Origin of the sequence: Desulfosediminicola flagellatus, from assembly GCF_005116655.2 — a bacterium.
Lineage (GTDB): Bacteria > Desulfobacterota > Desulfobulbia > Desulfobulbales > Desulfocapsaceae > Desulfopila > Desulfopila flagellata.
In genome coordinates, this window is the sequence record NZ_CP050698.1 from 2046200 (window position 1) to 2507572 (window position 461373).

Here is a 461373-nt window from a genome sequence, read left to right on the forward strand (position 1 = left end):
TGGACGCAAAGAGAATGTCAAACCGATGAATTGACTTTTGCTTAGACATGACTTAAAGCGAGGATTGGCATTTTTCACTAGAAATACACATAATAACAAATGATTAGATAATGTCTTATGGGGGTAGCCTTTGGATGGCGGTACAGGCTCTTGAAGGGTCGTGCACTGACGAAAAGAGTATGCCGAATGTGCTGTAGCAATTGGAAAAACAACATAAATTAAATTGATCTATAATATATATTAAATAAATTTCACAAGAGTTAAATTTTTTTTCAATATGTATAAAAAAAGTGGTGAGCAATGAACGTTAGACTCCGAATTTGATGGATCATTAAAAGCAATGTGAACCGTATTTGAAAACCAATGTAATTATTCAGTCAAGACCTAATATGTACCCTTTTTTGCAGGCCGTAACTCTTTAGCAGTGCTCCAGATGGCCTCAAGCGGGATGATTGGCTATAGTATACCTATGCGAAGCGTCCCGATCGGGGTCAGGTGGGGTGCAATTGTAATGATATACAAAGCTGTAAAGACTGTCTGGATATAAAATGAAAGCCCCGTTAACCAATATAGTTAAAACTATCTGGTTAACGGGGCTTTCAGGTTTAAAGTGTCAACCCCGTGGAAGGGGGACGACTCATTATATCAGGCTGCTTTCCGGATATTTACCGCACAAACTTTAAGCTCCGGAATCTTACAAATCGGATCATGAGCAGGATTGGTGAGAACATTCGCGCAACTTTCAATAAAGTGGAAAGGCATGAACACTGAGCCGTCATCTACTCGTTTTGTTATTTCCGCTTTAATATCGACACTTCCGCGACGTGAACTGATTGTGACAAGATCACCCTCTTTTATCTCAAGTCGTGCAGCATCGTTCTGACTGATTTCAAGAAAACCTTCCTTTATCTCAGCATCAAGAGTCGGTGAATTTCTTGTCATCGTACCGGTATGGTAGTGCGCAAATACTCTGCCTGTTGAAAACCAGAAAGGATATTCGTCGTCAACAACCTCTGCAGGTGGCTTGAAATCGATTCCATGAAACAATCCTTTGCCACGGGCAATCTTGCCTTTGTGCAGGAATCTGGTGCCAGGGTGATCCTGAGTAGGGCAGGGCCACTGCAATCCTTCACCTTCCAGACGTTCGTAGGTGATACCGCCGTATGATGGTGTAAGCGAAGCGATCTCATTAAAGACTTCTTCCGGGTTTGCGTAGTTCATTGGATAGCCGAAACGACTTGATAGATCCTGAATTATCTGCCAGTCCTGGTGTGCTTCTCCGCGAGGCTCAACCGCTTTACGAACACGTGTAACACGGCGCTCAGTATTGGAAAATGTGCCATCCTTTTCTGCAAAGGAAACACCGGGAAGTACGACGTCAGCCATCTCTGCGGTTGCCGTCAGGAATATGTCCTGAACCACAATAAAGTCAGCTTTTTCGAAAGCTTTCTTGACATGGTTGACATCCGGGTCACTTACAACAGGATTCTCACCCATGATGTATAGCGACTTCACTGAACCGTCCTCAAGACCTTCAAGCATTGCAGGAATGGTAAGACCAACCTTATTGGAAATGGAATCGACATTCCATGCCTTGGCAAACTTTTCACAGGCGGCAGGATTGGTTACAGGCTGATAGGCAGTAAACACGTTAGGAAGGCCACCCATATCGCAGGCTCCCTGAACATTGTTTTGTCCACGTAGAGGGTTAACACCGCACGATTCCTTACCAAGGTTTCCGGTAAGCATTGCCAGGTTGGCAAGTGTTTTCACATTGTCAACACCGGTTGTGTGCTGTGTGATACCCATACAATAGATAATAGAGGCCTTCTCTGCCGTTCCGTAAGATTCAGCAATCTGGCGGATAACGTCGGCGTCGACACCACATATCTCTGACGCCATTTCTTCGGTAAAGGATTCGATAACCGCTTTACAGGCTTCGAACTCTTCAGTCTGATCGTCAATATATGCCTGATCATGCCAGCCGTTTTTAAGGATAACGTGCATGATACCGTTAAGCAGAGCGACATCCGTGCCCATTTTATGGCTGGCATAAATATCTGCAATTTCAGAAATGTGAACCTGCCGTGGGTCAAGTACTATAACCTTGGCCCCGTTTTTCTTAGCGCGGAAAATGCGGGTGGCCACCAGCGGATGAGCTACACTTGTGTTTGAACCGATAATGAAGATACAGTCAGCATCCTCAATTTCGTCCATTGAGTTTGTCATCGCTCCACTACCAAAAGATGCGGCAAGACCTGCCACAGTTGAGGAGTGTCAGAGACGGGCGCAGTGGTCGATATTGTTAGTTCCTACACCTGCCCTTGCGAATTTTTGCAGGAGGAAATTCTCCTCATTGGTTACTTTAGCTGAGGTAAGAAATCCTATACTGTCGGGACCGCTTGTTTCCTTAATCTCTTTAAGTTTTGATGCGGTGTAATCAAGGGCTTCGTCCCAGCTAACCTCTTCAAGGGTTCCATTTTTACGAATCAGAGGCTGGGTAAGTCTCCTCTTGTTTCGGATAAACTCGTGCACGTTCCAGCCTTTAATGCAGAGTTTGCCTTGATTCACGGGGCTTGTTTTGCAGGGAATAGTGCCAATTGGATCACCATCAAGCACTTCCAGGAAAAAGTTACAGCCACAGCCACAGTATGTGCATGTTGTCAGTACTGTCCTGTAATCCATAGTCGCTCCTTACTCATTATGTCTCTGTACTCAAATTCTATTACTCGGACCCTATAGCCGGAAAAATGGCGTATTGTCCGAAATTATTTATCAATCATATTGAGCGGTGATCTCTGTCCACGCTGGATTCCCGTCTTGTAGTCAAACTTCTCGTCCATGATGCTGTTGACTTTCTTGTACAGCGTTCTGAGCGGGATAGTGGAAGGACAGGCCTCTTCGCACAGGCCGCAGTCGATACATCTGCCAACCATATGCATTGCTCTGGTGTGATGAAAAACAGGAATCTCCGGTGGGAGTTGACCGTTTTTCACAAGTTCGTCGCATTTGAGACTGCAGTCGTTGCAGAAACACATAGGGCAGACGTTAGAGCAACCGTAACACTTGATACATTTTACGAACTCATCCATCCAGAATGAAAATCTGTCTGCAAGCATAAGATTATCAATTTCGGCAACGGATGTGTTCTCACGTCCCTCAGCTGCTTCTCCTGCGGTGATATCTGCCGGAAATGGCTGCGAGCACTCACAGGCGTCTGCAAGTTCCTGAGGACAGGCTAATCCTACTGTCAAAACCTTGTCCGGGCTGAGCTGATTCCAGGTATACAATGTCGTCAGTGCCCTGTCATCGCATCCTCGAACAAGAATGCCAAATGTGTCATCAGGATATGATTTATGTATATTGGTCAGATATTTAGTTAAGGGATATCTCGCATCACCGGCTTTGTCCTTATCACCGAGAACCATCATGTCCAGTTCATCGACATTCTGATAGAGATGAGGGGCAATGTGGCCATTTTTGTGAGCCAAACCGAGGAAACCTTTAATTTCTCCAGATTCCAGCAACTCTTTGACTTTACTCTTAATAGTTTCAATCATATCGTCACTCTGCCGCGATGGGCTCTACCACATCACCTCGATAATCTTTTTTAAGGGGTGAAGGTCCTATTTCACGCAACTCGTCAATGAAGGTGTTGAATTCGTGGACTAGTTCAGGTGCTTCCGCAGATGAAACCCATCCTGCTTTCAGGCGACGTTCGTCGATGCCGCTGAATGAGAGCATTTCCTTCAGTACAGTTACTCGTTTCTTAGAGGAATAATTACCATACAGGTAATTGCATTCGCCGAGGTGTCATCCACCAACAAAGACTCCATCTACCCCTTTTTGGAAAGCAAGGAGTATATGGTGTGGTGACACGCTTCCACTGCACATAACCCGGACAGTACGAACATTTGCCGGGTACTGCAATCGACTGACCCCAGCCAGGTCAGCAGCGGCGTATGCTCACCATGTGCACAGGAAGCATACAATTTTCGGTTCGAAAATGTCGTTACTCATCAGTTAATTCCTTTTTAATGGGTGATTAGTGCATCGTACTATGTGGATCACTAGCATCTGTTTTCGGATAACACCTACATAGCCCTTATCTGGGCGAGAAGCTGTTCCGGTTTATATCCTCGTAAAATAGCGCTGTGCGACGGACAGGTTGAGGCACAGTTGCCACATCCTTTACAAAGAATGTCCTTGACTTCACAGGTTTTAGTTTTGCTGTTGTAGCTAATAGCATCGTAAGGACAGACATTGAGACAACCCATGCATCCGACACATGTCTCTTCATGAATTTCCGCAACGATAGCACTCTTTACTAATTTGTCCTTGAACAGGATTGCGCCCACTCTGGAGGCGACACCAAACCCTTGTGTTCGTGCTTCAATAGATGTTGCAGGGTATCGTGCACTACCGCAGACAAAAACACCATCAGCGGCGAAATCGAGCGGTCGCAGCTTGGCATGTGCTTCAAGAAAAAATCCGTTTTTATCTGTTGGAACCCGCATAAGTCCAGCTACATCAGGTGCATCGTCTCTTGCGACAAGTGGAGTGGAAAGAACGACCAGGTCGCTTTTGATTTCTTTTTTGGTTCCGAGAACCACTTGATCAAATGTCACAGTACCGTCAGCGACAACAGGTGTAGTGGCTCCGTCATAGACATCAAAATGTATACCCATACCTCGGGCATCCCACAGCATCTGTTCTTTTTCATCACCATACATCTGCATGTCACGGTAAATCACGTTAACAGTAGCCAGAGGAAACTGGCGTTTGATGTGCATGGCGTTCTTGACAGCTGTAAGACAACAGATTCGTGAGCAGTATTCCCGCTCTTGGTTACGGCTTCCAGCACACTGAATCATAGTCACGGAAGTACCTTTGAAGGTGCCTTCTTTCAGCCGTTTCTCAAGTTCAAACTGGGTGATTATATTGTCACCATTGTGACCAAGAAGGCCTTTCTCAACCAGCGGTACAGCACCGGTGGCAACTACCACACAACCAACTGTCTCCTTGAACGGTCCATTAGGAGTCTCGACTGTCACTGAGAAATTACCAATGTATCCATTGATATCGGTAACTTTAGAGCCGATTAACGGTGTGATGCCGGGAGTCGCAGCGACTTTTCCTGCGAGATCGGTGATATAATCTTCTGAAGATTTACCGTCCTCAAGTAGATGCAATTCGTTCATGAGTCCGCCGAATTGTTCTTCTTTTTCAACGAGAATAACTTCAAGACCCATTCCTGTGAGAGCTTCTGCAGCGGATAGACCAGCTATACCACCGCCGATGACAAGAATCTTTCGAATAAGAGAAGATTCAATCTCGTCCTGAGGTTCAAGGGCTGTGGATTTGGCAACGCCCATTCGAACAAGATCTTTGGCTTTGGACGTAGCTATATCCCTCTTTCCCATATGTACCCATGAGCATTGATCCCGGATGTTGACCATCTCAAAGAGATAAGGGTTTAAGCCGGCCTCCGCACATGAGGAAGAAAAAAGTGGATGATGGGTTCGCGGGGAACATGATGCCACCACAACCCTGTTGAGGTTGTTATCAGTTATGGCTTTCTTAATTTCAACTATTCCCGACTCCGAGCAGGTGTAAAGATTTTCCTTGGTAAAAACAACACCTGGAAGAGTTGCTGCATACTCGGTAACGGCTGCGCAGTCGAGATGCCCGGCGATATTGGATCCGCAATCGCAGATAAATACGCCGACCCGTAAATTCTCTTGTGTATTTTTGCTCTTCTTATCCATGTCCATTTATACCTTTATCAAGATACCTCAAGGAGCTTTTCGCGAGTCACAACCTGTACTGCTCGTGACGCTGCACTGGAAGCCTGGGCGACAGACTCGGGGATGTCCATAGGTGAATGGGCACATCCGCAGACGAATATTCCCTCTTTTGAAGTATCAAGAGGTTTATCACGGCTGGTTTTGAAGAAGCCGAATTTATTAATTTCGATTCCGAGAATATCCGCAAGATCCTGCATACCTTTGGTTGGTGAGCAGGCTGTTGCAAGTACAACCATGTCAAATTCTTCGCGCATGACTTTTTGCTCCTGAGTATCCTCATAAACAAGGACAGGATTGTCATTGTCACCGCGGACAATTTCAGCTACGCGACTGCGTTTGTAAGTGATATTGGAGTTGTTGCTGCCACGCACCTTGTATTCGTCGAAACCTTTTCCTACCGCCCGGATGTCCATGCCGAAGATGGTAGAAGTGGTGTCGTTGTCATGCTCATGGGCAATGATCGCTTCCTTGATTGAGTGCATACAGCAGAAGCCGGAGCAGAAGGGGTAGAACCGTAGATCCCTGGAGCCGACACACTGAATGAATGCAAGCTTACTGGCGGTGCTGAATGTCGCAGCCTGTTCTTTAAGAGTAGTTAGTTCCTTAACAAGATTCTGGTACTCTTTGTATTTGTCAGCCCATTGATCAAGGGTAGCGTCACCTCCAGATCCGTTTGCCTCGTACTCTGCATAAAATTCGGCTGAACTCTTACCGTTTTTCTCTTCGAGTCGTGCAAGTGCTTTGGTTGAACGATTTTCAATTTTTTCAAGATCCTTGATCTTTGAATTGACAATAATGTCAGAAGGCCGATTGAGATGACCGTGGGTAGGTCCACTGGCACTGAGAAATCGTTCAAACTCCATCGCGGTGATTACATTCGGCAGATCACGATATCTGTATTCAGGTATTTTGATCGGGTCGAACACATCATAGCCAACAGATGTTATGATAGCGCCGACATCCAGTTCGACAACCTCATCTACCTGGTCAAAATCAATGGCGTTTGCTTCACATTTCTTCTGGCATATACCACATTTTTTACCATTGAATACCCTGCAATGATCGGTATCGATAGCATGAGTGGATGGAATTCCCTGGGCAAACCAGCTGTAGATAGCTTTTCTGTACGAGTGTTTCTCGTTGTATAGATCAAGCACATCCGTGGGGCATTTCTCTGTGCATGCACCACAACCAGTACATTTGTCCTGATCAACGTAACGGGCTTTTTTGCGCACCTTTACTTTAAAGCATCCGGCAGTACCGGAAACTTCTTCAACCTCGCTATATGCCATTAATTCTACGTTTGGATGTCGACCGACATCAAGCATCTTTGGCGAGAGTATTCAGATGGCACAGTCATTGGTGGGGAACGTTTTGTCGAGCTGGGCCATTTTGCCGCCGATACTCGGTAAACGCTCCACCAGATGTACCTTGAAGCCCATTTCGGCCAGATCCAGAGATGACTGTATTCCTGCAATACCGCCACCAATAACAAGCATGTCCTTGTTCACTAGCTACCTCCTGTTAAGGCAGTTATCACGTACGATGAAAAAGCCTTTTTCTTCGCACCTATATAAAAAATATTCTAGGCCGCTTCTTCTACAGCCAGAGGGCCCAGAGATGCAATCTCTTCTGAAAAGCTTGTAGCCACTTCAGCGAATTTCGTACCTTCAGCCGAAGATATCCATTCGAGACGAACACGTCTGGGGTCGATACCGACCAGACCAGCGAGTTTTTTTGCAGATCCGAAAACTTTTTCAGCCTTTACATTACCGTCCAGGTAATGGCAGTCACCGATGTGTCATCCGGCGACCAGAACACCATCGGCTCCTTTCTGAAACCCTTCGAGGATGAAGTTCGGATTTATTCGCCCTGAACACATCACTCGTACAATGCGGAGAGTAGGTGGATACTGGAACCTGCTGACACCGGCCAGATCCGCCGCTGAGTAAGCGCACCAGTTACAGGCAAAGACTAGTATGTTCGGTTTAAATTCCACGGACATTTTTTCTTCCTTAAAATATATTTATCGGTCAAACGCCGTTTCAACCATTGTCAGAACTTCCTTATCGCCAAAGTGCCGTATTGAAGCAGCACCGGTCGGGCAGGCTACTGCGCACATACCGCAACCTTTACAAAGCGCTTCCTGGACGTTTGCAATCTGAACACCCTCGTCGCTCTTAATGACACTGATAGCGTTGAAAGGACAGGCTGATTCACATTCTCCGCAACCGCGGCACATAAAGTCCTGCACATAGGAGACGACGCCTTCAACCGTTATCTGGTCTTTTGACAGGGTGACTGCTGCTCTTGAAGCTGCAGCTGCTGCCTGAGCGATCGATTCCTCGATAGGCTTCGGGTAATGCGCCATACCGGCAAGGAAAATACCGGCTGTTGCAAATTCTACAGGTCGCAACTTGGCGTGGGCCTCGTTAAAGAAGCTGTCGCTGTTGCATGAGAGCTTAAACATCTGGGCAAGCGGCTCATTATTTCGTGGTACAATTGCAGAGGCGAGTACAAGTAGATCTACGTTAATCTCTATATCCATTTCAAGGATATGGTCCTTAACAGTAAGTGTTAGACCTTCATCCGAGGAGTTGACTACAGGTTTGGTGTCGAGGTCGTAACGTATAAAGATAACACCTTTTTCACGGGCCTCTTTATATAACAACTCTCTGCGGCCATATGTCCTGATATCTCTGTATATTACAAATACATTGGTTTCAGGATTCGCATCCTTAAAATTGATAGCGGATTTAATTGAATGCGTACAGCAAACCTTCGAACAGTATGGACGGTCAGGTTCGCGTGAGCCTACACACTGAATAAATGCAACCGATTCGGCGTTAGTTGTTAATTCATTGCCTCCCTGGCCAATAACCTTATCAAGATCCAGATGGGTCATTACCCGATCATCTGTTCCGTATAGATATTCGGTGGGGACGCTTTCAACTGCACCAGTAGCAACGATTACCGCTCCGTGTTTAAGGGTGATGTCATTACCGCTCTGATTAACTGTTGTCTCAAAATTACCGATAAATCCGGATGCTGCTGCAACCGTTGTCTCAGGGTAGACAGTAATAGCAGGATGGTTTTCTACGTTTGCGATCATCTCACCAAGATTCTCGCTTATCGATTCTCCCTGCCAGGTCTTAGCAAGAACGCGGGCGTTACCGCCTAGTTCTTTTTGCTGCTCAACCAGATGAACGGCGAAACCCTGATCGGCAAGGCCAAGAGAAGTTGTCATGCCTGCAATTCCACCACCTATAACAAGTGCACTTCTATCGACACCGATCGATGGTTGGCTAAGCGAGGTGATAAGTCTGGTTCTGGCAACTGACATGCGTACAAGATCTTTTGCTTTAGTCGTTGCTGCCTCTTTATCATCACTATGGACCCAGGAACACTGGTTGCGAATGTTGGCCATTTCAAAAAGATACTTATTGAGGCCTGCATCACGCATTGTTTCCTGAAACAGTTCTTCATGTGTCCTCGGAGTACAGGCTGCAACGACAACCCTGTTCAACCCCTCTTTTTCGATAACCTCTTTCATCTTCATCTGACTGTCCTGACTGCAGGTGAAGAGGTTTTCTTCGACGTATGTGACACCGGGGAGTTTTCTTGCCATCTCGGCTACTGCAGGGACGTCAACGATTCCGCCAATGTTGGTTCCGCAATTACAGACAAAAACACCGATTTTAGGTTCTTCAGCGGTTATATTTTTTTCTACAGGATAGGTCTTTTCTTTAGTTAGTTCGCCACGTGCTTTTGCCAGATCTGTTTCTGCCCAGCAGGCTGCAGCACTTGCTTCCATTACTGAATATGGAATGTCTTTAGGTTCCTGAAAGGCGCCGCAGACATATATTCCGTCTCTTGAAGTCTTAACGGGAGAGAAGCAGTCGGTTTTAGCGAAATTATCATTATTGAGTTCGATATCCAGCTTACCGGCAAGTTCAATCACCTCTTTTGGTGTCTCCATGCCTACAGAGAGAACGACCATGTCAAATGTCTCTTCCAGGGTTTTCCCTGAGTCATTGACATACCGCATGCTTAAGCTTTTAGTTTCTCTATCTTCAACAATGGAGTGAACTCGCGTACGTACAAAACGAACGCCCTGTTCCTCTCTGGCGCGATCGTAATATCCTTCAAACTCCTTACCATATGTACGCATATCCATATAGAATATGGCTGTATCCAGGTCAGAATGTGAATGTTCCTTGGCAATGACGGCTTCTTTTACCGCATACATACAACATACTGAGGAGCAGTAACCGTGATCGCAACGATTCTGATCGCGTGACCCTATGCATTGCAGCCAGGCAATTTTTTTCGGTTCTACACCATCAGAAGGGCGTACCAGATGACCTTGATATGGGCCGGTGGCGCTCAGGATACGTTCCATCTCCATAGAGGTGATAACGTTTTTGTAGTTGCTGTACTGGTATGTATCGAGATCTGATGGGTCAAAAGCTGAAAAACCAGGTGCAAGAATTACAGAACCAACCTGCAATTTGACGATTTCTTCTTTCTGATTAAAATCGATAGCATCGGCAGGACAGATTTTCGCACAGAAACCGCACTTACCATTCTTGTTAAAGTAGATACAGCTATCAGCGTCAATGGCGTATTTAAGTGGGACTGCCTGAGGGTTATCGACGTAAATCGATTTCCTCTTGGCGAGGCCTGCATTAAACGGGTCAGTGACTTTTTTAGGACATTTTACTGCGCATTCCCCGCAGGCGATACATTTGTCCATATCAACGTATCGGGGATGCTGGATCAGTTCGACCTCGAAGTTACCTGCTTCTCCGGTGACAGAATTGATCTCTGATAATGTTTTAAGCTCTATGTTCAGGTGCCGGCCGACCTCGACCAGTTTCGGTGAGATTACTCACATCGCACAATCGTTAGTGGGAAACGTCTTGTCCAGTTGGGCCATGACTCCGCCAATGGAGGCTGACTTTTCAACCAGATAGACATAGAAACCCGAGTCTGCGAGGTCGAGTGCCGTCTGCATTCCGGCAATACCGCTGCCGATTACTACGACCGAGCCTTGAACGCTTTGAGGATTTGCTGAGCTCATCAAATTTCTCCGAAACTATATATTCTCTGAAAGGTAGGCGTAAAGGTCCTTGACCTCAACATCGATATCCGTATTTGACTTCGCACACGACAGATGAATCTGACACTTTGGGCAAGCTGTAATTATTGTCTGTGCTCCGGCACGTTGTGCCTCCTGCAGTCGTTTGATCTGCATAGTTTTAGAACACGAAGAACATTCCATCCAGGCAGTAGTGCCGCAGCAGACAGCATTTTCCCTGTTGTTCTCCATCTCTTTTAATTCAGTATCCGGTACCAGGCCTATCAGTTGACGGGGCTCTTCATAGATACCTGTCCTTCGACCGAGGCGACATGGATCGTGATATGTCACAGAGCCATTGCCTGTTTTAGTAAAGGTGATGTCAGCCTTTGGGAGTTCCCGAGCAAGGAATTCAGATATATGGATTATCTCAAAGGGAAGTTCACCGACAATGGCAGGGTAGCTTTCTCTGAAAATCGAATATCCTTCAGGGCAGGAGAAGATAACTGTCTTCGCACCGGAATTCTTGATGGTTTCGACGTTTTTCCTGGCGAGTTTAGCAAATTGCTCTTCATCACCAGCCCAGAACGAATCGTGTCCACAACATCTTTCATCATTACTCACGACAGGTTCGACACCCATTTTATTGAGTATCGTAAGAATCGATTTGACGCTATCGATCATTTGCAGATCAAGATACTCAAAAACGACGTCGTGGTAAGGCTGGCAGCCGACGAAAAAGAAATAATCGCCTTTCTCCTGTATTTTGCCGCTTTCCTGCGCCCAGGCTATGCGATTCTGTGTGAGGCTGCCTGTCTGCAGGGAGGTTATAGTCTGAAATATTCCGTGATGACTTTTACGGGGAAGGTTGCCGACCGCTATCGCTTTGGCCCTGTAGGAACGAATAAATTCAGGGAAGTCGATACCTACCGGACAACGGTCGCTGCATCTTGAACAACTCAGGCAGGCCCAGATATCACTTGACTCAAGGATATCACCATCAGGCTCCACCAGGGTTTTCTTTATCATTTGACGTGGTGAAAAACCGGGGCGGTCATAGCTTATGGGACAACTGCCTGTGCATACCCCGCACTCCATGCAATAGTCGATCTGCTGTTTTGTGAGCTGCATAGTAAAACCTAGTTATGTTGTATAAAGTTCAACGGTTAGCCGCAAAAACTTCAGGATTATGCCTGTAACGTTCTGTGAAACGCTTATCAGGCAACCTCCTGAGAGATTTTATCCATTGCCATTCCTAGTAGAGTGCTGATTCAGGATGAAATACATTAACATCCCTGAGATCGTCACCAAGGTACGTTCGCTCATTGGGGCCAAGTATACCTAAAGACAGTGCAAGTATTGTCCAAAAATGCACGACCTGGTAATGGCCTTGAAAATGATGCGACAGTTCATGAATCTGTGCATGGCAGTTGTGACAGCCTGCGATACAATATGTCGCCCCTGTTGCCTTAATCTGGTCGTCTTTAATTTTTCCGTACTCCAGTCGTTGATCTTTGAAACCAGACTGGAGAAATCCACCACCACCGCCGCAACAATAGTTGTTGGATTTGTTAGGATGCATTTCGATGACATTTTCCTCACCGACAGCTGCTTTGATAGCGAAACGGAATTCATCAGCGATATGGTCACCGAAACTTTTACGAACGATCTGGCAGGGATCTTGTACGGTAAACTTGATGCCGAGATCTTTATTCCAGTCAGAATTAGGTTTCAACTTACCTTCTCTGATCCACTTGGCGTAATATTCGTAGATGTTTTTGGTTTCGAAGTTGTGCTTGATATTGAATTTTTTCAGTCCGGCCCGGACTGCAAATGTGATGTGGCCTCACTCCGTGTTGAGGTACGTCTTGCACCTCAACTTATCGGCTCTTTCAGCCTTGGCGCGAACCAGATGCTCCCAATTTTCTGCATCAGCCAGGAAGAGACAGTAGTTCTCAGCAGCCCATGCTGTACTGCTGTATGTCCAGTCAGCGCCTGCGAGATGAAGAATTTTCCAGAGTGGAACCATTTCATCAGGTTCAGTCATTGGCTCTCTGGAGTTCTGGTTGAGGAAGAATTCAGCGCCCTCTTTATCTATAGGGGCCTGCATGTCTGCAAATTCAGGTTGTGCCTCGCGATATTCTTCGAGAACATCGTTGACCACGAAGATAAAGTCTTCGGTGGGAGTTCCCATGGCACTCTTTGATTCACTCTGGACGGCTACGTCACAGGAGTTACGAATACCTTTGGGTCGTTCGTCTCGCGGACGGGCAGCCCTGATATTGAAAACCATCTGGGGAATATCGATTTTCATAGGGCAGACATAGACACAGCGTTGACACATCGTGCACATCCACGGCCAGTCTGACTTGAGAACTTCTTCGTCCATGCCGAGGACCAGCATGCGTAAGAATTTTCTTGGGTCCATGCCTTCAAGTCCCGATGCAGGACAGCCCGAGGAACAGAGTCCACAGGTAAGACAAAGACTGAGGTTGCCTTCAGGTAGCAGGTCTTTAATGTCGTCCAAAAAAGATCTTTCGGCTTTTCCTTTAAGCTTTATTGCCGTTTCAGCCATAATCGAGATTCCTTCTAAATAAATATTTATAAGGGTGACAAGCCGGTCGTAGATAATGGGGCAGATGCCTTTAGTGGTGAATTACATATAATTTATTTCACCTTAGGTGCTATTTGGATCGCAAAGCAGACTATCTCATTTTCCCGCGGTTAGCAACTTTTTTCAAAGTATTCAGGCCAAATGGTTGGAGTGTTCTTTTTTTGAATAGCGCTGTTAGGAGGCTAATTTTTATAGTTAATGTTGTTTTGAGATTTGCAACATATGCAAAATGTGCGAAAGGCTAAGGATTTGTGCCGGTTGGCGAGAAATACTTTGGAGATCGATTCCTGTATGATTATAGTAGCTATAGTGCTACAATGTGGCATTTTGAGGGTTGTGGGTGTAGTTGCGGGTTTTTAAAATGGGAGTCGATCATGTCACGTTTGGTAAAGCAGATGGAAGATGTTCTGGAAAAAATATATGATAAAAGTATCGTACGTGGTGACAACATTATCACCATCCTTCAGGATATTCAGAATGAGCTAGGATATATTAATGAAGAGGCCGTTGAATGGTTTGCTAAACGAACAGGAGTTTCAGCCGCAAAGTATTATGGGGTTGCAACATTTTACTCTCAGTTTCACCTTAGCCCTCGTGGAAAAAATATCATTACAGTGTGCTCCGGCACAGTTTGTCATGTGAAAGGTGCAGAACGGATTATTGGCAAACTAAAAGATGAGCTAAAGCTCAAAGGAGATGCTCAGACTACCAGAGATATGCAGTTCACCCTTGAGAATGTCAACTGCGTAGGTGCATGTAGTATTGCGCCGGTTGTCCTTGTAAATGATAAAGTTTTTGGCAAACAAAGTGCTGATAAGATGGTCAAAAATATCAAACCCTATAAGGAATAGCGCGTGGATCGCAAAATAACTGTCAATGTGTGTATGGGCACCGGCGGTATTGCAGCTGGTGGCGAACAGGTGATGACGGCCCTGAAAGAGGAGTTTGATGCAGCCGGCATTAAAGATGCGACGTTTATTGAAAACTGTAAGCTGCATAAGGTTGGGTGTCGTGGCTTCTGTGCCCGTGATGTGCTTGTTGATGTGACAATCGACGGTGAAACATCCACCTACCAGTATATTGAAGACAATATGGTCAAGCGTCTGGTCAGTGATCATGTCATTGGCGGTGAGCCAGTCAAAGAGTGGCTGGTGGGCGATGATTATCACACCTTCCATGATAAACAGAAGAAAATAATCCTTCAGGACCTGGGTAAGATTGATCCCGAGTCTATTGAAGAATATCTGGCTGTAGATGGATATAAAGGCGCGCGAAAGGCGCTTAGTGAGATGAGCCCTGCGGACGTTATCACCACAATAAAAGATTCCGGCCTTCGTGGTAGAGGTGGTGGCGGATTCCCGGCAGGTGTTAAATGGAGCTTTTGCGCCGGCACTGAAGCTGACCAGCGATACATCATCTGTAATGCTGATGAAGGTGACCCCGGTGCATTTATGGATCGCTCTGTTGTCGAAGGCAACCCGCATGCTGTTATCGAGGGTATGATAGTCGGCGCTTATGCCATCGGAGCGAGCATTGGATATGTCTATATACGTGCAGAATATCCGCTTGCTGTTGACCGATTGCATACCGCTCTGAATGCAGCTCGCAAAAAGGGATATCTTGGCGAAAATATTTTCGGCACTGATTTTAACTTTGATATTAAAGTGAAGCTGGGTGCAGGTGCCTTTGTATGTGGTGAGGAGACTGCACTTATCGCATCTATTGAAGGTGATCGAGGTATGCCGCGTGCAAAACCGCCGTTTCCTGCCAATAAGGGACTTTGGGGGAAACCAACGATTATCAATAATGTCGAGACGCTGGCGAATATCCCTCCCATTATTAATAAGGGGGCTGAGTGGTTTGCTTCAATTGGTTCTGAAACGAGCAAAGGGACCAAGGTTATCGCTCTCACCGGGAAAATACGAAATACTGGTCTTATAGAAATTCCTATGGGTATGACTTTGAAAGAGATTATCTACGATATCGGCGGCGGTATTGAAGATGACAGACTTTTCAAAGCTGTTCAGACTGGTGGTCCTTCCGGTGGTTGTATTCCTCAGCAGTTTATCGATCTTCCTGTAGATTATGAAGGCTTACAATCTATAGGTTCGATGATGGGGTCAGGCGGCATGGTAGTGCTTGATGAGACAGACTGCATGGTTGCCATCGCCAAGTTTTTTCTTGCCTTCACCCAGGAAGAATCCTGCGGTAAATGTGTGCCATGTCGTCTCGGCACAAAACGTTTATTAGAAATCCTCACACGCATAACCGAAGGCGAGGGTAAGAAAGGTGATATTGAATTGCTCCAGGAGCTAGCTGAAGATGTTCGCGATTCAAGTCTCTGTGGCCTGGGGATGTCTGCGCCAAATCCGGTCATAAGTACAATTAAATACTTCCGACATGAGTACGAGGCACATATTAACCATAAGCGGTGTCCTTCAAAGACCTGTAATGCGCTGCTCACGTTCTTTATTCGAGAGCACCAGTGTGTTGGCTGTGGGATGTGTGTGCGCGCTTGTGGCGTTAATGCCATTACCGGCGAGAAAAAACAGCCGCATGTCATCGATCAGAACACATGCATTAAGTGTGGAGCCTGTTTTGACGCATGTAAATTCGACGCTGTGCTCAAGGAGTAGACGCAATGATAACGTTAACTATAGATAATACGCAGGTCGAAGTTCCGAAAGGATCTACAATTCTTGAGGCAACAAAGGCGTTGAAGATTGATATGCCGACGCTCTGCTATGATGAACGTATGAAACCGCACGGCGGCTGCCGGCTTTGTATAGTTGAAATTGAAGGCATGCGTCGTCCGATTACTTCATGTACCACTCCTGCAGAGGAAGGGATGGTGGTCCGTACTCAAACTGATCATCTTGAGCGGTTGCGAAAGACAACTGTTGAATTATTGCTCTCTGATCATCCGAACGATTGTATGGTCTGTATTCGGGCCGGGAGCTGTACCCTTCAGGAACTCGCCTACAAATACCAGATTAGAGAGAATCGTTTCAAAGGTGAAATGCGTGACCACAACCGTGTTGATGCGAATCCGTTTATTCTTCGTGAGCAGAATAAATGTGTTCTCTGTGGGCTATGTGTAAGGGTGTGTGATGAAGTGCAGGGAGTAACTGCCATAGGCTATGCAAACCGAGGCTTTGAAGCCAAGGTATGTTCGCCTTTTGAGCATGATCTTGATTGTGAGTTCTGCGGTCAGTGTGTATCTGTTTGCCCGACAGGTGCTTTGTCGGCAAAGATGTGGGAAGGTCACCCCCGTCACGAAGGCATTACGACTACCGAGACAACATGTGGATATTGTGGCTGTGGCTGTAATATTACGATACATGCGCTGGGCAATGAGGTAACCAGAGTAACATCGCGATCGGACAATCATAACCGTGGCTGGCTTTGTGTGAAAGGGCGGTTTGGTTTTGAATTTATCAATAGTGAAGATCGATTAACCACGCCACTGATCAGGCGCGAGAAGGGTGGTGAACTTGAGCCTGCCAGCTGGGATGAGGCATTACGTCTGGTGGCATCGAAATTTTCAGAAATAAAAGAGCAGTATGGTCCTGATTCTATTGGTGGCCTTTCTTCAGCGCGGTGTACCAACGAAGAAAACTACATGTTTCAGAAATTGTTCAGGTCGGCGATAGGAACCAATAACGTTGATCACTGCGCCCGCTACTGACACAGTGCAACTGTGACCGGTCTGGCCGCAAAATTTGGTTCTGGTGCAATGAATAACTCTGTTGCTGAAATTGAAGATGCCAAAGCACTTCTGGTTATTGGTTCAAATACTACTGCGAATCATCCGATAATCGCGCTTCGTATGAAAGAGGCGGTGCGCAGAGGAGCGAAACTGATTGTTGCAGATCCGCGCAAGATACCGCTTACAAAATTTGCAACGCTTTGGCTTAGGCAAAAACCCGGTACTGATTCAGTGCTTATTAACTCAATTATGCATGTGATCCTTCAGGAAGGATTTGAAGATAAAGCATTCATTGCCGAGCGAACTGAAGGGTATGAAGAGTTTGCAGATTCTCTAAAAGATTTCACCCCTGAATTTGCTGAACAGGTAACAGGTGTTCCTGCTGATGATATTCGGGAAGCCGCACGGATTTATGGTTCAGCGGAAAATGCAGGAATTTACTATGCAATGGGTATTACCCAGCATGTGATGGGTACCAATAACGTGTATGCCCTTGGAAATCTGGCAATGGTGACCGGCAATCTTGGTAAACCTGGTGCCGGCGTTAATCCGCTTCGGGGGCAGAATAACGTTCAGGGCGCCTGTGATATGGGTTGTCTGCCTGATGTATATCCAGGATACCAGAAGGTGAATAATCCTGAGGTTCAAAAGAAATTTGAAGAAGCCTGGGGAACAGCTCTTTCAGGTGATTTAGGGATGCCCGCATCAGAGATGACCAGTGCAATGCTCGAAGGCAAGATACGGGGCATGTATATTTATGGTGAAAACCCGGCCCTTTCAGATCCGAACACTAATCATGCTGTTAAAGGATTTGCGACCCTCGATTTTTTGGTTGTGCAGGATATATTCAATACAAATACCACCGCACTGGCTGATGTCGTTTTACCAAGCGCCTCGTTTGCGGAAAAGACTGGTACGTTCACCTGCTCGGAGAGACGAGTTCAAAAGGTTCGTCCTGCAATTGAATCTCCCGGTGAGGCACGTGAAGATTTAGATATCTTTAATGAAATCTATTGTCGAATGAAGGGGCAGGAAATTACGCCGATTGACCCGGAAGCAGTATTTGCTGAAATAGCAAAGCTATGGCCTAATATGGCCGGAATGAGCTATGAACGCCTTAGAGTTGATGGTTTGCAGTGGCCATGTCCGGATTCTACTCATCCAGGTACGCCGTATCTGTTTAAGGGTGTATTTCCACGAGAAGGTGGTAAAGCCCAGTTTACTGTTGTGCCTCAGGTTATATCTGATGAATTGCCGGATAGGGAATATCCGTTTTTGCTTACCACTGGTCGTGAATTGTTCCACTATCATACCGGAACAATGACTAGAAGATCAAAAGGGCTTGATGCGGTAGCTCCTGAAGCATATATCGAGGTTAATCCGATTGATGCAGCGAAGCTTAATGTTGCAGATCAGGATGTGGTGAATGTCTGTTCGAGAAGAGGCGCAATTTCTTTGCCGATCAGGGTCTCTGAAATTGTTCCTCCAGGAGTGGTGTTTATCCCGTTTCATTATAAAGAGGCTGCTGCAAATATGCTGACCAATGATGCTCTGGACCCTATCAGTAAAATCATGGAGGCCAAGGTTTGTGCAGTTCGTATAGAGAAGTGAATCAGAAAAAAAAGAAAATGATGTAAACTGCACTAAAGAGCGTATAATGGGGAGTTGGATTTTTTGATCCAATTCCCCATTTTTTATCAATAAACTATCGAGACAAGGACGCTGTTAGCCGTGGAGAAAGACACCATACGCATATCGTTTGATAATCTTGAAGTAGAAGCTGTAAGTGTTATCCTGGTTCCTGATAAGGCTATTCAGGAACCAGGATATATAAAAACATTGACAGCGAGCATGGAAGCCCAGTCAAAACATGAGTTTCATGCTATGGCGCAAATGGCTTACTACCGCTATCAGGATGATGAACTCGACGTCGTTGAGGTCAGTAATCCGATGAGAATTACACGTGGAGATGAGGCTGAGGCAATTGAGTCCGGCATGGTAATCTACAGGGATGGAGACGGAGAGTTCCATGTCGTAATTCATGCATTGCTCAATAAAAAGAAAATGCTCGAGATAACAAACAGGTACTGTACACGTTGGGTTCGTCTTGATATATGAATAAGGAAATTCTGAAATGAGCGATACTAGCAAAACCAGGCAACATCCTCAGAAGATTACTGTGTTTCAGCAGAATGGAAGTGGTGAACGTAAGGTAGCTGGAATTCGTCAGTATGCGAAAGGTAAAATAGAAATCGACGTTGTTTCTATTGATATCGATTTGCCACCGGTTGTAGATGATAGCAGTGAATATCTCCCTGAAAAGATTGACGCTGATCTGGTGCTTGATTTTTTAAAACACGAAGATCTGTCACATGATCTTGTTGCACTCTGTCATACCCAGAACACTCCTGTGATATCCTCAGGTAAGAAGATTCCCAGCAAGTGGGTGTTAACCCCACCGACATGATGTGGTCTTTCCAGGCAGGTTGGTCTGGGAGAATATGGCGAAATGTTCGGTGCTCCTGAATATGAAGTGGATATAACTGACAGTGTGATTTCAGATATTCGGGTAGTCCGTGGGGCCTCCTGTGCTGCAAGTTGGGAGGCGGCAAAAAGGGTGATTGGTACACCTGTTGATGATGGTGCCAGAAAGATGGGTATAGAGTCGCAGTTTTTTTGTTCTGCAAACCCTGCAGGCTGGGATCCGATTTATGGAAAAAGTCCGGTCCATTTTGCAGGTAAAGTTCATGCAAAGGCTATCGCTGACGCTGTTGATAGGGCGCTGGAGAAGACATCCGGGAATGAGGACTCAAAAGGCTAGAATTGCCTACATACTAAACCTGCGGCCATTGTTTGACAGGGATGTGGTGGGTGGGTAGTTGTGTTTGTTGAGTAACTTTGACTGTTTGCTATTGCTGATTATTTTTTAATCCAAGGTGTTGCATACGATCTTCTCCCAAGATATGTGTTGATTTTTATCGATAAATCATTATCAAATAAGAAGTATACAATAGAAAATCCGTTGCTTTTCTTAAACCCACAACATGGGAGACGATATGAGCGATAAAGCAGTCCTGACTCTTGAAGGTAAGCAGTATGAGTATGATATTCACACAGGTTCTGAAGGCGAACGGTGTATTGATATAACCAACCTGCGCAAAGAAACCGGCTATATAACGATGGATGAGGGCTTTGGAAATACGGGTTCCTGCTATTCTGATATTACATTTGTCGATGGTGCTAAAGGTATTCTTAAATATCGTGGATATCCGATTGAAGATATCGCGGAGAACGCAACTTTTGTTGAGACAGCGTATCTCATACTCTATGGAGAATTGCCTACAGCCGATCAGCTGCGCAGCTTTTCCGGTGCTCTAAAAGAGCATGCTCCTCTTCATACTAATTTGAAGCACCATTTCTCCGGTTTGCCTTCCGACGCACCGCCCATGGCTATTCTTTCAGCTATGTTGAATATGGTTTCCTGTTTTCATCCGGATATTCTGGAAGTGCATACTTCGGGCAAGGGATTTGATAAATCAGCAGCATTATTGCTTTCCAAGGTGCGAACAATAGCCGCATGGGTATTTCGTATGGCTGCAGGAAAAGCATTTAATGACCCCAACCCTAATCTCAGCTACTGTGCGAATTTTTTGCACATGATGTTTTCTGACCCGTATCAGGAATATATTCCATCTCCAGTAATCGAAAAAGCGCTGAATCTCTTTCTTGTTCTCCATGCTGATCATGAGCAAAACTGCTCAACTTCCACAGTTCGTGTAGTAGGTAGTTCCCGTGCCAATCTTTTCAGTTCAGTGTCAGCAGGTGTTTGTGCGCTTTGGGGACCATTACATGGTGGGGCAAATACTGCAGTAATCCAGATGCTTGAGGAAATACAGGCATCGGGAAGGCCTGTAACAGATTATATCAATATGGCCAAGGCCAAGAACAATACGTTCAGGTTGATGGGATTCGGACACAGAGTGTATAAGAACTTCGATCCGCGCTCTATTATTTTGAAGAAAGCTGTCGATGATGTGCTGCAAGAACTCAATATGCAGGATCCCCTTCTTGATATTGCTCGTGAGCTTGAAGAGAAAACCCTTGCCGACAGTTATTTCAAAGAACGCAATCTCTATCCTAATGTTGATTTCTATAGCGGTATTCTCCTGAGAGCCATCGGTATCCCACTTAATATGTATACAGTAATGTTTGCTATCGGCAGGATGCCGGGCTGGATCGCTAACTGGCGTGAACTTCATGACCATAAGCAGCGTATCTCCAGGCCTCGCCAGATTTTTACAGGCAGTAACACGAGAAGTTATATTCCCCTCGAAAAGAGAACCTGATGGGGTGACCTTTAAAATCTAAATCAGCTAAAATGGAGAATGTTGATGACATTCTCCATTTTTTTTTACTCGTTTACGCTGTTGTTTATGTTTTGGGAGACACACCATGAGAGAACACGAAAAAATTAATTATGTTGAATTTCCAGCAAATGATCTTGTTGCTACAAAAGAATTTTTTGTGTCGGTTTTCGGCTGGGATTTTACTGATTATGGTCATGAATACACCGCATTTTCCAATGCAGGTATAGACGGCGGATTCTATAAGTCTGAGCGTGCATCATCTACTAAAAACGGCTCTGCACTCATCGTTTTTTATAGTGAGGATATTGAAAAGACACAGCAGAAAATTGAGGAGGCAGATGGGGAAATTGTTCTGCATATATTTCCTTTTCCTGGTGGTCGGCGTTTCCATTTTATGGAACCAAGCGGGAATGAATTTGCCGTATGGTCTGACCGGTAGTGTGATAATAAAAACAGATAGAATAATGCTCTGAATGGATGATTATGAATACAAATAACCGATTTTTAACATCGACAGGTAGAGTAATTCCGTGGTGCATTTATGGTACAGCCTGGAAAAAAGAGCGGACAGCCAATCTTGTTGTAAAAGCGATTGAAGCAGGATTTAGAGGGGTAGATACAGCTTGCCAGCCACGACACTATAATGAGTCCCAGGTAGGAGACGCCTTGAAGCGGGTACTGGGAAAAGGAATTAGACGGGAAGAAATTTACCTGCAGACTAAATATACTGCAATTGACGGGCAGGATCCGAAATCGGTTCCGTACACTGTGAACGCCTCGGTAACTGAGCAGGTAAATCAATCCGTTGAGGTGTCTCTCAAAAATCTTCAAACTTCATATATCGACACGCTGATCCTGCATTCACCAATGCGCGATTATGAGCAGACGCTCGAAGCCTGGAGAACCATGGAGTCAATTGTCGCCAGTGGGCAGGTATATCAGCTTGGAATAAGTAATTTCTATGATCTTGCTCTTGTGGAAAGATTGTACGAAGATGTGGAGGTAAAGCCTGTTGTTCTGCAAAACCGTTTTTACCAGGAAACCGGATACGATAAGGAATTGCGTGAATTTTGTTCTAATAAAGGTATGTTTTATGAATCATTCTGGACGTTGACTGCCAACCCTCATGTTCTTAGTAGTAATGCAATAAAGGCTATAGCTCAAAAGCACGGTAAGACGGCGCCGCAGATTTTCTTCAGATTTCTCAATCAGTCAAGAGTTGTTTTTCTTACCGGAACGTGTGATGAACAACATATGCTGGAAGATCTCTCCATTCTTGAATTTGAATTATCTGAGCAGGAGATGGTGTTGATACGGTTGGTTCTAGGGCTTGAATAAGTGTCATATTTGATCAATACGAAAAAATGTAGAGAAGTACATATGTCTTACGTGTCGACTGTATTAGGATGATAACTAGGAGGCTGTCCGAGAATAGGAATTTTGGTTAAAATCGAGACATTTACAAAAAATAAGCAAAGCCATATAGATGATATTGCGAGCATTATTTTTTGAAAATTCCGAAGAGTTTGGGCAGATAGCGTAGACTTCGAAAGGCCATTGTCGGACAGCCTCCTAGAAGAGAAGGCTACTATGAAGAGGTAATAAAGCTGCAATTATTTACGAGTTTATTTTTTAAGCATGTCAGATCATATTGAAAAAGACTGCCCGGAGTGCGGGCAACGATTACGGTTCCCGAAAAAAATAGGTGGTATGCTGATGGCTTGTCCATCGTGCGGGAAGAAATTCTACTCTGATTTTAAGGTGGGCAATACTGGGGAGACGTCAGGCCATGGCGTTTATAATCAGATTTTTGAAATGCCATATACCTTAGTGGAAAGATTAGTCCGCTACATTTCTGATTTGATGAAACGATAGAAGGCGAAAATGTCTGGTTGCGAAAAATGCAATGGAGGTCTTTTTCGTCCTTGATAAAGCAGACTGTCGTAATTCAGTGGCCGTTAACCGGTAGCATAATAGTAAATTCTGTGCCCTTGCCAATTTCACTTTGCACTGTGATCGTTCCATGCATCGAATCTATAATTGATTTTACAATGGCAAGGCCAAGACCGGTGCCATGAATGGTGCGGGTGTTTTGATCTTTTACCCGATAAAACCGTGTGAAAATTTTTCCAATATCTTCTTCGCTTATACCAAAACCGGAATCGATAATACGTAGCTGTAGATAATCGTCTTCTACTCCGGCAAGAAGCTTTATTGACCCGCCTTCCGGGGAGTATTTAATCGCATTAGTAATGAGATTGGAGAGAACTTCTTCCAAATGTCGTGGATTTGCCAGAATTGCTGGTAATTTCCCGTCTATTTCAAGGGTGATCTGCAGCGCTTTTTTGCTGGCATAGGGTTGATGAAATGTTGCCTGTTCATTGAGTAGGGCGGCGATATCAACGCTCTCTTTCTCGTGGGCAACCAGCCCCGATTCTATCCGGGAAAGATCAAGTAACTCAGTCACAAGGTTATTGAGATTAAGCATCTTGTCTGAAGCGCGTCCTAGAATTTCTCGTTGTTTATCGGTAACCTCACCGGCGAGCCCGTCAAGAACAATTTTAAGCTGCATCAGCAAGGAATTGATCGGGCTGCGAATTTCATGTGAAACCATTGATACAAAATCTGATTTCATCTGGTCCATCTGTTTTACCGCTGTGATATCGTGAAGAACTGTTATGGTACCAAGATTTTGATCGGTGCGGCCTCGAAAAGGGGAGCACACCACACTGTATATTTTTTCTTCATTGGTGACAGCGTGCGGGATGACGATTTCATGGGTGATTTCAGTATATTTTCCTGGAGGCATTGAGAGTGTAGTCTCAATTGAATGGAGGAGCGACTCATCACTGATGACCTCATCAACGAGCAAACCAACCGGGCTGCCTCCTTTGTAGCCAATCATGTGCCTCATAGCTGGATTTGCAAGGACAATGCGCTTTTCTGTGTCTGTGGTAAGCACACCATCTTTTAGTCTATTGACCATAACACGCATCCTGGATTTACTGGTGGCTATATCCTGCAGGGCGTGGGTATATCGTAAGGACTTGCTTACAACGGCTCGAAGTTGATCCGGGGTAAATGGTTTTGGGATAAAATCAAAAGCCCCTTTTTTCATTGCCTCAATAGAGTGTTCAAGTGTTGCATATCCTGTGATTACAATCACCACGGTATCAGGGTCAATATCTTTAACTTTTGAGAGAACCTCAAAACCGGACATCTTGGGCATCATGAGATCAAGAAGCAGGATATCGTAATGCTGGTCTTCTATCATGTTAAGTCCTTCAACACCATCTGACGCAGTCTCGACAGAGAATCCCATAGAGGAAAGGACCATTCTACACGCGTCACGTATGCGCGACTCATCATCAATGACGAGAATGTGAGGGGATATAAGGCTCTGTTCCGCTGATGATTGAACCATTGTTGACTCCTATGCTACGTCTGACAAGCAGGTGAAATTCCCTAAACATAAACCCGGTTTCGCTGCCATGGTAATATAGCCGATACTGTTTGGGAACTTTTTTTTCTCAGAGGCAGCACTGATGATGTTATCGTGTGATACAGTGTCGTAATTTCATGCTATTTGACTCTTAAACGCATTTGGGGAAGAATACATTGTAGAAAATCCGTACCGTGGCAGTAGAATTATGCTGAAACTCCTGAAATGCCCCTTATGAGTTCCTATCAATTTATTACGGACATTTGATCAGATAAGTACGGTATTAATCGACTAATGTGGTACTTATTAGATGTACATTGAATTTTGGTTAAAATTACAAAAGTACACCAATATAGTGTTAGTTATAAAAATCATTTATCATAACAAACATTATGTATTATACTGCACGCGGCTGGTGAAAACCGAGCTGTGTCACCTAACCGTAGTATTCTGATAAATACCCGCAACGATGCTGGTAGAACAGAATGACCAGCATTCAGAAACTGCCGGGACTGCACTGAAGGAGGGCTTGCCTTGACAAGGATTACCCCCGGACAGGAACGGAATGATAAAGTCGGTTCAGTACTTGTAGTTGGTTCAGGTATTGGTGGGATGCAGGCATCCCTCGACCTGGCCAATAGCGGCCTGTTGGTTCACATGATTAATGATGAACCTTCAATTGGCGGTACAATGTCCCGGCTGGATAAGACCTTTCCTACAGGAGACTGTGCAATGTGCATGATCTCTCCTCGCATGGTCGAGAGCAGCCGCCATCCCAATATTAAGCTCCATACCCTCGCAAAAGTTTCAAAAATCGAAGGTGAAGAAGGTGATTTTACTGTCACCATCACAGAAAAAGCTCGATATGTTGATGCTGAGCGCTGCACCGGTTGTGGTGCCTGTGAGGAAAAATGCCCGAGCCGTGTTCCTGACTATTTTAATCAGGGGTTGAATGATCGGCGTGCTATCTATGCCCTGTTCCCGCAGGCAGTTCCAAATACACGTGCCATCGATAATGCACACTGTCTTTACCTGAACAAAGGTGTTTGCAGAAAGTGCGAAAAAGTTTGTGATGCAAACGCAATTAACTTTGAAGATACAGACAAGGAATATGAAGTTCATGTAGGTTCTGTAATCCTTACTCCCGGCCTGAAAACGTACGACCCTGCAATACGTCAGGAGTTCGGTTTCGGACGTCATAAAAATGTTGTCACAGCATTGCAGTTTGAAAGACTGCTGTCGGCATCCGGCCCATGTGGTGGTCATGTAGCACGACCGAGCGATAATACATCCCCTAAGCAAATAGCATGGATACAATGTGTTGGTTCACGAAATGAGCATAATGCAAATCCGTGGTGCTCATCTGTATGCTGTATGTATGCTGCCAAGCAGTGTGTTATTGCAAAAGAACATGATCCGGAAGTTGAGCAGACAGTTTTTTATATGGAATTGCGTGCCTTTGGTAAAGATTTTGATAAATTTATCGATAAGGCAAAAAATGACGCAGGAGTACATTATAAACGGGCGATGGTCTCGGAGGTTATTGAAAATCCAGAAACCGGCGACCTGACTATCCATCATGTAGATGAATCCGGCAATCTTGTTACGCAGGTATTTGACATGGTTGTGCTCTCTATTGGCTTTGAACCGCGAGATGAGGCAGCTGAATTTGCGGAGTTATTTGGGATAGAGACTGATAAATACGGTTTTGCAGCAACATCTAAATTGGCTCCTGTTGAGACGAGCAGAAAAGGTATCTATGTGGCCGGTATTTACCAGGGCCCCAAAGATATACCGGAAACTGTCGTACAAGGAAGTGGTGCTGCAGCAAAAGCGATGTCTCTGCTTGGAGAAAGCAGAGGGACAGAGGTTGAAGAAGTTGTGCTGCCTGATGAAATTGACACCTCAAATGACGACCCCCGGGTAGGCGTTTTTGTCTGTCACTGTGGCGTTAATATTGCCGGAGTCGTCGATGTTCAAAAGGTCGCTGAAGAATGCGCAAAAGAAGAAGGTGTTGCCCACAGTGAAACAATAATATATGCCTGTGCCCCTGATGGGCAGGCTAAAATTAAAGATCTTATCAAGGAAAAACATCTGAACAGGGTGGTAATCGGTTCGTGTACTCCTCGTACACATTCTCCACTTTTTATGGATACCATCCGTGAAGTTGGATTGAATAAGTTCCTTTTTGAACTCGCAGATATCCGGGAGCAGTGTTCGTGGTGTCATCGGGACGATAAAGAACACGCAACAGAGAAGGCGCTTGATATTGTAAAGATGAACGTGGCAAAAGCGCGGCTTCTTGACCCGGTCCAACAGAATTCGGTAGGGGTTACCCACAACGCTCTTGTTGTCGGTGGTGGTGTTGCCGGAATGGTCGCAGCAGTGTCGCTAACCCAACAAGGATATGGAGTTCATCTTGTCGAACGGGATGCAGAACTGGGTGGCCTAGCACGAAAAGTGCGAAAAACTCTTGAAGGTGACGATGTTCAGCAATATCTGAACAACCTTATTGCAGAAGTTAAAGATGAAGAGAATATAACTCTGCATTTGGGAACTACTGTTGACACTACAGATGGTTTTGTCGGTAATTTTGAAACTAAACTTGCGAGTGGTGCGTCTATAGAACACGGAGCGGTTCTGCTTACGACGGGTGGAGTCGAATATGAACCTGATCAATACGGTTATGGTTCATCTGACAGGATCATCACCCAGCGTCAGCTTGAAGATCTGCATGCAGAGCGTGATCCGAAAAATGAAGAAACATATGTAATGATACAGTGTGTCGGATCTCGTGAAGAACCTGATAATTACTGTTCCCGTATATGCTGCCAGGACGCTTTGAAAAATTCAATTGCCATCAAAGAGAAGGCTCCTGATGCGCAGGTTGTGGTGTTATATCGTGACATGCGCGCCTACGGGTTGAAAGAAGATTATTACAAGAAAGCTCGTGACCTAGGCGTATTGTTTTTCCTCTTTGTTCCTGAAGAAAAGCCTGTGGTTGAGCCTGGTGGTGCTTCCTGTCGTGTGACGTTTGAGAGCAAGGTTCTTGGTCGTGAAATGGCCATTGATGCAGATTATGTTGTGCTCTCGACAGGATTACGTCCTCAGATAGATGTTGAAGATGTATCTAAAAAATATAAACTTACCTGCAACCTTGACCGTTTTTTCCTTGAGGCGCATGTGAAATTGCGTCCTGTTGAATTTCCGAGTGAGGGCTTTTTCCTCGCAGGATTAGCACATGCTCCGAAAAATCTCGAAGAAACCATTGCCCAGGCACTTGCAGGTGCAGGAAAAGCAGGTGCACTTCTTTCCCATGAAAAACTCTCTGTTTCAGGTATTATATCAAAGCATAACAGAGATATGTGTATGTCGTGTCTGGCCTGTTTCAGGGCCTGCCCGTTTGATTCCCCATTTATAGATGAAGACGGAATGATTAGCCATAATGAAGTCAAATGCACCGGGTGCGGAATTTGTGCAGGTGTTTGCCCGGCCAAAGCCTTTCAGGTCAATTTTTTCAGAGATGACCAGATTAAGGCAATGATTGATTCTGCTACCGAAATTGACTGATCCACAAGAAAGGAGAATGTATGGCACCTGGTGATGAAGTTAAAGAAGAACGGGTGAGTCCGGAAGTGAAACCCAAAGAGATTCCTGCTGATTGGCAGGCTAATATAATTGCATTTGCCTGCCATTATTGCGCATTTGCCGCTGCTGATCTTGCAGGAGTTATGCGACTGTCATATCCGTACAATGTTAAGGTTGTACGGTTGCCTTGTACCGGTAAATTAGATCATTCATATGTTTTGAGGGCATTTGAAAGGGGAGTGGACGGCGTTTTCGTCGCTGGTTGACTGGAAGGTCAATGTCATTTCCTGGAAGGAAATCTCAACGCCAAAAAACGTGTACACCGTTTACATGGACTGCTCGAATCTGTAGGTATCGACTCAGAGCGCTTGCACTTCTTCAACCTTTCTGCTGCAATGGGGCCCAGGTGGGCGGAAATCTGTACTGAGTTCACTGAAAAAATTCAACAACTTGGGCCATCGCCAATATGGCTTGCTTTGAAAAAGAAAAAACAGAAAGCCGGAACTGAGAATCAGGACCAGAATACAGAGGATCAACCTGCATAAATACTACTGTTGCATTACATGGAACGCAGTATTGACCAAGGAGTTATTCAATTATGATAGTAGGTGAACAGAAGTCGTTGGAAGAAATCTGGGAGATGGTCCGGCAGCATAAAAATATAACTGTATTCGGATGTAATACCTGTGTTGCTGTCTGTCATCAGGGTGGGAATAAAGAGGCGGAAGTCCTGGCCTCGCTATTGCGCATGAAGGCTACTCAGGAAGAACTGGAAATAGAATTTGTTGACAGTGGAATTGAACGTCAGTGTGAACACGAATTCTTTGAAAAGACGCAGAAGCTGATCGAGGGTTCAGAGGCGGTTTTGAGTTTGGCCTGTGGAATTGGTGTGCAGTTTATGGCGACTAAATACCCGACAACTCCGATTTATCCAGCGCTTAATACAACCTTTCTTGGAGATGTTATGGAGGCTGGGCATTACACAGAAAAATGCCAGGCTTGCGGAGATTGTGTGCTGGGTGTCACAGCGGGTGTGTGTCCTGTTAGCCGATGTGCCAAGAGGGTTTTGAACGGTCCTTGTGGTGGTTCGACTAACGGAAAATGCGAAATATCCAAAGATGTTGATTGTGCATGGCAATTGATTATCGATCGACTTGAGGCTGTCGGGAAACTGGAAGATTATGAGAAACTCAGCTCCATTAAAGATTGGTCAAAAGATCGGTCCGGCGGGCCAAGATCTTTTATTCTGGAGGGCTTCTAATCGTGGAATTGCATACAGACAGTAAACTTGAGAAAGTCTTCAAAAGTGGGCACATCGCGGTAACCAGTGAGTGCGGGCCTCCGAGATCCAGTGACCCTGCACATATCATCGAGAAGGGTAACCTGATTAAAGATCATGTGGACGCCATAAATGTCACTGATAATCAGACCTCGGTGTCAAGAATTTGCAGCTTGGCAGCGTGCGTTCATCTTAAAAATCAAGGTCTTGAACCAGTTTTGCAAATGGTGACCCGTGATCGTAACAGGATTGCTCTGCAAAGTGATCTGCTCGGTGCGGCGTCTTTCGGTATTAATAATGTGCTTTGTCTGTCTGGAGATCATCAAAGTTTTGGTGACCATCGTCAGGCGCAGAATGTATTTGATCTTGATTCGATGCAGTTACTCCAGACTGTTCGCCATATGCGTGAGGAAGGTAAGTTCCTCAGTGGTGATGAAATTAAAGTTCCGCCTAAATTTTTTGTAGGTGCTGCAGCAAATCCTTTTGGTGATCCATTCAAAATCCGGGTGCCGCGGCTGGCAAAGAAGGTAGCCGCTGGTGCTGAATTTATCCAGACCCAATGTATATACAATATGGAAAAATTCGAGGCTTGGATGGAAGGCGTGCGTGATAGGGGGCTTGATGAAAGCGTCTATATTATGGCCGGAATAACCCCGATGCGTTCAGTGGGTATGGCTAAATACATGAAGCGTGCTGTGCCTGGAATGGATGTGCCTGATGAGTTAATAGAGCGTATAGCCGGAGTCGAAAAGAAAAATCAGGCTCAGGAAGGTATTAATATCGCGGTGGAACAGATTCAGCGTCTTAAAGAGGTAAAAGGCGTTGCCGGTTTTCATGTTATGGCGATTGAATGGGAAGAGAAAGTGCCCGAGATTATCGAGAGAGCCGGGTTATACCCACGGCCGGTTGTAGACTGACGGGGCTGAAGCGTTTTGTAAAGAGTTTCGAATCGTTCCTGTATCAGGTCAAATGCCGGATCCATAATTTAACCAATGTATCCGGCATTGTAGTGTGTTGCAGAGTAAAGGATTGCTCGACGATCGTGGTGTCAATGATCGTGGTGATGATGATGATGGTGATGATGGTGGTGATGTTCTTCAGAGGCGCCGCCAGCTTTGGTGAGAGCTTCTGTAAGTGCTGTGTTGGAGTTAGACATTGCGGTTATGGCATCGGCTATATGTTTTGCGATGTCGCCTTCACCGTCCTGCTCAGCTATTACCCGCCATTTTTCGAATTCTTCAGCGTGTCCTTTGTTGTGATCAATCCAGTGTTGTAAAAGTACACGTAGCTTTTCTTTATTTTCCATTTTTTCTCCGTTATACGTTATGGACTAATGAGCGTTTAAATAGATTGTTGGTATCTGGTTGTGCAAGGTGTTATGGAGATTTTTGCAAAAAAACCTTGCCGGACAGAAAATCAATATTTCGGATAACTGAGTCAGGGATCTCCCTGGAGCCTTCGAAAAGAGATGTTATTGAAACTGAGCTTTCAAGAACGTCGAGTTTGGTAACGTTTTCCATGAGAACTTCTTCAACACCATTCTGCTCAATTACGACTCGTATTTCGCACATATTCGCCTCATTTCTTGATGAAAACTGATTTGAACTAAAAACTACGCACACCGCGATTATTGAATTATTAACGTATCAATGGAGATGGCGTCAATGGAGTTTTTACTGTTGCCCCAGTTATTTCCTTAAAGTGTGTTTTCTGGATCCATTTTGAGTAACACACAAAATTGTAGTGTGTGGACGTATTGTGCAGAGTGTGTCGGTATAACACGAAAAAGGAGTTGTTGTGCGATTTGTGCCAACAGGGGTCCCCGCTGTGCGTTCTTGTGCATCTGATCGATAGGAAATGGAATGGTGTAGTATAATTAATTGAGAAACATTCAACCGTTAGAGTATGAAAGATGGAGATGTATAAAAAATAATGCGTTCATCTGGTTTTGTGTCAAAAGATGTTGCAAGAGAGGAATAATTTAGAGTAGGTTAGCGACAATATTGAGGTATAGAAAGGCTGTTAATTTTAATTAACCTGGTATCGATATCATTCTGAGATCGAATCACCTACCACCTTCACCTGAATCAAAGGAATCGTTATGACATTAGATCCGACAAAACATCAGGACTGGGAAATCGCCGAAGACGCTGAAAAAGACATGCAGACGATCTACCAGATCGGTGAAAAACTTGGGCTCACCAAAGAAGAGCTTCTTCCCCAGGGTCACTACATCGGTAAAATTGACTTTCCACGAGTTCTTGCTCGTCTGAAAGACAAGCCTAATGGCAAGTACATTGACGTTACAGCAATTACACCAACACCTTTAGGTGAAGGTAAATCAACTTCCTCTATGGGCCTTGTACAGGGTCTTGGTAAGCGTGGTAAAAATGTTTGTGCAGCGATTCGTCAGCCTTCTGGCGGTCCTACCATGAACATCAAAGGATCTGCTGCTGGTGGTGGTCTTGCTCAGTGTATTCCTTTGACTCCTTTCTCACTTGGTTTTACCGGTGATATCAATGCAATCATGAACGCCCATAACCTGGCGATGGTTGCTTTGACCTCACGTCTGCAGCATGAAAGAAATTATACTGACGAGCAGCTTGAGCGACTTTCAGGAATGAAACGTCTTGATATCGATCCTACCAAAGTTGAGATGGGTTGGGTCATGGATTATTGCTGTCAGGCACTCAGAAATATCATTATCGGTATTGATGGTGTTAACGGCAAATCTGATGGTTTCATGATGAAATCCAAGTTCGGTATTGCTGTTTCTTCAGAAGTAATGGCTATTCTCTCTGTTTCTAACGATCTGAAAGATATGCGCGAGCGTATGGAGAAGATCGTTGTTGCATACACCAAGAAAGGCAAGCCTGTAACCACAGGTGACCTCGAAGTTGCCGGTGCAATGACTGCATGGATGGTCGGCGCAATGAATCCTAGCCTGATGCAGACCCTTGAAGGTCAGCCGGTTATCGTTCATGCAGGACCTTTTGCTAATATCGCAATCGGCCAGAGCTCTATCATTGCTGATAAAGTTGGTCTTAAACTTGCTGACTATCATGTTACCGAGTCCGGCTTTGGTGCTGATATTGGTTTTGAGAAGTTCTGGAACCTCAAATGCCGTTTCAGTGGCCTTGTACCTGATTGTGCAGTTATTGTTGCAACTATCCGCGCACTTAAATGTCACGGTGGTGCACCAGTACCGGTTCCTGGTAAAGCGATGCCAGAAGAATACTCAACTGAGAATGTTGAGTGGGTAGCAAAAGGTTGTGATAACCTGATTCATCATATTAAGACCGTACGTAAAGCAGGTATCAGCCCTGTTGTATGTATTAACGCGTTCTACACTGATACCGATGCAGAAATAGCTAAGGTTCGTGAACTGAGTGAAGCTGCAGGTGCTAAAGTTGCTCTTTCCCGTCATTGGGAGCAGGGTGGTGACGGAGCTCTTGAGTTTGCTGATGTTGTTATGGAAGCGTGTGAAGAAAAATCAGAATTCAAACTTCTCTATGAGCTTGATGAGCCTGTTAAGCAGCGTATTGAGAAGGTTGCTAAAGAAGTGTATGGCGCAGACGGTGTTGATTACTCTGCCGCAGCAGATGTTGCTATTGATAGAATCCAGAAAGATCCTGAGCTCTCAAAGCTTGGTCTCTGTATGGTGAAAACTCACCTTTCTCTTTCTGACAACCCAGCACTCAAAGGTGTACCTACAGGATGGCGTCTGCAAATCCGTGAGGTACTTACCTACGGTGGTGCAGGATTCATTGTTCCTGTTGCCGGTGCAATCAGCTTGATGCCTGGTACAGGTTCCAACCCTGCATTTAGAAGGGTTGATGTTGATGTTGAGACCGGTAAGGTTCAAGGCGTATTCTAAAGATCGTCTATTAAACGACCCGTCCTGATAACAGGGCGGGTCGTTTTTGTTTATGCTCTAGCGTAGACGTGTAGTTTACGCATGTTGTTAAGACAGTTGCAGTTCAAAAGGAGAATTATCAATGACAGCAGAAATCATAAGCGGTACTGAGATTCGTAAAGCTATCCTTGCAGAACTGAAGGACGAAGTTGTAGAGATCAAAGAGAAATACGGAAAGCCTCCCGGGCTTGTTACCATTCTTGTTGGTGCCAGTCCAGCCTCTATCAGTTATGTTACCCTTAAAGTTAAAACTGCTTTAAGTCTTGGTTTTCATGAAATCCAGGATGATCAACCTGAAGATATCTCAGAAGCTGATCTGCTCGCGCTGATTGAGAAATATAATAACGATGATGATATTCATGGCATCCTTGTTCAGCTTCCACTTCCTAAGCATATTGATGACAAAAAAGTCCTCAATGCAATTAACCCTGACAAAGATGTTGATGGTTTCCATCCTGTAAATGTTGGTCGTTTGATGATTGGTGGTGATGAAGTGCTCTTCCCGCCATGTACACCTGCCGGTATTCAGGAAATGATCATTCGTTCAGGAACTGAAACTTCCGGTGCAGAGGTTGTTGTTGTTGGCCGATCAAACATCGTTGGTAAACCTATTGCAATGATGATGGCGCAGAAAGGTGTTGGTGCTAACTCTACCGTAACTATCGTGCATACACGTACGAAAGATCTTGCAGCGCATTGTAAGCGTGCAGACATTCTTATAGTTGCTGCTGGTGTACCTGATCTCGTGAAGCCTGAATGGATTAAGCCCGGTTCTACAGTTATTGATGTTGGTGTTAACCGTGTAGGAATGAATGAGGCAACTGGTAAGGCTATCCTCAAGGGTGATGTTGATTATGACAAGGCCGCTGAGGTAGCAGGAAAGATCACTCCGGTTCCAGGTGGTGTTGGTCCAATGACAATCGCTATGCTGATGAAAAACACTGTTCGTTCTGCTAAGGCTGCTATGTCCAAGTAGTACTCAATAGATGTTTTTTAAGATGTAATGAAAAGGCCGTTTCCGATCAATCTCGGAAACGGCCTTTTTTTGTTACGTTACCAATACACGCTTTAAGCTACTCTTTAAAAAAGTGACTTTGTCGTTAGCGCCTGTATTGGAATTGATACATGTATATACGAGTATCAGTTTTCACCGAGTGTATATTTATCCGCTTCAGGAAAATCAGTTTTGGCATTGAGGAATTTAGCAGTATATCCATTATCCTTAAGAGCAATATACGCCATTTCTGCGCGGATTCCTGTGGAGCAGTAGGTTACAACCTGCTTACCCTTAGGGATTTCATCAAGGCGTTCTGCAACTTCTTCCGTCGGGATATTAATAGCACCTGGAATTGTGCCGCTTGCCACTTCATCCTCTGTTCGAACATCAATGATGACAACATCATCAGATTTCTTCGCAAGAATTGCTTCAAAGTCAGCAACGCCAATGGCACCCGGGATCGGTTTAGCTACATAGACAATTTCTGAAGCTGCATCTCCGCTAGTGGTAGGAAGACCAGCCTTTTGCCAAGCAGCAAAACCACCTTTCAGGATAGAGCTATTTTTATAACCCCATGCGCGAATGATATCAAAACTCTTTAAGGCTTCGTTGTAATCATTAGCGACAATGACAATAGGTGCATCTTTTTTAGCAGGAAATTTGTCCTGCATAGTGGAAAGAGTTTCTGTTGATAAAACAGTTGATCCAGCAATATGTGCGGCTTTCACTTCAGCTTCTGGCCGTATATCTGCGATGACCACTGAATTTTTGAACTTTGACATCTGTTCCAGATATTTTGCTGACGCAACAAGAGGCTTCTTGTTTTTCTTCCATGCTGGCATTCCATCAAGAAATACTTTTACGTTGGTGTAACCAAGTTTTTCTGCCCGCCGGGCAGATGATGGGCTGAGTCGTCAGGTAGGCCCTCCGCAATAAAATACGAGAAGATTATCTTTATCTTTTGGCAGTTTATCTAAATTCTTTTCGAATTGAGCATCATAGATTGAGATTGCACCGGGAATGTGTCCGGTAACAAAAAGCTTACCCGGTCGAGCATCAACGATTGTGAAGTTGCCGGCCTCAGGGCCTTTTTCAACGAGTGGAGCGAGTGTGTCAATCTTAATCAGTTTTTCAGGTGCCAGTTTAGCCGGTTTTTTTACACTGATTGATTTTGCGTATAAAGCACCATCTTCCTCAATGAATTTGACTTTGACTTCTTTGTCTTTGCCAATTTTATTCATCAATTCAGCACCTTTCAAAGTGGTGTCTTCGTCAAAGCCTATAAGCCAGGTTCCACCTCCGGTACTAACATTGAGTGTTTCTGCTTTCATTGAAACACTACTCAATTTGCCGCGAATAGTATCTGCAGCGTCACCTTTGTGACATTGCATGCAGGGCTTGAGTACCTTGGGTTTCTCACTACCGGCCAGTGCTGCGTTAGGTAGCAGCAGACAGGTGGCAGCGAGAGAACCGAAAAGCGCTGTCATAACTGTTTTGTTTCGCATAATCTACTCCTTGTCGAAATAAAGAATTCACTCGCATCGGATTCTGGGAATATCCCATGAAGTGATAATTCACTACCTGCATAACACTAACAGGCAGATGCCTTAACTCTGAAGTCAGCATGAATGCACTGATTCCAGATGCACACTATTACGCGGCAGTATACTACATGGTGTGAAGGTTAAGCAATTAAATGATTTATTAAATTAAGAAATAGGTAGTAAGATGTCGTACAGATTACGGTAATTTGTTGAATGTAGGAGGGTATTGATATGCGGAAATAAACAGGTTTCAAAATGATTATTCCAGCAGGCAGAAGCAGGTATTGCCTGTTGAACTACTTCATGAATGTATAGGATTTACGTTGATGAAAATGATGTTACCAATTACTCGGTTTCATCAATAACTGAGCGGATGGCTCCAGAAGAACAAATATGAGGGTTATCAGGACATTCAGGTTTTCGACACGGTTCAACATGAATTGTAATATCTGAGTTACTTATTGCTTCTTCAATCTCATGCTCAAGGACCTCTGTAATCTGATGAGATTCATCAACTGTAAGGTTTTTGCAGACGGTAAGATGAAAATCGATAATTTTGGTTGATCCTGATTTACGTGTCCGGAGATTATGGCAGTCATACATGTGGCCCCCATGCTCTTCAATAACTCTCTCGATTTGTTGACGTAGAGGTTCCGGCAATTGAGCATCAAGAACATCATTCATCGCATGACGGGCCAGCTTGATTGCTTCGTTAAGAATAAAGCAACCAACAAGCAGAGAAAGCAGGGCATCGAGCCAGGGAATATGAAAAAAATACATCAGAACTAATCCTGCAGTAAGTGCCAGGTTCGTGTAGACATCCATGGCAAAATGCAGGGAATCTGCACGCAAAGCTGATGAATCAGTTTCGTTTGCAACTTTTACCAGGTATCTACTGATCAGCCATGAAACTACAACTGATATCGCAAGAACAATAACACCGTTGCCAATTTCCCCCGGTGCTGAGCCTGTTAAAATTCGTCGTATCGATTCAATGAGAATCCATACACCGGAACCACCTATTACCAAAGACTGGATCAGTGCAGCCATTGTTTCGAATTTCCCATGGCCATAAGCGTGACCATCATCAGCTGGTTGTTCAGCATGGCGAATAGCGAGGAAATTAACGCCGGACATAAGAATATCAAGCATCGAGTCTATGGCGGATGATAATACCGCCATAGACCCGGTCATGAACCCTACAATAAACTTCAGGACAGAGAGACTGAGTGCAGTTGTAATGGAAAGTTTTGCTGCAAATATTTTTTTGTTAGACGAACTCATTTTCACTGCAATAGAAGAAGATAACAGTAAGTTTACAGGTTCACACTGTACGTGTTTATGACTCTTTGTCAGTAGTTTTCAGATGTGAACCTATTCCACGAAAGCGTATCTATATATAATCAAAACAAAAAAAGTATCTGCATGTTCCGTATGATATCCTAATCCATTATTATTACGTGCATCTCTTTGGGACCGTGAGCACCATGAACCATATGTGCTTCAATATCAGCTGTTTTTGATGGTCCCGTGATAAATGTAAATGAATTTGGAATTGCTTCTCGTTTTAGCATAGCATACGCTTCTGCAAGAGAAGAAAGAAGTTTTGATTTACGTAACAGTCCAATATGTATTGAAGGGACAAGAGACGTGGAACGTGGTCTGTCAGCGCCGGTAATCTGAACAAGAGTTGATGATTCCGAGATACCCCAGTCTGCGACTGTTATTCCTATATACGACGAGACAGTTTTGTCGCGAATTTGCGGATCTTCTTTGTAGGTTGTGTGAAGTGCTATAGGTGTATCCGAGAATCTTTCCCATAGGCGTAATTCAGCAATGTCAGGATGGGCGTGCTGAATAATCTGACGGCTGGTTCCAAACTCAGGCTGACTTACCCTGACAATATCTTCTATAACGTCAGCAGCTTCATCTGACGAATCAACAATGTAGACACTGAGGTTAAGGGCTGCAGCGTTATCTTTAAAGGAGGCCGCTAAGCCCTGTAAGTCTATATCTTCACGGCTTTGAATGCGCTGCTGGATATGTCTGGCATCTTTGGTGGCAAACAGATCAGGGAAATCCGCCTTATGTCGAGCTGTATCACGGTCCGGAGCAACAGCTTTTCTGATAGTACTGAGAAAAGATATTTCATTTTCTGAATTTTGAATCATGCTCATTGTGTTTTCTCCGGTCTGTTCTGTTTGTGCTCGGTTTTCCATCTCTCTGCAAATGTTTTTTTGGCTATGGGTGGAAGGTCTCTGTCCTTAGTCCATTTTTTCCCCGGCCCAAACATTTTGCTGATCATGCCATTCTCGCCAATTCGGCCTTTCATTACCCATCGTGCCATGCCGAGAAGAGAACCATAAAGCTTACGACTGTTATTTACTTTGGCCCACATTCTAAAAACGAATCCTTCAGTACTGTTATGCGGCTTAACCTGCCATTTGGAATCACCATAGGCGAGTCTATACCGCAATTCGCTTAGCATCCGTGGTAGATCATTTTCAACGGGACAGACATCCTTGCATGCACCACATAATGTTTCGCCTTTACAGAGATCAGCATATTGATTGATGCCTTGCATGAGTGGGGTAACAACAGCGCCAATTGGTCCGCAATATGGTGAGTTGTAGGCATGGCCACCAATCTTGCCGTAAACAGGGCAGATATTAAGGCAGGCACCGCACCGGATGCAGGCAAGCACCTCACGAAAATCAGGATCTCCGAGAATTTTAGATCGACCATTGTCGATAATGACAAGGTGAAATTCTTCAGGACCATCCGGGTCTTCCTGTTCACTGGGACCACCGGTAAAGCTGACATAGGTGGAGAGCTTTTGTAATGCAGCGCCACGGGTTAAGAGTTGCAGCATTCCCTGCTGATCCTCAAGAGTTGCTGCGACACGTTCAAGACCCATATATGCCACATGAACTTTTGGCATCGTTGTGGACATACGGATATTGCCTTCATTTGAAACAAGGGATACGTGTCCTGTTTCAGCACAGGCAATATTACAGCCGGTTAGCCCCATATCTGCAGACAGCAATTTTTCCCTTAACGCTTTTCGTGCAGTCTGGGTAAGCGTTGGTGGATCATCGGTATATTCGATACCGAGTTTTTCAGTAAAAAGCTTCCCTATCTGCTCTCTGTTGAGATGAATGCATGGAGCAATGATATGGGACGGTGTATCTTCAGCAAGCTGAATAATATATTCACCCAGGTCAGTCTCAATAACCTCTATACCAGCCTTTTCAAGAGCCGGGTCTATACCTACCTCAGCGGATGTCATAGATTTGCCTTTGACAACACGCTTAACATTATTTTTCTCAGCTACCTCAAGTGTGTACTTGATGGCATCTTCTGCAGTGGCTGCAAAATACACATTGCCGCCACGATTTCGAATGTTCCCGGCTAACTCTGCAAGGACTATATCGGCATGTGCAAGGGTTTGCATCCTGCGCGCTTTTACACGCTTGCGTAATTCCGGGTCAGGCATGGATTTCCAGTAATGCATAGCACCGTGGCCAAAACCATTCTGGATTTTTTTCAGACTTTTCTGAAGAGTCTGGTTCGTGATGCCCTCGTGTGCGCCATCGATATATGATTGTTTTTGTGGATTCATTGCTATGCTCCCTGAGTTTGAGCCAGAATTTCTGCAATGTGCATGACTTTAACCTGCTCTCCACGTCTGGAAAGTCTGCCCTGTATATTCATAAGGCAGCTTATGTCGCATCCTGTAACGACATCGGCACCGGTGGCCAGTATGTTCTCGATCTTCTCATCTACCATGGCTGTAGATATTTCAGGGTAATTAATAGCGAATGTGCCTCCAAATCCACAGCAGGTATCGCTATCCTGCATTTCAATAAAGTGTAGAGCCTCTGTATTGTAGAGCAGTTGACGAGGTTGTTTATCAATTCCCAGTCCACGGCTCAAATGACACGAGTCATGATAGGTAACTTTATACGGAAAAGTTGCCTTAACCGATGATAGCCCGAGAACGTCTACTATATATTCGGTGAACTCGTATGTTTTGGCCGCAACATCAGTGGCTCGTTTGAGCAATTCAGGATCATTTTTAAAAAGTTGCGGATAATGATGACGAACCATATGTACGCAGGATCCTGATGGACATACGATTACTTCAGAATTTTCAAATATTTCAATAAAACGGAGCGCAGCTTTTGCTGCCTCTTTTCTATATCCGGAATTGTATGCGGGTTGGCCGCAGCACGTTTGGTCTTCAGGGTAAGTAACTGGTACTCCTAAACGATCGAAGACGCTAACCATAGCATCGCCGGTGTCGGGGTACATAGAATCGACCAGGCATTGAATGAACAGTGATACAGTTGGGGTATTAGACATGGCGTAGATGAAGGACGAGGGTTTATGTATAGCTTTAGTTGGTTTTTAATGAAAAATAATACCATTTCAATTCCCATACTATGGAAAAAAGGTCAACACTTTCTGTGGAATAGGGCGGATTAGTGAGAGTAATACTTACTCAAAATGCCATAAAGGTCCAGAAAAGAACCTGAAAGATTATCTTTGATTAATTGTAGTCCGCATGAGTGAAGGCAAAAAAATTACTGATGAGGTTATGTGTTGTATTCACATTTTATGGAGAAACAAATGGTTGGAGACGGTGCGTGTGGTGTATTTGAAAAAAGATTAATTAATATAGGCTCTCCAGTCGATAGGTAGGTACTGAACATGTTAATTTCAGCATTTGGAGACACTATCATGAAATTGCAGGGAACCGGACAACAGCACGCATTTGTCGCACAACAATCTAAGTCATTTACACGAACAGATAGGGCCGGTGCTAATGTATCGGTCAAGCAGCATATGGCTGCTAAAATAGAATTAACCTCTGGAGATAGAACTCAACAGGCCAATCACACCGAGTCTAAAGGAAACGGAGCAGTCGGATTGCTGCAGGAAGACCATTTCAAAGGTGTTGCAGGTATACGATTACGAATGAATTTTCATGCTGAAATTGAAAGTATGAATTCCGCAAAAATTGGAAATGTACTGGAAACAGAAAGTGATACTCTTACTGCCGGTATTGAAGATCAGCTTAACGGTATTGGTGAAGGGTTTAATTTGGCTGGTGAAATGGAAGATCTTTTTTCAACATTTGCAGCAGCGGTTCAGGATATGTTTGGGGGATCGGAAGGCGAACAGGTTGGACCGCAATCAATTTTTACAGGAATTCAGGATGCATTTTCCAGTATGTTCGCTTCTCTTCAGCAGCTTACGCCGACAGTCGTGAGTGACCCTGAAAATGTATTGCCTGAAGGTGATAATTCATTGGCTGGAGTTGGGGATGTTGAGGAAACAGCACAAGCCGCTGAATTTACAGAACCCGAATTGGATGAAATGGTGCTGGATCAGGTTGAAGAAGCAAATTCCGAATCAGCAGAGACAGCAACTGAGAGTTCTGCAGAGTCGGTTAATATGGCCGCTATGTTTAGCGAAGCTCTTAGTGATTTGCAGGAGTGGTTCTCGAGTCAGATGGATGCAATGCAAACGGCAGTAGATGAGGTGTCCGCATTACAACCGCTTAACGAGCCAAATGGTGGAAGATGATCAGCGACAATTATAATTCCCCCCTAACGACAATTATTTTTCCCGGAAAATTGTGATCCGATTATTCATATCTCTCAAAGGAGGGATATGAATGGTCACAGACTTTCAGGTGAGAAAATTGAAGAAATATTTAAGTCAGGGAAAAACATTAGAGGTCGCATCACTGAAGGCTGGCATGGATGAAAAAACTGGCCGCAAGTATCGTGATCTTGAAAAGTTACCAAGTGAAATTAACGCTGAACGAATACGAGATTGGCGAACTCGAGACGACCCTTTTGATGATGTATGGTCCTCGGTTACACCATTTTTAGAAAGCAATGACGCCCTTGAGGCCAAAACACTTTTCTGTCACCTGCAACGACTTCACCCTGGCCGTTTCAGCGATGGTCAGCTTCGGACTTTTCAACGTCGAGTAAAAAACTGGCGTGCTACAGCAGGCCCTGGTAATGAAATTTATTTTCCGCAAAAGCATCACCCTGGCAGATTAGGCCAATCAGATTTCACCCATATGGATAAATTGCAAATTACTATTGCAGGCCAGCCATTTGATCACCTGGTATTTCATTTTGTTCTGACCTATTCAAACTGGGAAACGGGGACAATATGTTTTTCAGAAAGTTTTGAGAGTTTAAGCGAAGGACTGCAACAATGTCTTTGGCAACTTGGCGGTGCTCCCGAGCAACACCAAACGGATAGGTTGTCAGCTGCGGTAAATAAACCGGAAAATCTTGAAGAGTTTACTCGTGCATATCAAGGGTTATTGGACCACTACAATATGCAGGGGCGTAAAACAAATCCTTCCAGCCCTCATGAAAACGGAGACATTGAACAGCGCCATTATCGTTTTAAGAAAGCAGTTGATCAAGCACTAATGCTGCGAGGTAGTCGGGATTTTACTACGCGACAAGAGTATGAACTGTTTTTGCAGAAGCTGTTTGCACAACTTAATCGCAATCGTCAATCACGATTTCTCGAAGAACAGGCAGCCTTGAAACCCTTACCTTCGAGTAAGCTTGATACATGTACGCGTTTTGAAGTGAGAGTCGGACCGAGCAGCACTATCAGAATAAAACACAAAGTCTATTCAGTTAACAGTCGTCTGATAAAAGAAAAGGTCAACGTTCGCCTGTATTCAGGGCATCTGGAGATCTGGTATGGACAAAGTCATATTGAAAATATTCCGAGGATAAGAGGCAGCAACAAGCATTATATTCAATACCGTCATATCATTGACTGGCTGGTTCGCAAACCTCGGGCGTTTGAAAACTACAGGTATCTGAATGATCTGTTTCCAACCAGCAGATTCCGGATGGCCTATGATACTCTTGCTCAACAGCACTGTGTTACCAATGCTGCCAAAGAATACTTGTCAATTTTACAACTTGCTGCTCAGAAAAACGAGACAGCTGTCGATGATGCTCTGCGTTACTTGATTGCAGAAGAAGAACCAATAAATGCTACTGAGGTACACAAATTTCTTTCCTTGAAACAGCCGGCTGAACCTGTCACTGACGTATCGGTGCAGACTGTTACCCTTGCTGGTTATGATCAACTCTTAGAGGAGGTCCACGGATGAATCAAGCAGATAATGTGGTTACTCTGGAGAGGTCGTTAAAGCAGCTCTATCTATCAACTGTTCGAGCCTGTTATCGGGGCGAGGCTGAGTTAGCCAGGCAGGAATCACTGAGCTATGAAGCGTATCTCCAGGAGTTGGTTGTTCGAGAATGCGAAGAACGTCGGCACAAACGCATTGCGAGATATTTACGGGAATCCAGGCTGCCTCTGGAAAAAAGCCTGGCCTCGTTTGACCAGACTCGCCTTCCTGCTAAACTTCGTGGCTTGGTGAATAGCCTGTTGGAAGGTTCTTTCCTTGAACGATCTGAAAACATATTGGCCTTTGGAAATCCCGGTAGTGGCAAAACCCATTTGCTTTGCGCGATTGCGCAAGAGCTGATTAACAACGACAAGCGAATTCTCTTCACGTCCTGCAGCTTGCTTGTTCAAGATTTATTGGTGGCCAAAAGAGAACTTGTGCTACCCCGAATGCTCAAAAAAATGGTGAAATATGACGCGTTACTTATCGATGATATCGGTTACGTCCAGCAAAGCCGGGAAGAGATGGAGGTGCTGTTCACTCTACTGGCATACTGCTATGAACGAAGCAGCATCATGCTCACCAGCAATCTACCTTTTTCACAATGGGAAAAGATTTTTAAAGATCCGATGACCACTGCTGCTGCTATAGATCGCCTGGTTCATCACAGTGTCATCCTGGAGCTCAACCTCGATAGTTACAGGCTAAAAAAGGCAAAACAGAACTTGGAGGCAGGTTAATGCTCCTCAGTACCGGGGGCTCTGCCCCCAAACCCCCGAGGTTTAACGCATTGAGGCCATATGGATGGAGAAAAAAACAAAGACCGAGCAGTAACGCTCGGTCTCCATCCTTACGGCATTCATCTCGGCGCTCAGGTCGCTCCTCAGCGTTGCCCTATCCTCCGGATGAGTATTGAAATGTTACTTATGGAAATTTGTTTTAGCAAGAAGAAAAGTGATATTTTACCGTTAAAACAAAGTGTTAAAAGCGAGATGAGTCCGGAATTATAATTGTCGTCAACCCGGAGTTATAATTGTCGTTGAACAGGAAGAGGTGCATATAACAGGTTCTACGCCATGTATAGCGAAATGTATGAGATGAGCACAAATGACATTGGCAGTGCAGCTGAAGAAGCTGGTGTTGAGACTGAAGTGTAGCTAGTGCTCTATAAACCTGTAACTGTCCGATCCTGTTCCGCCCTTTTAGCACACTGACTTCGTTTCTCATTCAGTAACATAGCTCAGCTATGCTACTTCATTTGTGCCTTGCAGTGTACTAAAAGGGCGGAACAATCTTTACGACATTTAAAGATCTACTGAGTAATCGGGCACCCTCCTGATTTTTTTGATCCAGCATACTTCATGCATGGTGGAATTCCAGATCAAATACAGGTTCGATTATACCTACTACAGCACCCAGATCATTTTTGTTCTCCATTATTCTATATTTTTTAAGGTCATGGAGTTCATTATTGTCCAGTAAGTCAAGCTGTTCAAGTACACGCATAGCAATTGGAGGCAGCACTGCCATGCTCCCACTTTCCACTTTGATAGCTATACCTATATCTTTATTTTTAACACCGATGCAATAGACTCCTTCCGCGCCAATTTTACCGACAAGCCGTTTATTGGTATTGGCGATCAGGTCGGTACAGAAACCTCCTGTTCCAGCGACCATTTCCGGATGGCGTGTCATAGCATTGAAAATGATTTCACTGCCAGCCTGATAGAGTGCAGGAGCCTTGGCAGAGTTAGCGAGTCGTGCAAAGCCAATAGCTATATTGTGGAGCTTCATCGCATGAACCGGTGCACTGCAACCATCAATACCTAATTGAATCTCACCTTCTGGGACTGAACACATTTCAGATAAGGCCTTCAATATACCCAGTTGGCAGGGATGGTTTGGTTGTAGATAATTTCGGAGATCACAAACGAGATGCTGGCAGACAGCGAGCATGCCCGCATGCTTTCCAGAGCAGTCGCTGAAGAGAGGGGATAGTTCAATGTTATTCCAGGCTAGCTCAAGTGCGTATCGTGGGTTCAGCGATGTCACTGTGCCACCAAGGATATGCTCTTTATTGAGTCCGATTTTTTCTAGAATTGCATTGACGGATTTTAGGTGGAATTCTTCAGCGTAGTGTGATGAACACACAACAGCAACTTCACGATCTGATAGGTGATAATGGTCATACGCACCTGATGTGAAAATGTTAAGTGCCTGTAATGGCTTTGCTGCAGAGCGAAGGTAACTTACTTTTTCTGAATCGCCTGCTGTGGCAATGAGATTGCCTGAGCTGTCGGAAACAACGATATCGCCGCGATGCATGCATTCAACAATATTCCCTCGGGTCACTTCGATCAGTAATTCTGACATAATTTATCTACGTAATGTGCGGTTGTGGATAGGAAACGTGTAATGGTTTAAAAGGCTATTAATACGGTATGGTACGAGATAATTCGATATGTCTGATATAATCTCGTTGTAGCGGAAGTGCAAAGAAATATCGTATCCTGCCATCAACTGATTTTTTCAGTTGATGGCAGAATCGTTGGTCAGGAGTTTTTCTTCCAGGCTGATACCTGGCTTACACTGTGTTGGAACTTTCGACTGGTTTCTCTAATGACAAATTCGATATCTTGAGGTTTACCAAGCAACGTAAAGTGAGGTTGAAGTAATTCTTTAAGTCCTTCAAGAGTGGTAAATGGCTCTCCATTTTTTCGAAAACCTCCAATCCATTTATCTTTTTTGGTAAAGGTTTCAAGCCATGTGTATGGCGACGCGAGCACCAGAAGGCCACCAGAATTGATTCGTTCATGAATGGTTGTGAGTAGCATTGCAGGATTAACCATTCTATCAATGAGATTCGCGGCCAACACAAGGTCATACCCCGTGAATCGTGCTTTTAGGTTTGCTGCATCCGCCTGGTGGAATTCGATTTTTTCTGCAAGATTTTCGAGATTGTATTCAGCTAGATTATGCTCGTGGTAAGAAACAATATCTCCTTCTTCGCAGAGTTCATACCGTGTATACCCTTTCTCCTGAAGTTGAAAAGCTATACGTATGAAACGAGCGGAGAAATCAAGCCCATGTACCTGCTCAAATTCCTTAGCTAATTCAAAGGTTGCCCTGCCAACCGAACAGCCGAGTTCAAGGGCTTTTGTCTTAGGCAGATTCTTCATATGGTCAAGACAGATCCTTGCGCATTCTGCAGGGAAAGATTTAACACCAAAATAGCTATCTCCGTAATGGAGTTCACAGAATTGAGATACTGCCTGGTCGGTTTCATACATAGCTTCAGGCTCGGCTAAAGGTTGGTCCGATTCGACGTAACGAAAACCGGCATGCTGGAAAAAATGTCGTCGAAATGCGTATCTGCTGTTGCGAATCGCTTCATTTCCCGTTGAAATCCATGAACCTCCTTTGATAAGGTTGTGCTGGGTGTCAAAGGTAGGCGTTGAAAAATCATCGTAATAGGGGTGTACCTCAAACCCTTCAAAACCTGCAATTGGGGTCTCTGTCCATTGCCATACATTGCCGATAATGTCGTAAAATTCACCAAATTTAAACGCGTCTACCGGACAGGATGACGCCCAGTGTTCAAGGTTAATATTGCCTGGTGCTCTGGTCCAATCAGGCTGGTCGGGGATTTGATGTAAATCATGAAGCCGATACCATTCGTCCTCAGTTGGGAGCCGAATAGATTTACCTGTTTTCTCAGCTTTCCAATTGCAAAAGGCTTTTGCTTCGAGGTAATTCACCTCTGCCGGCCAGTTCCATGGCATCTCAATTATTTTGGCCAGTGTCCGAAATTGAAAATCGTTCTCTTGCCTGACCCAGAACAGGGGATGTGATGGATTGGCGTATTGAACCCATTTCCATCCTTCTTCAGTCCAGTATTTTCGAGAGGTATACCCACCGTCATCTATAAATTCTTTATATTCCTTATTTGAGACCAAATATTTTGAGGCGTGAAAGTCCCAGACGTCTGATGTGTGAGTTCCAAATTCATTATCCCAGCCATAAAGAGCGTCAGAGCGTTCTTTACCAAGAACAACTCTTCCACCCTCAACAGGTAACAGGCAGTTTTCGGGCGGATTACCAGAATGAGGGCAGATATCCCAGAGTGGTTGCTCGCGAATTTCACTAATATTCATTCGTCTGATAATAACTGAGGAAGTTTCAAGATGGATCCTCTGGTGTTCTATCCCCATCATAATTGCCCAGAAAGGACTGTCCCATGTGATAGGTATTGATAGGGGGATGCTGCGAATGAGTAGATCAATCTCTTCACGGACCTGCTGCCTGTATTCCTTGACTTCAGCTACTGTGGGCCAGTCATAATTTGCTTCATTGAGATCGTCCCAGCTCATTTCATCAACACCGATAGCAAACATCGATTCGAAACGAGGATTTACCCTGTGATCTATCAACTTGGCGATAGAGAGTTTGTTGATATAAAATGATGCTGTATGACCAAGATAAAAAATGAGCGGATGTCGCAATGGCTCGGCCCTGAGGTAAAATGCCTCGTCGCGAGCCAGGAGATCGTAAAGCTGTTCATCAATAGTGTAGGTAGCATGAAAATAGTTCCGAATTTCCTCTCGTTTTGTTTCAGGATCACCGCTGTTGAGTATTATGGTGCGAGTGTTTCTAAGGTCCATACTTTCTCCTTATAATATATCCCGACGAACAGATTGGGCCGATTCTAATAGTTCTGAGATTACAGTTTATTATTGAGCCTGAAACCTATTCTGTCAAATACGCGCGCGCGGTGGCTTGATAGCTCATTTTGGACGAAGTCTGAGAATTTTCCCACTGTCTGTAGAAAAGTAGATATATCCATCAGGTCCTTCAATGAGGGCGCGGATACGTTCACCTAAATCCTGAAGAATCCTTTCCTCTGCTGTTGGTATCCCGTCATCATTGAGGTGGATAATATTGATATGCTTAAGCTTTAAGGCGCCGGCAAAAAGAAATCCCTTCCATTGCGGGAAGGCTTTCCCTGAGTAAAGCATTAAACTTCCAGGAGCTATGGAAGGGATATACACCTTGTGAGGGGATTGTATGCCTGCTTTTTCGGTTCCTTCACCTATAGAGATGGGTCCATAATATTCTTTGCCGTGAGAAACGATAGGCCAGCCGTAATTTTTACCAGGATAGATGCGGTTAATTTCATCACCACCACGCGGCCCATGTTCAATGAGCCATAATCTGTTGGTGGCATTGTCAAAGACCAAGCCTTGTGGGTTGCGGTGGCCGTAACTGTAGATTTCCGGTCGCGCCGCTGTGATGTCCACAAAAGGGTTATCTTCAGGTACTGAACCATCAAGGTTTAAGCGGAGAACTTTACCAGCGTGGTTGGTGAGGTCCTGGGCGTTTGGTCGTTCACCTCTTTCACCTACAGAAAAGAAAAGATGTCCTGCTGAATCAAAGGCGATACGACTACCATAATGGCGATTGGTATCAGTGGCTGATCGTGTAATGAGCAGATCATCCCAGGCAATAAGTCTATTATGTGATCGTTTCGCTCTTGCCAGAGTTGTTACTCCATATTTTCCTGCAGGTTTACTGTATGTGAAATAGATCCACGGGTCCTGTTTATATTCAGGTGATACTTTAACATCAAGCATCCCTCCCTGGCCGGCAGCTTTTACCGGTGGTGATCCTGAGAGGTTGGTAATGGCAGAGGTGTCGAGTGAAAGTATTGAGATGCTGCCTGATTTCTGGGTGAAGATGATCTCATTGGCAGAGATAAAATCCATTCCCCACACAGTGTCGAGACCAGAAGCGAGTGTTTCGATACTGAACTGATCGCTTTCATCAGTTGCGGTCTCTGCTTTAGGCTGAATTACGAAACCGTTCAACATAAAGCAGAGAGTAGTTAGACTGAAGATCCATCTGTATAAAGAGTTCATATATTGCAAAGTATCTATTCTTATTTCGGATTTATCATCAATACAATTTTTCGCAGTTTGAGGTTCAACCCACGCGACTGAAATACATTGTCGCAAGTGATTTGTAACGATGTGGCTGCGAAAAAAGCTATTGCCCAGATGGGTTAGCTTTAGATTTTAAAAAATGAGGATTGCGGGCTTTTGCTAGTATAACGGTAGTGCTTCTGACTTAATGTGCTTCGAAATAGAGCTTTTCAAAATCAGCGACTAGCTTACGAAGTTCTTCGACATAAACCAGATCTGTTGTTTGTTTTGATTTCATAGCGGCGAGCAGCATTTGATGCAAAAGTTTGATTTTTTTGTCATAATCTTTTGTGTCGACTTTAATCCGTTGAGTCATGAAGTATTGGGTAACAATTTCCTGTAATTTATTGGCATGCTCTTCCTTGTTCATAACCCAGCGGAATAACTGATTTGAATTATGTGCTTTATCCGCTTCAAGATCATGTATCATACCCATGGATTTTTCAATCGTTGAAGTGTGTTCATTCAACAGTTTGATTCTGGTGGCATCATCATAAATACCGCATGGTATCTCACAATGTGCTGATGCGTTTGTAGAAAACAGCATCAGAGAAAAAAATGTGACGAGTATATGTACCATGGAAAATCTCATATTCTACTCCTTTTAAATGTTCAGGTTTACGTGCGTTTACTGAAATAAGCAGGATGTGTAATATTTCTGTGATAACAGCTACAAGTAATAAACCATCTTGATACGTTCAACATAATATTACAGGAATTACGGTTGGCAAGTCCAGAGGTTAAAATCTGTTAGGAATGTGAGCAATATGGTTAGTGAATGTTGAATGGCAATGTAATGCGGATCAAAAGAGGTGCGGGAAACAGTGTGTAAAGGACTCTAGTTAATCTCGGGTCAGGCTCATGCCAAGGCCGAACGAGCATGCAAGGATGAGTGCGTCTGCGAAATTGAAAATACCAGAACGCAATGGTCCGATTCCTATACTAATAAAATCGATAACGCCTCCGTTATTTATGAGACGATCAAGAAGGTTACCTAGACCTCCTGCAATGATGAACGATAAAAAAATACATTGTGAATCCGAAAATTTAGCGGTTGTTATCAGCAGGTAGAGTGACATGAACAGGAGTGAGCCGACACCAAATGTCAGCACATAGAATCGAAAAGGCTCAGGTAGGATATTGAAATACCCAAGGAATCCACCATGGTTTTCAACATATTGAAACTGGATGGTATTAAATAAAAAATGGGTTGTAACGCGGCCCTCAAGATAATGTCTTGCAATCATCTTGGTTAGCTGGTCTCCGAAAAGACCGGCTAACACGATGAGAATGACATGAATGAGTCGGGATTGCCTTTGCATTGTAGACTTACACGTAGTGAAAAGGCAAAATTAGAAAATACGATGTGGAAAATTTACTCACCAGAGGAGTATTAAGTGCTGGACTGAAAACCGCCAATTTCCCTGATTTCTTAGTTGGTCTCAAATTCTGATCAGCAAAATATTTAGCATATTCATGCGGTTAAAATTGTCGCCCGTCTTGAGATTGAAAAAAATGCAGGTTTTCGTTCAGGCACTATTTATCCTCTATATCCCGAACCGTGACATTTGAAGCTCGAGGAGCCTGAACACAGCGACTCTCGTAGAGTGTTTCAATTGCCAGAAGGTTCGCATCGAGTTTTTCGAGTTCTTCTTCGCTAATATCACATTCTTTATTTTCAGTATTTTGGGCTGACATCGCTTACCTCCTGAGTAACATAGTGGTCGATCTGATCATTGTTAAAACTGCCACATAAGGTACGAGGTTCAGTGTAAGTACGCAATCAAATTCTATCAGTGAAATTATATTGCCATAAATGCAAGGTTATACACTCTGTCCAGGAGGTGAGGATTTTACTGAGTTAGGCCAATGTAGGCGCAAAAACCGGACCGGGGACCAATTCGGGGATGGTTTCTGCACGTATCAGGTCGTTGGTGATACATTGTGCATCTACGCGTGACTTTATCGAGAAAGAGGCAGTCGCCATTAGCCATTCTGGTAAGAGTGAAAAGCGCCTTTTTGGGATAAAAATGCTCTATAACACCTTCCTTTTTTAAACGCTTGGCAATGGTTTTAGGATTTTCTTCCAGTTCAAATTCATCCATATACTGCATACGGATCAAATCTCTGGCAGTTACTTCAACGGGAAGTTTACAGCAGGTAGCGTTACAGGTGCCGCATAATTTAGGGGTGAATTTAATCCAGGTTGAAGGCTCGTCGATATGGGAATGGTGCGAAACAGGAGATGGCATTGAACACATTAAATAGCAAAAATGAATGAGAAATAATGAGTGCTGTCAAAAAAAAGGCGAAAATATCATAAGTATACGAAAAAGGCCATACCTTATTAGAGATTTCGGCGTGCAATGTATAGAAAACTAAATTCTTCAGCAACAAGAGCCGGAAGATGGTTTACCTGTAAATTTTGAAATCCAGGAACTGATTATCAGCGTAGCACAGCCACAGCCTTCTTCCTCATTTACGGTAATAGCATTAACAGGACAATTAGTGGCGCAGGCGCCGCACTCCATGCAGGCTCCTTTGTCGATAAGTTTAGCCTTACCATTTTCTATTGAAAAAATTCTGTGTGGACAGGTGGTTTCACACATGCCGCAGCCAATACAACGTTCTGTGTCAAGACTCAGTATTGGGAGCTTTTCAAGGTAGCGAAGTTTCTTCATATCAGACTCAGGTTAAAAAGGGTGAAACAATCCACAGGAGAAGTGCGATAAAGGTGAATCCTATTTGTAAAGGAAGGCCTCTGCGCATTTCATGTTCAACTCCAGTGAGCGAGGTGAATGGCGTTGATCCGGTAAAATTCATGGCCATAAAGGAGCCGGTGGCGACAATCCATAAAAAAAGTGCGGTCAAGGTGGTGAGAGTATAATTATCTGGCAGAAAAATTAGGCAAACGATAGCCAATATAGACGCAGCAACAACACCTTTAAGCCAGAACTGCCTGAAAGGAAGATAAGGCAGAGCAAGGGGGACAACAACAGCTCCGGAAAAAATTGCGAGAAGTGTAGAGAGGAAAAAAAGCATTCCACGGGAGAACGCGCTAGCCAATGAATAGCCACCTGGCTCGATACCGGATATGACTGTGATTAAGAGAAAAGAGATTAAAAGTGGCTTAAACACTAAAGGTATCTCTACAGGTATGAGAACTGCCCGCTCCGATAATGAGAAGGTAACACTTCTCATTTGTTCATCAGCCTGCATGTTGTTAGCAAGATATGCAGGGAGGTCACTGATGAGTATTGGACCGAATTTACCTGTAAAACCGCATCGTTTTTTTAATTTCAGTGCAGATACGCCAGTTGCTGCCAGTTGCGGAAGAATAAGTGTTTTGTGACTAACCAGCTCGGATAGCCTGGACTTTACGACCTGGTATGCAACCTCTCCAGTAGAAAATGTACCTTTACCAGCGGCACACCAGACATTGATTCCTCGAGTATCAACGACTAACAGCCACACATCAATGCTGCTAAGGGCTGATCTGACTGAATCAAAGGTCAGTTTGTAGTTCGCTGTGACAATTACTGAAGATTCTTTATTTGGATTGCCAATTGCATAGAGGCCGGGAGTCACTTTGTAGTTATCTCTGCCAATACCCGTTCGCGCTCCAATGGATCCAAGGTGGTCCCTTCTTGAAAGTGTTGTATCAACACGCGGTACTGCACCAATTGATGTGACGAGAAAGTTCTGTACAAATGGTGCGATGATGTATCCTGCCTGTTCGTAATCTCCAGACCGGGGATCCGTTTCAGGGCCTCAGCATGGACCTGAGGCAACCTCTTCGGGAGGTTTGATCTGGTATTCAGGCTGTTTGCCTGAAACCTTAGGAAGGGGCAACGGTACTATGTTTATTTGTGGTTGTTGTTGCACTAGATACTGCTCCAGATTGAAATGGAAAATATTGTTTCCATCAAAAAACACTGAGTGCAAAAATGGAAACGCGTCACGAAGCGCAAGTATATACTACCGGCAAAGAATAACGCTGGCGACGGGCTGTGTCAAGATGGTGTATGCTGCAGCAACACCCCAATTTAAGAAGGCTTTCGAGTAACAGACGGGCAGGTTGATTAGCAACTCGTAATCATATTTTTAAATATCAGATCTTCTCTATTTGTTCTCGAAAAAGCTTGAGCATATCAATTCGAATAGTTGTGTGATCGAGTTGAAATATTTCAGCGGGAAACAGAAGGTCGGCAACGCCGGAATCAAAAATCCTGCGAACTTCATATTCATCATGAGCCACATCCTGCTGGTACATATAATTCAACCATGAACGGTTAGTGTGGATGATAAATTCTACACGCATACCACCAAGCCGAGCAAAAAACTTCAGCATTGGAGTTTTTTTAGATGAACCAGTTGCAGATGACGAATACTCGCCTGTACCTGTAAGCGTATCTGAGATATCTTCCAGAACCATAAACGAGTCTGCGCGTGATGCACTGCGGGTGAGATGATTCTGAAAAATTTTGACATCAGAGACAGTATCGAGAACTGCCATAAGACCAAGCTCATCGTCAACGGCTATAGCTGGATTCTTTTCATTTTTCCTGAGCAGCTTTAGAACTTTTGCTTCAGGTGGCTTCTTTCTGATTGAAACATAAATAGGGTATTCCCGCTCACCTACCTGGAATTTTCGCCGTTTTAGAAGGGTAAGTTTGGTTCCCTTGCTGGTTTTGATGCTGGCCGCTTTAGCGCGGTCGATAACTTTTACCGATTTGCAACTGAAATCATCCTCATTGTGTTCGGATAGAAGATACACGATGTCATGTTCACCTATTTTCTGTTTTCTGCTCCAGACAAAATCATTCAGAAATTTCAGAAAATTAGAAAACTTCACCTCAATTTCCGTTTCCCCCTCACGCTGATGAATGCTTGCGGCAAGATTCATTAACTGCAGCTTTCTTCTGGCTTCAAATCGTGCCTTTTTGTGATAACGATCATCGAAAATAATCAGCAGGAGTTGAATCGGGTCGTTAGCTACTTCGATTTCGTTTGTTGTGGCGATGTGCGAAGTGTAAGGTTTGAATATTTTATTTTTGAGACTGTTTACGACAGCATCAGCTGTTCGTGCATATTCATGGACTCTGGATTCGATTTCTCTGGTATTTCCCTGTATGCCGAACATGTTTGCCAGTCGCGCATATGCTCGCTTACTAATCTGGTCCCTGAGTTCGTCATTTTCTATGATTTCCTGTATCTCCTCAAAGCTGGAAATTTCAAGAAATTCAAAGATCTGACTTCTGAGAGCACGATATTTCGTGACATTATTAGGAGTTTTAGAGAGTCGCTTCACCCATTCTCTGGTTCGCTTTGAAAATGGTTCTGAGAGATTTACACAATCCTCTACTGCGAGAGGCCCGTGCTGGAGTAAAGAGGTAAAAACACTGTTATCGCTATAGACAGACATAATAATCGTTATTGTTAAAGTAGGAATCTAAAGAATGAAAACCTATCTTGAAATTAAAGCTTGTCAAGCATAACTTGCAGACAAACTGTTTTAGTTGAGACTTTTCTAGGAAATCTGTCTTGAGTTTTGTATGGTTATCTGTTAGGGGAGCATGTGTAATTTATTTGCAGGATATGGTACCTTGGCTTGTATTAAAATTCATTAAATATACGGTATAAAAATGTACAGAAACTTCAGTATAGTACCCAAAATTATCTTTGGTAGAGGATCTTTCAATCAGCTTGGAGATGTTCTCAAGGAGAGACGTGTCACACCTGACTCATACGTTGTATTTGTCATTGATGATGTTTTCAAAGGAACTGCATTGGAGTCACGCCTTCCTCTTGAAGGGAAAGATTATCTGCTTCGCGTCAATGTAGATGATGAACCGAAGACACAATATATAGATGCACTTGTAAAACAGATTAAAGAGTATCACCCTGTAAAGCCTGACGGAGTTGTTGGAATAGGTGGTGGTAGCGCTATGGATATTGCAAAAGCTGTCTCACTGATGCTGAATAATCCTGGTTCTTCCGCTGATTATCAGGGGTGGGATATCATTGAAAACCCTGCAGTTTATCATGTTGCGATACCTACTCTTTCTGGAACAGGTGCTGAAATATCGCGCACGACAATTTTGACTGGACCGGAAAAAAAGTTGGGGATAAACTCCGATTATACTCTCTATGATCAGATTATGCTTGATCCTGAGTTACTTGAAGGTGTGCCAAAAGATCAATGGTTTTATACAGGTATGGATTGTTACATCCACGATGTTGAATCATTGCAGGGTACGTTCATCAATGAGTTCAGTAAAGCGTATGGCGAGAAATCGCTAGATCTATGTCGTCAGGTTTTCCTTGAGGAGCATGACGATCAGAATGATAAACTGATGATGGCCTCATATTTTGGCGGCATGAGTATCGCCTACTCGCAGGTTGGGGCATGCCATGCGTTGTCTTACGGTCTCTCCTATGTACTCGGTATCCATCACGGAATAGGGTGTTGTATAGCGTTTGATTATCTTGAAGATATCTACCCTCAGGGGGTAGAGGAATTCAGGGAAATGATGAGTAGACATTCTATCACGTTGCCACGTAACCTTACTGCTACAATGGACGATGCTTCTCTGGATAAGATGGTAACCACAGCACTTGGACTTGTTCCTTTGTGGGAGAATTGCCTCGGACCTGACTGGCAGAATATTATGACCAGAGAGAGAACCCTCGAAATATACAAGCGTATGTAAAAGCAGTCGTATTGTAGTATTTAAACGAAAAAGAAAACCCCGTAACAGGATCTCCTGTTACGGGGTTTTTTTTATTTTTACTCTGATTAACCGATGGCTAATCCGGCATTAGTGGTGAGGCCCTCTGCGTTGTAGATATTAACCAATCTGCTTTTGAATGGCCGCGAGCATATCACTTTCTTCATAGGGTTTGAAAATATAATCATCCGCCCCCTGCTTCATTCCCCAGAATTTATCGCTGGGCTGTGACTTACTGGTTACCATTATGACTTTGATGTCTTTGGTTTCAGCAGCTTTCTTAAGCTGTCTACAGATCTGATACCCATTTTGTTTTGGTAAGATAACATCAAGAAGAATCAGGTCCGGTTTATGCTCTGCTGCCAGATCAATTCCTTTTTCGCCTTCATCAGTAGTTATTACTTTATAGCCGTTTCCTGTACAAAGATCCTCAGCGATTTGCATATGCGTAGCACTGTCTTCAACAATCAAGATGAGTTTATCGCTCATAATACTCTTTCCATCCTATTTTTTAAGATATGCGTCAATTCCTTCTTCTTTCCACTTTTCCAGTGTCTTTTTATCATTACTTTTGATTTTGACACCTATGGCATTGACTGGCACGCTATTCTTTTTCTGTATTTCAATCCAGTTCTTTTTTACTCTTTCATTCATATTCATTACGTCATCCCCCTATGTGGTTTAGATTTGCGAGTCGTATATGATGAGTAACTACTGGTTGATAACAAAACATCTATCAGTGGGGTTTCTCTTTTTTAGCTTTACAACTCCTTTAATAGCATAGCTGCGATATCTGGCACTATCACAAGCTGATTGTCGGATAGGGTAAATGCTCCCAATATATCATCCTCATTTTTCTGCAAACCTGTGGCTTGAGCCAATGTGGAATTAAATGTGAGTTTTCTGATTCGAATAGAATTGGTAAGCCTGATGACTGCTTTTGATATGCCACCACTATGGAGTGGAACTTTAACAACTACATATTTGAGATTAGGTGCATCCGGGTTTTCTTGAAGTCCAAAATGTTTCTCAAGGTTGAAAACAGGTAAGGCTTCATCCTGATATTGTGCCCGTTGCAGTTGCGAGTCATTTCGGACTGATGGAATTGATGCGATGTCGTGTAATATATATTCCACCTGTGATTTGCTAATAAGCCAGTTCAAATTCCACCCATCAATCTGCTCAGTATTGGCAGGTATCAGGGCAACTTCCAGTTCGTTTCTAATGGATGTATTCATTATATTTTGTCAATTAATCAGAAGGTTGAAACTAAGAGGCAAGGAGGCTGTCCGAGAATAGGGATTTTGGTCAAAATCGAGATGTTTTCAAAAAATACGCACAGCCATATAGATGATATTGCGAGCATTATTTTTTGAAAATTCCGAAGAGTTTGAGAAAAAGCCATTCTCGGACGGCCTCCTAGTGACTCTGTTGCATGGAGCTCAACAGTTCTATGAAGTAGTCTTCCTGGAACGGTTTTGTCATATAATGACGTGCTCCAAGTTCCTCTGCTTTTTTACGATGCTTTTCAGATGCACGAGAAGTCAGCATGATAACAGGAATCTTACTGTATGCTTCATTGCTTCTCAGCATTCCGAGCAGCTCATAACCATTCATTCGTGGCATTTCGATGTCGAGAATTATTACATCAGGGGTAATCTCTTCAAGTTTTTCGAGGGCATCAATACCGTCAATGGCCTGAATTGCTTCCCATGATTGATTTTTTACCAATCGGGTAATACTGAATCGAACACTGATGGAGTCGTCAACAACAAGGACCTTGAGCGGACCTTGTGTTGCTGGCCCCTCAATGGTGACAATTTCCGGTGTGATTTCCTGCTGATCTGCAACAGAAAGCTCGCGAAGGTTCAGAATTGGAATAATTGTACCTTCACCGGTGAGTGTAACGCCGTTAATACCTTTTACATAGTGCAGATGACTACCGAGATCCTTGATGACAATTTCACGCTGATCATCCACGCGGTCAATTTGCATCGCTACAAGCTCCTCCCCTGTATTTACGACAAGAGTAAGGACGTCTGTGTAAAGGTTTTCTTCAGAGGAGATAGGAATTTGAAGCTTTTGTTTAAGCTGAATAAGTGGAATGGATTTGTCTTTGTAAATCACATTGGATGGATTAGCCGGATCTGTCTCACTCTGCTTAAACTTGCGTACCTCGGTAATGTCCTGAATTGGTACTGCAAACTGTCGGGAGGCAAGGTCTACAATTACTGCTCTGTTTACTGAAAGTGTAATGGGAATACTCAATTCAAAGGTTACGCCCTCTTCGGGGGAATTAATAACCTGAACGGTACCGCGAAGTTCCTGAATATTTCGTTGAACAACATCCAACCCGACACCGCGTCCTGAAATTTGACTAATATCATCGCGAGTGCTGACACTCGGTCTGAATATGTAGGGGAGAAGGTCCTGGTCACTAGCTGTTGAATCTGACGGAATAATGTTTTCAGCAATCAGTTTGGCTTTGAGTTTTTCAATATCTATACCTCGGCCATCGTCACTGATTTTGAGAACAACAAATCGCCCACGCTGATTGGCTTCAAGGGTGATCTGACCGGTTTGAGGTTTGTTTATGAAATTTCTGAGATCAGCATCTTCAATGCCATGATCGACACAATTACGAAGGATGTGCATGAGAGGATCAATGGTTCTGGCCCAGATGAAACGATCCATAAAGACATCTTCACCGATTACACTGAGATTGACTTTTTTATTTAATCGTTTGGCAGTCTGGCGAACTGTACGAAACATCATACGTGAAATAGATGACAATGGGGTCATTCTGATGCGCATAAGCTTTTCCTGCATCATCGCCATGGAAAGCTGCTGTTTGACAACCTGACTCTCAAGGCTTGATCCAAGAGTTGACATCTCCTGGTGAATTGCGTTCACATCGATAGAAAGCTCGTTGAGAGAACGAATGATCAGATTAAGTTGAGAGTATCTGTCTAATTCGATCGGGTCAAAGTCTGATAAATTAGCATTGATACCATCATTACCGGAACTGCTATCTGTAAGTTGTCCAGAACCAAAGCCGTAGAGTGACTGAGCTTCGAACCCAATTTCGAGCTCTTGAGATTTGCGTTTGAGAGTGTCTTTGATTGTATTCAGTTCACTCAGCGAATCAGAGAATTTTTCCATCAATTTCTCTATTGAGCCTCGAGCAACGACGAGGTCACCCTCGATATTAACCAACTCATCAAGATCGTGAAGCTTGACCCGTACATTTCCTGTGTCGGTGGGCAGGGTGGATGTATCTATTTTTAATTCCGGAGCCCGTTTAAATCGTATTTCCTTTGCCGCAGGAATTACAGAGTCAGCTGAAAGGATAGTGTCTACAGGTGTTGTTGCCTGATAATCAGCGCCCTCTGTATCCTCAGCTAACAGTTTCACTGTTTCTGTGTGGGTTGACTCAGGTGGTTGTTCTGTATCCGGCTCACTATAATCAACGAGAGCAGGTTCAACCAACTCTTCAGAGGGTGTTGCAGAAAAATCTTTCAGGGCAGGATCGGCTGATTCTTCGGCAAGTGTAACCTCTTCAGGAACATGTATAGAATGGGTTGAATCTTCTGCAGTAAGCTCACTGGATTCGAGGTCTTCATATATTTTGTTAGATCTGAGAAAGAGATGCCGGGCGAGAGCTTCTGCAATGTGCGTTACTTTTTTCGTATCATCTATATTGTCGGTCTGGGTCAGCGTTTCAATCAGATCCGTAGCTTCAGCAACTATAGCTACATCTTCAGGGGTTATGTCAGAAGATGAGTCATGTAACCAGTCTAAAAGATCTTCGACTTCATGTGCACATGTGGCAAGATTATCAAAGCCAGTCATGGCAGCAGCACCTTTAATCGTGTGTATGCCTCTTCGTAAACTACTGAGTGTCTCGCGAAGAGCAGAATTGACGATTGAGGTTACAGCTACTTCAGTGACGAGTGTATTGAGATTTTCATTAATTGTTTGCAGGTGCTCTTCGCATTCTGCCTGGAAAATGGCCAATAATTCTTCGTGTTCTTCTTTGGTCATTCCATCAACATCTGAAATCATGTCATCTGATTCTTCTGGGGCTGCAAAAGCGAGATCTGTTACGATGTCCTGCTCGTCAATTTCGCTGAAGATGTCTGCTTCAGCAGAAATAGTGGTTGTGTCTTCACATGATGTTTGGAAAGCGCTTGATGTAGTATCGATTTCTTTACCAACTATTTCCGGTAAGTCTTGACTATCAAGAGTATTTTCAAGAACGGCGGTAGTGATTTCTTCAATAGAGGATTCGAAAGTCTCTTCCGGGGGGGTAATATCAGGTGCATTGACGCTTTCTTCACTTGTGTCATCAAAGCAGATAGCGATAGCATCTTCAATATCCGCTTGTGCCGCGTTTTCAAATCCTTCTGCAAGAGAATCTTCGTTATCCGCATCGCTGGATTCTTCAAAACTTGCGGAAATGGTCTGTTCAAAATCTGATACGACCACATCGTCAATACTGGAAGTAGTAGAATCGATATTTGCTGTTGTGTTAAAATGTTCGTCGTTTACTGCTGTATCCGGTTTGATTTCCGGGGTAGTAATGTCATCAAGATCAAATACATAGTCATCATCAAATTCTGGTAATTCTGAATCTTCCAGGGCAGGTTTAGGGCTTACTTCAAATTCGGCAGACGATAAAGCTGCTATGTCGTTTGACATAAAACCATCGATAGTAGAGTCTAATGTCTCTTCATACGATGGCTCTAAAGCGTCTTCACTTTCATCACTATTGTTAGAACGATTCAAGAGATGGCTGGCAACGGCTTCAGCTATAAGAGTGGCATTATCGGAATCCGATAACGATTCTGATTGAGTGAGTGTTTCAATAAATTCTACAGCTTCAGCGGTTACGGTAATATCAATTGGTTTGATGGTTGAAGATGAATCATGAAGCCAGTCAAGCAGGTCTTCTACTTCATGAGCACATCTGGCAAGATTATCAAATCCCGTCATGGCTGCAGCGCCTTTAATTGTATGTATACTTCTTCGTATGCTGCTGAGTGTTTCACGAAGGGCAGGCGTGAGTATTGTTGTTGCCTGAATTTCAAGAGAGAGTGGATTTAACTGAGAATGTATGCTCCCAAGTTGTTCCTCACATTCGGCCTGGAAAATTGACAGTAATTCCTGTTCCTCTTCTTCAGACATGCCTGAAGAATCGGCTGAAGATATCCCGGACTCATCGGTAGTACTGTCAAATTGTGTTATCTGGCTTAACTGATTCTCTGCTTCAATTTGGCTGAAGATATTTAGTTCGGCTAAACTCCCAGTTTCATTTGGTTCTGAATTTGATTCATATATTGAAGAATCAGGTGATTGGCCCTCTGTTGAAGATACAATTAAACTGTCTTGGGATATTGAGTCAGCCAGGTCACTATCTCTACGTTCCTGGAGGTATTCTTCAATAGGTAAAAGTATAGGAACCCTCTTATCTGAACTGTTACCCTGCAGTGAGGAAGAAAGGGATTCGATATAATCGATAGCTTCAGCAATAAGAGCAATATCTCCCGGCATAATCTCGTTGCTGTCATCGTGGATCCAGTCGAGAAGCTCTTCGAGTGCATGACTGCTATCTGCGATATCTGTAAAGCCGGTGATTGCAGCAGCGCCTTTGAGGGTATGTACGCCATGACGGATTATGTTCAGGGACTCAAGAGTGTCGCTGTTCATCTGGCCAGGTTCGCTTACAGCGTTTTCAAGTGTTAAGAGTTCAGTCTTAATAGTCTGTAGATGTTCGTCACATTCACTGCGGAATATTAGGATCAGCTCATCTTCTTCCTGTAGAGTATCGATCTCGTCAGAGGGAGATTGTGATTCAGGTTCAGGGGAGGTGAAGGGCTCAGAAGAAAAATGATTAGACTGGCTATACACTTCAGGAGGCTCGATGTCGGACTCAAAGTCTTCAGCATTGTCATTGTCGTATTCTACATGCTGAAATGATAATTCTTTATTTTCAATATCTTCTTCGGTAGCATTTCCTTCAATGAAAACATCATAATCGTCATTGTCCAAGCTATCGGCAGGTGTGGTTAACTGCTCATCCTGAGTTAATTCATCAGGTGGATAAATATTGGGATCAGATCCTATTGAACCCTTATCATTATTATACATGCCCTCAGCTTCAGGAGAAAGAAGCAGGTCCCGTATAGAAGATAACTGATCCTGGATTTTGATGATAACGAGTTCACCCTCGTAAGGCGGCATTGAGAAAACCAGATCCACATATGAGAGAAAATCTTGAAGAAGGTCTGAGGAATTATTGTCAACTAATTCGGGACTATCCTGAAGCTGATGAAGAATAAAAAGAAAACTTGAGAGAAGATCATGATGCTGAGTGAGTCCTGCGCATCGTACGCATTCCGAAAGCGTTTCAATCGCACTTGAAAGATCTTTAAGGATGTCTTCAGGAATTGTGCTTGAGGTTCCAGAAGAAGAGTGAGCAGTTAACTCCTGAAGCAATGGAACAATAGAGCGAAGATCATATAGGCATTCTTCCTGATTCAGTTGTATCTGAGCGTGTTCGGGACTACCCGTTTCTTTGGATTTTTCTGAGTTCCGTGATTCAACAGAAAGGGCGTCCTGAATATAATCAGGGAGAACGATTGATCTGTCTTCACCAAGATGGTTTTCAAGTGAATTGAATTCCACGAGAGCTTTTGTAAACAAAAGCTCTTGAGCATCATCCGTTCGTTCATTCAGAGAGCAAAAGTCACAGATTCGAGCAGTAACATTGTCAAGAAAATCGAGGTGAGAATGTATTTCAGTATTTTCACCTTCAAGAAGGTCAGCTACAACAGCTTCACAGAGGCCGGCGCTATGGCTCAGGCCTGTGTATTGGAGTTGTGATGCAGCTCCTTTGATATTATGAAAGAGCCTGTATAGTTCGCTGAGAATATCAAAATCAGCTGAGGTTTCCTGCAAAATGGAAATTGCCAGTTCTATCTCAGGCAGATATCCTTCAATTTCTTTAAAAAGAATTCCTGCGATCTTCGATTGTGGTGACTGCGACATCTATATCTCCCTTTTGCAAGAGGAAAAGTAAAAATGGTTTAACGTGTGGTTGTCTGTTTGTAATAGCACGTGTTTTCCAGATTTCTAGTCAGACAGGTAATATTCCATCAGGCGATCCATATTCATGAATTCTAATGGCTTTATGATCTGGTATCTGGTCCCTTCTACAGTGAAGCTGGTACTGAACACTTCCGGTTCGGTTCGAAAGTATTCGGACTCACTATTAGAAATGCAGGCCGATTCAGGTCTTGATACGGTGGCTACTACCTGATCAATACCAATTCCGATCTTCATACTGTCGCTTCTGATTACAGCGAGCCGTTTTGGAGTGCCTGCTGCACCTTTTTTATTTGTCATGAGCAGATTCAAGTCTATAACAGAGACTATTTCACCGCGTTGACCAATAATCCCCAGGATCCAGCTTGGCAGATTTGGCAGGGGGGTTATAGCAGGCATGGTGCCAATCTCTGAAAGACCATTGATCGGCAGAGCGAGGTGCTCAGATCCGGTGCGCACCAGTACATACTTGCACATTTCCTCTTGCTCACCGAGTATCGGATTAATTTTTCTGGTCCCTTTAAGAATCTGCTCTTCAAGGTTGAGTTGGTTATCAATCGAACCAATTATTTCATTTAGCGTGTTCATGGGTCACTATGTTGTGTAAAAATTGATTATTCATGTTCACTATAAATAGTTGCCAATGACTGAGAGCAGCTTTTGTGGGTTGAAAGGCTTGGTTATGTATTCGTTAGAACCTGCAAGCAGCCCCTGCATACGGTCGTCTGAAGCACGTTTTCCAGTTAACATGATCACGGGGATGTCTTTAAAATGTTCAATTATTTTAAGACGCGGCAAAAATTTGTATCCTGTCATGTCGGGCAGCATTACATCGAGTAGTACAAGGTCAGGTTTGATCTTTTGAGCGATGGTAAGCGCATCACGACCTGATGTTGCCTCATACATTTTGAAACCATTTCTTCCAAGAATCATAGCCAGTACTTTTCTTGATGTGCTGCTGTCCTCTATTACAAAAATCGATTTTCTTGAGTCTTTCTTAGGCAGAGCAGGTCGACTTTTCGTTTGAGACAGTTGAACCGCTGAAGTATGCAGGGGATTGGTATGTTGGCTGGTTTCGGGAGACTGAGCCGGCGTGGATGCCACCTGAGCCTGCTCCATTGGATTTGATATGGTAGATTTCTTAGGAAGGTATTGCTGGATAAGCGCTGTCAACTTTTGAGGGTTGAATGGCTTTGTTACATATTCATTTGCTCCTGCTCTAATCCCCAGCATGCGATCACTTGTATCGTGTCTGCCAGTTAACATAATCACAGGAATTACTGATATGTGATTATGATTTCTCAGGCGTGGAAGCAGCTCATGACCGTTGGTATCGGGTAACATAACATCAAGCAGGATGAGATCCGGCTTGTTTGATTGAACTGCATTGAGCGCTTCTTTTCCAGTTGCTGCCTCAATAATATTATAACTGAGACGCTTAAAGAGCATCGACAGCACTTTGCGTGAAGTCTGACTGTCCTCTATGATAAGAATTGTAGAATTGTCTGGTTGCTGTTCATGTTTTGCTACGGTTGACGTGATGGCAGCAGGTTTTTTTACAGTGGATTGCGTTTTAGCAAGAGCAAGTAGGAGTGAAAGGCTTTTCTTAAAGAGTGCAGACTGCGGGGAGAGCTTAACAGCTGAACGCATACATCCCAAGGCACGCTTCTGATCTTTCAAGTTGAAATACCCTAAAGCCATTGCGTAAAGTACACGGCTAATGGATTTATCCTGAGTGTATGCTTTATAATAGTGGGTAAGTGCCAGTTGAATTTCTGGAATTTTCAGGTTGGATGAGACCGGCTGCGCTGTTACCTTCAGGAATGCATGACAGTGGCTACAATAGTTTTGCTGTGATAAGATTGACCAGCAAAAGATGCATCGTTGTGCTGGAGCTTCACCACTATCTAACTGCGGACGTATTTTTCTCGCTTCCCGCAATACATCCTGATCATGATTTCCCCATCGACAGGCTTCGTCAAGCGCTTTTTCCACATGGTCTTTTTGGGTCAGAATGCGAGATTTCCAGAGCCATGCTGGATAGAAAAAACGATTATGTCGAACAATCGTAACGAGTTTCTCGACAGCTTTCTTGTATTGAAACTGGAAGAAGAGTGTCTGGGCTTCCTGTAGTAAGGTCTCTTCCTCTTTTTGTGAGAGAATAGGAACTTTTGCAGGTTGAGACGAAAGAAAACGCTCGATTTGGGAAAGGGGGATGTAAATGGTTTTTTGAACCGGCTCAGAGGAGCGTATACGTTCAATCAATGGTTCATTAAGCAGAACTAGAGACAGTAACGCACCGTTACCTTGAAGTATTCCTGAATGGGCGGAGAAAACAGCACCTGCACGAACATGAATAATTCCTTGGCGAAAGGAATTGCTGACACGAAGATCGACATCCAGTTTTTGCTGTTGAATTCTTTTCAATGAATTAACAAGGCTTTCAACATTGGCGACATTGGCAGCATTTGCTATTGGCGGTGATGGAGACTTTTCCATATCAGATTACTACTCTTGAGCTGTTCCCAGTTGCTTTGTCTGACCATGCTCGGTACTGAGCTGGTAATGACGAGGCGATGGAAACAGCATATATTGGGTTAAAACTCCTTAGCCGATTTAAGAGCATGACATAAATAGCAGTATTCTCGGCTATTGTAACTTACGGACAAACGGATTCGTGAAAGTTTAAAACTCCATCTTGAATTTTAACTATCACTGCGCATTTACTTGGAGTTCCTGTTTCATTAAAACTCATCATCCCTGAAGCACCGTCAAAATTCTTGACGTTAACAAGGGCATTTTTTACTGCCACTCTATTTGCAAGGAGATTGTCACTGAGACCACCTGTATCCTTTATCGCCTGCAGGAGTGCACGAACTGCATCCCAGGTGAGCGCTGCCGGCTCATCAGGACTTGAGCCATATTCAGCCTTGTAGGCGTCAACAAATTTCTTATTGATACCGGTCGCGCCGCCGGGAGCATAGTTGCCGGAAAAGTAGAGTCCGTCACAGTCGCTGCCACACTCGCCAACGAGGTCGCCGCCAGCCCAGGAGTTACTGCCAATGATAGGAAGATCTAAATTAAGTGCCTTGGCCTGCTTGACGATAAGCGGTACTTCGTTGAAATGCTGAGGCGTAAAGATAAATTGAGCTCCGGATTGGCGGATTTTCTCAAGCTGTTTTGAAAAGTCTTGATCACCTGTACGAAATTGTTCGAATGATACTAATGAGCCAGGACCGTTTACAGCCTCAAAGGATTCTCTAAATGCCTTTGCCATTCCGCGAGAATAGGGATTGAGTTCGTTGTAAAGAACTGCGGCCTTGGTTGCATTAAATTCTTTTGCAGTAAATTTGGTTAGAAGAGGACCCTGGATTGTGAAAATAAAACAGCTTCGAAAAACGAATGGTTTGTTACGTGTGGTGATTGGAGAAGTCGACCACGGGGATATCATAGGCGTGGAGAACGAGTTGGCCATCTGGCCAACAGGAATTGCCTGAAGACTGCTTAACGGACCCACGATTCCTATAACCTGCTCTTTGCTTACCTGATTAATTGTCAGCGTTGAAGCGGTTGATGGATTTGAACCATTATCTCCATAGAGAAACTCAACATCATAGGTTGTATCACCTACTTTAAGTCCACCCTGCGCTTCCAGTTCTTTACGGACAAGCTCTGCAGCATTCTTGGAATGGTTGCCGACAAGTTCAAACATGCCGGTCAGCGGTATGTTAAATCCTATGCGTAACTGAGGGTTACTGGCGAAGGAGGATTGACTGGAAACAACTAAAAGTGCGAGAAAAAACAACATACAGCGAAAAGCATGGTTCATGGTCTACTCCATTGTAGTGAAAAGTGGTCGCGCTGTTTCCCGCGCGACCACTTTTCATAAGTTGCTAATGTCTTACTTTTCTCACGCTGCCTGAGTGGTATCCGAAACTTTGAACATCTCAACAGCGGAACGCAGATCGCGGGCTGTTCTACTCAAAACATCCATCGATGTTGCAGTCTCCTGAGATGAACGGGAAGACTCCTTACTTACCTCACCAATTTCATGCATTGTTGAGGAAATAGTCTCGGACACGAGTACCTGCTCAGTAGCGGATGTTGTAATAGCTTCAATGAGGTCAGCGAGTTGGTTTGATACCTCTTCAATTTCCTGAAGTTTGGCATGAGCATCATCAGCGAGCTGTGTTCCTTCCACAACTGTACTGATACTTTCATCCATACGGGTGGAAACGTTTTTAATCTCTGCCTGAATGTTTTTAACAAGTGCTTCAATCTGCTTTGTTGAGTTACTTGAACTTTCAGCAAGTCGCTGTACCTCGTCCGCAACAACTGCGAAACCGTGACCAGCATCACCGGCCATAGCGGCCTGGATAGAAGCATTGAGTGCGAGAATTGATGTTCGATCAGCGATATCGTTAATAATCTGGATAACGTTACCAATCTCCATTGAACTCTCACCAAGACGTTTAATGGAACGAGCAGTTTCATTAATCTGCTCACGAATATCACTCATCGCTGCATTTGTCTTACGTACAGCCTCAGCACCTTCACGTGCATTCATACGGGACATCTCAGAAACGTTTGCAGACTGCAGTGCGTTATCAGAGACATTTCTGATGGACTCAGACATGTTTTCGATTGCCTGAATAGCGTTGGTAACTTTTCTGGACTGCTCAATGTTTTTATTAGCGAGAGTGATGGTCTGCTTGGAAACATCTTCGGATGTATCATCAACCGATGCGGTAGCTTGCTTAACCTTACGAATAATGTCTGAAAGTTGATCACTCATTGCGTTGAACGAGTCTGCAATTGCGCCTGTCATATCCTCAGTAACTTCGGCACGCGCTGTAAGATCACCATCAGTAAGAGCACTAATCTCCTCAAGGAGTTTCATGATTGATTCCTGAATAGCATCACGTTCAGCCTGACTCTGGATAAGTACCGTAATGTTATCCAGCATGGCGTTCAGAGTAGAAGCCATTGATCCAAGCTCATCGTTACTTACCACCTCAGTTCGTGCATCAAAGTTACCCATGCCGATCTCACTGAGGAGCTCTACAATGTGATTAACCTGAGTTGTAAGGCCGCGAGAAAGTTTAATAGCGATAAAGATACCGAGTAAAATTGCAAGGACACCAACAGCGATAACGACCTTTTGGATGAGGGCGGTAGAGTCTTCCATCTGCTGGCGGGCGAGAGTCTCGTTCTTTACAGCAGTGCTAAGAAATGACGCGATAACAGGGTCAGCTTTCAGTGCTGCAGCTTCGTACGCCGCAATTCTTGCAACAATGACCTCATCAGTATTTGCAACCTCTGTGAACCACTTACTGAACTCTTCAATCTGCCCTACAATTCGCTCCTTGAGAACAGGGGATAGATCAGAAAGAAGGATCATTTCTGTAAAATCATCACGGGCGGAAAATACAGTTTTTGCAAAATCGCGATTGGGATTCGGAAGATATTCCTGAATAAATGACTCAAGTGTGTAATAGCTGTTTCTGAGTGCAATAGAATCGTAATATTCCTCATTTGCAGCCAAAGCCTTAAGGCTTTCCTGTAATTTGACAAGCTCACCAAATTCCTTATCAGCCCGAAGCTCGAGAATGTTAACGGTTCCAATAAATGCACTGAGATATTCGTTGATGGAATTCATAGCAGTTTGAGCTGCTTTAACAGCGTTGTCATCCTGTTTGGAATTAGCAAGCTGCTGGATCTGATAAATTGTCTGGTATGCCTGACCACCATGCTCGGTGAATGGTGTCAAAAAAGTTTCTTTTGCTTCCTGAATACCGATCTTCTGATATTTCAACAGAAAATCCTTTTCCATTCCCTGCATTACTCTAAGTGTGTTTTCCGTTTGCAGACTCAATCGGGCAATTTTACCATGAACCTGTACCAGGTCATCAATAGTCCTATTGGCAAAAGTTTGGGATATCAGTGTAATCGCACTAACCGTAAGGGTAAGGGCGATCATCAGTATGAATGCTAACATCAGCTTACTGCGAATGCTGAGGCCTTCTGTCAAACTGGATAAAACAGCACCATTCTGTTCCGACCCGTTAACTGTACTTTCCATTACTCCTCCGTGAATCCAGATTTTGCCACAGGTGATACACCTTAGAAGACAATTGTTACTGACAACACTACGTCTGATTGGAATGTCGGTAATCAGCAAACATGAAATTTTAAATGATGTTTTAGCAGGCAATGTGTTTTTGAGCGGAAAATCGCTGCCTGACTCGTTGTGGGATCTGAAATATCAAGTATTTTCAGATCATTGTGAGTAAAACATCCTTTTTTATTAATAGTTTACTGGTTGCGGGTGTTGCAATAGTACCTATTCTGCCAAAGATGGTAATGTATGTCCCTCGTATAACAAAACAAATCAGAAGGAATACTAAATGAATTGGTATTATTTGTCTACATCTGATTTAGCAATTAATTGATTAAAAAGTATGGTCGATGCAGCTAGTTATTACATGAGAGTAATAAAATATTAAATATTGTCTTTTGGGAGTGTGTGTCAACTAAGTATCCGAATGTTCCAGATAAATACGTGGGGAATTGGTTTGCTCTGTTATTGAGATAGAAAATCACAGACAAAAATAGGCAACTTGCTAATTACAAATAGCTTTAGCTTGATACCTGTCAAGTTGATGGGGTCTTGTGTGGGTGTCAATGGTACGACCAAAATACCAGATGGTTTGTGAGTTACCATTTAAGGCCACAGGTTAAAAACAAAATTTTAGAAATTTGAGTTATAGCATTTAAATGGAATGAAACAACGAGAGGGTATTTGTCCAAAACCTGTAAACTCGATCTTTCATGACGTGAGTTGTTTGGAGTTTCTGCAGGAGTCGTGTAAATCGGGACATCATTTGCTCATAATACTCACAATTGAATCTGTTTCATGAAACTGCTTGGGAAAGAGAGCATTTCAATGGCATAATATTTTCAGGAGATTGTCCTGGAATAGGAATTTTGGTTAGAATAACGAAATTTTCAAAAATGAGTACAGCATGTGTTTGATATATATTTGTTATCACGAGTTAAATTTCCACATGTTTGTGCGAAAGGTGATCGTCGGATATCCTCCCATGGGGGGCGCTTGGGTGAGCTGTTATCTTTCAAGTATTAGTTATTGTAAAAAAATAATGCTCGATGGTAAGTGAGGACTCTAATGTTACGGATACTGCTGTGTACGAAATCATAGCAAAGTCATGATTTGAGGGGGAAACGCTCAATACGACAGGCTTCTGATAACAAATATTTTTGTATTAGTGGCATTTTTGGACATTCTCCTAGGTGGAAGAAGGCTGCAACTATATAAATTACCGTTAAATATAACGGATAACATTTACACAAAGACTGAAATGAAATCTTCTGTTTGGTGGAATGTAACTCTGGTCATACTTGGAGTATTTGCTTTGGTAGATACTTCTTTTAGTTTCGAAAGGTTCGACATTGTAACGACAGCAGAGATGCAGGAATTACTAGATAACCGTAAAAAAGGTACTATTGACTTCATCCTTGTCAATTCTCTCGACAGGATTATATATCGCGAACACTCCATACCTGAATCAATCAATATTCCCTTGTCTGAGATTGGTACACATTTATCTCTATTAGGTACTGATAAAGATAAACTCATAATTACCTATTGCATGGGGTTCCGTTGAGTGTACGCATATAAGTTGGCAGTTGCCATCAAGAGAGCAGGTTATTCAAACATACGGATTTATAATGGTGGCCTTAAAGAGTGGATTGCTTCAGGTAATACGGTAGAGGTTATTGATCATCTGCAGGAGTACACCTTGCCAATGATTGATGCTGCAGAGTTACTAAAAAAAATTACAGCCGCAAAAGAGAACGGGTGCACCTCGGTAGATGGAAGACCGTTTTTGACTCTCCTGGATCTTCGTACAGAGAGAAGCCAGGCAGGTGGTAATGTGCCACTGAATATCGCCTCCAATTGTACAACTATTGAAGGTGTAATGGATGATTTACTTGATGAACAGTTTCGCAGTAATATTCCCATCGACTCACCAGTCTACGTTATTACAGAAACTGGCAATAGAGACAGGTATGTCGGCAGATTCCTGAAAAAGTATGGTTATACCAATATTACCGGGCTGATTTTTGGAATGCGTGGATGGATTAAAGCTGACTACCCAACAAATTAATAGATTTTACTATCGTCAATGAAAAGCAATAGAATACGATCTGTGAAGGTTTCTCAGTGGGTATCGCTCGTGTCCATAGTCATATTGGCGGTGCTGGCCTCTTTTCACAGTTACACAAACAGTTCACTGCAGTCTGCCGAGGAAAATCATCAACATGTGCTGCGCATTCAGAACATGTTTGTGGATGTCTTGTTTCTCGAGTCTGCTGTTCTCAACGAGGCAGAGGATTATGCAAATCTGCTTGCCAGAAGTCAGGAAGTCCAGATTCAGATAAAACAGGTGCCACAATTACTTGATCCTCTCGTGCTGAAAGAGCGGGAGTATGTTTTCAATAAATTGCTGACAAATCATGTAGAAAATGAAAATTACTACATGAATGTTAATGAGACGTTGCCGGAATTGATTGATGGGGTCCGCAATATTCATCAATACTATATTGAGACCCTTAAAGAGAGGCTCGATGAGAGGAGTGTTGTCCCCGTCCAGAATGTTCGTAGTGATTTTAAACGCTCACCTGAAAAGGCGGCTCCGGAATTAGAAATTATCGGTTCAGCAGTTATTGTCCAAAATGATTTGCTCGATATTGTATCACTCTTTTCAGCAATGCAGCAGGGCAGTTCTCCTGATAATATTGCCACTCTTTTTGAACGCAGAATTGAGAAATTCTATGCATCTGTTAATCGTTTTGATGATTACACAATTGATTCGCAGGATGGAGTGCTTGTAGAGAAGCTATTGATTACCGGTAGGGAATTTACCAGATCTTTCGGGGAACTGTTGAAAAACAACAAGCGTGAGAGGCTACTTGTAAAAAAACTCAGCAGCAATCAGCAGGCAACCTCAAAAATGTTCGAAAGTTCAATTGCTGCTCTCAAGAGTAGCAACGCCTCCCTAAAGCGAAGATTAAAGATCCTTCAGAAAGCAAGTACTGTAATGTTGGTATGGCTTGCCTGTTGGCTCGGTTTCTATGGAATAAGGTTGTCTCGCGAGTTTGCTGGAACTGTCCGTGAAACTAAAAAGATCCAGTCCGATCTTAAATATCGGATCAGCTATACTGATCGATGCTACAGTGAGTTTCAGATCATATACGATACACTGAATATGTTGGCGGATACCGCAGAAAATCAAGTGACATCTCTTGAAAAAATGCGGGGAGAGTTAACGAGACGTGTTCAGGAGAGAACTTCTGAACTTGTCCATATGAACACACGACTTAAAAATGAAATTGCTGATAGAGTCAGGGCAGATGAAACGCGTAGGGAGCTTGAAGGAAAACTGATTCGTGCCAAAAAAATGGAGGCGATTGGGACCCTTGCAGGTGGTGTTGCTCATGATCTTAACAATATATTGTCAGGGGTTGTCAGCTATCCTGAATTGATCCTGTTGGATATGAAAGAAGATGATCCACTCTATCCATCAATTATCACCATTAAACAATCAGGCGAAAAGGCTGCCTCAATTGTACAGGACCTTTTAACACTTGCCAGAAGGGGAGTTGCTATTTCAGAAGTTGTGGCTTTTGATCAGTTATTGGAAGAATACTTACATAGCGCTGAGTATAGAAGTCTCTGTAATGTACATACTGGTGTTGAAGTTGTGACTCAGATTGTAGAAAACTGCGGTAATGTAAAAGGTTCAAGATTGCATCTAATGAAGACTGTAATGAACCTTATGGCCAATGCCATGGAAGCAATGCCGGAGGGCGGAGTTCTAACACTTTCTGCGAGCGGAGTATATGTTGATACAGTTCTCAAAGGTTACGATACTGTCAATGAAGGTGATTATGTCTGTTTGACTGTTCAGGATACAGGTGTAGGTATGACTCAGGAAGTCTCTGAACAGATATTTGAACCATTTTTTTCAAAAAAGAAAATGGGTCGTAGTGGAACCGGTCTTGGTATGGCGGTGGTTTATAGCACGGTAAAGGATCATGGCGGGTATATAGACATTCAATCAACACCTGGAGAAGGTACTGTTATAGCAGTTTATTTACCACTAACTCGTGAAGCGGAAACGGTAGTATCAGGAAGTTTTGATATAACCTCATTACAAGGTGATGGTGAACATGTTCTTGTCGTTGACGATATATATGAACAGCGGCAAATAGCCTCAAGTATGTTGAGAAGGCTCAACTACACTGTAGCCACTGCTACAGGAGGTGATGAGGCGGTAGCCTATATAAAGAAGAATGATGTAGACGTTGTCGTACTCGATATGATAATGCCTCCCGGGATGGATGGGCTTGATACCTATCTTGCACTTAAAGCGATTGTGCCGGACATTCAGGTAGTAATTGCCAGTGGCTTTTCTGAGAACGAACGGGTAATGAAAGCACAGGAGTTAGGCGCAGGAATGTACATTAGAAAACCCTATTCTCTTGAAGTCCTTGGAACAGCGATACGATCAGCTTTACAGGCAGAACGGATGCAGTCGTAATACGCGCTGATTTTATTAGTAAAAATGCTCTGCCGATGTGTGTGTCATGAATAGTTATATACAGGAAGTGGTTGAACCAGTTCAAAAGATATTGATCAGCTGGTTTAAGGATAACGGTAGAGACCTGCCGTGGCGAAAGGCGTATGACCCATATTGTATCTGGATATCAGAGATAATGCTGCAGCAGACGCAGATGGATAGAGGTGTTGAGTATTATACCCGGTGGATGAATAGGTTTCCGGATATTGCTGCTGTCGCAGAAGCACAGGAAGATGAAATTCTCAAGCTGTGGGAAGGATTAGGATATTATGCACGGGCAAGAAATCTTCATGCTGCTGCAAAGCAACTTATGGCTGAGCATGAAGGAGTTATGCCTTGCAATCCTAAAGAATTATTATCACTACCAGGCATAGGGCCGTATACAGCAGGAGCAATCAGCAGTATCGCATGTAACACTGATATTTCTGCAGTTGATGCCAATGTCATTCGCGTGTATTCGCGTATATTCGATATTGATACTCCGGTTAAAGAAAGTAAGACCAAAAAAAATATTGAGAACATTGCGATCCAGTTACTTCCTGCAGGGCAGGCTCGTGTGTTCAATCAGGCTCTGATGGATTTTGGCGGAATGATTTGCCGGCCGAGACAACCATTGTGTGGTGAGTGTCCGATATCTTCACTTTGTCGTGCAAATAGCAGGGGTACGGTGGAAGACAGGCCTATTCTTGACAAAGCTAAAAAGACGCTTGTTATTGAAATGGCAACGGGAATGGTTGAAGAAGAAGGGCGTCTTTTTATTCAGCAACGTAAAAGTGATGATATATGGGGTGGCCTGTGGGAATTTCCGGGAGGACGGCTTGAAGATGGAGAGGCTGCGGAAGAGGCTGTAGTGCGTGAATATCGTGAAGAGACCGGATTCACCGTGACTGTATGCAAAAAGATAACAACTGTCACTCACTTTTATACCCGCTATAAAGTGATTCTACATTGTTTTAGCTGTAAGCTTGGAAGCAGATCACCGCTGCCTGAACTCACTGCAGCTCAACAGTATAAATGGGTTTTTCCTGAGGAGATCAAGGCGTACGGCTTTCCTGCCGGACACAGAAAGCTCCTTGAATATATTGATGCGAATTGTCCTGAGCTCCTGAATGATCCCTGTCGATAAATGGGGAATGAGCAATATTGGCAGCCTTAGATGTGTTAGTGGTGAGTGAATACACTGCGTAGTGCCGCCGAGAATTTAGTAACATCAAGGGGTTTCTGGAAATAACGTGTTATGCCCATTCGCGTAGCTTCATGCTCGTTAATTTTATCACTATACCCTGTACAGAGGAATATCGGGATCTCCGGTCGTATCTCAAGAATTTTCTGGGCCAGTTGACTTCCGTCCATTTCAGGCATTGTCATATCCGTTATCACGAGATCATAATTTTCCGGATGCTGCTGGAAGTTCTTATATGCTGAATCCGGCAGATTTTCGGCAACTACTGTGTAACCGAGTTTTTCCAGCATGAGACTGTTTATATGTAATAGTTCTGTATCATCATCTATAAGAAGTATCGTTTCGGTGCCTTTTTGCAGTGATGGCTCCTGATAAAGAGTGTCTTCTCTGGAAGGATTTGCAACAGGGAGGTGAATGATAAATGTGACCCCGGTGGTATCGCCATTCTCAACATGTATTGCACCGTCATGATTGAGAATAATACCGTGCACTATAGATAGTCCAAGTCCGGCACCGTTGCCAAATCCTTTTGTCGTGTAATACGGGTCAAAAATTTTCTCTTGCAGGGCAGGGTCTATGCCATGCCCTGTATCTGTGACTTCTATTCGTATATATGGGCCTGGTTCAAGCAGGTGTGTAGAGCTTTTCAACGGTTGCTGGAGATATTCAATCTGGGCTGAAATATGAATCTGTCCTTTTTCTCCTTTCATGGCCTGCACTGAATTAGTACAAAGGTTCAGAAGCATTTGATAGATCTGTGGAGGATCTGCAAAGACCTGCTCATTGTTTAACTCAATTCGGTTGTCGATCATGATTCCAGGTGGAATGGTGGATCGTAAAAAACGTAAGGAGTCTCTCAGCACCTCAGCGATTTTCACCAATCGGAGTTCATGTTCGGATTTACGGCTGAAGGTGAGCAGATGTTGAACTATGTCTTTTGCTCGTAAACAGGTCGTTTTTATAGTAGCCAGGTTTTTATGACAGGGATTCCATTCCGGAGTATCGAGTAGAGCCAATTCGGTGTTTCCGACTATGATGCCAAGCAGGTTGTTGAAGTCATGAGCGATTCCTCCTGTCAATTTTCCTATGGCATCCATTTTTTGAGAATGTCGTAATTGCTGTTCCAGCTGCTGTCGCCTTGAGTGTTCACGTTTTAAGATAATTATCTGCGAAATCAAGCTGGAGTAGATTTCCAGAGGCCGAACAACTTCATCTGTCGGTTTTTCACCAGATTTTGAGGAATCAACAGAGATTATTCCTATGAATTCGCCTTTTTCATCATTCATCCGGACAAACAGGTTGTCTTCCGGGTGCCAGTGGTCTGCAGATTTTGGGACTGTTCCATTTCCATAAAATGTCGCATCTTCGTTGAGAATGCCTTTGAGCGTGTGGGGAACGTAATAACTGCAGTGACCAAGTTTGGTACCAAGGCTGAATACGTCAGAATACCAGCTCTTTGATATATCTGTTTCCCGCACTTTTTTTACAATATCTTCGGATACACCAGCATTTCCTAAAAGTTCACGATATGGTGGCTGATCTCTAAAGAGGGAAATCAGGACACGGTTGAAGTCCGAATGTTCAACGATTGCTTTACTGATTTCAGCAAAAAGTTTTTTCTCATCCCGTATGGAGATTATCGATGCTGCAGAAAGACTAAATTGTTCGGTTTGCTGAGAATAGGCTAAAAGTTTTTTCTCGCTTTGCTGAAGAGCACGTTCAGTTTTTTTTCGCTCTATGATCTCTTTTTTCAGGCGGCGATTAAAAAGGAACAGAAAAAACGAGATGATGATTGCAACCACAGCGAATGCTGCAAGGGTCGATATGGCCTGAATAAACCATTTGGGAACCCTTTCTTTTTCAGGGGAATATATAAAACCTTGAAGGGAGTATGTTTCCGGCACCAGTTTATAGCGTAAAAATATTTCTGCTATGCGGCGCCATCTGCCCGGATTCATATGGCCGATTTTGACAAATTCCGGAAGTATGAGTTTACGCATCTCCTCAGCTTCATAGAGCAAATGGTCTCTGGATTTTTTCGACTTATATTTAGAAATAATGGTTTCAATAATCTCCTCGGGGTTGTCCATCGCATACTCCCAGCCGAGTAATGTGGCCCTGCGAATTGCTTCTGCCCGTTCAGGGTGTTCAGCTATCTCCTGTTCTGTTGTAAAGAGACCATCTCCATAAAAGTCTACGCCATATGAGGTTGGATTGATAATGTTGTAGGGAATGTTTTTCTGCTTGAGGAAATACGGTTGGTTGGTGATGTAAGCAGCCAGGGCGTCTATGGTAGGGTCAAAGTAGTCTTCGTATTTGGTGATTTCATCAAGCACCACCACTGTGTTTAAGTCTATCCCCTCATCCTGTAGTGTAGCCTGGAGTTCTATATCGCGGCTGGATAAGTTCATCATGACAAACTTTCCATACAGGTCCTGTGGAGAGGTTATTCCTGTTTCAGATCGAGCAACGAAGACCAATGGAGAATGCTGGAAAATAGAAGCCATTGCGACAAGCGGTTTGCCATTGAGCCTCTGTAGGAGCAATTCCGAATTGGTAACCCCATACTCAGCATTACCATTGATAACCTCATCGATAGTATTTATGCCGCTGCCACCTTCGACAAGTGTTACTTCAAAACCTTCGTTTTTATAAAATCCTTGTTCTATTGCAGCGTAGTATCCGGCGAATTGGAATTGATGTGTCCATCTAAGTTGAATAAAAACCTTTTGGTTTGCTGTGTTGTTCTTAGAAGCATGAGACTGGGAAGGAAGAGAAAACTGTGTGAAGAGCGCGCAGAAGAGTAACAGAACACATTGAAGTAGAAAAATCCTTCCGGGAGCGTATTTCGAATGAATAATTACACCTCAACGATTTTGGTTTCCCAGAAGAATATCCTGAGAAGAATTGCCAGTTGGTTTGAACTCTGTATATTGTCAAATATCCTGAAATTGTATTAAAACAGGATGGGTTGCGCAAGCTCTAACTGGGATACCGAAGGTAATGCAGATGTAATTAAGCGATTAACGCTGATTATTTGCTGATGGGGTGTATTCCAAAAGGACTGGGCAATGATCTGAGCCCATCATTTCCTGTAATATTTTTGCATCAGTCACATTATTTACAGCCTGACTATCAACGCAAAAGTAATCAATACGCCAGCCTATGTTTTTTGCCCGGGAATTGAAACGATAACTCCACCACGTATACTGATCCGGTTCCTGATTAAACATTCTGAAGGTGTCGGTGTAACCTGAATCTATAAAGCTATCCATCCACTCACGTTCCTCTGGAGTATAGCCGGCATTTTTTATATTATTCTTTGGATTCTTAAGATCAATTTCTTTATGGGCTACGTTAAAGTCGCCACAAAGGATTACCGGCTTTTCTTCACCGAGTGTATTTGCAAATTTATGTAATTCTATATTGAAGCTGATTTTATAATCGAGCCTTTTCAGTCCTTCACCTGCATTTGGGAAGTAAATATTGATAAGATAGAATGTTTCGAATTCGGCGGTTATCACTCTGCCTTCCCTGTCATAGAGATCGTTACCGATACCCGTAATAATTCGAAGCGGCTCACTTTTTGAGTAGATTGCCACGCCCGAGTACCCTTTTTTTTCAGCGCTGTGCCAGTATGAGGTGTAGCCTGCAATAGTCTTCAGGTTTTCAGAGAGTTGATCGGGCTGGGCTTTTGTTTCCTGCAGAGCAAGTACATCTGCATTTAACTGAATAACTGTGTCGGTAAAGCCTTTTTTCTCCATTGCCCGTATGCCGTTAACGTTCCATGAGATAAGGCGCAGCCCAGGTGTAGCATTGGCGTTTTTATTGTTAGCTGTAGCGGTTTTGCGTCGAGGAGTTACGCCGAGTTGCGGGCATAGTTTCTCTAAAGGGCAGATGTCGCATTGTGGGCCTACGGGTTTGCAGAGAGATTGGCCAAAGGCGACCAGGAGCGAGTTTACCGGAATCCAATGTTTTTCAGGCAACGTGTTGCGAAGTGCCATCTCTGTTTTGAGCGGCGTATCGGTTTCAACATATCGCCAGATGTTCATTATGCGGTGCACGTGGGTGTCAACACATATAGCTGGTTTGTTAAACGCAACGCTGCGAACAAGGTTAGCAGTCTTACGACCGACACCCGGCAGGGTGATCAACTCTTCAATTGTTTCCGGAACTTTGCCTTTAAAAGCTTTGAGTGCTTCTGGAAGCTGACTGAGATATTTAGCTTTATTTCTAAAAAAACCAACTGGGTGGATCAGTTTTTCTAATTCTGTTTCGCTGAGTGTCGCAAGCTCTTCCGGGGATTCAGCTTTTTGAAAAAGTTTTGCTGAAGCTACTGCCGTTGTTTCGTCTTTAGTTCGTGCAGAAAGAATTGTTGCAACCAATACTTTGAAAGGATCTTTTGTTTGAACCGCGATAAGATCAACCACCGGAACCTGTTTGTCCTTTACAAAATCAGCAATTACATCAAGAAAATGGTCGATATCTATCGGAGAATGGCTCATGGATTCAAAATAATGGTAGGAGAAATAGATGATTTACCAGCTGCGTACGCGTCCGGTATCAATATGGACAAAATCAGATTGAGCGTAATACCCGACTCCACAGGATTTTAAAGAAATTGCAGCATCGCGTAAATCACTGGTGGCAACATCTGTAAGACGGATATCTATTGCCTGGCCATTTAAATGGAAACTTTTTTTAGCGACACCGCTACTTTTCGAACGAAGTTTTTCGTTAGTTTTCGGCGATCTGTACCCTGAAATGACTTCAAAAACACCTTTGCTCCCTGTTTCCCGTTTAATTTTATGAAGAATTTTCATGAGACGAAAATCAATGGGATGAGTATCTCCGGTACGGAAGTCGCGTAAAAAAGTGTACAGATCTTTTTTGATTGAAGGCGGGCAGGTGCGATTGGTAAAACTGAGTTCGAACTGCTCTTGGGTATGGGTGTGGTAAAAATGTATTGAATCTATTGGGGATTTTTTTGCAAACAAGTCCGTTGGTGACAACAGGCTGAGGCCGAGTGTCAGCTTTGTCGACGCAATAATAAAATTACGCCGATTCATAGAACCGGTGATGTTCTGTAAAGTCATAAGGAAATACTATCTAATAAATATGGTTTGTTGAAGAAAAAACTTATTTTAACAGTGCTTTATACAGTTCTTCGTCACGTGCATAAATGTCACTATTAAAATGGATCGTACCGTCTTTGTCAACCCATGTAGTCTGGTAGGTAATGTGTACGGGAAGAGGATCTGATAATCTTATGACTTTTCGGGAGGTTTGGTTGTATACCTCCCTCACTTTTTCTACAGTCCAATTATTTTTATGATCATCAAGGACAAAAAGAGCGAGCGCGAAAGGATCACTTACCCGGATACAGCCGTGGCTGAAGTCGCGCTGAGTATGGTTGAAAAGGTTTGGGGTAGGTGTGTCATGTATATAGACAGAATAATTGTTTGGAAAGACGAATTTGATTTTGCCTAAAGCATTGCCGGGGCCGGGATCTTGTCTCAGTTTGTAACCTGACATCTGGCTTTTGGTCACTGAGTGCCAGTCTATTTTAGTAGAGTCAAGCTCTACAGCATTATGTTGCCAGCTGGAAAATAGGCGGATATTGCGTTCGGTGAGATGGTAAGGATTTTTGCGCAGTTCCGGGAGTTCCTCGTCTCGGGCTATTGAGGGTGTAATATTCCAGAAAGGATTAATATCCACATATTTGATACTGTCGCTGAAGACAGGGGTTTGGTGTTGAAGTTTTCCAACAATTACCGGTATGTCGAGTATACGATTTGCACCGCCGTCCTTATATGCCTTGAGGTTGAAACTTGCTATATTTACAAGTACATACTTGTCTCCAAGGTCGTGCGCCTGCCAGCGCCATCGTGCCATATTGAGACGGATAATATCAACTCGCTCGGCTGCGGTCACATTTAATGCTGCAAGTGTTTGTTTTCCGATAATTCCATCAGGTTCAAGTCCATGTCGTTTTTGAAATTGTATAACAGCCTTTTCGAGTTCAGTGTCATACACCTCTTCACCAGGAGTAAGAAGAGGTAGTGGAAGGTCCTTGCTCATTTCAAGACGTTTTCGGAGGAGTTTAACCCGGGTATCATTCTCACCCGGGCGAAGAGTCATGCCTGGTGGGATAGGTGGCCAGTCACCTAGATCTGAAAACTGTCTATATCTGGTAAGTGCACTTTTTAAATTATCATAATGCTGATGTTGCGGTGGGAGCAGGTTAAGTAAGGCATCAAGATCTTCAGAGGCTAGGGATAATTCAACAGCTTTAATTGGATCAAAATTTTCCTCTCCAGCTTCAGGAAATAATTCTGGGTTGGCCTCATGCGGTTTGAGTTGGCCGTAGCTTAGATCATGAAAATATTTGACTAGATTGTATGTAAGTAAAGCATCAAGTTCAGTGAGGTCGGTTAGCTGGGTTGAATGCCAAAGTTCAGTAATCCTTTCGATCTCATAGTTACTTGTGTCAAGGCCATGCTCATATGATTTTTTGAGATGATCAAGAATGACATACGCTTTTTCGCCAGGGCCTTCGGGGGATACCCATAAAGGATGAGCTCCTCTCTCATGATAAATGACTGCCAGGCAAAGTTCTCTGGTAGCAAGGATAGGGCGATTTTTGTTTATATCAAGCAGTTCAAGTGGATAGCATACAAGCTGCTTGGTCATTTCGGCCACGAGATCTGTTTCGGATGTTTCGGTTTCAGCAATGACAGGCAAAGTGAGAGAAGTGCAAATGCAGGTTGCTAAAAAAGAAACTCGGGCAAACTGAAAGAAATGATTAAAAAACGAGTAGGTTGCTATCATATGTCCTGCTTTAGAATTACTGAAGAGAAAACACTACAAAAAGTATACAACAACCATTTTATTTACCATCTATTGTGTATTGTTGCAATCGTAGTGGTGTATTGGCAAGGTCGTAGGGGAAAATGCAGGAATGTCTGGAAAAGGTCAGGAGTGGATACTATTGCCACTGTATTTCCAGTAAAGAATATACCGGAAATACAGTGGCGGGACGGCTCGTGTGTTAGAGTTTCAAGCGTTGTTCGGTGAATTCGAGAGTTGCAAAATAGTCTTTGGCTGTTTCCTCCCGCCTGATGAGTTCAACTTCACTGTCAGATCGTAAAAGGAGTTCTTTAGGACGAAGCTTGCCATTATAGTTAAAACCCATGGCCTGACCGTGAGCTCCAGTGTCGTGAATTATGAGGATATCACCATCAGTGATTACTGGCAGTGTACGTTGAATCGCAAATTTATCATTATTCTCGCAGAGTGAACCAACGACATCGACTGTTTCTGTTTCGCCGTCCATGTTCTTGCCTAAGACATCAATGTGGTGGTAGGCGCCGTAAAGAGCTGGCCTCATGAGTGCACTCATGCACGCATCAACACCAACGTAGGTGTGGTAGATATCTTTTCTGTTTATCGCTTTTACCACCAGTGCACCATGCGGGCCGGTAACGAAACGGCCGCTCTCCATATAAAGACCTGGCATATATGAGTGTTTTGCTTTAAACGCTGTGAACAGTTCGGTGATTTCACGACCCATAGCAGCAAGGTCAAGTGCTTCCTGCTCTGGACGATACGGTATTCCGAGGCCACCACCGATATTGATGAATTCAAAAGTGATCTGTAATTTTTCAGAGATCTCCTCAACAAGCTCAAGCAGCATCTCTGCAGTCTGCACCATATAACTGTAGTGCAACTCGTTTGAGGCAAGCATTGTATGAAGACCAAAACGTGTGGCACCGCGCTCTTTGGCCTGGCGATAGGCATCTATAATCTGGTCGTGGCTTACACCGTACTTAGCTTCAGTAGGATTGCCGATGATGTCGTTACCCGTTCGTCGAGCTCCAGGGTTGTATCTAAAGCAGATCAACTCCGGCATATTCGGAACTTTTGGGATAAGAGAGATGTCATCAAGATTGAGAATGCAACCTCCGGAAGCTTCGGCAAAATCGAATTCTTCTGGGCTCGTGTTGTTAGATGTAAACATGATCTCTTCACCACTACCGCCAACACCACGACTGAGCATGAGTTCGGTTATCGAAGAGCAGTCAAAACCAAAGCCCATGTCTTTCATTATTTCGAGAATTCTGGGGTTGGGTAATGCCTTTACAGCATAGTACTCCCTGAACTCTTCAATGCCTGAAAAGGCTTCGCGGAGATCTTTGCAGGTATTACGGATACCCTCTTCATCATAGATGTGGAACGGGGTATTAAAATGATTAGAAATGTTCTCTAAAACCGGATAGAGCCTATCGGTATAGGATGAAGAAAGTGGCATGCTAAACTCCTGTATTGCGTATTATCTGATCGAAATTCTCGATGTTTCTTTAATAGTGTCAAGGACCGTGGAGGTGCTTGTTGAGATTACTCCGTCAATAACCGATATTTTTTGTATAATCAGTTGACCAAGATCCTTGGTATTGGCTGTTCGTGCCTTGACAAGATAACCATCTTCTCCTGCAATAAAATGCACTTCTTGTATTTCTGGTAATGCAGCCAGATCATGACCAATTTGCTCTGTGTTTGAGTTGGCTGAGTCTATTTTTATCGTAATAAATGAAACCTGGCTGCAGTTGAATTTCTCCGGATTAAGGCGAACTTCATATCCATCAATGATTCCCTGTTTCTCGAGTTTTCTTACTCGTTCGAGAACTGCCGACGGAGCAAGGTTTACCTGACGTGAGACTTCAACATTCGGTATTCTTGCTTTGTCCTGAAGAATTTTTAGTATCTGCATGCTCTTCTTGTCTATCATAACGATCATCCTCCTTGTGCGAGAATAATATTCATGAAAAAGAATCCGGTCAAGAATAAAATTCTCTCCAGGCGGCTAAAGTGCAAATTGCAGTAGCAAGAGTTTGCGGATTTTTTGTTTTCACGGCAAGGTGAAAGCAAAAAAAGGGGATTGCCATAGCGGCAATCCCCAGATCTGAATACGATGTAAATACGTATTAGGAATTATTGACGATTGAAAAGATCAGAATAGATTTTTTGGAATTCACCACTATTGATCTTCTTCTTAAGCGATGCGGTGTCAGCGTTCAGCCAAGTATGCATTGGATCTGTCTTCAGCAGATTGTCAATATAGGCATTTACTTCAGGGTCATTATAATGACGAGCTTCGGGGATAAATTTGAAGTAGAAGTTATGGGCAACATCGTATATTCCATGCCACCATGCATAGTCCGGACCCATCATAGCCGTTCCCATACGTGCTCTTCTGCCCTCATGGTGCCAGAGTTCCCAGTAGAGCCATTCGACTTCATTTGAAAATGCTGCTGTATTTTTGAAAACTTTCTTTTCTTTCAGCATGCCGATAATCTTACCAGCTGGTTTAGCAAACTTGTCATTGTAAAGATGGACCAGTGCATCGTATTGATAATAGTGTCCATCGACAAAAGGTTTCTGATGGCAATTAAGGCACACTTCTTTCATGTTGCCTCGTTTTGCTTGCCAGTTATCTTTGAATTTTGAAACCGGTGGTCTCAGCGTCCAGGAAATACGGTCACCAACATCATGGGTGATCTGCTGGGTTGATGTTGCAGACATGTGACAGGTGGAGCAGGTAGGTGCTTCGTAGTAGTCTTTGCCGACGATCCACTCTTCCTTATCGAGATTCATTTTGTCTTTATTGGAATAATAGGCAATCCCGTGTTTTGATTCTTCGAAAATCTCTTTTTGCGGATGATCCGGTCCGAGGTGGCATTTGCCACAGTTTTCAGGTTGTCGTGCCTGCTCGGCAGAAAAAGAATGGCGGGAGTGACATGCATTACAACTGCCTTTGGAACCATCCGGGTTGAGTCTTCCTATGCCTGAATTAGGCCAACTTAGTGGGGAAAGTTTGTTGGGTTGGCTCTCATCTATCAGGACTTTTCCACCATGACATGATTCGCAACCAGTTATAACAATAGGGTGACCGCCGGCAACATGCGCCAGGTACGCATCATTAGATTCGAGAATCTCACCTGCATGAGCATGGTAGGAGTTCGTTGTCTGCTCTGCTTGGGCTTCGTGACATTTACCGCAATCTTTTGGTGTAACCAAGGTCGCTATACTCGCTCCATGGTGATCAAAAGCATCTTTGTCTGCTTTGTCAGCTTCATGGCAGTCAATACAGCCTATATCGTTTACTCCATGTTTAGAGTAATGCCATTGGTTGTGAAGACCTGGATTATTTTCCTTGTGGCAACTGATGCAGTCTTCTGCTACCCCTGCTGTCAAGCTAAGAGGTGCTAAAAGCATTGCACAAGCAACCATTGCTCCTGCAAAAATCATTTTCTTCATCGACATTCTCCCTGTGGTTGAATGAGATATCACCAACGCCAGAGGCGTTAATGAATCATTAGCGGCCGGGGAAACGATAGTCCCAGACACGGTATCAGACAAAACAAAAGTCAATTGGTGCGATGTATATCTATGATTGGCATGGAGCCTGACAATTAAATGGGGTTTCGAGAGAATTGTATGTAAAAAGCGATGGCGATACCAGAAAAACATGCTATTCATCTCCAATATTCGCTGAATTGCATGTGCTGAGATACTCTTGCATGAGCAGCAGTGAGGCACTTGTTGTCTGACAGGGAAACTGTTGATCAAACTAACTACCAGATAATAAATGACAATTAAGGAGGGGGGATGGCAACAGGACTGTTTCTGGGATTGACCACAGTGGATATTCTCAATTACGTAAGCCATTATCCATCAAGCAATGAAAAATTGCGAGCGGATCAGCAGCTGATCTTTGCCGGCGGACCTGCAGCGAATGCCGCTGTTGCCTATTCTGCATTTTCTGGTGATGTAAGCCTGATTACCGGATTAGGAAAACAGCCGCTTGCAACCCTTGCAGTTGCTGATCTTTTGAGAAATAATATAAAGATTGTTGATTTAACAGATGATGATTGCAAGTTACCTGTCTTGTCCGCAATTACTGTAGACACCAGCACCGGAGACAGGAGTGTGGTTTACACAAACACCACAAATCGAGGACTGGTCTGGCCGGGAGAACCTGCTGATTACCTGGCATATGTATCGGTTCTGATGCTTGACGGATATTATCTGAAACACGCCTGCGATCTTGCAGAATTAGCCCAAAGGAACAATATTCCGGTTATTCTTGATGGTGGGAGCTGGAAAGAGGGGCTTGATCGTTTACTTCCACATGTCGACTATGCCATCTGTTCTGAAAACTTTATTCCCCCAGGTTGTGATGGAAAACGCTCAGTTGCTGATTTTCTCAGCAATGCTGGTGTCGGTAATGTGTGCATTAGCAGAGGGGCACAGAAGATGTTGGCCTGGAGCAAAGGGCAATATGAAGAGGTCAGTGTTGAACCTGTCGAGGTAGCAGACACCTTAGGTGCGGGTGATATCCTGCACGGTGCATTCTGTCACTTTATTCAAAAGAACGACTTTTTTACAAGCCTCAAGCTGGCATCGGTAGTTGCCACCTGTTCATGTAAATACAGAGGAACCAGAAAATGGATTGAACACTATCGAAATACGGACAGATAATGTTCAATTTCTCATTATTTCATGCGATTATATAGTGAGAGGTAAATGCGTCTTTAATGACGAAGGCGTGTGAATTTCGTACCTTCAAGGGTGAGATTGTACATAAACCCTTCGTCATCAAAAGCAAAAGCGACAACAGGTGAATGAATTTCAATTGTGTTGATATCTTCACCAATTCCCCAATCTGCAATTGTGATTGAGCCGTCTACCCCTGCTTTCCAGCCGTCGCTGTGCTGAAAACTCCACAAAGCCGCTTTATCGAGAAAAACAAAGACAATTGATTTGCGTTGTGCTCCAAACTGAAAGCCAAATGACGCACCGGCTGTAGAGTAATAGTCAGCAGTTCTGCCTTCAACCCTGAGGATGCCTTCCCCATATTCACCTCCAAAACCTACTCCAGCCTTGATAACAGAGGGAAAAACTAAAACGCCTTCACTCTTTTCCAGAAAGGTATCGCCTCCAATAATGGTTCGTTCAAAGCTTTCTAACGTTTCATCTACTTGAATCGATAACGTATTCATGGATTGCAGGTGACGGGTTGAGCAACCTGGCGTAAGGAGAATGAAAAACAATATAGCCATTACTGAAACAAAAAGTGAAGGCTGCTTATACCTGTCGTACATCGAAATCTCTCCAGAAGATTGGATTATCCGTAAATTATGTGTATATATCTATATCTACTACAACCGTAGTCTTGTATAGTAGAGGTGAAATGGCAAGAAAAATCTCATTCTATAGATTGAGGTTCATGTTCTAAGTATAAGAATATTATTGCGATCGCAGATGAATTTCTATCAGTGAGGAGTAGCTATGACCTATTCGATAACACCGTTATTGACCGGAGTGAGGAATCCTGATCAGGGGATAATGACATACCAGCAAGGCTACGGAAAACGTATATGGCTTCCTGTTTGGGCTTTTTTACTACAAGGAGATGATCACAATATCCTTGTAGATACAGGCCTGGATGAAAACGAGTTGTTCACTCCTGCAGGATTTACTGAAGAAACAGGGCTTGTACCCAAAACACTTGAAGAAAATTTAGCAGACAACGGGCTGACTCTTGATGAGATTGACCTGGTCATCAACACCCATCTTCATGACGATCACTGTGGTAATAATTTGCTACTGACGAAAGCAAAATTTTACGCTCATAGTGAAGAAATACAATTCTGTAATAATCCTCATCCGATTGATCACAGGTATGATAACTACTTTATTGAAGGGATTGAGTTTAATCAGGTATCCGAGGATGCCGAGATTGTGCCTGGAGTAGAGGTGATGCACTCTCCTGGTCATTCTGTAGGCTGTTTATCTGTTAAGGTGGAAACAGCAGAAGGAGAAGCAATTATTACAGGATTTTGCTGTAATAAAGAGAATTTTCCGGCCAATGGCCCTGCTGTATGCCCGGGAGTTCATCTTGACGCTGTAGCAGCATGGGAATCTATTCAGAAAGTGAAGCAAACCGATTCGATAATTGTCCCAATGCATGAACTCAGTCTTAAGAAAATCGGTTGACGCTTTCCCGGTTTAATCGATATTCGTTGTGATATTAATTGTGTTCGGGATAATGAAGGGTGAAATGGTGTAAAACTGAATAATCACTGTAATTCTTAGAGCTAGGCATGATAGAATAAAAGCAGGTCTGTCAGTGTTAAGCGGTATTCATTTGACGAAAAGATTGATTCAAGAATCAAAAGGTGAACCGTAAATGCATGCTGTTTCCATCATTGTCCCGACGCTTAATGAAGCCGCTAATGTCGATATACTACTAAACCGAATATTTTCAATTGAAGCACTTCAATCGTACGACCTCGAAATAATATTCTCTGATGGCTCTTCAACAGATGCTACCTGTGAACGCGTAGCGAAATGGTTTCATACAGGGAAAGTCCGTCTGGTCCATAACGCTCTAAATGAAGGACTTGCAGCGGCTGTAATTAAAGCTGTGGAAGTTGCTTCCGGCGAATATCTTGTAGTTATAGATGCTGACCTGAGTCATCCTCCTGAAGTCATACCTGATTTACTTGAACCGCTTGTTGCTGATGAATGTGATATGGTTATCGGAAGCCGCTACGTTAGTGGTGGTAATACCCCCGATTGGCCGACAAGTAGAAAATTATCTTCTATTCTTGCGACCCTTCCGGCAAGAGTGTTTACCGATGTTAAGGATCCGCTAGCTGGATTTATAGCTCTTCGGCGTGAACGTTTAGCCTCAATAAAAGATAAGGTGTATGGTTTTAAAATAGGGCTTGAGCTACTCGCAACAGCGGAAAAAACAATGCGTGTAAAAGAGGTGCCTATTGTCTTCAGGGACAGGCAGTACGGATCCTCGAAAATGGAAGCAAAGGTGATTGTAGATTATGTTCATCAGTTACTGATCCTTGCTGGAATTTATCTTCTGCCCGGTGGGTCTGCAACTCTCTGTAAAATTCTTTTAACTACCTTTTTTATCGACACGGCAGTTTTGACGTTTGGTCTCGAACACGGTTGGGGGCTCGGGGTGAGTCAGAGTGCCGGGTATATTCTTGCCTCATTGGTGGCAGGGACGTGGGCAATACGAAATGTACATAATACCTATGGTGCAGCTCAACAGAACAGGATTTCTCCAAGTCATGTTTTCGGCTGGTGTTGGGTAACGTTACTGGTCGTTTTTCTCCGCACAGGACTGGCAAGCCCCTTTCTATCTAATGACCATGGGTTATCTTCAGTTGCTGTTGGTGCTGTTAGCGCATTCGGATTAATTTTCGGGTATATATGTGTTACTTTTTTTGTACTATCCATCGGTCGTAAGCGAATTTGCGGCCAGCTGGTACATCGATTTTACGGTATTGGGATAATCGCCTACCTGATTGTTCTCCGGCTGGTTTATAGTGCTGGTCTGAGTCTGCTGCCTGAAGAGCAATACTACTGGTCGCTTATTCAATCATCGGATTCGTTACTGGATGCGATGAGGCTGCCATTTCCTGCAGTCGTTGCAATGATGTTTCATGCGGTTTTTGATGGATCCGTCTTTGGTTTCCGCTTAGGAATCTGGGGGCTCTGGTTTGTCTCTGCAGTGTGTGTGTTTAATTATGCAAGGGATGTGTATGATAGGTCTATTGCATTCAAAGCGATTCTTCTTTACTCAATCCTGCCTTTTTTCTTTGGTACCGGGCTTTATGTCAGCAATGATGCTGTATTGACCATGTTCTGGTGCGGTTCTGTCTATATACTTTACAGGGCTCTGGTAGGTACAATTTTTTCAGCCTGGATCTGGGCTGGACTTGTCCTCGGTTTCGGCATTCAGGTCTCAGGAATTGTTCTGCTGCTTATTCCCGGAATTATTATATTTATTGCAGGAATAGAAGACAGGGCTAAATTAGTTTCCGATAATAGGCCATATCTTGCTCTGGCGTGTATAGCATTGACTCTTACCCCAACGCTTCTGGTTGGTACAGGTAATGCTGCTGCGGCAGGAGAACCACTTGCAACCTGGATAGAATCGTTGTTTTGTGGTTCATTGCCCTCCGCCTTAAATCTCGCAGTAATTCTCTTAACCCCGACAGGACTTTTGGCTGGCGTATATGCGTGTATACAATGGGGGCAGATGAATACGAATATACTAGCAGGGACTGGACAGTTTCCCACCCAAAACAGACGCTTTCTTATAGGGATGTTCTTAGTCCCGATGTTCATTGCTCTGTTGCCTGGTGTGCCTGGCAAGACAGGTCTATATGCAGGAGGTGTCGTATGGGTGGCACTTATTCCATCGATGGCAATACATCTCTGGGATGATGGGATAATGAAATCAAGCAGTATACGTAAAGTGTTGCATATGCTCTGGTGGCCAACAATAGTGATTCTTGTCACATATTATGGTGCCATGTTGCAATTACAAGCACTTCGATAGCATTTGAATAGAAAGGATTTCCTCAACTTTTAATAGGTCGCAAAGAGCAATAGAGGTTATTCGTTTCCCCTGGCCATCTTTTTAGGATTGAGTAGTTCCATCAAACGTCTCTCATCAATATCAGTATGTTCCCTGGCTACGTCCAGAACTGATCTGTTTTCAGATGCGGCGATTTTTGCTATTTCAGCGGCACGAAGATACCCTATTTCAGGGTTTAATGCAGTGACCAGGATAGGGTTTTTCATTAGCGTTGAACCACACCGTTCTACATCAACTTTTAACCCCAGTATTGCCTTGTCAGCAAGAGTTTTGCAGGCTCCGGCCATGATAGAAATAGATTCCAGCAGGTTGGCAGCAATCAGTGGCAGCATGGTATTGAGCTGAAAGTTACCGGATTGTGCAGCGAAGGTGATGGCAGTATCGTAACCAGCGACCTGCGACGCTGCCATACAAACTGCTTCGGGTATTACTGGATTAACCTTGGCAGGCATGATTGATGATCCGGGTTGGAGAGCTGGGAGTTGTATCTCACCAATGCCGGAAAGAGGACCTGAGTTCATCCAGCGAAGATCGTTGGCAATTTTAAAGAGAGACATTGCCAGGTTTTTGAGGTGGCCTGAGAGCTCAAGCGCGGTGTCCATACTGCTTAACCCTTTGTAGCGTGAAAGGGCTGCGGAAAATTGTATTCCGGTTCTTTTGCTGATGTTATCAATAGCCTTTCCCGGGAAATCAGGATGACAGTTTACTCCACTTCCGATAGCAGTTCCTCCAAGCGGAAGGCGAACCAGGCGTGACGAGCAACTCTCAATGCGCTCGATACCTTCTTCAAGTTGAACCGCCCATGCCTCAAACTCATTATATACGCTGATTGGCAGAGCGTCCATCAGGTGAGTTCTGCCTGTTTTAATAACATCTTTATACTCATTGCCTTTTTTTCGTATTGCAAGAACAAGGTGGTTCACAGCAGGCAACAGTGTACCGGCAAGCTCAATTACAGAAGAAAGGTGAATAGCGGTGGGGATTACGTCATTGCTGCTTTGGCCTAGATTGACATGATCATTAGGGCTGAGTGTTACCCCATTGAGTTCTGCCATCCTGGCAATGACCTCATTGACGTTCATGTTTGTGCTGGTACCCGAACCTGTTTGGTAAACAGAAACCGGAAAGTGCGCAGCCTGTTCCTCTTCAAGAAGCGTTGTGCAAATATCACAGATCGACTTGGCGTGATCTTCAGATAACAGACCGAGCTGCATATTTATTTCCGCAGCAACCTGCTTTATAAGAATCACAGAGGCTATGAATTTCCAGGGCATCGGGGTCTGAGATATTAGGAAATTATCGATTGCTCTCTGGGTCTGTGGGCCGTAGAGAGCATTGGATGGCAGGGTGACTGCGCCCATACTGTCATTTTCGACCCTGGTATCTGTGTTTTTCATTCTTTTTCTCCTTGCCTGCGCGAAGGTGTTATGAGTGTGCCAGTATTGCCCAACGATAATTTTTTCAGCAGGATACCGAGGTGTTCTTGTTCTTCCAGAGTTAACTCAGACATACGTTCTATGATGTGGTGCTGGTGGACAGGAACGAGATCTTTAATAAGATTCTCACCTTCCTCTGTCAGAGCTACAGAATAAAAGCGCCGGTCATCACTCACCCTGTTGCGGGCAACAAGGCCGCGTTTTTCTAAATTGCAGATGACTGTGGTGATGTTACCGGCAGTTTTCAGGATTTTCTGGGCGAGATCTTTTTGACAAAGCGGACCAAGATGATACAGGGCTTCAAGGATACCGTACTGACTGACCGTTAAGCCCCTGTTACCAAGATGCCTGTGTACATCATTAGCGACGCTCTCAGAACATCGCAAAAGTTTCATAAATGTACTTAACGCAGTGGATTCGAGTGATTTACCCTGTTTTTTTGCCATATAGTCTCATTTTACCTAGGTGGTTTAATCTTAAACTATGTAGGCCGAGGAGGGCTGTCAAGAATCGCAAGTACGGAAAAGTAATAATCTCCTAACTCAAATGATTAAGAAAAACAGCTGAGAGCGATATTTAAAATATATCAGAATGTGCGGAAGCTTGTGATAGGTAATCAGAGGCGCGAAATAGCCTTTTAAAGAGAAGGCGGATATGCCTGAAATAGCATATCCGCTATTGGTGTGTTCGTTGCTTACCTGGTATAGATGGTAATTATGCTTTCCAGAGACCATGCAGATTGCAATAGGCACGACAGGTGACAGTAGCTGCCTCAACAGGGAAAAAGGCAGCAGGCTTGTCGCCGGCTTTTAGAAACTGACGATAGACTGTTTCTCCATCAGCCAATTCAATCCACTCGATAAAATGATCTGCGGTCATCGGATGGTCAACCGAACCAACGTTAACTTGCCATCCACCGTCTTTTTTCTCAAGCGCTGGTACATGTTTTTCAACAGCTGCGTCAGTTGTGTTTTCTGACATTTTCACCATTGCTGCCCCGCAGCATGTGAGCTCTCCACCACCAGCAGTAAGTACTTCAACAATATTGCCACAAATATTACATTTGTATACTTCCATCTTGTTTGGCATAAGAATCCTCCGATTGGTATGTGACTAAGGAATAAATAATTGATGAGACACAGAATAGTATACCGCATAGAAGGGCGCTGTCCAGAGGAAAAAATAGACATGCCACGATAATAATAAATTGTAGGAAAATGACAGAATACGTTCTACTTTGTCGTATAAACAAAAGAAAAAATAGTTATCATCTCTTCTTGGACGCTATAGATTGTGATAAGCTGATAGAAATTTGCATTCAAATTCAATTGCGCGTTAGGTAACGTATGGGAAAACATCTTGTGCTGGCTGGAGCCGGCCATGCTCACATGGTCACTTTACAGAACTTGAAAAGCATTCTGGACCGTGGGCATACAATTACAGTTATAGGCCCTTCAGCTGTTCATTACTACTCAGGCATGGGGCCGGGAATGTTGGGAGGAACCTACACGCCAGAGGATATTCGTTTTGATAGCAGGGCGGATGTTGAACGACAGGGTGCCAGCTTTATCGAGGATAGTGTAGAGCTGATAGATCCACAGGCAAGGGTTGTGACGCTCTCCTCCGGGAAGAGCGTAGAGTACGATGTGCTGTCATGCAACCTGGGTAGTTCGACTGATCACAGGTATTCATCCAGCAGTACGTGTATGGTGTTTACTGTAAAGCCTATTGAGAAACTTTTTGAGGCCAGAAACTATCTCATCAAACATGGCAAAAGCAGGTCTCTGCGTATTGCCATCATCGGAGGAGGCCCTTCAGCAGTCGAACTGGCTGGTAACCTGCAGCAACTTTCTTGCTCTGAGGGGTTGAATCAGCCTGAGGTGAGTATTTACTGTCGCAGTAGACTGATGAACCGATTTGATGCCAAGGTTAGAAATTGCTGCAACAATTATCTGAAAAAGCAGGGTGTTAATATTGTCGAAGGTGTATCGGTAGAATCTGCAGAGGGTGGTGTAATAAAAACAGCTTGTGGAAAAACACGTGTTGCTGATGTTATTTTTATCGCTTCAGGAATACATCCTTCATCAGTTTTTTCCAAATCAGGTTTTACTGTTGGTCCAGATGGAGGTCTTCCGGTCAATAGATATCTACAAAGCATTCATCACCCTGAAATTTTTGGTGGTGGAGACTGTATTTATTTTGAACAGGAACCGCTTGATAAAGTAGGTGTGTATGCGGTGAGACAGAATCCTGTTCTTTATCATAATCTTATTGCTGCACTTGAAGGGGATTCACTGCAGGAATTCGTTCCGGGTGGCGGTTATCTTCTTATTTTTAATTTAGGTAATGGCTACGGAGTGTTGCAAAAAGGTTTTCTTTTCACTAAGGGACGATTTGCTTTCTTTCTAAAAGATTATATCGATAGGAAATTTATTAAGAAATTTCAATGACTGGTAGTGTTTTTAAGTACTTTTTTTTCACGTATTGTAAAGAAATTGATTGCTCGCTCGTGTGTGTTTTAATGAAGTAGTTGCGTAACGAGAACAGGAATGTCTGGCGGAAGAACAGAATCTTGGCAGGCTCTTTAGATAGGGGGGCGTGCGAAGTTGTTGAAAATTCCACAAAAATTATTTGACATTCAGTGCTAATTGTTTGATTGTTTTTGATAACAACAGCATATATCCATAAGAAAAACTAAGGAGGGTTGGTAATGCTACAAAGAATGATTCAATCTGTTGCTATAGGATGCTTTCTGGTATTTGGAGTTGCCTCTCAGGGTATTGCAGCGGATTACGACCATACAGTCGAAGCAAAAAAAATGACATTTTCCTGGAAAATCGACGGGGAAAATCTGGCCGGTAAACTGACAGCTGAAACTGATGGGTGGGTAGGTGTCGGCTTTAACCCTTCAGAGAAAATGAAAGATGCCAACTATGTGATCGGCTATGTGAAGAAGGGTGTGGTTACTATTGTAGACGAGTTTGGAACCACAAGCACCGGTCATAAAAATGATACAAAACTCGGTGGAACTGAAGACGTTAAGGTGGTCGGAGGTTCAGAAGAGGGCGGAATCACAACAATTGAATTCTCTATCCCTTTGAAATCTGAAGATAAAAACGATGGCAACATTGATGTTACCGCTGATACTACTGTGTTGCTTGCTTATGGTGCAGGTCGTGACAGCTTAAAGAGTAAACATAAGTTTCGCACTACCATGACAATCAATCTCGGTACCGGAGAAGTTAAGTAATTTAAACAGCGAGGGCGGATTATGTATATGAGGCGTGCTTTACAACGAGTCTCTGCAATACTGCTCTCGCTATTGCTTTATCCAGTTGCGGGTATGGCTCAGGAGGAGCAGGATGCTGTAACTCCTGATACGATCCTTTTGTCTGCAAATCAGAATGTTGACCGGGAATGGGTAACAGAAAAAAACGGGGAATTCATCCCTCTTGATACGCAATTTGTAGATGAAAACGGTAAAGAAATAACGCTCAGATCGTTTATTGACAGGCCGACGCTTATTCTTCCGATCTATTTCTATTGTCCAAGTGCCTGCAGTAAAAATCTAGCTAACATGGCTGTTGTAATGAATCGTCTGAGTTTTGATCCGGGTAAAGATTACCGGGCAATTGCTCTGAGTTTCAGTGACACAGAGACCGCTGATAATGCTCATAGGGCAAAACAGAATTATCTAAAACTTGTATACGATGGTTTTCCTGAAAATGAATGGAAATTCCTGACCGGAACAAAAGAGTCAATTGCTGCAGTTACCGATGCATTGGGCTACAGGTTCAAGAGGATGCCTGACCAGACCTTTATTCATCCTTCAACAATTATCGCTGTTGATAAAGACGGTAAAATAATCCGTTACGTCTATGGTTCATTTGTTTCCGGTGATGTGGATATGGCAATATCCAATGCAAAATCAGGGATTCCTGCGTTGTCGGTGAAACGTTTTCTCGAGTTTTGCCTGGACTATGATCCTGACAAGAATAAAGCAGTTTTCCAATATGTAAAAGTTGCTGTACTGGTTTTTTTTACAATTGGTGTTGGAGTGTTCTTTCTCCTGTTTGGCAGGAAACGAAGGAATAGCAGACATCGTGACCATGATAAATTCAAGAGCAGTAATGAACAGGAAGAGACACCATGACAGAATCCACCTCATTTTATGATACGCCTTCCCCGGCACATTTGACGGGCATAAAGGCGTGGTTGCTGACGCATGACCACAAGCGGCTGGGACTCATGTACATGTGGGCGGTACTATTCTGGTTCAGCCTGGCTATGATTGTCGGCCTGATTATCAGGACTGAACTGATGGCTCAGGGTAGAACACTGATGGGACCTGAGATGTATAATGCCATGTTTACCCTGCATGGTGTAATTATGATTTTCTTATTCATTATTCCGGCTATTCCAGCAATATTCGGAAACTTTTTTCTGCCAATTCAGCTGGGAACTGATGATGTGTTTTTCCCTCGCCTGAATCTTTTTTCCTGGTATCTGTATATGTTCGGCGGAGTGCTCGCAGTTGTATCTCTGTTTACAGGGCAGGGGTTTGCGGATACCGGCTGGACATTTTATGTACCTTTTAGTGTCTCCACAGAAAGTAATGTTTCCATGACGGTAAGTGCAGCTTTTATTTTAGGTATGTCATCCATGCTGACCGGCTTGAATTTTGTCACCACTGTTCACAGGATGCGTGATAAGAAAATGGGCTGGATGCAGATCCCCCTATTTACGTGGTCTCTCTATGCGACTGCCTGGGTACAGATTCTGGCGACACCGGTTGTATCAATCACGCTCGTTCTGGTTGTGATTGAAAGATTTTTGTCTGTTGGGCTGTTTGACCCCGATAAGGGCGGTGACCCTATTCTTTACCAGCATTTGTTCTGGATGTATTCACACCCCGCTGTATACATAATGATCCTCCCTGGGATGGGAGTAATATCTGAAATTATTCCTGTGTATTCCAGGAAGGCAATTTTTGGCTACAAGGCAATTGCAGCTTCATCTATGGCTATTGCAATTGCAGGTTCTCTCGTTTGGGCTCATCACATGTACACGAGTGGAATGAGTGATGTTTCTATATTCGTTTTCTCGTTGTTGACATTTCTTGTTGCTGTCCCTTCTGCTATTAAGGTTTTTTCCTGGGTGTCGACCATGTACAAGGGCTCAATTGAAATGAGTCCGCCATTGCTGCTCGCACTCATGTTTATTTTTCTGTTTAGCGTTGGTGGTCTTACAGGCCTTGTGCTTGGTGCGGCCGGTCCCGATATACACGTTCATGATACCTATTTTGTTGTTGCCCATTTTCATTTTGTAATGTTTGGAGGAACCGGTTTTGCCTTCTTTGCAGCGCTTCATTACTGGTGGCCGAAGATGTTTGGCATTATGTACAACTTTAATAAGGCGTATGTCGGTGCTGTTCTTGCCTGCGTAGGTTTTCTTTTTCATTATATTCCAATGTTTATCCTCGGATTGCAGGGGATGCCGAGACGGTATTACGACTATCTGCCTCAGTATGAAAGCGGAAACTTCTCTGCCGGAATCGGTGGCTATGTAATGGTGCTTGGTGTTGCAATAATGTTTTACAATCTGCTGATGAGTTTCAGAGAACGCGTTCGTGCACCGATGGACCCCTGGGGTGGGCCGACACTCGAATGGTCAGTACCATCACCTCCTCCGGTTTTAAACTTTTTAGAGAAACCCGTTATTAAGGAATACCCGTACGATTTTAAAGATATTATTGCACGATCAGATCAACAATCCAGGTAAGGACTCGTCAATGTCAACCAGATTTGATTCGACAGGCATAAAAATAGGGATGTGGATATTTCTCTACTCAGAGATCATCCTCTTTGGCGGACTATTTGTCTTATATGCTGTGTATTTTTATACGTTTCCTGAATTCTTTGCAGAGGGTGGGAGGGAACTGGATAGGGTTATAGGTTCGTTGAATACAGTAGTTCTTCTCGTCAGTAGTTTTTCAGTGGCAGCGTCGATTACAGCCATTCAGCAGGGGAAGAAGAAGTTAACGATCGGGTTACTTGTGTTTTCGCTTGGTTGCGGCTTTATTTTCCTTATCAATAAGTACATTGAGTGGGGTGCCAAGTTTCATCATGGTATATATCCAAACTCCGAAAGACTGGTTGATGGTGAGCCTGGTATAAATATATTTTTCGGCCTGTATTACATAATTACCGGGTTGCACGGGTTGCACGTTATAATCGGTATGACTCTTCTGGCAATCAGTCTGGTGCTCGTGGCTAAGAACAAAATTACGGCTGAGAGATTTGCTATGCTCGATAACTCCGGACTGTACTGGCATCTGGTGGATCTCATCTGGATTTTTGTTTTTCCACTTTTCTATCTCGTACTATAGAAATTGATATTACTACTGGAGGTCGTTTTGAGTACAGACGAAAAACATCATATCCTTAGTTATAAAACATTGGCTCTTGTATTGGGGAGTCTTCTAGTCCTGACACTGGTTACAGTAGGTGTTTCGTATTTAGATCTTGGTATTTTTAATGTCCCGGTAGCGCTTACCATAGCTTCTACAAAGGCGACAATTGTTCTGCTGTTTTTTATGCATCTGAAATATGAAGGAAAGGTTATCACCTATTCGTTTATCAGCAGCGTAATCTTTCTTGCAATAATGATAACGTTCACCTTTTGGGATGTGGCTTTTAGGTAATCAACGGAGAAACGTATGAATCCGGGACATGCTGTAGACCAGGCACTCTGGTATATTCTTGGTATATCGGCTGTATTGTTGTTTGGAATAACGGTTGTAATGGTCTATTTTGTTATACGGTATCGGCGTAGTAAGCATCCGGTACCAGCCGATATCAGGGATAATATGCTCCTTGAAATCGTATGGACAGTTATACCGACTCTTATTGCCCTGTCGATGTTTTATATCGGCTGGACTTCATACCTCGGACTTCGTGAGGTACCTGAAGATGCTATTGAAATAGAGGTGTATGGGCAGCAATACTCATGGATCTTTGTGTACGATAACGATAAGGAAACAGAGAATATACTCGTTGTCCCGCAAGGCAAAGCGATAAAATTTAATATTACATCTGTTGATGTTTTACACAGTTTTTATATTCCGGCATATAGGATCAAGGTCGATGCAGTTAAAGGACTTCAGACATATGCCTGGTTTTTTGCCGACGAGGTTGGTGAATATGATGTTATGTGCACGGAGTATTGTGGAACCGACCATTCGGCAATGGTCTCAGTGCTCAAGATAGTTCCTGAAGAAGAATATCTGGAGTGGCTTGAAAGCGAGGATGAATAGACTTTCTGAGGAGGTTGATGAATCTATTGCCGGAGTATGGTCATCTTTCACAGTCGGCTGGCAACTTGCAAAAGTTCCACTGTGTCTGCTGATATCCTGTTCTGCATGTTTTGGTGCGATACTGGCTGGCCGCACCGCACCGTTTGATGTCCTGTACGTCAGCTTGAGTGTATTTCTTCTTGCAATGGGTGGAGCAACCATCAACAGTGCCCAGGAGGCAGTAGTCGATGGTGAAATGAAACGCACAGCTCACCGACCACTCGTTCGACAGGCTGTGTCACGTGAGTTTGCAGTTTGTCTCGCCATTATACTTGTAGGTTTAGCGTTAATCATGCTGTCACAGGTCTATCGACCTGTCGTTTGTGTAAGTCTCGGTATCTCCGCATTGATTTTGTATAATGCAGTCTATACCCCTTTAAAAAAGGAAACGATTTTTGCCATTTTTCCAGGAGCTGTGTGTGGGGCTATTCCACCATTAATTGGATACTTTTCAGCAGCAGGTGCACCGTTTTCCTATACAAGTTTATTACTCTTTATGCTGTTGTTTCTCTGGCAGGTTCCACATTTCTATCTTGTTCTCCTGCGACACAAGGATGATTACCTTCAATCTAACCTCCCGAGTTTTATAAAAACATTGTCTGAAAAAGGGGTAAAGCAGTTAAGTTATGTGTGGATTTGTGGCCTTGCTCTAGTCATGATGCTTTTTTCAGTGACGGGTGGTATCAACCAGGCCGGGTTGAAATATTTAGTCGTATTTAACGCATTATTGTTGGTTGTGATTGCAGGCTATAATTTAGTATTACGTGAGTCTCCGGCATATCGCTCGCTCTTTGTGTGTCTCAATATTATGCTGTTAGTTCATATGATTACTGTGGGCGTTGGCAACTACTATTTGTGATCCTTTCCTGCTGAGAAGTGATTTCCCTCAAATTCATAATTCAGGTATTTATTAGTAGATAAAATCAGTAATGGTAATTATTATTGTAATTATTTGAAAAAATTCCTTATGTCAGGTTCAGGATCCTGCATAATTATCTACTCAATCTGAATGGAAAGGAAATTGTGATGTCGAAAAAACGGTGCTGCCTGAAATTTGAAAAAAAAGGCAAAAAATGTAAAGGTTGTCCAATAATGCAACTTGAAGATATATTTAAGGATAGCTCGAAGGACGATAAGAAAAAGAAAAAGAATAAAAAGAAAGATAAGAAAAAATAATATAGAATAACCTGCTATATACAGTAGTTGCTCACTGTGAGGCGGGAAATTAACCAATCTAATCGGAGGATAGTACCTAATGATTACCCCCAAAATGAGTGACGCCATTAATGCTCAGATTAATGCTGAGATGTTTTCTTCATATCTCTACCTTTCAATGTCTGCCTGGTTCTCAAGAACAGGACTGCCAGGATTTTCCAGCTGGATGCGCGCGCAGGCTAAAGAGGAAGATTTTCACGCTCAGAAGATGTTTGATTATTTGCTGGAACGAGGCGGAAAGGTTGAGTTAGAGGCAATTGATAAACCTGAAATTAACTGGGAGTCTCCTTTAAAAGTGATTGAGGCTGTTGCTGACCATGAAGCAAAAGTTACATCTTTGATAAACGAACTTGTTAATTGCGCTCTTGATGAACGTGATCATGCTTCAAACATATTCTTGCAGTGGTTCGTTTCAGAACAGGTTGAAGAGGAGGCCAGTGTAGGTGAGGTATTGGATCGCATGCGACTGGTGGGTAATGACTCGGCTGGAATGTTTGCTATGGATATGGAAATGAGTAAGCGAGTTTTTATTGAACCGGTTGGAAAATAAGAAGCCTCTTGGATAATATTTCAAAAATGGCTACCGAAAGGTGGCCTTTTTTATTCAGATTGAAAGGAGTTAATAATGCGAATCGATTGGGCGTACATACGAAAAGGTTGAGTTTCCTGTAAGAAAGCCGGGGCGGTTTTCGAGGAAAGCAATATGGAGATTGGCGAAGAAGTAAATGCTGCAAAAAATACTATCACGTCTGATGGGGTCTGGGAAGTGGTGGGAACTGCTGACAAGATCGTTGTGACCAGTGGTAAAAAAATCCTCGAATATAATCCTGTATCTGACGACAAGGATGAAATACTCGCCAAGATTTCAGGTCGAACTGGTAATCTGAGAGCACCAGCTTTACGAATAGGAAATACCTATTATATCGGTTTTAATGAAGCACTGTATCAGCAGATACGTGAGATGTAGTACGTCACGATAGTGGTCAGATTGAAATACGGGGAGTGGATCGATTGTTGCGATCCACTCCCCGTTTTTGGATTATAGCAAAACACCTAGTCGTCAAGATTAGCTGCGAGATAACTGGAGACTCCAGCTGCAGTGGGAGACAATGCATCTTCACCTTGTTGCCAGTTAGCAGGACAAACTTCCCCATGTTTCTCGGTAAATTGGAGGGCGTGTAAAATGCGTAGAGCTTCATTAACATTTCTACCAAGAGGAAGATCGTTGACGACCTGATGTCTGATAATTCCCTCTTTATCCACTAAAAATAGGCCCCGCAATGCGATTCCTGAATCCAGTAACACCTGATAGTTTCTTGAAATGCTCTTATCCAGATCAGAGACAAGGGGGTATTTTATTGGTCCGATACCACCTTCTTTGACTGGAGTGTTTTTCCAGGCGAGGTGAGAATAGTGTGAATCAATTGAGATTCCGATGAGCTGGCAGTTGCTCTCTTCAAATTGTTTAACAGCACGATTAAAAGAGAGAATTTCGGTAGGGCAGACAAACGTGAAGTTGAGCGGGTAGAAGAAGAGCAAAACATATTTCCCGCGAAAATCTGATAATTTAAAACCTTCTTTAAAGGTGTTGTCTGGTAAAACTGCAGTTGCCGTGAAATCTGGTGCCGGGTTAGTTACGATGAGGCTCATATAAGTTCTCCTGTGAGTTTGGCATATGCGATAAAGTAAGGGGTGGCGAACTTGAATGGTAAAAAAATGCTGCTTAACTATCTTTATAGATTGTTAAGCAGCCTGACTATCCGAGGTTAGTCATCATATTTCCAGAATGCATCCTTTTCTGCGCCACAGAGTGGGCAAACCCAATCTGCCGGAAGATCTTCCCATGCAGTATCCGGATCTACACCATTTTCGTAGTCGCCTTCAGCTGGATCATATATGTAACCACATGGACATTCCCATTTCTGCATTGTACACCCCTTTTTGATTAGTGGTAGTAATAACTGTTATCAGTTGTTGATGAATATAGCCTATGAGAAAACGCTGTCAACAATAAACATACAGAAATTTTATTGGCGAAATAGATAAATATCAATGTGAAATTAACTGAAAAGACAAAACTACACAAAATAGCATATTTAGTAGTCGAGAGATCTATTACTCATTCGTCCGTCGCAATATCTCTTTTGAGGGAATGAGGGCAGTGGCCGTCGCAGATACAATATTTCCTGCAACTCCAGGTCCATCTCCGGCAACAAATAGGCCGTATATTGATGTCTCAAGGTTATTCGTTGTTTCAATCTGTGTGGCAAAAAACTTTATCTCCGGAGCATAGAGCAGGGTCTCATCATTTGTTACACCTGGAATAACATGATTCAGTTGGTCGAGTCCATCTACCAGGTTGGTCAGGATTCTTTCAGGGAGGGCCATGGCAATATCTCCGCATGTCACATTGGTCAGGGTTGGTTCGATATAACTGTTGCGCACTCGATTCCAGGTGGAACGCCTGCCTCGCTTAAGGTCTCCGTATCGTTGAAGAATTGGTTTACCTCCGCCAATAAGTGTAGCAAGTTTGCCTATTGACTCGCCGTATGCCTGATTATCTTCAACAGGGTCGGTTAATACTACCTTGGAAAGAAATGCAAAATTAGCATTATCCGATTTTTTATCCATAAAAGCGTGACCGTTAACACATACAAAGTTCTGATAATTTTCCAGTGCTACATATCCACCAAGATTGGTACAGAACGTTCGTGTCTGGTCGTCATATTTAGCTGTGCGAATAAAGAAAGTAGGGTCATAAATGATATTGCAGATATCCTGCATGATCTCATTGTGTACTTCGACTCGTACTCCAACTTCTATGCCGCGTTGAGAAACTTCAAGCGCATTATCCCTGGCGATTTTTCCTATCCAGTCTGCTCCTACGCGGCCGGGAGCTAAAATAACATATGGTGCTTCATACGTTCCCTTAGCAGTCGTAACTCCGGTTACGCAGTTGTCCGTGACAAGTATGTCTTCAACTTCTTCAGAGTGATGAAAAACAACACCCTTTTTTTGAACATAATCAGCCATAGCAGAGATGTGGCCCGGCAGGTTGTCGCTACCCAGATGTTTCTGTTTGATAATCAGCAGATCAATTCCATGTCGTCTGGCCTGCTTTCGGATCTCCCTGGCTGACTCCATATCCGTAGGGTAGACGTCACCGTCCATATTGAATCTGTTATATATTTCTTCAGTTTCATCTATAAGTTGAATGGCCTCGGATACTGACATGAATTGAGTCAGATCGGTCTTGCCAAGTTTATGTATGAAATTCAATTTCCCATCAGAAAAGAGACCGGCACCGCCGATTCCACAGAGAATATTACATGGCTTGCATCGTATGCAACCACCATTTGTTATCGGGCATTTACGATCGAGAGGAGCTTTACCCTTTTCGATAAGAAGGATAGAAAGATGGGAATGTTCAGAAAGGTAATATGCAGCAAAGAGGCCGGCTGGGCCTCCACCGACAATGATGACATCGAATGCTCTGGACGACTTTTGTTTCTTCTTTTTCATATTTCTATCCCGTGAATAGATTGACTGAAAAGCAGACCAAAGTGCAGGGTTACTACAGAGCGTTGATGTCGTCAATAGAGATATCGGCGAGTGTGTTTTTGAAAATGTCGGGGGGGAATAAAAAAGCCTCTGAGATATCATCCCAGAGGCTTTCTTATTACTACAGTAGTGAATCGATATTGATGCTATTCTTTGTTCTCGGCTGTTGTCTCGATGGGGGGAGCTTCAGTTACTGACATGCCATATACCATTCTGACCTTATTCTGAATATCCAGGAACATTTCAGGATGATCTGCAAGGAACCTTTTTGAATTTTCACGTCCTTGACCTATGCGCTCGTCATTATAGGAATACCAGGCACCACTCTTGTCTACGATGTTGTTTTCTACCGCGAGATCAAGGGTGTCACCAGTTTTTGAAATTCCCTCGCCGTAAATGATATCAAATTCTGCAATTTTAAATGGAGGAGCCACTTTGTTTTTGACGATCTTTGCCTTGGTTCTGTTACCAATAATTTCCTGACCATCTTTGATCTGGTTAATTCGACGAATATCAACACGGATTGAAGAATAGAATTTAAGGGCATTACCACCGGTAGTAGTCTCCGGGTTACCGAACATCACACCAATCTTCATTCGAATCTGGTTGATGAAAATAAGTACGGTGTTGCTTCTGCTGAGAACTCCGGTAAATTTACGCATGGCCTGAGACATAAGGCGTGCCTGAAGCCCGACATGAGAATCACCAGCGTTACCGTCAATCTCAGCACGTGGGACAAGAGCTGCAACTGAATCGATTACAATAACATCGACTCCGCCGGAGCGAATAAGAATGTCCGCAATATCAAGAGCCTGTTCGCCGAAATCCGGCTGTGAGACAAGGAGATCGTCAACATTTACACCGAGTCTTTCTGCATAACTTGTATCAAGTGCATGCTCAGCATCAATAAATGCCGCTGTGCCACCAAGTTTTTGAGCTTCAGCAACAACATGCAGGGCAAGGGTGGTTTTACCTGAGGACTCCGGACCATATATTTCAGTTATACGTCCTTTAGGCAGACCTCCGACTCCCATGGCGAGATCAATGCTTAGAGTTCCAGTTGAGATTACCGGAATATTTTCGGCTTCCCTGGATCCAAGTCTCATTATTGAGCCTTTACCGAACTGACGTTGTATTTGGCTGATTGCGTTATCAACGCTGTTTGTTTTAGTAGGCCCAGCTGCCATATTATTCTCCATTATGTGCAAAGTTTTTTCGATAGTATAAACCCACGACTCTATGTAACACATTCTCAAGTCTTTGGATATTACTCTGATAGTCTAGTCTGAAAATCAAACAGATATCTGAAATAAACGTGTTAAATCAGATATTAGGATTGAAGAAGATATTTCCTGATTAGATCAAGACCTGTCTGAGCAGTCATGTCTCTGATCTGAAGTCGATCACCTTCAAATTTGAATTTACTTACCCAGTTTCCTGCAGGTGTTGCAATACCAATGTAAACGGTACCTACTGGTTTTGTATCAGTGCCGCCCTCTGGTCCTGCAATACCTGTTACGGCCAGTCCTATATCTGCGCCGCTTCTATCGCGAATACCTGTTGCCATCGCTTCTGCAACATCACGGCAGACCGCACCCTGGTCTTCTATCAATTTTGGGCTGACTCCAAGGTATTCAATTTTCATGCTGTTCGCATACGAAACAACTCCACCAAGAAAATAGGCAGAGCTTCCTGCAATGTTAGTTATCCTCTGAGCAATTAAACCACCGCTGCATGATTCGGCGACAGCAAGTGTTAGCCCTTTCTGGATCAGCAGATTACCAACTATTGTTTCCATGTTGTCTCGATCATGGCCATAGATAGAATCACCGAGAACGGTATCAATTGCCTGTGAGCAAGATTTAAAAAGCCGTTTGGCATTATCTGCAGCCTTGTCACGGATGGTCAGGCTGAGATGAACCTCCGGAAAGACAGGATAATAACCTATCTGGGTGGCAGGTGGTAAATCAAGTGTTTTTATGAGCCTGTTAACTTCAGATTCCGGAAGGTTAAATATACGAAAAATCCGCTGATATGTTGAAACTGCATGATCTGCGTTCCAAGTGGCAAGGCCGGGTAGTACATGTTCAATAAGGAGTTGTTTCATCTGTACAGGAATACCAGGAAGGAAATAGACAGGAGTGTTATCATGTACAAGCATATATCCAGCCATCCTGGACGTCGGATTGAGGACTTCAGCACCTTCAGGTAACCATGCGAGTTTTTCTATCTGGCCGACAGGTCCATTGCTGATATCCTGAAGGTGCTGGCGAACGTTGGACAGCACTTCCAGATTAGGCATGGTTGGCCGATTAAGGGCTTTGGAAACAGCTTCGTTGGTCATGTCGTCATCAGTCATGCCGAGTCCCCCGGTTACGATGACGGCATCGACCCTTCCAATTGCTCTTTTAAGTGCTTCGCCGATGAGTTCTGGCGTATCACCAATGGTGTGCATGGCATATATTTCATAGCCGGCTTCAAAAAAATGCCGTGCCGCAAAACTACTCGTAGTATTAAGAATACGCCCTGAAGTAAGTTCATCACCGATGGCAATAATTTCAACTTTCATCGTTCTATATCGCTCTCCCTGAAACAAAAGCACCGTCAAATTGTGTCAATTCTACAATGACAATGCTGTTTTTAAGGTGATCTTCGCCCTGAAAATGAACAGGGACATAATTGTCTGAAAAACCTTTAAGTAATCCTTTGTTATCGCGTTTGCCTTCTACAAGCACACGATGCGTTGAAGCTATCTGACGTTTATAAAAGACGTTCTGTTTATTTACACCAAGCTTTCTTAACACTGCAACACGTTTGTCTTTCATTTCTTTAGGAACGTCGTCAATGAAATCTGCGGCTACTGTGCCCGGGCGTCTGGAATAGGGAAAGACATGCAGGTAGGTACAGTCAATAGAAGCCAGAAAATCACGAGTATTAATGAAATGATCTTCTGTTTCACCAGGAAAGCCTGCAAGTATATCAATACCAATAGCGGCTTCAGGCAGGGCGGTCCGGCATCTATCAACAACTTCTTTAAATTGAGCTGTTGTGTATTTTCTATTCATCCGTGAAAGTATTTCATCATCACCACTTTGCAGAGGGATATGCAGGTGAGGCATGATGTTGGATCGGGTTTTCATCAGATGAAGCAGCTTGTCAGTGATTTCGGTAGGCTCAAGCGAGCTGATACGATATCGAATTTCAGGTGTTTCAAGGGATAGCCGGTCAACAAGTTCGGTAATATCCGTTGGCGCAGTGAGATCACGACCATAATATCCAAGGTGAATACCTGTGAGAACCAGCTCTTTATAGCCTTCTTCACTAAAGGTTTTGGCCTGTTCAATGACTTCGTCAAGAGGCAGGCTTCTACTTGGTCCTCTGGTGAAAGGGACTATGCAATAGGTACAAAAGCTCTCGCAGCCATCCTGAACCCGAAGATACGCTCTGGTACGGTCACCAAAGTGGCGAACAGGGAGTCGGCAGATTTCTGTTGCCTCGCTAATTGAACCTAAAAGAAGCTGTTGGCTCTGAGTATCAAATTGAACTGCAGAAGGGACCAGTTGATCTTTTTTACTGTTCCCAATGATGGAGTATTCTCTGCCTTCGAGTTCGTCTATTTCTGTGAGCGTGTCAGCCGCGATTTCCGCATAACAGCCTGTAATAAAAATACGCGCTTCAGGATTTTTACGTAAAGCCTGGCGTACAGACTGGCGGGATTGGGCTCCGGCCTTTGCTGTAACAGCGCAGGTATTTATGACAACTATATCTGCAGGTTCTCCTGCTTTAACGACCGTATAGCCAGCCTCGTTGAAACTGGTTCGAAAAGCTGCGGACTCATACTGATTCACTTTACAACCAAGGGTTGTGATGATAACTCGATTCATCGAAATACTGCCTCAAGAAAGAATAATACCGGAACCGATGACTTCGGTATCTTTATAGATAACTGCATATTGACCGGGAGTAACTGCTCTTTGCTCCTGTTCAAATATCAGGTGGGCACGGTCTTTACCGATGAGCTCTACTTTGGCCATTGAGCCACGGTGACTGTAACGTATACGCACTTTGTAGGAAGCTTCAAGGGGTGGTTCAATACCGCTGAGCCAATGTATATCTCCCAATTCAATTTCGTGCTTCATCAGCGATGCAGTTTTACCAACAATAAGTGTATTAGTGTCAGCCTCAATACCGGTAACATACCAGGGCGTACTATCGGGGATGCCAAGACCGCGTCGCTGTCCTATTGTATGACGAAAGAGGCCGTTGTGTTCGCCGAGCAATTTTCCTTCTGTGGAAACGATCGGCCCCTTTTTTACAGATTCTGGGTATCTGGATTCCAGGTAGTTGCCGACGGTTTCATCGGCCAGAAAGCAAATATCCTGACTTTCGATACCTTCAAAATGTGTAAATCCGTTCTGTTTGACATAATCGTAAATGTCAGACTTGTATTGTGCACCAAGAGGGAAAAGTATTTTTCCCAACTGTTTTTGGGTAAGTCGGGAAAGGAAATATGATTGATTTTTGCTTTGGTCAACACCGTCAAGGAGGTGATATCCGGATTCATCATGGCTGATTTGTGCGTAATGACCGGAAGCCATCATTTCCATGCCGCTACTCAGGATTGCGTCCTGGAAAAGACCAAATTTAATCTCGCGGTTGCAAATCATGCATGGGTTGGGAGTTTTTCCTTTAAAATATGAGGAAGCAAAATATTCGAGGACCTTATCTGTAAACTGCTGACGAAGATCGATTATTGTCAGAGGGATTGATAGTCGTTCAGCCAGCTTTTCGACCCGCTCTTTCTGTGCAGCAAAGTCAGGCTGGGCCAGCCGCATAAAGAAACCCTGTATATCATTGCTTTCCCGTAATATGAGGGCAGTTGCAGTTGAATCAACTCCACCGCTCATTGCTATACCAATACGTCTACTGTTCACTGAAGTCCTTGCAATACCTTGTGTGTTCATCTATTAAGAGTATGAAAAAAGCTGGAGCTTAGTCCAGAAAAATAATCTTACACATTACTCGACTATGAAAGAAATTGAAAGCGGCAAGGGTGGAGTTCCGGTAATGCCGGAATTGCTTGCACCGGCCGGAAATTATGAGAAACTCGTTACCGCAGTGCATTATGGTGCAGATGCGGTGTATCTAGGTGGTAAGCGCTTTAGTCTTCGGGCTAAAGCCGGAAACTTCAGTATAGAGAAAATGCATGAAGGTATCGAATATGCGCATAAACATGGGGTGAAAGTCTATGTGACCGTAAATATTCTTGCTCACAATGAAGATTTCGAAGGTCTGCCTGAATACTTGCTGGAATTACGCGATATAGGTGCTGACGGTATCATCATTTCTGACCCTGGTATACTGCGGGTTGCCAGGAAATATGTTCCTGAACTTTCCATTCACCTGTCTACTCAGGCTAACGTGACGAATTCAGGATCTGCACAGTTCTGGCTGGATAACGGCGCCTCAAGGCTCAATCTTGCACGTGAGCTATCTCTTGCTGAAATACAAGCAGTCGGCGAAAAGGTTAATGGAGAACTTGAAGTTTTTGTTCATGGAGCACTCTGTATTTCCTACTCAGGTCGCTGCATGCTCTCGAATTATATGACTGGGAGAGATGCTAATCAGGGGAATTGTGCTCATCCATGCAGATATAGCTATGCTCTGCTCGAAGAGAAACGTCCGGGTCAGTATTTTCCGGTAGAAGAGGATGAGCGGGGGACCTATATATTCAATTCCAAAGATCTCTGTTTACTTGAGATGCTGCCACAGCTTGTGGCTGCAGGTGTAGATTCTCTGAAGATTGAAGGGCGGATGAAGTCAATTTTTTATGTTGGCGGTGTTGTAAGAACCTATCGGGCTGCTCTTGATTACCTGCGGGACCTGCCTGCATCAGCATGGCGCAATCCTGAATCTATACGATTACCGGATAATTGCATGGAAGAAATCCTGCGAACGGGAACTCGTGGAATTACAGAAAATTTCATTAATGAAAAGCCTGGCAGCAGTGAGATGAATTACATGACCTCAAGAACTGTTCAGACCTATGAGCCGGTCGCAGTAATTCGCGAAATTGGTGAAAAACTGTTAGTGGAAATACGAAATACACTCCATAGTGGTGCTGAGGTTGAGTATATGAAGCGCGGTTTTGATATCGACCGCGTTCGTATCATTGCAATGCACGATCTTGAAGGCAATGAAGTTGAGAAGGCAAATCCCGGTAACAGGCTCGTTTTAACAACAGAACCACAACTCGGTGACGTTGAGATCAACGGCATTTTGCGTCGAGAAATAGTCAATCAGTAATATTGATATAGGTTAGCATACGTTTTTATTAATACCTGTGGATTTTGAAATTTTTCTATTAATACCGGTATAGTGTGGTTCGTGTTTTTTACGCCAGTCGGTGTGTTGGCTCTTGAAAAAGGTCTAGCGAAAAGACCAGTGGCGAGGTAAAACTGATTTCCAGGTGTTTTTCTACTGTAATTCCAGCCGTTGACCAGTTATCAGTGTGTGTCACGACTTTTTAATTCACGTTGAGATGAGGAGATTTAGCAATGACCGAATTCTATTATCAGGAGCCCTTTCCGCTAAGTAAGGACGACACCAAATACCGGAAAATTGATGATTCTGAGAAGTATGTAAGTGTTGATATGTTTAATGGGCAGGAGATTCTGAAAATAGATCCTCAAGGGTTGACTGTCTTAGCAAATGAAGCGATGCGGGATGTCTCGTTTATGCTTCGCCCGGCGCATAATCAGCAGGTTGCCAAAATTCTCGATGACCCGGAAGCCTCTGCTAATGAAAAAGGTGTGGCTCTTGCGTTTCTGAGAAATGCAGAAGTTTCCTCTAAGTTTGAGTTACCAATCTGCCAGGATACCGGAACCGCGACGATAGTTGGTAAAAAAGGGCAATTCGTATGGACTGCGTGTAATGATGCTGCTGCTCTGTCTGAAGGTGTTTATAAAACCTATACCGAAGAGAATCTTCGGTACTCACAGACAGTGCCTCTTGATATGTATACAGAGAAAAACACTGGTACAAATTTACCTGCCCAGATTGATCTATATGCAACAGAAGGCAATTCATATTCTTTTCTGTTTGTCTGCAAGGGTGGTGGAAGTGCCAACAAAACATACCTCTTTCAGGAAACCAAGGCGTTGTTAAACCCTGAAACGCTTGAGGCATTTCTTGTTGCCAAGATGAAAACCTTAGGAACTGCAGCATGCCCGCCATATCATCTTGCATTTGTTATTGGTGGAACGAGCGCGGAGACCAATCTCAAAACAGTAAAAATGGCGTCGACAAAATACTATGATACCTTGCCTACAGCAGGCAATGAGTATGGCCAGGCCTTTCGCGATATAGACCTTGAGGAGAGATTGCAGGTGGCGGCTCAGAATCTAGGAATCGGCGCACAGTTCGGCGGCAAATATTTCACCCACGACATTCGAGTTGTACGTCTACCTCGTCATGGCGCATCTTGTCCGGTGGGGATGGGCGTCTCCTGTTCCGCTGACAGAAATATAAAAGCTAAAATTACCAGTGAAGGACTCTGGGTCGAGCAACTTGACACTGAACCGGGCAAACTGATTCCTGAAAAATATCGTGGAAAGCACGGCCATGGTGTGAAAGTTGATCTGAATAAACCAATGCCTGAAATTTTAGCTGAACTGACAAAGCATCCTGTTGGAACATCGTTGTTGCTGAGTGGTACTATTGTAGTTGGTCGTGATATTGCACATGCAAAATTTAAAGAATTGCTTGATGCCGGCAAATCACTGCCGGAGTATCTGCAGAAACATCCGATTTACTATGCCGGTCCTGCCAAAACACCTCCAGGTAAGCCGTCAGGATCATTTGGCCCAACTACAGCCGGACGAATGGATAGTTATGTAGATCTGTTGCAGGAAAATGGCGGTTCGATGATCATGATCGCTAAAGGCAACCGTTCTCAGCAGGTAACTGATGCCTGTAAGAAGCATGGCGGATTTTATCTCGGTTCCATAGGTGGACCTGCTGCGATTCTTGCTGAAGAAAATATCATGAAGGTGGAATGTATCGATTATCCTGAGCTTGGAATGGAAGCTGTGTGGATGATAGATGTTGTTGATTTCCCGGCATTCATACTTGTTGATGATAAAGGGAACGATTTCTTTTCTGCACTTATGTAATCTGAAGCATCGAATAGTTGTTGTAGTACAAGGCGATCCGGTTCCGGATCGCCTTTTCTTTTTGTAATGTCTTTATTTTATCAAAATTTCCTAGAGTTCCTATTATTGCAGATTGATGTCCAATGACAATGTCATAGTATCATTGAATATCTAAAAACTATTGAATATGATTCAGTTATGAGTTAGGTAGTACGTCTGGATTATCAGAAAATGATTTGATGGTTTTGCCTGATGATGGTGAAAAACACGAGCAATTAGATTGCAGGAGCATGTTGGAAAATACGGGTTTTGGTAAACGTGTAACCAGCAGTTAGTGATTTTTTATTCAAGCACACGCTTTAGAAGCAATTGCAGAAGTAATTATCCGCTCCATAAAAGTGATATTCAACCTGGTGCCTTATTTATGCGAGAATGGTCAAGCTATCCTGTGAGTTGGAAATTTGCGATGTTTATAGGCGTAGTTGTATGTGTTCTATATTACGTGCTGATGTTAGGTCGGGCACGAGTTGATCTCGAGATCAGTACGGAGCAAAAAACATGGTTTAAAATATATTGGGCTGCTGAAAATCAACAATTCTCAGAAAAGCGTGTGGGCAAGATACGGGTTAAGCCAGGTACGACTCAATATCATTTCTACTTAACAGATTTGCGAGATGTTGCTCAGTTGAGGATTGATACACATGAATATACAGGTCAGGTTAAACTGGAGTCACTCAGAATCTCACAAAAGGGGTTCAAACCCATAGATTTCAATTCAGAAAGCACATTCAGCACAATGAAACCATATGCGCATATTGCTGAAAGTGAAATGGACGATGAAGGTATGATCGTGAAATCAAGCGGTGGTGATCCCGGTTTTGTAGTGGATGTGCGCTTTAAGGAAAAAAAATCGTTTGGGCTTCTGGAAGAAGTATTGAGAATGCTGGTCCTGATAATGATAGTTTTCCTGATATATTTTGTCTCAGCACGTTTTGCTCCTGATTACAGTTTTGTCCCAATTTGTCTTGCGGTTGCTCTGGTGTTAGCTGCAACTATGGCAATCATAAGTAAACAGAATGCGCATCCGGATGAATTTGTCCATGTTGCTGCAGTAGAATATTACAAGAATCATTGGCTGCCGCCGGCTATTGATGATGAGGGAATAGAAGGTAGTTATAGCCCTTACGGAGTATCCAGGCTTCATGGAAAGGAGATTTATTACCTGGTGGCTGGGAAGTTTGCAAAGGTTATGGAGCCGTTTTTCTTTAACAATTATACTTCATGCCGAATGTTTAATGTGGCATTGCTGCTATGTGTGGTGCTGTATACTACCCATGTTGCAGCAGCACGAATAATGGCATTGCCTTTGCTGATTTCACCCCAGATATGGTACCTGTTCAGCTACTGTAACTCTGATGGATTCGCGGTGGCAATTATGTTTTTTTCTGCATGCCAACTACTGTTGCCCAACAGTAGGTTTAACAGCTTTTTAGCCGGTTTGGTTCGACCGAGTTGGATGTTGCGGGGAGCAGCTGTCGGGTTGCTTCTGGGGACGATGGCACTTTTAAAAAACAACTACCTGCCGTTCACGGTGTTTTTTACCTTTGTTGCTGCTTTGTCCTTCCTGCGCCTGTCGGGGCGCGATGCCAAAATGATATTTTTAAGGCGGGCAGCTGTGCTTATTGCTATAGGCCTGGTGCTGGCTGGGGGCAAAAAAATTGCTGATTATAGTGTCAACGGCCCTGGTAGGCAATTACTGCTAACTGAGGCCAGGGCGGATCATGCCAATTATCAGTACAGCCCGAAAGCCAGCCTTGACCAGCAACATTCAAATCTCTACATGAAATCACGTGGAGTTCCGCTAAAAAGTGTAGTTATGCAGCACAGGTGGTTTGAAAAAACGTTCCGGTCCGCATTCGGCGTTTATGGATATATGCAGATATCTGCTTCAGAGATGCTTTACAATATAATCAGGTGGTCGGCTGTTATATTGTTTGTCTATTTTTTCGGGGTTATATTTGCAAGAGGAGAGCCGTTGAATATGTTGTGTGCCGGAGCTGCTCTTAGTCTTGCATTAGCTTTGATAGCTGTTTCACTTTATCATTCATGGGCCTCTGATTTTCAACCCCAGGGCAGGTATTTGTTTCCTATCCTCGGTATGCTTGTTATTCTTTGCGGACAAAACAGGACTATAATTAGTAGTAGATGGCTAAGCCTCATGGCGGTCTGGATGTTTGCTTTGTCAGTGTACTCGTTTATTGCATATGGGCTGCTCGAAGTTTCACGAACAGCGATAGTCTGATACAGATATATTTTAGGAACCTTTTATCTAGTTTGATGGTCATTTGTTTTTTTGATACATTCTTTCAAGCATGGAGATTGCGATGAATTTTAAAGGGAATGGAATACCATTAAGAGATAAGGGGTTGGACAGGGTGTGTGCAACTCTCTGTGTTCACGATGCCGAGATTTGGGCGGTTCTCACTGTCGAAACGCGAGGGTTTGGATTTTTTGAAGATCGTCGTCCTCAGATATTGTTTGAACGTCATATCTTCCATAGATTGACCAGTGGTAAATTTGATGAGGGCAATGCTGACATAAGCAGCGAGTTTCCCGGTGGGTATTTAAGCGGTTCTGATGAATACACCAGGCTTGAGAAGGCCATGGCATTAGATGTTGATGCGGCACTCAAGAGTTGCTCCTGGGGGATCGGTCAGGTAATGGGGTTTAATTACGCTATTTCAGGATTTGGCTCTGTGAGTGAGATGGTTCTCCAGATGGTGGCTGATGAAAATGCTCAATTAATGGCTATGGCTAAATTCATCGAAAACAATAATCTCGCTGCTGCGTTGCAAAGGAAAAACTGGGGCGCTTTCGCCAGAGGCTATAACGGCAGAGAGTATAAAAAGAATGAGTATGATACCCGGTTGGCGGCAGCATATGCTAAGTATTCAGTGAATCTCCCTGATATAACCTTGCGTGCAGCGCAGGCTGCTCTTATTTATCTGGGAATTGATCCCGGCCCGGTTGATGGATTCAGAGGCCGAAGGACGCTTGCAGCAATATTGGCGTTTCAGGAAAGATACGGATTGCATCTTAGCGGTGAACTTGATGGTGATACAGAGGAGCTGCTTTTTATAAAGGCATTTAATTAGTTCCCGTCCAAAACCTGTCTGTTCAGTCGATATCAGCGTTATGCTAATAACGTTATTCTCAGAATATTAGCTATATGCATGCCGAATTTTTTTCGGAGGCCTCGATATTTACTAAATTACCGACTTTTCGGATGGAAACCAAACAGGAAATTATGACAGAAGCATTTTGGGCTGAGTATAACGTTTTTTTAAATCCATTGAGACTTATATCGGTGGCAATATTTCTCATAGGTTTTCATGTTTCAATCTATGTGTGGGTGATTATTTCAACAGGGAATAAAGGGTTAAGTTTCTTCCTCACCTACATTCTTCATAATAGAGTTCAATTGATAAAAGCCTTTTTTAATGAAGGTCCCGGATTTCTGGTATTGCCTTTATGGCTGATATTTGCTGCTTTTTGTGAGGAAATTGCTAAAACGCTTTAGATTAACGTGATAAATTGCAAATAAACTCTTTGTGATGAGTGATCGATATGTGTATGTAATCACAGTGCATTATCTTTCTTTGTCTCGTGGGTAATCTAATGAGTTCATTGTAGCCTGGTATTCTGAGGATAAAATATTAAGAGCAACCCAGAGTTAGGCGAAAAGCACCGTTTTCGGATGCAAACTAATTAAATACATACGAATTTGATGGTTTTTACTTGGGCGGATGTTTTTTCTGACATCCGCCTGTTTTTGTTAAGGGTATATGGTTCAGATGAAAAAGAGAGACACTGAAAAGCGTTGTTGTGCCGGGCGCAGTACAGAGTGGCAGGGGGTGAGAACAATAAATCCACCAGTATATAACGGATCAACGGTACTATTTGACAGTTTTGAAGATATTGTTGAGATTGCGTCAGGCCAATATGAGGGGATTGCATATGGCACGGATCGGCTGCCGACCCAAAGAGCATTCGAGGAGCACCTCAGTCAGTTGGAAGGCGGTGCAGTTACGCGAGCATTTCAGTCAGGCATATCTGCTATAACGAGTGTGTTGCAGGCGTTTACACGAAGTGGTGACCATATACTTCTTTGTGAGAATGTGTATGGACCAACTGCTACTTTCTGTAAAAAAATTCTATCGAAATATGCTATTGAGGTTGATTTTCTGCCTGCAAGCATCGGGGCTGATATTGTTCACTGGATTAAACCCAATACCCGTCTTGTTTTTATGGAGTCTCCAGGTTCGAATACGTTTGAAATACAGGATATACCAGCAATCACAGCGATTACTGCCCCTAAGGGTATCATTACAGTCCTTGACAATACCTGGGCGACACCGTTGTTTCTTAACCCCTTTAATCTTGGGGTGGATGTAATCATTCATTCTGTAACGAAATATATCTCGGGTCATTCGGATGTATTGTTGGGCTCTGCTACTATCAATGAAAAGTGGTCAGAAGAATTTCTCGATTATTACACAACAATGGAACTCTTTGCCCCGTCTCAGGAGTGTTATCTTGCACTTCGTGGGCTAAAGACTTTGGCTGTGCGATTACGCCAGCACGAGAAATCTGCGCTTACAGTAGCACGGTGGCTGGAGGAACAGCCTCTTGTAGGAAGTGTAATACATCCGGCGCTGACATCTCATCCTCAGCATCAGATATGGAAAAGAGATTTTAGCGGGTCGTCAGGTCTTTTCGCCTTCAGCTTCGCAGTCGATTATCCTCAGGAGGTCATCGCAGATTTCGTAAATAGTCTCGAAATGTTTGGAATAGGCTTCAGCTGGGGCGGGTTTATGAGTTTGGTGACTGCGGGCAAGTATTCCCGTATTGGAGTTCCGACTGAATCTGAAAAATACACTATACGCTTGAATGTCGGGCTTGAAGAAACAGACGACCTGATTGAGGATATTAAAAGCAGTTTTGAGCGGATGGTCTGAACGCTTGGGCAGTGAATGAATGATTCTTTGCTGTAGGTAAACAGAGGCAAAAAAGATATAAAAAAAAGCCACCCAGTAGAACTGAGTGGCTTACGCTGTCAAATGGTGACCCCAAGGGGACTCGAACCCCTGTTGCCGGCGTGAGAGGCCGGAGTCCTAGGCCACTAGACGATGGGGCCATTTGGTGCGATTTTTATACCCAACAGATGCGACCTTGTCAACATTTTGTTGGAACTGATTAGATCTCATCTCTATCAGTGAAAAGCCGCTGTGAAACTGGAACGGCTTAAATATCAATTGGTGACCCCAGGGGGACTCGAACCCCCGTTGCCGGCGTGAGAGGCCGGAGTCCTAGGCCACTAGACGATGGGGCCAATTGGTGAGACGTTTATACATAAACAGTTTGAGGCTGTCAATATTAAGTTGTAAAAAAAGTTTTGAATACCTCTTTTATTTTGCACTGCTTCATTTTTGAACAGTGTTTAAAAGAGCGGTTTCACCACTTAGCGACCCTCTTTATATCTGCCAAAAAGTAGTGTTCTATGTTTCAAATGCGCCTTCAGGTCATGAGTAAGAAACTCAGGTGCGCATCGCCATTTCCAGTTTCCTTCAGGAACTCCCGGGCTGTTCATTTTACAATCATTGCCGAATCCTAAAATATCCTGTAGTGGAAAAATGGCCATAATACTCGTGGATGACATTGCAAGGTAGATGAGGTCGTTATGGATTCCGAAGCTGTCGTGAAGGGTTTTGTTGGCCAACTGTTTCACCAAACTTCTTTGATGGTCATCCAGTCTGTCACTCAGGAACCAGCCAACGGTTGTATCATTGTCATGGGTACCTGTATATACAATGCAATGTGTGGTCTCAAAATTGTGAGGAAGAAAAGCGTTGGAGCTATCTCCATCAAAAGCAAATTGCAGTACTTTCATTCCAGGAAACTTGAGTTTATCACGAAGTTCGATGACCTCTGGCGTTATGATACCCAGGTCTTCTGCTACGATTTCAAGTGTGCCGAGACGTTTTTCTATTTTATCGAAAAATTGTGAGCCAGGGCCCTTTAACCACTCACCGTCTATCGCGGTCTCATTCTCTGCAGGGATAGCCCAGAACGACTCAAAGGCTCTGAAATGATCTATTCGCGCAATATCGACAAGTTCAAAGACAACTGAGAAACGTTCCACCCACCAATCTTCGAGATTTTTCTCTACCTCTGAAGATTTAGAGTTCCAGCGGTAAAGCGGGTTTCCCCATCGCTGTCCTGTTTCGCTGAAATAGTCAGGCGGCACTCCTGATACTAATGTGGGTTTACCTGTGTTGGGATCAAGTTCAAATATATCCTGATGAGCCCATACGTCTACACTGTCGAGACCAACGTAGATGGGGATATCACCAAACAGGAGGATGTCGAGTTCAGTTGCCTTTTGTCTAAGTCGTTGCCACTGTGAATAAAAAATGAACTGTTCAAAGGTATAATATTCGATACTTACTTTAAGTAATTCTCCGTATCGTTGTATTGCATCTGGAGTTCTTGCTGCGATATCTTCAGGCCACTCAAACCACGGATCATTGTTGTGGTGATCTTTCAGGGCCATAAATATTGCATAATCACCAAGCCAGGAGTGACTCCGCTTGAATTCTGCCAAGTCGTGTGGCGGGTTTGCTGAAAACGTGGCAAACGCTTTCTTGAGAAGTCCACTTTTGTAGGTGACTACCAAAGAATAATCAGTAAAATACGGGGAAAAATCTGGTGGATTCTCCAGGTCTGACTTTTGGATCAGGCCGTCGTTGAACAATAGATCGGGTGAGACCAGGAGAGGGGAGCCAGCAAAAGCTGACGTGCTCATGTAGGGTGAATTGTCAAAGAGAGAATTTGTTGGATTAAGAGGAAGGAACTGCCAGCAACTCTGGCCGCTCTCAGCTAGTACATGAAGGAAATCTATGCCAGCTGTACCTATGTCTCCAATACCATAAGGTGAGGGGAGAGAAGAGATGTGGGCGAGGATCCCACTACGTCTTTTTTCTGTTAGAATGGTTTTCATATGCTCGGCAGCTTTTGGTTTCTGGTTGTAAATACAATTGTCATTCTATGGGATTACCCGCATACATCCGAATGTGTTATGAAAAATTCGTAATAGCTGACCTTGTTTCATAGCAGATGAATGCTATAATGTGTATCTGAACTATTGACCACTTGCAGGTTACTGCATGTTTTTCATTACATAAGGTCTGTGGGGAACCCTATGCTTGTTATTGACTGGAATATCACTCAAATCGAGATCTGTTTTAAGGATTGCATTTATTCGGGGGATACGTTATATATGCATTCTTAAAATTTTTACGCTAGCGAAAGCCTTTTTTTTGCTGGCTTTTTTTTTGTTATGAATCCAGTCATCCCAGCAATAGGTGCATGAACATCATATAACTGATGTGACCTATCCTCATATACTCAGTGTACTGTAATCTGTCTTTCAAATTCAAGTTAATGGAGTGGTAGCCCTGTGCTGTCTGAAATCAAAGAAAATCTGCTAAAAGCCGGTAAGTCTGAAGGTTGTATCAGTTTTAATGATCTTAATGAGTTATTACCTGATGAAATCAAAGATCCCACTGCCATAGAAAAGATCTTTAATTTTCTCGGTGCTCACGATATTGAAATCGTTACTGAAGAGAAATCCGGTGAAAAACGGACGTTATCCGGAGAGGTCTGGAAAAAGAAAGACGGCCTGGATCCCGATGATAATGCGGACGAGTTGGCCATGACCGCAAATATCTCCGATGACGAATCTCATGAAGCTGAGGAAACTACAACTACCTATCTCCGTGAGATGGGACGCTTTGACCTGCTGACTCCTGAGGAAGAGGCAAAGTACAGTAAGACAATCAGGCAAGGCTTTGAGAGTATCATCGAGGCTGTTCGCGAAGAGAAATCCGGTGTAAAGGAACTCGCATTGATGCGGGAGAGGATTGATCTTTGGGAGAAGCGAGACCCTACGCTTAAGCCGAAGAAACAACAGCTTAATCTGATGCGTTACAGTGTTACCAGCGCTGCCCAGAAATATACTGATGTTAGAGAGTTGTTTGAGCTTCAGGCAAAAATTGAAGCATACAGCAGATCTATCGAAGTCGCTAAAGACACAATGATCAGGGCAAACCTCAGGCTGGTCGTTTCAATTGCCAAACGATATATGCATCAGGGGCTTACTCTTGCCGATCTTATCCAGGAGGGTAACCTCGGTCTGATGCGTGCTGTTTTCCGTTTCGATTACACCAAAGGTAATAAGTTTTCTACATATGCGAGTTGGTGGATTCGTCAGGCAATAACCCGTGCAATTCTTGATAAAACACGAACCATTCGTCTACCGGTTCACTTTCTTGAACTGCGTAGTCAATTCTTTAAGGCGTTCTACGCGTTATATAAAGAGTTGGGTCGTGAGCCTACACCTCTCGAGATATCCAAGGCAACAAGTTTGCCAATGGACAAGATTCTCTCCATCCTTGAGGCGTCAAGAGAACCGATTTCTCTTGAAACTCCTGTTGGTGATGATGACTCTACCCTCGGTGATTTTCTTGAAAATCAAGAATCACAATCGCCATACGATGCGGTTCAGAATAGAGAACTTTCCGGAAGGGTTGAAGAAATTCTGTCTACCCTAAGTGAACGTGAAGAAAAAATTATTCGTCTCAGATTTGGTATTGGTGAAAAAGCAGAATACACTCTTGAAGAGATTGGAAAACGCTTTAACGTATCCCGTGAGCGAATTCGTCAGATCGAAAAGAAAGCGCTGAATAGGTTACGCCACTCAAGTCGAAGAGATAAATTGAAATTTTTCATTGACTGATAATTTCAAAAAATTCAGATTTAAGCCGGGAGTACATCTTCCCCGGCTTTTTTTTTTGCCATGAGAAAATACATAGAACAAGCAGGACTGGGGAATATTCTGGATAAGGTTGAGGCTGGTGAAAGGCTTTCAGTTGAAGATGGTATTCAACTCTACAATAGCCCGGATATCCTCGCTCTTGGTTATATGGCCAATATGGTGAGAAATCGCCTTAACGGTGATAAAACCTACTATATTTACAACCAGCATATTAATTATTCCAATATTTGCACAAACCTTTGTAAATTCTGCGCTTTCGGTAAGGAAAAGGGTGCAGACAAGGCATATGAGATGTCTGTTGAAGAGGTTAAGCAGAAGGTACGTGACCGGCTTGATGAGCCGATTACTGAAGTTCACATGGTTGGCGGTATTCATCCGGACCTTCCTTTTGAATATTACCTGGATATACTGCGCGGAATAAAAGAGGTTAAACCTGAAATTCATATTCAGGCATTTACCTGTGTTGAAATTGCACATTTGGCTAAACTTGCCGATAAACCTGTGGCCGAGACACTTGAGATCTTGAAAGAAGCGGGCCTTGGTTCTATACCTGGCGGTGGAGCTGAGGTTTTCAGTACACGTATTCGTGAGTTGACCTGTGCGGATAAATTGCCGGGTAGGGACTGGATTGAGATTGCCAAAATTGCTCACAAACAGGGACTAAATACCAATGCTACCATGCTCTACGGTCATATTGAAACCATAGAAGAGCGTGTTGAGCATCTTAAAGCCTTACGCGATGCACAAGATGAGACTGGAGGTTTTCTTGCTTTCATTCCTCTGGCTTTTCATCCTCAAAACACAGAAATGTCGAGCCTCTCCCGCACAACAGGTATTGATGATCTGAAAAATGTTGCAGTAGCACGATTGTTTTTGGATAATTTCCCCCATATTAAAGCGTACTGGGTAATGATCGGGCCGAAACTTGCTCAGATCGCACTCTCTTTTGGTGCTGACGATATGGATGGCACTGTTAAAGAAGAAATTATCACGCATATGGCGGGTGCTGACACTGAGCAGGCTATCGGAAGCAACACCCTTGTTAAATTGATACGCGAAGCAGGGCGTCAACCTATTGAAAGGGGCACCCTCTATAATGTCATTAACGCCCACGATCAGGAGTAGAAATAATACATATGAGTACTGATCGTATAGAGACAATTATCGCCAAAGTTGAAGCTGGGACACGCATAACTGATGATGAATTTCTACTGCTCGAAAAAGAAGCGGATATTCATCAGCTTGGTTTTCTGGCAAATTCGGTACGCCAGCGTCTTCATCCAGAAAAACACGTCACCTATGTGATTGACAGAAATATAAACTACACTGATATTTGTATCTCCGCGTGTAAGTTTTGTGCTTTCTTTAAGGCACCGGAAGATAAGAGCGGCTATCTGTTGTCACAACAGGAGCTCGCAGATAAAATTCGTGAGACCCAGGAGCTTGGTGGAACACAAATTTTATTGCAGGGCGGTCTGCATCCAGATCTTCCGCTTGAATATTACGAAGATATGCTGCGTTTTATGAAAAGCACGGGGATTCACGTTCACGGCTTTTCTCCTCCTGAAGTGTGTCATTTTGCAGAGATCTCTAAACTCTCTATGCCCGAAGTACTCAGACGATTGATAGATGCAGGTCTTGATTCTATCCCGGGCGGTGGTGCGGAAATTCTTAATGACAGAGTTCGACAGCTGACTGCACCTCGAAAGTGCTCTGCCGATGAATGGATAGCTGTTATGGAAGAGGCGCACAATCAGGGGTTGCGAACCACGGCGACGATGATGTTTGGTCATGTGGAAACTCCAGAAGAAAGACTTGAGCATCTAAGAAGACTACGTGAGTTGCAGGATCGCACTGGCGGATTTACAGCATTTATTCCCTGGACGTTTCAGCCTGATAACACAGTGCTTGATAATATCACTAAGGTTGGTGCGGATGGATATCTTAAAATGCTGGCACTTTCGAGGGTATATTTGGATAATTTCAGCAGTGTTCAAGCTTCCTGGGTTACTCAGGGACCAAAGATAGCACAATTATCGCTCTATTTCGGAGCAAACGATTTTGGCAGTACCATGATTGAAGAAAATGTGGTGGCAGCAGCAGGTGTGAGTTTCAGGCTTTCAGAGCAGGAGATTCGCCGGCTGGTTACTGACGCAGGTTTTACACCAATGCAACGTCGAATGGACTACTCTCTTGTAGAGAAATAAAACGCAATATTCCGAGCAGTTACATGTGTAGTTCTTTGAGAGTTAGCATCAGCCACTCTTGTGTTAAGAATGTGTGGCTGATTTTATTGAATTCGATGTTGAGAATACGATGAGTGAAAATACTGAAAACTGTGCCGTTAGAATTGGCATGGTGAATTATATTAATACCGCGCCAATCTATGAACCATGGAAACGGCGTGGCCCTGTTGATGGTTGGCATGTAGAAGAGGCGCCACCTTCAACCTTGAACAGGATGCTTGCAGTTGGCGAGCTGGATCTTGGCTTTGTATCCTGTTTTGAATATGCTGCTCATCCTGAGCAGTATAAGATATTACCTGATCTTTCTATCAGTGCTAATGGAGCTGTTGGTTCTGTTTTTCTTTTTTCGAAAATCCCTGTAAAGGATCTTGATGGTAAGCTTGTTTTGCTAAGTAGCCAGTCTGACACATCTGTAGCTCTCACCAAGGTTGTACTTGAGAAATTTCATGGTGTTCAACCTGAGTATGTTTCTGGTGAACTGGATGGTGATCTTCTCTTGAAATGTGAAGCACTACTTGCCATTGGGGATGACGCATTGAGGCTTGCCGCTGAAGGCGGTTTTACATGTCAGTTGGATCTAGGTGAAGTCTGGAAGCAGCACACAGGTTTACCGTTTGTCTTTGCTGTCTGTGCAGTGCGACAGGATTTTTGTGAAAAGAGCCCTGAATTGCTGGAAAAAGTCCATACCCGTCTTCGGGAGTGCAGAGAAGAAGGAAATTCACGTTTAAGAGATATCTGTACTATTGCTGCACCACGCATTCCCATGGAAGTTGACACGTGCATGGAATATCTCAAAGGTATAGAGTTCGATCTGGGTAATAAAAAGATCGAAGCGCTTGAGCAATTTTTCGGTTATCTCATCGAAAGAGGGGACGTACCTGAATCTGCATTACCCTTGAAGATACATTCATTTTAGTTAGTATACATTCGAATAGTTGACAGGTGATTCAAGGATTTGAGCTGTGTGTTTGATTTTACAGCAGACATGTAGTTGATATTGAGCCAGGTGGTAGTTTTCGGATGGGAACGAGTTAACACATGATCAATTCTGGCTGCAAAGCTTACGTGATGGAGATATGTGATAATGGCAAATCTAAAGAATACAACACCCAGAAAGCTGCTGCTCGCCATTACCGGTGCCAGCGGAATGCTTTTTGTGCGCTCATTTCTTGAGGAACTACAAAAACTGGATGTGACTGTTCATGGAATTTGTTCAGATTCAGGCCGAAAGGTTTTGCAGATGGAGCAGCAGGTCGCACCCGAAGATCTTCCCGTTGTCAGTAATTGGTTTGATGAAAAAAATTTTGCTGCAGCGCCTGCTTCAGGTTCGAGTCATTATGATGGAATGGTTATTCTGCCATGTACAATGGGGACTCTCGGAGCAATCGCAGGAGGGTTATCCATTAACTTGATACACCGGGCTGCCGATGTAATGTTAAAGGAACGACGCAAACTGGTTTTGGCGGTACGGGAAACTCCGTATAATCGTAACCATTTGCAGAACATGCTTAAGGTACATGACGCAGGGGCGGTTATTTGTCCACCGATGCCGGGCTTTTATATGAATCCCAAAAGTCTTGATGACGCAGTTCAGACCTTTTCCTGGCGGCTAGCTGACCAACTGGACTTAGAAATACCTGACAGAAAACGTTGGGGAGATCCGAATTTATGTTAAAGAAAATTGGAATTTTATTAGAGATGATCAAGTTTAAGCTGACCATCTTTGCTATGCCGTTTGCATTTACAGGCGCTTTTCTTGCCGGACGCGGCCTGCCTGACTGGAAAGTTTTTCTCTGGATTATTCTAGCAATGGCAGGTGCACGAACCTGTGCTATGGGTTTTAACAGGATTGTAGATCGAAAGTTTGATGGAGCCAATCCGCGAACAGAAGCCAGAGCAATTCCGGCAGGTGAAGTGAGCATGGTTGAGGCCTCGGCAATGGTTGTTTTCGCCGGACTGATTTTTTTCTTTGCTTGCTACAGTCTTAACCCGCTTACCCTCGCTTTGTCTCCAGTTGCGCTTTTTCTCACATTATTCTATTCTTATACAAAACGATTCACAGCCTTATGTCATTTGGTTCTTGGGGTAGCTCTTGCTTTCTCTCCCCTTGGCGGTTGGGTTGCAGTTAAAGGGTCTCTTGTCGGATATCCTTGGGTACTCTCTTTAGGAGTGTTATTCTGGGTGGCAGGGTTTGATACTATTTACGCATGTCTTGATGCTGATTTTGATAGAAAAATCGGTTTGCATTCGCTACCATCACGTATTGGTAAAAAACGTGCTTTTCGCCTTGCAGGTCTGTTTCATATACTTGCATTTGCCTTTTTTACGCTTACCGGTTTATATGCTCAGTTAAATGTATTTTATTTTATAGGTATTATTCTGACTGCCGGTGCATTATTGTACCAGCACAAATTGGTAAATCCTGAAGATCTGTCCCGGATACATGTATCATTTTTCTCAATGAATGGATTCATCAGCGTCGCGTTGTTTTTTGCCACCTGGTTGGCACTTATTACGAATGGGGGTTGATATGTATGATCGTTTGTTGATAGCTGCATGTTGTTTTGCGTTATTACTGCCATCAGCAGTTCTTGCAAATAGTGCAGAAGAAGACAACGCGGATTCTGCTGAGAGAGATATTCCATATGGGATAATTGATCAGTCGCTTGTACCAATCGCCTATGCAGGGACAGAAAAATTCAAATACGAAGTATCATATACCGGCGGAATCACACTCGGCGAACTTCATCTGGAGATTCGACGCATACCAGGTACCACCGATGACTATGAGATCTACGCGTTGGTAAGTACCGAGGATACCTTTTTCAACAGTATATACCCCGTTCGGGACGTCCACGTTACCCGCGTTAAAGGAAAGGAACGACTACCTTACTTTTATGAAGTGTGGCAAAAAGAAGGGCACAGCTATGAAGCACATAAGCAGATTAGTTATGACCAGATCGTGGGCCAGGTGCAGTATCAGAAAAATGAAAGTGATCCTATAGAATACGAAGTCGGCGGACCTGTACATAATGAGTTCAGCTCATTTTTTGGTAGTCGGTTAATGGATTTTCAGATTGGGAATTCATTTTTAATACCGACATTTGCTGATAAACGGCGGGTAGAAGTTGAAGTCAAAATTCTAGGAAGAGATCATTTCAAAAAGACGGTGCTTGGATCGGTAGATACTGTAGAGGTGTCTCCAATTCTCAAGTTTAAGGGTCTTTACGATAAACGTGGAGATACCACTATCTGGTATACCAACGACGAGTGCCGCGTTCCTGTTAAGATTACGTCAAATCTAGCTATTGGCTCAATAACATCCACATTATTGTCGTATGACAATCCTGTATGTACGAGATATACGCCAATCGCCAAACTATCTAATTAGTGTTTTTTTTCGGATTGTATTTTCTTATTGTGGGAGATAGTAATTCGAGAATTGGTTAACGTGTTTTTTTATAACGTCTTTTGAGGAGTAGGAGAGAATGACAGAAGCAATTGTACGAACAGATTTCCCTGAGCTTACCCTTGTGCACCGTGGGAAAGTACGTGATATGTATAGCATACCCGGGCATGACGATAAGTTGTTGATGGTTGCCACCGACCGTATTTCTGCTTATGACGTGGTCATGGACAGCCCGATCGCAGGAAAGGGTGCAGTGCTCACCAGCCTGTCTCTGTTTTGGTTTGATCTTCTGGGTGATATCGTTGAGAACCATCTTATTACCGCTGATGTAGACGAGTATCCTGAAGCTTGCAAGCCCTACGCGGCGCAATTGCGTGGACGCTCTATGCTTGTGAAAAAGACTGAACCGTTGACCATTGAATGTATTGTTCGTGGTTACATTTCGGGTTCTTTCTGGAAGGCGTATCAAAAGAATACTACTGTTTGCGGGTTTGAACTTCCTGAGGGTTTAAAAGAATCTGATAAGTTTCCTGAACCGTTATTTACACCGTCAACTAAAGCTGAACTCGGCGATCATGATGAGAATATCTCACTTGAGCAGATGAAGAAAATTGTCGGTGAAGAGCGAGCTAAGGAGATTGCGGAAATCAGCATCAAGCTCTATCAGAAAGCTGCAGATTACGCACGTGAACGCGGTATCATCATTGCTGATACCAAGTTCGAACTTGGTGAGTATGAAGGTCGGCTGATTCTTATTGATGAAGTGTTGACCCCGGATTCTTCACGTTTCTGGCCTGAGGATCAGTATAAACCTGGGCAAAGTCAGGCAAGTTATGACAAGCAGTATCTTCGGGATTATCTGTCTTCACTTGATTGGGATAAGACGCCTCCGGCACCCGAGTTGCCCAAGGAAATTACCGATAAGACAAAGGCTCGCTACGAAGAAGCAGTTGCCCTCATTACCGGAAAATAGTGACCGAAACACACATTTAATCAGCTTGGGCTGATATGTACTGTTACATGCTTTACTCAACCGGGATAAAGAATCTTTTACAGATTCTTTATCCCGGTTTTTTTATGTCTATATCAATGATGCTGGTTACAGGATATCTGGAAAGAGAGATAGTCTTACCAGAAACTGAATAATTGGTGATATACTTTACTATCCGTAAGGGATTAGGGCGGATTTATTGTTAGCTTTTGAAGAGAACGAAAAAAACTCTGTTATTTGAGATGAACATTATTTCAATATGAAATCATAGCGTTGAGTTTGTAATCAAAAAGCTACTATGAAATGTAGGTGAGAAGGCGAATCCTCTCTGTCAGTATTATGGTGTAACTTGCCCCCTTGACCGTGGATGGAAGTGAGGTCATCTCTATGAAGAATGTGTTGATCCTGCCTGTTCTGTTATTTCTTGGCTATGCACTCATCGCTAGCGGTGACTTTTCTGCGATTGCGTCAGGAGTTGCGATTTTTATTGTTGGCATGCTGTTCATGGAAGACGGGTTTCGGCTATTTACCGGTGGAATTCTCTCTAAGATTCTACGCAAAACAACTGATACTGTTGCAAAGTCGATTTTCAGTGGATTTATTGCAACTGCAGTAGTGCAAAGTTCTTCGCTTACCAGTGTTATCGCCATCTCTTTTGTTACTGCAGAGCTGATTAGTTTATCGCAGGCAATTGGAATTATTTTTGGTGCGAATATAGGCACCACAGCCACTGCCTGGATTGTCGCAGCATTTGGCATGAAAATAAATATTTCCGCCTATGCTATGCCAATGCTTGTTTTTGGAGTGCTATTTACTTTCTTCAAGGACAAAAGGTTTAAGGGTACAGGGAACATTCTGCTAGGCCTTGGATTTATCTTTCTTGGCATTTCCTTTATGAAAGATGGTTTTGAAACCTTAAAGAGTGGTATCGATCTGGCTGATTTTGCTGTGTCCGGAGTTGCGGGAATTGCGATTTATGTGCTGGTCGGAGCTGTGGCAACGATAATAATCCAATCGAGTAGTGCTACAATGGCCCTGATCATTACCGCCGTGGCAACTGGTCAGATTGATTATATGAATTCCATCTCACTTGCTATCGGTGCGAACCTGGGTACAACGGTTACAGCTGTTCTCGGGGCACTAACTTCCAACGCTAACGGCAAACGTCTTGCTGTTGCTCATTTTATTTTCAATGCAATAACTGCATTGTTTGCAATAGTATTTATTTATGTATTGCAGGATATCGTTGATATTTTAGCAGGATTATTTGGTATTGGTGACGAAGAAATCGCTTTAAAACTCTCGTTATTTCACACCCTGTTTAATGTTATCGGCGTCATTATCGTAACTCCGTTTATCCAGCGATTAGTGAAATTTCTAGACACTCTTTTTGTATTTAAGGGTGAAAGACGTGGCAAACCTATCTATCTTGATCATGAGGTAATTAAGACAGCAGGACCTGCAATTGTAGCTCTTTCAAAAGAAACAATGCATTTGTACGATATCGCCAAGCACACCATTGTGAAAGCTCTGAGAATGAAAAAGGAAGATGTTTTTTCTGAAAAAGATTTCAGGGGGGCGGTTAAGCAGGTGAGCAGTAGCGATGTAGACGTGAATGAAATATATGAAACACGAATCAAACGATTATACAGTACAATCCTTCAGCACGCTGTTCTTGCAGAACCATATATGGAAAAAGCACAGAGAAAACATGTTTATAAGATTAAACTTGCCAGTCGTGAAATCGTTGAAGCAATAAAAGATATCCGTGAATTACAGAAAAATATCAACCGTTATATGGCCGGTGATAACATGGCAATAAAAGGCGAATATAATTTTTTGCGGGAAAATCTTGCAGCAGTTTTGAGAGTCATTGAAAGGGTCCGTGAACAGCCGGGAAGCAGGGAACTATTACACCATATTACAGAATCAAAAGCAAAAAACAGGAATCTCGACGTGATAGCAGCAAAGAGATTGAGTGTATTGTTACGAGATGGAAAAATCAGCGATAGAATGGCTTCGTCTTTAATGAATGACAGCTCATATACCCGAATGGTTTCGAAGAATCTGCTGAAATGTGCTGCAATATTATGGGGAGGTGAGGGCGAGTGGGAAGACTCACCTGACACTCCTGCTCCAGAAAATCCTGAAAATCCTGAAAATCCTGAAAATCCTGAAGCAACGGTTGAACCTCAAGGCTCGGCTGTGTAGTTATCACATCTTAACTGTATACACAGTATTCAAGCGTGTTTTTTAAATCTTTGTCTCGAAAAGTATACCCTGATTTAAGCAATTTCTCCGGTATTACCCTGCTGCTTGCTAAGAGCATTTCATTTGCCATTTCCCCAAAAAGCAGACGAAGAGCGAAAGGTGGAACTGGTAATCGTGCAGGTTTTTTTAAAACATCAGCAAGAGTTTGGGTAAACTCTTTATTGGTTAACGGGGTAGGAGACACCACGTTAACAGGACCGTTGATTGACTCTGTGTTTATAGCAAAATCAACAATCTCGACAAGGTCTCTGATGCTGATCCAACTCATGAACTGTTTCCCTTTACCAATCGTTCCGCCAACACCAGCTTTGAATGGTGGAAGCATCTTTGCCAGTGCTCCTCCTTTGGGACTGAGCACCATGCCAAATCGAAGAAGGACAACTCTGGCACCTGATTGTGAGGCTTTCTTTGCCTCTGCCTCCCAGCATTTACAAACATCTTTTAGAAAGCCAAACCCTTGACCGCTCTGTTCTGTGAGCAACTCATTGCCGCGATCTCCATAGTAGCCTATTGCCGATGCACTGATAAATGTTTTGGGTGGCTGAGGCAGAGTGGAGAGGTATTCAACGAGTTCCCGAGTGCCATCAACCCGACTGCTCATTATTCGTCTTTTCCTGGAATTAGACCAGCGACCGTCAGCTACATTCTCTCCAGCAAGGTGGATAACGGTATCAAAGGGCTCATTACTATCGAGAGACGGGAACAAATCGTCCGTCTTCCAGATAGACGTACTGCCGGGTTTCTTATTTCTCTGAAGGCAGCGGATGGTGTGGCCTTTAGAGTGTAATGATTCTACCAGGGCACTTCCGACCAGCCCTGTGGCTCCTGAAATCAGAATTCTCATAGGGTATCTCACTATTGTCAGTTGACGATGTCGATTTCTTCTGTGTTGATCTGTTATTTTTTCGATTTTACGATTGGAATTTTCTTTTTACTATCGAGCAGGTGGTAAATAGCCAAAATCGGATGACGATAAATCATACGTGGACCAGCGTATCGCATAATGTTCTTTATCTTGTCACGCATTTCGTGTTTATAGCAATGAATAGTACAATTGCCACATGTCGGCTTGTCGGCCTGAAATGGACATCTCATCAGTCTTTTCGTGGCATAATCGTATAACTGCTCACACTCATTGCATAACGATTGGGGAGAATGATGATGTGCTGTGCAATAAATTGAAATCATCGCTCTGATGGTTTTCAATTCATTTTTCATTTTAGGGTGAAGATTCTCATGTTGTGGTGAAGCGTGACGCATAAGCTATCCGGGTAGATCTGATGATGTTAACGTCGAAATTGTTCGTACTATCTCTTCACAGACCTCTTCCTGAGTACGTTTAGAGCAGTCAACTGAAATATCACTATACCGGTTATAGAGTTCAAATCGTTCATCGAAGAGATCCTGAAAGCTTTGATCCGGGCGTTTGGCAAGACCGCGGGTATCATAATTCCGAATTCGTGAACGCAGGCATGTGAGATCAGCATTCAGAAAAATTATAAGACCGTTTTTTTGAAGATGCCGCATCGCTTTATCACTATAAGCGGCACTGCCGCCGGTAGCGATAATATGGTCTCTATGATTTACTCCGAGTAATACACGTTCTTCTATTTTTCGAAGCTCCATATGGCCATCAGTGTCAACGATATCCTGAAGAGTTCGATTTTCTTCAAGTTGTATCAAAACGTCAGTATCAATAAAATTCTTGGCTGTCAGTTTGGCAAGAATGATGCCGATCGTGCTTTTACCTGAGCCTGGCATACCAATAAGAACTATATTTGATTTTTCCGGGTAAGTAGGGGACATAAAGCGCCTTAATTGTGTTATGAGTTCATATGGTTACATAGTAAGTAAGCCATGTGATTTAGCAAGAGTAGAAATTCGATTATTTAGGTTAGTGTCTTATCATGCTTCATATGCCTAATTCTACTCGCCCTTTTCACTTCCTGACTTCGTTACTCCTTCAGTCACATATCGCTGCTATGCTCCCTCATTCGTGCCTCGCAGTGCACTAAAATTGCAGAACAATCTTTGCGACATTTAAATATTTACAGAGCACTGGGAGGCTGTCCGAGATTAGGAATTTTGGTTAAAATCGAGACATTTTCAAAAAATAAGCACAGCCATAGAGATGATATCGAAGTCTCATTTCATTCGCTTATCTGCGAGCATTATTTTTTGAAAATTCCGAAGAGTTTGGGCAGATAGCGTAGACTTCGAAAGGCCATTGTCGGACAGCCTCCTGGTACGTTTTTCCTGTATTTAGATAGACGGAGGAAACATAATCAAATTATTCAGTACCGTGCAGGGCTATTTGGGAAGATATGATCTGAACCAGAAAGAGAGAAACTGCACTGAGAACAGCACCCGCAATAAATGGAATTCTATAATCCACGAGCCAGAGTAAGCCGCCAATCGCTGGTAAAACGACAGCTGCAATGTGGTTAATGGTAAAGCCTACAGCCATGCTTGGTGCGATATCTGCAGGATCAGCTATTTTTTGAAAAAACGTTCGTATGGCGATCGAAAAATTGAAAAATATGTGATCGGCAATATAGAGAAAGGCTGCAATTAATTTATTATCAACAAGTGCGTATGCAATAAATATTACAATAAGTGAGCCATATTCAAGAGACAGCACTTTGCGTTCTCCGAATCGATTAATGCATTTTCCTATAAATGGTGCGAGAAAATAATTCACAGCATTGTTAATGAGAAAAAGCAGTGCTATCTGTTGGACGGAATAGTCGAATTTTTTTACCAGCAGAAATACCGCAAAAGCAATGAATATCTGGCGTCTTGCTCCAGCCATAAAGGTGAGGGCATAGTAAAGCCAATACTTCTTTCTCAAGATCATTTTTTTATGCTGAGGCACAGTGTCCTTTTTTGCAGGGTTACGGGTAAGGCTCCAGCCCGCTACAATCATAATAATTCCGCCAAATACTATGTAGAGTTGTTTATAGCTCAAGATTGGGGAGATTAGCAGCATTAAGCCGCTTATGACTATACAACTACCGGAAGCGAGCGCTCGAAGTCTGCCAAATACAAGTGGAGCCTGAATTTTATCGAAATGCTGCAAGGTGAGAGACTGGTTTGTTGTTTCAAAGTAATGAAAGCCAAAACTCATTATCAGTGTAGTGAAGATGATTCCTGAAAAACTTGGCAGGTATCCAGTAAGTGCAACACCTAATCCAAGAATGAGCACTGCCAGGGCAGAAAGTTTATGTTCACGGATAAAAAGCAAGATATAGACTACAAGCAGACTGAGAAATCCAGGGATCTCACGAATTGACTGAAGAATGCCGATATGATGTCCATCAAGACCGATAGCATGAATGGCAAAATTATCAAATAGCGTTCTCCATACATGTAATCCTGACGACGCACAGATGGTAAGAATCATCAGATAGAAATACATGGGGTTGTTTTTAATGTTTTTCATCGTTGCTCGTGGTCATAATTATTGTTGCAAAATAAAGCTGTTGACTAAATTTTTGAGTAAGTGAGAAAGAGCAGACTATACCGCAGTCATATATGGCTTACAAGTAAGACATTAAATAGTTTTCGGACGGCAACTATACGTATCGGTAATGATTTCAACTGCGATCTACCATAAAAAGGATGTATCAATCTTTAGAAATGAGATTCAGAATATATAGGATAACGAATAATCGGAGAGTTTGGGCTTGATGGTGAACAGTAAAAGTAAAGCCTGTCAATTTCGCTTACAAGGATAGGTATCTCGTGATATTTTTTCAGCGAAAAGGTTAGGCTTGTGTTTTTTAAATGTTGGCTTCGATTGATTATAATTCAATTTTATTATACATTTTTCATTAATAGATGAGAAAACAGCTAAGTGGCAATAGATTGTCATGAAAATTGGTGTTATGGTATAGCACTACACGTAGTGCACCACAAGGAAGCATCTTTATCAAGCATGCGGAATTATACGGATTCTGACTCTTGGGAAGGAAAAACGAAATTTTTAACAATTTATTCTGCTATCAATTACAATGAGTATTTTTACTGCAATATCAGATTTTTATGAATCGACTCACCTCCATGAACAGGTGGTTGGTGTCGACTATGCCGGCCTTTTTACAAATCCGTGGTTTATGGTGCCGTTTGTGGCCGCGATCGGATACCTTCTTTTTAAGAAAAGCTTTAAGGATATTGTTCTTATTGCAGTTTTAGGGTTTGTCTGGTGGGCTTCAGGCACTGATTATATGGGCTCGCTTATTGTAAATAACGAACTCCAAATGGAAAAAATTCTACCAGTTGTCTTCGGAGGTGCTGCGGCGTTAGGCCTCGTAATCTATATATTATTTGGAAGATCTGACTGAGCAGGAAGGTAATGCGTTTTAGAAACGGTATATTCATCATAACTGAAGACAATCACTGTCCTCTCTATAATGTTGGAGAAGAGCTTAAAATCCATGAAGGAATTTTGACTCTGCCTGTAGCCAAACCTACGTGCATGACTCTTGCGGACGTTCTTGTACGTGTAGCCTCAGAAGATGAGTCGTATGAGTGGGTACAGGATGGTGAGAGGAAGAAAACTAAATTCGATTGCGGTGGATGTACCGGATTGATCCGTTTTGAATTCAAAAAAGAGAAAGGCTTTGAAACACTGCAGATGAAGCTACTCGCTGCATCTGAAAGAAAAGAGAAGATAAAAAATGTAGCCAGATTCGCGGGACTGCTGCGTACGATTGAGATATTTGAACCTCTTAAAGATGACGACCTGCTTGACCTGGCAACTTTACTCAAACTCAATGATTACCCGTGGGGATTCCCTATTGTTCAGAAAGGAGATCCTGGTGTTAATCTCTACATTGTTATGGAGGGTAAAGTAGAGGTCTTAGATGACCAGGGAATTACATTAGCTGAACTGAGGCATGGTGATGTTTTCGGTGAAATGAGTCTTCTGTCAGGTGACCCTGTAACAACGACAATTATCGCTTCAGAACCGTCACGGATGGCGGTGATGAATCAAAAAGATTTCAGACATATCCTGACGCGTTTTCCTGCGTTGCAGGTTTTCTTTTACAAACTGCTCGTCAATCGCATCACAGCCATAAACCTTCAGCGGGCAGAAGAACTTGCTTCTGGAATGGTTGGTCAGATAGCTGATATACCAATTGTTGAGTTGTGTCAAATGATCAACTCAAACCAGAAGACGGGTAGTCTTAAAATCGAACATGATGAGATTCGAGCCCTGTTAATGTTTGATGAAGGTGAGTTGATTCATGCCGAATTTCAGAATGAAAAAGGTAAAGAGGCCTTTTTTAAATGCCTTGGTGTCAAAAGAGGTCGCTTCAAATTTACTCAGGGTTTATCTGTTGCGCAGCGACAAAAGAACGTCATCGGAGGTTTTATGGGCTTGATCATGGAGGGTATGAAACGAATTGACGATTCCGGTGAATGACAATTAGTATAGCACATTTTTTCGTAACTGCTCACAGGGCACCAAATCTTTCCGCGATCAGTCTGGTTTACGTATGACATATACGCTTCACCAACCTGCTTGCGAAAATCTTCGGCACCCTGCAAGCAGTTAAAAATACAGAGGTTTAGAAAACCAAGTCGATTACCACTGTAAGTGGTTACATTTTTTCTTTGGTTGTGCCAAAGGTGTATGATCCAGTCATTCTGGTTCATGGACTTCTTCTATTTCTACTTCTCCCCTGAAATGCAGACTTTAACTATTTTTTCTTTGCGTTGCATTTAGAACTGAAAAAAATTCTCCTTCTGTAATGGCTTTCTTGTTTGTTTGCCGTATATGATTATTAGTTACCTCAATGATAAAGAGGGGTTCCTGATGAAAAGAAGACAAATGAAAAAGCATGTGCTGACTATTCTTGATCAGCACAATATCGATATTATCCATACTGAGCTGAGTGAATTCCCCCTTAAGGATCTGGTAAATCCATTATTCACAGCATTGTGTTCCACATCTGAAGTTGTTCGCTGGAATGCTGTTGTTGTCTTTGGAAAAGTTGTGCCAGGTATTGCTCAGGACAATATGGAATCTGCCCGCGTAATCATGCGTCGCTTTCTCTGGACACTCAATGATGAATCCGGCGGAATTGGCTGGGGCTCCCCAGAGGCGATGGCCGAGATTATGGCTATGCATAATGGTCTGGCCGACGAATATCTTCATATGCTCATCTCATATACACGTGAAGATGGGCCGGAACTGTTTCAGGATGGGAATTACCTGGAACTGCCGATGTTGCAACGTGGTGTACTTTGGGGTATTGGCAGGTTATGTCATGTGAAACCGGAGATGATGCGTGAGCGTGGTATTGAGGATGATATTTCCAACTATCTAGGCTCGGAAGATGGGGTTGTCAGGGGGCTTGCCGTCTGGTGTCTCACAGCACTAAAGAGTACAAAAACTATGTCGAAAGTTCTCGAACTATCTGGAAATAATGATGAAATTACGCTTTTTGTAGATGGAACGCTTCACACGTTTACAACTGGGCAACTCGTACAAAGATATAACGAGGCTGTTGCTCAAGGGGTGGATTCAAACGCGGTCTGAGTTTATCAGGTTCTCTGAATTATCGACAATGTGCTCAAGTGCAATAGAGACATCATTGTGTAGTTGTGCAAGCTCTGCAACCAATTCTACATTGAGTTTGTCCAGGCGCTGATGGTGCGCGTGAGATTCGATCTGTTCATATAATGCTGAAAGTTCTAAGGCACCAACCTGGGCAGAAGAAGACTTCAGCGTGTGAGCCAGAGTTTCTACAGAATTGCTGTCGCATGATGTAATCTTCTGTTGTAACTCTGTAATTGCTGTATCTGCATAGCTCAGATACTTTGAAAATATCAATTTGAGGATATTGCGGTTTTTCTCTCGACTGAGATGTAGATATGTTTCGATTGTGTTTTCATCAATAATGCGGTCGGCGAGATCACGTGCATTGTGTTGGTTTTGCTGATGAGACGTGGAGTTGGGAGAGATCATATACTGCCCATATTTTCATACTCATCAAGTGCATGAAGAGTTATACGCACTCTTTGAGACAATTGTTGAATTGCTTTTGAAATTGAAAACCGGAAATTTGTCCTTACACATGTCTTCATTGTTCTATGGGGAGTCAAGTATCTCACTCAAATCAAGAGCAAAACAGCAGGGTGGAGATCTGTGACCGGTGATATACTACAAAATACCAGGGGGATATGGTGGAACCGTCTCACCACCAAGCAGATATCCGCCATCCATTCGTATTACTGATCCTGTCATAAACGTTGCGTTAACAGCGATGAAATATACAAGTGAAGCTAATTCTTCCGGGTTGCCGATGCGCTTCTGAAGGGTGTGATTAAGGAGTTGTTCCTGTTCAGACTCTGAGAGTGCACCCCATCCACGGGTATTGTCGCCGTGCCTGCCGCTGACCAGGCCGACCATTATCTCATTGACGCGGATATTTGGTGCAACTTCTCTTGCCCATGTTTCGGTAAGTGATTGTATTGCGCGGTTTGCAGCACTATATCCATCGTTAAAAAAAGAAGCTGCCGGGCCACTTCGGCCAGTCAGAGCAGCTATTGATGATATATTTACAACTGCTCCATCCTGTGAATCACAGAGTAAATTCTGGGCGCAGTGAAAAAGATTCCACTTGGCTTTAAGCGTGGTATCAACCTCCAATTCCCACTGTTCACGATTATGTTCATGATCGTAGCTGCCGTGAACAACGGGCATGCCACCACGTTCAATGTTATTTATCAGGTAATTCAGGCCACAGAACTTTTTTTGAATAGCAATTACAAGTTGCCGGACTTCTGAAATGTCGCGCAGGTCGCATTGAACTGAAAGGATATTTGGGGAATCTGGCGCGAACTCCTGGTTCATTTCTGCTACCGATTCTGGCCAATCGTACCAGGGGAGCACTAGATTAGCACCTTCGCTGGCGAATCGCCGGGCTATTTGACGACCAATGGGTCTGGATGCTCCGGGGATTAAAACTGTTTTTCCTTGTAGTGACATAGCGTTATATGAAATCCAGTGTGTTAGGGGCAGAATAGTGTTGAGCTGTTACGATCGAAACGCATCAGCATCAATGTCATGACGCTTAATTATTTTCTGCAATGCCACCCTCGACAGGCCTGAGGTGGCGGCTGCCTGGCTTATATTCCCATTATGTTTTTTGAGGATGGAATGTATATACTCAACAGTAAAGGAATCAATGATTTTCTCTTTTGCTATTTTGTACGGTTCAAGTTCATCACCAACTAATACGATTGATTGCTGACCGGGCGAAGACGACAGATTTGGCGGTTCTATCCCGTGAATATCCTCAATAGAGATAACATCTCCAGGGCAGAACATGACTGATCGGCGAACAACATTTTGCAACTCCCTGACATTTCCTGGCCAGTTTCGATGACACAATGCGGCTAAGGCACGCTGGTCAAATCGTTTGTAGGGGAGGTCTAATTCACAACAAACCTTTTTAGCTAAGTGATCGACCAGCAGGGGGATGTCATCAATAATTTCACCAAGTGATGGTGTTGTGAGTGTTACCACGTTGAGTCTGTAAAACAGGTCTTCTCGAAACAGACGTTCTGCAATCATTGTCTCAAGGTCAAGATTGGTTAAAGCTATGACCCGCACATCGATTTTTTTTGTAACAGGTGCTCCCAGCGGTTTGATTTCCTGCTCCTGGAGAACGCGTAATAGTTTCGCCTGAATACCAATAGGAATATCACCTACCTCATCAAGGCAAATTGTTCCCCCATCAGCTTCGGCAAACAACCCTTTCTGCTCATGTGAGGCACCTGTAAACGCGCCTCTGGTGTGACCAAAGAGTTCAGATTCCAGAAGGTGTTCTGGAATAGCAGGGCAGTTTACCATAATGAGCGGCTTATCGGCCCGGTTACTGAGAGAATGGATTGCTCGTGCAGCAAGTTCTTTTCCTGTTCCTGATTCCCCCCGTACAAGTGTTGTGTAATTAGATCGTGCGACAGTGTTGAGATACGATTGAAAGCGTTTCATTGTCGCTGATTCACCGACAAATTCAGTTTTGATATGTTTGTCGCAAACCTGCTGTTTGAGTTCGTGGTTTTCCCTGAGTAATCGGGTTCGCTCCAGGGCTTTGGCGATGGTTCTTCTGAGAAGGTCGCTGTCGAAAGGCTTTGTTAAAAAATCGTAGGCACCAAGTTTTATTGCTTCAACGGCGGTAGCAATTGTACCGAATCCAGTCATCATTACTACGGTGATCCATGGATCGCGGGAGGTCATCTCTTTGAGCAATTCAAGGCCGGTCATACCTGGCATCTGAATATCAAGTAACGCGAGATCAGCGCCATGTTCGTGGATATATTCAAGGGCTTCTTCTCCGTCCTGTGCAGTGACTATCTCAACCGCCGGGAATTTTTTACCAAGAACACGGAGTAAGCCATTACGCATATCAGGTTCATCATCAACAATAAGTAATCTATGCCTACTCATCACTCACCTCTGATAGCGGAAGCGTGATAATGAATCGGGTGGGTTGATTACGAAGACTCTCTGCACGAATATCCCCTTTATGGTCTTTGATAATGCCGTAACTTACAGATAGGCCGAGTCCAGTACCTTTTCCTGGCGGTTTTGTAGTGAAGAACGGATCAAAAATCTTACCGATTTTATCATCAGGTATACCAGGGCCCGTGTCCTCAATGGTGATCATGCAATGGGTTCCAGATTCATCGAAATCTGTGAAAAGAGAAATAGTACCGTCACTGTCGATGGCATGTGAACTGTTTATCAGCAGGTTGAGAATAACCTGTTTGATCTTGTCTGCATCAATATAAAGCGGGGGAAGGGTCTCGTTATACTCTGTGGTTATAGCAATATTCGCTTTCTTGAACTGTGGTGAAACCATGAAAATCACGTCATCGAGAATGTCGTTAATTGAGCAGCGAGCCTTGAGCGTCTGCTGCTGGTGAGCAAAGTTTAACAGATCAGCGATAATGGTTCTGCAGGTGTTTGCATGCTTTTTGATAATTGAAAGATCACTACGTGCATCACCTGACAGATTGTTTTCTTCCTCAATAAGATCAATATGGCAAAGAATAACACCAAGAGGATTATTGATTTCATGCGCGATCCCTGCTGCAAGCTGACCCATGGAGACAAGTTTTTCTGTTTGCTGGATCTTGATTTCGAGCTTCTTCTGCTCTGTAATATCTTTTACATAGCAGACGAGATTGTCAACGTGACCCTCTGAATCGAGAATTGGATAAAAATAGATCAGGAATATACCACCGCCGGGAAGTTTAATTTCTTTGGTGATCGGCATGGTTGGCATCTCGCCGTAAATTTCTTCGCAATACTGTAGCGGGCAACATATTCCGAGCTGCAACTCTAAAGGACTATTGTTTTTGACACTCTCAAACGTTACTTCGTATCGCTTCAGGAACTCGGCGTTTACTATTTTGATATTCGCACTTTTGTCGAGCAGAACAACCGGATCGGTAATTCCATCAAATACCGATTGTAGAAGTTCCTTACTTTGCAACAACTGATCAGTATAATCTTCGAGTTTTTGTCTATTGTCTTTGAGATAATGGGCAAGGGCGCGGGCGGATTCATTAAGTTCATGGATCTCATCCTGGCCTTTTGCTCTTTCGAAGATCCCATGATCTTTTTCATCTTTTAACGAGGTCCTGAATATGGCCAGGATATTATTAAGATTTTGAACGATGAAACGGTTAAAAAAGACACTGATAATGGTGTACAGAAAGAGTATTAGAGGGATTCCTGCCATAAAAACGGCGATAGATGATTCTTTAATCCTTGAGAGGCTGAGATCAACGGGAACACCAACACTTATCACTCCTGATACGGTACCTGCATCACGATGAAAACCTCGTGTGTCGCCGTATAACTCAATAATCTTTTTCGGAGCATCCTGTGGATCACCATGGCAGTGATTGCATGAGGCATCGAAATATTCAGGCTTATATCGCATAAAATATCGCTCATCCTTTCGCTCTACAATTCCATGCCATTCATCAATTGCAGGATTGTCTCTGAATATCTGGATCATTTCCGCTTCTTCAGGGGTGGCTTCGTAATGAGGGTTTCTGGCGTTTATTGCTACTCTGCGGTATGTGAAATCTTTTAAGGTTTCATTGACTCGTTCCATTACCGCCCGGCTGATAAACGAAGATGACATTGCTTCTATTATAAATGTGTTGTCATCAAAGGTTTCGTACATTTTGGGCCTGAGCACTTCGCGAACATATTTTCTGTTCGCGGCCATGGCTGTCATAACGAGTTCGGTTTTGTCAAATGCCTCAAGTTCAATGGTTTTTTCAGCGTAATGGTAAATAGTTATGGAAGCAAGGCCACTGAAAAATATGAGAATGGCAGCAAGGCCAAGGAGAAATTTCGTTTGAATTCGTGTTTGTTTACTTAATGATAGTTCTTCAGCCATAGCACTACCCGGAATGTGAATCAATTGTGAAAATGAATAATAATAATAGATTATACCTCAGGTTGAATACCAACACTGCTTTTAATTGTTTTTGAGTATGGTATAGCCGTTATAAGCGAGGGGTGAAGGATGCACTATCAGCTGTATTAAATAGAAATCCACTTCAGCTTTGCTTATCTGGACTGAAATGATTCACGAGGTGTCATGAACATGGTATCTGCTTATGAAGAACCCAAGGGTTTAAGTACGAAAAACACATAGCCGATCACGATAATCAGTATGACGAGTAATTCAACAGCAGTAATCCTGAGTAACATCAGACTGATCTTACGCTGTGATGGTGTCATCTTCATTACAATGCGATTCATGATGAATCTGAAAAATACTGTATTGAGAGAGCTTTTTCTATATAGTCTCAGATATTCCTGAATTGACCGCAACCACATAACGGTATTGCGCTCAAGATCAGATTCATCTTTAAAATCAGAATCCCTGTATGTCACCACAGCTTCATATTTCTCAGTAGCTGGTGCAATAGTGACTGAGGTGTAGTCACCTTCGCTAAACTCTACTGTCAGTGAATCATCTCTACCTGCAACTATCTCACCTTTAACGGTAAATTCCTTTTCCGTTTCATGATCCTGTAAATCTGCTTCAAAGGTATTTTGCTCTGTACGTAATTCTTTCACAATCCAGATAGGATTGAGATGCAGGAGTTTTTCAGCATCAATGAGGAGGCTTGGCGAGAACGACTTGCCGGCAGCAGAAACAGGGAGGTTAAGCGGATAGTTTTTTTTCATTATATCAGTTAGCTGTAAGGAGGGGGCACGGGAGTTGGTGATGGAGCTTCTCATTTTTGATACGTGCTGCAAGACCCGGTGACATTTTCATCGATGTCAGTCGGAATGGTTTTTTCTGGAAGGGACCAATAATGATCAGATCGCAATCTAATTGAGTGGCCACCTCGCACATGGTATCCTCAATATCACCTGTGACATTCAAGAAGCGTACAGCATCGGGAACTGAATATGTATCTTTTATGCGGTCCCAGTCTTCAGATATCTCACGTCCCAATTGCTCGTCGACATAGTTGAAAAAGCGGTTTCGGGTGCCGGATGTGTTCAGCCAGTCATCGCCTGTCATTACGCTCCAGTCTTTATCTACAATGGTGAGTACAGTGATATTGATATCCGGATGAGTGATGAGAAGTTTCTCAAATACGTATTTTTCAGCTTTTTGTGCACCTTCTGAACCATGGGTACATAACAAAACATTTTTAAACATAATTATAACTCTGTTTCCGGTAACCTGAAATGTCAGTTTGGAAGTGAAATTGTACTGTCAGCAGTATATAGAAAAACCCGTGATCACACATCAAAATGTGCGATCACGGGCCGAGGTTGTCAAGAATTATCTTCCCTGTTTTGGCGCCAGGGAGTCCTGCTATTCTATGAAAATGTTATACAAGCCATTTGGTGAATAGAAGTACACTGAAGGTTGTTACAAGGCACAGAACAAGTGCAGTAAGATCTTCATTTCTTTCACTCGAGAAAACAGACAGGGCTCTTTCTTCAAGCTTCTCTGTATTTCCCTTATTGTCGTTATTTTCCTGCATTGTCTTTTTATCACTCATGATTTATCTCCTATCAATGTAAGACAACATCTTTAACAAGCCAGAGAACAACAAAGAATGACAATGTTGCCTTCATGATACCTGAAATGCCACCTATAAGAAGAGGCCAACCGCCTGCCTGGAAGATCGCTTTCTTAGTGATCTGCATACCAAGACCGATAAGGCCGAAGGCAAAGAACCAGATCATGAAATCGGTCAGAACAGTTACAGTTTTAGACTTCTTGTGTACCTGCTTTACAGCATGCTTTATAACAGACTTGATCTCGCCGGTAAGCTTGAGCTCTTTTGCCTTAGCTCCTGCAAGGATGCCCTCAAGTTCGGCCATTCGTGCACGACCAACCTGATCAAAGATCTTTTTATTATCACGATCATTGAAGTTACCAGCAATCTGACGCTGTTTGTGAAGATCATTTACAGCTGCCATCTGAGCATCAGACAGACCGGTAATTGCGCCTGCTGCAAGAGCACCGTCAAGTGTGATCCACTCGTCGTCGGTGATCTGGGTACGGTCATTGTAACTTACATCAATGAATTTTCCTTTGTAATGCTGTGGTGGAGAGAACATACCCATAGAGGACATGGCGAACAGCAGAAGGAAACCCAGAATGAAAATAGGGAATTTATCAATTACAACAGATTTGAAGCTGAGCTTCTGACCGGATTCTTTACCAAACCAGGTTGCAAGAACTAAAACGATGATTGGGAGGAAAAGAACACGGGTAATGTTGAAAATCTCTGCAACTTTAAGCGTCTTGATATCAACCGCGTCGAAGGCAAGAGCTGCAGCAGCAACCTGAGCCGAGTTCAGGATGCCGGTTCCGGCCCATGCACCGAACTGTACAGGATTCATGCCGGCCATTTTACCAACGGTCGGAAAGATGAACATACAAAGGATACCGAAAGAAAGGATGGTACCGATGGTGTATGCCATCTCTTCACTTTTGGCTTTAACAACAGGAGCTACAGCAACAGTAGCTGAAACACCGCAAACACCCATACCAGCAGAAAGTACACCAGTCATGGTTTTAGGCTGCTTGAAGACAGATCCGAGCCAGAGTACAAGGAAAACTGTACCGAGTACGAAAAAGCCGATAAGCCATACAGAGTAAACGCCAAGCTTTGCAAGTTCCGCGAAAGAGTATCGTGCACCAAGCATGATAACACCCATCTTAAGAACAAAACGAGCGCATTTGACACCGTCTCCAGCGAACTTTGGTATACCGATGGTGTTTGTGATAGCAACACCTGTCAGTAGACCGAGAACAACGTAGTTCAGGTTCATGATCTTGTAAATTGCGAAACCAAGAACCGGCTCAAGTGCTTTACTCCAGATCTTAACAATAGGCTCCGCGTACCAGCGGATAAACATTGCGAGAACAAGAAGTAAAATGATTCCGCCGAGTGGGCGAAGGAAAAAACGATCAAACAGGGTGTCTTTTTGTTCTCGTACTGTATTAACTACAGCGCCGAAAAGTCCGAGACCAGCAAGAATGAAACATAAAGTAACCTGCAAATCCATAGTTTTATGGGTACTGAGGTACTTCATTGTAGGCAACAGGGCACCTGTAGAGGTGATGAGCCCGTAGATCAGGAGTATGCCGGACATAATAAAGACCGGCATGTTTTTTTGTGCGTTAGACATGAATGTCCTCCCATGGGTTTAAGTTGTCCTGCACTACCATTAGCACTGCGCAGAGCCAGTGTACAGTGCTAACGGCGACACAGGTTTTCGTTTTCTGTTTTTCCTTAAGCAGAAAATGTGCCATGAGATAAATGTTGTGAATTTAAATTGATATATACATTATATCAATATGTTGGACATTGTTCGTGTCATCTGTTTGACAGGGAATTGGCGATGGCTATTTGTGGTATTGATACCCGCAGGCAACAGTGTTGCCGTAAGTTAGCGCCTGAGAGTGTAAACCTTGCATATGCAAGGAATTGATTTATCATAATCCAGACCAGAGTAATACACAGACACTATAGGATACGTTGTCTAATTCCAGATACTATCAATAAGCGACTATTGGGTTCCTCAAAAGAGAGTTATGAAAAAAACATATGTGTACTTCGTATATTTCATGTTGTTGGTTGCGGTCGGCTGTTCTTCGTATGTGCAGGCCGAATCGACAGAGTGTTTTAAGCCCGGCTGGCCTTCGGACAGAAGCATAATTAAACCGGATCCGGGGCTTGTTCGCGGCACCCTGAATAATGGTTTTCGTTATGTGGTAATGGAGAATGATGAGCCTGAAAATCGCGTTGCAGTTTATCTGTATATACAAGCGGGTTCCATTAATGAAAATGATAAGCAGCGGGGTGGGGCGCATTACCTTGAGCACATGCTGTTTAACGGTTCTACACATTTCAAGCCTGGTGAGTTGGTCACCTTCTTCCAGGAAATTGGGATGACTTTCGGTGATGATGCAAACGCTCACACTGGGTACGACAGAACTGTATATCAGGTGGATTTGCCAGATGGAGCAGAAGACAATTTGCGAAAGGGATTTCTTATAGTCTCTGATTATGCTCGCGGTGCACTGTTACTCGAAACAGAAATCGAGAGAGAACGTGGTGTGATATTAGCTGAAAAAAGGACAAGAGATTCTGTCAGATATCGTGCAAGTGAAGCGTCTCGAAAATTTAAGTACAGAGGGACACTGATTCCGGAAAGGCCGATCATAGGTGTCGAAGAGACGCTTGAGAAAATGGACCGGGCAACCCTTAAGGAATATTATGATAATTGGTATCGGCCGGAGAATATGGTTCTTGTGGTTGTCGGTGATATAGATACTCATGCTGTACTACCAGTTATCACGGAGTTTTTTGAGCCTCTCAAAGCTGAAGGGTCTCCACCTGCCTGCTATGAATTTGGCAGTATCGACCATCCCGAAATAGATGCGTTTTACCACTATGAAAAGGAACTGGGAAAAACTGAAGTAACTATTGAATCAATCATGGAAATTGATCGTGTTGATGACTCTGTTGAAGCTCGTTTTGAAGATCTTGGTCGTTACGTTTCTATGTTGATAATGCAGAACAGGCTTGAAAAGTACAAAGAAAAGAATGCCGAAATATTTAGTGATGCTGGATATTTTTCTGATGATATGTTGCAACGCGTCCAGACAACCATGCTTTACGGAGTAACAGAAGGCAAAGACTGGAAAACCACGCTTAAACAGTTGGATTACCAACTGAGGCAGGCTATCACCTTCGGCTTTACCGAAGATGAGTTGGAACGGGTTAAAAAAGATTTAGAATCATATCTCGAATCTTCTGTAATGACTGAAGACAGCCGTGACTCTGAAAGGCTGGCGAGACTCATCATTCGACACCTGAGTGAGGATCATGTTTTTTTGTCACCAGAACAGGAGCTCGCTCTGTATACCCCGATGCTTGAGAGATTGACGCTTGAATCTGTTAATACAGAATTCCGTAATGCCTGGAAAAACGGCAAGAGGTTGATCTCTGTTGTAGGAAATACGGGTCCTGAAGAGGGGCTTAGTCAAAAAACGATTCTTGCTGAGTATAAAAAGGTTTCTGCAATAGAGGTGGCGCAAATTAAAGAGAGCGATACCTCAGTTTTCCCCTATTTGCAGATTGCCCCGGATGCTGAGGCGTCGGTGCGAAACACTGAAATGTATTCAGATATCGGTATTAAGAAAATTGAATTCGCAAATAATGTAACCGTTTCATTCAAAAAAACAGATTTTGATCCCAATTCTCTCAAAATATCTTTGGATGTTGGACAAGGTAAATTCTCTGAGCCATCCCCGGGAATGGAACTCATAACAGGTATAGTTGTCAATGATTCTGGAACCGGCACATTAACAGAAACCGAATTGTCAGAAGTACTTGCAGGTAGTTCGGTGAATGTTAGTTTTTCTATTACAGAGCAGAGCTTTCGCTTAAACGGAAGTTCATTGACAAAAGATGTTGAGGTGTTGTTTCAGCTTCTTTATGCAACAATCCAGGATCCCGGATTTCGCATGTCAGCATATGTCCAAGGGCAAAACAAGATCAAGCAGATGTACGACCGGCTGGATAATGATATCTACGGTGTAGTCCAGTCAAAGGTCAGTAGGTTTCTGGCTAATGGTGATCCACGCGTCGGATTGCCCCCCCATGAAAGTGTTGAAAAGGTGTCTCTTGAAGATATAAGGAAATGGATACTGCCTCAATTTCAGAATGGGAGCCTCGAAATTGCTATTGTTGGTGACTTTGATGAGGGGAAAATTGAAAAATTAGTAGAAAAATATTTTGGAACACTTCCTGAGCGTAATCCAATTGGTCCCATGGCATCAACCCTTACCTTTCCTCATGGTCGCCATTTGAATGCGGAGGTGGATTCTTCTGTTGAAAAATCCATTGTTATTGTTGCGTGGCCTACTGCGGATATGTGGGACATTAAAAGAACCAGGAGGTTGCATGTTCTTGCCAAAATATTTAGCGAAAGGTTGCGCCTTGAAGTGCGTGAAAAGTTAGGAGCAAGCTACGCACCACGTGTTTACAGCGCTCCCGGAATACTTTATAGGGGGTACGGTAAATTGATGGTAGAAATCGTAGTTGCACCCGGAATGGAAAAAGAAATTAGAGATGTCATACTTACTGTAGCTCATAGTCTTAGTCATGAAGGTATCTCCAGCGTGGAAGTCGAGCGGGTTGTAGGGCCGTTAATGAATTCTTTACGTGATACCGTCAAATCCAATGATTATTGGCTGAATTCAGTGATGATTCAAGCTGCAAGATATCCTCAAAAGTTCGAATGGCCGAAAACCATGAAGGAAGACTATGCTTCAATATCATCTATGGAAATCGAAGCGTTGGCTAAAAAGTACCTGACAGAAACAGCAAAAGCGACAGCTGAAGTTGTTTCGGTTCAGCCTGCAGCAGAAGGAGAGTAGCTGGGAGGGAGACCGCAGGGATACATATTCCCCTGCGGTCTGAGCATTACTAATGTGTATCAAAAAGCTGTTTCTGCCGACTTTAAAGAAGAGTGTGCCTGACGTAAAAAAGTATTGCGGCGTAACCCTTTCCGGGGAGATTGGTAGACTCTAATAAATAATCGGGTTAACCCTGATTTCTAATCAATAAAGACTTTCAGTGAGCAATATTACTTCTTGCCTCCAAAGTCAAAATGTATATGCTGCTGGAATTTCAACCTGTTTATGTAGCTCCCTTCATTTGTCCTTCGTAGTAAAGATCTTGATCATAGTACGTTTCAAAAATCGATATTGTCTGTTTTTATTGCTAGAAAGTACTGTCAGAGACATTGCGTTCGATGATATAATTCGGGTGATCTCTTGTAAAATTACACGATTGATTGTGATGAAAAAAAACAGCAGCGATTCGGTAATTGGCTTGGTGCTCCATTGCGAATGTAACGTGCTGTATCCTGATATCGTTTACCCATCTATCTTCAAGGCAGTCTACGTGATTGAGCTTGGTCGATTTTATAGAACTGAAACCGGTAGAATTGTGATTATTCCTGACTGTCGGTGTTGATCGCTTTTTGAGTTGATACATTACGGTTTATATAACCAATGCAACTGGCCTGAATCACCTCATGCACCGGAAACTTAAGGAGAATCCTTATGATGTTACCTGAATTTGATGAAATTCATGTTGTATCTGATCTTCATATGGGCGGAGAAGGGAGTTTTCAGATTCTACGGGAGACCGAGCGCCTGGCTGCTTTTATTAGCTGGGTAAAGGAGCAACGACCGTCAGAGCGGGTGGCGCTGATCTTGAACGGTGACATAATAGATACCCTGGCTGAAAAAGGTGAAGACTATATTGCAATAGATACGGCTGAAAAAATTGTTACACGAATTATGGAAGACCCATCGTTTAGTTCAGTGTGGGCAGCACTATCTGATTTTGTGAAAACAGATGGTCGATTTCTTGTAATTACCCTTGGTAATCACGATCTTGAACTTTCGTATCCTGTTGTACAGCGCATTATCACGCAGAGACTGGCAGGCAATCACCTGGAAAGTTGCGCACGCATCGAATTTTCTACAATGGGAGCAGGATATTCGTGCATGGTAGGAAATTCCAGGGTGTTCTGCACTCATGGCAATGAGGTGGATTCCTGGAATTACACCCGTTATGAAGACCTGGCCAAAGTCGCCCGACGTTTAAATGTCGATCGCAATCTGAAATCAGGCGAGTGGGAGCCGAATGCCGGAACCATGATGGTTAAGGATGTGATGAATGACGTTAAGAGGAAATATCCCTGGATTGATTTACTTAAACCTGAGAAGAATGCTGCAGTAGGTGTGCTGCTTGCTCTTGATCCCGGACAGGTTAAGAAAATTGGTCGCCTGTTACCAATAATCGGCGAAAAAGTTGAAGGTAATAAGGAGGTGGACCAACGACTTTCAGCAGAAGGGTATAGTGTGCCGCCAGCCGACAAGCATATTACGAGCAGTGTATATGACCTTCTGGGTGAAAACCTTACTCAGGCAGTTTTTCATTCAGATAAAAATACAGCGTACAGCGATGATGCACTTCTCCTTGAGGTTGAAAATGAATTTGAGACTGGCAGCGCAGTCACTGACCATCACGATGAAACACTTGGCGTAATGAGTGATACTTTCGATCGACTTAAGGCATTGTTTTCAAAATTGAGTAAAGGAGAATTACTCAGGAGATCCCTTCAGGACTGGCTTAAAGATGATCAGACTTTTACGGTAGATAACCAGGATGAAACATATAAAGAAATTGTCAGCAGTGTAGGTATAGGTGTCAATTTTATTGTAACAGGTCACACCCATCTTGAACGTGCGATTGAGGTCGATAAAAACCGTTTCTATTTTAACTGTGGAACCTGGATACGATTACTGCGGTTAACAAACGAGATGCTAAAAAGTGAAGCTTCATTCAAACCAGTTCTGGAAGTATTTGAAAAAGGTACGATGGAAGCCATTGATAAGGCCACATTCGATAAGAAACCGTTTGTGATTGATCAAAACAGTGCAGTGTGCATTGGAAAACATGGCAACCATGTGATTGGTCAACTGGTACATGTCGAGTATACTGGTAATACAGTGACGCCACGGGTTATTCAGCAATTTCAAAGGTGAGAAAATGACCGATATTCGAAATATAAAGCTCGAAATTCTACGGCCGGGGCCTGCTCACAACCAGCTTCTCTCTCCACTTACACAATATCTTGCGTTATGCGGAGCAGATGGTCCAGTGACCATTAATCAGCCGTTTGAACAGAGACAGCTTCTCACCCGGCTTAACAGGCTACGATATTTTATCGGTACCAATCAGGTTGCTCCAGAGCAGCGTGAGGCTGAACTTCGTGCGATAGGCGAAAGTATGGGCGACATTTTTGGACAGATCCCTGCTTTGCTTTCAGAATTAGGAAGTGCCAGATCAACCTGGGATAAGCTCGTACACCTGCGGCTTTCGCTATCGGCGTTTGAGCTTGGCCTTATGCCGTTTGAGACGGCAATTTCACCTGACGGTTTTCCCAGTTCCGGTTCACCGCTGTTTTTGCAGAAAACTCTACCTATTGTTCTTACCCGTGAGGTTCGACGTGGCCGACCGTTGCCGGTGAGCTGGGACAGGCCACCGAGAATCCTTTTTATATATGCTTCACCTGACGGCCTCGCAGAAGTTCCGGCAAAGCAGCATCTTGTAGCTATTCGTCGTGCGATTTCACCGTGGGTAACGATCGTGGATAGTGATGACGATAAATTGAAAGAAGTCAAAAAAATTATAACAGTGTTGTCTAATGCGACCCTTGAGCAGGTCCGTCATGCCTGTGTTGAGACAGAGTTTACTCATATTCATGTATTAGCTCATGGTGCATCGTACCAGAACGCCGGGGAGCGTCGATACGGTCTCGCGCTCTGCAGCAGTAAGAGCTCCTCTGAGATGGATGTTGTGGATGGAGAGCGGCTTGCTATAGCCATAACCGCAGATAGAGAAGCATCATGTGACAGTAGGAATCGACCGACAGTGTTGTCTCTAGCCACTTGTGACTCGGCTAACACAAACTCAGTGCTTACTCCGGGTGGGAGCATTGCCCATGAATTACACGCGGCAGGTATTCCATGGGTATTTGCTTCCCAATTTCCGCTTTATATGCGTGCCTCGAATATTTTCACCGAGGTGTTGTATAAGCGATTATTAAGGGGACACGATCCACGATGTGTACTGTATGAGTTGCGACAGCGGTTAAGAACATCCTGCCCTGATACGCATGACTGGGCGAGTATTGTGGCATATGCGACAGTTCCCTGGAATTTTGAGAATCAGGTCGAAAGCTTTCGTGATAAACAGATACGTAATCGTATTGAAATCAAATTTGCTCGAATAGATCATCTGCTAGAGCACAGCGAAGCTGGCGAGGCTGATGTGGAAACTGCCAACGAAATGGTCAAACTCTGTTCGGACATTCGGCAGGATCTCAAGGATTGGCGCAATACTTCTTCTGCATTGACGACTATCCAAGACCAGTCGGAGCGATTAGGTGTGAGCGCCGCCAGTGAAAAACGAATAGGAATAGCACTCCAGAATTTCAAACTGGAAGATGACGATAGTGATACGGCTACTAAAGTTTTAACAGCGTATGAGAATTCACGCAGATTTTATTGGGAGGCTCTGGAAGCAGATATTACAAATCATTGGGCGATTACCCAATATCTGTCTATGCTGGTTGTTACGCAAAACCAGGCGATTTCCGAGGTTTCCGGACTTGAGTTAAAGTACAGAGAATGGTGGGTTGCGGCCAGGCAGATGAGTAAGTGGCAATTAGCCAGTGCCAAAGAAAAAGATAAAGTCTGGGGATATGGAACACTCGCTGAACTGGAACTGCTTGGGGTATTTTTTTCTCCTGATACGTTCAATATGAAAAAGGCAAAAGAGGAAATCGGCAGATATTGTCGGAAAATTGTGAATATCTGCGGTCCTGATACATTTCCGGTAAAGTCAACTAAACGTCAGTTCTGTAGATATGCTGATACATGGAAAATTGCACAATGCCGTGCTCTTGCTAAAGTGGCTGTAGATGCACTAGAGAGCAATGAGCCATGGGAAATATAACGTTGTAGTGGTGGGAGTTTTGTTCAATAGTATGTTGAATTGAACAGATGGTTTTTTCGTAATTCAGATGCGCTCCAACCACCATCTATTGTTCAACGTCCTGTGTGAAGGTAACCGACAAATACACATACACTTTGATGATTGTTTGTAGCAGCTTTGATATGTTTTCAGCTGCTTGACTGGTGTTCGATTCTTCTGTCCTTTGGAAATCCGCAGGTAATCTTATCCTTTTCTATTCACTTCATCAGATCTCTTGAGTGCAGTAGTAGCATATTTAGAGTGGCATAATTGTTACCTCAGTGCTCTTTTCTTGCAGTTGTAATCGCTAATGTTATGATGCTCGGGGTTACAATTCCTGCCCAAATCGGGGGGTTGATTAGGTGAATCTACAGCAATTTTTTAGGTAGCGTATTGTAATTCAGGCATATTCCCTGATCGAGATTACTATCCGTTTAATCCAGGCACTATCTATCTGGTTTGCCGGGAGATGGTACGTGATATTAAGAGAAGTGTCCTTTCGGATATTGCCAGTAAATGTTAACGTATCAAGTAATTATATTTATATACTGGAGGTAAATGCGTGGCTGAAGAACAACAATGTCTTGAATGTGGAAAGCTTTTTACTGAAAATCTCGTTGAAACTGAACATGGCGCATTTTGCAGGCCGTGTTATGACGCACTTCTTACTACAGTTAAAGAACAGGTAGCAGTTCAAAATTCAGAAATCAACTATCCGCTTTCTTTGGCTGGCGGCCTCTTAGGTGCAGCTCTTGGTGTTTTAATATGGTGGGCTATAACGTTTTACTCTGGATATTCGGTAGGCATTGTGGCCATCGTAATCGGTATTACTGTGGCAAAAGGGATAACGGTATTTAATGGGAATAGGCGTTCGCAAAGTATACAACTGATGGCAGTCGCAATAACGGTGATTGCATTTTTCTATGCTGATTATCTTGTTGTGCGAAGCTATATACTCAGTGGGAATGAAGCAGAGTATATCAACATTTTAACATATCTGCCTGACCCAAAGATATTTTTGAATGTATTGAAAGAGACCTTTGAGGCGTTTAATCTCGTTTTTCTTGGTATTGCAATTTGGCAGGCCTGGACTATGACACGACCATATAAATTTGAGTAGAAGATATGATAACGGAGCAGGAACGAAAATTACGAAACCTTCAGATTGTGGCAGAGCATCATATTGCAGCAGGAGGAAAGGGCACTGCCGTAGCCGTAGAGGAAACACCATCAGCTGGCAGTACGATTAAAAAATGGGGAGCATTAGGGATTCCACTTATTTTTCTATTTGGAAAACTGAAATGGATTGCTGTAATTTTTAAACTCACAAAGTTGTCAACACTTGCAACAATGTTTGTTGCAATCTGGGTCTATGCTCAGCTTTGGGGAGCTCCTTTTGCAATTGGATTTGTCTTACTCATTTATATTCATGAGATGGGGCATGCGGTTGTGATGAACCGCCTGGGCATTAAGGCTGGAGCACCTATCTTTATCCCTTTTGTTGGTGCAATTATCGCCATGAAGGAGTTGCCGAGAAACGCCTATAATGAGAGCCTTATTGCAGCTGGCGGGCCTATTCTTGGAACCATTGGTGCAACTGTCTGCCTGCTTGTCGGCTGGCAGATGGACTCACAGTTTTTTTATGCTCTGGCATCTGTCGGATTTATGCTCAATCTGTTCAACATGCTCCCAATCTCTCCACTTGACGGGGGACGGATGACCGGGGTGATCAGTCAAAAAATAAAAATTGTCGGTTTGATTGTCGGCGGGTTCATTTTTTACAAAATGGGTTCACCGATTTTACTTATAATACTGATATTCGGTGTAATATCGTTATTTAAGAAAGATGTTATGCCCGAAGACTACTACAATGTGCCGTTAGGGCAAAAACGGTTGATCGGCGTCTTGTACTTTTTCATGATTTTCTTTATGACAGCAGGAATGTGGCTGGCTGATCAACCATTAAAACATTTGGTGTAGTTTTCGATGGTTCAAATATCAGATTGGTATAGCCACTACATAAGGGCTTGAACGGGTTGTGATGTAGTTGATAAATCTATTTGAAGAAAAAAAGTCTGTAAGGTGTGTAAAAACTACAGAGTAAAAAAGAGTTAGCCCGTTAGGCTAACTCTTTTTTTGTTTCGATCCAAAACCAGCGTGGTGTAATTGTGAAAAGCAGGACGTTAAAGGTGACTATACCTCCCTCCCACATTTCTCAGTAGTATTCTAACTACAAATTCTACTGTCTGCCTTTCACCCAACGACCCAAAGCGCTAAGTTTTCAGCCTGTACAACTGTTCGTTTGGAAACCCCTCCCAGAAATCCTTTAACCTCATTCGGTTTTCTTCTTCCGATGACTATTGTTCCACAACGATGTTTACGCGCAGCATTAATTATTGTTGTACTCTCTTCTATTGCTGTTGCCTGCGGTAAAGTCTCAATGCATTTTTCGGGGATTCCTGCATTTTTCAATAATTTAGTGGGACCGATGAACATGCAATCATTGCCTGATAAGTTTTTGTCACACCATTCCTTGCCCCATCTGTCGTAAAAATTTTCGGGTTTACACTGTTTGGGAGATGAGAGAAAGCCTTTAACGTGGAAGAGGAAAAACTGGACATCAGTTCGCTGGGAAAACACATGTGCAAGATGATCCACAGCCATAAGTGATGCCGGGCTGCCGTCAACCGGAACGAGGAGTCGTTTGGATTGTATCACGCCGTCAATAATCCATAGGGGAGTAGAACGACAGATATCGAATAGTGATGATGAGACAGAACCAAGGAGGAGTTCTCCAACAAGCCCCATTCCTCTTTTGGCGACAACGATTGAGTCTACAAGTTTTTGTTCTGCATGTTTAGTGATGCCGGAGGCAATATTTGCTGCTGATTGGCATGAGATAGTAATGCGGTCTTCAGGTATACCGAGTGAGGTCAATTTTCTGTTGGCTTTGCCTAGTAGTATGGTGCATTTCTGTTGACCCTTTGCCTGTGTGTGATCAGGCATAAGCGAGTTTCTCGGGTCTTCCGGCTCAGGCATAACCTCTGCCCCCTGGGGCTGGCAATTAAGCAGCAGAAATTTTACATCCGGATCAGCAGAAAAGAGATGTGCGACATAATCAAGGGATAAATTACTGCTAACCGAGTCGTCCAGTGCTATAAGTATTTGTTTTTCCATATTCCTCGTTCCATAGTAGTCGAATGGCGTATGCTATTAGAGTAAGCATTTGAATAGTGGAGCGTCAAATAAAAACAGTATATACGCTAAGAAGAAGAGGGCGTTTTTTTTTGAATGGTGAGAAAAAGGCACAAACATCATCTCTTTCATGAACGTTGTTTTAGCCGTCATGAAAGAGATGAAACACAGAAGTACAGTGATTTGGCGCCTGAACTTAATGTAATGGAAGAGTTGGTGCAGTGCCGCGTTTTCTAATAATAATTGTTGAGAAATAATGCGGATTTTCCGGGATCTTCGAGAGATCAGTGATAATCCGCTGATCATGCATTCCGGCTTTTTCAACATAGATGGCATTTTTTGTTAAACCGGTTTCTTCAAGTATTCTGCAGATACGGTCCATTACTCTGTGAACTTTCATAAGTACAATTGCGTCAAACTCTGCAAGTGCCTTTTTGATTTTCTCCTCACAGAACGTGGCTGGTACGACAGCGAGCATATCATCTCCGAGACAAACAGGAGTTGATGTGGAAGCAGAACAACTGCTCATAGCTGAAATCCCTGAGATAAATTTCACATGCATTTCAGGGCGTAAGCTCATGATGGTATCGTAGAGGTAATATCCGGTCGAATAGATCGCAGGGTCACCAAGTGTTGGAAAAGCTACGTTTTTGCCTGAATCGAGAAGGTTGAGCACCTTATTGGCAGCAGCTGTCCATGCGGCTGTGATTTCCGGATGCGCTTCTTTATCCAGCTCAATTTTTTTCATAGGGAAATATGTTTCATGTATCTCTTTAGCTGAGACGTCCAGCGCTTGCTGTACAATAGAGAGAGCTGTCGAATTTCCACTGGGTGAACCTTTGGGTGCAACTATGACAGGGCAATTCTTCAATGTGTTGAATGCCTTGATCGTAAGAAGATCGGGATCTCCCGGGCCGGTACCAACAATAAATAAAGTAGGTTGCATGTTCATTGCCATTTTTTAAAGAGTGTTGTGAGTAAGTTCACGCTGCTTCTGTACCACTGTTTCGTGAGTTGTTTGCGCATAAAGAAATGAATGTATTTTAAAAATTCCTTCAAGAAGGCGGATTGTTGGCCTGGAGACCAGCTCTTCTTCAATCAGGAATACTGATTTGTTTTGTACGGCTTTGATGAGTTGAAAACCCGGTTCTGCGTAAATATCTTCAAGAGTCACACGATTCATACGTCCGACCTGGCTTATGAAAATATCAATCAACTTGCCTTTGGCGAGTAAGCGTTCTTTGCCATATGGGGCAATATTGCTATTGTTTCTTGCCTTAGCATCAGGTGTTGCATTTATTCCGCCCGCTGTAAGCAATGTAAATGCAGTGATTGAATCCGGGGCAAAGGTCTTCATCTTTGCATGTATCGATTCAAAATATACTCGAGGGCGAGATGGCATGTCAGCGGGAACCCTGGTGGCCATTTCACTGACGCTGGTTTTAAAACTGTCAATCATTGCTTGTGCTTCATTTTCCCTGCCGCAGAGTTGGCCCAGTTGTTGCCAGTAGCTATACATTCCTTCGATACTGGTAGGCTGAAGAGAAACAAGTGCAATACCGGATGCCCTCAGTTTTGCAATGAGTTCCGGCTGTGATCGTGAAATCATCGGCCGGATCAGAATAAGATCAGGTGATGCTGCAAGGAACTTTTCAATATTATCTCTATAGCTGAATCTCTCTTTATTCGAGATATTCAGTGGATAATCATCTGATAAGCCAATACCAGTGAGTTCCTGGTCACATCCGAGATGAGCGAGATTTTCGGTGTGAGCCGGGTAGAGTGAAATGATCCGTGTAAAAGGTTTTGAGAACGAGATCGTATTGTTTTCATCATCGGTTATAACGGCAGCATGTAACTGGCCTCCATGAAGGACAATAGCGATAAAAACGATACATATATACGCTCTGTGTAATAATCGTTTATTGCTGATCATGAGTATACCTATACTGTATATGTGCTGTGTTTTCTGATGAGTAGGCAATATCAGCATCTACTGAAAATACATTTTTCAGCATCTCGCCGCTCAGAACATCATTTACAGGGCCGCTCGTATGAATCCTGCCATCCTGCATGATAACAAGTTCGTCACAAAAGCAGGCTGCAAGATCAAGATCATGAATTGCTGCAATAATTGTTGCATTGCTCTGTGTTACTCGGGTTCTAAGTGCATGCATGATATCAATCGAGTGCCGGACATCCAGGCTTGCTGTAGCCTCGTCGAGAACCATAACGTCAGTGTTCTGAGCCAGGGCGCGTGCTACAATAACTCGTTGACGCTCGCCACCTGATAGTCGTGTTATATATCGATCTTTCAGGTGGAAGATATCCAGAGTTTTCAAGCTTTTCATGACCAATTCAATGTCATGCGAACCTGGCTGGCCAAATCTTTCGATAAAAGGATGACGGCCCATCATGACTACCTCAAAAACTGTATACTCAAATTCCATCGAAAAGCTTTGCGGAACAAATGACAATTTTCGGGCCAGCTCAGGTTTGGGGTAGCTGTGAATTTTTGATGAATAAAACGTAACCGAACCGGTAGTTGGTTTTGCCGTGCCGGTAAGAAGATTGAGCAGGGTAGTTTTCCCGCTCCCGTTTGGGCCGATCAGTCCGTAGAGTTTCCCTTGCTGCAGTGTGAGGTCTATGTCGCTAAGACAAGGGAACCCCCGATAAGAAAAGGTGCAATCCGCAATATCGTAAACGGTGGTATTAGCTGAGGCCATACGCTGCTCCCAGCTGTCGTTTTCTGAATATATAACAAAAGCATGGACCGCCAATTAATGCGGTTAACACGCCAATGGGAATTTCGTGCGGGAGGATTGCCCGGGTAATTGTATCGGCTGTCAGAAGAAGTATTGAACCAGCAAGAAATGATGCTGGCAGCAAGATGCGATTATCAGGCCCGGCAAGCATGCGCAACATATGGGGAACAATCAAACCTATAAATCCGATGACACCGGAAACAGCCACGCAAATAGCAGTAACAAGTGAGGCGCTGATCAGCAGTTGTCTGCGTATTTTAGCACTGTCTACGCCAAGCGTATCAGCTGTAGTGGAGCCAAGAGCCATTATGTTGAGGTCACGGGCAAAGTACCAGGCAAAGATAAGACACGGGCTGAGAACACCTATCAGTAGCAGAACATCCTGCCAGTTCTTACCGACAAAGCTACCCATGAGCCAGAAGATGATAACGTTGACCTCTTCATCAGCCATATATTTAATGAATCCAATTGCTGCAGAAAGTATTGCTGCGACAATAACACCTGAAAGGATGAGGGTGTTTGATGATAATCGTGAGTCTCCAACAGAGAGAGCAAATACTGCAGCAAGGGTTCCAATTGCTCCTAAAAATGCCAGTACAGGCACAGACAAGGCAATGGGAATAGCAAAGCCCATTATTGACAATATAAACGCTGTAGAAGCACCAAATGCAGCACCTGAAGAAATTCCAAGCGTATATGGGTCAGCGAGAGGGTTGAGTAAAATTGCCTGAAAAACACAGCCGGCCAGAGCAAGACCGCCACCAACAAGAGCCGCCGTGAGAATTCGCGGCAATCGAACATCCATGATTACGACAGAGTATGTCTGATCAGCAACGGTCTGGGCAGCATTATTTCCGATGAATACATCAAGAACAGTACCGAGCACTTTAAGCGGAGGTATGGATATATATCCCATTCCAGTGGCTGCAATTATGGCGGCAACCAGCAGAAGGGTAAGTGCACCAAAAAGTAATGTTGACTTAACGCGCATTTAACCTCAGCAGGGTATACTGTTTCAGACAGGATGTGGTTAAACTATTTGTTAAAAGCAAAAAAACTCTCATTGATAATGAAGAAGTGACATCTGCATGAAACACATGGTTATCACAAAAAAATATCCCGGATCACACTATAAAGTGATCCGGGATATCCCTAATTATCCGAAATCTGTATTCCAAAAGAGCGTATCCGTGGCTCTGGTTGGATAACTTTCAGGTAGGTCTTCTGACTCCCGGATCTTCCTTGCCCTGAGCCTTCCCATCCTGTTTCGGACAGTGGCATTTTTTCAGGGGTCGTCACCGGTTACAGCGGCGGGCCCGTCTTCGATTTTCACGAAGTTCCCTATTAAGCTATACGATTGTTAGCACCGTATAAAATGTGCACCTGAGTTGTATAGTTACTCGTTACCCATATCAACAGTTCTTGTCAAGTGACAATAGAGTTAGCCTTATGATATACTTTTAGTAAAGGAGGTTTTTTATTGGTAATTGAGATTTCGGTTGTGGTATAAAATGTATATGGGTTTAAGTGCCACAAGTATTTGAATCTGAATATGTTTTCTCTTTAAGCTGTTTGGGAATTATTATGGAACGCATGAAATTACAAAGTAATCAGGTCGCATCTGAACGAATGGGTGGTATCCATAGACGCTATCTTCGCGCTGTTGTGTCAGGCTTCTCATGTGATATTGCTGATGGTCACCGTTTTATTGGTGGAAATGTAGAGAATGTCTCTTCAACAGGTTTTAAAATGACCGCGGTAGAAGACACATTCCCGGCAGAAGACTTTTATTATCATACTGTTGTCTCTGGTAATGGGAAACATTATAAGATAATTGCTAAGCCATGTTGGAAGCGTCAGACTGACGAAGGTCTGGAGATTGGTTTCAAAATCATTGACGCTCCCTGGGAATGGACAGAATTTGTTCTTGAAACTGTACCTGGGCAAAAGGCAAATATTCCAACTCACGGAAACGCCTGATCCGGTTTAGCAAGCTGTTTTAGCAACAAAAAATCAGTGTCAGTAGGGTGAGTAACACCTGAAAGTGTTCATTTGTGTTTTTTTCTCCCCCCCCCCTCTGCAATTCCGTCCTCTGTCTTGATGTGTCTTTCGGTTTTGTCCAGTAATTGCTGTAGTTTCGTGTTTGGAAACCTCTATACTAGACTCACATAATAATAAACGATTCCAACAAGTATCAGGCTAAGTACCCTGAACGACTGACTGAAGAAAATCAACTGGGCCGCGACTTTGGGTTTGAATATCCCTGCGTAATACGGAAACTGGTGTCTCACTGCCCGGAGCGGTGATGAAAGAATGTTTCCAACAAGCAGTGCTAAGATGATTTCACGTTGGGAAAGCGCTCCCTCCTGTAAAAGTGCGCCCGCAGCTGCAAGACCGGCTGTAAGTTCGGCAGCAAGGTGAAGGGTGATTATACCCATCGACTGGGGAGACAACCATGGGATAAATTCAAGGTATCCCGCAGCAAACTGCTCAAGCTCACGAAAGTATCCAACCCTGTGCATTATGAAAATAAGGATATATATGGGCACAGTGAACTTGATGATTTTGCGAATTCGCTTTTTAAATCTCTTCCAGCTCTTAATCGCGGCTGCCTTAAAATCTATTTTGGTAGAGTGTTCTGCCTGAGCCGTCGAAGTTTGAACTCCCTCAGGTTTGGTGAGCATACATCTGCTGATAATTACGATGCTTGCAGTTCGTAACACCGCGGCACCAAGTGTTATACCAATATATATAACTGCCGCACCGTGAATGAGCGGGAAAGTAATAAAGAAAATCGTGGGAAGATGAATGAAATAGGTCGGAAGGCTGTTGAAGAGATTTGCAAGGATCAACTCTCTCTTAGGGAGCTGTTGCTTGTCATAGGCCTCTGCGAGCATTGTATTGGCTGAAACCCCGGAAAACATGGCCAGCGAAAATGATGCTCCTGCTGTGTCAGACATGTGGCCAAGGCGGGTCAGGGGGCGTGCAAGAAGAGCAATCCATCGAGTCCAGTTCAGCGCTTCAATAAAATTAGCGACTAGTAAGCCTATAGAAATAAAGCATATTAAGCGGATGAGAGGCCAGCAAAGCCTCTCCCAAAGCATGAGAAAAAACTCAGGTGATAGTTCCATAATAATAAAATCGTAAAATAATAATGATCAATAGGCGGGAAGGCCTTGCTGGTGAATGTCCTGTTATTGAGGCTGCGTACAAATAGTCGGCATTGCTTGTTAGCATTTTGATTACAAATGTAACTGTATCATTTCAGATATCAAAGTGACTATCTCAACTAACAGACTGTTTTTCGTTTGCAATCAAAACACTATTTATAAGTAATCCGGGTTAGAGCGAAAGTTGTAACATTGCCCGCGCATAAATGCCATGAGGATCATCCATAAGTGCGAAGTCTGGTAACTCGTTACGAAACAGGTTGTAAAGGGACTTGACTGCAGGAGATAAAAATACATCTGGGAAGTGCGTTGCCATAGCCGATGTCAAGTGAGAGAGGATTTGATCTCTCATGCTGCTTTTGCGCTTACTGTATACAGGTACAAACGAGTCAAGCCCGGCGAGTTGTGCAGTTGCCTCAATTGCCTCATCCAGCGAACCCAGCTCATCAACGAGTTTTAGCTCTTTAGCCTGTTCTCCAGAAAATACACGTCCTTCCCCGATCAGAGATAAGTCTGCTCTAGATATATTACGTCCATTGTGGACGATGGTTAAAAAACGGTCATAGCCGTTATCTACAGTTAACTGTATGGTTTGTGCAAGCGTTGGTGTGAGTGGCTGGGTGAGGTTCATACCCGAGGACATACTGGTTGTACCAACACCGTCACTACGGATACCAACTCTGGCCAGAGTGCGTTCAAAGGTCGGAATTGCGCCGAAAATTCCAATTGAACCAGTTATAGTGTTGGGCGAAGCCCATATCTGGTCTGCATCTGCAGAAATCCAATAACCGCCTGAAGCGGCCATAGTCCCCATGGAGACAACAAACGGTTTGCCAGCCTTTTTGATTTCAAGAATTTCCTGGCGTATTATTTCTGATGCAAATGCGGATCCGCCACCAGAGTTAATGCGTAAAACAACTCCTTTGATAGAGTCATCCTCTCGTGCGTCGCGCAACTGATCTCCAAGCGATTCGCTTCCGATAACACCAGCAGGTTGATCGCCCCCAATAATAGTACCTTCAGCGATTATAACACTTATTCCATTGTTTTCTATTGTTTCAGGTTGCTGAGAAGGAGCTGTGATTTTGAGATAATCATCCATGGTAACTAAGTTAGGAGAGAATCCTAGGTTCATGGTTGTTAAATATTGGTTGAACTCTTCTCTGGTGAAAAGCTTATCAACCAAGCGGTTCTCAAGGGCCATTAATGCCGTATCACCGCGTGTTTTAATCAGGTTGGCTTCTATGTTTTCTATGTAATCGGTAAGAGTGTCGGGTGATAACCCTCGCTGACGCTCGACATCTTCAATATAGTTAGCCCAGAGTGTATTAAGCCAACTTGAATTTTGGCTGCGGGCTTCATCAGACATAGAGTTTCGAGTTATAGGCTCTATGGCAGATTTATACGTGCCAACGCGAAAAACATGATAATTCACCTGAAGTTTGTCTAAAGCCTCTTTGAAGTACAGCGGATATACCCCAAAGCCGTGCAACTCAACACCACCCATAGGATTGAGAACAATTGTATCTGCGTAGGACGCGAGGTAATAGTGTTTTTGGGTGTAATAATCCTGAGCTGCTATAACGGATTTGCCATATTCCTTAAATGTATTGAGAGCTTTGCCAATATCCTGCATCTGATTTAACCCGGCACGACCAAGTCCTTTGAAATCTAGGAGGATTACATTAATTGAAGGGTCATCTGCTGCAGAGTAGATAGCTGTAAGAATATCCTGAAGAACAATCTCACGCGGTTGCTGCTCCATGCCGAGGGCTTCTTCAATAAGATCGTCAATCGGGGCACTATTTTTACGGTCCTCAACAATATCCCCATGCAATTTAAGATGGAGCACGGAGTTTTCTTTGACAGTCTCATCAGGAGAAATAAAGAAACTCAGACATATAATAGCCAGAATAAAAAGAAAGACCGTGTTGACGATAGTGTTACGAACGATGCTGATTATACGTCCTGTGTAACGGAATATATTGAGAATTGAGAGAATAAGGTCTTTCATGTTTTTCCTTTCGATATTATTGGGTTCCAGTGAATCGGCTGCCTAATTTTAAACACTGGAATCACTTTTCACAAGACAGCAATGTCTATATTTGTATTGAGAGTACTTTATGGCTCAGAAAAAAACATATGCGATGTATTACGTTGCTGAGAATATGCGCATCTCTAAAATGACATTATAATAACGATATGCGAAAATATCCTCGAAACAACATGTGGTTTCAAGGCTGCTTCGGGATTGGTGCATCCGGAAAGGGTAATCGCAATTGGACTGGAATAGAATTTCTGGTAAAAAGTCCGGATACAGCCACTCCAAGTAAGCGAATTTTATTATTTCCTGCTTCGGTATTGTTAAGGAGTCTTGGCAGGCAGAACATAATGTCTTCATGAGTAAAAAGTGGTGACACAACGGTTGCTGACCGTGTTACGGTAACAAAGTCATGATAGCGGACTTTAAGTGTGAGGGTATACCCTCCAACGTTTCGTTTTAACAGACTGCCCGCAACTGACTCTGACAGTTCACCGAGGACTGCCATGATTTGCTGCATATCACGTATATCTTCAGCAAATGTGGTTTCGCTGCCGATTGATTTTCGTGTACGAGAAGCTTTTACAGGCCTGGGATCATCGCCTCTACAAATATCGTAATAGTAGCCGCCGGATTTCCCAAAGTGAAAAATCAATTCTTCACGTGTAAATCTCCTGAGATCTGCACCTGTCGTAACGCCGATTCGTTCCATTTTTTTTTCAGTAGCTTTACCGACACCATAAAATTTCCCTATTGGTAACCTTGCCAGGAATTCGAGAACATCAGCGGGAGGAATTATAGCTATGCCGTTAGGTTTATTAATATCAGAGGCGACTTTAGCTAGAAATTTGTTGCAGGAAACGCCAGCAGAGGCAGTGAGTCCGGTGGAGGAATAGATATCTTTTCGTATGCGTTCGGCAAGGATTGATGCTGAGGGCTCGTTATATCTGTTTATAGTGATGTCCAGAAAAGCTTCATCGACAGAGAGTTGCTCTACATGATCGGTATATTTATGGAAAATCGCCATTATCTGCATGGAAATTTCTTTATATCGTGCCATTCTGGGCTTGGTAAATATTGCTGATGGGCATAATCTATACGCCTTAGAACATGGCATGGCCGATCTAATACCGAATTTACGTGCTTCGTATGAGCAGGCGGCTACGACGCCCCTACCACCCGGTCGGCCGCCAACAATTACCGGTTTACCGCGCAGTTCAGCATTGTCGAGTTGTTCTACAGATGCAAAGAATGCATCCATGTCTATATGTATAATTTTTCGATTACTGTGCATTATATCGGTTGAGCAATGGGTAGAGCGGGTAATTTCAAGACTAATATGTTGTAATGCTGATCCGTTGGCGCTGTGCCATCATTTTTCTACATGCTATATTGTTGCTGTATTTTTTTTACAGTAGTATTGCCAGATGGTATATACAGGGCGCATCTTACTACGAAAGGCATCGCAGACTAAAGAGTTTCTTCATTTATCACTACAGGCTTACTATGAATACAAAATCCGTCATTGCATCAAACAGGCTGTTTCAGGGGTTGCCCGAAAATGAACTGGCCGAAATAGAAAGAATAGTCATCTCAAAACACTATGGCAGGGGAGAGACAATTTTTTTCGAAGGTGATGATGGTAACGGTTTTTATATTGTAGCAGAAGGAAAGGTGAAGATATTCAAAATGTCTTTGCAGGGTAAAGAGCAGATATTACATATATTTGGTCCTGGCGAACCTTTTGGTGAAGTGCCTGTATTTCATGGTCAGCCTTTTCCAGCCACCGCTGAAGCGCTGGGTAAAACCAGTGTGCTGTTTTTCCCGCGAAGAGAATTTGTAGAAGTTGTAACAAAAATTCCGTCCATTGCCTTAAACATGCTGGCGATGCTCTCAATGAGGTTACGCCGTTTCACCAGCCAGATTGAATCACTCTCCCTAAAAGAAGTACCAGCGCGACTCTCTTCATATTTATTATATCTTTCTGAAGAACAAGGCAATGCCGATACTGTGGAGCTTGAAATCTCGAAAGGTCAATTAGCCAGTTTACTTGGAACAATACCGGAGACACTCTCCAGGATTCTCGGAAAGATGTCAGAAGAGGGCTTAATTGAAGTTCAGGGAAGAAAGATCAGTCTTCTGGATCGGGTAGGGCTGGAAGAGCGCTAGGAGGCTGTCCGACAATGGTTTTCGAAGTTTACGCTATCTGCCCAAACTCTTCGGAATTTTCAAAAAAATAATGCTCGCAGGTAAGCGTTAGACTCCGATATCATGTATATGGCTGTGCTTATTTTTAGAAAACTTCTCGATTTTGACCAAAATCCCTATTGTCGGACAGCCTCCTAAAAGTCAGTCCTGGAAAGGTCTTATGATCAAAATATCTCAAAATGAATTAGTCATAGGGCCTTTGGGTATCTGTAAAATCACTTTTTATTGCCGATAACTCTCTGCAAGACCTCAGTCATATCAGCTGGACTCAACGGCTTGGAGATGTAGTCTGTCATCCCGGCTTCAAGGAGTCTCTCTTTATCACCGCTCATCGCATGGGCGGTCATGGCGACTATCGGGATATCCGCATACTTTGTGAACTCCGGTGTTGTACGGATATGTCGTGTGGCTTCCACTCCATCCATGATCGGCATCTGGACGTCCATGAGAAGAACATCAAAGACTTCATCCCGGTTAAGAGTTGATAATACTTCAAGGCCGTTTTCCAATGCCTTGACGCGATGCCCCATTTTCTCAAGAACTTTAGTAATAACCTGTCGGCTGATATGGTCATCTTCAGCGAGTAAGATGGAAAGTCTTGCCTCAGGGATGTTGCTCTTAATGTTGATCTTGTCAATATCCTGATCTGTGGTGGCGACAGCAAGGGGCAGGGAAAAATTCACGGCAGTACCGACGCCTTCCTCGCTCATTATACTGAGGTTGCCGCCTAAAAGAGTTACCAGGTGTCGGGAAATTGCTAACCCCAATCCAGCCCCCTGATATTTCCGGGTGAAACTGCTGTCGCCTTGAACAAATGGATCAAACAGGCTGTTGAGTTTATGAACAGGAATTCCGATGCCGGTATCTGTGACCGAGAACAGTATCCGGTCCAACTCATTAGGTTTTGGCTCTAGCCTGCAAGCCTCGACCAACACAGAGCCGGCTCTGGTAAATTTGAGAGAATTGGCGATGAGATTGTTTAAAATCTGCTGAATCCTGGCAACGTCTCCAACCAGCAAAGGAGGGATGTCGGAATCTATCTTAAAATTCAGGGTGATCTTTCTTTCTTGAAAATCGGGAACAAAGATCTGCTCAGTGGCACGCATTGTCTCGATGAGGTTGAATACTACCGGTTGTACTTTCAATATCCCTGCTTCTACTTTAGAGAGGTCCAGTATGTCTTCCAGCAGTCTGGTTAACCTTTTTGATGCCAGAAGGCCGTAGGATACATATTCCTTCATCTCTGTGGTTAGAGCAGTGGTCTCCATGAGCTGTAACATTCCCATGATACCATTGATCGGAGTACGGATTTCGTGACTCATGTTAGCCAGGAACTCGGATTTTATTCTGTTGGCCGCTTCAGCAGTTTCTTTAGCACGAATCAGTTCTGCCTCTGCCTTCTTGCGATCAGAGATATCTCTCGCTATCGTAATAATTAGAGGTTCTCCTTCAATCATTGCTCCGCTGGCACGGACTTCCACATCAAAAACGGTACCATCCTTGCGGCGGTGTTGACTTTCAAAAATACTGTCTATCGATTCGATGTGGCCAAAATTTCGTTTTATCTCATCTTCGGTGGAATTAGCGTCGAAATCCCAGCTATGCAGGCGGTTTACCTCTTCAAGATTGTAGCCCAGCATGTCGGCAAATCGTTGGTTGGCTTCAATCACCCGGTGCTGTTGGTTAAAAATTGCTATGCCGTCACCACTTTTTGCCATCAGGATACTTCGGCGTCGTGCTTCGTTATTAAATTTGGTTTCGGTCAGTTTGCGATCGGTGATGTCGCGTAGTGCGGTGATCCGTATATCTTCACCATTTTCCCTTATCAACCTCGCCTGAATCTCACAGGGAAAGGTTGTTCCGTTTTTGCGCAGGGCGGTTACCTCATATGGGGCCTCCTGATTGCTGAGCATTCGCGATAACACTGTAACATGGTCATCAGGGTGAATCCATTCTATGCCTGCCCGTCCGATCGCTTCGGTATCTGAATAGCCGAACATTTCTCTGGCAGTCTCGTTCTGACCAATGCAGACTCCCTTAACTGATAAAAATATAGATTCGAAAGTCGCTGTAGAGAGTTGCTTGTAATGGCGGCAGGCTTCTAACGTTTCCTGTGTTGCACGTCTCTCCCGTGTAATATCGGTATAGGTAGTGAGTACAGCAGTCGGCGTGTTGCTGTTATCTGAAAAAAGTGGCCGACAGCTAACCGTCATCCAACTGAGAGTGTCATGAGCTGATTGTATTCCAATGATCACCTTATCGCATGGGGCCCCGGTGCGGAGCGTGATAGCAGCAGGATGTTCGTCACTCGATAAAGCGGTGCCGTCTTCACTTACCATAGGCAGGTTGCTGGTGTACTGAGGCTTACCATGCAACGACGTTAAGTCAAGCAACTCCCTAGCAATGGTGTTGATGAAAATAATCAGTCTGGATTCATTTTCGATAACAATTCCCGCTTCAACTGCGTCAAGAAGTAGGCTGAAACAACGGGTAGTAGAATCAGTGTCACCAACATGTTGTGGCCATAAGACCTTGAGCATATTTGACAGAACGTCTGGAGGGGGAGCATCGTTATTATTAGGATTTATAGAGCGATTGGAGGTCATGACCTTACTCTTGGATAAACGTGTATATTGAATGGAAAGCTTGGTAAGAGCTTGCTTGGTCGTTTAAATTAGAAATAAAACATGCAGTTAATATTTAATTAATTCATGCGTTCAAAACACGTTGTTGCACTTTCTATAATACATCATCACCTTTTTTTTGTCATTTCCACTTAATGGAATGTGAGCGGTCGAAATGTTCTGACCTTCATATTGGTCGATGTTGGCGTTGTATTGATACAGCAATATATTTAGGGATGTCATAGTCGTTAAAAGAATACGGGTAGAAATTTACGTCTATTGTCATAGACACCATCCGCTGTTCAATCATGTCGCTGAACAATCTTTACTCTTTGAAGGTCTGATTGCCTTCACCAAAAAAACATGTATTTCAGATGCCTGTGTGGTTGTGATTTGTGAAATTACTGGTAGCCTCAATTCTCTGAAAAATCCTTCAGATTCATTCGTGAAAAAAGAATTTTGTCTGAACATTGCTTTTTTAGTCATTTTCTTCTAATGAGCGTAGAACATTCCCAGGATGCTTTCGATCCTGGTTGTAATTTTAATATCAAAAATATTTTTTTACAGTGACTGACTACACAGTCCTGAGGGTAAGAAATGCAGCGTCTTATTTTGAACAGCTGGGCACTGTTTCTTGGTATGGGACTAATCATGCTGGGAAACGGTTTACAGGCAACACTTCTTGGGGTGCGTGCCTCTATGGAAGGTTTTGGCACAACCATCACAGGTATCGTTATGTCCGGTTATTTCATCGGGCTTATCGTCGGTTGCAATACTGTACCCAAAATAGTCAGCCGGGTTGGTCATGTTCGTACATTCGGTGCCCTGGCATCTCTTGCATCCACATCAATACTTGTACAGGCGGTTCTCGTTAATCCTTTTGCATGGTGGGCAATGCGCTTTGTTACAGGTTTTGCTTATGCCGGTATCTATATAGTTGCAGAAAGCTGGCTTAATGAAGCTGCCGAAAACGGAAATCGTGGGAAATTGTTAAGTTTTTATATGCTTGTCTCTCTTGGCGGTATGGCTGGTGGGCAGATGCTGCTTAACCTTTTTCATCCATCCGGATTTGAGTTATTTGTACTGGCATCCCTGCTAATCAGTTTCGCTGTGATACCAATATTGCTGTCGACTTCCCGGGCACCACAGTTCGAAGTGATGGAAAGTGTCGGCATTATAGGTCTCTATCGGGTCTCGCCGCTTGGCGTATTTGGCATGTTTATCACCGGGATGTCGATAGGGACATTTTTCGGGATGGGTGCTGTCTACGCCACTGACATTGGTTTGTCGGTTAAGGATGTTTCCTTTTTTATGGGAACGCTTATTCTTGGTGGCTTTCTTTTCCAGTATCCATTGGGATGGTTTTCAGATCGCTTTGGACCAATCAAGGCTATCATACTCAGCTGTATAAGTGGTGCGGCAGTATCTTTTATTGCAATGACTATTGAGGCCGAAGGTTTAGCCTTTTACGCAATTGTCGCAACAGTTGGAGGTTTCGCCATGCCTTTGTATTCCCTTTGTTGTGTGCATACCAATGATTACCTGACACCTACCCAGATGGTTGCTGCAAGTGGGACTTTGGTGCTTCTGAGTGCGACGGGAGCTGCAATTGGATCTCCTATGACAGCCATTGCCATGGATATCCTCGGACCGCAGGCTTTTTATGGAAGCCTTGGTGTGATGTTAAGCTCTGTTGCAGTTTTTGCGCTATGGCGTGCAACTCAACGTGTAGATGCTGTTATCGAGGAACATGGTGAATTTGTTGTAATGGCGGCAAGCCCCTTGAGTGTATCATTAAATCCGGATGTGAAACTGGAAGAAATTGAAGCGGCTGCAGATGAAGATACCGAAGACATTCAATCCAGCTTTGCTGAGCTTGTTAATGATCTTGAAAACCCTCAGGATGAAATTTTGCCCAACTAAAGATACGTAAAACCTCAAAGCTCTTCTTGCTGAACTCGATTATTCTACAGACTTTTAAGATCTGATTTCATTTCTTCTTGAGATGTTCAAGGCCTTGAACCCGATCTTTGAGATTGGCGAAGGTCTTTGTGGCTATCATGAGTTCTGCCGTGAAGTCTTTGAGGCATTCCTCACACATGGCAACCACGTCTTGATCTGTCAGCTTTTGGAAATTGTGGGCACAATCAAAGCAAAGGGCATCCTTGTTTTCGCTGAATATGATGGTATCTGCACTTCCGTCTCCTACATGTTTGCAGACAATCCAAAAAGGTACCTCCCCGTGTTTTTTACACGTTTCTTCTACCGTCATGACATTCCTTGTTGTACTGATGGATGTAGTGTGTTTCCTGCCTTAAAAGAATGTACAATTCTTCTATCTGAGATCAGATAAGTATATGTGCTAATATACCGGTCCTTCGGATCGCATATAATAACAAATGATCTATCTTTTTGGTACTCATAACATATACATCCATAGAGGGAAGGTACCTCCTGATTATCGTATATGCACAGTGATAGCGTGTTCCTCAACCCCATTATTTCCATAGCCAAGTACATTCCAATCAGCATTCATAGGCTGTGGGTTCCCATCTGAATCAATTGCCCGCGACATCAGAGTGAAATCTCCTTTTTCTTTGGCTTCCCAGATGTATTGCCAATGACGCCAGGCAAATTTTTCGTGAGGTCCTATGAAGTCGGCATCGGCCCAGTTCTTTCCGTTATCCAGCGATACTTCGACCCGATCAACGTCGGTTTCACCAGCATAGGCTGTGCCAAGTATGACGACAGTTCCAGCGCTCAGTTCTTCTTCATTAAGCGGTTGAGTAATGAAGGATTTTAAAGTGATTTCAGTAACTACCTCGCCGGATTTCGATTCTTCGCCTTTCTGATAGGTTCTGTAGACATTGTCCATAAAGAATCCTTCATATGGGCGATCCAGTACGTTAATCTTCGATAACCACTTCACGCAATTGGCTCCCGTCCAACCCAACGCTAACACACGTAAGGGATACCCATGTTTTAACGGCAGAGCTTCACCGTTCATCTCATAGGCAAGAAGAGTTGTCGACATGGCTTTTTCGATGGGGAGACTTCGAATGAATTTGATGCCTGCAGAACCCGGAGACTGATCATCTCCTTCAAAACTCACGTGTTTTGCACTGCTCTTCAAACCCGCTTGCTGCAAAACATCTTTTAGCCAGATACCTCCATAAACAGCATTTCCAACCCCTCCAATAGTCCAGGTGTTGCCTCGTGCTTTTTCCTTGAGCAGAGAACGCCCGTTACCCGAACATTCAAAGGTGTTAGCGACAATAACCTTGGTCATTTTGAGGATCTGGTCCATGGTCAGATGAAATGGATTTTCTATTTCACCATCAACGGACAATTTCCATTTTTCAAGAGAGATAGGTTCGCTTGGGAACATGCCCTGGTTTCGATCAAAGAAAATGGAATTAGCGGTAATCCACGATCGCAAAGATTCAACTGGTGTTTCAGCGTTAAGAGGTTTTTCGGTCATAACTCGCATCTTTTTTTCCATTTCATGTCCTCCTTCTCAAAAGTTCTGGACTCAAATGACGTATTTCTGACTACAGAAGAGTGATGTTAGTACTTCGGAATTCTCAACTGGTAATCAGCTATTGGTTTCAAAAAACTCATTAATTCGAGTTGTTGATTAACAAATGATTACGCTGGCTAAATATTCTGCCCTCAAGGTCTAACTTTATATAGGTGTAATTAGTGTTACCACTAACAATGTGCTAATTCAATTGATTGTTAGAAGGGCGAAGTCGCCATATTAACTAAAATACACTTAGAATTGCTTCCACAAAGGGGAGCATCCCTTAAAGGCCTTTATATCCAAGCGTTATGTATATAGTTGTGCAATAACAGCTTTTTATGTGCAGTATGCATTGTCGTGCCCTGCTTTTTATATTTTTCCATCTGGTCTTAACCCTCCGTTAACCGCCTTCCTGATATCTTCCTCTTCATAGTTGGGATATGCCGGATGGCTGTAGGCTTATGGATATATCTTTAAAGGTTTGAGGTTTATAGCCCCGATCAACAGTGGATGGAGTGGAATGCGGATGTATCTAACAAAAATCAAAACATATTTACTACCTCTTGTGGTGGCAATTTCTGTCGTGCTATTGAGCTCATGCAGCACAATTCCTCAGGGGAACTATACGGCGCTTGCAGAACAGGAACGTCAACGTGTGACGGAGTGGCCTGCACAGGAAGAGGGGGCTGAAAAAACAACATACCTCGGGGAACTTATCAGGGATCCTGAACTTGATTCACTGATAGAGGAAGCCCTGCAGGCAAATCCGAATTTGCAGCAGACCGTTTTGACATTGAAGATTCTCGGTGCACAGCGTCAGCAGACAACTGCTGATCGTCTTCCCAAGGCGCAATTCGACGCAGGTGCAGGTAAAGACGAGGGTGATGATGAAAGCTATAGCGGTTCGCTCAGTATCAGTTGGGAAGTTGACCTTTGGAAGAAACTTGCAGACAGTGAAAATGCGGCAGTAATGGACGAAGCAGAACAGCAGGCATTGCTTGAGGCAGTACGCCTTTCACTCACTGCGGAAGTTATGAAAGAATGGCTGGGCCTGATCAGTGACCAGAACACCATCGATATAGAAAGACTCCGCCTGGAAAATCTCGAAAAAAACGAACTCTATATACTACAGCGATATCGCAGCGGTATTGGCAACCTTGAAGATCTGGACAGTGCCCGTACCTCGACATCTGTTTCAAGAGCATCCCTTGAAGGGTATCAGGAAAATCTGTCACAAAGACAACGAACCCTGAAAACTCTTCTTGGTCGTATTGGAAGCACAGATCTCACAGCGAAAGCGTCATACCCTGAAGTTCTAACTCCACTTGCTGATCTGCCAGATCAAACCCTGCAGCGTCGTCCTGATCTGCAGGCAGCTTATTTTGCTATTAAAGCAGCAGATTTGAGAACGTCTGTTGCGTATAAAGATTTGCTTCCGAGCATAAGTCTTCAGGCAGCCCTGGAGGATATCGGAGATTCACCACAATCCATGCTGCTGAGTGATCCTTTATGGGGTTTGCTCGGCCAATTGACCGCACCTGTTTTTCAGGGGGGAAAGCTTAAAGCTGCAGCTGAAGTCGCAAAGTTAAAGACAGCACAGAGCTATGAAGCCTATCGTGAAACCCTGCTGGAGGCCATAAGTGAAGTAGAAAACGCCTTGAGCCTGGAGCAGTCAATCACTCGTCAGCAAAACCATATAACCTCTGCGCTGGCAAGTGCCCGTAATTCTCTAGAAAGATATCAGGAGAGCTACAGGTCCGGTCTGGTTGATATACTTGACCTGCTCACCGTTCAGGAAAAAACATTTGATCTTGCATCACAACTAGATACCCTCATTTACGAACGCCTGACAAACCGGATTGACCTTGGTCTGGCGCTTGGCCTTGGAGTAGAAAAATGAAACATCGAATAATAAACTGGTCAACAGTCATTGTGGCACTCATCATCCTGGCTGCTTCAGTATTGTATACCCGTCAGCTTATAGCCGAGCAAGTGGAAAACCGCCGTCCACCACAGGCGATTCAACCTCAGCGCCCGGATGTTGCAGTTCTCACCGTTGCAGGCGCTACATATAGTGCAAGAATTCAGGGCTATGGTGAAACGAAAACACATTACAGTCTGACATTAACAGCTCAGACAAGTGGCCAGGTGATCGATCAGTCAACTCAACTTGAGTCGGGATGCCAGGTAAAGAAAGGAGACGTCCTTATTCAACTTGAAGATAGCGACTATCAGTCTGCAGTTGCTGATGCTAAAAGTGATCTGGCAAGTGCCAGGTTGAGTTTGCTTGAAGAGCAACGTGAGGCAAATCAGGCGCAGGCGGAGTGGCGCGCTTCAGGGCTTAGCGGTGAACCGGATTCAGATCTTGTTTTGCATGAGCCTCAACTTGAAGCAGCAAAAGCTGCAGTTGCAAAAGCTGAAGCAGCCCTTGTGAGTGCAGAAAAAGAATTAAGCCGAACAAAAATCACCTCCCCATTTGATGCTATTGTGGTTGAACGATTAACAACACCGGGCAGCTATCTTCAGGCAGGAACCGCAGTCGCTACCTTATACAGCACTGACATGATCGAAGTTGCTGTGCCGCTGTCGACAAGAGATTGGAAAAATCTCCCGGATTCGACAACCCTTATTGGTAGTTCCTGGCCGGTTCAATTGAAAGGTGTTGAAGATAGTCAGAAATGGTCGGGCAGAGTGCTCCGTGCTGCCCAGCATGTAGATAGTACCAGTCGGCAGCGTACGCTGATTGTTGCGGTAGATTCTCCGCTGGATCAGGTTCCCCCACTTTTACCTGGAACTTTTGTTGAAGTTGCTATGAGCGGCAGTGAGGTTCACGACGTCTGGAAATTGCCAAACTCTGCGCTGAGTCAGCGAGGTGAAATCTGGTATGTGACAGAAAACAATATCCTGGCCAGGTTTTCTACGGAGCCACTATTCAGCAACGAGAGTTCAATATATATCAATGTCCCAAAAGAGCTGACCCAATCTTCAGTGAAGATAGTGGTCCATCCGCTCAGCAGTTATCTTCCTGGCATGAACGTTCAGCCGGTTGTGGGGGATGAAAATGCATAATTCAAATACTACAAAAGGGATTATCCCATGGTTTGTATCCAACCCGGTAGCTGCTAATCTCCTGTTGATGCTGGTCATTGTCCTTGGAGTCTGGCAGTTGACGACCTTACGCAAAGAGGCGTTTCCAAGTATGGAACCCCACGCGATAAATGTATCGGTCTCGTATAGCAGTGGTTCAGCACAGCAGGCTGAGGAAGGTCTTGCAATAAAAATTGAGGACCAGCTTGAAGACGTGAGTGGAATTGACACGGTTACCAGCCAGTCTACCAGCAGCGGTGTTACGGTTTCTATAGAAAAGCAGGATGATTACGATCTTGACCAATTATTCGAAGATGTGACGACTAAGATCGATGCCATTTCCACATTTCCTGCTGATGCTAAAAATCCAATCATTGAGAAAGCAGAGCGTAAAGAGCATTCTCTCTGGTTGCAGCTTTATGGCAATGCGGACAGGCAGACATTGCAACAACTTGCAGATGACTTGAAAACTGATTTGCTGGCAGAAGACGCCATCAGCAGGGTCAGTATTTCTGGTCGCAAAGATCCTATGATGGTTGTTGAAATAGAAGAAGCGAGGTTACGGGCATATGGCTTATCGCTTTCTGATGTGGAGGACGCTATTAACCAGGGTTCTTCGAGTACGGCAACTGCCGTAATGCGAAATGAACACCTCAATCTTCAGCTCAAATCTTCTGAGCAGGCGTACCAGAAAGAAGACTTTGCCGCCATTCCACTTCTTACCACCAGCGATGGTCATAGATTATTACTTGGAGAGGTGGCAACGATCAATGACACCTTTGATGACGAAACTGCTGTATTGTCGCGCTATAACGGTCAAGATACTATTTCTCTGCAGGTTATCACTACAGGCATGGATGATATTTCTGATTCTGCAAAGAGCGCCCGTAAGGTAGCTGAGCAGTGGCAGGACGGCTCCAAACTTGTCGAAGGAGTGGAGCTTGCCACCTGGTATGACCGCTCTACCTCAATTAATCAGCGCTTGCAGTTGCTGATCAAAAATGCCCTGTCAGGTATAGCCCTGGTTTTTATCCTGCTTGCTGTGTTTTTAAACCTTACTGTTGCCTTCTGGGTTGCAATGGGATTGCCCTTTATCTTCTTTGGAACCCTCTATTGTATGGGGACCAGCTTCATAGGTCTTACACTGAATGAATTCACAACCTTCGGCTTTATAATGGCTCTGGGTATTGTTGTGGATGATGCGGTGGTGGTGGGTGAAAGCGTGTATACCCAGCGTGCCCAAAATGGTGATACTATCGAGAATACCATCAAGGGGACAATGCGTGTCGCGCTACCCACTATTTTTGGTGTTTTTACGACTGTGGCAGCATTTTTTGCTCTATCACAAATTAGCGGACGCCTTGGTGAACTCTATTCACAGTTTGCAATGGTTGTGGCCATTTGTCTGGTTCTCTCTGTTATAGAGTCAAAGCTTATTTTGCCGGCTCATCTGGCACATCTTAACACCAGACCACAAAGTTCAAGTAACCCGCTCACACGTCTCTGGCAGATGGTTCAACATGGTGCTGACCGGGCTCTTAACATTTTTACTGAACGCTGTTACCGGCCGGTTATTGAATATGCTCTTCACTATCGCTATGCTGTGATAATCGTGTTTATCGCCCTTTTTGTTCTTGTTGTTTCGATGCCATTTGCAGGAGTGTTGCGGGTGAGTTTCTTTCCTGATATTCCAGGCGACACGGTGACGGCATCACTTACAATGCAAAACGATACCAGTTTTGGCCAGACTCATGATGCTCTTGGGCTTCTGGAGCAACGGGCCTATCAGGCAGATCAGGAATTGAGTGGTGAGTCTGCAATCTCGTATATTACAAGTCTGCAGGTGTTGGCTGAGGCAGATCAATCCGGTACGATAACACTTAAACTAAGCAGTGAAGCGCCCTATGATATAAATTCATTCACACGTCACTGGCAGAAGTTGGCTGGCTTGCCGGAAGGTACACGGTCTCTCAGTGTCCAGAACACCCGTAGAATGGTTGATGCGTTGCGAATTGAGCTTCGTGCGACAGATGATAGTATTTTGACAGCCGCTGGAGAAAAGCTCAAAGAAGAGCTGCAGAATATGTCGTCTGTGAGCGGTATCGAAGACAATCTACAACCGGGTCAACCGCAGTTGCAGCTCAAACTGACAGAGCAGGGAAGGGCACTCGGCATGACAACAGAGATGCTTTCCGAACAAATTTATCAGGGGTTCAGTGGCCAGGTTGTGCAGCGTTATCAACGCAATAGTGATGAAATAGAAGTGAAGGTCCGCTACCCGGAAGGCGAGCGTCAGAATAGCGCCGACCTCCTTAAATCATCGGTACGAACGAGTGACGGCACGGTATTGCCTTTATCCAGTGTGGCCACGGTAACTTACGGCTATACTCGAGACACAATTACCCGCATAGATGGAAAGCGTGCTGTGTACATTTCTGCTGATGTTGACAAAGATGCAGTGTCTGCAACCGAACTTGTCAGTACGCTAAAGACTACAGCAGCATCTGAACTTCAGGCAAACTATCCGGGGTTATCTCTTCACTTTGCCGGTGAAGCCGAGCAACAGGCTGAAACACAAAACTCTATGGTCCAGGTGTTTTGCATTGCTATGCTCGCTATTTACATGTTACTGGCAATCCCATTGAAATCATATGTGCAGCCTCTGCTCATTATGACTGCAATACCTTTTGGTATAGTCGGGGCAATTATCGGTCACTGGATAAATGATCTCTCTTTAGGTATACTCTCGCTCAATGGCATAATTGCACTCAGCGGAGTGGTGGTAAACGACAGCCTGCTATTGGTGTCGAGGTTCAATACTTTAAGAGCCGAAGGTTGTGACTTACATGATGCAATTAGTGAAGCCTGTCGTAATCGACTTCGTGCTGTGCTGCTCACCTCGTTCACCACTTTTGCAGGACTTATGCCTTTGCTTGGTGAAACATCACTGCAGGCTCAATTTCTTATTCCGGCGGCGGTGTCGCTTGCTTACGGCATTATGTTTGCAACGTTGATTACTCTGATATTAATACCTTCGCTGCTGATGATTCAGGCAGATGCAGTACGAGGTTTGGTCGCAATTAAGCGATGGTATTTTCCTGAAAAAGGCCAGCAACAGGTATGTTAAACGTGCTCCTTGTGGAAGATGATCTCGATCTGGCGGATACTATCGTCGAGTATCTTGAGATTGAAGGAATACGTTGTATCCATGGTGCAAACGGTATGGCCGGACTGCAGTTGGCAAAAGAGGGTGGATATCAGGTATTATTGCTTGATATTAACCTGCCACGACTGGACGGTTTGAGTCTGTGTGAGCAATTACGAAGTTCCGGAGATGACACGCCGATCCTGATGCTGACGGCACGCGACGGTCTGGATGACAAATTGGCAGGCTTTCAGGCAGGAACCGATGATTATCTGGTGAAACCCTTCGCCCTGCTGGAACTCGTGGTGCGACTTAAAGCCCTCTCGCGCAGGCGTAGTGGTCAGGTTCGTAAATTATCCTGCGCGGATCTTGAAATGAATCTCACCGACAAAACTGTCACCAGGGGCGGCAGCATAGTAAAATTATCACCCACAGGCTGGCGATTGCTGGAAGCGTTACTTCGGGCATCCCCCGAAGTTATTTCCAGGCAGGATTTGGAAGAAGCGGTATGGAATGATGATATCCCAGATAGCAACAGCCTGAAAGTTCATATATTTAATCTGCGTAAGGCAATTGATGTGCCGTTTTCCAATCCTTTGCTGCAGACAATAACCGGGCACGGTTTCGCTATGCGAGAGAAGTCTTCATTATGAAGTACAAGATTAGTCTTAAACTGTTTGTTACCCTGGCATTTTCATTACTCGCTGTGGTGCTTGTTATAGGCTATTCGCTACTCAGTGCACACTATTATCATATGGGGATGGACAGTGTCACTGCCAGCAATATGGAGGAGACTGCCCGCAGCTATGTTAAATTAGTTCCGCCAGCCAAACGAACCCAGTTCGAACATTTCAGAGGGTATAGGATTTCCAGTAACTGGAATACTATTCCCCTTGATCTCCAGACCGCCTTTGGTACCAAACCTCCCGAGCAGGGATTGTCAATAGAAGTAGAAAAGGACAACTGGTTCAATAAGCCTGATATCGTCTATTTTGTTTATCGATATCAGGACGACAATGGAACGTTGTTTGTTACCCGGCGTGGCTCCAGAGCTAATGCTCCTCCGCTCATTGGTCGTAATGCAGCGGAAAGTCGGAAAATGCTGTTTGCCATCAGCGCTTCAACTGCAGGATTAATCGGGGTTACAATTTTGTTTTTGCTGCGACGTGTTTCGCGGCCTGTAGCGTCATTGGGGCAATGGGCTCGATCTCTGAACGCTGAAAACCTGAGTGAACCACCTCCTGATTTCTCCTACCCGGAACTCAACGATTTGGCGTATCTGATCAGAAACAGTCTTTCTTCTGTTCAGGAGAGTCTTGACCGAGAGCACAGTTTTTTGCGTCATGCGAGTCATGAACTACGAACCCCGATAACCGTTATGCGTAACAATATAGAATTGTTACATAAAATAAAAGAAACAACGGCCTTTGAGCGAAGTGCTCCGCTGGAAAAAGCAATTGACCGGATGGATAGAGCCAGTTTGAATATGCAGTATCTGACAGAGACGCTTTTATGGTTGAGCAGAAAGGAAATGCAGACACTTCCGGGTAAACAGATTGAGTTGGATAGTTTGCTGGAAGAACTGGTGGATGAGATGAAATATCTCCTCGATAGAAAAGATGTTCAACTGAAAGTAGAGACAAATCCGTGTACAGTGTTTTTACCCGAATTTCCAGTCAGAATTGTATTGGGAAATTTGATTCGGAATGCGTTTCAGCACACCTGGGAAGGATGTATTACCATTCACCAGCAAGACAATCGTGTTGTTGTCTTCAACCCGCAATTGCCTGCTGGTTCTGATCAAAACGAATTGGGTTTTGGCCTTGGACTGCAATTAACCAGGCAGTTAATACGAAAGCTGAACTGGAAATATGTCGATGAATCGACACCTTCTACTCATCAGGTGTCGGTCCTATTTGATAGTGGGCATGCCATATCTTAACGAAAAAAAATCTATAACATGTTGTTCCACTTACAAAAAATTCCACATCCACCTTTGCGGGTGTCACCGGCCTTACGAATGACTAAGACCGGAGCGCAGCATTTGAATCAGGCCGTCGAGCATAAGAGGAATTTCATTCTCTACATCTAAAAGATCTGGAAAGAAAATCCAGTTGGTTGCCAGTCCGTCAATAAACGACAGTGTGGCAATGCTGCCGAGACGAACATTGAGGTCTTCGGGCAACTGCCCCTGCTTGATAGCATTTCGCAGAATTTTTTCTATCTTCTGTTGGCCCTCGCGGTGACAGTTGACCCTATGAACATGAAGGGTACCAGTATCTTCTACCGCTTCGCATTTACTTATTAAAATCTTGAATAACTGCAGTACCCGCGGATCGTTTTTAAGACTCTTAAAAAAACTAATATAGGTCTCTTTCAATTTACCCAGCGGATCTGGAGTGTCCGGATTCTCACTTGCACGTGACAGAGGTTCAAAGGGCAGGAGGAGCTGCTCCCAAAGATCAGCGAGCATATCCTCCTTATTTTTGAAATGCCAGTATATAGCGCCTCTGGTCACACCAGCTTCTTTGGCGATATCTGCCAAAGTGCTGCCGGAGACACCACGAACAGAAAAAACCTTTACCGCTGCATCCAGAATAGCTTCGCGGGTTTTCAAGGCTTCTTCTTTCGTCTTACGGGCCATAATTGTTCCTTGTGTTATTTCGTATATTCTTTCCAGCCGCCTCCAAGAACCTTATAAACGGTTACCTGGTTTTCAAGCTGAGCACGTTTTAAAGTAAGATAATTCTGCCTGGAGCTGTACAACGAACGCTGGGCATCCAACAATGTAAGAAAACTATCAACCCCTTGTTGATATCGGTTGCTGGCATGGCTGTAATACTCTTCATTTGCCAGCAGATTAGCCTGTTGAGCAATCAGCTGTTGCTGATAGGTTTCACTGGCAGACAGGGCATCAGAGACTTCCCTGAATGCGGTCTGAATAGCTTTCTCATATCTGACAACATAGAGTTCTTTTTGTATTTTTGCCACATCAAGTTCCGCCTGCAATTTGCCTGCAGTAAAAATTGGCAGACTTATAGAAGGCGAAAATAACCAGGAGCCATTTCCGCTATCAAAAAGTTCACTCAGATCAGAGCTGCCGATACCTGCACTTGCAGTTAACCTGACTGTAGGGAAAAAGGCTGCCCTGGCTGCCCCTATATTGGCATTTGCTCCGATTAACTCATGCTCTGCAGCCATTATATCCGGTCGCTGCAGCAACACTTCCGACGAGACGGCTGAAGGCATAACAGATAGAGGTTCAAACTCTTGCAGTGAACCAATTTCACTCAGTATAGTCTGTGGTAGACTGGTACCGATAAGTAATGTGAGATTATGAAGATCCTGAAGTACCTGCCTCCGATACAAAGCCGAATTGGCTTTCACAGATTCAAGACTGGTACGCGCCTGTGCCAGGTCGAGTTGATTGGCAATGCCAGCATCAACCCGCTGTTGGATAAGGCGATAGGAGTCCTCTTCGACCTGCCGTGTCTGTTCTGTAATATATAATAATTCCCTATCAGTAAGCCAGGTGATATACGCATTGGCTACTTCTGCAATAAGGCTTATAGTTGCACTCTTGCGGGTCTCTTCCAGTGCCAGATATTGTTCGAGTGCCTGATCATTGAGATTGCGGATCCGACCGTAAAAATCGAGCTCATAAGAAGTGCTTGCCACCTCAAGTGAATAGGATTCGCTGGTAGCGGCACCACCACTGGTCGGGCCACGTTGTTTAATGCCGCTTGCGTCACCAGATATATTCGGAAATAAGGCCGAGCGCTGGATACGGAACTGAGCCTGATACGCTTCCACATTAAGGGCTGTTTCGCGCAGATCTCTGTTATTGGTTAATGATAGTTTAATAAGTTCTTGCAGGCCTGGATCTGTAAAGACATCACGCCAGCCGAGATCTGAAATAAGGCCTGAGCGTGTGTCGTCTGCATTCAATTCGGCCTTTTGGGCCTCACTTATCGGAAATTCGTCTGTTACAGGTAACCCCGGCCGTAGATATTCAGGAGCCATGGCACAGCCGTTCAACATCAGAAACAGAGAAGCTGCGGCACATAATTTTTTTGTAATAGTCATACAATCAGCTCTCCTGAGCCGAAGCAATAACAAGCTGTTTTGCCTGGCGTGTTTTAAACAATCGAACAACCACTATAAAAAATAGAGGGATGAAGAAGATGGCAAGAACCGTCGCCGAGAACATTCCGCCAAAAACACCGGTTCCAATAGCGTTCCTGCTATTTGCGCCTGCACCGGTACTGATTGCAAGAGGCAAAACTCCGAGCATAAAGGCAAGTGATGTCATAAGAATGGGGCGAAGGCGCATCTTACATGCTTCGACAGTTGCCGTAATTAGATCAGCACCCTCATCGTAAAGAGCTTTGGCAAACTCAATAATTAGGATGGCATTTTTGGCAGACAAACCAATGGTTGTTAACAGTCCCACTTGAAAATAGACATCATTTTCCATGCCCCGGAAATATGCTGCGCCAAGAGCACCGAGTACACCAAGCGGAACTGCCAGAATTACTGAGAACGGTACAGACCAACTCTCGTACAAAGCGGCCAGGCAGAGAAAAACAACAAGTATTGATATCGCATACAACGCTGGTGCCTGTGAACCGGACTGCTGCTCCTGGAAGGAGGTTCCTGTCCATTCATAACCAATACCAATCGGTAGTTGCGACACCAGGCGATCTATCGTCGCCATTGCATCACCACTGGAGACCCCCATAGCACCTTCACCCATTACCTGAACAGCCGGGTCACCGTTATACCTTTCCAGTCGCGGTGAACCATAGCTCCAATGGCCACTGGTAAATGTGGAAAACGGTACCATTTCGCCGCCACTGTTACGCACATACCATTTTTCAAGATCTTCAGGCTGCATCCGATATTGGGCATCGGCCTGAAGGTAGACGCGTTTAATTCGTCCATTATGAACAAAATCGTTCACGTAATTTGAACCCCAGGCGGTGGCTAAGGTCGTGTTGATATCACTCACCGTAATGCCAAGAGCCATGGCCTTCTCATAATCAATATCCACATGATACTGAGGAGTATCCTCCATGCCATTAGGACGAACCCTTGTCAGGCTGGGGTCCTGTGCAGCCATGCCAAGAAGTTGATTACGGGCTTCAATGAGTTTTTCATGGCCCAGTCCTGCACGATCCTGCAGATAAAAGTCAAAACCTGTTGCAGTACCAAGCCCTTGAATTGCAGGAACGTTAAAGGCAAAGACCTGTGCTTCCTTTATCTGAGAAAAATATCCCATGGCCCTGCCAATGATAGCATTAACGCTCTTATGTTTTTCCGTTCGCTCATCCCAGTCTTTCAATTGTGTAAAAACAAGACCCATATTCTGACCACTACCCGCAAAACTGAAACCGGCAACGGTAAAGGCAGTGTTAATAGTATCTTTTTCCTGGGTAAGGTAATAATCACGGACTGTATTCAGTACTTCCTGGGTTCGCTCCTGAGTAGCTCCTGTGGGTAACTGAACCATGGTAAGAAAAATACCCTGATCTTCTTCAGGTAAAAAGGATGTCGGCAACTTGGTAAACAGCATTACCATTCCCGCAATAAGCAGAAGGTAAATCAGGCCAAACCTGCCTGTTCGTTTCAGGATATAGCTGACACTGCGACCATAACGCTCGGTATTACGTTCAAACATGCGGTTGAACCAGCCGAAAAATCCACGTTTTTGCTCATGCGTTTCTTTGGTTACAGGCTTGAGTAAGGTTGCACACAGTGCAGGCGTAAGAATAACCGCCACCAATACTGAAAGGGCCATAGCTGAAACAATGGTTAATGAAAACTGACGATAAATTGCTCCGGTCGAACCTCCGAAAAAGGCCATAGGAATAAACACTGCTGAAAGCACCAGAGCAACACCAACAAGAGCACTGGTAATTTGATCCATAGATTTTCGGGTTGCTTCCAGAGGCGACAATTCTTCGGTTGCCATAATTCGTTCTACGTTTTCAACAACAACGATGGCATCATCAACAAGAAGGCCGATAGCCAATACAAGACCAAACATAGTCAGTGTATTAATTGAGAATCCAAATATCGCCATTATGCCAAAGGTACCAAGAAGCACTACCGGCACGGCTATAGTCGGAATGAGGGTGGCCCTGAAATTCTGCAAAAACAGAAACATGACTATGAAAACCAGTAAAATAGCTTCAACCAGAGTATGGGCTACCTCTTCAATTGATATCTCAATAAAGGTGGTGGTGTCATAGGGGTAAACAACCTCGACCCCTGCTGGGAAATACGGTTGAAGATCAACAAGTTTCTCGCGGATAGCCTCGGCAGTGTCCAGGGCATTAGCCCCGGTAGCCAGCATTATTGCCATTCCAGCTGCCGGTTGACCATTGAAGTTGGTTTCCGAGTTGTAGCTCTCGCCACCTATCTCAACCCGCGCTACATCCCCCAAGCGGATTTGTGAACCATCAGTATTTACCTTGAGCAGAATATTAGCGAATTGCTCAGGCGAGCTCATTTTGGTCTGGGCAATCATGCTTGCACTGACCTGCTGTCCTGCAACAGCAGGAGTGCCGCCGAGATCACCAACAGCTACCTGGTTATTCTGTGCCCGGATAGCACTGCTGATATCTCCAGGTGTCAATTGATAGCTGTTAAGCTTATGCGGGTCCAGCCAGATACGCATAGCATACTGACTGCCAAATACCTGAAGGCTACCAACTCCTGAGGTACGACTGAGTGGATCCTTAAGCGTGGACACCATGAAGTCAGACAGGTCATTCTTATCCATGCTGCCATCGGTGGAAATAAGAGCGACAACCATCAGGAAAGTCGAATTTGCTTTTGAAACTACTAAACCCTGGTTCTGCACTTCCTGCGGAATCAGGCTTGTTACCTGTTGAAGTTTATTCTGCACCTGTACCTGGGCAATATCCGGGTCGGTACCAGCCTGAAAGGTCAGGGTGATTGTAACCGAGCCTGCAGAAGAACTCTGTGAGCTCATGTAAAGCAGGTTATCAATGCCATTCATATTCTGTTCGATAACCTGAGTAACACTGTCTTCGATAGTTTTCGCTGAAGCACCTGGGTATATGGCGGTAATACTCACTGAAGGCGGTGCTATGTCAGGATACTGAGAAATTGGCAGTTTAAGAACTGCCAAAGCACCTGCCAGCATAATGACGATGGCTATAACCCATGCAAAAATAGGGCGATCTATAAAATATCGGGCCATGATTTACTCCATTAACGCGACAGTGGCTGCTTTTTTACTGTGTAAAACAACCTTGTCAGATTTCGCGTTCTGCTGTTCGACGCCTTTGACTAAAGCCCCGTGTTTAATTTTTTGCAGTCCTGCAACAATTACATGTTCTCCAGCTACCAAACCATCAGTTACAAGAACGTTTTCCCCAATATTTCGACCAGTGTGAATAACCCGACTTTCGACTGTCGATGTATCATTCATCAGCATTACAACTGCTTCACCCTTGATGTTACGACTGACACTCTCTGCCGGTACCAGAATGGCATCTTTCTGCACCCCCCTGGTCAAACGTGTCCGAACAAACATGCCCGGCAATAAATCTTCATCAGGGTTTTCAACAAGAGCTCGTAAAGTCACCGAACCTGTAGATTGATTGACAGTTACATCTGAAAATTCCAGATAACCGGTCTTGTTATATTCAGATCCATCTTCAAGCAGGATCGTCACCTCGGATTTCATTTCTCCACTTTCGTTTAACAGGCCAGATGCCAGATCTTTTTTCAGGTGGAGCAATTCTGTACTTGATTGTGTAACATCGACATAGAGTGGGTCAAGCTGCTGGATGATTGCAAGCGCTGTGCTCTGTTGTGCTGTTACTAATGCTCCTTCAGAAATCATAGATGATCCGATCCTGCCAGTGATAGGAGCTACCACTCTGGTATAATCAAGGCTGATCTTGGCACTGTTCAATGCTGCTTCTGCAGAAGCCACATCGGCAACTGCCTGTTGCCATATCGCCTCTTTGTCTACCTGGTCCAACTCACTTACAGCTTTTGTACGAACCAGATTTTTATAACTTTCAGCTTTTAAGCGTGCAGAATGTTCAACCGCTCTGGCTTTTGCAAGAGCAGCCTTTGCGCTGTCGTAGTTCGCCTTATAGACTGCTGGGTCTATCTGATACAAAAGTTCTCCTGCTTTAACTTCACTACCCTCGGTGAACAACCTTTTCTGAACAATCCCATTCACCTGAGGACGAACTTCTGCAACTCTGTAGGCAGCAGTACGGCCTGGTAATTCGCTTATAAGATCAACCTGCTGCGTTTTAAGTGTAACGAAATCGACCTCAACAGGACCTCGTGGAGCCATAGCTTTAGGTGCCTGTTGTTCACAGCCTCCTAAGAAAAGTCCTGAGATCAGGAACATTAATAATAATCTGTTTTTATTGTGCAATTTTAACATGCTATCACCTATATAGATGTTTGGTTTATTTTGATTACTCACAAGTAATGTAGTTTTGCGTAACGCGGACACTTATACATACATGCGTGTATGTATGCAATAGTTTTTTCAACAATCACCCTTAAAAAGAGTGAGAGCAACAGTGCATTACTGAGTCATTGTGGGTGAAATGTTTCTTTTTTAAGGAAGGATGTTCTTTGGCATTTTCCATTATAAAAAATGAAGCAGGCGCTCTACGTTGTGTTAATGAATGGAATGAACCGGAGGGAATAGGAAATCCATTTCCTGCATTATGTGGCTGTAGGTGGCTGTCCGACAATAGGGATTTGGGTCAAAATCGAGGCATTTTCAACAAACAAGCGCAACCATATAAATGATATCGAACTCTCACTTCATTCGCTTATCTGCGAGCATTATTTTCCTGCTGCAAATCGGGAGGGGTGAAATTTGCTACGTATGAACCTAAAATCGAAATACAGAATATTTACTTTTCACCTGATGAGATGCCGAAAGAGCTGTTTTGGGGACAGGCCTCAGCCTAGCTTTTTCTTGAGGTGACAGTCTGAAACGACGAAATTTGTCTTTTCACCTCCTTGCTTTTACATTTCGGACAGGTGAAATCCTTTTTTTCATATTCTGAAATTGTGATGGTCAATGAGAAATTATGATCGCATTTTTGACATATGAATTCGTAGACTGGCATTTTCAATCTCCTTTTCAAGAAGTTGAACCTTGTGCCTTACATCTTTCTGCTCATGGTATTTAAATTGTTGTAAACAAAACTCGATGTAATTAGTGGGGCTGGCCAAACCAGTTTATTCAAGTTTGGCCGCAACCTCCTCTTGTTATAGGTTAGGCCATGGGGTCTTGACGTGTCAAGTGTCGAATCTTTATGCTAAAGAATTATCTCCGATCTAGAGGCTGTCAGCGACACGATCAACGACGCAATTTCCCATGGCAATTCCGGACTGTTTCATATTGAGCCCACAGGTATGTTCAGTCTCTTCTGGAGCCGGGTTGTTGCGAGTGCAGGATTTTCTGTAGAGCTATAATAACCTTGCTTGCCTCTTTCTTGCTCAGCTCTTTAACCCTGCTTTTTTTATAATACTTGTTGAGAAAATTATGCAGATGGCTTTGATCCCACGCCAGGTCAGCTACAAGATGGTCGATGAACAGTTTCTGGCGGAGGGTGAGTCCGTACGGGTTTACCTGGTACTGGCTGCTCCTGGTAAAGGCATTCATCAGTCGCCGAAAGCCCTTCTCATCAAGATCCCGTGCTGAGCGTACCCCAGCTACCTGCCCCAACATATCCCGGTATTCCTGGTCGGAAAGGTTGAGTTCACGTTTAACAATGTGAATGACGGCCAGTTTCTTGTGATCCAGTAGCGTCATGTCCCACACCTTCGTATAATCTCCCTCATAAAATCAGGGAGGTCTGCTGGTATCCTGGAGGTGATTAGATTGCCATCGACGACAACACGCTGGTCCAGGTACTCGGCCCCAGCCCTTTGTAACTCCTTAGCCATTCCACGGTAGCAGGTGGCTCTTCTGCCAGCAAGTACTCCTGCCGAAACCAGGATTTGCGGGCCATGACAGATGGCTGCCACTGTCTTGCCGTCGTCAACAAACTGGCGGACAAGGTCAAGGAGTATCTCGTCCGTTCTAAGCACTGCAGGGGCCTTGCCTCCAGGTAAAATCAACAGGTCATACTGCTTAGCATCAATTGCGGCTAAGGCAAGGGCCTCTATCTGACAGCCATGTTTACCCCGTATGGGTCCCGCCTTGCTGGAGGCAATATGGGTTTCTATGCCTTCCTTAAGGAGGCGATGGTAGGGGACCAACAGTTCCGAATCCTCAAAGTGCTGGCCACTGACGATAAGGGCTTTCATCTTTTTTAATCCTCAAGCTTTGCAACAATCACGACAGCCTGACCCGCGTTGTTATGAGCTGTGGTATATCCTTTATTTGGGGACCCAGTAGTTTGCTCGAGGTTTTCAGCGGCCAGCTCCAGAATGGTGTGTGTCAGGCCGCTGACCAACGAGGGACAAACATTCATAGCCGAGCTTCTCCGGTCTGAAATAGGGGGGGATGGCAGGCAGCAAGCATAACGATAAAAAGCGGTATACGTGACCATGATGGCAGGGTAGCCATCTGCTCTAAGCGACAATTCAGGCAAACTGTATCACATTGATAGTGGTTACATAAGATTTCATACCATTAAGGGGTGTTGAGAATTTAAGACTATCATATACAATTGAAAATCAGGATGTATCTTTGTTCAAACAATGGGCCCGTTCCCAGATGAGCTTGTCATCTTTGTAAACTTGCCTGATTCGATGGAAAGGTATCATGTGCAATTCGTCTGAGTCGTCTAACACGTCAAAGGAAAAGTGGTTGCCCGACTCAATGCAGACCTGTTTCATTGGGACAACTATAATCTTGTCTTCTACCCTGTCGTAATAGCCAATCTTGAAGTCAGCCTTGGCATATTCGGCATCCCAGCGTATTCGATTCAACAGTTTGTGGATTGGTATCATTGCCACTCCCCCTGTCCCTGTTTCACGAAAGACCATGAATTAGTATATAATATAAGAGCACACTTGGTACAGCTTATCTGTGGAGTTTGTGATCTGTTTTGGGTGAGCCCCCCGGCAGAGGGAAAAGAGAAAAGGGAGACACGTCTTTGCTTGATTCATGCTGGGTGTTGAAGTCTAGAAAATAACTCCTATGAATCGCGAGAAATTGGTGTTCAGGATAATATCATCTTCGATGAGTCAAGCAAAGCTCAGACCCCATTATGCCATTTAACCGATGTTTTCCGTCAGCATATAGTCCCGATCCTCTTTTGGATCTCTCCATCGTTCCAGACAAAATCTTCATTGAGTAAAAGCTCATCGCTCTCTGAAGTGTTATCGTTTATTTTCACCACAAATTGTCGCAAAAGTTTTCATTTTCTGTCCTGTGCCATCCCCTAACCTGTAGTTTCCCTCTGAAAGTATTCAAATATTTTGAATACTGGCAAGTTATCACGATATTGTTTTACATCTACTGTCGAACAGCCAGTGAGAAGGGAAATAGTAATAATTCAAAGGAAAAATATTATGAAAGCCCCCTGAGATACAGGTACTTTTGAGTACAGTAGAAAAATGAACTGAAATGAAAGAATACCTGTTGGAATATTCTTCGGTACGATTTCTTTTGTCTCTCAAACAACACATTCCCTGTTGCGCGGAACGCATCAGAGAATGTGTTTATTAAAAAAAGCTGCTTAATACCGCGCTTTACCAGGTATCACCAACTACCTGACTTGCATCCAGACATCGCTTCTTTTGCTCTTCGGTGAGTCCTCTTTTAGAATCAAAACCTTCTACATCATCCCGGTAACAGGCAAGTTCTCTACCGTCTTTATCCTGTATCCATTCCATTCTCTGATATTCTTTAGAAATAATTTGTCCACGCATACTCATATGTAATCTCCGTTCTGTATTGTTTTATCTATATTTGTTCTTTAAGTCGATGATATTACAAACGCGGAAAAGTGTATTTTGCTTTTCGGCAAGCTACCTGCCTTGCCGTCATGTCTACAATATAGACACCCACAATACATCTTCAATAGGTAGAGTATGAGTGTGTAATAGTAGCCAATGCTACCATTGTGTAACATTAGCCTCAGAGGTTCAGAACCAGATTCATCCTCTAAAAGAAAATCATGGGGCGGTTCTGTTCTTGGTTCTTGTCGAGTTTTTACTTCAGATCGATAGTTCCTGAATTTCGTAATATGCTAATTGTTCAGGAACTACAGCTGCATCGCATGTGAGTTGAGCAAAGAGTTGACCCCTTTTTTAGATGAATATAGTTATGTTGATAAGGGAGGGACGGACAGGCCATTTTTTTAATCGCTGCATGAAAAAGTAAATTATTATCAAGCACATTGAGTGAATTTGCAAAGGGAGAATGCCACCCCGTGACTGCCTCATTCTTTTGCTTGAAATTGAATTTTCATCGAGAAATGATTTGTTAGGTATTCTTGATACCTAATATATACCTGCTTGTTGTATATTGCTTTTTTATGTTTAATCAAGCAAACTCGTGAGAGTTTATCTGGGGGGGAAACTTGATAAAACAGTAGTTTGCAATAATTTGGTTTTTCCCAAAAAGAGGGTTCAACGCAACAAGACACTGACAAAGCGGGTTGCTATGATGAAAAATCTCAATTCAGTAATGAGCAGTCCTGTGGTCACTGTTACACCGGAATCTAAAGTTTCCGAGGCTGTTGCTCTACTGAAACATCATAAAATTAGTTCAATTGTAGTCGTCGACAGGCAATTACCTGTAGGTATTTTTACAGAGCGCTCTCTACTTCGCCTGGCAATATCTGGTTCTTTCAACCCAAACCAAGTCATCAGTAAGATAATCACTACCAAACCGATCACCTCTCACTCTGACATCAGTATCAACGAGGCCTACCTCCTCTTTTTGCAGCATAATATTCGCCATTTGATTATCGTTGACAACCAGGGACTTTTGATCGGGATTGCCACGGAAACCGATTTGCTTCACAATCTCGGCCTAGAGTATTTTGTTTCCTTTGACGATATTGGTGATGTAATCACTCAAGATGTAATAACCCTGGCACAGCACGACAGCCTGTATGATGCCATGCAGCTTATGAACAATAACAACATAAGTTCTATTGTTATTGCCAAGAATTCAAAACCAGCAGGCATAATTACTGAACGTGATATTGTACGGTTAATCGAGGCTGAAACTGATCTCTATACGACGCCTCTCAGTGAGGTAATGAGTCGTCCAGTACAAACAGCACTCTCTGACATTTCCGTCCACAGCGCAGCTTTGCTGATCAAGAAAATTGGCATACGCAGGTTGGTCATTACTGACAACAATAACCAGATAGCCGGAATTCTTACAGAGACGGATATCGTCAAAGGTCTTCAATCTGAATATATAAATCTGCTTAAAGAAGTAATCGAAACCCAGGTTGTACAGCTTCAACAAGTACGTAAACAACTTGACGATAAAATTATTCTGGAATCAATGATGCACTCGACTACAGATATGGCCTTTGTCATCACTGATTTAGACTACAAAATACTGCATTCAAACAAAACGGCAGAAACGCTGCTGGGATATACTTCAAAGGAAGCCAAAAAGGTTGGGATACCAACCATAATTGAAAGAGAAGGGCTTGGCGCGGGGCACCTCGATGAAGTAGCAGGTTATATTAAAAACAAAGGGAAAGTTAACTACACGTACACTCGGAAAATAGGTAGCGCATCACATCATATTGAATCGAATGTATTTGGCATAAAAAACCAAGATGATGATATTCAGGGTTATGTTTTGATCGCAAGAGATATTTCTGACAGCGTTGAAACCAGGCAGCACTTACAAAAACGAAGCGAAGAACTCGAAGAAACCAATGCTGCCCTCAGAGTCCTATTAAAACAAAGAGAAATAGATAAAGAAGAAATCAACCTAATATTTCAGCAAAATGTCGATCAACTTGTGCTACCCTTCTTTAGCAAGTTGCACAAAAGCAATAGCTGTCCCAACCATAAAAAATTATTGAAATCTGTTGAAAACAACCTGCGACAAATTAGCTCACCTTTTGCTCATCGGATTTCAAATCTTTTCGCAAAATTAACTCCAGCAGAAATGCAAGTGGCTAACCTCATTAAAAATGGTCACTCGAGCAAAGAGATTGCAACCCTTCTCAATCTTTCTGACAAAACCATATATACCCATAGGAGGAATATACGCCAAAAAAGCGGAATCACAAACCAGAAAGTCAATCTGCAAACCATACTGCAGCAGCTTGAGACGACCATGTTGTAGATCAAGAAAAACTTTTACTGTGGCAAGAAAAACAATGTCACCCTGACTTCCACTTTCAGTATTAGGCCACCTGGCAGTTGCATCTCGACCTTCCAAACTTTTTTCTAATAGAATGCCCCTTTCCAGTAACATAATTTTTTACAGGCTCTGCACAATGACCGGAGAATGGAAAAGAAACGTTATAAACATGGGGTACCAGCAATGCCTAATTAGGTATATTTCCTACCCAATACGTACTGAATTATTCTGTATTGTTTTACCACGATTAATCAAGCAAGATGATGAGACGAGAAAATCAAGATCTACACTCCGGTAATTATTAGTTTTCTGCTTTTTTTACACCAAAGGGGAGTCATGAAAACCGCAACCAGAGGAAATTCAGTCCCAAAAACTTTAGTCGAAAAGTCGAGTGATACGATCCTGGAAATTGATACGCTGGAACTGATGGAAGCAGAACCGATAAAAATCAAACTCAGCCACCTTGCGTTGAACAAAAAAAGCCGACAGCTTAGCAAAAAAGATAAATATAAAATTATCGATTCAGCGCTTAAGAGTTATTGCGATAAGCAGGAACTGATGTCGTACCAGGCTGAGCTCATCAAAATGCAGCAGCATCTCGAAAAAACAGGAAAGAAAATGATAATCCTTTTTGATGGGCGGGATGCCTCAGGAAAAGGAGGCACAATTAGAAGGGTGTGCCGGTACATGAACGAAAAACACTACCGAATTGTAGCCCTTGGCAAGCCAAGCAAAACACAGCAAACCGAATTGCATATGAAGCGGTATATCGAACAATTTCCTCGGACCGGAGAAATAGTTTTATTTGACCGTAGCTGGTACAACAGGGCAATGGTCGAGCCGGTAATGGGCTTTTGTACCCCCAAACAATATAAACGTTTTATGAACAAAGTCGTCAATTACGAACGTAACTTTACGGATGACGGAAAAACCATTCTCCTCAAATTATACTTTTCTGTTTCAAAGAAGGAACAGGCACGTCGTTTTGAAAGGCGGAGGAGTGACCCACTACGACAGTGGAAGTTAAGCGAAGTTGATCTGCAGGCCCAAGATTTATGGGACGAGTTTTCGAACGCTAAATACCAACTACTCCAAAAAGCCCATACACCAGATTCAAAATGGTATGTTGTTAAATCAGACAACAAGCAATTGGCTAGACTCCAGACCATCAAGTTGATCCTCAACAAAGTGAAATACCACGGAAGAAGCCGATCTCTGGATTTTAAAACGGATAATACAATTATCATTCCTGGTAATATCGAACTTAAGAACATGAAAAAAGAGCGAAAAATGTTCGGTAAATTTCTCACTTGATCCTTTTGCAGATTGGTCAGCTGCAAAAGGTTGAACAACAGCGTTCAGAATATCGCAGTCTGTCCTCAATCTCTTTAGCCACACGATACAATACGTTAGGCACCAGCGCTGTCTTTTGGGTAAGAATATCTGTATTCTACCATTCAACAAGGGGAACAACACGACATGGCAACGAAAAATATACTCATGGAGAAAAAATCCAGAAGCAAAAAAAATCCATCGAAAATCAAGCTAATTGAAGGAACAGCGGCAAAGAAAATGCAGGAAAAGCCAGGACCCAAAAAAGTAATTGTTCATATAAAAAAAGAACATCTTGAATACGAACTGGAATTGAAAAAATTGCAAATTGAATTAATGAAACTACAGGACACAGTAAAAGCCAATGGGCAGCGTGTTCTTGCAATCTTTGAGGGTCGCGATGCCGCCGGGAAGGGGGGCACCATCAAGCGGATAACCGCTCATCTCAACCCTCGTAACACTCGCGTTGTTGCCTTGGTAAAACCTAATGAGACAGAGATGACCCAATGGTATTTCCAAAGATATACTACACATCTTCCATCTGCCGGTGAATTCGTTATTTTTGATCGCAGCTGGTACAACCGGGCAATGGTCGAGCCGGTAATGGGCTTTTGTACCGATGAGCAAAACAAACGTTTTCTCAAAGACGTCCCTTCTTTTGAGGAAATGCTGGTGAAAGACGGAATAAAAATCTTTAAATTTTATTTTTCCGTATCAAAAGAGATTCAAAAGCAACGGTTTGACTCACGGGCTGAAGACCCTCTGAAACAATACAAACTTTCTCCGGTCGATAACCTGGCCCAAAAATACTGGGACCAGTATTCCGTGAGGAAATTCCAGATGCTCTCGGAAACCAATAGAACCATATCCCCATGGACCATTATCCGATCTGACATTAAAAAGAAGGCTCGGCTCAACTGCATTAAATTCATTCTCAGCAACATGGAGTATGACAACAAACTGCCGGAAGAAGAACTTACTCCAGATCCTTTAGGGGTGATCTCAGGCATTGATGAATTAAAACATATGGAAGACAACTTGATGCAGCCTGAACAGCTTCGTGGGTAACTGCTTTCGTAACGTATAACTACCCTTAGAAAAGATGTCCTGAGGGGTAACATGTCGGCCGCAGGTCGATATACGGCAATTCTCTCCTTGATTGATATCATAGAATATTAACATATATTACACATTGAAGTAGTGTTGCAGCAGACAATACTTCTTTCCAATTTACCGAGGGAGATGAAAATGACAGTACATGTCATCATTAAACGAAAATTGATAATAAATGATCCTGAAAAGCTCACCCCACTTATAAAAGAACTCAGTGATCGAGCTAAACTTCAAGAGGGGTACATCTCTACTGATACGCTACAAAGCGTCGATAATCCAGGAGAATACCTTGTCATCAGCAGGTGGGATACTGAGGAAAACTGGAAGTCGTGGTTCCAGAGCAAGGAAAGAAGAGACATTCAGGGAAAGGTCGACAGTCTTATCGGTGAACGAACTTTTTATGAAGTATTCAAGCCTGCAGGATAGCAGTTCAGATCCTTTATCTTTGTCAGCACGGCCATTCTGCGACATGCTGACCTTGCAACGACTCAACGATATCTCGGTAAAGTTAATGACACCGAAGCTATCTGATGGATAGAAACGCTCTACGGGTAATTTTACCGACAAGGGTGGGGAAGACTCCCCGCCCTTTAGAGCAACAGCAGGCATCTTCAATGCTGATACTATTGCCGTTATATGAGGTTTGGTTAGGCAATCTCAATCTACTGATGTTCAGGAAGAACTGAACCACTAGTGTCCTGTCATGCCTCAGATGTCTAATTCTGCTCGCCCTTTTCACTCCCTGACTTTCGTTACGCCTTCTGTTAAATAGCGCTGCTGTGCTCCAGCAGTCGTGCCTTGCAGGAAAAGAAAAAAGCTTCGCATTATTACGACATTTGACACATGACATGACACTAGGAGGAATGGTGCAAAACTGGTCGCTCTGGATTTTCAAATAATCAATACTTTGTAGTCACGTATCACCCGAAACATCTCACTATAATTCTTGCTACAGCGCTTTTTCAAGGATAGACTTGAGTTATGTCCTTGAGATACTGCTAAAGTCCGAGGAAGTTTACCAGTCCCGCTCCCGAAATGCGGTTGGAAGGAAGGAGGGCGTTGAAATTCACGGTCAAAGAGAAGGCCGAGTACGGCGGACGCAGGTATTATCCTGGAGTATACAATACCCGTATTTAGGATAGTTGCGTCTTTTTTTGTCCCGCCCCTACTTTCCGGCGTTGTTAAAGTTTTATCAAAACGACTCAGGCCGAATACATTCATTGTCTTTTCAAGTCGACCTCGCACTTCAGTTCTTCAGGTTTATCTATAATTGCTATAAGTTAATTTGACCACAGGTTGTAATTCAAGAATTTGTGCTTCGATTTACTGTTGAGGCCCATTCTGGTCGCAACAACTGATAAACCTATTCAATGTATCTTTTCTTGATAAACAAACGCTAAAGGTCAAAAGCGGACTTGACTCATTTTTAATGAATACGGGTTCCATCATTCGTGATGAACTCCACATGAAAGGCGGGAAAGCGCATTCCTGCATTACACTGTTAGAAACTTTTTTGAGCTGTCTCATTTATAAATCCAGATCACCGAGGAATGAAAATGAAAGAACAGGAAAAAAAGCTTATAGCCGACACGACTGTTTTGGGTTCTGAAAACAGTGAGAATCTCGTACTCTTTTTGCACGGGATGGATTCCAATATACTCAAGAGCAAAGGCTTAATCAGTGTTGTGGAAGAACAATTATCACCAGTTCGAATTCTCGTTCCACAATTACCTCTGGCATGGCACCGTCTCTATGATTTCAAGGAACTGGGTAAGCAGATCCTCACTTTATTAGATGATGAAATTGAAAAACACACTGGGGGTGGTTTTCAGCGCGTCTACCTTATCGGCCATAGTGCCGGAGGCGTTCTTGCTCAGATTGTTTATATACTCGCACGACTCTCTGGAAGTGATACAGGTTTGAGAGGGATAGAGGCCGACCGGATTCAAATGGTTTTACTTGCACCGATTACTCGGGGCTGGGAAATTTCACACCACTTACCAGTCACGTACAAAATTGCCTGGTCTTTGGGATTACTCTTAATGACGCCTGCACATTTTATTGCCAAAACAGCTCAGCGAAGAGATTGGGACGCCTGGCTACTCCAGATACGTCGCGGCTCTCCCCTCATAACGTGGCTGCGACTCCATTGGTTGAAGCTCCAGGAAGAGCTACCCCTTGTTGTCCAATTGCTGGGCTCAAAGGATGAGATTGTTTCATGGCGTGATATGGTTGACGCATCTTCAATGAGCAGGGCCATTTTTTATGATGTCCCATACTCAAACCATGCTGAATTGATTGAATTTGACCATGAGACTCTCGGTGACGCCAGAAAGACTATTTTTCGCAATGCACTTAAGCCTGATCTCAATCAACCTAAAGAGAATGACTTCAGAATCCATTCTCTTGAAGACAACGAGGTTTATCCGATTTTGCCTTGGGATGAGGAACCAATCCCCCCAGATCCCAATGTGAAAAGAGTAGTATTTGTCATTCATGGCATTCGTGACGAAGGCCATTGGACACAAAAAATAGCAAATCGTGCTCGTGCCGTTTTCAGTGCTGAAGGCGAGGGGAATCGAGATCAAATAGCTGTAGAAACCAGCAGCTATGGCTATTTTTCTATGCTTCAGTTTTTACTGCCATGGGAACGAAGAAAGAAAGTCGCCTGGTTGGTTGATATCTATATCGAAGCACGACGCAGGTACCCTAAGGCCAACTTTTCCTACATTGGTCATAGTCATGGGACATATCTTGCGGCAAAGGCCTTGGCACTGCATGATGAAATTTCGTTCGAACGGATAGCCTTTGCTGGCAGTGTTGTAAATCAAAACTACGCCTGGACACCACTTCTTGATGCAGGCAGGGTAAGAAATGTGCTGAATTTCTCTGCCTCTGCGGATTGGGTGGTCGGTATTTTTCCTAAGTTGGCACAAATCAAACCTATCGGTTTTTTAATGGGGCCGGATCTAGGAAGTGCTGGCTGTGCACCGTTTAATGATTCAGACGATCCTCGGGTAAATAACAATGAATACATGCGAGGTGCACACAGTGTGGCTATTGAGGAGGACAACTGGGATGAACTCGCAAGATTTGTGGTGAAAAACGAGATACCTGCTGAGAACACACCAAATTATACGAAAAAACCAAGCTTACTGTTTAGAGGTGTTACTGGCTGGATATTTTGCATTGGTGTATGGGCATTGTTGCTTTATCTGGGACTTTACCATTTACCAAAAGTCGCAATGTTCTATCCCGTAAAGTTCTGGGGAGTAGGACTTGGCGGTACCATCGGTGCTGTTCTGATTGTATCAGCGATTCACCCTTTAGTCAGAACAAGAGATCTCAAGTTTCGGGAAAAGTTCCTTAAATTATCTTCTCTCTTTCTCGTCTCGACGTTGCTAGCCATCTTGGCATTTTGGTGTTGGCTCGGCTTCCAGGAGATACCCTCGTACCAACAGATCGTCACAGATTTTATGCAAACACGCTCAGCTGCACCAATATCAGGTGCTGACAACGCCACAGCTCTTTTAAAACAAGGGATTTCGAACGGAAAAATTCAGATGATATCAGTGGTTGCCTACTTTTGGGTGTTGTGGAATGCGCTCACCAAAGTATAACCGACAACTGCCAAATCAAGCGTGCATCCTATAATAACTCGATAACAGCTAACTTCTTAGCTGCTAATCAGGATATATCTTGGTTTGGTCAAATCATAGGTAAAAGTCAAAAGCGGACTTGATAATCATATAAAAGGCACCTCCGGGAGACCACCGTTGATCTCCCAATACCACTACAAGCAATGGTGGTATAATTAAAGAGGAATTCAACACAAAGAGGAGGTGCCTCATGAGACAATTATATACAGGAATTGACCTACATTCAAACAACAGTCACATTGGGATAATTGACCAAGAGGACAAGCGAGTTTATCACAAGAAGTTACCGAATCAAAAAGATGTGATCCTTGCTGAATTGGAACCATTCAGGGGCGAAATGGTGAGTATCACGATTGAATCAACCTTCAACTGGTACTGGATTGTGGATTGTCTCATTGATACTGGATATACCGTTCACCTAGCAAACCCTGCTGCTATGCAACAGTATTCAGGCTTAAAGTTCCTTGACGATAAACACGATGCCTTTTGGCTGGCACATATGGACCGACTTGGCATTCTTCCACAAGGATACATTTACCCCAAAGAGATACGACCTATACGTGATCTCTTACGAAAACGCGGACATCTGATTAAGCTCCGGACATCGCTCATCAATAGTCTGCAAGGAATTATTGCCAGGAATTGTGGTCACAGTCTCAGTGGTAGGAAGATGAAACAGACGAGCACTAACCATGTTGAACCTCTCCTCGCAGACAATGAAGATTTAGCACTCAGCGGTGAAGTCTCAAAACAGAGTATAGACTACCTCAGTCAACAAATTGTCAAAATAGAAAATATCTGCCAGGAAAGAATGAAACTCAACCCTCAATATAGCGGGCTTCTCACCATTCCTGGAGTTGGCAAGATCTTAGCCTTAACCATAATGCTGGAGACTGGTCCCATTGAGCGCTTCAAGAAAGTCGGTGACTACTCCTCATATTGCCGGAAAGTACCAACGAGTTGGACCAGCAATAACAAGCGTAAAAGAAAAGGTAACAGCAAAAATGGCAACAAATATCTCTCTTGGGCTTTTGCTGAAGCTGCTGAATTTTGCAGGAGGTACGACGATAAGGCAAAGGCATTTTTCAACAGAAAATCAGCAAAAACCAAATCAACAGTTGCCTATGCCGCATTATCCCACAAACTCGCACGGGCCGCCTTTTACATTATGAAAGACAACGTTGAGTTTGATAGCAATAAACTCTTTACCTGAAATTCAGCCGGAACGGGGAACTCGGAAAGGGGTTGGTAAAACCACTGGATTTGATTGGTAACCGTTCCGTCTGATAGAATACCACTTTCTTTACTGCCCATACTGTGAACCACCAAAGGGCTGGTTAAGAACCATGAGACTTGTACAAACATTTGGACATAGTATGGCACCAATAATTTTCTGGGTTCGCTGAAGCGGACAGGGGCATGGACCCGAGATTGGAATTGTTCCACTACGAGATTTTTTGAGGATCTCTTCGTTCCACAATCCTAATCTCTCCCTTCGCCTTGATCCTGATGGGTGACTGGTGCGGTAAAGATATTGCCGACACATAATGTTGAAATAACGGGTGCAATAAAGAACAGGTATTCTGTAAAGCTAGAGTTCCATGGCAACTATGTACCTTACGAAGGGAAATTCATTTTTCCCTTAATGGGGGAGTATTATTCCTTGACCGGGGCCTTTTAATGGGTGACCCCTTTTTATTGACCCCCTTTTTTTACTAATTGCCAGTATGATAAAAACAGCTGACATGATTAATCTAGAGCGAATGATTTCCATCCAATGAAGAACGTAAAGTTTGTAGAACCTATTTTGTGACCGTTCTGCTCTTGCTTACCTGTTAAAACGAATTGCTGATTTTGTCTCTGATCCATTTGTGAACTTGATCGTATTGATGTCGTTCATGCCACATTCCCCGGATTGTTAATGTTGGCAAGGCAAACGGACACTCTCTTACCTCAAATTTATAAAACTTAGTTGCCTGTGCCGCAAGTGTCTCTGGCAGGAAAGCGATGAGTTTTGAGCCTGCCAACAGTGCAGGTTGTAAACTGAGGGAACCTACATACATGCCTATCTGCCTTTCAGGTAGTCCATTTTGTTTTCCATACTGTGTTATAGGATCATCCTTATCCCCCAGGAGGCTTGAGCGTACATGAGGACAACGGAAGATTGCTTCAGCGCTCCAGTTTTTCAGTACCGGGTTCTCTTTGTCCAATAGGCAGACAAGTGATTCATTGGTAAATCGTTTTTGCATAAATTTAGGACTCGTCATTAACCCTGCACCGATGATCATCTCAAGCTTTCCATTTTCCAGTTTGGCATAAGACTCACTCTCCATGAGTTGTACGTCAATGATGATATTTGGAGCCTTGTCTTTGATCGTCTTGAAGGCTTTTGCTAAATACGAGGTAACAATAAAATCGTGGGTCTGAATCCGGAAGTGCGTATGTACCTGTGTCATATCAACCGTTTTAGGTGCCAATAAGGTATTTATTTCTCCCAGGATAAATCCAAGCTTACCGGAGAGTTCAAGCGCTCGAGCTGTTGGCTCCAAACCCTTAGCATGACGGATAAAGAGCGGATCATCAAACACATCTCTTAATCTGGAAAGGGTATGGCTCATTGCCGATTGGGTCACGTTCATTCTCTTTGCGGACCGTCCTACATGTTGTTCTTCAAGTAGTGCCCGCAATGATTTCAGAAGATTTAAATCGACTTTTGTTAAATTAATTTCATTCATAATAAATATTATAAGCGATCATTTTAATTAATAACTGATCCGCATTAGACTTTAGCCGCAATACGATAGTCAACTCAAAACAGCGGAACGTGTTCCATTCTTAATGTGATCAGCGGTGAGGGTAGATTCGTAAGTAGTGCCTGAACGAAAACCTGCAATTTTTTTCAAGTTCAAGGCGGCTGATAATTTTAACCGGAGAAATACACAAAGTATTTTGAGGATTAAAATTTGAGACCAACGAAGAAATTGGGGAAGTTGGCGGTTTTCGGTCGGGCACTAATTATGCCCCTGATTCATGGGAACCATCGGGAATCACTCTCCCACAACGGTTGCTGATACCCCATATATCTATAAATCGAGAAAAATATGACATCAAAAGATTACAAAGAAAAAGGCAATGAAGCTATACCATCCCTTTCCCGCCGAAATTTTGGCAAAGCAGTTATTGGGGTTGGGCTTGGCCTGGCGGCAGCTGCCACCGGGGTTCAATCTGCTTTTGCCCAAGGGAGCAACAGTGAATCTCTTAACGAGAAAGAAGGAGTTCACACAACACCGGAAGGATACGAAGGCAATTTTGCCGTCTGTACTGTTTTGATAGTGAAGGAAGAGATGGAAAAAGAGACAGATTGTGTGTGGGATAAGCACAAGAAGTGGTTACGGGAAACCCATGGTCCCTGGGGAATGGTTTCGTACTCGGTAGCCAAAAACAAAGAGATGAAGAATCCACTGAATCCGGCAAGTAAAGAGACCACCGGACGAATTATCTATGTCATCCATGAAATCTACAGACATCTTGACGGACTTACCAAGCATTACTCCGAGTCTCCCAACGGCGGCTATGTTGAGGATTTTTTGAAGATCTGCACGGCCGAAGGGAATTCCGTTATGGTTCTGCAGGGTGCCCCGGTAACACACTCCCTTCTTCCCAAAGATTGTGATTTTCCCGTTACTATTGCCCAGAATAATGAAGGTGTTGAGAAGTTCTTCAAGAAGGTGACAAAATGATAAAAAGTGTTTTGATAACGGGTGCAAATGGAGGTTTGGGCAAGGAGTGCGCCCGGCAATTGGCGTTACAGGACGGGGTCCAAAAAATCTATCTGGGGTGCAGGAATGAAGAAAAGGCTGAGGCAGCTAAAAAGGATCTGGAAAAGTCTACAGGGAAATTTGTTTTTGACATTTTTTTGATCGATGTTTCAGATCTGAACTCTGTTCGCTCCGCAATTGACTCATTGGACGAGCCTGTTGAAGCCCTTGTCATGAATGCAGGTGGGTGGGGCGGAGAACATCCCATGGACACAACAGAAAATGGAGTAACCCGAGTATTTGCAGTCAATGTGTTGGGGCATGTCCTGCTGGCGGAAGAATTGCTGAAAAAGAAGATGTTGACCAAAGTTGGGCTGTATGTCAGCTCAGAAGCGGCAAGGGGAATTCCAGGAATGGATGAACGTCCGAATTTAGCCACTTCATCAGTGGATGAATTTGCAACTATCGCAGACGGGTCCTTTTTTACATCGCGTTCGGATTCAATAAAACCTTATGCTCCGGTCAAATACATGGGTGCCCTGTGGATGTCTTCACTCGCCCGTCAATATCCGGATGTGAGGCTCATTGCGATGAGTCCCGGCGGAACAGCAGGTACAGAAGTTACGAGTTCTACTTCGTCACTAAAAACGCTCATGTTCCAACTGATGATTAAGATGATGTGTCTGGTTGGAAAAATGCACAAAGTGGAAGTCGGAGCAAAACGATTTGTCGATGCTTTACTGGATGAATCGTATAAAAGCGGTGTGTTTTACGCGAGTAAAGAAGGTATCACGGGGCCAGTCGGAGATCAGAGCGAAATTTTTGCTGACCTGGCCAACGAGATTATTCAAAACAATGCAAGTGAAGCAATTCACAGATTTTTATAATAACAGCGTGTGTCCCTAAGATACGGAAACTCATTCCCAAAAAAAATTGAAACTGGCAATCCTGTCACTGTCGTTGCCCACTGTAATGTCAGGAGCAGCTGTAGCCTCCGCACTTGCTGAAATTCAATCTGCGTTTCCTGAAGCTTCTCCAACATCCATCATACTTATCCTTACCACACCGGCGGTATCTATTATCATCTTTTCGCTTGTATCAAGAAGGTTGAGTCGTGAAAATTCAAAATGGTTGATTGTGTTTGTCGGACTATTCTTTTAGCTTCTCGGCGAGGTTGAGGGAACTGAAAACTTCAACAAAAAAGGGGTTAGATCTTTGCTTGGTTAATATTCTTGATAATTTCTTAATTGCCTACAGTTAGGATGTTTTTCAGGCTTATGGTAGTTGATTGATCGTTACCTTAACCCTGTTTCCGAGTAGATCCAATGGAGGTAAATGGTATAATGTTGAATCTTACCTCTTCGCAATTTGATACTTATACATTGATGGGGTTGGACCACGCCAACACATTAAATTTTATGACTTTATTTTTTAGAAACAGGTGTTTTAGAAGCTTAAAAGGCCCTTTTGGGTATCAAAAAGGATACCCTAAGGCAAGAGTCGATTTTTACCCATAAAAATAGCGCTCCAGGGACTAAAATAACCACTTTTCGATACAAATGAAGCGTAATTCAGATAACTTGACTTGGTCCGACCCCAAATACAAATATCAGCTTTCTCGCCTCGACGTTGCTAGCCATCTTGGTATTTTGGTGTTGGCTCGGGTTCCAGGAGATACCCTCGTACCAACAGATCGTCCAAGATTTTATGCAAACACGCTCAGCTGCATCAATATCAGGTGCTGACAACGCCACAGCTCTTTTAAAACAGGGGCTTTCGAACGGAAAAATTCAGATGATATCAGTGGTTGCCTACTTTTGGGTATTGTGGAATGCGCTCACCAAAGTTTAACCGGCAACTGCCAAATCAAGCGTGCATGCCATAATAACTCGATAACAGTTGACGTGCTAACTGCTAACCAGGGAATATCTTGGATTGTTCAAAGCTTAGGTAAAAGTCAAAAGCGGACTTGACCCCTTTTTCATATTTTTTATCGTCGCCCATTCTAAGTAAAGCGGTACATAACCGCAATAGCTTGGAAATATGTAAAACTTGCTTGAGTAGCCGATTGTAATAACAAACAATAGGTAGTAAAAGTATAACAACAAGTAATCACAGACAATGTCACCACTACGCTGTAGCGGTACTACATTATTGTTACGCCGACGCCATCTACAGCTTGGGGCATATTTAGTAACCGATGAATGACGATGGTTCAGATGTAGTGGAAATATGTAGACTTTGGCAACAGCAGACACTAGGAATATTTTCAAGTGATATGAGTCAAGCAAAGACCTAAATTAATCCAATTATAATAGAAAACATCAAACTACATCCATTTAAAATCTGATTATCTTATGCATATTAAAAATATAAGAATAAATAATTTTAGAAATTTTGACAACTTTAATATCGACTTCACTTCGGGATTCCAGACAGTAATAGGCGAAAACAATATAGGGAAAAGTAATTTGTTCTGGGCAATACGATTGGTATTAGACCGAGACATTCCTTACAATACGCGTAATCTTGAAGAAAAAGATTTTCATAATTTTGACAAATTGAAACATTCTTCTTATATATCAATAAGTATTGAGCTATATGGAAACAACTTAAACAAATTGCCAAACCTCCATGCATTAAAGACATCAAGTGAAACTGTAAGAATATCATATCTATTTGCCCATAAATCTAAATTCGGACAGGAATGCAATGAAAATGACGATTTATCAATTAGAAACTTCAGATGGCGCTTATATGGAGGAGGAAATTCATTCGATTACAATGAAGTAGAAAAGCTGAATCAAATAGGTTTTAAAGACATTGATGGGATTAATTTATTTTACATAAGTGGTTTCAGGAATACACATGCAGACTTGTTTGGGAGTTCAAAATCATTATTAAGTCAATATTGCAAATCACGGATAAAAGCGCCATCTGAGTTAGATAGCATTAAGTCGATACTAACAGAATCTTCGGGTAATCTTAATAAGCTAGAATTCATACCTGAAATATCTGATTCCCTATATAGTAAGAATAAAGAGATAGCCGGCGAACATTTCACTTTCCCGGTTTCATTGGGATTTGTTGCCAATGAAGATAGTGAGGTATGGAATCAATTAAAAATATTTTTCAATCCAAGAGAAGGCAAAAACGTCCCATTAAATGCATTAGGACTTGGTCAAAAAAACCTTTTATATCTTAGTATTTTTCTTTCAAGACTTATCAACGAATACTCTGAGAATGAGATCAATCTTCTATTAATTGAGGAACCTGAGGCTCATCTCCACCCACAATTACAAAAAATTCTATTTGCCAACTTGAGCGATTTAACAAATACTCAGGTTTTCATGTCCTCCCACTCCACTCATATTGCGAGTGACTGTGATTACAAAAACCTAAATATAATCTATTCTGATTACGTATGAAACTCAGCCTGATTCCGACTACCCACTAAAGGTGTAAAGATAATGTTATTGATATTAAAACATTAGATCTGTACTTCCTTCGTTCCAGGGTTTATGATTCTGGTGGTGGTATCTCTCTGAACGCATGGCAAAAAAGCACTCAGTTGTTAATCGCTTGGAAAGTATACCAAAATCCATAGTTCTAAAATGCTTTCATAAACGTGGCTGAGCTTTGTACGTAATCAGATAATCTATAAAAACAACCACCAAACAATCAAGTCATTCTCGCCATTTCTAATGATTTCCAATGATAAAAAATCCATGAGAGATCAGTTATTATTGAAAAGATATCTCGACGCCACACGATCCGAACTGTTTTTTTCGTCCGCAGTTATCTTTGTAGAAGGCGTAGCAGAACAGTTCATTATACCAAGCATAGCAAAAGAGGTATATGGTACTAACCTCACAGAGCAAAACATTTCAGTAGTACCAATACATAGCAGGTATTTTGACCCATTTCTTGAAATGTTTCAAGATGGGAAGCTTGAAATAAAGGCATGCGCAATTATAGACGGTGATTGGAATGAAGTTGGAGATGATGAACAGACAACTTCTGTAAAAAATGCAAAGTCGTTGGAAGTAAAGGGACGGGTAAATGTTTTCCCTGGCACTTATACATTAGAAGTTGATCTTTTCCCCGACAATGTCACTAATAATAAAATATTAGAGACTTGTTTTGTTAATCTTGGTCATAGTAAATCATTTAAAAACTTGATGGCCACCCAAGCAAACTGGACTGATGAACTATTAAAAAGAATTGATGGTACTATTAAAAAAGGCCGATTTGCTCAAGAATTATCTCTAAATTTGAGCAATAAATTTATTGTTCCACAATACATAAAAGACGCATTAGAGTTCATTATTAAATAAAATATATCGAATATGGATTTAAACGAACGTCAATTATCTGCTGTAATGAAACAATCTGGTAATTTACTGATTACTGCATCTCCTGGGTCTGGAAAAACTAGGACATTAGTTAATCGAGCTATCCAAATCACTAAAACGAAGAGGAAATACGACAATCTTGCGTTAATAACTTATACTAATGCGGGAGCGGATGAAATTTCATCAAGATTAGCATCGGATGATAACATATTTATAGGCACAATCCACTCCTTTTGCCTTGAATATATCCTTCGTCCTTTTGGATGGATTAACAACTGGGACCATCCAAAGGTAATTAGTTACGACCAACAAATATCTTTCTTTGAAAATTATCCGGAAATTAATCTGAAAGAACATTTTGGTCAGAACAATGTCGATGAACTAAATAAAATAAAAAGGCGATTAGACGGGACACTAGATACAGACATCGAATGGAATCACTCCATCTCCATTGAGGATACTTATCTTAGCTATTTTGAATACCTATCCACTATAAAAGTTATTGATTTCAATGAGATTCTTTACCGATCTTATAAGTTGATAAATGAAAACAAATTCATTCCAGAATCATTATCCTGCAAGTTTACAGAAATATTAGTTGACGAGTTTCAAGATACAAACGAATATCAATACGAAATATTCAGAATTATTAATTTGTGCGGCAAATGTACATTCTTTATGGTAGGGGATGAAAAGCAACAAATCTTCTCATTTGCGGGAGCTATTAACAACCCCTTCAAGAAAGCCGCATCTGATTTCAATGCCAGTTCAATTGAGTTAAATGAAACTTATCGTTCTACAAATCATATAGTAAAAAGTTATTGCAAATTAACCACAGATCACCCTGAGATTATAAATCGACCTAGCTATAAGGATTTGGACATTGAAGTAAATTTTATCCAAACACAAAAAAGCAACCACACTCAAATTCTCTCAAGAGAGATAGCCAATTTAATACTTTTACACAAAATACCACAAGAGGAAATTGCAGTACTATCTACAAATTATTTTAGTGCCTTCAATGCAAGTAAATCATTGAGGGATAAATATAATATCGTTGGCCCAGGTGCTTTACCTCACAAAAGCATTTACAATTCCACAAACACGCTACTGAAATCGTTATCGAGACATTATATAAATAATAACATATACACATACCGAAATGTTAAAAGAAATATTGCTAATCATATACTTGAAAACGCTATCTCTCTTACTGATGACGATTTAAAACAGAAGCCAAACCAATTGATAAGCAATTTCCTATCACTCCACCTAGGTACAAGAATTGAAGATGGATTACGCGATATTCAAGACATTTTCAACAGAACATTTCCGATAGAACATGACACTTTTGATGAGATTATTGCTAATATAGGCGACATTGATTTAAACACACTTTCTACTCAAAGATATATAGATATAATTTCAGGATTAAATGGAATTACTAGCAGCACCATACACAAGGCTAAGGGGCTTGAATTTGAGGCTGTAATTCTCAACGAGATAAATGAAAATAAATTACCTTATCAAAAGTTGATAGATCGCAGTACATGGACATATGAAGGTCTAACTCAACACAGCTTAGAGAATGGACAAAAATTACTATACGTTGCTTTGAGTCGAGCAAAAAAACATCTTATAATTTTACACAATTGGAAACCATCGCTATTTATAGCTGTTATCAAATAAGATTTTTTACAATCAAAAGATAAGGGGTGCTGAAGTCTTTATTTGGCTCACATTTTGAACTAAAAAAGTAGTCATTTGCCCATATCACCAAGTCAAGATATCTCCTATAGATCTCGGCCTGTCGGTTAGAAGTTAAGCCTGAAAATACGTAACCAATGAATTACAAGGGGTCACCCATTAAAAGGCCCCGGTCAAGGAATAATATCCCCAATTAAGGAAAAAATACATTTTCCTTCGTAAGGTACATAGTTGTCATACAACTCCTGCCTTGTAGAATACCCGTTCTTTATAACAATTGATGGGGTCGGACCACGCCAACACATTAAAATTTATGCCTTTATTTTTTGGAATCAGGTGTTTTTGAAGCTTAAAAGGCCATTTTGGGAAAGCGTTAAGCTTCTGTGTTTCCAGTTACCTATGAGGTGAATTCTCGCATATTGCCGGCCCGTATTTCAGTTGAATAGTGAAAGTGGCAATACTGAAGAAGTTACTTGGAGAAAAATTACCTGCAATGTTGAAAGGATACAAGTATAGGTAGAGGCTACCCACAGCTTAACGCTTTCATAAAAATAGCGCTCCATGGACTAAAATAACAATTGATGGGGTCGGACCACGCCAACACATTAAATTTTATGATTTAATGTGTTGGAAACAGGTGTTTTTGAAGCTTAAAAGGCCCTTTTGGGTATCAAAAAGGGTGCCCTGAGGCAAGAATATGTCAGGTGGTGGTGAGAAATCCGTGCCGCATTTTAGGTAACAAAGGTGCTGCCACTTTCCTTAGAAGTCGATTTTTACCCATAAAAAAGGCGCTCCAGGGACTAGAACAACCACTTTTCGCTACAAATGAACTGTAATTCAGATAACTTGACTTGGTCCGATCCCAAATACAAATATCAGCCTCACTTGGCCATTCGTTAAATCCCCATAGGAAAAAGTTTATAACATCCTGGGTATTCCGCACTTCAGTTCTTCAGGTTTATCAATAATTGCTATAGGTTAATTTGACCACAGGTTATTATTCAAAACAATGTGCTCCGATTCACTATAGAGGTCTATTCAGGTCGCAACAATTGATAAACCTATTCAATTTATCTTCTGATTGGTGCCGCCTTTTCTCCTCTTGTGACCACCAAGAAAAAGCCCTACCAAACTGACCCTAAAAAGTTTAGGTTAGAAGCCCTGCGTATGCTAGTGGATTCAGACCGTCCCGCTAGTAAAATTGCCATGCGGCGAAATCATCTCTACAAACGGAAAGAGTAAATGGCCAAAAAGACAATCGTTCATCGTGGTTATCACGGAACAATCGAAGTGAATACCGACGATTTTACCCTTTCAGGAAGTATTTTATTCATAGAATCAGATTTTCATTACGAAGGAGAAACCTTCGAAGAGCTTGAAAAAAATTTTATAAGCCAAGTTGAAAAACATATTGCAAACTGTGAAGAAAAAGGAGTTTCTGTTCCATTCAAAGAAAAGTAAGCAACGACCCTATGCTCAGCCCCCCAATGGCTCTTCCTCAGCTAAATGGGGAAATATCATTATAATGAAAAAAGCCAAACAGCATATAATTGTTTGGCTTTTAATCAGTGATCCGGGGTGGTAGGATTCGCTCTTTTCAGTACCCCATTGATTGGTGCATTAATGGGGTACTGCTCCCGAGGCGTCTCACCCAGCTCTAGCCCCTTCTCGCAACTCCAACTTCTTCTAAGAAATTAATATTTTCCCGTAAAAGCAAATGAATAGGATCAGAGTAAATTAAACAGTCAGCAGTAGACTTTTTTGACGGCTTTTCAGGAAATGCTGTTGTGTGTTGCCCTAATAATAGCCTGGAATGATAGAAGATTTTCGCCTTATCTCCTCATTGCACGTCTGCCTTAAGGTTTAATTCCGATCTGACACCATGCATTTCGTTCGCAATATGCCGACATCTCATCGTTGACATGCACTAGTGGATTAATCACGCTTCAGTTGATTTTTTTGGTTGAGCATCGCCAGCTATCGTCGGTGTGGTCTTCCACGATCTGTTCTGACATGAACGCGTACTTTGGGCCGATGATGGTAGTATCTCTTATGGTGGTAATGATGGTGTCCCCAGCCTTGTCTGTAGTGAACGTTTACCCCATAATTCGTTCTTCCAGGTGAACCACAGGACTGCAAGAGAAAGCCGACAATAAGGATAGCCAGGATGAGTGATAGTCTCTTAATGTGATACATTTTTATCCCCCTCATTGCTATTCACCAACTCTACCTGCTGGATTCCGAATACTGCGCCCGAGGAATCCGCGATAATAACTGCGGCGTTCTCTGGGAGATCTCTGTCCACCTCGGTAAGTAAATGCCCACCGAGTTGCACTGCCTTTTCAGTTACAGCCATGGCATCCTTGACCGCTATATAAGGAACCCAGTTGGGCTGTACATCGTCAAAAGGTATTTTAACTATGCCTGCTCTGGCCTTACCATCACCCATAAAAACCTGGTAACTCTCGCCATTTCTCATTGTGATGGTTTGCATATTATAACCAACAAGATTACCGTAAAACGTTTGTGCTCCAGTTAAATCATTTGTCCACAACTCACTTCCAAGCCAACTGTTAAGTTCTTTTTGCTCAGCTAGGGACTCCCCTTTATTAGGTCTAATTATGGCAAAAACAGCTTTTTGAGAATCAAGACATACAGCGACGCTTCCCCTTTGCGGAAGTTCTCTTACTGGTATCTGGATAATTCCGTTATTGTCTTCGACTCGCTTTGTAGCTTCATCAATATCCTCCACAGACATATAATTCAACCATTGAGACTCGCTTGTATTGGTAGTCAGTGGTTTGATTTCAATCACATTTCCAATGTGATTATCACCTGAGAATATGTGTTTTACTTTTGCATTTCCTGATAAAGAATCGACAAATGACCAACCAAACAGTTCTTGGTAAAATCGAGATGATGACTCAAGGTCATGGGTAAACAAATCATGCCAGACAATTTTTCCTGGAAGGTTCTGATCTTTAGATTGAGGTATGTTTACGTTAGCTATAACAGGATTTACAACACTGCTTAAAACCATGACAGTAAAGAGTGCAACAAGACGTGGTATATGAGATTTTCTTTGACGAAAGGTTCTCTGAGGAATCAAATATTTCATTTTCATTTAATCTCCTATATCTTTTTTGGAAAAAGCAATTAACCCAATTAGGCCTAGTACAGTGTAAAAATTAACATTTCGCATCTCGTGTCAACATGTTACAATAGTCTCACAATTTTTAAGGAGACTATATGGCACCCCGTTATCGAGTAACTTTGGTTAAAGAAGAGCGAGAGTATTTAGAAGAAATCTCAACAAAAGGGAAAAGGGCTGCAAGGACAGTTTTGTATGCTCGTGCTCTTTTATTGCTCGATGCTGGAGAGTTTGGTCCCAAATGGATTGTTGCGAAAGTCGGGGAAGCTCTCGGAGTAACCACGCGTAGCCTTGAGCATTTAAAGAAGAGGTTTGTAGAAGAAGGGCTATCAGCTGCAATTGAACGGAAAACACGGGTTAAACCACCAAAGGAAATTCGATTTGGTGGAGAGTTTGAAGCACAACTTTTAGCGTTAGCATGTTCCAAAGCCCCGGAAGGCAGAGAGCGGTGGACCGTGAGGTTGCTGGCAGAAAAAATGGTTGAACTAAAAATGGTAGAGACTGTTTCCCCAATGACAGTCTGTAATACGTTAAAAAAAATGAACTTAAGCCTCACTTAAGCAAGTATTGGAAAATTCCTCCTGATCAAAATGCAAGCTTTGTTGCAGCAATGGAGGATGTTCTGGATGTATATGCTCGACCATACAGTAAAGATTATCCTGTTGTTTGTATGGATGAGTCAAGTATGCAATTGATTGGCGAAGTAAGTGATCCCATTCCTGCATCACCTGGACATCCCGAGCTTGTCGATGATGAATATGTCAGGAAAGGTGTTGCCAGCATATTCATTGAAGTTGAACCTCTTGGAGGTCGTCGACATGTTACAATCACTGAGCGCCGTACACGTATAGAATGGGCTAATTTTATTAAAGAAATGTTGGACAATCGTTATCCAGAGGCTAAAAAAGTCCTTTTAGTAATGGATAATCTCAATACCCATGACATTGCTTCACTATACACAGCGTTCCTGCCAGCTGAAGCCAAGCGCTTGGCGGGCCGTTTAGAGATTCACTTCACTCCAAAGCATGGTAGCTGGCTCAACATTGCAGAGATTGAACTCAGTGTTTTAAAACGACAATGCCTTGCTGGCAGAATTGACTGCATAGAGAAAATGCGAAGCAAGGTGGCAGCCTGGAATACTGATAGAAATAATCGCGAATCATCAGTTGATTGGCAGTTTAAAACCGATGATGCTCGGATTAAGCTGAAACGCCTTTATCCGAAACTTTAAAATGTACTCTGTACTAGGGCAAGAATTTGTAACAAATTCAGATAAAGTTGATCTCTTACTGAGCCGCAGCACACGAGGTATGTACATCCCCCCAAAACCGTATACAAGTCAGAGTAAACTTGAAGTAAGAAACAATTATGAGCGGTGACCTTGATCTATGCAATCAACCTACCCGTTAGGTGCCGGGAAAACTTTGCTCTCAATTACACCGTCAGATTGATTCAACACTGATTTACAGCCATAAGAGTGAAAACAGCATTTCCGGATTAATTCTGAAATCAATCAGAGGTGACGATGAACGCAAATAAACTATGCCGTGTTTTCAATTAGTTAGTTTCTAGATAATTATTGTAAAAGTTAAACCATTTTGATCGAATACGTTGTAGTACGTGATAGAACACAACAACCAGCACTATCGCATGCATGGAGCATGATAAAAACACATTGTGCACGAATTATGAACACAGAATATAAAGTGATGAATTATTTTGTGTCCATTCGGAAACTAGTGCTTTGCGAACAAGAGGGGTCATAACAAGAGGGTGCAGGTCTTTGCTTGACTCTTTTGCGTGATAATTCCTGATCGATCCTCAGATCGTGGATGATTTCCGATAACTGTTAGAAGGTTTGAATAGTACACATTCAAGATCGCCGTAGTTAGAGACTCCCAATTTACAATTTTCTTGGAATGGATGTTCCTCCTGTTCTCAGTGGAGGTTTCCCGACGGGTTTCGGCTTGTATAGCTGAACTTTCAGGTGAGGGCGGTATGGTGCTATAATGGTATTTAAGATCGTCAAGCGAAGAAGAGACATATGCATGTTCAAATTCCAGCTAAAGAGGCCTGCAATGACAATTAAAAAAATTCTCTTTCCTTATGACAGCTCTGTCTATTCAGTAAACGCCACACAGTATGCGCTAGACTTGGCAAAACTCTGTAATGCTCATGTCACAATTATCAATTGTTATGAAGGATGGGATCCTAACATTTCAGAAATTACAGAATCTTTGGTACGTGAAATTCGAGTGAATAGAAAAAAGGATGCTGAACTCATATTGAAGAAAGTCGGGGAGATTTTCGAAAATCAAGGCGTTGAGTATACACTTGAAACAGTTGATGGGGAACCTGGTACCACATTGGTTAACCGATCGAAATCGAGGAACTATGATCTGATAATCATGGGATCACACGGCCACTCCGAGATTGCCGGCCTGTTCCTTGGTAGCGTTACGCATAAGGTACTCAATACGATTCACTGTCCAGTCCTGATCGTACCTTAATAGATCTGACCTGCAGTAGTAAATAGGGGACAGGCTAAACTGCCTCCGTTTTAACTGATTATGAGGTACTCTTTGAGAGGCTTTAACCTGTTCCCTTTCCCTTCATTTTTAGATCAAATGCATGCGCTAATCACTCTGAATTACACGGAAGAATTGATCGACAGGTGGCTCGCCTTCAGCCCCCATGATTGACTCGAGAAGTTTACAATACTCCTCATCTTTATCCATCTCAGCATCGATCCTCTCGTAGTCAGCCAGGCCAGGATAGCGAGTCTGAATTGTTGCCCAACCTCTTGAACCCGCCAGGTTGTACATAATCTCAACTGAGACCTCAGGAAATTTTTTTTCCAAGTGTTCTTTGGCCTCGATAAGGACCTTGAAAAATTCCTCGTAATCATGACTGTATTGGACTTCTCGTTGGTGTATGATCATGGTGTTCTCTTGGCAGAGATTTTCTAAATTATGGTAAAGGCCCGATCAGTCTTCAAAAGAGAAAAATAGGCCGAGCGCAACATTTTGAATCCATTATGAAATCTCATTGGTGAGGAAATTTATGGCTTCTCTGTCAACCAAACCATATTCTACAGAGATAAGAACTCCGGTTTTCTTATCGGCAAACCACCAGCGACGGCAAGTCTTATCGATAAAAAGTGACAACCGATTTGTAATGGCAATGAGGCCCAGTTTCTTTGCCAGTTTGGTGATAGCTTTCCCCTGTTTTTTAAAATCTTTTTCAGAATGTACACATAGTGTTGTCAATTTCTTTTCCATACTAACCTCCTTCTCTGCTTATCACGTTTGAAAGCTATATTGGATCTGAGACGAGGAATATAATTGTCTTAGCCCAACCGACGCAAGAATGAATAGTTATGTGTTTTCAGATCATCACTATTGGCAGTATATCCTAACCCGTGATTAACCGGAAGCGAGGTGTTGTTTTCATATCCCCTATCAGATGTTGACAGTCATATGTAACCATAGATTATGAAGGTGGTTTGGTTGGAAAACTATTAAAGAGGAAAGCGCTAAAACCGGTTGTTTGGGTGAAATTGAAGCGCTTGATCGTCTCACTATATGCCTTATCAAACTCAAAAGGGTTGAGGAGGCAACTCAGCAGATGGACTCCTATTTGAAGCTATATACAGGAGATATTAATAGTGCTTCAGCACCAAGAATAAAAAAGCGAATCGATAAAGCGTTAAAAAGGGCCAATAGCTAAGTTTATGTGAAAAAAATAGATTGAGAATATCAAGTCACTTAACTCGGGCTCGGCAAACATCGCCGGTCCGGTGAGCTCACCATTCGCTTAAAAAAAACGATCAATGAAAGATATCTTTCTCAGTTAGTCCGAGATGATCGCGAAGCAGCCCCACGAGTTGCGGGCCTTGCTTGAAAACGAATTATTACGTGGCTGGTGGGATAACGAAATCCCTCCAGGGTGAACGTTTGATTCTGTGATTGAAGAGGCCATTGAAACCGTGTAGTGCGTTGTCGTGTTGTGGTCACTTCGCTCTGCTAAATCTCAATGGGTCAGGGCTGAAGCCTCGGAAGTGAAGTTCATACCTCAGCTTAACAGTTTAGGCCAAAGTTATCAGACAGTTTTTATGGGAAAAACACCTGAAACTAGCGCCATTCGATTTTGTCCATTTTTATTGTTCCTGCTTAAGGTTAAAACCCTCGCCTTTTAGGCGGGTAGCATTCTGCTAGCAGTTAGTTTAAAATCTATGGGTATGAACTATCGACATGGAAATAATACCAAATTTAAGATTGAGTACCATTTTGTATGGGTAACAAAGTACCGGTATCACGTGCTTGAAGGGGATCTTGCCTTTCGAGTCAGAGAGCTGGTACTGCAAATATGTGAGCATTTCGAGATTCAGATTTTGCGTGGTGTTGTCAGTAAGGATCATGTTCATATTCTGGTATCTGCGCCACCAAATATTTCCCCTTCAGATATAATGTGAAGAGTGAAGGGAAGGGTGTCACGTAAAATATTCGAAGAATTTCCTCACGTGAAGAAGCGATATTGGGGGTGCCATTTCTGGGCGCGTGGCTACTTTTGTGTAATCTCTGGTGAACTCACAAAAGAGATGATTGCAGATTACTTGACTCATCATTTTGAAAAAGACCCCAACGATCAATTTGACATCGAATAAACCGGCTTTGCCGGTATTGCTGGACTTTCAGTCCGCGAGGTTAAACCCACCGACTTCTAGTCGGTGGGTGTTTAGTTTAGCTAAAATCAAAACAGCGGGAATTGCTAAGCCCCTATTTTTATACCGGTGATCATAGAAACGAAATTAGTTTTTCGTTCTTCTTAGCTGGGAATAGCAAGACCAGCTATAGTCGTATCGAAGACAAGAATTGTAGCTGGTTTCAGTAAGGAAAACAGTAAACCAACCTCCATTTAAAACTGTATCGTCGCGGGATAATCTCACTTTCCATTGGGCACAGGCCTATACCAGCCCCCAAAACCAGGACCATTGTCGGTTGCAGTTTTTTGGGGGAAGATTTGTAATCGAGGCAAGTAGAATGTTTCAAATCTGCTTATTTGCCGGTTACGGCTAATAACAAATCCAGTTGAGCTGCTCCCTAGTCTCTGCATCACGGATAATCGTGTTGCCCCGGCCGGTGCTCTTTTCCACAACAAGGACCGCGAGTTCGTCGACTCCATTTTGGTTCAGGTCGGCAACCGTGGTCAGTCCCATGGCCATCCAGTCATTGTCGAGGAAGTAAACGCTGTTGAGCACCTCCCTGGTTTCACTGTCCAAGATTTTGACCCACACTTTGCCGTTTTCCTTTTTCACGGCCAGGACCGCCAATTCATCGGTGCCGTTACCATTCATGTCAGCCAGGGTAGAAATGGCCTTTGGGGTCCATTTGTCGTTGAAAAAATAGATTCTACCTACCTGGGTCTTGTTGTAGCTGTCCTTGAGAGTAACGTAGGTATGGCCGTTCCTGGTGTGCAGGACAGCTATCTCAGGAAATCCGTTTCCGTCCAGATCGGCAATGGAGGTTGCATCTTGGTACTTCCTGGAGACTGAAGTTAGTGGATTTTCACTAAACCTATCAGAGAAGTCGGTTTTAGCAAAATCATAGATTACAAGATTATCCATAGCAAAATTTTCATCATCATCATTACTACCACAAATGTCTGCCATATCTCCAACAGAAGTCCCCCAATTATTCTGTGTGGTACTAGCAACTTTTACTCCATCAACATATAATCTCAGAGCTTCTGGTGTTCCAGCTATGCCATTTCTATCCCAAACAGCGGCTATATGTATCCAGGTATTGTTGAATGTCGAAATATCTGTGTTTACTGAAGATGTTTCACCCCCAAACGCTAAGCTAAACACCAAGCCACCGTCCTCCACACTTTGAAATTGCATACCAGCACCTAAACCAAAGTCTCCATCAAATATTCTGTAAACATTGTTTACATAAGAAACAGGATCATTTTTTTGCATATACCAGACTGCAATAGTACCTTGTTCTGAACTAACATAACTGCTTAAATTACTTAGGACTAAGTTGTGAATACGGGCGGTTACGTAATAAGGCCCCCCACTTAACATAACACCATTTCCAAATACACCAAAATCGTATAGCCTGCCTCCTTCTACATCACAACATCCAGGTGGGTCGTGCAGGTCCTGGTCATAAAATTCAAGGTTCGGTCCTATTTCACTGTTCAATATTTCATCTTCACTCCCTAACTTATTCCAGAGCACCACGTAATCATCCGATTGCGCATTTAGGGTTGCGGTGAGCTGAAGCGTAATAAAAATTGAGAGAAATAAAATTTTCCATATGATTGTAGTTGCTTTTTTCATTTTTCGTCCCCCTTTATTTTTGTGTTTTCGTAGGGTGGTATGGAGTTTTAGGCCAAGGGTTTCCATACAGTATTTAAAAATGTTCCATTTAAGTAGAAGATCTAAATTTGTCATTACTGGGGAACACTGGGCTACAAGTGCCGCCACAGACTATTTGCACGCATAATCCGCACCAAATTCCAGAGCCGCCCCTTCAAATATATATTGATCAACACGTATGTAGCCAAAGAATGGAAACTTTATATATCCTTGTACCTTCACTTGTGTAGAAAAGGATTCTTGCCCCTCAGGGAGAAAGCCATCTTCTGTTGGAACTGAGACGTCTATAAAAGAATCTGTCGGTGCCTGAGCAGTAATAACGAGTTTTCGTAAACTATCTGTTGCCGTAATGGAGAAATATCCCGAGCATCCGTCAATCTCAGTTTCATACTCAGTATCTGGTAGAGTCGGCCTGAACTGCCATTTCAGGTAAGGAGAATGATAAGCAACCAACCACTGAGTCATGGTAGTATCTCCAAGATCGAGGACTCCGCCAGACAGGGCAAATTGCCTTGTGTTATTTTCATTAATTCCTTCCGTCCAGATCCATGCAGGAGGAAACACACTTCCCCAGTTAGTTTCCTGGTGCGCAAAGCCTGTTCCTGATACCTCCTGATTTTCCAGGTCCAGGAGGGTGAAGCTATATTGCGAATTGGAACCCAGAGAATAAACAAACCAATGTAACGGAATAAAGGGCAGAAATTCAACCAGTCCTTCAGGGCCTAACCATGTAATGAGGGAATTGTAAGGATTTCTCTCACCAATGGTGGCCGATACTTTAATATAACCTGGTATAGACACTTTGATCGATTCGTTTGTAATGACGGCAATTAAACCATTCTTGCCTTTACCTCGCCAGTAGAATGACTCCCACTCTGTAGAAGAGGGATCATCTAGAACCATCTCCCTATTGGACCAGAATACTGTTTGTTCCGGAAAAGCATCATACACAACAGTCATCTCTTCGTTATTTTTATCGATGAAGTTTATGATGACTCCTATGTATCCTGGAAGTTCACTGTTGAGCTTTGAACTCTCTTCAGGGAGGTACTGTGATGCACCAACCACAGCCAGAGACAGTTGATTGTCATGATCTACTATCCGGGTATACCAACCCTGAAACCAACTTCCTCCGGATTCGAAGGTTAATGTCTCTTGCGTTTCAGTACCAAATGACTCTGGACCAATTAACTCCTTAGTGATACGTTGCAGATCCTGTTGAAGTAGTTCATGGTTGATGTCTTTATCTACATTTTCCAACATGTTCGAACGCATGAGAGCCCGTTGTGCTGCTGATTTCCCGGCTCCCTTTTTCAGCAGTTGGGGCTCAAGATCTTTAGATGCCGACGCATTAGGGGGTGTTATAAAAACGAGAGAAGACACAACAAGAAAGAAAAAAGTCATTACCGCTGTGATATACCTTTTCATGACCGCCCTCCCTTTCTATTTACTTACGAGTTTACGTGTATGCATATCGAAAGATGTTATTGAGCCCTTTCTATGGCAGGCTACTTTCGAAATGATATCAGCACTGAAAAGAGTTTGTCAGAGCCGCATTACTTATAAAAAAGCTTAATTACAATATGTTGAAATGAAAGTGGTCCAGCTTTTAGGGCCACTTCTCTAATAGAATAACGCCATCAGCACATATGTGGTCGATATAGTCTGGTTGCTGATGCTTGGTTGGTAGCATTTTTCCTCAAAATGCGCCTAGGACTAATGAAATGATGTCATGTCATGCATCAAAAATAAGTTAGGCACAATGCTGAGTCAATGTTACATGGTGGCAGTCGTTGGTTTATATTGAAATATGACAATGCCGAAAAAATATTCAATGCTAAACAAACCGAAGGCCTGATAGAATCTTCTTATAATGCTTGCTGCCGGTAGAGGGAGAGCCATTTGCAAATTGTCATGGCAAGTTAGGTTAGTAAGGACCGGCGTGATAAGGATCGGCACAGGTTTGGGGCAGTTCATGAATTGCATGTGGTTTCTTCACTTGCTTCCGGTGTTTGTTTTCCGTTTCCGATGTGGTGGTACAGATTTTTCTTTGAATTCATTTGTGTAGTTACGCCTTTTTCGTTTGGTCATAAATCACCTTCTCAAGAATTGTTATTTCACTCTTAAGAACGTGTCTATCAATTTTCTACTACATCATGTTTGCAAAGGGTTAATCAACCCGGGGGAAAAACAAAATCGATGTGTGCCTTTGTATAGCCTTCCTTTATGTATTCACGCCTTTTTACTCTTGATGACGTTTTGAGTATGCGTCGGGTACTACCCCAAACATGCTCTCGACAATCATCATAGTTTCTACAACTATATCCAGCTGTAAACCGTTGTGTCATTGAAATGTTACTATTGAATAGTGCTACATTACGTGTGACCTTGTGTTATTTGGAGTTATTATTCGGATGTGAATAATTATTCAATACTGTATATTCGGATTGGCAGGGTGGTTTGTATGCGATTTTAAAGAGTAGCTCTTAACGATTAATGAAGAGATTTTGTGAAAAAATTACATAAGTTATCCGATGAAGTTGAAGCTCTGATCGAAAACCAGCCACGTGATTGGCTGCTGCTCAGTCAGGCAATTGTTAACGTCTCAAGAAACTGCATTGTAGCAGTTGATCGGCATGGGGCTATTTTCCTGACTAACACCATAGCAGAACAAAAATTTGGAGTTTCAATAGGAGAACTATTGATCGACGTTGTACCAAGTTTGATGGAGCAGGTAAAAGAAACGCTTGCAGATGGAAGGCGTCGGGTTTGGCCATCTGTTCAGGTTGAGGAAGAAGAGTATCGAATCACATTAAACCCACTCAAGTTTCAAGATGAATCAATTGGGGTCGTCTGCTCGCTTGAAGAAAGTACCGAGCTTGAGAAGGTTGCTAGGCAGATGAGCTTTTTTCAACATTTGACCAGAGAGCTGGAAGCTATAATTGATTCCTCATCTGATGGTTTATTTGTTTGTGATGCCAAGGCAAATGTCATTCGTGTTAATCCAGCCTCAGAGCGAATACATAGAACTCCGGCAAAGGAGTTGATCGGCAAAAATATGGTGGATCTTATTAACGAAGGATTTATCAATAAATCAGCTGCACTACAGGCTATTCATCAAAGAGAAACCGTTAGCCTCCTTCAAGAAAAAGATAACCGCAAATTGATTTCTATCGGGACCCCTGTTTTTGATGACAACGATTCCCTCATTTCTGTTGTTGTGAGTGAGCGCGATATTACAGAAATTGATACTTTACACCGCGAGTTGGAAGAACAGGAATTGTTGACAGATCAACTGCAATCCCAGTTATTTGAATTGCAGTTGGCAGACTTGAAAACGCATAAAATTATTGCCCGAAGTTCTTCTATGATCAGGGTTTTAGAAAAGGCGATGAAGGTGAGTCCCGTCAACTCAACAGTCCTGATTACAGGAGAATCCGGAGTCGGGAAGGGGCTCATTACCAACCTTATACATAAAAATTCTACTCGGTCCAAGAAACCACTCATCAGGATTAACTGCGGTGCCATACCGGAGTCACTCATCGAATCAGAGCTGTTTGGTTATGAAGAGGGTGCCTTTACCGGAGCTAAAAGAGGCGGAAAACCAGGATCTTTAGAGCTCGCTGATGGCGGCAGTTTGTTTCTCGACGAAATAGGTGAGTTACCGCTGGCATCCCAGGTGAAATTGCTCCGTTTTCTTGAAAATGGACGATTGACGAGGGTTGGTGGGTCGAAAGTCATAAACACTGATGCCCGTATTCTGGTTGCAACCCATCGTAACCTTCAAGATATGGTTGCAAAGGGGACATTTCGGCAGGACCTCTATTATCGTCTCAGTGTTATTCCTTTACATGTTCCGGCGTTACGTGATCGAAAAGACTGTATCTTACCTTTAGTACGATATTATTTTGATTACTTTGCGGACATCACCAACACACACAAACGAGTAAGTCGAGCTGCTATAGATGCGTTGCTCTCGTACTCTTATCCCGGTAATGTCCGTGAGTTAATGAATATCTGTGAACATGCCATAGTCCTTTCAGATACCGAAATCATTGACAGAATGGATCTTCCTAAAGGTGTACGCAGCAACAGTTCTGATCCATCTGTTTTAGAAGCTGGGTGGCCGAGAGGGCAGTCGTTGAAACAAATCCTTGAAAATGTAGAGCGAAACGTCATTCTGCAGACGCTTAAAACACATAAAAAACAGGCTGCTGTTGCTGATGTATTAGGAGTGAGCCAACCCACTATTGCCCGTAGGATGAAGAAATTCAATATTGAGTAACTGCTCAAGTGCGGCAATGCTGCAAAGGGATTATTCAAAATTGAATAATCCCCTCATGTAATCTGCACATTTCCCTACAGCTCGCGTGTGTATCTTTTCCTTTTTTTCTATGATCTCCGTCATTACATATATTCTGTATGTAGCCAAGTTGTAATCTTTATAACATTCTGATATCCTTATTTTTGATTAGAGTATCTGTCCTTTCAGCCGACCTGGTGAAACTCCATAATCAGGCTCTCAGCAGGTGATAATTCCAACCACTTTCTGTGTGCATAAGCCATTGGCACATTCTTTGCTATGAAAGAACCATTCGTATAGCGTTCATAAAAGTCTGGAAACCTGGTTTCGATGCGCCGGGTTGCGACAACATATCCTCTAACTATAAGGGACCAGAATGTTAAATAAGCTGATATCAAACATATTGCCGTACATGCCACAGAAACTCGTTTGGCAGTTTTCCAAAGACTATATTGCCGGTGAAACAATTGATGATGCGGTACAAGCTGCTTTGAAACTCAATGAAGAGGGCATTCTGACCACCATAGATGTTCTGGGTGAGTTCATCAAAAACCTCGATGAGGCTGAGGCGAATAAAAACGAGTATCTTGAGGTTATTGAAAAGGCAGAGAAGGCTAACGTTAAAGGGAATTACAGCCTTAAACCAACATTTTTTGGGTTACTTATAGACAAGGAAGTGGCCTATAAACATATCCGTGAAGTTGTTGAAAAGGCGGCGAGTTACAACAATTTCGTCAGAATTGACATGGAAGATACTCCATGCACAGACATGGAAATCGATATCTTTAGAAGGATAAAAGAGGAATTTCCGGAAAATGTCGGTCTTGTTTTGCAATCGTATCTCAAACGAACTCATCAGGACATAAAGAATCTCAAAGATCTTCACAGTGAAGAAGTTCCACTTAATTTCAGGCTATGTAAAGGGATTTATGTCGAGCCTGCATCTCTTGCGTACAAAAAGTATGACGAGATAAACCAGCATTTTCTTGAAGATATAGAGCTCATGATCAAAGAGGGAATGTATCCGGCAATTGCAACTCATGACAAGCCTGTCATTGAGGGTTCCTACAAACTTCTCGAAAAATATAATTACCCAAAAGAAAAGTACGAATTTCAGATGTTGTACGGGGTTACCCCGGCACTTCGAAAATCCGTTCTCGATGCCGGTCATACAATGCGTGTGTATGTTCCATTCGGGCAACACTGGTTTGGTTACTGTACTCGACGCGTGAAAGAGAATCCCTCTATGGCCATGGTAATTATTAAGGCTATTTTCTTTAAAGGCTAGGAAGTTGCCAGAGAATAGCAATTTTGTCCGTATCCAGGCATGTTGGGAAAAATGAGCGCAGCCCTATGTATAAAATTGCGAGCATTATATTTTCTACATAATGACGATATAGGACAAAAGGGCAGTCCCGTACCGGCTCTTGATAAGCTTGCCGGCACTTCCGTTTCAACGACCACGACACAAAGGAGGCTAAAAGAAATACGACGCTGTTATTGTTGATGACATTTACTTTGCAACTTACATCAAAAGGAGATTTAGACGTGTACAAATCAATAAAAAATATCATTGGTATCGCCCTGATCCAATCACTTGTTATGCTCGGGGCCGGAGCAGCTTTTGCGGCTCCTGAAATGGTTCTCAAGTTTGCCGGACAAAGTAATGCAGATCATCCCGCAACCTTATTGATGAAAGAAATTGCGAAAGAAATTGCCGAAAAAACTGACGGCCGCATTGAAGTTAAAGTGTATCCAGCCAGCCAGCTTGGTGATTACACTCTGGTTTATGAAGAGCAGATTCGTGGAACCATCGATATGTCATGTATCTCTGTTCCTAGCCAGTTTGATCCCCGAATGGAACTTATCTACATCAATGGTTTTGCAAGCAATTACGAAGATTTGAAAACTGTTTTTGCTCAGGACGGCTGGATGTTCAAAAAAATGGATGAGTTCAATGAGAGACTTGGTGTGAAACTCCTCGGTTTCTTTGTTGAAGGTATGATTGGAACCGGTACCACCAAGCCAGCGAAAGACCCTCTCAATCCTGCGGTAAACAAGGGTGTTCTTATTCGCGTACCAGGAATGGATGTGTACAAACTTGCTGCAGAAGCTATGGGATATAATTCTGTAGGTATTCCATATGCCGATGTATATCAGGCAATTCAAACCGGCGTTGCAAATGGTGTTAACGGTTATCCTGTTGCTTCAGCATATACCACTCTTGGAGATGTTCTCAAATACTGGTACATGACCAACTATTCTGTTGAAGTTCTCAATTTCATGATCAGTGGTCAAACCTGGGCGAAGCTCAAGCCACAAGATCAGAAAATTATTCAGGACATTCTTGCTCAGGCTACCATCGACAGTATCAACAATGCCAAAGAACTTGATGAGCATCATATGGATCTCATGAGAAAGAAAGGTATTGAAGTATTCACCTATACCAAAGAAGAGTTAGCCCCAATTATGGAGGCGTGTGCTTCAACTTGGCCAAAACTTGAAAAGAACATGACCAAAGAACTGATGGACGAGTTCAGGAAAGAGCTGGGCCCTAAGTGATTCTCTGCTAATTTCCACAGTTGTTTTTTCAATAAACTATGAGGCCCGGGACCTGATGTCCCACCCATTGCGTCCCGGGCCTTGTGGTTGCCAAGGAGGTTTTACGTGTCTGAAAAAACCGAAAAAGAAGAAAAACAATTACCTTCTTTCCAATGTGACACCATGCCCCTGGGTGTGCTTACTGCCGATGCATCTAAGAATTTTTTTGATAAAATCGTCATCAATGGTTTTTCCATTATCTGTTTCACCACCACCATTGTCCTGACACTGGTCATTTGTGCCGCTGCATTCTTTCGCTATATCCTCAACGGGGACCTTACCGGCTATGAAGAATGGGTGAAAATATTTGCCTTTTGGCTTTACTTTTCGGCCGCAGTCATTGGTGCCTACAACCGCACTCACGTTTCAGCAGATCTCGTACAGGCATATGTTCCTGGTGGTAGTTTAAAAGATTTTCTTGTCGTCATAAAAGATCTTATTACCGTTGGAGTTTGTCTTCTCTTTACCTGGTATGGATATGAGTTTTTCATGTTTGGGTTCATGGGGCCATTAGGGACAGGAATTGCCATTCCGAAAACAAGTGTCTGGAGAATTAGTCTGTGGATTGGATATTTACCCGTCTTTCTTGGACTCATTTTCATGACCTACTATTTTACCAGAGATCTTTTCCTGAACTTACGAAGACTTCTAAGGAGGATGAGAGACAAATGATTTATATAGCCCTGTTAATTCTCGTTTTATGCCTCATTATAGGTGTCCCTGTACCAATTAGTTTTATGGCCTCCGGTGCCTGGCTTGTCTTTTTTGGTGGAGTTGACGGAACTGGTTATGCAGCAAGCCAGTTGTTACCCTATGGGTATAAGCAAATGGACTCTGTTCCACTCATCGCCATTGCCCTCTTCATTGCCGCCGGCGGCATCATGGAGCGGGGGAAAATCGGCGAAAAGCTCATTGATTTTGTCGATGTCTTTGTTGGCGATCTTAAAGGTGGGCTAGGGATTGTTGCTACAGTCTCCTGTGCTATTGTTGGTTCAATCTGTGGTGCTGCCTGCGCCACACTGTCGTGCGTCGGTACAATAACCTTTCCACGGTTCAAGGCAGAAGGATATCCAAGAGGTTTATCCGCAGCACTTCTGGCCAACGCCTCTCTTCTCGGTCTGCTAATTCCACCAAATGCAACGCTCATTATCTTTGCCTGGATAACCGGCCAGCCTGTTTTAGCCTGTTTTTTGGCAACTGTTGTTCCCGGCTTTATGGTTATATTTCTCTTATGCGTTGTTAACAGGTGGCTTTTACGCAAAAACACCACGGTAATGGTTGCTGAGAAAAGATCAACTTCACAGAAGTTCGAGCTTCTGAGGAATAGAACAAGGCAGGCGGCCCCGTCGCTGCTGCTTCCGTTCATTGTTTTAGGTGGTATTTACGGCGGGTTCATGACTACCACCGAGGCATCTGCCGTTGCGGTTCTTTACGCCATTCCTGTAGGAATGCTTGTATACAAAGCACTCAACCTGAAAGGTGCTTACGAGGTGCTTATTGAGTCGGCCATCACCACGGGTGTTATCATGGTGATGCTTTATTCTGTTGCTATGTTAAGCCGGCTTTATCTTCTTGAAGATCTACCCGAGGTGTTACTAGGAATATTTCAGGCAGTCTCAAGTAACCCTATGGTTATCATGTTCATGATCAACATTTTTCTTGTGATCATGGGTATGTTAATGGATGACATCAGCGTGGTTGTTCTTGCAACTCCTATTCTGATGCCAATCGTTATGCAGCTTGGGTTCAGCCCGATTCATTTTGCAGCAATTATTGGTGTGAATACAGGGCTTGGCTGTATTACTCCGCCTGCCGCTCCGGTTTTGTATTTGTCCGGAAGGCTGGGGTCTGCTCCCATTGATGAGATGATGAAACCCTGCCTCTGGTTTATCGCGCTGTGCTGGGTACCGGTGCTTGCTCTAGTGGTGTTCTTTCCAAAGATATCTTTACTGTTGCCTCATCTGTTTTTGGGCACACCGTGGTAGGAAGGTAAGGACGATGACTTTTTATCGGAATTTTTTTGCAGTCCTCTGTTTTGCTTTTTTTCTTGCTGGCATTACAACACAGGCGCCGTTTGCGTTTCTTGTGGCGCTCTGTTGTGGAGCCTTATCGAGAACTGCGGGGAAGAGGGGGTGGCCAGACCCCTTTTGATAAACACTGGTTGAGCAGTGTACGCGACCATTGTATATAGAGAGCGCTTGCATCTGGAATGTTGTGAGAAGTGAGTGTTACATCAAACACACTATGAAAATTATTTTTTTGTATATCGGCTGATGAAAGAGGCAGCCAAGGAGAATTGCGGTGTTTTCAACATTACGAATCAATACGGTTACGGGAAATGCAGTTAAAGAGCAATCTGATTCACTGGAATTCCTGTTGGGCGGGCGTACGTTGTCTTCTTATCTGGTGAGTAAAGAGGTGCCGGCGGATTGTGATCCATTTGGCAAAAATAATAAGCTCTTTTTTTGTAACGGCTCACTGGCAGGTACAACGGTTTCAAGTGCAAACAGGCTCAGTGTTGGCGCGAAAAGCCCTTTGACCGGTGGCATAAAAGAGAGCAATGCAGGCGGTATCGTGGGCTTGAGGATGGCGCAACAAGGGCTCCGCTGTATTGTTCTTGAGGATATGCCGAAAGAAGACACCCCATGGAAAATCGTCGTTATAGGGAAAGACAAAACAGAGCTTATCGATGGAAGTTTTCTCGTTGGCAAAGGTGTATACGAAAAATCTGATCTGTTGTCTGAGAAATTCGGTAAAAAGGCTGGATGTATAACCATCGGCCCTTCAGGTGAAAACCTTCTGCTTGCCTCAGGGCTTGCGTGCTCTGATCCGCATGGTGTCTGTTCACGATATGCAGGTCGTGGTGGCCTTGGTGCAGTAATGGCCTCTAAGCGTATAATTGCCATGGTCATTTTAGATGATGGCGACGTGAAGCCGAAATACGCAGATCAGGAGGCTTTCCGGGATGGTGCCAAAACCATTATAAATCTTCTGAAAGAAAATCCTGTTTCTTCATTGTTTACGAAGTATGGAACCGCCGCTATGGTCGATATCTGCCAGGCTCTGAAGGTTTTGCCAACCAGGAACTTCACCAGTGGCACAATGGAAGATGCTGAAAAGATAAATGCCCAGACGATGTACGATACCATCAAGGCACGTGGTGGAGAGGGAAAGACCCAGCATGCCTGTATGAATCCGTGCGCTATCCAGTGCTCAAACGTCTATCCAAATGAGAAGGGAGAATTGCTCTGTTCTCCAATTGAGTATGAGACAATGGCCCTAATGGGTTCTAACCTCTGCATTAAAAACCTCGATACTATCGCAGAGATGAACAGGATAGCCAATGATGCAGGTGTCGATACTCTGGATGTTGGTGCTGCCATTGGTGTCGCGATGGAGGCTGGTATTGCTGAATTTGGTGATGATGTTGCCGTTATTCGTTTGATGAATGAGGTACTCAATGTAACGCCGACGGGCCGTATCCTGGCATCCGGCTGCAAGGTTGCTGCACAGGTTCTTGGGGTAAAACATGCACCGCATGTGCTTGGCCAGGGGTTGCCGGCTTATGAGCCTCGAGGAACGAAAGGCATGGCGATGACCTACCTCTCCTCGCCCATGGGTGGTGACCACACTTTTGGTTTTACCTTAAGGGATGAAGAAGATCCTATTACAAAAGAGGGCAAAGTTGCCCTGTCTAAAAAGTTTCAGGTAATTGGCTCTCGCATGGATGCTATGGGAACGTGTAATTTTGTTCGCTACTCTGTGCGCAATGATATGTCACCGCTCCTTAATCTGCTTAAAGCCTATTATGACGTTGAGATTACACCGGATGAGTTTGATAATTTTGTAAAAGATACACTGCGTAGAGAACATCAGTTTAATAGTGATGCAGGAATAACTCTGAAAGATCATCGCTTTTCGGAGACTTTCTACTCGACTCCACAGGTTGATACCCAGGAAAAAATGGATATAACTGACGAAGAGGTGGCTGAGGCAATGCGGTGGTAATTGTGCATTTTAAGCTTTCTGATGTGGGGCCACTTTCTTTGAATATCGATTTTCCCGAGACTCTGGACAATATCTTAGAGATGTGTGCTGGCCAGCTCGAAAAACCTGTCGGCTCGGTCATAGTTGTTCGGGCCGGCCAGGTGGTCCCCAATAAAGCTCAAATAGAACCAAACGACGTACTTGATGTTTACCCAGCCATTTCAGGTGGCTAACCCGTATATTTCATGAAAAACTGTGACAGAGTCTTTCCGGGTAATTGTGTACAAACTGTAACCGCGAGACAAATCAAAATAGATGAGGTAACTGTTTGAATATAAGAAGTAATTCAGCTGTGCTGGGTTTGTCATGAAATATCCGGGCTAATCGTATGAGAACTTGAACCAAACCGCTTGTAGCAAACGTTTATAAAGGAAATAAACAGATGGGTTACTTAGCAACGAAGCACCAGGTTTTGAAAGCACTTGAAGAGAATCTCAGCAATACACATCCACAAGTGATGGAGGCCAAATGGATTGCTGATAAACTGAACATCAACCCGAAAGAGCTGAACCAGGTAATTCGAACGATGAATAAAATGGGTGAAGTTGAATGCGATCAGGAATGCACGCGACTTCTCATCACACATACAGGTTTGTCCCATCTTGGTAAATAATGACCGGTGTTTCAATAGCATATGTAGCAGTTCATCTTCTCATTGAGCTGCTATAGATGCTTTGGTACCTGCAGTTTTTAGATTAGTTGGGGATTTTCATATGTAAAATATTGATACACATGAACAATGTAAAATGTTGGCATGTGTTTTTTTATTTAAAGTTGAAACCTCTATAATCGAACATCTCTGAAGTGTATTCTTCCCAGAAGATACTGCTCACGTACATATTGCTTGCAGAATACTACCCAGGCGACGACACGTTCCAGCTCAGCCATTTGTGCTGCACTGCAAGCCTGGACATGAATGCAGTTGTAGTTGAGACAGTAGATTGGTTTAAACGGGAAAATACACCCCTTTCGCCTAGAAATATACATTCTCAGCAGTAGTTCACCCACGATGTACGACCTTGTTGTATTGACAGACCGTCATGCCTAACTAAGTTTATGGGTGAAGCAGTCGTCTGGTGCGCTCTTCAGGCGGTTTACACTGAAACTATGGTTATGCCCAGGAGATTCATGGGCTGTAGTTTTAACCCTCTCATCCCTAATGAAGACACGATGTATATAACAGGTTGATTTTCAGAGAAAGGAGAACTCAACATGATACAGAAAACCAAAACAACAAGGATGATAATGGTATCTATTGTCTGTGCTGCATTTGTCCCCTCTCTGGCAATTGCAGGTGAGTATTGGTGGGTCAGATGTAAATCTCATGGATACGGGATAGATTTCAACATAGCGGCGCGAAAAGCTATGATAATTTTCACAACAGACAGCGGGGGCACAATTCCTGCGGCATCCACGGATAAGATTCTGCAATTTGTGAACAGGCCCAATGATAAGCATGCAATCTTTGATTTTGGTAGCGCAACAAAAATAGGGGTGAATGTCAGTCGTCCTGAAAGAACAATTATTTACAGAAGATTACAGGGCAAGACATACCCGGTCTGCGATGCTGAAGCAAAAATACGGATTGAACCCTAAATTGCATATTCCAGGAGTGTTGTGGCAAAACGAGCCAGGTGTAATGATTAGACATCGATACCTGGTATAATTGCGCGGAAATACGATTTCTGATTGCGTTGATTTTCTCCGTTGAAAAGAAAAATCTTTGAGGGAAAAGAGAAAATATAGGGATCAGTTATGTAGCGCATTTTTAACAGCAGATCCGAGTGTTACTATTGAGTATGGCTTTTTAATATATAACAGCGCTCCGAGATCCATAGCTTCACTTACGATTTCACTATCAGCATACCCACTGGCAATGATCACCCTCGAGTCAGGTCGTATTGCAAAAAGCCTTTTACATGTCTCAAGTCCATTAATTCCTGGTTCCATGATCATATCGAGCAGAATTAAATCCACAGACTGACTTTGCAAAAAATCTAAAGCCTCCACCCCTCCACTCACACATCGGGTCTGATAATTCAATTTCTCAAGTATTGCAGAAGCAATCTTTCGTTGCACCTCTATGTCATCCACGATGAGAATAGTTTCGTTTCTTCCTTGTAACGATAACACATCTGGTTCATTTTGAGATTGCTGCAAAGCATCATGAGTAACTGGTAAAAAAATCCGTATTTCTGTACCGACACCAACACCGCTTTTGATATCGATATATCCTTGATGGTCTTTGACTGTATTCCAGACAATGGGCATGCCAAGACCGGTACCCGTTCTCCCCAATACCTTTTTGGTATAAAATGGCTCAAATATCTGCGCCAGGTCTTGTGGTTGAATACCGGTTCCTGAATCTTTTATTGAGAGACAAATGTAATCCCCTTCACAAACATTGTCATAGTTGGCTATGGGAACATCCAGATACACGTTACTTAGAGAAATTACAATTTCGCCTTCACCTTCAATTGCATCTGCAGCGTTATAGGCCAGATTCATCAACAGCTTCGCCAAATGTACGGGTGAGCCTTTGATATTTTTAACATTTTCACGTATTGACAGACGTATTTTCACACCAGGATGCGTCTTTGTCAGTTTCATGCTCTCTGGACTCAAGATATAGCTCATGAGCAGATCCTGCGGATTAAGCACTTCACAGACATTCAACCCACTATTCGCCAGAGTCAGCATGTCCTGAACGATTACCGCTGCACTATCACCAGATTTCTGCATCAATTGAAGTGATCCTTTGAGTGGGCTGTCTTCAGGTAAATCCATCATCAATAGTTGCGGAAGCGTTACAATTCCTGAGAGAATATTGTTAAGATCATGAGCAATACCAGCTGCAAGTTTTCCAATTCCTTCCATCCTTTGAGCTTGACGCAACTGGCTTTCCAATTGTTTACGTTTGGAGATATCTCGAATGAAAAATACCGACAAAAACGTGTCATTGCTCTCCAGTGGTCGACTCTGTAATTCAATTTGCAGAGTTTTTCCGGACTTTGTCCGTGCGGTTGTTTCGACACTTATAGCCTCATCTGAAGCTATTTTTTGCCGAATAGTATCACCACCTTCAGGGAGACAAATAACCTCTAACAAATCTCGCCCTGCAACTGACTCAAAAGAATAATCAAACATGTCTGTGAAAGAGGAATTCGTGTCAATTATTCCGGCATTATTAACAAAAACAATCCCATCGATTGTTACCTCAGAGAATCTTCTGTAACGATCTTTGGTTTCTATAAGATCTGCCTGTGTGCTCTTATGTTTTTCAATTTCCTCTGAAAGTCTCGAATTAGTCTGGGTCAGCAAGGCCGTACGTTCGGACACTATCTCTTCAAGTCTATCGGTATAATCTTTTAATTTCCTTTCAACTGTCCTGCGTCTCGACAATTCAGATTCCAGACTGGCTGCCATTGAGTTAAAAGATTTTGATAATAAACCGATCTCATCTTCAATTTTTACTGTAATCCTATGCGAATAATTACCCTGGGAAAGTTCCCTGGTTCCTTTGACAAGGTCTTTTAGAGGAGCAGTCAATTGCCTGGCGAGATAAATGGCCATTAATATGGCAACACATATCATCAAAAAACCTATTGCTATGTTCTCGTGAAAACGCTGAATAGCTTGCTGCTCGGCACGCTCAAAGGACACTAGTATTTTCAACAAATAAACCACTTTGCCTAAAGCCTTAATTGGGCTAACAGATTCTACAACCTTGCGTCCATTTAGCTCGACTATGCGGGAGTGTATTTTTTTATCCTCAAAAATTTGTTTATAGAAAGCGTCATTTGAGGGTATTTGTGGTTGATATCCCGATGTGCTCATCCAGGTTCTGCCACTGGCGCCAACGATGGACACATTTTTTATGTCACTATTGTCAAGAATTCTTGTAGTAATATCAATAACAGTTACGTAATCTGACTCGAAGATATATGGAGCAATAGTCTGGCTTAAGATTTTTACAACTTCAGTACCATGCTTTTCCATCTCAACGTGCATGGCCTTCATTGTGTGAAGGTAAGAGAGCACTGCAAATACACCGCTCATAGAAACAACAACAGCAATAAAACACAGCGTAATCTTCGTACGAATACTGAAAACAGGCACCACTCAAACCTCTTCTACTGATGATTGCAAAAAAACTCCGCAAATGGTTGTTATTGATTTTTCATCCATTTTATAACCTCGCGAATATTATCATAGTCGCTGTCCTTCGCTTCAATAAATCCCTTCGTGGTAAGTTCATTAAAAATTTCATCATTCTCGCTTCTGTCTGGTTTACCGATCTTCAGCATTGCCTTTTTGATTTTTTCAAATTTGTCATCAGGCAGATCATTTCCTGCTATCCATGGGCCTCGATAAATTGGCTCTGATTTCCAAATTATCTTCAGTTTATCCATATCAATGTCCACTTTATCTACTGCAGTGACAGAAGTAGCTCCTGCATCAACATCACCCATATATACAGCTAAAAGAGAATTGGCATGTCTTTTGAGATATCTAACATCTGAGAAGTCGCTTAAGGAAATACCCGACTTCTTTAGCTGCGTCATTGGGAAAAGATAACCGCTCGTGGATTTGGGGTCTGTAAATGCGAAAGTTCGTCCTTTGAGATCCTGTATATTTTCTATACCTGAATTCTTTTGTGTTACAATCATGCTATGATAAAATTCCTCACTGTCTTCGCTCAAAGTTCGGCATATAAGTCTAACACCAAAACTGTCCTGAGCATCCACATAAGCAAATGGCCCGACATAACCCATTTCAGCCTTTCCTGTTTTGATATTTTTTATAACATCATCATACGTTTTGCTGCCGATCCACTCAAAAGTATACCCGGTCTCCACTTCCATTCTACTAAAGAATGCGTTGTAAGCTTCTTCATTCCCAAGGTTTGAGCGATGTGGAATGATAGTAACCTTAATCACTTCCTGGGAGGATTGGGCGTATCCGGATTGTCCTGAAAGACATATTTGGAGGATGAGCAATAAACCTCCCAATACGTAGTCTTTTATCGACCTGTAGTGATTCATATATCCTCCATTTGCAGGGAATTCTTTATGTGCCATATGCACACCATTAACAAATGAGTTGAACAAAGAACGTGATCAGCTCATTGCTCGATACGTCATTCTGGGCTAAAAATATAATACAGCGCTAAAAAATACTATTTTTACGTATAGCTACTGTTCACCTACACGTCTATAAACGGCATCATTGAGAAGAACTACGAAAAGTTCATCACCCCGTTACCTAACAATACTTTGCAGGGCGAGAAACCTTGCCGTCTACAAAACGTCACTGGCTTATTTATCGTTTACAACGAGTTGAGCAGAACTTTCACGGACCACCAGAAGCGGCTCAAGGACGATTCTGGATTGTGCCGTGTCTTTATCCTTAATCCTTTGCAAAAGAAGGGTGGCTCCTGTTTCACCCAACTCTCTTTTCGGCTGCGCGATCGTGCTTAGACTGGGGATTATCATTGAAGCCATTGCAATATCGTCAAAACCAACAATTGAAAGTTGATCAGGTACATGAATTTCCAATTGCCGTGCTGCTGCAAGTGCGCCAAAGGCCATAAGATCATTGCAAACAAAAACTGCCGTTGGTGGTTCCGGCTGATTCATCAGGCGCATGAGGCAATCGCCGCCGCTCTGACTTTTGAAATCACCTGTCTCGATCAATGTACTATCGATTGCAATCCCTTTTTCTTTGAGGGCTTGAATATATCCTTCAAGTCGTTGCGCACTCGGTGTTATTTGGCTTGAACCGGTTATGCAGCCTATTCGGGTATGGTCCAGATCAAGTAAATGTTTGGTAGCCTTATATCCGCCAGCCAGGTTATCGACAAGAACAGAATCACTGTTCAAGCTTTCGATGTCCCGGTCGATGATGACTTTCGGTATTTTTCCCTGATCGAGGAACTTGAGAGAGTCACTATCATTTCCTGTGGAAACGAGCACCATCCCGTCGACCCCTTTTTCACGCAGTAATTTTATATAATTGTATTCTTTATCCGGGTCTCCGTCAGAATTGCAGAGGAAGACCGAGTACCCCTGTTTGTAACAATAGTCTTCAATGCCTCTTACAACTTCGGCAAAAAACGGATTGGTGTTGTCTGGGATAATCACTCCAAGACTGCCACTTGCTTTTGTGCGCAAACTTCTTGCCAGGCCGCTGGGCTGGTAATTCAATTCCCGGATGGCGTCATCCACACGTTTTACCAGGTCTTCGCTGACGAATCGTGTCTTATTGATTACGTGGGAGACTGTGGTAACAGATACCCCTGCCTTCTCAGCAACGTCTCGGATTGTACTTATATGTGAACTTCTTGCCATTGTACCTGCTATAATAAAATAATTTTTTATGCACTATCAGTATTTGCTTTCGCAACAATGGTACTGCCTTTTGCTGAGTTTCGGGAAAAAAACTAAATATTTGGAATAAATAAGCTATTTGCAGTACCCATCTGCCTTCAGCGATATCAGCCTCCCAGGGCAATACCGGGCTCCTAGGAGGCTGTCCGACAATAGCCTTTCGAAGTCTATGCTATCTGCCCAAACTCTTCGGAATTTTCAAAAAATAATGCTCGCAATATCATCTATATGGCTGTGCTTATTTTGGGAAAATATCTCGATTATGACCAAAACCCCTATTCTCGGACAACCTCCTGGTTATGGTAGAATCATTTTTATGGAATGTACGCAAGAATAGAGTGGTAGAAAAGTCTTTTCTGGCTCTGTTGTTCAACGGAATAGATAAAAACAGAAAAATAATAGCACTCAAAAGAAAACGTTTGCGCAAACGTTTTCTTTTGGGTATTTCTGAGCGTCGAACATAACAATAAGGGAGGAAAAACGGTGAAAAAAGGAACCTTACTGAACGGTCCCATCTCAAGGGTAATATCCCTGTTAGGGCATGGTGATTCCATATGCATCGCTGACGCAGGTCTTCCCATCCCTGAGGATGTGGAGCGCATTGATCTGGCAGTGACCCACGGGATGCCTCCGTTTCTTGCTATTGTAGAGGCGGTGGTCGCCGAACTTTGCGTTGAGCGTGTGGTACTTGCAACCGAATTTGCTTTAACGAAGAGCGAGGTGCACACAGCCCTTTTAAAAATGTTTTCCTCACTGGAGTCGACTCAGGGAAATAACATCACTATAGATGAATGTTCCCATGAAGAATTTAAAGAGCGCACTAGAAATTGTCGAGCCGTTATCCGAACCGGTGAGTGTACCCCTTATGCCAATGTCATACTCCATGCCGGAGTAACATTCTAGGAGAAGACACCATGTCTTTATTACTGGAACTTCAGGCTGTTAATAAATCGTTTGGTCCTGTTGAGGTTCTCAAGGGTGTTAACTTCACCGTCACTTCGGGGAAAGTTACAGCGCTTGCCGGGGAGAACGGTGCCGGTAAATCAACCCTCATGAAGATTATTTCAGGCATTTATTCACGAAACGGCGGGACAATGTCCTATCTCGGTAAAGAGGTGACATTTAAAAATCCACGCCAGGCGATGACTGCCGGAATTGCCATAATCCATCAGGAGTTGAATCTGCTCACGACAATGCGTGTCGGAGAAAATATCTTTTTAGGTCGGGAACCTGTAAACAATTTTGGAAAAATAGACTGGGAAACAGTACGATCTGAATCGGCACGATGGCTCAAAGTATTGAAGCAGGACATAGATCCGGATACCATCCTCGGCTCACTCAGTATAGCGCAGCAGCAGATGGTGGAGATTGCCCGCGCACTCTCCTTAAATGCCCAGGTCATCATCATGGATGAGCCAACTGATGCACTTACCGATATCGAGACCGAGATCCTTTTCGAAGTTGTTGAAGAGTTACGGGATCAGGGGAAAGGGCTGGTTTTTATTTCCCATCGTTTAGGTGAGATCTTTCGACTATGTGACGACGTTGCCATTCTTCGAGATGGTGTGATGGTGCATCAGGGGCCGGTGACAGAATTAGACGAGGATGATCTGATTCGCCACATGGTTGGCCGTGAACTATCCAGCCAATATCCTTACACGCAAGTTGAGTCGGGAGAAATTCGTTTACAGGTAAATGGGTTAACCTCCAAAGGCTTTAGCGATGTCTCGTTTTCTGGTTGTGCCGGCGAAGTCGTTGGCTTTGCCGGGCTTGTGGGTGCAGGCCGAACAGAGCTTGCCAAAACCTTATTTGGAGCACAAAGAGCTTTGGCTGGTGATGTTTATATAGACGGTGAAAAAGTGTCAATCCACACTCCCCACCAGGGCGTACTTGCAGGTATCGGCTACGTGACAGAAGATCGCAAGCATGAAGGTCTGATCCAGTCCCAGGGTTTGCAGAGCAACATGTCTCTTACGGGATTGAAACGTTTTACAGGTCCTACAGGTCATCTTAAAAAAAAGGAAGAACGCCGGATTATAGGCGAATATATTCGGGCTTTTTCCATAAAGACCCATTCGATAGACTCAATCGTCTCGGAGTTGAGCGGTGGTAATCAGCAGAAGGTTTCTATTGCCAAATCACTCCTGCCCGAACCGCGTATTCTTATACTGGATGAACCTACCCGTGGCGTGGATGTTGGCGCAAAACGGGAAATCTATACACTTATTAACGAACTGAAACAGAAGGGCCTCTGTATCTTGTTGATGTCTTCCGACATGCCTGAGTTACTTGGTATTTCCGATCGAATTCTGGTGTTGTCGCGAGGCAGGCTAACAGGTGAGTTTTCACGCAGCGAGGTCACACAGGAATCTATCATGCGTTGTGCAGTGGCTTGAGGAGTCGTATCATGAATGTCAAACAGTTTGCTTCCGATAATAAATCGCTCATAGGGTTGCTGGTCCTGATGTTTTTGGTCTCGCTGGTCAGCCCGAGTTTTTTGAGCATTGATAACCTGCTCAATATCCTTCGCCAAACGTCTATCAACGGCATCATCGCAATGGGTATGACCTTTGTAATACTCACTGCCGGTATCGATCTCTCCGTTGGTTCAGTTCTTGCCCTTTCCGGTGCGGTCTGTGCCAGCATGATTGCAGCTGACGTCAGCCTGCCACTGGCTCTGGTGGGAACCCTTGCTGTAGGTGCCGCATTGGGTGCAGCCAATGGCGCGGTTATAAGTTTTTTTGGGGTACAGCCTTTCATTGCCACACTTGTTGGCATGACCATGGTGCGAGGCGCCACGCTGGTCTTTTGTAGCGGTAGACCAATTTCTACCGGCGATTTCGATGTTGCGGAATCGTTTTATAATCTAGGTGGTGGCTATATATTCGGGATTCCGAATCCGGTAATCATTGCATTCATTGTGTTTGTTGTATGCTGGTATGTACTTAACCATACCCGAACCGGCCGCTATGTCTATGCACTTGGCGGTAATGAACAGGTTGCCAGACTTTCCGGTGTTAACGTAAACCGGATAAAGATGGCGGTTTACATGATCTCCGGTGTGCTGGCAGCTCTTGCCGGTATTATCCTTACCGCCCGTCTGGAATCAGCCCAACCAACAGCCGGACTTGCTTATGAGCTTGATGCCATTGCTGCTGTTGTTCTAGGCGGAACAAGCCTCATGGGTGGTAAAGGAAGAATTTTTGGTACCATTGTCGGAGCTCTTATTATCGGAGTGCTCAATAATGCTCTCAATCTTATGGATGTTTCATCGTACTTTCAAATGATCGCCAAGGGTGCGGTCATTCTACTTGCCGTGGTCATCGACAGCCGCGGTAAATCAACCAATTAAATTGAAGTAAAGAGGAGAATCCAATGAAGAAGCTTTTGCAACTGACCGCTGCTGCCGCTGTGCTTGCCGCCAGTACACTAACTGCTCAAGCGCAGGATTCGATGGCTTTAGTCGTGTCGACCCTGAATAACCCGTTTTTTGTTACCCTTAAAGAAGGTGCCGAAACCAAAGCAAATGAACTGGGGTATAAACTGATGGTCCTGGATTCTCAGAATGACCCTGCAAAAGAGTTGGCCAATGTAGAGGATGTTCTTAATAAAAAAATTGCCCTGTTGATGATTAACCCGACTGATTCAGATGCAGTTCGCAGTGCAATCAAGGCGGCTAATCGTAAGGACGTGCCGGTTGTGACTCTGGATCGTGGAGCTAACGGTGGCAAGGTTGTTTCTCACGTTGCTTCCGACAACGTGCTTGGCGGGGAGATGGCAGGCAAACTGATCATCGAAACCCTTAAAGGCAAAGGAAAGGTTGTAGAACTTCAGGGCGTTCCGGGTACTTCTGCAGCCCGAGATCGTGGTGATGGTTTCAATAAGGCGCTCAAGGCGGCTGAAGGTCTTGAAGTTGTAGCAAGTCAGCCAGCCGATTTTGATCGTACCAAAGGACTGAACGTAATGGAGAATATTCTCCAGGCTCAGCCGGAAATCGATGCGGTTTTCGCGCACAATGACGAAATGGCCCTTGGTGCAATCAAGGCAATACAGGCAGCCAAGCGTGACATCCTGGTTGTAGGTTTTGACGGTACCGATGATGGTGTAAAAGCTGTTCAGGATGGCTCTATGCTTGCTACTGTTGCCCAGCAGGCTGGCAAGATCGGTGAGATCGGTGTTGAAACTGCAGATAAGGTCTTGAAAGGTGGTCAGGTCGAAGAATATACACCTGTTGCGTTGAAGCTTATTACAAAGTAAACGGACGAAAAGATCGTGTTGATGGGGAGGCCTTAGCTTCCCCATTTTCTTCCTGAAAATTGAGGTGCATTGTGGCCATTGTTGTCTTCGGTTCCATTAATATTGATCTGGTAACATATAGTCAAACACTTCCCCGACCGGGTGAGACGTTGCATGGCAAGAGTTATGCGATTGGCCTGGGTGGAAAAGGATGCAATCAGGCTGCAGCAGTTGCTGCATTAAACGGAGATGTACGGCTTGTGGGCCGGATTGGTACCGATGATTTTGGTCGTACAGCCACAGCACTGCTTCGGGAAAACAGTGTTCCCACCAAACACATAACTGTTGATAATACCACAAATACCGGATTGGCAGTTATCGGTGTCGATGGTGATGGCCAGAACTGTATCACCGTAATCGGTGGCGCCAACATGGCCATAAATGAACAGGATGTTCATTCCAACCAATCTCTGTTTGAAAAGGCAGAGCTATTACTGCTGCAAATGGAGATCCCGCTCAGTGCGGCTATGCAGGCTGCCGATCTGGTTCGTTCAGCTGGTGGTAGAGTTATTTTTGATCCGGCACCAGCTCCCAAAGATGGGCTTCCAGCAGAAGTACTGGAACGGATCGATATTATCACTCCAAATGAAACAGAGACTGAATTGTTGACGGGGATTTACCCATCAGATGAAACTGAAGCTGCCAGGGCTGCACAAATACTGCTCGACAAGGGTGTGCAGGTTGTATTAGTGAAGATGGGAGCACGCGGTGTCTGCTATTGTTCCAGAGATAAGAATCTCTACATCCCTCCATTTCAAGTAACACCAATAGATACGGTGGCGGCCGGGGATTGTTTTAACGGTGGCCTGGCTTATGCGCTTTCGAAAGGCCGAGAAATCGAAGATGCTGTACGATTTGCTTCTGCCTGTGGAGCCTTATCAACCACGAAGGCCGGGGCCTCGTCTTCCACTCCAACTCTTGATGAGGTAGAGAGTTTTCTAAAAGCGAGTAGCTAGGAAGCTGTCCGACAATGGCCTTTCGAAGGCTACGCTATCTGCCCAAACTCTTCGACATTTCCAAAAAACAATGCTCGCAATATCAAATATATGACTGTGCTTATTTTTTTTAAATGTCTCGATTTTAAAAAGTAAGGGGTCGCGTCTTTGCTTGACTCATCTAACAGGTAAAGTTCTCATGGATGTCGCCTTTTACCAAAGTATATATATACATGTATAGTCAACAGGAGGGAGTCCGAGAGTATACATTTGGTTCATGCAGCACCATACTTCTGCTTAACATCTCATGCCTTTTGTCGGCATTTTCTTAAGCAACAACACAGTGCAAACAAGGCAGAGCAACGTCGCTCCGAAAATAATCCAGAAAACCATCGACATCGCGTTCGATACTGCCAACTCTAGAAGAGCTTTACTCTGTTCATTCAGCATTTGCCTGAATTCCTCGCGAAAAAGATTCTCCAGACTTTTATGCAGCAGATCCATAATCGAGGATGGAATCATAGCAGAAGACTCTTGCAGATTATTAAGTAACCCGTTTGTCGCCACTCCACCACAAATACCCACGCCGATCGTTCCGCCAAGAGTCCTGGAAAACTGGTGAAAGGAAGTCGCCACTCCCAGATTAACATTGGAAAGATCTGCTTGTACCAGCAATAGGGTGGACAGAGTGACAAATCCCATACCTAGACCGGCTAGCAGAAAGACCATGAAGCAGACGACCAGCGAGGTCTGCGGGGTAAAAAACAGCATAGCCGAGCTGCTGATCACCAGTATACCCCCACCCAGTACGGCAGCCTGTTTGCTGCCTGTGCCGTCAACGAATCGTCCTAACACAAGAGAACCTGCTGACCATCCAAGGCTCAGGGAGAGCATGGTTAGTCCCACCTGCATGGGGGATTGGCCCAATGCCCCTTCTATAAAGAGTGGAACATAGGCAAAGAGCGAAAAAATTGCAAAGCTGGCGCAGAATGCAGCGCCATTGCCAAGGGCAAAGACTGGCCGGGCGAAAAAGCGCAAGTCGAGCACAGGATCTGCAGCTCGTTTTTCAATGACTATAAAAAGCACTGCAAAAATCGCAGACAGAACACCGAGCCCTAGTATTTCGCTGGACAACCAGCTGTAATTCCGTCCACCGGTGATGAAGATGGTCAGAAAAGAAAGAATAAAACAGGAAAGACAGGTAATACCTGCAATGTCCAACCGTACCTTTTTCGGGGTAGGGGCCTGTTGCGGCAGGCAGCGACCTATTGTTGCCAAGGATGCGAGCGCCAGCGGCACATTGAGAAAAAAGATCCATCTCCAGGAGACATAGGTGACGATAACGCCGCCTAAGGTCGGGCCGATAATCGAGGAAATTCCCCAGACAGAACTGGCAAAAGACAGCGTCTTGCCGCGTTCACCTGGGGGAGAAATATCCGAAAGCACGATATATACCAGAGCAAAGATTCCTCCCGCACCGATTCCCTGAAATACCCTGGCACTGATGAGGATACTCATGGACGGCGCCGCACCGGCAGCAAACGAGGCCAGCAGAAAAACGGTGATAGAAAAGAGGAAGAGCCTTCTGGTGGAGTATCGGTCGGCAAGCTTGCCGAAAACAGGCAGGGACACTGCCCGGGCAAGAAAATACGCGGAATAGACCCAACTGTACAGAGTCAGTCCTCCGAGATCGGTGACTATAGAAGGCATTGCCGCACTGATAATCAGGGCATCGAGGGCTCCTAGGAAAAGTGCCATAAGTGCGGCAATAATGATAAATGGCCGGTTTTGCAGAGTGAGTTCATTCATATCGATAAAATGTACTATCGACCGGTTGTACTAGCAATAAGGAAGTATGAATTTGCCTAAGAGGTTATCCGAGAATGGCCTTTTCTCCAAACTCTTCGGAAGTTTCAAAAAATAATTCTCTAAATATCATGCACATGACTGCTGTTGTCTATCTGAAACTCTATCAGTAGCTCGGATAATGACCCGATTACATCTATCGATGTGATCTCTTGCCGACAGGGAAAAGTGGAACAGAAAATGGTGAAAAAGGTGTCAGAGAGGAGGGCTTTCAAGAGCGAGATCGCTTCTACTATTGATCAATAAAGCAATAGGGATCAAGGTCAGTAAGGCTTTTCTTGCCAAAGCCGTGAGTGACTGCAAGGCATCCGCCGCATACCGGTCGAATCTTACAACTATGGCAGGCACTGGTTCCCAATCTATATCTCTGGGCTATATCATTCTCATATATTGTATTAAAATTGTGGTGTTTGATGTTGCCTAGCAGGGAAGGGAACTTTCGGCAGGCATGTACTTGCCCGTCAGGCAGGAGAGAAACAAAATTGAAAGCTGCCCCGCATCCATGGCCTGTGCATCCGCCTGTCAACTCAGTACCTTGGTTTAAATTAATGAGATTAAATAGATTGTCTTTTAATCTCATGGTTGAGTTATTCTCTGCCGCCGCTCTGTATGATTTGAGAAAATGACTAAATTCATCTGGATTTACGGAAAGAAGAGATGCGCCATCTCCGACCATTGCCAGTCGGTTAAATGTGAAAAGATCTACTCTTTTTTGCAGATACTCAGCGAGAGGGATTACCTGGTCCTGATTGGCTCTGGTAAGCGTGAGCATGACCATGGAGTAAATATCAAGATCTTTAAGAACTTCCAGAAATCGTATCACTCTTTCAAAATACCCCTCTCCCCGAATATAGTCATTGTGCTGAGACATACCTTCCAGGCTCACCTGAAAAAACTCGGGCATTTGTATGTCAATAATGCGCTCAAGTGTATTTCGGGATACTGGATTACCAAGGATCGCTGTCATCAAACCCCTTTCGCTGGCGGCACGATACAGTTCGAAAAAGTGAGGATGCAGTAAAGGGTTTCCCCCGGTGAAACTGACCTGGCCTGCTACGTTATACTGTTTGCAGAACTCGTAAAACTGGTTGAGTATTTCCTCTCCTGTGTTGAGAGTTACCTCCTCTCGTTCCGTCCTGTCATAGCAGTGACGACAGTGAAGATCGCAGGCTTGGGTAATGTGCCATTGTAAGGTGAACACGTTAGACGTGAGGAAGCGTTCATACCCGGAACTGTCAGCACAAAAAGTAGGTGGTCGTGTAATTTTTGATGCTGGTTTTACGATGATCCTTTTGGAGACTGCCAAGGTCAAGATGTTTTGAAGAAGAGCAACAGGCACACTGGTTTCTTTTGCGAGCCTGAGTATATCAAGATCTTCGGTCACTATTTTGAGTGCCAATAGACTATGACTGTCGGGGGTTACGACTTCTGCCAGAGTGCCAGGGCGTTGCGGGATGATCAGTATCAGGGATTTCTGTTTTTCTGGTTCGACAGCATTACCGCACAGGAGCTCCGGGATCCCAGACCAGGAGACTTCAATCAGTTCAACCCCGGGTCGAATCTGCCATGTGTTTAATTCTTCTGGTAATGAGGGAGGACTTTGATGAAGCCGATCTCGCAGTAATTCGACCTCGACAAGTTCAAGAAGGAAAGGATATTTCTCCAGCAGCACGGCGTTGGCTTGTATTCTTTCAGGTAACTCTTTGAGATGAGTGCATGTGAAGTTGTCTGGAAGAAATGTCGTCGTTACTGGTAGACGGCTATGAAGAGTTGTTCTTACCATCATTGGTATACCGACTGATTGACTTGAAAACAATTGAAAAGCCGGTATAGATAATACCGGCTTATTAGGCGTGTTAGACGATAACGCGCAGTCCGCGCGTCTATTTTAGCTTCAGCCACTCTTTCCGGATTTTTGTGGTGGAATTATTTTTTTCACAGCCTCTTCAGCACTCTTTTCAGCTGTGTCTTCACTTGCTTGACCGGCAACTTCCTCAGCCTCTGTCACGGCTGTTTCTACTTGCTTTTTTACATCCTCAGCTTCAGCACTCACGGTGCTTTTCTTTGAGCCGCTTCATCCACTCGCTGCGGCTTCTTTTTTCACTTCAGCGCTACCTGCGCTTTTGTCTGCTCCTCAGCCACTCCCCGATGCAGCTCCTGGAAGAGTTAGTCCTCCAGCACCGATCAGACTCGCGGCGCCGATACCTGCAAGAATCTTTTTGAGATCTTTTTTCATATGTCCTCCTGTTACTTTGGAAATGGTGACATAGAAATAGATAGAGATTTTCTATGCGTGAAACAGAATGCTATAGGCTATTTATATATTAAAAAAAAGGCACCTGTCAAATGTTAGGCGACAGGCGCAATGATCATCGCATTGAGTGATGGGAGTATCAGTTTGTAAGTTACAGACATTGCGATAAGAATGTTTAGACTTCATGAGAATCTCGAACTTTAATCTCAGTGAAAATGGGGGAGGTTCAGGTTGACCCTGAATTTCCATATGAGCAGGTGAGCGAAGACTCCGCAGGGAGGACATAATCCGACAACCTTTTAGGAGGTTGTCCGAGAATAGCAATTTTGTCTCGAATCGAGGCATTTTGAAAAAAGAAGCGCAGTCATATAAATGATATTACGAGCATTATATTTTATAAATAACGAAGATTGGAGGCTAAAGGGTATTGACGGACAGCTTCCTAGACAAAGCGACTCCCACAGATACCAAGCCCTTGGCCGACACTGGTAAATGTGTCTGTTTTGATCGTTTTTTGTGGCCCGAAAGTGCTGTCAAGAAACGTACTGATCAATGACACGTTTGACGTACCACCAGTTAAAATCACTTTATCGATATCGCCTAATCTCAAACCAGCGTCAGAGACTGTTTCAATTATGCAGTTTTCTATTTTATTAATAGCATGAGTTATTATTGCATTATACCTCTCAATTGTTATTGGTCGGTGTATTGAAATGTTGTAGTCGACATAATTGATTGAGGAATTATTCATGCTTGAAAGATCTATTTTTGTCTTTTCAATAGCTTTGAATAAGGTGTATCCATAGTTGTTTTCTATCAACGAGAGAAGGTTTTCAATATATTGAGGCTGGTCAGCATATCCTTTGATTTCTCGCAAAACCTTTATCATTTTTGGAGTATTTAGGAGAGGCGTTAAATGCCATTTTTTCAATTTACTCATAATGGATAATGGCATATTGACCAAAGAATTACTCATTGGGTATGATAGCTTTACATTCTTTCCAAATTCTGTTGCTACTTCTTCCCACATTAAGAGTGAATCTAGCGTATCACCACCGATATAAATTCCACCGAGAGATAATATATCCTGTTTGCGATCATGATTTTGTCCAATATGATTTTTCCCCACTTTTATTACTGAGAAATCTGACGTTCCACCTCCAAAATCACATACTAAAACTACCTGCTCATCAGTAGCAGCTACTTGCTGTTCATAGCACATTGCAGCGGCGATAGGCTCATACTCCAAATGGATATTTTTAAATCCGGCCAATTTTGCCGCAGCAATCAATCTTTCCTGAGCCATATTTTCTTCATCTTCAATTTCAGAAAATATTACCGGTCTACCGATTACAACGTCATCAACCTCACAACCGATTTGAGACTCACCTGCCATCTTAATTTTTTCAAGTATGAGACTGATTATCTTCTCAAGTGTAAATGTTCTTCCACCAATCTGGGTATCTTTGAAACTTAAATCAGGCAAATAGCTTTTCACTGATTGAATATAACGGCCATCAGCGTCTGTTTCGATATATCTATCAATTGCATGCTGACCAAAGAAGTACGTATGCTCAAAATAATCATAAAATATGATAGATCGTAATAACTTCGTATTGTCGTTAGAATCGTCAAGATCAATTGCTTGCGTTTTTCCATCAACATTTATAGACAAAGATGAATTTGATGTGCCAAAATCGATACCAAAAGCAATTCCCATAACCTACATTCCTTCTAGATGAAGCGTAAAAATATTTGTACGTGAGCCCCGGTTTAAAAATGCTCGTATTGGGTACAGGGCAAATGTAACTGTACCATTGTTTGTCGGAGCGATTCCTTAAAGGCGACATTTGTTAATGTATAGACAGGACAAGCAGCTGTTTCTGTGTTTTTTCTTCGCTTAAATTGACAGAGAGGTATTCCTACATGGTGGAAACGGGGCAGGTAAAGCCAGTTTTTGGGTGTTTAATTTATATAATTTCATGTGATTGGAGTCTTTTAATCATGATATTTCTAGGGTGTTAAGCATACTATTCGGAGTCTTTTAGATATGGTCAGGAACACTCTGGTGGACCTTACCACCAACAAAGCAAATTTCTTTGAGATTTCCCCCTCTATAAAATGGAGGGGGAAGTTATATACAGCAGTTGTAGCTTATGTGCAAATAATTCTATCATCCTGAGCCTTCATCATTCTTGGTTTGAGCTTGACTTTGGGATACCGTTTCCGAAACAGATTGGCAGAATACCAATTGATTTTTGTAAGTTGGTTAACCAGACTCTCTATATGTTCAGGCGGACTTAATCCCGGTAATATTCTTGTTATCTCTTTGTAACATCTTGTCCCTTCATTCAAACGCCAAAGCATTAGGCATTTCCATTTTCCATTGAGCAGGTCCATGGAAACTTCAACAGAGCAGTGATACCACTTTGCCCTCCACTTGATCATACTATTGTTTCGCCATCAAAAAAAATAACCTTGGCCCCCACTAAATAGTGCAATTCGAACCAATTGGTTCGTATCGGACAATATTGTCCCTTCTTGTTATTCTATTTCCAATAGCTATAGTGAAATTGCACCCACGGTAACGTCATAAATAGACACATCCTGAGAAGCAGTCCGATAATGATCGTTTTCTCAAAATCTTCTGAAGCATTTTAAAACAATGACTTAACGTGCACCGACATCGAAAAAGCTATTGAATTGTAGACTGAGAAGCTTAGTGGATACTCCATCATACACTCAATAGAGATCGTGGTTGACCATTCTGCAATGTAGTCTCCATCAACGTTCTTCAAAAGGAAATCCAAGATGAATACTGTTTATGTTACCGCAACAGTGAAAGCCAAACCTGGCATGGAAAAATCACTGGCACGTGAGCTGAGTGCAGTTGTCCCCAAGGTGCGCAGTGAAAAAGGCTGCCTCCGATACGATCTGCATATCAGCACTGACGATGTATCCACCTTTTTGTTTTATGAAATATGGGAAAGCAAGGAGGCTCTTGAAGCCCATGCCAAAGCGCCCACACTGACCACTCTGCAGGAAAAAATCGCGGACATGATTGTCTCAGGCGAAGTGAGAACCTGGTCTGAAATGAACATTCTCATGTAACACTTCACGCCCCAGGTTATTTTTGTTGAGTCCTAACACCAATCATACCCACTACAATCACCCCAAGGAAATTGAAATGAGTGTGCATGAAGCTATTATCACCAGACGAAGCATCCGTAAATACACCAACGCGCCTGTGACCGACGAGCAGATCAGTACCATTCTGGAGGCAGCCATGATGGCCCCCAGCGCTGGCAATCAACAGCCCTGGCAATTTATCGTTGTGAAGGACAAGGAAATTCAGGGTAAACTTAAAGATATCAACCCTTATGCTGCTATGGCAGACAAGGCCCCACTTGGTATTCTTGTCTGCGGCGACCTAAGTCTTGAAAAACACCCCGGATTCTGGGTTCAGGACTGCTCAGCCGCGGTTCAGAACATTTTGCTGACCGTGCATGATCTTGGACTGGGGGCGGTCTGGACCGGGATTCATCCGATGAAAGACCGGGAAGCAGGATTTAAAAAACTTTTCAATCTCCCGGAGCAGATCATCCCTCTGGGATATATTGTCATCGGTCAGCCAGACCAGCACCCCACAGCAGTAAGCCGTTACAAAGCTGAACGGGTGCATTACGATACATGGTAAAATTCAGCAAAAGGTATTTCTTATAACCCGCCGTCAAATGGTTGGCGGGAATATACGCAGCATATCCACTACGGAGTACACTATGACAGCATCATCTCTTTTTGAAACATCCATCCTTGGCCCCATGACTCTCAAAAACCGTTTGTGGCGTTCAGCTACCTGGGAGAACATGGCCGATGATGCCGGACATATGACCCCTGAACTTCTGGAGATTTATGAAAATCTCGCTAGAGGAGGTGTCGGAACCATTATTACCGGCTATGCATATATCCGAAAAGAGGAGCAGGCCAATCCGGGCATGATGGGCATCTACGACGATTCCTTCATTTCAGAGTACAAAACCTTTACAGACAGGATGCATGAACTTGGCGCCAATATCATTCTGCAAGGCTGTTATGGCGGTTCTCAGACCAACTTCAAACCCGAATCCAGGCTTATCTGGGGGCCCTCAGCAGTGGAACATCCGATATTCAAGGTCACTCCCACGTCAATGAACCAGGAGGATATTGCAGCATTGATAGATTCCTATGCCCAGGCAGGACGCAGGGCCAAGGCCGCTGGCTTTGACGGATTTCAAATCCACGGCGCCCATGGGTATTTGCTCAGCCAATTTCTGACCCCATATTTCAACCGGCGCAGTGACGAATACGGTGGCTCAATTGAAAATAGAGCACGGATTATCTACGAAGTACTTGAAGCTGTCAGAAAAGAGGTGGGCCCTGAATATCCCGTACTTATTAAGATGCATTCTACAGACGAATGGGGCGATCAGGGGCTGACTCCGGAAGAAAGTGTTTTTGTCGCTAAGGGGCTGGAAACACGCGGCATTACCGCAATTGAACTTTCAGGTGGTCATCTTTCCAAAGATCCCTCGACCTTGCCCATCAAACCCAAAATCATCAATGAAAGAAAACAGTCATATTTCCGTGGACCGGCAGCTATGATAGCAGCGGCTGTCGAGGTTCCTGTCATTCTGGTGGGCGGGAACCGGAGTGTTGCTGTTATGGAAGAAATCCTCGGATCAACTCCAATCCAATATTTTTCTTTCGCTAGAACCCTGCTTTCAGAACCGGATCTACCGAACAAGTGGAAACAAGGGTTCCGCGACCGTCCCCGCTGCGTATCCTGCAACCAATGCTGGGGAGAAGATAAAAACATCTGTATTCTGGATAGAAAGAAAGAGGCGTAATTCGAATTTTGTTGATCCCGTATGTTGTAATTCCCAGAGAAAGGCTAACGAGGGGCAGACTCAAAATATACTGAAAACACCATTTTTACAGGATAGTGATTGTGCTGGGTACACAAGAAAAGGGGGCAGCTCTACATTTGACCTATACAGAGATATTCAGGCTCTATACGTAACAAAGCTACAATAGGAGACATGGACTAATTCGCTTATTAACGCTCTGTTAATTCTAACCCGTAGTTCTGTTTGCTGATGCAAACAGAACTACGGGTTTTTTGGTTTCCAGCGTGTGGTGGTTTGAGGCAATATTGTGTTGTATATCAATTAAATACTCTCCTGACCGCTTAACTTGTGCACAATTTTGCCTTTTTTTAAGTCCTTACACCTACACCTTTCTTTAGCAGATAGAGGTTGGCTGAAAAAAGTAATATTGCAAAGAAAATCAGCATGGCAATGCCTGTGGATACACTGATATCGGAGATGCCAAGAAAGCCATAGCGAAATCCGTTAATCATGTAGACTATGGGGTTGGCTTTCGATACCGCCTGCCAGAAGTCGGGAAGAAGGCTCAAAGAGTAGAAAACACCGCCCAGGTAAGTTAGTGGAGTAATAACGAAGGTGGGGATGATGGAGACGTCATCGAATTTTTTGGCGAATACACCGTTAATCATCCCTGCTAGTGAGAATACGAAGCTGGTCAACAGGGCGAAAAGTACTGTGTAGAAGATGTTGTGAATTGGCAGTCTGGTGAAGAACAGGCTGACCAGCGAGACCAAAAGGCCTACACTCAACCCCCGAACCATTCCCCCGGAAACATAGCCAAGTATGATTACCCAGTTGGGAGTTGGGCTTACCAGGAGTTCCTCTATATTGCGTTGGAATTTGGCACTGAAAAATGATGAGACAGTATTTGTGTAGGAGTTGGTGATAATAGACATCATGATCAAGCCTGGGGCAATAAATGCCATGTAACTATGGCCCTCAATCTCACGAAGCTGGGAGCCGATGAAACTACCGAAGATGATAAAATAGAGGGTTATTGTAATGACTGGAGGCACCAGGGTCTGTATCCAGATACGAAAAATTCTGATTATTTCTTTTCTGGCTATTGTACTAAGTGATATAAGGTTTTCTTTCATTTTTCCATTAGCTCCATGAACAGCTCCTCGAGCCTGTTTGATTTATTGCGCATGGACTCGACCGCGATGTTGCAGGCGGTAAGGTGATCGAAAATCGAATTCATGGATTGCTCTTTTGACTTGGTTACTTCCAGAGTTGTCTCGTCAACTGAGGTGAAGCTGGTTCCGGGAAGGGGTGGAATATCACTGTCTGCAATATATTTTGGACTGATCTCAAATACGAATGTCTCGTGATCCAGTTTCTTTAAAAGTGTTTTCTTGTCGGTGTTCTCAATGATTGTGCCATCTCGTATAATAGCAATAGTGTTGCAGAGCAGCTCAGCTTCTTCGAGATAATGGGTGGTGAGGATGATGGTTTTTCCCTGGCTGTTGAGTTTCAGGAGAAAGTCCCACATTCCGCGCCGTAGTTCGACATCTACTCCAGCGGTGGGCTCGTCGAGGATAAGTAGTTCCGGTTCATGGATGAGGCCTCGCGCAATCATGAGCCTTCGTTTCATTCCACCTGAAAGTTCACGAGCTGGACTGTTCCGTTTTTCCCAAAGCCCAAGCTGCCTGAGATAGCGTTCTGCATTGGCCAGGGCTTCATCCCGTGGAATACCGTAATACCCAGCTTGCTGTGTGACGATGTCCAGCACCTTTTCAAAGATGGCGAAGTTGTATTCCTGAGGAACAACACCGATAAGTTTCTTAGCCTGGGCAAAATCCTGGTCTATATCAATCCCGAAAATCTCAACGTTTCCTTCACTCTTTGTGATAAGGTCCGTGATTATGCCAATTGTGGTACTTTTTCCTGCTCCGTTAGGGCCCAGCAGGCCAAAAAAGTCACCTTTGGCGACGTTAAGATCGACACCTTTTAAGGCTTGAAATCCGCTTGCGTAGGTTTTTTGCAGGTTAGTGATAGAGAGGGCGGTCATTATATGTTTGTTAACTCGCTATTTTGAGGAAATAATCGACAATCTGCCGTGGCAGGTCGGTTTTGTCCAATCGGGATATCTGGATGATTCCAGTGGGACAGGTAATATTGATCTCGGTAAGGTTTTCACCTATGAAATCGAGGCCGGAAAAGTGTATGCCCTGACTGACCATCCATGGCCCGACTTCGTCAACAATTGCTTGTTCGCGAGGGGTGAGATGTGTTTTTAGCGCGTCGCTGCTGGCGAAATTCGCATGGTAGCCGCTTCGTGGTTTTCGCATTGCTGCGCCTAGTACCTTGTCTCCCAGCATGATGACACGTTTGTCTCCCTCATAAACCAGCGTAAGGAATTTCTGTACCATTACAGGAGAGCGGCCCCCGAATGTGAATTCCTCTATTGGTTCATCTTGCCCTGGTTCTATTCGAAGGACCGACTTTCCCTGGAAACTGTCCAAAGACTTGATTACACAACTGCCATGTGTGTCGATGAACTCACTGATGAGTTGGGGGCTTGAGCTGACCAGGGTAGGAGGCATATGCGCAGAGAAGGGCAGGGCGATCAGCTTTTCGTTGAAATTCCGCAGTGACTCAGGGCTGTTTACTACTGGAGTATTAGTAAGAGAAAGCAGCTGAGTGGCATAATGGAAAGCTAGATCGTAGGGCGGTTCTTTTCTCATGAAAATGAGATCATATTCGTCCAGCCCTCTTCGGTATTCTTTCTGGTCTTCAGCTGTTGCAACTACCCGCGCCTGCCCTGAAAAGTAGAGCAGGTCAATAGTGGTAGTGTCGACTTCAATTCCCTGGAGTCTTGCCTGCCTGATAATGGCCAGGGAGGTATCTGTTTCTTCCAGAAGTCCCTCAATAGGGTCAAGTATGACGAGCCATTTCATGGTTCATGTCCTTTTGTGGTGGTATGCATATGGTGGTTTCCTGCTGAACAAAACAACAACAGTGATAATAACGGATTATCCTTTTGTCAAAAGGACGAATTGGTATCAGTGGCCTATTTATCGGACCAGTTGGGTTTAAAGTGGTCACCTTTTACGGGCAAGGTGACAATTGTGGTACTTTTGAAATCGATAAATTCCGCGGATCGCTTGTGTTACAAGGAACCCATCAAATCAATCGCTCCTACCTTGATAGATAGGTACTGTTGTATAACTACCAACAGTGATTACTTTCAGATTTCCACTGTTTATTAAACTTCTTATACCTGAAGATGTAGCAAATAGTGCTACGCCACAGGTTTTGATGAACTCTGCAGCATTAATCATGCACAAATGGAGATACCATGTACACGCTTTATACCATTCCCGGATCTTGCTCATCTGGAATTACCGTTCTACTTGAGAAGCTACACGTTGAGTACACACCGGTTCGACGTGAAGATGTATCAAATTATTCCGACATGGTGCCAACGAATCAGGTACCTGCATTACAATTACCTGATGGTCAAATTATCACAGAGGGGGCTGCAATTGCACTTTATCTCCTTGAGAAGCACAAATCATCGATGTTGCCAGCTGACCTTTCAAGCAAAGCAGAATTCTTGAGGTGGTTAATGTTTGATTATGCAACCCTGCATCCAGCCTATGGGAAAATGTTTGCTATTATGTACAAAGTAAACATGGATGAAAACGAGAAGGTAAGTGTATTGAAACAATTGGCTCAATCTACCTCAGATTTATGGGCAATTCTTGATAAAGAATTGGAAAATAAGACATTTATTACGGGGGAAGAGGCGACAATAGTGGACTATCTGGCAACTATTTACTCAAGTTGGGGAAAGAGTTTCAAGGGGATAGAAATTACACTTGGCAAAAATGTGGAGCGTCTCATCAAGCAGGTGTCCAGCCTTCCTGAGTTTAAAGCTGCCTATAAGAAAGAAAACATCGAATTTTGAAGGGTGTATCCGAAAAAAAGCGTTGATAATAAAACACTCCTGCCGTTATTGGTGGGAGTGTTTTTTGGTGGGGAGATGAGTAGCTCTGAATTTTTCGGAAATATCAATTGAATCCGATAAATTTTTAGGTAAGAACGCTGTCGTCTGCACTCCTCGTGCAATTAGCTGCTTCACGATATCTGCTGTTTTCATTTTGATTGTCTCTCTGAGTATCCGTGCCGCCGGTGTTATCATTTCGATTGTAAACTTAACCACATAATTTTATGACTGAAAAATATCGTCCCGAATAGCAGGGTGTATTAGGTTGAAATTAAAAATATATTGATGTGAAATCAGGCTAAGAGAGAACCGTTATAATTACATCAACCACCTACCTGTACACATCCCCAGCTCACTGTTGACTCGTCAACGCTGAATCAAAATTTCTCGCAGTATACATGTGCAGTATCTTTTTTATGCTGAAGAGCTTGTGAAACGATCATTCCTGAACAGCCTCATCATGTTGATGGTGCTGAATATGTCATAGTCGAACCGATTGTAAAGTTTGGGGTATTTGCCCATTTCTTCTCACAATTCTTTGCCAGGATGAGTGGTAATCAGATTATGTATTTAACAATACAGTATTGCGTAAAACTATATTGTGAGATATGGTATTGCGTAATACTGTTTTGTTAAAAACTATCCTATTTCAATTCTGAGAAGCTACCAAATTTTCCGATTCCCAGATTATTTCTTTAATTTCAAATATTACCATGTGAGTACCAATTCGTTATGCCTGAAATATCCGTTAGAAATCTATATAAAGTCTTTGGTAATTCGCCAACTAAAGCATTGAATTTGCTCAGTCATGGGCAAAGTAAGGAACAGATTTATGAAGAAACAGGACTGACCGTAGGAGTTCAGAACGCAAGTTTTGAAGTCGAAAAAGGTGAGATCTTTGTCGTCATGGGTTTGTCCGGATCTGGCAAGTCGACCCTTGTCCGAATGTTGAACAGACTTATTGAGCCTAGTGCAGGGGAAGTCTTGATTGATGGCGAGGATATCCTCAAAATGAATAAGCAGGAACTTGTAAAGTTCAGAAGACGTAAGACAAGCATGGTTTTTCAATCATTTGCACTTATGCCTCATTTGAGTGTCCTCGATAATGTTGCCTTTGGACTTGAGCTGGATGGTATTGAAAAATCTGTACGCGACGAAAGAGCCCTCGATGCTCTTGCGCAAGTTGGGCTGGAAGGCTGGGAGAAAGCATTACCTTCTGAACTGAGTGGTGGTATGCAGCAGCGTGTCGGTTTGGCACGAGGTCTTGCTGTGGACCCGGACATACTTCTCATGGATGAGGCCTTTTCCGCACTGGATCCACTTATTCGTACTGAAATGCAGGATGAGTTGCTTAAACTCCAGGACAGGCACGAAAGAACAATCGTCTTTATCTCTCATGATCTTGATGAAGCCCTTCGTATTGGAGATCGAATTGCAATAATGGAAGGTGGAAGAGTTGTTCAGGTTGGTACCCCTGAAGAGATCTTGCAAAATCCTGCAGATGATTATGTCCGTGCATTTTTTCGCGGTGTTGATCCAACTGGTGTGATTTCAGCTGGGGATATCGTTCGTCATAATCAGCCAACCGTTATTTGGCATACACCTCAGGGCAGTCCTCGCGCAACGCTTGAGATGTTAAACAATCGGGACAGAGAGTATGCCTATGTTCTTGATTCAAAGCACCACTTTTTTGGAGTTGTATCTACAGACTCTCTCCGAAATCTCCTGGAATCAGGAACACCTGGAGAAAAAAAGAATATAGAAGGTGCCTTTATACAAGAGGCGCTCGTTGTAAAAGATACAGAATGTCTTCAAGACATCCTACCCCAGGTTGCCTCCCATGCATGGCCTATTCCTGTAATTGATGAGAATTCTGTCTTTAAAGGCGTTGTGTCAAAAAATAGATTCCTCAAAACTCTTTATAGAGCAGAAAACGGCGATAGCATTATTTAATGCCACACTTTGATAATCTTCAGGAGATTATGATGTTCAATTTTGAAGAAAAACGTATTCCGCTTGACAGTTGGATAACCCAATTTGTTGACTGGTTGGTTGAAGGATATAGATGGTTTTTTCAGGGTTTAAAATGGCCTGTTGAAATAACTCTTTCTGGTTTGGAAAATACACTTCTGGCTATTCCTCCTCTGGCCATTATAGCCGTATTGGCTTTAATTGCCTGGAAAACATCCGGAATACGATTGGCTGTTTTCACCATAGTGTCCCTTGTGTTCATAGGGCTTCTCGGATTTTGGGAAGACACCATGATAACCTTTGCTATGGTTTTTTCCTCGGTAGTTTTTTGTACAATTGTTGGAATTCCTTTAGGGATATGTGCAGGAAGAAACGACAGGTTTGAGTCTATCCTGCGGCCTATACTCGATGGAATGCAGACAACACCTGCTTTTGTATATCTTGTTCCAATTGTAATGCTTTTTTCTATCGGTAATGTGGCTGGTGTTCTTGCCACGATTGTTTTTTCCCTTCCCCCTATTGTTCGTTTGACAGCACTAGGTATACGACAGGTACATCCAGAGCTTGTTGAAGCTGCTCTGGCTTTTGGTGCAACCGGCAATCAGGTTCTTTTAAAAGTACAAATTCCAATGGCACTGCCGACGATTATGGCAGGCTTGAATCAAACCATCATGATGGCACTTTCAATGGTGGTTATAGCAGCCTTAATCGGGGCTGGTGGTTTGGGTGCTCCAGTGGTTCGTGGACTTAATACACTTGATATTGGACTTGCTACAGTTGGCGGTCTTTCGATTGTACTTATAGCAATAATTTTAGATCGGATAACCCAATCTCTGGGATCTAAAGAAAATTAAAACAGGAGAAAAAGAGATGTTTAAAAAAATAGTAATGACGGCTGTAATGCTATCAATGACCATGATTGGTTCGGCATATGCGGATGACGCTAAGCCAGGCAAGGGTGTAAAGTTGCAACCTGCCAGAGCAACATGGAACACAGGTTTCTTCCAAGAGGCATTGGTTCGTCGTGGTCTTGAAGAACTAGGATACAATGTCAAAAAGCCTAAAGATTTGCAAAATCCGATATTTTATAAGTCTGTCGCCCTTGGTGACGTTGATTACTGGACCAACGGCTGGTTCCCAATGCACGATGGCCAGCTTCCAAAAGGTTTTTATGATAAAGCTGAAAAAGTTGGATATGTCGTAAAAGCTGGAGGACTACAGGGATACCTCGTCTCAAAGAAGCATGTTGACCAATTTGGTATTACATCTCTTGATGATTTTAAGCGGGATGAAGTCAAAAAAGCATTTGATAAAAACAACGACGGGAAAGCTGATCTCACCGCCTGCCCTCCAGGCTGGGCATGCGAGCAGGTTATTGACCATCACATGAAAGTGTATGGTCTTGAGGACCACATCAATCCGGTGAAAGCTTCATATGAGGCCGGGATGGCATCTGCCTTGGGTGAATTCAAGGATGGCGAACCTATTATTTTCTACACCTGGGCACCAAACTGGACAATTTTTAAATTGAAGCCAGGCAAAGATGTCATGTGGATCAATGTTCCAGAAACACTGCCGAGTGATTCCCAGATGGCTGGTAAAGATCGCATGGAAGTAGGTGGCATAGAAGGGGCTGTTTCTGATCCTGCTAAGCTCGGCTTTGTTGTTTCAGATATACAGATTGTTGCCAATAAAGTATTTATGGAGAAGAATCCAGCGGCAAAGAAATTCTTTGAAGTGTTTACCTTGCCTCTCATCGATATAAACGAGCAAAATACCCGGATGAACGAAGGTGAGAAGAGTCAAAAGGATATTGGTCGTCATGTAGATGAATGGATTGCTAAAAATACAGAAAAATGGAATGGTTGGCTTGATGCAGCTCGAAGTGCTGCAAAATAAGTAGATTCCGTCCGAAAACGGTTTTTTCCATTTAACTCTGCGTTGCTCGATAAATTTTATCCTTACAATATTATATATATGGATGTGGTGAAATTTATTGAGCACCTCGATTTAGATGAAAAGCCCACGTTTCTGGATGTAAAGTAAAGACCCATGGGGGTAAGCTTTTTTTGCCCCATGGGTCTTTTATATTGAGTATCTTACCAGAAATGCTTAACATCACATTTGCTGTTGGGTAACATGATTGATTTAACATGATATGGGTCAATGGATAAGCGCATAGAACAAGAAAAAGCTATTACAAAGCAACTTAGGACAATTTTTAAAGCGATTCAGGCACACTCAAAGTGTGTTGAAAAAGCGTGTGGCCTAAGTAGTGTCAGGCTTTGGATGCTTTTTGAAATCAGCTCTATAGAAGGTATAAAAGTTTCAGAATTGGCATCAATCTTATCTATCCATAGGTCTACGTGTTCAAATATGCTGGATAAACTTGAAGATAAAAATCTCATTTATCGCAAGCGTAGCAAGACCGATCAGCGAGCAGTCCGCCTCTATATCACCGAGGAAGGTGAAGCAATACTTGCAAAAGCTCCTTCACCTCCAGAAGGAAAATTGAGCGCCAGTTTAAATAAATTATCCCCACAGCAGTTAACAGAACTTGAAAAGAGTTTTGGTGTATTAGTAAAAGCAATGCACGTTGAAGATGAGCAAGCCGGTCTCATCCCAATTCAAACGATCTGATTCATTCGCTTACAAATTGTCACTTACGTTGCAGTGAATGCAGTTTAGTGGACCTCGACACGTACGAGTAGAGGTCCAATTGAAGCACTTCCGATAGCCTTGTCTTGATTGTTTCATCATGCTGTTTCCTGATCAAGCCACACCTTCCTGGATTCCTTCCTATTCAGTTCTTTCAGTTAATATCAGCGTCTGTTTTATGTACTGATTACAAAATCCTTATTTTCTACACATTGCCTCCATATTTCGAAGCTAATCTGCCTGTCAAATAGGTGTAGTCTCTCAATTGTGTCACCAATATATTGACCAAAGAGGCTCCTCATGAACATCTATGAAAAATGGCGGTCTGGATATTGTGTTCTTTGGGGCACAGGCCCACGCGAGTGAAGTACAAAAAATGGAGAATTGAAATGAAATTACCTGAAGAAGTACCGAAGGGATTTTTTACGGTTTTTAAAGTTTTTCTGGCAGTAGGTCTGATATCCCCAGCCATCCATGCCCATGGTTCTAATATGTATGCAGAGGGAGTTATTGAAGGAAATGAAACGTGTAGTGTCACCATACCATCTCAGACCCCTGCCTGGAATAATCAGAATGGTAATCAAAACTATTTGAACCAAAACTATTATGCTCAAATCAGGACAAACACAAATAATAGTTTAGACAAACACAATCGACGTTATCGCAACGTAAGCTATGCTATTGTCGATACCGGTCAAACAACCTGTTACGATGATCTTAATGCGCTTCCAGTTTGTCCTGCGCCGGGCGAAGATTTTCACGGTACAGATGGACTGTTTATTGGCAATCAGCCTTCATTTACAAATAATAGTGACGGAACTATTTCTGATAATGTCACTGGCCTGATGTGGCAGAAAACTGCAGATACTGATGGTGACGGTGATATCGATGCTGCTGATAAACTCACCTATGCCGATGCAGTTGCGAGGGCAAGTGAACAAACGACAGGTGGGTACACTGACTGGCGACTTCCGACAATTAAGGAACTGTATTCGTTAATGAACTTTAACGGGGTTGACCCGAGCATGGTTCAAGATAACGATACATCTGGTTTGACGCCCTTCATTGATACGGATTATTTTGACTTCGCCTATGGTGACATTGCGGCTGGCGAGCGAATTATTGATGCACAATATGCGAGCAGTACCCTCTATGTCGCGACAATCGGTGATGAGAATGGACTCCTTTTTGGCCTTAACCTGGCTGATGGTCGAATCAAAGGATATGGCCTGGTGCTGATGGGTCGTGATAAAACCTTCCAGGTTATGTATGTGCGCGGAAATCAGCGATATGGCCAAAATGACTTTAAAGATAATCGCAACGGTACTGTTACAGACAAGGCCACTACCTTAATGTGGTCCAAGGATGACAGCGGTGAGGGCATGATCTGGAAGGATGCCCTGGCCTGGGTTCAGGAAAAAAATGCAGAACGTTATCTGGGCTACAACGACTGGCGATTACCTAATGCCAAGGAACTTCATAGTATCCTTGATTACAGCCGCTCACCCGATACTACGTATTCCGCCGCGATTGATCCGGTGTTTAACGTGTCTGAAATCGTCAATGAAGCAGGTGAAAATGACTACCCATGGTTCTGGAGCGGCACCACACATGTGAGCATGGGAGAAGTTACAGGGAGTTGGGGGGCATACGTCGCCTTTGGTCGGGCTTTAGGGTATATGGAAGGGGAGTGGACAGATGTTCATGGTGCTGGTTGCCAGCGCAGTGATCCGAAGATTGGTGATCCTGCTCAATGGCCATATGGTAACGGACCACAGGGTGATGCAATTCGTATCTTTAACTATGTTCGTTTGGTACGTGACACCGTAAGAGCACCGGGTATCAACACCACACCGATAGATGATAGTGATGACGATGACACCGATACTGATCCGGGTATCGACCCAATAGACGATGTGCCGGATACAGACCCTGATATTAGCAGTACATACCAGGTTATCGATACTGGACAGACTAAATGTTATAATGACGAAGGTGCAGAAATAACCTGTCCGCTTTCAGGTGAATATTTTGCGGGCCAGGATGCTCAATATGACGGCAATCAATTCAGTTATATCGATAATGGTGACGGTACAGTAACTGATAATACAACAGGTCTGACCTGGCAGCAATCACCAGTGAATACAGGTTGGAGCTATGAAGGTGCTGAAACATATTGTGATGATCTTGTATTGGCAGGGCACGATGACTGGCGCATGCCGACCTTAAAAGAACTGTTTTCAATAAGTGATTTTTCTAAAGGTTGGCCCTACCTGGATACTACCTATTATAATCTGGCCGGTGACACTGTAAGTAAAGATGAACAATATTGGGCGGAACCTTATGTTGGCACTACTGTTGAAGGACAGGGAAATGCAGCCTTTGGTGTAAATCATGGTACAGGGCATATCAAGGCGTATCCGGCAGGAGTTTCCGGACCCATGGGGAATTATGTGCGTGCCGTTCGTGGTAATTCATATGGAACCAATGATTTTGTCGATAATGGCGACGGTACCGTCACCGACAGATCGACAGGGCTTATGTGGCAACAGGGAGATAGCGGCGAGGGCATGGATTGGACAACCGCTCTGGCGTATGCAGAAAACTCAATAGATGCAGGCTACGACGATTGGCGTTTGCCAAACGTAAAAGAGCTTCAAAGCATTGTTGATTACACCCAGTCACCCAGTGCAAGTGTGACAGCAAACCTTGGTCCTGCTATTGATACCGACTTCTTCCAGATAACAGAACTCCCATTTGGAACAACGAACTATGATACTGATTACGGCTATTTCTGGAGCAGCACAAGCGCCTATTTCGGTGGAGATAGTCTGGAATATTATTATGCGTGGTATGTAGCCTTTGGAACAGCGGTTGGCGAGAGTGGTGACGATTTTCACGGGGCCGGTGCGGTTCGATTTGATACCAAGGTTGAAGGTGGACCTCTGGGTGAAGGTGGCGAGCGATATTATAATTATGTCAGATTGGTACGAGACGTAGACTAAGAATCGCGAAGAAATCTTCTCACCTTCTTGAGCGCAATCTGCTTAGGATCAAAATATTGAACTATGCAGATTGTGTTTTTGTTGTAAATCATCCTAAAAAAACAACATCAAAAAGAAGACTGCCAAAGTGTAGTTTCCTTCTCCCCCTGTTTCTCTATAGCTAAGAAATATCTCTATCATCACCAGCACATCTTTTTCTTCAGATTCTGGATAAGGTGTTCCCTGATTCATACGATTTCCTTCTCTGAGACGGCTGTGATAGGATATTTAATAGTCAGTCGATAAATCCTTGAAAATAGTGAATTGAGTAGTGATTGATTCCAAATAAATACCGGTGATTATTTGAGTTTGAAGTTATGCAAACTACTACCAAGATAAGAATGACAATCAATGCAATGCATGGAATTCTGTTGCTCTTGTTGTCTGTGTGTATCCCATCTCCGCTGTTTGCTCAACAATCTCTTGTTCTGTCAGCTATTGAAAATACACCTCCGTTAGAAATGGTGAGTGAGGTGTTGCGAAGAGCATATCAAAAGATTGATATTACTGTTGAAATAATAAAAATGCCGGGAAAGCGAGCATTAAGAAGCTCAAGTGCAGGACTAACTGACGGTGAAGCATTTCGATATGCTGATATTGAGGTGGAAAATCAAGATCTTATCAGAGTTGACGTAGTCATTCGGGTAGATCGTATGCATTTATATACAAAGAGGGGCGAAGAGTTTCGAGTTGATGGCTGGAAAAGTATTCCTAAGGATTATGTTATTGGATATCAACGCGGTCTACGATTTGCTGAAAAACATATCAAACAGTATGGGCTTTTCGCTGAAGCGGTCAATAGTACCGAACAGGTGTTTCTCCAACTGAGCCTTGGGAGGATAGATGTTGGTATTCATGGTGCGGATGGTGGACTTCAGATTATTCAAAAACATGATTTGAAAAATATTGTCAGGCTTGATCCTCCAATATATGAGGCACATTTGTATCATTATTTGCACAGGAAACATGCTCTACTCGTACCAAAAATCACAACGGTGTTAGCTGATATGAAAGCTCAAGGTGAATTTGAGCGCATTCAGGCATCTATTGATTCAGCGACTATCCAACACCTTGGGGATTAACGTGTACGGGATATTTAACAATAATCGACTTTCTCGCCGTCTGCTGATTTATGTTGTGATCTGCAGTTCATTTCTTGTATCCATATTAACATTGAGTCAGTTGTATTACATCTATAGAGGAGACCTGAAAACGTTGGATTCAAATGTGTAGTACATCGAAAAAGCATATTCGCAAGCTGAAGCTACTATTAGCAATCGTCTGAGTTCATTGGAAGTTCAGCTTAGCCCTGAATTTTCAGCAGATGCTAAGGTTGAAACAGTGATATGTATCTCACGTGATATAACAGATAGAAAAGAGCAGAACAAAAACTCCGTGATTCTATTTTCTCAAACTATAGCCGACCTTACTTCTTCTCCAGCATCAAAAATTTATCTCTATATTCCCTGGGGGATAATCTCGTATGGCGCTTAAATAATCGACGGAAAGCGCTGCTGTCTTCATAACCTATTCGATGGGTTATCTCTTCAATACTATCCCGAGTGTTTTCCAATTGATTTTTAGCCGTTTGAATTCTCAATTTTTGCAGGTAATTCAGAGGGGAATCTCCTGTCGCATTCTTGAAACGTCTTTTGAAGTGTCGGGGACTTATGCAGACAACTTCTGCCACTTCATCAATAGAAATACTTGCTGCCAAGTGATCCCGCATGTATTGCTGGGCTTTCTGTATCTCAGTATCATTATGTTTTTCGTTGAGTGGATAGATTGCGTAGGGAGCCTGACTGGCGTTATTAGAGTCTACAAGCATAGCTTTGGCACAGACGGATGCCAATTGACTTGATCCTTCCCGCTGTATTATTCGTAATGCAAGATGCATTATCGCAGTAACCGCACCAGAACACATTATATTGTCGTTCTCTGTTAAAATCTCACCAATCTTAAGATGTACTTGCGGATAACGATACCTGAATTTCTTTTCAAATCGCCAGTTTGTCGTAGCACATTTCCCGTTTAATAAACCGGTTTCCGCGAGCAAAAATGCTCCAGTACATATTGAAGCAACTGTAGTTCCGGAAGAATATTTACGACATATATAATCAAGAACGTCTGAATTACGCATATCTCTTGATTTCGGAATAGGCAGGAGGGCTGGAATGATCAAATAATCAGCGTTTATTTGGTCTTTGAAGGAGTAATGAGGATTGATTTGGATATTGTTAGAGCATATAACGGGATTGCCTGCTGGAGATACAATCTGTGTCTCGAACAACGTTTCCCCGTTCTCGGAAAAGGATGCATGCCAGAGGTTGGCAATGGTGAAGCTGTCAATAAGGTTGGTAATACTGGAGGATAAACAGCCCTCAATTGCAAGCAGCGCGATAGTTTTCATCTAAAGTTCGTGGGCTATGAGTTAAATGATTGATGGCCAATTTCGCACGATATATGTCTCTTATGCCTCTTTTGCTCGTACATTACAAGTGGTATTGTTCTTACGTAAACGTGAAATTGATAATTCGGTGCTAACCCTGATTTCCATCAATATAGTTTTTCGCAGGGTGGGGCAAAACACACTGTAAGAGAAAAGATACTAAGAAGTGCGTGCTAACGCATTACAGGAGACACCATGGGGAAGTGGCAAAAAACCGGATGTGTTTTGTGTGCTCAAAACTGCGGCCTATTGGTTAACGTTTCAGATAATCAGATTGTACAAGTCAAAGGTGATCCGGAAAATCCGAGAAGTAAAGGGTATCTCTGTCGAAAGGGGTCAAATATTGCAAATTTCCAGCACCATGCTGATCGTCTTAAGACACCTTTAAAAAAGACAGATAAGGGTTTTGTTGAAATTTCCTGGGAACAGGCATACCGCGAAATTGGAATCAGGTTACGTGAAATCGTAGACGAGTATGGTCCTGAGAGTTTTGCATTAATCGGTGGTGGAGGGCAGGGCTCCCATTTTGATGCTGGATTTTCGACATCGTTGATGCACGGGCTTGGTTCAAAGTATCATTATAATGCGCTCGCTCAGGAGTTGACGGGGTACTTCTGGTGCTCTGGTAGACTGCTTGGGCGGCAAAACAGATTTCCAATTCCTGATGAGCATAATGCAGATATGATCCTGGGCATCGGCTGGAACGGGATGGTCAGCCATCAGATGCCGAGAGCGCCTCTGGTCATAAAAGAATTTGCCAGGAATCCAGACAAGTTTCTCGCAGTGATTGATCCGAGAAAATCCGAAATAGCACGTGTTGCTAACCTCCATTTGGCGATAACTCCTGGTTCTGACGCTCTACTTGCGAGAGCGATGATCGCAGTCATATTGAGTGAAAATTGGGAAGATAGTGAATACCTGGCTAAAAATACAACAGGCCTCGATAGCATACGCGGCTTGTTTGACAATTTTGATATTCAAAAAGCGCTGACTGTCTGCGGTGTTGAATACAGCCAGGTAAAAGATCTATGCAGAGAACTCAGTACACGCAAATGGTGTATGCATACTGATCTTGGTGTTATCATGAACAGGCACTCCACACTGGCAAGTTATCTCTACATGTTACTTGCTGCGGTATGCGGGAGGTTGTGTGTTTCAGGTGGATTAGTTATTCCTGGTAACATGCTTCCGCTTGGAGCCCACAGTGATGAGCGACTTGAGAAGACATGGCGGACAAAAGAGACAGATTTTCCGGCAATTTTCGGACTATTTCCTCCGAATGTTTTCCCGGAGGAAGTGCTTTCTGATCACGCACAACGATTGCGTGCTGTTGTCGTCAGTACCTCAAACCCGCTTCGCGCTTTTGCGGATACATACGCCTGGGAGAAGGCTTTTGAGAAACTCGACCTGAAGGTTACAGTCGAGATAGCCATGACGGAGACAGCAGAGTTATCAGATTATGTGCTTCCTGCCCAATCACCTTATGAGTCACATGACGCATCATTTTTTACCTGGACTCACCCTGAAGTCTATTTTCAAATGCGACATCCGTTAATAGAGCCCACCCCCGAAACAAAAGAAACTGGCCTGATACATGCTGAAATTGCTGATGCGGCAGGCATTGTTCCTGATCTTCCCGATTACCTCTATAGTGCTGCTAAAAAAGATCGGGTGACGTTTACTGCAGCACTTCTTACCTACTTACAACGAAACAAAAAGCATAGAAGACTGTCCGCCCTCATCATCGCCAAGGCCCGGGCTGGTTATACAGATTCTAACAATCTTGATGCAATGTGGGGGATTCTTCTATCTTCACCACGTGTTTTTCGGAAAAATGCAGCTCGGGCTGGATTTCCAATACCTTCAACTCTGGAGGCAGCATGTAATATAGGGAAACTTGTCAAAGCCTTTAAAGCTATAGTTACATACAGATCTCTGGTCCCTCTCGCTATTCTTAGCCCCCGTATAGCTCATGCTGAACTCATGTTTGATGCTATCCTGAAAAACAGATCAGGGCTTTGGGTGGGGAAGGCGGAAGACGATAATATGAAGGGAGTCGCTACAAAGGACCGTAAGATACACCTCTATATTGAGGAAATGGAAAAATGGATAACAGAAATAACCCCTGAGGCAGAAGAAAAAGCGTTGATGGTTGATCCGATATATCCATTTATTCTTAATGCCGGCAGGCATCTTCCGCAAAATGCCAATAACCTGATGAGAAAGCCGGACTGGAATAAGGATAAACGCACCTGCACTTTGGCAATGAACCCCGCTGATGCTAAGCAGCTTAGTATTAGCGATGGTGAGTTTGTCAAGGTGACAACAGAAGCGGCATCAGAAAGGATAGAGCTTGAGATCTCAGATGATGTGCGGGTAGGGCAGGTACTCATCCCACATGGGTTTGGTCTAAAATACAATGGGGTAACCCATGGGATGGCTGTGAATAAGCTGACAAAAAACAGTCACCGGGATCGTTTAGCAGGGACACCGATTCATCGATATGTGCCGTGCCGCGTTGAAAAAGAACAAACTGAGTAACGAACTTCTAAAAAACAGAGCACTATATTATGGTCGAAAACTCACAGTAGCGCCAAGAACCCGAGGTTCATAAGATTTAGCAGTGAAGTTCATAAATTCTAAGATAATGATACGTGCGGAGTAGGTGGATTTGAGTGTTATTCGGCGTGATCCAAACTGGGTAAAAAGGCTTTCAGTAATTGTAATTGCCCAAGTGCTTGTTGAAGGAGGAGCTGTATTTCATTAAATTGTTCCTCTGCTGCAGCCTGTTCCATCTCGCCGAAAAGATAAAATAACTGTTCGGCACAAACATTACCGGCGGCACCTTTCATTCTGTGTGACACGTGTTTTATCGCCTCGAAATTTCTATCTTCAATGTGTGTCTGGATTGTATCAAACTCAAAAGGAAGAGTGGTTATAAATTCACGCAGGATAGTTATTGCAAAAGATTTATCACCGAAAAGCTTTTCGACTAGCGCGTTGTAATCTATGGCCGACGATGAAGCTGTAACTGGTCGTTGTGATGGTAGAGACTCGTGGGGGGCGGAACCATTCTCTACTGTATCAGACTGATCGTAAAGAACGTGCTCAATAGTAGTTTTTAAAATGTCCGGGTCCACCGGTTTCGTGACATACCCATTCATACCGCAGGAAAGATATTTTTCTTTATCTCCTTTCATCGCGTTAGCTGTAAGCGCAATTATCGGGACGTTTATGTTTTTTACGCCTGATAAACCTGATCTGATTCTCCGTGTTGCTTCCATCCCGTCGAGTTGCGGCATCTGAATATCCATCAGGACAAGGCTGTAGAGTTGCTGTTGCAGAGCATTAATAGCTTCATTACCATTTTTCACCGTATCGATATGCATGTAACCAAGGTGTTTCATTATCCCCTTTATTACAAGCTGGTTGATACTGTTATCCTCAGCGAGAAGGATTTTTTCGCTTGGCTTTTCAGCGTCTTGAATATCACCGGCTACAGTTAAAGAGGCCGGGGCGTCAGGTGCGGATTGCCCTGGGATGAATGTCCGAACGGTATCAATCAGGTTGCCATACCTGATTGGTTTCTTTATGCAGGCGAAAAAATCTGTATGGTAGTCATAGCCATTAGTTGGGACATTGCCAAAAGGTTGCATAAGTATCATTTTGACATTGGGATAATATGTAGTGGCTGCAATTGCGTGACGAAGTTCGATACCGTCAGTTTCACCAAGATCCATGTCGATGAAGATGGCGTCTAACTCATTGCAATCATTATGCATGGTTTTTATTATCTCCAAGGCTTCAGCTTTACTTGATGCCTGTCTAACGTCTGCACCCCATTCCTTGAGTTTTCGGCAAATCATTTGATTACAGGTGGTGTTGTCATCAACTACCAGAAAGCTGAAGTCCGTAAGCTTTTCGTGTAATTCAGGCATAGAAACAGGTTGGACCTGTTTCTTGAATCTGGTTGTAAACCAGAAAGTAGCTCCTTCCCCTGCTTGACTTTTTATGCCAATCTTGCCGCCCAAAAGCTCTACCAGAGCTTTAGAGATAGCTAGACCAAGTCCCGTACCGCCGTATTTTTTGGTGGTTGAAATGTCAGCTTGAGTAAAGCTTTCAAAAAGCTGATCCTGCAGGTGTTTCGGAATGCCAATACCACTGTCAGTGACAGAAAAGAGAAGTTGAGCTTCAGTTGGCGATTGATGCTGACATTCTACTGTTACCTCAACTTCACCCTTCTCAGTAAATTTTATTGCATTACTTAGCAGATTAAGCAATATCTGCCGCAATCTTCCCGGATCTCCTGCGAGTTGTACAGGGGTTGCGGAAGAAACCGAGCAGATAAGCTCGAGTTTTTTTTCAATAATTATTGGGCTCATCACATCAATGATACCATCTAGGAGGTCATGGAGATCAAAATCGATTTCCTCTAAATCAATTTTTCCGACTTCGATTTTAGAGAAGTCTAGAATGTTTTCGATAACAGTGAGTAGCGATTTACTACTGGCTTGCAATGTGTCGACGTAAAGACGCTGTGTGGCGTCCAGCTTACTATTATTGAGGAGGGAGGCTATACCAATGACGCCATTTAAAGGGGTGCGAAGCTCATGGCTCATATTGGCCAGAAATTGACTTTTGGCACGACTGGCTTCTTCTGTAAGTTGATTGGCCTTGAATAGCTGCTGCTGAGATTTTTGCCGTTCGGTTATTTCCCGATGTAATTGTTCGTTGAGAGCTTTATTGCGAAGGCTTACCAAGAGAGTTTGAAGGCTGGCTGAGTGCATTACTTTTCCAGTATGGGCAAGGATTGCGGAAAAAACCAGTCCAAGAAATCCCAGAGTGATGTACGTGAGATTTCCCCCCATAAGTAATCGAATTGAGAGTGGTATGATGGCGAGAAATAGAAAAGAAAGATAGGAAAAGGGCCACGTGCTGTATACCACCACAGCAGACGCACTTATAGCAACGATACAGATGGGCCAGACCATCTGATGCAATGGGTGATGGGCCGGCCATAACAGAATAGCTGGCGCACCCCAGAGCAATGCAGCAACTATGGAGCCACAAACATGAATCCTCCCCCAGGTGTAGACCTCAACACCTGAAGGGTTTTTTCGTTGAAAGGAAATTGAAAAGAGAATCCGTAAAAGAATAACAATAGCCATAAGCCCAAGCCAAAGGAGTAATTTCCAATGTGGAATTACTGGCCAGAGCACAACTGTGACACAGAGTGCTACAAGAAGTGAACCTGCGAGGCCACCCCAGGTTTGCCGATATAACTGACGAACCTGTGATTCGCTGACCTTAAGGGATATATCAGCTTCATTTGTTGGTGTTGGCTTCAAGTATGGTGCCTTGTAGAATAAAAAATTGAGATTGGTGCATAGAGATTGTAGAGAACCTATTGTCACGTAGTCGATCAGATTGTACGTACACCAGCGTTGCGTGGTGATCATGTACTTGATAATATAGCAATAAATAAGAAAGCACTAGCGCGAAGTAGTACAGAGTGTAGCCATTATTCGAAATTATGATGCTGGCTGTTGGAATTTTCAAATACAATTCCAAATAGTTGCTAGGAGCTTGTCCGAGAATAGCAATTTTCGCTCCTGTGCTGTCGGTGTATGTGTAACATAGCCAGTCGCATCTGATCACAACTTTTATGATTAGAAAGTAAGTCTAACGTATCATTTTTCCAGTGGGAGCAAAACTTTGGCTTCTTTTCACACAAAAAAAAGTGTTTCTGATGTTCCCCTGATGCTATCAAGCTTGTCCTTAGTAGTTTTATTCGTCAGGAAAAAATCTGAGATAAACAGTTTTTCTCATTGATTTGATTGTTTGATTGTCTTGCGCAGGAGAACCGATTTCGAGCCAATAATGTGGCAGCTTGCCTATCTGAAATTCAGGATATCTTCCTTGTCAGGGAATTGATCGTGTTCTGAATTTGTTCGGTTATTTTGGGAGATTGTTCTTTGCTGATTAGTCCGGTAAATATTGTACCAACTGTTTCAGCACCAATTGATTGAGCCGCTATTTTTAGTTGCCTATGGGTTCCATACATCACGCGTCCTAAAAAACCGGGTGCTGCACATGATGAAACAATAATAGCTTTTTTCTTAGCTGTTTGTGCTTTTCGATACTTAGGCGCCATTGTGCCCCAGGGCCAATATGCATAAACAATAAGTCTTTCCATAAACCGTTTGAAAATAGCAGTGACTGAGTAAAAATTCGTTGGTGATGCAAGAATGTAAGCGTCTGCTTGTTCAATTTTATTAACCAACTCGCTCATCCCGTCGTTTAAGACACATTCTCCTGGATGTTCTCCTGATTGCTGGGTACACGCTCGACAATTAGTGCAGAACTCTATAGGTTGGTCTCTCAAGTGGATGACCTCTATTTCTGCGCCAGCGCTGGTGGCAGACTGTACAAAAGCATTAAGAATTTGATCGGTAACACCATCTTTTCTATATGAACCATTGATTGCCAATATCTTTTTCATGATCACCACGTTGGATTTTATCTAAGATAGTTTAATGATAAAAGGAGCAAGAGAGCTGATATATACCACCAAACTCTATAGCTACAGTCTGGATATTACCACTTTGGCTATATTCAGAGAGAATTGCAGATCCTGTGCTTCTGCGGCTTTCTTGGCTTCATCTTTACTTTCGAAGGCTCCAGCAAGGTAACTATTTGATTTAACAATGAACAGGTTGTTTCCCGTTAACACCCAAAGATCAGTACCGTTCCAAAACGCATCATCACCAATGTTGCTGATTTCCTTCAGTGTTGTTGACGCATAGGCATGATTAGCACGAGCTTTTTTCTGCCTGCTCATTAGATCGGCAGCGGAGTCATTTAATCCTTCATCTTTAATATCATCATCAGTGGATATTTTGACAGTGACTCCATAGACTGAGCCATTTTTCTGATAGGTGTAGCGGCAGCTTTGACCAGCCGGCATCGAACTTGCCCTTGAAAGTCCGTCTGAAACCTTAACGCCAAGGATCATGCCAACATCAGCCTGGGTAATAAGGTTGCAGGCATTGGTTTGCGGCCCATAAGCTTTGGCTGTTACAAACTGAGTTACAATAATTAAGAAAGAAATGGTGATTATGAAAAGGTGGTTTTGGTTCAATGTGTGCGAGAGAGTAAAATGTCTTTTGTCTGTTGCTGATAGCATACGGTATTCTCCCATATTAATAGGTGGGTGAGAAGAAGTAGATCTGAGTTTGAGTGATTTCAAATCAGTTGAATTTTACGCTAAGCAAGGAGCACAAAATATGTGTTGCAATTTAACTTTTTTGCAAATGTATGAAAATCCTTAACCAAGTATCAGCTACTCGGAAAAGGCATCCGTTGATTCTGTTCACGTTCTGTTAATTTTATCGAAGGGTAGAAATTTATCAAACCATTCTATAAAGAATCTTTTTTTACTATGGTGGACTGTTTGGGATTTTTGAGTGAAAAAATGGAATATATGCTATTCAACAATCAGATATATTGGAAAAAATGAAGAGGAGACAGTGTTTTGTTGCAGCAACGAGATGGAGTTGTCCAGCACTTTCTTGCACCTATTTTTGAATAATGAGGAAGAGAGCTACACATGAAGATATCTGTAATTCTTGCACATCCTGACCCTACAAGTTTCAATCACGCAATTGCCAAATCTACGATAGCAACCCTCAATCAAAGCGGTTACGAGGTTTGCTTCCACGATTTATATCAAGAGAACTTTGACCCTCTTTTGCCAGCTGCAGAAATTCCGAAAAATGCTGTGCTTCCAAACGAAATAGAGACGCACTGTAAAGAGGTTGCAGAAGCTGATGGCTTCGTTGTTATTCATCCAAATTGGTGGGGGACTCCTCCTGCAATTCTGACTGGATGGGTAGATAGGATAATGCGGCCCGGTATTGCCTATGAATTTGTTGAGAACGATAAAGGCGAAGGGGTACCTAACGGTTTGCTCAATGCAAAAAAAGCCATTGTTTTCAACACGTCAAACACCGAAACTGAACGTGAAAAAACGGTTTTCCTGGATCCGCTGGAGACTATCTGGAAAAATTGTATTTTCGATTTGTGTGGAATACATGAGTTCCATCGGAAAATGTTTAATATCATCGTAACTAGCACAAGAGAACAGCGGGAAAAATGGTTGAGAGAGGTTGAAGAAACCGTATCCTCTGTTTTCAAATGAATTTGACGTAACTCATGCTGTGAAACATAGCCACTCAACTACTTCTGTGCAGCAGTCTTGTTAAGGGGCGTTGTGTAGATGCGTAGATAAGAAATTACATACTATATTTTGCGGGGGAACTCAAAACTGCTATTCGACGTTTTCTTAAGAACAGGATGTAAGGTTTGCTCAAAATATTTAACACCCACAGAACTTTGACGAATCGTTTTCGCGCAAATTATTGCTTCTGTTCTTGATGTAGATTCGGTGAATAGCCAGCCTGAGATAGAAGCTTCTCTTCTCCCAGGCTGGAGTCTTTCTCGTATTTTGCATTGAAGACTACTCCGTGACTCTATTCTGCAGCAGGGTATTCATTACACAGAAGGTGAACTGGCGACTCATCCTCAATGATTTTCGGAAAACGCTTGAGGGGAGTAATAAACCGGTTGTCGTTATCATCGTCATTGACATCCGACACCTCACCGACGATCACGGTCCCTTTACCCGATTCCCCGTAAAACCTGTGATACACATATGGTTCCAGGCAAATAGATTCCCCAGGTGTAAGGATAACCTTGTCACCGGGTTTACATTCTCTGGTAACTCCATCAACACTGACTGTAAACGTGAGGTCTGAGAGAGCTTCATTGTCATCAGCCTTATATAACTCGAGGACGAGATTGCCTCCGCCACGATTTATAATATCTTCACGCTTTTTCCAGTGGAAATGCATAGGACAGATCTGATTTTCTTTAATAATCATAATTTTTTCTGCATACCCTTTGGGGTAGGTATCCCGGCGGTGATAGTTGCCATTGCGAATGGTAAAAAGGAGAAGTCCCATATTCTCATAGTCATCTTCTCCGTAATCGGTAAGATCCCAGCCCAGCTGATTTATCCTGATCTCATCAGCCTCATGTCCTTTTGTGTTCCAGTCCTCAGCACTCCAAAATCCGAAAGGAGGGAGTTTGAAGGATATTGAATCAAACAGAGCCTTTGCTTCTTTGATGTATGTATTAATTTCAGATCGTTTCATAGTGTCTGTTATTTCTGATGATCGCGTTAGCTAAATGCCTGCGCGTATGCAAGTGTTTGTATAGAGACAGCTGCCCCCTGCATGGTGGCACTGATTGCTGCTACAACTGTTGCCTGTGTGAGTGCCTTTGTAATATCTCCATCGGCGGAGTAAGAAGAGAGGCGAAATCCGCTGAAAGTATCTTCGGCTCCGGTGGTGTTGATGGCGTTTACCTTTCTAGCTGGACTACGATGCTATTCTGCATTCTTTACCAAAAGAGCTCCCTCAAAATCAAGAGTATACAGTACTGCTGCGTTTGGAAATAGTTTCTGTATCTGGTTGATAAAAGCCTACTGCTCATTTACCCAGCTGAGACCGCTCGCTGTAGTTTCATTGAGAGTGAAAATATACACGTAGTTCAGCGGTAATGTATGAACTTTACAAGTGAATGGTGCAGGAATAAAAACGATTTTCATGCTCTGTTTTTTTGACGATGAAAATGTAATCCGTCACACCTGATATCTCATTCTAGATAAGCAGATAATTTCCTGGTGAAAACGTACGAATTGTATCCTCTATTTGCAGTCTCTCTATAGATCGGTTGGCTCTCCCAAAGATTACTATAGCGTTTTCACCATCATTGTTAATCTGGATTATTGCGCGCCCGGTAGGTGTTTCACAGGTGAGCGCGAATTGTATATCTATGATATGCTTTTAGCCGAATACATCTTTATTGGATCTTTGTCAGGTTGTACTTGAAGGTGTGGCTCATTCAATTTGTGAAGGTGGTGCAAAAAGTAAAATTTGGGCTCAGATTATTACATCTGTGCTGAATATGCCGATTTCTTTTTATAAAGGGAAGGAGGCTGTTCCTGCTTTTGGTGCTGCCCGTTTGGCTCAGTTGGCTATCATCGATGATGGAGTGAATGAGGTTTGCCCCGTACCTGGAGTTGACGAAATCCTTGATCCAGATCCAGGGTTTGTGAAAAAATACCAGGAGAACAGTGAGCGATTCAGACGACTCTATCAGTCTTTGCGAACTGAATTTCAGTACCAATCAGGAGAATACCAATGAAACGTGGCAAAAACGATATACCAATCATTGCAGGAATAGGCGAAATTCTTTGGGATGTGCTTGAAAGTTCTGAAGAGTTGGGTGGAGCTCCTGTTAATTTTGCTTTCCATGCAGGCGCTCTGGGTGCTGAAGCCTATGCTATATCGACTGTCGGGGACGATGATCGTGGCAAAGCTGCTCTTGAAGAACTTCGGCAGCGGAAAGTATCAATTGAGCATATCACTGTTATGCCGGGAGCAACTACCGGGTACGTGCTTGCTCAGGTCGATTCGGAAGGTGTTGCAGCATATACTTTTCCGGACAATGTTGCATGGGATAGAATACAAATACATGATAAAACACGAAATCTTGCTGGTAGACTCGATGCTATCTGTTTTGGCAGCCTTGCTCAGCGATCAGACATTTCCCGCGTGGCGATTACAGACTACTTGAAAAACGTACAGCAAACTACGCTCAAGGTGCTTGACCTCAACCTGCGTCAACAGTTTTACACTTCGGAAATTATCAAGGATTCTCTCAAGCTTGCTGACGTACTCAAACTTAATGATGATGAGATTCTGCATATTGCAGAAATGGAGCATCTTAAAGGGAGTGACGAGTCCAAATTGAAAATGCTGGTTGAGCGATATGGTTTGCAACTGGCAGCCCTGACTCGTGGAGGACAGGGGAGTCTGCTGGTGTCTGCTGCACAGGTTTCAAATCATCCCGGATATCAAGCCGAGGTTGTTGATACTATAGGTGCTGGAGACTCGTTCACTGCTGCAACAATTCTTGGTCTGTTAAAGGGGTATTCGCTTGACGAAATAAATGACCACGCGAATCGCGTTGCCGCGTTTGTCTGCTCCCAAAAGGGTGCTATGCCAGCTCTGCCTGATGATTGCCGGATATACTGATCTTAGTTTTGTATCTATTTAGAGTTTTGATGTGTCGAGATATACCACGGGGAAATGTGGTCAATCAAATTACATAGAGGCCAATGCAATGTCTGCTGAGATAAAGAACATAGCAGTAATGACTTCAGGTGGGGACGCACCGGGAATGAATGCTGCGATACGGGCCGTTGTCAGGACCGCCGTTTTCTATGATAGAAAAGTTTTCGGGGTAGTAAAAGGGTATGACGGTTTGATACACGGGAACTTCATCACTCTTAACGCCCAGTCAGTATGTAACATACTACATTACGGTGGAACGTTCTTAAAATCCGCACGTTGTTTGGAGTTTAAAGAAAAGGAAGGCCGACAGAAAGCCTATGACAGTCTTAAAAGTATGGGAATAGATGCTCTAGTTGTGATTGGCGGTGACGGGTCGTTTACCGGTGCACATGTTCTTTACAATGAGTTCGGAATTCCTGTGATTGGTATCCCCGGTACAATAGACAATGATCTTGCAGGAACAGATTTCACAATAGGTTTTGACACTGCGTGTAATACAGCAGCTTCGGCAATTGATAAAATCCGTGACACGGCATCGTCACATGAACGTTTGTTTTTTGTTGAAGTGATGGGGCGGGATTCAGGGTCTATCGCCATCAATGCAGGAATTGCAGGTGGAGCTATCAGTACAATTATTCCAGAGAGTGATATCACCATAGAAGATCTTATTCAAACGTTGAAACGAGGTACAGGCAGTGATCGTAGTACCAGCCTTGTTATAGTAGCTGAGGGAGGGCATCTTGGAGGAGCTTATCAGGTTGCGGAAATGGTGAAACCGCTCTTGCCCGATTACGATATACGTGTGACGATTCTTGGGCATTTACAGCGTGGCGGCGCGCCATCGGCATTGGACAGGGTGCTGGCGAGCAGGTTGGGGGTGGCTGCAGTTGAGGGGCTTCTGAAAGGGGCGTTTGATGTTATGGTCGGGATGATTAATAATGCGATTGTGTATACTCCATTGGAGACAGCCCTTAATTCTGTCAAGGAACCTGATCCGGAGGATTTCAGGATAGCTGGAATTCTGGCGATTTGAGCGGGTTTCTAAAAACTGAAAGCAAGTGGAAAAAACATTGATTGCATTAACTATATAAAATATTTAGCTCAGTAGCTAAATAATCATAAAAACCTTCTGCGGGGTTTTCATCTCTCATCGGGTGTTCGATTTAATACGATGATATTTTTTAGATGCAGGTAACTGTCCATTTCAAGTTCTGTAAATTTAATTGCTGTTTCCAGGTTGTCCTGACGAATTATTCTTCCTTTACCGCTGATTGTTAAAACACTTGATGCGCCTGTTACAGTAATCTCAAAATTACAGATGGTATTGACCTGGATAGGCGCGTTTGCGTTAAAGAGGGCGATTCCATCAAGGCTGATGTCTTTCAAGTCTGTGTCTGAAATTATTGTACTTCCGTTCACCTCTAAATTTACCACTGCTTTAAGCTTAACTCGAGAGGCTCCTCGACGTTCAAGATGGTCATGTGCCATGTGAGAAAATCTCCTGCAGTTATTTGTTTCGTTTGGTTCCAGTGTGGGTGAAGGCGTTTGCTATCATTCTGTAATGACAACCTTTGTCTATTCCTATTTCTTTACCACAGCTACAATGGATCTTATGGCTAATGACCTCTGCATTGTACATTCGCTGTATTCTGTCTTTATGGCAACGAACAACATGGCCGTGGCCAATTTTATCGTATTTCCATAATTTTTTCTTACACGCTGCGCACTGAATCGTTAACATTTGTTTTGTGTTGATTAAATTTTCTGACGGATCCTGTTTAGCTCTTCCGGGGAACTGAATTTAAAAAAACGAATTTTTCTGCTTCTTGGGAATTCACGTTTAATGATTGTCTTGAGCTTTTTTGATAGTTCACTCATAGCAATTTCGATATCTTCAATCACATATCCATTTTCCTGAATTCTTATGGTGGAGTCAGAAGAACGAATGAGCGCAACTGTTCTATTCCGTTTGTAAGATAACAGTTCAACGCCACCATTTTCAGGACGTGTGTGCATGATTTTGACAGCATCCCGTAATGCGGTATCGATATTAACCAGGGCCATGATGGTAGTATGTTGAAAGTATTGCAGGGAAAAAACAGCTCAATATAAAATAGAATTGAGTATCGGGCGCTTAGGCTCCTCTATTTCGTTTCCTCCACCTGTTTCACGCATTAGACCAAACATTGCAAGAATATTGTCGTCCATACAGATCCGGTAATCATTTGATGAAACTATGGAGTTATCTGCAGGATTAACAAATCGTGCAGAAACATACAATGTCCTGTTTGAAATTGAGATTGTTCCAACAAGAATAGCCTGCCCTTTGGCCAGGGGAGCAAGTTTACGAAGATCTCTTGAAAGAATGGTTTCTCCGGATTTGTGTTCAATGAGCAGCTTGCCTGTCATTTTGATATCCTTAACTGAATACCCAAGTTGAACAAGCCTTGAGCGGATATGTTCCTGTAATATTCTGCCAAGAGTAGACGTTTTTGTGAGGTCGTGGTTGTCTACAAATGTTGTTACAAGAAGAGGCCTTTGCGGATCATGCGGAATAAGCGGGGGGAATGCAGCTTTGGTTAGTTCGTCAGCAATTGTATAGGAAAATGCTATGAGGTCTGTTTCATCACCAAGATATTTTTCGAATCTGGTACAGTTAAACTTCGAGCAACCTGAAAGGAATACGAAAGCCAATAGTACCAATATAAATCGATTGATTCTATGATGATAAGGTGTTTTGATTTTCATCTGTTTACTTGATAGCATGTGAGGCCGTCTGATTGGTTGAAATCAATTAAGAGTGAAAACGTTCTGGAAAAGTAGGAACTACTCAGGCTATATGTTTGTATTCTCAGGGCCCATTGTCGTGGAATCCCCGGCTGAGTTCTTTTCTTCAGTAGGAATAATGCTGGTTCCCGGGCTGATTAAAGGAATTTCCAGTGTTTTGTCGTCTGAATCGTAATAATGCATAAAATCCCGGTCATTGATGTAGTAGATATCTGAGGATCTGAATAGATATTTGTCTCGACTAATCATTGAGGTAGAGATAACCACCTCATGGGAACTTTCCATTACAGCTGTCTGGTTCATGAAATCTATGAGTCCTGCTGTGGCAATGGTCCTGAATTGATGAGGAGCATCGCGAAACACCATTACACCTGTAGCAATTGCAGTAATAAGGCCGGGTTTAATTGTACGTATCCGTATGGCCTTATGATAAACAATCTGAACTTTGTAGTGAACAATAATTGAATCATCAGTAACCTGTTGTTGCACAGGAACGCCGAAACTGACCAGTTCAGTGAGCAACAGATCTCTAAAGGCTTCATTGAATGAGCTGGTCTCATATGGCTCGCATGGAGAGTCTTCGTCTCCGCATGTAGTTTTGACATACACAGGTGTTTCCATGTAGTCATTAATAATGAGTTCGTTGTTGATGCGATTGGCAACATCGTTTGCAAGAACATTCCAGTGATGGACCGCCTGCATTTTGGGTTGCTGAGTATACGGATATGAAATAGGTTCTGGTATTCTTGAACAGCCTGTTAGCAGAAGAAGGGTAAATATATAGAATGCTTTTTTAAGCATCAAGCGCTCCTGGATGTTTCTTTTGTGTTTTTAATGAGTCAAAATATATGTGTTGTAAAATCAATACATCCGCAAAAGGACAAAACGTTCAAGCATGAAGGGTGTTACCCTGAGTGTTCAGTGACTACATATTGTATCGGACAACAGACGGAAAAGTATAAGGAAAATTGTTTGTCAGAAAGGCTGGTTTGTAATGCATATTCTATTCTGGTCAATATAAACAAAGAATTGCCCGGAAATCGGTCAGTGCATAAGGTCCGAGAAACGCAGCCTAACAAAATTTCAGAGAATAATAAATAATACAATGTCATTAGATTTACATATACATTCAACTTTTTCCGATGGGACATTACGACCTTCAGAAATAGTTTCACTTGCAAAACGTAAAGGCCTGCAGGCAATATCTATAACAGACCACGATACAACCGAAGGTATTGAAGAAGCGTTGGAGGCTGGGCGTCAGGAAGGAATTGAGGTAATAACCGGTATTGAACTCAGTACCACACATAACGATCGACATATTCATTTGCTTGGATATCTTTTCAATCATTTGGAACAGAATTTTTTAACAAGCATAGAGAGTATTCAAAAGGCAAGGGATGAACGAAATCTTCGTATCATAGAAAAACTCCAGGCGCTCGGTATTGATATCACTCTTTCTGAGGTTCAGCAAAGATCTAAGGTTGGTCAGGTTGGGCGTCCGCATATTGCTCAGGTGTTGATAGATAAAGGTGTGGTGAGGTCAATCAATGATGCTTTTTCACGGTTTCTGAAAAAAGGTGAAGTGGCCTATTCTCCGAGAAAATTGTTACGAACAGACGATGCTATCTCACTGATACAGAATGCAGGCGGAATTGCGGTACTTGCACATCCGGTACTTATAGATCGGTCATTATCGGTTCTTCCTGAATTGCTGGATGAATTGGTTCCTGCGGGACTAGGTGGGCTTGAGGTTTTTTATCCGATTCATTCATCGAAAAATCAAAAACAATTAAGGAAGCTTGCGGACCGTTATGGTCTTGCTGTAACAGGCGGGAGCGACTATCATGGTGACATTCGTCCGGGAACTATGCTTGCTGGCGGGAAAAATGTTTATGTACCACTTGAAGTTCTTCAGCAATTGAAGGATATGCTGATAGCTTGAAGCCTGTAGAGAACTTTCAGGATAACCACAAATCGCTCAGGATTAAACGATTATGTATTCTATATTGATTGTAGATGATGAACCGAATTATTTGGTAGTGCTTTCCGAATTGTTGCGGGATGAGGGGTATGAGGTATTTACGGCTCCCGGTGGTGCCGAAGGCTTTGACATGGTCAAGCAACTCGACCTTGATCTTGTTATCACAGATATGCAGATGCCCCAGGTAGACGGGTTGCAGCTGTTGCAGCATATAAAAGAACATAACGCTGATTTGCCGGTCATCATGATAACGGCCTACGCTGAGGTTGAAAAGGCTGTGAAGGCAATGCAGGCTGGTGCCTTCAGTTATCTTTCCAAACCATTCTCCAACGACGAATTACTGGTAAATATTGAAAAAGCGGTCAGGCTGTATTCGCTGGTTTTAGAAAATACCCGCTTGCGAAGAGAGATAAAAGGGAAAAGCGGCTTTAGCGGAATGGTCGGTAAGAATCCGCGGATGAAGCAGGTCTACGAGCTTATTGAAAAGGTTGCACCGACTCCGGCCTCGGTATTGATTTCAGGAGAAAGCGGAACAGGCAAAGAACTCGTCGCCAAGGCTATTCACCACAATAGTCCGCGGCAGAACCAGGCATTTATAACCGTAAACTGTGCTGCGCTCTCAGAAAACCTATTGGAAAGTGAGTTGTTTGGTCATGAGAAAGGTGCGTTTACCGGTGCAGTCGCTATGCGCAAAGGTAGGTTTGAGCTCTCTGATAAAGGAACGATATTTCTTGATGAAATAGGTGAGATTCCTCTTGCTCTACAATCTAAGTTACTGAGGGTGCTTCAGGAAAAGAATTTTGAACGGGTTGGAGGTAGCAAGACATTTGATGTCGATGTGCGCATCATCAGTGCCTCAAACAGGGACCTTAAAGAAGAAGTAGCCCAGGGGCGTTTCAGGGAAGATTTGTTTTATCGATTGAATGTCATTCATGTGTCCCTGCCAGCCTTGCGTGAGCGAATGGATGATATGCCGCTGCTGGTAGATTATTTCATTAATAAGTTCAGTGAACAGCTCGCAAAACCGGATCTTACGATATCTCAGGATGCAATGCGGTTGCTGATGAATCTTCCATGGGAAGGTAATATTCGCGAACTTGAGAACACCATTGAGAGGGCAGCTATTCTCTGCAATGAGAACACTATTGAAGCTGATGATGTACAGCCTGATTCACTGCGACCGGTTGAAGAAAATTCCTGGAGCCAGAATCTTGACTTGAAACAGCTGTTACCTGACTCTGTAGGCCTCAATGATGTGCTGTATGCAGTTGAAGAAAAAATGCTGTTGCAGGCACTTGAAGAGACCGCGTATGTTCAGGCAAGAGCAGCTGAAAAGTTAGGAATAACAAAGAGCTTGCTTCAGTATAAAATGAAAAAATATCGTATCAAGAAAAAGCGATAAGTCGGTTTTTAGCTGGCTATACTGCTGTTACGAATTACTATCCTGATTGCCCCAATGCAGCTTATTTCTCAGGATAGTAAAATAATTCCGTGTTGAAGAGACAATCAGCATAAGTGAGTGCTCAGCTGGTTCAACCTCAAGTCTGTCACCGTCCTGCATTTCCCAGCAGGATTGACCATCCACAATAACCTGAGCGCATTCAACATTACCAGCGCTTTCAAATTCTGCGGTAATAGTGTCTGACGCCGGAAGAAGTATTGGTCTGCTGCTGAGCATGAACGGGCAGATAGGTGTGACCAGGATAGTGTTCAGGCCAGGATAGACCAGAGGGCCACCTGCAGATAAGTTATAGGCGGTTGATCCGGTTGGTGATGAGAAAATCAGGCCGTCTGCTTTATAGGTGGTGATGTAATCTTCACCCACTCTGGTAGCAAGATGGAGTAGCCGGTCAAGCGTGTTCTTGTTTATAACGATGTCATTTAATGCAAAGCGGTAGGGCGTGGCATGATCGTTTTTTCTGATTACACGCGTTTTTAGCATAAGTCGGTTTTCCATGACCATCTTTCCCTGGATGATTCCTTCCAGGGCTGCAACAGTCTCATCTTCTGAAAATTCAGTAAGAAAACCAAGGTTACCAAGGTTTATGCCGGTGACAGGGATTGAATACCGGGCAGCCTGTTCGGCAATGTGCAGCAGGGTTCCATCTCCACCCAACACGATAAGGAGATCCATGTCCGGCGTAATGGAATTAATACTGACAGATATGTCTTGTGATGTAAGCCAATTTGCAACTTTTTGCGCATGTTGCATAGCATGAGAATCATCAATCTTGGTGATAATGCCTGCAGAGACGACCTTGATACAGCATTCAGATTTGAACGGTTGGCTGATGCTACTCATAATAAAGTCCTGAAGGTAACGTGCTGTATAATGGGGTTTAGACCGTATTTACGAGTCTGAAATTGCCTAAAACAGGTATTGTGTCGGCGAAGTTCTAATTCAGTTATGAATGAATTTCAATTGCTAATTGATTTATAGCTTGTATCCTTTGCGGGCTTGATTGAATCATAGATGATAGTCTTGATCGGCAATAGTAAAGATACTATCATGTTCAAATGATACACCGATTATTTTCAATAAATATAATTAGAAAGGAGGTATGGTGTGATAGATAAGGATCTGCTTGCTATTCTAGCCTGCCCTAAATGCAAAGGGCCTGTGAAGTATAAAGAAGCTGAAGAAGGACTGGCATGCGAGGCGTGCATGTTATTGTATGAAATTCGTGACAACATACCGGTGATGGTAATCGAAGAAGCTCGGGAACTTAGTAAAGAGAACGGCGCATAAATATATGTATCCTGCTGTACGGAATTCCAAGGGAAGCCGCACGGCAGGATATGAAATGGCATTAATTATTCTTTAAGCAAACCCAATTCTTTCTCCCGTTCACAAACCAGTAATTTGGTTTTTACCGCAGTGTCAGGGATAAGACTCATCGAGTCAATACCGCAATCAACAAGAAACAGGGCGAATTCAGGATAGTCTGAAGGAGCCTGTCCACAAATACCGATTTTCTTGCCACGTCTTTTGGCGACATCAATCACCATTTTAACAAGAGTCTTAATTGCTTCATTTCTTTCATCAAAAATATGGGCAACAAGGTCAGAATCACGATCAAGGCCGAGAGTTAGCTGGGTAAGATCATTTGAGCCGATTGAAAATCCATCGAAAATGTCAGCAAAAGCATCTGCTGAGATAACGTTTGACGGGATTTCGCACATTACATAGACTTCCAACCCGTTTTCGCCCTGAACGAGACCAAACTTCTTGAGTGTCTCGATTACTCTTTTGCCTTCTTCAGGTGTGCGGCAGAACGGGACCATCAGCTTAATGTTGGTCAGTCCCATTTCGTTTCTGGCTTTGAGCAATCCTTTACATTCAAGCTCGAATGCGTCGATATATTTCTCATCGTAATATCGTGATGCACCACGCCAGCCTATCATCGGGTTGGATTCAACTGGTTCGTAGAACTTACCACCAATAAGGTTTGCATATTCATTGGATTTGAAGTCAGAGAGTCGGACAATAACGTCGCGCGGGTAAAAACCAGCTGCAATACGGCCCACGCCTTCAGCAATTTTATCAATGAAAAACTGACGTTTGTCATGTGGATATGCGGTAGTTTTTTCCTCTATCTGCTGAACGACTTCGCCGGCTTCTTCATCACCAGACGCTGCTTTCTCAATGAGTTCTTCGAAATTATAGAGCGCAAGCGGATGGATACCGATATGGGCATTGATGATAAATTCCTCACGCGCCAGACCTACACCGTCATTTGGAACCTGACATTCGAAAAATGCTTTTTCAGGAATTCCGACGTTGAGCATAATTTTAGTTCTGGTCTCAGGGATGGAATCAAGGTTCGTGGTGTTGATAGAAAAATCCAGAAGCCCTTCAAACATATGTCCGGTTTCACCTTCAGCACAGGATACGGTAATCTTATCTCCGGTGTTAACAGATTCTGTTCCGCTTGTAGTGCCTATCAGGCAGGGGATTCCGAGCTCTCTAGAGATAATAGCAGCATGGCATGTTCGCCCACCGCGGTTGGTGACGATTCCACTGGCTTTTTTCATTACCGGTTCCCAATCAGGGTCGGTCATGTCAGTGACAAGCACTTCTCCTGCCTGAAAATCATGTATACCTGCAACTGTTTTTATTACACGGGCTGTGCCCTTACCTATCTTGGCACCAACGGCCTGGCCGGATGCAAGGATTTTACTGTGCTCTTTAAGAATATAGGTTTCGGTAATATTTCGTGATGTCTGGGAATGAACTGTCTCAGGTCGGGCCTGCACAATAAATAGTTTACCAGTACCAACGTTTTCACCATCACCATCCTTGGCCCACTCGATATCCATGTTGCGGCCGTAATGGTCTTCTATATGAAGTGCCCACTCAGCAAGCGTAAGTATATCATCGTCATTAAGGATATATTTTCCGCGTTCCGCTTCAGAGGTTGGGATATTTTTGACTGTCTCCTCTCCTTCTTCAGCATGGCTATAAATCATCTTGATATCTTTGCTGCCGATTCGCCTTGAAACAATAGGGCGCTTACCTTCTCTTAAGGTGGGCTTGAAGACATAAAACTCGTCAGGTGTCACTGCTCCCTGAACAACATTTTCTCCAAGCCCCCATGAACCGGTAATGTAGATTGCATCTTCAAAGCCTGATTCAGTATCAAGAGTGAACAAAACACCTGCACATGCAGCATCAGAGCGAACCATTTTCTGTACAACTATAGAGAGGTAAACATCGAACTGGCTGAAGCCTTTGTCGTGGCGGTAAGAGATAGCACGATCTGTAAAAAGGCTGGCAAAACACTGACTGCAGTAATCGAGAACAGCTTCAGGGCCGCGCACATTGAGATAGGTGTCCTGCTGGCCGGCAAAAGAAGCATCTGGAAGGTCTTCAGCTGTCGCAGATGATCTGACCGCAACATCTACATACTCTCCATACTCGTCTTCCATTTGTTTGTATGATTTAAGGATAGCGTCGCGGAGATCTTCAGGAAATTCAGCGTTACGGATAATTTTTCGGACTTTGCGACCACGTTCCTGCAGATTTCTTAAATCATGGGTATCGAGGTCTGATAAAATTTCCAGTACCTTTTTGTCAATTCCGGTTGATTCAATGAGGTATTTATATGCGTAGGCTGTAATGGCAAATCCGTGCGGGATATTGACACCTTTAGCAGTTAGGTGTTGGTACATCTCACCTAACGAGGCGTTTTTGCCGCCAACCAGGTGGACGTCATCAATGGAGATATCGTCAAACCAAAGTATGAATTCTTGTGCATGTTGACTGCTCATTCCTATATTTCTCCTGAACAATTGGGTTGCTGTACATGAAAATGTACAGTAATACAACCTTGGGTGGTGAGTAAATGTGTTTTGATTACCAGTACTTCTTGAATTCGTACCGGAAAAATTGGCCAATCATCAATAATTTTGTAAAATAGTACAAATCGTATTGATATATGTCAAGATGGTTGGTTCTGTTGAGGAAAAAAATCTGTACTTACACCGGAAATTAACATAAGTAAATAATAAGTCATTTCAATATAAATACTGGATTGCCGGTTTATATATGTTAGCACATTGTGCATCAAACTGGAGAACAGATTATGTCAAATAAGCACGAATCAGAGAAGTTATTTGCTAAATATGTGGTTAATGGGAATCATGCGGAATCAGACTATTTTCCCCTAATAAAAGAATTTGTACGTCTACGGGAAGACTCTGGTGATGCGTATTGGCAAACTGAGATTGATAGGGCATACGAACTGGTTCTTGATGAAATATGCAATAATCGGTCAAAACCGACAGAACCAATTAAGTTCGGTACTTCCGGCTGGCGCGGGCAACTCGGTAAAGATGTTTTTGCCGGTTCGGTGGCATGTGTAACAGAGGCGATTGTTGACATGTACGAAGCTACACAGGAAGCTAAAGATCTACTGCCTTATCTGGGTGTCGATAGTTTTGCTGATGCAAAAGAACGAGGTTGTGTTGTCGGGCATGATAATCGTTTTGCCGGTGGTCTGCTTGCAACTGTTGTTGCAAAGGTACTGAGTGAAGCTGGTTTTAAGGTTTATTTTGCAGGTGAATCTACAACAGGGGTTCTCTCTGCAGTAGTGTTAGAGAAACGATGTGCTTTCTCTGTCAACCTGACCCCGTCTCATAATCCGCTTGAATATGGTGGTTATAAATTTAATGCCGCCGATGGAGGCCCTGCAGCCGCCGAGATTACCGAGACTATTACACAACTGGCGAGAGAAAAAATGTCGGCAGAGTATGTTTTTGATGCTACCGACATTGATAAAATCGACCCCTTGATCTTTACAGCTGTTGAAAAAATAGATTCCCTTGCCGAGTGGAAAAATCTTGTTCAAAAAAACAGAGCGGTACATGGGCTTGATCTGAAAAAGATCATGGAAAGCTTTGCAGCACGACCAGATGTGGTTGTTGCAATTGACAGCGTTCATGGTGCGTCACGATTACATATGCGTGAATTGCTTCCTTCAGAAGCAGGTGACAGGGTAATTACCTTACGGGATAAACCGGATGTTACTTTTGGAGGAATAGCGCCAGAACCTTCATCTGTAAATATGCAGAATGTGTCCGCTGTATTGGCAGCACGAAATGAACCATTAAAACTCGGTGCAATTATTGACCCGGACGGTGACAGAATACGATTTACAGATGGATCCAATGAGATCAGTATGAATCAGTTCGGGGCAATGGCTTATCATTATCTTTATGTACATAAAAAGAAAAGGGGGCAGGTGGCCAAAACGGTTGCGACCTCTAATATGGCCAACAGGCTTGCAGAGGCTTTTGGTGAAGATGTTTTTGAACCGCGCGTAGGATTTAAGGAATTTAAACCAGTAATAGGGAAGGCGCTTGTCTTCTTCGAAGAATCCGATGGTATCTCAATTATTGGACACACCCCTGAAAAGGACGCATATATCGGTTTGTTGCTTGCGCTTGATATGGTATTAAGCACTGGGAAAAAAATTGGTGAGTATCAGCATGATATTGAAGAAGAGTATGGTGCTTATTATCCAGACAGGGATGGTATTGAGGTTGCCGTAAAGGGTGATGCTCTTCAAAAGAAGCTTAATGCGCTTGATCAGTATACTGCTGGCAGCTATTTAAAGATTGGCAACGAAGAGAAAAAAATTGTAAATGTCATTACGATTGATGGGCGGAAAATGATCCTGGAGGATGGTTCCTGGCTTATGATTCGTCCATCCGGTACCGAGCCCAAAGTACGATTTTATGTAGAGTCACGCACCCAGGATGGAACTGCAGACCTGGTGACGACAGCACGACAACTCCTTCAGCAGGTGGGTGTGCTGTGAATTTTCATTGATGAAACAACAGTGGTTTATGTGCAGTTATAACAGTTACAGATGCCGGAAATGGTTAATTTCTTAGCATTCGCTGAATAGTTACAATCTCAGTTGCTTTTTGCTATTGACGTATTATTGTCAGCTATTGGAAGATAATCATACATAGACACTGTTTTTTTAGGAGCTATACATGTGGGAATATACTGATAAAGTTCAGGAGCACTTTCTGAACCCGAGAAATGTTGGAGAAGTAGAGAAAATAAGTGGGACCGGTGATGTAGGTTCTCTTGCCTGTGGTGATGCATTAAAACTCACTATCAGCGTTGATGAGAATGACATCATTACAGACGCTAAGTTTAAAACTTTCGGTTGCGCCAGTGCAATTGCTTCCTCTTCCGCCCTTACAGAGATGGTAAAGGGAATGCATCTTGATGAGGCTTCAAAAATCACCAATGAGGATATTGCTAACTTCCTTGGTGGATTACCAAAAGAGAAGATGCATTGTTCGGTTATGGGGCGTGAAGCACTCGAAGCTGCAATTGCTGATTATCGTGGTTTGATACTTCCTATGGCTGAGGGCGAGGTTGTTTGCGAATGCTTTGGCGTGACAGATATAGAAGTTATCCGTGCAATTAAAGAGTCAAACCTTCGTTCGGTTGAAGAAATAACAAACTTTACTAAAGCCGGTGGTGGTTGCGGTAAATGTGAAGATAAACTGCGGGAAATTCTTCAGGCCACCGTGAGTGATACTGTTGAGGCTAAAAAAGAAGCTGATAAGCCAAAACGTATGACTACTCTTCAGAAAATCAAAAAGATTGAAGAAGTGCTTGAGAAAGAAGTTCGTCCAGGCTTGAAGAAGGACGGCGGTGATATAGAACTTATTGATGTGGATGGTGATTTCGTTACCGTATCGCTTCGCGGCTCATGCAAGAGTTGTGCAAAGTCCCAGACCACCATTAAAGAGTTTGTTGAAGTAAAACTTCGTGAGCTGGTACTTGAATCTCTGATTGTGGAGGAAGCTAATTCATGAGTCCTGTAGAAAGTGAAAAAGTTGTCTATATGGACAACAACGCCACAACTCGTGTCGCTCCTGAAGTTATAGAGGAGATGATGCCGTATCTGACAGAATATTACGGCAATCCTTCAAGCATGCACAGCTTTGGTGGACAGGTTGGTGAGGCACTCAAGGTTGCGAGACAAAGAGTTGCAGATCTACTGGGCGCAGACCCGGAAGAGATCACCTTTAATAGCTGTGGAACTGAAAGTGATTCGACAGCAATTCTGTCTGCGCTTCAGAACTATCCAGAAAAAAGACACATTGTTACTACCCGTGTAGAGCACCCTGCTGTAAAGCATCTCTGCGATACGCTTGATACACTTACCGGGCATAAACATAGAATCACCCGCTTGAAAGTTGATGAAGATGGGATGATCGACATTGAGGAATACAAAGCGGCGTTAACTGATGATACTGCAATAGTTAGCGTAATGTGGGCGAATAACGAAACTGGTGTCATTTTCCCTGTTGCCGAGATGGCAACAATCGCCAAAGAACGCGGTATCCTTTTTCATACTGATGCTGTTCAGGCTGTCGGTAAAATCCCGATCAACCTTAAAGAGCTCGATATCGATTTTCTCTCACTCTCCGGGCATAAACTCCATGCTCCTAAAGGTGTTGGTGTTCTCTATGTAAAACGGGGAACACTCTTCGCACCATTTCTTGCTGGTGGGCATCAGGAACGCGGCCGTAGGGGAGGCACTGAGAATGTCGCTTCTATCGTAGGGCTGGGTAAGGCATGTGAGCTTGCCGGAAAAATGATGGAAGAAGAGAATACCAGGGTAAAGAATCTACGTGATAAGCTCGAAGAGGGGTTGCTTGCTTCCGTACCGAAATCGCTCTTAAACGGACATAAGACTGAAAGGTTGCCTAATACAACAAATATCAGTTTTGAATTTGTTGAAGGAGAGGCGATTTTGCTGCATATGAACCGATTTAATATTTGCGCATCTTCCGGTTCTGCCTGTACTTCCGGCTCACTTGAGCCGTCACATGTCCTTCGTGCGATGGGAGTACCATTTACCGCGGCTCATGGTTCTATCCGTTTTTCGCTAAGCGTTTACAATACAGAAGAAGAGGTCGATTTTGTACTGGAAAAAATGCCGGCAATAATTGAATCATTGCGGCAAATGTCCCCATTTTGGAAAGGTGATTGAATATGAGAATAGTTGATCCGTCATTTGAAATTCAGTCTGAACTGGATAAGCAACCGATAGCCATACGGTTAGAGGAATGTGGGCGTATCTGTTATAAGAGTGAGGACAAGATCTCTGAGGAATCTGCAGTCCCTTTTGTGACAAAGATCGCTGCGCATGGGCATAATTCAGTTCTTGAAATGGCAGTTGCGACCTATGAGGTTTCATGTCATCCGGATCATGTTCTTGAGTTTCATGCCTGTCAGCCTAAATTTTTTGTAACAGATAGAACCGAATCTGGGTTGCTGGTAACCGGTTCAATTCGCTCTTTTAGGGAAATGTACACCCAGTACGCCGATAACGCAGTGGTTGCCGATCTGGTTGCTGATCTGGCAGGTAAATATCCTTTTCTGTTTGAAGGTATTTATAATGCGGATGAGGCTACAGCTAAAAGTGATGATATCAAGGTGCAGAAATTGAGTCTGGTTCAGGTGGAAGATCTACCGTTCGAGCTACTTGCAAGGCACCGTTTTGTCGGTGTTAAATTTATCGTTAACCGTGCTGTTACTCATGAGCTTGTGCGCCATAGACCGTGTTCTTTTCTTCAGGAAAGTCAGCGTTACTGTCGCTATAGTAATGATAAATTCGGTAATGAAGTTACTTTTGTACGGCCGGTTTTTTATGAAGAGGGCTCAAAAGAATTTCAGATCTGGAAAACAGCTATGGAAGAAACTGAGAAACTTTATCTCAAACTTCTTGAAACTTCCACTCCGCAGGCTGCCAGGACTGTTTTACCTAATTCCTGTAAAACCGAGATCATTACGTATTGTAATCTCGCTGAATGGAAGCATATTTTCTCGCTGCGAACCTCTCCTGCCGCAGAACCATCAATGCGTGAAATTATGATTCCCTTAGAAAAAGAGATGAAAGAGCGTTATCCTGTTCTCTGAAAAACGGTGGACTGTTGTTGATTAGGTTTAATGCCCTCTGTCACGAATGCTGACAGGGGGCTTTTTTCTTTGTTGTTTAGGTTTTTTACTCCAATTAATAGATATCATATCATTATAGCACTTTTATATGGTAGGATTTGCGAGTGTTCTTGAAACCAGATAATTCATACTTATCTGTCTAATACCAGGTTATTTGATTCCAACTCATTATCTGAGTTATCTGTGCGCAGTGTATGGAAGAGACTATGTTGATGGTGTAATTATTTAACAAAATCAAGTTTTTTGAATCAATTACAATCTACTGAGTGTGAAATCCTCACAATTTGTAGTATTATATAATGTCTTAAGTAGTAGTTTGATTGGAAAAAATATCGAAGTATTTTATCAATTGATACTCTCAGGTCGTTGGGTTTATGGCTGCTCAAACTAACACAATATCTAAAAAAGCATCAACTCGTAGGACAGTAAAAGATCAATCCGGTGCCGGCAAAATTAAAATTGGCGAGTTGTTAAGTAAGGCAGGGTATATCACCCCTACGCAACTTGAAACGGCTAAAAAGGAACTTAAGACAAGTGGTGGACGTCTTGGTGCAATACTTCGCCGTTTTGATTATATCGATGATGACACCATTTTTAATTTCTTAAGTCGACAACACAATTACACTCCTGTCGTTATAAAGAATGAACCTCCTTCTAAAGATGCTTTAAAGCTAGTCCCATACGAAGTTGCCAAAGAATATATGGCATTTCCTCTTCGCATGGCTGGGAATACTCTGCAGATCACAATGGCTGAACCATCTGATTCGATGGCTGTTGAGGAACTTCAGGATGCTCTTGGTAAAGAATTGTCTGTGTGCGTTTCAACTGAGAGAGATATTGTCGATGCGTATGTAAAACATTACGGAATTTCTGATGAAGAATGTAAAACATTTTTTCAAGAGTCTGACGATGTTGAAGAAGAAATGGAAGTAACTCAGGTTGATGATTTTGGATCAATTCTTGCTGAGGCTGCAGATGATTTTGAAATAGAGAGTGAAGACGAAGAGAGTTATGGTGATCAGTTTGCCGCATCTGATGCTCCAATTATCAAGCTGGTAAATGGTATTCTTATAAAGGCCGTGCAGGACAGCGTTTCTGATATTCATGTTGAGCCTTACGAAAAGAATATGCAGGTACGATATCGTAAAGACGGTTCACTCTTTAAATCAATGAACCTGCCACTCAATATTAAAAATGCTCTTGTAGCTAGAATGAAAATTCTTGCAGGCCTCGACATTACAGAGCGAAGAGTGCCGCAGGATGGTCGTATAAAGATGCGAATGGGCAGAAATCGTTCTGTTGATTTCCGTGTTTCATCGCTTCCTACACTTTTTGGGGAATCTGTTGTTCTTCGTATCCTTGATAAAGGTTCACTTAACGTTGACCTGACAAAACTAGGATTTGAACAAAAAACCTTCGATACGCTAAAGCGCTGTCTTACACGACCTCAGGGTCTCTTGCTTGTAACCGGTCCGACCGGTTCAGGAAAGACAGTTACGCTCTATTCAGCACTCAACTCACTCAACAGTGAAGATATAAAAATTCTGACTGCGGAAGATCCTGTAGAGTTCAACTTTAAAGGTATAAATCAGGTAAACGTCAATACTGAAGTTGGTATGACCTTTGCCGCAGCCCTTAAGGCTTTTCTAAGGCAGGATCCTGATATCATCATGGTTGGTGAGATACGAGATATGGAAACTGCTGAGATTGGTATAAAAGCAGCCATGACAGGCCACCTTGTTTTCTCTACCCTCCATACTAATGATAGTGCTGCGACCATTGGACGTCTTGTTGATATAGGCATTCCACCGTATATGCTCGCTTCATCAGTGACAATGGTTCTAGCACAGAGACTTGGCAGGAGATTATGCCAGGCGTGCAAAAAAGAAGTAATCTATGAGAAAGAGGAACTGCTTTCAATAGGTTTCAAAGAAGAAGAGTTAGATGATTTAACTATATATGGACCTGGTGGTTGCCAGTTGTGCAATGGTCTTGGTTATAAAGGCCGGGTGGGTTTTTTCGAGTTAATGGAAGTGACAGATGAGGTCGCAAAGGCCATTAGTTCAGAAGTGCCTGAAGATCAGCTTCGAAAGATATCTGTGCAGGAAGGTATGACTCCACTTCGTGAAGCAGCCCTTATCAAAGTCCGGGATGGTGTAACAAGTGTGGATGAAGCATTAAGGCGGACAGTGGCTCATAAAGAAAGTCTGCCGGCATATCTGTTGAATCCGGATGTTGAGGAATATGAGGATGGTGATGTCGTTATCCGTGAAGGAAATACTGATAAAGATTTCTTTAAGCTTATCAGAGGGGCTCTCACTGTCATTAAAGGTGGAAAGAAAATTGCAGAGCTAACAGAACCTGGCGAATATTTCGGAGAAATGGCTGCTATCTCAAGTGAGCAGCGAACAGCAACAATTGTTTCTCAAGGCCGTTCTACGGTTAAGCGGTTTCCAGGCGATAAAATTGAAGAAGTTATTGATAAATACCCAGAAGTTACTAATCATCTGTTTAAGACCATTACCGGGCGTCTGAAAAAATCTAATCAGATTATTGTTAAACTAGCGAGTGCTGGAGCACGACGTCCACCTACACCTCCACCGCGAAAATAACAGATCCGTGAACTGTTGGGTTGCTGGCGAATAGATAGATCTTCTTCTGTTCATAGCTAGTCTTACGCCTTGGTTTGAACACGTATTGCAACCTTTATGGAAGCATATTTACACATCTTATTTAACATCATAAATGAAATTAACTGTTTTTTTAGAAGGAAGTCCCGGGCATGAAAAACAGAGCCTTGCCATAGTTGAATCGCTGAAAGAATTTACAGATCTCGATGTTACGAGGGTGCATATTTCGAAAACGTCACTTTGGAATCGAATTGTTGCTACACTTCAATATTTTCTTAAATCCGATGGTGGATGTAAGTATCAAGTTGCTGGCTCCGATTTGTTAATAGGTACCGGTTCGTCGACGCACATCCCGCTACTGTCCTGTAAAAAGAAATTCCAGATTCCCGTTGTAACCTGCATGGCTCCTGAAGCTTTACTAAGAAAGCGTTTTGATCTGTGCTGTATCCCCAGGCATGACGGCATTAGCGGAGCACCAAACATTATTCTGACGAATGGCCCTCCGGTATATAAAAGCAAAAGTGTTGAGCGGGTTGAGAATGTTGGTCTTATTTTACTTGGGGGAATTGATGCCTCAAGCCACACTTGGGATGATAATGCTATTGCGTCCTATGTGTCAGCTATTGCACATGACTCTTCAAATATTCAGTGGAGAGTCTCGTCATCACCACGGACACCAGATAGGACTATTAAATGTATGGGTGAAATAGCTAAGACGCATAATAACGTGTCATTTTTTCATTACAAGGATACACCGGCAGGATGGGTTGAAGAACAATATGCTCTGGCAAGCTATGCATGGGTTACTGCGGATTCAATGTCTATGATTTACGAAGCTATTACTGCTGGTTGTAGTGTTGGGGTTCTCCCTGTTGAATGGAAACGGCCAAATAATAAATTCCAAAAGAGCCTGGATCATTTAATCGAGAAAAACTTTATATTGCCTTATGAAGAGAATCGGAAGTTGTTGATACGAAATAATATTGATGCTCTTGACGAGGCGGCAAAATGTGCCAGGGAAATACTGGCCAGATTTGCTTGAAATTGATTGCTCTGGGAATACAGGTGATTATGGAGAGCTTTAGCGGTTTTACTGGGAGAGGGGCGTGATAAAACGCCTATACTCTCCCTTTGAATGCGCTGCGCTAAGATTTGGCTATAGATATCGATTTGGGATGGGGAGCGCATCCATTTACTATTGATTTTTCCTGAAGGCCTTTGTGGTACAATGCCAATGTCTTGTCGCACATAGATTGTGTCGTGAATGCTTTGGTCACGCGTCTTTTGCCGTTTTCACCAATAGTGTGTAATTCTTCATCTGAGAGCGAAAGAGCGCTATCTATGGCTTTTGATAAATCGGCAACATCGGCAGGCTGTACCAGCCAACCTGTTTCATTATGAACGACGGTTTCAAGACTTCCACCGTGTGCAGTGGCAATTACAGGTTTTCCCATTGCCATTGCTTCTATTGACACTCTACCAAATGCCTCAGGTTCACTAGATGACGCTGATACGACTATATCGGCGAGCATGTATGCTGCTGGCATATCATCGCAATGACCAACCATTTTTACGCAATCATGCAAATTGTAAGTATTTATGATATCATTAAGTTTTTCTGTGTGTTTCTCATTTTCTTGAGTGTCTCCTACCAGGACAGCCAGATAGTTTTTACTCTTAAGGGTAACGAGACTTTTTAGAAAAATATCCTGACCTTTCCAGAATGAAAATCTGCCAGGAAGCATAATTATGGTTTTTCCTGTTGGAATTTCCCATGCCTTATGAAGGGTATCAATTCTATTCTGGTCAAAATTATCAGGATTGAAAGTGTTGCCATCAACCCCTCTGAATACTGTTGTTACATTATCATCTTTTCCGTAAAATTCTGAAATATGCTTTTTTATGGAATCTGACACAGCTATAATAATCTGACTCTTTGTCATTATAGCGCTGTATACATTAACAGAATAATATCCGTGGAAAGTTGTAACTAGTAGAGGTCGTTTAGCTGGCGGAAGGCTTTTCCAGGCAAGATAGCCAACCCATGCGGGCAATCGAGATCGTAAGTGTAGTACATCAACGCCTTCTTTTTGAATCAACTTTCGCAGTGGTAGAACATATTTTAGAGTAGTCGGTGATTTGACACCAACATTCATTGCAAAGTGTGAAGATCCTTCTTCCTCAAGCTGCGTAACTAATCGACCACCACCTGAGATGACAATTGATTTGTGTCCGTGAGAAGCAAGATACTTGCCGACCTCAAGTGTTCCGCGTTCAACTCCACCACCATCCAAATCTGGCAGCATCTGTAATACCGTAAGCTTTTCGCTGTTCTTCTTTTTCATTTTTTACGTGCAGCATAAGTTTATATAGCGTGTGGTTTTTCTCACACATTATCTCAGCAGTGAAATGCTCTAACGCCCATTTGCGGCCAGCATCCCCAAGTTTCAAACAATAATCAGCATCGCTTAGCAATGTGGTAATAGCCTGGGCCATCTCCTGGTAATTTCCCGGTTCAACCAGTAATCCGGTCACTTTGTTGACGACAGTTTCAAGGCTTCCGCCATGGCCAGTAGCAACTACAGGTTTAGACATTGCCATAGCCTCTATCGCAACCTTTCCAAAAGCTTCTGGCTGAGAAGTTGATGCAGATACTACTATATCAGCTACCATCATTGCTGCAGGCATATCATCACAATGCCCAACAAGTTTTACTTTATCTTCTAAATTATATCGCGATATTTTTTCATATATAGTCTTAGTGAAAGTACTGCTGTTGTCTATCTGACCAATACATAGGGCAATAAATGGAAGATTTCGGATGAGGGCGAGACTTTCAATAAATTCTAATTGTCCTTTCCAATTGGTAAGCCTACCGGGTAATACTATTACAGGTGTATGAGGATCATTCAGGCCCCATAACCTCTTTAGTTTTTCGACACGTTCATTATCAACCCTGTCAGGATTGAAAAGATCGACATCGAACCCGCCATGAATAAGTTCAATTTTACCAGGGTCCGTATTATAGTTAGACACTATATGGTCTTGTATAACTTGTGATACGGCTACTACCTTTTCGCCTTTTGTCATTATTCTCGAATATCTATTTACAGAATAGAAGCCGTGAAATGTTGTAATTAAGGCAGGTCTTCTTCTAGCTGGTAAGGATTTCCAGGCGAGATAGGCAACCCACGCAGGAAGGCGGGATCGAAGGTGAAGAATGTCTACTTTTTCATCAATCAATAATTGTCGAAGTTTTGTGATGTACTTAAGGCAATGTGGATTTTTTGAGCCTATATCAGTCCAGGTAATATGACGGCAACCAGCTTTTTCAAGAGGTTCAACAAGTCTGCCACCACCTGATATTACAATAGAATTATACCCTTTTTTAGCTAAGTAAACGGCTTGGTCAAAAGTTTCCCCTTCAACCCCACCTTCTTCCATTTCAGGTAGCATCTGGACTATTGTCATTGAATTAAATACCATCTTGCCATTTGCCTCCGCACGCTTAAAAAATAGTATTAAGTTTTCTCTCTGAAATATTTCTGGGTACTGCTCTTGTCTGTTGAAACTCGTCCTGTTTGTTGTTCCAAGGGTATATAAAAGTTCTGTTTGACCAAATACAAAGAACGCACCCAGCATTCTCTGAGAAGGCCATTGGTCGAATAATTCGTTGTATCTAAAGAAGATCTAACTAAATTTATGATTACAAATAGTATAGCAGATATCAATGCAAAGTGAAACATTGTGTTAGGTTGTGGTCGTTTTTTTGGTAATTTCATATCCGGAAAAAGGATTATGTATTTGAGCTTCTGAATGAATAGGGGTGAAAGACAGGCTGTGAAGAATTGCGATGGAGAAATTCTATTAGGATAGACTATAAAAACTCAACACCACCAACTTCAGGCAGGTGGGTGTTGAGTTTTTAAATATGTGTCAGAATATTAGGAGTAAAGCGAATGAATGTAAGGAAAACTATAGGTTAGTCGTTACCAAGTTTAGGCTGTACTGCTTCTCTGGTAACTTCAGTAGGCTCATTCTTTGAAAAAATGGTTCGAATTTTAGTAAACACCAGAACTATTCCTCTCCAAATACGCGGAAGCAACCAGATCGCAATTATGATAAACACCACAAATCCAAACAGAAAGGCAACAGGGTAATGCAATGCGGCCCATAAACCACCAAATACCGCGACATCTTCGGCAAAGGATGCGGCCCAGTTAGTGAAAGGTTCTGGTGAAGTGTTTATAAGAACACGTGATCCTGCTTTAATCATGTGGCTAGTTGCAGAAACAGTTCCACCAAGAATACCTGCTGCGACGGCAAGTGCCGGATTAACATCACCAACAGCACCGGCTGCCAGAATAACACCTGCCGGAATACGTATAAATGAGTGAATGGTATCCCATCCTGTATCAATTCCTGGAGTTTTATCAGCAAAAAATTCAACACAATACATAACACATGCAGCCATTATGACGACAGGGTCCTGCAACATCATCATTGTTTCGGGAAGTACGACATTGCCGGTTGCTCCAAGTATTCCAAGCATGGCAATCGTGGCGTAAAGGTTGATGCCGCTAGCCCAGGCCGCACCCATTGTGAGTGCTATTGTTGTAATTATTTGTTGATATGCATCCATTGAACAACTCCTTATCAATAACTTACTACAGCAATGCGTACCTTGAAATCATGAATGATTCGAGTATAAAACCCCTATTCTCGGACAGCCTGCCGGGCTGGGACTGAGTATTAGCCTCGGTAGTATGTGATTATTGTAATAACAACTCTCTATCCTATTTCCGGTACTGATTTCGAAAGTGAATTCTGTCCTTTTGCAATGTATTCAATACTATTACTTGCACGTTGTAAGTTGGCGGATCAAAAAATCACATTCAAGAGGAGATAGGTCAAATTTTCTCGATACTATTTCCAGTAATTCCGTTCGAGACTTGTCAGTGGACTTTATCAGGTACGAAAATTCATCAATTGCTTTTCTCAACTTGTCACCGGGTACTTCTGTAGGTAGTGCGGATACCATTATTACTCTCCATCATCCTGTATTTATAATCCTGAAGGTTTGAGAATCACGCCAGCCAGTGGTGGGATTGTCAGAGTGGAATGAAAATTAGCCTGAGCATATGGCTCTGCAATTGGACGAAACGTCCTTTTATCACTTGCATTTGAACCACCGTAAATTTCATTATCAGAGCAAAACAGTTCAGTATATGTTTGTCCCGTAGGAAGGCCAACTTTATAATCATAATAGGTTTGCGGCGTAAAATTGAGTATGCAGACAACATGATCATTCTTGTGTTTTGCATAACGAACAAAAGAGATAATCGAGTTGTTCCTATCTTCATAATCTAACCACTGAAAGCCTTCGTTGCTAAAGTCCAGTTCCCATAAAGATGCATTGCTTTTGTATAACGTGTTCAAATCAGATACAAATGTAAGCATTTTTTGATTATTGTCATTAGTTTCGGCTAAATGCCAATCAAGACTAGACTTGCAATTCCACTCATTGAGTTGTCCAAGTTCACCTCCCATGAAAAGGAGTTTTTTGCCGGGATGAGTCCACATTGTAAGGAGTAACAGGCGAAGGTTGGCATATTTCTGCCATTCATCACCTGGCATTTTGCTTAACAACGATTTTTTCCCGTGGACAACTTCGTCATGTGAAAGCGGTAAGATAAAGTTCTCGGAAAACGCATACATTATAGAAAAGGTAAGGATGTTGTGATGATATTTCCTGTAAAGTGGATCTTTGGAAAAGTAGCTCAGGATATCGTTCATCCAACCCATATTCCATTTAAAGCCGAAGCCAAGGCCACCATCATGCGTCGGTTTTGAAACTCCATAAAAACTGGTTGACTCCTCAGCAATCATTAACGTATTAGGGTGGAAGTCAAAGACGACTGAATTGACATGTCGTAAAAACTCAATAGCCTCAAGATTTTCTCTGCCGCCATAACAGTTCGCTGACCATTCACCTTCCTTGCGAGAATAATCAAGATAAAGCATTGAAGCCACGGCATCTACACGCAATCCGTCTATATGAAATTTATCAAGCCAGAAGAGGGCACTTGCAATAAGATAATTGCTGACTTCCCGTCGGCCATAGTTGTAAATATATGTTCCCCATTCAGGATGCATTCCTTTTTGAGGGTCCTGATGTTCATACAGTGCAGTCCCGTCAAATCTGGCGAGGCTATGGTCATCCTGTGGAAAATGGGCTGGTACCCAATCAAGAATAACACCTATAGAATTCAGGTGGCACTGGTCGATAAAATACATGAATTCCTGAGGGGTGCCGTGCCTGCTTGTAACGCTGAATGGTCCTGTTACCTGATATCCCCATGATTCATCAAGTGGATGCTCCATGACTGGCATTAGCTCAATATGAGTAAATCCCATCTCTTTAATATACGGGATAAGCTGTTCGGCCAATTCTCTGTAAGAAAGAAAACGTTCAGGGTTATCCGGGTCTCTTCTCCATGATCCCGGGTGGAGTTCATAAATTGAGATAGGTTTATCGTATGGACTTTCAATGATTTTTTGAGCCTGCCAGTTATCATCCTGCCAGGTGTAGCCATCGAGGTAATTAACTATGGATGCATTGTTCGGGCGGAATTCCCCCTGGAACTGGAAGGGGTCTGATTTGTTAACAGTGTTTCCCTGAGCAGTCCTCACTTCAAATTTATAGAGTTCACCTTCAAGTATGCCTGGGAGAAAAAGCTCCCAGATGCCAGATGACCCGAGTGAGCGCATTGGGTGAACTCTGCCATCCCAACTGTTGAAATTCCCGATTACCGAAACACTTCGAGCATTGGGAGCCCACACTCTGAAAACGGTACCCTGAATTTTTGAGAGTGTGGCTGGATGACACCCAAGGTGTTCATAGAGTTTGTAATTTGTGCCGAAGTTAAAGAGGTATCGGTCAGTTTCCTCGAGTTGTGGTAAAAATCTGTAAGGATCGTTAATGGTAGTTACTGAGCCGTTATGAAAATGAATTTCATATTGATACGTATACGGGTCAAGGTGAGGATCTGAGAACCATGATCGTTCTATTTCGCTAACGAATAATCCTGAATTGTCGACATTGGACATTTCAAGACGTTTGTTGTCGCTAAGGAGGAGTACGGAACTGGCATGAGGTTGAAAAGTCCTGATTGTTACACGGTTCTCTTCTTCGCCTGAAAAATGAACACCGAGGAACTCAAAAGGATCATGATGCCCGGTGCTAATGATTTTTTCCAATTGGTCATTCATAATATAATTAGGAAGTAGGAGTAATTATGTGTCAGCAATAAAAGAATATTTGAAAAATAATTTTATCTATATTAGGTAATTCAGAGGGTTTTGTCATGTTTATCTGTATTTTAATTTTGTCAGGAAAAATTATGATTGAAAATCTGTGACAATTGTTGTCGCCTTGACGTGCAAGAGATTCCTTTGATAGACTAAAATAAAGCGCACCTTGATCTGGATTTTGTGCGTATTTACTTATTGGCGTGTAATTTCCTATGGAGAACATGGTCATGACTAATGACAAAGCTCCAGTAATAGACAGCCTGACAGGCTCATTTCTGGTCTCAACCCCGCAGATGCCCGACCCTCGATTCGAGGAACAAGTAATCTATATTTGTGCCCATAGCAGTGAAGGGGCGATGGGGTTGGCTATTAACAAACCCAATTCAGCTTTTACTCTGGCTGAAGTACTGCAGGGAGCTGATTTGCCCATTCCGGTAATTGAGTTGCCACCTGTTTATGTCGGAGGCCCTGTTGAGCTTGAATCGGCATTTATTCTCTATAGATCAGAATACTCAACAGAGTATCAGCTTGAGGTCACTCCAACAGTGTCATTGTCCAGAGAAACAAAAGTTCTCGAAGATATTGCCAGTGGCCGCGGTCCACAGAATTATCTCTTCCTTCTCGGCTATACCGGTTGGGGGCCGGGCCAACTCGAAAGGGAACTTGTTGAGGATGGCTGGCTTACTGTACCCGGAGACGATAATATCATTTTCAGCCTTCCTGATGAGGAAAAATGGAAGGCTGCAGCGATGCAATATGGTATAGACATAAGCACATTTGGAGATGTTATCGGTTACGCCTAAGCATTACTATGCTTAATAGATATAACCGGGTGTGATCTCTTTATTGAGGTTACACCCTTTTTTTATTTTAAACAGAGAAAAGTGTGATGTTTAATGTAAAGCGAATTTTGCGGCCTTAGGAGTTTGTCGGATTGATCACAGTCCGACATTTTTTAGAAAGTTCGCACAAGGTTGCTCATTACAACAACATTTGGAGTGGTTAATGTCAGAAGTAGCAAAAATATTTTCATGTACGCGTTGTGGTTTCTGCTGTAAGGGCGAAACAACTGTCTCTTTAGATCCTGCAGATCAGCAAAGAATGTGTGATGTTCTTGGAAAAAGTTTTGAGGAGGTCGCGAGTCAATTTCTCAGGATTACAGACGGTGTTGTTCAAATGAAGGTTGTGGATGGGCATTGTGTTTTTTTTGAAGAAGGGTGCACGGTACATACTGGACGACCATGGCGCTGTGGAGAATGGCCTTTACATCCGTCGATTCTAGATGACAAGAATAATTTTCTTACAATTTCAGAATCCTGCCCAGGAATCAATGTTGATATAGGCTATGATGCATTCTGTGATATCTTGCTGAAAATTCTTGATGAAAACGATCGGGTTAAATGTTGATACCTTAATTTTATATCGGCTTTTAGCTGAGCCTTTAATGTAGCTGAAACAATTATGAAGCATGAATTGATATTTTTAGGAAAGACCAAAGACTCGTTTATCTCCGCAGGAATAGATAACTACGCTTCCAGGTTGAAACATTACACCAAAGTTTCTACCCGTACACTTAAAGAGAAGAAGTCTGCTGGCAATCCAGATATTTCCCTGGAAGGACGTCAGTTACTTGAAGCAGTGCCGGCAGGGTGGTTTATTGTAGCTCTTGACTCACGTGGCGGTCAGTTTACATCTGAGAAATTCGCCACAGTCATCAGCGGCTGGGAACAACGTGGAGTGAAGGGGGTCTGTTATCTTATCGGTGGTCCTACAGGAATTTCCGAAGAGGTAGTGGCAAGGGCGGACCTGTGCCTGTCTCTTTCAAAAATGACATTTACTCACGATATGGTGAGATTGTTATTAATGGAGCAGGTGTATCGCGCGTATACCATTAAAGCTGGTGAAAAATATCATAAGTGATTTATCATGTAGACATCAAACCTACTGTTTTTCATCTCAATCACATGACTTGGATTTTTGGAATTTAAGCGTTCAGCTCCTTTGGGACGCTTTACTACAACTCTATTTCCTGCATATCGAAGAGCGGTTTCCAGTAGTTCTTCACTATCATCGTCATCTCCAACGATATCTCGTATCATTCGCATTTCTTTTTTATTCAGAGCTGATTTTTTAGAATGAGGATACATCGGGTCAAGATATACCGTATACGGTGGAGAAGTCAGGTGCTTGATATTTTCTTTGGCATCGCCCAAAAGCAGGGTCATTCTTTTCTGAATTACTTCGGACGTTGCATTCTGCGCTTGAAGACCACGTTGCATTGCATCCTCAAGAAGTGCACCGATAATTGGGGAGCGTTCGTTTAAAATTACGTTTGAGCCGAGGCAGGCTAGAACAAATCCATCTCCGCCAAGGCCAGCGGTAGCATCAAAGATGTCAGGCCTAAAACCTGACTTAATACCTACTGCCCTTGCAAGAGGTTGTTTTATAGTACAGTTGCGTGCATGCCGATAGCCAGCATTGCCATGGATGAAATCAACAAAGAGAGGAGAGTGTTTTTCTTTACAATTTTCTAACTGTTCATTCACCCCCAGCTCAAGATGTTCATCTGTATAGGTGAGGATGTATCTGTTCCTGCACTGTTTTTTGTCGCAAAAATCAAGACCCAATTTTTTTGCCAGTGCACGTGCTTTTTGTAGTATTGTGTCTGAAGATGCAGTACATGAAATGGTAATTAATGGCAATTTTGGCATGCTGTTGTGATGGTTAACAGAGTTAATAACTGGAAAACACGATAGCTTTATAATTAATACATCTATAAGTGTAATAAAAAAATGCAAAAAGAGAAGGTTGATGTTGTAGCAATTATTCCGGCGAGGTACGAATCAAACAGATTCAGAGGAAAACCGCTTGCAAAAATTGCAGGGAAACCGATGATTCAGCATGTTGTTGAGCGGGCCTCAAATGTTGATCTACTCTCCAGGGTAGTTGTCGCAACAGATGATATGCGCATTGCTGAATGTGTAAAATCTTTTGGTGGAGAATATGTGATCACCCGTGATGATCATGTTTCAGGTTCTGACAGGCTTGCCGAAGCAGCTGAACTGATAGGGATTTCAGAGCATGATGTCGTGGTAAATATCCAGGGGGATCAACCTCTTTTTCCTGCAGAAGTAGTTGAGCAGGTAGCTCGCCCGTTACTCGATGATCCAGCTTTGCCCATGTCTACCCTCATTTACAAAATAATTCGTGAAGAAGAGATCCGCGATCCGAATCATGTGAAAACAGTGTTTGATCGTGATAATAATGCGCTCTATTTTTCCCGTTCCCCAATTCCATTTCAGAGAAACCCGGAAGATATTGTCTCCCCGACCTATTACAAACATCTTGGTTTTTATGCCTATCGCAAGGGGTTTCTGCTAACGTTTGTAGCATTGCCGGAAGGAGAATGGGAGCGTTTTGAGAAACTCGAACAATTACGTGCTCTCGAATATGGATATAAAATCAAAGTAACCCTTACAGAGCATGATTCTATAGAAGTTGATACCCCTGAAGATCTTAAACGGGTAGAGGCAATGTTACTTTCATCCTGAAAAACTCTTCGTTCATCATCTTTTTGAATGGCTTGTCGGTGTGATAACCGGTTAATTGTGATTCGTATTTGCTCATTAAGATGATGATTTACAATGAGCGCAAAAGGCAATATGGCAAAAAAGACTGACGACAACGTCTCTAAAAAGCTTGAGGCTCTACTCAATAAAAGTGTTTCTCCTCTCGACCTGCTACCTCATGATGACTTGCGTGAGAAATTTATAGATCTCATCGTGAATGGAGAACCTCATCACCATGATCAGGAAATAACACGACTTTATAGTGGTCTTGAGAATGCGCTGGAAAACAGCCGGATGGATCATGTAAAGGTGGTTGTTTTTGGTGGTGGTACAGGATTGTCAAACATAATTGGTGGTGATTGCCGGTCTGAAGGTTGGAGCAGATCTCCTTTTTCCGGGTTAAAGGAGATCTTCCCACAGACGACATCTGTAGTCTGTGTGGCTGATGACGGTGGTTCTACTGGTGAATTGCTCAAAGATTTACCGTTGATAGCCATCGGTGATATTCGCCATGTACTGCTTTCTTCTATTCAACTTTCTGTAATTCAACGTACCTATCAGGTGTCAGTATCGAGAGCCAGAATTATTGCATCTGAATTGGCAAGGCTTTTCAATTATCGATTTGACGAGCAGGTCCATCACCCCGAAATTCTTGTTGAGCAGGCAAAAGTTGATTTTTCTGTATTGCCGAGAGGTTTGGGAGAGGCTCTGTATGGACTTATTGAAAGTTGTTTTGAAGACCCTCGTTTATCACCTATCCTAAAGCGCTCCCATTGTTTGGGTAATCTCATAGTAGTTGCTTCAATCTTCAAGTTTCTTGATAAGGAAGTGACTCTGGAGGAGGTTTCACTCGATTCGCTGCTGATACATAACCCTATCTCTTCAGGTTTGCAGTATCTCTCGTTTATGATCGGGGCCGGCAGGAATTCGGTTCTTCCCTGTACGTCGACGCCAGGACAATTGCGCATCATTTATTCCAATGGTGTGCAAATAAAAGGAGAGTCAAAATCCAGTTCTTCGAGACGGGGAGTTCCTGTAGATTCTGTGCATGTAGATTTCTATGGTGAAATACATGTCTACGATGAGGTGTTGCAGAATATTGCTGAAGCCGACATTCTCATTCTGGCTCCAGGTAGTTTATACAGTTCTATAATTCCGGTATTCAAGGTTCCTGGTTTGGCTGAAGCAGTTCGAAATAACTCAAAGGCACTTAAGCTACTGATTTCAAACTTATGGGTTCAGGCAGGTGAAACAGATTTAAGTATTGCAGATCCTGAAAGAAAATTTCATGTATCTGATATGATACGAGCTTATGAAAGAAATATACCTGGTGGTGTAAAAGACTTGTTTAGTGAGGTGCTTTGTCTTTCCCTAAAAGATGTGCCTGCTTCAGTTATCCAGAGGTATGCTGTTGAAGGGAAAAGCCCGATATACCTCGATAGAGATATCGTACGACGTCAGGGTTTTATTCCTGTTGAATGTGGAATCTATTCAAAGAATGCACTTGCTGAGCGAGGAGTTATTCAGCACGACCCCGCAATGGTCGCAACAGCGGTAAAAGTTCTTTATGCTGGTTCTGAGTGTTTTGAAGATTCTCTCCCGCTTGCACATAATGATTCTAAGCGAACCGCAGACCCCTCCGAGGAGAGTGTCAACTGGACCAGTATTCTGCCAAATGTTAAATATCATCGAATAGCACAGAGGATTAACGAGATAACCATTGATTGCTCTGATAAGTGCAGGCATAGCTGTTCCAATGGAGTTGATACAATCCGCGAGATGGTATGTGAGATTATCTGGAAGCATCATGACATTCCTCTTGAACATCTTGATTATTTCTCTGGTATTCAATGTGTCGATGTGGAGGATTGGCATCGCAACCAGCAATGGGATAACGTCTATACTTTCTATGACCCCACAGACAATCTGATAAAAATACGTCAGGACCAGTTTGCAGATGTAAAAAAAATGGAGGTCGGACTACTCATAGCGATAGGTGAATCTCTACTTGGAAATTATGCCCTGAAAAAGCAGGTGAGAGATATTGTGCAAAATGATGTGCCTTTAGGCAAGGTGTATCATTTGACTATCAGAGATGCCGCTGAAAGGACGAGCTTTTTTACAGATGAACAATTCGATGATTACCTGAAGCTTGCACGGATGTACAGAAGGCGAAAGGAAAATAGTTATACACGCCTTATTAATGGTAAAGAAGGCTTCACTCCACCTGGTTTGCTGATGGGATTGACGTACGCCTGGTATCTGGATAACAGTCTGACAACATATATAGAGCATAAAATGTCAGTGATGAAAATTCCTCAGACTGATTTAATACCTGAACAGAAGAAAATTGTACGCAGGCGACAGAAAATGATAAAATTCTTTCGTGAGGTTGTATTTCGATAATCTTCGAGTGGCTCAACTCCTTTATGCTGAGATATTGAGGGGGAAATGCCTATTGGCGTTCTGGATGTAATGGTTAATCGTGGGATGCTCATGTATTATTCATTAAATGCGCAATAATGGGCAGCTGCTTATCCTGAATTACTGATGTATTCCCGTGAGGCATAAGGACTATTGATGGCGATCAAGGCACTCGTTGTAGATAACAACCCGGTTCTCTTACGAGCAGTCTCAGCAATTCTTGAAAAAGAGGGTTGCGAGGTTCAAACCGCTGTAAACGGCCTTGACGCCCTTGATGTATTAAAAAAGAATAGTCCGGATATTGTTTTCACCGATCTTGTAATGCCTTTGGTTGGCGGGGAACAGCTCTGCAAAATCATTCGAAGCAGTGAAGATCTCAAGCACGTATTTCTGGTTGTTATCTCCGGTATCCTGCTGGAAGATTTTGAGAATATCCTTGCGGATAAATATTATGATCTCTGTATAGCCAAAGGGAATCTTCAAGAGTTAAAGCATCATATACAGGATGCTCTCGTAAGATTTGAAACACAATCACTCTCTCAGGAGAATCTCCATATCGGTAGAACTATCACTAAGATACCATATGGTCTGAAACCATCTGCAGTTGCCAGTGAACTCCTCTCAGAAAAACGGCATTTAAACCGAATTCTTGATAACCTGGACGAAGGAATTGTTGAACTCAATAAAGACGGAGTCATTGTGTCTTTAAACGGGTCCGCTCAGCGAATTCTAGGTGTAAATGATGAGGATGTGATTGGTTCATCCTTTAATGATTTCGGGTGGGGGGAGCATAAACCAGCAATAGCCGACTGGCTGCAGCAAGATATAACTGAAGGGGAGAACGCCTCCCTGGATATTCAGGAAAACTTACCCCTCAGATTCGGTGGTCGAATTGTCACGATGTCATGTATACCTGTTCAGGATGGGAGTGTTGTCTTCAGGTTATGTATTTTGCGTGACATAACACGACAGTTTTCTGCAGAAGAAAAAGAGCGGGAACTCGATAGTGCCCTGAAGCTCATAACCAAGATGGATGCCATGAGCTGTATGGCAGGAGGAATCGTACACGATTTTAATAACCTGCTTACCGTAATTTGCGGTAACCTTGACATGATTTCTCACACTCATGCCAATTCGAAAATCGATGATTGGCTAAAGTTACTTGAGTATGCTCGTACTGCATCATATATGGCTGTTGATTTAACACGGAAAATATCAAATTTTTCACCATTTGGCATTGTAAGTAGAAAAAAACAGATTCTGGAAAACATTGTTGAGGATGCCGTCTCAAATTTCGTGGTTAAAACATCGAGTAATTGTGTGCTTGAGCTTAGTGATGAACAGTCTATTGTGAGCGTTGATGATGAGCAGATATCTGCGGCATTAGGAAATATTCTGCAAAACTCATATGAAGCAAATATCAATGGTTCGATCCATGTTTCCACACAAAAAGTCGCATTTACCTCACCATCCCTTATTGCTGGCCAATATGTTCCAGTAGGCGAATATGCGTGTGTAACCATTAAAGACAATGGTTGTGGTATAGATCGCGAACTACTTTTACGAATCTTTGATCCATATTTTTCAACCAAAAGCAGAGGTTCAATAAAGGGCGTGGGCCTTGGTCTTACAGTGGTTTACGCTACTATGAGAAATCATGGCGGATATGTGGTGGTTCAGTCTGAATTGCAGCGTGGAACCTCGGTTTCCTGTTACCTGCCGCATTTTGGTTATGTCAATCGTGATGGTGACTTCGGAGAAGGAGAGAAGGAAACAATCCTTAATGTTGTGGTTATCGATAAGGATCCTCAGGTTACAGAGGTTGTACGAATAATGCTTGAGTACTTAGGGCATAAGACAACGGTAGTCAGTACCGTGAAAGAAGCATTGGAAAGGGTAAGAAAAGACAGTCCTATTTCTGCCGGGAAGGTTCAGGTCGTGCTTATTGACCCAACCAGTGAGTCTACTATTAAACATGAAGAAATATGTGAGCTTTTCCATAGTGTAGATAAAGAACTCAAAATTGTTATAACCGGAGGGTCTGTGCTGGACCCGGTTATGCAGGATTTCAAACGATACAAATACGCTAATGCACTTCCTAAACCTTTCACTATGGACAGCCTTAAGCACGTACTGAATTCAGTGACACATTGATTGAAAAATGAAAATGCATTGAGCATGTATCTTTAGCTCTCTTCGTCGGGATCCGGCAGGATTTTGTTTCACCTCTTATTCTTGTACATCAGCATAAAACCGGTAACAAAAAGCACCAGGCCGATAACTGGCCGGTTTTGATGCATCAGTATCAGGGCCGCCATGCAAAGAAGTATTCCTGATGTGGTTTTACTCATTATTTATGCCATGATATTGTGCTGACTTTTGCAATTATAGTATTGGGTTAGCTAATGCCGTTGCTCAAAAGCTGTTTAATACCAGTTGCCGCTGTTGAGATATTTTTTTTGAAGAAACTGCAACCCGGGTCTTGATCTCAGGTGAAAATACAGATATGCGAAATTCACCAATCATCTGCGCATAAATTTTTAACTGATCAAGAGCTTCGGGATTCAGGTCATTAATTTTTGACTGAAGGTGTTGCAAGTTATCAATATGAGGTTTGATAAGTTTGGCCTTTTCTTTATCTTTAGCTGGGTTTGAATAAAAACGTTCGATTCGTATTGCCAGACTTTGCAGTTGCCTCATTGTGAAATCGATATCTGTGATTGTGTTATTTTCATAATAATCGGCAGGGACAATTGAACCTAACAAATTAGAAAAGTCATCTGTTTTATCTTTAGTGAAAATGAGTCGACGTGAATCAAGTCTAATAAAGTGGTTGAGTTTTTCGTTTACTTCTCTGCGCTTTTTAAGAATAGATACTGCCTCTTCAACAATTCTCCGACCTTCTTTGTAAAATCCCTGGTGCTTTACTCGATTGATTTCAGATGTAAAAACAGGTTCTGAAGGGATTGTGCCATCTATTGAGGGGAAGAGTGTCCTGTAGACAAAGCCGATGACCATATCGATACCATGTTTTTTTCCTATACCTGAGTCAACAAGAAACAAGGCTGAAGGTCCAGACAGCATTGACGTGCAATATTTTTTCAAATTCTTATGACCATCAGCAAAATTGAGCCGATAGAGATACTCCAGCCCTGAAAGGTTGTGCTGCCTGGCGGTTTTCATATCTCTGGCAAAGGCTATTGAAACTCCACCTTTTTCAGGTTTGGCGAGCAGATGTGGGAATAAATAGCCAGCAATGTCTTTTTGCGGGGTATAAAGGGGAAAACGTTCGGGCAAATCCGTAAACGCCCAATCTCTGGTGATCAACGATTCCCATTCAGAGAGAGTATTCTGCTGATCCTTGTCGACATTTGCTTCACGCGCATTTTTAGAGATTGATCCTTCAACTTCACTGAGTAATTTTGGAAGGTCGCGGCCGGTAACCACCTCTTTCCCGTTCAAATCGAAGAGAACAAATCGTGTCTGTAAATGATCGGGCAGGTTTATTGGCCAGTCGGATCGCTGGATGGAAATCCTGAACATCTTATGGATAGCTGACTCAATGGCGGTATACAAGGAGCCTTTATACATCTGGATGTCATCAAGAATCATATCAACAGACTGATTAACAGGTACAAGGTGTTTTCGTAAAGATTTTGGGAGTCCTTTTATAAGTAGCTGAATCTTTTCTTTAATAAGGCCTGGGACAAGCCACTCAAAAGAAGTATGCGGTAGAGCCGGTGCAAGAGAGACAGGTATTCGTACTGACATACCATCGGTTTCCGATCCTGGTGAAAAATCGTACTCGAGTTGAAGCTCTACTGAACCAATATTGAGAGAAGAGGGGAAGTCAGCAAGAAGGTTCTCATCCGGTCGTTGTTTGACGATATCGTCGTCTGTCATGAGCAGGGCTCTATGACCTTTCTTCTTAAGGTACTTATTCAGGCTTGAGCGATCGCATACATCTTCTGGAAGGCGTTCAGAATAAAAGGCAAAGAGTGACGCGTCATCCTGAAGTATTGCGGTGGTGCGCAATTTGTCTTCAGCTTTTCGCCACTTTTCAATGCGTTTCTGATTCTCGGATAGAAAGACATAGTTCCCGCTAATCTCTTTATCTACTAATGCGGACTGAATAAATATTTCCCGTGCTTCCGGGATATTTCGGGCACTTCGTTTAGGGAAGTTGACCAGTCGGCCTGTGACAATAACTAAACCAAAGAGTGATACCTTTTCTTCAGCAATTACCTGACCCGACTTTTTATTCCAACGTGGGTTGGACCATGAACGTTTTACCAGGTGAGGCGCAAGGGGTTCAAGCCAGTCAGGTTCAATTGTTGCGACTGTAAGGCCGTATAGCCTGTTTGTTTCAAGAAACGAGGCGGCAATGATCCATTGACCGCCGGTAAGGAACTGGTGTGATCCTGGGAAGATCATGAGCTCTCTGTTCCCTGCCCCCTGATATATCTTTGCTTGTTTTTTGACAGCAATATTTCTTAAAAAACCTGTAGTAAGCGATCTGTGAATCTGCTCATAAGAAGCTGGCTCCGTATTATCAGTGAAATTTTCCTGACGTTCAAGAATACGGCTCAATTGTTCATGGAGATCAACCCATTCACGCATTCGCTGGAATGAGAGATAATGTGCTTTGCAGAACTTTTTCAGTTTTGACCAAGAACGATTTTCTCCCTGATCTTCCTGGAAAGAATTCCAGATATTTAAAAGAGTCATGAAGTCAGAATGTTTGTGTGCAAACAGTTTGTGAGCTGCATCAGCGTCAGCTTCCTTTTCAGCTGGGCGAATGCGTGGGTCCTGTATTGCAAGAACAGCAGCGATAATTTTGGTTTCTACAAGGCTGTTTTCACTTTTTGCTTCAAGCAGAATTCGAGATATACATGGGTCAATTGGCAGGCTTGACATAAACCTGCCTGTCTCGGTGAGCGTGTTATTAGGGGATATTGCTCCAAGCTCCTGCAGCAACTTGTACCCATCACGTATGGTGTTTCTGTGGGGAGGCTCAAGAAAGGGGAAATCATCGGGGCGGCCGAGTTTGAGTGATATCATCTGAAGGATTACTTCAGCGAGATTGGCACGTTTTATCTCCGGCAGCGTGAATTCTTCCCGATCATTATAGTCTTCATCAGAATATAATCTCACGCAGATTCCTGGCCCTACACGTCCGCATCTACCTTTTCGCTGGTCACAACTAGCCTTGGAAATACGCTGAATAGGTAGGCTGGTAGTCTTAGCACGGGCGTTATAGAATGACATCCTTGCTAAACCACTATCCACAACATAACGAATACCCGGAACTGTGATGGAGGTTTCAGCGACATTAGTGGATATGACAATTTTAGTGGAGGAATGCTTTTGAAAAATCTTTCGTTGATCAGCAGAATGTAAACGTCCGAACATTGGCAGGACTACGGCTCCTGTTGCTTTTTTAGCAACAAGCGCACAACAGGCCCTGATCTCCTTTTCTGTTGGGAGAAAGGCTAATATATCTCCGGGTTGTTCGTTTTTGAATATATTTACAATGGTGTCGGCGCAGTGTTCGACATAATTGTAATCATCTGAACTGTCATCTTCTTCAGGTGGGCAATATCGTACAGTGACTGGATATGTCCTGCCTGTAACGTTAATTACCGGCGCATTGTCAAAATGTTTTGAAAATGCCTCAGTATCAATTGTTGCAGATGTAACGATTAACTTTAAATCAGGACGTTTAGGCAGAATTTTTTTGAGATAACCAAGCAGAAAATCGATGTTGAGGCTACGTTCATGGGCTTCATCAAGAATGATAACTCCATATTGCTTCAGCAGTTGATCATTTCGTGATTCTGCGAGGAGCACACCGTCTGTCATGAACTTGATTCTGGTGTTTTTGGTGGTATGATCGTGAAAGCGTATTTTATACCCGACTATATCCCCTAAATTTTCCATTTCTTCACTCACTCGTGAAGAAACCGAAGATGCAGCAATTCTGCGGGGCTGGGTACAACCGATAAGAGATGTGTTCTCTGGGAATAATTCCAGGCAAATCTTAGGAATCTGGGTGGTTTTACCTGATCCTGTATCACCCGCAACAATTACTACCTGATGCTTAGATATAGCTTCACTTATCTCGTCTTTTCGAGCAACTACTGGAAGGTCGTTTGGGAAGTTGATATTCATTAATAGATAGCTGGAGAAAAGGAATTATGGTAATGCACACAGGGAGTGCTGAGTCGGAAGTTCATACCACATGTTTATATAATCTGTTACCAAAAATAAAGGGTGTCTTGAAAAATTGATTTTCCTCCAGTTGTAATGCGTTGAGAAAACCGCATGAGTTTGCTCAGGCCCGACAACTAGCTGGTTTTTGGTTGGAACGATTTATAATTATCCTGTGTTCAGGTGGTTACGTCATGTTTTAGGTGTATTTCCAGCGGGCAATTCTCCTCTTATAGTACCTTTGAGGAAACACATAGAAAAGTGCCCACGTTGTTACTATCTTAAAGCGCTTATACGTTAATACATGTACCTCTAATCTCAATATGTTTGAATGATATGTTGAACGGGTTTGATAGATCAGCTGTTCAACTTGCTATTGTGGAGTTCGCTGCAAATATATGATGTTGTTAAAAATAGCCGTTAATGCACCTCTTGATAATACTCTGACTTATAGCGTACCGGAATCATTACTCACTGATGCTGAAAAGCATGATCTGCATTTGCTTGTAGGTAGAAGGGTACTGGTTCCTCTGGGCGGCCGAAAGGTGACCGGATACGTCCTGGGTGAGGCTGAAACAGCAAATATTGATTTCAAAATCCGTAATATTCAAAAGATAATAGACACTCAACCTATCTTCTTTCCCCAGATAATCCCACTTTTTGAGTGGATTGCCGCATACTATCATTATCCGATTGGGGAAGTCATCAAATCCGCCTTGCCTGGTGGTATGACACCCAAAAGCGTTAAATTTCTACAATTGACCGGGCAGGCTGGCAAAAACTATCAAATTTTAGAGACTTTTAAAGACGATGGTTGGGCTGTTACTCTGCGTGAGTCAGGGAGACTCTCCCCTACGCTCTCCAAAGAACTGTTATCAGATTCGAGAACAAAAAAGTACGTTAAGCAACTTGTGGACAGTGGTTTGCTGGAAATAGCTGAGGCTGTAACTGATGATACTGTACGGGAGAAACTTGAAATATGCTACCGAAGCACGGTGGATTTGCCTGATCTTCCTGAAGAACGTTCAGAAAAAGATATGTATACCTGCTATCAGAAGCATGTGAAAGATCTACATCAGTTTGCTTTAAAGCTGTCTGAAGCTAAGACATTACATTACCTCAATAGTTTGAAGGGGAGCAGTGATAATTCTTTCATCCCCCGAAAGGAACTAACAGCCGCGTATTCAGGAGCGTCAAAAGCGATTGGCACGCTCATTGATAATGGTTTTATTTTAGAGAAAAAAAACAGGGTGTTTAGAAACCCCTTAGGGGAGCAGCTTGAATTTTTCCCTCCGCCCAAAACTCTGACTGAAGAACAGGACGAAGCATTAAAAGAGATTAACGTTGCAATTCAAAAGGAAATATTTGCACCGTTTTTGCTTCATGGTGTTACTGGTAGTGGTAAGACTGAAGTGTATCTTAATGCGGCTGCAAAGACACTTGAAAGAGGGCGTGGTGTCCTCGTTATTGTTCCTGAGATTGCACTGGCGACCCAGCTTGAGGCCCATTTCGTTTCTCGATTTGGTGACCAGGTAGTGTTGTTACACTCAGGCTTGTCAGCATCCGAGAAGTTTGATCAATGGTCATTGGCGTTATCCGGTAAGGCGAAAATTGTAATTGGTGCCCGGTCAGCGATATTTGCTCCACTTGAAAATCCAGGCCTTATTGTCGTTGATGAAGAGCATGATGCAGGGCTGAAACAGGATGACAGCCTCAGGTATAATGGCCGTGATGTAGCAGTTGTCAGAGCAAAATATCAAAAGGCTGTTCTATTGCTTGGTTCTGCTACACCCTCAGTCGTGAGTTATCATAATGCGATAACAGGTAAGTATAGATTGATCACCATGAACAATCGTGTTGGTCAACGAGCTATGCCTAAGGTTCGCATTATTGATCTGAAAAAAAATACTACGGGTAAAAAACGGCATCTCTTCAGTCCTGAGCTGAAAAAAGCCCTTCTGGATAATCTGGAAAGAGAGAAGCAGAGCGTCATACTCATTAATAGACGCGGGTTTTCAACCAATGTTATTTGTGGTGAGTGTGGTACACCTGTGCAATGTAAAGATTGTCATGTATCGCTGACGCTGCATAAATCGAAACAGCAATTACTCTGTCATTATTGCGGATATGCGGTTCATCACAAGACTGTTTGCGAAAGCTGCCATTCGACCAATATGGTACCAATTGGATTTGGTACAGAACGGGTTGAAGAAGAGCTGCAGAAACTTTTGCCGGAAGCACGTATTGCCCGACTTGATTTAGATACCACAAGGAACCGTAAAGAATTTCTACACACTTTAAAGTTGATGAGAGATGGTGGTATTGATGTTCTGGTCGGAACTCAGATGGTCGCCAAAGGGCACCATTTTCCAGGAGTTACCCTTGTTGGTGTCGTCTGGGCTGATGGAGGTCTGTCTATTCCTGATTATCGAGCGGCGGAAAAAACCTTTCAACTTGTGACGCAGGTGACGGGGCGGGCGGGAAGAGGAGACTCTCCAGGAGAAGTATTCATTCAAACAATGCGGCCGGATCATTATGCCATTCAGTTTGCAAAAGCTCACAGCTACGGTGATCTTGTAGAAAAAGAGTTAGAGCTACGTAGAAACCCGTTGTTCCCCCCTTTTGTTCGTGTCGTCATGGTACATGTTCGTGGAGAATCTGAAGATAATGTGCAACTGAGCGCGATGCGTATAGCTGCTGCGTGCAGGTCGATAACTGAAACGAGAAAGAACGAGATAGAGATACTCGGACCAGCCCCTTCTCCGATAGATCGGGTTAAAAAGAATTATCGCTGGCAAATACTATTAAAAGGTCCCGCTCCGGATGTACTGCATTCAGTCTGTGGCTATATACGCATGCATAAGGATGAACTTGTAACAGGACGATGCAAAGTTATCGTAGATGTCGATCCTGAGAATATGCTCTAGTGCTCTGTAAACCTTTACCTATCGGATCTTGTTGGCCCTTTTAGCACACTGACTTCGTTTCTCATTCAGTCACATATCGCTGCTATGCTCCTTCATTCGTGCCTCGCAGTGCACTAAAATTGCCGAACAATCTTTGCGACATTTAAAGATTTACAGAGCACTAGCCTACAATAAGATATACAAGGTCCAGCTGTAAGGCCGCAACAGGCATATGGAACTACCGGCCTAAAAAGAAAACCATTTCTTTTTAGGCGAATATGAAACTACTGCATTTCTTCCTTTGTCTTTTGCAGCATATAGAGCCTGGTCGGCGTTACTGATTAGCTTGGATTTTGAAAAATCATCTTCGATACCAGGCATGCACGTTGCCAGTCCAAAGCTTGCAGTTACAGAATACTTTTCCTCATTATCTTCAAATGTTGCCTCTTCTATAATAAGTCTGAGTTTTTCTGATGCGAGAATGGCTGCTTCTTCATTGGTATCAGGTAAGATTATAGCAAACTCTTCACCGCCGTAACGGGAAAGTGTATCGTAATTCCTCAGATTTTCTTTTATAACCGTGGCGAACTGGGTAAGTACGTAATCCCCTGTTTGATGTCCATGGGTATCATTGAAATTTTTAAAATTATCAATATCGATAAGTACTAGAGATAATACGGAATCGTTTCGTGTTGCTCTGCTTATTTCCTGATCAAGTGTATTTTGGAAATATCTGTGATTATAGACTCCTGTCAGGCCGTCTATATTTGCAAGATTATCAAGAACACGATTTTTCTCTTCTAATTCTGTAGTTAGCTTTTCCAGAGATATTTTTGCCTGTACAAGCTGTTTGTTCATTTGGTCATAATCGAGGTTCATAAGGCTGAGGCGTATATTTGCTTCTTGAAGTATCTCCTGGACGGACTTGGAGTTTTTCATTTTGAGTTCAAAATATTCACCGGCCAGATCGAGTTGTACATGTAGCTCTGAGAGTATAGATTCTATGTCTGTACTGGTGAGTTTAAGGAGTTGTTTGGATTCTGTTCTAAATAGTTTGTGGTATTTCTCAGGCTCATCAGAATAGAGAATATTGGTTAAAAGATCAGAAAGATAAACAGCATTGATTGTCTGTATGATTTTAGGATCATCGCCTGTGTAGACTTCAGGAGCATGGTGGTACAGGAGAGGGAGTAGCAGTGTATCTGGGAAACCCCAATGTTTTGCTACCTCATAGCCTATATTGGCATGATCAATCCCTAGTAATTCATTTTCGACAGAGATATTATCAGCGTGACCACTTTCTATTTTTTCGATGACCTTGTCATATTTGTCTGAAAAAATTCGTGCAAAAATAAGTTCCCCAAGATTTTGGAGAAGACCGCAGACAAAAATTTCCTCAGTATCTGCTTCATTAACTTTATCCAGGATGAGTTTAGAGGCAACAGCAGATGCCAGGGAACGTTCCCAGAATTTCTCAAAATTAAATGAACTTTTCTGTTTCCCCTTTTTCATGGTGAGAAACGAAAATGAAAGCACAAGGCTACGAACGGCATTAGTGCCGAGAAGTGAAACAGCCTGTTTAATCGATCCTATCTGTTGGGGGAAACTGTAAAATGCTGAGTTGGAAACTTTAAGAATTTTAGCAGAGAGGGCGATGTCCTGAGATACAAGGGCTGCTATATCTGTCAGAGTGGTATCTTCTCTGGCAGTAAGTGTGATCAGTTTAGATGCAACGTTTGGCAACGTTGGAAGTTCTTCAGAATTGAGAATGGCTTGCAGAATTTCCTTTTTTTCCATAACGATACGACCTTAAGAAGTTTAGAGGGCAGGGGAGATTAACAACAGATATACGCTGATTATAGCGTTAATAATGTTAGAGAATCAAGCTGTCCTTGAAAAATCACTGATGATTGCATGGTTCCGGGTAGGTACATACTTCGCCCCGAAAATTATGAAATTTTAAAGATGCACCCTGCTCGATGATATATTGAGGAGTGAGAGGTATTTTACCTTTACCACCGGGAGCATCCAGAGCAAGAGTCGGAATTGCCATGCCTGAGATATGTCCATAGAGCTGTCGCATTATTTCTATACCGACAGAACTGTTCGTTCTTAGATGATTTGTGCCCTTGGTCAAGTCAGCTTGAAAAAGATAATAGGGTTTTACTCGCAGACGTAGTAGGCCGGTAAAAAGCTTTTTGAGTACTTCTGCTGAGTCATTGACTCCTTTTAGCAAAACAGTCTGACAGCCGAGAGGAATACCTGCGTCAGCGAGCATTGCACATGCTTTTGCTGCTTCTTCTGTGAGTTCTGTTGGGTGATTAAAATGGGTATTTATATATAAAGGATGATGTTGTTTAAGTATATTGACCAGCTTTGGAGTTATTCTCATTGGCAGGGTCGAAGGGACTCTGCTACCGATCCTGATTATTTCTACACTTGGTATTTTCCTGAGTTGTGAGAGGATATCGCCCAGGGCTTCATCACTAAGCAGCAGTGGGTCACCACCCGATATCAACACCTCCCTGACTTCAGGTGTGTTCTGCAAATAGGTGTATGCTGCATTCAAAGAATCGGAAGATATGTGCATCTTCGATGTGCCAACTTTACGTTTTCTCGTGCAAAATCTACAGTACATTGCACACTGTTTTTCCACAAGCAGTAGGGCACGATCCGGATATTTATGAACCAGGTTTGGAACGGCACTGAGCTGCTCTTCTCCAAGCGGGTCTATATGACAAATTTGGTCGTGAATTTCCGCCGGGTCTGGTACAGCCTGCAACCAGATAGGATCGCCTGGCTTCTTAATAAGATTCAGGAAGTACGGATTGATTTTGAGAGGATATTGAGCAATTACATCACAAATTGCTGAATTATCGCAACCAAGGTGTTTCTTCAAATCGTCATAAGTGGTAATACTGTCTTGCAGTAAGTTTTGCCATGTTTTCATGGCGGGCATTATGGATGAAAGCTGTTGTATTGTCAATGTGTCTATTTGATATCTGAGGAGCCTCCGAAAACCATGTCTAAAATTCAATATAAATTTAAGTATGACGAGTATGGAAATACTCGTGAAATTATAGTTTACGGAAGCGGATCTGCGGTTAGTTCAATCAGCTTTGTCAACAAAGGCACTGCATTTAATAAGGCAGAAAGGATCAAGCTTGGCTTGCAGGGGTCGTTGCCGCCCGGTATACGAAGTCTTGAAGAGCAGGTGGAAAATACGCAGCGAATTGTTGATGCTAAAATAGACGATATCGAACGTTTCATTTTTATTCGAGCGCTATTTGATCGCAATGTGACACTCGCCCATGCACTTATCAGGAGTGACCTGGAAAAGTATATGGGTATAGTTTATACGCCGACAATTGATCTGGCCGTTCAAAAATTTTCTTCTCTTTATCGCCAGGCAAGCGGTCTGCATTTTTATCCTGATAATATAGATATGGCTGAAGACATTTTACGGCGATATTTGCATAGAGATATTCGCGTTGCTGTGGTTACAGATAATCAGGGCATTCCCGGAATGGGAGATCAGGGGGCTGGAGGCATAGCACTTTGTCTTGGTAAGCTCATGCTGTATTCACAAGGGGCCGGGATTGCCCCTTGGCATTGTCTCCCTATTTCGCTTGATGTCGGTACTGACAATGAAGAACTGCTTAATGATAAAAGCTATTTAGGGTGGAGAAGCAAGCGTCTGAAAGGAGAGGAGTATCTCTCTTTTATTGGAAGATTCGTACGTGCATTTCGAAACGTTTTTCCTGATGCCTTATGTCAATGGGAAAATCTTTCCGACCATAATGCGATCAGCATCCGTGACGCATTTGCAGATGAAATTATCACATTTAACGATAATATTCAGGGAACAGGTGCCGTTGCTTTATCTGCGATCCTTTCGGCGATACGCGCTAAAAATGAAAAACTGACTGACCAGAAGTTTCTTATTATGGGAGCTAACACCACAGGGGTCGGTGTTTGTGAACAACTGGAAATTGCACTGCAGGAAGAGGGATGTGATAAACAACAGGCTCGGAATCTCATATTTCTAGCAGATGAAAACGGTATTATTACAACCACGCGTCCAAAAGAATATTACCTGAAGAAGTTTGCAAAGGATCCCAAAATATTTAAATGGTTATCAGAAGAAGGGATATCACTGAGTGACGCGGTGGAAAAAAGTGGTGCTACGGTCTTTTTGAATACTTCAGCAGGTGATCGTTGTCTTGAGAAGGGGCATGTAGTGTCTATGCTCCAAAATACCGCAAAGCCAGTTGTTTTACCGCTATATAGCCAGCCAGAGGCTTCCAGGCAATGTGTCGAAAATGTGATCAAATGGTCTGAAGGGAAGGCTTTGATAGCATGTGGATTTCCTTTCAATAATTTAGAGTACGACGGGAAAAAATATAATGTAAGTCAGGGGAATAATATACTGATTTTTCCTGGTGTTGCCCTTGGCGTTCTGGCTTCGGGTGCAAGAGAAATTCTACCAGAATTTTTTACAGCCGCAGCTCGGGCTGTTTGTCGTCTGGTGCCGCGTGATGACATTGATAATGGTCTGCTTTTGCCGGCTGTTGCGGATCTTGATAAAGTTTGTAAAGCAGTTGCTTTGGCTGTTGCAATGTGTGCTGTAGAGCATGGAATCAGCAGGCCATGTGTGTTTTCAAGTTTTCAACACGAAGGTGAGGAAGCGAGAATGCGCGAGTTGATAAACCGAATGCGTTGGGAACCGAACTATCTTCCAATAGTTCCTATGTAGTAAAAGAAAACCTCATCGCAATTACCAGCTTCCGAGGTTACAGCCTACACAAACTTTGAAAATATAAAAAACGTTTCGTAAAATAATGATAGATACAAAAAAGGCCCTGCTTAAAAGCAGAGCCTTTTTTGTGGTGGGTATCTCAAAAAGTTATCAAACTTTTTCTACGTTATCTGCAGCAGGTCCTTTGGGGCCGTCGATAATTTCAAAGCTGACACGAGATCCCTCTTCAAGGGATTTGAAGCCTTCGGATCTTATTGCGGAGTAATGAACAAACACATCTGGTCCACCGTCTTGCTCGATAAAACCAAAACCTTTCGCATCATTAAACCATTTTACTGTACCTTCTGCCATTGTCACTACTCCTTTTGTACTCAGGCCCCTCTGGGAACCATATGATAATTTCCCAGCAATTTATGCTGGCTAACTCTTTGTTGTGACTAATGACTACAGTAGTCTACCGATTGGTATTTACGTTGAACCATTAGGTGTTGCTGCCAGAAAATGATTCCCAAATCACAACAATAATAGCCGTTTAGCATATAAAAAATATTAACGCAACAGTTTTGTCGTGATTCATGGTCTTTTTCTTGGCGTGTTAGGCGGAATGGCATGTATGTTTGTTTTGTAATTGTATTTACATACACTTTATTAAAAGTTCAGATTTTTTTAATGGAGTATCAGGTAATGTTGTTCAACGTGTTTTAGTGGTATGTAATATTTCTGGTGGTATGATGATAGTGTTGTGGTCGGATTGTGCATTTTTTCAAAAGAGTTGACACCCTTTCCACCCTTCGTTAATTATGTCAGCCAATCAATTTCGTGTGGGTCTTGACTGTATGTTGCCCTCATAATCTATTAGCCTATTATCTTGAGTGTGATTCCCGTGTATCCTGAATTCCCGTTTACGTCTCATTATTTGCAACTTGGTAACGATCGCCTACATTATATAGACGAGGGAAGCGGACCTGTCATTGTTATGGTTCATGGGAATCCAACATGGTCATATTACTATAGAAATATAATAAAATTACTCAGTAAAGATCACCGTGTAATTGCAATTGATCATATGGGTTGCGGGCTTTCAGATAAGCCCCAGCAGTATAATTATACCCTGGGACAGCATGTAGAAAACCTTGAAAAACTGTTGAATTCACTCAGTATCCACAGTTTTTCCCTTGTTGTGCATGATTGGGGTGGAGCCATCGGCATGGGGGTTGCCACAAAGTACCCTGAAAGAATAGAAAAAATCGTTGTCCTTAATACAGCAGCGTTTAGATCAAAAAGAATACCTTTTAGAATATCGATCTGTAAATATCCGATAATTGGTCCATTTATAGTCAGAGCTTTCAACGGTTTTGCCTGGCCTGCCACGTTTATGGCAGTGACAAAACCTATGCCTAAAAAGATATGTGAAGCATATCTTGCACCATATGACTCATGGAAGAATCGTGTCGCTGTCGCTGCTTTTGTTAAGGATATACCTTTAGAAAAACATCATGTAAGCTATTCGACTCTTGAAAAAATCGACAATGGATTGTCTACGCTCAAAGATGCAGGTGTCCCAATGCTCATTATTTGGGGTGGTAAAGATTTTTGCTTCAATACAATTTTCTATGATGAATGGAGAAAACGATTTCCTGAAGCTGAGTGTCATATGTTCCCAGATGCTGGTCATTATATATTAGAGGACTGCAGGGATGAGGTAGAGCCACTACTTTCAAGATTCTTTCGGACCAAATGAGATGAGGTTAATAGGATGGTTAAAAATATAGCCGAAGCTTTCAACGACATTGCAGCGGTTCACGCAAACCGCATGGCTATAGCTGAGGCGAAAACCGGGAATCATGTCAGTTTCAGCGAGCTGAGTAGCTTGACCGACGGTTACGCCCATCTTTTACATAAACACGGGGTCAAACACGGAGATCGGGTAATGTTGATGGTGACCCCTTCTGTCGATTTTATCAGCCTCACATTTGCTCTGTTTAAAATTGGGGTGACAATAATCCTGATTGATCCGGGGATGGGGTATAAAAACCTATTGAAGTGTATTGAGGGAGTGCGACCATCAGTTTTTATCGGGATCCCCAAAGCGTGTCTCTTCAGTAAAATTTTTCGGACTCCGTTTAAAACAGTAAAAAAACATTTCTGTTGTGGTCAGTCATTTGGTCTTTTCGGATCTGATATAAAAAAACAGGCCCGAGTAATGTCAGGTTATGGCACATTTCCTGTTTATTCACCTTCAGATGACGATCTTGCTGCAATAATCTTTACAACAGGTTCCACAGGCCCACCTAAAGGTGTACGTTACGAACATTCTATATTTGCTGCCCAGCTTGATCGTATACGTGATTATTACGGAATAGATTCCAATCACACAGATCAACCTGCATTTCCATTATTTGCTCTTTTTGCAGCAGCGCTTGGTGCAAGTTCAGTAATACCTGATATGGATCCAACTCGCCCGGCCAAGGTCGATCCCGAGAAATTTGTCTCATCAATTAAAAAGTATGGTGTTACGTATTCCTTTGGTTCTCCTGCAATCTGGAATGTCGTAAGCAGGTATTGCATCCAGAATTCCATCAAGCTGGAAACCATACAAAAAATTTTGATGGCTGGAGCGCCAGTACCAGGAGAACTGCTAGAGCGTGTTTCTGCAATAATTCCCGAATCTGCTCAGATATTCACCCCTTATGGTGCCACTGAAAGCCTGCCGATTGTCTCGATAGAAGGGAGAGAGGTGCTGGGTGAGACCTGGGAGAAGAGTCGTATAGGTAAAGGCACGTGTGTCGGAAGACCTTTACCTGGCATTGAACTCGCTGTTATGACAATATGTGATAAGCCTGTACGTCAATTTGACTCGGATTTACTACTTCCTCCTGAAGAGATAGGGGAAATAATCGTTAAAGGTGATGTAGTGACCAAGGCGTACGAAAACAATGATTCAGAAAACGAGAAAGCCAAAATTATTGATCGGGATACATTCTGGCATCGAATGGGTGACACGGGATACCTCGATAAATCCGGCAGATTATGGTTTTGCGGAAGAAAGGCCCATAGGGTCATAACTGAGAATGGTACGTTGTACACCATTCAGTGTGAATCCATTGTTAACGAGCATACTGACGTGTACAGATCCGCGCTGGTAGGCGTTACGGTAAGTGGGAGTGACTTTAAAAAACCCGTGCTCATCGTTGAACCGGTTAAAGAGTATGCTGGGGCAGTAGATACGCTTATTGCTGAAGTATCCAGGCTTGCTGGTGCGAGTGAGGTCACTCAAGAGATTACAACCTTTTTAGTTCATAATGATTTTCCTGTTGATATTCGGCATAATGCTAAGATATTCAGGGAAAAACTTGCAGTTTGGGCTGAAGAGGAATTACAGGTTAGCTGATGAAAAAAGTTCTGGTTACAGGTGGTGGGGGATTTGTCGGGAAGGCAATTGTTAAAATGATTGTCGCAAGAGGGGACGAGGTACTGGTTGTAGGACGTCATAGATATAATGAAGTTGAAACACTTGGTGCCAGGTGTGTGGTTGGGGATATTCGCGATGGTGATTTCCTTATAAACGCAACAAAAGGTGTAGATGCCGTTTTCCACGTAGCTGCACTTGCTGGAATATGGGGCAGTTGGTCTGATTATCATTCTATCAATGTAATTGGTACTGAAAACGTTATTACAGCCTGTTTAAAAAATGCTGTACCATCTCTTATTTACACGTCAACTCCTTCCGTCGTATTTAACAGAACTGACATCCTTAGTGGTGATGAGTCACTACCATATCCGGATACGTTTTTATGCAACTACGCAAAAAGTAAAGTCATTGCAGAAACGAAGGTGCTTGCAGCAAATAATCATTCCTTAAGCACCTGCGCTCTGCGGCCACATCTCATATGGGGTCCTGGTGATCCTCATTTAATCCCCCGTCTCCTGAAAAAAGGCCTAAATGGAGAGTTGAAAAGAGTTGGTGGCGGGATTAATCGTGTTGATATATCGTATGTGGACAATGTTGGGCATGCTCATCTATTGGCTGAAGAAAATCTGGCTACCAGTAAGAGTGCTGCAGGCAAAGCATACTTTGTAAGCCAGGGTGAGCCTGTGAATCTCTGGGATTGGATAAATGATCTTTTTCAACAGGTTGGGATAAAACCGGTTATAAAAAATGTTCCTTTTGGTGTTGCATACTCTGCAGGTGCTCTACTTGAACTGGTTCATTCTTTATGTATGAAAGACAAGGAACCTCGTATGACCCGGTTTCTTGCTGAGCAACTTGCAAAATCACACTATTTTTCCACAGAAGCAATTGAAAGAGACCTGGGGTATACGCCAATTGTGTCGACCGCAGATGGAATGGTTAAACTGGTCAGCTGGATTAAGGAAAATGAAGATACGCTTCTCTAAATTATTATCAGTTGTTCTAATAATACTGTTTGTAGGCTTACCATGTTCGCGTCCTTCTTTTGCTTTTTCAATCGGTGAAGAACGTGAACTTGGAGAAAAGCTCCTCTACTCTGTACGCTCGACCTTTCCGTTGCTGGAGGATCCAGACCTTGTCCAGTATATCAACAAGCTAGGTGATGAGGTGCTGGCCGTTGCTGGATTGCAATATTTTAATTATCATTTTTTCCTTATAAAGGATGATGAATTTAATGCCTTTGCCGCGCCATCTGGACTGATTTTCTTCTACTCCGGCCTTATTAACTCGATGAACAGTGAAGATGAGCTGGTATCTGTTCTTGCCCATGAGATCGGTCATGTGGCAAAACGTCATCTTGCAGGTCGAGTGGAAAAGGGAAAAATTATTGGAGCAGCCTCCCTTGCAGTAGCCCTTGCGGCTCTGGCTTTAGGCGGGGGCGCCGCAACTCAGGCTCTGCTCACGAGTTCACTAGCTGCCGGACAGAGTGCAAACCTGCATTATAGCCGAAAGCACGAGGAAGAAGCCGATTTAATGGCATACGGCTGGTTAAAAACACTCAAGCGCGATCCTCATGGTCAGAAAACAATGCTTGAGACCATGCGTCGCGTAAGTCGTTATAGAAGTGACAGGTTACCACAATATCTCCTGACTCATCCAAACCCAGAATTCAGGCTCGATTATATAGATACACTTCTTAAGATTGACGAAAATGAACTGACAACACACACGATAAGAGATGAGTTCGAATTCCTGCGTTTTAAGTATCGGATAATGGCTGAGACAATGGATGCAACGGTATTTCGGGAGCATCTCATTAGTGTGTTAAGTGATTCGCGTACAACAGCTTTTTCTAAAATAATGGCGAAATATGGATTGTCTCAGCTGGAGAGACATGCAAACAATTATTCAAGTGGCCAAAAGCTGATTGAAGAGGTTGTCGAAGCTCTGCCTGATAAGAATCTTTTACTAACAGATCAGGGAATACTTCACTTTGAAGCAGGGGAGTATGTTGATGCACGGATACTGTTAGAGAAGGGGTACAATCAAAATGTTTCAGATATGTATTCGGCATTTTATCTTGGGAAAACGTATAAGGCCCTCGGAGATCTGAAGAAAGCTGAAAATCTTTTTAAGTCTGTATCCTACCAAATGCCTGAATATTCAAAAGTATATTTTGAACTTGGTAGCATTGCATCACAGCAAAATCAGGAAATGCTTTCCTCGCTCAATTTAGGAAAATTTTATTTGTACGAAGGTAAAATCAAACTTGCGAAGTTTAGTCTGAATAATGTTGTTAAGGGAAAAACTACAACAGAAAACATGAAGATAGAAGCAGAGCGATTTCTTGAAACTATTGAAAAGCTAGAGGAAAAGTAGCGAGATAAGAAGGGGGGGACTAGCTTGACAGGTGGATGAGAAATTCGGTATTTCCTTTAGGGCCGCGAATCGGAGATTCAACTACACCGTGAGATGTGAGATTGATTTTGTCTGCAAATTCCAGGATTAGATCTATTGCCTCCTGGTGAAGTTCTGAATCACGAACTACACCACCCTTTCCGATCTTATATTTAGGAAGCTCGAACTGGGGTTTAATAAGCGCAACGATCTGCAAGGTATCATTAAAGAGCGGTAACAGAAAAGGAATTATTTTTGTAATTGATATAAATGAAGTGTCCATAACAGCGAGATCAATCGGTTGCTTAAGAACTTCAGGTGTTAGTTTTCTGGCATTAAAACGTTCAATAACAACAACACGTTCATCCTGACGTATTTTCCAATCGAGTTGGCCATAAGCCACATCCACAGCAAACACCTTTGCAGCGCCATTTTGTAGGAGGCAGTCTGTAAACCCACCTGAAGATGCACCTACGTCAAGGCAGCACATATCCGTAGCATTAATATTGAAGTATTCCAATCCGCGTTCAAGCTTTAAGCCACCGCGTGATACATATCGGCATTTTTCCTTGACCCGGATTGGAGCGTCAGCAGGGAAAGGTTGGCCAGCTTTATCGGCAGGTGTATCGTTTACATATACTTCTCCGGCGCCGATGACAGCCTGAGCTTTGCTCAGGCTATCACAGAAATTTCGCTGAACAAGAAGCTGGTCGAGACGGATTTTCTTCATCATTAATCGGTGTTGCGCTACTTAGAATCCCTACATGTTACCAAGTTTTTCTTTTGCCTTTGCTGCTTCAGGTGAAGATCCGTAGTGATTGAGGATTTTCTTGTATATCATCCGTGCTGTTTCGTTATCAGCAAGCTGCTCAAAAGCCATTGCCTGTCTGTATGTTGCGGATGCGGCTTTGGCGTGTGTACCATTCTGTGAGATAATCTTCTGGTACTGCAAAATCGCCTTGTCATACTCTTTCTGTTCAAACAGGCATTCACCCATCATATAACCAGCTGAAATGCCGACATCGCCGGTAGGGTTTGTTGTGGCTATAGACTCAAAAGCGGAATATGCATTCCTGTAATCTTTATTATTAAATAATTGTTCCGCTTTGGCCAATGGTGATTGGCTGCTGCTCGCTGTTGGTGCTGGAGCTGGTTTGCTATCAGCAGACGTGGTCTGTTGAATTTGTGTTTGGGGTTCTGCCTTAACCGATTTTGCAGTTACAGGAACAACTGTAGCAGGAGTGTTTGCTGAAGTTGTGGCGAAAACCTGTTTGAAATTCTCAGCAGATATATGGATTATACCTCTACTTGATGTGCCAACAGATTTGCTTGCAGCAAGTGCTTTCGCTCGTGCAGCATCAGCCTTCAGGCGTGCATCCTGGGCTCTTCGTTCAGCATCGCGTACCCGTGCCTGCTGGATAGCCTGAAGGCTTTCCTGCTGAGCTTTCAGTTTGGCATTAAGCTCAGCTATGCGCTCTTCCTTTAGGCGTTGCTCGTCCTGAATTTTAAGAAGTGCTTCTTCTCGGCGTGCAGCTTCTTCTTTAGCTACAACACTGATATTTGTTTCCAACTCTTTGTTCTGTTCTTTTAGCCTGCGATTGAGATGGTTTGTCTCTTCGAGCTGGCCTTTTAGATTGAGGATTTCACGATCGAGTTGGTCGAGTTGGTTAGAAGAAGCAGCTTGTCTTTTCTGGATATCACCTACAGTGGTTGACTTCATATCCTCAAGCTTTTTGTTAACTACGTGCAGCTGATATTGTAGTCTTTGCACCTCATCTTGTGAAGCACATTGGATGAGAAGCGGTGAAAGAGCTGATACTATGAAGATATTGCGTAATGTTTTTTTCATCTGCATAAATGCCGGATAGTATTTTTATTGTAGATTAACGAGACCATTGGGGATATGTGTGACTCCCCGGAAACGCAAAGAGTCGTCTCTGGAATGAACCGTTCCTCATGATAGCGTATATTTGGTGCTTTTTCCCGTCTCTTTTTGAAAAGATAACCTGATTTCCATCAGGTGACCACTGCGGTGATTCGTGATGGCTTAAATCGTCAGTGACGGGAGTTGGAGTTGAACGCCCTTCGGGTTTAACTGTAAAAATCTGATATACGCCTTCACGAAGGCTGGAGTAAACAATCAGATCTTCTGTGGGTGACCAGGAAGGCTCAGCATTTTCAGAGCCCTCATAAGTGATTCTGTCTGTTTTACGGGTGCGAAGGTCCATCACATATAACTGAGGTTTGCCGCTTCGGTCTGAGCAAAAAACTATTCTACTACCATCAGGTGACCAGGTAGGAGAAACATTAATACCTGATCGATCAGTGAGTTGCTCTATAATATTTCCTTGATTATCAAGTAAAAACAGATCTGGATTACCGTTTACTGAAAGGGTGAGAATCATCTTCTTACCATCAGGTGCCCACGCTGGGGCAAAGTTCATACCTTTCCTACGTGATAGTGCTTTCGTTACTTTGCTCTGATTGAGATCAGTAATATACAGGTTCGGGTTCCCGGAATGGTAAGACGTGTAGGTAAGCGATTTGGCATCAGGTGTAAAACGAGGAGAGACTATAAGGTTACGGTGCCTGGTGACCTGTCTGATACTCTTGCCGAGTATGTCAGTAAGGTACACCTCTTTTGCATTTCCACTATGAGAAACAAAGGCAATTTGACTGGATGCAATACCACTTTTACCAGTTAATTCCTTTATGGTATCGTCGCAGAAGTTAAATAGCATTCGATCTCTTTGCTGCATGGTTCCTTTATATGATTTTCCAAGGATTACCTCATTACCTGCAACATCGAACAAACGGAGTTCATATTTTAAACTGTCCGAGGTGATCGAGTATTGACCTAGCACAACATAGTCGGCAGCCAGTTTGCGCCAATCAACTTGCTGTGCACCACCATATTCGCTGGTCGGAATAATTTCAATTACACCATGAAATTTTAAAGCTTTTGCAAGGGTATCGGCAGCATCGCTGCCAAATTTCTGTCTTTCACCGGAGAGATTCTTGTTAAGCATCCAGGGCACAGCAAATCGGATTTTTCTCGCCTTATCAGCTTCTATATCTAAATAAATACGTTTCGAATGACTAACAGTTGGATGACCAACTGTTAGAACTAACAGTAATACCTGAAGCGACCAGAAAAATGATTTTAATCTCATATGTAGTATCCTGATAGGTGTTATCGACTTCTTGAGTGAATTCCACCTGGTGTGAAATTGAGGCCCAGTTCAATATTACGGGCTTTCATTGCAGGTGGGAAAGCTGGTAATTGACCAGCATTGCGTAAAGCTTTGGTTACTTCATTATCAAATCGTATGTCACCAGATTTTCTTTCAAAAAAGATATTCGCAATTGTGCCGTCATTGTTAACGGTGATTACAAGTGTGGATTTAAGGTCAGCTGACCACGATCTATATTCAGGTAAACTCCAGAATGATGTAAGTAACGCTTTGATCTGTAGTGAGTATTGAGTTTCAATAGCTGAGAGTTTATCTGAATTTCCGGAAATCCTTGGACGTGAAACAGTTGCCGCAGGCGTATTGACAGAGGATTTTACTTGAGCCAAACGGCGTTGAGCTGCTTCTGCTAATCTTTTTTCAATATTTGCTTCTTCTGTCAAAATTCGTGCTTCTTCAGCTGCAAGCTGTTCAGCCCGGATCATTTCAGCAAGCTTTTGTCTGCGGACCTGGTCAAGATCCTGTTGCGGTTTTTCTGGTGTTACGATCTCCTTTTTCACTTTACGCTTTGATGGCTTAAGGCTAATCGCTTTTGCAGGGGCGGCCGGGACGACAGGGACGGCCGGTTGAGAAGGAGCAATCGAGACCGCATCTTCAGAAACACTCTCTTTGGGCTGTTGAACTGCAGGCGCTTGCTCAACAACAGGAGGGGTAGACATTGGTGTATCTGATAAGTTCACCAGGTTAACGGTATAAATATCCTCAAATCTGGGTTTGGAATCGAGTAGACCTGGTAAGTAGATGGTGGCTAACGCTATAATCACATGGAATGTGATAGCGATATTGAGTGGTAATTTCCACTCTTGTGAAGACATATATGTCACCCGGTATTCTTGAAACACAGGAACCGTTATTCTTTATCAATAGGTTGAGTAATCATGCCGAGCTTGTCGAAACCGGCAGCTTTAACATCCGCCATAGCAGTTACAACGATCCCGTATGGAACATTTTTATCTGCTTTGAGATAGATTGCTTCTTTTTTAATTTCTTCAGGAAATTTATCAAGATGCTGAAATAAGTTGTCCACTGCTATTTTGTTGAGAGTTATTTGTCCCTCTTTATCAATGGTGATAACCTGTGGATCTTCATTCTGTCGTAACGACTTTGTTGTTGTTTCAGGAAGATCTACATCTAATCCCTGAGTCATCATTGGTGCAGTCACCATGAATATGATCAGCAGAACCAGCATTACATCCACAAGGGGTGTAACATTGATTTCTGATACAAGACGTTTTCTATTGTTTGTGCGTGTAGGTCCCATGTCAGCTAATCACAGTAAGGTTAGGTCTCAAACCCGGCTAAGCAGGTCACGCTCTACAAGATTAAGAAAATCTGTGCTGAAATCCTCAATTTCGCTATCAACTCCGTCAAGTTTGTTTGAGAAGTGATTATAGGCAATAACAGCTGGAATTGCTACTGCAAGACCAGCAGCAGTAGCCACCAGAGCTTCTGAAATACCAGGAGCTACGACTGCCAGAGAAGCTGAACCTCTCTGGCCTATATCGTGGAATGATACCATGATTCCCCATACTGTTCCGAAAAGACCAATAAAGGGAGCAGCGCTACCGGTAGTCGCAAGGAAAGGAAGAGAGGCACCCAATTGATTAACGTGCTGAAAATGAGCTTTTCGCATTGCACGCTTGAGATTGTCCATTGTAGCAAGTTGCATCTCCAGCGACTCGGAACTCTCTTTTTCATCGTTACGATTTCGAATCTTATTGATTTTCTGCAGTTCGGTGTAGCCAGCAGAGAATACTGCAGCTTCAGGACTATACTCAAAATCTTCGGAGGCCTTATGAGCTTCGCTAAGGTTAGATGATGACCAGAATGATTCAAGGAATTCTGAACTATCATCCTTTACTCTTTTAAAGAGCCTGATCTTCATGAACACTATCGACCACGATGTGATCGAGAAAACGAGCAGGGTAAGCATGACGAACTGTCCAACCGGTCCTGCATGCAATATCATATCAGTGATTGACAACTGCACTCTTAAGCACCTCTATACAAGTGAGCAGGAGAATAAAGCTGAAAAGCAACTATTAGACCCAGCTCTGGAAAATGTTTGTGAACTTGTTCTGACGGCTAGGTATTTTACCTGTTTTCCTCAAAACTTCAACATGGCAGTTTGAGGAAAGGGGGGTGATACAGGATTTGTCAGTAAATCTAAATGAGAAGTTAAAGGCCAGAAGCTAAGGCGCATGAAAAGTCAACCTGTACAGCAGTTTTTCCTTTAACACGTAAGGTACCCTTCATAAAGCTCACAGATGATAGAACTTCCTTAATGGATACCTTGATATCTATTTCATCACCGGGAAGAACAGGCCGTTTAAATTTAGCACCTTCAATTCGCGCAAGTACAGGAACTTTGCCATCGCTTTGTTGACCTTCAGATTCAAGGGCATAACTCATAAGCAAGGCCCCTGATTGGAAAATTGCTTCACACAAAATAACCCCGGGCATAATAGGGTGATCAGGATAGTGTCCTTTGAAAATATCGAGGTCTGTCGGGATGGACTTTCGTGTAGAAATAGAATTTTCCGTTTTTTCAATAATTGAGTCAATCCATAGGAATGGCGGTCTGTGTGGAATTCTGTCGAGAATTTCCTGCTGAACCTTCATTCTATAGGCCTCCATTTATTTCAAGAACGGTTCCTGTTATATAAGCAGCCTTCTTCGATGATAAAAACATAACCGCATCTGCAACTTCCTCAGGCTTGCCAAACCGACGCATTGGAACCATTTTTTTATAGGCGGAGAGTTGCTCTGGCGGCAGATCATTGATGAAATCTGTAGCAATAAATCCTGGAGATACGCAATTGACAGTAATTTTCTTTTTAGCTGTTTCTTTGGCAAGTGATTTAGTTAAGGCGACCTGGCCGGCTTTTGAAGCTGCGTAGTTAGACTGGCCGGCAAACCCAAGATGTGCAACGGGAGAAGTTATATTAATAATCCTACCGAATTTATTCTTCATCATGAGCATTACTGCTGGTTTTGCCATAAGAAATGTGCCGGAAAGATTTATATCAATAACCGAATTCCAATCTTCATTTTTCATCAGGGCCAGCATGGAATCTCGGCGGATTCCAGCATTATTAACTAGAATTTCAAGAGAGGTAATTGATTGTTCTATCTCCGCATAAAATGCGGATACCTGTTTCTCGTCGGAGATATCACATTTGTATAAGCGAAATTTTTCACCATATTGCTTACATTCGTCTGCAAACATCTCAGCAGCACGAGTGTTACCTCCGTAAACGCCTAATACTGTCGCGCCTTTTGAAAGTAAAGCCAGGGTGATAGCTCTTCCAATTCCTCGTGTGGCACCAGTAACTATTGCTGTTTGACCTGTAAAGTCCTGCATAATATTTCCTTATACGCTGCGAATGTAGCCATCAACATCATTAGAGACAATGACACCGTAATTAATAGCACCTAACCACCCGGACATAATTATGCCAACAGAGCCAACATGAAAGAGGCCTGGAACTTCTTTGAAAATAGTTCGTGATATATCAAGGCCTTCAAATTTGGTTCCAAAGGATGTTCCGTCGGTATGGAGAGTGTATCTGTTAAATGTGCGTGGAGTTGCAGCCTCGAGCCAGTCGATTTTCTCTTTAACACCAGGGAGGTATCTATCAAGATCAGTAACAGCCCGAGCAATCATATCTTCTTTCTCTTTTTCATACTGCAGGTCAGACAATGACATCCAATCATCGTATCGACCGTTCATTGATGCTACTATAGTGTAACGATCATGACCAGGCCGTGTTTTCGGGTAATATACTGAAAATGTTTTAGATTGAGTGTGAATGTCCAGGAGTTCAGACGAATCAAATTCAGGTGAAGTTGAGGTGAAGAGCAGATCGCCCACGTCCTGGATTGATTCACCATCCTTTACCCCCATATAAACCTGACAACTTGAGTTGTTTACCCGTATCGCATCTGCTTTTTCAAGGAATTCATCGGAAAAACAGGAACGGTCAGTCAGGTTATGGATGGTGTTGGTGATTCCGCTATTGGAAACAACGGCTTTGGAAGTGATCTCTTTCCCTTTCACCAGGACACCGGTTACACGGCCATTTTCGACGAGTATATTATCAACTTTGGCATTAGTGCAGATGGTTACGCCATTTTTTTCCAACTCGTCAGACATCATATGAATGAGCTTATCTGTACCGCCCTCAAATGTGAAAACACCGCGATTCATGAAGTTAGAAAAAACTATGCCATAGGTGATTGCAGGATCTTCAAGCGTTGAACCGTTTGCATACGTAATCGGTTCCATGAGCAGCCGGTGAACATCGGTTCTTCCAGGAAAAAATTGTTCGAACAATTCCCTGGTGGTCATGGACTGATCGTCATAGAAATTCATTGCTGCAACAGTTTCGAAGAAACTGTTTACAGTCTGTAAAGGAATTTTGAACTTCGTGTTAAGGATTGAGATGAAGTCTTCTTTATCAAATGTTGTGCGCAAGTTGAATTGTGGATTGTCAAAGACGATATTCTTTAACTGCACAATTGACTTCATTATCTCTTTGTTCCAATACTTCTTGCATGTCTTCACCATACCGTATGGGAAACCATGAAGAGAAATATCAAAAATATGCCCCTTACGTTTGAACCAGGTTGCGAGACCGCCAAGCCTGTGATGGTGTTCAAGGAGAAGGACTTTATGGCCGCAATAGGCGAGTCTGTTTGCTGTGGTGAGACCGCCTAAGCCTGAGCCGATAATAATTACGTCGTAATTGTCTAAGGTCTGGGAAAACGATACTGGCATATTTTGTCAGTTTGTATGTAGTTTGAGCGAAGGGGAAACCGCTATAAAAAGAAAGGTATTATATTTTCGGTAAAATGTGCTGATTGACGATTGAAACGCCGCTCAACATTGAACCTACAATACCAAGAAATCCTTGATCAGTACCAGCAAGAAATAAGTTGTCAAAGCCAATGTAACCATCTTTTATCTTTGTTGGACTGCCGTAGATGGCGCCATGTTTCTTTGCTGTGTATCTTTCTATGGTCAATGGCGTGAAAGTGTCTTCATATATAATATTGTTTCGAAAATTTCCAACGATTTTCTCAACAACTTCAAGTGAACGCCGGCGTGAAATACTTTTCTCTTTAAGATAGTTCTCGGTATCATTGCGTATTTCGTGCCATTTTCCATATGAGGCGAGATGGGTTGAACGAATTTCAAGGGAGTTATGCAACGGTAACCCATCAAAATTGTAAGGCATGCAAATAACTCCGCTCATGTAATCTGCGAAGTGACTCGGTTGTTTGTAATTGAACTGATCGGCCGCATTAAAAAAGATAACGGTTTTGTCCTTAGGTAATGAATCTTTGGCAGTAGCAGGGAGTTGGAAAATAGATTCGATAAAACCAAGTCGACCAGAATCAGGTTCCGTATCCTGCAGCTCTAAGATCGATCGCGTTTCCTGATGACCGATTGTTGAAAGAATATGGTCACATTCAATAATTTCTCCAGAGGATAAACGAACGCCATAAACAGAATTGTTTTTATAGAGTATACGTTCAACCTTCGCGCCAAGCCTGATTGTTCCGCCGAGGTGCTTTAAATGGTCTGAAAAAATACTAAGAAAATCCTTAATAGTTCCACTTGGTCGAAAGAAACCTTCCCTATATATAGCTTGAAACATGATAGCAAATTGAGAGAGGTCCATATCATTTTCGACACTCGATCCATAATACATGAGTGGACAGAGTAACATATCAACTAATAGCTGGTCCTTCAGGGTGCTAAGAAGGTAGCTTTTGGCTGATCGAAAAGGTGTCGGCTTAAATGGATCAAATTGTTCAAGGAAGGTACAAAGCTCATTGAAGCTATTTTCGGCACGGGGAAACTTTAGTCGTATTTCTTGACGAAGTGTTTCGAAATCATTTGAAAAAGTGAGTGACTCTCTATTGCTGAATACAATTTCACTCTGCTTCTGCTGGTGAAAAATCAGTGATTTTCTATTAAGCTTAAGTTGGCGGAGCAACCTGTTTAATGGTGCACGCTTATTGCCTGGTTCTGCATAGTTGGTGATTGCATGCAGACCTGTTTCGAAAAGAGTTTTATTGCGGAAATAGTAAGAGTTCAGTCCGCCAAGGCGCGTATGCATCTCAAGCAGCAGAACATCCGGTGTGAATCTGGCTAAGCGAATAGCGGCGGCTAGCCCAGAGAGGCCGCCGCCGATAACTATACATGGAGCTTTCACCAGATTAGGCGTCTTTAAGAAGTGGTTCCAGATAGGCTACGCAGCTGTTAAGCGTCGCAAGCTGTGGATAATCTTCTTCTGGAATCTGGAGTTGGTGACGTTTGCGCAGTTCCATGACGATATCGAGAAAGTCCATAGAATCAAGGTCCAGCTGATCACGAAGCGGTTCGTCTGGGTTAAGGCTATCGAAATCCGCTTCATCATCAATGTCTTCGATAATTTCTAATACAAGATCTTTTATTTCTTCATTGGTCATGGGGTTCTCCAAACTCTACGTTAAAGCAAAATATCTAGTTCGATGCTTTCTATCTCTGAAAGCATGCAAGTTTCGGCAAAAAATTGAAAACTCCTTCTATACCACACCCGCAGATACTTTTTAAGGTTTTTTTAAGTGAATCTACCTTTAAAGAAGTTTATCTCAATTCTCATATTTTTTTATGATGACAGTTGAGTTGATTCCTACCATACCGAATGAGTTATTGAGAATTGTGTTAACTGAGTCAACTTCAATTGCTTTGTTGATCACGAGATTTTTAAGTTCACACTCAGGGTCGAGTTCGTCGATGTTGATGGTCGGGTGAATCATATTATCAAAAAAGCTTGGAAGATTACCAGCGAGTTCAAGTACTCCTGCAGCACCCATGGCATGTCCAATAATGCTTTTGGTATTGTTTACATAGGTGGTGTCACTTTCAGAAAATACTTCACGAATTGCTTTACATTCCTCAATATCGCCTTGCTTGGTACCTGTTGCGTGGGTATTTATCAAGTCAATATCTTCTGGTTTCAGATTTGCTCTGTCGAGAGCCAGCCTCATGCACTCAGCCTGACGTGGCCCATATGGAAGAACAAAATCCCTGGCGTCGGAGTTCATTGCGTAACCAACAACTTCACCATAAATTCGTGCACCTCTTTCAAGGGCTTTCTCCAGATACTCCAGAACGTAGATACATCCACCTTCAGATATGACTATACCATTTCTGGATTGATCAAAAGGTTTAGAGGCTTTTTTGGGATCAGCATTTTCACCAAGGGCGTTCTGCGCAGCAAAGCTTGCAAATATACCAAATGAACCGGTTGACTCTGAAATTCCGCCAGCTAGTGCAACATCAACTTCGCCGAGTCTGAGCATTTGAACTGCCTGAATGATTGATGCGTTACCAGCAGCACATGCAGCACCTATTGAGTAATGCGGTCCTGTTGTGCCAAGACTCAATGTGATTTCCCCAGCAGGATTGTTGAGGACAGTACGAGGGTTGTGATGATGCGTCCAGTAACTGGTATTATAGTCATACTGGCTGATGTTGAATACTTCGTTTTCTGTCTCAACAGTTCCATGCTCTGTGAGACCTATATAGATACCCACCTTTGATTTATCATATGAGGAAATTTCGAGATCAGCATCAGCAAGGGCTTCGTGGGCGCAATAGACAGCAATGCAACCGGCACGGGTGCCTTTTTTATTTTCTTTCTTTTTTCGATATTTTGTTTCGGGAAAGGTGCAGATTCCTGCAGGTGCCTTCCCAAAATACCTGAGATCTATTTCTGTGATCTCACTTTCGCCTTTAAGTAATTTTTCTCTATATTCTGATATGTTAGAGGCGTTTGGTGAGGCTAGGCCTATACCGGTGATAACTATTCTGCGTGTGTCCATTGTCATATCTATCAATAATAATTTGAAATTATTAAGTTAAATGAAGGGGCCGATAACTGTTGTGAAAACTACAATACATTACAGTAAGGCATGCCAAAAAAAATACCGAACCAACCGACTCTAGGATATATTGGGTTAAACTTCAAGGAAGAATAGACAAAAATACAGCAGCGATGTCTGAAGTTGCCTGAACCTTGGTGAGACTATTGCTAAAATGAAAATCGTTTTTTCTTCCTACCGGAAAAATTGCTTACGATGATTCCTGTTATAAATACCAGTGCACCTGCAAAAAATAATTGAACGTTTTGGCTTTCTGTAGTGCCAGCGATGATCTCATCTGATTGAGTAGAGAATTTCTGGCTATCCAGATTGCTGATGGTAATTTGTTGCTTAAGGGTGTTGACCTCTTCAATCAGTTTATCTCTTTGTTGGAGCAGTGATTGGTTTTCTTTTTGTAGTTGAGCGATTTCCGGATGAGGTTCTACTTTTTCGGTGAGTAGATACTTTGTATTCTCTTTTAGGGCCGCTAACTCATTTCGCAACTCTAATATTAGTAGTGACTTTGGTCGTTTAGGTGTTAAATATTGGTTATCTACCCACCCCTGTCTACCATCATCAGTGGTAATGAGATAGAATTTACCACTTTTATTTAGCACAGTTACAGCTTCATCTGTTTTTATCCTGCCTATTGTCTTAAATGGTGGCTCAATCTTATCCCTGATCTTAACCACCAGGTAGTCTGAAACATATTGTATTTCCGCACGTGCATTCTGACATGAAAAACATAATCCATAAAATATCGCTATTGCATTGAATAGCAGGATAAAATACGTGCTGCGCGATCTGTGCATGACTTTACAGGCCTCCCCGATGTCTAAAAATGAAAGATGTGTTCGATGCCATGAAAAATGTATTTATATTACAAACGTATAGAGTAAAACCTGAAATCATGTAAAGTAATGGGTATGTGCGTTTACATGGTATAGTTGTCGAGGAATTAAGGGACAGCGCCTTGTGCACTTTCAGCACTTTTAAATCTTTAAGTGAAGTTGTCGCTGGGAAATTATTTACTTTCTGTAATGTATTTATCCGATTGAATTGGCAATTAGTAGTATTTTTTGTAATATCTGATGTATACGTTATATAGCTCATATCCAGGTTCTCTGGGTGGGTAAGTGTGTTATCAATAAATAATTACCATTTGAATTTGTATATATATTTAAAATAATAGTGAAATATCACCACTAATCAACGCGAAGAGATCAGGAATGGAAATTGATCGAAAACGTCAGGCCGAAGCCCAGCTGAAAGTAAAAGAGTTACTCGAAATTACTGAGATCCAACGTGATCGAAAACGAGCTATCAGCGGTATTGAGGCAATATCTTCAGGGAAATATAGTGTACTTGAAAATGAGGATTTCTTTAGAAATATACCTTACTTCATTTTTAAAACCCCTGAAGGCGCAAAGTATCTGCATTCACCTGAGTTTATTGTCGGATTGAATGATTCTGCAGTCGATAAGAATAAAAATTTAAGAAGCAGGGCGGTAACATTATTGTCGTTTATTCTTGATTGGGCTGAAGCCAATTCTGAAAAAGAAGTTCAGAGAAGAGTGATTACCTCACTCTTTTCGTGGATGGTGACAGAAGATGAGTTAGTCGATGGCTATGAAATCATAATTAGGCAATTAGAAAAGCGGTGTCTTGAGGTTCTTGCGGCATTTGAGTGGGATGATGCTCAGATATATCTTTCCTTATTCAGTGTAGTCGCCAATGATAAAAATAGAATGACTCAGGTTATCAGGAGTGTCGCTTCCCGCACATTGTGGAACATTGGTAATGTGACAGTTTTAAACTCGTTGTTCAGTAGTTTATTTGAATCAGATGAGATTGAGATAAGGAATATCGAGAAATGTATTGTGTGTTTGGGGAAGAATGCCATGTTGTATGGACTTGGCTTTTTGGCTCAAGTGGAAGTGCCTGAACAGAAAGAGCAGCTTATTGACTTTTTTGCTAGAGCTGGAGATGTTGCAGTCGATGCAATACAAGCGAGTAACCTCTCATTTGCTCCTGCTCATGTTTTCGTGAGCATGATCAGGATTATAAAGAAAATGAGAAAAGACGCGTATTTTGAAATTATAGCCCCCTTCTTAAAGTCCGGCGACATCCAGGTTCAGCATGAGGTTCTGAAGTTCATTCTTGCAGGAGACGAAACTAAAGTTGTTTCACGCTTAATAGAAGCAGGTAGTGTGATTCGACCTGAATTGAAACCTGACCTGATTAAACAATTATCTGTTTTTAGTGATCCTAACATAGAGAAATATCTTTACGATACTTTATCAGGCATCGTCAGCCAACCAGTATGTGAATCACATACATTGATATCAGCCCTGGTTGTTAGTTTTAAGAATTATCCGGACCAAAAGAATATTAATTTACTCAAAAGCTGCCTCATTTACCTCTCAGAAAGTGGCGGAACTGAGAAAATTGTTTATCTGGTAGACGAAACAATACGAGACCTTAAATCAAAAATACGACACAAGAGACGTCTTCAAAATGAACCTGAAGGGGTGGTGTCATTTGATCTGGATCCGGTCGGAGATAGAGATGAATTGACTGGGTTAAATGATTTTATTAATGACCTGAATAAAATTGTAAAAGATGGCTTTGTAAGCAAGGCATTGAGGATGCTTACAGGAAAAGCGATCTGGTATGCCGGCGAAAAAGATTTCCAAAGAGCTGAATGTTTGCGCGATATGATATTATCTTTGGATCAAGCTGCGATAGAAGAGCTGTTCAGGGTAGAAAACGAAATAGAGGAACAAAGGAAAACTGCAGTTCCTGAAAGTTTCAGAAAATTGTGGGGTACTTTGTCTGAAACGTTAGGTGAAGATCAGTTTGAGCAATTTTTTCTTGCTTTAAATCATGAGCAGTTCTATTCAGGTGAGGAAATTGAAGCGGAAGGTGACCGTAATGATACGTTGTATTTTATAAAATCTGGATCGGTATCACTTTCATACGACTCTAGTGGAACTGATGTTTTTGTTAAACGCTTGAAGACTGGTAGTGTTATAGGGTATGACGTTTTTTTCAGAATTTCTATATGGACGCTTACTGTTAAGGCTGAAGTTGAAACTGAACTCTTTTCTTTGGAAAAGTCTTCTTTGAAGCGGCTTGAAGAAAACTTCCCAGGTATACGTGATGAATTACAAAGGTTTTGCGATGAAAATAATTTTTCCTCATCGATTTTTGATATTCAACGACAGGACAGAAGGAATACGTATCGCCGGATAGCAGATAAAGAAATGAAAATTCAGTTGCTGGATATGTATGGCGATAGAGGCGGGCGTTCTATTCGGTGTAAGCTGCGGGATATATCAACGGGTGGTTTCAGTTATACAATTCGCATTGCCAAACACGACAATGCCGCAATGTTGCTTGGCAGGAAGACCCGATTGATATCTGAATCGAATTCTTTAGTGAAAGATGAATTTGAAGGAGACATTGTTGCGGTTGAGTCTCTGGAAGTTGAAGAACCATATTACAAAGTATGCGTCAAAATGTTGTCTCCACTCAAAGATACTGAGATAACGGCAATGATTATATAATATTAATGAGATTGTTGTATTATAATGAATTCTGAGTTGAATAAATCCTGTCTGAAAATCCGTAGCTTATCCATAGATGTGCCCCTGGTGCTTGCGCCAATGGTCGGTGTATCACACTCTGCTTTCCGCTCTCTGTTGATGGAATTGGGTGGGGTTGGATTGCTGTTTACAGAGATGCTTGCAGCAAAGCGATTACCTCATGATAACGTGGAAGTTTGTCCTATGTTGATACGGACAGCAGGTGAAAAGCCGCTTATTTATCAACTGTTTCTTTCCGATGAAAAGCCTGTTGCTGATGCTATAAAAAAATTGCATGCCATAGGCGTTGATGGAATAGATGTTAACCTTGGCTGTCCCGCTCCGCAATTACGCCGCGAAGGTGCTGGTGGTTTTTTGGCTGCAGACAGGACTATGGTAAAAACAATAATACAAGAAATCCGTGCAGCGACAGAACTCCCTGTAAGTGCAAAAATTAGATTAGGGCGAGAGCTCAATAAACTGGAATTAATTGACTTTTGTTCTATGCTTGAAGGTGAGGGGATTGATTTTCTAACTGTGCATGGAAGACTGCATGGTGAAAAATTTTGTCGTACTCCGCGATGGGATTGGATTGGAATAGTGAAAAACGCAATAAAAATTCCGGTCTTTGCTAACGGAGGGATTTTTTCTGTTAATGACGCAAGAAAATGTCTTGAACGTTCAGGTGCAGATGGCCTGATGATAGGCAGAGGTGGGGTTGAGAAGCCGTGGCTATTTAACAAAATTGCCATTGAACTATACGGAAAATCAATACAATCATCTCTGGCTACTCGGCAGGATGTCTATGTTCGATTTGTTGAATTATTAGAGGAACGGTTCCCCTTGGAGCGAAGGCTTGGCCGCCTTAAGCAGTTCACACATTATTTTGCTCATTCATTTGATTTTGGACATCAGCTTGCTTCTTCGGTACAGACGAGTAAAAATATGGATGAAGCGATTGGAAAAGCGTCACTGTTTTTCGAGAAAACTAAACAGAGTAGGCTGTCTATCTCAGGAGATTGTCATGATTGAATTAATCAAAAAAGCGATGTTTACAGGGATCGGTTTTGCAGCTTTAACCAAGGATAAGGTTGAAGAGGTTGCACAAACATTTGTCGAGCAGGGAAAAATGTCCAGACAGGAAGGCGAAAAGCTTGTCGATGAAATTTTGGAGCGATCCAAAGAGTCACAGGAGGAATTGACAAAGCATGTTGAGACATTGGTTCAGAAGGCAATGGAAAAGATGAATGTGGCTCGAATGAGTGATATTGAATCTCTACGAGATGAGATTACTGAACTGAAAAAGAGAATACATGAAATGGAAGCTAAAGGGGATTGATACCTATCTTCCAAACTTGGTGCGTAATTTCAAAACAATATCTGAAAATTCTGACAGTTTCAGGAAGTTTAACACGATTCCATATGTTGCCGCAGCGGCGGTGATTATGGCGAATACTGTCCAGATTTGATGGAATAGGCTTCCTGACAGCCAGGGCATAAGGGCTGTTTGGGTTGCGATTACGACGCCTATCATGATCGCTGTAGAAAAAATAATTTTAATACTTCCCGTTGCCAGATATCTCAAAGGCAACCCGTTCATTTTCCAGTAGAGAATGCACACCAGAAACAGAAAGTTCAAAAGCATTGTCACAGACATTGAAAGGGCAATTGCCATATGCTGATATTTATCAATCGTCAGATTGATAAATATCAGATTCGTTCCTATTGCTATAAAACTTGCAATTACTGGGTATTTAGCTCTATCTAATGCATAAAAAGCAGGGACGAGTACCTTATTAGATGAATAGGCGAAAAGACCTACAGCATAAAGTGATAGAGCCTGTGCTGTGTGCAGTGTGTCTGTTGCGGAAAAAGCACCCCGTTCAAATATTAGTCGTGTTACGGGTTCTGCCAGAAGGATCAGGCCTGCTGTTGCAGGTATTGTAAGTGCCAGGACCATAACAAGTGAAGAGATCAGGGTCTTTCGCATTTCGTAAATATTCTTATTGGCTGCCTGTTTGGCAAGTAACGGCATCATGGCTATCGAAATGGTTACACCGAAAATACCTATTGGAAGTTGAACCAATCTGAAAGCATAGTTAAGCCATGAAACTGAGCCTTCCGCGCAGGATGAAGCAAAATTTGTCCCGATAACAATATTTATTTGAGTTGCAGATAAACCTATAGTTGCCGGTATCATCAGTTTTAAAATTTTACGTAGCCCTGGATCAGATATATTGAATTGTGGTTTAAACCTAAAGCCAACAGATCTGAGTACTGGAATTTGAACTAAAAGTTGTAAAATACCACCGATAAGTGTTCCCACAGCCATGCCGGTAATCGCAGGGAAACCATAATCCGGAAGGATCAACGAGAGCGAAACCCCACCCACAATAGAGCCAATATTAAAAAAGGATGAGGCCATTGCCGGTATAAAAAATCGGCCTTTGGTGTTTAACATTCCCATGACAACAGCAGATAATGAAATAACCACAAGAAATGGCAGCATTATCTTTGTGAGCATTGCTGTAAGAGCAATTTTGCCGTCAATGAGTGTATATTGAGGAGCAAGTAACTGTGCAAGCGGCACCGCAAAGTACATTGCAACAAGTATCAAAAGGCTGAGTAGGACTGCAAAGAATGTAAGAGTATTAGAGGCGAGTTGCCAGGTTTCTTCCTGGGTACGATTAGTATTATACTCTGAAAAAACAGTTATAAAAGCAGCTGATAAAGCGCCCTCACCAAAGAGGTCTCTCATTAGGTTAGGAATTCGAAAAGCTACAACAAAAGCATCATAAGCTGTTCCGGCACCGAATAACCCGGCAAACACCTGCTCCCTGACAAGCCCCAGCACGCGGCTACACATAATTGCGATGCCAATAACTCCTGCAGATCGGGCTATTGTGCCACTATTGGCGGATGACTTTTTCAACCTGGATTTCCTTCAGAATTTCAAGAGAGGATTTTGCCAGCAAGGAAGATACTCCGTCTATGGTAAATTTGCCACCTATAGATGCGAAATTGTCATAATCATTTTCTAAAGAAACCTAATTTCTGATCAAACAAGTTTGTGTGGAGAATCATGCTTGACTTTGTCAAATGAAATTGAATATATGATTTAACATTATCAACAGGATAACATGTGTGAACATACGGTTTTTGAATAGTGGTGAGAGCATTGAATAACCTTCGATTTTGAGGAGATAGATATGCAGGACACGAGCAAAGTCAGAAATATCGCACTAATTGGACATGGTAACTGCGGAAAGACTTCATTAGCTGAAGCTATGCTGTTTACCGCCGGTAAAATTAATCGACTCGGTAAAGTAGATGATGGCACCTCCGCCATGGACTACGAAGACGAAGAAATAAGCCGGAATATTTCAATTAACTCCAGTTTTCATAACTACAGCTGGAATAAGCACACAGTATACCTGGCAGACACACCTGGTGATGATAATTTCATCAATGAAACAAATTTTGCAGCTCATGTCTGTGACGGTGTTGTCTTTACTATAGGGGCTGTTCTAGGAGTAAAAGGTCAGACTATTAAATTCGCTGACATCGTAAAAGATAAAAATCTGCCAACCATAATTGCGGTCAATAAAATGGATCGTGAGAGGGCAGATTTTAATAAAACGATGAACGAAATTAATGAATCCCTTCCGTTTACACCTGTTGTGTTGAATGTTCCGATCGGAGCAGAAGAAAATTTTAAAGGTTTTGTCGATGTGATATCCGGTAAAGCTTTCATGTTCGACGGCGACAAAGGGACTCTGATCGACGCTGATGTTCCTGCTGAAATGATAGACGAGGTTGCAGAATATCGTGAATCTTTGATGGAGAATGTTGCTGAAACCGATGACGATCTTATCGAAAAGTTCCTGGAAGAAGGTGAATTAACAGAAGAAGAACTTCTGGCCGGATTGCGAGCAGGTGTGTGTAAGGGGGAAATTGCGCCTGTCTGTGTATGTGCTGCGCTTAAAAACCTTGGAACTGCTGCAGTTCTTGATTTTGTAAATGCCTACCTCCCATCACCTACCGAGCGCCCACAACTTGTCGGGACCAATACGGATGGTGATATTGTTGAAAGAAATCCAGGTGCCGATGAATCTTTTTCTGCGCAGGTCTTCAAAACAATGGCTGACCCGTATGCGGGTCGACTTACAATTTTTAGAGTATATAGCGGTGTTCTCAGTGGTGACACCTTCTATAACTCAACTAAAGGCGAATCTGAACGTTTTGGGCAACTTTACGTCCTTGAAGGTAAAGAGCAGAAGCCCGTTGGTGAAGCCGGACCAGGAATGATTGTAGCTGTAGCCAAACTTAAGGATACTTCTACAGGAGACACTCTTTGTGATGCGAGTGCCCCTATTATTTATGAGCCAATGAAACCCTTGTCACCAGTCATCTCATTCGCTGTAAGTGCCAAAAAAGGAGATGAGGAGAAGCTGTTTGGTTCAATCACAAAAATGCTTGATGAAGATCTCACTCTTAAGATGACGAGGCAGCAACAGACCAAGCAGACACTGATATCAGGAATGGGTAGAACCCATCTTGAGGTGGTTGGTTCAAGAATTAAAAGGAAGTTCGGTGTCGAAATGGAACTCGCTCAACCTAAGGTTCCATACATGGAAACCATTAAGGGAAGTGCACTGGTCCAGGGGAAACATAAAAAACAGAGCGGTGGCCGCGGGCAGTATGGTGATTGCTGGATAGAGATATCTCCCTGCCCTGGGAAAGGGTATGAATTTGAAGATAAGATTGTTGGTGGCGTAATTCCTCAGCAGTATAGACCTGCAGTAGATAAAGGTATTCAGGAAGCCATGGAGCGTGGCGTAATGGCAGGATATCCTGTTATCGATGTGAAAATCGTTCTTGTTGATGGTTCTTACCATAACGTTGATTCCTCTGAAATGGCATTTAAGATTGCCGGCTCATTGGCGTTTAAAAAGGGTGCTCAGGAAGCAGGACTGGTTCTTTTGGAACCATATGTGAATATGGAAATACGCGTTGGTAAGGATCATGTCGGTGATGTAATGGGTGATCTGAACTCCAGGCGAGGAAAAGTCATGGGTATGGATTCTGATGGAAAATCAGAGATCATTAATGCTCAGGTACCTCAATCAGAAGTTCTCAGTTATGCAACTGACCTAACCTCCATGACTGGTGGACTTGGAACATTCTCTGTGGAATTTGACCACTATGAAGAGGTTCCAGCTCAAATAGCTGAGAAAATCGTTGCAGAGAAGGCAATGGAAGAATAGTTAACACGTTTTCATCCTGAAATTTAGCATTCTGTTCAAGATCAAGGCGCTACTCAGATTTTTACCACAAGCATATAAATGATATCGGAGTCTATGCTTATCTGTGAGGATAAAAATTTGGGTAGCAACGCTGATATTGGGCAGAAAGGAGGCTTTTAGGACGGAAACTAACAAGGTATATGATTTATGGCAGTAGCAGCTAAACAGGAATTTACATTCGCTGTGGTCACAATGAGTGATAAGGGATCGAGGGGCCAGCGCGAAGATACAAGCGGAGCGTATATTCAATCAAAACTCAGTGAAGAGGGGTATGCTTTTGCTTCCTATGTCATTATTCCTGATGCAGTTCCAGGTATAATACGTACCCTTAACGGGCTCTGTGATAGTGATGAAGTATCGCTGATTGTCACCACAGGTGGTACCGGTGTGGCACCTACAGATGTTACTCCTGAAGCGATGCTTGAAGTTATTGAAAAGGAAATTCCTGGAATGGCTGAAGCTATGAGGTTTGAGAGTCTGAAGAAGACTCCAAACGCCATGTTATCGAGAGGGAAGGTTGGTATTCGTGGAAATTCTCTGATTATCAATCTTCCCGGAAGTTTAAAGGCTGTAAAAGAAAACCTTGATGTTGTCCTGCCGGTACTGCCACATGCTCTTGAAAAAATTCGTGGTGACAAAGGGGACTGTGGTAAGAATCAGTGACCTGACTGGTATCTGTCCTCCACGTGTATTCTGATCGAAATCCCAAAAAAAAACCCCGTCTGGTAAACCAGGCGGGGTTTTTTTTGAGATTTTGAAATGTTTTCTAAAGTCGTATTAAAGAGAGATTAATTCAACTTCTGCATCTCCTTCTTCTCTGGTCGCTATTTCACCAATAACAAAAGGTGATTCGCCAACAGCTGAGAAGTGATGAACTATATCGTTCGCTTTACTGTCATCAACAATGGCCATCAAGCCAATTCCCATATTAAATGTTCTGTACATTTCTTCTGGCGGAACATTTCCCTTATCTGCAAGAAATGGAAATATTGCAGGCTGATCCCAGCTTTTTGTGTCAATGACAGCTTTGTACCCTTTCGGAAGAACACGAGGGATATTATCAATGAATCCACCACCTGTATTGTGGATCATTCCATTGATTTTATAATTTTTAAGAACATTCAGGACTGATTGAACATAGATGCGGGTCGGTTTGAGAAGCTCTTCACCAAGTGTACAACCAAGTTCTTCTATATGAGCGTCTACGGCCAGATTCTGTTCTTCAAAACATATTTTTCGTACCAGGGAGAAACCGTTCGAGTGAAGGCCGCTGGAAGCAAGACCAATGATCTTGTTGCCAACACGTATATCAGAACCATCAATGATTGAATCACGTTCTACAATACCAGTAACGAAGCCTGCAAGATCGTAATCTTCATTTTGGTACAATCCAGGCATTTCAGCGGTTTCTCCACCAACGAGTGAACAATGAGCCTGACGACAACCTTCGGCGATCCCTTTAACTACCTCAGTAGCAATGTGTAGATCGAGTTTTCCAACAGCAAAGTAGTCAAGAAAACATAGTGGAGAGGCTCCTCCAACGATGATGTCATTGACACACATTGCAACAAGGTCGATTCCGATAGTGTCATGCTTATTGCACATATGGGCTACTGCAAGCTTGGTACCAACACCATCTGTTGAGTTGACAAGCACCGGCTGTTTGTATTTATTGGTATCAATAGCGATAAGAGAGCTAAACCCTCCTATGTCGTTAAGAACACCTGGGCGGTGAGTAGAGGCAACAACATCTTTTATTTCTTTGACAAAAGCATTGCCCTTATCGATGTCTACTCCTGCCTCACTGTACCTGGACGAATTGGATTGTGTCATAATTATTCTAAAAATTGGAAAATGTGTTGAAAGCGATAGGTGGACACCATTTCTTTTGCGAGATCGCTAAATTGTATTCATTCGAACAATAAAAAGCAATTGTTTTACCACTCATCTCTACACCTGCACTTGACTATAGAGGTTGAGTGTGATGACTACGTTGAATTATTCATCCATCTCTGGTAGATACCAGACTATGAAAATACTTGTACTACTTATAGGAATGGTCCTGATCCTCGAAGGAATGCCATATGTTGCTGCCCCCGAAGCAATGCGGGAGTGGCTCGAGAAACTCAGTAAAATGCCTGCTGGCCAGCTGCGGGCAGTCGGTTTGATTGCAATGGCAGTTGGATTGTTGATCTGCTTTATAGTACAAAGCACTTCACTATTCAATTGAGCAAACCATTTTTTTTAAAATTTAGTATCTTAATTCTTTAGAATCCATAGGACTCCAGGGATCCACTTACCTTTTTCCATTCGTAAACCAGTCTGTTTCTGCAGTTCCACATTCCATCCAGCTTTTTTTACTACTTCAACAATATATCCGGGAGAATGGGCAAATCTGCCACTTGGCTGTAATTTAAAGGAATCACCTGTTATCGTTTCCGTTGAAAAACAAAAGACTGCATTTTTCGATGCAGTTGACTGGGCTAAGCTAAATACTTCTTTGAGGTTCCCAACATAGTTGAAAACATCGGTTGCAACGAAAAAATCATATTTAATTTTGGTTGACCTGAGATAATCAACAATATTTCCTGAAAAGATCGAGGTGTAAATATCTTTTTCACGGGCAATATCTAACATCTTTTCGCTAAGATCAATTCCATCAAGGGATTTTACGATATTACCAAATGCTTCGCCGCTTAATCCTGTACCGCACCCCAGATCAAGCCCACTGGAAACGATATAATCTTCAGGGAAAATCGAGTTGAAAAGCGTTCTTAATTTAGTAGGGACTGAGTAATGTAATTCATCAATCAGGCTTTTCTCGTAATGATCCGAATAGTTATCAAAGACTCCTCTGACATACGAATCAGGTGACGATTGAGGCGTAACACCTTCAAGGGAAGCGAGCATATGTGTTGCTGCTTCATGACCGGGATCTAATGACAATACGTTTTTGTAGTAACGTATAGCCTGATCAGGCTGGCCTGTAATTTGAAACATGTATGCAAGATTGTTGGTTGCAGAGATATGGTCCTGATGTATTTCAAGTACTTTCAGGTAGGTTTCAATAGCTGATTGATCTTGTCGAAGTTCCCTGTAACAACCTGCCAGATTGTACAATGCATCAAAGTTGTTTGTCTCAAGCACCAACACTTTTTTGTAGAAAGTTATGGAGTCTGAGATTCTAGAGCATTTTTTGTAGCATAGAGCCAGATTAAAAAGACTGTCTATATCTTCAGGGTTGCATTTTACTGAAGTTTCAAAATGCGGTAACGCGTTTTCGTAATCTGACAAATCGTAGTAAACGAGGCCAAGATTATAATGAAGTAGCGGAGCATCAATGAAAGTGAGAAGTTCTGAATAGAGCTTTTGGGCCTCTTGAAGCCTGCCTTCCATTTGTGCATTGCAGGCGGTGGTGAACATCTCATTAATGGTATCAGGATTAATCGGTGTTAAGCTGGACATTGTGATTCTGTGTATTTGGGTCTGTGTTGCTGAGGCAAACAAGTTTGAAAATAAAATGGATTGACCAGTTAGTCTGTTTAATTGTACGATATAAGGTTCGTGTCAATATACCTCGGATTTATCGAAAAACAAGGCAGGATTTATGTCCTTCCACTGACTGTCGGTTGCAAATATGGAAGAGAAAGGTAAACGCGAATTAATTGGAAATGAAGGTCAGGTCATCCTGGACATGGTTCGCAGGTTGAACCGCCGAGGTGCCAACGAGCACCTGATGAGGTTGATTGCCAAGACTCATCCAGCCGATATGGCGTGGGTTTTTAGACATCTCAATGAGGAAGAGAGAACCAAGGTTTTTGAGATAATAGCCCAGACTGATTTTGTTGGTGAATTCCTGAGTGAGCTTGATTCTGCCCTTGTTGTGGACCTTGTTCAGGAGTTAAGCGGTCAGTTTATGGCAGATATAATTTCTGCTATGGCTTCCGATGATGCTGTTGATTTACTCGAAGTTCTTCCTGAAGAGGTTGCCGAAGATATTCGGGAACACATGGGGAAGCAGGATCGTGAAGAGGTTGAAGAGCTGCTTCAGTACCATCCTGAAACTGCAGGTGGCTTGATGTCTCCTGATTTTATGTGTCTTGATGAGGAACTCAGTGCAGGCGAGGCGATAGCCAGTATCCAGAAGCGAAGTGAGGAAAAAGAGATGGTTTTTTATCTCTATATAACTCACGGCGAGGAAAAACTGGCAGGAGTGGTTTCGTTAAGAGAACTACTCATGCATCCGGCTCATCGACAGCTTAAAAATATAATGAACACTAATGTCATATCGGTAACGACTGATACAGATCAGGGTGAAGTTGCCCATGTGGTTTCCCAGTATAATATTCTAGCAGTACCTGTGGTAGACAGCAGTTACAAGCTTGTAGGTATTGTAACCGTCGACGATATTATTGATGTTATCAGGGAAGAGGCAACTGAAGACTTTTTACAGATGGCGGGTGCCGGTAAAGATAGGGAGATCTTGCTTAAGTCAACCAAAGATAACGCAATGCTTCGTGCTCCATGGCTTTTTGCATCATGGCTTGGTGGTGTAATGGCCATGATTATTATCGGTGCCTTCGAACATGAATTGAGCAAGGTGATTGCTCTGGCATCCTTTATCCCCATCGTAATGGGTATGGGTGGAAATATTGCAACACAATCATCAACCATTATTGTTCGTGGTATAGCAACGGGCAGGGTCAATATTAACGATTTTGTCCGGTTGGTTTTTAAAGAGATGCGTGTTGGTGTGATTCTCGGGCTGGTTTATGGTGTTTTTCTCGGAGTGGTTGCCTATATTGGTTTTGCCGATCCTCCACTACTTGGGCTCGTGGTCGGTATCTCGATATTCTTCTGTATGGTAATGGCCGCTACAGTCGGGACACTCATCCCGCTTATATTAAAACGCTTTGATATCGATGCTGCCATTGCTACAGGTCCTTTTGTGACTACATCTATAGATATACTCGGTGTACTGATGTATTTTTATGTAGCTAAGCTGCTGCTTAATCTCTAAATCGTATAATCAAGCAGAGACAGTCCTATTTTTTACCATTATTCATGGAATAGGAATTATGCGTGATAAATCACCTATAGGTAAGATTTCTCCTTTTGTCATTTTTTTGTTAGTTGTTATAGGGCTTTGGCTTACATTTAAACCCTATAGCAGATTTACAAGAAACCCTGATGCTACCCCTAGAGCCATAACAGCGCGGGGGGAACTTGCCGCAGATGAGCAAAACACTATTGAAATATTCAGAGAAAATTCTCCTGCAGTTGTTTACGTGACGAGTATTGCCTTGAGGCGAGGCATGTTTTCACTGAATGCAGTTGAGATCCCTCAAGGGACCGGCAGTGGTTTTGTTTGGGATAATGAAGGCAGAATAGTAACTAATTATCATGTTATCAGTGATGCTAATCGTGTCCAGGTAACCATGGCTGACCAGTCAACCTGGAAGGCTGTGCTAGTCGGTGCAGCTCCCGATAAAGACCTTGCTGTTCTGCAAATCAGTGCTCCAGAGCAAAGACTCAAACCAATTACTATTGGTAGTTCCTCAGATCTTCTGGTGGGGCAGAAAGTATTTGCAATAGGAAACCCTTTCGGTCTTGATCAAACTATTACAACTGGAATTATATCTGCACTAAATAGAGAAATAAACTCGATTACCGGCCGCACAATACGGGGAGTGATCCAGACCGATGCAGCTATTAACCCAGGCAATTCAGGTGGACCTCTTCTTGATAGTGCAGGGAGGTTGATCGGCGTAAATACAGCAATATACAGTCCTTCAGGGGCGTATGCAGGTATAGGGTTTGCTGTCCCTGTGGATGAGGTTAACAGGGTCATTCCTCAACTGATACGACATGGAAAACTGATTAAGCCTGGCATAGGAGCAAGCCTTGCCGATGAAAGAGTTGCAAGCCGCCTTGGTATTGATGGGATACTTATTTTAAATGTTGAAACGGGCGGGCCTGCACAATCAGCTGGACTACGTCCTACTACCCAGTACAGGGGAGATATTGTACTGGGTGATGTGATTCTGGCAATTGCGGGAAAGAAGGTCCGAAGTTTTGACGAATTACGCTATGAACTGGAAAAATTCAAGGTTGGAGATGAGGTTATTGTCTCAATTAATAGAGATGGCCAGGTACTTGATGTGACAGTTGAACTTGGCCCAATAAATTAATCGATCCCTGAATAATTTTTAAAGTTCTTTCCTCCGTTTCAACTGTTTCAGTGACACAAGGTTTCTTTTCCGCGCAAGCTCTCGCATATCCTGTGCTTTATCAGACTCATCTATTATTTCTCTGCCAACAATTTCCTCAATAACATCCTCCATTGAGATAATTCCTGTCATCGAACCGTATTCATCGACAACGACGAAGAGGTGTTGTTGTCGATCAAAAAAGTCAATGAGTACACGATTAAGCGGTGCCGTCTCAGGAACAAAGTGAGCAGGATTCAGGAACTCAATCAATGATACATTATCTTTTCCCTCGGCAGCAGCCTGTAATATATCTTTGCGCATTACAATACCTGTCACATTATTGGGCTCTGTGTCAAAAATTGGTATCCTGCTGTGACTGCTGAGCCTGTTAACCATTTTCATGGCGTCGGCAACTGTAAGGTCTTGCTTCAGGGAGAACGTTACAGTTCTGGGAGTCATAGCGTAACGGACCATTTTGTCTTTTAGTTGAAGAATATTTGCAATAACTGTTTCTTCATCTTGTGCAATTTCTCCAGATTCCCGTGAAAGTGCGGCTATGGTCTGTAATTCTTCGGATGATATATTTTCATCACCAGATCGGTCAGGGAGTAGTCGGGTAATCGATCTGCACAGCCAGACAATCGGTTTAAGAACTATAACCATCCAGCGCAGTGGGTTTGCAATGATTGGGGCAAGCTTGTAAGCAAATGTTACGCCGATTGTTTTAGGAAGGATTTCAGAAAAAATCAAAATGCAGAGGGTAAAAACACCGGAAAACCATATTACATTATGATCACCAAATAGCTTCGCGGCAGATGCGCCTGCAACTGCCGCCCCGACAGTATTAGCTATTGTATTTAAGGTAAGAATTGCGGTTATCGGTTCATCAATATCTGCACGGAGATTTTGTAAGTGTATAGCAGACTTGAAACCTGATTTTTTCAGCATTTCTACCTGGCTTGCTGAAAGGGAATACAGTACAGCTTCGCAGATTGAGCATAAAGCGGATACGCATATTGCTAGAGTGACTGCGGTGATAAGCGTGTTGAGCACTGAAGGAACTCCTGTTATAAATACGTGTTAGATATGATTTAATATTTAAAATTATAGTGTTGCATGCTCTACAGCAGGCATTACTGTACAGTGTAACAAAGAGTGGAGATTTTGTTAATCCACGAAATTTGTGAATTGCAAGAAATACGAATGAATATAAACATATGACTTGAAGGAAATACTATGCACAACACCAAAGTAACAGTATCAGAAATACATATGAAGGACTTTTGTGGAGAACTGCTTGTCTTTTATGTTGCGCAAAAAGAAGATGGTAGCATCGATTCTGATAACCACACAGCCCCACTAGTAAAAGTTCTTACACAATATAACGATTTCTGTGCAAAAGAAAATGATACTGTTGTGCTGTATCCACAAGAATTTAAAAAATTGAGTAAGATTGGGGCAAAACGTGTCCTGATGATTGGTCTTGGGAAAAAAAGTAGCTATCCTGATGTTGCTTCAAAATTGGAAATGTTCAGAAGTGCAGGTGGTACCATCAGTAAAGTGTGTGCCAAATACAAAATCAGTGAGTTAGTGATATGGAATGGAACAGCACTAGGCCTTAAACACGCTGAAGTAGTTCAGAGCCTTACTGAGGGTATAGTTCTAGGAGACTATCAATTCAACAAGTACAAGGCTGAAGATAAAGAAAACCCAGCTTTCAAGGGAATCAAAAAGATTACCTTCTCTGTTTCTGAAAATGTTGCAGCAATTCGTAAATCCGCAAAACGCGGATCCAGGCTTGCATTAGCAGCATGTGCAGCCCGTGATATGGCAAATGAACCTGGAAATTATTGGACAGCTGCTGAATTTGCAGAGTATGCCAAAAAAATGGCTGAAACGCATCCGGTTACATGCTCAATCATAGATAAAGCACAAATGAAAAAGCTTGGTATGGGAGGATTACTTGCAGTTAATCAAGGTTCTGCCGCACCTCCCAAACTTGTTGTTTTGGATTATTCACCCGAGAAGTCGAATGGTACAATTCTTTTAGTTGGGAAGGGATTAACCTTTGATTCCGGGGGGATTAGTATAAAGCCATCTGCCGGAATGCAGGATATGAAATATGACATGTGTGGAGGTGCTGCTGTCATTTCGGCTATGCAGGCAATTGCCGAAGACAAACCTGATGCCCGGGTAGTTGCGCTGATTCCTGCAACGGATAACATGTCCGGCAGTTCGGCTTTAAAACCCGGAGATGTAATACGCCATTTTAATGGAGTTACAGCCGAGATAGTTAATACAGATGCGGAGGGGCGACTGATTCTCGCAGATGCACTTGCTTATGGTGTGAAGCAATACAAGCCAGACTGTATTGTCGATGTCGCAACACTGACCGGGGCAGTTATACTCGGCCTGGGCCATCATCACTCAGGCATCCTGAGTAACAACGATGCATTGGCAAAAGACCTTATCGAAGCGGGAAAAAAATGTGCTGAACCACTATGGCGACTTCCACTAGGGAAAGAATACAGTAAGCAGATAGAATCTGATGTGGCAGATATCAAAAATGCTGGTGGAAGACCGGCGGGTACGATAACCGCAGCGGCTTACCTTGAAAAATTTATTGATGATGTGCCGTGGGCCCATCTGGATATAGCAGGGACTGCCTGGGGTTTTACTGAGAAAACATACATCCCTAAAGGTCCATCAGGAATTGCAGTCAGAACATTGGTTGAATTTGTTCGAAAAAGAGCAAAAATTACCAATAAGTAGAAGTTGTAGATATCGTAAATGCACCTGATTGAATATCAGGTGCATTTAACATTAGTAATTCAATGCCGTTTTCATCATCTCTTTCAATTCAGTAAACGACGGACTGTCATAAACCGCCTTACGCATGTTAGAGCTTCCTCGAAGACCTCTGAAGTATCGCCCCAGATGATTTTTAATACAGCCGATCATCCTGTCAACCGGCAGATGCTCTTCCATGAGTTCCATATGCCGAATAGCACCGCCGACAATTTCAGCACTTGAAGAAGGGCGACCCGCAGGAGAAAAAATCCACGGATTGCCAAGTGCACCACGGCCGATCATTACACCATCACAGCCGGTTTGAGACATCATCGCAATTCCGTCTTCATAGGAAAGGATATCACCGTTGCCAATAACCGGGACACTGACCGCATCCTTTACCTGACTAATAATTTCTCTATCAGCTAAACCGGTAAATCCCTGCGCACGGGTACGACCGTGGACAATAAGTGCAGATGCTCCCGATTCTTGAGACATAAGTGCAAATTCTACAGCATTGATGTTTTTAGCATCAGGTCCGGATCTGAATTTCACTGTGACGGGGACATCACTATTGGCTTTAACCTGTTTAATGATTTGTTCTGCAAGAAGCGGGGTGCTCATAAGAGCTGAACCTGCACCTCTTTTGGTGACTTTTTTTACTGGGCAACCCATGTTGATGTCGATCATATCAGGCTTGTGAAGGCACATAAGTGCTGCTCCCTCACCCATAAGATCAGGTTCTGCACCAAAGATCTGAAATGCAACAGGTCGTTCTGACTGAACAGACTGCATCATAGAAATGGTTTTCGGTTGTTTAAAAGTGAGCCCATGGCAGCTGATCATTTCGGAAACACAGTAACCTGCACCAAACTCTCTGCAAAGTAGTCGAAATGGAAGATCAGTATAACCTGCAAGCGGCGCAAGTACAAAAGGGGAAGTAAAGCGTAAACCGTCAATGACTAACATAAAAAAATGGCTACAGGCTGAGTATTGTCTGGAGATGTGTAAAAAAAAAAGGCGGCAGAAAAGGATAGGAAGAAATGCAATTAGGTCAGATATTGCTATCGCTTATAAGCATCTGTCAGCCAGCTGTTCAAAAAAGTAACAACTGGCTGACAGATGTGCAATTATTTAGAGCTTTGGTAATTCGACGAGCGTTTTCTGATATATCCTCTGAGACAGATCAGTGACAATGGTTTCAATCGCTTCTTCTTGATTATCACGAGTCTGGGCAGTTGTATCATCAACCACATAGCCTTCAGTGTACTCCTCTTTAGCTACTTCAAATAGAACCTTGTCAGAAGTGAGATCTTTGAGGATATATCTGACTTTCAAACGAATCTTAACTTCTTTCGTGGTGTTGTTTGATCCGTATGAAAGGCTTGGCAGACTTATAGAGATTATTTCACCTGCAAGAATAAGGTCTGCACTGCTCTTGTCTTTGGTGATTTTTATAGATCGTGATTTCTGATACCACTTTACAAGAGAGTGATATATGTCCGAATCAAGGCCAAGCTCACTGGTTCTGTTTTTCCAGTCTTTGATGTATATGACCTTTTCGGGACCTGTGTAAACATACGGGTTGTGGTAACCACATGAAACAAGAAAAAACCCGAGTACTGCGAGCAGAGAAAGGTTTCGGCTAATAAGTTTCAACGTTGTTCTCCCAGAATGAGGATTGGATATACAGCGGATTTTAAGAGTAACGCAGGGAGCGCAACGTCAAGCTCCCTGCACCTTGGAATAGTAGTATTAAACCACAATATTAACAAGTTTCTTCTTGACGACAATAGTCTTTTTTACTGTCTGTCCTTCGATAAATCTCAGGACATTACTATCTGCAAGGGCAAGCGCTTTGATCTCATCGTCGCTTGTGTCTGCTGGTACTTCCAGCCTGGAACGTACCTTTCCTTTTACCTGGACAACAATTGTCAGGAGATCTTCTTTTGCCGCCTCAGCATCGAATTGAGGCCAGGCATGATCTTCAATAGAATCAGTATTTCCGAGGCTTTCCCATAATTCGGCACAAAAATGAGGAACCATGGGGGAAAGCAGAATAAGCAGTGAAGAAGCCGCTTCAAATATAGTACCATCTTCTGCCTGTTCTTTTTTGTCAGGATCAGAAAGACTGGTCATAGAGTTGAAAAGCTCCATACACCCGCTGATGGCAGTGTTGAAATGAAAATTATTTTCTATATTTTCAGTTACACGTTTAATTGTCTGATGCGTTTTTCGGTGAAGTTCTCTGCCAGCCTGATTGAGTTCGGCTGGAAGTACAGGGGCTTTACTTAATTCAGGTCTTGCATTGATAAACCTGAAAACCCTGTTTAGAAATCTTGAGCATCCTTCAACGCCTTGAGCATTCCATTCAAGATCTTTTTCAGGTGGTGCAGCAAAGAGGCTGAATAGACGAACTGTATCTGCACCATATTCTGTAATAAGGTCATGTGGATCGACAACATTTCCTTTTGATTTAGACATCTTGGCACCATCTTTTATCACCATTCCCTGTGTGAGCAGGTTGGTAAAGGGCTCGTCCACATTCAGGTAACCAAGATCCCGGAGTACCTTGGTAAAAAATCTCGAATAGAGCAGATGAAGAATTGCGTGTTCAACGCCACCAATATATTGATCAACCGGCAACCAGTGAGATGCTTTTTCTTTATCAAGTGGGGCATCTGTGAATGCAGGACATGTGTAGCGAGCGAAATACCAGGAAGATTCGACGAATGTATCCATGGTATCTGTTTCACGTTTTGCATCTTTTCCGCAAGATGGGCAGGTGACGGCAATAAAGCTATCACGTTGATGAAGAGGTCTGCAGGTAGCACCGGACTCATCATTGTCAGCAGGTAAGGTTACTGGCAGGTCTTTTACAGGAACAGGCTGGACACCACATGAATCGCAATGAATCATGGGAATTGGTGCACCCCAGTATCTCTGTCTTGATATACCCCAGTCACGAAGGCGGTAGGTTATATGCGGTTTACCAAAGTTGTTATCCTCAGCAAACTGGATAATGGCATTTTTAGCTTCTTCTGATGTAAGGCCGTTGAATTCGCCTGAATTGGTAAGAATACCGGCAACAGTTGATGCTTCTTCCATGGTATCGCTTTCGAGTTCAACACCTTCAGGTATAACAACAGGGCGGATTGGAAGATCATAGGTTTTAGCAAATTCAAAATCACGTTCGTCGTGAGCCGGAACAGCCATAACAGCGCCAGTTCCGTATTCGATCAGAACGAAATTGGCAATGTAAACAGGTACTTTTTCACCATTATATGGGTTGATGCAGTATTTACCTGTGAAAATGCCTTTTTTAACTTGTTCGTCTTCAGGGCTCTGTTGCTGTTTCTCAGCGAGAATCTCATCGATAAATTTGCGGATATCCTGTTCGTGTTCTGTGCCGCCAATGAGCTCATCAACAATAGGGTGCTCAGGAGCAATGGACATAAACGTTACGCCGAATATAGTATCTGGTCGAGTGGTGAAGATAGAAATATTTTTATCCATCCCCTCAACCTTGAAATCGGCCGCGAGTCCCTGGGATTTACCAATCCAGTTTCGTTGCATCGTGACAACTTTTTCGGGCCAACCGGAAAGTTTATCAAGATCAGCAAGTAATTCCTCAGCATAATCAGTAATTTTAAAGAACCAGCCATTCATTTTTCGTGGATGAATAGCCTGATCACACCTCCAGCACAGGCCATCAATTACCTGCTCATTGGCAAGAACTGTCTGACATGAGTCGCACCAGTTTACTGTGGTAGTCTTCTGGTAGATTATCCCTTTTTCGTACATCTCAAGAAAAAGTATTTGTTCCCACTTGTAGTATTTCTCATTACATGTGGCAATTTCACGTCTCCAGTCGTATGAAAGGCCGAGTTGTTGAAGCTGGTTACGCATGTAGTCGATATTATCGTACGTCCAGGTTGCAGGATGCAGGTTGTTTTTTTGCGCCGCATTTTCTGCAGGCAGGCCGAATGCATCCCACCCCATCGGGTGTAATACATTAAAACCACGCATTCGTTTATATCTGGCTACTACGTCGCCTATTGAATAATTTCGCACATGGCCCATATGGATACGGCCGGACGGATAGGGAAACATTTCCAGTACATAGTATTTCTCTTTGCTGGAATCTTCGTCAGACGTGTATTTATTGGTGTCAGTCCAGAGTTTTTGCCATTTTGACTCAATGGTTTTGTAGTCATACCTGTTAGCGATTGCCTGACTGCTTGTCATATTCTTACCTCGATGTAGTCTCTTGCCTACTGAAGGGGCGTTGATAGGTGGAACCAAGTTGCAGAATTTCGACCCTTGGGCCTTTATCCGAATTGTTCAGGATCATCATGGATACTGAGGTTTTCGAACATAGTGAATTCTTTAATGAATGTCAATTTAACGGTGCCGGTGGGCCCATTTCGTTGTTTACCTATGATAATTTCAGAGATACCGCGGTTCGGGTTATCTTCGGCTTTGTTATATACTTCGTCACGGTAAATGAACATAATAATATCGGCATCCTGCTCGATTGCACCTGATTCTCGAAGATCTGACATCATCGGGCGTTTATCAGTACGACTTTCAAGGCCCCGGTTAAGCTGGGAGAGGGCAATGACCGGTACATTGTGCTCTTTTGCTACGGCTTTTAATGATCGTGAAATTTCACTAATTTCCTGGGTTCTGTTTTCGGTGCTGCTCCGCCCTGTCATAAGCTGAAGGTAATCGACGACGATGAGGCCGATATCATGCTGCGCAGCGAGACGACGAACTTTAGCTCGCATATCAAGAACAGAGATGCCTGGTTGGTCATCAATAAAAATAGGAGCTTCTGAAAGCATACCAACAGCACGGGTAAGTTTCGGCCAGTCTTCATCGTGCAGTTTACCTGTTCGGATACGTTGCGAGTCAATTCTTCCTGCAGAGCTTAAAAGACGCATGACGAGTTGTTCTTTGGACATCTCAAGACTGAAGACAGCAACACCTATTTTTTCGATCAACGCGGCATGTTGAGCAATGTTCATTGCAAAGGATGTCTTACCCATGGATGGTCGTGCGGCCAAAATGATAAGATCAGATGGCTGCAAACCGGCAGTCATTTTATCAAGCATTGCATATCCGGTGGGTACACCTGTGATAAGTTCTTTACGCTTGTAGAGCTGTTCTACCATCTGGAAAGCACCAGGAACAACCTGCTTTATATGTGTAAAGCCTTTACCACCCTTAGAGCCCGCGATATCGAAAATAGCCTGCTCAGCTTCATCTACGAGTATATCGATGTCACCCTGTTCCTCGTAGCACCTTGCCGCAATGTCTGTGTTGACATTAATTAAATTTCTTAGAATCGATTTCTGACGTACGATTTTCGCATATGACGCAATATTAGCTGTAACGGGTACAATAGAAGTAAGTGTAGCTAGATACCCGGCACCACCGACTGCCTCAAGTTGATTGCGATCGTTTAATAAGTTAGTAATTGTCAGCAGATCCTGAGGCTCATTAGAATCAAAAAGGTCAAGCATTGATTCATAAATGATCTTATGCGCGTCTCTGTAAAAATCTTTCGGTTTTAAAATTTCGAGTACAGTTCCAAATGACTTGTCTTTAAGCAGAATAGAACCAAGTACAGCTTGTTCGGCCTCCAGATTCTGTGGCGGAATTTTTGCACTGGGGATCTGATTGGTGGGCATTGAATGTGGTGCTATCTCGTTCATAATATCCGGCTTTAAAAAAATCTTGAAAACTGTCTACAGCTTAAACGAAAAACACACCATGCAGGCCGAGCCTATATGGTGTGTTTCGATTCGGCTGTACAAAGATCCGTTATACGAAATACGTATAACGGATGTACTGCGCTGCAGTGACCAGTTACCTGGAAACTGCATGATAATCTAAGATTGATTACGCTTCAATTGATGCGCGAACAACCTTTACGGTGATATCTGCAACCATCTGGAAGCCGACCTTAACCTGCACAGCGGTCTCTCCGATTGTCTTGATAGCATCGTTGAGTATTATCTGTTTTTTGTCGATTACAACGCCCATTTCAGCGAGTTTCTGACAAATATCAGAACTGGTGACAGAACCGAAGAGGCGATCATCATCTCCAGCAAGCTGTTCGATAACAATTTCCCGACCTGCAATTTTCTTTGCAAGATTATCAGCCTGTTTCTTCTGCTCAGCAAGACGAGCTTCGATTTCAGCTTTATTTTGCTCGAGGGCAGCAAGGTTATCCTTGGTTGCAGCAACAGCCTTACCCTGAGGAAGAAGATAGTTTCGTCCGTAACCGGACTTAACAGTCACTACGTCACCTTCCTGGCCAAGAGTGCTGATGGTTTCCTTTAAAATGAGTTCCATTTTTAACTCCTTGTATTGTGTATGTAAAATTTATATGAATCAATGTTCCATATAAATTTTATTCGTCTTTCGGACCCGTTTCGGGGGTGTCTTCAGTTTTTTTCAATTTGCGGAAATCAAACCATGTGTCGGCAATTCCGACTACAAGCAGAACGATGGTACCAAATGACTGAAATATAACCATTACATAAACAAATGATCTAAACAGTATCGGTACGTTCCATTTGTGCATATAAAAAACACATACTGAGAATCCCTGAAAACTATAAACTACACTTAGTAAAATCAAAAGGTTTGCGGAGATGCTCCGTATTACGCCCAGTGGAAAAAAAGCTAGTACAGCGCAACAAATTCCAACCCAAATCAGTTTATCCGGTAGTTGCCAATATCTGTAACTTGGCCATATTTGGCGATCACAGAACCTGATAGCCAGTCTATTTCCAAATACCATTGTCATCCAGACTGAAAGAAACGTACAACTGATGAAAATCGATGGTAATAAAAGCGTAATAACCATTTTCATCTGTTTCAGGGTTGCTTCATACATCACCATGCCTTCGGCGTCTATAGCGCCGCTTTGGCTGTAGTACGCCATCAATGCATCAATAGATGAGTGCACTGCGTTTATCAGCGAACCATAAGGTGATAATCCTTCTCTGGCACTGAGCAAAGCAATTAATATTGCCCAGCATATCGATTGGGTAACTGCTCCTTTAAATCCGGATAATGCCGGCGAATCACCTTTAAGTCCAGATTGGGCTATTACATAGCCTGCTGGCATGAGTGAGCACGAAAAGAGTAGTCCGTCAACCGATTGAGTAACCATGCCGGCAACAAGTGCCAGGCCAGTACCTGCAAGGATGAATTTGTTGCCGATACTCATGCCATATTTGATTAGGTAGAAAAAAATCAAAAGTGGCAGGAATATGTGTAGCCATCCAAACAAAGACCATGCCAAACCGGGTAGGCCGGGAAGAGTTAAGGCTGCAAATATTACAAGGATGTTCGCGAATATTCGCTTAACTTCCGGCTGAGATTTAGGTTGGTCCACCGTACGTAATTCCTTTGATTCCAATTACCCCTGAGAAGAGCCTGAATACGGAAGCAAGGCAATGTGACGTGCCTGCTTTATTGCTTCACACAACTGGCGTTGGTGCGTAGCGCAAGTACCGAGAATTCGTCGTGGAATGATCTTGCCACGCTCAGTAACGAAATTTCTCAATGTTTTTACGTCTTTATAATTGATAGTTTGCTCTTTGTCACCGCAGAAGCGACATACTTTTTTGCGTGAGAAGAGTTTTTTCTGTGGTCTAGCCATTGTGATTCTCCTTAAATAGGTCTGTTATTAAGCAGATTTCTCTTCTTCTGCGTCAGCTTCTACAGCTGTTTTTTCAGTTTCTTTTACTTCAGTGTCTTTTACTTCAGTAGTTGCACTATCGGAATCAGTAGCTTCTGAAGCCTCTTCTTCTGCAACCTCAGCAGCTGCTGCGTTGCGAGCTTCTGTCTCACCGATTGCTGCCTGAACGTCTTCTTCAGTCATGCTGTCAGCAGTCTTAATGGTGAGATACTTGAGTACTGAGTCATCAATTCTGAATTTACGTTCGATCTCTGCAACAGCTGCAGGAGTTCCTGCGTATTCGCAGTATACGTAATAACCCTGAATTTCTTTCTTGATAGGGTAAGCAAGTTTTTTCATGCCCCATTTGTTGAGATCAATGATTGTACCTTGCTCGTCAAGAATAATCTGCTGGCTGTAATCGATAACTTTTGTAATCTCTTCTTCACCTACTCCTGGTCGAAGAATAAAGATCAATTCATACCTTCGCATGTGTTCCTCCTCGTGGACTCATGGCTTTGGGTCTATGACCCTGTTTTCGGCCCTCGCTTACTGTACTTCTGTGCAGAGAGCGAAGAGGTGTATGACAGACACTATTGTACCGCCATACGGTTTAGTTATACATATAGACACGTAAAACATGTATATCTTGTCTATATGTCAAAACTCTACATAATACTGTTATGACATGCCTGTGTCAAACTTAATTTTTAGACTTTTCTTCAGCTTTGATCCTCTCCCATTGTTCTCGAAGTTCGTGTTCACTCATAATTGTTTTTCCTGCGAAGACATGAGGGTGGCGTCTGATGAGCTTTTGAGTGACCCCTTCGATTACCTCACCGATATTGAATGTTCCTGTCTCACTGTTGATCTCAGATGTCATTACTATCAGAAAAAGAAGGTCTCCTAGTTCCTCGCAGAGATTTTCAGAATCGTTGTTTTCTATTGCTGCGAGCAGTTCTTCAAATTCAGATTTGAGGTATTTTACAAGTGATGTGGTTGTTTGACGCTTATCCCATGGGCATCCGTGTTCTGAGCGTAACTCCATTACCGTTTCTGTAAGCTTTGAGAATTTTTTGTTTAAATCCGACATGGTGGCACCGATTGCGATGGTGATTATTGTATAGTTTGTAGTGGGGATGGTCATCAAACATCCAAATAATACAGGACTTTTTTTAGCTAGGGCGATATAAAAAAAGTTGACATTATGTCCCTGACCAACTAAGTAGCTTTCGTAGAAAGTGATTGAAAGTTGTCATGACCTAACCATGGCAACATGGTTTCCATGGGCGAGCGAAAGCGTAACCGACTGCATAAATGTTGTCATCTCTTTTGCTAGGAAACCTTTAGAGGTATTTAAAGAAGAAGAGGAATTTGATGGAAGAAGATAAGAGAGAGAAGTTGTTGCTTGAAAAGCACAAAGACATTGCACGTATCGATCAGGAGTCAAAGCGCACGCATGGCTGGTATGTGAGAGTTCGTTTTTTGGGGAAAACGCACTCGAAATTTTTTTCAGACAAGAAATGTGGTGGTAGATATTCCAGTCTGTTGTCCGCCATTTCCTGGCGCGATAAAACTGAAAAAAAGCTCGGAAAAATCCGCACCAACAAACACATGGTTACTGTCAGCAATTCCAGTACTGGCGTTGTGGGTGTGAGACTTAACGACAAGCTTAACAGATACGAGGTAAGCTGGGTCACCCATCAGGGTAAGCAGGGTAAAACCTCTGTTTCGATTAAGAAGCACGGAAAAAAGAGTGCTTTCACCAAAGCTTGCGCAATTCGTCAGGACAAAGAAAGAGCTCGTTTGGAATACACAGCATCCTAAGCAGTAAACTATCTTACCGCCGGTTTTGTCTCTTGGCTTTTGCCAGATGATTCCGGCGGTTTTTTTTATAGCAGAGAAGTAAAAGGCAGAGTTCCCTCTGTTCTTACCAGTTTGGTTCAGGAGTTGATTCCGGATTATCCTTACGTTTCTTACGCTTTGGTTAGGAAAACTGTTAGCAATTTCCTAAATACTGGTTGACATTTATGCTAAAAAAGTTTTTTATTTATTGTTTCGGATTTATATATTGCAGAGCTTGTAAAAAATAACGAAGTTTCCATGTAAAGAGGTTCACATAATGTATGCAATAGTTCGCACAGGCGGAAAACAATACCAGGTTGCTTGTGGTGACACCCTGCGAGTTGAAAAACTTGCTGGTGACATCGGAGACAGTGTAGACCTGAATGACGTACTGATGGTTGTGGAAGGGGAAGAAGTTAAAGTTGGACAGCCCCTTCTTGAGAATGCAAAGGTCGTTGCCAAAATTGCAGAGCAGGGCAAGTCCAAAAAAGTTCTCGTATTCAAGAAAAAGCGTCGTAAAGGCTACCGCCTGAAAAAAGGTCATAGGCAATCCTATACCTCATTGAAGATTGAAGAGATCAAAGCCTGATTCACATTTTATCAGGGTTGAAACGATTTTGATGAACATACCGACATGCGTTATTGTCTGTCGGAGGAAGGAGCAATACAATGGCACATAAAAAAGCCGGTGGTAGTTCGAGAAACGGTCGCGATAGCGAAGGTCAAAGACGGGGTGTAAAACGTTTTGGCGGTCAGGTAGTAAAAGCAGGAAACATTCTTGTTAGACAGCTTGGAACAAAAATTCACCCGGGCACCAATGTAGGCTGTGGTCGTGACTACACTCTCTTTGCCAAAGTTGACGGCGTTGTAACATTCGAAGATTTCGGAAAAAACAAAAAACGTGTAAGTGTTTATCCTGCCGTTTAACGTCATTGACAAATAAGCTGCCTATTTGAAGGACGAAAAATATACGTCCGGATAATCTGAGAGACTCGACCTCCATTCTCGTGAAGGTCGAGTTTTTTTTTGCACTTTAGACGGTACCAGGCTCTCCATTTTACCTGTTATTTTAAAGATATATTTAAAAGCTTAAAGCAAAGAGTTAACTGTTATGGCTTTTGTTGATGAAACAAAATTTTTTGTAAAAGCCGGAGACGGCGGAAATGGTTGCGTCAGTTTCAGGCGGGAAAAATTTGTCCCAAAGGGAGGACCTGATGGGGGAGATGGCGGCCGTGGTGGCAGCGTAATCATTGAGGCGACTGCCACTATCCATTCTCTTATTGATTTCAGGTATCGTTCCCATTTTAAAGCGGAGCGTGGTACTCATGGGATGGGAAGAGATTGTTATGGGGCCAAAGGAAATGACTGTATAATTCAAGTTCCTGTCGGTTCGCTCATAAAAGATGTTGAAACTGATGAGCTTTTGATAGATCTCGCAGAAGATGGTGACACCTTTGTAGCTGCTCAGGGCGGTGAAGGAGGGATGGGTAACAGTCATTTTGCCACAGGTGCGAATCGTACTCCAAGGTATGCTGGAAAGGGGACCGAGGGTGAGGAACGATGGCTTAAAATAGAATTGAAACTCATAGCTGACGTTGGACTGGTCGGGTTGCCAAATGCTGGTAAATCGACATTGTTGTCAAAGTTGTCCGCTGCAAATCCGAAAATCGCTAATTACCCGTTCACGACATTGGAACCTCAACTCGGTGTGTTACATCATAGTTTTTATGAACCCTGTATTATAGCAGATATACCAGGTCTGGTTGAAGGGGCCCATCAGGGTGTAGGGTTGGGACATAAGTTTCTGCGGCATATTGAGAGAACCAATATCCTGCTTCATGTGATTGATTGCTCTGATGATGATTATCAAAAAAATTATCAGGTCATAGAAAATGAACTGTTCAAGTATAAAGAAGAATTGTCAAATCGACAAAAATTTGTTGTTTTAAACAAAATTGACCTTGTCGATCCGGAAATGGTTGCTGAAATGCAGAAGGAATTTGCAGATCTTGGTATTGAAACGTTATCTATTTCTGCTGAAATGGAGCAGGGCCTCGAGCAACTCAAGGAACATATCCTAGAGACTATTTATAACATGAAGAGTAAATAACTTGTCCAGGTTTGTAACCACCCAAGATTAAGAATTACATTACGTTCTCCTATGACTATTCAGGTAGATAAAGAAGAAGGCCTTTACTTCCGCCAGACGCTTTTCGATAAAGCCAAACGTGTGGTTGTTAAGGTTGGAAGCGCCATCCTTACAGATGAGGATGGTATGAATCATGCTGTAGTTGACAATCTGGCCAAAGAAATTTCTTTTCTACATGATAGTGGAAGAGAAGTCATTCTTGTCAGCTCAGGTGCTGTTGCCGCAGGAAGAAGAAAGATATCGTATACTCCGCAGGGCGAAATTACCATTCGCGAAAAACAGGCACTTGCAGCGATCGGTCAATCGGTTCTGATGCATGAGTACGACGAAGCTTTTGCTAAGCATGGCAAAAAAATAGCTCAGATCCTACTGACCCATGCTGATTTGTCTCATCGAGACCGATATCTCAATGTCCGAAATACAATTGCTACATTATTTCAGTTCGGCATTATCCCAATAATTAACGAAAATGACACGGTTTCAGCAGAGGAGTTGCGCTTTAGCGATAATGACACGCTGGGTGCGTTGCTTTCGAACCTCATTGAAGCTGATATGTTCATCTGTTTGACTGATGTTGTCGGCTTGTATAACGGAAATCCTCATACCGATCCAGACGCCAAGCCTATATATACAGTTACAGAGGTGACGCCTGAAATTGAGGCTATGGCAGGCAATGTGAAAAGTGCGTTGGGTACAGGGGGCATGCAGAGCAAAATACGGGCAGCGAAAATGGTTGCAGCCAGTGGCGGTAGTTCCTTTATCGGGCCGGGACGTGCAGAAAATATTTTACAACATCTTTTCAGCGGAGAGATGGTCGGTACGTTTTTTCTGCCGAGATCTTCTAAGTTGCCAAGTCGCAAACATTGGATAGCCTATGTACTTAAACCCAAGGGGCGTTTGACCCTTGATTCTGGTGCGTGTGAGGCTCTTGTAAAGAAAGGCAAAAGTCTTCTTCCTTCCGGAGTAACTGATGTTATAGGTGATTTTGGTGTAGGCGATTCAGTTGAGTGCTGCAATACTGACGGGAATGTTATTTCTGTCGGCCTGATTAATTATACTTCAGATAATGTGAAGAAGATAATGGGCAAGAAAACCACCATGATTTCAGAAGTTTTGGGGTATAAAGATAGCGATGAAATAATGCATCGTGATAACCTGGTGCTGATGTAGTTCGGATTATAACGACCTGACCCGATATACGAGTAACCTCTAAAGGGTTTATACATTTTTAAAATACATAGGTATAGGCAGATTCATGACTGAGATTAGCCAATTAGAAAACACCATCATGAATATGGCAGCTGATGCTAGAAAAGCTGCAACATCACTGATATCCCTTTCAAGCGCTAAAAAGAATATTGTTCTCGAGCGTGTAGCTTCTCTTCTTGACAGCCAACGAACGATTATTCAGTCTGAGAATGAAAAAGATCTCAAAGCAGGAAAGGAAAAAGGGTTGTCGGCTGCGATGCTTGACAGACTTGAGTTGTCTGACGCTGTGATCGATTCCATGATTAGTGGACTTAAGGAAGTTTGTGCATTACCTGATCCGGTAGGATCTGTTGATAATCTCACAATCAGGCCAAATGGAATTCAGGTTGGAAGAATGCGGATTCCACTTGGCGTAATCGCGATGATTTATGAATCACGACCCAATGTGACTATTGATGCTGCAGCACTCTGCTTGAAAACCGGTAATGCGGTGCTGCTACGTGGTGGTTCAGAAGCGATACACTCTAACCTTGTTCTTGCAAAAGTCCTTCAACAGGCTCTTGAAGAGGAAGGTCTTGCCCGTGAATCGGTTCAGGTGATACCCGTTACAGATCGAAGTGCAGTCCAGTTTTTGCTCCAACAGGAGGAAACCATTGACCTGGTAATTCCGCGTGGCGGTGAAGGGTTGATCCGCTATGTAAGTGAAAATTCCAGGATACCTGTCCTGAAGCATTACAAAGGTGTTTGCCACATTTACGTAGACAAGGATGCAGACCTCGAAAAATCGACACCGGTTATACTCAACGCAAAAACGCATCGTCCTGGAGTATGTAATGCTCTTGAAGGAGTGCTCGTACATCAAACTTTAGCTGCTGATTATATCCCGGTAATAGTAAAAGAATTGACAGATGCGGGTGTCGAGGTGAGGGGTTGTGCCAAGACCGTGAATTTGAGTCCTCTTGCAGTCCCTGCTCAGGAAAGTGACTGGGGGACCGAGTTTCTTGACCTAAAGATAGTAATGAAAGTTGTTAGTGATGTAGAGGCTGCCAAAGAGTATATTTTTGAGCACGGTTCAAAACATACCGAGGTTATTCTCACAGAAAACTACACTACTGCCCAGCAGTTTGTTGCTCAGGTTGATGCTTCTGCAGTTATGGTCAATGCATCAACCCGTTTTAATGATGGTGGGCAATTAGGACTAGGCACCGAAATTGGTATAAGCACTACAAAACTTCACGCTTATGGACCTATGGGCCTTGAAGAACTGACAACACGAAAATTTGTAGTGTACGGCCAGGGACAAATTAGAAATTGATACAGAAGATCGGCATTCTTGGAGGAACATTTGATCCTGTTCATAAAGGACATCTCCAGCTTGCTCTAGCCGCCCTGAACGAATGTTCTCTATCTAAAGTGCTGCTGATTCCAGCAGCAGGCCCTCCCCATAAACATAGCAAGTCCGTGACACCATATAATCACAGGCTTGCTATGTTGAAATGTGCAACGTCTTCATTCAAAAAACTGGAAGTAAGTACAATCGAAGGAAATCTGCCAGTTCCATCATATACAATTGACACTATACGCTTTTTGGAAGCTCAGAATACGCAAAATGTGAGCTATTATTTTATTATAGGAATTGATGCTTTTGCAGATATTCTAAGCTGGAAATCGTATAATCAACTTCTGGGGAAGGTAACATTACTTGTGGCAAATAGGCGGGGTTTCAAAAAGCACGAAATGATCAGGAATGTCGCAATGAATCTTGGATACGTGGTTGATGGGGCGAAGTGGAAAGCGTCTAATGCCCATCTTAAGGATATCTATTTTCTACAATCGCCACTGCTTGAAGTTTCCTCAACATCGATCAGGCAGTCAATTGCGTCCGGCTGTTGTGAAAACATAGCAGGGCTTGACCAGGCTGTTTTTCAATATATCAAAAAACATGATTTATATGCTATAAAGCATAATAGTATTAGGTGAGTATATTAATTGTAAGGGATTAGTAGTAAAAGATGTATAACTATCATATGGATTGAATAGTTAGTGTACAATTTAATCCAGTTAGTCGATCTGATAACCTATTAATTTATTCTAAAGGCATTAGCAACTATGGTTGCCACTTTGCTCAATAAGAAAGAGAAACCTATTAATGTACTCATTGCTGATGATTCCATTGTTTTTCGTCGCCTGATACGGGATATCTTTTCTGATTCCCCAAAAATACGCATTTCCGGGGAGGCTAAAACAGGCATTGAGGCACTTGATATGGTGTTGAAGCTTAAGCCTGATGTTATCCTGATGGATATGGAAATGCCGTTGATGGATGGGATGACAGCACTTCAGCACCTGATGATTCATTGCCCCACTCCTACTATCATGCTGTCCAGTTTGACCCCAGAAGGTACCACACGTTCGTTTGACGCCTTGAAAAATGGAGCAGTCGATTTTATTGCCAAGGTGTACCTGTTTGAAAAAGCTGAACTACATATTTTTAAAAAAATCCTGCATAGAAAAGTATTGAATGCTTCATGCATGACCGTTCGTTCCATAGAGCCGGATTTTTTAAATAATAATGAACGTAACGTCAGCGCAAATAGTAACAGAATTGTTTTTTGTGAAGATTGCGGGGGCAGAAATATTGTTGAAAATGATGCACATACGTCAGTAATAGAGTGCACGTTTTGCGGGGATATAATTGAGCTTGTCACTGTAGAGCGGTATCGTCGAAACAGTTTTATGACTGTTTTCGGAGGCGGCAAAGATTCATTTAGAAACCTCCTTAATATAATCCCCAAATTTGATCAGGACCTGGCTGGTTCAATAATGGTTGTTGTGGATTCAGAAGAAAAGCAACTTACAGCTTTTTGTGAATATCTTGCAGCTATTAGCCGTTTGAAAGTGTTAAGGGCACGGCCAGGGATGAATGCTGAAGCTGGTCATTGCTATATTGCATCAACGTATGACAACTTATGCTTAAAACCTTTTAGTACAAAATTGACGTTTAACACAGTAAAGCAGCTTGATAAGGGTATTGGTGCTATCGATCTGGCAATGGCATCAGTTTCCATGATTTTTAAAAATAAATCAGCTGGTGTATTGCTTGCCTCAAATGAGAATGATGGCTTGCAGGGGTTGGCGTCAATTATTAAAAATTCGGGAAAACCACTCTTAATTGATCCCACTAATTGCCTGGCACCAAATCTGGTAGAAAATGCGATGAAGACATTTAGCAAGGCGCATGTGGTTGACAGTGCAGCAGAATTGGTTGACTATATTCAATTACTGTATAAAAATGCACAGCAGGGGAGTGCTTCTTTTTAGGAGTATGTATTTCTGAAGACACTGTTTTGATTGTCAATCTACCCGCTCACTATTTCGATAAATGATAACAATGCCTATAAAGGTAAATCGTGAATTCCGGTTTTAAAAATTAGAAAGATATGCTTTGGGAAGAAGAAGTACCACTACTGCGTCAGGGATATCATAAAGAGTTGCTTATAAAGGCTTTTGAAAATGAATCTCATGGAAAGAAAGTCTTTCCACCCCGGGATTGTGTTTTTCAGGCGATGCGGCTAACACCTTTTGAGGAAGTTAAAGTCGTTATTATCGGTCAGGATCCATATTTCAATGAACATAAAAAACTAGGTCCAGAAGCTCATGGTCTCTGTTTTTCTGTCATGGATGGTATCCCGATGCCACCGTCTCTTCGTAACATATTTAAAGAGATAAACGGTTCAGTTAACAAGGGGCGGGAACCGAGGGTAAATACGAATTTAACAGATTGGGCAGAACAGGGCGTATTGCTGCTCAATGCAAGTCTTACTGTTATTGAAAAGCAACCAAACTCTCATGCCAACTTAGGCTGGCATGAGTTGACAGATAACATAATTGAGACAATATCTTTAAAAAGAGAAAAGGTAGTCTTTATGTTATGGGGGGCATTCGCTCAAAAGAAAGAGCGATTGATTGATCGTAGCAAGCATCTCATCTTAAAAACAAGCCACCCCTCACCGCTTTCAGCTCATCGGGGTTTTCTGGGCTCTGGCGTATTTACACAATGTAATGAGTTTCTCAAGCGTAATCAGATAGACCCTATACGCTGGTGATCAGATTACCAGCGTTTTTATTATATCCTTTTTTCCAATTATTCCACGTATCTCACCATCCTGTACGACTGGCAAGGTGTGAATATTCTGTTCAGACATTATCGTTGCCAATTCATCAATTGGTGTTGTTTCCGTGACAGTTGTCACATTTTCAGTGAAAATGTCAGCTACCGTTGAGCCTGCAATTTTTCGCATTTCCGCTTCAAGTTTATCCGGGCTTTCAAGATAAATGAATGAATCAAGAATTGACACAACAGTAGGAATATGAATTTTTTTGTTCTGATCGATCAGGTCACTTTCTGTAACAACGCCTAGTAGATTCCCTTCGTTGTCAACAACAGGTGCCCCGCTGATGCTGTTTGTGGTTAATATTTTGGCCAGCTCTTTCACTGTAGTTTCTATAGTGACGGAGATTACTTTGCGGGTCATTATGTCTGCAGCTGTTTGCATGGTGTCCCCATTATGGTAGTAAAGATTTCAAGGTAACGGGAATAACTTCGGAGACCTCACTTGCAGTATATCCTGCACCATATTTTTCGTAAAGGGAATCAGCAGCTGCTCCATGCAGGTAAGCAGCAGCGGATGTTGCATCGAAGGCATTCATCCCCTGACATATCAATGCGCCAATCATTCCGGCAAGTACGTCTCCCATTCCGCCCGTAGCCATGCCAGGATTACCTGAAGTGTTGATTCTTATAAGATATCCGGGTGCTGATATTATAGTACCGGCACCTTTAACAACGACGATATTATCAGAATGGCCATTATTCAGAGTTTTGCATGCCTGACGAGCAGCTTCGAGTCTATTGTCCTGAATCTGTTGTATTGGCCAGCCGAGAATGCGGCTTAGTTCCCCTGGGTGAGGCGTGAAAATACGTTGCCCTCCTGATTGCTCAATCTTTTCGGGGTTGGCGGCGAGGATATTCAAGGCATCGGCGTCAAGAACCATAGGAATTCGAACTTCTTGATATAATTCCAAGAGTAATTTAGAAGTCTCATACGATGTTCCTATGCCTGGACCGATGACCACAGCCCGTTTTCCTTCGAGACTTTGGAGAATTGTATCACAATCCCTATAGCTGAAAGTAGTGTCCGAATGAGGTAATGAGATGGTCATTGCTTCAATAAGATTATTCTCGATGACGTTGTTCAGCTTATTGGGCACGGCCAGCGAAACCAGGCCACATCCTGATCTGAGAGCACCTTTGGCACTGAGTATGGCTGCACCGGTTTTACCAGTAGAACCACCTAAAATGAGCAGATGACCATGATCCCCTTTGTGGGAAGAGTTTTTACGTACAAGGCCAGAGCTTATATTGCTGAACATTGAATTGTCGAGAAGTTCATTTGAAATGGGCACAGAGTCCAAAGTTTCAATTGGTATACCAATATCGATTACTTCGAGTTTGCCGGTGAGTTCACGACTGTCATGTATATAATGCCCAGGTTTAGCAAAGCCATAGGTCGCTGTTTGATCTGATCTAATGCATGTGCCGAGTACTTTGCCGCTATCCGCATCCATGCCTGAGGGGCAATCCACTGAAACCACTGGTACATCATGAGCAAAATCTCGCTCATTTATAAGGTTTATAACAGAGGCAAAGTGATCTTCTACAGGTCGTGTAAGCCCGGTCCCAAAAACGGCATCAACGATACTGTAGCAGGGTAGTCCGCGCGATTCGATCTGTTTGTAGAGAACAGGTATGGTATGAACCCTGGACGTGGTGTCAATTACATGAAATGGCAATTTCAGGTTTTTGACTATGGCCATATTCAGGGCAGCGTCACCTTGCAACTTATCAGGATTGACCAACAGGAAGAAAAAAGGTTTACACCCCCGTTGGTGGAGGTGTCTGCCTATGACAAGACCGTCACCACCGTTGTTGCCGGGACCGACAATAATGCATGCAAAGGTATTTTGGCACGTTCCTAAAGTCCGCTCCATCATTCTCACAGTACCTAGACCTGCATTCTCCATCAAAACGATGCCTGGAATGCCAAAATTTTCTATGGCACACTTATCAAGGGCCTGCATTTCCTGGGCTGTGGGCAGTTTCATTTTGACTCCTTGAAGAATAATTGAAGCAGCATCGAGTTTGGTGCAAAATAGATAATGGCTTAGGTAAACCGTTCTATCTTATCGAATATATGTAACCTGATCAATTTAATAAAGTAAGAATTTCAAGCAATACGTAATGTTATGGCAAATTATCTTCTTTCTTGTCGGTTTCAGGCGTATTCATAGCTGAGCAGCAAAGTACACAGGGTTTAAATCCAGATCTTTTGGCAAACTCAACATCTTTAAACTCTATGGAACAATGAGGACTGGTGTAGTATTTACAGTGAGGAAGGTGAAAGAGTTTGCGTTCAACATCGCCCTTCAGGCGTTGCTGAGATTCTTCGCTGGAGGTTTTTATAGTCTTTGTCCGAGAATTCCTTGGAAACAAGAGTGTGGTGGCCTTGTAGCCTTTTTTACAAAGAGTCACGACTGGGCCGAAGCTAAATCTGTATAATGTGCTGAAGAAATTTTGTAATCCTTCGGAGAGAAGAGGCATTTCATTAGTGACTCTATATATAAAATACAACGCTGCCAGAAAAAATAGTACATCAGCAAACCACATTGCAGGAATGATAGGCAGAGTACCTTCAGAAGCCATCATTTTCCCCATCGTAAAAAGCACATAATAGATAATAAATACAGCTAATCCCATAGGGATACCGATTGCTTTTTTCCCAGGCCCAGCCTGAAGGCCAAATGGTAAACCTAAAATTGTGAGCACAAAGCAGCCGACAGGCAGTGCCAGTCGTTTATGATATTCAACCAGCATGACTCTTCCGCGTTCAGTGTTTCTTCCAAAGGAGTCTGCGGTAGTAAGAAGTTCTGACATTGTCAGGGTCCTTCTGTGTATCGATTTACCCTGAGCGGGAGGCTGGAGGGGGAGGTTAATTATATACTTTTCAAAATTTACTATTTGAGCATCTTTATTATCCGGGCGATGGAGGCTTCCGTTTTCAAGAAGAATTGTGACATTCATATCTTTAAGGTTGCTTACCATTCTCCCCTTGGATGCCATCGTGATTGACGGATTTATCTGGCCCCGCATATCAGATACCCATACATCTTTCCATTCACCACTCTCTTTATCAATTTTGCCTACATGAACTACTAGATCTCCAAGTGCTTCAGTGAATTTGTATTCTTTTATGCCCTTATCAATTTTCTCTTTCAGTAACTGGTAGGTAAGTTGCTTCATAGCAACTTCACTCACCGGTATGAGCTTGGTTGAAAAATAGCTTGTGGCAAGCGCAATGATTGCGGCTATGAGAAAAATTGGGGGTAGAATTCGATACATGCTGATCCCGCTGGCTTTTAAGGCCAGAATTTCGGTGTCATTAGATAGGCGTGAAAACCCTATAATGATACCCATCATCGATGCCATTGGGATGGTGTACAAAAGCATGTTAGGCAGCATATACGAGAACATGCGAATAAAATCGCCGCCACCGATATTTAGCTCTAGAGCAAAATTCAGAAAAGGAATGAGCTTAACAAGAAAGAAGACACCGTTCATAATGAGAAAACTGGCAAAAAAAGGCGCCAGCATCTCAGTGGAGAGGTAACTGTAGAGTAGGTAGGGTGTACGTGAAATTATTTTCATAAAAACCGCAACTGAGTTATTCAGTATATAAAAAAATTTGAATGTTCGGTTTGTGAATATTAAATAGAGACAATGCTTCAGAAGTATTATGGAAACAGACTGGAAAAACAATCAAAATAGACTAAAGATTGCCATTTATTTTCAGTGATAGAATTCGGTCACACAAAAGAAGATAGATATCCTGTTCCAGAATGAACATGCAGATAAGAAAAAATCCCGACTAATTCATTTAGTCGGGATTTAACATCAGAACTTAGAATCTACAAGCGGTTCAGTTATGGTGACTTCGATCCAGTGAGAATCCCACCATTCCTTGGGTGTCGTAAATACGCCGTTTATCAGCATTGAGAAATGTAAATGATCCCCCCCAGCCATGCCGGATGTCCCTGTGAGGCCTATAGAATCACCATTTGCTACTACGTCATCTACGGCGACATTGATCTGGCTGAGATGTGAATATAGACTAAAAACCCCCTGACCATGATCAAGGAGTACCATGTTACCATAAATGCCAAGGTAATCAGCAAACACAACCTTTCCTGTGTTTGCAGCCTTTACATTTGCACGACGCGTTGATGCTATATCCATTCCAAGATGGACCTGCTTGTCAATTGGCTGATCTTTGTAGTAGTAGGTACGATGATCTGCAAAACCGGCTCTTCCGCTTCCTGCCATTCTAGAAAACTTACCTTCCCACAGGCGTTCGCTGATTGGATTTTGACAAAGTTCAAAGATTTTAGTGTTGTTCTCTTTTCGAATTACTTGATTGGTGTGCAGATATTTTTCTACATTGTCTCCAGGAAGGTCGGGGTAATATTGTTCAAATTCAGGGATTTTTGCAGACAGAAATCCGTCGCTGATGTTAATTCTGTCACGTTTCTGGCGTACCTTTTTGAAAGTCGTCGCAAGTGGAACAGTGCGAACATTACCTGCGATATCCGTTGCAGTCAGTTTGAGTTCTTCAACGGATTCTGTATCAAATGGTAAGGCAAAATATGCGATATAGACGTCTTTTCGACCATCCCCGACAATATGACCACGGTTGAACATCCCATTAACAACCACACCGTGTTCGGCATCATTGTCTGAAACATTATAGATGACTATTCCCGTACCACCTGGAGAAATATATTTTTCACTATGAATGGGCTGGATTCTTGGAGGCTTAGTATCGAGAGTTACACTTTTCGTTGCGTTTGCAGCATTGCCGTTAAACATCCCTCTCAGTGAGAAATCGTAAGCCATAACTGAAATTTCGATCTCACCATCAGTAAAACCGAGCTTTTGCGCATCAACCTCAAGAGTTTGGGAGAACTCAAGTGGTCCTATCTGGCCGGTATAACGCAAACGTGGATACGTTTTATAATACAGTTCTTTAACAACACCTTTCTGGGAAGCGGAAACAGTTATCTGGCGCAGTCCACTCCCGGTATCAGTAATTCGAATATCAAATTTGCCGTTTTTACCGATATGAATTGGGACTTTTGAGAGATCTGCAACAGGTGCACTACCTTCAAAAAAGAAAAAGAAGGATGCTCCAGCGCCTGCAATCAATATGAATAACAGAACGAGAAGAAAGAATTTGCCAGTTTTTCTTGGTTGTCTATGTCTACGAAGTCCCATAGGAGTATATGTGTTATTTTTTTTGGAACGATGAGGGGGGGTATTAACGCTGCCAGATAATTTCGTATTTTTCCATGTGCATATCCTTTGCAGGAGCAATAATAATACGTTTACCTGTATCTTGTTCAAGATGGGCCGTCGTTAACTCTTCTTCTTTAGCTAACATATCAGCTATTCGTGGATGTACTCTTACTGTTACAGTATTGCCACCTGCCATTTTGGCGTTTCGATGTATTTTCCTGAAAATATCGTAACATATGGTGCGACGAGATTTCAGCATCCCCTCGCCTGTGCAGTAGTGACATGGTTCACACATCAACTGATATAGACTTTCGCTGTTTCGTTTTCTGGTCATCTGCACAAGACCAAACTCTGAAAGCTTCAGAATGTTAATTCTGCTTTTATCTTTTTTGACAGCGGATTTGAAGGTAGCAAACAACTCTTCTCTGTGCTCCTCGTCTTCCATGTCAATAAAATCTATGATGATGATACCACCGATATTGCGTAATCGCAGCTGGTAAGCAATTTCAACTGCTGCCTCCATGTTGGTCTTGAAAATGGTGTCATTCAGGTTGTTTTTTCCAACAAATCGACCTGTATTAACATCAATTACAGAGAGTGCTTCAGTGCTTTCTATAATTATGTACCCACCAGAGCGAAGCCATACCTTTTTTTCGATAGCACGATTTATTTCCACCTCTAATCCATGGGCTTCAAATAAAGGTGTATCGCCAAGATATAACTTGAGTTTGCTTTGTAACTCTGGGGCAAACGTTTTAACGAAAGATTCAATTTTCTTAAATGCCGATTCATCATCAATAATGAGGCGGTCAACATCAATAGTGAAGAGATCTCTTACTGCACGAAGTGTTATATCGAGGTCTTCGTATACAATCGAAGGTACTTCTGGGGCCTTTGAACGATCCTGAATCTCCTCCCAGAGGTGAAGGAGAAATTCCATGTCTGCTTCGAGTTCTTCAAGTTGCGCATTTTCAGCAACAGTTCGAACTATAAACCCTGCACCTTTGGGGCGTATTTGTTCAATTTTTTCTTTTAAACGAATTCGAACCTCTTCATCCTCAATCTTTCTCGATATTCCAATATGGTCTGTAAGTGGAATAAAAACGAGATTTCTGCACGGAAGAGTGATGTGACAGGTAAGTCGTGCTCCTTTAGTGCCGATTGGATCTTTACTGACCTGAACGATAATATCCTGACCTTCTTTTAATAGATCTTCAATATTATGATTCTGTACTCGGTGAGATGTTTTTTCAGTGATATCATGTTCGGGTTCGCACGTGTGAACAGGAGGGGATTCTTCAGAGCCTACGGAGTCTGGAGTTGAATCCTCTATATAAATATCATCAACGTATAAAAAACCGGTACGTTCAAGGCCGATATCTACAAAAGCAGCCTGCATTCCGGGGAGAACCCGAACGACTTTGCCTTTATAAATGTTTCCCATTAGCCCTCTTTCGGTGGGCCTTTGGAGGTGGAATTCACTAAGTGTGCCACTCTCCACAAGTGCAAGGCGCACCTCGTAGCTTCTGGAATTTATAAGAATTTCCGTGGTCATGATGTTGTCATAAATCAAATATTTATACTTCCCAAAAAGGGGAAGGAGATTGTTGATGAAACGTTGAGTATACAGTACCTTTGTTATAAAAAGCCATATGTAATAATGTTTTTTAACTAATCTTTCACTTCGTCACCTATGACTGCACACCCGGTTTCTGTAATTATTCCTACGTATAATCGCAAACATTTCCTTCCCCGTGCTCTGGATTCAATATTTAGACAGACGCATAAATGTTTTGAGGTCATTATAGTAGATGATGGGTCAACCGACAGTACAGAGCAGTATGTCAGGGGGCTGAAATATCAACACAAATGCAATATTCGATATTTGAGACAAGAGAATAAAGGCCCAGCAGCCGCACGAAATTTAGGAATTGTTCATTCAGAAAGTGATTATGTAGCCTTTCTCGATTCAGATGATCATTGGCACAAAAGAAAACTTGAAAAACAATGCAGTTTATTGCTGAATAGCCCACAGTTTCTGATAAGTCATACAAAAGAAAAATGGCTCCGAAACGGTATTCATTTGAATCAGAAGAAAAAGCACATTCCACAACATGGTGATATCTTTTCTCACTGTCTTGAATTATGTGCTGTCGGGATGTCTACGGTAATGGTTCATAAGTTGCTTTTTGAACACGTTGGTTTGTTCGATGAGTCGTTCAGGTGCTGCGAAGATTATGACTTCTGGTTACGTGCCAGTTGCAGGCACCAGTTTCTTTTGGTTGACTCACCTCTTACAATAAAAGAAGGTGGACGTGAAGATCAGGTTTCGCAACAGTTTAGTGTAGGAATGGACAAGTTGCGTATTCGCTCTATTGAAAATTTACTGGCAAGTCGAAAATTACAGACTGATCAATATATCCTGGCCTGCAATGAGCTTGTGAAGAAATACACTATTTATGGTAACGGCTGCTTGCGTCATGGCAAAGAAGACGAAGGCCTTTACTATCTCGGAAAGGCCGAGTCGTTAAACGATCAAATACCAAAGAGTTCCAGATGAAGATGAAATCATGGAGTGATCCGTCACATTTTATAAAAACGATCCATGTTGATGAAACCTGTTTAGAGGACCCATATACGAAGGAAATTCTTGAAAGGGCAAACCTGCCATGGAATGTAGTTCCAGAGGGTTCCGAGCCATGTCAATTTGATAAGCTATACCCGGAAAATCTTAGTGAAGGTAAACAGCACCTCTATCTGACAAAAAATAAAGGTCAATTTTTTAAACCATGCCCGGCAACACGAGAGTATAAATGTTGCGATTACCATGTGCTCAATACCGGCATGAACTGTCCTATAGACTGTGTTTATTGTATATTGCAGGCTTATCTGAACAATCCGTGGCTCTCATTTTATGTAAATGTTGATGAAATGCTGGCTGAAATCGACGCTGTACTTAATGATAACCCAGATACTCTTTACAGGATTGGTACAGGTGAATTCACAGACTCATTAGCTATTGATCGTCTGACTAACCTCAGTTCAAAGCTCGTATCGCATATGGCAACTAAAAAGAATGCTATGCTGGAGCTTAAAACAAAATCTGCGGTGATAGAAAATCTGGAAGGATTAAAACATAATGGGCGAACCGTTATTGCCTGGTCTTTGAACAGTACGCAAATTCTTCAGCGCCAGGAACTTCGATCCGCAACACTTGAAGAACGACTGGAGGCTGCGGCCAGGGTTGCTGGCTGGGGATATAAACTCGCATTTCATTTTGATCCGATAATTGATCATGACGGATGGCAGCAGGGGTACATTGAAACAATTGATCGTCTTTTTCAGGTAGTTCCTAAAGAATCTATTGTCTGGATATCCATGGGTGCCTTGCGATATCTGCCAAAGTTAAAAGATATCGGAATAAATAGATTCCCGGGATCTCAAATGTATTTTCAGGAGTTTGTAGAAGGTCTAGACGGGAAGTCTCGGTATTTCAGAGATAATCGCGTCAGGTTGTACCAGCATATTTATAATTATTTGCAGCAACATGTTTCAAATAGAACCTGCATTTATTTTTGCATGGAGAGTGACGAGATCTGGAAAGATGTTATGGGTTTTACTCCAGAAGAAAAAGGTGGTGTTCCAGTAATGCTTGATCGTTCTTTTTTTAACAATAATTAACCCGTTGCATCAATTTACTATTGATCAACGGCTCTAGATATCGGGCAAATTCATATAATGCTTTACGTTTCATTTTTCTAGCGTATACTTGTTTGACCGAATAATACCATGTCAATCGCATTATAGGTGCGGTTGAAAATCAGGAGACTAACATAATGATAAATAAAGCAATTCTTATTGGCAACCTGGGAGCCGACCCAGAAATTCGTTACACTCAGAGTGGAACACAGGTAGCCTCTTTTACTGTCGCAACAACCGAGAGATGGAAAGGGCAGGATGGCCAGATGCAGGAGAGCACCGAGTGGCATCGCATCGTTGCCTGGCAGCGGCTAGCAGAAATATGCGGGGAATATCTTAACAAAGGTTCCCGTGTCTATATCGAAGGGAAAATCCAGACCAGAAAATGGACCGATCAGAATGGTGTTGACAGGTACACAACGGAGATCGTGGCCAGAGAGATGAAGATGCTTTCACCTCGTGGTGGTGATGGTGGTGGTCAGGGAGGTGGGTCTTTTGGTGGTGGACAGGATTCATTCCCAGAACCTCCAGCAGGATTCATGGGCGGAACCGGAGAGGACGTACCTTTCTAAGCCGGAATCCCAAACGTTTTTATCGAGGGTTGTACTGTTTTCGACAGTCAACCCTCTTTATTATTAAGCACGCTTTCAGCGCACTGTTTTGACACGGGAAAGGGGCTTGACGATCTCCTTATGCATCCATATTGTGATAGATATGGAAGAAAGTGCAGATTGCAAAATTATATCTATCAAACGTATTCATTCAATGTGAAGCTCCAATGGAATACTATCAAAAATTAGGCGTTGCAAAAAATGCAACTGCCAGTGAAATCAAAAAAGCGTATCGTAAGCTGGCTGTGAAATATCATCCCGATAAAAATAAGGGTGATAAGCAAGCCGAAGAGAAATTTAAGGAAATAAGTGAAGCTTATGCTGTCCTCTCAGATGCTGAGAAAAAACAGCAGTATGACACTTATGGTTCTACAGATTTCCATCAGCGATACTCACAGGAAGATATTTTCAGAAACTTTGATTTAAACGATATCCTCAGGCAGTTCGGCTTTGGTGGCAGTATGGGAGGTCAGCAGGCTTCTGGTTTCGGTGGTGGCGGGGCACACTTCAACTCGTTTTTCGGTCAGGGCGGCATGCATGGCGGGGGCGGTTGTGGAGGTGGTTGCCATCAACCTGAAAAAGGTCAGGATATGACCTATCAGATTACCGTGACCCTCGATGAAGTCCTTACTGGTAGTGATCGTTCTATTTCTCTTAGGAAAAATGGCCAGCCTCAACAGGTGAGTGTTAAAATTCCGAAGGGGATTGAAGAAGGAAAAAAACTGCGGCTCAGAGGAAAGGGTGGCCCATCGAAAAATGGTGGACCTCCAGGCGATTTGTATCTGAAAGTCGAACTGTCCGAACATCCCGTTTTTAGCCGTGATGGTGACAATCTCATTGTTACCAAACTACTTAATTTCAGTGATGCCTGTATGGGAGGAAGTGTTGAAGTAGAGACACTGGAAGGGAAGAAGTTTGCCGTAAAAGTTCCTAGCGGTACCATTGACGGTGCTAAACTGCGGCTCCGGGGTTTTGGTTTGCCGGCCGGACCTGTCGGTGAGCGTGGTGATCTTTATGTGAAACTTGCTGTTAAGGTTCCTGAGGAACTGAGTGACGAGCAGGTACAGGCTCTTACACAATTGCGAGAGGTTGGCCTGTAATTATTAGCCAATCCGTTTAGGAATCTAATAAAAAAAAGGGGATGATGCTTTTGTTAAGCGTCATCCCCTTTTTTGTTCTAAATACAGTGTCAGAATTTAGTATTTCTGATCAGCGTATGCAAGCCAACCGCCTGCACTCACCAAGTCTTTATCAAAAGAGTTAATTGTAAACGAACAGACAACGTCTTCTTGGTAACTTTCTGTTGTCGTAGCGATCAATTTGCATTCCTGCATGTCCACTTGAAATGAAACATTACCCGGAAGTGCAAATAACATATCAATCTGTTCTCTCGGGAGTTCAATTGCGAGAATGCCGCAGTTGAACATGTTCTGACGGAAAATACGTGCAAAGCTTTCTGCGATAATCACGTTAATATCATTCACTTCAAAAGCCCAGACAGCATGTTCGCGGGAAGAACCGCAGCCAAAGTTTGCTTTTGTAACCACGACTTGAGCATTTTTAAGTTCTTCAGAAGCGGGGTCGAATGCTTTACCATCTAGAAGGAGGTCTTCAAGAAGATGTGGCTTGAGTGCGGTTTTTGAAATCTCTGTAAGATATTTTGCAGGAATGATTTCATCGGTATTGATATCATTTCTGTCGAAAAATATTGCAGGACCACCAAATTCTTTCATCTATCTGCCTCGTATTAGTTAAGATAATCTCTAGGATCGGAAATTGTGCCTGTAATTGCAGCAACTGCAGCTGAGTGAGGGCTCATCAGGTGAACCATGCCACCTTTACCCATTCGCCCGTTGAAGTTTCTGTTTGTGGTAGAAGCACAAACTTCGCCTTCTGCAAGTACGCCTGAACTCATACCAAGGCAGGCACCGCAGGTTGGATTGAGTACACAGAAACCGGCATCCATAAAGATTTTGATAATACCTTCTTCGAGAGCCTGGCTGTAAATTTTCGGTGTAGCGGGAGTAACTATTCCGCGAACGCCTGGTGCCAATTTTTTACCTTTAAGAATCTCTGCAGCATCCCTGAGATCTTCAATACGACCATTAGTGCAGGAACCGATATATACCTGATCTACTGGTGATCCGGAAAGTTCAGAAATGTCTTTCACCATATCAGGTTTAAAGCCATAGGTTACTTGCGGTACAAGATCAGATACATTGAAGACGATTTTCTCTTCGTAGGCCGCGTCAGGATCAGAGTGCCACTTTTTATAATCTTCAACTGCTGCGTCGATTGTAGGATAATCACTCTGGATAAAAGACCAGAGGTACTCTGCAGTCACTCGGTCAGGCATACAAATGCCACACGTTCCGCCAGCTTCAACTGCCATGTTGCACAGTGTCATTCTGGCAGCCATTGACATCTGGTCAACGACGGGGCCGACAAACTCGATAATCTTGTCGGTCGCACCATTTACAGTAATCTTTTTGATTATTGCAAGAATAACATCTTTAGCAGATACACCTTTACTGAGTTCACCTTCAAGTATAACCTGCATTGTCCTGGGGGATCTGAATGAGCAAACCCCCTTATAGATGCCAACTTCAAGGTCAGTTGTTCCAACTCCTGCAGCAAAGGCTCCAAATGCACCGTGGGTACAGGTATGGGAATCACCCATAATTATGGTGTAACCGGGTCGTACAAATCCTTTTTCAGGGAAAAGGGCGTGACAAACACCGTTTTCGCCAACGTCAAAAAAATCTTGAATCTGGTGACGTTTAGCCCACTCACGCATGATTTTGCCTTGCATAGCGGTTTTTGAATCTTTTGCTGGTGTAACGTGATCGATAACAGCTTTGATTTTTGTGGTGTCAAAGACCTTGTCCATGTTTTTTTCCATGAGGTCCATAATCGCGATCGGAGTCGTGATTTCATGACACATGACAACATCGAGATCAAGAACCATATTTTCAGACGATGGTTGATCTTTGAGATGTGTCTCAAAAATTTTCTCAGCTATGGTTTTTCCCATGAGGTAACTCCAGAAGAATAGTTGAGCTGGATATATTGAACAGCTAGGAATAGGGCATGCTGCGGAAAGATGTGCAGGCAGCATGCGAATTGCGTTGTGAATTCGACATTCTACATCAAAAGTGGTATTCTTACCACAAGATAATTAATGATATATTTTCAGATCCTTAGGGTAAATTAGCAGTGGAGTTAATATGAATATATTTACACGTTTTATGGTGGTGTTGATCGTTCTCCTCGTGACTACAAACAGTTGGGCAGCTCATGGCATAAGTGTAAATAGTGAACTTAAGTATAAAGAAGGGTTTACACACTTTGAATATGCATCACCAAAAGCCAAAAAAGGTGGACATCTAGTACTTTATAGCCTTGGCAGCTTTGATAAACTGAATCCATTCACCTTAAAAGGTGTTGCACCCTTTGGCCTGGAGGCATTCGTTTTTGAAACACTTGGTGTAAGAAGTATGGATGAGCCAACAGCGGAGTATGGGTTGATTGCAAAAGATATTACGGTGGCTGATGATCTTCTTTCCGTAGTATTTACCTTAAATACTGATGCCAGATTCTCTGATGGGACGCCAGTTACTGTTGAAGACATTGCCTTTTCACTGGAGACCCTGAAGGGGCCTAAAGTTCACCCTATATATCAGTATTATTATGGCGACATCTCTCATTCCGAGATTATTGACTCAACACGAATTCGTCTGGTCTTCAAGCAGCCGAACCGTGAGCTTGCCATGATTTCGGCCCAAATCCCAGTATTTTCGAAAAGAAGCTTCACTGATGACAAAATTGACAGTTCAGTGAAAACAGGACCTTTAGGGTCCGGGCCATATGTGGTGAGTAATGTAGTACAGGGTAGATCAATAACATATACTCGAAATAAGCAGTATTGGGCTATCGATCATCCTGTAAGAACGGGATTGTATAATTACGATAAAATAACAATTAAATACTATAAAGATCAGATTGTTGCGTTGGAGGCTTTTAAAGCCGGTGAATTTGATGCTATGGCAGTTTATATCGCGAAACAATGGGCTCGGGATATGGATGGACCACGATTTAATTCAGGTGAGCTAGTAAAAAAAATATTCCCTCATTCAAATAATGCAGGAATGCAGGGTTTTCTGATGAATACCAGAAAAGAGATTTTCAGTAACAGAAAGGTCAGGCAGGCTATAGGACTGGCTCTTGATTTTGAGTGGACAAATAAATCGTTATTTTTTGATCAATATACACGAATTTCATCGTATTTCAGCAACTCCTATCTGGCTGCGACGGGGTTGCCAGAGGGATTGGAATTAGAGTACCTGGAGGAATTACGCGGTAAGGTTCCACCTGAGGTTTTTGATACACCCTTAAAAGCGCCTGAGACGACAGGAAAAGGCGGTTTGAGAGCTAATTTGCGCAAGGCTAAGAAGTTGCTGGCTGAAGCAGGATATACGGTTAAAGACGGTATACTTGTTGACACCAAGGGGAAACAGCTTCGATTTGAAATTCTGCTGAATCAAGCAACCTTTGAGCGAGTAATGGCTCCTTTTGCAAGTAATCTTGAAAAACTTGGCATCCAGGCAAATTATCGTACAATTGATAAAACCCTATACTCAGACAGATTGAAAACATTTGATTTTGACATGACTGTAGTAACGTTTCCTCAGTCATTATCCCCAGGGAATGAGCAACGCAATTTCTGGCACTCTCAATCTGCTGATATACATGGGTCTGACAATTATGCAGGAATAAAATCTGAAGCGGTGGATCAACTCGTCGATAAAATCATCTATGCTGAGTCAGCTGAAGCACTTGTCGCAGCAACGAAGGCTCTTGATAGAGTTCTCTGGTATGGATATTACGTTGTTCCAAACTGGTATGTGAGCGGTCATCGAATTGCCTATCATGATAAATTTTCCAGTCCTGAAGTATTGCCCAAATATTATTCACCAACCGATTTACTCATGACCTGGTGGATTGATTGATAAATTGGATGCATGGTTGCTCATACGGCTGGGTTCTGACTTGTGTTATTTGAACCATGAATGATTCTCAATTAAGTTGGTGTTTTAGTATCGAAAACATTATCTGTGCCTTGACGTCATGACCAGTTATTTGATATTAATAAAGAGCACCCTATAGTTTGTTAGGCGGGTGCGTACTATGCGGGCTTTGCCCGATCTTTATCTGCGGCGTGCTGGGACGTCGTATCAATAACTGGAGGATTGTCGGATGTCAGATCGTGTGAAAGGTAAGGTTAAGTGGTTTAATGCCAGTAAGGGGTATGGATTTCTTGAAAGACCCGACGGGCAGGGTGATGTTTTTGTACATTATAGCGCCATTGATGGGGATGGATTTCGTAGCCTCGAAGAGGGGGAGCCGGTAGAGTTTTCTGTAGCCAAAACCGACAAAGGGTTACAGGCTGAAAAAGTCTTGAAGCTAGATTGAAATATTTCTGCCAACAACTTACAAGCCCTGTTAATCGTCTTACGGTTGACAGGGCTTTTTTTGTGTAGGTAGTAATTTACAAAATAATATCCGCTTTTTTCCTAATGTAACTGAGTGACTGCAATAACTAGTCTGGAAAAAAATAATCGCTATAAAATGCCATATTAGGTATGTTCACAGGCCGGAAAATAACAGGTGAATACGTATTTGTCTGATTTTAGAATCACTTACTTTTGAATTATCCCACTATGGAAGTATATATCATTGACCTCTCTAATCTAGAGGAAACTGAACGATTTGGAATTGCCATTGGCAAACTTGCTTCGCCAGGTGATGTACTTTGTCTTGATGGTGATCTTGGTGCGGGAAAAACTACCCTCACTCAGGCGATAGCTGTTGGACTTGAGGTTCCAGGTGAGTACTATGTGACTAGCCCGTCCTTTGCGATATTTCATGAGTATCCAGGTCGCCTGCCATTATATCACATGGATTTCTATAGGCTTGGGGACTATACAGAAGTTGAGGATCTTGGCTTTGATGAATATTTTTACCTTTCAGGAATCACCGTTATTGAATGGTCTGAACGGGCAATGGAGTTATTGCCTGATACTAGCCTGAAAATTAATCTGGCTGTTGTTACAGAAATGAAGCGAAAGCTCACGTTGAGTTTTTCAGATAGTCAGTGGCACAAAAAACTCGAAGTGATTGCTTCACAGGCCGGATTAAGGTTGGAAAAAACAGAGTAAATTACACGTGTACTGTCATGGCTCGCGACTCTCTGGTCATAGCGGAAAAAACACCTGTTATAGCTGCTGAATATCACAGGAAATTTGGCTTCTTTGAATGCTGCTCGTAAAATATTGATCAGGTAAAACGGTGAAGGAAGTGCTACGCTGTGGTAATCTGCTGCGCTTGTGCAGTGTGTACAGGAATTTCCATATTCTATAGATTTGAAAATTGATTAAGGTTTGAAACAGAAATGAAGAAAAAAAACATAGTATTTAATGATTGCTTCAAGACTTTTACCAGAGATCAGGATAAGGCAATAACTCCTGAAGACACACTGAAAAAGTTTTACAAGCAGGTTGAGAATCTTGATGTTAAAATTCTTAATGAAGTCAATAGAATAGATAATGGTCGTCTTGATATTCCTGTGTATTTCAGCATTTGCGGTGAAGACGCCTGTGCATTGACCGGCACCAAAAAACAGATGGGTAAAGGAGCGTCACCGATACAGGCTGAAGCTTCTGCATGTATGGAGTTGGCTGAGCGTTTTTCCTTTTTTTCGTTCAAAAGTAATCCGTCTAATTTTATAACCGGCGATTATCAGCAGATGATACATGCGGGTTATCCTGTGATGGATATCAACCTCCTGCTTGAATCTGTTCATGACATGACTTCTACTCCGGAAATTCTTGAGCAGTTGCTTGAAGATATTCCGATGCAGTGGGCATGGGCTACCCACGTAACTACCGGTGAGAATGTGCTCATTCCTTTCTCATGGTTTTTTGCTATAAACGAATTTAATGGTCCATCAGCCGGGAACACCTATGAGGAAGCTGCATTGCAGGGGGTTTGTGAAATCGTTGAAAGGCACGTCTGTTCAGTGATTAACCACCAGAAGTTAGAAACTCCATTAATTGATCCTGCATCCGTCAAAGATCCGGTTGCCAGAGAGTTGCTGGACAAGTTCGAGAAAAATGGAATCGAAATGTATCTTAACGATTTCAGTCTCGATACCGGCATTTGTACTGTAGGTGCCTTGGCTATAGACCGTTCAACATTCCCTGGCATGTCTGAGATCGTTTATACTGCCGGTACTACACCACACCCTGAAAAGGCACTTATTCGTGCTATTACTGAAATAGCACAGCTTGCAGGTGATTTTAACAGCGGATCTAATTATGTTGCCTCCGGTTTGCCAAAACCGTTGTCTATGGAGGAGGTTACCTACGTCGCAGAATCTTCAAAGTGCACCGCTATTAAGAAGATGGTCGACCTGTCCGATGATAACATTAAGGTAGAACTTGAAAACTGTTTCGACGCACTTGCAAAAAAGAATATGCAGGTGTTCATGATAGATGTAACCCACGATCAACTCGATATTCCTGCTTTGTATACCATAGTTCCCGGTGCGCATTTTCGTGAGAGATCGATGATTCAGGATGTCGGACTATTTTCTGCTAAACTCCTTATGGAACTTGTAGAAGACAGTGAGCTTCTTGAGAAGAAATTACTTCAGATGGAGTCAATTCTCCCGGAAGCATATTACCTCGAATTTTACCGTGGCAAGAACATGGTAAATATGGGCTTTCCGGAAGCTGCTATAGCACATTTTGATCGTGCTCTTGAGTTAAACCCTGAGGCTGAAGATCTGCCCTATATTCTATCTTATAAGGGCTTTTGCCTTAAAGAAATGGAGCAGTTCGAAAAAGCTATTGAAGTGCTTCAAAAGGGTATTCTTGAAGATGAAGAACGGCCCGACATTCACAATATGCTTGGAGTATGCTATTTTAAAAAGCAGGATCATGAAACAGCGATTTTCCATTTCAAACGCGCTGTTGATCTTAATCCGGCTTCAGGGATTGATTATGCTAATCTTGGGGTTAACTACAGCAGAATGGGTAAAGAGCAGGAAGCGATCGAATATTTCACCGTTGCCCTAACTCTTGACTCATCCCTTGATTTTGCCCGCAATGAGCTGGCTATTCTCATGAGCAAACAGGATAGCAGCAATTAATAGAACGTATCTACCAGAAGCTATAGCTCTTTAGCCTATGACTACTACAGGCGTATTCAAACTCATATACATCCCTGTAGTAGTCCTCTGCCTTGCTCTTGGCACTCCTTCCTTTTCACATGCAGTTACCAATGAAGCTCTTAAAATTAGTGCCAGTAATTATTATTATGGCAGAGGAGTTGTTCAGGATTACAAAAGGGCCCTCTCATTGTACCTGAAAGCTGCTGAAGCAGGCGACCCTGAGGCTCAGTACATAGCTGGGGGGATGTATTTTAAAGGTCTTGGTACACAGGTAAATTATCTCAAAGCCTTTGAGTTGATTTATAAGGCTGCTAAAAATGGCAAGAGCACTGTTGAGTCACAAAAGATTCTTGGTGAATCATTTTTACTGGGCAGGGGAGTACCGAAAAATTATCGGGAGGCCAGGCGCTGGTTTAATCTTGCAGCCGACCAGGGTGATGTAGAAGCACTTAACGAGTTGGCCTATATGTATTTTGTTGGGAACGGGGTAGCGCAGGACTATAAACGAGCGTATGATTTATTTCTTAAGGCGGCACGTGGTGGGCTGAACCTGGCTCAGTATAATGTTGGTATAATGTTGTACACCGGAAGTGGATTTGATGATGCCAGTCTGGTGGATGCTTACGCGTGGTTTAGTGTTGCCTCAACCGGTGGTAACTCGCAGGCCGAACAGGCTCGGCAATTCCTCGAGACTGTGTTATCTGACAAACAGTTGATTGCCGCGCAGGAAAAGGCAAATGAGTTCTATAACGAAACAAAGAGACCTGCAAGATCACGTTAGGTGGGGATTACTAAATTCTGCCTAAAGTACATGTCCGTCAGTCGGGAGGCTGGAAAACTAACCCTTCGGATTGTTTTAACGGTTGCGACTTTTCCTGGTTTTCGCTAATCACTCAAAATCGTTTGATCCCCCCCCATAGGCGGTTGAACTCCACACAACCCGAGAAGAATGATCTGCTTTATTCAGTCCCTTTATGGCATCTGCGATTCTCAACCATTTAAGGTAACCGATTTTGAATTCATGCAAAAATGCAGCAATTGCATGATTCTCTGAACGAATAGTTTTTGTAAATGCGATCATTGTCTAACCTCCTTATCTGAATAAATTCAATATAAAGCTCATGTAAGATGTCTACGGGTCAGAATGTGAGATGCAAAACAACCCATCCATAGCTTCAACAATTGTGTAACCACATGTAGTTTCGAGTTCTGATCTGAGAAGTGTTAAGTGAAAAAAGTTCAGCTTTTAGTTACATGCTTTTCGAGTTTACCTAACCTATTTTGAACTAAAGCTTTTAACTGGTGCTGAGTTATGATATTTATCCTTTTTTACGTGTTGGGGGTAATCAGCCGCGAACGTTCTATTGTTTTTTAAGATACAAACAGTGAGTTGCGCTATGAACACATGTGTCTTGTTTGTTACCGCTGAAGGAAAGTTATTAGCTAAGGCAATCTCATCATCTTTGGACGATTGCATGTTCTTTGATAACGAGATGAAAGTTGCAGATCGTTTTGCATACGCGTGGGATAAATATGACGGGATAATTGCCATTATGGCAACTGGGATAGTTGTACGCTCAATAGCGCCCCTGATAAAAGATAAGACCCTGGACCCATGTGTAGTTGTCCTCGACCAGAAAGGGCGGTATGTCATTAGTCTGCTTTCAGGGCATCTGGGAGGTGGAAACGAGCTTGCGGTAAAGGTTGCCCGGATAACAGGCGGCATACCTGTGATAACGACAGCAAGCGATGTTTTAGGGAAAACAGCAATAGATCTATGGGCTAAAAGAAACAATCTTGTTGTTGCTGATCGCGCAAAACTGACACAGCTTTCAACCCGACAGGTCAATGGGTTAACACCGGGAGTGTACTGTAATCAGCTCCCTGAAAAGATACCCGATGACTTCTCTATATGCAGCACGCTGACTGAGGCCGATATAGTCATAACCTACAATAATGACATGACATCATCTGCTCTCTGTTGTATACCAGAAATCCTGTTTCTTGGAGTGGGGTGTAACAGAGGCACATCGGTTGAGGATATTGAGACTGCATTTTTAGATCTTTGTACCTTGCACAGAATAGATCCTCGTGCTTTTGCCGGACTTGCAAGTATAGATGCTAAAAACGATGAAAAAGGCATATTGCAATTTGCAGAGAAGCACAAATTCGCACCACGATTTTTTACAAAAGATGAAATCAATTCTGTTGATAATGTGAGTTTTTCGGCAGCTGCTATGAAGGCTGTCGGTGCCCAGGGAGTTGCTGAGCCTACAGCAATTCTGGCAGCGGGTGAAGATGGCTCAAAGGTTGAATTGATTATCCGAAAGATGAAGTGGAAAGATGTAACTCTTGCTGTTGCTGAAAGGAAAAAAAACATATGGGAATAATAAATGTAGTTGGTACAGGCCCGGGAAGCACTGGGAACATAACGCCTGAAGCACTTGAATGTATTAAGAATTCCGAAATTATTATTGGTTATGCCACGTATCTTGACCTGATTGAACCGTATCTGGAAGGTAAGAGAGTAATTTCTTCCAAAATGATGCAGGAAGTGCAGCGGTGCACTACTGCTTTTGAGGAAGCGGAGGCGGGTGCTTCGGTTGCAATGATCTCTGGTGGTGACCCCGGTATTTATGCTATGGCAGGTTTGATCTATGAAATAGCAGTGGCTCGTGACAGTAATGTTGAGATTAATGTTATTCCAGGCCTTGCCGCGATTAATAGCTGCGCTGCAAGGCTTGGTGCTCCACTGATGCACGATTTTGTTGCGATCAGCCTTTCTGATCTTCTTACTCCATGGGATGTTATCGAAAAACGTCTTAAAGCTGCAGCTTCCGCCGATTTTGTCATAGCGCTTTACAATCCAAAATCAAAACGTCGCGCATCACACATTGAGAGGGCAAGAGAAATCATCTTAGAATTCAGGGGTGCAGATACGCCGGTTGGAATTGTAACCGCTGCAACACGTGAAAACGAAAGTATTATCGTTACAACATTAGATTCAATGCTCCAGGAAGAAATCAATATGCAGTCATGTGTGTTGATTGGCAATTCAACAACGTTTACCTGGCGTGGAAAGATGATCACCCCTCGAGGGTATAAAGATAAATATACACTTGCTGCACAGGGGTAAGCTGTGAAGACTTTATATCTTCTCCGCCATGGCAGAACTGAGGCTAACGGTAAATTTGTCGGCTCGACCGACCTCCCTGTTGCTGAATCAGGCTTTGACCAGCTTGAAAAAACACGACTGAGCCTCAGTCAGAAAGCTATATCAACAGTTTTCTGCAGCCCTAAATTGCGTTGCCGACAATCTGCAGAACGTATGCAACTCGGTATGGATTTAACGCTCTGTAACGAGATAAGGGAAATAGATTTCGGAGAATGGGAAGAGTTGTCATTTGATGAGATAAATACAGGCTGGCCTGAAAAGGTTGCTGAGTGGTCGAACTGGTCAAAAGATTTTACTTTTCCACATGGAGAAAATATTGGTGATTTCCTGGCTCGGATTGAGTCATTTAAAGCCATTATTGATGCATGTGAAGAAAAGAATATTCTCGTTGTCGCCCACGGGGGCGTAATTCGGAACCTTATCTGCCTCTATTTAGGGTTATCTCCTGATAAATATCTGCTGTTTAATGTTGAAGCAGGATGTTTTTCATCTTTGGAACTCTATAGTGAAGGGGCTGTGTTAACTTCACTTAATGCAGGGAAATAGACGATGGCCAAATGTATTCTTGTAACAGGTGGAGCACGTTCAGGAAAGAGCAGTTACGCACTTGAAAGAGCTGAATCCATTTCTGACAGTAGATGTTTTGTTGCAACCTGCCCTGTTATAGATCCGGAAATGGATAGTAGAATTCAGGCACACAAGGATGAGCGGGTAGGAAGAGGATGGAATTCCGTCGAAGAGGAAACAGCCATAGAAGAGTTGCTGATCAACTCTTGCGGCAAGCATGATGTTGTGCTCATTGACTGTCTCACATTATGGGTGAATAACCTCATGTATGAGGCAGAAAAAATGCATACAACGTTCGACGAGAAAGAAATGCGGGAACGGACACAACGACTTCTTGAAAGCATAGAAAAATACGATGGTACAGTAGTATGTGTAACGAACGAGGTTGGAATGGGAATTGTGCCTGATAATGCACTGGCCCGAAAATATCGAGACCTTGTTGGCAGTTGTAACCGTTATCTTGCCAAAAAAGCAGACGAGGTTATACTGGTCTCTTGTGGCATACCGCTGTCACTGAAATCGTTGAGTAATCAATAATAAACATCACCAGGGTATTTGAGTATGGGTTTGCTTGAGACGACAAAAGAACGAATTTATCCACAAAATTCCGAGGCACGGGACAAGGCTAAAGAGCGACTGGACCAGTTAGCTATACCCTATTGGGCACTTGGTGATCTGATGGATCTCGGAATTGAACTTGCCGGGATGATGGGTACCATAAAGCCTGATATTAAAAAGAAAGCTATTGTGACTATGGCTGGTGATCATGGAGTTGTTGCAGAAAATGTCAGCAAGTTTCCCAGTGAAGTAACGCCGCAGATGGTTCACAATTTTGTTCGTGGTGGAGCTGGAATTAATGCGTTGTCACGCCAAGCCGGAGCCGATGTCTTTGTTGTTGATATGGGTGTCGCTTCAGACTTGAGCGACATAGCAGCGCAAGGAAAAATAATCGATAAAAAAGTGGGTTTCGGAACCAACAATATAGCTGTCGGTCCTGCGATGAGCGATGCGATGGCCAGAAAAGCTGTCGAAGCAGGGATTGAGGTCGCCAACGAACTCTCTCAGAAATACGATATTTTCGGCACAGGTGACATGGGTATTGGTAATACAACACCCTCTACTGCTATCGCTGCAGTTTGCACCGGAAAAGAGATTGAAGAACTTACAGGCCGTGGAACTGGTCTGGATGATGATCAACTTTTGCATAAAATAGAAGTGATTAAAAGGTGCCTTGAAGTGAACGCACCTGATCCACGAAATGGTTTGGATATCCTTGCTAAAGTCGGTGGTTTTGAAATCGGAGGAATTGCCGGTCTAATACTTGGAGCTGCGGCTAACAGAAAACCAGTTATTATTGATGGGTTTATTTCAACAGCTGGAGCTTTACTGGCCTATAAGATAGAACCGTTCGTGCGCGATTACCTGATTTGTTCTCATCGATCGGTTGAGCCTGGGCATAAATATATGCAGGAACTGTTGGGTTGTAAAAAGCCCTTGCTGGATCTCAACTTCAGATTAGGGGAAGGAACCGGCGCAGCAATGGCAATGAATCTTGTCGAAGGTGCTGTCGCTATACTGACAGAGGTTCTTACTTTTGAAGAAGCTGCAGTAGCCTGTGCAGATAAATAACCGGGTAATTTATGGTTGAGACCACCCGGCAGGCAAAAGCTTCTCGGACAGATATCATTATACCGCTTCTTACCGCTCTCAGATTTCTAACTGTCATTCCTGTTAGTTGGAGGGCTGAGAGTGACGGTGAATTGTTTCAGAAATGCATCTACTTTTTTCCGGTTATCGGTGTACTCATCGGATGTGGTGCTTTTTTACTGGGCAAAATAGCCGTTGTTCTATTTTCAGGAGCGGTCTCATCTGTACTCCTCATTATTTATCTTTCTTCTATTTCCGGTTTTTTACATCTTGATGGACTTGCTGATAGTGGGGATGGGCTTTTTAGCGCACGCCCCAAAGAACGTAGTCTTGAAATAATGAAAGACAGCAGAATAGGGGCAATGGGTGTTGTGCTCCTCGTTTTTGTTCTTTTAGGCAAGTTTGCAGCACTTAGTTCTATTTCGACCGGAATGCTGCCATTGGCAGTCTTAATACTTCCTTTATGCGGCAGGTGTGCAATTCTCCTGACAATGGCAATGTATCCGTATGCACGGGCAGAAGGGGGAATCGGGGGGCTTTTTTATTCAAATCGTTCCCGGTTGGCTGCGAGTATCGGTTGCACCTTTCTTGTAGTAATTTGCTTGGTTACAACATCACTATTAACGACAGTCTATATTGTCTTTGCTCTCTGCCTGACGGTATTCTGCTTTGGTTTGTTTTGTAAAACAAAGATAGGCGGTGTAACAGGCGACACGCTCGGAGCTGTTTGTGAACTGACTGAAACGGTTGTTGCGATAAGTTTGACTATTCCGATGGGGATTATTTAATACAGGTCTTCACGGTCTATACCATAAATTAGTTGCTTAGGACTCAGCATCCTAACCTGAAGGTGGAATGTTAATGACGATTATACCGGGAAGAAACCGAACAGGCCATGGAGGTAATATTCATACTGTGCTTGAAGAAGCCGGTCTGAACTATGGCGATATTATAGATTTCAGTGCAAATATCAACCCGCTCGGTCCGCCTGAATGGTTACGGTCGATGGTAAGTCGTGAACTGGACAAAGTTCTTCACTATCCTGACCCTGATTACCGGCAGCTTGTTACTGTAATAGCTAAACATTATGATGTTGATGAAAAGTGTGTCGTGCCTGCAAACGGTTCTACAGATTTATTATATCTGTTACCACGGATTCTTGACTGTAAGCGTGCTCTGGTACCGGTCCCCTCATACATTGACTACATCAAGGCTGTTAAACTTGCAGGAATACCTGTTACGACAATCGCCCTAAAAGAAAGTGACGACTTTTGTCTCAAGCCACTTGAGGTTGCTAAACATATTCAGAAGGGTGATTTGATCATCTTCGCGTCACCAAACAATCCAACCGGTGCTATTGTATCTCCAGCTGCGATTTTATCATTGGCGACCGACTTTCCGGATTCTACATTCCTGGTAGATGAAGCATTTCTCGACTTTATTTCTGAAGAAAATTGTGTTGGTGGAAAAGCAGATAATGTCCTGACGCTCAACTCAATGACTAAGTTTTTCGGGATTCCAGGTTTACGATTAGGCTTTGGTGTCTTTCCAGAAAAAATATCTCAAAAAGTACGGGATAATCTGCCACCCTGGACGCTGAACTGCCTGTCTCAAGCATTTGGTATCCGGTGCTTGCAGGATAGCGATTATCATGACAAAAGCCGGATCGCTGTAGACGTTTTACGTAAAGAACTGCGTCAGGGACTTAGTGGGTTTCAGAACCTGAAAGTATATCCCGCTTATGCCAATTACCTGCTTATTCGAATAACAGACGGGACAACTGCACCTCAACTGGCAGAAAAACTTTTACACTACGGGATACTTATCAGGTGTTGTGATAACTACGAAGGGCTTGATGAGACCTATTTCAGAATAGCTGTTAGAAATAGCAATGAAAATGAGAAACTCCTTGCTGGTCTCCACGCTGTTTATGGTCCAAAATCGTCAATCACCAAGAAACATTATGTAAGTAAGACTCCGGCAATAATGTTCCAGGGGACATCATCGAATGCTGGAAAGTCAGTATTAACAGCAGCTTTATGCCGGATATTATTGCAGGATGGCGTTAATGTCGCGCCATTTAAAGCGCAGAATATGTCGCTCAATTCCTATGTCACACGAAATGGCGAGGAGATGGGGCGTGCACAGGTGGTCCAGGCTCAGGCGGCGAAACTTGATCCTGATATACGGATGAACCCCATTCTGCTTAAGCCAAATTCAGATACCGGCAGCCAGATTATCGTTAAAGGAAAACCGGTAGGGAATATGTCGGTACTCGATTATGGCAGATATAAGCCTAAAGCCTGGGAGGCTGTGAAAAACTGCTATGATAGTCTGGCCTCAGAGTATCAGGCTATTGTTTTAGAAGGAGCCGGCTCCCCGGGCGAGGTGAACCTGAAAGCCGAAGATATCGTCAATATGAAGATGGCACGATATGCAGAATCTCCGGTGCTGCTTGTTGGTGATATTGATCGGGGTGGTGTCTATGCCTCGTTTGTCGGTACAATGGAGGTGCTGTCTGCCTGGGAGCGAGAACTCATCGCAGGCTTTGTTGTTAATCGTTTTAGAGGAGATGCATCCCTTCTTGAGAGTGCTCATACATTCTTGTATGAACACACGGGTAAGAACACTTTTGGAGTTGTTCCTTATGTAACAGACCTTGGATTACCTGAAGAAGATTCAGTGTCTTTTAAAGCAGGCATATATAATCGTACGTCTTCTGAAGCCCAGAGTGTAGATATTGTTCTGCTCAATTTTCCACATATTTCAAATTTTACAGATGTTGAACCGTTTCTCAATGAGCCTGATTGTAACCTGAGAGTTGTTGACTCAATAGAAGATCTTGGCAATCCTGACGCAATAATATTACCTGGTTCAAAAAATGTCATAGGAGACCTGCGTTTCCTGCAGACCCGCGGCTTTGAGCAGGCACTTAAGAAAAAGGCGGATGAAGGGTGTGAGATAGTTGGTATTTGTGGTGGTTATCAGGTTCTGGGAAGATCCATTGAAGATCCTCTAGGTATAGAATCATCTTTACTGAAGATTGATGCAATGGGCTTGATTGATATCACTACAGAACTAAAAGCTGAGAAGCAGCTTACACGGCGTATCGGTAAACATATCCTTTCAGGTCATGATATATACGGGTATGAGATTCACCATGGCATTTCTGCATCAACTCTTAAGCCCGCTCTTACCTTGGGTGATGATGTGTACTGCGGTTCTGTATCAAGTAATCAGTCTGTATGGGGTAGCTATCTTCATGGTATTTTTGATAGTGACTCATTCAGGAGATGGTTTATCGATAATCTCCGAGAGAAAAAAGGCTTTACAAGAATCAGTACAATTCTAGCTCCGTATGATCTGGAAGCATCTTTTGATCGGGTGGCTGATATTGTGCGGAACAATCTGGATATGGATAATATTTACAGATTACTGAAGCTGTAATGCAGATCTAAACATTTTATTTTTAATATCATGATTTTTACTTTTCAGTTTGCGTCCGCTCTGATACTTGATGCACTTTTGGGTGATCCTCGATCTTTACCTCATCCTGTGCGATTTATAGGGTGGTTGTGTACTTTTTTTGAGAGAAATAGCAGGAAAATATTTAATAACGCACTTACGGCTGGAGCAGTTTCGTTTCTAGGTGTTCTGACTACGACAATTTTGTTCCTGTATATTCTGCTTGCCCTTCTCCATGTGATATCACCGGTTGCTGAGGCTGTAGTTGCTGTCATTTTACTGTATACCAGTATTGCCTGCCGTGATTTGAGTAAACACAGCATGGCGGTTTTTGAAGCATTACAAAACGGAGCCGGAATTGAAGCAGCACGACGTGAGATTGCAAAAATTGTTGGCAGGGATACTTCATCACTGAACGCCAATGGAATATGCAGGGCATGTGTAGAAACTATTGCCGAAAACCTGGTGGACGGTGTCACTGCACCGATATTTTTTGCTGTGCTTCTGAGCATGGTTCCTGCCGGAGAATTACTGGCTCCTGTCTCTATGGCTGTGCTTGGTGTATATGGTTACAAGGCCATTAACACCATGGATTCGATGTATGGCTATAAGAATGAGCAGTATCTTTATTTTGGCAGATTTGCAGCCAAAATTGATGATCTTGTCAATCTCCTTCCGGCTCGTCTTAGTGGATTATTTCTTATTGCTGCAGCATGGATATTGCGTCTGGATGCACGTAGTGCTGCAAAAATTTTCATTAGAGATCGTTTGTGCCATGCAAGCCCAAACGCAGCGCATCCTGAGGCTGCCGTGGCAGGAGCACTCAGTGTTCAATTGGGTGGCAATTCAAGTTACTTTGGCAAAATTGTAGAAAAGCCTACTATGGGTGATGCTCATCGTGAACTTGAACCTGAAGATATTCGAAGAACCAATAGATTGATGTTCGTAGCATCAGGGTTGTTTGCCGTAATTTTACTTGCAATCAGGCTTTTAATAGTAGGTGTTTAAATGAAATACAGGTCCGAGTTTTTAATAGCTGCAACAAAGAGTGGTTCGGGTAAAACGTTATTGACTCTTGGCATACTTGCAGCAATGGCTAGAAGAGGCATTGATGTTCAGCCATTTAAATGCGGGCCGGATTTTATAGATCCCAGTTTGCATGAACAGGTTGTAAACCGTCACTCTATTAATCTCGATCTGCATATGATGGGCCGGGATGGATGCCTGAAATCCTATGCGAGATATGGTCAGGAATCTGATGCCGTTATTGTGGAAGGCGTCATGGGACTTTTTGATGGAGGTTCGTTCAGCTCTGCTTCTCTCGCCGAATTATTAGACATCCCTGTGCTGCTAATTATTGATGTTCGATCTGCTGCGGAGAGTGTGGCTGCTGTGCTTAAAGGATTTGAAGTATACAATCCTCACACAAGAATCTGTGGTGTTATTTTCAACAGGGTGGGTTCGGAAAGGCACAGGCAACTTATTGAAGATGCGGTGACTGGTTCCTGTTCGTCGAAAATTTTAGGATTTTTCCCTAGAGATATTGATTTTGAAATGCCTTCAAGGCATTTAGGTTTACATATGGGGCATGAGCAGGACTACAGTTCGACTCATCTTGAAAAACTTGCGGAATCAGTTGAACAACATATTGATATTGACCAGTTGTTACAGATATCTCAGCAGCAATTTAAACACAACAAACCGGATCAGGCTCAGCCAGTAACGCAGGATATACGGCTTGCTGTGGCAAGAGATGAAGCGTTTTGTTTTTATTATGAAGAAAATTTTGAAATCCTCCGCTCCAACGGGTTTGAAATAGTGCCTTTCAGTCCACTGCATGACAGTAGACTACCGGATAATATCCAGGGCATCTACCTTGGGGGGGGTTATCCTGAGCTGTATGCGAGAGCATTGAGTGCTAACTCGGCAATGCGTGAATCCATCCTGCAATGGGCACAGAGTGATGGGTTTATCTATGGTGAATGCGGAGGGTTTATGTATATGACCCGTCAGTTGACTGATATTGATGGTGTCACCCATCCCATGAGCGGCATTTTTCAAGTTTCCGTGAAAATGAAACCACGTTTAAGTAAGCTCGGATATCGAAAAATGGAAATCAAGAAAGACTGTGGTCTTGGAGAGTCTGGTCAGTTCGTCTACGGTCATGAATTCCATTATTCGGATATTGTTGAAAGACATAGCGATATTGAATTTTTATATGATTTTGATGACGGTAGAAGTGAAGGCTGTCTAATGGGTAATTCCTTTGGAAGTTATGTCCATCTGCATTTTTCTCAATCAGTTGAAAATATACACAGATTACATTCCCTCCTTGCAAAGAAATAACAGGTAATAATCATGATAAAGCTACAAGAGATTCATCCGGCAGAAATTGAAGCTGAGAGCTTTCGAATAATTGAATCAGAATTTACTGAACAGACGGGTAAACAGATTTCTGATTATACGGCAGTAGAATTTAAAGTACTTCAACGTGTAATTCATGCTACTGGTGATTTCACAATCGCTGAACACATCGTTTTTCAAAATGATCCTATAGCTGTCGCAATAGCAGCAATTAAGGCGGGTGGAAATATCCTGACCGATGTGAATATGGTTGCAAGTGGTGTAAGTTCAAACATACTCAAGACGTTTGGCGGCCAGGTGTATTGTGGTGTTAGCGAGCTAGAAACAGCTGAGTTAGCAAAAAACTTGGGGATTACACGTTCTGATGCAGCGATGAGACGGTATTCCGATAAAAATATTGCTATTGCCGCAATCGGCAACGCACCAACTGCATTAATTTCAATTATTCGCCTTATGGAGAGGGGTGAAATGGCACCCGCGGTGATAGTTGGAGTGCCTGTTGGTTTTGTGAATGCGGCTGAGTCAAAAGAACTTTTAAAATTGCAGAATGTTCCTGCAATCACCATTACCGGCAGAAGAGGTGGGAGCCCTATAGCGGCTGCAATTTCAAATGCGCTCTTGAGGCTGGCAAAAGCTGAGTAATACCATTTTTACAATGCTTTCAAATTCGTCTTTTTCCAGTTCAGGCACAGAAGCAAATATGTGCTAAAGAGTCCACGTTATCAATTTGTTACAAAACTTGACTTTTACGTCGTAGGGTGCTACCTGTGTTCGATTCGATAACATCCACTATCTTCAGAGAGGAACTGTAATGGAAAGAACATTTGCAATTATCAAACCTGATGCATTCAGGGCAGGGAACGCTGGTAAAATTCTTGCACGTATCTACGCAGAAGACTTCAAAGTAGTTGGCTTGAAAAAACTGTACATGAGTGAAGTTGAAGCAAAGGGCTTTTATTATGTACATGAGGGAAAACCGTTTTTCGATGAACTGACAGATTTCATGAGCAGTGGACCATGCATAGTAATGGTACTTGAGGCTGATGGAGCAATCAAAAAATGGCGGGATCTGATGGGGGCTACTAATCCGGATGAGGCCGCCGAAGGATCTTTGAGGAAAGAATTTGGAACATTTGTAGGTGAAAACGCTACACATGGTTCAGATGCACCTGAAACAGCCGCATTTGAAATTGGCTATTTCTTCTCAGGACTTGAATTGCTGTAAATGCTTGTGATCTTGCAGGGCAGATGTTTTTATAAAAACTGCCCTGTGGGTATCTACTAAGATATTATTCCTTCTCTTTCACCTCACAATACAGTTTTCCTTTATCTAGTAATACTCTCAATTCATCCCCCAGATCTACCTGCTCACTACGTGTTACAGTATTGAGCTTGCCGGTGTTTTTATCTCGCTTCTGAACGATAGAATAGCCTCTGGCCAGCGTCGAAAGCGGGCTAACACCCTGCATGAGTAAAGCTACTCGTTTTAATCGCTCTTCATTTGTGTTTAAACCAGAAAAAATGCTGTTCTCCAGTCTGGATCGTAAATGACGAAGCTGCTGTTGTTGTAGTTCGATTTGATTGAGAGGAGCCTGGTGTTCAAGCCTTGAGGTCAGTCTATTGAGCTTTTCCTGCCTTTTTTCAAAATAGGTCCGAGATATTTTTTCGAACGTATCAATGTTGAGATCAACTCTGAAGGACAGCTTTTCAATAATGTTTCGATAGTTTGCAAGCAGTCGTGTTTGTTGGCGCACAGATTTGTCTGCAAGAGCCACATGCTGAGTTACTATCCGTTTTAATCGTAAACGTGCCGTTTGCAGTTGTATTTCCAATCGATGAACATCGGGTATTATTGACTCTGCAGCGCCGGTAGGAGTAGGAGACCTGCGATCAGAAACAAGGTCAGCAATTGTTGTATCTGTTTCATGGCCAATGCCTGTAATAATCGGGATCTTTGATCTATAGATGGCTCTGGCAACGATTTCCTCATTGAATGCCCATAAGTCTTCAATTGAGCCGCCACCGCGGCAAAGAACAATCACGTCACAATCGATATCGTGATTTACCAGATCTATAGCCCGTGCTATTTCTCCAGCCGCAGATTCTCCTTGTACAGGGACAGGGAAAATCTGAATGTGACTGGTAGTTTTTCGTTGTCTGCATATTTTCAGAAAATCCTGAATGGCAGCTCCGGTTGGCGATGAAATAACAATTATTTTTGCAGGGAAGGGGGGGATTTCAATTTTGTGATTACTATCAAAAAGCCCTTCGTCTAATAGCTTTTTCTTGAGAGTTTCAAATCTTGCCTGCAATACACCAGCGCCATACTGCTCTATGGAGTCGATAATAATCTGGTACTCTCCTCTCGGCTCGTACACAGAGATCCTGCCACGGCAAATAACTTGTTGTCCATCGCGTAGGGGTTCTGAGAGGTATCGTTGCTGCCCCTTGAACATTACTGCGCGAATCTGTGCATTGCTGTCCTTTAGGGTGAAATAATGATGTCCTGAAAAAGGGGTTTTAAGGTTTGAAATTTCTCCACTCACAGAGGTGAATCGATAATTTCTCTCAAGAAGTGATTTGATCTCAGATGTGAGTTGAGAGACTGTCCTGACTGAATTTTGGAAATCGATCTGCATTGGAGCCTTAGTGAGTAATGTGTGGTCTGGTAGTGACTAAACAAAAGTGAGTGAATCTATGCTTTCGATATCACGATATTTTTTCAACATAATCTTAAGCTTATTGTAATAGATGTGAATTCCTGAAAGGTAATTAAATTGCACAGTAAAGATATATTGTCATACCCAGTTGATTGAAATCATGCAAGGGCCTAAACCATGACTTTGGTTAGAAGCATAGTAGTTTTATGCGTAACTGCTCACAGGGCACCAAATCTTTCCGCGATCAGTCTGGTTTACGTATGACATATACGCTTCACCAGTCTGCTTGCGAAAATCTCTGGCACCCTGTAAGCAGCTACAAATGCCGAGGTTTATAAAACCAAGTCGTTTAACCTGTAAGTAGTTACTTTTATGTTACCGTAAAAGTATATAAACTAGAACGTATCGAGCATGACATCCTGATTTATCGTTGAAAAAGACGATCTCTTTATATATTCTGCATTGGATAAAAAACTGCTGTTAACGTGTCAGAAATGAAGAGGATATGCTCTCTTGTTTGTCCTTGACTTTTACCTCGCTGAATGGTCCATTTCCCCATTGTATATTGGGCGGATAAAGGTATTAGCATTTTGTATCGCGGATATAAAGTGTACCCTTTTTACTCCCTGGCTCAGCTCAGGAATACGGTTCAATAACTTCAGCTATGTGGTGCCCCGGATGTAGGTTTGCATGAGGTGTACCTTTCCTTTATTCGTTAAATTGTCGGAGTGTTATATGTCAGGTCAGAGTGCTTTTGAAAAACGTTATGTAGACCCTAAGGATCAGAGCGATGTAGAAGGGTTGCTTGAACACTTTAATCTTCCACCGAAAGTGATTGCATTTCTGCGTGCGAACAAGAGAGCTGTCCAGATTGTGCTTGCTGTAATTATTTCGCTTATAGTTGCTGTTTCCTTATACGATTCTTACAAAGAAAAGAAAATCGAGAATGCGGCTTCGAATCTTGCACTTGCTCTAAAGGAATCCGGTGAAGAGCAGAAAAACGCACTTCAAAGAGTAGTTGATAACTATTCAGGAACGGATTCGGCTGTATGGGCGACTGTAGAATTGGCTCATCTTGAAATGAAGACCAAGAATTATGACGCTGCTGCTACTATGTATGCTGACATCCACAATAGCTTGAAGGCAGACAACCCGCTTTTCGGTCTTACTCTATTTAGTCTGGCTCAGGCTGAGGAGGCTAAAAAGGATTACGAAGCAGCTCTTGCCGGTTTTGAAAAATTGAAAGACCTTGATGGGTATCAGCTTACTGGATATACCGGAATTGCTCGAATATATGAGACTCAAGGGGAGCTGGATAAAGCGCTTGGAATTTACGGCCAATACCTTGCAGTGATCGGTGACAACAATAATGCTGGTAATGCCAAGGCATTTATAGAAGAAAAAATTGCTCGGATTAAGGCTCGACAGTGAAAATAGTTCAAACAGTAATGGAGATGCAGCGGTTGTCTCGTGAATGGAATAAGCAGGGGCTGAGCATCGGTCTCGTACCTACTATGGGCTTTTTTCATGAGGGGCATTTGTCGCTGATGCGTCTGGCAAGAAGCAGATGTGATAAAGTCATCACTACGCTTTTTGTCAACCCGATGCAATTTGGTCCCAATGAGGATCTTGATGCGTATCCCCGTGATTTTGAAAGAGATGAGTCTCTTGCAAAGTCGGAGAACGTTGATGTAATGTTTTGCCCTGAGACTAAAGAGATATACGGTGATGATTTTCAGACATCAATTTCAGTAAACCTTTTGTCTAAGGGATTGTGCGGTGCTGACAGGCCAGGTCATTTTGACGGTGTTGCGACAGTAGTAACAAAGTTATTTAATATCACACAACCTCACCTTGCCATATTTGGACAAAAAGATTACCAGCAGCTTGCATTGATTCGGCAGCTGGTTTCAGACTTGAACTTTGATATTGAAATCATTGGTCACCCTATTGTTCGAGAATCTGATGGCTTGGCGATGAGTTCTAGAAACAAGTATCTTGATGAAAATGAAAGACAGCTTGCAACATGTCTTTTTGAAGCGATACTTGAAGCCAAAAAGATGGTTTATAAGCATGGCGGTTCTATAGCAAGTGACGAAATAGTAAAGATGGCACAGGATAGAATTGAAAAAAATCCGTCGTGTCGTGTTGAATATGTGAGTGTCGTGCACAAACAGACCCTGCAACCTGTAGATGTTGCAGATAGTGAAGCTGTATTGGCTCTTGCAATGAAGGTGAATAATAAAGTTCGATTAATTGATAATTCACCATTATAAAACGATTAATGCCTGATGGTCAGGTAGTTTTTTGGCCATGTATCAGGCTTTTATAAGGAGTAAGATATGCCAGGTTTCGAAATATTCGGAGAAGAAGAAAAGAAAGAAATACTTGAGGTGCTTGATACAGGAGTGCTTTTTAGATATGAATTCCCAGAGCAACGCAAAGGGGTTTATAAAGTAAAAGAATTTGAAGAAAAGTTTGCCAACTTTTGCGGGACTGGTTTCGGGCAGGCTGTTACTTCTGGCACCGCTGCCTTGAAGGTTGCATTGACAGCAATGGGTGTTGGACCGGGAGATGAAGTTATTACCCAGGGATTCACTTTTGTTGCTACCTGGGAGGCTATCCTGGAGGTTGGAGCTATCCCTGTGTTTACAGAAGTTGATGCAACAATGAACATGGATCCCGAAGATCTCAAAAAGAAGATCACCGATAAAACCGCATGTATTATCCCCGTACACATGCTCGGTGCACAGGCAAAAGTAGAAGAGATTGTTGCCATTGCAACCGAAAAGAATATTCCTGTCCTTGAGGATACCGCTCAGGCGGCAGGTGGCCATATTCGTGGCAAATACCTTGGAACTTTTGGTCGATGCGGAACCTTTTCTTTTGATTCTGTGAAAACAATGACCACTGGCGAAGGCGGAATGATTATCACCGATGATGAAGAACTCTGGAGAACAATGTCAGAGTATCAGGATCATGGACATGATCATAAGGTAAATCCAGGGGCACGCGGCGGGGAAGGGCGTCGCTTTATTGGGTCTAATTATCGAATGATGGAGCTTCAGGGAGCAATTGGTATCGCTCAGTTGGCAAAACTCAAGTCAATGATTGTAGCGCAGAAAATTACTAAAAACAGACTGCTGGAAGCGATTTCTGAAATCCCGGGTTCAGCTCCGAGGGAACTGGTAGATCCTGAAGGTGATACCGCGACATTCTGCTGCTTCAGCCTACGTGATCAGGAGCATTGTTCCCGAGTGAATGAAATGCTTAGAGCTGAAGGATGCGGAGCTATAAATTTTGCGGAAAATAGCTGGCATTTCTACCCTGCATGGGAACATCTGCTTGCAGGTTCAACACCAGTTAAATCAGGTTGGCCCTTTGCAGAGCCTGGTGGTAAGCGACGAGTTGTGTATGACAAAGAGGTTTTGCCTCAGTCTGCAGATATAATAGGCAGAACCCTCGTCTATCCTGTACCGATCAAGATGGATAGCCAGCGCCTTGATGATATGTGCGCGGCGCTGCGTAAGGCTAAAACACTTTAAGTTAGACTTTTTAAGTAAAAAAAAAGGCCGTACAGGGAAATATCTGTACGGCCTTTTTTTTTTAAAATACGTTCTATTTATAAAACTTATGCGACCCAAACTGATCTACATAGGTGTACTGTGAAGCCCAGTAGGGGCTCACCGAGTCAAGGTGGTAATGGGTCGATCCCTCAGTTATATCTGCAGTCTGAAGAGCAACGTAAACAGATTGAAGGCATTCCAGAAATGCCTTTGTATCATTGGGGACGTACGACTCCTTCTGGAATGTCCAACTGAACTGATAGGGTTGGGTAACGATTGCTTTAATCGGCAGGTTTTTCTCTTTCGCCCGGTTCAGGGTTACATGTACAATTGCGACCTGCCCGACTTGGGGTTCTGATCGGGCTTCATGATATACGTTCAAGGTCAACCATAGTAATCCTTCCAGTATTGACACTATTTACCTCCATAAAACTAATAAAAATAACTATTCCTGATACTGGCTTGATGATAAGTTGCCGCCTAGTATAAAGTTGTTATATAATTATCTGGTGTGTTATTTTAATCTAATTAATTGATAATAGTACGAATCGCTTAGCTGTATCAGGGGATGACAAAAGACTAACCCTAATATACACCACTTACCATCAAGGTCAATGGAATTGTATTTCCTGGTAATTGCGTTTACTTGATTAAAAGTGCAGGGCCCAGGAAATAGCTATGCATTTTGCTGAACATTAACAATGAAAAAAATACAGTTGAGAAATATATTTGCATTGCAAATCAGGTGATGATGGAAAAGCACTTCGAGTGCAAAGTCGTGATAGGCATAATATTGGTATTATTTATCATTATTACAAGGCCTGGTTGTTATTAATATTAACAATCATATGAGAAATGATATTAGGAGTGTCTATTTTAGCAAAGACTCTTAGATACTAAATAATACACAACATGGAGGATTGATAAATGAAAGCTTATCATAAAGAATTGACGTACGAAGTACCGACAAGAAGGGGATTAATAAATATTACCCAGGATGTTGAGCGTTGCCTACAGGAGAGTGGAATACACGAAGGATTGTTGCTCTGCAATGCTATGCATATAACGGCGTCAGTCTTTATCAACGATGATGAACCCGGATTGCATGAGGATTATGAGAAATGGCTGGAAAGGCTTGCTCCACATGCGCCTGTTGACCAGTATAAGCATAACGGGTATGAGGATAATGCTGATGCGCATATGAAACGACAGATAATGGGCCGTGAAGTTACAATTGCCGTAACAGGCGGTCAATTACATTTCGGAACCTGGGAACAGATATTTTACGGAGAATTTGATGGCCGAAGGCCGAAAAGAGTGCTTGTTAAAATAATAGGTGAGTAAGTTGCTCACCTATTATTTATAATGTGGGGTCTAGACGGTTGCAGGTGTTGGTGCACCGGTCAAGAAAGGCATTATCAGGTCTTCTGCAGCTACTTTCGTGCCGTTTACTACATGATTGAAAACCGAATGTGCACCATTCTGTTTCATCTCAATGAGTTCCCAGCAATCTGGCCGTTTAGCGATAGCTTGCATAAAGCCAAGATGTTGAGTGTGTCCAGCTTTATAGGCTTCTATGTGACCAAGGACTGGACAGCCAAGTAATGCTATGTCGCCAATAAGGTCTAGCACCTTGTGGCGAATAAATTCATTGTCAAACCTGAGACCGTCTTCGTTTAAAATCGATTTTCTATTCCAGTGAATTGCGATGACATTCTCAAGAGTCCCACCTAAAGCCAGTCCGTTGGCCCAGAGTTCTTCAACCTGCTCGACATACCCAAAAGTCCTGGCTCGTGCAATCTCCTTAGCAAATTTATCTGCATAAAGATTAATTGAGTACTTTTGGGTTTTTATAAATGTGTCATCGAATTGAATTTCGCCTGTGACTTTGAGCCCATTGTAAGGGGTTATCGATACACGGCTATCACCTTCGGTGTAGTGTATAGGTTTAGTTATGCGCAGTACTTTGCGTAATCCACTTTGACGTTTCTTGCCGGACTTCTTAATCATCAGAAAAAAAGGTTCGGCGCTGCCATCCATGATTGGTACTTCACCTGAGTCAATCTCGATGTCGACATTATCGATACCGTACCCTTTGAGGGCTGCCATAAGATGTTCTGTAGTGGATACAGTACATGAGTCTTCGCCGATAGTGGTGGCAAGTCTCGTGTCTACAACTTTATTCATGTGCGCTTTGATCGGTTTGCCGGGGGCCAGGTCTGATCGAAAAAAACGTATCCCATTATCAATTGAAGCCGGTTTTATTGTCAGGTTTACTGTTCGACCAGAATGCAAACCGACACCACAGCAGGATACGGCATTTTTTAATGTATATTGGTATGGATCAAGTGGCAACGACATGCTTATTTCCTTTAAGTAATAGAAAAAAATCAACGATTACCCTATCTATGCAACATGCAGGCCAGTAGTGTGTCTTGGCTTTGAGTTATCGTCAAACCATGCCTATCGTTCTGAAAAAACAAAGAATTTGTTCGTGCTTTCGAGCTCATTGTCAATGTGTCATTTTGGACATAATAGTTTGTGTGTCGGATTGCACACAACACTGTGCTAAAAAAACATCGATTAGCAGAGGTCTGTTTCATGGGAAAAAATACTTGTGTTCACTAGGGATTTATGAATTTTTCTGTTTGCAGGAACTCATAAAAAGATGATGCTGCTGAAGCAGAAATCTTCAAATAGTGTAGCGGAAAGTCGATGTCATATTCTCTAATTTTGACAATATCTTTCTCAGTGGTAAGGATTGCTGATGCAGAGCTTTCTTTAGCGCGGCCAACAAGAGTGTTTAATGCTTCTTGCGTATATGTTGCATGATCGTTAAACGTAACATTTCCTGAAACACTGATGTTGTATTGTTGCATACTATGAAGAAAGCGCTCAGGGTGGGCTATTCCACTAAACGTAAAGTACGTATGAGACCCGAATTCCGTAATGGACTTCCCGTTTTTATCAAAGATACCTGCTACTATATTATTTGATATACAAACAGGTACCCCCGGATAATCCTTTTTAAGGAAAGTTGTAAATTCATCAACTGCAAACGCGTTTTGATCAGTAACGCCTGTTATCATAAACAGGTGTGCTCTTTTGAGCGCATTGTAAGGCTCTCTTAGCTCTCCACCTGGAAATACTCTGCCATTTCCAGCGAGACTTGTACCGTTAAAAAGAACGATATCCACATCGCGATGGACTGACATGTGTTGAAATCCATCATCGAGAATAATTAAATTACAGTTGAGATTCTCAACAGCGTAACGACATGGAAAAATACGCTTTTTCCCCGTTAACACCGGAATACCCTCTAATGTTGATGCCAGCATAAAGGGTTCATCTCCAGCTTCTTCAGGGGACAGGTGGACTGTGTTCCTATCTGAAACTATATTCACTGGTGATTTTGCTGTCCCGCCATACCCTCGACTGATGATTGCTGGTGAAAATCCATTCTCTAAAAGTAATTCGGCGATAAGTCGTACAGTAGGTGTTTTTCCTGTGCCTCCCATGGTGAGATTGCCTACTGATATGACAGGCACTGGCAGGTATTCTACACGCAAAAGTTTTGCTTGATACATCGCTGAACGAATTCTCATTACAAAACTATAGAGAGGACTTACTAAACGTCCTGCAAGAAAAAATGCATCTAATGGCTTCATCATTAATCTGAATCTGTTGAACTGGTTAAAAAAAATAGGCAAAAATACTTTTTACTTTCTTTTTTCAGAAATGCTTAATAAAAAGAATACAACCTTTGTACGCAGTACGCGTTTTAAATGCAAATTCCTTTTGGAAATCTATCTGAAATTGCTTAAATCGCGATCTAAAAAAACAAAAGAGGGAGGAGAACCCGATGAAGAAGAAAATGCTTGTTGCAGCTACAGCCTTTTGTATGGCAATGTCTGCCCCAGTAATATGCTCCGCAGCTGATACAATCAAATTTGGTGTAGCTGGACCCCATAGTGGCGATTTGGCGTCCTACGGATTACCAACAGTTAATGCTGCAAAAATTGTAATTGATAAAGTTAATGCTAATGGTGGTATTAACGGCAAGCAGGTTGAACTGTTAATTGAAGATGATGTCTGTAAGCCCGAAATTTCAACCAATACAGCTACAAAACTTGTATCTGATGGGGTTGATGTAGTTCTTGGCCATATCTGCTCTGGTGCAACAAAAGCTGCAATGCCTATCTATAAAGATGCCGGTGTCCTGGTAATGTCACCTTCTGCGACCAGCGATGTGTTAACTCTCAGTGGAGACTATCCTAACTTCTTCAGAACAATCGCCCCTAACGCTGCTCAGTCACCAGCAATGGTAGATTTTGCAATAGATAAGCTTGGACTTAAGAAAATTGCTATCATTCACGATAAAGGTGATTACGGTAAACCTCTGGCTGAAGGTGCTCAGAAATATGTAGAAACAAGTGGTAAAGGTGAGGTTGTACTTTTTGAAGGTATTACACCTGGCGCCATGGACTACTCTGCAATTGTACAGAAAATCAAGCAGTCTAAAGCAGATGTGGTTGTTTTTGGTGGGTATCATCCAGAAGCGTCAAAAATCGTTTCAGTAATGAAAAAGAAACGTCTCAAAACAAAATTTGTTTCTGATGATGGTGTAAAAGATGACACTTTCATCAAAGTAGCTGGTTCTGCTGCAGAGGGAGTATATGCTGCAGGCCCACAGGACAACTCAGCTAATGTTCTTTCTGCACAAGCAAAAGAAGAGCACAAAGCAGCTTTCTCAAGTGACCCTGGTGCATTCTTTGATGGTGCCTATGCTGCTACACTTGTTATGTTGAACGCAATCGAAAAAGCAGATTCCACTGAACTTGATGCTTTGAAGAAAGTTCTTCAGACTGAAAAAGTTGATACTCCTGTAGGAACTATTAACTTTGATGAAAATGGTGATGCGATCGGAGTTGGCTTCTCAATGTACGTTGTTGAAAATGGTGCATATGTAGTAGTTAAATAATTGCATTTATAACAATCTTTACATATCTGAAGTAAGCACATACGTGTTTACTTCAGATTTTTTTTATGTAGTTATGGAATATTTTATAGAGTTGCTATTTAGTGGTTTAACCAGGGGTTCTATCTATGCGTTAATCGCGTTAGGGTACACCATGGTTTACGGTATTATCGGCCTAATTAATTTCGCTCATGGCGAAATATACATGATAGGAGCCTTTACAGCCTTTATTGTTGCTACCGTCCTTTCGATCTACGGATTTCCTTTATTGGCTATTGTTGTTATAGCCGGTATTGCTGCAGTTGTCTGGTCCAGTTCATACGGATACACAATTGAGAAAATTGCATATAAACCACTGAGACACGCACCACGATTATCGCCTCTTATCAGTGCAATTGGTATGTCTATTTTTCTCCAGAATTACGTGTTACTCGCTCAGACTTCAGATTTCCAGCCTTTCCCTGAATTAATACCTGACTTTATGTTTATGGAGCCGGTTGCTCATATTGTCGGAACCACAGATCTTGTGATTCTTGTTACGACAGTGATAACAATGTTGATTCTTACATTCGTTATTAAATTCAGTAAGATCGGCAAGGCTATGAGGGCAACAGCACAAGACAGGACAATGGCTACCCTGGTCGGTATCAATGTCAACAATGTTATTTCAGCGACATTTATTGTCGGGTCTGCACTTGCTGCAATAGGCGGTCTGCTTATTGCCTCCCATGTTGGCCAGATTAACTTTTATATTGGTTTTATTGCGGGAATCAAGGCGTTTACAGCAGCGGTTCTTGGTGGAATTGGTTCTATTCCGGGGGCGGTTCTTGGTAGTCTCATTCTTGGGCTTACAGAAAGTTTTGCCACCGGCTATGTCTCCAGTGACTATGAGGATGTCTTTGCCTTTTCTCTGCTTGTCCTCATTCTTATTTTTAAACCATCAGGCCTTCTCGGCAAGTCAACCAGCCAGAAAGTGTAAGAGTTTTCAGCTATGTTTCAAATAAAAGAATTGAAGAAAGGGTTTCTAACTTCTCTCTGGTTCGTTTTTTTAACTTTTCCAATGATAGTTATTAAAGCTGACCCGATAGAACGGACAATTGAATGGAGATGGCACAATGCGCTGTATATGGCGATAGGTGTCTTTTCCATTTATCTCATTGTAAAATTTATACAACAGAAAAAAGATAATAGAACCGAAAGCTCAAGTAATGATGGTAAGGGTTCCTTTATTCACAAAATATTGCAAAACCCTAAACAGCGTGCTGGTCTTGTTTCTGGATTAGCAATTGTAGCAATTGTTTTTCCGTACATTTTTTCGACATATCAAACCAATGTAATGACAACTGCTTTAATGTATGTTGTCCTCGGACTGGGTTTGAATATCGTTGTTGGACTTGCAGGTCTGCTCGATTTAGGTTTTGTCGCATTTTATGCTGTCGGTGCCTATTCATATGCATTATTAAATTATCACTTCGGTTTAACTTTCTGGCAAGTTCTTCCACTTGGCGGAATATTTGCAGCAATATTTGGAATTCTTCTCGGCTTTCCTGTGCTTAGGCTTCGTGGCGATTATCTGGCCATTGTTACTCTTGGATTTGGTGAGATCATTCGGTTAGTGCTTGAGAACTGGGGCGATTTTTCACAAGGTCCAAGTGGTATCTCCAATATAGCCCGCCCCGGATTTTTTGGCGTAGAGTTGAGTCTCGAGTCATCGATAATATATACGTATTATTTGATGATTCTCTTTGTGATTGTAACAATATTTGTTGTTAATCGACTACAGGACTCAAGGATGGGACGTGCATGGATTGCATTAAGAGAAGATGAAATTGCATGCCAGGCTATGGGCATAGACAAGCGGAAAACCAAGCTTGTCGCATTTTCACTTGGTGCATTCTGGGCTGGAATTGTAGGAGTTATGTTTGCAGCGAAAACCACATTCATCAACCCTGCGAGTTTTACATTTCTCGAATCCGCTATCATTCTGTCAATTGTTGTTTTGGGTGGTATGGGCTCAATTGTTGGTGTAATTCTGGGTGCTTTTATTCTTATCCTTATGCCTGAGTACCTGCGGGCGTTATCAGAATACAGAATGTTGGCCTTTGGTGCAATTTTAGTGTGTATGATGGTTTTCAGACCTCAGGGACTGATTTCAAATATCCGTCGCACATACAGATTTGAGAAAAAATAATTACAGATTTAATCCAGGATTATGAAACAACCTATTCTTAATGTCTGTGGTTTGACGATGGATTTTGGCGGAATTCGAGCGCTGAATTCCCTTGACCTTAAAGTCAGTAGCGGAGAAATTGTTGCGCTGATAGGTCCAAATGGAGCTGGAAAAACCACCTTCTTCAACTGTGTTACTGGAATTTACACCCCAACTGCCGGTGATGTTTTATTGACACCTTCCGGGCAAAGTAAGGAAATCTCTATAAAGGGTATTAAACCCAATAAGGTCACCGAAAAGGGCTTGGCCAGAACTTTTCAGAACATCAGACTTTTTTCAAAAATGACTGTTTTGGAAAATGTTATGATCGGCAGACATTGCCGGACTAAAAGTTTTATTTTCGGTGCAATTCTCAGGACAAGTTCAACTCGTCGCGAAGAGCAGGAAATCATGCAGATGAGCTACAGCCTGCTCGAAAAAGTCGGCCTTGCTGATGTTGCAAATGAATTTGCAGAAAACCTCTCCTATGGTGCGCAGAGACGTTTAGAGATTGCGCGTGCTCTTGCAACAGAGCCGATGCTACTGCTTCTTGATGAACCTGCTGCTGGAATGAATCCGCAGGAAACTCAGGAACTCATAGCTCTGATTAACGAAATCTCTGATGACGGTCAGGCAATACTTTTGATTGAACATGACATGAAGCTTGTAATGACCTTGTCGGACAGGATTTGTGTTATGGATTATGGCAAAAAAATAGCTGAAGGAAGCCCTGAAGAAATCCGTAACAACCCTGAAGTTATCAAGGCATATTTAGGTGAGGATGTAGATGCTTAAATTAGAAAATGTACAGGCGGGTTATGGCAATATCCTGGCACTGAAGGATGTAAGTCTTGAAATTAACCAGGGAGAGATCATCACTCTGATTGGGGCTAACGGGGCTGGAAAGAGTACAACCCTGATGGCTATCTCAGGAGTTGTCCCTTGCAGATCTGGAAGAATTTTGTTTAATGGAGAGGAAATTCAGTCCAGCAGTTCTGATAATATAGTAAAGATGGGTCTATGTCAGGTGCCAGAGGGCAGACATATATTTCCTCAACTCACTGTTCAGGAGAACCTCGACATGGGGGCTTTTCTGAGAAATGACAAAGCTGGGATCAAAAAAGATCTGGAATATGTATTCGACCTTTTTCCTATTCTTGCAGAAAGAAAAACTCAGGATGGAGGTACGTTGAGCGGTGGTGAGCAGCAAATGCTTGCCATGTCCAGAGCGTTAATGGCCCGACCTCAGCTGCTTTTACTTGACGAACCGTCAATGGGACTGGCACCACTCGTAATTAAACAGATTTTTGAGATCATCAAGCAGATTAACAAGGAAAATAATACAACAATTTTTCTGGTTGAACAGAATGCCAATCAGGCACTGCATATTGCAGACAGGGGTTATGTTATTGAAAACGGCGGCATCACATTAAGTGGTCCTGCTGAAGACCTTCTGTCCAATCAGGATGTGCAGAAAGCCTACCTTGGTATCTGATAAGAACGATTTCAGGTGACTAAATGAGAGTACACCTGCAAAAAGGAGCACACCCCAGAATGGGAACAATAAAAGTTGGCGTAATTGGTGTTGGGTATCTTGGTAGGTTTCATGCTCAAAAATATGCAGCACTTGAGGGAGTAGAGCTGGTAGGAGTCTCTGACCTTGATGAAGAACAGATTAATCGTGTCGCATCCGAGTGTTCATGTAAGGCATATACAAATTATAAAGATCTTCTACCTCTTGTTGATGCTGTTTCCATCGCAGTACCAACGAGCCTTCACCATGCAGTCGCAAGCGATTGTTTAGAGCTGGGGATCGACGTTCTACTCGAGAAACCAATTACAGTGACTCTTGAGGAAGCCGATGACCTTATTGCCAAGGCTGAGAAGAAATCATTAATTTTTCAGGTTGGACATCTCGAACGTTTCAACCCGGCAGTACAAGCGATGGAGCCGTTCTTGACTCATCCGCTTTTTATAGAGAGCAATCGCATTTCTGTGTTCAAAAACAGAGGTGTTGATGTTGATGTTGTGTTGGATCTTATGATCCATGACATTGATATCATTCTTAATATTGTTAAATCTCCAATTAAGCTTATTCACACAGTTGGTGCGCCGGTAGCCACTCCTACCACCGACATCGCAAATGCCCGCATAATATTCGAAAATGGTGCGACAGCTAACGTCACAGTAAGTAGAATATCACGAACAAATATTCGTAAAATGCGAATATTTCAACCCGGCTCGTATATTAATGTGGATTTCGCCAATAAAAAGGTGATGACCATCCAGTTAAAAAAGGAGTTGATGGATTCCGGGATGCCTAAGCAGGATGTTAAGGTCAATGCATTCTCTGATGGCGATGCATTGAGGAGCGAGATTGAGCACTTTGTTGAGAATGTTCGCAATCGCACCAAACCATCTGTTTCAGGTCACGAAGGAAGACGTGCTCTTGCAGTTGCGCTCGAGGTAATGAGCCAGATTAAAGAACATCAGAATCTTGAAGTTTTTAAAGACTATTTCAATAATTAATCTCTGTGAAATCTGTAATGATAGTCACCGGAGAGGCCTCCGGCGATCTGCATGGGGCTAATCTTGTTAAAGCCATGCAGCACAAATGCAATAATCTCACTTTCACCGGAATGGGTGGGAGTGAGATGGATAAGGCCGGGGTCGATCTGCTTTTTGACGCTGACAAAGTATCTGTCGTTGGCATTGTTGAGGTTTTTTCACGACTTCCTGATATTCTTCGTGGCCAGAAGATCCTCAGAAAACATATGGAGGTTTCTCCTCCTGATCTACTTATCATCATTGATCTTCCGGATTTCAATCTCCTTATTGCCAGAAAAGCCAAAAAACTTGGTATTCCTGTTTTTTATTATATTTCCCCACAGGTCTGGGCCTGGAGAACAGGCAGGGTCAAAACTATTGCCAAATATGTGGACACAGTCGGGGTCATACTTCCATTTGAAGAGAACTTTTTTCGAAAGCATGGGGTAATCGCAAACTATGTCGGCCACCCTCTACTCGATTCAGTCACAGTAGCAGAAGATAAACAGACCTTTTACCAACGACATAATATAAATCCTCAGTCTCGATGTGTCGGACTTTTGCCAGGTAGCCGATCGCGCGAGGTCTCGACTCTTTTGCCAATATTCCTTGCAGCTGCAGAAAAACTTCAAAATAGATCCTCTGAAAAGATCACATTTTTAATCCCCCTGGCTTCAACTATTTCAGAAAAACAGCTTTTTGATAGCGGAGTTGCAAACTATACAAAAGATCTGGATATCCGGATTATTCATGATGACAGGTATAATCTGATGGCCGCATGTGAAGCAGTTGTGGCCGCATCGGGCACTGTAACTCTTGAGTTGGCCTTACTCGACGTGCCAATGGTTGTAACGTATAAGTTTACACCACTCACCTATCACATTGGTAAGATGCTTATTAAGATGGAGCATTTTTCGCTTGTAAATCTTATTGCAGAAAAAGAGATTGTCCCAGAGCTTTTGCAGGACGAAGTGCAACCTGACATTATTGCTGATTGGCTTTTTACCCTCACTTCAGAAAACACGAAAAGAGTCGAAATGAAAGAAGGACTTGCTCATGTGAGATCTCGAATGGGTGAGAAAGGAGCTTCCGAAAAAGCTGCTGACCTGGCATTAAAGATGCTTGGAGAATGCTAACATGATTGATCAGGAAGATGATGATGCCGTGCATATTCCAATTGATGGGGTCCTTGATTTACATCACTTCTCTCCTAAAGATCTAAAAACACTCATTCCTGACTATATTTCAGAATGCCGATCTCTCAACATACTGGAAATACGACTCATACATGGGAAAGGTATCGGAAATATCAGAAGGGCGGTTCATTCTTTACTTGATCGTAATAAAGCTGTGATCAGTTATAGTCTTGCTGGCAATGATGCGGGGGGATGGGGGGCGACGATAGTGCATTTGCTTCCCGGTGATCAAGCTTGAAAGAGAACTGTTATGAGTATCGTTTTTCAGGCAACCTGAAAACGTGCTTACTTTTGCTGAAAGGACAATAAAAGGACAGCATATATGCTTCCAGATGCAAATCCTCTCCTTGAGGATTTCCATATTTTCGATCACCAACAAGCGGGTGGCCGATAGATGATAAATGCCTGCGAATTTGATGATATCTACCTGTCAGTAAGTTTATATCAAGTATGGTCTGGCATTTTTCAGTGTCATGTCGAAGCACTGAAATTTCAGTAATTGCATTTTTATTATCAAGTGAAGTGTCTATTCTGAATGTTTCTCCTTCCTGTGCAACCAGACCAAGCGCTACTGCGCAATACCTTTTCTCAATTTTACCCCGCTTAAAAAGATCCGATATTGCTGCGGCTGCAACAGTATTATGAGCTAAAAGAACTATACCGCAAGCATCTCTATCCAGTCGGTGAACTAGGTGAATAGATTTGACCTCACCTGATAGAGTTTTTTCAGCAATTCGGAGCAGTGAACAATGATCCCCATACTGGGTTCCCTGGCTCAATAAACCTGACGGCTTATTCCATACAGAGTATTCCGTTCCCTTATAGAGGCATAGCGGGGTTGGTGGGATTTGTTTGAGTATCGATTCGTTATAGTAAATTGAAATACGATCTTTGGAACGAACTGAAAATTTTGCTCTTCGAATTCTCTGTTCTTTTTTTCCAGGCCGATTAAGAAAGACTGCTCCTTTAATGAGGCAGTCTTTTATACCAGATTTTGATAATCCAGTTGATTCTGCAAGCAGATCCACTAAAAGAGCAGGAGCCTTGACTTTGACATGCTTTACTAAATTCAAAATAACCGGATTAAAAAATAAAATTTAACGTCTAAATATGGAATCGGGTAATTAAAGCCTTCCATCAGTTTCATTTGCAGGATACATGCTTTTCACATCATAAATGACCGATCGTTGCTTGCATAACCTTCTTAAATCCGTGACGGTCATTGCCTTATATTGTTTATGTGCAACTGTCACTATTAATGCGTCATAGGTCTCTGGTTCGAGTGTTTTAACAAGATCAAGTTTGTATTCTGCTTTCGCTTCTTCATGATCAACCCAGGGGTCGTGAACATCTACTTCTACACCAAATTCCTTGAGTTCAGCAATGATATCAACAACGCGAGTATTTCTCAGATCCGGGCAGTCCTCTTTGAAGGTGAGTCCCATAACCAATACTTTACATATCGTCGTATCAATTTTCTTTTGTAAAAGTAATTTAATGACGCTAGCAGCTATATGATGCCCCATCTGATCATTTGTTCTTCTTCCAGCAAGAATCATGCTAGGATGGTATCCCACTTCCTGTGCTTTGTGGGTGAGATAGTAGGGATCAACCCCAATACAATGTCCTCCGACGAGGCCTGGCCGAAACGGCAGAAAGTTCCATTTTGTACCAGCTGCTTCAAGTACTTCCAATGTGTTGATGTTAAGTTTGTCAAATATCAGTGACAACTCATTAACAAGAGCAATGTTTACATCTCGCTGAGTGTTCTCAATTACTTTTGCAGCCTCAGCAACTTTTATTGAGCTTGCTTTAAACGTACCGGCAGTAATTATTTCACTATAAAGAGAATCTACAAAATCAGCTATTTCCGGGGTTGAACCTGAAGTGACCTTGACGATCGAAGGCAACCGATGTTGTTTATCACCAGGGTTAATTCTTTCAGGAGAATAGCCGCAGAAAAAGTCTGCATTAAATTTAAGACCGGATATTTCTTCAAGTATAGGTACGCACACCTCTTCGGTTGCGCCGGGGAACACAGTTGATTCATATATTACGATATCGCCGGGCGACAGGCATGCGCCTACTGTACGTGATGCCCCGATAAGTGGAGCGAAATCAGGCCTCTTCGCTGCATCAATGGGTGTGGGTACGGCTACAATATATATATTGCAATCTCTAATATCATCCAGGGAAGCTGTATATTTTAATTGAGATGCCTCCGCCATTTCTTCGTCGGAAACTTCAAGAGTTGCGTCAGTTCCAGAGATTAACTCAGCTATACGGTGTGTATTGAGGTCAAATCCAGTTGTAGGGAACTTCTTCCCAAATTCAACAGCTAAAGGCAAACCGACATACCCCAAACCAATAATACAGAGTTTTGAATCCTGTAAAGATTTCATTATACTGATCCTGAAATTATGAGAAATGAATGAATTACGAGATGGCAACTATTTTAAGTCAATTAACAATCTGGAATTAATGCATTATACGCTTAATAAAGTCAAATTCTATTTTAAGAGCCTCCGGCACATGAAAAATGCTTCCAGAAAAACTGGTTGGGACATTTTCCTCAAAAACAGGGCAATGTCTCAAATTCAGCTTTCCCGGATCTGTTAATCGGCAGCATTAATCAGTTATGGATGCAACTATTTGTTACCATAATAAATAAGGCCCTGATTATCGGTTTCAGAAACTGAAACACTGTATAGCGAGTAGCGATCGTGCTTGAGTTTTTTAACGAGATTGTCATAAATATACATTGCGATATGTTCTGAAGATGGGTTAAGCACAAGGAAAGCCTCATGCTTGTTGAGGTCGCAATGATCAATGGTATCAATTACTTCTTTAACATGACGTTTCAGGATAGTAAAATCTATTCCCATTCCAAGATGATCAAGTTCAGTGGCACGTACAGTTACCTCTATTTTCCAGTTATGACCATGTGGGTGTTCGCAATCACCGGGGTAGTCTCTTAGGTGATGTGCACCTGCAAAATGTGTTTTTATGAAGATATCAAACATGGTGATCTCCGGTGAAGATGAATTGTAATCTGTAAAATTTCACAGTGTATGTCATATAAAATCTGATTTGCATTGGAATCACATTATATAATAATGATTTCGGCCATATTCCAGAAAAAAAAGAAAATTCAGTGAATATGATTGTATAGCAACGTATTGCAAAGCTGCGATTATCACTAGAATCTTTTTTTTGATAGCTTATCTTGCTGTAATCACAGCGATGTAGCTGTTTTGTCAGAAATACTCTTTAAAAATGGAGTGTATGCATCTCCCTGCACCTTAAAAAAATCAGGATAGGTTGCAGTGGGAGGGGGGAGGCAGCACGTCTAGTAATATGTGTTAATTTTCAGACCAGTCAAAATTTGCATTCAATGTATTTTCTCGAACATTTTTATCATAAATATTCATAGAACATTAGCTTTCACTAAAACATGTACCGGAATTCATATCATGACGTTGAATACAACAAAAGAAATATGCCAGGAATATACAGATGATACAGTATTTGATGGATCTTTAAAGTGCCGTCAGCATAAAAAAGGGTATAGGTTTTCGATAGATGCAGTCCTTGCAGCGCATTTTCATACTCCTGCAAAAGGCGAAAAAATTCTTGATCTTGGATGTGGTTGCGGAATTATAGGTTTGGTGATGATGTACCGCTGGTCAGAGTTGATCAGTTCTCTTCATTCCCTGGAAATTCAACCCTCCCTGAAAAGTCTTGCCGACTATAATTACTCAGCTAACGGATTTGATGATACGTGTACCTCTCATCTTGGGGATGTAAAACATATCCTCAATTATTTTAGAGCAGAATCATTTAGTCATGTAGTCTGTAACCCTCCTTTTTATCATGTTGAGAGTGGACGTCAAAGTTTGGACAATGAATCGAGAATAGCCAGACATCAAATTGCTGGTTCTCTGGATGAATTCATTCGTGCAGCATCGACTGCAGTCCAAAATCGTGGGTCAGTAGTTTTTATTTACCCTGCAGAAATGTTTACTGAACTGACAGGAGCGCTCGCCGAAGCACGGTTAACACTTAAAAGCATACAGTTTATTTACAGCTATCCAGACTCGACTAAAGATGCAAAGCTTGTGCTCGTTAAATGTATCAAGAATGGCGGAAGAGGCGTGAAGATACACCAACCTTTCTATGTCTATTCTGAAAAAAATGGAAGCTACAGTTCAGAAATGCAACGATTGTACATGGCCCACTCCAATTTCAGCTTTAGGTAGCTTTCAACTTCTTCATCTCTCTGATTTTATATATATTCTCAATTATGCTCGCAAAAATAATTAGTTGTACACCTTTAGGTGTGAGTGGTCTCATTATTGATGTTGAAGTTGATGTGTCTCTTGGGTTACCGGTTTTTGCCACTGTTGGACTGCCTGACAGTGCGGTTAGAGAGAATAAAGATCGGGTTAAGGCTGCGATTAAAAATTGCGGATATGATTTTCCCAATAAACGGATAACAGTGAACCTTGCACCGGCTGATGTGAAAAAAGAGGGTGCAGGGTTTGATCTGCCAACAGCAATAGGGATCCTCGCTGCGTCTGATTATTTCCCTGATTACAACTTCGAAAAAACGTGTATTACTGGTGAATTGTCTCTTGATGGCAGTGTACGAAAGGTCAAAGGTTTGTTACCCATGCTCATCGCGGCACGTGATGCGGGGATCAAACGATTCATAATTCCAGAAGGTAATATCACTGAAGCTGCAATAGTAGCAGATGATATAGACATATTGGCGGTGAAAACCCTGCCGGATACTGTGGAATATCTTCTTGGAAATGCCCAAATATCGCGTCTTTCTCTAGTTTCAATTAAAAGCGATGAGGACAATTCTCGCCATCATGTTGATTTTTCAGAGGTCAAAGGTCAATTGCACGTAAAACGGGCTTTGGAAATAGCTGCAGCCGGAAGTCATAATCTATTACTACAAGGACCACCTGGCTCCGGCAAAACTATGCTTGCGCGTAGAGTTCCTACAATACTACCTGAAATGACGTACGATGAGATTATTGAAACAACAAAGATTTATAGTGTGAGTTCATCTGATGATGCTGCAAATGCTGTGAAAATGAACAGGCCATTCAGAGCACCTCATCATACTATTTCTGACGCCGGCTTAATCGGAGGAGGTAATCAGCCAAAACCAGGAGAAGTATCACTTGCACATAATGGTGTATTGTTTCTCGATGAGTTGCCCGAATTTAAAAAGCATGTTCTTGAGGTTTTACGGCAACCTCTTGAGGATGGGAATGTGACCATAGCCCGCGCCAGCATGACCCTCACGTTTCCATCAAACTTTGTTCTTATTGTTGCTATGAATCCATGTCCCTGTGGTTTCCTTGGAGATCGACGAAATAATTGCACGTGTACATCAACTCAAATTCAGCGATATCAAAGTAAGGTTTCCGGACCACTACTTGACAGGATAGACCTACACCTCACTGTATCAGCTTTACAATATGATGAAATGAGTGGTAAGGAGAAGGGAGAAAGCTCAGCAAAAATACGGAAAAGGGTGAATGAAACCCGTGAAATTCAGGCTAAACGCTTTGCCAATTGTGTTGGAATAAATTGTAATGGCCAGATGAGGACACGGGAAATCGAGCAACATTGTGTACTTGATACGGTCTCTTCAAATCTTCTTCGAAGAGGCGTCGAGAAACTTGGTCTCTCTGCCAGAGGGTATCATCGCATTCTGAAAATAGCCCGCACAATTGCTGATATGGACAGGAGTGATAACATTCAGCCATCCCACATTGCCGAAGCAATTCAATTTCGGCGAAATTCTCTGTAAACAGGATCCGAAATCCAATGCGTATAGTTTCAGCCCTGCTGTTCATAACCCTTTTTATACTTGGTATTACACTTCTCGAAAGGCAAACGGTTGATAAACGTGGGCCTGCATCGTTCCTCCCAGCCGACACTGTTATGTATTTGGAACAGCAGGATGGTGCTAAAGCGATAGCAAATTTTAAAAAATCCAGAATAGGTGGAGCTCTTGCCTCAATAGATTTACGGCAGGTGCTGACTGATGCTGAAGTAAATCGCGGTACTATGATGATGGTGGAAGGAGCAGCAGCATACATTAATCAGCTACAGAGTAATAAGCTTATTAGTGAGGTCTTAGGGAAGAAGTGTGTTGTTGCGCTATTTCCAGAACGATCCTGGTCCAATACTGCCCAGAGCCTGGAAGAATTTTTTGAATTACATCTTGTATTAATCAGTAAGCCGAGAATTCGAATAGATTTCCTTGAAGGCCTCATTTCCCAATATTCAGATCAAATACAGATCGAGGATGTTCCTTATGGGAACTATTTAATAAAACGATTTTATCTTGAACGCGGTGTCCTGTCAGTTGTTTTTGTTGAAGGTTATATGATAGCAAGCTTTGAAGAACGAACTGTACGTGAGGCTTTGCAGTTTATTGATAATAAAGAATCATCTCTTGCTGCTGATAAAGACTTTAAAGAATTTTCTGCTGAGTTAAAAGGGGCCGAGCGGGTTGTTTACTTTGCCATAGATGGTTTACAATCATTGGCTGAATACGGAGCTCGTCGATCAACTGATCTCAAAGAAAAAGCAATTCTTGAAGAGATGTCTTCTCTAAAAGGGCTCACATCAATTGCATATGGTTCCTGGAGGGGCGGGGCTACAATCAATAACACGTTCCATGTGACTTTTGACAAAGAAGCTATGGATCCTCTGGTTCGTGAAATGATCTCAACCAAATCATCTATAAACGCTACTCTTCCTTTTGTTGCCAAGGATGTACTTTTTTATTATTGGTCCAATACGCTAAATATTCGATTGCTATGGGAAATGTATGTTGCTGAAGCGGGTAGTAATGACACTGAGGTCAATAATATTAAACAAATTGTTAATGATTTTTCCGGATATGAAATTGAAACGTTGATTGGTATGCTGAGTAGTAGCGTTGGTGTATTATTGAAGCAGAGTGAGCGAAAACAATTTGTACCAATCCCTGATCTTGCCCTAATGATCAAACTGAATGATACTGAAAAAGTAGGTGAGGTTCTTAAAAGAAGTTTAGGCGAATTAGATATCAATATTCAAAGCAGAAAGTATAAGGATATCGAATATTTTTACTGGGGCCTATATGATCAGGAAAGCTTGCAACCTGTATACGCAATACATAGGGAGTATCTGATATTCGCCAACACGCTGGATATGCTGAGAACAATAATTGATACGCCAGTTAATGGTTCCAGGCTTATTTCTTCCAGCGGTTTTGTTAAAATTGATCCTGGCTTTCAAAAGTTTAACAATTCAGTCTGTTATATTGATCAAGCCTCATTGTTGAATCATTTGACAGATTTGTTCAGCTGGAGTTCTACTCTACTTGCCATTCAGGATAGAGATGCTGCTGAAAGGTCAAAAAAACTGGTGAAGAATCTTATTAAACCCCTGTTTTACGGGATGGCAATGTATAAGAAGGTTGCAACACGGACCGTTATTGATAATGATCGTATAATAATTGAAACAAAAACAGAAATTTCTCATTAATCATGAGGATTGTATAGAAGGGTGTGACAGGAGCATGGAAAAACTTGTATCAGAACTAAAAAAAATTGTTACTTTTAAGGACACAACGGTTGAGGGAGATATAATACTCATCGCTGCCAAAGAACCGCAAATGTTGCTTTATGCAAAAGTGACCGGTGTTGAGAGAGACTTTTCCCGAAAAGATGAATGGTGGCATGTACATTTCACTGTTCTATCAATCCCCTTACAGGAAATGGTCTGGACTCTGCGGACTGCTCAGATGACCGGTATGGAGGTCTTTACGATGGGCGGGGAGGAGCGGTTTATAAAAGCGATTGATTTCTCCAGCAGTTCAGAGGTACATACTGATCCAAAAGAAAAGTGCCAAGTAACTAAACCTGCCGGCAAAATCAAACCGTTCAAGCGAGTTAAATAACGTGGTACGGCTTCGACTTATCGTCAACAAATGCAACTATCGTAGAACTAATGCAAGAACGTAACATAATACATTTCATCTCTTCCCTGGCTACAAGAGAAAATGAATATTTGCGAAAGGGGATTGGTGATGACTGTGCAATAGTTCGCCAAAGAGCCGGGATGGATCAGCTGTTTACAGCTGACATGCTTGTGGAAAATGTCCATTTTGATACATCCTGGCATGACCCTTATCTTCTTGGAAGAAAAACCTTTGCAGTAAATATCAGTGATGTTGCTGCAATGGGTGGAATGCCAAGATTCGCATTATTGTCTATTGGGTTATCCGCCAAATACGACAAGCAATGGATTGACCGGTTTATGGAGGGGGTTCTTTCAATCCTTGATGAATATCACTGTATCCTCATCGGTGGTGATACTGTGTCAGCTGAGCAGCTCACCTTTTCTGTAACGATGATTGGTGATGTGACCGAAAATATGGCTGTCAGCAGAAGTGGAGCCAATCCTGGTGACTCTATCTATGTCTCAGGGGTGCTTGGCTCAGCTGCAGCAGGTTTGCACATATGCCAAACAGAAAACTATTCCATTGAGGATACCTTAAGAACACGATGGCCCGCTCTGCTTAAGCGTCACCTCGACCCGAGTCCCAGGGTTGTGCTGGGTGATCTGCTTAGAAAAAGTGGATATTTGTCTGCCATGCAGGATATCTCGGATGGTATTGCTACTGATCTCAGCCATATCTGTACTGCTAGCAGCGTGCGTGCAGTTATTGATGAAACGGCTTTGCCTGCTGATAATGAGTTATCAGCATTCTGTAGTGTGGAAAAGCAGTCGCAGGTTGCTTTTCAGATACGCGGTGGTGAAGATTATGAATTGTTATTTGTTGTGCGCAATTCTTGTGAGGACAAGCTCGAAGAGTTTGTAGCAGGAAATTCTGATGTCCCAATCCATAAAATTGGAGAAATATTCGACGGGGAGGGTGTCTCGATGCTAACTTCTTCAGGTAAAGAGATTAACATCGAGTATCAGGGGTACGAACATTCAGCTTAATCTGTCACTCTTCAGAAGGGAGAAGGAAAGAGAGATTGACTCTTTCCAGGTTTGTTTTTAGCTGTCTGTAACTAATGTTAGGTGATTTATCCAACATAATCTTTGAAGCTCTTACCTGATCAGTATCTTTATATTTGTCTGACAGATACACAATTTCACTAATTCCAGCCTGAATAATAACTTTTGTGCACTCATTGCATGGGAATAGCCCCACATAAATACGGCAATTTCTCAAGTCGGTAGAGATTGCATTCAATACGGCATTTAATTCGGCATGACACACATAAGGGTACTTGGTGTTTAAATACGTACCTTCTCTTTCCCACGGGAGCTCATCGTCAGAGCATCCCCACGGGAATCCGTTATATCCAACTCCGACAATTTTATTGTGTTCATTTGCTACACAGGCACCCACTTGAGTGGATGGATCTTTACTTCGTTGGGCCGAGAGTAGGGCTACAGCCATAAAATATTCATCCCAACGAAGATAATCAGTACGTTTCATAATATTACGTTACGCTGTTGGTTTATTATGCTTTTCTGCGACGATATTGCCATTTGGTTATTCCGCAGGTTTTATCGAGAAAGCTTTTGATAGTTGAATAATACAGATCCCCACCAGTCTCAATCATCGTGTTATGTTCGGCACCGGGTATAATAAGAAATTGCTTTGCTCTGGCACCGCTGCATGCTTGAAGCTTCTCAGCAAGATGAGCAGGAATTGTTTTGTCCAGCGATCCGTGAAGGATGAGGGTCGGAATGGTGATCTCGGCAATTTTTTCCGAATTATTAAAGCAGTCTTCTTCCTGTAAGTCAGCTTCTTCGGCGTTAATTCCCATGGTTTCGATAAGCGGCAGAGTGTCAGCAAATCCACTTTCTATTATTATCCCCTTAATGATCTCCTGATGTCTGCTGGTCAGATCAATAGCACTTGCGGAACCAAGAGATCTTCCCATAGCAAAAACAGACCCTGAAAAACCCTTTTCTTCAAGCCAGGCAAGTGCTTTCTGCAGAATAATGTCTGTATCGGATAGCATTGTCGAGACTGTTGGCGATCCTGTACTCCAGCCATAACCACGATATGTGGTCATCAATACATTAATACCGAATTGAGTATATTTGGAAGCTACATAATCATAGTCCGCCACAGTCTCACCATTACCATGAAAGTAGATTATGGTTGGTGCTTCTGTATTTGCAGCATGAAATCGACATCCAAGTACAATATTTTCTTCAACAGTGCAGTCAAAGTCGCAACTGTTTTCAGCCAGAGGCGTTCGTTCTTCTTTACGAGGGTTAAAGATATGTGTGAGTACTTCAGCACGGTCAAGTTTACTGTAATCTGACATAATTTCCATCTATTGAATGTGTTTTAACCAGAGTTGATACGGTGAGTGTAGGCTGACACTGTACCGTATAAAGATAAAAAAATCCATATACCATCATTGGGCAAAGAGAGTTCCTTAAGCATGTAAAACTTTAATGATGAGGTGAGCTTTAAAGCTACGAATCCTTGGTGGCCGCTGCACGTTGGTAAATGTATAAATATATATGCTCATTTGACTATTATTCTATGAATAGAGATAATTCAGAAGATGATTGTTAGAGGTATCAATACATAAAAAACATAGTCTTGAGATTCATAATGACAGAAAAAGTGATTTTTGTGGACGATGAGGACCACATATTGCAATCAATGAAACGTCAGCTTCGCAAAAGATTTGAGGTGTTTACAGCCTTAGGTGGACGGGAAGCTCTGGAAATAATGAAGGAGAATGGACCATTTGCAGTGATAGTTTCTGATATGAGAATGCCTGCAATGGATGGAATACAGCTTCTATCCGAGGTAAAGACTTTATACCCGGATACTGTCCGGATGATGCTAACAGGAAATGCGGATCAGGAGACAGCGATAGAAGCAGTGAATAAAGGTCAGATTTTCAGATTTCTCAATAAGCCCTGTCCTACTTCTACACTTGTCACTTCCATTGCTTTGGCGCAAAGGCAGTATAGACTAATTAACGCTGAAAGAGAGGTCCTGGATAAAACGCTAAAAGGCAGTATTAAAGTTCTTTCAGAATTATTGAGCCTTGCAAATCCCGTAGCTTTCAGTAGTGGATATCGCATAAAAGGGTTGGTGAGTGAACTCGCTAAAATATTAGAATTTCGGGAACCTTGGCAGTTAGAAATTGCCGCCCTTATGTCACAAATTGGCTGTATAACGTTGCCAGCTGAAATTTTGAACAAGCTGTATGTAGGGCAGCCTCTGGATGATGAAGAAAAGGAGATGTACAGAAGTCACCCCAAGATTGGGGCAGACTTATTGCGCCATATCCCGCGACTTAAGACAGTCAGTGGCATAATTGCTTTGCAACTTATGACAATGGATGAACTGAATCAAAAGTGCGAAACTGACGAAGATATCACCGAAGAGATGGCTATTGGTGCCCAGGTGTTGAAAATATCTATAGACTACGACATGTTAATTTACGGAGGAGCGACTCATAAGGAAGCTGTAAAGTCGTTGAAAGGTAGGAAAATCTATAACCCTGATATTCTTGAACACATGGCCGGAATTAAGCTGGTAAGTGAACAAAGGAAAATTGTCAGCGTGGACGTGAAAGACATCGCCATAGGTATGGTTGCTGAGCAAAACATCATTGCTAAAAATGGAGCACTCATCACGCCTAAGGGGCAGGAGGTTACCTGGCCGGTATTACAGGGTTTGAAAAACTTTGCTAAGCAGGTGGGTGTACAGGAGCCAATCAGGGTAAGGCTTTCAGCCTGATTACTATATGGCAGATAGATAATGTTTGGTGGGAAATGTTTGCTTCTTGAAAATAGTATATAGAAGGGTCGTGCTTCATCTGAATTACGTTGTAATCTTATTAAACCCAAACAATGCAATATTGATATGACAAAAAAACGAATTCTATTTGTTGACGATGAACCCAATATCTTGGCAGGATTGCGGCGAATGTTGCGATCGATGCGAAAGCAGTGTGAAATGTCATTTGCTGAGAGTGGTAATGAAGCAATTGCGTTGTTTGAAGAGTCTTCATTTGATGTTGTAGTCTCAGATATGCGCATGCCTGGCATGGATGGAGCGCAGTTGCTCACTCAGATTCAGGAAAGATACCCCCGAACCATTCGTATAATGCTTACTGGGCAGGCAGATGATGAGGCTATTTTACGCACGGTAGGTGTTGTGCATCAGTTTCTTGGAAAACCATGTGATCCGGATAGATTGCGAGGCGTACTGACTAAGGCCCTTGCCTTACAGGATCTGCTTGATAATGAAGAGTTAAAGACCCTTGTATCACAAATAGGGTCGCTTCCAAGTATTCCGACCGTGTATTCGAAGCTTCAGAAAGCAATGCGTGACCCTGAAGTATCTATAGATAATGTGGCAGGAATTATTGAGCAGGATATTGCAATGAGTGCCAAGGTACTTCACATTGTGAATTCGGCATTCTTTGGGCTATACACAAAAATAGAATCACCGTCCAGAGCAGTGAAATTGCTTGGCCTGGATACAGTAAAGGCTCTGGTGTTAGGGGTAGAAGTATTTACACTGACAACTATCCCGGAAGATCTGTTTTCAGGTGAACAACTCTGGCATCATTGCATGACCGTTGGAGCTATGGCTAAAACTATAGCATTAAACGAAACTGAAGATCAGGATATCATCAACAATGCATTTCTAGCAGGAATTCTTCACGACATCGGAAAGCTTGTTATTGTCTCAACGCTTCCCGATCAATATAGGGAAGTAAAAAGAATAGCTCAGTCCGAAAACATACCACTCAGAGATGCAGAATTCAGGGTTTTCAAGGGAACACATAGCGCCGTTGGTGCCTACCTGATAGGCCTATGGGGATTCACTAGTCCTGTAATGGAAGCAATAGGTTTTCACCATAGAATCGGAGAGTATCCTGCCGAAGGATTCTCACCAGCCCATGCTGTTCATATTGCCAATGCTATCTATTATCTCAACAGGCCTGAAGAATGTCACGGTGAGACAATCGCTGTCGATAGCTCGGTATTTGTGCATACTGGGAATCAGGATAAGACAGAAGAGTGGATGGCACTATGCTCTGAATATTTCGAATAGCAGGCTTTACGTACATACAAAAAAGAAAAGGTGAATATCCTCTTGAGGATATTCACCTTTTAAATCAGATGGGGTGGGCGATGGGACTCGAACCCACGGCCTCTTGGGCCACAACCAAGTGCTCTAACCAACTGAGCTACGCCCACCATCTGGAGTGTGATCTGCAATGTGTTTCGCTTTATGTGTTGCGAAAGACGCGCTCTTTATACCCACTCAAAATTTCTTTTGCAACATAATTTTACTACACTTCTGCTTTACAGTGCATACATTTCGTAGCTTGAGCCTTAATAATCTCGCAACAATAAGGACATTCTTTCTTAAAACTTTTTTGTAAAAGTTGAGAAATAATTATATTCGTTTCCTGCTCAAAGGAAGAGTCCCTGAATGTATGGTTTCGAATCGGGTCTATACAGGCCAGATCGCCAATTGGCAGCAGCATACTCATTGCACGTTTACGTACATCCCGATCAGCAGCTTCATCACAGAGCAAGTATAAAACCGGCTCAAGGTTTTTTTCTTCAACACAGGTATCCAGAGCCGTGATTGCCTCTTTCTCCTTAAGAAATCTTGCGTTCTGATTCCTTAGAACCTCAGGATCAATTATGCTTCCCTTAAACGCCATCTCATTCCCAACCATCATCACATTGCTTTCAGTGCTGCCTGGGAGTTGCATATACCTGTATGATGACCGATGACCATACTGAACTTCAATCTGCTCCCAACCTCTGACAAATAGTGGACAATCATCATTGAGGCAGATGAAAAGCACATCTGATCCCCAGCCCAGGCCATCACCTACGTGAAACTGTGGTGCTTCGCAGCATGAGAGTTTCGTTTTGCAGTGCGGACAGGTGTGTTCCTCGTCTAAAAAACTGTAATCTCTTGATAACATAAGGTAATGCTCCTATAAAAATATAATACCCTACACGGGGCTATGTTTCCCAGGGTAGGCTGATTTCGAAGTAATCTTTTTAGAGATCTAGTTTGAATCCACCATCGCTCAAGACCTCATCAATAGCTTTTGCCTGTTTCATTCTGCTTTGCAGAAATTGTGGAGACATGAACTTTTTATTTTCTTCCATGAGTTCGGCGATCTCGTGGATGCGTTCATCCTCTGCCATTTCAATTATTTTGAGCAGATTTTCGGCAAAGCTTTTAACAATTTTTCTTCCGTCACCTTTAGTTGCCATAATCTCGGCATAGGTGCGAGGATTCTGGTTGTGCACTCTCGCCATAGAGAGAATGCCATAAATTGAGGTGAGCGTAGAGTGGCTTCCAATATCATCGCATTCTATTTCATGTTCTGCGAGAGTCTTGGCGAGGGCTACTGAAATAGTTGTGGGAAGTTTCTGACCAACACCCATCAGCAGGTCGTGTTTCCTCGGGCTATCATGATAAATATCAGCTCCATGCTTGTACATGAACGCTTCAAACTCACTACAAAAACATCCGCTTCTTGCTGTTCTCACGATAATGGCATTTTTATCTTTCATAGTTACAGCCTGCGGGCCCCACAGGTTGTGAACAAACATGATTTCAACAGAAGGATCAGTGACGTCAAGCGCTGTCTGCAAGGTGTTTTCCGATTCGCCTGCAAGAATTATGAGTGCTTGCCCGGCTCGGAGCATACTGCCATATTGGGCTATTGTATCAGCTGTAACGGATATGGGGACACAAATCGCGACCACATCCACCTTATCTATCATCTCTTCTGGTCGTAATTCGGTGGAACGGCCAGTGATCAGGGTTTCGTACCCTTCATTTTGCAAACGATCAGCAAACCAGACCGACATGTCTCCCGAGCCTATAAAACCAAAAGATTTAATCTTTTTAACCCGCATATCCACTCGGGGATATGACCCGAGTATCTTAATGGAATCCTCTTCCTGAATGATGCTTCGCTCAAGGCGATGAACCGCATCTTTTATTGAAGGGTCTGAAATGTGGCCTTCAAATTCCAGATAAATACGGAGTTTTTGGGTTTTGAGGTCATTCTCAGATTGCAAATCAATAATGTTGATGCCGCGGCGGGTAAATTCCCCGAGTATGTCTGCAAGTATTCCTACCCGGTCCCGCAATGGTTTTGTGATCAGTGTTGTTGCATCGTAAGAAGTGAGAGGGGCAAGTGTATTTCCAATGACCGCAAATCGTGTGCGGTTGTGGGAAACGACTTCTCGTTCAATCAGATCAAATCCAAACGCTTTAACGAGTTCTTCAGATTCAATGATGGCATAATTCGTTCTGTTATTCGTTGCAATATCGTTAAAAGCAGCACCAATATCCTGAACGGCCATCAACGTTGCATGTGGAAAATGATTTTCAATATACTCTTCACATTGTCTGAATACTGTGCCACGACCAACTAATACTTCTATTGGGGTATTTGCACTGTCAGATCCAGCAATACGGGCAAGAGACAGATGTATCGGTAATACAACATTATCTACCCATAGCAGGTCTTCGAGCTGGGAGTCGAGTCTGAAATACTCTTTTACCTCTCCTTCGCGCGTGTTATAGACAGGGATGAGAGCAAAATCTGTTTCATTAGATGATAATGCAGTAATAGCATCAACAATTCTATTAAAAAGAATTACTTCAGCATTCGGGGCGTACTGGAGAGCCGCGTGATATCCATCAGAACCCTGAGGGCCAAGTGTTGCAATACGAACCATTGTATCTTATGCGTAGGGGAATATAATTAGCGCCGGCTGTGTATAAGCTGTATCAGAATCGGTACAGTTATTCGGTGGACTGGCATTTTAAACAGCAACTGCTGACAATATCCACTCTACCTGCTTAACGCAAGCGAAAGTGGTTTTTTCTTGGATAACAATCATATTTTGATGAATTCAAACACCAGTGTAGTTGAATATCTTGAGGCTCTTCGACAATCAAGAAAATTCGGGCCACAGGTTGTATGTCATAAAACGTTGGCTTCACAATCAAAGATACTGGCTAAGAAACTTCCGCAGCTCAACGATTTGCTGATCAAGCATTTAAAATCACAAGGTATACCTGCTCTATATACACATCAGGAAGAAGCCCTACAGCATATTTTCAATGGTGAGGACATAATTGCCGCCACTCCAACGGCATCAGGAAAAAGTATGATATATAATCTTCCTGTTGTGGATATGCTTCTTTCTGACAATCCAGGTTCAGCATTATATCTTTTCCCCCTGAAGGCTCTTGCCCAGGATCAACTCAGGGTTTTCGAGACATACACTCATCTGCTGCCAGATAAAAAGAAAACATATGCAGCTATTTTCGATGGCGATACATCTTCATATCGGCGACGAAGAATACGTGAGGAGAACGTCTCTGTTCTTTTTACTAACCCGGAAATGCTACATTTATCATTACTGCCGTATCACGGAAACTGGATCCATTTTTTCAAAAAGCTTCGGTATATCGTGGTGGATGAGGTTCACACGTATCGCGGAGTGCTTGGTGGGCATATGGCGTGGTTGCTCAGGCGACTTCAGCGAATTGCTTCAATTTATGGAAGCACACCGCAATTTATTATGTTGTCGGCAACTATAGGAAATCCAACTGAACTTGGTGAAAAGCTCACCTCAAGAAAAATCACGATAATTTCTAAAAACGGAGCACCATCTGCCGAAAAACATGTCTTACTCTTAAACCCATGGGATAGTGCGGCCTATACTGCCAGCCAGTTGCTTGAAGCTGCAATTAAAAGAAAACTGCGCACAATCGTTTATACCCAATCCCGTAAAATGACCGAGTTAATTAACATATGGACCAGTCCACGTCTTGGCGAATTAGGGGATAAGCTCAGCTCTTACCGGGCAGGATTTTTACCCGAAGAGCGAAGAGAAATTGAACAGAAACTTTCAAGTGGCGAGTTGTACGGGGTAATCTCAACATCGGCACTGGAATTAGGGATAGATATTGGCAATCTTGATTTGTGTATTTTGGTTGGATATCCGGGATCGATAATGGCTACCTGGCAACGGGGAGGGCGGGTAGGCAGAAGTGAAAGAGTGTCTGCTATTGTTCTGATCGCCCAGGAAGATGCTCTTGATCAGTATTTTATGCGAAACCCCGAAGATTTCTTCGGACGACAGGTAGAGTCTGCTACCCTCAACGAATACAATACTTCAATAATGTCTCAACACCTGCATTGTTGTGCTGCTGAATCACCATTACTCGCCGGAGAAGTGTTACTCGAAAACGATGTGGTCCAGGAAATAGTTCAGAATCTAACCAGAGAATCGGTACTCCTTCAGGCGGCTGATGGGACAAAATGGTTTGCCAGCAGGAAATATCCTCAGCGTCATGTCAGTCTTAGGGGTGGTGGTAACCAGTTGTCTATTATTAATGGTGACAGCGGTGAGATAATCGGAGAGATCGACAGTAACCGGGCGATGAAAGAGTGTCATCCGGGAGCAATATACATTCACAGGGCAAGGACCTGGATCGTGTTAAATCTTGATTTTGAAGGACGGGAGGTTGTTGTTTCTGAGAAGAAGCCATCATTTTTCACACGTCCAATGTCTAACAAAAACACAACTATTCTTGATACTGTTAAACGAACAATGAGTTTTCAGGCCAGAGTTTCTTTTGGAAATCTTAAAGTCACTGAACAGGTAACAGGATTTCAGAAACGCAATAACTCTACTCAGAAATTGATAGCGACGATACCGCTTGATCTACCTGAGCAGACAATTGAAACTGAAGGAATCTGGCTGGATATTCCTGATTATATTAAACAGTCACTCGAACAGGATAAATATCATTTCATGGGTGCAATCCATGCACTTGAACATGCAATGATTGCTGTTTTTCCTTTATTGGTGCTCTGTGACAGAAATGATATTGGTGGTATCTCCTGTCCTCTGCATGAGCAGACAGAAGAAGCTACAGTTTTCATTTATGATGGTCATGCTGGCGGTGTTGGTCTTTCAGAAGAAGCTTTTGAGAAAATTGATGAATTACTTAAACAAACAGATCAAATAATACGATCATGCAGTTGCGAAACCGGCTGCCCTTCATGTGTTCATTCTCCCAAATGCGGTTCCGGCAATCGGCCGATTGATAAAGTAGCCTGCCTGCGTCTTCTTGAATTGCTGCTTCAGCCCGGAGCGGCAGTAGATAATGCATTTAATGATGTAGATCTTCCCGGCCAGGAAAACGTAACTTTACATATCAGTAGTGTTGCTCTACCTACGGTGAAAGTAAAAACAGAATATCTAGGGTTGTCGGTCCTCCCTGAGAGATATGGTGTCTTTGATCTTGAAACCATTCGTTCCGCCGATGAGGTTGGTGGTTGGCATCATGCTGAGCGAATGGGAGTCTCACTTGGGGTTATTTATGATTCACAACTTGACGGATGTATTACCTATCTGGAACACGAGGTTGATGACCTTATCAAACATCTGCAACAACTCGACCTTGTGATAGGTTTTAATAATAAACGATTCGATAATCGTGTACTTTCAGGCTATAGCAGCATTGATCTCAATCAATTGCCGACACTTGACCTCTTAGAACAGGTGACTAATCAGCTTGGATATCGACTGAGTCTTGACAGGATGGTTGAACACACGCTGGGGGTAAAAAAATCTGCAGATGGGCTTCAGGCACTGGCCTGGTACAAAGAGGGGCGAATCGATTTGATCCAGCAATATTGTAAAAAAGATGTAGAACTAACCAGAGACTTGATGAGGTTTATTCTGGAAAACCGGCATTGCCTGTTCAAGAACAAATCAGGGATGATAGTACGTTTACCTTTGTATCTGGACAAACCTATTCAGGCAGTTTTACAGGTGTAAGTTGACCTGTAAAACTGCCTGAATGTAATGCGGATGATCGAAGAAAGAGAGCGTGCAGATTAAGGCCAGAGCAAAGGCTGGTAAATCCAACCCACTGTTCCGCTGCTATGCTTGAGCTGTATCCATTTACCTTTTTGGTCAACCTTGGTCATTATTACTCCGCGCTCAACATCTGCAACAACAGGACTTTTTGTGCTTGGGCCAGAACGCATATTGACACTTTTTTTGGCATTTACAATAACCGTATCATTTTTGCCAATCAAAGAGGTGTGAATCCAACCTGTGTCGCCTTCAAAGTCTGAGATTTGTGCCCACTCGCCTTTTTTAGCAAGAACCTTGAGCGGATATCCTTTGAATAGTTCCATGTATACAGAACTATCAGTGCTGGGAGCTTTCCGCACATTCACATTGTCGCTGGAAACTGTGACATATTCTGCTGCGTACACGGGTGCCGAGATGAATAAACAAACAGCACTTGCAGCAATAAGCTTCCGCGCCCTAGAGTGTAAAAAGGTATAAACTGACATGAGATTTCGCTTGTATTAGGAATGTTTTTTTCAGCTGATTGCTGTATCGAAAACCAGACTCTTCTATAGCATTATTGGAATTTGAAGTCAAACGTCATATGAAACAAATGATTTCTAATTCAATGAGTAGCAATTCTTAACAACTTGTAATTATTGAAATTGAAGCTGTGATTTTTGATAATCCATTATTGATTTCGCACCAAGGGGTAGAGTGAGATTATCTGCGAAGTGACCACTAGGGAAACTACCCCATACAGGAATTTGTAAATCACTGGTCAAATCAAGAACCCTTCGCCATATATACTCTGTGTAGCGTATTTTCTCAAGGCTATCCTGCTCGGCTCCCATTCGGAAATCTCCAAGGACGATACCATTTACCTTTTTTAATTTTCCTGTCAGGTGAAGTTGCGTCAGCATTCTGTCAATCTTATAGATAGGTTCCCCAATATCCTCCAGTAGAAGAATGGCTCCATCCCAATCGACATCCGCTGGTGTTCCCAGGGTTGTCATCAACGTACTGAGGTTGCCACCTAGAAGTGTTCCTGTGGCACTCGTATCACCTTTCAAAATTTCAATTTTTGAATATGAGACACCTTTTCTCCAATTACCTTTAAGGCACTCGTAGAATCTCTCCAAAGCGATGTTTGAGCAGTCGCAAAGCGATGTCACAACAGGCCCATGAAAACTTACCATGCCTGTCCTACTTGCTATCTGATTCAGTAGCACACTTATATCAGAGAAGCCGATAAACATTTTAGGGTGTTGTCTGAAAAGATCGAAGTTCATTTTGTCAAGGAGCCGTATACAGCCATAGCCTCCTCTCATTGCCATTACTGCGTCAATCTCTGGATCGACGAGCATTTTATGAATTTCCTCTGCCCGATTATCATCAGTGTCAGCAAGATATCCTTGGCCGGGCCACATTTGACGCGGAAAACGTGGTTCAAATCCCATGTCGTGAAGGATGTTAAGTCCTTGTTCAAATCGAGCTTTATCTGTGATTTGTCCGGCCGGGGCGACAATTCCTATAACCGACCCCTTTTTTAACGGTGTCGGGATGATGCTGGAGGGTTTCATGAAGATACTTTTTCGTTATAAATAATTTTAAGACCTTTAAGAGTAAGTAGCGGGTCAATAGTGTCAATTACAGAGGCGTAGGGAGAGATCAATGATGCCATTCCACCTGTAGCGATAACGTGCAACTCGGTACCTTCAGCAATATGCATTTCTTTCTTTATCCCGGCTATCATGCCGTCGAGCATTGCGCCATAACCGTAAAGTATTCCGCTCTTCATTGCTTCAATAGTCGATTTCCCAATTATATTTTTCGGCCCTTTTGAGACATCAATGTGAGGAAGTTTTGCTGTCTTGCTTGAAAGTGCTTCAAGTGATACCGCTACTCCAGGTAAAATTGCACCACCAAGATATTCGCATTGGGCCGTCACGCAATCGAAGGTAATGGCCGTGCCGAAATCGACAACAACCAGGTTACAGGGATATTCTTTGTATGCTGCGATAGCATTAACCAGTCTGTCGGCACCAATTTCTGCCGGGTTGGGCAGCTGTATATCTATCATGTCTGATACATTGACATTTGAGACTACCAGTATCGGCACGGTGAGATGGCCAAAAAGATGGTTTTGAAAACACGCATGCCAGGCTGCTTCAAGCGTCGGCACGACACTTGCGAGTACCACTCCGTGAATTTCTTCAGTATTGATTTTCTCCATCGCAAAGAGAGTATGATATTGAATGGCAAGCTCGTCTGCTGTCATTTTTCTGTCAGATTTAAGTCTCCATTTACCGATGAGATCATCACCGGAATATAGACCCGTAACAGTGTGTGAATTACCGACATCAATAACAAATAGCATCAATTTATTCCTTGGTTGAATGTCTTAATTTGAATTGTCTTTTTTTAAATATCCCTGCTAGAATATTCGAACATACGAAAAAATAAAAGCAGCTTACAGTAACATTGAGTCAGACTACTTTATCAAGGGCCTTATGATGAGCACAGTTTCAAAAGAACTGAATGTGAATACAGATACCCAGAAGAGCAGATATTTGTTTTTTTCATCTCGCCAGTGAAGATTATGCGTTTGAGATGTTTTTATGTTACAGAAATCATCGGCATAGTGAAAAATACCGATGTACCGGAAACGCCACCATATGTAAAGGGGGTAAAAAACCTTATAGGGCATGTAATACCAGCAATGGATGTCCGGTTACTATTCAATCTTGAAGGATGAACGTACGATGACCGAACATGTATTATCGTTGTAAGGGTAGATACAACTGCAATAGGCCCCGTAGTAGACAAGGTAAATGAAGTTACTGAAATTCCTGAGAACAGGGTTAAACAGATAAGCTATCAGGATTCATCAGATACGAATCGTTTTATTCGTGGAGTAGGGAAACTCGAAACCGGTGTAAAAATAGTCCTTAATTTGAAAAATCTTCTTTATGATGAAGAAATGTTATTAGTAGAGGAGGAATAATACATAATGCCCATGACTGATGAACCACTTCTGGTGAGTACGACTTTTGAACGACAGGAGCACGCGGAAGATGTCGCCCGCGCTTTATTAAATAAACGGATCATCGCATGTGCTCAGGTGCACGGCCCCGTTAAAAGTATGTATTGGTGGAAAAATGAAATCCAGGAGTCGGTGGAGTTCTTGCTGACACTAAAGACTCTGGATTCCTTGTATCCAGAAGTCGAAAGCACAATACTTGAGGAACACCCGTACGATCTGCCTGAGATTATTGCTGAACCACTTGTCCGCATAAGCTCTGATTACCTCAATTGGATGAAAGGAGAAATGGAGCGATGAGTGAAGGAAGTACTAAAAAAGGATACCGCAAAAGACGTCTTGGTGAGTATCGATGTCATTGCTGTAATGAAAAACAGGAGTTTTGCTGGAGCTGTCCTTGTGGATTCCAGATTTGTAAAGAGTGTTTTGAAGAAAATAAATGGGGTATCAGCAATGGTCCTACCTGGATTTGCCCGGATTGCGAACGCATCAGAATGATGTGATCCTCCACATGTTTGATAGATTTCCATCTTTCTAAAAAAAATATTTTTATCTATTATTCCAAGCATATCAGCTCTCAAGCTGTGTTTATAACCGTTTGAGAGGAACCTTTGGTTCTTTTTGTCTTTAAAGATAGATTGAGCCCATGCATGTCTGTTGCCAATTGATACCAAATACAATAGTATGTGCTGAATAATTTCTAAGTTGAACCTCTTTGCCTTATGCTGAATATGAACGCATCCACACACAATTACGACGAAAGTAAGATCAAAACACTCAGTTCGTTGGAGCATATCCGAAAACGCCCCGGTATGTATATCGGCAGATTGGGAGATGGCTCGAACCAGCACGACGGTATTTACATTCTATTGAAAGAGGTGGTTGATAATTCCGTAGATGAATTCATCATGGGAGCAGGGAAACGTGTTGATGTCACCATCGAAGATAACGGAATTGCCAAGGTCCGTGATTACGGCCGTGGCATACCACTAGGCAAAATTGTCGACTGTGTTTCAGTTATTAACACAGGTGCGAAATACAATACTGATGTGTTTCAATTTTCGGTAGGACTAAACGGTGTAGGCACAAAGGCGGTTAACGCTCTTTCCACGTTTTTCCGTGTCACGGCATATCGTGATGGCAAGTTTGCTTCTGCTGAATTCGCAAATGGCGAGCTTCAGAAGCAGGAAGAAGGCGACACCACAGAGAAGAATGGAACATATATCGAGTTCCTGCCGGACCGTAACATGTTTCCTGATTTTCAATACGATCCGAAATTCATTGAAAGCCGCATGTGGCGTTACGCATACCTTAATGCGGGCTTAAAGCTGTATCTGAACAAACAATTGTATTTTTCCTCTAACGGCCTGCTCGATCTGCTCGACAAGGAACTCGACGGGGAAAATATCTACCACCCTATTTATTATAAAGATTCTACCTGTGAATTCGCTTTTTCTCACATAGATTCCTATGGTGAAAACTATTACACTTTTGTTAACGGAACCTATACAAGTGAAGGTGGTACACACCTATCTGCTTTTCGTGAAGGCATCCTGAAGGGCATAAATGAATTCTCGGGGAAAAAATTTATAAATACCGACGTTAGAGACGGTATCGTCGGTACTCTTGCAATAAAAGTAAAAGAGCCCGTTTTTGAGTCTCAAACTAAAAACAAACTCGGTAATACAGAAGTTCGATCCTGGATTGTCAATAAAGTGCGTGATGCCGTTTCGAGTGCACTATACAAAAACTCAGAAACAGCAGAAATGCTGATCGAGAAAATCCAGAGAAACGAAAAAGTCCGAAAAGAACTCCAGTCTGTAAGGAAAGAGGCTCGTGCCAAAGCACGGAAGGTGGCTTTTAAGATTCCGAACCTGAAAGATTGTAAATATCACCCAGCCAAAGGTAAACCATCGCCTGAAGGTCGGGAAAATATGATCTTTATTACTGAGGGACAATCTGCAGCAGGCTCTATCGTTTCATCACGCGATCCTTTGACCCAAGCGGTTTTCTCTCTTAAGGGAAAACCAATGAATGTTCTTGGGCAAAAGCTGGCTCTTCTCTATAAAAATGAGGAAATGTATTCCCTTATGCGGGCACTGGATATTGAGGATTCAATCTCAACTCTCAGGTTCGACAAAGTCATTTTAGCCACTGATGCGGATGTCGATGGTTTACATATCCGCAACTTGCTTCTAACATTTTTTCTTCACTATTTTGAACCTTTAGTTAAGCTTGGGCATATTTACATTCTTGAAACCCCGATCTTTCGAGTTCGGAATAAACAGGAAACTGTTTATTGTTATTCTGAAAAAGAAAAAATATCTGCGACAAAAAAGCTTGAGGGCAGGGGAAAGCGAAAGGTCAATGTTGAAACAACCCGGTTCAAAGGGCTTGGTGAAATATCGCCAAAAGAGTTCAAACAATTCATTGCTGATGATATTCGGCTCAGAAGTGTCACACTAGATTCATTGAGTGAGGTCGCAAAAGTACTGTCCTTTTACATGGGTAAAAACACACCTGAGCGAAAAAAATATATCATGGAAAATCTTGTAGCTATTGAGCAAATCTAAGGTAATACCTTAACCATCTATCGGGGAGATTGTCCGAGAATCATAGTTCTTGTCAAAATCGAGAATTTTTATAAAAATACAAACAGCATATGTATGATCTTGCGAGCAGTATTTTTTTGAATGTTGAAGAGTTTGAGAAGTGGGCTATTCTCGGACAGCCTCCTAGTCTCTCATGAAATAAGGTATGTCGAGCCACTGCATGGAACCATCACCTGGAAAACTACATAAGCTTTTTGACGAAAATTTTCTCGAATACACTTCCTATGTAATCAGGGAGCGTGCTATTCCGGCTATCGAAGACGGTTTGAAGCCCGTCCAGCGCCGTATCCTTCAGACGCTTTTCAATATGGAAGATGGCCGTTACCACAAGGTGGCAAATCTTGTAGGTGAGACCATGAAGCTTCACCCGCATGGTGACCAGTCCATCTTTGCTGCTCTGGTCAATCTCGCCAATAAAGGCTATCTCATAGATAGGCAAGGGAATTTTGGCAATATATTCACAGGAGACCAGGCCTCTGCGGCCAGATATATCGAATGTAGACTGTCTCCGCTTGCAAAAGAGGTACTGTTTAACAAGGATTTAACAGAATTTGTTGATTCCTATGATGGGCGAATGAAGGAACCCGTTACCCTTCCAGCAAAAATCCCCTTGTTACTTCTCCAGGGAGCTGAGGGAATTGCCGTGGGCATGGCCACCAAAATCATGCCACACAATTTTTGTGAACTCCTTGAGGCCCAAAAATCAATTTTGCGCGGAGAAGAATTCACGATCTACCCTGATTTCCCCCAGTATGGTTTTGTAGACGTATCAAACTATGAAGATGGTAATGGTAAGATTCGTTGTCGGGCACGGATAGAAGAGAAAAATGACAAAACTATAACGATTAAAGAGATTCCATATACGACGACCACCCAATCGCTGATAGAGTCTGTGGAAAAAGCTGCCAAGGCAGGCAAAATTAAAATCATATCAATAAGCGATTACACCGCAGAACATGTCGAGATCGAGGTAAAACTTGCTCGAGGAATCCACGCCTCAGATACGATTAAAGCATTGTATGCTTTTACGGACTGTGAAGTTCCTATATCTCCCAACCTCACATTGATAAATGGCAATCATCCTGAGACAGTTTCCGTTTCCGATGTCTTGAGATACAACACTGAAAAGTTGGTAGTCGATCTTACGCGCGAGCTTGAAATTGATCTTGGACGCCTTAAAGACAAGCTTCATGCGCGTATGCTTGAACAGATTTTTATTGAAGAGCGACTATATAAAAATATCGAAGAAAAGACCACATACAAAGATATCATAGAAACTGTCGATGTTTCTCTTCTGCCATATTCCGAAGAGTTAATCAGGCCTGTCGCTCTTGAAGATATTGAACGTTTACTGGAAATTAAAATTAAACGTATTTCAAGATTTGATATCGAAAAGCAGCAAAAAGAGATTAGAGCGATTAATAAAGATATCAAGGTGATTGAAAAATCACTTAAAGATATGATCGGGTATACAGTCAGTTACCTAGATGATTTGCTTACCAAATACGGGCCTTCCTTCCCTAGAAAGACTGAATTACATGAATTTACTGAAGTGAGTGTCAGGAAGGCTGCATTCAGTAATCTCACAGTATGCTATGACAGGGAGACTGGATTTCTTGGTCATCAGATAAAGACCGAGCATGAGGAAGGCGAGCCTGAACCAATCAACTGCTCTGAATATGATCGTCTTTTTCTTCTCTATGCCAGCGGTATTTATAAAATTATTCCGGTTACGGAAAAACTTTTTGTCGGGCATGATATTGAATGGATTGGAAAGGTAAGTAAGAATTTGATTTTCAATCTGGTTTACAGGGATGGAAAAGAAAATCTGGTTTATGTCAAACGCTTCAAAATGCCTTCCTTTATTATGGAAAAAGAATACACTCTTTTTCCAGCACATAAACGATCCAAGATATTACTATTCATACTCGGTAAGGATAAGTATGCCAGAGTAAATCTCATGCCGTCCGCCCGTGCCCGAACAAATGTTGTAGATATTGATTTTGAGGAGTACCTCATCAAGGGTGCAGCTGCTAAAGGGAAACGGGTATCCAACCGACTTGTTCGCCGTGTCTATGAAACTACGGAAAAGATGCAGGCCGAAAAAAAGAAAAACCACGTGCTACCTGGAATCATACCCGACACCACTCCGACTGATACATCCGAGACCTCTTTGCCTGATGAATTTCAAAAAAATAAGATTGAGAACAGTAACGAAGAAGAGTAGGGCGGTTGAAGTATAGAGTATAGCCTCGGTAATGTTAGCAGGTGCTGACTGAATGGCTTAATTGCGTCAGCAAAAATTAAAAAAGCGATGTCGTAAATAATTACGACATCGCTTTTTTTTTTGTGAATCCTTAAGGTACTGTCAGTGCTGTTTTATATCATTCCTGGATCAGTTTTCCTTTTAAGGAATGTTGTCCTGCATGATATATTTCAACACGTATAAAGTCACCGGGTATAGCGGTAGACTCTTCATTCACATGAACAATGTGGTTCGAAGATGTCCTACCTTTTACGCCTTCGTCGGTAATCGCTTCGATCATAATTTCTTTAATCTGACCGACGTACTTGCGATTTTGCTCAAGACTGATTTCATCCTGACGTGCCTGGAATTGTATCAATCTTGTGGTTTTTACATCTTCAGGAACTTTATCTTCGAAGTCACTTGAGCGTGTTCCGGGCCTGTCAGAGTACTTAAAAGAAAAAGATCCGTGATAACGAACTCTTTCCAGCATTTCCATCGTGCCCTGAAAATCTTCGTCAGTTTCACCAGGGAACCCAACTATTATGTCTGTGCTTAAAGCAATATCCGGACAATACGATCGAAGCGTATCTACAAGTTCCAAATATTGTTCAACAGAATATTTTCGGTTCATTTTTTTCAAAACTGCATCAGATCCAGCCTGAACAGGAAGATGAAACTGAGGACAAAGATTCGGAATATCCTTAAAGCACTTCATTAACTCATCAGACAAATCCTTTGGGTTAGACGTAGTAAAACGAAGTCTCGCAACACCAGGAATCTTCGAAACAGCATGAAGTAGATCTGAAAAAGTATATGGAAGTCCATTATCTGTTACTATATTTGTCCTGCCGTACGAGTTAACATTTTGACCAAGAAGAGTTATTTCTTTTACGCCACTGGCAACCACAGCTTTAACTTCGTCGATTATATCACTGACCTTGCGTGATACTTCACGTCCACGTGTGTAAGGGACAACACAATATGCACAGTAGTTGTTACAGCCCTGCATAATCGTAACAAACTTGCGAAAGGTAGTGGGAACATCACGTTCAGCGCTTGCTTTACTTGAATCTTCCGACTCATTTGGCATGAAACGAGGAATAGCGTACTCATCTTCCATGCCTATAGCAATATAGCCGGGAGAGACCCTGGCCTTCTCAAGCAAATCGCCAATATTGTATATATTCTGTGTGCCAACGACGAGATCTATATGTGGCATTTTCTCAACAAGTCGTTCTCCTTCCTGTTGAGCAACGCAGCCGGCAACACAGATTTGCATGCCCTTTCGGGATTTTTTTACCTTTCTAAGCATACCGAGCAGACTCATTACTTTCTGCTCAGCTTTTGCCCGAATCGAACAGGTGTTAAGAATGACAAGATCAGCGTCTTCGATGTCCATGCTTTCAACATAACCGCTCATCGCAAGGGCTTGAGACATAATCTCGGAGTCACGTTCGTTCATTTGACATCCGAATGTTTTTACAAAAAATGTTCTCTGGATCATTAACTTCGCAATTTTAGAGATTAAATGGAGATAAAAGGGCAGAAGGGGGCTTCATACCAATTTGGGTGCAATTGAAGAGAGCAATCCAAAAAGATCTTTCCGGGAATCGGCAATGTATCTAACAAGGACGAGGCCTTTTTTCATATCGTAGCTGGAAAGAATTGCCATATTATCGTATCCCTCCAGAATAAATTTCAAATAATGAAATCTGTCGGGAGCGATACGAAGATATAATTCCTGTGAACAGGTAGTCATAATGTCTTAATCACACTGATAACGATGAATCAAAATCACCGATACTATCAATATTTGCCTGCAAAATCGGATTTACCACTTCAACTAGAAATTCATGTGTCTGCTCAGCGGCACGACCAGTGAATTGCTGATAATCACCGATAATTTCCTGCAGTTCTTTAATACTGAAGGGAATTCGATCATCGCCAGCTAGTCGCATAAGCAGATCATTCTCTTTACCTTCTTCTTTAACAACTTTGCCTGCAGCCATAGAATGTTCTTTAACAACCTCATGCATTTCCTGACGACTTTCACCGCGTTCAACCGCTTCCATGAGAATTTTTTCCGTAGACATAAACGGTAATTCAGAACGAAGATGTTTTTCGGTTTGCTTCGGAAATACAACCATATCAGATGTTATATTGACAAATAACTTCAATATCGCATCTGTCAAGAGGAAGGCCTGCGGGATGTCCATTCTACGAATAGCGGAATCATCGAGTGTTCTCTCAAACCACTGATTGGAATAGGTACCTGCAAAATTCTGAGGCAGTCCCATAAGCTTTCTTGCAAGCCCAGTCATTCTTTCCGATCTCATCGGGTTACGTTTGTACGCCATGGCAGAAGAACCGGTCTGATTCTTTGCAAAAGGCTCTTCCTGGGTTTTAAGGTTTGAGAGGAGACGAAGATCAACAGCAAACTTGTGAGCAGTAGCACCAATGCCAGAGAGTGTTTCAGAAAGTTTCATATCGAGCTTTCTGCTATACGTCTGGCCGGTAACAGGGATAGTTCCTGCAAATCCAAGTTTTTTGGCAACGAGTTCATCAAGCTGACGAACTTTAGCGTGATCACCTTTGAAAAGTTCAATAAAGGTTGCCTGGGTTCCCACAGTTCCTTTGGCGCCTCGTGCTCGAATATTTGACATGAAAAAGTCAACATACTCAAGATCTGTAAGTAAATCCTGGAGGTAAAGTGTGTTTCTCTTACCAACAGTCGTTGGTTGAGCAGGTTGATAATGGGTGTAGCCAAGGGTAGGGAGGTCTTTGTATCTGTCACAGAAAAAGGCCAGATTTTTAATAACCTGAAGAAGGGCACTACGAATTAACTCGAAGGCCTGTTTCTGAACAAGCAGGTCGGTATTGCAGACAACAAACTGTGATGTTGCACCTAAATGAATAATACCTGCAGCCTTAGGGCATTTGGTACCAAACTCGAATACATGCGCCATGACATCGTGACGAATCTCTTTCTCTTTTTCAGCAGCCAGATCGTAATCAATGTTTTCTGCATTAGCCTTCATTTCTTCAATCATTTCAGCAGAAACGATATCAGTAAGGCCCAGTTCATATTGGGCCTCAGCAAGAGCAATCCAGCATTTTCTCCAGGTAGTGAATTTAGTTTTCTCGGAAAATAGTTTTTGCATTTCCTTGCTTGTGTATCTACTGACAAGCGGTTCCTGATATATTTCTCTATTCATTGTAAATCACCACAGGGATGTAATTTTTTATTGCACAGTCAGTAGCATGAGTCAGGTCCTGCATGATGACGTTTGGCTAATGCTAAGACATATGGTTTACATGGAGTTTATGCAGAACCTGATAACATACCATCTTTTGATTAAAAATAAAACAGAGTGGATTTTCTTGTTCTGATTATTGGTACCAGTTGCGAAGCTATAAACGACATTAAAAAACACATATATCCAATGTCGCATAATGTATATTATGTATATATTCATATTATCGTATTAATCCAAACACATGAATACCCGCTGTTGTCGAGATTATCTAGTCAATATTTTGTCTCGTGAGGAGTCGATAAAAACAGGAAGAGAATTTACATTAAGAAAATACTGGATTGAGAAAGCATGAAATTGTAGGAATTTTTTAAACTACAACTCTGCCTAGAAAGACTCCAGGCAGTAACGGCAGTGAGTCTTTCAAATATCCACAATGCGTAATTGCCAATCAACAACTCCACGATATCTGTTTATCATTGGACTGAATGTGATCTGGCGATGAGGATCTCGACGAATATCTTCGTACTTATCACCAAGACCAAATCCCACCCCCCTGTAATTCGTATAACTTCCGCGAATCGTCACCTGTATGTGCTGCCTGTTACCACCAATTGCTTTGCAACTCACCACGTCAGCCTGTCGATCCAGGAATACCGGCTTTTCATTTCCCGGACCAAATGGTTCAAACTTCATAAGATACTTCAGGGTTTCTTCCGACATGATTTCATCAATACTTCCTTCAACAATAACCCCTTTTGTTTTGGGTATATGCATGTTGTTGAGTTTCTGAATTTCAACCTGCCTGTTGAATGCTTCATGAAATGTTTTGAATTGGTTTTCTGACACTGTAAGGCCAGCCGCCATTTCATGACCACCGTATTTTACTATCAATTGGTCACAGGATTTTAGACATTCGATTAAATTAATTCCTTCGATAGATCTGCCCGAACCTTTAAAAGCAATATTTCCATCACTATCAGTCTCTCTTGAGAAAACTATTGTTGGTTTTCTATAAATATCTACAATTTTTGAAGCAACAATTCCGATAACTCCACTATGAAAGTCACCTGCAACTACAGACACATGACTGTCTTCAGTGTTGTAGCGATTCATATTATTTAAAGCTGATTCGAGGTTGTCCTGGCAGATACTTTTTCTCTTTTCATTGTACCCTTCCAGCCTTTTTGACAGCTTCGCCCCTGAAGTCGAGTTGTCACATGTCATTAAGTCCACTGCAACATCTGCTGATCCAAGCCTTCCCGCAGCGTTGATACGCGGGCCAACCGAAAAGCTGATATCTTCAGTGGTTAGCGGTCCACCTTTAAGCCCGGATGCTTCAAGCAAAGCTTTAAGACCCGGAATATTCGTTTCTTCCAGTGATTCCATTCCAGCCCGGATAAGCACCCTGTTTTCTTTTGTAATATCAACAAGATCTGATATTGTTCCAAGCGCAACAAAGCCTAAATACTCTTTCATATTAGGTCGTTCGCCGTTCTTGAAATATCCACCTTGTTCTAATGCTGTGCGTAAAGCTGCAGCAAGATAGAATGCTACGCCAACTCCAGCAAGCTTGTAATTTTGAAATCCACACCCTTTTTGGTTTGCGTTAAGAATAACGCAATCAGGAAGATCACCAATTGGCACTTGGTGATGGTCCGTTACGATAACAGTACCACCCAGTGCTTGAATCCCCTTAACCTCTTCAGGATTGGAAATTCCACAGTCAACTGTGATGAGAATAAAATTATCGCAATCTAGAGAGTCTAATAATTGCTTAAATGACTCAAGATTTAACCCATAACCATCTATTAATCTATTTGGTACTCGCCAATGAGGTTCAACACCAAGTTCTCTAAAGAAATTCACAAGCAGTGAAGTTGCTGTAGTTCCGTCTACATCGTAGTCACCCCAGACTATAATTTCTGTGCCCTGCTCTATTCCTTCAACTATTACCTTCACCGCATCCCCCATTCCTTTCATACCCATCGGGTGCGGAAGCGTGTCGAGTCTCGGAGCCAGAAACTGTTGAATTTCAGATTCGTTAGTTAGCCCCATCCTGTTAAGCATTTTAGTAATTATTGAAGGTAAATCTGATGTATTCATAGAGTGTTAAGGGATGTCGTAGGTGATAGGCTGCCGTAAGCAGGTAATTTCGGCAACAGAATGCTTAGCATGCATTAGAAGTCTGTTTGCAGAAAAGGATGCATTGATCAAAAAGGAGTAAATTGTTTTTGCTGGTGATATTTTGGTTGAAATACAACACGTTATCTTGATTTCAACCAAGATTCTATTCTGCACTTAATTTTTGCAGTTTCAGTTACTTGATTCCATTCAAGTCCATCAATTTTCTTAAACCAGGTGTATTGACGTTTGGCATAACGCCTTGTGTCCCGGGCGAGCAGTTCCTGCATTTCGGCAAATGTCCACTTGTCGTAAATATAATTCAACATATGTCTATATCCGATAGAGCCCATTGAATTGAGATTTTCGTTATAACCCATTTCCAATAATGACCTGACTTCTTTCTCCAATCCGCTATCAAGCATGATTTCGGTTCGTAAATTTATTCTTTCATAGAGGCGTTTGCGGTCACAGGTGAGTCCGATTTGTAATATGTTTTCCAGAATACTGCCCTGCTGCTGCTCACTTTGGATTCGAATATGCTCAGACCAGGGTATGCCACTCGCTATATATATTTCGAGCCCGCGTATCACCCGGTTTGTATCATTAGGATGGATTCTATGTGCGGATATTTCATCACATGAAGTTAATTCTTCATGTAGTTTCGAGCTTCCATCTTTAACTAATCGTTCATTTAATTCAGCACGGATTTTTTCATCTTCAGGGACGCCTGCAAACAACCCTTGAGTAAGTGCTTTGAGGTAAAGACCTGTGCCGCCGGTTAAAAGAGGTATTTTTCCCTTCTCTGCTATCGTCTCTATTGCCGCGGAAGCCTCCCGGACAAATCGTGCTGCATCATATTCTTCATCAGGAAACGCGACATCAATGAGGTGGTGAGGTATGCCCGCCATTTCCTCATGTGTGATCTTAGCGGTACCGATATCCATGTATTTGTATACCTGCATGGAGTCGACACCGATAATCTCGCAATTAAATTCTTTTGCCAGATCAATAGACAAAGATGTTTTACCTATAGCTGTCGGGCCTACCAAGGCAATTGCCGGTATTTTTTGTAATTTTTCTTTTTGAAGCATTTTTAATTATTCAAATGAAATATGGTCACGTAAACTGGCATAGCGTTTTTCACCTATGCCTCGGATTTGCATAAATTGCACTCCTGAATGGATTCCACCATGCACCCCCCGGTATTCAATTATACGATTAGACATTCCACTGCCAATTCCCGGCAGGGTCATCAGTAATTCTTTGCTGGCACTATTAATTTTAACGGGTGCAAAGAAAAAGGGCGTGAATTCGGACCTTATGTTTTTTTCTATAGGGAGTGAATCGCTCTCTGTGTAATTTTCCAATTTCAGTGCATACCCTTGTTGATACAGCGTCATTGCAGTCACGCCGTGATCAATAGAAGTAGAGTCCTTACTCTTTGAGAATGTATGTGTTACTAACACGGAGAGGAAAAAAATCAGAATAACACTTACTCTATGATCGCTATACACAGTAGCAACATTGCGAACAGACATAAAACATCAATTCCTGAAATGATTGATATACATTCCTTAAGATTTATGGTCTTACCAGATGATTATCATGTGCATTACGCATATGTTTATTCGATATGGCCTGAGGAGTACATTTTTTTCTTGTCTCACTCCCCTGCTGCCTGTATAAACGATAGTCCCTGAATTTACGACCACCTTTTCTTATATTCTCCTATGAAATCATCGGATACATTTAATATTGTTCTGGTTCAACCAGAAATACCACCAAACACAGGCTCAATAGCTCGCCTTTGTGGTGCAACAAAAACGATACTCCACCTCGTTCATCCTCTTGGTTTTTCTACTGATGACAAGCACCTTAAGCGTGCTGGCCTCGACTACTGGAAACACGTTGATATTGTACATTGGGACAATTTTGACGACTTCCTGAAGGCCCAGGACGAACGAAAGTTATACTTTTTCACAACCAAAATTACAAAAGCATACACAGAGGCTAAATATGGCCCCGGCGATTTTTTGATTTTCGGTAGAGAAACAAAAGGCTTGTCGGAGGAAATTCGCACGTTATATTCTGACAGATGTTATACACTTCCTATGAATAGTCCGCATATTAGAAGCCTCAACCTTGCTATGACTGCCGGAATTGTCCTGTATGAAGCACTCAGACAGAATGATTTCATGGCCTAAACAAGAAATAGCCTGACTAACACAGCAGTTAAATGAAGGAGATCATAAAGATGCCAGAAAGAATTTATAATTTTAGCCCGGGCCCAGCTACTCTCCCATATGAAGTACTTGAGCAGGCTGCTAAAGATGTTGTCAACTTTCAGGATACTGGTATCGGCCTTATTGAAACCAGTCACCGTTCCAAAGAGTTCATGGCTGTTATCGATGAAGCTGAAGCACTTCTTCGTGAACTCATGGAAATACCTGATAATTACAAGGTACTTTTTCTTCAGGGTGGAGCTTCAAGCCAGTTTTACATGATCCCGATGAATCTGCTCTCTAAGGACCAGAAAGCTACGTATCTCAATACAGGTACATGGTCGAAGAAATCTATCAAAGAAGCTCAGCTTTTTGGCAAGGTTGATGTTGCCTATTCAAGTGAAGAGCAGAGTTTTAACAGAGTTCCTGAAGATAGTGAGTATACTGTAGCTGATGATTCAGAGTATCTTTACTTTGTATCTAACAATACTATTTATGGTACACAGTTTCAGCAGATGCCGAAATCTGAGAAGATGCTGATTTCCGACATGTCTTCTGATATACTTTCCAGAAAAATTGACGTATCCAAGTTTGGCTTGATCTTTGCCGGTGCTCAGAAAAATCTTGGGCCTGCTGGTGTTACGCTTGTCATCATCCGTGAAGACCTGCTTGACAGAGCACCTGCAGCAATCCCAACCATGCTTAAGTATAAGACTCATGCAGATAAAGGGTCCATGTTTAATACCCCGCCAACCTTCCCTATTTACATTGTTGCTCATGTGCTTAGATGGTTAAAGGACAAGGGCGGTGTCGTTGCAATGGAGGAAGCCAACCGCGAAAAAGCCGCACTTCTGTATCAGGCAATTGATGCAACAGATTATTATCGTGGACATGCTGAGGTTGCATCCAGATCCAACATGAATATATCTTTTAATCTGCCGACAGCTGAACTTGAGCAGAAATTTATCGCTGAAGCTGCTGCAGTTGGCCTGAGCGGACTTAAAGGACATCGATCAATCGGTGGTTGCCGTGCATCTATATACAATGCATTCCCTCGGGAAGGCGTTGTGAAGCTTGTTGAGTTTATGCAGCAATTTCAAGCTAACAACCCTGCATAATACCTATAATCCCGATATTTTCGTACAACTGGAATGCTCTTCACCCTTATTAATATGAAAAGATCGGGTTTATAGAAACGAATGGATTACGTAGGTCAGATCATCCGGCCGCCGAGTGAGGCTAATTCAATTATTCTCCAGGTAACGGTCGGATGCTCTCATAATAAATGCACATTCTGCGGGGCATATAAGGAAAAACGATTTTCCATAAAAGATGATGCTACTGTAGATGCCGATATTCAGTTTGCATCGCAATACTGCAGAAAACAGCACAAAGTGTTTTTAGCTGATGGCGATGCGCTTATACTCCCCTTCCCTCGCCTGATACGAATCTTTAAGAGAATCAAACAGGATATGCCCTGGGTTCGTCGTGTTTCACTCTATGGCAGTGCACGGTCTATCAGATCTAAAACCAGTGAGCAGTTGAGTGTCCTTAAAGAACTTGGTCTCGATCGTGTTTATCTTGGTCTTGAGAGCGGCAGTGATACGATACTCTCAAAGGTCAATAAAGGGGAAACCGCGCAGAGCATGATACAGGCTGCACAGCATATTAAGCAGGCAGGTCTTTTCCTCTCTGTTACAGTGCTGCTCGGACTGGCTGAAGTTGCCGGTTCTGAAAATCATGCAATCGAGACGGGTAAAGTCCTCAGCAAAATGATGCCGAACCAGATCGCAGCTCTTACCCTGATGGTGCTCGAAAATACAGAACTTGGAAAAGCATACAGTCGCGGGGAATTTCAAATTCCTCATGCATATGAAATGCTGTCTGAGCTTAAGGTTCTGGTTGAACATATTGACACATCTGCCCAGTTTCACGCCAATCATGCGTCGAACTATTTACCAATCATGGGCAGACTACCAAGAGATAAAGAAAAAATACTGGCCTTGATACACGAGGCGCAAAGTGGTGCCCGGCAACTCGTGCCGGAGGGTTTACGACGATTATGACAATGAAGAAAACAGACCTGAGAAATTTTGATCAGGACCAGTTGATAGAATATGTAGAAAGCCTCGGACAGCCGAAATTTCGTGGCAAGCAGATTATGGGATGGTTGTATCGACCCGGTATTTCATCTTTTGCAGAAATGACAGATCTGGCTAAAAAGTTCAGAGAAGTTTTAGATGAACACGCCTATTTTTCATCCTTTACTAACCCAATCATCGAAAAATCATCAGATGGTTGTGTAAAGTTCGGTTTCACGCTCGAAGATGGAAATGTGATTGAGTCTGTATTTATCCCTGAAGAAGATCGAAACACATTGTGTATTTCCTCACAGGTTGGTTGTGCAATGAAGTGTACATTCTGCCTTACCGGAACACTTGGGTTCACACGCAACCTGACTCCGTCAGAAATAGTTAATCAGGTTATTGCAGTACAGGATTATCTCAGTTTACAGCCAAAAGATGAACTTATCGGGCCTGATCGTGTGACCAATGTTGTTTATATGGGCATGGGAGAACCACTCAATAATTTACAAAATGTTATCACCTCGCTCTCTATTCTTATAGAACCCAAAGGGCTTGATCTTACCTCACGAAAAATCACCGTTTCCACCTGTGGAATTGTGCCTAAAATGCGTGAGTTTGGTGAAAAAACTACAGCAAATCTGGCTATTTCACTGCACGCAGTTGATGATGCAACGAGAGATATGCTCATGCCTATCAACGAAAGATATTCTATTGATGAGTTGCTTGAGGCATGCAGAACCTATCCTATGCCAAAAAGACGCAGGATAATGTTTGAATATATTATGCTTTCAGGTATAAACGATTCTGACAAGGATGCGAAAATACTCGCTAAAAAACTACGCAAAATTCCGTGTAAGATTAATCTGCTGCCATATAACGAGTGTCCGGATCTGCCCTATAAAAGTCCGACCCGCGAACGCATGCTTGCTTTTCAGAAAGTCCTGATGAATGCAAATTATTCAGTATTTATTCGACATAGCCGTGGTGCAGATATCTCTGCAGCCTGCGGTCAGCTTGCCGGGAAAGAGAACGATAAGTAATTTTAATACGTAATATCAAAACGTTTAGAAACCAATATGCACAACAGTCAGGGAAACGATAGATGAGTACTTCAGAACCGTATGTTCTCGGGATCGCAGGAGGTTCAGGGTCCGGAAAAACTACTGTGATCAGGAAGATTCTCGAAAAAGTCAGTGATGAAAACGCTATAATCCTGCAGCATGACTGGTATTACAAAGATAATCCGCATCTGTCTTTTGATGAAAGATCACAGTTGAATTACGACCATCCGGAGGCTCTTGAAACGAGTTTACTCATTTCTCATCTAAAAGAAATTGTTGCAGGCCGCCCTATCACTGCCCCGCAGTATGATTTCAGCAATCACCTTCGCAAAAAAGAAACTCGTCTGATTAAACCGGAGAAAATCATCATTGTTGACGGAATATTAATTTTCAGAGATGAAAAATTACGCGACTTGATGGATCTCAAGATTTACGTTGATGCTGACTCCGATCATAGATTTATTCGCAGAATGGAGAGAGACATCAAAGAGCGGGGTCGAACCCGTGAATCCGTAGTCGACCAGTATCTGCGGTCAGTAAAACCAATGCATGACCTTTTTGTCGAAACCAGCAAACGTTATGCCGACATTATCATCCCGCACGGAGGAAAGAACTCTGTGGCAATTAACCTGTTTATTGCCAAAATCGAATCGGTACTGGCCAACGATTTCTCGATGGGCTCAGATATAATTGATAGCTGAAGTTTAGTTGTAATTAAGGTTCTGTCGCAAACGTCCCCCCTCCATCCACACTCAATTATGTTGCCAAAGAGTAGAATGTTTCTGCTAGTTTTTTGACGGAATTATACTGTGATGGCAGTTACCTTTTCCGTAGCATATGAACTATCTCAATGCCATTCAATGTAATGGAGGCAGAGTCAAATGATTTGAAACCGAGCATGAAATTGGTTATTCGCTTTATGCCCCGATGATCCTGCTCAACAATGTTGTTGAGCAGGATCATCGGGCGGATTTCAATGGATGTGCCGTTCTCGTTATTATAATTCTTCAAGAGCAGACTTATTGGCCGCACTTCCGTCAATTGTGACCTTCTCGGGAGCTCCATTGTTGTCGATTGCCTTGAGCAGGAATCGTTTGGCGGCCAGCTTGTCCCGGTTCGTGGTCAGCAAGAAGTCAATGGTCTTGCCTTCTTTGTCAACGGCTCGATACAGATAGTGCCATTTACCTTTGACCTTGATGTAGGTCTCATCCATTCGCCAGCTGGTGCCAACAGCTTTCTTCCTTTTCCGGAACTCAAATTTTAAGATGGGAGTATATTTAACGACCCACCGTTGAACTATTGCGTGATCGACTTCAACGCCTCTTTCCTTCATTAGTTCCTCAATGTCACGATAGCTTAGGCTATACCGCAAGTACCAGAAAACAGCTTGAAGAACGATACACTTCGGAAAATGCCCATCGTGAAACCTTTCCTCGCTTGCCATTGAACTACCTCCACGGAAGTGAAGATAGCATAGCAAAAGTTTGCAAGGCTGCCAACGGGAGAATCAAGTTTGCGACAAAACCCAAGGAACCCTAAACCAGAAGAGACTGGTTAGGGGGCTACAGGAGCGGATATTTAATATGAACAAGTGGTAGCAAGCACAAAATGCCCAGGGCACCAACAATAACTGCTCGAAAAACCGTTGCCCACATCCATACCTTTGCGGCATTAGATGTGACTGCCGGGGCAGCTAAGTGGATAAACCCGACATACGCCCCGGTAACCATGACACCGTATAAAAGAAAGCCCAAAAGGCTTGTGCCAACTGCAATGAGGTATGCAAATTCACTATCTTTCAAGAGCTTTAAAAATGGACCGTCCGCCATTTTATACCAAAACACTATTGCATTAGCCAAGCTTATTCCAACGGTCGTATTAGCTATATCCCATAGCCTCAGTATCATGGATTCATCAAAGCTGTTCATAACCATTGTGTTATCAAGATTAGAGTTTATTGGTTGTATTTCGGTGACTTTTAAATAACATCAAACACTCCAAAAAAATATTGGCATTCAGATAAGGCTAACGGTGTACTGCCGTCTCACTGATCAACCACCACTTGTAATGTGTTTAATGAATTTTTTCCAAGCCTCCTTTACAGGTTGGAACCTTTTGGTAGCAAGGTCGTTGTGATTTTTCCTTACGCTACCTTCTGCTGGAAATATGAAACTGAAGAATGATATCAAGGATCCGCAGGCTGCAACAAGTAAGGGAATCATCAGTATCAATACACCAGACGAAACAACCTTTGGGTCAAGTTCCTTTAAATAAGGAACTTGACTAACTATTTTATCCATCAAAATATTGCCGTCTGGCCAGATCACAATGTCGAGAACAACGAAGTATCCTGCAATAAAAATCATCTTTCCCAATAGCCCCACTCCACAGGCCCCTTTTTGCAGTAAGGATTTAAACTTTTGAGAACAAGATTTTGACAGCCATACCCAGAGCCTGGCACCACGATCTATCGGATATTTGCAAATTATTTTCAATAGATCTATCAGGGTGGATACGAGTACACCAAACCCTTCCACATACCATGTCCACAGCTCCCGAACCAGCTGGCCGAATGCTTTACTCGCCTCATCCACAGAAGAGATAAGCGGCAAGAATCGATCATTAGACAACGAAGACATCTCGACCACTTTCCCCTGCACTGCATGTGGTGCCGAGGTCGAAAACCATATTTCAACTTCTTTAGTCTCAGCAAGGGCCTGATCGCTCAATTGCTCTGCTACCCAGGTCATAAACTCTTCCCGCAAAACTACATTACCACCGGAATCAACCTCGGCATAATACCCTCCCTCTCCAACGCTGTTGATATGGACCTTTAAACTTGGAACCTGTTGCCCATCAAACCGAAGTTTCAACACAAACGTCTGCTTATTCAAGATAGCTGCAACAGGAAAAACGAGTCTAGTATTAATAGGCTGTACGGCATCTTCCGGATACGCACAACACTGTAATTCATATTCGACAACCAGATTAACATCGACCATTCCCAGGCCATGACACTGTACCCTGACCGGCATGGGTGCCTTGAAATCCCCCCTTGCCTCTGGTTGTAAGTCCTGCTCTTTCCACTCATTGTAAAGTTCCAGAAGATCATCGGATCTCTGGGGAACGCTTACGGTTCCCGGAACGGTGAGAACAGAGCGATTACAGAGATACACAGCGATCTGTCGCGCAATTGCGACTATCCACAGAGTTGAGACATCCACGTTGGTTTTCACACATGATTTCAGTGTGATCCCACCAGTTTCTATCGGAGGGAGAGGTGCCTTTCTGTCCTTACCCAGCCAAAGCATCCACGGTAGTAAACCACGCTGGAATCGTCCCGACCAGGAAAGTGGTAAGGCTGTACCGCCCATCTCGACATTTGCAACTCTGACGGGTCCGCCTCTCCCTCCTACGGCTAACGTTCGCAACTGGGTGTGATACGTAACACGCCAGCCTTTACCGGACTCCAGACTCTCATACTCGAATCCCAGATCGGGTCCGGAGATCTTGACTCCCGAATCATTCCTTGAAGATTGCTTCTGCTGACCTTTGGTGATCTGCGACTCTGCAGAACCGGTATCTGTTGAATCAACTAACGCTGAAGGGAAATTGACCTGCAGGATACTTTTATGCCCCAACATTGGCCGAACCAAGATATACATTCCACGAACTTCAACCCCAGCCGGCAGATCGCCAAAATCAAACAAGGCTCTCGCTTCATTCAGCACTGGTTTTTCACGGAACGATTCACCTGAATCGTATTTTGGGGATAGAACTGTCTGCATATATTCCCTGTCTTTTTTAGGCTCTTAGAATTACCAACCAATCTTTATTTTTCGTAATTCCCCTTGCTCCTTTTATGCCCATGCTGATGTTGTTCATATCCATTACATCAACATTGAATACAGGATGATTTTTTTGGTTAAACCTCAACAATGCTCCTAGCCCTGCAATGATAGCAACTAGCAACCACTTCCCATCTACGAATGATTCAAAACCTGCCCATGCGCTAGCGTATGTGTATGTGAAACATGCGAGAGCCACCATTATCAGGAAACAGACAAGCATATTACTCAACCAATCAATAATGCCGCTTTCAAGATATTTAGGAAGAAGCTTCATTTTCATCTCGACATGAATCAGGTGCCAGTCAGTGACCCCATCGATATCAGCATCGTCCCTCGATACACCCCTAAAAAGCTCAGATAATTTCTTGATAGCTACCTCTACATTCTCGACTACTTCAGTATCGCCAAAACTAGCGAAAAGCGACTGCAGAGATACATGGTTTTTATCCGTAGTTAACCGCACTTTGTATTTCTTTCTGTTTTCGGCCTCGGGATATTCCAGAAAATCCAATTCATAGACGTCAACCGTTGGTACTGTCAAAAAATTATGTTTTATAAGTATGTCTTCTCCCGTCCCTTTTAAATAAACGTACTTCCACATGGGCTTCGCCACACTGACCGGGGCAGTATCCTCCTTCCCCTGGAACCGCGCAGCATATCTTTGATCAAGGTTCTTCACGAACACGCTATCCAATTGATCACGGATAGTATCCGCTTCAGCTGCTCGTTTGACACCTTTGTGAGCAAGTTCCTCCACCGTTGCATGAGATACAGCTAGGGCCTCAATGAGCTTCTGCAGATCATCCTCGGTTTTAACCAGCCCCTTCTCCATCTTTTTTTTTGTCTCTGCAACCTCCTTACGTGCATGCTGTTGAATATTGTTCCAATCCTCAGCCTTTATAGGATCGCCCGCGGCGTGCGGGATCCAAGGATCAAACTCTTTCAAATTAGCTTCTTCAGGTACAACTTTATCTGCCTCCGACATAGTTATACACTCCTGTATTGTTTCTTCTATGCCGACCTGGCAACCTCGATAGCCACACCGGCGGCGACAGCAACGGCAATTCCCAGGTCGGCAGGATCAATTTCCCGTTCTCCATCTTCCATGGTCGTATCCCTCCCTTTTACCAAGGAACATGAATCCTCAAATATCATCCGATCAAACCGGGCACTTCTGTGGTCGTACCTAGCCTCTCTCGGCCAGCACGCCTGCCTCGGCAACTCTAGTCTCACCCTCCCTGCACGGTGAACAGGCCAGGTCATGGTTATTTTTGCATCGGGAGTGACTGCCTTATCTGTGAAAACCGAGGGGAGAGTCCTCCCCTGACCACCAGTAAACAGAGAGAGATCATAACGCCCAAAATCTGCGCTCACTCCACGTCTGCCAGCGTATACTGCACTGTCATTATAAAGAGAATCCTCACCGAACAGGCTGCTTACTGCAGATGCAAGTTCCCAACGCTTTTTACCGGTCCCCACAGTCACCGCCATTACCGCTTTCTCTCTATTTTTCATGGGGAACCAATCGTCGAATTTTCCTATTGAACGGGTTTTCAGCGCTACCTGAACTTCCTTACCATTCTCTTTCACCAGAACAGCCCGCAATCCGGAATTACCATCATGACTCAACTGCAATCTCAGACACTGCTCTCTCTGCAGCACTCCTTCCCATCTCAGGGCTCTCCCTGTGTGATGGTTTATCAACGTGGGTGCAACGATACGCTTGTTCGCCCGAATCTGAACCCCCCCGACAACCTCAACCACTCCGTCATTTGAGGTTTCCCAATCCTGTTTCTCGGTTGTATTGCATGAGAAAGTTTTCTCCTCAGCAGGAAATTCCACTATCCGTATTCGTGGCAGATTGGTTACATCGGATACAATCCTTCTCTCCTCCGTTCCTTTTAAGTTGGCGTAACTTACGAAACGGTCGGCCGGAGGCATATCTAGCATTGCAATATGATCAGAACTCTC

386 protein-coding genes, 3 tRNA genes, 4 pseudogenes and 1 riboswitch (1 of these 394 running past the window's edge) are annotated in these 461373 nt (G+C 42.8%); of the genes and pseudogenes, 201 read left to right on the forward strand and 192 right to left on the reverse strand.

The genetic code is table 11. The features are described from left to right. Positions 1 to 645: 645 nt before the first annotated feature. The 10 genes from fdhF (FCL46_RS08485) to FCL46_RS08535 form a co-directional block, all read right to left on the reverse strand. Complete coding sequence (fdhF, locus tag FCL46_RS08485; protein ID WP_136807355.1) at positions 646 to 2685, reverse strand: formate dehydrogenase subunit alpha; 2040 nt, start codon at positions 2683 to 2685, stop codon at positions 646 to 648. Between the two features lie 83 nt (positions 2686 to 2768). Further along, the gene (locus FCL46_RS08490) at positions 2769 to 3560 is read right to left on the reverse strand and encodes a 4Fe-4S ferredoxin (protein ID WP_136807357.1); all 792 of its coding nucleotides are present in this window, start codon (positions 3558 to 3560) and stop codon (positions 2769 to 2771) included. Between the two features lie 4 nt (positions 3561 to 3564). After that, positions 3565 to 4020, reverse strand: a complete 456-nt coding sequence (locus FCL46_RS28175) for a hydrogenase iron-sulfur subunit (protein ID WP_267313722.1) — start codon at positions 4018 to 4020, stop codon at positions 3565 to 3567. Between the two features lie 74 nt (positions 4021 to 4094). Then, entirely contained in the window at positions 4095 to 5768 is a 1674-nt protein-coding gene (locus FCL46_RS08505; protein WP_217909589.1) for a CoB--CoM heterodisulfide reductase iron-sulfur subunit A family protein, read from the reverse strand. A 17-nt stretch (positions 5769 to 5785) separates the two neighbouring features. Then, positions 5786 to 7099 carry a 4Fe-4S binding protein gene (locus tag FCL46_RS08510; RefSeq protein ID WP_167505863.1) on the reverse strand — a complete coding sequence of 438 codons (1314 nt, stop codon included), beginning with the start codon at positions 7097 to 7099 and terminating at the stop codon, positions 5786 to 5788. A 51-nt stretch (positions 7100 to 7150) separates the two neighbouring features. After that, positions 7151 to 7318 (reverse strand): FAD-dependent oxidoreductase, encoded by a 168-nt coding sequence (locus tag FCL46_RS08515; protein WP_045707864.1) that lies wholly within the window; start codon positions 7316 to 7318, stop codon positions 7151 to 7153. Between the two features lie 74 nt (positions 7319 to 7392). Next, entirely contained in the window at positions 7393 to 7812 is a 420-nt protein-coding gene (locus tag FCL46_RS08520; protein WP_167505864.1) for a hydrogenase iron-sulfur subunit, read from the reverse strand. A gap of 21 nt (positions 7813 to 7833) precedes the next feature. Further along, positions 7834 to 10890, reverse strand: coding sequence for an FAD-dependent oxidoreductase (locus FCL46_RS28615; RefSeq protein ID WP_153307123.1), 3057 nt, complete (start codon positions 10888 to 10890; stop codon positions 7834 to 7836). Between the two features lie 15 nt (positions 10891 to 10905). After that, positions 10906 to 12018: a (Fe-S)-binding protein gene (locus FCL46_RS08530; protein WP_136807366.1), complete on the reverse strand. Its 1113-nt coding sequence runs from the start codon at positions 12016 to 12018 to the stop codon at positions 10906 to 10908. A gap of 124 nt (positions 12019 to 12142) precedes the next feature. Continuing rightward, complete coding sequence (locus FCL46_RS08535) at positions 12143 to 13462, reverse strand: (Fe-S)-binding protein (protein WP_136807368.1); 1320 nt, start codon at positions 13460 to 13462, stop codon at positions 12143 to 12145. Between the two features lie 413 nt (positions 13463 to 13875). On the opposite strand from FCL46_RS08535, the gene FCL46_RS08540 reads away from it, so the two are divergent. The 8 genes from FCL46_RS08540 (at position 13876) to FCL46_RS08575 (ending at position 22915) form a co-directional block, all read left to right on the forward strand. Further along, a complete protein-coding gene (locus FCL46_RS08540; protein WP_167505865.1) occupies positions 13876 to 14352 on the forward strand; it encodes an NADH-quinone oxidoreductase subunit NuoE family protein in 477 nt (158 codons plus the stop codon). Positions 14353 to 14385: 33 nt separating this feature from the next. Further along, the gene (gene nuoF / locus FCL46_RS08545; protein WP_136807441.1) at positions 14386 to 16137 is read left to right on the forward strand and encodes an NADH-quinone oxidoreductase subunit NuoF; all 1752 of its coding nucleotides are present in this window, start codon (positions 14386 to 14388) and stop codon (positions 16135 to 16137) included. 5 nt (positions 16138 to 16142) lie between these two features. Next, positions 16143 to 18821: a formate dehydrogenase subunit alpha gene (gene fdhF / locus FCL46_RS08550; protein ID WP_136807372.1), complete on the forward strand. Its 2679-nt coding sequence runs from the start codon at positions 16143 to 16145 to the stop codon at positions 18819 to 18821. Between the two features lie 120 nt (positions 18822 to 18941). Beyond that, positions 18942 to 19328 (forward strand): hypothetical protein, encoded by a 387-nt coding sequence (locus FCL46_RS08555; RefSeq protein WP_136807374.1) that lies wholly within the window; start codon positions 18942 to 18944, stop codon positions 19326 to 19328. Between the two features lie 16 nt (positions 19329 to 19344). Then, positions 19345 to 20031 carry a DUF166 family (seleno)protein DfsP gene (gene dfsP, locus FCL46_RS08560; protein ID WP_275942856.1) on the forward strand — a complete coding sequence of 229 codons (687 nt, stop codon included), beginning with the start codon at positions 19345 to 19347 and terminating at the stop codon, positions 20029 to 20031. 235 nt (positions 20032 to 20266) lie between these two features. Further along, positions 20267 to 21556, forward strand: coding sequence for a citrate synthase (locus FCL46_RS08565; protein ID WP_136807376.1), 1290 nt, complete (start codon positions 20267 to 20269; stop codon positions 21554 to 21556). A 106-nt stretch (positions 21557 to 21662) separates the two neighbouring features. Continuing rightward, complete coding sequence (locus FCL46_RS08570) at positions 21663 to 22016, forward strand: VOC family protein (RefSeq protein ID WP_136807378.1); 354 nt, start codon at positions 21663 to 21665, stop codon at positions 22014 to 22016. 44 nt (positions 22017 to 22060) lie between these two features. After that, the gene (locus FCL46_RS08575; protein ID WP_136807380.1) at positions 22061 to 22915 is read left to right on the forward strand and encodes an aldo/keto reductase family protein; all 855 of its coding nucleotides are present in this window, start codon (positions 22061 to 22063) and stop codon (positions 22913 to 22915) included. A gap of 610 nt (positions 22916 to 23525) precedes the next feature. On the opposite strand, the gene FCL46_RS08580 is transcribed toward FCL46_RS08575, so the two are convergent. After that, positions 23526 to 25001 carry a hybrid sensor histidine kinase/response regulator gene (locus FCL46_RS08580; RefSeq protein ID WP_136807381.1) on the reverse strand — a complete coding sequence of 492 codons (1476 nt, stop codon included), beginning with the start codon at positions 24999 to 25001 and terminating at the stop codon, positions 23526 to 23528. Positions 25002 to 25553: 552 nt separating this feature from the next. Between FCL46_RS08580 and FCL46_RS08585 the strand changes: the two genes are divergently transcribed. From FCL46_RS08585 to FCL46_RS08605, 4 genes are all read left to right on the forward strand, one after another. After that, a complete protein-coding gene (locus tag FCL46_RS08585; RefSeq protein ID WP_228723360.1) occupies positions 25554 to 28589 on the forward strand; it encodes an FAD-dependent oxidoreductase in 3036 nt (1011 codons plus the stop codon). 80 nt (positions 28590 to 28669) lie between these two features. After that, positions 28670 to 29152 (forward strand): hydrogenase iron-sulfur subunit, encoded by a 483-nt coding sequence (locus FCL46_RS28185; protein ID WP_267313777.1) that lies wholly within the window; start codon positions 28670 to 28672, stop codon positions 29150 to 29152. Positions 29153 to 29205: 53 nt separating this feature from the next. Further along, on the forward strand, positions 29206 to 29868 hold the full coding sequence (locus FCL46_RS08600; RefSeq protein WP_136807385.1) for a methylenetetrahydrofolate reductase C-terminal domain-containing protein: 663 nt from the start codon (positions 29206 to 29208) through the stop codon (positions 29866 to 29868). Positions 29869 to 29870: 2 nt separating this feature from the next. Further along, the gene (locus FCL46_RS08605) at positions 29871 to 30803 is read left to right on the forward strand and encodes a methylenetetrahydrofolate reductase (protein WP_136807388.1); all 933 of its coding nucleotides are present in this window, start codon (positions 29871 to 29873) and stop codon (positions 30801 to 30803) included. A gap of 131 nt (positions 30804 to 30934) precedes the next feature. Here FCL46_RS08605 and FCL46_RS08610 read toward each other — a convergent pair whose 3' ends face one another. Both FCL46_RS08610 and FCL46_RS08615 read right to left on the reverse strand, forming a co-directional pair. Continuing rightward, positions 30935 to 31192 carry a DUF8180 domain-containing protein gene (locus FCL46_RS08610; RefSeq protein WP_136807390.1) on the reverse strand — a complete coding sequence of 86 codons (258 nt, stop codon included), beginning with the start codon at positions 31190 to 31192 and terminating at the stop codon, positions 30935 to 30937. Between the two features lie 70 nt (positions 31193 to 31262). Continuing rightward, on the reverse strand, positions 31263 to 31457 hold the full coding sequence (locus tag FCL46_RS08615; RefSeq protein ID WP_136807392.1) for a CooT family nickel-binding protein: 195 nt from the start codon (positions 31455 to 31457) through the stop codon (positions 31263 to 31265). A 530-nt stretch (positions 31458 to 31987) separates the two neighbouring features. Between FCL46_RS08615 and FCL46_RS08620 the strand changes: the two genes are divergently transcribed. Together FCL46_RS08620 and folD are read left to right on the forward strand one after the other, a co-directional pair. Continuing rightward, entirely contained in the window at positions 31988 to 33763 is a 1776-nt protein-coding gene (locus tag FCL46_RS08620) for a formate--tetrahydrofolate ligase (RefSeq protein ID WP_136807394.1), read from the forward strand. 121 nt (positions 33764 to 33884) lie between these two features. Next, entirely contained in the window at positions 33885 to 34778 is an 894-nt protein-coding gene (folD, locus tag FCL46_RS08625; protein WP_136807395.1) for a bifunctional methylenetetrahydrofolate dehydrogenase/methenyltetrahydrofolate cyclohydrolase FolD, read from the forward strand. Between the two features lie 164 nt (positions 34779 to 34942). Here the strand turns inward: folD and FCL46_RS08630 are convergent, their stop codons facing one another. The 6 genes from FCL46_RS08630 to FCL46_RS08655 form a co-directional block, all read right to left on the reverse strand. Beyond that, positions 34943 to 35581, reverse strand: a complete 639-nt coding sequence (locus FCL46_RS08630; protein ID WP_167505867.1) for a rhodanese-like domain-containing protein — start codon at positions 35579 to 35581, stop codon at positions 34943 to 34945. Positions 35582 to 35713: 132 nt separating this feature from the next. Further along, positions 35714 to 36304, reverse strand: a complete 591-nt coding sequence (locus FCL46_RS08635) for a rhodanese-like domain-containing protein (protein ID WP_136807399.1) — start codon at positions 36302 to 36304, stop codon at positions 35714 to 35716. Between the two features lie 384 nt (positions 36305 to 36688). After that, positions 36689 to 37627, reverse strand: a complete 939-nt coding sequence (locus FCL46_RS08640) for a cation diffusion facilitator family transporter (protein ID WP_136807401.1) — start codon at positions 37625 to 37627, stop codon at positions 36689 to 36691. Positions 37628 to 37785: 158 nt separating this feature from the next. Beyond that, positions 37786 to 38520, reverse strand: a complete 735-nt coding sequence (locus FCL46_RS08645) for a LutC/YkgG family protein (protein WP_167505868.1) — start codon at positions 38518 to 38520, stop codon at positions 37786 to 37788. After that, positions 38517 to 39965: a LutB/LldF family L-lactate oxidation iron-sulfur protein gene (locus tag FCL46_RS08650; RefSeq protein WP_136807405.1), complete on the reverse strand. Its 1449-nt coding sequence runs from the start codon at positions 39963 to 39965 to the stop codon at positions 38517 to 38519. Before FCL46_RS08650 ends, FCL46_RS08645 begins: the two co-directional genes overlap by 4 nt. 2 nt (positions 39966 to 39967) lie before the next feature. Beyond that, positions 39968 to 40657, reverse strand: a complete 690-nt coding sequence (locus FCL46_RS08655) for a (Fe-S)-binding protein (RefSeq protein WP_267313725.1) — start codon at positions 40655 to 40657, stop codon at positions 39968 to 39970. Positions 40658 to 41086: 429 nt separating this feature from the next. Here FCL46_RS08655 and FCL46_RS08660 point away from each other — a divergent pair, with 429 nt between their 5' ends. The 4 genes from FCL46_RS08660 (at position 41087) to FCL46_RS08675 (ending at position 44539) form a co-directional block, all read left to right on the forward strand. Beyond that, complete coding sequence (locus FCL46_RS08660) at positions 41087 to 41935, forward strand: hypothetical protein (RefSeq protein WP_136807408.1); 849 nt, start codon at positions 41087 to 41089, stop codon at positions 41933 to 41935. A 91-nt stretch (positions 41936 to 42026) separates the two neighbouring features. Next, the gene (gene istA / locus FCL46_RS08665; protein ID WP_136810869.1) at positions 42027 to 43511 is read left to right on the forward strand and encodes an IS21 family transposase; all 1485 of its coding nucleotides are present in this window, start codon (positions 42027 to 42029) and stop codon (positions 43509 to 43511) included. Further along, on the forward strand, positions 43508 to 44269 hold the full coding sequence (gene istB, locus FCL46_RS08670; protein WP_136810868.1) for an IS21-like element helper ATPase IstB: 762 nt from the start codon (positions 43508 to 43510) through the stop codon (positions 44267 to 44269). Before istA ends, istB begins: the two co-directional genes overlap by 4 nt. A gap of 60 nt (positions 44270 to 44329) precedes the next feature. Next, on the forward strand, positions 44330 to 44539 hold the full coding sequence (locus FCL46_RS08675; RefSeq protein ID WP_136810867.1) for a hypothetical protein: 210 nt from the start codon (positions 44330 to 44332) through the stop codon (positions 44537 to 44539). 349 nt (positions 44540 to 44888) lie between these two features. Here the strand turns inward: FCL46_RS08675 and FCL46_RS08680 are convergent, their stop codons facing one another. From FCL46_RS08680 to FCL46_RS08725, 10 genes are all read right to left on the reverse strand, one after another. Further along, entirely contained in the window at positions 44889 to 45902 is a 1014-nt protein-coding gene (locus FCL46_RS08680; RefSeq protein WP_136806094.1) for an asparaginase, read from the reverse strand. Positions 45903 to 46081: 179 nt separating this feature from the next. After that, positions 46082 to 48190, reverse strand: coding sequence for a 5-histidylcysteine sulfoxide synthase (gene ovoA / locus FCL46_RS08685; protein ID WP_136806095.1), 2109 nt, complete (start codon positions 48188 to 48190; stop codon positions 46082 to 46084). 123 nt (positions 48191 to 48313) lie between these two features. After that, entirely contained in the window at positions 48314 to 49444 is a 1131-nt protein-coding gene (locus FCL46_RS08690) for a PQQ-dependent sugar dehydrogenase (protein ID WP_136806096.1), read from the reverse strand. 208 nt (positions 49445 to 49652) lie between these two features. After that, the gene (locus tag FCL46_RS08695; protein ID WP_217909590.1) at positions 49653 to 50099 is read right to left on the reverse strand and encodes a superoxide dismutase [Ni]; all 447 of its coding nucleotides are present in this window, start codon (positions 50097 to 50099) and stop codon (positions 49653 to 49655) included. Between the two features lie 250 nt (positions 50100 to 50349). Next, complete coding sequence (locus FCL46_RS08700) at positions 50350 to 50829, reverse strand: signal peptidase II (RefSeq protein WP_136806097.1); 480 nt, start codon at positions 50827 to 50829, stop codon at positions 50350 to 50352. Between the two features lie 214 nt (positions 50830 to 51043). Further along, positions 51044 to 51205 carry a hypothetical protein gene (locus FCL46_RS08705; protein WP_153307110.1) on the reverse strand — a complete coding sequence of 54 codons (162 nt, stop codon included), beginning with the start codon at positions 51203 to 51205 and terminating at the stop codon, positions 51044 to 51046. Between the two features lie 155 nt (positions 51206 to 51360). Then, entirely contained in the window at positions 51361 to 51759 is a 399-nt protein-coding gene (locus FCL46_RS08710) for a YkgJ family cysteine cluster protein (RefSeq protein WP_136806098.1), read from the reverse strand. 135 nt (positions 51760 to 51894) lie between these two features. Then, entirely contained in the window at positions 51895 to 52188 is a 294-nt protein-coding gene (gene hgcB / locus FCL46_RS08715; protein WP_136806099.1) for a mercury methylation ferredoxin HgcB, read from the reverse strand. Positions 52189 to 52195: 7 nt separating this feature from the next. Then, a complete protein-coding gene (gene hgcA, locus FCL46_RS08720) occupies positions 52196 to 53392 on the reverse strand; it encodes a mercury methylation corrinoid protein HgcA (protein ID WP_420811255.1) in 1197 nt (398 codons plus the stop codon). A 226-nt stretch (positions 53393 to 53618) separates the two neighbouring features. Beyond that, positions 53619 to 54932 (reverse strand): hypothetical protein, encoded by a 1314-nt coding sequence (locus tag FCL46_RS08725; RefSeq protein WP_136806101.1) that lies wholly within the window; start codon positions 54930 to 54932, stop codon positions 53619 to 53621. A gap of 220 nt (positions 54933 to 55152) precedes the next feature. Here FCL46_RS08725 and FCL46_RS08730 point away from each other — a divergent pair, with 220 nt between their 5' ends. Next, a complete protein-coding gene (locus FCL46_RS08730) occupies positions 55153 to 56220 on the forward strand; it encodes an iron-containing alcohol dehydrogenase family protein (protein WP_136806102.1) in 1068 nt (355 codons plus the stop codon). 138 nt (positions 56221 to 56358) lie between these two features. Here the strand turns inward: FCL46_RS08730 and FCL46_RS08735 are convergent, their stop codons facing one another. The 8 genes from FCL46_RS08735 to FCL46_RS08770 form a co-directional block, all read right to left on the reverse strand. Further along, the gene (locus FCL46_RS08735) at positions 56359 to 56727 is read right to left on the reverse strand and encodes a response regulator (protein WP_136806103.1); all 369 of its coding nucleotides are present in this window, start codon (positions 56725 to 56727) and stop codon (positions 56359 to 56361) included. A 15-nt stretch (positions 56728 to 56742) separates the two neighbouring features. After that, positions 56743 to 56898: a hypothetical protein gene (locus tag FCL46_RS08740; RefSeq protein WP_167505783.1), complete on the reverse strand. Its 156-nt coding sequence runs from the start codon at positions 56896 to 56898 to the stop codon at positions 56743 to 56745. A 101-nt stretch (positions 56899 to 56999) separates the two neighbouring features. Then, complete coding sequence (locus FCL46_RS08745) at positions 57000 to 57476, reverse strand: chemotaxis protein CheW (RefSeq protein ID WP_136806104.1); 477 nt, start codon at positions 57474 to 57476, stop codon at positions 57000 to 57002. A 181-nt stretch (positions 57477 to 57657) separates the two neighbouring features. Then, the gene (locus FCL46_RS08750) at positions 57658 to 63288 is read right to left on the reverse strand and encodes a hybrid sensor histidine kinase/response regulator (protein ID WP_136806105.1); all 5631 of its coding nucleotides are present in this window, start codon (positions 63286 to 63288) and stop codon (positions 57658 to 57660) included. 84 nt (positions 63289 to 63372) lie between these two features. Next, positions 63373 to 63933, reverse strand: coding sequence for a chemotaxis protein CheW (locus FCL46_RS08755; RefSeq protein ID WP_136806106.1), 561 nt, complete (start codon positions 63931 to 63933; stop codon positions 63373 to 63375). A gap of 39 nt (positions 63934 to 63972) precedes the next feature. Continuing rightward, on the reverse strand, positions 63973 to 65844 hold the full coding sequence (locus FCL46_RS08760) for a response regulator (RefSeq protein ID WP_136806107.1): 1872 nt from the start codon (positions 65842 to 65844) through the stop codon (positions 63973 to 63975). Between the two features lie 160 nt (positions 65845 to 66004). Then, a complete protein-coding gene (locus FCL46_RS08765) occupies positions 66005 to 67174 on the reverse strand; it encodes an ABC transporter substrate-binding protein (protein WP_136806108.1) in 1170 nt (389 codons plus the stop codon). Between the two features lie 81 nt (positions 67175 to 67255). Further along, on the reverse strand, positions 67256 to 69427 hold the full coding sequence (locus tag FCL46_RS08770; protein WP_136806109.1) for a methyl-accepting chemotaxis protein: 2172 nt from the start codon (positions 69425 to 69427) through the stop codon (positions 67256 to 67258). Between the two features lie 1297 nt (positions 69428 to 70724). Between FCL46_RS08770 and FCL46_RS08775 the strand changes: the two genes are divergently transcribed. The 4 genes from FCL46_RS08775 (at position 70725) to mutY (ending at position 75135) form a co-directional block, all read left to right on the forward strand. Next, the gene (locus FCL46_RS08775) at positions 70725 to 71030 is read left to right on the forward strand and encodes a rhodanese-like domain-containing protein (protein WP_136806110.1); all 306 of its coding nucleotides are present in this window, start codon (positions 70725 to 70727) and stop codon (positions 71028 to 71030) included. Continuing rightward, entirely contained in the window at positions 71031 to 71534 is a 504-nt protein-coding gene (locus FCL46_RS08780; protein WP_136806111.1) for a hypothetical protein, read from the forward strand. A 69-nt stretch (positions 71535 to 71603) separates the two neighbouring features. After that, entirely contained in the window at positions 71604 to 73970 is a 2367-nt protein-coding gene (locus FCL46_RS08785; RefSeq protein ID WP_167505784.1) for a hybrid sensor histidine kinase/response regulator, read from the forward strand. A gap of 46 nt (positions 73971 to 74016) precedes the next feature. Next, positions 74017 to 75135, forward strand: a complete 1119-nt coding sequence (gene mutY / locus FCL46_RS08790; protein ID WP_136806113.1) for an A/G-specific adenine glycosylase — start codon at positions 74017 to 74019, stop codon at positions 75133 to 75135. Between the two features lie 35 nt (positions 75136 to 75170). Here the strand turns inward: mutY and FCL46_RS08795 are convergent, their stop codons facing one another. The 7 genes from FCL46_RS08795 to FCL46_RS08825 all read right to left on the reverse strand — a co-directional run bounded on the left by FCL46_RS08795 (position 75171) and on the right by FCL46_RS08825 (position 85509). Then, a complete protein-coding gene (locus tag FCL46_RS08795) occupies positions 75171 to 78053 on the reverse strand; it encodes an ABC transporter substrate-binding protein (RefSeq protein ID WP_338032050.1) in 2883 nt (960 codons plus the stop codon). Between the two features lie 162 nt (positions 78054 to 78215). Further along, positions 78216 to 79697, reverse strand: coding sequence for an exodeoxyribonuclease III (locus FCL46_RS08800; protein WP_136806115.1), 1482 nt, complete (start codon positions 79695 to 79697; stop codon positions 78216 to 78218). A gap of 33 nt (positions 79698 to 79730) precedes the next feature. Beyond that, entirely contained in the window at positions 79731 to 80288 is a 558-nt protein-coding gene (locus FCL46_RS08805) for a YcbK family protein (RefSeq protein ID WP_217909592.1), read from the reverse strand. A 43-nt stretch (positions 80289 to 80331) separates the two neighbouring features. Continuing rightward, entirely contained in the window at positions 80332 to 82023 is a 1692-nt protein-coding gene (locus tag FCL46_RS08810) for a L,D-transpeptidase family protein (protein WP_136806116.1), read from the reverse strand. Positions 82024 to 82243: 220 nt separating this feature from the next. Continuing rightward, a complete protein-coding gene (locus FCL46_RS08815; protein WP_136806117.1) occupies positions 82244 to 83503 on the reverse strand; it encodes a diaminopimelate decarboxylase in 1260 nt (419 codons plus the stop codon). Between the two features lie 21 nt (positions 83504 to 83524). After that, positions 83525 to 83980: an Lrp/AsnC family transcriptional regulator gene (locus FCL46_RS08820; RefSeq protein ID WP_136806118.1), complete on the reverse strand. Its 456-nt coding sequence runs from the start codon at positions 83978 to 83980 to the stop codon at positions 83525 to 83527. A 203-nt stretch (positions 83981 to 84183) separates the two neighbouring features. Further along, on the reverse strand, positions 84184 to 85509 hold the full coding sequence (locus tag FCL46_RS08825; protein ID WP_136806119.1) for a multiheme c-type cytochrome: 1326 nt from the start codon (positions 85507 to 85509) through the stop codon (positions 84184 to 84186). A gap of 351 nt (positions 85510 to 85860) precedes the next feature. Here FCL46_RS08825 and FCL46_RS08830 point away from each other — a divergent pair, with 351 nt between their 5' ends. After that, positions 85861 to 86733 carry a PfkB family carbohydrate kinase gene (locus FCL46_RS08830; protein WP_136806120.1) on the forward strand — a complete coding sequence of 291 codons (873 nt, stop codon included), beginning with the start codon at positions 85861 to 85863 and terminating at the stop codon, positions 86731 to 86733. A gap of 53 nt (positions 86734 to 86786) precedes the next feature. Here the strand turns inward: FCL46_RS08830 and FCL46_RS08835 are convergent, their stop codons facing one another. Beyond that, entirely contained in the window at positions 86787 to 87356 is a 570-nt protein-coding gene (locus FCL46_RS08835) for a lipid-binding SYLF domain-containing protein (protein WP_217909593.1), read from the reverse strand. A gap of 187 nt (positions 87357 to 87543) precedes the next feature. Between FCL46_RS08835 and FCL46_RS08840 the strand changes: the two genes are divergently transcribed. Then, the gene (locus FCL46_RS08840; RefSeq protein ID WP_136806121.1) at positions 87544 to 88251 is read left to right on the forward strand and encodes an N-acyl homoserine lactonase family protein; all 708 of its coding nucleotides are present in this window, start codon (positions 87544 to 87546) and stop codon (positions 88249 to 88251) included. Between the two features lie 193 nt (positions 88252 to 88444). Continuing rightward, positions 88445 to 90625 carry a glycosyltransferase gene (locus tag FCL46_RS08845; protein ID WP_136806122.1) on the forward strand — a complete coding sequence of 727 codons (2181 nt, stop codon included), beginning with the start codon at positions 88445 to 88447 and terminating at the stop codon, positions 90623 to 90625. Between the two features lie 56 nt (positions 90626 to 90681). Here FCL46_RS08845 and FCL46_RS08850 read toward each other — a convergent pair whose 3' ends face one another. The 3 genes from FCL46_RS08850 to FCL46_RS08860 all read right to left on the reverse strand — a co-directional run bounded on the left by FCL46_RS08850 (position 90682) and on the right by FCL46_RS08860 (position 93189). Continuing rightward, positions 90682 to 92061 carry a class II fumarate hydratase gene (locus FCL46_RS08850; RefSeq protein WP_136806123.1) on the reverse strand — a complete coding sequence of 460 codons (1380 nt, stop codon included), beginning with the start codon at positions 92059 to 92061 and terminating at the stop codon, positions 90682 to 90684. After that, the gene (locus FCL46_RS08855) at positions 92058 to 92546 is read right to left on the reverse strand and encodes a MarR family winged helix-turn-helix transcriptional regulator (RefSeq protein ID WP_136806124.1); all 489 of its coding nucleotides are present in this window, start codon (positions 92544 to 92546) and stop codon (positions 92058 to 92060) included. Before FCL46_RS08855 ends, FCL46_RS08850 begins: the two co-directional genes overlap by 4 nt. A 268-nt stretch (positions 92547 to 92814) precedes the next feature. Continuing rightward, positions 92815 to 93189: a desulfoferrodoxin gene (locus FCL46_RS08860; protein WP_136806125.1), complete on the reverse strand. Its 375-nt coding sequence runs from the start codon at positions 93187 to 93189 to the stop codon at positions 92815 to 92817. Between the two features lie 257 nt (positions 93190 to 93446). On the opposite strand from FCL46_RS08860, the gene FCL46_RS08865 reads away from it, so the two are divergent. From FCL46_RS08865 to FCL46_RS08915, 11 genes and pseudogenes are all read left to right on the forward strand, one after another. Beyond that, positions 93447 to 94550, forward strand: a complete 1104-nt coding sequence (locus tag FCL46_RS08865) for an NAD(P)/FAD-dependent oxidoreductase (protein WP_136806126.1) — start codon at positions 93447 to 93449, stop codon at positions 94548 to 94550. Positions 94551 to 94810: 260 nt separating this feature from the next. Further along, positions 94811 to 95350: a DOMON domain-containing protein gene (locus tag FCL46_RS08870; protein ID WP_136806127.1), complete on the forward strand. Its 540-nt coding sequence runs from the start codon at positions 94811 to 94813 to the stop codon at positions 95348 to 95350. Positions 95351 to 95377: 27 nt separating this feature from the next. After that, positions 95378 to 96253 carry an SCO family protein gene (locus FCL46_RS08875; protein WP_167505785.1) on the forward strand — a complete coding sequence of 292 codons (876 nt, stop codon included), beginning with the start codon at positions 95378 to 95380 and terminating at the stop codon, positions 96251 to 96253. Continuing rightward, on the forward strand, positions 96250 to 97881 hold the full coding sequence (locus FCL46_RS08880; protein WP_136806129.1) for a cytochrome c oxidase subunit I: 1632 nt from the start codon (positions 96250 to 96252) through the stop codon (positions 97879 to 97881). The genes FCL46_RS08875 and FCL46_RS08880 overlap by 4 nt, the downstream gene beginning before the upstream one ends. Before the next feature lie 10 nt (positions 97882 to 97891). After that, positions 97892 to 98488, forward strand: coding sequence for a cytochrome c oxidase subunit 3 family protein (locus tag FCL46_RS08885; RefSeq protein WP_136806130.1), 597 nt, complete (start codon positions 97892 to 97894; stop codon positions 98486 to 98488). 27 nt (positions 98489 to 98515) lie between these two features. Beyond that, complete coding sequence (locus FCL46_RS08890; RefSeq protein WP_136806131.1) at positions 98516 to 98803, forward strand: cytochrome C oxidase subunit IV family protein; 288 nt, start codon at positions 98516 to 98518, stop codon at positions 98801 to 98803. Between the two features lie 15 nt (positions 98804 to 98818). Next, positions 98819 to 99415, forward strand: coding sequence for a cytochrome c oxidase subunit II (coxB, locus tag FCL46_RS08895; protein WP_136806132.1), 597 nt, complete (start codon positions 98819 to 98821; stop codon positions 99413 to 99415). Further along, positions 99408 to 100313 carry a UbiA family prenyltransferase gene (locus FCL46_RS08900; protein WP_136806133.1) on the forward strand — a complete coding sequence of 302 codons (906 nt, stop codon included), beginning with the start codon at positions 99408 to 99410 and terminating at the stop codon, positions 100311 to 100313. Before coxB ends, FCL46_RS08900 begins: the two co-directional genes overlap by 8 nt. A gap of 167 nt (positions 100314 to 100480) precedes the next feature. Then, a complete protein-coding gene (locus FCL46_RS08905) occupies positions 100481 to 100630 on the forward strand; it encodes a hypothetical protein (RefSeq protein WP_167505786.1) in 150 nt (49 codons plus the stop codon). Positions 100631 to 100709: 79 nt separating this feature from the next. Then, entirely contained in the window at positions 100710 to 101219 is a 510-nt protein-coding gene (locus tag FCL46_RS08910) for a ferritin (RefSeq protein WP_136806134.1), read from the forward strand. Between the two features lie 126 nt (positions 101220 to 101345). Further along, positions 101346 to 101636 (forward strand): annotated as a pseudogene (locus FCL46_RS08915) (ArsC family (seleno)protein); the annotation flags it as partial. 86 nt (positions 101637 to 101722) lie between these two features. Here FCL46_RS08915 and FCL46_RS08920 read toward each other — a convergent pair. From FCL46_RS08920 to mnmA, 7 genes are all read right to left on the reverse strand, one after another. After that, positions 101723 to 102319 (reverse strand): peroxiredoxin, encoded by a 597-nt coding sequence (locus FCL46_RS08920; RefSeq protein WP_136806136.1) that lies wholly within the window; start codon positions 102317 to 102319, stop codon positions 101723 to 101725. 116 nt (positions 102320 to 102435) lie between these two features. Continuing rightward, on the reverse strand, positions 102436 to 102597 hold the full coding sequence (locus FCL46_RS08925; RefSeq protein ID WP_136806137.1) for a rubredoxin: 162 nt from the start codon (positions 102595 to 102597) through the stop codon (positions 102436 to 102438). A 187-nt stretch (positions 102598 to 102784) separates the two neighbouring features. Then, positions 102785 to 104191, reverse strand: coding sequence for an NAD(P)/FAD-dependent oxidoreductase (locus FCL46_RS08930; RefSeq protein ID WP_136806138.1), 1407 nt, complete (start codon positions 104189 to 104191; stop codon positions 102785 to 102787). Between the two features lie 185 nt (positions 104192 to 104376). Continuing rightward, the gene (gene recA, locus FCL46_RS08935; RefSeq protein ID WP_136806139.1) at positions 104377 to 105417 is read right to left on the reverse strand and encodes a recombinase RecA; all 1041 of its coding nucleotides are present in this window, start codon (positions 105415 to 105417) and stop codon (positions 104377 to 104379) included. A gap of 143 nt (positions 105418 to 105560) precedes the next feature. Continuing rightward, the gene (locus FCL46_RS08940) at positions 105561 to 106799 is read right to left on the reverse strand and encodes a CinA family nicotinamide mononucleotide deamidase-related protein (protein WP_136806140.1); all 1239 of its coding nucleotides are present in this window, start codon (positions 106797 to 106799) and stop codon (positions 105561 to 105563) included. Between the two features lie 4 nt (positions 106800 to 106803). Next, positions 106804 to 108114: a tRNA (N(6)-L-threonylcarbamoyladenosine(37)-C(2))-methylthiotransferase MtaB gene (gene mtaB / locus FCL46_RS08945; RefSeq protein ID WP_136806141.1), complete on the reverse strand. Its 1311-nt coding sequence runs from the start codon at positions 108112 to 108114 to the stop codon at positions 106804 to 106806. A gap of 12 nt (positions 108115 to 108126) precedes the next feature. Next, positions 108127 to 109164: a tRNA 2-thiouridine(34) synthase MnmA gene (mnmA, locus tag FCL46_RS08950; protein ID WP_167505787.1), complete on the reverse strand. Its 1038-nt coding sequence runs from the start codon at positions 109162 to 109164 to the stop codon at positions 108127 to 108129. A 94-nt stretch (positions 109165 to 109258) separates the two neighbouring features. Between mnmA and FCL46_RS08955 the strand changes: the two genes are divergently transcribed. The 6 genes from FCL46_RS08955 to metC all read left to right on the forward strand — a co-directional run bounded on the left by FCL46_RS08955 (position 109259) and on the right by metC (position 117401). After that, the gene (locus FCL46_RS08955) at positions 109259 to 110536 is read left to right on the forward strand and encodes a U32 family peptidase C-terminal domain-containing protein (protein ID WP_136806143.1); all 1278 of its coding nucleotides are present in this window, start codon (positions 109259 to 109261) and stop codon (positions 110534 to 110536) included. Between the two features lie 251 nt (positions 110537 to 110787). Further along, positions 110788 to 112404, forward strand: coding sequence for a fumarate hydratase (locus FCL46_RS08960; RefSeq protein WP_136806144.1), 1617 nt, complete (start codon positions 110788 to 110790; stop codon positions 112402 to 112404). 403 nt (positions 112405 to 112807) lie between these two features. After that, on the forward strand, positions 112808 to 114685 hold the full coding sequence (locus FCL46_RS08965) for an FUSC family protein (RefSeq protein WP_136806145.1): 1878 nt from the start codon (positions 112808 to 112810) through the stop codon (positions 114683 to 114685). Positions 114686 to 114767: 82 nt separating this feature from the next. After that, positions 114768 to 115538 carry an N-acetylmuramidase domain-containing protein gene (locus FCL46_RS08970; RefSeq protein WP_167505788.1) on the forward strand — a complete coding sequence of 257 codons (771 nt, stop codon included), beginning with the start codon at positions 114768 to 114770 and terminating at the stop codon, positions 115536 to 115538. A 152-nt stretch (positions 115539 to 115690) separates the two neighbouring features. Continuing rightward, positions 115691 to 115963 (forward strand): hypothetical protein, encoded by a 273-nt coding sequence (locus FCL46_RS08975; protein ID WP_136806147.1) that lies wholly within the window; start codon positions 115691 to 115693, stop codon positions 115961 to 115963. A gap of 274 nt (positions 115964 to 116237) precedes the next feature. Then, a complete protein-coding gene (gene metC, locus FCL46_RS08980; protein WP_136806148.1) occupies positions 116238 to 117401 on the forward strand; it encodes a cystathionine beta-lyase in 1164 nt (387 codons plus the stop codon). A 103-nt stretch (positions 117402 to 117504) separates the two neighbouring features. Here the strand turns inward: metC and FCL46_RS08985 are convergent. The 3 genes from FCL46_RS08985 to malQ form a co-directional block, all read right to left on the reverse strand. After that, positions 117505 to 117580: transfer RNA gene (locus FCL46_RS08985), tRNA-Glu, on the reverse strand. A gap of 119 nt (positions 117581 to 117699) precedes the next feature. Next, a tRNA-Glu gene (locus FCL46_RS08990) sits at positions 117700 to 117775 on the reverse strand. 129 nt (positions 117776 to 117904) lie between these two features. Further along, complete coding sequence (gene malQ / locus FCL46_RS08995) at positions 117905 to 119443, reverse strand: 4-alpha-glucanotransferase (protein WP_136806149.1); 1539 nt, start codon at positions 119441 to 119443, stop codon at positions 117905 to 117907. A 459-nt stretch (positions 119444 to 119902) separates the two neighbouring features. Here malQ and FCL46_RS09000 point away from each other — a divergent pair, with 459 nt between their 5' ends. The 9 genes from FCL46_RS09000 to FCL46_RS09040 all read left to right on the forward strand — a co-directional run bounded on the left by FCL46_RS09000 (position 119903) and on the right by FCL46_RS09040 (position 130136). Continuing rightward, complete coding sequence (locus tag FCL46_RS09000) at positions 119903 to 121240, forward strand: sigma-70 family RNA polymerase sigma factor (protein WP_136806150.1); 1338 nt, start codon at positions 119903 to 119905, stop codon at positions 121238 to 121240. Between the two features lie 60 nt (positions 121241 to 121300). Continuing rightward, positions 121301 to 122404: an aminofutalosine synthase MqnE gene (mqnE, locus tag FCL46_RS09005; protein WP_136806151.1), complete on the forward strand. Its 1104-nt coding sequence runs from the start codon at positions 121301 to 121303 to the stop codon at positions 122402 to 122404. Between the two features lie 11 nt (positions 122405 to 122415). Then, a complete protein-coding gene (mqnC, locus tag FCL46_RS09010; protein WP_136806152.1) occupies positions 122416 to 123486 on the forward strand; it encodes a cyclic dehypoxanthinyl futalosine synthase in 1071 nt (356 codons plus the stop codon). Positions 123487 to 123595: 109 nt separating this feature from the next. Beyond that, positions 123596 to 124441: a menaquinone biosynthetic enzyme MqnA/MqnD family protein gene (locus FCL46_RS09015; protein WP_136806153.1), complete on the forward strand. Its 846-nt coding sequence runs from the start codon at positions 123596 to 123598 to the stop codon at positions 124439 to 124441. A 168-nt stretch (positions 124442 to 124609) separates the two neighbouring features. Next, positions 124610 to 125200, forward strand: coding sequence for a UbiX family flavin prenyltransferase (locus FCL46_RS09020; protein ID WP_136806154.1), 591 nt, complete (start codon positions 124610 to 124612; stop codon positions 125198 to 125200). Beyond that, positions 125194 to 126054 (forward strand): UbiA-like polyprenyltransferase, encoded by an 861-nt coding sequence (locus FCL46_RS09025; RefSeq protein WP_136806155.1) that lies wholly within the window; start codon positions 125194 to 125196, stop codon positions 126052 to 126054. The genes FCL46_RS09020 and FCL46_RS09025 overlap by 7 nt, the downstream gene beginning before the upstream one ends. A gap of 1 nt (position 126055) precedes the next feature. Then, a complete protein-coding gene (locus FCL46_RS09030) occupies positions 126056 to 126916 on the forward strand; it encodes a DUF3108 domain-containing protein (protein WP_167505789.1) in 861 nt (286 codons plus the stop codon). Between the two features lie 97 nt (positions 126917 to 127013). Then, complete coding sequence (locus FCL46_RS09035; protein ID WP_136806157.1) at positions 127014 to 127907, forward strand: phosphoribosylaminoimidazolesuccinocarboxamide synthase; 894 nt, start codon at positions 127014 to 127016, stop codon at positions 127905 to 127907. 405 nt (positions 127908 to 128312) lie between these two features. Then, on the forward strand, positions 128313 to 130136 hold the full coding sequence (locus FCL46_RS09040) for a Na/Pi cotransporter family protein (RefSeq protein WP_136806158.1): 1824 nt from the start codon (positions 128313 to 128315) through the stop codon (positions 130134 to 130136). A 10-nt stretch (positions 130137 to 130146) separates the two neighbouring features. Here the strand turns inward: FCL46_RS09040 and FCL46_RS09045 are convergent, their stop codons facing one another. The 4 genes from FCL46_RS09045 to FCL46_RS09060 all read right to left on the reverse strand — a co-directional run bounded on the left by FCL46_RS09045 (position 130147) and on the right by FCL46_RS09060 (position 133638). After that, positions 130147 to 131040, reverse strand: coding sequence for a TIGR01777 family oxidoreductase (locus FCL46_RS09045; RefSeq protein WP_136806159.1), 894 nt, complete (start codon positions 131038 to 131040; stop codon positions 130147 to 130149). A 53-nt stretch (positions 131041 to 131093) separates the two neighbouring features. Then, positions 131094 to 131456: a nitrous oxide-stimulated promoter family protein gene (locus FCL46_RS28770; protein WP_136806160.1), complete on the reverse strand. Its 363-nt coding sequence runs from the start codon at positions 131454 to 131456 to the stop codon at positions 131094 to 131096. 3 nt (positions 131457 to 131459) lie between these two features. Beyond that, positions 131460 to 132002, reverse strand: coding sequence for a shikimate kinase (locus FCL46_RS09055; protein ID WP_136806161.1), 543 nt, complete (start codon positions 132000 to 132002; stop codon positions 131460 to 131462). A gap of 484 nt (positions 132003 to 132486) precedes the next feature. After that, positions 132487 to 133638, reverse strand: coding sequence for an MFS transporter (locus FCL46_RS09060; RefSeq protein WP_136806162.1), 1152 nt, complete (start codon positions 133636 to 133638; stop codon positions 132487 to 132489). Positions 133639 to 134209: 571 nt separating this feature from the next. Here FCL46_RS09060 and FCL46_RS09065 point away from each other — a divergent pair. From FCL46_RS09065 to FCL46_RS09075, 3 genes are all read left to right on the forward strand, one after another. Further along, complete coding sequence (locus FCL46_RS09065; protein ID WP_136806163.1) at positions 134210 to 134539, forward strand: hypothetical protein; 330 nt, start codon at positions 134210 to 134212, stop codon at positions 134537 to 134539. 11 nt (positions 134540 to 134550) lie between these two features. Then, a complete protein-coding gene (locus tag FCL46_RS09070) occupies positions 134551 to 135624 on the forward strand; it encodes a DUF4388 domain-containing protein (RefSeq protein WP_136806164.1) in 1074 nt (357 codons plus the stop codon). 393 nt (positions 135625 to 136017) lie between these two features. Next, entirely contained in the window at positions 136018 to 136743 is a 726-nt protein-coding gene (locus tag FCL46_RS09075) for a DVU0298 family protein (protein ID WP_136806165.1), read from the forward strand. Here the strand turns inward: FCL46_RS09075 and FCL46_RS09080 are convergent. The 8 genes from FCL46_RS09080 to FCL46_RS09115 form a co-directional block, all read right to left on the reverse strand. Beyond that, positions 136729 to 137172, reverse strand: coding sequence for an Hpt domain-containing protein (locus FCL46_RS09080; RefSeq protein ID WP_136806166.1), 444 nt, complete (start codon positions 137170 to 137172; stop codon positions 136729 to 136731). The two genes, FCL46_RS09075 and FCL46_RS09080, sit on opposite strands and share 15 nt — an antisense overlap. A 195-nt stretch (positions 137173 to 137367) precedes the next feature. Then, entirely contained in the window at positions 137368 to 138195 is an 828-nt protein-coding gene (locus FCL46_RS09085) for an SDR family NAD(P)-dependent oxidoreductase (protein ID WP_136806167.1), read from the reverse strand. 48 nt (positions 138196 to 138243) lie between these two features. Then, positions 138244 to 139659: a sigma-54-dependent transcriptional regulator gene (locus FCL46_RS09090; RefSeq protein ID WP_136806168.1), complete on the reverse strand. Its 1416-nt coding sequence runs from the start codon at positions 139657 to 139659 to the stop codon at positions 138244 to 138246. Further along, on the reverse strand, positions 139652 to 141631 hold the full coding sequence (locus FCL46_RS09095; protein WP_136806169.1) for a c-type heme family protein: 1980 nt from the start codon (positions 141629 to 141631) through the stop codon (positions 139652 to 139654). Before FCL46_RS09095 ends, FCL46_RS09090 begins: the two co-directional genes overlap by 8 nt. Positions 141632 to 141852: 221 nt before the next feature. Further along, on the reverse strand, positions 141853 to 142431 hold the full coding sequence (locus tag FCL46_RS09100) for a hypothetical protein (protein ID WP_136806170.1): 579 nt from the start codon (positions 142429 to 142431) through the stop codon (positions 141853 to 141855). 4 nt (positions 142432 to 142435) lie between these two features. After that, a complete protein-coding gene (locus tag FCL46_RS09105; RefSeq protein WP_136806171.1) occupies positions 142436 to 142915 on the reverse strand; it encodes a universal stress protein in 480 nt (159 codons plus the stop codon). 175 nt (positions 142916 to 143090) lie between these two features. Beyond that, positions 143091 to 143264, reverse strand: coding sequence for a hypothetical protein (locus tag FCL46_RS09110; protein WP_167505781.1), 174 nt, complete (start codon positions 143262 to 143264; stop codon positions 143091 to 143093). A 13-nt stretch (positions 143265 to 143277) separates the two neighbouring features. Next, positions 143278 to 144906: a YeiH family protein gene (locus FCL46_RS09115; RefSeq protein ID WP_136806172.1), complete on the reverse strand. Its 1629-nt coding sequence runs from the start codon at positions 144904 to 144906 to the stop codon at positions 143278 to 143280. Positions 144907 to 145312: 406 nt separating this feature from the next. Here FCL46_RS09115 and FCL46_RS09120 point away from each other — a divergent pair, with 406 nt between their 5' ends. The 5 genes from FCL46_RS09120 (at position 145313) to FCL46_RS09140 (ending at position 154322) form a co-directional block, all read left to right on the forward strand. Then, positions 145313 to 148165, forward strand: a complete 2853-nt coding sequence (locus FCL46_RS09120; protein WP_136806173.1) for a M16 family metallopeptidase — start codon at positions 145313 to 145315, stop codon at positions 148163 to 148165. 690 nt (positions 148166 to 148855) lie between these two features. Further along, a complete protein-coding gene (locus tag FCL46_RS09125) occupies positions 148856 to 150349 on the forward strand; it encodes a metallophosphoesterase (RefSeq protein ID WP_136806174.1) in 1494 nt (497 codons plus the stop codon). A 4-nt stretch (positions 150350 to 150353) separates the two neighbouring features. After that, a complete protein-coding gene (locus tag FCL46_RS09130; protein WP_136806175.1) occupies positions 150354 to 152324 on the forward strand; it encodes a CHAT domain-containing protein in 1971 nt (656 codons plus the stop codon). Positions 152325 to 152904: 580 nt separating this feature from the next. Further along, positions 152905 to 153462: a hypothetical protein gene (locus FCL46_RS09135; RefSeq protein ID WP_136806176.1), complete on the forward strand. Its 558-nt coding sequence runs from the start codon at positions 152905 to 152907 to the stop codon at positions 153460 to 153462. A 5-nt stretch (positions 153463 to 153467) separates the two neighbouring features. Further along, positions 153468 to 154322: a site-2 protease family protein gene (locus FCL46_RS09140; RefSeq protein WP_136806177.1), complete on the forward strand. Its 855-nt coding sequence runs from the start codon at positions 153468 to 153470 to the stop codon at positions 154320 to 154322. Positions 154323 to 154595: 273 nt separating this feature from the next. Here the strand turns inward: FCL46_RS09140 and FCL46_RS09145 are convergent, their stop codons facing one another. The 5 genes from FCL46_RS09145 to FCL46_RS09165 form a co-directional block, all read right to left on the reverse strand. Continuing rightward, on the reverse strand, positions 154596 to 155519 hold the full coding sequence (locus FCL46_RS09145; RefSeq protein WP_136806178.1) for a universal stress protein: 924 nt from the start codon (positions 155517 to 155519) through the stop codon (positions 154596 to 154598). 214 nt (positions 155520 to 155733) lie between these two features. Then, a complete protein-coding gene (gene cobI / locus FCL46_RS09150) occupies positions 155734 to 156483 on the reverse strand; it encodes a precorrin-2 C(20)-methyltransferase (RefSeq protein ID WP_136806179.1) in 750 nt (249 codons plus the stop codon). Positions 156484 to 156498: 15 nt separating this feature from the next. After that, entirely contained in the window at positions 156499 to 157473 is a 975-nt protein-coding gene (locus FCL46_RS09155) for an ABC transporter substrate-binding protein (protein ID WP_136806180.1), read from the reverse strand. Continuing rightward, on the reverse strand, positions 157460 to 158263 hold the full coding sequence (locus FCL46_RS09160) for an ABC transporter ATP-binding protein (protein ID WP_136806181.1): 804 nt from the start codon (positions 158261 to 158263) through the stop codon (positions 157460 to 157462). Before FCL46_RS09160 ends, FCL46_RS09155 begins: the two co-directional genes overlap by 14 nt. After that, entirely contained in the window at positions 158250 to 159293 is a 1044-nt protein-coding gene (locus FCL46_RS09165) for a FecCD family ABC transporter permease (protein WP_136806182.1), read from the reverse strand. The genes FCL46_RS09160 and FCL46_RS09165 overlap by 14 nt, the downstream gene beginning before the upstream one ends. 206 nt (positions 159294 to 159499) lie before the next feature. Then, positions 159500 to 159689: riboswitch (cobalamin riboswitch) on the reverse strand. 197 nt (positions 159690 to 159886) lie between these two features. On the opposite strand from FCL46_RS09165, the gene FCL46_RS09170 reads away from it, so the two are divergent. Further along, positions 159887 to 160282, forward strand: coding sequence for a hypothetical protein (locus FCL46_RS09170; RefSeq protein ID WP_136806183.1), 396 nt, complete (start codon positions 159887 to 159889; stop codon positions 160280 to 160282). Positions 160283 to 160455: 173 nt separating this feature from the next. On the opposite strand, the gene FCL46_RS09175 is transcribed toward FCL46_RS09170, so the two are convergent. The 3 genes from FCL46_RS09175 to dinB all read right to left on the reverse strand — a co-directional run bounded on the left by FCL46_RS09175 (position 160456) and on the right by dinB (position 164774). Beyond that, positions 160456 to 161433, reverse strand: coding sequence for a hypothetical protein (locus FCL46_RS09175; RefSeq protein ID WP_136806184.1), 978 nt, complete (start codon positions 161431 to 161433; stop codon positions 160456 to 160458). A gap of 211 nt (positions 161434 to 161644) precedes the next feature. Continuing rightward, positions 161645 to 163486, reverse strand: a complete 1842-nt coding sequence (sppA, locus tag FCL46_RS09180; RefSeq protein ID WP_136806185.1) for a signal peptide peptidase SppA — start codon at positions 163484 to 163486, stop codon at positions 161645 to 161647. Positions 163487 to 163706: 220 nt separating this feature from the next. After that, positions 163707 to 164774 (reverse strand): DNA polymerase IV, encoded by a 1068-nt coding sequence (gene dinB, locus FCL46_RS09185; RefSeq protein WP_267313729.1) that lies wholly within the window; start codon positions 164772 to 164774, stop codon positions 163707 to 163709. 245 nt (positions 164775 to 165019) lie between these two features. Between dinB and FCL46_RS09190 the strand changes: the two genes are divergently transcribed. After that, positions 165020 to 165682 carry a Crp/Fnr family transcriptional regulator gene (locus FCL46_RS09190; RefSeq protein ID WP_136806187.1) on the forward strand — a complete coding sequence of 221 codons (663 nt, stop codon included), beginning with the start codon at positions 165020 to 165022 and terminating at the stop codon, positions 165680 to 165682. 254 nt (positions 165683 to 165936) lie between these two features. Here FCL46_RS09190 and FCL46_RS09195 read toward each other — a convergent pair whose 3' ends face one another. Continuing rightward, positions 165937 to 168327, reverse strand: coding sequence for a PAS domain-containing hybrid sensor histidine kinase/response regulator (locus FCL46_RS09195; protein ID WP_136806188.1), 2391 nt, complete (start codon positions 168325 to 168327; stop codon positions 165937 to 165939). Positions 168328 to 168942: 615 nt separating this feature from the next. On the opposite strand from FCL46_RS09195, the gene FCL46_RS09200 reads away from it, so the two are divergent. Then, positions 168943 to 170268, forward strand: coding sequence for an MFS transporter (locus tag FCL46_RS09200; RefSeq protein WP_136806189.1), 1326 nt, complete (start codon positions 168943 to 168945; stop codon positions 170266 to 170268). Positions 170269 to 170335: 67 nt separating this feature from the next. Here the strand turns inward: FCL46_RS09200 and FCL46_RS09205 are convergent, their stop codons facing one another. Beyond that, entirely contained in the window at positions 170336 to 170617 is a 282-nt protein-coding gene (locus tag FCL46_RS09205; protein ID WP_136806190.1) for a hypothetical protein, read from the reverse strand. A 186-nt stretch (positions 170618 to 170803) separates the two neighbouring features. Beyond that, on the reverse strand, positions 170804 to 171847 hold the full coding sequence (locus tag FCL46_RS09210; RefSeq protein WP_136806191.1) for a sulfite oxidase: 1044 nt from the start codon (positions 171845 to 171847) through the stop codon (positions 170804 to 170806). A gap of 547 nt (positions 171848 to 172394) precedes the next feature. On the opposite strand from FCL46_RS09210, the gene FCL46_RS09215 reads away from it, so the two are divergent. From FCL46_RS09215 to FCL46_RS09235, 5 genes are read left to right on the forward strand one after another with little or no spacing between them, the layout of a single operon-like run. Beyond that, positions 172395 to 173768: a TolC family protein gene (locus FCL46_RS09215; protein ID WP_136806192.1), complete on the forward strand. Its 1374-nt coding sequence runs from the start codon at positions 172395 to 172397 to the stop codon at positions 173766 to 173768. Further along, the gene (locus tag FCL46_RS09220) at positions 173765 to 174937 is read left to right on the forward strand and encodes an efflux RND transporter periplasmic adaptor subunit (protein WP_136806193.1); all 1173 of its coding nucleotides are present in this window, start codon (positions 173765 to 173767) and stop codon (positions 174935 to 174937) included. Before FCL46_RS09215 ends, FCL46_RS09220 begins: the two co-directional genes overlap by 4 nt. Next, positions 174930 to 178082: an efflux RND transporter permease subunit gene (locus tag FCL46_RS09225; RefSeq protein WP_136806194.1), complete on the forward strand. Its 3153-nt coding sequence runs from the start codon at positions 174930 to 174932 to the stop codon at positions 178080 to 178082. The genes FCL46_RS09220 and FCL46_RS09225 overlap by 8 nt, the downstream gene beginning before the upstream one ends. After that, positions 178076 to 178753: a response regulator transcription factor gene (locus FCL46_RS09230; protein ID WP_136806195.1), complete on the forward strand. Its 678-nt coding sequence runs from the start codon at positions 178076 to 178078 to the stop codon at positions 178751 to 178753. Before FCL46_RS09225 ends, FCL46_RS09230 begins: the two co-directional genes overlap by 7 nt. Then, positions 178750 to 180042: a sensor histidine kinase gene (locus FCL46_RS09235; protein WP_136806196.1), complete on the forward strand. Its 1293-nt coding sequence runs from the start codon at positions 178750 to 178752 to the stop codon at positions 180040 to 180042. Before FCL46_RS09230 ends, FCL46_RS09235 begins: the two co-directional genes overlap by 4 nt. A gap of 72 nt (positions 180043 to 180114) precedes the next feature. Here FCL46_RS09235 and FCL46_RS09240 read toward each other — a convergent pair whose 3' ends face one another. From FCL46_RS09240 to FCL46_RS09290, 11 genes are all read right to left on the reverse strand, one after another. Continuing rightward, positions 180115 to 180744, reverse strand: a complete 630-nt coding sequence (locus FCL46_RS09240; protein WP_136806197.1) for a TetR family transcriptional regulator — start codon at positions 180742 to 180744, stop codon at positions 180115 to 180117. A gap of 14 nt (positions 180745 to 180758) precedes the next feature. Continuing rightward, positions 180759 to 182180: an efflux transporter outer membrane subunit gene (locus FCL46_RS09245; protein ID WP_420811270.1), complete on the reverse strand. Its 1422-nt coding sequence runs from the start codon at positions 182178 to 182180 to the stop codon at positions 180759 to 180761. Positions 182181 to 182190: 10 nt separating this feature from the next. Further along, positions 182191 to 185331 carry an efflux RND transporter permease subunit gene (locus tag FCL46_RS09250; protein ID WP_136806199.1) on the reverse strand — a complete coding sequence of 1047 codons (3141 nt, stop codon included), beginning with the start codon at positions 185329 to 185331 and terminating at the stop codon, positions 182191 to 182193. Between the two features lie 3 nt (positions 185332 to 185334). Then, entirely contained in the window at positions 185335 to 186540 is a 1206-nt protein-coding gene (locus FCL46_RS09255) for an efflux RND transporter periplasmic adaptor subunit (protein ID WP_136806200.1), read from the reverse strand. A 538-nt stretch (positions 186541 to 187078) separates the two neighbouring features. Continuing rightward, positions 187079 to 187243: an FmdB family zinc ribbon protein gene (locus FCL46_RS28775; RefSeq protein WP_136806201.1), complete on the reverse strand. Its 165-nt coding sequence runs from the start codon at positions 187241 to 187243 to the stop codon at positions 187079 to 187081. 293 nt (positions 187244 to 187536) lie between these two features. Further along, complete coding sequence (locus tag FCL46_RS09265) at positions 187537 to 187932, reverse strand: phage protein GemA/Gp16 family protein (protein ID WP_136806202.1); 396 nt, start codon at positions 187930 to 187932, stop codon at positions 187537 to 187539. Continuing rightward, the gene (locus FCL46_RS09270) at positions 187929 to 188429 is read right to left on the reverse strand and encodes a type 1 glutamine amidotransferase domain-containing protein (RefSeq protein WP_136806203.1); all 501 of its coding nucleotides are present in this window, start codon (positions 188427 to 188429) and stop codon (positions 187929 to 187931) included. The genes FCL46_RS09265 and FCL46_RS09270 overlap by 4 nt, the downstream gene beginning before the upstream one ends. Before the next feature lie 5 nt (positions 188430 to 188434). After that, positions 188435 to 188596 carry a hypothetical protein gene (locus tag FCL46_RS09275; protein ID WP_153307111.1) on the reverse strand — a complete coding sequence of 54 codons (162 nt, stop codon included), beginning with the start codon at positions 188594 to 188596 and terminating at the stop codon, positions 188435 to 188437. Positions 188597 to 188801: 205 nt separating this feature from the next. After that, on the reverse strand, positions 188802 to 189077 hold the full coding sequence (locus tag FCL46_RS09280; RefSeq protein ID WP_136806204.1) for a DUF504 domain-containing protein: 276 nt from the start codon (positions 189075 to 189077) through the stop codon (positions 188802 to 188804). 284 nt (positions 189078 to 189361) lie between these two features. Then, positions 189362 to 189469: a DUF3833 domain-containing protein gene (locus tag FCL46_RS28780; RefSeq protein WP_167505790.1), complete on the reverse strand. Its 108-nt coding sequence runs from the start codon at positions 189467 to 189469 to the stop codon at positions 189362 to 189364. Positions 189470 to 189821: 352 nt separating this feature from the next. Beyond that, positions 189822 to 190007, reverse strand: a complete 186-nt coding sequence (locus tag FCL46_RS09290; RefSeq protein ID WP_228723366.1) for a hypothetical protein — start codon at positions 190005 to 190007, stop codon at positions 189822 to 189824. Between the two features lie 754 nt (positions 190008 to 190761). On the opposite strand from FCL46_RS09290, the gene FCL46_RS09295 reads away from it, so the two are divergent. The 6 genes from FCL46_RS09295 (at position 190762) to FCL46_RS09320 (ending at position 199731) form a co-directional block, all read left to right on the forward strand. Beyond that, positions 190762 to 192396, forward strand: coding sequence for a CBS domain-containing protein (locus tag FCL46_RS09295; protein ID WP_228723417.1), 1635 nt, complete (start codon positions 190762 to 190764; stop codon positions 192394 to 192396). Positions 192397 to 192750: 354 nt separating this feature from the next. Beyond that, positions 192751 to 193728, forward strand: coding sequence for a polyphosphate kinase 2 family protein (locus FCL46_RS09300; RefSeq protein WP_228723367.1), 978 nt, complete (start codon positions 192751 to 192753; stop codon positions 193726 to 193728). Positions 193729 to 193893: 165 nt separating this feature from the next. Next, complete coding sequence (gene ppk2, locus FCL46_RS09305) at positions 193894 to 194814, forward strand: polyphosphate kinase 2 (protein ID WP_228723368.1); 921 nt, start codon at positions 193894 to 193896, stop codon at positions 194812 to 194814. Positions 194815 to 194994: 180 nt separating this feature from the next. After that, positions 194995 to 195285 (forward strand): antibiotic biosynthesis monooxygenase family protein, encoded by a 291-nt coding sequence (locus FCL46_RS09310; protein ID WP_167505791.1) that lies wholly within the window; start codon positions 194995 to 194997, stop codon positions 195283 to 195285. A 1130-nt stretch (positions 195286 to 196415) separates the two neighbouring features. Further along, positions 196416 to 198479, forward strand: a complete 2064-nt coding sequence (locus FCL46_RS09315; protein ID WP_167505792.1) for an alpha/beta hydrolase — start codon at positions 196416 to 196418, stop codon at positions 198477 to 198479. 229 nt (positions 198480 to 198708) lie between these two features. Continuing rightward, entirely contained in the window at positions 198709 to 199731 is a 1023-nt protein-coding gene (locus FCL46_RS09320; RefSeq protein WP_136806209.1) for an IS110 family RNA-guided transposase, read from the forward strand. A 622-nt stretch (positions 199732 to 200353) separates the two neighbouring features. On the opposite strand, the gene FCL46_RS09325 is transcribed toward FCL46_RS09320, so the two are convergent. Continuing rightward, positions 200354 to 201253 carry a LysR family transcriptional regulator gene (locus tag FCL46_RS09325; RefSeq protein WP_136806210.1) on the reverse strand — a complete coding sequence of 300 codons (900 nt, stop codon included), beginning with the start codon at positions 201251 to 201253 and terminating at the stop codon, positions 200354 to 200356. Positions 201254 to 201619: 366 nt separating this feature from the next. Between FCL46_RS09325 and FCL46_RS09330 the strand changes: the two genes are divergently transcribed. From FCL46_RS09330 to FCL46_RS09355, 6 genes are all read left to right on the forward strand, one after another. Next, positions 201620 to 202258: a hypothetical protein gene (locus FCL46_RS09330; protein WP_136806211.1), complete on the forward strand. Its 639-nt coding sequence runs from the start codon at positions 201620 to 201622 to the stop codon at positions 202256 to 202258. Further along, a complete protein-coding gene (locus tag FCL46_RS09335; RefSeq protein WP_136806212.1) occupies positions 202255 to 203163 on the forward strand; it encodes an SDR family NAD(P)-dependent oxidoreductase in 909 nt (302 codons plus the stop codon). Before FCL46_RS09330 ends, FCL46_RS09335 begins: the two co-directional genes overlap by 4 nt. Positions 203164 to 204633: 1470 nt before the next feature. Beyond that, entirely contained in the window at positions 204634 to 205704 is a 1071-nt protein-coding gene (locus FCL46_RS09340) for an ATP-dependent nuclease (RefSeq protein WP_136806213.1), read from the forward strand. Between the two features lie 300 nt (positions 205705 to 206004). Next, complete coding sequence (locus FCL46_RS09345; protein ID WP_136806214.1) at positions 206005 to 206613, forward strand: TOPRIM nucleotidyl transferase/hydrolase domain-containing protein; 609 nt, start codon at positions 206005 to 206007, stop codon at positions 206611 to 206613. A 12-nt stretch (positions 206614 to 206625) separates the two neighbouring features. After that, on the forward strand, positions 206626 to 208320 hold the full coding sequence (locus tag FCL46_RS09350; protein ID WP_136806215.1) for a UvrD-helicase domain-containing protein: 1695 nt from the start codon (positions 206626 to 206628) through the stop codon (positions 208318 to 208320). 1260 nt (positions 208321 to 209580) lie between these two features. After that, positions 209581 to 209799 carry a hypothetical protein gene (locus tag FCL46_RS09355; protein WP_136806216.1) on the forward strand — a complete coding sequence of 73 codons (219 nt, stop codon included), beginning with the start codon at positions 209581 to 209583 and terminating at the stop codon, positions 209797 to 209799. A gap of 721 nt (positions 209800 to 210520) precedes the next feature. Here the strand turns inward: FCL46_RS09355 and FCL46_RS09360 are convergent. Continuing rightward, entirely contained in the window at positions 210521 to 211462 is a 942-nt protein-coding gene (locus FCL46_RS09360) for a VOC family protein (protein WP_136806217.1), read from the reverse strand. Between the two features lie 125 nt (positions 211463 to 211587). Here FCL46_RS09360 and FCL46_RS09365 point away from each other — a divergent pair. Continuing rightward, positions 211588 to 212720 (forward strand): IS630 family transposase gene (locus FCL46_RS09365; RefSeq protein WP_228723369.1). Its coding sequence is split into 2 segments (ribosomal slippage): positions 211588 to 212017 and positions 212017 to 212720, totalling 1134 coding nucleotides; the frame shifts between segments, so codons are not numbered across the junction. An 847-nt stretch (positions 212721 to 213567) separates the two neighbouring features. Next, positions 213568 to 213999 carry a universal stress protein gene (locus FCL46_RS09370; RefSeq protein ID WP_167505793.1) on the forward strand — a complete coding sequence of 144 codons (432 nt, stop codon included), beginning with the start codon at positions 213568 to 213570 and terminating at the stop codon, positions 213997 to 213999. Between the two features lie 126 nt (positions 214000 to 214125). On the opposite strand, the gene FCL46_RS09375 is transcribed toward FCL46_RS09370, so the two are convergent. Beyond that, complete coding sequence (locus FCL46_RS09375; RefSeq protein WP_136806220.1) at positions 214126 to 214431, reverse strand: hypothetical protein; 306 nt, start codon at positions 214429 to 214431, stop codon at positions 214126 to 214128. Positions 214432 to 214524: 93 nt separating this feature from the next. Further along, positions 214525 to 214770, reverse strand: a complete 246-nt coding sequence (locus FCL46_RS09380) for a hypothetical protein (RefSeq protein ID WP_136806221.1) — start codon at positions 214768 to 214770, stop codon at positions 214525 to 214527. Positions 214771 to 215729: 959 nt separating this feature from the next. Here FCL46_RS09380 and tnpA point away from each other — a divergent pair. After that, positions 215730 to 216155, forward strand: a pseudogene (gene tnpA, locus FCL46_RS09385) (IS200/IS605 family transposase). Between the two features lie 408 nt (positions 216156 to 216563). Here the strand turns inward: tnpA and FCL46_RS09390 are convergent. Together FCL46_RS09390 and FCL46_RS09395 are read right to left on the reverse strand one after the other, a co-directional pair. Then, positions 216564 to 217835: a LamG domain-containing protein gene (locus tag FCL46_RS09390; protein WP_167505794.1), complete on the reverse strand. Its 1272-nt coding sequence runs from the start codon at positions 217833 to 217835 to the stop codon at positions 216564 to 216566. A 150-nt stretch (positions 217836 to 217985) separates the two neighbouring features. After that, positions 217986 to 219302, reverse strand: coding sequence for a tocopherol cyclase family protein (locus FCL46_RS09395; RefSeq protein WP_136806223.1), 1317 nt, complete (start codon positions 219300 to 219302; stop codon positions 217986 to 217988). Between the two features lie 1081 nt (positions 219303 to 220383). Between FCL46_RS09395 and FCL46_RS09400 the strand changes: the two genes are divergently transcribed. The 9 genes from FCL46_RS09400 to FCL46_RS09440 all read left to right on the forward strand — a co-directional run bounded on the left by FCL46_RS09400 (position 220384) and on the right by FCL46_RS09440 (position 230421). Continuing rightward, positions 220384 to 222159 (forward strand): sigma 54-interacting transcriptional regulator, encoded by a 1776-nt coding sequence (locus tag FCL46_RS09400; RefSeq protein WP_217909594.1) that lies wholly within the window; start codon positions 220384 to 220386, stop codon positions 222157 to 222159. A gap of 430 nt (positions 222160 to 222589) precedes the next feature. Beyond that, positions 222590 to 223465 carry a proline dehydrogenase family protein gene (locus tag FCL46_RS09405; RefSeq protein ID WP_228723370.1) on the forward strand — a complete coding sequence of 292 codons (876 nt, stop codon included), beginning with the start codon at positions 222590 to 222592 and terminating at the stop codon, positions 223463 to 223465. Positions 223466 to 223725: 260 nt separating this feature from the next. After that, positions 223726 to 224739, forward strand: a complete 1014-nt coding sequence (dctP, locus tag FCL46_RS09410; protein ID WP_217909595.1) for a TRAP transporter substrate-binding protein DctP — start codon at positions 223726 to 223728, stop codon at positions 224737 to 224739. Between the two features lie 105 nt (positions 224740 to 224844). Beyond that, positions 224845 to 225450 carry a TRAP transporter small permease gene (locus FCL46_RS09415; protein WP_217909596.1) on the forward strand — a complete coding sequence of 202 codons (606 nt, stop codon included), beginning with the start codon at positions 224845 to 224847 and terminating at the stop codon, positions 225448 to 225450. Further along, positions 225447 to 226763 (forward strand): TRAP transporter large permease, encoded by a 1317-nt coding sequence (locus FCL46_RS09420; RefSeq protein WP_136806226.1) that lies wholly within the window; start codon positions 225447 to 225449, stop codon positions 226761 to 226763. Before FCL46_RS09415 ends, FCL46_RS09420 begins: the two co-directional genes overlap by 4 nt. A gap of 316 nt (positions 226764 to 227079) precedes the next feature. Then, a complete protein-coding gene (locus FCL46_RS09425; RefSeq protein ID WP_136806227.1) occupies positions 227080 to 228786 on the forward strand; it encodes an aldehyde ferredoxin oxidoreductase C-terminal domain-containing protein in 1707 nt (568 codons plus the stop codon). Positions 228787 to 228788: 2 nt separating this feature from the next. Further along, positions 228789 to 228998, forward strand: coding sequence for a ubiquitin family protein (locus FCL46_RS09430; protein ID WP_136806228.1), 210 nt, complete (start codon positions 228789 to 228791; stop codon positions 228996 to 228998). 209 nt (positions 228999 to 229207) lie between these two features. Then, the gene (locus FCL46_RS09435; RefSeq protein ID WP_136806229.1) at positions 229208 to 229438 is read left to right on the forward strand and encodes a hypothetical protein; all 231 of its coding nucleotides are present in this window, start codon (positions 229208 to 229210) and stop codon (positions 229436 to 229438) included. Positions 229439 to 230037: 599 nt separating this feature from the next. Beyond that, entirely contained in the window at positions 230038 to 230421 is a 384-nt protein-coding gene (locus tag FCL46_RS09440; RefSeq protein ID WP_136806230.1) for a hypothetical protein, read from the forward strand. A 153-nt stretch (positions 230422 to 230574) separates the two neighbouring features. Here FCL46_RS09440 and FCL46_RS09445 read toward each other — a convergent pair whose 3' ends face one another. The 3 genes from FCL46_RS09445 to FCL46_RS09455 all read right to left on the reverse strand — a co-directional run bounded on the left by FCL46_RS09445 (position 230575) and on the right by FCL46_RS09455 (position 235175). After that, a complete protein-coding gene (locus FCL46_RS09445; RefSeq protein ID WP_136806231.1) occupies positions 230575 to 232947 on the reverse strand; it encodes a hybrid sensor histidine kinase/response regulator in 2373 nt (790 codons plus the stop codon). A 47-nt stretch (positions 232948 to 232994) separates the two neighbouring features. After that, positions 232995 to 233906 carry a phosphate/phosphite/phosphonate ABC transporter substrate-binding protein gene (locus FCL46_RS09450; RefSeq protein ID WP_136806232.1) on the reverse strand — a complete coding sequence of 304 codons (912 nt, stop codon included), beginning with the start codon at positions 233904 to 233906 and terminating at the stop codon, positions 232995 to 232997. Positions 233907 to 234143: 237 nt separating this feature from the next. Then, positions 234144 to 235175 carry a LacI family DNA-binding transcriptional regulator gene (locus FCL46_RS09455; protein ID WP_136806233.1) on the reverse strand — a complete coding sequence of 344 codons (1032 nt, stop codon included), beginning with the start codon at positions 235173 to 235175 and terminating at the stop codon, positions 234144 to 234146. A gap of 522 nt (positions 235176 to 235697) precedes the next feature. On the opposite strand from FCL46_RS09455, the gene rbsD reads away from it, so the two are divergent. The 5 genes from rbsD to rbsK all read left to right on the forward strand — a co-directional run bounded on the left by rbsD (position 235698) and on the right by rbsK (position 240466). Beyond that, entirely contained in the window at positions 235698 to 236117 is a 420-nt protein-coding gene (gene rbsD / locus FCL46_RS09460; RefSeq protein WP_136806234.1) for a D-ribose pyranase, read from the forward strand. 11 nt (positions 236118 to 236128) lie between these two features. Beyond that, a complete protein-coding gene (locus FCL46_RS09465; RefSeq protein ID WP_136806235.1) occupies positions 236129 to 237610 on the forward strand; it encodes a sugar ABC transporter ATP-binding protein in 1482 nt (493 codons plus the stop codon). A gap of 11 nt (positions 237611 to 237621) precedes the next feature. Continuing rightward, the gene (rbsC, locus tag FCL46_RS09470) at positions 237622 to 238566 is read left to right on the forward strand and encodes a ribose ABC transporter permease (RefSeq protein ID WP_136806236.1); all 945 of its coding nucleotides are present in this window, start codon (positions 237622 to 237624) and stop codon (positions 238564 to 238566) included. 23 nt (positions 238567 to 238589) lie between these two features. Then, entirely contained in the window at positions 238590 to 239471 is an 882-nt protein-coding gene (rbsB, locus tag FCL46_RS09475; protein WP_136806237.1) for a ribose ABC transporter substrate-binding protein RbsB, read from the forward strand. Positions 239472 to 239542: 71 nt separating this feature from the next. Further along, positions 239543 to 240466 carry a ribokinase gene (rbsK, locus tag FCL46_RS09480; RefSeq protein WP_136806238.1) on the forward strand — a complete coding sequence of 308 codons (924 nt, stop codon included), beginning with the start codon at positions 239543 to 239545 and terminating at the stop codon, positions 240464 to 240466. Between the two features lie 276 nt (positions 240467 to 240742). Here rbsK and FCL46_RS09485 read toward each other — a convergent pair whose 3' ends face one another. The 5 genes from FCL46_RS09485 to FCL46_RS28785 all read right to left on the reverse strand — a co-directional run bounded on the left by FCL46_RS09485 (position 240743) and on the right by FCL46_RS28785 (position 247013). Continuing rightward, complete coding sequence (locus FCL46_RS09485) at positions 240743 to 242254, reverse strand: DHA2 family efflux MFS transporter permease subunit (RefSeq protein ID WP_136806239.1); 1512 nt, start codon at positions 242252 to 242254, stop codon at positions 240743 to 240745. 289 nt (positions 242255 to 242543) lie between these two features. Then, positions 242544 to 244097: a thio(seleno)oxazole modification radical SAM maturase SbtM gene (gene sbtM, locus FCL46_RS09490; protein WP_136806240.1), complete on the reverse strand. Its 1554-nt coding sequence runs from the start codon at positions 244095 to 244097 to the stop codon at positions 242544 to 242546. Between the two features lie 108 nt (positions 244098 to 244205). Beyond that, positions 244206 to 244547 carry an SbtA family thio(seleno)oxazole RiPP natural product precursor gene (gene sbtA, locus FCL46_RS27945; protein WP_217909597.1) on the reverse strand — a complete coding sequence of 114 codons (342 nt, stop codon included), beginning with the start codon at positions 244545 to 244547 and terminating at the stop codon, positions 244206 to 244208. 460 nt (positions 244548 to 245007) lie between these two features. Then, positions 245008 to 246285 (reverse strand): Hsp70 family protein, encoded by a 1278-nt coding sequence (locus FCL46_RS09505; RefSeq protein ID WP_136806241.1) that lies wholly within the window; start codon positions 246283 to 246285, stop codon positions 245008 to 245010. Between the two features lie 434 nt (positions 246286 to 246719). Next, positions 246720 to 247013, reverse strand: coding sequence for a winged helix-turn-helix transcriptional regulator (locus FCL46_RS28785; RefSeq protein WP_136806242.1), 294 nt, complete (start codon positions 247011 to 247013; stop codon positions 246720 to 246722). A gap of 363 nt (positions 247014 to 247376) precedes the next feature. Between FCL46_RS28785 and FCL46_RS09515 the strand changes: the two genes are divergently transcribed. The 3 genes from FCL46_RS09515 to FCL46_RS09525 all read left to right on the forward strand — a co-directional run bounded on the left by FCL46_RS09515 (position 247377) and on the right by FCL46_RS09525 (position 249451). After that, complete coding sequence (locus tag FCL46_RS09515) at positions 247377 to 247676, forward strand: putative quinol monooxygenase (protein ID WP_136806243.1); 300 nt, start codon at positions 247377 to 247379, stop codon at positions 247674 to 247676. A gap of 76 nt (positions 247677 to 247752) precedes the next feature. Continuing rightward, positions 247753 to 248262, forward strand: a complete 510-nt coding sequence (locus tag FCL46_RS09520) for a nitroreductase family protein (protein WP_136806244.1) — start codon at positions 247753 to 247755, stop codon at positions 248260 to 248262. Between the two features lie 82 nt (positions 248263 to 248344). After that, entirely contained in the window at positions 248345 to 249451 is a 1107-nt protein-coding gene (locus tag FCL46_RS09525; RefSeq protein ID WP_136806245.1) for an NADH:flavin oxidoreductase, read from the forward strand. A gap of 368 nt (positions 249452 to 249819) precedes the next feature. Here FCL46_RS09525 and FCL46_RS09530 read toward each other — a convergent pair whose 3' ends face one another. Genes FCL46_RS09530 through FCL46_RS09540 form a run of 3 tightly spaced genes read right to left on the reverse strand, consistent with a single transcriptional unit; the run spans position 249820 to position 252390 of the window. Next, positions 249820 to 250587: an ABC transporter permease gene (locus tag FCL46_RS09530; protein ID WP_136806246.1), complete on the reverse strand. Its 768-nt coding sequence runs from the start codon at positions 250585 to 250587 to the stop codon at positions 249820 to 249822. Further along, positions 250584 to 251501, reverse strand: coding sequence for an ABC transporter ATP-binding protein (locus FCL46_RS09535; protein WP_136806247.1), 918 nt, complete (start codon positions 251499 to 251501; stop codon positions 250584 to 250586). Before FCL46_RS09535 ends, FCL46_RS09530 begins: the two co-directional genes overlap by 4 nt. A 10-nt stretch (positions 251502 to 251511) precedes the next feature. Continuing rightward, positions 251512 to 252390: an ATP-grasp domain-containing protein gene (locus tag FCL46_RS09540; RefSeq protein ID WP_136806248.1), complete on the reverse strand. Its 879-nt coding sequence runs from the start codon at positions 252388 to 252390 to the stop codon at positions 251512 to 251514. Between the two features lie 401 nt (positions 252391 to 252791). Between FCL46_RS09540 and FCL46_RS09545 the strand changes: the two genes are divergently transcribed. From FCL46_RS09545 to FCL46_RS09570, 6 genes are all read left to right on the forward strand, one after another. After that, on the forward strand, positions 252792 to 253403 hold the full coding sequence (locus tag FCL46_RS09545) for a glutathione S-transferase family protein (RefSeq protein ID WP_136806249.1): 612 nt from the start codon (positions 252792 to 252794) through the stop codon (positions 253401 to 253403). Between the two features lie 771 nt (positions 253404 to 254174). Beyond that, a complete protein-coding gene (gene proV / locus FCL46_RS09550; protein ID WP_136806250.1) occupies positions 254175 to 255395 on the forward strand; it encodes a glycine betaine/L-proline ABC transporter ATP-binding protein ProV in 1221 nt (406 codons plus the stop codon). A gap of 32 nt (positions 255396 to 255427) precedes the next feature. Continuing rightward, a complete protein-coding gene (locus FCL46_RS09555; RefSeq protein WP_136806502.1) occupies positions 255428 to 256267 on the forward strand; it encodes an ABC transporter permease in 840 nt (279 codons plus the stop codon). A gap of 16 nt (positions 256268 to 256283) precedes the next feature. Next, the gene (proX, locus tag FCL46_RS09560) at positions 256284 to 257312 is read left to right on the forward strand and encodes a glycine betaine/L-proline ABC transporter substrate-binding protein ProX (RefSeq protein WP_136806251.1); all 1029 of its coding nucleotides are present in this window, start codon (positions 256284 to 256286) and stop codon (positions 257310 to 257312) included. Positions 257313 to 257579: 267 nt separating this feature from the next. Beyond that, positions 257580 to 258053, forward strand: coding sequence for a MarR family winged helix-turn-helix transcriptional regulator (locus FCL46_RS09565; protein ID WP_136806252.1), 474 nt, complete (start codon positions 257580 to 257582; stop codon positions 258051 to 258053). A 407-nt stretch (positions 258054 to 258460) separates the two neighbouring features. Next, a complete protein-coding gene (locus FCL46_RS09570) occupies positions 258461 to 261076 on the forward strand; it encodes an Lcl C-terminal domain-containing protein (protein WP_136806253.1) in 2616 nt (871 codons plus the stop codon). A 93-nt stretch (positions 261077 to 261169) separates the two neighbouring features. Here the strand turns inward: FCL46_RS09570 and FCL46_RS09575 are convergent, their stop codons facing one another. Then, the gene (locus FCL46_RS09575) at positions 261170 to 261307 is read right to left on the reverse strand and encodes a hypothetical protein (RefSeq protein WP_153307114.1); all 138 of its coding nucleotides are present in this window, start codon (positions 261305 to 261307) and stop codon (positions 261170 to 261172) included. 125 nt (positions 261308 to 261432) lie between these two features. On the opposite strand from FCL46_RS09575, the gene FCL46_RS09580 reads away from it, so the two are divergent. Next, complete coding sequence (locus FCL46_RS09580) at positions 261433 to 262197, forward strand: substrate-binding periplasmic protein (RefSeq protein ID WP_136806254.1); 765 nt, start codon at positions 261433 to 261435, stop codon at positions 262195 to 262197. 344 nt (positions 262198 to 262541) lie between these two features. Here the strand turns inward: FCL46_RS09580 and FCL46_RS09585 are convergent, their stop codons facing one another. Continuing rightward, a complete protein-coding gene (locus FCL46_RS09585; protein WP_136806255.1) occupies positions 262542 to 263525 on the reverse strand; it encodes a GlxA family transcriptional regulator in 984 nt (327 codons plus the stop codon). Between the two features lie 234 nt (positions 263526 to 263759). Here FCL46_RS09585 and FCL46_RS09590 point away from each other — a divergent pair, with 234 nt between their 5' ends. Then, a complete protein-coding gene (locus FCL46_RS09590) occupies positions 263760 to 266105 on the forward strand; it encodes a molybdopterin-dependent oxidoreductase (RefSeq protein WP_136806256.1) in 2346 nt (781 codons plus the stop codon). A gap of 137 nt (positions 266106 to 266242) precedes the next feature. Here the strand turns inward: FCL46_RS09590 and FCL46_RS09595 are convergent, their stop codons facing one another. From FCL46_RS09595 to FCL46_RS09605, 3 genes are all read right to left on the reverse strand, one after another. Then, positions 266243 to 268912, reverse strand: coding sequence for a response regulator (locus FCL46_RS09595; protein WP_167505797.1), 2670 nt, complete (start codon positions 268910 to 268912; stop codon positions 266243 to 266245). 557 nt (positions 268913 to 269469) lie between these two features. Next, a complete protein-coding gene (locus FCL46_RS09600) occupies positions 269470 to 270066 on the reverse strand; it encodes a flavodoxin family protein (RefSeq protein WP_136806258.1) in 597 nt (198 codons plus the stop codon). Between the two features lie 81 nt (positions 270067 to 270147). Further along, the gene (locus FCL46_RS09605) at positions 270148 to 270750 is read right to left on the reverse strand and encodes a hypothetical protein (protein WP_136806259.1); all 603 of its coding nucleotides are present in this window, start codon (positions 270748 to 270750) and stop codon (positions 270148 to 270150) included. 423 nt (positions 270751 to 271173) lie between these two features. Between FCL46_RS09605 and FCL46_RS09610 the strand changes: the two genes are divergently transcribed. Further along, a complete protein-coding gene (locus FCL46_RS09610) occupies positions 271174 to 271764 on the forward strand; it encodes an NAD(P)H-dependent oxidoreductase (protein WP_136806260.1) in 591 nt (196 codons plus the stop codon). A 331-nt stretch (positions 271765 to 272095) separates the two neighbouring features. Here FCL46_RS09610 and FCL46_RS09615 read toward each other — a convergent pair whose 3' ends face one another. Then, complete coding sequence (locus FCL46_RS09615; protein ID WP_136806261.1) at positions 272096 to 272779, reverse strand: D-lyxose/D-mannose family sugar isomerase; 684 nt, start codon at positions 272777 to 272779, stop codon at positions 272096 to 272098. 26 nt (positions 272780 to 272805) lie between these two features. Further along, positions 272806 to 272982 carry a hypothetical protein gene (locus tag FCL46_RS28790; RefSeq protein ID WP_136806503.1) on the reverse strand — a complete coding sequence of 59 codons (177 nt, stop codon included), beginning with the start codon at positions 272980 to 272982 and terminating at the stop codon, positions 272806 to 272808. Between the two features lie 539 nt (positions 272983 to 273521). Between FCL46_RS28790 and FCL46_RS09625 the strand changes: the two genes are divergently transcribed. The 3 genes from FCL46_RS09625 to pfkA all read left to right on the forward strand — a co-directional run bounded on the left by FCL46_RS09625 (position 273522) and on the right by pfkA (position 275798). Further along, positions 273522 to 273833: a hypothetical protein gene (locus tag FCL46_RS09625; protein ID WP_136806262.1), complete on the forward strand. Its 312-nt coding sequence runs from the start codon at positions 273522 to 273524 to the stop codon at positions 273831 to 273833. Then, on the forward strand, positions 273830 to 274726 hold the full coding sequence (locus FCL46_RS09630; RefSeq protein WP_136806263.1) for a carbohydrate kinase family protein: 897 nt from the start codon (positions 273830 to 273832) through the stop codon (positions 274724 to 274726). The genes FCL46_RS09625 and FCL46_RS09630 overlap by 4 nt, the downstream gene beginning before the upstream one ends. Before the next feature lie 88 nt (positions 274727 to 274814). Then, the gene (pfkA, locus tag FCL46_RS09635) at positions 274815 to 275798 is read left to right on the forward strand and encodes a 6-phosphofructokinase (RefSeq protein WP_136806264.1); all 984 of its coding nucleotides are present in this window, start codon (positions 274815 to 274817) and stop codon (positions 275796 to 275798) included. A gap of 107 nt (positions 275799 to 275905) precedes the next feature. On the opposite strand, the gene FCL46_RS09640 is transcribed toward pfkA, so the two are convergent. The 4 genes from FCL46_RS09640 to FCL46_RS09655 form a co-directional block, all read right to left on the reverse strand. Beyond that, positions 275906 to 276253, reverse strand: a complete 348-nt coding sequence (locus FCL46_RS09640) for a PilZ domain-containing protein (RefSeq protein WP_136806265.1) — start codon at positions 276251 to 276253, stop codon at positions 275906 to 275908. Positions 276254 to 276520: 267 nt separating this feature from the next. Further along, entirely contained in the window at positions 276521 to 276829 is a 309-nt protein-coding gene (locus FCL46_RS09645; RefSeq protein ID WP_136806267.1) for a hypothetical protein, read from the reverse strand. 39 nt (positions 276830 to 276868) lie between these two features. After that, on the reverse strand, positions 276869 to 277513 hold the full coding sequence (locus tag FCL46_RS09650) for a FlgO family outer membrane protein (RefSeq protein WP_136806268.1): 645 nt from the start codon (positions 277511 to 277513) through the stop codon (positions 276869 to 276871). An 87-nt stretch (positions 277514 to 277600) separates the two neighbouring features. After that, positions 277601 to 278353 (reverse strand): hypothetical protein, encoded by a 753-nt coding sequence (locus FCL46_RS09655; protein WP_136806269.1) that lies wholly within the window; start codon positions 278351 to 278353, stop codon positions 277601 to 277603. Between the two features lie 304 nt (positions 278354 to 278657). Here FCL46_RS09655 and FCL46_RS09660 point away from each other — a divergent pair, with 304 nt between their 5' ends. Beyond that, positions 278658 to 279497, forward strand: coding sequence for a PHP domain-containing protein (locus FCL46_RS09660; RefSeq protein WP_136806270.1), 840 nt, complete (start codon positions 278658 to 278660; stop codon positions 279495 to 279497). A 52-nt stretch (positions 279498 to 279549) separates the two neighbouring features. Beyond that, positions 279550 to 280938: a sigma-54-dependent transcriptional regulator gene (locus FCL46_RS09665; RefSeq protein WP_136806271.1), complete on the forward strand. Its 1389-nt coding sequence runs from the start codon at positions 279550 to 279552 to the stop codon at positions 280936 to 280938. Between the two features lie 27 nt (positions 280939 to 280965). On the opposite strand, the gene FCL46_RS09670 is transcribed toward FCL46_RS09665, so the two are convergent. Beyond that, the gene (locus tag FCL46_RS09670; protein ID WP_136806272.1) at positions 280966 to 281838 is read right to left on the reverse strand and encodes an NAD(+)/NADH kinase; all 873 of its coding nucleotides are present in this window, start codon (positions 281836 to 281838) and stop codon (positions 280966 to 280968) included. A gap of 264 nt (positions 281839 to 282102) precedes the next feature. On the opposite strand from FCL46_RS09670, the gene FCL46_RS09675 reads away from it, so the two are divergent. Further along, positions 282103 to 282285 (forward strand): Trm112 family protein, encoded by a 183-nt coding sequence (locus tag FCL46_RS09675; protein WP_136806273.1) that lies wholly within the window; start codon positions 282103 to 282105, stop codon positions 282283 to 282285. A 65-nt stretch (positions 282286 to 282350) separates the two neighbouring features. Here FCL46_RS09675 and ppsA read toward each other — a convergent pair whose 3' ends face one another. After that, a complete protein-coding gene (gene ppsA, locus FCL46_RS09680) occupies positions 282351 to 284807 on the reverse strand; it encodes a phosphoenolpyruvate synthase (protein WP_136806274.1) in 2457 nt (818 codons plus the stop codon). Positions 284808 to 285121: 314 nt separating this feature from the next. On the opposite strand from ppsA, the gene FCL46_RS09685 reads away from it, so the two are divergent. The 6 genes from FCL46_RS09685 to FCL46_RS09710 all read left to right on the forward strand — a co-directional run bounded on the left by FCL46_RS09685 (position 285122) and on the right by FCL46_RS09710 (position 293703). Then, positions 285122 to 286858 (forward strand): phosphohexomutase domain-containing protein, encoded by a 1737-nt coding sequence (locus FCL46_RS09685; protein ID WP_136806275.1) that lies wholly within the window; start codon positions 285122 to 285124, stop codon positions 286856 to 286858. A 181-nt stretch (positions 286859 to 287039) separates the two neighbouring features. After that, positions 287040 to 287879, forward strand: coding sequence for a Fe-S cluster assembly protein NifU (nifU, locus tag FCL46_RS09690; protein WP_136806276.1), 840 nt, complete (start codon positions 287040 to 287042; stop codon positions 287877 to 287879). Further along, on the forward strand, positions 287876 to 289063 hold the full coding sequence (nifS, locus tag FCL46_RS09695) for a cysteine desulfurase NifS (protein ID WP_136806277.1): 1188 nt from the start codon (positions 287876 to 287878) through the stop codon (positions 289061 to 289063). Before nifU ends, nifS begins: the two co-directional genes overlap by 4 nt. Positions 289064 to 289065: 2 nt before the next feature. Continuing rightward, positions 289066 to 289992 (forward strand): FAD-dependent thymidylate synthase, encoded by a 927-nt coding sequence (locus FCL46_RS09700; RefSeq protein ID WP_136806278.1) that lies wholly within the window; start codon positions 289066 to 289068, stop codon positions 289990 to 289992. Between the two features lie 413 nt (positions 289993 to 290405). After that, positions 290406 to 292643 carry a type IV-A pilus assembly ATPase PilB gene (gene pilB / locus FCL46_RS09705; protein ID WP_136806279.1) on the forward strand — a complete coding sequence of 746 codons (2238 nt, stop codon included), beginning with the start codon at positions 290406 to 290408 and terminating at the stop codon, positions 292641 to 292643. Between the two features lie 133 nt (positions 292644 to 292776). Further along, entirely contained in the window at positions 292777 to 293703 is a 927-nt protein-coding gene (locus FCL46_RS09710) for a mitochondrial fission ELM1 family protein (RefSeq protein WP_136806280.1), read from the forward strand. A gap of 103 nt (positions 293704 to 293806) precedes the next feature. Here the strand turns inward: FCL46_RS09710 and FCL46_RS09715 are convergent, their stop codons facing one another. From FCL46_RS09715 to glgB, 4 genes are all read right to left on the reverse strand, one after another. After that, positions 293807 to 295006, reverse strand: a complete 1200-nt coding sequence (locus FCL46_RS09715) for a glycosyltransferase family 4 protein (protein ID WP_136806281.1) — start codon at positions 295004 to 295006, stop codon at positions 293807 to 293809. Next, complete coding sequence (locus FCL46_RS09720; RefSeq protein ID WP_228723372.1) at positions 294936 to 296303, reverse strand: glycosyltransferase family 4 protein; 1368 nt, start codon at positions 296301 to 296303, stop codon at positions 294936 to 294938. The genes FCL46_RS09715 and FCL46_RS09720 overlap by 71 nt, the downstream gene beginning before the upstream one ends. Before the next feature lie 340 nt (positions 296304 to 296643). Then, positions 296644 to 297303 carry a DUF4126 domain-containing protein gene (locus FCL46_RS09725; RefSeq protein ID WP_136806282.1) on the reverse strand — a complete coding sequence of 220 codons (660 nt, stop codon included), beginning with the start codon at positions 297301 to 297303 and terminating at the stop codon, positions 296644 to 296646. Between the two features lie 422 nt (positions 297304 to 297725). Further along, the gene (gene glgB, locus FCL46_RS09730) at positions 297726 to 299933 is read right to left on the reverse strand and encodes a 1,4-alpha-glucan branching protein GlgB (protein WP_136806283.1); all 2208 of its coding nucleotides are present in this window, start codon (positions 299931 to 299933) and stop codon (positions 297726 to 297728) included. Between the two features lie 269 nt (positions 299934 to 300202). On the opposite strand from glgB, the gene FCL46_RS09735 reads away from it, so the two are divergent. From FCL46_RS09735 to FCL46_RS09745, 3 genes are all read left to right on the forward strand, one after another. Next, complete coding sequence (locus tag FCL46_RS09735; RefSeq protein ID WP_136806284.1) at positions 300203 to 300778, forward strand: YqgE/AlgH family protein; 576 nt, start codon at positions 300203 to 300205, stop codon at positions 300776 to 300778. Positions 300779 to 300980: 202 nt separating this feature from the next. Further along, complete coding sequence (locus FCL46_RS09740; RefSeq protein ID WP_136806285.1) at positions 300981 to 301382, forward strand: YkgJ family cysteine cluster protein; 402 nt, start codon at positions 300981 to 300983, stop codon at positions 301380 to 301382. A gap of 54 nt (positions 301383 to 301436) precedes the next feature. Then, complete coding sequence (locus tag FCL46_RS09745; protein WP_136806286.1) at positions 301437 to 301895, forward strand: 23S rRNA (pseudouridine(1915)-N(3))-methyltransferase RlmH; 459 nt, start codon at positions 301437 to 301439, stop codon at positions 301893 to 301895. On the opposite strand, the gene FCL46_RS09750 is transcribed toward FCL46_RS09745, so the two are convergent. Further along, the gene (locus FCL46_RS09750) at positions 301886 to 302686 is read right to left on the reverse strand and encodes a class I SAM-dependent methyltransferase (protein ID WP_136806287.1); all 801 of its coding nucleotides are present in this window, start codon (positions 302684 to 302686) and stop codon (positions 301886 to 301888) included. The genes FCL46_RS09745 and FCL46_RS09750 overlap by 10 nt on opposite strands. An 81-nt stretch (positions 302687 to 302767) precedes the next feature. Here FCL46_RS09750 and kdsB point away from each other — a divergent pair, with 81 nt between their 5' ends. The 3 genes from kdsB to FCL46_RS09765 all read left to right on the forward strand — a co-directional run bounded on the left by kdsB (position 302768) and on the right by FCL46_RS09765 (position 308122). Further along, positions 302768 to 303526, forward strand: a complete 759-nt coding sequence (kdsB, locus tag FCL46_RS09755) for a 3-deoxy-manno-octulosonate cytidylyltransferase (protein WP_136806288.1) — start codon at positions 302768 to 302770, stop codon at positions 303524 to 303526. A gap of 93 nt (positions 303527 to 303619) precedes the next feature. Then, the gene (locus tag FCL46_RS09760; RefSeq protein WP_136806289.1) at positions 303620 to 305950 is read left to right on the forward strand and encodes a gluconeogenesis factor YvcK family protein; all 2331 of its coding nucleotides are present in this window, start codon (positions 303620 to 303622) and stop codon (positions 305948 to 305950) included. Positions 305951 to 306124: 174 nt separating this feature from the next. Continuing rightward, the gene (locus FCL46_RS09765) at positions 306125 to 308122 is read left to right on the forward strand and encodes an ATP-binding response regulator (RefSeq protein ID WP_136806290.1); all 1998 of its coding nucleotides are present in this window, start codon (positions 306125 to 306127) and stop codon (positions 308120 to 308122) included. Positions 308123 to 308190: 68 nt separating this feature from the next. On the opposite strand, the gene FCL46_RS28440 is transcribed toward FCL46_RS09765, so the two are convergent. After that, positions 308191 to 308319: a hypothetical protein gene (locus FCL46_RS28440; protein WP_267313735.1), complete on the reverse strand. Its 129-nt coding sequence runs from the start codon at positions 308317 to 308319 to the stop codon at positions 308191 to 308193. 64 nt (positions 308320 to 308383) lie between these two features. Beyond that, the gene (gene hrpA, locus FCL46_RS09770; RefSeq protein WP_136806291.1) at positions 308384 to 312139 is read right to left on the reverse strand and encodes an ATP-dependent RNA helicase HrpA; all 3756 of its coding nucleotides are present in this window, start codon (positions 312137 to 312139) and stop codon (positions 308384 to 308386) included. Positions 312140 to 312576: 437 nt separating this feature from the next. Between hrpA and priA the strand changes: the two genes are divergently transcribed. Next, entirely contained in the window at positions 312577 to 315105 is a 2529-nt protein-coding gene (priA, locus tag FCL46_RS09775; protein WP_136806292.1) for a replication restart helicase PriA, read from the forward strand. A gap of 225 nt (positions 315106 to 315330) precedes the next feature. On the opposite strand, the gene FCL46_RS09780 is transcribed toward priA, so the two are convergent. Then, on the reverse strand, positions 315331 to 316881 hold the full coding sequence (locus tag FCL46_RS09780; RefSeq protein WP_136806293.1) for a sensor domain-containing diguanylate cyclase: 1551 nt from the start codon (positions 316879 to 316881) through the stop codon (positions 315331 to 315333). A 103-nt stretch (positions 316882 to 316984) separates the two neighbouring features. After that, positions 316985 to 318034, reverse strand: a complete 1050-nt coding sequence (locus FCL46_RS09785; RefSeq protein ID WP_136806294.1) for a KamA family radical SAM protein — start codon at positions 318032 to 318034, stop codon at positions 316985 to 316987. Positions 318035 to 318106: 72 nt separating this feature from the next. Here FCL46_RS09785 and maeA point away from each other — a divergent pair, with 72 nt between their 5' ends. Next, a complete protein-coding gene (maeA, locus tag FCL46_RS09790; RefSeq protein ID WP_136806295.1) occupies positions 318107 to 319840 on the forward strand; it encodes an oxaloacetate-decarboxylating malate dehydrogenase in 1734 nt (577 codons plus the stop codon). Positions 319841 to 319993: 153 nt separating this feature from the next. Here the strand turns inward: maeA and FCL46_RS09795 are convergent, their stop codons facing one another. Continuing rightward, positions 319994 to 320194: a cold-shock protein gene (locus tag FCL46_RS09795; protein WP_136806296.1), complete on the reverse strand. Its 201-nt coding sequence runs from the start codon at positions 320192 to 320194 to the stop codon at positions 319994 to 319996. Between the two features lie 532 nt (positions 320195 to 320726). On the opposite strand from FCL46_RS09795, the gene FCL46_RS09800 reads away from it, so the two are divergent. The 4 genes from FCL46_RS09800 to FCL46_RS09815 are packed head-to-tail and all read left to right on the forward strand — an operon-like array spanning position 320727 to position 325634. Then, positions 320727 to 321584, forward strand: a complete 858-nt coding sequence (locus tag FCL46_RS09800) for an alpha/beta fold hydrolase (protein ID WP_228723374.1) — start codon at positions 320727 to 320729, stop codon at positions 321582 to 321584. Between the two features lie 15 nt (positions 321585 to 321599). Then, the gene (locus tag FCL46_RS09805) at positions 321600 to 323234 is read left to right on the forward strand and encodes a fatty acid CoA ligase family protein (RefSeq protein WP_136806297.1); all 1635 of its coding nucleotides are present in this window, start codon (positions 321600 to 321602) and stop codon (positions 323232 to 323234) included. Then, positions 323234 to 324241, forward strand: a complete 1008-nt coding sequence (locus FCL46_RS09810; protein ID WP_136806298.1) for an NAD-dependent epimerase/dehydratase family protein — start codon at positions 323234 to 323236, stop codon at positions 324239 to 324241. Before FCL46_RS09805 ends, FCL46_RS09810 begins: the two co-directional genes overlap by 1 nt. Continuing rightward, positions 324222 to 325634 carry a beta-barrel assembly-enhancing protease gene (locus tag FCL46_RS09815; RefSeq protein ID WP_167505798.1) on the forward strand — a complete coding sequence of 471 codons (1413 nt, stop codon included), beginning with the start codon at positions 324222 to 324224 and terminating at the stop codon, positions 325632 to 325634. The genes FCL46_RS09810 and FCL46_RS09815 overlap by 20 nt, the downstream gene beginning before the upstream one ends. A gap of 19 nt (positions 325635 to 325653) precedes the next feature. Here FCL46_RS09815 and FCL46_RS09820 read toward each other — a convergent pair whose 3' ends face one another. The 13 genes from FCL46_RS09820 to FCL46_RS09880 all read right to left on the reverse strand — a co-directional run bounded on the left by FCL46_RS09820 (position 325654) and on the right by FCL46_RS09880 (position 337632). Then, a complete protein-coding gene (locus FCL46_RS09820) occupies positions 325654 to 326385 on the reverse strand; it encodes a TlyA family RNA methyltransferase (RefSeq protein ID WP_275942857.1) in 732 nt (243 codons plus the stop codon). 27 nt (positions 326386 to 326412) lie between these two features. After that, positions 326413 to 327501 carry a tetratricopeptide repeat protein gene (locus FCL46_RS09825; RefSeq protein WP_167505799.1) on the reverse strand — a complete coding sequence of 363 codons (1089 nt, stop codon included), beginning with the start codon at positions 327499 to 327501 and terminating at the stop codon, positions 326413 to 326415. Positions 327502 to 327535: 34 nt separating this feature from the next. Then, positions 327536 to 328825 (reverse strand): PD40 domain-containing protein, encoded by a 1290-nt coding sequence (locus FCL46_RS09830; RefSeq protein WP_136806301.1) that lies wholly within the window; start codon positions 328823 to 328825, stop codon positions 327536 to 327538. Between the two features lie 20 nt (positions 328826 to 328845). Then, on the reverse strand, positions 328846 to 329718 hold the full coding sequence (locus tag FCL46_RS09835; RefSeq protein WP_136806302.1) for an energy transducer TonB: 873 nt from the start codon (positions 329716 to 329718) through the stop codon (positions 328846 to 328848). Between the two features lie 35 nt (positions 329719 to 329753). Beyond that, entirely contained in the window at positions 329754 to 330164 is a 411-nt protein-coding gene (tolR, locus tag FCL46_RS09840) for a protein TolR (protein WP_136806303.1), read from the reverse strand. A gap of 27 nt (positions 330165 to 330191) precedes the next feature. Beyond that, positions 330192 to 330893, reverse strand: a complete 702-nt coding sequence (tolQ, locus tag FCL46_RS09845) for a protein TolQ (protein ID WP_136806304.1) — start codon at positions 330891 to 330893, stop codon at positions 330192 to 330194. A gap of 188 nt (positions 330894 to 331081) precedes the next feature. After that, complete coding sequence (gene fabZ, locus FCL46_RS09850; RefSeq protein WP_136806305.1) at positions 331082 to 331525, reverse strand: 3-hydroxyacyl-ACP dehydratase FabZ; 444 nt, start codon at positions 331523 to 331525, stop codon at positions 331082 to 331084. Between the two features lies 1 nt (position 331526). Beyond that, complete coding sequence (locus FCL46_RS09855; protein WP_176371597.1) at positions 331527 to 332267, reverse strand: beta-ketoacyl-ACP reductase; 741 nt, start codon at positions 332265 to 332267, stop codon at positions 331527 to 331529. A gap of 9 nt (positions 332268 to 332276) precedes the next feature. Then, complete coding sequence (locus FCL46_RS09860) at positions 332277 to 333683, reverse strand: phytoene desaturase family protein (RefSeq protein WP_136806307.1); 1407 nt, start codon at positions 333681 to 333683, stop codon at positions 332277 to 332279. 58 nt (positions 333684 to 333741) lie between these two features. Then, positions 333742 to 335127, reverse strand: coding sequence for a phytoene desaturase family protein (locus FCL46_RS09865; protein ID WP_136806308.1), 1386 nt, complete (start codon positions 335125 to 335127; stop codon positions 333742 to 333744). A 4-nt stretch (positions 335128 to 335131) separates the two neighbouring features. Continuing rightward, positions 335132 to 335383 carry an acyl carrier protein gene (locus tag FCL46_RS09870; protein ID WP_136806309.1) on the reverse strand — a complete coding sequence of 84 codons (252 nt, stop codon included), beginning with the start codon at positions 335381 to 335383 and terminating at the stop codon, positions 335132 to 335134. Positions 335384 to 335545: 162 nt separating this feature from the next. Next, positions 335546 to 336787, reverse strand: coding sequence for a beta-ketoacyl-[acyl-carrier-protein] synthase family protein (locus FCL46_RS09875; RefSeq protein ID WP_136806310.1), 1242 nt, complete (start codon positions 336785 to 336787; stop codon positions 335546 to 335548). A 203-nt stretch (positions 336788 to 336990) separates the two neighbouring features. Next, the gene (locus tag FCL46_RS09880; RefSeq protein ID WP_136806311.1) at positions 336991 to 337632 is read right to left on the reverse strand and encodes a TIGR04211 family SH3 domain-containing protein; all 642 of its coding nucleotides are present in this window, start codon (positions 337630 to 337632) and stop codon (positions 336991 to 336993) included. 417 nt (positions 337633 to 338049) lie between these two features. On the opposite strand from FCL46_RS09880, the gene FCL46_RS09885 reads away from it, so the two are divergent. The 3 genes from FCL46_RS09885 to FCL46_RS09895 are packed head-to-tail and all read left to right on the forward strand — an operon-like array spanning position 338050 to position 341746. After that, positions 338050 to 340389: a cyclic nucleotide-binding domain-containing protein gene (locus tag FCL46_RS09885; protein ID WP_136806312.1), complete on the forward strand. Its 2340-nt coding sequence runs from the start codon at positions 338050 to 338052 to the stop codon at positions 340387 to 340389. A gap of 24 nt (positions 340390 to 340413) precedes the next feature. Next, positions 340414 to 341439: a tRNA dihydrouridine synthase gene (locus FCL46_RS09890; protein WP_136806313.1), complete on the forward strand. Its 1026-nt coding sequence runs from the start codon at positions 340414 to 340416 to the stop codon at positions 341437 to 341439. Continuing rightward, complete coding sequence (locus FCL46_RS09895; protein ID WP_167505800.1) at positions 341432 to 341746, forward strand: phasin family protein; 315 nt, start codon at positions 341432 to 341434, stop codon at positions 341744 to 341746. The genes FCL46_RS09890 and FCL46_RS09895 overlap by 8 nt, the downstream gene beginning before the upstream one ends. A gap of 3 nt (positions 341747 to 341749) precedes the next feature. On the opposite strand, the gene murJ is transcribed toward FCL46_RS09895, so the two are convergent. Further along, positions 341750 to 343339, reverse strand: a complete 1590-nt coding sequence (murJ, locus tag FCL46_RS09900; RefSeq protein ID WP_136806315.1) for a murein biosynthesis integral membrane protein MurJ — start codon at positions 343337 to 343339, stop codon at positions 341750 to 341752. A gap of 277 nt (positions 343340 to 343616) precedes the next feature. Here murJ and fusA point away from each other — a divergent pair, with 277 nt between their 5' ends. Then, positions 343617 to 345674 (forward strand): elongation factor G, encoded by a 2058-nt coding sequence (gene fusA / locus FCL46_RS09905; protein ID WP_136806316.1) that lies wholly within the window; start codon positions 343617 to 343619, stop codon positions 345672 to 345674. A gap of 186 nt (positions 345675 to 345860) precedes the next feature. Then, on the forward strand, positions 345861 to 346376 hold the full coding sequence (locus tag FCL46_RS09910; RefSeq protein ID WP_136806317.1) for a MogA/MoaB family molybdenum cofactor biosynthesis protein: 516 nt from the start codon (positions 345861 to 345863) through the stop codon (positions 346374 to 346376). A gap of 114 nt (positions 346377 to 346490) precedes the next feature. On the opposite strand, the gene purM is transcribed toward FCL46_RS09910, so the two are convergent. Then, complete coding sequence (purM, locus tag FCL46_RS09915) at positions 346491 to 347546, reverse strand: phosphoribosylformylglycinamidine cyclo-ligase (RefSeq protein WP_136806318.1); 1056 nt, start codon at positions 347544 to 347546, stop codon at positions 346491 to 346493. A 196-nt stretch (positions 347547 to 347742) separates the two neighbouring features. Here purM and FCL46_RS09920 point away from each other — a divergent pair, with 196 nt between their 5' ends. After that, entirely contained in the window at positions 347743 to 347943 is a 201-nt protein-coding gene (locus FCL46_RS09920; RefSeq protein WP_136806319.1) for a DUF2065 domain-containing protein, read from the forward strand. A gap of 29 nt (positions 347944 to 347972) precedes the next feature. Here the strand turns inward: FCL46_RS09920 and FCL46_RS09925 are convergent, their stop codons facing one another. Next, positions 347973 to 349178 carry a tetratricopeptide repeat protein gene (locus tag FCL46_RS09925; protein ID WP_136806320.1) on the reverse strand — a complete coding sequence of 402 codons (1206 nt, stop codon included), beginning with the start codon at positions 349176 to 349178 and terminating at the stop codon, positions 347973 to 347975. 172 nt (positions 349179 to 349350) lie between these two features. Here FCL46_RS09925 and mgtE point away from each other — a divergent pair, with 172 nt between their 5' ends. Together mgtE and FCL46_RS09935 are read left to right on the forward strand one after the other, a co-directional pair. Beyond that, on the forward strand, positions 349351 to 350733 hold the full coding sequence (gene mgtE, locus FCL46_RS09930; protein ID WP_136806321.1) for a magnesium transporter: 1383 nt from the start codon (positions 349351 to 349353) through the stop codon (positions 350731 to 350733). Positions 350734 to 350791: 58 nt separating this feature from the next. After that, on the forward strand, positions 350792 to 351904 hold the full coding sequence (locus tag FCL46_RS09935; protein ID WP_136806322.1) for a S1C family serine protease: 1113 nt from the start codon (positions 350792 to 350794) through the stop codon (positions 351902 to 351904). Positions 351905 to 351922: 18 nt separating this feature from the next. Here FCL46_RS09935 and FCL46_RS09940 read toward each other — a convergent pair whose 3' ends face one another. Next, positions 351923 to 352978 carry a hemolysin family protein gene (locus tag FCL46_RS09940; RefSeq protein WP_136806323.1) on the reverse strand — a complete coding sequence of 352 codons (1056 nt, stop codon included), beginning with the start codon at positions 352976 to 352978 and terminating at the stop codon, positions 351923 to 351925. A 183-nt stretch (positions 352979 to 353161) separates the two neighbouring features. Here FCL46_RS09940 and FCL46_RS09945 point away from each other — a divergent pair, with 183 nt between their 5' ends. Further along, entirely contained in the window at positions 353162 to 354697 is a 1536-nt protein-coding gene (locus tag FCL46_RS09945; RefSeq protein WP_136806324.1) for a leucyl aminopeptidase, read from the forward strand. Between the two features lie 51 nt (positions 354698 to 354748). Here the strand turns inward: FCL46_RS09945 and dusB are convergent, their stop codons facing one another. From dusB to FCL46_RS09990, 9 genes are all read right to left on the reverse strand, one after another. Continuing rightward, positions 354749 to 355684, reverse strand: coding sequence for a tRNA dihydrouridine synthase DusB (gene dusB, locus FCL46_RS09950; protein ID WP_136806325.1), 936 nt, complete (start codon positions 355682 to 355684; stop codon positions 354749 to 354751). A 165-nt stretch (positions 355685 to 355849) separates the two neighbouring features. Further along, positions 355850 to 356374, reverse strand: coding sequence for an LPS assembly lipoprotein LptE (lptE, locus tag FCL46_RS09955; RefSeq protein ID WP_167505801.1), 525 nt, complete (start codon positions 356372 to 356374; stop codon positions 355850 to 355852). A 96-nt stretch (positions 356375 to 356470) separates the two neighbouring features. Continuing rightward, complete coding sequence (gene leuS / locus FCL46_RS09960; RefSeq protein WP_136806327.1) at positions 356471 to 358963, reverse strand: leucine--tRNA ligase; 2493 nt, start codon at positions 358961 to 358963, stop codon at positions 356471 to 356473. Between the two features lie 83 nt (positions 358964 to 359046). Beyond that, a complete protein-coding gene (gene dnaB, locus FCL46_RS09965; RefSeq protein ID WP_136806328.1) occupies positions 359047 to 360435 on the reverse strand; it encodes a replicative DNA helicase in 1389 nt (462 codons plus the stop codon). Between the two features lie 187 nt (positions 360436 to 360622). Beyond that, positions 360623 to 361078 (reverse strand): 50S ribosomal protein L9, encoded by a 456-nt coding sequence (gene rplI / locus FCL46_RS09970; protein ID WP_136806329.1) that lies wholly within the window; start codon positions 361076 to 361078, stop codon positions 360623 to 360625. Between the two features lie 58 nt (positions 361079 to 361136). After that, complete coding sequence (locus FCL46_RS09975) at positions 361137 to 362129, reverse strand: DUF2232 domain-containing protein (RefSeq protein ID WP_167505802.1); 993 nt, start codon at positions 362127 to 362129, stop codon at positions 361137 to 361139. A gap of 24 nt (positions 362130 to 362153) precedes the next feature. Next, positions 362154 to 362396, reverse strand: a complete 243-nt coding sequence (gene rpsR, locus FCL46_RS09980) for a 30S ribosomal protein S18 (RefSeq protein WP_136806331.1) — start codon at positions 362394 to 362396, stop codon at positions 362154 to 362156. A gap of 27 nt (positions 362397 to 362423) precedes the next feature. Then, the gene (gene rpsF / locus FCL46_RS09985) at positions 362424 to 362906 is read right to left on the reverse strand and encodes a 30S ribosomal protein S6 (protein ID WP_136806332.1); all 483 of its coding nucleotides are present in this window, start codon (positions 362904 to 362906) and stop codon (positions 362424 to 362426) included. Positions 362907 to 363117: 211 nt separating this feature from the next. Then, positions 363118 to 363561 (reverse strand): MazG nucleotide pyrophosphohydrolase domain-containing protein, encoded by a 444-nt coding sequence (locus FCL46_RS09990; RefSeq protein WP_228723375.1) that lies wholly within the window; start codon positions 363559 to 363561, stop codon positions 363118 to 363120. A gap of 230 nt (positions 363562 to 363791) precedes the next feature. Between FCL46_RS09990 and FCL46_RS09995 the strand changes: the two genes are divergently transcribed. From FCL46_RS09995 to ung, 9 genes are all read left to right on the forward strand, one after another. After that, a complete protein-coding gene (locus FCL46_RS09995) occupies positions 363792 to 364241 on the forward strand; it encodes an AP2 domain-containing protein (protein WP_136806333.1) in 450 nt (149 codons plus the stop codon). Between the two features lie 295 nt (positions 364242 to 364536). Continuing rightward, on the forward strand, positions 364537 to 364848 hold the full coding sequence (gene rplU, locus FCL46_RS10000; protein ID WP_136806334.1) for a 50S ribosomal protein L21: 312 nt from the start codon (positions 364537 to 364539) through the stop codon (positions 364846 to 364848). Positions 364849 to 364928: 80 nt separating this feature from the next. Continuing rightward, positions 364929 to 365186, forward strand: coding sequence for a 50S ribosomal protein L27 (rpmA, locus tag FCL46_RS10005; RefSeq protein WP_136806335.1), 258 nt, complete (start codon positions 364929 to 364931; stop codon positions 365184 to 365186). A gap of 184 nt (positions 365187 to 365370) precedes the next feature. After that, positions 365371 to 366369 (forward strand): GTPase ObgE, encoded by a 999-nt coding sequence (gene obgE / locus FCL46_RS10010; RefSeq protein WP_136806336.1) that lies wholly within the window; start codon positions 365371 to 365373, stop codon positions 366367 to 366369. Positions 366370 to 366420: 51 nt separating this feature from the next. Further along, positions 366421 to 367578 (forward strand): glutamate 5-kinase, encoded by a 1158-nt coding sequence (proB, locus tag FCL46_RS10015; RefSeq protein ID WP_136806337.1) that lies wholly within the window; start codon positions 366421 to 366423, stop codon positions 367576 to 367578. Positions 367579 to 367663: 85 nt separating this feature from the next. Continuing rightward, the gene (locus FCL46_RS10020) at positions 367664 to 368932 is read left to right on the forward strand and encodes a glutamate-5-semialdehyde dehydrogenase (protein ID WP_136806338.1); all 1269 of its coding nucleotides are present in this window, start codon (positions 367664 to 367666) and stop codon (positions 368930 to 368932) included. Beyond that, positions 368929 to 369597: a nicotinate-nucleotide adenylyltransferase gene (gene nadD, locus FCL46_RS10025; protein WP_136806339.1), complete on the forward strand. Its 669-nt coding sequence runs from the start codon at positions 368929 to 368931 to the stop codon at positions 369595 to 369597. The genes FCL46_RS10020 and nadD overlap by 4 nt, the downstream gene beginning before the upstream one ends. Before the next feature lie 129 nt (positions 369598 to 369726). Next, entirely contained in the window at positions 369727 to 370938 is a 1212-nt protein-coding gene (locus tag FCL46_RS10030; protein ID WP_136806340.1) for a chemotaxis protein CheB, read from the forward strand. 119 nt (positions 370939 to 371057) lie between these two features. Then, positions 371058 to 371723, forward strand: coding sequence for a uracil-DNA glycosylase (ung, locus tag FCL46_RS10035; protein ID WP_136806341.1), 666 nt, complete (start codon positions 371058 to 371060; stop codon positions 371721 to 371723). On the opposite strand, the gene FCL46_RS10040 is transcribed toward ung, so the two are convergent. The 5 genes from FCL46_RS10040 to FCL46_RS10060 form a co-directional block, all read right to left on the reverse strand. Continuing rightward, complete coding sequence (locus tag FCL46_RS10040; RefSeq protein WP_136806342.1) at positions 371724 to 372173, reverse strand: CBS domain-containing protein; 450 nt, start codon at positions 372171 to 372173, stop codon at positions 371724 to 371726. 10 nt (positions 372174 to 372183) lie between these two features. Beyond that, a complete protein-coding gene (locus FCL46_RS10045; protein WP_136806343.1) occupies positions 372184 to 373782 on the reverse strand; it encodes an NAD(P)H-hydrate dehydratase in 1599 nt (532 codons plus the stop codon). A 139-nt stretch (positions 373783 to 373921) separates the two neighbouring features. Next, positions 373922 to 375382, reverse strand: a complete 1461-nt coding sequence (gene lptF / locus FCL46_RS10050; RefSeq protein WP_136806344.1) for an LPS export ABC transporter permease LptF — start codon at positions 375380 to 375382, stop codon at positions 373922 to 373924. 246 nt (positions 375383 to 375628) lie between these two features. Next, positions 375629 to 377005, reverse strand: a complete 1377-nt coding sequence (locus FCL46_RS10055; RefSeq protein WP_136806345.1) for a M23 family metallopeptidase — start codon at positions 377003 to 377005, stop codon at positions 375629 to 375631. A 43-nt stretch (positions 377006 to 377048) separates the two neighbouring features. Further along, positions 377049 to 378581 carry an Rne/Rng family ribonuclease gene (locus FCL46_RS10060; RefSeq protein ID WP_136806346.1) on the reverse strand — a complete coding sequence of 511 codons (1533 nt, stop codon included), beginning with the start codon at positions 378579 to 378581 and terminating at the stop codon, positions 377049 to 377051. A 138-nt stretch (positions 378582 to 378719) separates the two neighbouring features. Between FCL46_RS10060 and FCL46_RS10065 the strand changes: the two genes are divergently transcribed. The 4 genes from FCL46_RS10065 to FCL46_RS10080 all read left to right on the forward strand — a co-directional run bounded on the left by FCL46_RS10065 (position 378720) and on the right by FCL46_RS10080 (position 382436). Continuing rightward, a complete protein-coding gene (locus FCL46_RS10065) occupies positions 378720 to 379586 on the forward strand; it encodes a glycosyltransferase family 2 protein (protein ID WP_136806347.1) in 867 nt (288 codons plus the stop codon). Then, positions 379583 to 380707: an SPL family radical SAM protein gene (locus FCL46_RS10070; protein ID WP_136806348.1), complete on the forward strand. Its 1125-nt coding sequence runs from the start codon at positions 379583 to 379585 to the stop codon at positions 380705 to 380707. Before FCL46_RS10065 ends, FCL46_RS10070 begins: the two co-directional genes overlap by 4 nt. Positions 380708 to 380862: 155 nt before the next feature. Further along, positions 380863 to 381297, forward strand: a complete 435-nt coding sequence (locus FCL46_RS10075; RefSeq protein WP_136806349.1) for a single-stranded DNA-binding protein — start codon at positions 380863 to 380865, stop codon at positions 381295 to 381297. A 206-nt stretch (positions 381298 to 381503) separates the two neighbouring features. After that, positions 381504 to 382436 (forward strand): DnaJ C-terminal domain-containing protein, encoded by a 933-nt coding sequence (locus FCL46_RS10080; protein WP_136806350.1) that lies wholly within the window; start codon positions 381504 to 381506, stop codon positions 382434 to 382436. 96 nt (positions 382437 to 382532) lie between these two features. Here the strand turns inward: FCL46_RS10080 and FCL46_RS10085 are convergent, their stop codons facing one another. Then, complete coding sequence (locus FCL46_RS10085; protein WP_136806351.1) at positions 382533 to 383069, reverse strand: 3-isopropylmalate dehydratase small subunit; 537 nt, start codon at positions 383067 to 383069, stop codon at positions 382533 to 382535. 14 nt (positions 383070 to 383083) lie between these two features. After that, entirely contained in the window at positions 383084 to 384370 is a 1287-nt protein-coding gene (locus FCL46_RS10090; RefSeq protein WP_136806352.1) for a 3-isopropylmalate dehydratase large subunit, read from the reverse strand. A 193-nt stretch (positions 384371 to 384563) separates the two neighbouring features. Between FCL46_RS10090 and FCL46_RS10095 the strand changes: the two genes are divergently transcribed. From FCL46_RS10095 to FCL46_RS10115, 5 genes are all read left to right on the forward strand, one after another. Continuing rightward, entirely contained in the window at positions 384564 to 386345 is a 1782-nt protein-coding gene (locus FCL46_RS10095) for an extracellular solute-binding protein (protein ID WP_136806353.1), read from the forward strand. A gap of 247 nt (positions 386346 to 386592) precedes the next feature. Then, positions 386593 to 386808: a cold-shock protein gene (locus FCL46_RS10100; RefSeq protein WP_136806354.1), complete on the forward strand. Its 216-nt coding sequence runs from the start codon at positions 386593 to 386595 to the stop codon at positions 386806 to 386808. Positions 386809 to 387056: 248 nt separating this feature from the next. Beyond that, positions 387057 to 387554, forward strand: a complete 498-nt coding sequence (gene tsaE, locus FCL46_RS10105) for a tRNA (adenosine(37)-N6)-threonylcarbamoyltransferase complex ATPase subunit type 1 TsaE (protein ID WP_136806355.1) — start codon at positions 387057 to 387059, stop codon at positions 387552 to 387554. A gap of 233 nt (positions 387555 to 387787) precedes the next feature. Then, positions 387788 to 389548, forward strand: a complete 1761-nt coding sequence (locus FCL46_RS10110; RefSeq protein ID WP_136806356.1) for a YcaO-like family protein — start codon at positions 387788 to 387790, stop codon at positions 389546 to 389548. A gap of 37 nt (positions 389549 to 389585) precedes the next feature. Continuing rightward, positions 389586 to 390350 (forward strand): tetratricopeptide repeat protein, encoded by a 765-nt coding sequence (locus FCL46_RS10115; RefSeq protein WP_136806357.1) that lies wholly within the window; start codon positions 389586 to 389588, stop codon positions 390348 to 390350. 108 nt (positions 390351 to 390458) lie between these two features. On the opposite strand, the gene FCL46_RS10120 is transcribed toward FCL46_RS10115, so the two are convergent. Then, entirely contained in the window at positions 390459 to 390650 is a 192-nt protein-coding gene (locus FCL46_RS10120; protein WP_136806358.1) for a hypothetical protein, read from the reverse strand. 316 nt (positions 390651 to 390966) lie between these two features. Here FCL46_RS10120 and FCL46_RS10125 point away from each other — a divergent pair, with 316 nt between their 5' ends. From FCL46_RS10125 to ndk, 11 genes are all read left to right on the forward strand, one after another. Beyond that, on the forward strand, positions 390967 to 391959 hold the full coding sequence (locus FCL46_RS10125) for a cobalt-precorrin 5A hydrolase (protein ID WP_136806359.1): 993 nt from the start codon (positions 390967 to 390969) through the stop codon (positions 391957 to 391959). After that, entirely contained in the window at positions 391950 to 392705 is a 756-nt protein-coding gene (gene cobJ, locus FCL46_RS10130) for a precorrin-3B C(17)-methyltransferase (protein ID WP_136806360.1), read from the forward strand. Before FCL46_RS10125 ends, cobJ begins: the two co-directional genes overlap by 10 nt. A gap of 3 nt (positions 392706 to 392708) precedes the next feature. Next, positions 392709 to 393290 (forward strand): histidine phosphatase family protein, encoded by a 582-nt coding sequence (locus tag FCL46_RS10135; protein WP_136806361.1) that lies wholly within the window; start codon positions 392709 to 392711, stop codon positions 393288 to 393290. Between the two features lie 3 nt (positions 393291 to 393293). Then, positions 393294 to 393848 carry a bifunctional adenosylcobinamide kinase/adenosylcobinamide-phosphate guanylyltransferase gene (cobU, locus tag FCL46_RS10140; RefSeq protein WP_136806362.1) on the forward strand — a complete coding sequence of 185 codons (555 nt, stop codon included), beginning with the start codon at positions 393294 to 393296 and terminating at the stop codon, positions 393846 to 393848. Positions 393849 to 393872: 24 nt separating this feature from the next. Continuing rightward, a complete protein-coding gene (gene cobT, locus FCL46_RS10145; protein WP_136806363.1) occupies positions 393873 to 394940 on the forward strand; it encodes a nicotinate-nucleotide--dimethylbenzimidazole phosphoribosyltransferase in 1068 nt (355 codons plus the stop codon). A gap of 11 nt (positions 394941 to 394951) precedes the next feature. Next, on the forward strand, positions 394952 to 395746 hold the full coding sequence (gene cobS, locus FCL46_RS10150) for an adenosylcobinamide-GDP ribazoletransferase (RefSeq protein WP_136806364.1): 795 nt from the start codon (positions 394952 to 394954) through the stop codon (positions 395744 to 395746). Between the two features lie 73 nt (positions 395747 to 395819). Then, positions 395820 to 398405 (forward strand): cobyric acid synthase, encoded by a 2586-nt coding sequence (locus FCL46_RS10155; RefSeq protein ID WP_136806365.1) that lies wholly within the window; start codon positions 395820 to 395822, stop codon positions 398403 to 398405. A 30-nt stretch (positions 398406 to 398435) separates the two neighbouring features. After that, positions 398436 to 399431, forward strand: coding sequence for an adenosylcobinamide-phosphate synthase CbiB (gene cbiB / locus FCL46_RS10160; protein WP_136806366.1), 996 nt, complete (start codon positions 398436 to 398438; stop codon positions 399429 to 399431). Then, positions 399432 to 400769: a cobyrinic acid a,c-diamide synthase CobB gene (locus tag FCL46_RS10165; RefSeq protein ID WP_136806367.1), complete on the forward strand. Its 1338-nt coding sequence runs from the start codon at positions 399432 to 399434 to the stop codon at positions 400767 to 400769. Between the two features lie 12 nt (positions 400770 to 400781). Beyond that, positions 400782 to 401429, forward strand: coding sequence for a precorrin-8X methylmutase (locus tag FCL46_RS10170; protein ID WP_136806368.1), 648 nt, complete (start codon positions 400782 to 400784; stop codon positions 401427 to 401429). A gap of 169 nt (positions 401430 to 401598) precedes the next feature. Then, positions 401599 to 402012 (forward strand): nucleoside-diphosphate kinase, encoded by a 414-nt coding sequence (gene ndk, locus FCL46_RS10175; protein WP_136806369.1) that lies wholly within the window; start codon positions 401599 to 401601, stop codon positions 402010 to 402012. Positions 402013 to 402076: 64 nt separating this feature from the next. Here ndk and xseA read toward each other — a convergent pair whose 3' ends face one another. Further along, positions 402077 to 403426, reverse strand: a complete 1350-nt coding sequence (gene xseA, locus FCL46_RS10180; RefSeq protein WP_136806370.1) for an exodeoxyribonuclease VII large subunit — start codon at positions 403424 to 403426, stop codon at positions 402077 to 402079. A gap of 756 nt (positions 403427 to 404182) precedes the next feature. Between xseA and FCL46_RS10185 the strand changes: the two genes are divergently transcribed. The 3 genes from FCL46_RS10185 to FCL46_RS10195 all read left to right on the forward strand — a co-directional run bounded on the left by FCL46_RS10185 (position 404183) and on the right by FCL46_RS10195 (position 406992). Continuing rightward, positions 404183 to 404878: a tetratricopeptide repeat protein gene (locus FCL46_RS10185; RefSeq protein WP_167505803.1), complete on the forward strand. Its 696-nt coding sequence runs from the start codon at positions 404183 to 404185 to the stop codon at positions 404876 to 404878. Further along, positions 404875 to 405723, forward strand: coding sequence for a pantoate--beta-alanine ligase (gene panC, locus FCL46_RS10190; protein ID WP_136806372.1), 849 nt, complete (start codon positions 404875 to 404877; stop codon positions 405721 to 405723). The genes FCL46_RS10185 and panC overlap by 4 nt, the downstream gene beginning before the upstream one ends. Before the next feature lie 66 nt (positions 405724 to 405789). Further along, positions 405790 to 406992: a DegT/DnrJ/EryC1/StrS family aminotransferase gene (locus FCL46_RS10195; RefSeq protein WP_136806373.1), complete on the forward strand. Its 1203-nt coding sequence runs from the start codon at positions 405790 to 405792 to the stop codon at positions 406990 to 406992. 73 nt (positions 406993 to 407065) lie between these two features. Here the strand turns inward: FCL46_RS10195 and FCL46_RS10200 are convergent, their stop codons facing one another. Next, a complete protein-coding gene (locus FCL46_RS10200; RefSeq protein ID WP_136806374.1) occupies positions 407066 to 407428 on the reverse strand; it encodes a cell wall hydrolase in 363 nt (120 codons plus the stop codon). A 512-nt stretch (positions 407429 to 407940) separates the two neighbouring features. Between FCL46_RS10200 and FCL46_RS10205 the strand changes: the two genes are divergently transcribed. Continuing rightward, positions 407941 to 408357, forward strand: a complete 417-nt coding sequence (locus tag FCL46_RS10205) for a secondary thiamine-phosphate synthase enzyme YjbQ (protein ID WP_136806375.1) — start codon at positions 407941 to 407943, stop codon at positions 408355 to 408357. 30 nt (positions 408358 to 408387) lie between these two features. Here the strand turns inward: FCL46_RS10205 and lpxC are convergent, their stop codons facing one another. Both lpxC and lpxK read right to left on the reverse strand, forming a co-directional pair. Continuing rightward, positions 408388 to 409374, reverse strand: coding sequence for a UDP-3-O-acyl-N-acetylglucosamine deacetylase (gene lpxC, locus FCL46_RS10210; protein WP_136806376.1), 987 nt, complete (start codon positions 409372 to 409374; stop codon positions 408388 to 408390). Positions 409375 to 409637: 263 nt separating this feature from the next. Continuing rightward, positions 409638 to 410684, reverse strand: coding sequence for a tetraacyldisaccharide 4'-kinase (gene lpxK, locus FCL46_RS10215; RefSeq protein WP_136806377.1), 1047 nt, complete (start codon positions 410682 to 410684; stop codon positions 409638 to 409640). 191 nt (positions 410685 to 410875) lie between these two features. Between lpxK and FCL46_RS10220 the strand changes: the two genes are divergently transcribed. The 8 genes from FCL46_RS10220 to FCL46_RS10255 all read left to right on the forward strand — a co-directional run bounded on the left by FCL46_RS10220 (position 410876) and on the right by FCL46_RS10255 (position 418181). Further along, entirely contained in the window at positions 410876 to 411994 is a 1119-nt protein-coding gene (locus tag FCL46_RS10220) for a branched-chain amino acid ABC transporter substrate-binding protein (RefSeq protein WP_136806378.1), read from the forward strand. Between the two features lie 73 nt (positions 411995 to 412067). Continuing rightward, a complete protein-coding gene (locus FCL46_RS10225; RefSeq protein WP_136806379.1) occupies positions 412068 to 412970 on the forward strand; it encodes a branched-chain amino acid ABC transporter permease in 903 nt (300 codons plus the stop codon). Positions 412971 to 412982: 12 nt separating this feature from the next. Then, the gene (locus FCL46_RS10230; RefSeq protein ID WP_176371599.1) at positions 412983 to 414182 is read left to right on the forward strand and encodes an ABC transporter permease subunit; all 1200 of its coding nucleotides are present in this window, start codon (positions 412983 to 412985) and stop codon (positions 414180 to 414182) included. A gap of 21 nt (positions 414183 to 414203) precedes the next feature. Further along, positions 414204 to 414995: an ABC transporter ATP-binding protein gene (locus tag FCL46_RS10235; RefSeq protein WP_136806380.1), complete on the forward strand. Its 792-nt coding sequence runs from the start codon at positions 414204 to 414206 to the stop codon at positions 414993 to 414995. Continuing rightward, positions 414988 to 415695 carry an ABC transporter ATP-binding protein gene (locus tag FCL46_RS10240; protein WP_136806381.1) on the forward strand — a complete coding sequence of 236 codons (708 nt, stop codon included), beginning with the start codon at positions 414988 to 414990 and terminating at the stop codon, positions 415693 to 415695. The genes FCL46_RS10235 and FCL46_RS10240 overlap by 8 nt, the downstream gene beginning before the upstream one ends. Before the next feature lie 59 nt (positions 415696 to 415754). Next, positions 415755 to 416729: a Gfo/Idh/MocA family protein gene (locus FCL46_RS10245; RefSeq protein ID WP_136806382.1), complete on the forward strand. Its 975-nt coding sequence runs from the start codon at positions 415755 to 415757 to the stop codon at positions 416727 to 416729. A gap of 17 nt (positions 416730 to 416746) precedes the next feature. Continuing rightward, positions 416747 to 417883: a lipid-A-disaccharide synthase gene (lpxB, locus tag FCL46_RS10250; RefSeq protein ID WP_136806383.1), complete on the forward strand. Its 1137-nt coding sequence runs from the start codon at positions 416747 to 416749 to the stop codon at positions 417881 to 417883. 1 nt (position 417884) lies between these two features. Continuing rightward, the gene (locus FCL46_RS10255; RefSeq protein WP_136806384.1) at positions 417885 to 418181 is read left to right on the forward strand and encodes a Smr/MutS family protein; all 297 of its coding nucleotides are present in this window, start codon (positions 417885 to 417887) and stop codon (positions 418179 to 418181) included. 10 nt (positions 418182 to 418191) lie between these two features. On the opposite strand, the gene FCL46_RS10260 is transcribed toward FCL46_RS10255, so the two are convergent. The 3 genes from FCL46_RS10260 to queD all read right to left on the reverse strand — a co-directional run bounded on the left by FCL46_RS10260 (position 418192) and on the right by queD (position 420966). After that, positions 418192 to 419016 carry an RluA family pseudouridine synthase gene (locus FCL46_RS10260; protein WP_167505804.1) on the reverse strand — a complete coding sequence of 275 codons (825 nt, stop codon included), beginning with the start codon at positions 419014 to 419016 and terminating at the stop codon, positions 418192 to 418194. A gap of 51 nt (positions 419017 to 419067) precedes the next feature. Beyond that, the gene (gene tviB / locus FCL46_RS10265; protein WP_136806386.1) at positions 419068 to 420345 is read right to left on the reverse strand and encodes a Vi polysaccharide biosynthesis UDP-N-acetylglucosamine C-6 dehydrogenase TviB; all 1278 of its coding nucleotides are present in this window, start codon (positions 420343 to 420345) and stop codon (positions 419068 to 419070) included. A 246-nt stretch (positions 420346 to 420591) separates the two neighbouring features. Then, entirely contained in the window at positions 420592 to 420966 is a 375-nt protein-coding gene (queD, locus tag FCL46_RS10270; RefSeq protein ID WP_136806387.1) for a 6-carboxytetrahydropterin synthase QueD, read from the reverse strand. 450 nt (positions 420967 to 421416) lie between these two features. Between queD and FCL46_RS10275 the strand changes: the two genes are divergently transcribed. From FCL46_RS10275 to thiL, 5 genes are read left to right on the forward strand one after another with little or no spacing between them, the layout of a single operon-like run. After that, entirely contained in the window at positions 421417 to 422202 is a 786-nt protein-coding gene (locus FCL46_RS10275) for a tRNA1(Val) (adenine(37)-N6)-methyltransferase (RefSeq protein ID WP_136806388.1), read from the forward strand. 44 nt (positions 422203 to 422246) lie between these two features. Continuing rightward, positions 422247 to 423773, forward strand: coding sequence for a YifB family Mg chelatase-like AAA ATPase (locus FCL46_RS10280; RefSeq protein WP_136806389.1), 1527 nt, complete (start codon positions 422247 to 422249; stop codon positions 423771 to 423773). 17 nt (positions 423774 to 423790) lie between these two features. Then, positions 423791 to 425503 (forward strand): DUF3352 domain-containing protein, encoded by a 1713-nt coding sequence (locus tag FCL46_RS10285; RefSeq protein ID WP_136806390.1) that lies wholly within the window; start codon positions 423791 to 423793, stop codon positions 425501 to 425503. A 34-nt stretch (positions 425504 to 425537) separates the two neighbouring features. Then, positions 425538 to 425918: a hypothetical protein gene (locus tag FCL46_RS10290; RefSeq protein ID WP_136806391.1), complete on the forward strand. Its 381-nt coding sequence runs from the start codon at positions 425538 to 425540 to the stop codon at positions 425916 to 425918. A gap of 50 nt (positions 425919 to 425968) precedes the next feature. After that, on the forward strand, positions 425969 to 426967 hold the full coding sequence (gene thiL / locus FCL46_RS10295) for a thiamine-phosphate kinase (RefSeq protein ID WP_136806392.1): 999 nt from the start codon (positions 425969 to 425971) through the stop codon (positions 426965 to 426967). Between the two features lie 4 nt (positions 426968 to 426971). Here the strand turns inward: thiL and FCL46_RS10300 are convergent, their stop codons facing one another. Beyond that, positions 426972 to 427472 carry a deoxycytidylate deaminase gene (locus tag FCL46_RS10300; protein ID WP_136806393.1) on the reverse strand — a complete coding sequence of 167 codons (501 nt, stop codon included), beginning with the start codon at positions 427470 to 427472 and terminating at the stop codon, positions 426972 to 426974. A gap of 25 nt (positions 427473 to 427497) precedes the next feature. Next, a complete protein-coding gene (locus tag FCL46_RS10305; protein WP_136806394.1) occupies positions 427498 to 428316 on the reverse strand; it encodes an alpha/beta hydrolase in 819 nt (272 codons plus the stop codon). Between the two features lie 296 nt (positions 428317 to 428612). Between FCL46_RS10305 and FCL46_RS10310 the strand changes: the two genes are divergently transcribed. Together FCL46_RS10310 and FCL46_RS10315 are read left to right on the forward strand one after the other, a co-directional pair. Continuing rightward, the gene (locus tag FCL46_RS10310; RefSeq protein ID WP_136806395.1) at positions 428613 to 429755 is read left to right on the forward strand and encodes an HD domain-containing phosphohydrolase; all 1143 of its coding nucleotides are present in this window, start codon (positions 428613 to 428615) and stop codon (positions 429753 to 429755) included. Between the two features lie 126 nt (positions 429756 to 429881). Then, positions 429882 to 431081, forward strand: coding sequence for a response regulator (locus FCL46_RS10315; RefSeq protein ID WP_136806396.1), 1200 nt, complete (start codon positions 429882 to 429884; stop codon positions 431079 to 431081). Between the two features lie 69 nt (positions 431082 to 431150). On the opposite strand, the gene FCL46_RS10320 is transcribed toward FCL46_RS10315, so the two are convergent. The 3 genes from FCL46_RS10320 to FCL46_RS10330 all read right to left on the reverse strand — a co-directional run bounded on the left by FCL46_RS10320 (position 431151) and on the right by FCL46_RS10330 (position 433753). After that, positions 431151 to 431227, reverse strand: a tRNA-His gene (locus FCL46_RS10320). Between the two features lie 95 nt (positions 431228 to 431322). Beyond that, the gene (locus FCL46_RS10325; RefSeq protein ID WP_136806397.1) at positions 431323 to 431973 is read right to left on the reverse strand and encodes a zinc ribbon domain-containing protein; all 651 of its coding nucleotides are present in this window, start codon (positions 431971 to 431973) and stop codon (positions 431323 to 431325) included. A 79-nt stretch (positions 431974 to 432052) separates the two neighbouring features. Next, positions 432053 to 433753, reverse strand: coding sequence for a prephenate dehydratase domain-containing protein (locus FCL46_RS10330; protein WP_136806398.1), 1701 nt, complete (start codon positions 433751 to 433753; stop codon positions 432053 to 432055). 171 nt (positions 433754 to 433924) lie between these two features. Between FCL46_RS10330 and FCL46_RS10335 the strand changes: the two genes are divergently transcribed. Next, positions 433925 to 436876 (forward strand): DEAD/DEAH box helicase, encoded by a 2952-nt coding sequence (locus tag FCL46_RS10335; RefSeq protein ID WP_136806399.1) that lies wholly within the window; start codon positions 433925 to 433927, stop codon positions 436874 to 436876. Between the two features lie 59 nt (positions 436877 to 436935). Here the strand turns inward: FCL46_RS10335 and FCL46_RS10340 are convergent, their stop codons facing one another. From FCL46_RS10340 to FCL46_RS10350, 3 genes are all read right to left on the reverse strand, one after another. Next, positions 436936 to 437241, reverse strand: a complete 306-nt coding sequence (locus FCL46_RS10340; RefSeq protein WP_267313738.1) for an SH3 domain-containing protein — start codon at positions 437239 to 437241, stop codon at positions 436936 to 436938. A 312-nt stretch (positions 437242 to 437553) separates the two neighbouring features. Further along, positions 437554 to 438480 carry a S66 peptidase family protein gene (locus FCL46_RS10345; protein WP_136806401.1) on the reverse strand — a complete coding sequence of 309 codons (927 nt, stop codon included), beginning with the start codon at positions 438478 to 438480 and terminating at the stop codon, positions 437554 to 437556. Beyond that, entirely contained in the window at positions 438477 to 439277 is an 801-nt protein-coding gene (locus FCL46_RS10350) for a type III pantothenate kinase (RefSeq protein ID WP_136806402.1), read from the reverse strand. The genes FCL46_RS10345 and FCL46_RS10350 overlap by 4 nt, the downstream gene beginning before the upstream one ends. Before the next feature lie 222 nt (positions 439278 to 439499). Between FCL46_RS10350 and FCL46_RS28795 the strand changes: the two are divergent. The 5 genes and pseudogenes from FCL46_RS28795 to FCL46_RS10380 all read left to right on the forward strand — a co-directional run bounded on the left by FCL46_RS28795 (position 439500) and on the right by FCL46_RS10380 (position 444779). After that, positions 439500 to 439904, forward strand: a pseudogene (locus FCL46_RS28795) (chemotaxis protein CheW). Between the two features lie 6 nt (positions 439905 to 439910). After that, entirely contained in the window at positions 439911 to 440240 is a 330-nt protein-coding gene (gene cutA, locus FCL46_RS10365) for a divalent-cation tolerance protein CutA (protein ID WP_136806404.1), read from the forward strand. Continuing rightward, a complete protein-coding gene (locus tag FCL46_RS10370; protein WP_153307115.1) occupies positions 440241 to 440438 on the forward strand; it encodes a hypothetical protein in 198 nt (65 codons plus the stop codon). A 233-nt stretch (positions 440439 to 440671) separates the two neighbouring features. Continuing rightward, entirely contained in the window at positions 440672 to 442513 is a 1842-nt protein-coding gene (locus tag FCL46_RS10375) for a DNA topoisomerase IV subunit B (protein ID WP_136806406.1), read from the forward strand. Positions 442514 to 442712: 199 nt separating this feature from the next. Beyond that, on the forward strand, positions 442713 to 444779 hold the full coding sequence (locus FCL46_RS10380) for a DNA topoisomerase IV subunit A (RefSeq protein ID WP_136806407.1): 2067 nt from the start codon (positions 442713 to 442715) through the stop codon (positions 444777 to 444779). A 157-nt stretch (positions 444780 to 444936) separates the two neighbouring features. Here the strand turns inward: FCL46_RS10380 and miaB are convergent, their stop codons facing one another. From miaB to FCL46_RS10410, 6 genes are all read right to left on the reverse strand, one after another. Further along, complete coding sequence (gene miaB / locus FCL46_RS10385; RefSeq protein ID WP_267313739.1) at positions 444937 to 446262, reverse strand: tRNA (N6-isopentenyl adenosine(37)-C2)-methylthiotransferase MiaB; 1326 nt, start codon at positions 446260 to 446262, stop codon at positions 444937 to 444939. Between the two features lie 93 nt (positions 446263 to 446355). Continuing rightward, positions 446356 to 446559, reverse strand: a complete 204-nt coding sequence (locus tag FCL46_RS28800) for a DUF4911 domain-containing protein (protein ID WP_136806409.1) — start codon at positions 446557 to 446559, stop codon at positions 446356 to 446358. Positions 446560 to 446569: 10 nt separating this feature from the next. Continuing rightward, positions 446570 to 448015 (reverse strand): adenylosuccinate lyase, encoded by a 1446-nt coding sequence (gene purB, locus FCL46_RS10395; protein WP_136806410.1) that lies wholly within the window; start codon positions 448013 to 448015, stop codon positions 446570 to 446572. Between the two features lie 462 nt (positions 448016 to 448477). Then, the gene (gene recJ, locus FCL46_RS10400) at positions 448478 to 450160 is read right to left on the reverse strand and encodes a single-stranded-DNA-specific exonuclease RecJ (protein WP_136806411.1); all 1683 of its coding nucleotides are present in this window, start codon (positions 450158 to 450160) and stop codon (positions 448478 to 448480) included. Positions 450161 to 450321: 161 nt separating this feature from the next. Beyond that, positions 450322 to 451272: a tRNA (adenosine(37)-N6)-dimethylallyltransferase MiaA gene (gene miaA / locus FCL46_RS10405; RefSeq protein WP_136806412.1), complete on the reverse strand. Its 951-nt coding sequence runs from the start codon at positions 451270 to 451272 to the stop codon at positions 450322 to 450324. Positions 451273 to 451278: 6 nt separating this feature from the next. Continuing rightward, positions 451279 to 451719 (reverse strand): ComEA family DNA-binding protein, encoded by a 441-nt coding sequence (locus FCL46_RS10410; RefSeq protein WP_136806413.1) that lies wholly within the window; start codon positions 451717 to 451719, stop codon positions 451279 to 451281. Positions 451720 to 451911: 192 nt separating this feature from the next. Between FCL46_RS10410 and FCL46_RS10415 the strand changes: the two genes are divergently transcribed. From FCL46_RS10415 to udk, 5 genes are all read left to right on the forward strand, one after another. Beyond that, positions 451912 to 452385 (forward strand): tRNA (cytidine(34)-2'-O)-methyltransferase, encoded by a 474-nt coding sequence (locus FCL46_RS10415; protein WP_136806414.1) that lies wholly within the window; start codon positions 451912 to 451914, stop codon positions 452383 to 452385. A gap of 50 nt (positions 452386 to 452435) precedes the next feature. Continuing rightward, positions 452436 to 453521: a 3-phosphoserine/phosphohydroxythreonine transaminase gene (gene serC / locus FCL46_RS10420; protein WP_136806415.1), complete on the forward strand. Its 1086-nt coding sequence runs from the start codon at positions 452436 to 452438 to the stop codon at positions 453519 to 453521. An 81-nt stretch (positions 453522 to 453602) separates the two neighbouring features. Beyond that, entirely contained in the window at positions 453603 to 454469 is an 867-nt protein-coding gene (locus FCL46_RS10425; protein WP_136806416.1) for a radical SAM protein, read from the forward strand. Then, the gene (gene rlmN, locus FCL46_RS10430; protein ID WP_217909600.1) at positions 454466 to 455530 is read left to right on the forward strand and encodes a dual-specificity RNA methyltransferase RlmN; all 1065 of its coding nucleotides are present in this window, start codon (positions 454466 to 454468) and stop codon (positions 455528 to 455530) included. Before FCL46_RS10425 ends, rlmN begins: the two co-directional genes overlap by 4 nt. A 62-nt stretch (positions 455531 to 455592) precedes the next feature. Further along, on the forward strand, positions 455593 to 456252 hold the full coding sequence (gene udk / locus FCL46_RS10435) for a uridine kinase (protein WP_136806417.1): 660 nt from the start codon (positions 455593 to 455595) through the stop codon (positions 456250 to 456252). Positions 456253 to 456307: 55 nt separating this feature from the next. Here the strand turns inward: udk and FCL46_RS10440 are convergent. From FCL46_RS10440 to FCL46_RS10460, 5 genes and pseudogenes are all read right to left on the reverse strand, one after another. Next, positions 456308 to 456995, reverse strand: a pseudogene (locus tag FCL46_RS10440) (IS6 family transposase). 118 nt (positions 456996 to 457113) lie between these two features. After that, entirely contained in the window at positions 457114 to 457485 is a 372-nt protein-coding gene (locus FCL46_RS10445; RefSeq protein WP_136806418.1) for a hypothetical protein, read from the reverse strand. Between the two features lie 117 nt (positions 457486 to 457602). After that, complete coding sequence (locus FCL46_RS10450) at positions 457603 to 459339, reverse strand: hypothetical protein (RefSeq protein ID WP_136806419.1); 1737 nt, start codon at positions 459337 to 459339, stop codon at positions 457603 to 457605. Between the two features lie 16 nt (positions 459340 to 459355). Beyond that, positions 459356 to 460387: a hypothetical protein gene (locus FCL46_RS10455; RefSeq protein ID WP_136806420.1), complete on the reverse strand. Its 1032-nt coding sequence runs from the start codon at positions 460385 to 460387 to the stop codon at positions 459356 to 459358. Between the two features lie 26 nt (positions 460388 to 460413). After that, positions 460414 to 461373, reverse strand: the 3' portion of a protein-coding gene (locus FCL46_RS10460) for a hypothetical protein (RefSeq protein ID WP_136806421.1). 462 nt of this gene lie beyond the right edge of the window; only the last 960 of its 1422 coding nucleotides appear in the window; its start codon lies off the right edge, out of view; the stop codon is at positions 460414 to 460416.

Coding starts and splice junctions, on each gene's coding strand:
- FCL46_RS09515 (WP_136806243.1), top strand. CDS start 247,377: ATGAATACTGTTTATGTTACCGCAACAGTGAAAGCCAAACCTGGCATG.
- FCL46_RS09945 (WP_136806324.1), top strand. CDS start 353,162: ATGCACAACACCAAAGTAACAGTATCAGAAATACATATGAAGGACTTT.
- FCL46_RS08775 (WP_136806110.1), top strand. CDS start 70,725: ATGAAATCTTCTGTTTGGTGGAATGTAACTCTGGTCATACTTGGAGTA.
- FCL46_RS09270 (WP_136806203.1), bottom strand. CDS start 188,429: ATGAAAGCCCTTATCGTCAGTGGCCAGCACTTTGAGGATTCGGAACTG.
- FCL46_RS10090 (WP_136806352.1), bottom strand. CDS start 384,370: ATGGGAAAAACCATAGCTGAGAAAATTTTTGAGACACATCTCAAAGAT.
- FCL46_RS09650 (WP_136806268.1), bottom strand. CDS start 277,513: ATGAAAATCAAAACACCTTATCATCATAGAATCAATCGATTTATATTG.
- FCL46_RS09235 (WP_136806196.1), top strand. CDS start 178,750: ATGAAGTACAAGATTAGTCTTAAACTGTTTGTTACCCTGGCATTTTCA.
- FCL46_RS09600 (WP_136806258.1), bottom strand. CDS start 270,066: ATGAAAAAGATATTGGCAATCAATGGTTCATATAGAAAAGATGGTGTT.
- recA (WP_136806139.1), bottom strand. CDS start 105,417: ATGGCAGCTGGGCCTACTAAAACAAACAGCGTTGATAACGCAATCAGC.
- kdsB (WP_136806288.1), top strand. CDS start 302,768: ATGCAAAAAGAGAAGGTTGATGTTGTAGCAATTATTCCGGCGAGGTAC.
- FCL46_RS10450 (WP_136806419.1), bottom strand. CDS start 459,339: ATGCAGACAGTTCTATCCCCAAAATACGATTCAGGTGAATCGTTCCGT.
- FCL46_RS09210 (WP_136806191.1), bottom strand. CDS start 171,847: ATGGAAAAAAAGATGCGAGTTATGACCGAAAAACCTCTTAACGCTGAA.
- rpmA (WP_136806335.1), top strand. CDS start 364,929: ATGGCACATAAAAAAGCCGGTGGTAGTTCGAGAAACGGTCGCGATAGC.
- hgcB (WP_136806099.1), bottom strand. CDS start 52,188: ATGAAGAAACTTCGCTACCTTGAAAAGCTCCCAATACTGAGTCTTGAC.
- FCL46_RS08570 (WP_136807378.1), top strand. CDS start 21,663: ATGAGAGAACACGAAAAAATTAATTATGTTGAATTTCCAGCAAATGAT.
- FCL46_RS10290 (WP_136806391.1), top strand. CDS start 425,538: ATGGAAAAACTTGTATCAGAACTAAAAAAAATTGTTACTTTTAAGGAC.
- FCL46_RS08615 (WP_136807392.1), bottom strand. CDS start 31,457: ATGTGCGAAATACGAGTCGTAATTGAGCAGAATGGTGTTGAAGAAGTT.
- mutY (WP_136806113.1), top strand. CDS start 74,017: ATGAATAGTTATATACAGGAAGTGGTTGAACCAGTTCAAAAGATATTG.
- FCL46_RS08975 (WP_136806147.1), top strand. CDS start 115,691: ATGACAGAAGCATTTTGGGCTGAGTATAACGTTTTTTTAAATCCATTG.
- FCL46_RS09330 (WP_136806211.1), top strand. CDS start 201,620: ATGACATCAAAAGATTACAAAGAAAAAGGCAATGAAGCTATACCATCC.
- folD (WP_136807395.1), top strand. CDS start 33,885: ATGACAGCAGAAATCATAAGCGGTACTGAGATTCGTAAAGCTATCCTT.
- FCL46_RS09655 (WP_136806269.1), bottom strand. CDS start 278,353: ATGCTTAAAAAAGCATTCTATATATTTACCCTTCTTCTGCTAACAGGC.
- FCL46_RS10115 (WP_136806357.1), top strand. CDS start 389,586: ATGACTACTACAGGCGTATTCAAACTCATATACATCCCTGTAGTAGTC.
- FCL46_RS10065 (WP_136806347.1), top strand. CDS start 378,720: ATGACTGCACACCCGGTTTCTGTAATTATTCCTACGTATAATCGCAAA.
- FCL46_RS09660 (WP_136806270.1), top strand. CDS start 278,658: ATGTCATTAGATTTACATATACATTCAACTTTTTCCGATGGGACATTA.
- FCL46_RS09190 (WP_136806187.1), top strand. CDS start 165,020: ATGAATACAAAATCCGTCATTGCATCAAACAGGCTGTTTCAGGGGTTG.
- FCL46_RS08505 (WP_217909589.1), bottom strand. CDS start 5,768: ATGGATAAGAAGAGCAAAAATACACAAGAGAATTTACGGGTCGGCGTA.
- FCL46_RS09295 (WP_228723417.1), top strand. CDS start 190,762: ATGAGCAGTCCTGTGGTCACTGTTACACCGGAATCTAAAGTTTCCGAG.
- FCL46_RS09345 (WP_136806214.1), top strand. CDS start 206,005: ATGAGAGATCAGTTATTATTGAAAAGATATCTCGACGCCACACGATCC.
- FCL46_RS09255 (WP_136806200.1), bottom strand. CDS start 186,540: ATGTTAAAATTGCACAATAAAAACAGATTATTATTAATGTTCCTGATC.
- FCL46_RS10205 (WP_136806375.1), top strand. CDS start 407,941: ATGAAAGCTTATCATAAAGAATTGACGTACGAAGTACCGACAAGAAGG.
- FCL46_RS08735 (WP_136806103.1), bottom strand. CDS start 56,727: ATGAGCGATAAACTCATCTTGATTGTTGAAGACAGTGCTACGCATATG.
- FCL46_RS10315 (WP_136806396.1), top strand. CDS start 429,882: ATGACAAAAAAACGAATTCTATTTGTTGACGATGAACCCAATATCTTG.
- FCL46_RS09645 (WP_136806267.1), bottom strand. CDS start 276,829: ATGGCCCTGGTTAATATCGATACCGCATTACGGGATGCTGTCAAAATC.
- FCL46_RS08490 (WP_136807357.1), bottom strand. CDS start 3,560: ATGATTGAAACTATTAAGAGTAAAGTCAAAGAGTTGCTGGAATCTGGA.
- FCL46_RS09140 (WP_136806177.1), top strand. CDS start 153,468: ATGATAACGGAGCAGGAACGAAAATTACGAAACCTTCAGATTGTGGCA.
- FCL46_RS08870 (WP_136806127.1), top strand. CDS start 94,811: ATGCTACAAAGAATGATTCAATCTGTTGCTATAGGATGCTTTCTGGTA.
- FCL46_RS10425 (WP_136806416.1), top strand. CDS start 453,603: ATGGATTACGTAGGTCAGATCATCCGGCCGCCGAGTGAGGCTAATTCA.
- FCL46_RS09220 (WP_136806193.1), top strand. CDS start 173,765: ATGAAACATCGAATAATAAACTGGTCAACAGTCATTGTGGCACTCATC.
- FCL46_RS10335 (WP_136806399.1), top strand. CDS start 433,925: ATGAATTCAAACACCAGTGTAGTTGAATATCTTGAGGCTCTTCGACAA.
- FCL46_RS09025 (WP_136806155.1), top strand. CDS start 125,194: ATGTTAAAGAAAATTGGAATTTTATTAGAGATGATCAAGTTTAAGCTG.
- FCL46_RS09765 (WP_136806290.1), top strand. CDS start 306,125: ATGGCGATCAAGGCACTCGTTGTAGATAACAACCCGGTTCTCTTACGA.
- FCL46_RS08755 (WP_136806106.1), bottom strand. CDS start 63,933: ATGAACACGCTAAATGAAATAATTGGTTCGATTGATAACCAACTCAAC.
- FCL46_RS08925 (WP_136806137.1), bottom strand. CDS start 102,597: ATGCAGAAATGGGAATGTCCATGTGGTTACATATATGATCCAGCTGAA.
- FCL46_RS08510 (WP_167505863.1), bottom strand. CDS start 7,099: ATGGCATATAGCGAGGTTGAAGAAGTTTCCGGTACTGCCGGATGCTTT.
- FCL46_RS09420 (WP_136806226.1), top strand. CDS start 225,447: ATGATTTATATAGCCCTGTTAATTCTCGTTTTATGCCTCATTATAGGT.
- mgtE (WP_136806321.1), top strand. CDS start 349,351: ATGGAAGAGAAAGGTAAACGCGAATTAATTGGAAATGAAGGTCAGGTC.
- FCL46_RS09395 (WP_136806223.1), bottom strand. CDS start 219,302: ATGAAAAGGTATATCACAGCGGTAATGACTTTTTTCTTTCTTGTTGTG.
- FCL46_RS10410 (WP_136806413.1), bottom strand. CDS start 451,719: ATGTCTGTTCGCAATGTTGCTACTGTGTATAGCGATCATAGAGTAAGT.
- FCL46_RS09040 (WP_136806158.1), top strand. CDS start 128,313: ATGAAGAATGTGTTGATCCTGCCTGTTCTGTTATTTCTTGGCTATGCA.
- FCL46_RS09615 (WP_136806261.1), bottom strand. CDS start 272,779: ATGAAACGATCTGAAATTAATACATACATCAAAGAAGCAAAGGCTCTG.
- FCL46_RS09320 (WP_136806209.1), top strand. CDS start 198,709: ATGAGACAATTATATACAGGAATTGACCTACATTCAAACAACAGTCAC.
- miaA (WP_136806412.1), bottom strand. CDS start 451,272: ATGCTTCAAAAAGAAAAATTACAAAAAATACCGGCAATTGCCTTGGTA.
- FCL46_RS08770 (WP_136806109.1), bottom strand. CDS start 69,427: ATGGAAAGTACAGTTAACGGGTCGGAACAGAATGGTGCTGTTTTATCC.
- FCL46_RS10030 (WP_136806340.1), top strand. CDS start 369,727: ATGGTTGCCACTTTGCTCAATAAGAAAGAGAAACCTATTAATGTACTC.
- ndk (WP_136806369.1), top strand. CDS start 401,599: ATGGAAAGAACATTTGCAATTATCAAACCTGATGCATTCAGGGCAGGG.
- ung (WP_136806341.1), top strand. CDS start 371,058: ATGCTTTGGGAAGAAGAAGTACCACTACTGCGTCAGGGATATCATAAA.
- fusA (WP_136806316.1), top strand. CDS start 343,617: ATGCAGGACACGAGCAAAGTCAGAAATATCGCACTAATTGGACATGGT.
- FCL46_RS09875 (WP_136806310.1), bottom strand. CDS start 336,787: ATGACAATGGACACACGCAGAATAGTTATCACCGGTATAGGCCTAGCC.
- FCL46_RS09035 (WP_136806157.1), top strand. CDS start 127,014: ATGACAGAAGCAATTGTACGAACAGATTTCCCTGAGCTTACCCTTGTG.
- leuS (WP_136806327.1), bottom strand. CDS start 358,963: ATGACAAGCAGTCAGGCAATCGCTAACAGGTATGACTACAAAACCATT.
- FCL46_RS09120 (WP_136806173.1), top strand. CDS start 145,313: ATGAAAAAAACATATGTGTACTTCGTATATTTCATGTTGTTGGTTGCG.
- FCL46_RS08660 (WP_136807408.1), top strand. CDS start 41,087: ATGAAATTGCAGGGAACCGGACAACAGCACGCATTTGTCGCACAACAA.
- FCL46_RS09090 (WP_136806168.1), bottom strand. CDS start 139,659: ATGAGTAGGCATAGATTACTTATTGTTGATGATGAACCTGATATGCGT.
- rbsC (WP_136806236.1), top strand. CDS start 237,622: ATGAATGTCAAACAGTTTGCTTCCGATAATAAATCGCTCATAGGGTTG.
- udk (WP_136806417.1), top strand. CDS start 455,593: ATGAGTACTTCAGAACCGTATGTTCTCGGGATCGCAGGAGGTTCAGGG.
- FCL46_RS08640 (WP_136807401.1), bottom strand. CDS start 37,627: ATGAGTTCGTCTAACAAAAAAATATTTGCAGCAAAACTTTCCATTACA.
- FCL46_RS10330 (WP_136806398.1), bottom strand. CDS start 433,753: ATGGTTCGTATTGCAACACTTGGCCCTCAGGGTTCTGATGGATATCAC.
- FCL46_RS10455 (WP_136806420.1), bottom strand. CDS start 460,387: ATGTCGGAGGCAGATAAAGTTGTACCTGAAGAAGCTAATTTGAAAGAG.
- FCL46_RS09455 (WP_136806233.1), bottom strand. CDS start 235,175: ATGGCAAGAAGTTCACATATAAGTACAATCCGAGACGTTGCTGAGAAG.
- FCL46_RS10110 (WP_136806356.1), top strand. CDS start 387,788: ATGAAGAAAAAAAACATAGTATTTAATGATTGCTTCAAGACTTTTACC.
- FCL46_RS09525 (WP_136806245.1), top strand. CDS start 248,345: ATGACAGCATCATCTCTTTTTGAAACATCCATCCTTGGCCCCATGACT.
- FCL46_RS09805 (WP_136806297.1), top strand. CDS start 321,600: ATGGTTAAAAATATAGCCGAAGCTTTCAACGACATTGCAGCGGTTCAC.
- cobT (WP_136806363.1), top strand. CDS start 393,873: ATGGGTTTGCTTGAGACGACAAAAGAACGAATTTATCCACAAAATTCC.
- FCL46_RS08630 (WP_167505867.1), bottom strand. CDS start 35,581: ATGTCAAAGTTCAAAAATTCAGTGGTCATCGCAGATATACGGCCAGAA.
- FCL46_RS09130 (WP_136806175.1), top strand. CDS start 150,354: ATGACCGATATTCGAAATATAAAGCTCGAAATTCTACGGCCGGGGCCT.
- istB (WP_136810868.1), top strand. CDS start 43,508: ATGAATCAAGCAGATAATGTGGTTACTCTGGAGAGGTCGTTAAAGCAG.
- FCL46_RS10100 (WP_136806354.1), top strand. CDS start 386,593: ATGTCAGATCGTGTGAAAGGTAAGGTTAAGTGGTTTAATGCCAGTAAG.
- FCL46_RS09575 (WP_153307114.1), bottom strand. CDS start 261,307: ATGAATCAGGGAACACCTTATCCAGAATCTGAAGAAAAAGATGTGCTG.
- FCL46_RS08820 (WP_136806118.1), bottom strand. CDS start 83,980: ATGATAGACAAGAAGAGCATGCAGATACTAAAAATTCTTCAGGACAAA.
- dusB (WP_136806325.1), bottom strand. CDS start 355,684: ATGTTAGTCATTGACGGTTTACGCTTTACTTCCCCTTTTGTACTTGCG.
- ppk2 (WP_228723368.1), top strand. CDS start 193,894: ATGGCAACGAAAAATATACTCATGGAGAAAAAATCCAGAAGCAAAAAA.
- FCL46_RS09760 (WP_136806289.1), top strand. CDS start 303,620: ATGAGCGCAAAAGGCAATATGGCAAAAAAGACTGACGACAACGTCTCT.
- FCL46_RS08675 (WP_136810867.1), top strand. CDS start 44,330: ATGGATGGAGAAAAAAACAAAGACCGAGCAGTAACGCTCGGTCTCCAT.
- recJ (WP_136806411.1), bottom strand. CDS start 450,160: ATGAATACATCAGATTTACCTTCAATAATTACTAAAATGCTTAACAGG.
- nifU (WP_136806276.1), top strand. CDS start 287,040: ATGTGGGAATATACTGATAAAGTTCAGGAGCACTTTCTGAACCCGAGA.
- FCL46_RS09685 (WP_136806275.1), top strand. CDS start 285,122: ATGTCAAATAAGCACGAATCAGAGAAGTTATTTGCTAAATATGTGGTT.
- dnaB (WP_136806328.1), bottom strand. CDS start 360,435: ATGAACGAGATAGCACCACATTCAATGCCCACCAATCAGATCCCCAGT.
- rbsB (WP_136806237.1), top strand. CDS start 238,590: ATGAAGAAGCTTTTGCAACTGACCGCTGCTGCCGCTGTGCTTGCCGCC.
- FCL46_RS08900 (WP_136806133.1), top strand. CDS start 99,408: ATGAATAGACTTTCTGAGGAGGTTGATGAATCTATTGCCGGAGTATGG.
- FCL46_RS09880 (WP_136806311.1), bottom strand. CDS start 337,632: ATGCACAGATCGCGCAGCACGTATTTTATCCTGCTATTCAATGCAATA.
- FCL46_RS09890 (WP_136806313.1), top strand. CDS start 340,414: ATGAATTCTGAGTTGAATAAATCCTGTCTGAAAATCCGTAGCTTATCC.
- FCL46_RS10415 (WP_136806414.1), top strand. CDS start 451,912: ATGAAATCATCGGATACATTTAATATTGTTCTGGTTCAACCAGAAATA.
- FCL46_RS09250 (WP_136806199.1), bottom strand. CDS start 185,331: ATGGCCCGATATTTTATAGATCGCCCTATTTTTGCATGGGTTATAGCC.
- FCL46_RS08845 (WP_136806122.1), top strand. CDS start 88,445: ATGCATGCTGTTTCCATCATTGTCCCGACGCTTAATGAAGCCGCTAAT.
- FCL46_RS09750 (WP_136806287.1), bottom strand. CDS start 302,686: ATGCCAAAATTGCCATTAATTACCATTTCATGTACTGCATCTTCAGAC.
- FCL46_RS09540 (WP_136806248.1), bottom strand. CDS start 252,390: ATGAAATGGCTCGTCATACTTGACCCTATTGAGGGACTTCTGGAAGAA.
- FCL46_RS08705 (WP_153307110.1), bottom strand. CDS start 51,205: ATGTCAGCCCAAAATACTGAAAATAAAGAATGTGATATTAGCGAAGAA.
- FCL46_RS10325 (WP_136806397.1), bottom strand. CDS start 431,973: ATGTTATCAAGAGATTACAGTTTTTTAGACGAGGAACACACCTGTCCG.
- FCL46_RS09630 (WP_136806263.1), top strand. CDS start 273,830: ATGAAACGTGGCAAAAACGATATACCAATCATTGCAGGAATAGGCGAA.
- FCL46_RS09360 (WP_136806217.1), bottom strand. CDS start 211,462: ATGAAAATGAAATATTTGATTCCTCAGAGAACCTTTCGTCAAAGAAAA.
- FCL46_RS09390 (WP_167505794.1), bottom strand. CDS start 217,835: ATGAAAAAAGCAACTACAATCATATGGAAAATTTTATTTCTCTCAATT.
- FCL46_RS10235 (WP_136806380.1), top strand. CDS start 414,204: ATGAAACAACCTATTCTTAATGTCTGTGGTTTGACGATGGATTTTGGC.
- FCL46_RS09205 (WP_136806190.1), bottom strand. CDS start 170,617: ATGACGGTAGAAGAAACGTGTAAAAAACACGGGGAGGTACCTTTTTGG.
- FCL46_RS09340 (WP_136806213.1), top strand. CDS start 204,634: ATGCATATTAAAAATATAAGAATAAATAATTTTAGAAATTTTGACAAC.
- sbtM (WP_136806240.1), bottom strand. CDS start 244,097: ATGATGGTAAGAACAACTCTTCATAGCCGTCTACCAGTAACGACGACA.
- ppsA (WP_136806274.1), bottom strand. CDS start 284,807: ATGAGCAGTCAACATGCACAAGAATTCATACTTTGGTTTGACGATATC.
- FCL46_RS09055 (WP_136806161.1), bottom strand. CDS start 132,002: ATGTCCCCTACTTACCCGGAAAAATCAAATATAGTTCTTATTGGTATG.
- FCL46_RS08840 (WP_136806121.1), top strand. CDS start 87,544: ATGACCTATTCGATAACACCGTTATTGACCGGAGTGAGGAATCCTGAT.
- FCL46_RS09045 (WP_136806159.1), bottom strand. CDS start 131,040: ATGAGAATTCTGATTTCAGGAGCCACAGGGCTGGTCGGAAGTGCCCTG.
- FCL46_RS09670 (WP_136806272.1), bottom strand. CDS start 281,838: ATGAGTAGCATCAGCCAACCGTTCAAATCTGAATGCTGTATCAAGGTC.
- FCL46_RS09070 (WP_136806164.1), top strand. CDS start 134,551: ATGCGTTTTAGAAACGGTATATTCATCATAACTGAAGACAATCACTGT.
- FCL46_RS09585 (WP_136806255.1), bottom strand. CDS start 263,525: ATGAAAACTATCGCGCTGCTTGCAATTGAGGGCTGTTTATCCTCCAGT.
- FCL46_RS09795 (WP_136806296.1), bottom strand. CDS start 320,194: ATGGCAGAAGGTACAGTAAAATGGTTTAATGATGCGAAAGGTTTTGGT.
- FCL46_RS09885 (WP_136806312.1), top strand. CDS start 338,050: ATGGAAATTGATCGAAAACGTCAGGCCGAAGCCCAGCTGAAAGTAAAA.
- FCL46_RS09290 (WP_228723366.1), bottom strand. CDS start 190,007: ATGAGTATGCGTGGACAAATTATTTCTAAAGAATATCAGAGAATGGAA.
- FCL46_RS10275 (WP_136806388.1), top strand. CDS start 421,417: ATGACGTTGAATACAACAAAAGAAATATGCCAGGAATATACAGATGAT.
- thiL (WP_136806392.1), top strand. CDS start 425,969: ATGCAAGAACGTAACATAATACATTTCATCTCTTCCCTGGCTACAAGA.
- FCL46_RS09060 (WP_136806162.1), bottom strand. CDS start 133,638: ATGAAAAACATTAAAAACAACCCCATGTATTTCTATCTGATGATTCTT.
- lpxB (WP_136806383.1), top strand. CDS start 416,747: ATGATAGTCACCGGAGAGGCCTCCGGCGATCTGCATGGGGCTAATCTT.
- FCL46_RS09665 (WP_136806271.1), top strand. CDS start 279,550: ATGTATTCTATATTGATTGTAGATGATGAACCGAATTATTTGGTAGTG.
- malQ (WP_136806149.1), bottom strand. CDS start 119,443: ATGAAAACCATTCTAACAGAAAAAAGACGTAGTGGGATCCTCGCCCAC.
- FCL46_RS09240 (WP_136806197.1), bottom strand. CDS start 180,744: ATGGCCCGTAAGACGAAAGAAGAAGCCTTGAAAACCCGCGAAGCTATT.
- FCL46_RS09310 (WP_167505791.1), top strand. CDS start 194,995: ATGACAGTACATGTCATCATTAAACGAAAATTGATAATAAATGATCCT.
- cbiB (WP_136806366.1), top strand. CDS start 398,436: ATGATTTTTACTTTTCAGTTTGCGTCCGCTCTGATACTTGATGCACTT.
- FCL46_RS08575 (WP_136807380.1), top strand. CDS start 22,061: ATGAATACAAATAACCGATTTTTAACATCGACAGGTAGAGTAATTCCG.
- FCL46_RS09735 (WP_136806284.1), top strand. CDS start 300,203: ATGACTAATGACAAAGCTCCAGTAATAGACAGCCTGACAGGCTCATTT.
- FCL46_RS09225 (WP_136806194.1), top strand. CDS start 174,930: ATGCATAATTCAAATACTACAAAAGGGATTATCCCATGGTTTGTATCC.
- FCL46_RS09725 (WP_136806282.1), bottom strand. CDS start 297,303: ATGGATGCATATCAACAAATAATTACAACAATAGCACTCACAATGGGT.
- cobJ (WP_136806360.1), top strand. CDS start 391,950: ATGGGAATAATAAATGTAGTTGGTACAGGCCCGGGAAGCACTGGGAAC.
- FCL46_RS09530 (WP_136806246.1), bottom strand. CDS start 250,587: ATGAAAGAAAACCTTATATCACTTAGTACAATAGCCAGAAAAGAAATA.
- FCL46_RS09580 (WP_136806254.1), top strand. CDS start 261,433: ATGCAAACTACTACCAAGATAAGAATGACAATCAATGCAATGCATGGA.
- cobS (WP_136806364.1), top strand. CDS start 394,952: ATGGTTGAGACCACCCGGCAGGCAAAAGCTTCTCGGACAGATATCATT.
- FCL46_RS28775 (WP_136806201.1), bottom strand. CDS start 187,243: ATGCCAGTCTACGAATTCATATGTCAAAAATGCGATCATAATTTCTCA.
- FCL46_RS08815 (WP_136806117.1), bottom strand. CDS start 83,503: ATGCCACTTTCTTCATCCTATACCGATAGGCTCTATCCGGTTTTAGAG.
- lpxK (WP_136806377.1), bottom strand. CDS start 410,684: ATGATGAAGCCATTAGATGCATTTTTTCTTGCAGGACGTTTAGTAAGT.
- rplI (WP_136806329.1), bottom strand. CDS start 361,078: ATGGAACTCATTTTAAAGGAAACCATCAGCACTCTTGGCCAGGAAGGT.
- serC (WP_136806415.1), top strand. CDS start 452,436: ATGCCAGAAAGAATTTATAATTTTAGCCCGGGCCCAGCTACTCTCCCA.
- FCL46_RS09155 (WP_136806180.1), bottom strand. CDS start 157,473: ATGATCAGCAATAAACGATTATTACACAGAGCGTATATATGTATCGTT.
- maeA (WP_136806295.1), top strand. CDS start 318,107: ATGTCTAAAATTCAATATAAATTTAAGTATGACGAGTATGGAAATACT.
- FCL46_RS10380 (WP_136806407.1), top strand. CDS start 442,713: ATGGAACCATCACCTGGAAAACTACATAAGCTTTTTGACGAAAATTTT.
- glgB (WP_136806283.1), bottom strand. CDS start 299,933: ATGAATGACCAATTGGAAAAAATCATTAGCACCGGGCATCATGATCCT.
- FCL46_RS09720 (WP_228723372.1), bottom strand. CDS start 296,303: ATGCTGGGTGCGTTCTTTGTATTTGGTCAAACAGAACTTTTATATACC.
- FCL46_RS10185 (WP_167505803.1), top strand. CDS start 404,183: ATGTCAGGTCAGAGTGCTTTTGAAAAACGTTATGTAGACCCTAAGGAT.
- FCL46_RS08710 (WP_136806098.1), bottom strand. CDS start 51,759: ATGCCATCTCCTGTTTCGCACCATTCCCATATCGACGAGCCTTCAACC.
- FCL46_RS09465 (WP_136806235.1), top strand. CDS start 236,129: ATGTCTTTATTACTGGAACTTCAGGCTGTTAATAAATCGTTTGGTCCT.
- FCL46_RS28785 (WP_136806242.1), bottom strand. CDS start 247,013: ATGATCAAGTGGAGGGCAAAGTGGTATCACTGCTCTGTTGAAGTTTCC.
- FCL46_RS08750 (WP_136806105.1), bottom strand. CDS start 63,288: ATGTCGCAGTCACCACAATCGAAGATCGCAGGAATTCTTTTTAAAGAA.
- FCL46_RS10305 (WP_136806394.1), bottom strand. CDS start 428,316: ATGTCAGATTACAGTAAACTTGACCGTGCTGAAGTACTCACACATATC.
- FCL46_RS10340 (WP_267313738.1), bottom strand. CDS start 437,241: ATGGAACTATTCAAAGGATATCCGCTCAAGGTTCTTGCTAAAAAAGGC.
- FCL46_RS09230 (WP_136806195.1), top strand. CDS start 178,076: ATGTTAAACGTGCTCCTTGTGGAAGATGATCTCGATCTGGCGGATACT.
- FCL46_RS08830 (WP_136806120.1), top strand. CDS start 85,861: ATGGCAACAGGACTGTTTCTGGGATTGACCACAGTGGATATTCTCAAT.
- mtaB (WP_136806141.1), bottom strand. CDS start 108,114: ATGAATCGAGTTATCATCACAACCCTTGGTTGTAAAGTGAATCAGTAT.
- FCL46_RS09590 (WP_136806256.1), top strand. CDS start 263,760: ATGGGGAAGTGGCAAAAAACCGGATGTGTTTTGTGTGCTCAAAACTGC.
- rpsF (WP_136806332.1), bottom strand. CDS start 362,906: ATGCGAAGGTATGAATTGATCTTTATTCTTCGACCAGGAGTAGGTGAA.
- FCL46_RS09855 (WP_176371597.1), bottom strand. CDS start 332,267: ATGCAGGACTTTACAGGTCAAACAGCAATAGTTACTGGTGCCACACGA.
- nuoF (WP_136807441.1), top strand. CDS start 14,386: ATGGGCACCGGCGGTATTGCAGCTGGTGGCGAACAGGTGATGACGGCC.
- FCL46_RS08530 (WP_136807366.1), bottom strand. CDS start 12,018: ATGCAGCTCACAAAACAGCAGATCGACTATTGCATGGAGTGCGGGGTA.
- FCL46_RS09280 (WP_136806204.1), bottom strand. CDS start 189,077: ATGATACCAATCCACAAACTGTTGAATCGAATACGCTGGGATGCCGAA.
- FCL46_RS08905 (WP_167505786.1), top strand. CDS start 100,481: ATGTCGAAAAAACGGTGCTGCCTGAAATTTGAAAAAAAAGGCAAAAAA.
- FCL46_RS09350 (WP_136806215.1), top strand. CDS start 206,626: ATGGATTTAAACGAACGTCAATTATCTGCTGTAATGAAACAATCTGGT.
- tolR (WP_136806303.1), bottom strand. CDS start 330,164: ATGGGACCTACACGCACAAACAATAGAAAACGTCTTGTATCAGAAATC.
- FCL46_RS09110 (WP_167505781.1), bottom strand. CDS start 143,264: ATGAGTGATAAAAAGACAATGCAGGAAAATAACGACAATAAGGGAAAT.
- rplU (WP_136806334.1), top strand. CDS start 364,537: ATGTATGCAATAGTTCGCACAGGCGGAAAACAATACCAGGTTGCTTGT.
- FCL46_RS08865 (WP_136806126.1), top strand. CDS start 93,447: ATGGGAAAACATCTTGTGCTGGCTGGAGCCGGCCATGCTCACATGGTC.
- FCL46_RS10255 (WP_136806384.1), top strand. CDS start 417,885: ATGATTGATCAGGAAGATGATGATGCCGTGCATATTCCAATTGATGGG.
- FCL46_RS09315 (WP_167505792.1), top strand. CDS start 196,416: ATGAAAGAACAGGAAAAAAAGCTTATAGCCGACACGACTGTTTTGGGT.
- FCL46_RS08835 (WP_217909593.1), bottom strand. CDS start 87,356: ATGTACGACAGGTATAAGCAGCCTTCACTTTTTGTTTCAGTAATGGCT.
- queD (WP_136806387.1), bottom strand. CDS start 420,966: ATGTTTGATATCTTCATAAAAACACATTTTGCAGGTGCACATCACCTA.
- FCL46_RS09910 (WP_136806317.1), top strand. CDS start 345,861: ATGGCAGTAGCAGCTAAACAGGAATTTACATTCGCTGTGGTCACAATG.
- FCL46_RS10055 (WP_136806345.1), bottom strand. CDS start 377,005: ATGGGACTTCGTAGACATAGACAACCAAGAAAAACTGGCAAATTCTTT.
- FCL46_RS09780 (WP_136806293.1), bottom strand. CDS start 316,881: ATGGAAAAAAAGGAAATTCTGCAAGCCATTCTCAATTCTGAAGAACTT.
- FCL46_RS09450 (WP_136806232.1), bottom strand. CDS start 233,906: ATGGCACATAAAGAATTCCCTGCAAATGGAGGATATATGAATCACTAC.
- FCL46_RS28440 (WP_267313735.1), bottom strand. CDS start 308,319: ATGAGTAAAACCACATCAGGAATACTTCTTTGCATGGCGGCCCTGATA.
- FCL46_RS09785 (WP_136806294.1), bottom strand. CDS start 318,034: ATGAAAACATGGCAAAACTTACTGCAAGACAGTATTACCACTTATGAC.
- FCL46_RS10095 (WP_136806353.1), top strand. CDS start 384,564: ATGAATATATTTACACGTTTTATGGTGGTGTTGATCGTTCTCCTCGTG.
- FCL46_RS08920 (WP_136806136.1), bottom strand. CDS start 102,319: ATGAGCCTCATCGTAACTAACCCGGCACCAGATTTCACGGCAACTGCA.
- FCL46_RS08805 (WP_217909592.1), bottom strand. CDS start 80,288: ATGACTTTACAGAACATCACCGGTTCTATGAATCGGCGTAATTTTATT.
- FCL46_RS09020 (WP_136806154.1), top strand. CDS start 124,610: ATGGCAAATCTAAAGAATACAACACCCAGAAAGCTGCTGCTCGCCATT.
- FCL46_RS08955 (WP_136806143.1), top strand. CDS start 109,259: ATGAAAGAAATTGAAAGCGGCAAGGGTGGAGTTCCGGTAATGCCGGAA.
- FCL46_RS08690 (WP_136806096.1), bottom strand. CDS start 49,444: ATGAACTCTTTATACAGATGGATCTTCAGTCTAACTACTCTCTGCTTT.
- FCL46_RS10225 (WP_136806379.1), top strand. CDS start 412,068: ATGGAATATTTTATAGAGTTGCTATTTAGTGGTTTAACCAGGGGTTCT.
- FCL46_RS10045 (WP_136806343.1), bottom strand. CDS start 373,782: ATGAAACTGCCCACAGCCCAGGAAATGCAGGCCCTTGATAAGTGTGCC.
- FCL46_RS09835 (WP_136806302.1), bottom strand. CDS start 329,718: ATGTCTTCACAAGAGTGGAAATTACCACTCAATATCGCTATCACATTC.
- FCL46_RS10040 (WP_136806342.1), bottom strand. CDS start 372,173: ATGCAAACAGCTGCAGACATAATGACCCGCAAAGTAATCTCCGTCACT.
- FCL46_RS09815 (WP_167505798.1), top strand. CDS start 324,222: ATGAAGATACGCTTCTCTAAATTATTATCAGTTGTTCTAATAATACTG.
- cobU (WP_136806362.1), top strand. CDS start 393,294: ATGGCCAAATGTATTCTTGTAACAGGTGGAGCACGTTCAGGAAAGAGC.
- FCL46_RS09370 (WP_167505793.1), top strand. CDS start 213,568: ATGACAATTAAAAAAATTCTCTTTCCTTATGACAGCTCTGTCTATTCA.
- FCL46_RS08850 (WP_136806123.1), bottom strand. CDS start 92,061: ATGAAAAACACAGATACCAGGGTCGAAAATGACAGTATGGGCGCAGTC.
- FCL46_RS09165 (WP_136806182.1), bottom strand. CDS start 159,293: ATGCGCGTTAAGTCAACATTACTTTTTGGTGCACTTACCCTTCTGCTG.
- proV (WP_136806250.1), top strand. CDS start 254,175: ATGCCTGAAATATCCGTTAGAAATCTATATAAAGTCTTTGGTAATTCG.
- rlmN (WP_217909600.1), top strand. CDS start 454,466: ATGACAATGAAGAAAACAGACCTGAGAAATTTTGATCAGGACCAGTTG.
- coxB (WP_136806132.1), top strand. CDS start 98,819: ATGAATCCGGGACATGCTGTAGACCAGGCACTCTGGTATATTCTTGGT.
- istA (WP_136810869.1), top strand. CDS start 42,027: ATGGTCACAGACTTTCAGGTGAGAAAATTGAAGAAATATTTAAGTCAG.
- FCL46_RS09820 (WP_275942857.1), bottom strand. CDS start 326,385: ATGATGAAGAAAATCCGTCTCGACCAGCTTCTTGTTCAGCGAAATTTC.
- FCL46_RS09700 (WP_136806278.1), top strand. CDS start 289,066: ATGAGAATAGTTGATCCGTCATTTGAAATTCAGTCTGAACTGGATAAG.
- FCL46_RS28800 (WP_136806409.1), bottom strand. CDS start 446,559: ATGACTACCTGTTCACAGGAATTATATCTTCGTATCGCTCCCGACAGA.
- rpsR (WP_136806331.1), bottom strand. CDS start 362,396: ATGGCTAGACCACAGAAAAAACTCTTCTCACGCAAAAAAGTATGTCGC.
- FCL46_RS08600 (WP_136807385.1), top strand. CDS start 29,206: ATGATAGTAGGTGAACAGAAGTCGTTGGAAGAAATCTGGGAGATGGTC.
- FCL46_RS09325 (WP_136806210.1), bottom strand. CDS start 201,253: ATGAATGAAATTAATTTAACAAAAGTCGATTTAAATCTTCTGAAATCA.
- cutA (WP_136806404.1), top strand. CDS start 439,911: ATGCCCATGACTGATGAACCACTTCTGGTGAGTACGACTTTTGAACGA.
- FCL46_RS08880 (WP_136806129.1), top strand. CDS start 96,250: ATGACAGAATCCACCTCATTTTATGATACGCCTTCCCCGGCACATTTG.
- mqnC (WP_136806152.1), top strand. CDS start 122,416: ATGAGTACTGATCGTATAGAGACAATTATCGCCAAAGTTGAAGCTGGG.
- FCL46_RS09300 (WP_228723367.1), top strand. CDS start 192,751: ATGAAAACCGCAACCAGAGGAAATTCAGTCCCAAAAACTTTAGTCGAA.
- lpxC (WP_136806376.1), bottom strand. CDS start 409,374: ATGTCGTTGCCACTTGATCCATACCAATATACATTAAAAAATGCCGTA.
- FCL46_RS10070 (WP_136806348.1), top strand. CDS start 379,583: ATGAAGATGAAATCATGGAGTGATCCGTCACATTTTATAAAAACGATC.
- FCL46_RS09565 (WP_136806252.1), top strand. CDS start 257,580: ATGGATAAGCGCATAGAACAAGAAAAAGCTATTACAAAGCAACTTAGG.
- FCL46_RS08885 (WP_136806130.1), top strand. CDS start 97,892: ATGTCAACCAGATTTGATTCGACAGGCATAAAAATAGGGATGTGGATA.
- FCL46_RS09030 (WP_167505789.1), top strand. CDS start 126,056: ATGTATGATCGTTTGTTGATAGCTGCATGTTGTTTTGCGTTATTACTG.
- FCL46_RS10020 (WP_136806338.1), top strand. CDS start 367,664: ATGACTGAGATTAGCCAATTAGAAAACACCATCATGAATATGGCAGCT.
- FCL46_RS08930 (WP_136806138.1), bottom strand. CDS start 104,191: ATGAAAAAGAAGAAACAAAAGTCGTCCAGAGCATTCGATGTCATCATT.
- FCL46_RS09125 (WP_136806174.1), top strand. CDS start 148,856: ATGATGTTACCTGAATTTGATGAAATTCATGTTGTATCTGATCTTCAT.
- FCL46_RS08620 (WP_136807394.1), top strand. CDS start 31,988: ATGACATTAGATCCGACAAAACATCAGGACTGGGAAATCGCCGAAGAC.
- obgE (WP_136806336.1), top strand. CDS start 365,371: ATGGCTTTTGTTGATGAAACAAAATTTTTTGTAAAAGCCGGAGACGGC.
- FCL46_RS08650 (WP_136807405.1), bottom strand. CDS start 39,965: ATGAATCCACAAAAACAATCATATATCGATGGCGCACACGAGGGCATC.
- priA (WP_136806292.1), top strand. CDS start 312,577: ATGATGTTGTTAAAAATAGCCGTTAATGCACCTCTTGATAATACTCTG.
- FCL46_RS09265 (WP_136806202.1), bottom strand. CDS start 187,932: ATGACGCTACTGGATCACAAGAAACTGGCCGTCATTCACATTGTTAAA.
- FCL46_RS09405 (WP_228723370.1), top strand. CDS start 222,590: ATGCCACAGAAACTCGTTTGGCAGTTTTCCAAAGACTATATTGCCGGT.
- FCL46_RS09085 (WP_136806167.1), bottom strand. CDS start 138,195: ATGTCACTACAAGGAAAAACAGTTTTAATCCCCGGAGCATCCAGACCC.
- FCL46_RS09145 (WP_136806178.1), bottom strand. CDS start 155,519: ATGGAAAAACAAATACTTATAGCACTGGACGACTCGGTTAGCAGTAAT.
- FCL46_RS09605 (WP_136806259.1), bottom strand. CDS start 270,750: ATGCTATCAGCAACAGACAAAAGACATTTTACTCTCTCGCACACATTG.
- FCL46_RS08765 (WP_136806108.1), bottom strand. CDS start 67,174: ATGAACCATGCTTTTCGCTGTATGTTGTTTTTTCTCGCACTTTTAGTT.
- FCL46_RS08540 (WP_167505865.1), top strand. CDS start 13,876: ATGTCACGTTTGGTAAAGCAGATGGAAGATGTTCTGGAAAAAATATAT.
- FCL46_RS09545 (WP_136806249.1), top strand. CDS start 252,792: ATGTACACGCTTTATACCATTCCCGGATCTTGCTCATCTGGAATTACC.
- FCL46_RS10285 (WP_136806390.1), top strand. CDS start 423,791: ATGCGTATAGTTTCAGCCCTGCTGTTCATAACCCTTTTTATACTTGGT.
- FCL46_RS09485 (WP_136806239.1), bottom strand. CDS start 242,254: ATGAATGAACTCACTCTGCAAAACCGGCCATTTATCATTATTGCCGCA.
- FCL46_RS09640 (WP_136806265.1), bottom strand. CDS start 276,253: ATGGCACATGACCATCTTGAACGTCGAGGAGCCTCTCGAGTTAAGCTT.
- FCL46_RS10165 (WP_136806367.1), top strand. CDS start 399,432: ATGAAATACAGGTCCGAGTTTTTAATAGCTGCAACAAAGAGTGGTTCG.
- pilB (WP_136806279.1), top strand. CDS start 290,406: ATGGCTGCTCAAACTAACACAATATCTAAAAAAGCATCAACTCGTAGG.
- FCL46_RS09710 (WP_136806280.1), top strand. CDS start 292,777: ATGAAATTAACTGTTTTTTTAGAAGGAAGTCCCGGGCATGAAAAACAG.
- FCL46_RS09825 (WP_167505799.1), bottom strand. CDS start 327,501: ATGAAAAAAACATTACGCAATATCTTCATAGTATCAGCTCTTTCACCG.
- purM (WP_136806318.1), bottom strand. CDS start 347,546: ATGACACAATCCAATTCGTCCAGGTACAGTGAGGCAGGAGTAGACATC.
- FCL46_RS08940 (WP_136806140.1), bottom strand. CDS start 106,799: ATGAAAGTTGAAATTATTGCCATCGGTGATGAACTTACTTCAGGGCGT.
- FCL46_RS09160 (WP_136806181.1), bottom strand. CDS start 158,263: ATGGCCTCAGCTAATACCACCGTTTACGATATTGCGGATTGCACCTTT.
- FCL46_RS10280 (WP_136806389.1), top strand. CDS start 422,247: ATGCTCGCAAAAATAATTAGTTGTACACCTTTAGGTGTGAGTGGTCTC.
- FCL46_RS10155 (WP_136806365.1), top strand. CDS start 395,820: ATGACGATTATACCGGGAAGAAACCGAACAGGCCATGGAGGTAATATT.
- FCL46_RS09170 (WP_136806183.1), top strand. CDS start 159,887: ATGGAACGCATGAAATTACAAAGTAATCAGGTCGCATCTGAACGAATG.
- FCL46_RS10220 (WP_136806378.1), top strand. CDS start 410,876: ATGAAGAAGAAAATGCTTGTTGCAGCTACAGCCTTTTGTATGGCAATG.
- FCL46_RS09440 (WP_136806230.1), top strand. CDS start 230,038: ATGATACAGAAAACCAAAACAACAAGGATGATAATGGTATCTATTGTC.
- FCL46_RS09860 (WP_136806307.1), bottom strand. CDS start 333,683: ATGCCAGTATCGTTTTCCCAGACCTTAGACAATTACGACGTAATTATT.
- FCL46_RS09335 (WP_136806212.1), top strand. CDS start 202,255: ATGATAAAAAGTGTTTTGATAACGGGTGCAAATGGAGGTTTGGGCAAG.
- FCL46_RS09535 (WP_136806247.1), bottom strand. CDS start 251,501: ATGACCGCCCTCTCTATCACTAACCTGCAAAAAACCTACGCAAGCGGA.
- FCL46_RS08760 (WP_136806107.1), bottom strand. CDS start 65,844: ATGGAAAAGTCTCCATCACCGCCAATAGCAAATGCTGCCAATGTCGCC.
- FCL46_RS09355 (WP_136806216.1), top strand. CDS start 209,581: ATGGCCAAAAAGACAATCGTTCATCGTGGTTATCACGGAACAATCGAA.
- FCL46_RS10245 (WP_136806382.1), top strand. CDS start 415,755: ATGGGAACAATAAAAGTTGGCGTAATTGGTGTTGGGTATCTTGGTAGG.
- FCL46_RS10085 (WP_136806351.1), bottom strand. CDS start 383,069: ATGAAAGAATTTGGTGGTCCTGCAATATTTTTCGACAGAAATGATATC.
- FCL46_RS09215 (WP_136806192.1), top strand. CDS start 172,395: ATGTATCTAACAAAAATCAAAACATATTTACTACCTCTTGTGGTGGCA.
- FCL46_RS10060 (WP_136806346.1), bottom strand. CDS start 378,581: ATGACCACGGAAATTCTTATAAATTCCAGAAGCTACGAGGTGCGCCTT.
- FCL46_RS08745 (WP_136806104.1), bottom strand. CDS start 57,476: ATGAATACATCCATTAGAAACGAACTGGAAGTTGCCCTGATACCTGCC.
- tviB (WP_136806386.1), bottom strand. CDS start 420,345: ATGAAATCTTTACAGGATTCAAAACTCTGTATTATTGGTTTGGGGTAT.
- FCL46_RS09275 (WP_153307111.1), bottom strand. CDS start 188,596: ATGAATGTTTGTCCCTCGTTGGTCAGCGGCCTGACACACACCATTCTG.
- FCL46_RS09380 (WP_136806221.1), bottom strand. CDS start 214,770: ATGGAAAAGAAATTGACAACACTATGTGTACATTCTGAAAAAGATTTT.
- FCL46_RS09925 (WP_136806320.1), bottom strand. CDS start 349,178: ATGTCCAGCTTAACACCGATTAATCCTGATACCATTAATGAGATGTTC.
- FCL46_RS10345 (WP_136806401.1), bottom strand. CDS start 438,480: ATGAAACCCTCCAGCATCATCCCGACACCGTTAAAAAAGGGGTCGGTT.
- FCL46_RS09870 (WP_136806309.1), bottom strand. CDS start 335,383: ATGACCAATGAAGAAATAAAAGATCTTGTATTAGAAATTATCGAAGAC.
- FCL46_RS09015 (WP_136806153.1), top strand. CDS start 123,596: ATGAGTGAAAATACTGAAAACTGTGCCGTTAGAATTGGCATGGTGAAT.
- FCL46_RS09920 (WP_136806319.1), top strand. CDS start 347,743: ATGAAAATACTTGTACTACTTATAGGAATGGTCCTGATCCTCGAAGGA.
- FCL46_RS08580 (WP_136807381.1), bottom strand. CDS start 25,001: ATGGTTCAATCATCAGCGGAACAGAGCCTTATATCCCCTCACATTCTC.
- FCL46_RS28770 (WP_136806160.1), bottom strand. CDS start 131,456: ATGCGTCACGCTTCACCACAACATGAGAATCTTCACCCTAAAATGAAA.
- FCL46_RS09100 (WP_136806170.1), bottom strand. CDS start 142,431: ATGAAAAAAAACTATCCGCTTAACCTCCCTGTTTCTGCTGCCGGCAAG.
- sppA (WP_136806185.1), bottom strand. CDS start 163,486: ATGAAAGACCTTATTCTCTCAATTCTCAATATATTCCGTTACACAGGA.
- FCL46_RS08700 (WP_136806097.1), bottom strand. CDS start 50,829: ATGCAAAGGCAATCCCGACTCATTCATGTCATTCTCATCGTGTTAGCC.
- FCL46_RS08860 (WP_136806125.1), bottom strand. CDS start 93,189: ATGCCAAACAAGATGGAAGTATACAAATGTAATATTTGTGGCAATATT.
- FCL46_RS10350 (WP_136806402.1), bottom strand. CDS start 439,277: ATGCTATTTGTTATTGATGTCGGTAATTCACACACTGTTACGGGTCTA.
- nifS (WP_136806277.1), top strand. CDS start 287,876: ATGAGTCCTGTAGAAAGTGAAAAAGTTGTCTATATGGACAACAACGCC.
- FCL46_RS09065 (WP_136806163.1), top strand. CDS start 134,210: ATGAGTATTTTTACTGCAATATCAGATTTTTATGAATCGACTCACCTC.
- FCL46_RS08725 (WP_136806101.1), bottom strand. CDS start 54,932: ATGTCTGTCTATAGCGATAACAGTGTTTTTACCTCTTTACTCCAGCAC.
- FCL46_RS08825 (WP_136806119.1), bottom strand. CDS start 85,509: ATGAAGAAAATGATTTTTGCAGGAGCAATGGTTGCTTGTGCAATGCTT.
- FCL46_RS09105 (WP_136806171.1), bottom strand. CDS start 142,915: ATGTTTAAAAATGTTTTGTTATGTACCCATGGTTCAGAAGGTGCACAA.
- FCL46_RS09895 (WP_167505800.1), top strand. CDS start 341,432: ATGATTGAATTAATCAAAAAAGCGATGTTTACAGGGATCGGTTTTGCA.
- FCL46_RS08910 (WP_136806134.1), top strand. CDS start 100,710: ATGATTACCCCCAAAATGAGTGACGCCATTAATGCTCAGATTAATGCT.
- pfkA (WP_136806264.1), top strand. CDS start 274,815: ATGTCTGCTGAGATAAAGAACATAGCAGTAATGACTTCAGGTGGGGAC.
- proX (WP_136806251.1), top strand. CDS start 256,284: ATGTTTAAAAAAATAGTAATGACGGCTGTAATGCTATCAATGACCATG.
- FCL46_RS08810 (WP_136806116.1), bottom strand. CDS start 82,023: ATGATAGCAACCTACTCGTTTTTTAATCATTTCTTTCAGTTTGCCCGA.
- FCL46_RS09435 (WP_136806229.1), top strand. CDS start 229,208: ATGGGTTACTTAGCAACGAAGCACCAGGTTTTGAAAGCACTTGAAGAG.
- FCL46_RS09990 (WP_228723375.1), bottom strand. CDS start 363,561: ATGACCATCCCCACTACAAACTATACAATAATCACCATCGCAATCGGT.
- FCL46_RS09375 (WP_136806220.1), bottom strand. CDS start 214,431: ATGATCATACACCAACGAGAAGTCCAATACAGTCATGATTACGAGGAA.
- FCL46_RS10230 (WP_176371599.1), top strand. CDS start 412,983: ATGTTTCAAATAAAAGAATTGAAGAAAGGGTTTCTAACTTCTCTCTGG.
- tsaE (WP_136806355.1), top strand. CDS start 387,057: ATGGAAGTATATATCATTGACCTCTCTAATCTAGAGGAAACTGAACGA.
- FCL46_RS10375 (WP_136806406.1), top strand. CDS start 440,672: ATGAACGCATCCACACACAATTACGACGAAAGTAAGATCAAAACACTC.
- FCL46_RS10120 (WP_136806358.1), bottom strand. CDS start 390,650: ATGATCGCATTTACAAAAACTATTCGTTCAGAGAATCATGCAATTGCT.
- FCL46_RS08970 (WP_167505788.1), top strand. CDS start 114,768: ATGAATTTTAAAGGGAATGGAATACCATTAAGAGATAAGGGGTTGGAC.
- FCL46_RS10125 (WP_136806359.1), top strand. CDS start 390,967: ATGAACACATGTGTCTTGTTTGTTACCGCTGAAGGAAAGTTATTAGCT.
- FCL46_RS10445 (WP_136806418.1), bottom strand. CDS start 457,485: ATGGTTATGAACAGCTTTGATGAATCCATGATACTGAGGCTATGGGAT.
- FCL46_RS09195 (WP_136806188.1), bottom strand. CDS start 168,327: ATGACCTCCAATCGCTCTATAAATCCTAATAATAACGATGCTCCCCCT.
- FCL46_RS09555 (WP_136806502.1), top strand. CDS start 255,428: ATGTTCAATTTTGAAGAAAAACGTATTCCGCTTGACAGTTGGATAACC.
- FCL46_RS08680 (WP_136806094.1), bottom strand. CDS start 45,902: ATGTCAGAATTACTGATCGAAGTGACCCGAGGGAATATTGTTGAATGC.
- FCL46_RS10195 (WP_136806373.1), top strand. CDS start 405,790: ATGCCAGGTTTCGAAATATTCGGAGAAGAAGAAAAGAAAGAAATACTT.
- ovoA (WP_136806095.1), bottom strand. CDS start 48,190: ATGGACCTTAGAAACACTCGCACCATAATACTCAACAGCGGTGATCCT.
- FCL46_RS09830 (WP_136806301.1), bottom strand. CDS start 328,825: ATGAGATTAAAATCATTTTTCTGGTCGCTTCAGGTATTACTGTTAGTT.
- fabZ (WP_136806305.1), bottom strand. CDS start 331,525: ATGAAGGTTCAGCAGGAAATTCTCGACAGAATTCCACACAGACCGCCA.
- FCL46_RS08740 (WP_167505783.1), bottom strand. CDS start 56,898: ATGAATATGAATGAAAGAGTAAAAAAGAACTGGATTGAAATACAGAAA.
- xseA (WP_136806370.1), bottom strand. CDS start 403,426: ATGCAGATCGATTTCCAAAATTCAGTCAGGACAGTCTCTCAACTCACA.
- FCL46_RS09745 (WP_136806286.1), top strand. CDS start 301,437: ATGAAGCATGAATTGATATTTTTAGGAAAGACCAAAGACTCGTTTATC.
- FCL46_RS08565 (WP_136807376.1), top strand. CDS start 20,267: ATGAGCGATAAAGCAGTCCTGACTCTTGAAGGTAAGCAGTATGAGTAT.
- FCL46_RS09570 (WP_136806253.1), top strand. CDS start 258,461: ATGAAATTACCTGAAGAAGTACCGAAGGGATTTTTTACGGTTTTTAAA.
- FCL46_RS10300 (WP_136806393.1), bottom strand. CDS start 427,472: ATGAAACGTACTGATTATCTTCGTTGGGATGAATATTTTATGGCTGTA.
- lptF (WP_136806344.1), bottom strand. CDS start 375,382: ATGAAAATAATTTCACGTACACCCTACCTACTCTACAGTTACCTCTCC.
- FCL46_RS08645 (WP_167505868.1), bottom strand. CDS start 38,520: ATGAGCATGATTCAAAATTCAGAAAATGAAATATCTTTTCTCAGTACT.
- FCL46_RS09520 (WP_136806244.1), top strand. CDS start 247,753: ATGAGTGTGCATGAAGCTATTATCACCAGACGAAGCATCCGTAAATAC.
- FCL46_RS09995 (WP_136806333.1), top strand. CDS start 363,792: ATGGAAGAAGATAAGAGAGAGAAGTTGTTGCTTGAAAAGCACAAAGAC.
- FCL46_RS10075 (WP_136806349.1), top strand. CDS start 380,863: ATGATAAATAAAGCAATTCTTATTGGCAACCTGGGAGCCGACCCAGAA.
- cobI (WP_136806179.1), bottom strand. CDS start 156,483: ATGCAACCTACTTTATTTATTGTTGGTACCGGCCCGGGAGATCCCGAT.
- metC (WP_136806148.1), top strand. CDS start 116,238: ATGAAAAAGAGAGACACTGAAAAGCGTTGTTGTGCCGGGCGCAGTACA.
- FCL46_RS09075 (WP_136806165.1), top strand. CDS start 136,018: ATGAAAAGAAGACAAATGAAAAAGCATGTGCTGACTATTCTTGATCAG.
- hrpA (WP_136806291.1), bottom strand. CDS start 312,139: ATGAATATCAACTTCCCAAACGACCTTCCAGTAGTTGCTCGAAAAGAC.
- proB (WP_136806337.1), top strand. CDS start 366,421: ATGACTATTCAGGTAGATAAAGAAGAAGGCCTTTACTTCCGCCAGACG.
- FCL46_RS09610 (WP_136806260.1), top strand. CDS start 271,174: ATGAAGATATCTGTAATTCTTGCACATCCTGACCCTACAAGTTTCAAT.
- FCL46_RS09740 (WP_136806285.1), top strand. CDS start 300,981: ATGTCAGAAGTAGCAAAAATATTTTCATGTACGCGTTGTGGTTTCTGC.
- mqnE (WP_136806151.1), top strand. CDS start 121,301: ATGAGAAAATACATAGAACAAGCAGGACTGGGGAATATTCTGGATAAG.
- FCL46_RS09810 (WP_136806298.1), top strand. CDS start 323,234: ATGAAAAAAGTTCTGGTTACAGGTGGTGGGGGATTTGTCGGGAAGGCA.
- FCL46_RS09505 (WP_136806241.1), bottom strand. CDS start 246,285: ATGGGAATTGCTTTTGGTATCGATTTTGGCACATCAAATTCATCTTTG.
- FCL46_RS08635 (WP_136807399.1), bottom strand. CDS start 36,304: ATGCGAAACAAAACAGTTATGACAGCGCTTTTCGGTTCTCTCGCTGCC.
- FCL46_RS08855 (WP_136806124.1), bottom strand. CDS start 92,546: ATGGCAAAAAAACAGGGTAAATCACTCGAATCCACTGCGTTAAGTACA.
- FCL46_RS10240 (WP_136806381.1), top strand. CDS start 414,988: ATGCTTAAATTAGAAAATGTACAGGCGGGTTATGGCAATATCCTGGCA.
- FCL46_RS10170 (WP_136806368.1), top strand. CDS start 400,782: ATGATAAAGCTACAAGAGATTCATCCGGCAGAAATTGAAGCTGAGAGC.
- FCL46_RS08800 (WP_136806115.1), bottom strand. CDS start 79,697: ATGAGCCATTCTCCGATAGATATCGACCATTTTCTTGATGTAATTGCT.
- FCL46_RS09715 (WP_136806281.1), bottom strand. CDS start 295,006: ATGAAAAAGAAGAACAGCGAAAAGCTTACGGTATTACAGATGCTGCCA.
- miaB (WP_267313739.1), bottom strand. CDS start 446,262: ATGAACGAACGTGACTCCGAGATTATGTCTCAAGCCCTTGCGATGAGC.
- dinB (WP_267313729.1), bottom strand. CDS start 164,774: ATGGATGCATTCTTTGCATCTGTAGAACAACTCGACAATGCTGAACTG.
- FCL46_RS09200 (WP_136806189.1), top strand. CDS start 168,943: ATGCAGCGTCTTATTTTGAACAGCTGGGCACTGTTTCTTGGTATGGGA.
- FCL46_RS09175 (WP_136806184.1), bottom strand. CDS start 161,433: ATGGAACTATCACCTGAGTTTTTTCTCATGCTTTGGGAGAGGCTTTGC.
- purB (WP_136806410.1), bottom strand. CDS start 448,015: ATGAATAGAGAAATATATCAGGAACCGCTTGTCAGTAGATACACAAGC.
- FCL46_RS10310 (WP_136806395.1), top strand. CDS start 428,613: ATGACAGAAAAAGTGATTTTTGTGGACGATGAGGACCACATATTGCAA.
- FCL46_RS09080 (WP_136806166.1), bottom strand. CDS start 137,172: ATGATCTCTCCCAACTCCACGTCTCATCAGCAAAACCAACACAATGCA.
- FCL46_RS09115 (WP_136806172.1), bottom strand. CDS start 144,906: ATGTCTAACGCACAAAAAAACATGCCGGTCTTTATTATGTCCGGCATA.
- FCL46_RS09095 (WP_136806169.1), bottom strand. CDS start 141,631: ATGGCTGAAGAACTATCATTAAGTAAACAAACACGAATTCAAACGAAA.
- FCL46_RS09935 (WP_136806322.1), top strand. CDS start 350,792: ATGCGTGATAAATCACCTATAGGTAAGATTTCTCCTTTTGTCATTTTT.
- FCL46_RS08730 (WP_136806102.1), top strand. CDS start 55,153: ATGTACAGAAACTTCAGTATAGTACCCAAAATTATCTTTGGTAGAGGA.
- FCL46_RS08960 (WP_136806144.1), top strand. CDS start 110,788: ATGACCGAATTCTATTATCAGGAGCCCTTTCCGCTAAGTAAGGACGAC.
- FCL46_RS08965 (WP_136806145.1), top strand. CDS start 112,808: ATGCGAGAATGGTCAAGCTATCCTGTGAGTTGGAAATTTGCGATGTTT.
- FCL46_RS08875 (WP_167505785.1), top strand. CDS start 95,378: ATGAGGCGTGCTTTACAACGAGTCTCTGCAATACTGCTCTCGCTATTG.
- FCL46_RS10080 (WP_136806350.1), top strand. CDS start 381,504: ATGGAATACTATCAAAAATTAGGCGTTGCAAAAAATGCAACTGCCAGT.
- FCL46_RS08610 (WP_136807390.1), bottom strand. CDS start 31,192: ATGGAAAATAAAGAAAAGCTACGTGTACTTTTACAACACTGGATTGAT.
- FCL46_RS08695 (WP_217909590.1), bottom strand. CDS start 50,099: ATGAGATTTTCCATGGTACATATACTCGTCACATTTTTTTCTCTGATG.
- FCL46_RS08655 (WP_267313725.1), bottom strand. CDS start 40,657: ATGTACCCCGACACCGGCGATGCTATGGTTAGCGTCTTCGATCGTTTA.